Raw genomic sequence first — 461,373 nt, 5'->3', positions numbered from 1 at the left:
TGGTCGACGGCAGGGATATCGCCCGGGTCGATCAGAAGGAGCTGCGCCGCAGCATCGGTTATGTCATCCAGCAGGTTGGTCTGTTTCCGCATATGTCGATCGCACGCAATGTTGCGACCGTCCCGCGGCTTCTCGGCTGGGAAAAGGCGCGCAGCGATCGCCGGGTCGACGAACTCCTGGATCTCGTCGGTCTTGATCCGGCCATCATGCGGCAGCGTCTTCCGCACGAATTGTCGGGCGGGCAGCGTCAGCGCGTCGGTTTCGCCCGCGCTCTCGCCGCCGATCCGGCGATCATGCTGATGGACGAACCGTTCGGCGCGATTGATCCGATCACCCGCGTCCGGCTTCAGGACGAATTCCGCGATATTCTCAGGAAGGTGAAGAAGACCGTCGTCATCGTCACGCATGACCTCGATGAGGCAATCAAGATGGGCGATCGTATCGCGATCATGCGGGATGGCCGCCTCCTTCAATATGATAGCCCGCAGGAGATCCTTGCGCGTCCCGTCAATGAATTCGTCGAGAGTTTCCTCGGCCCTGACCGAGCCATAAAAAGGCTGAGCTTGATTGCCGTATCGACGATCATGACCACGCCGGAACCGTCCAACGGCGATGCCGAGATCGCCGCTGACGCCACGGTTCACGACGCCTTGGCGCTCATCCTCTCCGGTGAGATGCCGGGCCTGCATGTCCGAGCCGCCGATGGCACGCTTGCGGGATATCTGTCGCGGGACACTTTGTTGCGCGCCAATCGGCTGTAGGGCAATTCCGGTAAAAGTGCGCAGCGGTTTTGCTCGACGCGGAACAAGACCACCGGCCCTTGCCGAAGAGATCACCATGCCAATGCTACCCACGCGTGCTGAAAGGGATTGCCGATCGCCTGTCTCAGGCTGTAGATGAGTTTCGCACAATGGGATTGTGCAAGCAGCCGGAATGACGTCAACTCCGCTCGTTCGTTATCGGTCACTGTCTGAAGCTTTCCCAGCGCACTGCGCTGCCACATGAGGGGACCTACGCCATTGTCTTCGCTTGTTCTTCCTAGTCGCCCGCTCTCGTTGGCGCGCAACGTCATCTCCACCCCGAATGCTTACTTCTGGTCAACGCCCATCATCCTGGCACTGGCTGTCTTTCTATTCGTCTCGGAAGCACCAGGCGTAATCCGCGATTTCCAGATCAGCCAGAACCCTTTGACGCTGGAAAATGGCGACGTGCAAAACGGGCGATGCACGACACGCAAGGCAGTCTTTACCGATTGCGAGGCACGCCTTGTCTACAGCTACGGCGGACGAGACTACGACACCGAAGTCGAGGTCATGTTCGTCGATTTCCATACTGGCGACTACGAAACCGGTCTTGTGATATCAGCCGATCATCCGGAACTTGCGACGATGAGCTTGGGTCTGGACATGCTCTGGAACCGGATCATCACGCTCACCGTGTTCGCGCTACTGTTTGGCGGCATGGGCCTGGGGATGATTTTTCTCGCTATCCGCATCTGGTGGGTCAAGGGCCAATTGCTTCGGCCTGCCATGCTGACCCCCGTTCCGGTCGAGGTCACCGCATTCGACCGCAGACGCGGCGTCCTTTCCATCACCTACAATGACAAGATTGCCAACGACAAAACGGGGCGATCGGCTTACACGCGCATGAAGAATGGAGAAGAGCCTCTGATCGTCGGGGAAGCCAATGGCAAAGCGATCGGACTGGCTGTCAGGCACGGCAATACTGCCCTGCCAGTGCTTCTGGACGATCGTCTGCAGCGCGTGAAGCTTACCGATGATGAGCGCAACGCGGCTCTTGCACCTTTCGCGCATCAGCAAGAAAGCGATCGGAGTGTGCCGGTTTTGATCGAAGACCCCAAGCAGGCGGGGGTATCGATCTGGAGGCGATTGCAGGTTTTCTTCGGTATGTTGCTTCTGATCCTCGTCGGTGTGGTCGGCTTCTGGCTTTGGTACGTCACGACCTCCACGACACCATTCCAATCGCCTGGCATGGACATCAACAATCTTATGCCGGCGCCGTTAAACGAGTGGGGATGCGGGCAGCTCAAGAAGCGGTTTGGTCAGGATCGCGCGCCTCTTGGTTGCGTCGCCGACGATTACACGAGCTGGAAATAGCAAGACGGTCCGCGCTGTTTGACCGAGCCTTCACGATCGGCGGTAGACCAGGGCGGGCCGTTTTGCGGTGAAAGCTTTCGGCGTTTCTGCGTCCAAATCAGTCCTGAACACATGTGAGGCCGTCAAAGCGACCGCTCGCTCAACGGCCGCTCGCTCAACGGCCGGTCGCTCTGGCGTCGTCTCCACGAAGCGCTTCACGGCTCTAATTCATTCAGTCCTGGTCTGCGACGACGCAGGCAGGCAGCCGAAGCCGTACCGGTCGCCGAAAACGCAAGCGTCTCGGACCAATTTCGCAGTCAAAGATTAGATGACACCTTTGCTGAAAATGAAGCACCCATAGGGCCCTGGGTCGGAGGTTCTGACGATCGCGAAGGATTTTTTCGCTGCTTCGTAAAATGCGAAACGCTCCAATGCCTCCATCCGAACAGGGCGATCTTCAGCGCGATCGATGACTTTTTGTATCGTCGCGAAAATCGGCATTTGCCCGCTGGCGTCGCCAACAACTTGCATCCTTTTCACCGGCGCATCGATGAACGTGTCCAGTGGGAAGAGCGTCAGAATAGCTTCAGCGACACGCTCCAAGCCGCAGCCGGAAACGTCGATGAGATGGCCGTAGGTTGTATGCCGGGCTATGGTCTGGGCAGGGTGGTTGACGTCGCACAAGACCAGTTGGTCCCCGTGCCCCATCAGCATCAAAGCATGCATCAGCTCGGCGTTTAAGACTGGATCGATTCCCCTCAGCATGTTGTGCCTCCCTGTCCAAAGGTCTAATCTTTACAGATTATGCAAATTCCGTAATGTTTGGAAATGGGTTCAGCCTCAAATGCTTCGTTTATATTTTTGGACAAAAGCACCGCACATATCCGATGATGCTTATGGTTAGTCAAGTCGTCGCGAGAACGAAAACGAGAAATATCTGAGAATTCTGCAATGGATTACTTTACAACGGTAATTCCATGTGTGAAGTTATCGGTGCGAATGACGTCCTCCCAGGATAGGGGCGGCGGGTGCAGCTGAGCGCTCTACCTGCCGCCGCTTTGCAGGAAGGTCGATCAAACGTCGCGAGGAGTGCGCGACGCCGTTGGAGGAGGATCATATTTGGCATCGATGAATATCGTCAATGTCGGTAAGGCCTATGGAAGCCTGACGGTGATCCATGGCGTTTCCGTCGAAATCCCCGACGGCGAGTTCGTCGTTCTGGTGGGGCCGTCGGGTTGCGGAAAATCGACGCTGCTGCGCATGGTCGCCGGCCTCGAACCGATAACCTTCGGTGACATCCGGATCGACGGCAAGGTGGTCAACGACCTGCCGCCGAAGGACCGCGATATCGCCATGGTATTTCAGAGCTATGCGCTCTATCCGCACAAGACGGTGGCGCAGAATATGGGCTTCGCGCTGAAGATGCGCGGTGAGACGAAGGCCGATATCGAGGGGCGGGTGCGCAAGGCGGCCGAGATCCTTGATCTGGTGCCGTATCTTGCCCGCTATCCCCGCCAGCTTTCTGGAGGCCAGCGTCAGCGCGTGGCGATGGGAAGGGCGATCGTGCGCGATCCCAAGGTATTCCTGTTTGACGAGCCACTCTCTAACCTTGATGCCAAGCTGCGCGTGCAGATGCGCGCCGAGATCAAGGAGTTGCAGCGCCGGCTGGCAACGACGATGATCTACGTGACGCATGATCAGGTGGAGGCCATGACCATGGCCGACCGAATCGTGGTGCTGCGCGACGGACGTGTCGAGCAAATCGGTTCGCCGCTGACGCTTTACGATACGCCTGCCAACACCTTCGTCGCCGGTTTCATCGGTTCGCCGTCGATGAACCTGATCAAGGGCCACATCCGCTCTGCCGCCGAGCCGTTCTTCGAGACGGATGAGGGTATTCGGCTGCCGCTCCACCGCGCGCCTGCGGGCTCGGACGGGCGGCCAGCCTTTTACGGCATTCGGCCCGAGCACTTCACGCTTGGCGGCTCGGTCAGCGCACATGTGACGGTCGTTGAATCGACCGGATCGGAAACGCAGGTCTTTGCAAAGCTTGGGCAACAGAAGATCATCGGCGTCTTTCGCGACCGCGTCGAGGAGCCCTCGGACCATGTGATCGCGATGACGCCGAACGCCGCCCTCGTCCATCTGTTTGACGGAGAGAGCGGACTGAGGCTTATCTGAGAGTTCTTGCTGCCGCTTCGAGGAGGAAGCGCCGGCAGCCACAACCGTGGCGGTTTATCAACGGGAGGAGACCCATATGAAAGTCAGTGATTTCGAGAGAATGATGGCGATCGGCCTGAGCCGGCGCGCCATCCTGAAGACCAGTGCAAGCCTCGGTGCGGTCGCAGCCGGAAGCGCCATGCTCGGTCCATTCGGAACGGCCTTTGCGCAGGATGCATCCTTGCGCAGCCAGATCTTGCAGGTGCCGGGTGTCGGCAAAGGCTCGCCGACGGATGCCGACTGGCAGAAAGTTGGCGAAATGTGCCTGGAAGCGACGAAGAAGAGCGTCAAACAGGGCGAGTTCGCCGGCGTCGAACTATCTTTCATGGGCCTGAATAACCAGAACCTGCATAACGTTCTGTTCCGCGGCTTCCTCAAGCCTTGGGAGGATTATACCGGCGCCAAGATCACCTGGATCGACCTTGCGCAGGCTGACTACAATCCACGCCTGCAGCAGGCGATCGCAACGGGTACGGTCGATTTCGACCTGCTCGAGATGGGCGCGCCGTTCGAGGGTGATGTCTGCGGCAAGGGGCTGGCGTCGGAGATGCCGGACTGGGTCAAGACCCAGATCGACATGGACGACTATGTCGACTACCTCAAGGCGCCGGTTGGCACCTGGGACGGCAAGACCTACCGCGTCTCGGTCGATGGCGATTGCCACAACTTCAACTACCGCACCGACTACTTCGCCGATGCCGACCTGGCGAAGGCCTGGAAGGACGAAGGCCACGAGGGCGAGTGGGGCGTTCCGAAGACCTGGCAGAAGGTTCAGGAGGTCACCAAATTCCTCAAGGGCAAGACCATCGGCGGCATGGAAGCGGTCGGCTATCTCGACGCACCCAAGGCTTGGGGCGGTTTCGGCTTCTACTTCCTCGGCAGCCGCGCCACGGCCTATGCCAAGCATCCCGATGACAAGGCCTGGTTGTTCGACACCGACACGATGAAGCCGCGCATCAACAACCCGGCATGGGTCCGGGCGATTCAGGACGTCATCGACGCCCTGCCATCGGAAGCGGGCGATCAGCTCAATGCCGATCCGGGCACGACAGCTTTCCAGCAATTTCTGGCCGGCACCGGTTCCATGGTCTCCTGGTGGGGAGACGTGGGTGCAAGCGCGCGCACCAGCGACAGCTCGGTCGTTGGCGACACCATCGGCTTCGACATCCTTCCGGGATCGGACGATGTCTATAATTCGAAGACCGGCCAGTGGGAAAAGCTTGCCAGCGGCCCGAACCACGCGCCAAACATGGCCTATCTGGGCTGGGGCGTCTATGTGATGGCCCGGGTCGACAGCGACGAGAAAAAGAAGAAAGCGGCCTGGAGTGCTGCAGCCCATCTCGGCGGCAAGGATCTGGCACTCTGGACGGCGGCCTATCCGTCCGGCTTCCAGTGCTATCGCAAGAGCCAGTTCGACATCAAGGAATGGGTGTCGGCAGGTTATGACGAAGCCTTTATCTCAGGCTATCTCGCTTCGCAGTCGAATTCCTACAACCATCCGAACGCCGCTATCGAGCCGCGTATTCCGGGCATCTTCCAATATTACAGCGTCGCGGAAGACGAACTGGCCAAGGTTTTCGCCGGACAGGTAACCGCACAGGCCGGCGCCGATGCGATCGCTGCCGCCTGGGAGAAGATCACCGATCAGCTCGGCCGCGACAAGCAGCTTGCGCTCTACAAGGCCTCGCTCGGGGCCTGATATACGACGGACATCTTCGGATGTCTCGTCCATGATCTCAGGCGGCACAAAGTCGTGCCGCCTGAACCGTTGCCCGGTTCCGCACGCCTTTCTGCCTCAAGGGTCTTGCCTATGTCGCATACGATTACCCCAGCCGTCAGCCCTGTGGAGGGCGCGACGGTCCAGCGCGCCGCCGCCAGGCGCGGTCGGCTGCTGCTCTTCGCTGCGACCATCTTGTTGTTCGCCGTCCTCATTCTCCAGATCCTCGATGCGAGCGGGGTCACGGCGCTCGGCCTCGTCAGCTGGCGACCGCTGCTGTTTGCCTATATCGTCTGGGCGGTGGCACTGTGTGCGAGCCAGGTGATGATCCGCGGTGAGGCGGGGCAGCGCGCGGTTTTCGTGCTTCCTGCCGTGCTCTTCACCGTCGCCATGGTGGTTTTCCCGACCGTCTTCGGGCTTTATATCGCTTTCACGGATTGGAACCTGAGCGCGGCGGCCGGCCGACGCTTCAACGGGCTCGACAATCTACGCACTTTGTTCGCGGACCGGTATTTCTGGAACGCGCTGCTGAACATGGTCTATTATGTTCTTTCGGTCCTCGTTCAATATGTCATTGCCTTCGGGCTGGCGCTGCTGCTCAACGCCGAGATCAAGGCGCGCAAATTCTTCCGTGTTGCCTTTCTCCTGCCGCTGATGCTGAGCCCGGTAGCTGTCAGCTGGATGATTGGAAAATCACTCATGGAATACCGGTTCGGCCCGGCGGCGACCCTTGCGCGCCATCTTGGCTGGGACAATCCGGCATTCTTCTCGACGCCGTGGCTCGCGCGAACCTCGATCATGGCCATGGATGCCTGGGTGTCGATCCCGTTCATGATGATCCTGCTGCTCGCCGGCCTTCAGGCGCTTCCTTCCGAAATCAAGGAGGCGGCGAAAGTGGATGGAGCGTCAGGCTGGCAGAGTTTCAAGGAGATCACCTTTCCGCTGATGCTTCCGGTCAGCATGACAGTGATCATCCTGCGCATCATCTTCCAGCTGAAGCTCGCCGATATCGTCATCAACGTCACCGCTGGCGGACCGGGCGGGGCGACGGATACCGTGTCGAGCTTCATCTTCCGCGAATATCGTGACCGTTCCAATGTCGGCTACGGCACCATGCTTGCGGAATTCTATCTCGTCATCATCATCATCTTCGTCGCGCTCATCCTGAAAGGGGCGAGCCGATGGATGCAACGTGAAAATTGAGGCGAAGCCCATGGCGATCATCGCTGAAACATCCGATAGGCCGGGGAGCCTCTGGTCGCGGCGCCCGCAATTCCTGACCAACAGCCTGCTGATCTATGCGGCTCTGGTCTTCTGGGCCTTCATCTCGCTCTTTCCGATCTACTGGACGATCACGACCTCGTTCAAGACAGCGGTCAACGTGACGCAGGGGCATCTGATCCCGTTCGTGGACTTTACGCCGGACTGGAAGGGCTGGCGCTCGCTCGGCCTCTCGCCGGATACGATCTTGGCGCCATCGACTGTGCGCGATGAGTTCATCCGTCGCTTTCTCAACAGCATCGTGGCGTCAGCGGGGGCGTCGTTCCTGGCGGTGCTCATCGGATCGCTGGCGGCCTATGGGCTCAGCCGGTTCTCCTATAAATTCCTTTGGATGGCGAACAAGGACATTTCCTTCTTCTTCCTGTCGCAGTTGATCCTGCCGCCGGTCGTGCTCGCTATGCCGTTCCTGGTTCTCTACAAGCACCTGATGCTGCTCGATACGCTGATCGGCCTCATTCTTATCTACACGCTGATGGTGCTGCCGATCGTGATATGGATTATGCGCGACCAGTTCGACACCATCCCGGTCGAGCTGGAAGAGGCGGCACTGGTTGACGGCTGCTCGATCTGGGGCGCTTTCCTACGGATCGTCCTGCCGATCGCACTGCCCGGCATGGTGGCAGCTTTCATCCTTTCGGTCATTCTTTGCTGGAACGAATATTTCTTTGCGGCACTGCTGACGAGTTCGAATGCAAAAACGCTGCCGGTGATGGTGGCAAGCCAGACGGGGTCGCAGGGGATTAACTGGTGGTCAATGGCCGCCATCGCCACGGCGGCGATCATGCCGCTGGTGCTCGTCGGCATTTTCCTGGAGCGCTACATTGTGAAGGGCCTGACGGCAGGCGCCGTTAAATAGAGGCACGAGGAGGACATTTCTAATGCTCAAAAATCTTGACCCGGCGCTCAATGCAGACGTGCTGCACGCCTTGCGCTCCATGGGGCATGGGGACACGCTTGTTGTGTCCGATACCAATTTCCCGAGCGACAGTGTGGCCCGCCAGACGGTGATCGGTAGGCCGCTCAGCATGGCCAATCTCTCGGCACCGCAGGCGATCCGTGCGATCCTCTCTGTGCTGCCACTCGACACACCGCTCCAGAATTCCGCCGGCCGCATGGAAGTCATGGGTGCGCCGGGGGAGATGCCGGCGGTGCAAAGCGAGGTGCAGGCGGAGATCGACCGGGCGGAAGGCAAACCTTCGCCCATGTACGGCATCGAGCGCTTCGCCTTCTACGATCTCGCCAAGAAGGCCTATTGTGTAATCTCGACCGGCGAGACGCGGTTCTATGGCTGCTTCCTGTTCACCAAGGGCGTCATCGCACCTGCAGGCGTGTGAGGTGTCAGCCATGAGAACCGGAATTTCCATTCTCGGCATTTTTGTCGCCGACACCGCCTATCTCGCGCCGCGCATGCCGGCCCTGGGCGAAACCATCGCCGGCAGCGGCTTTTCTGTTGGCCCTGGCGGCAAGGGATCCAATCAGGCGGTGGCTGCCGCGCGTGCCGGAGCTGACGTGTCCTTCATTTCGAAGATTGGTCGCGACACATTCGGCGATCTGGCGCTCAAGACCTATGAGCAGGCCGGCGTGACGGCGAAGCTGATCGTCATGGACGACAAGCCGACAGGGGCCGCTTTCATCTATGTCAACGACCGCACCGGCGACAACGCTATCATCGTCTATGCCGGGGCAGCCGGCACGATCGGCATCGAGGATGTCGAGGGAGCGCGCGAGACGATCGAGCAATCCGCAGTGTTCATCACCCAACTGGAACAGCCTGCACCCGCGGCCCATCGGGCGCTTGATATTGCAAGGAAGGCCGGTGTCACCACGATTTTCAACCCCGCACCCGCGGGCGCCTTTCCAGCGGAGATCTACCGGCTCTGCGACTATATCATCCCGAACGAGACAGAAGCCGCGGCCCTGGTCGGCTTTCCGATCGAAACGCTGGACGATGCGAAACGCGCAGCTGACGTGTTTTTGGCGCAGGGAGTGGGTGCGGCGGTCATCACGCTCGGCGCCCGCGGCGTGTTGTTTCACAATGCCGGGCAGTCGGCTCATGTGCCAGCCGTCTCCTGCGGCCCGGTCATCGATACGACCGGCGCCGGCGATGCCTTCGTCGGCGGCTTTGCAGCAGCACTTGCGCGAGGCGCGCCGCCGCTCGATGCTGTCCGCTTCGGCTGCGCCACTGCCGGCATCGCCGTGACGAGACGCGGGACGGCCCCTGCCATGCCCTCGCTTGCCGAGATCGAGGCCGTAATGGCCGGCTGACGCCGACATCCTGCCGTACAGGCGACCCATTTGGGGCCCTTTCGAATTCCATCCAGCCAAGGCTGTCAATACCGGCGGCGGGTTTCCGCACGCCGGTGCTTTGGCGAGGGAGGCAAGGGCGGAAGCAGATATCTCCGACGCGGCCCACAACGAATTGACGCATTGCACAACACTTATAACTTTACAAATCTAAATTATTCTGTGAAGTAGTGTGCATAGCGACTGAAGTGAGCCAAAGCCGTGACCCAATTGAAATTCGCCACCCGCCTTAATTCTTTTGCCTCGAAGCCAACGGCCGAATGGCCGGAGCTTTCCGGCAAGCCGACCGTCCTGCAAATGGCGACGCGCGCTGCCAAGGTCGATGGTCTAACCGATCTCGATCTCAATTATCCTGACCATGTGGCCGACGATCCGGCCGTCCTGGCGCGTCAGATCGGTGATCTCGGCCTAGCCATCAACGGCTTCGCCATGCGCTATTATACCAATCCGGCCTTCAAAATCGGCGCTTTCACCAACCCCGATCCGGCAGTTCGCCGCGAAGCGATCGATCTCACCAAGAAGGGCATCGACTCGGCCCGCGCCGCCGGCAGCAAGCTGATGACGATCTGGCTTGGACAGGATGGTTTCGATTATGCCTTTCAGGCGGACTACCATACGCTTTGGCAACACGAAATAGACGGAATTCGTGAAGTTTGCATGCATGATCCCGACTGCGAGATCAGCATCGAATACAAGCCGAACGAGCCACGCTCCTACAGCCTGATGCCCGACTGCGCGACCACGCTCCTGGCGATCAAGGATGTCGATATGCCCAATCTCGGCGTCACGCTGGACTTTGCCCATGTGCTCTATGCCGACGAGCAGCCGGCATTTGCCGCAGCTCTCATTGCCCGCTACAGCCGCGTTCTGGGTGTTCATCTCAATGACGGCTATGCCAAACGCGACGACGGTCTGATGGTCGGCGCGGTGCATACCCAGCAGACGATCGAGCTGCTACGCCAGATCCGCAAGGACGGTTATGACGGCGCGATCTATTTCGACACGTTCCCCGATATGACCGGTCTCGATCCGGTCCACGAATGCGAGGTGAACATCCAGACCGTCAAGCGGATGCTGACGGTGGTGGATCGCCTCGAGCAGGACAATCGTCTCTCCGGGGCGATTGACCGACAGGATGCAGTCTCTGCGCAGGCGGTTGTCCAGGAACTCATGCTCGGCTGAACTGCCTGACCGTCAACATACCCTGAATTTCTACGACCCTTGAACCCAAGGCATGCCGGAGGCGTGCCGATCGACCCTATCCGGGAGGAACCGATGACGACCTTTTTGAAGACGACCCTTGCTGCCGGCATTGCCGCCAGCCTCCTGTTCGGCGCGGCCGTCGCGCAGGAACTCGCGCCCCTCAATTCCGATACCGAAAAGGACCGCATGGACTGGTCGCAGCTCGAAGCCAAGCTTGGCGCGCTGCCCAAGCTGCCCGAAGGCACGAAGGCCGGTGCCGTTTCCAAGACACTGACGAACGAATACTGGCGCTCGCTGGGCGAAGGCTACGCGGCCTTCGGCAAGAAGGTCAACGTTCCCGTCATTTATCAGGCTGCCCAGAGCGAGGGTGACCAGCTCGGCCAGCTGACCATCGCCGAGGGCATGATCACGCAGGGCTATAACGTCTTGCTCGTCTCTCCGCAGACGGACGCCAACCTGCAGCCGGTCATCGAGCAGGCCAAGGCGGCCAATATTCCGGTCGTCAACGTCAACGATGCCGTCATTCCGCAGGCCGAGCATTACGTCGGTAACGTCCAGCGCGACAACGGCGTGCGCGTGGCCAAATGGTTCATCGAGCATCGTCCCGAGGGCGGTAAGGTCGCCATCATTGAAGGTCAGGCCGGCGTCTATGCGGCGGTGCAACGCACCGACGGTTTCAAATCGACAATCAGCGAAGGCGGCAAGTTCGAAGTCGTCGCCAGCGTTCCGGGAAATTGGGATCGTCAGACGTCCTACGATGCTGCGACCAACATCCTTAACCAGCATCCCGACCTGGTCGGCTTCTATGCCAACAATGACGGCATGGCCCTCGGCATCGTCGAGGCCGTGAAAGCCGCAGGCCTCCAGGGCAAGGTCGCTGTTTTCGGCACCGACGGCATCTCTGACGCCTACGCTTCGATCAAGGCCGGCGAACTGACCGGCACGGTCGACAGCTTCCCGGTCCTGACCGGCGAAGTGGCGCTCGAGGCCGCGCTGCGCCTGGTTGCCGGCCAGAAGCTGCCACGCGTGGTGGCGACCCCGCAGGCCCTCATCACCGCCGACAATCTCAGCCGCTACCAGGGTGCGGGCGTCGATGTCCGGGCGGTGCTGATGGAAGATGCCAAGGCAGCCAAGTAGCGAAGGTCAAAGATGCCGGCCGTCAAGGCCGGCATCCCGATGTGTTGAAGGAGGTGGAGTGATGGTGCCGCGACTGAGATTCGAGACGATCTCCAAGAGCTTCCCCGGGGTGAACGCCCTGGCCGACGTGTCGTTCGATGTTGCAGCCGGCGAGATCCACGGACTTCTAGGCGAAAACGGCGCCGGCAAATCCACACTTCTGCGAATCCTCTCCGGCGTGTTCCGCCCGACCTCCGGAACGGTCTTTGTCGATGGTCAGGCCCTGATCCTCAAAAGGCCGATAGATGCCCGCAGTGTGGGCGTCGCCATGATTCACCAGGAATTGCAGCAGGTGCCGCATTTGAGCGTCGCCCAGAACATGTTTCTCGGTCATCCGCTGACCCGCCTGGGTGGTCTTTTCGTCTCCCGCCGTGAGCAGGAGAGCCGCGCGGCGCAAGCCCTCTCGCTGATCGACAGGACTATTGATCCTTCAGCGCCGATCTCCTCCCTCAAGGTCGCGCAACGCCAGATCGTCGAGATCGGTCGCGCGCTGCTCGACAAGGCGAAGGTCATCGCCATGGACGAGCCGACGTCGAGCCTGACGCCGAGCGAGTTCGACCGTCTGGCAGAGGTGATCGCCAGCCTTTCGGCGAGTGGGGTCTCGATCATCTATGTCTCCCACAAGATGGACGAGGTCTTCCGCATCTGCCAGCGCGCCAGCGTCATGCGCGACGGCAAGCTCGTCGGCATGGTCGATCTCAAGAGTGCCTCGGAAAAGGACGTGATCGCGATGATGGTCGGTCGCGAGCTGATGCAAGAGGAACACAATTCCTTCGTCACCGATACGGTCAAGCTCGAGGCCAAGAAGCTGTCATCCGCAACGAAGATCCGCGATGTGTCGTTCACGCTGCACAAGGGTGAAGTGCTTGGCATTGCCGGGCTCGTGGGCTCCGGTCGCACGGAACTGCTGCGGCTTCTGGCCGGCGCTGACCGCCTGAGCGACGGGTCGATCGCCATCGACGGCAAGGTCGTGCGCTTCGCCTCCCCGCGCGATGCGATCGCCGCCGGCATCGGTCTCGTGCCGGAAGAACGCAAGCGGGAAGGGATCATTCCCTTACGTCCAGTCAGTACCAACATTGCGCTCGCTTCGCTTTCCAGCTTTTCGTCGGGCGGCATGATCAGCACGGGCAAGCTCCGTGCGGCCGCACAAGATTTGTTGAAGCGCGTCAATCTGCGGCCGTTTCAACTGGATCGCCCCATTCGCCTTTTCAGCGGCGGCAATCAGCAGAAGGCGATTATTGCCCGTTGGCTAGCGGCCAAGTCGCAGATCTTGCTGTTCGACGAGCCCACCCGAGGTATCGATGTCGGCGCCAAGTCCGAGATCTATCATCTGATCGAGGATCTTGCCCGCGAAGGCCATTCGATCATCGTCGTCTCCTCGGAACTGCCGGAGGTTATCCGGCTTTCGGACCGCGTGCTGGTGATGCGGGAAGGTTCGATCGCTGCGGACATTCCACGCGACCAGCTGAGCGAAAGCGCGATCGTCGCGCATGCCATTCCCGGGGCCAACCCCGGCGCCACCGTCGCCCGCACTGCGAGCTCCGCGTGAACCAGACAGGACATCCAATGACCAGTTCTTCGACTGCATCCGTTAAGCCCGCACCGGTCTTTCGCCGCTTCTCGTTTTCGCTCCGCGATGCCGGAACCCTGATCGGGCTCATTATCATCATGGCCGTGTTTGCCGCGCTCGTTCCTGGCTTCGTCTCCGAACGAAACCTCATCAATATCCTCCAGCAGTCGAGCATCAATGCGTGCCTTGCGCTCGGCATGACGCTGGTGATCATCTCGGGCGGCATCGATTTATCCGTTGGTCCGACGGCCGCAATCTCCGCCGTCATCACCGCGACCCTTCTTCTGACCGGCACGCCGATACCGCTGGCGATCTTCACCGGTCTCGGCGTCGGCGTCGTCTGCGGCTTCATCAATGGCGCGCTCGTCGCCTATGTCGGCCTGCAGCCGTTCATCGTCACGCTCGGCACGCTCAGCACCTACCGGGCCATCGCGCTCATTTATACCGGCGGCAATCCTGTTCTCGGCATTCCCACGGGCTTCCGCTCACTCTTCAACGGCAATCTCTTCGGCATTCCGACGCCAGTCATTATCGTCGCTGTCGTTGCGATTGCCGCCTGGATCCTGCTCAAGAAGACACCGATCGGCGAATATCTGATGGCGGTCGGTGGCAATGAAGAGGCAGCCTATGTGGCCGGCGTTCCGATTGCGCGCACCAAGATCACGGCCTATGTCATTTCCGGGGGGCTGGCAGCACTCGCTTCGCTGATCCTGATCGGGCGTCTCGGGGCTGCCGAGCCTATCCTCGGCAACCTATGGGAACTTGACGCGATTGCGGCTGCGGCCATCGGCGGCGCTTCGCTGATGGGTGGCAAGGGAAGCATTCTCGGCACGATCCTCGGCGCCATCATCCTTGGTGCGATGCGTAACGGTTTGACGCTGATGAACGTTCAAGCCTTCTATCAACTGCTCGCCACCGGCCTTATAATCCTCGTCGCCATGATGATCGATCGCGCGACAAGGGGACGGGGATGAACGCTGAAAGCTTCGACATGAAGGCCGTCGGGCCACGCATCCGCATGATGATGCCGCTCTTGACGCCGCTCGAAGCAAAGGTCGTCGATACCGTTTTCGCCATGCGCGATTTCAGTGACGAGACGTCGCTCAAGCAGATCGCCGAGAACGCCGGCGTTTCCGAAGCCATGGTGGTCAAGATCACCAAGAAGCTCGGCTTCTCCGGTTTCCGTGACTTCCGCTCCGCCGTCAGCCAGTATAACCGCCAGCCAACGGCAGAGATGCATCAGGAACTGTCCGTGGAGGATACGTCGCTTGAAATCGTCCAAAAAGTGTTTCGCACCTCGATCCACGCCCTTGAGGAAACGCTTGCCATTCTCGATATGGAAGCATTCGACAGGGCCGCGGATCTAATCCACCAGGCGAGAAACCGCGACTTTTACGGTGTCGGCGGCTCGGCGCAGATCGCACGGGATGTGGCGCACAAGTTTCTTCGTATCGGCGTGCGCGCCAGCGTCTTCGACGATTCCCACATGATGCTGATGTCGGCCTCGTTGCTGGTGGATGGCGATATCGCCATTGGCTTTTCCCATTCGGGCAACACGATCGCTGTGATCGAGGCAATCCAGCTCGCGCGCAGGAACGGCGCGCGCACCATTGCAATCACCAACTACGATTCCTCGGCTCTCGCCCAGTCCGCAGACGTGGTTCTGTGTTCCACCGCACAAGGTTCACCGCTGATGGGGGAAAATGCCGCAGCGCGCATCGCCCAGCTCAACATCCTTGATGCCATCTTCGTTGCCGTCGCCCAGCGTGACTATCAGGCAGCCGAACGCAATCTTGAACGCACTATGTCCGCCGTCACGTCCAAACGAAAAGATCGCCTCCCATGACATTTTCGCCTGTTGTCACCGTCTTCGGCAGCCTTCACTACGATATCGCCGTCTTTGGACCGGCCCGGCCCCGAAAGGGCGAGACAGTGACGGGGACATCCTGGCATCCGAAAAGCGGCGGCAAGGGCGGCAATCAGGCGGTTTCGGCTGCCCGCACCGGGGTCGCCACCTTCATGATCGGGGCGGTTGCTGGTGATGACTTCGGGGATTTTCTTATCGCAAATCTCGCTCGCAAAAATGTCGATCATACATTCGTCCGACGTGATGCATCGCAGTCAACCGGCATGAGTGTCGCGACTTTCGATGCCGAAGGCGACTATGGTGCGGTTATCGTGTCGGGAAGCAACCTGACGCTTGGCGACCACGATGTCTCGGCAGCTCGAGATCTGCTCAGCAGAACAACAATTCTCGTCCTGCAAAACGAGATTCCCGATGCCGCCAACGTTGCGGCGGCAAAGGCCGTGAAGCAGGCAGGCGGGCGCGTGCTGATCAATGCAGCCCCGGCACGCATTCTGTCGAACGATCTGCAACACCTGATCGACATCATCGTCGTCAATGCCATCGAAGCCGAAATGCTGGCAGGCGTTCCCGTTGTTGAAACGCTTGACGGCGCTCTGGAGGCGGCGAGGAAGCTTGTGAAGATCTTCCCCGAAGTGGTGGTGACCGCCGGGGGATCGGGTGTCGCCTACGCAAATCGCAGCGGAGAAGAGATCGCCGTTGCAGCAGTCAAGGTTGAGGTTGAGAGCACGCATGGGGCCGGAGACGAGTTCATCGGCGTCCTTGCTGCGGAAATCGCATCCGGGAAGACGATGAACGCCGCGCTTCAGAAGGCAAATATCGAGGCTGCACGACTGGTTAGTACGCCTGAAGAAAATCGTCTGAGATGAAGTCTGCCATATCTAAATGCGTCTGAGCCAATGACACGCGGCCGGCGTTGCAAGCTTTAATCTTTTCAACAAAGGCCGAGAACAGCTACGCCTTTCCATACATCCTGCTCGCGCGCAGCAGGCGTTGCGAATAGGGGTGTTCGACCGCACCTTTTCGCAAGGCGCCGACATCGACCTGTTCGACGATCTCGCCCGCTTCCATGATGGCGACGCGGCTGCACATGTGCGAGACGACGGCGAGATCATGGCTGACGAGCAGATAGGTCAGACCGCGATTGGTGCGCAGATCCTGGAGGAGATTGAGGATTTCGGCCTGAACGGACACGTCGAGCGCCGATGTCGGTTCGTCGAGAAGCAGAACGTCCGGATCCAGCATCAGCGCACGGGCGATCGCCACGCGCTGCCGCTGGCCCCCAGACAGCTGGTGCGGAAATCTGTAGCTCAGCGCCGGGTCGAGGCCAACCGATCTCAGGACCGCGTTCATGTCGACCGAATTCGTATCCAGCCCCTGGTTGCGCAGCGGTTCTTTCAGCTGCGAGCGGATGGTCTTGCGGGGATGGAGGGATCCGTAGGGATCCTGGAACACCATCTGCACCCGGCGGAAGAAAGGCCGGCTGCGCTGCTGATTTAACGTCTCGCCGTGGAGCTCGATCCGGCCGTCATAGTTGGCGTTGAGGCCGGAAAGCGCCCTCAGGACAGTGGACTTCCCGCAGCCGGACTCGCCGACCAGGCCGAAAGCAGTTCCCCTTTCGATGGCGAAGCTTACGTCTCGGACGACAGGCCGCTGCCCAGGCCCGAAACGGACCGTAAGATTGTCGATTTTAATCACCGCGACGGCTCCAATGCGAATTCTTCAAGCCAGGCCGGATCTCGTTTCAGGATCGGCAGCCGGGCAGGCGGATCTTCGATCGTCGGCAAGGATGCCAGCAACCCTTGCGTATAAGGGTGTCGGGCCTTGTCGAGATCGCGCGCCTCGAGCACTTCCACGACCCGCCCTGCATACATGATGAGAACGCGATCGCAGAAGTTCCTGATGAGATTGAGATCGTGACTGATGAAGATCAGCCCGAGATTGCGGCGCAAGACGAGCTCGTCGAGCAGGGCGAGAATTTCGAGCCTCACCGTCACATCGAGCGCTGACGTCGGTTCGTCGGCGATCAGCACTTCGGGTTCGGCAATCAGCATCATGGCGATCATCGCCCGCTGGCCCATCCCGCCCGAGATTTCGTGCGGATAAAGGCGGGCCACACGCTCCGGATCGCGGATCTGAACGGCCTCGAGCATATCGAGTGCCTGCTGCCAGGTCTTTGCCCTGCTCGTCCTCGGATGATGGAAGCGGTAGGTCTCGGCAATCTGTTCGCCGATCCGCATGACGGGATTGAGCGAATATTTCGGGTCCTGCAGGATCAGGCCGATCCGCCGGCCCCTGATCGTCATCATCGTTTTTTCGGTCGCCTTGAGCAGATCCACGTCGCGAAAGCGCATCCGCTCGGCATTGACGATCGCGGTCGGTGGCAGCAGCTTCATGATCGCGCGGCCGACGGTCGACTTTCCCGAGCCGGATTCACCGACGATCCCGAGCTTTTCCTGTCCAAGCGAAAAGCTGACGCCGCGCACGGCCCGCACCTGTCCGCCGCCGAAGGCGATTTCGAGGTTCTGGATATCGATCAAGTCCGTCATTCTGAACCTCGGGGATCGAGAACATCGCGAAGCGCATCGCCGACGAGGTTGAAGGCGAGGCTGACGAGTGCGATGGCAATGCCGGGTGCTGCGATGACCCAGGGGCTGTCGAGCATGAATTCACGTCCGCTGGCGGCCATCGAACCCCATTCCGGCCACGGTGGCTGCGCGCCAAGGCCGAGGAAACCGAGGCCGGCGGCAGTGATGATGATGCCGGCCATGTTGAGGGTGACGCGGACGATCACCGAGGGAATGCACATCGGCAGGATGTGGCGCGTGATGATCGCGATTGATGTCGCGCCCTGCAGGCGTACGGCGGCGATATAGTCCGCCTTGCGCAGGCTGAGCGTCTCGGCGCGGGCAAGACGCGCGATCGGCGGCCAGGCCGTCAATGAAATTGCGATGATCGCATTGGTGATGCCTGGACCGAGCGCTGCGGCAAAACCAAGCGCGAGGACGAGCCCGGGAAAGGAGAGGAAAATGTCGGTGACGCGCATCAGTACTTCATCGACGATGCCGCCGAAATAGCCTGAGACGGTGCCGATCAGCAGGCCGAGCGGTGCGACGATGACCGTGACGAGCATGATGATGTAGAGCGTGGTGCGGGCGCCATAGATCACCCGGGAAAAGACGTCGCGGCCAAAATTGTCGGTGCCGAGCCAATGGCTGGCGGATGGCGGCGCAAGCCGCCCGGCCATATCCTGAACGATCGGATCATAGCTCGTCAGCAGGGGGGCGGCCAGCGCCACGACGATCAGCACTACGATGATGGCTAGCCCGGCCAGTCCTAGCGGGTGCAGGCTGAATTTCCGCCAGCCCTGATGAATTTGCTGCGCCGATGACTGGAACCACCCTCGAGGCTCCGGTGCCAGCAGCCAGTTGCGAAGGCCGCCAGTGTTAACGCTGTCTGCGTGCTCAGAAGAGATCGTCATGGCGTCACCGTGTCCTCGGATCAAGAATGCGATAAAGGAAATCCGACAGGATGTTGATCGTCAGGAAGACGGCGCCAATCGTCAGGACGGAACCCATGACCACGTTCATGTCGTTCATCTGCAGCCCCCGGGTCAGGTACTGGCCGAGCCCCGGCCACCCGAAGACGGTCTCGATCAGCACCGCCCCCTCGAGCAGCCCGCCGAAGGTCAGCGCCATGATCGTCAAAAGCTGCACCCGGATGTTCTTGAATGCATGGCGCCAGACCACCTTGCGGGTGCCGAGCCCCTTTGCCCGCGCCGTGATGATGTATTCCTGGCTCAGTTGCTCCAGCATGAAGCTTCGCGACATACGGCTGATATAGGCGACGGAATAATAGCCGAGGATCGCTGCCGGCAGGATGATGTGGCCAAGGGCGTTGTGAAACACGTCCCATTGCTGCTCTATCGCCGCGTCGATCAGAAGAAAGCCGGTCACCGGCGTGACGAGACCCTCGTAGAAGACATCGATCCGGCCCGATGCGCCGACGAGCTTGAGCTTTGCATAGAAGATGAAGAGCGCCATCAACCCGGTCCAGAAGATCGGGATGGAATGGCCGGCAAGGGCGATGATGCGGGCAACGTGATCGATGATCGTTCCGCGCCTGACGGCAGCCGTGATCCCAAGCGGAACGCCGATGATCGCCCCGATGATCATGGCGATGACCGCCAATTCGATGGTGGCGGGAAAAATCGTCAGGAGATCGGTGAGGATCGGCTGGCCGGTCGTCGCCGATGTGCCGAGATCGCCTGTCGCAATCTTCCCGACATAGGCGAGGAACTGCATCCAGACAGGTTGCCCGAGCCCCAGCTCATTATAGACGCGATCATAAACCTCCTTGCTGACCTCCGCCCCGGTGATGGCAAGCACCGGGTCGGCAGGCAGCAGGCGACCCATCGAAAAGGTCAGGAAGAGCAGGCCGAGCAGCGTCGTCACGACCGCGACGGCGCGCCCTGCCAGGCGCCGCAACAGGCTCATTAGAGGGTGCGGGGCCGCATCGGCGAACCCGCCCTCCGTAGAACGAAGGCTGTTTTCTCGCTTCGATGTCAGATCGGCGCTCGCCACGGCGTTCTACTCCTTGGTCACGTCATGCCAGCGCGTCGACCATGTCGTGTGCCCATGATAGCCCTTGACGTTGGCGCGCATGACATAAGGGTCGGTTCGCTGGAAGAAGATGACGAGCGGCGAGGCCATGCCGCTGTAAATGCCGTCCATCTTCTTGAAGATATCCGTGCGCTTGCCGGTATCGCGCTCCTTCATCGATTGGTCGACGAGTGTGTTGAGCTCGTCCACCTTCATGCCTGTGCGCCAAAGATAATAGCTGCCGAGACGCGCCTCGTCGCTATTGTCGGGATTGTAGGCATATTGCGTGGCTACCGCGAAAGGATCAGGCAGTCGGGCGCCGGAATTGCCAAGCAGCACTTCGTATTTTCGCTCGCGGAAGGCCGGCGTGAATTCGCCTGGCACGAGATCGAGATCGAGGCCGGCGGCGCGGGCGCTCGCCTGCAGCGCTTCGGCGAAGGGCAGTGTCGGCGCACCTGACGGATTGAGCACCTTCTTCAGCCCATTGGGGTAGCCGGCTTCCGCCAGCAGTTGCTTGGCCTTGGCAGGATCGTAATCGTAACGTGAGGCAGCTTCCTCAGGGGCACCGATCATGCCGCGCGGGATCATCGACTGCCAGGGGAAGCCGGTATAGCGCATGATGTTGCCGGAGATCGCCTTCCAGTCAAAGGCATGCTGGAAGGCCTCGCGAACCTTCGGCTTCTGCAGATCCGGGTCCTTCTGGTTGAGCGCGATATAATAAAAACCGAGGCCTGGAACGCTTTCGATCACCATGTCCTTTTTGGTGGACAGGGCGTCGAGGTCGCCGCTTGCTAGGTATTGGCCGACATCGACGTCTCCGGCTTCGAGCTGCAGTCTGAGGTTGCCGGATTCTGGAATGTGCCGGGCGACGACGCGAGCCATGGCCGGCGCCCCGCCCCAATAGTCCTTCCGTGCGTTGAAGATCGCAACGTCGTTCGGCCGCCATTGCGTCAGAGCGAACGGGCCGCTGCCGGCGGAATTGGCAGAAAGCCATGCACCGCCGAAGTCGCCATTTGCCTCATGCGACAGTGCCGTCTTCTTGTCGATGATGCCGATCGATGAGCCGGCAAGCGAATAGAGCACCAGATCGGTGTTCACAGCCTGCGGCAGCTCGATTTCGAGGGTATGCTCGTCCTTTGCCCGAACAAGCTTTTCGACGTTGTCGGGTGTAAAGCCCCAGAGAGCGACGTCGGTGGAGCCGACCTGGCCCATCTTGATGACGCGCTGGATCGACCAGGCCGCATCGTCGGCCGTCACCTTGTTGCCGCTCTGGAAGACCGCATCATCGCGCAATGTCAGCGTGATAATCTTGCCATCCGCCGAGACGCTCCATTGCGTCGCGAGCATCGGCTTCAACGTTTTAAGGTCGTCCGGCGACAGCTGCACGAGGTTGTCGTAAATGTTCGAAATCAGTTCGGAAACCGTGCGGGCGTTGTTCTGCGCCGGATCGAGCGTCCTTATGCCCGTGAGATTGGTGCCGATCACCAGCATATTGGGCGGCGACGCCGCGAAGCTGGGCTGCGCCGTCATCATGGCGCCGGTAATTGCGATCGTTGTCAGTACCTGTCTCAACATCTCAAGACCTCCCAATCCTGTTGTTTGCGGAAATAGAGCAATTCCAGGAAAAGTGCGAAGCGGTTTTCCGTCCGGAATTGCGTAAAAACAAAGGGTTAGAGCGGCTCCGCGTTTCCATGAATAGCGGAGCCGCTCTCGTGTCGAACTCAGCCGGCCGCCTTTGCGGAATCCTGCTGGTGTGGATGGATCTGGTTGTTGCCGGCGGCATCCCAGCGCTGAAGCAGCCGATGGAGTTCCTCGCGGTCATGCCGATCGAGCAGCGGCAATCCCGGCACGCGCACGGGGCCGACATCGAGGCCGGAATAGGTGACGGCCTCCTTGACGACAGTCACGTTCGCACCATTGCGGAATTTGGTCCGCATCCGCTCGAACGGTTCAAGCTGGTTGACGATAGCCCTTGCCGCGCCGAAGTCTCCTCTTTCGAGTGCATCGTGAACGGCAAGCGACAGGTGCGGCGCGACATTGACGAGACCGGATGTGAAGCCGCGCGCGCCCGCAGCCGTAAATGTCGGCGCCCAGCTCTCCGCCAGGCCGCAGACGAACAGTGCGCCGGCCGGATCGGCTGCAGCGATCGCTCTGGACAGCAGCATCAGATCGGTGGTGGCAAATTTGATGCCGGCAATATTGCCGTGATTTGCGAGACGGGTGATATCTTCGACACTGAAACCCTCGGCCCTGACATAGGCGATGAGCGGCAGGGTGGAAGCATCCGCAAGATTGCAGAAATAGTCGATCTGGGACGAAGGTGCTGCGAAAGGATCGACGGGCTGATGCGACATGACGGCGGATGCGCCGATCGTGGCCGCATCTTTCGCCATGCCGATCGCCTCGCGCAGCGATCGGCCGATTGCCGCCGTCACCGGCGCCTTGCCGTTGACGCCTGAAACCGCCGCCTCATGGACGATCCTGATTTCTTGCGGCGTCAGAGCATAGAATTCCCCGGTATTGCCGGCAGCGACAATGTTGTGAATGCCGGCTGCCGCGACCCGCTCATAGACTTTCGCCGTGATCCGAGGTTCGACTTCACCTTTGCCGTCATAGGCGGTGACCGGAACACCCGATACGCCTGTAAGCGCCTTGCGCATGGTTGCGATGCTCATCTTTCTTCCCCGTTATCTTTCCATCTATTCGCTGTCATTTCGAAGGGAGGCTCGCTGTCATCCCGGAGGGTGACCGGTCCCGAAGCGGAAGGGCGGCAGGCCCTTTGCATCCACGTCGAAGGCGATGACCGTCCCCGCCTCGAAACGTCCGGTACGGTCCGTCGACAGGCTCGTGACAAAGAGGGTGCGCAGATCCGGCCCTCCGAAACACGGCATTGTCGGTGCCGCGACCGGCAGAATGTAGATCTCGACGATTTCGCCTTCGGGCGATATTCGGTTGAGGCGACCGGCAGAAACGCCGGCGCTCCAGTAGAACCCATCGCGATCGGTTGTCGCTCCGTCCGGACGACCCTCGTCTTCCGTAAAGCTGCGAAGCCGGCGCCCATCGCCGAGGTCGCCCGTATCAGGATCGAAGTCGAATGCCTGCAGGAAGCATTGCCGGCTGTCGGAGTGATACATCCGCCGGCCGTCCGGCGACCAGGCAAGGCCGTTGGAGCTCGTCAGTCCGGTTGCAACGGTCCGCGTGCGGCCATCGGCGCTAACGCGGTAAAGTGCGGCATCATCGATCTGCGGCTTGGCTTCGCTGATCGAGCCGATCCAGAAGTGCCCGTCGGGGCCGACCTTTCCGTCATTGAGGCGGCAGTTGATGTGTCGCCCGACTGGATCGGACACGAGCTCAAAATCTCCAGAGGCGGGATCGAAGAGATGGACGCCCGTCTGAAGCGCCACGACGATCTTGTGATCGCGGCAAAGCCCGAGGGCGCCGATTGCTGTCGGCATGTCGAAGCGGTCGATCTTTCCTGAACCCGAGAGCCGGACGAGCGCCGGCGCCTGAATATCGACGAACCACAAAGTGCCGGTCTCCTCGTCCCATACCGGCGATTCACCAACCGTCAGCGGCTGCTGGATCACGGAACGGACGTCCGGGCGGATGACTAGCGGGGCCGTCATTCAACTGTCTCCAGGCTCGTGGCCAGACCCTCGGCGTCGCGCATGCGGATGGTGCCGTCGTGATTGATCTCACAGAACCCGCCACCCTGGAACGCAAGCGCGACCGGCCCTTCGGATCCCTCCTCGATGCGGGCGTGATCGCGCGGCCGGTCCTGTGGCTGGTAGCCCAATCGTGCCGCCAGACCGTTGTCCCACCAGATCTCCTCGGCATCAGAAACGCCATAAACCACCGTTGCTGCGATCAACGGGTGCGACAGGCCGATCCTGACCAATTGCGCCAGGTCTCGCGCGCTGATCCAGATCGCAACAGATCGCTCGCTGTTGGGATAGGTGCCCGCATTGCCGATGCGGATGGAAAGAGAGCGAATGCCTGATGTGTCGTAATACAGCCCCGCCACAAGTTCGCCCCAGCATTTGGAAAGTCCATAAGGGCTGTCGGGGCGCATCGGGTCGAGCGGCGACACGAGTTGGCCGCGCGGATAAAAGCCCGTGGCATGGTTGCTCGATGCATAGACGACCCGCTGGACCTTGTTGGTCCGCGCCGCTTCGTAAAGATTGTATGTTCCAAGCACGTTCGCGTGCAGAATGGCGTTCATGTCGATGCCGCTTGCAATGCCGGCGAGATGAACCACACCGTCGACATCCTTCAGCGCAGCCGTCGCCTCGTCGAGCTTTGTAAGATCGGCCTTTAGGAAGCTCTCGTTTTCGCCAAGCTCGTCAGGCTCCTGGAGATCGATCAGGCTGAGGTGCTCGACATGCGACCGAAGGAGCGGGCGCAGCAGAGTTCCTACACGTCCGGCAGCACCCGTCATGGCGACCCGTTTCATCATTTCTCCTCCCATTGTGCTCACACGCCTTGGAACATGCGGGCGCGAGCATTCAGTATGTGTTTTTTCATCGCATCATGCGCTTCGGTTTCCCGGTGCGCGAAGATTGCCTCGACGATCACCGCATGCTCGTCCTGGACGCTGCGGATCTGTTCCGGCGTCCGCTTCAAGCTCAAGCTTCTCGTAACGGAATGCCCGATGGCGAAATGCGGCTTGAACCACTCGCGCAGCGTGATGTGGAACTGGTTACCGGTCGCCATGGCAATTGCGTCATGCAGAGCCTGGTCTTCCTCGGCACCAAGCTCTCCGTTGCGCAGGCATTGTTCGATCGAAAGAAGCGCTGCCGTTATCCGCTCCTTGTCGGCCGGCTGCCAGTTCCGTGCGGCAAGCTCCGCCGCCTCGGCTTCGAGACCGGCGCGGAATTCGAAGAACCGCTGGACATCGGCCAAGGAGCCGACCGGCACCATTTTCAGCATCGACGAATCCGGCCTTTGCCTGACATAGGAACCGGAACCCTTGCGCGAAACGACCAAGCCGTCGGCTCTCAAGCGTTCAAGCGCTTCGCGCACGACGGGTCTCGATGCGCCGAAATCTGCGGCAAGCTTCGTCTCCGGTGGCAGTCGTTCGTTCACCGGAAAGTTGCCGTCGGCGATCATCCCCACGATCTTCTCGTAGATGATGTCGCTGAAGCGCGTTGCGCCCCTGTTCGAAACGGCATCGACCGTAAATGTCATTCTGGTCCTTTTCTCTCGTCTCTCGACGCCATGCGACGGCGTTGACGGTCGCACCCTGGCTGTCGCCGACCATGATGTTCAGGGCGGCGCACAGCATCTGACAGATCGAACGTTTTTGATCCTGCTGGCCGTATTTCAGCGGCACAACATCGTATTTCGATGCTGCATCGCTACAAAATTTGTAATTATCTGTCAACTCTTGTAATCATTTGCGAACGTGTCTATGGTTCAGGTCGTAGCGCCGAGGAGGGCGCGGCGGCGGGTCGGGAGCCCGCCGCATCGGCCGGGGCAAAGGCTGCGCCGGCACAAAAGGGAGGAATTCGATGGCCAATGAAATACTGTCGCGTGGTGTCACCCGCCGCGCCGTACTTGGCGGCATGGCTGGTGTCGCGGCGCTGTCTATCGCCGGTCGCGTCTCTGCCGCAGGTGGCGAAGCGCCAGCACTTGCGCAACTCGCCAAGGATGGAAAGCTGCCGCCGCTCGCCGAGCGCCTGCCGAAAAAGCCGATGGTCGTGACGCCGTTCGAGAAAGTCGGCACCTACGGCGGTTCGCTGCGCCGAGGCCTTCGCGGTTCATCCGACCATAACGGCATCCTGCGCATGGTCGGCAACCAGAGCCTCGTGCGCTGGAACCTCGATTTTACCGCCGTGCAGCCGAACCTTGCCGAACGCTGGGAAGTCAGCGATGACGCAACGCAATTCACGTTCCATCTCATCGAAGGCGTGCGCTGGTCGGACGGTCATCCCTTTACGGCCGATGACGTTGTCTTCGCGATCGAAGATTGCGTCAAGAACACCGAGCTTTACAGCTCGACACCGGCGCAGCTTGCGGTCGCCGGCAAGCCGGTCACCGTCGAGAAGATCGACGATTATACGGTGAAGTTCACCTTTGCGGCCGCCAACGCGCTTTATCTGGAAAACCTCGCCACGCCGCTTGGTCAGCATCCGACGCTGTTCCCGAAGCACTACTGCAGCCAGTTCCTGCCGAAATATAATCCGAATATCGAGGCCGATGCGAAGAAGGCCGGCGTCACCAGTTGGACGGAGCTGTTCCGCAGCCGTTGCGGCGACATCGAGATCCCGTCGCGATGGGGTAATGTCGACAAGCCGACACTCGATCCATGGGTGATCAAGGAGCCCTATGCCGGTGGCGCGACGCGCGTCGTCATGACCCGCAACCCTTATTTCTGGCAGGTCGATACCGAGGGCAACCAGCTTCCCTACATCGATGAAATCAACTTCGGCATCTCGCAGGACGTCGAATCGCTGATGCTGAATGTCATCTCGGGAAAGATCGACATCCAGGAACGCCATATCAGCGTTCTGGCCAACAAGCCGACGCTGTCCAAGAACATGGAGAAAGGCGATTATCGGCTGCTGACGCTCGTGCCTTCGGCCTCGCAACAGTGCCAGATCTACTTCAACATCACCCACAAAGATCCTGCCATGCGCAAGATGTTTGCGGATAAGGCGTTCCGGCAAGCGCTCTCGATCGGCATCAATCGCCCGGAACTCATCGACATCGTCTATTTCGGACAGAGCGAGCCCTACCAGGCTGGGCCGCGTCCGACCCATCCCTGGTATAACGAGAAATACGCACGCCAGTTCACTGAATATGACGCCGACAAGGCAGGCGCGATGCTCGATGAGGCCGGCTACAAGAAAGGCGGCGACGGTTTCCGGCTGAGGCCCGACGGCCAGAAAGTATTCTTCTCGATCGACGTCATTCCGACGCTCTATCCCGACCTCGTCGATGCCCTGGAACTGGTCAAGACGCATTGGGCCCAGATCGGTATCGACATGAAGGTCAACACGATCGAGCGGGCGCTCTATTACACCCGCGGCGACGACAATGCCCATGATGCGGCGGTATGGCCGGGCCCTGGCGGTCTCGATCCGATGCTCGATCCGCGCGATTTCTTCGCTTTCCATCCGCAGGGCTCGCGTTATGCCATTCCGTGGACGCTTTGGTACACCTCCAACGGTGCACGTGGCGAAGAACCGCCGGAAAGCCAGAAGAAGCGCATGAAGCTCTTCGACGAAGCACGTTCGACGGCTGATCTCGACAAACGCGGCGCGATCATGAAGCAGATCTTCGACATCGCGGCTGAGGAGTTCGAGACCGTCGGCCTTTGCCTTGCTGTCGGCGGTTTCGGCATCATCCGCAACAATCTGCGCAATGTTCCCGAGAAGGAGCCGGATAGCTGGTCCTGGCCCAATCCCGGCCCTGCAATGCCGCAGCAATTCACCTTCACGAGCTGATTTTCGTCTTAAGCGCCGTGCCCGACGGTACGGCGCTTTCTTTCAGTTCGCCCTCCGAGATGCCTTGCCGGTCCTGACGGCCGACAAGGCCGGGTGGGCGGCGTTCAATGCAAGAGGCGCCTTATGCTGGTCTTTATCGCCAAACGCTTCCTATGGATGATTCCATCGCTGTTTGCCGTCAGCTTCCTCGCTTTCGTGCTGATCCAGCTGCCGCCAGGCGATTATGTTACGACCTATATTGCGACGCTGGCAGCCTCCAACGAGATCGTCGATCAGAACACGGCGGCGCAGTTGCGCGAGCGCTTCGGCCTCGGCGACCCTATGCTCATCCAATATTTCAAATGGATATGGGGCATTCTTACACGCGGCGATTTCGGCATTTCCTTCGAATGGCAGCAGCCGGTCTCTGACCTGATCTGGGAGCGTATGGCGCTGACGCTCGTTCTGGCTCTGTCGACATTGATCGCTACCTGGGCGATCGCACTGCCGATCGGAGTCTATTCCGCGGTGCGCAAATATTCGATCGGCGACTATTTCTTCACTGCCTTCACCTTTTTCGGCCTGGCCGTTCCGTCCTTCCTGCTGGCGCTGGTACTGATGTATGTCGCGGCGGTCGAATTCGGACAGGATGTCGGCGGGCTCTTTTCGCCGGAATATGAGAACGCGTCCTGGAGCTTCGCCAAGATGGTCGACCTCTTCTCGCATCTCTGGCTTCCCGTCATCATCCTTGCCGTCTCCTCGACGGCGAGCCTCATCCGCGTCATGCGCGCGAACATGCTCGATGAGCTGCCGAAGCCTTACGTCACAACGGCACGGGCAAAAGGTCTCTCTGAGTTCCGGCTGCTGATGAAATATCCTCTGATGATCGCGCTCAATCCGTTCATCTCGACGATTGCCTGGCTGCTGCCCAACCTCATTTCCGGCTCGGTCGTCGTCGCCATCGTCCTCAATCTGCCGACGGCAGCACCTTTGCTGCTGCAGGCGCTGATGGCCCAGGACATGTATCTCGCCGGCGCCTTCGTTCTGCTGATCTGCGCGCTGACGCTGATAGGCTCTTTGATCAGCGACATCCTGCTTGCGTTGGTCGATCCCCGCATCCGGTTGGAATAGGAGCCTTACATGGCCGACATCACCGTTACGAACATTCCGCCGGATCGCGCCGCCGTCGCGTCGCAGTGGCAGCTCATCTGGTGGGCTTTCCGCCGGCATCGGCTGGCCATGGTGGCGCTCGTCGTCACCGTGCTGATGTATATCGTCGCCCTGCTTCCCGGCTTTTTCGCCATCAACGATCCGAACCTGCAAAATGCGCGGGCGACTTTTCACCCGCCGCAGAGATTGCATCTGATCGATACGCAGAACGGGTTCTCCTTCGGCCCGCATTATTATCCGATGAAGCTGACCCGCGATCCTGAGACGCTGGCCGCCATCTTCAAGGAAGACACGACAAAACGTGTCGACGTCGAGTTCTTCGGGCGCGGCTACGAATATTCGGTGTTCGGCCTGTTCAGGACCAACATCCATCTGATCGCCTCACCCGACAAGACGACGCCATTGCTTCTGTTCGGCGCCGACAGGCTTGGGCGCGATGTCTTCAGCCGAACGGTCCAAGGCTCGCAGATCTCGTTGTCGATCGGCCTCGTCGGTGTCTTCTTCTCGCTCATGCTCGGCATCGTGCTCGGCGGTATCTCGGGATATTACGGCGGCCGCATCGATTTCTTCCTGCAGCGGGTGATCGATTTTGTGCTGTCGCTGCCGACGATCCCGATCTGGTTGGCAATGGCCGCGGCGCTGCCACAGGACTGGCCTGCGACGCTGCAATATATGATGATCACGATCATCCTGTCGCTGACGGGTTGGGCACAGCTCGCCCGCGTCGTTCGCGGCCGCTTCCTGTCTTTGCGCACCGAGGAATTCGTCGCCGCCGCGAGGCTCGACGGTGTTCGCGAAAGGCGCATCATCTTTCGCCACATGTTGCCGAGCTTTGCCAGCCATATCATCGCGTCGATCACGCTTGCGGTGCCGGCGATGATCCTTGCCGAAACCTCTCTCTCCTTCCTCGGGCTCGGTCTGCAGCCACCGACCATCTCCTGGGGCGTGCTTCTGCGCGAGGCCCAGAACATTCGCTCGATCGCCACCGCGCCATGGCTCTTCATGCCGGGCTGTGCCGTCGTGGTCGCCGTGATGGCGCTCAACCTTCTCGGCGACGGCCTGCGCGATGCGGCCGATCCCTACAACAAATGAGGCCGGCATGACCGATATCGTTCCCATTGCCGGTAGGCCGCTGCTCCAGGTGAAAAATCTGACGGTCGAGTTTCCTCTGCGCACCGGCGTCTTTCGCGCCGTTAGCGATCTGTCTTTCTCGATCGAGCCGGGCAAGACGCTCTGTGTCGTCGGCGAAAGCGGATCCGGCAAGTCGGTGACGGCGCGATCGATCCTGCAGATCGTCGATGCGCCCGGCCGCATATCCGGCGGATCGATCATACTGAACAATCAGGACGGCGGCTCGATCGATCTGACCAGCCTCAATCCGCGCGGGCGTCAGATCCGAGCGATCCGCGGCCGCGACATCGCCATGATCTTCCAGGAGCCGATGTCGTCGCTGTCGCCGATCCACACGGTCGGCAACCAGATCGTCGAGGCGCTTCGCCTTCACACCAGGATGAGCAAGGCAGAGGCGCGCGCTGAAGCCATATCGCTGCTCAAGCAGGTCGAAATTCCCTCGCCTGATAAAGCGCTGGACCGATATGCCTTTCAATATTCCGGCGGGATGCGTCAGCGCGCTATGATTGCCATGGCGCTCGCCTGCAAACCGCAACTGCTGATCGCCGACGAGCCGACCACGGCCCTCGACGTGACGACCCAGGCCGAAATTCTCGACCTGATCGCAAGGCTGCAGAAGGCCAAGGGCATGGCCGTTCTGTTCATTACGCATGACATGGGCGTCGTGGCGCAGATTGCCGACGATGTGCTCGTCATGCACAACGGCGTCGCCAAGGAATATGCGCCGGTCGAGCAGATTTTTCATGCGCCGCAAGACGACTATACCCGCATGCTGATCGGCTCGGTGCTGAAGCTGGAAGCAAAGGCCGAAATCCGGCAGGCGCGCGCGCCGCTCGATACGACGGCGCCACCGATCCTCGAACTCCGCAATGTATCGATGGATTTCGGTGAGGTGAAAGCGCTGGACGATGTTTCCATTTCGCTTCTGCCGGGCGAAACGCTGGGCATCGTCGGCGAGAGCGGCTCCGGAAAGACGACGATGGGCCGCTCGATCATGCGGCTGATCGATCCGACTGCAGGTGAAATCCTCTATCGCCGCGCCGACGGCGACATCATCGATCTGGCAACGGCAAAAGGTCAGACGCTTGCCGCCGCAAGGCGGGAATTGCGAATGGTGTTTCAGGATCCTTTCGGCTCCCTCAACCCGCGCATGACCGTCTCCCAGATCATCGGCGAGCCGCTGCTCGTCAATGGCGTCGCAAAGGGGCGGGCGCTGGAGGAGCGCGTTTGCCATCTGATGGAACAGGTTGGCCTCGACCCGAGGGCGCGCGAACGCTACCCGCACGCATTCTCCGGCGGCCAGCGCCAGCGCATCGGCATTGCCCGCGCCATCACCCTCAATCCGCGTGTCATCGTTGCCGATGAGGCAACCTCGGCGCTCGACGTCTCCGTGCGCTCGCAGGTGCTCGATCTGTTGATGCGCCTGCAGGACGAACTCGGTCTCGCCTATATCTTCATCAGCCATGACATCGGCGTTATCCGCTACATGTGCGACCGTGTCGGCGTCATGTACAAAGGCCAGCTCGTCGAAATTGGCGATGCGGAGAAGGTCTGCCGCACGCCCGAGCACGCCTATACGCAGGCGCTCATATCAGCGATCCCGCGCCCCGATCCGCGCGATCGCGATCATTCGCGGCGTTTCCGCTACGTCGCGCCGGACATTCTGAAAAATGGAACTTTTCAGCGATGAAAATCACCGGGATCCGTACTTTTCTCATGCATGTCGGTCAGCCCGACCCCGCGAACTGGGCTTCCGACCAACGTTCTGGCGGTGGCGCCTCCAAGCAGTTTGGCGGCACCAGAAACTGGCTTTTTCTGAAGATCGATACCGACGAGGGCATTACCGGCATCGGTGAATGCTCGGGCTGGCCGCGCGTCGTCGAGACGGCGATCCATGATCTCGCGCCACTCCTCGTGGGCGAAGATCCGGCTCATATCGAACGGCTGTGGCAGAAGATGCATATCGCCATGATGGGCCACGGCATGCTCGGGACGGTCGGCGGCGGTGCGATGACCGGCATCGACATGGCGCTTTGGGACGTCAAGGGCAAGGCGCTCGGCGTGCCTGTCTGGATGCTGCTCGGCGGCAAGGTGCGTGACCGGATCCCGATCTATTCGCATGCGAATACGCCCGAGCGAGCGCTTGCCCTCAAAGCGCGCGGCATAAAGGCGATCAAATGCGGCGGTGTCGCCGATCCGGTCCGCAAGGTCGCCGCGTTGCGTGACGCCGTCGGCGACGACATGGACATCGCCATCGATCTGCATGGACCGCCGTGGCTGACGCCTGCGGATGCCTGCCGGCTGGTTCGGGCGCTTGAACCCTATGAATTGATGTGGGTGGAAGATCCGATCGCGCCGGAGAATTTCGACGGCTACCGGCGCATCCGCGACGCAGCGCATGTGCCGCTTGCGGCCGGCGAACGTTCGGCGACTATCTTCGGCGAGCGCGAGCTCATCGAAAAGGAGCTGGTGGACGTGATCCAGCCGGACACGGGCCGGGCCGGCGGCATCACCCAGATGAAGAAGATCGCTGCCATGGCCGAGGCGCATCATATCCAGATGGCGCCGCATTCGGGCTCGCTCGGGCCGGTGGCGGAATATGCGGCTCTGCATCTGCTTGCGGCGATCCCGAACGCCCTCATTCTCGAGCGCCTCGACGATGACTGGGACGGCCGCCGCCAGACGATCGTGCCGCATCCGCAACAGGTTGACGGCTTGATCGCCGTTCCTGATGGCCCGGGACTTGGCTGCGATATCGACGAGGCTTTCGTGGCGCGCTTCCCCAGCAACGGCAATGTCTCGGTGCCGCAAAGTGCCGGCGCCTACAATCCCGGAACCGACAACGAGCATCTCTACGTGCAGACGCGCCTGTCACGCCGCACCTATTTCAATCGCTAGAAGGACAGAAAGATGAAGATCGACCGCATGCGGGTTTTCATGACCCGCGACAAGGACCGTCCCCGCGTGATCGTCGCGCTCGACACCGATGACGGGCTAACGGGCTGGGGCGAATGCTACAATCACGGCCCCGACAAGGCGCTTCCGCCGCTCCTGGATTATCTTTACGAATTTCTGTCCGGCCAGGATCCGACACGCGTCGACTATCTCGTCAATCTGTTGATCCAGCAAAGCCGGTTCCCGCCGGGCGCGCTCGGCCTTGCCGCGATCTCCGCACTCGATCACTGCCTGTGGGACCTCGCCGCCAAGGCGGCAAACGTCCCGGTCTACAAGCTGCTGGGCGGCGAGGTGCGCGACCGCATCAAGGTCTATGCCGGCGTCTATACCGCACCGGATGCACCGGCGGCCCGCGACGAGTTCGATCGTCTGAAGGAAGGGTGGGGTTTCACCGCCTTCAAGCTCAGCCCCTGGCGTATCGACATGCACTCCAATCGCTGGGGCAATGTCGTCAAAGCCTCGGCGGATTATTTCCGCTCGCTGCGCGAAACGGTCAATGACGAATATGAGATCGCCTTCGACGCCCATGCGAAGATTTTCGAGCCGATCGCCGCAAGGCAACTCGGCAATGCCTTGGCGCCCTACGACCCTCTGTTTTTCGAGGAGCCGCTGCGTCCTGAAAATATCGAGGCTTGGGGCGATCTGAAACAGGGGCTCAACTGCGTGCTGGCGACCGGCGAGTCGCTCTATAACAGAAACGAGTTCCTGCGCCTGCTGCAGGTCAAGGGCGCCGACCTCATCCAGCCCGACATCTGCGTCGTCGGCGGCATCAGCGAAATGCGCCGTATTGCCACCCTCGCCGAAGCCTTCTTCGTCGGCGTGGCGCCGCACAACCCGATGGGTCCACTTGCGACGGCGGTCAACGTTCATTTTTCTGCGGCGGCACAGAATTTCCGTATCCTCGAATACCGGCTGCCAAAGGGACAGGCCTACGTCTATGGCGGCCTCGATATCGAGAAGCGGGAGGGGGAAACCCGTTACGTCGTCGATCCCTATCTGCCGAAGGACGGCTATCTGGAGCTGCGTCCCGACCGGCCCGGCTGGGGCGTCGAAATGGACGAGAAGGCGATGGAAGAGGAAGGCTACATCCATTGGCAGCGGCGCGTGCCGAAGCGGCCCGACGGCTCCTACGCCTTCGCCTGAGGGCATTGCCCCCTTTAAAAACAGGAGCTGGCCGCCCGGATGGACGCGGCCAGCTCCCGCAGGGCTCTAGGCATCTTTCGGCAGCACTGAGCGAACCCTTGCGATGAAGACATGGAAGTCCTGCATGAAAGTGCGAAGGAAATCGGCGGTGGTGTCTTTCGTGACCTCGCCGTCATCGGTGATCAGGCCCGGCGTGAACTGGATGTAGGCTTCCGGGGCATTCATCTGGGGAGAGTTGCAGAAACTGAGCACGCTGCGCAAATTCTGCTGGGCGACTGCTGTGCCTATCGCGCCCGGCGACGTGCCGATCACCGCTGACGGCTTACGTGTGAACGAGTTGGTGCCGTAGGGGCGGCTCGCCCAGTCGATTGCGTTTTTCAGCCCGCCGGGTATGGATCGATTGTATTCGGGCGTAACGAACAGCACGGCGTCGACGGCTGCGATTGCCGCCTTGAATGTCTTGCCAGCCGGAGGGTAGTCGGCGTCATAGTCGTAGCTGTAGAGCGGCAGGTCCTTGAAGGATATCTCCGACATTTCAAGTTCCGGCGGCGCGAACCGCACCAACGCCTTGGCGAGCTTGCGGTTGATCGAGCCCTTGGCCAGGCTGCCGATGAGATAACCTACTTTATGCGTGGTCATGGCGTTCTCCAATATCTCGCATGATGATGGCAAGTCACTATTCGCCGAGGAACGTGACCGTCTCGCCGAGCGGGGCGCGGCCTGTACGGGCATAACTGACCGTGGGGTCCTCGTACCCGATCGACATGCCGCAGAAGAGGATGAGCCCGTCGGGGGGTGACAGGACCTCCGCGACCGTCTCGCGAACCTGCGACCACGCCATCTGCGGGCAACTGTGAAGACCTTCGGCGCGGAGCAGCAGCATGACCGTCTGCAGATACATGCCGACGTCGGCCCATTGGGGCAGGCCCAGGTCACGATCGATGTAGCAGAACAGGGCGGCGGGCGCGCCGAAACAGTTCCAGTTGGCGATTGCTGCCCGCTGGCGCGCCTCCCAATCCTCGCGCGCAATACCGAGCGCGCTGTAGCGCTCCTTGCCGAAGGCGGACCGGCGCTCCCCATAGGGGGACTTCAGTGCGGGCGGGTACATCTCGTACTGCCGCTTGTCCCAGGCGTCGCCATGGGCCACGCGCTCGACGGCGGACGTCTTGAGCTCAGCCAGCGGCGCGCCAGTCATCACGTAGGTGTTCCACGGCTGGATGTTCGATCCTGACGGCGACCAAGCTGCGGCGGACAGCACACGCTCAAGCACCTCCCTCTCCACAGGCTTGTCTTTGAACCCGCGCACCGATCGTCGACTTTTGACTGCCTCATATACGTCCATGATCGCCTCCGTCCGCCCGGACGGCCGGGCCAGCGTTGTGGCCCAACATCGCGCCTGGCAGCGCTCGCATCCCATCGCTGACCGCCGTTACGTCAATCTCGCCGATATCAAGCGCATAGCGCGACGGAACCAGCTCGCCGGGTTCCAGTCTGCCGGGGTATGAGGTGTTGTCCATACTCATGGTCGTTTCGTCCTGACTGTTCCGTTCCTGATGTGGTTCATTATCTCCATTCGCAATGGAGGCGTAATCACACGGTGGTCTAGGAGGGGTACATCAAACGTACATCAGGGATCGATGTGTTCGAGGGGCATGTCGGCGAGGCATCGCGGGACTTGGTGCTTACACTCAAGCCGCAGTCATCTCCTCGAAACCGCGTTCTTCGCCATTGCGCTGCTCTTCGCTGCCGCGGCGCCAACCATCAGCTGTGTAGGATCGACGTTTCGTATTTTTTATTGGGTGCCCAGGGCTCGGACACATTCTACTTCGGTGCGACGGTACGATCCGAAGATGTCAGCGAGCGTATCGAGCATTGCCCTGGCCGCGCCGGATTGAAGTGAATAGTAGATCGTCTGAGCAGCTCTTCGCGTCTGCACGAGTTCCTGTTCTCGAAGAATTGCCAAATGCTGGGACGTCGAAGATTGGCTCAAGCCCACCTCGTCGGCCAGGAGGCTCACGGACATTTCCCCCTCGGCCAGCAGATGCAGAATGTGAAGCCGTTTGGCATTCCCCATAGCCGACAAGAAGTTTGCTTCGTTTTCGAAGGCGTTGGTTTCAGGGGAGGGCGCGGTTGACGATTGATTGTTCACGGCGAGATCTCCTTTAGGGAACCAAAGCTGGGCACCAGGTCATATCCCCGAGCTTTAATTTAGGATTACCGCATGAGAGCGAGACCGAAACCCATTGCCGGCGCCGCATCGCTTTTTTTGGCGCAAATCGGATACGACTCGCCTCAAATGGACAGCGGCCGCAGATGATGTTCGAGGCCGGTATCTTCCACCATTGGAAGACACGCGGCTAAAAGCATAAATCAATGACTTGAAGCGCGCGTCGATGATCCGGATTGACGCGACGCGTTTTAGCGCGCGCCAGCCTGGCGCATCTGCATGGGCAGTGTTTCCCACGCTCGGATCAATTCGCCGATGGAGGCGGCCTCCATCTTGTGCATGACATTGCTGCGATGCAGCTTGACCGTCACTTCGCTGATGCCGAGATCGAAGGCGATCTGCTTGTTGAGGCGTCCGCGCGCCACTTCATGCAGAACCTCGCGCTCGCGCTGCGTCAGCGTCTCCAAGCGCTTGATATTGCGCTCGGCGACCGCGGCTTCCGCCCTTCGTTCGGCATCCATCGCAATGGCCGCTGTGATGGCGTCGAGCAGCGTCTGGTCCCGCACCGGTTTGGTGAGAAAATCCACGGCGCCGGCCTTCATCGCCTGGACGGTCATCGGAATATCGCCATGCCCGGTCAGGAAGATGATCGGTTTGGATATGCCGTTTTCAGCCAGATGGCGCTGCAGGTGGAGGCCGCTTGCTCCCGGCATGCGCACATCGAGGATCAGGCAGCCGGGGCAATCCAGGATATCGGCGTCAAGCAGTTCGCGGGTCGAGGCAAAACTGGTCGACTGGAAGCCAGCCGACAGGATCAGCTCCGACAGCGCCTCGCGAACGGAGGCGTCGTCATCGACGATAATGACGAGCGGCTGGTTCTCTTCACAACTGCACTGTAACGATAACGGCGCCGATTTCCGCAGCAACGGCTGGTCAACTCTCATGTTACCCTCCATCTGTCGATTTATGCAAAGCGTTGGCGATGGCCGCCAGCAGCGCCTGGGCATCGAAAGGCTTGCGGAAAAATCCGCCCACGCCTTGAGCGCGGCCCTGATCTGCTATCTCGTGGCGGCCCGTGATCAGGAATACCGGCAGCTCCGGGCGTGATTTCCTCACCAGGTCGCGAAGTTCGAAGCCGTCGATGCCAGGCATTCCGATATCGGTGATGAGCAGGTCGAGGTCCGATAGCCCGTTGACGAGCAGCGAGCCCGCCGACGAGAAGCTGCGAGCCACATAACCCGCGGATTCCAGAAGGTCGCCCATCGATTCAAGCAGCCTTGGATCGTCATCGACAATTGCCACCACATGTCTTGTCTTGTTCATGTTCAATTCCCTCCCACTCGGCGCGAGTGGGTTATCGGTATTTCCAATCTCTCCGCGATCCGCACGAGATCGGCGAGCGATGCCGCCGCCATTTTCTGCATCACATTTCTTCTGTGGATCTGCAGCGTCACTTCGCTGATCCCCAATTCGGCTGCTGCTTGCTTGTTGAGAAGGCCGCTGACCACGAGAGGCAGCACCTCGCGCTCTCGCGGCGTCAGGTCGAGATAGTGTTGCCTCAGCATGTCGAGTTCGGCGCGTTGCGATCTCTTCTCCCGATCCTCAGCGATCGCCGCGTGAATTGCCGCCATCAGGTCCGCGTCGCTGAAGGGTTTGGTCAGGAAATCCACCGCGCCATGCTTGATCGCACGCACGGAGGAGGGGATGTCGCCGTGTCCTGTGATGAACACGATCGGCGGATGGTCCCTGTCGGCGATCTGTTTCTGCAGATCGAGGCCGTTGATGTCAGGCAGCTCGATATCGAGGATGAGGCAGGCGGGGACATCCGGCTTGTCCGCTCTGACGTAATCGCAGGCTGATTCGAAGGCGATGGCGCGCATGCCATGCGATTCCAGCAGCTCGCCGAGCGCTTCCCGAATGCGTCCATCGTCATCAACGATGAAGACAATATGGTCATCGGCTGTCATGGCGCCGCCTTCGTTTCTATGGGCAAGGTGAAGATCAACGTCGCTCCGCGCGGATTGTTCTTCTCGGCCCACAATCGTCCGCCATGCAGCTCGACAATCGAGCGGCAGATTGCCAGTCCCATGCCCATGCCATTTTCTTTCGTCGTGAAGAACGGCTCGAACATCCTCTCGGGAAACTCGATGCCCGGGCCGTGGTCGCTGATTTCGGTCCGGACGGCATTCCCCATATGCTGCACACGGATCTCGATCACCCTGTCGTCTGCAACGGCGTCCATCGCCTCGATGCCGTTGCGGATGAGATTGATCAGCACCTGCTGGATCTGGACGCGGTCGATTGCGACCAGCGGAAGGTTGCCGTCGATGCCCATGTCGATCCGAACGCGGCGGCGCGCTGCTTCGTCGGCCATGAGGTTGCGCGCTTCGTCGACGACGCCGGAGAGCGTCGTGTGGATCCTGCGGTCTGCGGATTGCTTGAACAAGGCGCGGATACGGCTGACGACATCTGCCGCTGAGTTAGCATCCCGGATGATGCGCTCCACCGTCCTCTGCGCCCGCTCCATATTCGGCGGTTCGGCCATGAGCCAGCGCTGACAGGCATGTGAGTTGGCCACGACGGCCGCGAGCGGCTGGTTCACCTCGTGCGCGATCGAGGCCGAAAGCTCGGCGAGGCTCGCCACCTGGCTCGCCCGTGCAAGGCCCTCTCGCGCCTGACGCAAATCTTCCTCCGCCCGAACCTCACCGTCGATATCAAGGCAGATGACATTCCACTGGACGATGATGCCGTCGGCATCGCGCATCGGCGCCGCACGCGTCTCAACCCAGCGATATTCACCATCGTGGCGCCGCAGACGATGCCTGCGCGCATAGGGCTCGCCGGTGGACAATGAATGGGCATAGTTCTCTTTGACCCCCGCCACGTCGTCGGGATGAACACCGGCATCGAGTGTGCCGTCCAGCCGGGTTTTCCCCGTTCCGTCCAGCTCTTCGAGATTATATCCGAGGAAGTCGCGGAGCTGAGGGTTTCGGTATACCGGTTCTCCATCAGGCGCCGCGCAATCGATCATTGCCGGCAGCGTTTCGACGATCTGCCAGAGCGAGCGTTCTCTCTCTCGCAGCGCGTCCTCGACTCGCAGCTGATCGTCGATGTCATGCGTCAGACCGTACCACTGGACGATCCGGCCGCTCTCGTCCCGCAGAGGCTCCGCGCTGCCTTTCATCCAGCGGTAGATGCCGTCGGCGCGCCGCAGGCGATATTGCTTGGAGAAGCGCTCGCCGGTGACGAAGGAATGGTCGAGCGCCTCGGCGAGGCTCTCCGCATCGTCAGGGTGGACGGCGGCTTCCATGATGGCGGAAAGACGGTTCATGCCGGGCTTGTCTGCATCGGCAACGTCCAGTCCCAGAAAATTGATCAGCCGTTTGTTGAAGAAAGTCGGCTCGCCCTGCGAGTCCAACCGCCAGAGAAGGCTCGGAACGATGTCGACGAGCTGTGACAGCTCGCGTTCCCGCTCTCGTAGGGCCTGTTGCGCGCGCACCTCGTCGTCGATGTCGAGTGCAGCAGCGTACCATTGTAGAATAATTCCGTTTTCATCCCGCAATGGTTCTGCGCGACCCTCCATCCAGCGATATTCGCCGTCCGCACGGCGCCGACGATACCTTATGGTGTAGGGTTCGCCGGTGGCGAGGGCATGGCTGAGCACCTCTCTCATGCGGGGTGCATCCTCGGGATGGACTGTCGCCCCGATGATGGCCGCCGAGCGGCTGACGTCCGGCTTGTCCCAAGCCGCGACGTCATCCACCCCGATGGATTCGAGGGTACGCTTGCTGAAGAAGGTCGGCTCGCCGCTGGGCGCCATGCGGGCAATATGAACGGGGACCATATCGACGAGCAATGACAGCTCCCGCTCACGTTCGCGTAACGCCTCCAGCGCACGCACCTCATCGTCGATGTCGAGAGAAACGCCATACCATTCCACGACCGTTCCGTTTTCGTCGCGCCGCGGCTCCACCCGGCACTCTGCCCAGCGGTAGACATCATCCTTTTCGCGCCAGCGAAATCGCATCGCGCAGCCGCCGCCGGTTTCGAAGCAGTTCCTGAGCGTACGCTGAACGTCGGGAGCGTCTTCGGGATGAACCAGCTGCTGCAGCAGATCGTCGATGCGCGGCTCACCGAGAGCGTCGAAATCGGCGATAACGGAGCGGAAATGATCCTGATACCGCTTGTTGAAATAGAACGAGCCGCCGGTGGGCTCCACACTCCAGATGCGGACCGGTACGGCGTCTATGATCTGCTGAAGCTGTTGCTGGCTCCGCCGCACAGCCTCTTCGGCATGAACCTGATCGTCGATATCGTGACAAAGACCGTACCACTGAACGATGCGCCCCGACTGATCCCGCATCGGTTCGGCACGGCTCGACATCCAGCGATAGAGGCCGTCGGCGCGGCGCAGTCGATACCCATGGCGAAGCTTTCGCCGGTAACGAGGCAATGGCGAAGGGCATCTCCGAACCCCGCCGCGTCCTCGGGATGAACGGTGGCCTCCAGGACAGCCTCCAGCCGGCTCATGCCGGGCTTGTCGAAATCCGCCACATCGAGACCGAGAAAATCGATCATCCGTTTGTTAAAGAAGGTCGGCTCACCGTCAGGGGTCAGACGCCAGACGTGGCTCGGAACCATATCCACGAGCTGCGAGAGTTCCCGCTCGCGGTCGCGCAGCGTATCCAGGCTTTGGCGCAATGTGAGCACTGCCAGCTGGTGCTGCCGGGATATGGCGGCCACGATGAGCGCCGAAAATGCCGAGATGGCCAGAAAAAGCTGCAGCATGACCTGCTTATGCTTCTGGGATTCGGGATCGCCGGCAAATTGGCTGGTGCCTGTTATCGTGAACAGCGCCGTGATCAGGGCGAGGAGAGCCAAGGATACGGCAGCGCCTTTGAACTCGAAGCGAACCGCGGCCCAAAGAAGAGGCGGCATGATGATGTATGCGAAGGGGAGGTAGCCGCTCAGAGAAAGAGCGGCAACGCCGAGAAAGATCAGTGCCAGGACGCAAGCTTCCACCCATTGCGCGGCCGAGAGCCGGGTCTTGCCACGCCAGCTGTGAAACACGACCAGTGCCAGCGGCGCTACGATCAGGACGCCGGTGGCGTCCCCGATCCACCATAGAGGCCAAGCCGCTGCGAAGGATTGCGATTGTATGCCAAACCACGCCAGGGTCGCACTTCCCACGGTCGCGCTGACGATGGGCGCGATCCCAGCCCCCAGTACGACGAATGCGAGAACCTCCTGCAAGGTCTCCAACCGAACCGGCCGCGTCAAGGTCCGGTTGACGAGCCATGCCCCGGCAACCGCTTCAAGGGCGTTGCCGATGTAGATCAGGAAAGCCGCAGGCAGTGGACTGTGGAACCACAGAAAATTGCTGAACAATTCAGCCAGGCAGCCTCCCAGCACCCACCAAGGCCAGCTGTAGCCGGATGCGACGACAAGTGTCGCGATGAAAAGCCCCGCCGCTGGCCAGATGGAAATACCTGTTCCAGGGACGATCGCGAGCGACTGCGCGAATCCGCAGGCCAGCACATAGGCCGCAATAAAAAGCCCCAGGTGCAGGAGTTGGGGGCGGTGCGACCAGACGCTGATCATCAGCTGTTCCTGCAGGACAGACAAAGTCAGGGGATCGTCAGCGTTTCGTACTGTCGTTGTTCTCAATTTCGGGTCTGGCGGGCTCATATTCGAACCGTAACCCCGCCACATTGCAACCGCAACTCATGGAAACCCATGCATTGCGCGGGGATGTAGCCGCCGCGCCGGGTCGGAATTTTCCGCGCGAACGAAGACCGGCATGTCGTTCCGTCTTGCCGATTGGTCTTCCTAACCTTCGGGATGGCTCCGCTATATCCCAAGTCTAAGCCGCTAGACCTCTTACATAGTGGAAGGGGTCTGGCTTTCCGGTCATTGTGTCGCCGTTCGCGCCGCGCAACTCGGCGGCTATAATGCATGTCGCCCGAAAGGGTGCCGCGGTTTGGGAAGACGGCATGCGATGGAGGATGCTGATATGAAAATCACGGTGGTTGGAGCAAGCGGCCTTATCGGAACGCGGCTCAGCGAGAACTTGCGCCGCTCAGGTCACGAGGTAATGGCCGCATCATTGTCGCTGGGTGTCGATACGGTTTCGGGCAAGGGTCTCGAAGCGGCCGTGGCGGGAACCGAAGTCATTGTCGATGTGACCAATGCCGCATCATTCGGCGACCGTGCTGCACTGGATTTTTTCAAGGCTTCGACGAAGAATTTGCTCGCGGCCGCGACCGAGGCTGGCGTCAGGCACTATCTTGCACTCTCTGTTGTCGGCACGCCTCGTCTCGTGGAAGGCGATTATTTTCGCGCGAAAATGGTGCAGGAAAATCTCATCAGGGCTTCAGGCCGACCCTACACTATTCTCCGCTCCACACAGTTTTACGAGTTCATCAGCGGATTGATCGATACCGGTGCTGATGGCGATGTGTTTCGATTGCCCCCGGCGTTCATGAGGCCGGTCGCAGCGAGCGACGTCGCCGCATTGCTGGCGGAATTGGCAGTCGGAGCGCCCTTGGACGATATCGCCGAAATCAGCGGCCCGGAACAATTCGGTATCGACGAAATCGCCCGGATCTATCTCACCGCGAATGAGGATGAGCGGCAGGTGGTGACGGATCCATCCGCATCGTATTTCGGGGTTGAATTGACTGAAGACGCGCTGCTTCCTGAGGCAGGTGCACGGGTGGCGACCGAAAAGCTATCCGACTGGCTCTACCAATCGATGGGGGAGTAGGCTGTGCGGTTTCTCTCCCGGCCGGCAGGGGATTAACTGATCTGCCACTGAACTTTCGCCTGGCTGCAATTAGAGCCCTGGCGCCTTTGAATACGACAAGTGGCCAGGCCCGGCGGAATCGCAAGAGTTTTGTCGAGTTCGAGCCGGATGTGGCAATAGGCCGGCATAGTTGTCGGGCCTGGTCTGAGCAATGAGCGCGACCTCAAAGGCTCATCGCAATCTTCAAATCGAGGTGAACGGGATTCCAAGACTTGCTTTCTAAAATATTGTGCATTAAATAATCGTACGCGATACAAAAGGAGTTAAGCTATGTTGAAGATGTTTGTCGCCGCCGCCGCAATCACTGCGGGAAGCTTTTTGAATGCCTACGCCGCCGAGAAGCCGACGGTCGTGCTGGTGCATGGCGCATTCGCCGACGCCTCCAGCTGGAATGGCGTAATTACACGTTTGGAAAAGGATGGATATCCGGTGGTGGCGGTTGCTAATCCGCTTCGAAGCGTGACGTCGGATGGCGATTACGTGCGCAAAGTGGTGGCGGGACTGAAGACGGACGTTGTTCTCGTCGGTCACTCCTACGGTGGCTCAGTCATCAATGAGGCAGCAGCAGACAGCGCCAACGTCAAATCGCTCGTCTTCGTCGCGGCCTTCGCGCCTGATGTCGGAGAAACCGCCGTTGCGCTTTCAGGTAAGTTTCCGGGAAGCACGCTCGCACCGACCCTTGACGAGCCCGTCCCGTTGGATGGTGGAGTAAAGGACCTGTACATCAAGCAGAGCGCGTTTCACGATCAATTCGCTGCAGATGTATCCAAGGCGGAGGGCAAGCTGATGGCCGCAACACAGCGCCCCATCACTGATAAGGCTCTTGGCGAGGCCTCGACTGCGGCGAGCTGGAGGAAGATCCCGTCTTGGTTCGTCTATGGTGACGCGGATAAGAACATACCGCCGGCAGCGCTCGCATGGATGGCGGAGCGGGCGGGCTCGAAAGAGACGGTTGTGGTTAAAGGCGCGTCTCACGTCGTGATGGTCTCTCATCCCGATAAAGTCGCGAAGGTCATTGAAGACGCTGCATCCAGGAAATAGACCGCACTGTGATTCTGCGACCGGATCAACATTGATCCGGTCGTGGTGCGACGATGGTAAGGCATTCCACAGCGCGGGATACGTGCCGCTGCCTAGGCGCTTAACCTAGCCTATGCTTCGCGCTTTATCCGTGCGGCGGCACCGTCATCGAGTGCGGCGTTCGTCCCGTTGTTGTTAGCGTCTTTCACCTCCGCGGCTGCTATGCATGCAAGCCGTCAGCCAGAAAACAGGTCATCCGTTAATCGGTTGCAAACGAAGACTTGGCAATGTGACCTCCGGTAGCAGGGCCGGTAAATTGACGAACCACATTGCGTTTCTGGACGAACTTCGAGGGGTAGCTGCGCTATCCGTTGTCCTCTTGCATGCGAGCCAGATCTTCGGTTTCAGCCTTGGCTCTTACGCCTATCTCGCCGTGGATTTCTTTTTTTGCCTTAGCGGTTTTGTTCTCGCAAACGGGTATGACCAAAAACTAAGGTCCGGTGGTTTGCGGAGCAGTGCATTTTTCCTGAAGCGCCTGGCGCGCCTCTATCCCATGATCGTGGTCGGTGTTGCCGTAGGCGTTCTTGCGGCGGTATTTGCTTCAGAACCGCATATTTCTCTCCACGACATCCCAATTCTTACCGTGGGTGCATTACTTCTCCTGCCCTTGGGACTACTGGCGGGGCAAGAAGCGTTCTCGATTAACAGCCCACTCTGGTCACTCTGCTTTGAAATGGTCGCCAGCGTCGTTTACGGATCGGCCGCTCGCCGTAAAATTCGCTTATGGGGCGATGTCGCGTTTCTCGCATTCTTCGCGGTCGCGCTTTTCCAAATTGTCGGCATCGAGGGTACAATTGGTCCAGTTGGATTTTCGAACTGGCGAACATTCCTTGAAGGTTTTGTCAGAGTCGGTTTTTCATTTTTTGCCGGTGTTCTGATTTTTCGCTGGAACATCAATCATCGCGTCGGGAGGGTCCCGCCTCAGATTCCGCTTTTTATCCTGATCGTGGTTCTATTCCTTCCGTTTTCCGTCCCCAGGGGGTTATACGATTTTTTCTGTATCACTATTATAATTCCAGTCGTTGTCGCTCTGGCAGCGGCAGTTCCGCCCAACGAGGAGCGGCCACTCGCGGCATACTTCGGATTGTTGTCTTATCCGCTCTACGCTATTCACCAGCCTATTATTCGACTTGGCGCTCAGTTCCAAAGCGCTAGCGATGGCGTCATACCATTGGCAATCACGGTGAGCGGCACGCTCTTAGCTGCTATTGCTGCAGCACATTTTCTATTCACCCACTTCGATAAACCTATCCGTGCTTACATGGGCAGGAAGTTTTCGCTAAATTAGCTTAAGCGCGCTTTCCCAAAGATCGTCAGCGGTGAACAACCCAGAGCGTGTCCGACGGATTAGGGCGAGTTCATGCGGCCAATAGTCTGTGTGGCGGACGACCGGCGCGATTTGGCGCTTCCTTTTCCGAGGGAAGGCAAGGCCCACGGCCCCAGCCTGTCGCGGCTCTCATGGGCGGGTGATCCTGTAGATCAGTAAACCAGCCGAATCCACAAGCTTGGTTGCGGTCTTGTCGAGATAGTCGACAACCCCATCATGATGCTCGATGAACAGCAGGTCCTGCTTGTCGGTGGCGTTCTTGGCCACGCCGAACAGGTCCGCGCCCTGCGCGCGCAGTTCCTCGAGCTGCGCGATCGCAGTGGCGTCATCCGCGACGAATTTCGACCATTCCGCATCGCCTCCGCCAGGCGGGAATACCCAGCCGCGCGCCCTGCTGTAGTAGACTGCGACGGGATCGCCGACCTCGGGGGCGATGGCGACGACGAGATCGCCCGGTTGCGCCAACCGCGCCAGTTCCTCGCCAAGCAGCTTGCCGTTCATGGCGATCGGCTTCTTCATCGTCCTGACGAGCGGCAAGGTCGACCAGGCAAGCGTGAGCGCCACGATGCAGATCGAGCGAAGCATCACCGCCGGCGTTAGAATGGTTCTCGATGCAAGCGTTGCCAGAAGAAGCGCGCCGCGACCGCAGAACATCGCGACCGGCACATGGAAGATGTGGAGATTCCACACATTGCTGGTGATTTCGCCCGCCGCTGCCAGATAGATGATTAGGGCGGCAGCCAGCCACACATAGGGAATGGCCGAAAGGGTGCGTTGCTTCGGGTCTTCGGCGAGGCTGGCCGGCATCCACAAGCCGACCGCGAGCAGCACCATGAACGGATAGCCGTAGAACCACAGGACCGAGGTGTTCCACACGGATTTGAAGTAGAACCTGTCCCTGACATATGTCCAGAAGCCGTAATCCCAGATATAGCCGCCGCTGCCGGCGACATGAAACGGCGGATAGCTGCGGCCGAGATAAATCGCCCAGCTGAAATAAGCGCCGATGATGGCCAGGCTCAAAAGCCCCGACAGGAAGACCCAGGTCGCCTGCTTTCGCTTCTTCTCCAGAATCCAGCAGACCATCAGATAGAAGATGACGGCACCGGCAGCGATGCCTGGTGGCTTTGACAGCACACCGAGCGAGAAGCTGACCGTGGCGAGCGGCAAGAGCCAGCCGCTGCCGCCGGCCCAGTATTTGGCGAACAGCCAGACGCCAAGGGTCACTAAGGCCAGCATCGCGGGATCGGGAAGAAACGAGCTGTCGATCATGATTGCCGCCGGCATCAGCGCGTAGGCAAGTGCCGCCGCGTGGGCACGCATCTCGTCCCAGCAGAGGGCCGTTAGCCTGTGCAACGAAAACACCGTCACGAGACCGAAGAAGGCCGCAACCATGCGGCCGAACCAGTCGTGCCAACCGAAGAGTTGGTAGAGCAGGGCTGTGAGATAGCTGACGATCTGGAACTCGCGGCCCTGATAGCTTGGCCCGGGCCCGGTCCAACTGACTTCCGGAAAGAAGATGTTCCAGCTGCGCTGCTGGAAATTGTCGGCCATCATTGCAGTGCTTATCTCGCGCCAGCTGAAGCCGTCGACCAGCGGCAAGGTGATCTTGTGGAACCTGAAGACGATTGCAATAAACAGGATCCCCAGCAAGATCGCCGTGTTGAGGTAGTTGCCAGCAGCCATGTCCCGGTCGGTCGTCTCCTGCGGGTATTGCTGACCTTCGGCCTGCTTCAATTCCAGGTCGTCTGTCATCTGAAACCCTGTCTTCCGTGACGGCCGAGGCGGCGCGATACGCGCCGGCATCGGATCGTGAGGAAGATTAGGCTGAGCGGGATCTCGCCGCCGACGCGGTCGGCTGCGGAGCTGCTCGTAGGCTTCACCGAGCAGCGGCTCGGACGGCTTGCGGGGCGGCTTTGTCATGATGGCAGTTCATCAGCAAAGCCTTAAAAAGCAATTCACCCAGATTGATTATTGAATTCACGAGAACATAATAAGAACATCGGCGGGGCGGCTGCCAATCTGAAAACTCAGATATGGAGTGCGGAGATGCGCGAGCCGCCGATCAGCGAAGCCGTGGGCATGAGGAGGTGTCGCCTATCACAAGGGCGATATGCACGCCGCTATCGGCGCGCTGCTTGAGGACAGCCGATTGGTGATCTAGCGGGGGACGATAATGAGCGAGCATGTTTCCATGGCGGCCGAACAGCGTTCAACTCCAGCAGCCTAGATCAGTGCTTCGGAGATGCCCCAAGCTTGACAAAAAGACATCCATTGCCGATCTCGATTTGCGTCAGAAGGTCCGCCCTTACCTCTTTGCCAACGACTGCTTTTATGTGCCGCCACTTTTGGCTTTTCGGATGTGCGGGCACCGGTACGCCTTCTCGTAAGAACAGCGTTACTTCAGGAACTTCATCTGATTTGTAGATGCAAATTCTCAACGGCTCACGTCCCTGTTAGCAATAAATATTGTGCACTGCAAAACAAGAAATGGCAAACATTCATTTGCCGGGTAAGTCACGTTAGGCCGGTGCAAACCCGTGATGCTGAGGCGTACCCTACCGCCCGATGCTGAGGACGGCGTCCGTCGGACGGTCGAGGAGCGCGACGCCGGAGGTTTGGATTTTTTCATATAAGTCGTTGGGCTTCACCGCATCGAGGCGTTCAAGAAACCTTTATGAAGCTCAGGGCTGAACTAACCGTCGTCTCCTCCGGCCCGACCACCGCGATCGAGTCCGAGGACGCAGCGATTGCAGGGGGCAGCCTTGCCAGGATGCGAAAGATCCTCTGGATCTCTCATTTTCAATTCGATGCCCTAGCGTTTCAGGTCGTAGGCCTGGTGCGATGCGCGAAGCTCTGACAAGGTTTTGCCGACACAACTGCCTCCGCCTTCAGCGCCTATTGCCTTTGCCTTGCCGTCGATCGTGATGGTGCCGGCGATCCGGTCGGATGCAGAATAGGTTGCAGTTCCATCTTGAGACACACGCGACAGATAAAAGGCGTGAAAGGTTTCGTGGTATTTGCACTGGATAACCACCGGGAACTGATCAAACGGATTGTCTTGCGCCACAACTGCCGTCATGGGAAAGGCCAACGATATCAAGCCTGCATAGAGCATTTTGCCCGATGTGCCTGATTTCCGGCGAGATGTATGCGTCATCGTCAAAGTCCTTCTTTCGGAGATCGAACCTGCGAATGCTTTGCCGTTAGATCGTGAGGCTGATCAGCGCATCGCGATCGAGAAGGCGAACGATGCGTTGCAGTTTGCCGTTCAGGCAAAGGATACGTTTTTCGCGGAGCTTCGTGAAACAGCGGGCAACGGTTTCGACTGTCAGTCCAAGATAGTCGGCGATATCGCTGCGGGAAATCATCATGTCAAATTCGCAATCGCCTGGATGACGGTCGGCCATTTCGCAGACAAAGGCCGCGACGCGCTTCAGTGCGCTCTGCTCGGTGATGACGAGTTGTTTGTGTTGCGCCTTGGCAAGATTCGTCAAGGCAATGTGCAGAAGATCGATGGGAACGACGGCGTCATGATTGGCGCGAAAGGGCGTGACGCAGGTTTCGCAGACGGCTTCGGCGAAATCGGTGCGTATATCGCCCGTTTCAAGTCCGAACCATTCGCCCTTTCCGTAAAACGACAGAATGTATCTCTGTCCGGCGGCCGTCAGTCTGTAGATCCGCACAGCGCCCGCTTCTACGTGGTAGATCGTAAGCGCGTGTTCGCCTTCGCTGTAGATCGTCTCATCGGCCTTGAGCCTAATCGACTGATCTTTGGTTGTAGCGGCTGCGCCTCCATACCGGTGGCCTCGAGCAGTCGTGTAATTTATTGCGTGATTTTGAAGCATCTGCGTCGCCCCTATCCGCATCGGAGCATAAGCAATTGCCGCGGGACCCGATATTCGAGATACCCCTTACGTATTGCTACGGAAGCCCCGGATTACTCTACGGTGTATAAGGCATTCGCCCTTTGGGGAGAGCGACACGAAAATGTCGTGGGAGGTCGTATGGCATCGGAAGATGGAGGGGAACGCGACTTATCTCAAGATCCGGCAAGTGTGCGCGAGCAGCTTGAACGCATACTCGCAAGCCCGCAATTCCATGCTCCCGAGCGCGGGCGTCGCTTTCTACAGTATATTGTTGAAGAGACGCTTGAAGGGCACAGCGAACGGCTTAAGGCCTATATGATCGCGCAGGTCGTTTTCGGACGCGACGCGTCCTTCGATGCCCAGAATGATCCGGTCGTACGCATAGAGGCCGGCCGTATCCGCCGCGCACTCGAGCGATATTACCTCGTGTGTGGAAGCAACGACCCGATACGTATCACAATTCCCAAAGGAGGCTACGCGACGCGGTTTTCGAGCGGCGAAAACACGTCGATTGCTAGCGAAGTGGCCGCTTCGCAAGATCACGAGAATCCACAAAAACAGACTGGGCAGCAGGGGCCAACGACCTATCGCCATCTTCTGCTGCCGATTGGTGTCCCTGCACTATTCGGGGCAATGGCGATCTTAGCCCTCATTCGCCCCCTCGAATCCTACCTATCACCACCGCAAGCGACCCGGACCCCTGTTGCCTCAACGCCGACGAACAGGATCAGGATTGCTGTCGACCCCCTCGTCGCCCTCGACGGCACGGCGCAGACAGCTAATTTTGCAAAGGGACTGGGCGATCAGCTGATTTCAAAACTCATGGAGGTGCAAAACCTGGTCGTGCTTACTCCAGGCCGCTCCGGCGCGGTAACGAGCGGACCGCATTTCAACCTGCAAGGAAGTGCACTTGTCGAAAGCACGGTCGTGCATCTGCATATCCGCCTGATAGACGGCGCCGACGGGGTAGTCGTCTGGGCAAATCAATATGATCGCGATCTGAGTGGCCAGACGATTCTCGATGTCGAGGACGACATCGCCGTGCAAATCGCGATGGAGATTTCAAAATTTCGCAAGTTTGGCGACGCAGAGCCCTGACCCGTAACTATCTTGGCGTGTTGACAGGAGAAATGACCATTCCCGCGGCGCGCAGGCCGTTGAGGAACAGCTCCTGGTCTTCCGGTCTTTGCAAACGCAGAGAGATCTCCGCATGGACATTGCCCATCATTTCCGGTGCGTGGGTGTTGAGCCATTCCCGTTCCAGTCTGGCTTCATTCGTCTTTCCAGCGGTCCCGAGAATGGACAGCAGCAAGAGATGGTGCATGGGGTTGCCATCGAGATCGGACCGTCGCGACCACTGCTCCGCCGCTTCGATATCGCCTCGCATGAAGGCGCATAAAGCCATGCCAACCTCATAAAAACCTTTAGGTCCGGCGTTCCTGCTGAGAGCGATCGACAGCAATTCGCAACCTGATTGCCATTTTCCTGACATCGCAAGGCGGGAGCCGTATTCGCCTGCAACTTCGACATCGTCTGGATTTGCGGCATAGGCAGAGGTCCCGGCCGTCAGCGCCTTCCCGATATCCCCTCTGAAGAAGCTCACCAGCATCTGAGCCCGAAGCACGCGCGGATTGCCGGGCGCCAGCGATATTGCCCGTTCCACCGCAGCAATCGCCAGTTCGAGGGGCTGGGCTGAAGCTGGCGTGCCGAGTTTGTAGCGAAAACGTATCTCGTCAAGATAGACCATGGACAGGAGGGCCCAAGAGGATGCGTTATCGGGAAAACGCTGGGTTGTCTGTTGCAGGCATTCGCGTGCTTTCCGATGGCTTTGTTCAGTCATGGTCTGCCGGTAGCTGTAATAGATCAAGGTGCAGGCATAGGCGTCCGAGCCGCCATTCTCCGCAGGCCTGGCGATCGTTTCCGTATCGGCTTGGAAGATAGCGCCATAGGGCTGTGCAATCGCGCTGGCGATTTTCCCGGCGACATCGGCTTGAATCACAAGCTTGTTTTGAACATCGAGATTAGCATCATAATTGTCGGCCCATATGACGGCACCATCGGATTGACGCACCAACCTCGCAGCGGCACGCATCCTGCTGCCATCGAGCTGGACATTGCCTTGGAGCGCATAGGCGGCGCCGTCAGCAGGTTCGCCGCGTATCGAGCCGGTAACCACGACGATGTCATCAAACTGAGCGAGTTGGCCGATGACGTCGTCCCTCAGGCCACGCGCGATGTCCGAACCGGCGCCAATGAGGCCGCTTTCGGCAAAAAAATCGACAACCACTTTTGGTTCCGCTGATCCCGGCGGCGGTGCCCGGCTTGAAACATTCCGCGAAACCGAAAGTGCGCCAGCAAGAGCGAGGAGCAGAAGCGCAAGAACGGTGACGAGAGTGGCTCCAAGGCCAAGAGCGACTGGCCTCGCTCTGCGACCTATGTCCGGAAGCGGATCGTCTTGATCATCCAGTCCCCCGGCCGGCGACTTTTCCAGCGTTTTCTCAGATACGGGCTCAGATACGGGGTCGAGCGCATCCTGAGCATATTCGAAATGGGGAACATATCCGCCTTTCGGCACGGTAATGATGACCTCGTCCGCTTGGCCCGCGACAAGGTAGTAGCGCTCGAGGGCTTTTCTTATTCGGCCGGCCTCGATCCGGACGACCGGATCGTTTTGCGGATCGAACGATGCTTCCCGGCCGAAAACCATATTTGCTATCGTAAACGCCTTCAAAAACCCCGATCGACCCGCAAGTGTCTCGTTGACGACAAATTCCAGGAAATTTCGCCCGCGTTTCGGGGTGTGAAATTCCTCGCTCATGAGGATGCGCTCGACTTGCAGGCAGATTTCGTCTGCTGTCGGCTCAAAACTGCGGAAAGTGTTGACCTTTGCGCTTCCCATGACCGCCCCGCCCCCACGACAAGATCGCGCTATTATTTAAGCATCTTCTAACGCATCATATCCTACATGTCTTTGCTTGCAAGGATTGCTTTCCGATCAGCGAAGGTGGGGCAATATGTGGACGGCGGGCGCGCCCCTCTCGATTTCAGATCGCTGTCCGGTCGCGTCAATAGTAATGGCCATCCACATGAGCTCCGTCAGGTTGCGCGCGCCCATTTTTGCCATCACATTGGCACGGTGGACTTCCACCGTCCGCGAACTGATGCCTAGATGATAGGCGATCATCTTGTTCTGCAGGCCGTCAAGCACGCCGATGAGGACTTGGTGTTCGCGGTCCGTGAGTTGACGAAGTCGTGCCGCCACACTTTCGGGATCGGCAATCGCCCTGCCGGGACGTCTTTGTCCCATCGCTCCGTTGATGGCTGCCATCAACGCTTCTTCTTTGAGAGGTTTTTCCAGGAAGTCTGATGCTCCGGCCTTCATCGCCAGAACGGCTGTGGCAACATCGCCCTGGCCGGTGATAACGATCGTCGGAACGTCCGTGTTGAAATCGTGCAAGCGGTGGAGCAGTTCGATGCCGTCGATATGCGGCATGCGGAGGTCGGTAACAAGGCAGTTCCTCCCGGAAAGGGGCAGAAGTTCGAGAAACGCCTTTGCGCAGCTATGCGCGCGAACGGCAAAACCTGCCGATACCAATAGGAATGTCACCGACCGTCTGAGCGACTCCTCGTCGTCAACGAGATGGATCGTGAGGTCGTTTGCCATCGGTTTAGATCTCCGCCAGCGGAAGCGAGAAACAGAGCATCGAACCGCAATCCATCCCCTTGCGCGCAGTTATGCGGCCTCCATGCGCTTCGACAATGCGCTTGGACAAGGCCAGCCCCATGCCGAGGCCGCGCGGTTTACTGGTCACGAAGGGACGGAACAATGCCTCCTCGATCTCGGCTGCGATACCGCAGCCGTTGTCAGACACTTCGACAACGAGATGAGAAGATGTGTCGGATTTGGTTCGGATCGCAATATGGGGCTGATCGACATCGTCGGTTGCCTCGAGGGCATTGCGAACAAGGTTTGTCAACACCTGCACGATCTGGACACGGTCGACAATGACCGTGTCCCACGCCGCTTCGAGGCGGAGATCCGCATGGAGCCCCTTGCGCTGTGATCCCACGAACGCGAGTGTGGTCGCCTCATGGATCAACTCGTGCATCGCTTCCTGTTTTCTTGCGCCAGCGCCGGGCTTTACCAAGTCTCTTATGTTCTGGACGATCGTTCCTGCCCACATAGCATGTTGCGTAATGTCCGATAGGGCTTCGCGAAGCTTCTCGCCGCATCGACGGTGATCATTCATGACGAGGCGTCTGCATCCCTGCGAATAAGCAGCGATTGACGAGAGCGGTTGTGAAAGCTCATGGGCAAGGGTCGATGCCATTTCCCCTAGCGCGGTTATTCTTGCGAGGCGGGCAATCTCGCATTGAAGCTCCTGAACCTGCTGCAATGTCTCGCGCTCGGCGCGGAAGTCCTCGAAAATCGCTGCAGTGAAGCCTTCCTTTGCATCCTGCCCCCTGATGATTGTAAGGGCAGTCGGGAATTGAGCACCGCCTTTGGTGATGGCAAGACCGGCGCGCGCTGCGCCTTGGTCTGCCCAGCGTCCTCTTAGTTGAACATCTGGTGTCGAGCGCCAGACGAAGTCGATCTTGCGGCCGACCAATTCGCTTTCGTCGTAGCCAAACAGGGCGACTGCCGTTTTGTTGCAGGCCGAAATATGATGGCTGTCGGTGATAAAAAACACCGCATCCGGCATGTGTTCGTAGAGCTTCCGGATCCAGTCCATCCTGGGCGCTTCATCTTCCTCGCGGAGCACGCGTGAAGGTTGGCTGCGCCCTAGTATGAACGAGTCCCCTTCGACCATAGTTGAAACGTCAGGACCGTACTCTGCAACATGCGGCGTTTCCATCTTGATGGACATGATGGTCTCCTGCGCTCATCCGAGAAGTTATGCAGTCGCTGGACCGTTTTGCTCGTCGATAATGATGCAAGATTACCACCTTTGAACGGATGAGCGGTGTAGCATCGCGTAGGCTCTATTGTCGTCTTGCGCCCCCCAGCGAGAAGCTCGCGATATCTTGGACTTCCTCATTCCCATTGATCCGGCGCAATGCCCGGGCGTGATTGTTCCGCTACTATGGCAAGCAAATGGGCGGCCGCCCGTTCCAACAAGTGGCTGGTTCAAACTGAAAGCCAAGAAACTGGCGTCTGAAGTCATCGAATGGGTGACACAGACCCGTAATGGCAATCTGACTTTCTATATAGGATGAGCGATTGTCGCACTGACAGGATGTTTTTCCGCCCGTGAAATCGCCATTGATCGCCTCATCGCCGAGTTGGGACAGGCAAGCGTAGTCGCGACAAGTGCAAAGCGCTTGAGGAGTAAGCACGTCGGCCGAGTGCTGGCAAGCCGAGAGGATGTTCTATCCAGTTGATGCTGGTGCATCGTCGTGGAGGATTCGGTGATGTGGCGGTTGATTGTCGAAGCTCCATTCGAAGAGGATATAGAACTCGCCGTCATCGGCGATCAAGGCGTTGATGCCCTGATTTTTCCATGTCGGCGCCTGCCTGATGGTTGGGCGAATGCCATGACCGGTGAACGACTGGAAGTCCACCCCACCCATTGGCGCATATGGCAGATCCATCGAGGCGAAGTTTCACGCCTCCATTGAATGTGCCCAATCGCAGGATGCTGCAGCGCACCTTGTCTGCGATCAATGACATGACCGGCCAAAATCGTTTGATTGTGTTCAAAGAGCCGGCGGCGCGGCCGCTATACGAAAGACCGGGGAGGACCGCATGCGTGGTTTTGGTGTTCATTCCGAGGTTGGAAAGCTGAGAACCGTCATGGTGTGCCGACCGTCTCTGGCACATCAGCGGCTGACGCCTGCAAACTGCCACGATCTGCTTTTTGACGACGTCCTATGGGTCCATGAGGCACAGAAGGATCATTATGATTTTGTCCTGAAAATGCAGGAGAGAGGTGTCGAGGTTTTAGAACTCCACGATATGCTCGGTCAGGCGCTCGCTAACAAGCAGGCGCGAGACTTCATATTGGATCGGCGCATCACCCCGAATGTGCTCGGCTCGCAGATCGCCGAGGCGATGCGGCCATGGCTTGACGAAATGCCGGCCACGCAGCTTGCCGCATTTATGATCGGCGGGATCGCGATTTCCGACCTGCCGGATGTCAAGGCAAAGTCGCTGATGCTCAGCGCCTTGCAGGAAACGGAGTTTGTCATCCCGCCGATTCCCAATACCTTGTTCCAGCGTGATCCGTCCTGCTGGATTTACGGCGGTGTGACCTGCAACCCGATGTTCTGGCCAGCAAGACGCGCCGAGACGCTGATCCAGCGCGCGATCTACAAGTTTCACCCGATCTTTCTCGGGAGCGATTTCCGGATCTGGTGGGGTGATTCAGACGGCCAGTTTGCCAATGCCTCCATGGAGGGTGGCGACGTCATGCCGATCGGGAACGGCACTGTCCTAATCGGCATGGGCGAGCGCACCACCTATCAGGCAGTCGGCCAAGTGGCGCAGGCCCTGTTCAGGGGCAATGCCGTGAAGCGGGTGATCGCCTGTCTGATGCCGAAGAGCCGCGCGGCAATGCATCTCGATACCGTTTTCAGTTTCTGCGATCGCGATGTCGTTACGCTGTTTGCCGAGGTTGTCGATCAGATCCGCTGCTACAGCATGTATCCCAAGGATGATGAGGGCACATTCGAGATTCATCCCGAAAATCGCCCGATGCTCGACGTCGTCAGCGAAGCGCTCGATTTGCCGCAGCTGCGCATAGTCGAGACCGGCGGCAATTCCTATCAGGCCGAACGAGAACAATGGGACGACGGCAACAATGTCGTTGCGCTCGAGCCCGGCGTGGTCGTCGCTTACGACCGCAACACGTACACGAATACGCTTCTGCGCAAAGCAGGCGTTGAGGTCATCACCATTCGCGGCTCCGAACTCGGCCGCGGCCGCGGCGGCGGGCACTGCATGACATGCCCGATATGGCGCGACCCCGCATACTGACACATCGCATCCACGAAACAGCCTCGACGGAGCAAGACAATGAGCTTCAATCTGCGCAATCGTTCACTTCTGACCGTGCAGGACTACACCCCGCGGGAATTCCGATACCTTCTCGATCTCGCCCGCGACCTCAAGCGCGCCAAATATGCCCGCACCGAGCAAGAGCACCTGAAAGGCAAGGAAATCTGTCTGATTTTCGAGAAAACCTCCACGCGCACCAGATGCGCCTTCGAAGTTGCCTGTTCGGATCAGGGCGCCAACGTGACCTATCTTGATCCGTCCGGTTCGCAGATCGGGCACAAGGAATCCTTCAAGGACACTGCCCGCGTTCTCGGCCGCATGTTTGATGCCATCGAATATCGCGGAGCTGCGCAGCAGGGCGTGGAGACACTCGCCCGTTTTGCAGGCGTGCCGGTCTATAACGGTCTGACGGATGAATACCATCCAACGCAGATGCTGGCCGACGTGATGACCATGCGCGAGCACAGCGACAAGCCGATTGCGGACATCAAGTATGCCTATGTGGGCGACACGCGCTCGAACATGGGGCACTCGCTGCTGATCGTCGGGTGCCTGGTGGGAATGGATGTGCGCATCTGCGGCCCGAAATCGCTCTGGCCGTCCCGGGAGTACATGAAAATCGCCGAGGACCTGAAGGAGAAATCCGGTGCGCGCCTGCTCGTTACCGACGACCCCAAGGAGGCCGTGCAAGGTGTCGATTTCATTCACACGGATGTCTGGGTCTCGATGGGCGAGCCGAAGGACGTCTGGCGCGAACGCATCAAATTGTTGACGCCTTACCAGGTCAACGACGCCTTGATGAAGGCAACGGGCAATTTTCAGACGAAGTTCATGCATTGCCTGCCGGCATACCACGATACCGAGACGACGTTGGGCAAGCAGATTGCCGAGGACTACGGCATGAGCAACGGCCTCGAAGTGACCAATGACGTCTTCGAGTCCGAAGCCAATATCGCCTTCGAGCAGGCCGAAAACCGCCTGCACACAATCAAGGCGCTGCTTGTCGCCACTCTGGGAGACTAAAATGCGTGTGGTTATTGCGCTTGGCGGCAATGCCCTTCTCCGGCGTGGAGAGGCCATGACCGCGGATGTCCAGCGGCGGAATGCGCGCATCGCTGCGGAAGCGATCGCGCCGTTGGCGGCCGAACATGAGTTGATCATAACCCACGGCAACGGGCCTCAGGTCGGGCTGCTCGCGCTTCAGGGCGCGGCCTACAAGCCTGACGAGGCCTATCCGCTCGATGTGCTGGGGGCGGAAACCGAGGGCATGATCGGCTACATGCTGGAACAAGAACTCGGCAATTTGCTGCCGTTCGAGCAGCCACTGGCAACGCTTCTGACGATGGTCGAGGTCGATGCCGACGATCCGGGCTTCAGCAACCCGACCAAGTTCGTCGGCCCGATCTATGAGAAGGCGGATGCCGAGCGCATCCGCACGGAGAAGGGCTGGGTGTTCAAGCAGGATGGTGAAAAGTGGCGGCGTGTGGTCGCATCACCGCTGCCGAAGCGCATCTTTGAGGTCCGTCCGGTGCGGTGGCTGCTGGAGCAGCGGACGATCGTCATTTGTGCCGGCGGCGGTGGTATCCCGACGATGTACGAAAAAGGCAGCGACCGGAAGCTCATCGGCGTCGAAGCCGTGATCGACAAGGATTTGTGCTCAGAACTTTTGGCGCGCGAACTTGATGCCGACCTCCTCATCCTGGCAACAGACGCCCAGGCCGTCTGCACGGACTGGGGCAAGCCGTCTCAGAAGTCCATCCATAAAGCCCGGCCTGACGATCTCAGGCAATTTTCCTTCCCGGCCGGTTCGATGGGCCCGAAGGTCGATGCCGCCTGCCATTTTGCTCAGGCCAGCGGAAAGAGCACGGCAATCGGCGCCCTGGCGGATATAGCTGCCATGGTGCGCGGCGAGCGCGGAACGATCATCAGCAGTGGTTTCACCGGCCTGAGCTGGTACGCTTGAGGGCGACGCAGGTTTCAATGTGAAATTATCAGGATACGGCCGGGTGTGTCGCAGCACCCGCTGCCGTTTCTTCACTGTCCACCTGCATGGCGGACGTGTTTCTTCTCTGCCAGACGTAAACCGGGATCCCAAGCATGAGCAGAACGAGACCATAGAGGACCGGCTCGGCGCCGGACCCATAGAGCGTGAATATCGCGAAAATGAAGGCGATGAGCTCGATTGCGGTGACGCGCGGCATTCGTCGCTCCTTGGTCACACCGGCTGCTACAAGGCTTCCGGCCAGCGAGCAGAAGGCATAGGGGACGACGGCAGTCATGGTGCTCAGCCCGACCATGAGCCGATAGACCGCAGCAAAACCCTCCGACCCGAAAGCTTGAACGAGCACCAGCATGGTCGCAAATGATGCCGAGACAATCATGCCAACCGCCGGGACGCCCCGGCTCGAGAGCCGTGCGAACAGGGGAGGGAAGAGCCCGTCCCGGGCAGCAGCCATCGGAACCTGCCCCATCAGCAGCGTCCAGCCGTTCAGGGCGCCGATCGATGACAGCAAGACTGCGACCGATATTGCCAGTTCCCCGCCGCGCCCCCACATGATCCCCGCAGCTTCGGAAAACGGCGCGACGGAATGCACGAGCTGTTCCCGGGGCACGACACCAAGGACGACGATGGTGCCCAGCACATAAAGAGCCGCAGCGATGGAAATTCCGAGAACGGTCGAGCGGGGAATGGTTCGTCTCGCGTCCCGAACATCGCCAGCGGGAACTGTTGCTGATTCCAGCCCGAGATAAGCAAACATGGTCAGCGGCGCCAAGGCCGCGACCGACTTTAGCAGCGGCTGGCCGCTGGGGTTGAACTCCGCGAAATGGGAGGTGTCGATGAAGAGAAGACCGATGATAGCGACAGCGCCAAAGGGCATGAGCTTGGCATAGGTGGTAACCTGCGCAAACAGGGCCGCCGCATGAACGCCGCGAAGATTGACCAGCACGATCGCCCATATCACCCCAAGCGTCAGCAATGTCGCTGCGAGGCGGTTGGCAAAAGCGGGAACGAGATCGATCATCACGCCGGCGAAGGCGATGGCGATCACGGGAAGCGATGTCCAAATGGAAATCCAGTAGCCCCAGGCAATGAGGAAGCCGGCAAAATCGCCGTAGGCCAGCCGTGTGTAGGCGTAGGGGCCACCGACAGCCGGCACGAGACTGGCAAGCCGCGCGAATGTGAGGCCGAGACAGATCGCGCCGGCTCCCATGACGATCCAGACGACGATGGCGAGATTGCCGTAGGGCGCTACTGCGGCCGGCGAGAGATAGAAGCCCGAACCCACCATGTTTCCGACCACGATGGCAGTACAGGCGGCCAGTCCGAGGCTCTTGCCATTCGGAGTTGTCATGAAGTCTCCTCCCGCGAAGGCCGGTGCTCATGGCTCCGTTGGACCGCCATTGCCCAGCGCGATCTTCCCTCCAAAGACTTGGCGCTGCAATCCGGTTCAATGCGTAGTCGACGAGCGTTGCGCACGTTCCGGATAAGGATCACCCCGGTCGACGATCTGGCGCAGCCCGTCTCCCTTAAATTCCTCGCTGAAACTGGATTGTCAGTCGGCCACCTTGCCTCATTGTAAGAGGAAGGTGTCCGTAAATCACGTAACTATTCAGGGTGTTTGCTCGAACACTATTGATCACACTCAATGCGAGGCTCTTGGGCATAAGATATCTTGCGACTGAGGATCATTTTGTTCTTGGGAGTTAGAACGATGAAAATGGCCATGATCATTGGGATTGTCGCATTGACTGCTGCCGGTATCGTTCCGGTTCAAGCCCAGCAGGATCGACGCGAATACCGAAGAATGAACTGGAGTGAGAGTTTGCCTGAGGCGGTGCGGACCTATCATAGCAAAAGGTTCACGATTGTAAGCTACAGAATCGCAGATTTTTCAGAGACTGGCGCACACCCTCGGGCGGGGAGTGCGGAGCATGTCGCAGCCATCAGAGCCGCAGTTCGGTCGAACAAATGGCTTGTGGCGCAGCTCAAGGCCAAAAAGCTCACGCCAAATGATATTGAGTGGGTAACGCGAGCGCGCAATGGCAACATGACTTTCTATGTGGAATAACCGAAATCTGCGCCGGCCATGCCTCCAAATGTCGAGCCGGGGCAGATCGCCCCGGCTCTCATGATGTTCAGGCAATGATCGCGAGATTGCCGCAGGGCGCGATCGCGGCCCGCCATTCGACGAGGTTGTCACGAAGCCTCCGGGGCTTCCTCCCCAGTGTCTATAGCTCCTTCGGACAGTCATTCCAGGGCGCGAACCTCCATCCAAAGAATAGAAAATCCGGTTCACTCCGTAGTCGGCGATTGTCTCGAATGCCTTCACGATTGGCGCGGACACGCTAGAGTGAGCGCGAGGCGTGTGGGCTGCGCGGGAGGTGGCGATGTGGAACGAACAAGGGTTTCTACGCATTTCGATTGCGGCCACCATCGTGATTGCCGCGCTCGGCATCATCTTCGGCATCCTTTCAGGCTCGTTCTCCATCGCCTTTGATGGGGTCTATTCGCTGGCTGACGCTGCAATGACCGGGCTTGCGCTGTCGGTTTCGAGCCTGATCGTGAAATCGGCGCAGCGCGATGCGCTGTCGCGCAGAGTTCACAACCGCTTCACCATGGGTTTCTGGCACCTTGAGCCGATCGTCCTCATGCTCAACGGCTGCGTGCTGATGACGGTCGCGGTCTACGCGCTGATCAATGCGATTATCAGCATCCTCAATGGCGGACACGAACTCCGTTTCGGCATTGCCATCGCATATTCCGCCACGACGGTGCTCATCTGTGTCGTCATGGCCATCATCGGCATCAGGCTGAACCGCAAACTGAAATCCGATTTCATCTCACTCGATATCAAGGCCTGGATCATGTCGGGCGGTATCTCGTTCGCCCTGCTCATAGCATTTCTGATTGGCTTCGCCGTGCAGCCGACGCCCGTCGCTTGGGTTGCCAAGTACATGGATCCCTTCGTGCTGGCCCTGGTCTGCCTTGTAATGATCCCGCTGCCGATCGGCACGGTCTGGAAGGCACTGACCGAAGTCCTGTTGATTGCACCTGTCGAGCTCAAGGATCATGTCGATCATGTCGCCTCAGAAACGGTTCGCCGTCTCGGCTTCCTTTCCTACCGCGCCTATGTCGCCCGCGTCGGTCGAGCGACGCAGATAGAGCTCTACTTCATCGTGCCCGAGGGACTTCCTGCGAAGACGGTCGAGGAATGGGATGCGCTTCGCGACGAAATCGGTGCCGCAATCGGGGATGAAAGCGCAAACCGCTGGCTCACCATCGCCTTTACCGCCGATGCGGAATGGGCCGAATAGTTCGTGGTTTTGCTCTGCCCAATGGCATTTTGCTCCCACGTTGATTGCAATCAACGACGCCTATGCGCCTGGTGTGTACGATCTTTTCACCCATGATGACGGTGGCTGCGCGGCGGCCGCTGCATTGAACATCGGGTCTGGAGGGGCGCATGGAGTTCCAAAAGGCATTTCCCATTGCCGTCATCGACGAGGATTTTGAGGGCAAGAGTGCTGCAGGGCGCGGGATGCGCGATCTGGCAGCGGCGATCGAAAACGAGGGGTTCCGTGTTGTTTCCGGCGTCTCCTACGAGGACGCGCGTCGCCTGGTACATATTTTCAATACGGAATCTTGCTGGCTGATTTCCGTCGACGGCACTGAGGACAAAGCCTCGCGTTGGAAGGTGCTGGAAGAGGTTCTAAGCGCAAAGCGCCAGAAGAACGACCGGATGCCGATCTTCCTTTTCGGGGACGACACGACGGCGGAGGATGTTCCGGCCACAGTGTTGCGCCACGCTAACGCTTTCATGCGGCTATTCGAGGATTCGGCAGAGTTCATGGCGCGGGCCATCGTGCAGGCTGCCCGCAATTACCTCGATCGGCTGCCGCCACCGATGTTCAAGGCTCTGATGAAGTATACGCTCGAGGGAGCATATTCCTGGCACACGCCCGGTCATGGCGGAGGAATCGCCTTCCGCAAAAGCCCGGTTGGTCAGCTCTTCTACACGTTCTTCGGTGAAAACACGCTCCGCTCCGATATCTCCGTATCGGTCGGCAGCGTCGGTTCGTTGCTGGATCACGTCGGGCCGATCGCCGAGGGCGAGCGCAACGCGGCGCGCATTTTCGGTACCGACGAAACGCTGTTCGTCGTCGGCGGCACGTCGACCGCGAACAAGATCGTCTGGCACGGCATGGTCGGACGCGGCGATCTCGTGCTTTGCGACCGCAATTGCCACAAGTCCATCCTGCATTCGCTGATCATGACGGGCGCAACGCCGATCTACCTGACGCCGTCCCGCAACGGGCTCGGCATTATCGGCCCGATTTCGAAGGACCAGTTTACGCCGGAGGCTATCGCCCAGAAAATCGCTGCGAGCCGGTACGCCGGCGAAACCAGCGGCAAGGTCCGATTGATGGTCATCACCAATTCGACCTATGACGGGCTCTGCTACAACGTCGATGCCATCAAAGCATCGCTTGGCGATGCGGTCGAGGTGCTGCACTTCGACGAGGCCTGGTACGCCTACGCGAATTTCCATGAGTTCTACGACGGCTTTCACGGAATCTCATCCACCCAGCCTGCGCGCTCGCAGAACGCCATTACCTTTGCGACGCAGTCGACGCACAAGCTGCTGGCGGCTCTTTCGCAGGCATCGATGATCCACATCCAGCATGCAGAGAACAAGCGCCTGGATGTCACGCGCTTCAACGAAGCCTTCATGATGCACACCTCGACCTCGCCGCAGTACGGCATCATTGCCTCCTGCGATGTCGCGGCGGCCATGATGGAGCAGCCGGCCGGGCGCTCCCTGGTGCAAGAGACGATCGACGAAGCAATCAGTTTCCGCCGTGCGATGAACGCGGTCAGGAAGCAGATGAACGGAAGCTGGTGGTTCGATGTGTGGGAACCGACCGTCGCCGAGCAGACGCCGAGCGATACCCATGCCGAATGGGTTCTGAAGCCCGGTGATGCCTGGCATGGTTTTGAAGGCCTTGCCGAAAATCATGTGATGGTCGATCCCATCAAGGTCACGATCCTTTCACCGGGATTATCGGCGAACGGCACCATGCAGGAACACGGGATCCCGGCCGGCGTCATCACGAAGTTCCTTTCCTCGCGCCGCATCGAAATCGAGAAGACCGGCCTCTATTCCTTCCTTGTCCTTTTCTCGATGGGAATTACGCGTGGCAAGTGGAGCACGCTTGTCACCGAACTGATCAATTTCAAGGATCTCTACGACGCCAACGCTCCGCTGACGCGGGCATTGCCGGCTCTCGCCGCAGCACATCCCGAGGCCTATGCCGGCATGGGATTGCGAGATCTATGCGAAAGCATCCACGCGATCTACCGCAAGGATGACGTGCCGAAGGCGCAGCGCGAGATGTACACCGTGCTGCCCGACATGGCGCTGCGGCCCGCAGACGCCTACGATCACCTCGTCAAAGGGCGGATCGAGAGCGTCGAGATCGACAACCTCATGAACCGCGTCCTTGCCGTGATGATCGTTCCTTATCCGCCGGGCATTCCATTGATCATGCCAGGTGAACGGATCACGGAATCGACGAAGTCGATCCAGGACTACCTGCTCTATGCCCGTGAATTCGACCGGAAGTTTCCCGGTTTCGAAACCGATATTCACGGCCTACGATTCACAGCCGGCGACAAGGGGCGTCGGTACCTCGTCGATTGTGTTGCAGAGGGACGGCCACAATGATCCCGCGTGATGTGAAGTCTCCGACCGTTGCCATCCCGTTTCACAAGATGCTGAAGGTGGTGGCGGTCGTCGATCGCGACGACCCGCAGGTGCAGGAGTTGTTGACGCAGATCGCTTCGGAGAATTTCGAGGTGGAACTGAGGTATGATTATTCCGCCGACGTGTCCGAGGATGCCTCCGTCGGAGCCTATATCGGCTCGGTCGAAGGCGGGCGCCTGGCGGGTGCGCGTTCCTTCCTTCGCTCCGTCCGGGACGTTGGATTTCGCACTCCCGTCTGGGCGATGGCCGATACCTTGACCATCGCGGACCTGGACGTTGTGGAAATGGCTGGCGAGGTGGACGGTTTCATCTATCTCGGGCAGCAGACACCGGCCTTCTACGCCAAGCAGATCATCTCCAGCCTGGTCAATTACGGCAAGTCGCTGCTGCCACCGTTCTTCGGAGGCATGATGGCCTATGACGGCGAGGCCAATATCGCCTTCGATTGCCCCGGCCACCAGGGCGGGCAGTTCTATCGGAAGTCGCCCGCGGGGCAGCTCTTCTTCAAGTATTTCGGGGAGGGCATTTTCCGCAATGATCTTTGCAATGCAGATGTGGATCTTGGTGATCTGCTGATCCATGAAGGGCCTGCGGCCGAGGCCCAGAAGCAGGCGGCGCGCATCTTTGGCGCGGATCGCACCTATTTCATCCTGAACGGAACCAGCACCTCCAACAAGGTTGTTGCTAACGCGGTGCTGCGGAGCGGCGATCTCGTGCTCTTCGACCGCAACAATCACAAGTCCCTTCACCAGGGTGCGCTTGTGCAGGCTGGTGCTATTCCCATCTACCTGCCAACGGCCCGCAACTCCTTCGGCATGATTGGTGCGGTCGATTGGGAGGCTTGGGACGAAGGTTGGTTGCGGCAGAAGATTGCCGCGCATCCGCTCGTTGCCGACAAAGGCCGCGCCAATGCCGAGAGACCCTTTCGTCTCGCCTGCATCCAGCTCGCCACCTATGACGGCACCATCTACAATGTGCGCCAGGTGATGGAGAAGATCGGTCATCTCTGCGACTACGTTCTCTGGGACGAAGCCTGGATCGGTTACAATGCCTTTCATCCGCTCTTTGAGGGGCACAGTCCCATGCGCCTCGAGGACCTGCGGCCTGACATGCCGGGATTGTTCTCGACGCAGTCGGTACATAAGCAGGGCGCCGGCTTTTCACAGGCCTCGCAGATCCACAAACGCGACGAACATATCCGCGGCCAACGCAGGTTCGTTGAGCACAAGCGCTTCAATGAATCGCTGCTGATGCATGTGTCAACCTCTCCCTTCTATCCGCTCTTCGCCTCGCTTGACGTCAACGCCAAGGTGCATGAGGGCAAGGCGGGCGAAATGCTCTGGGATCGTTGTATCGAACTCGGGATCGAGGTTCGCAAGAAGCTGCGCGGCTTCGTCAAGCATTATGAAACCAAGGGTGGAAGTCCCGAAGAGCAGTGGTTCTTCGATCCCTTCGTGCCGGACAAGATCTCGGTGTCCGGTTCAAAGCATACGAGCGACCTCGCTGAGACACCCTGGGAAGATATCCCCACCGATGTGCTCAAGCGCGAGCAGCAGTGCTGGCGGTTCGACCCGGAGGCAAAATGGCATGGCTACGCCGGCTATGCGCCCGGCTACACCATGGTCGATCCCAACAAGCTCACGCTGCTGACGCCCGGCATCGACCGGGAGACCGGCGAATATCGCGAGTTCGGAATTCCGGCGACCGTGGTCGCCAACTATCTGCGCGAGCAGCGGGTCGTGCCGGAGAAATGCGATCTCAACAGCCTGCTTTTCCTGCTCACGCCGGCAGAAGATGAGAGCAAGCTGAATACGCTGGTTGCCAAGCTGGTGAAGTTCAAGAACCTCTGGGATCGCGACGCGCCTCTACAGGAGGTTCTGCCGACGGTGTTTGCGGCCAATCGCGAGCGTTATGCGGGCTACACGGTGCGGCAGGTCTGCCGGGAGATGCATTCGTTCTATCGCGATGCGGGCGTCAAGGGCCTGCAGCGCCTGTGCTTCCGCTCGGAGAGTTTTCCGGAACCGGCAATTTCGCCGAAACAGGCCTATGAAGCGCTGGTGGCCAACAATGTCGACTATGTGCCGCTTGTTGAAGCCGCTGGCCGGATCTCGGCGACGCTGGCACTGATCTATCCGCCAGGCATCGGAGTGATCGTGCCGGGAGAGCGGTGGGACGAAAGGGCGCGGCCGATGCGCGATTATTTCCTGGCTTTCGAAGAGTCCTTCAATCGCTTCCCGGGCTTCAACTACGAAGTCCAGGGCGTATTCCAGGAACGGATCGATGGGCGGATCAAGTTCTATACGTACGTCGTGCGCGAGCAGGGGGACGGGAGGATCTCATCATGACCGACAACACAATGCATCTCGCGAGTGAGGCCACGGCCAAGAAAAAGATGAACCTGGTGCAACTCACCTTCATCGTCGCGGTCAATATGATGGGTTCAGGCATCATCATGCTGCCTGCCAACATGGCGCAGGTGGGTGCGATCTCGCTGCTCTCCTGGCTTGTGACCGCCATCGGCTCGATGGCGATAGCCTATGGGTTCGCTCAGGCCGGGATCTTCAACCAGCGGCCGGGGGGCATGTCGGCCTATGCGGAGGACGCCTATGGGAAGGACGGCTTTTTCCTGGTGTTCTTTCTGTATTTTCTGTCGCTTGCCATCGGCAATGTCGCGATCGGCATCTCTGCGGTGGGCTACCTCGCGGGCTTCTTTCCCGTCTTGACCTCGACGCCGATCATGACATGTCTGGCGCTGATCGTACTTCTCTGGCTGACGACTGCGGCAAATTTCGGAGGGCCTCGCATCACCGGGCGTATTGGTTCAATCACGGTTTGGGGTGTGATCATTCCAGTGGGGTTGCTCTCGATCATCGGGTGGCTGTGGTTCAGTTCAAGCACCTTCGCCGCCGCCTGGAATCCGAAGGGACTGTCGCTCGGCCAAGGAATGGGATCGAGCATATCGCTGACGCTCTGGGCCTTCCTCGGGATGGAGTCGGCTGCGCAGAATTCGGATGCCGTTGAGAACCCGAAGCGCGACGTGCCGCTTGCCTGCATGTTCGGCACACTTGGCGCCGCCGTCATCTACATCCTGTCGACGACGGTCATTCAGGGCATCGTGCCGAACGCAGAACTTGCGGCCTCGACCGGGCCGTTCGCGCTGGCCTATGCCACCATGTTCAACCCGACGATCGGCTCGATCATCATGGCGCTCGCAGTCCTTGCCTGTCTCGGTTCGCTCCTGGGCTGGCAGTTCACGATCGCGCAGACCGCGCGCACCGCCGCGGAGGGGCGAATGTTCCCCGCCGTATTCTCACGTGTGAACGAGATGGGCGCACCGGTAAAGGGGATGATCATTCTCGGCGTCGTGCAGACATGTCTTGCCCTGATGACCATTTCTCCGACGCTCAGCGAACAGTTTTCCGCTCTGGTCAATCTCGCGGTGGTAACCAACGTGCTGCCCTATATCATCGCACTCTCGGCCCTGTTCGTCATCATGAAGGCGGCGGGCGTGCCGCAGGCGAAGTACAGGCTGAACGCCGCCGTCTGCATCATCGGTATGCTCTACAGCGTGTTCGCTATCTACGCTTCCGGCAAGGATGCGGTGATGGGTGGAATGCTGGTAACAGGTATCAGCTTCATAATTTATGGCCTGATCGCACCGCGCTTCGCCGTGAACCGTGCGCCGGCCGAGTAGCAAAGGAGGAAAACCATGCCAATCAGCAAAGGTCGGTGGATCGCAACAGGCGCCTCCATATTCGTCATCGTAGTCTCAGCAGTGGGTTTTGCGCCCGCTCATGCACAGACACTGGACCGCGTCCGCGCAAGCAGTTCGTTGAAATTCGGCTATGAGGCCGATGCGAGGCCCTTCTCGTTCAAGACGGACAACGGTGCGCCCGACGGTTATGCGGTTGCTCTTTGCAACAAGGTTGCCGACAGCGTGAAAGCCGAACTGAAGCTGTCGCAGCTCGCTGTGGAATGGGTGCCTCTCACCGGCGAGGCGCGGGCGCGTGCGATACAGGATGGCGTGGTGGATCTCGTTTGCGGGGCGGAGCCCGTCACACTCAGCCGCAGACAGCAGGTTTCGTTCTCGATCCCCATTTTTCCGAGCGGCACCGGGGCTGTCGTCAGTACGAGCGCACCCCTGGCTTTGCGCGAGGTGCTGGAATATGGCGAACCGTCGAGCCGGCCTGTCTGGCGAGGCTCGCCGGCGCGCACGATACTTGAGAACAAGACATTCTCATCGATCACCGGGACGACGAGCGAGCACTGGCTGTCGGACAAAATCAAGACCTTTCAGCTCGCCGCGACGACGGCATCGGTTGACAGCTTCCAGCAAGGGATCGAGCGGGTCCTTGACGGTCGTTCAGCTGTCCTTTTCGGGGACATGCCGCTCCTGATGGACGTTGCGGCGCGCAGCGACAATTCCGGCAATCTTGTCGTCCTGAAGCGGCATTTCACCTACGAGCCACTCGGTCTTGAACTGGCGCGCGCAGACGAGGACTTCCGGCTCATCGTCGACCGCGCGCTTAGCCAGGCCTATGCGGCGCAGAATTTCCGCACATTCTTTACGACGTGGTTCGGTCCCCCGGATGAAGCGACTGTCACTTTCTTCCAGCAGACGGCCTTGCCTGAATAGCATCACCCGAACAGGAGCGTCCGTTGAGCCTCCTTTTGAAAGAGATACGCGACAGCCCTATGCTGTGGTTGCTGATCGCCGTGCCGGTGGTGTTCGTTGCTGCGATATTCATCCCCGAGGCCCACACGACACTCTTTGTTCTGTCGGTGCTTGCTATCGTGCCGCTGGCCGGGTTGCTCAGTCACGCTACGGAATCAGTTGCCGCCAAGACGGGTGACGCCGCAGGCGGGCTGCTCAATGCCACCCTGGGAAATCTCACCGAGTTGGTCATCGCGCTGGCAGCCCTGCGCGCCGGCGAGTACACGCTGGTGAAATCGTCCATTGCCGGCGCGATCGTCACCAACACGCTGTTCATGCTGGGCGCTTCGTTTTTGCTTGGCGGGCTTAAGTACCACTTCCAGGAGTTCAACCGAGCCAGCGCGCGTCTTCAAGCCGGCCTGCTCTTTCTCGCCACAGTCGGGTTGCTGATGCCTTCGGCTGTTGCTGAAATGGGCTCCACCTCCGCAGCCGCCGTCACCCAACAGCTCAGTCTTGGCCTAGCCCTCCTGCTCATCGTCGGATACGGACTTGGGCTGCTGTTCAGCCTCAGGACGCATCGCGAGATTTTCGCCGCCGCAGAACACGCACAGACAGACGAAATGCCGTGGCCGATCGGCCTGGCCCTGGTCACGCTCGCCGGGGTCACCGTCCTCGTGGCGCTGGTAAGCGAGATCTTCGTCGAATCCGTGCAAAAGGCAGCGGAGGCTTTCGGAATGACGCCTGCCTTTGTCGGTTTCATTGTCGTCGCACTGGTTGGCGGCGCTGCCGAAATGGCCTCGGCGTTTTCCGGCGCCCGCAAGAACCGGCTTGACCTCAGCGTGGGCATCGCGCTGGGAAGCGCTTCGCAGATCGCTTTGTTCGTAGCGCCCGTCCTGGTCTTGCTCAGTTACGTGATCGGCCCGTCACCGATGGACCTGCAGTTCCCGCCAGGCGTCGTGGTGATGGTGCTGCTTGCGACCATTACGGCGATGTTCGTAACCAATAGCGGACGGTCTGCATGGTTCGTCGGCGTGTTGGTGCTGATGGTTTATTTGATCTTCGCCATAACGCTTTATGTCTTGCCGCCACGAATGCCGTGAAGCGGCAATCGTCCGGAGGCAAATAGACTGTGGTTGGATGTGAGCGCGACTGATGCGGTCTGGTGGATCTCGGGCTTGAGTTCTCCACGCTTCATTGCTCTCTCCTGACGCTGACCGCAGAAAGGTCGAAGTCATGCCGTCAAAAGTAGGCAATGAGCCGAGCAATAGGCAAATAAGACGTCTGTTCTTCATCGCGCTTGCTAAGCAGCTGCGGGTAATTTGGCCGATCCTATCCGGCATTGTGTCGATAATGATCATCTCCGGCCTTGCGATATGGCGCATAGAGGATTGGCGAATCGACGAAGCTCTCTACTTCACCTTCGTTACAGGGCTTACTATCGGCTATGGCGATTTTACGCCCAAGCACGTGTCGGCGCGGGTGTTGGCAGTGGTGATCGGCTTTGCGGGAATTATACTGACCGGCGTCGTTGCCGCGGTCACTGTGAAGGCCTTGAACGCGACTGATCGCGGCAGCGCGGAGTAGGACATGTCAACGAGACGTCTTCCCCGTCCGGCGGCGTGCTATCGATATGCTAGGTCACATAAAGCTACGTTTTCGCGCTGGCATGTCCACGTTCGCCGCAAACGGCTTCCCAACAGCCATTGCATCCCAGCCGAACTCTCATTCCGAAAACACATCAATGCAGATCTCCTATGGTACGATCTGATACTCGAGCGATTTCGTATGATTTGCGGGGGTGCTTAACGCGGAGCTAATCAATGGGCAGAGAGCGTGGACGGAGGAAATTGATGCTTAGACTCCCCGATTTCCGTCGTGTTTTGGCCGACCAGGCCAGTGAGACACTGGACGAGATCTTTGAAGCTTACGATCTTGCCGCCGATGCGCTGGACCGGTTTCGAAGACAGAGTCCTAGGGAGGAAGTGCTGATCAAGGAGTACGAGCAACTCTGCCGCGAGATAGAGCAAGAAGTCATCATGTATTGCACCGATCGGTGAGGAGGGAATGCACACTTAAAAACCGGAAGGTAGTCCGTCGGCGGATGGAGATTTTTCGACTTGTGACAAGTCCTGACACGAGTTCGGCGTGTTTTCATGCCTCCCGGCTTGCCGGTCACGCTTTGTTTCAAGCATTTTTCGATCCGCCTGGTGCCTCTGACGGCCAGGCCCAGGCTCTCAGCAATTCATAAAAGACACTGAGGACGATCGGTCCCAAAAACAGCCCCAGCAGACCGTATGACAGGGTGCCCCCTATCACGCCGATCAGTATGACCGGCATCGGGGTCGAGAGACCTCTCGCCATCAGGATCGGCTTCAGGACGTTGTCGACGACCATGATCGGGACAGCGACGATTGTGAAGATGAGCGCGGTCGAAGTCGGCCAGGAGAACCACGCCCAAATGATGGCAGGCACGAGTACCAGTGCAGGCCCGAGTTGCATTACGCAAAGGACAAACACCAGTAACGTCAAGGCCCCGCGGGCCGGAATGCCAAAGAGGGCAAAGCACAATCCGCATAAGAGCGCCTGGAGGAAGGCGACGCCTATGACGCCCCTCGAGACGTTTCGCACGGTCATTCCGGCCAGGCGCGCAAAGCCGACGCCCTTGTCGCCAGCGATCCTGCTTGCCAGGACCTGTATTGCCACAGCCAGCCGCGGCGACATGGTGAGTAGGATGCCGGAGAAAATGATCGAGGCGACGAAGCTCAAGACACCGCCACTGAGCGAGGCCAATTTTGCGACGATGACACCCATGACTTCGAGTATTGGCGCTTGGAGCTTGACGATGGTTGATGCCAGGTCGGTAGCGAGCTGGTTCCATGCGTTATAAATTCGCTCCCCGACGACCGGCCATTCGCGAATGGTCGCCGGCGCGGCGGGCAGTGTGAAGTTCTCGGCCCGCAATTTGGCGACAAGCGGCTGTACTGCATCGGTAACGTTGACCGCAATGAGCGCCAGGGGCACGATGATCAGGACGAGACAGGCTACGACAATGACAATCGCGGCAATGACGGGCCTGTTTCCGATCAGTCTCGAAAGCGCCTCGAACATCGGAAAGAGCGCCACCGCAAGGATGGCCGACCAGGCGACGATCAGCGCGAAGGGTGCGATGAGAAGCAGGGTCCAATAGGCAAAGAGCCCGATAATACCCAATCTGACGAGGTCGCTTACCTTTGCCTCTATCGAAATCTGCCCCGTGTCGGCTCTCTGCGCCGTCGTATCTCCGGTTGTTTGTTCCATCGTCGCATCCCGTCCCGCGCCGTTCCGGCCGAGGTGATCTATGACGTCGTGTCGGGCACGACGTGCCGAATACTGCTATCCTCGACAAAATCCGACGGGCGTTTCTGGCGTTTGCCGAGATCAGGTGCCGCAAACTTCACACGCTCATAGGGAATGGATTGCAGGATGTGCGAGATGCAGTTGACCCGCGCATGCTTCTTGTCATCCGATGGCACGATCCACCACGGCGCATGGTTGCTGTCGGTCATTCGCAGCATTTCGTCATAGGCGCGTGTGTAGTCCCACCAGCGTTGATAGGATTCGACATCCATGGGGCTGAGCTTCCATTGTCTCAATGGGTCGTCGATCCGGCGCTTGAAACGGCGATCCTGTTCATCTTCGCTGACCGTCAGGAAGTATTTCAACAAAATGATGCCGCTTTCGACGATTGCCGCTTCGAAGCGAGGCGCCAGTTCAAGAAATCGCTGTGCCTTCTTCTCGCTGCAGAAGCCCATGACGCGATCGACGCCTGCACGGTTGTACCAGCTGCGATCGAAGATCACGATTTCCCCAGCCGCCGGCAGATAGCCGATATAGCGCTGCATATAGATCTGGGACTTCTCGCGATCGGTCGGAGCGGGCAGGGCGATCACGCGAAAGACGCGCGGGCTTACCTTTTCCATGATACGCTTGATCATGCCACCTTTCCCGGCGGCATCGCGCCCCTCGAAGACGATGACCACTCGTGCGCCGGATTTTTTTATCCAAGCCTGCAGATGGGCCAGTTCCACCTGCAGGCGGCTGATTTCCTTGTCATAATCCCATGACTTCTTCTTCTTCTTTTTGTCTTTGCCATTGCGGCCTGCCTCTGCATCGACCTGTTGGGGTTCATATTTCTCGTCCATGGTTCTCCTCCTTCGCGTCTAAAGCTCAGTGCTTGCCGAACCGGCATCGCCCGCTTGGCTATTCTTGCTCGTGAGCGCCGTCAGGGCTTCTTCCCTGCCATTGAAAAGGTTGTGAGCGCCGATCGCCTTGATCACTCCAGCGCGGTCGAGAATGTCGCGGCTTTCTTCGCTGAGGTCGGCGATTGCGAAGATGATATCTCGCTTCGCAAGGATCTCGGCCACAGCGGCGAGCGCGGTCGCGCCAGTGCTATCAATATGTGTGATAGCGCTGGCATCCAGCACAAAGCACCTTGTTCCGGCCGTGAGCTCCTTCGCAATCGTCGTCAGCCGCATACGCAGGTAATCGGCGTTGTAGAACAGGATGTTGCCCTGGATCGCGAAGACTGCCGCACCCTCGACGGGGCGTGCTTCCGGAAAGCGGGCCAGGTCGAAGAAACCGTGCCGTCCCTGGATGCGGCCAAGAAGGCCGTCGCGCGGGAACATCGTCTTGCGCACCAGATAGACAAGGGTTGCGGCAACGGCGACGATTACGCCGTTGAGAACGCCGAAGCTGATTGCGCCCCACATTGCGATCAGCGCAAAGACGAATTCCATGCGACTGATGCGCCAGATCTTTTTGAGCTCATGAACATCGATAAGGCTGATGGCTGCCGTTGCAAGGATTGCCGCGAGCGCAGGGATTGGAAGTATCCGCAAGGCACTATGAAGGAAAACAAGTGCCGCAATCAGCGTGGCGGCCGAAACCAAACCTGAAGCTTGAGAGACGCCGCCGGTCGACAGGTTTATGGCGGTTCTCGAATCCGATACGCTGATCGGAAACGAACCGAAGAGGCCGGGCGCGATATTGGCGGCGCCAAGGCCGATCAGTTCCTGATTTGCATCGACCTCTTCGCCGGTCCGCGATGCGAAGCTGCGCGCGGCTACGATGCCGGCGCCGAAGCTCACAAGAAAGATCGCAGCGGAGCCGAGCACGATCTTGTCGAGCGGCATCTGATGGAGTGCTGGCAAGGAGAGCATCGGCAGCCCGCTCGGAATGTCGCCGACGACGGCGATGCCTCGTCCCTGAAAATCAAAGATTGCGGAAAGAACGACCGACAGGACGACGACCAGAACGGGGCCGGGGACCTTGACCGGGAAGGCCCGGACTGCCCATAGCAATGCGAACATGAGCAGGCCGAAAAGGAGCGACGGCCAATGGATCGAAGCGCTCTTGCGGAGAATCTCGAGGAGCGGCGGGATCAATCCCTCCGACTCGATCTTCACTCCGGTAAAACGACCGATCTGGCCGACCAGGATCGAGAGGGACACGCCTGCGAAGAAACCGACAAGGATGGGGCGGGAGAGAAAACTTGCCAGGACGCCGAGCTTCAGCAGCTTTGCAGCGATGCAAAAGAAACCGACCCCGAGGGCAAGGGTCGAGGCGATGGCGACCCGATCGATGCCGGCGGCGGCGGGCTCTGCCGCAATGATCGCCGCCATCGCAGCCGCAAGTACCGTCATTGTGGCGGCGTCGGGGCCGATGACCAACAGCCGGGAAGGACCGAAGATCGCGTAGGCAATCGGACCAACGATGCTGGCGTAGATGCCGGTTTCAGGCGGCAGACCGGCGATCGCCGGATAGGCGATGGCGCTCGGCAAGCCCACGGCCGCAATCGAAAGTCCAGCCGGAATGTCACTGCGGAGCCAGTCTCGATTGAAACCGGCCAGGCCACGCAGGATCGGAAGATTGGCTATCACCGCGGCCTCCTGACATGTTTCTCTGCACCTTGCCGGCATCACGTTTGCATCGCTGATGCCGAAAGGATCGGCGTCTCATTTCAATGTTCCAGGAACACGAAGTTCATCCAGCTGCTCATGCGCAGAAGCACTTTTCGCAGAACTGCCACGTGGTGCCAGTGGTGGGTATAGACCGCGACCTCCGCGACGACGCCGCCCGGCATGATCTGAATTCACACCGTTCCGTCGCTGTCGACCATGAAATTCTAGACCCGCTTTGGCCCAAAGACCCGTAGCATCACGTAAGCTACACGGGCGGCTTGGTAGTCGGCCCGTGCGACAAGAACGTCTCTGCGGAAACTAAAGAGGTGGGGTCCGTGAGATGATGCCATTCGAGTTTCCGTGTGCGGAATTTCCCGAGTTTTTCGGAAGCCGGCTAACGTAAGATCGCGTATTTTACGTCTCTCGACGATCCGCCTGTTATATAGTCCCTTGCATCTGCTTAGCGTAGTTCGACGGCGGAGGCGGGGATGGTGTCGGGAGAAAGTGGTTCGACATACTTGTCCGCCCTCGAGACGGCAGAAACTTCTTTTCCCGAACAGAAGCGGCTGGTGCAGCGGCTTTTCTATGTAGACGAGCCCTTTCACAGCATGTGTGAGGATCTCGCTGCTGCGGCGCAGGCTCTGGCACATATCGAGCGGCTACCGGAGGCGGTTCGAGAGGCGCGGCGGCAGGAATATACAGATCTCGTCGACGCCCTGTTGAAAGAAATGGGGGAGGCGATCGCCCAATCGAAAATTGTGGTGCTCAGGCGGTCGCCGCCGACCGGCCCGAAATCTCCGTAAGCGCTTCTGTCATTCAATGATCCTAGGGAGGTACGTGCGTTATGAAAGCAATATCTCGCAAACTGCTTGGTGGATTGTCGGCTCTCGCAATCATTGCGTTCCAGCCGGCCCTCCCGGCGCGAGCCCAGACCCCTGCGCCGGCAACGGCACCCGCACAGACGAGTGCCGACCAACCCGAAACCGCGCTTCTGTCGGATGATGAGCTAGAAGTACTGGTGGCACGGATCGCGCTCTATCCGGACGAGTTGGTCGCGGCAATTTCAGCTGCCTCGCTCTTTCCTCTCCAGATTATCGAGGCGCAGCGGTTCCTGGAGGCGAAGAAGAAAAATTCCGATCTCAAGCCCAAGAGTGATTGGGACGGCAGTGTCGTCTCGCTTCTCAACTATCCAGACATCGTCAAGATGATGAGCGAGGATCTCGACTGGACCCAATCGCTCGCCGATGCGCTCGCCAACCAGCAGAAGGATGTCCTGATTGCCATCCAGCAGCTTCGCGACGAAGCGGTGGCAAAGAACATCATCAAGACGGATGACAAGGTGACGGTTGTTACCGAAAACGACAACATCATCATCCGGCCAACCGATCCGGAAAAGATCTATATCCCGCAATATCCGCCGGAAATGCTCTATGAGCCGGACTATGCGTCAGCGCCGGTCTCTTATTACCCCGATTATTACGACAACTATTATTATCCCGGGGCGACGTTCTTTGCCGGCGCGGTGACCGGCCTTGCCTGGGCAGCCGTCGTCAACTGGGATGACTGGGGTGTATGGGGTGGCCGCTGGGATGGCGATATCGATATCGACTGCAACAATTGCCTGAACGACCGTAACTTCAACGGAAAGCTGAAATGGAACGACGTCGATTGGAGCAATGTCGATCGCAGCAAGCTGAGTATCGGCAAGGACCAGATTTCGAAGCTGGACCGATCGGCGATCAAGTCCGGGCTGCAGGCCGACAATCGCAACCAGTTGCGCAACAGGGCTAACGATATCCAGGCGAGCCAGAGACCCGCGAATCGCGCCAATTCGGCGCGAGCGGAAGATATTCGCAAAAGCACGGCGCAGGGACTGAAGGAGCGGCCGCAGGGAAATAGGCCTACGGCCGCCAATCGCCCGGCTGCATCCCGGCCCGAGGCGCGTCCTCAGAAGGCAGCCAATCGTCCGTCAAAGCCTGCGCAGAAATCCGTCAAGAAGCCCAACAAGCCGCAGATGGCCGCCAGACCTGACAATCGCGGACGGCAACCAAGCGCGCTTGGCAACGTCCAGTCCGGTCGTCGCGAGGCTGTCTCCTCAAAGCGGGGAGCGCAGAGCATGGGCGCCCATCGCCAGTCAGCGCGTCCCCCCCAGCAGCGGTCGCGCCCAATGCCGAGTCGCGGCGGTGGCGGCCGTGGACGCGGCGGTGGCGGCGGACGGCGGTAAAACCTCTTTCTAGCTCAAGGAGTTACATCATGAGACGTCAATCGATCGCAATTCCGTTTATGCTTGCGACGGTGCTTTGCGCAATGCCGGCGGCACCGGCGCTCTCCCAAGTGCAGACAGATCTCGCCGAATACAAGGCGGCAACGCCGTCGCCGAAATTCGACAATCCATCGCTTGCTCTAGACAAACTGAAATCTGCCCTGAGTTCCGACAGTATCGACGATCTTGCCGCTCTGCTCGGCTTGAAGCCAGACAAGCTGCGCTCGAGCAATGAGGCGATGATCGCCTACGGATTGATCCGCGAGGGCGCCGAGCGTCAAGTGGTCCTGCGGGATTCTGCAGGCATGAAGATCGTTGCGATCGGCGATCGGCTCTGGCCGCTGCCGTTTCCGCTGACCGAAGGCAAGGACGGCAAATGGTCCTTTGACACCCAGCGCGGTTTCGAAGAGATCATCAACCGCCGCATCGGAGAAAATGAACTCGCCACCCTTGATACGATGCACGAATATGTCGCGGCGCAGTATCAATACGCATCCGAGGATCGTGACGGCGATGGCATTTATGAGTTCGCGAAGAAATTGATCAGCAGTCCGGGCAAACTTGATGGCCTATACTGGGATCCGAACGTCTATCCCGAGGAAAGCCCGGCAAGCGCGCTGGTCGAGACGGCGGCCTTCGGCGCCGCCAAACGCGGGGAAGGTTACTTTGGCTATCGCTATCGCATCCTGACTGCACAGGGAGACCAAGTCCTTGAGGGCAAGAAAAGCTATATCGTCAACGGCTACATGACGGGCGGCTTTGCCCTTATCGCTTGGCCGGTCAAATACCGGGTGACCGGCGTGCAGACATTTGTCGTCAACGGGAGGAGTGCCATCTACCAGCGCGATCTCGGCCCGCAAACCGAAGCGCGGGCCGCGGCGATAAAAGATTTCAATCCGGATGCCGATTGGACCATCGTAGGCGAGTAGGATCCCAGCCGGTGGCTCCCTGCGCTATGGCCGACACACGCGAGGCAGCGGCCATGGCGCGGTTGGAGTACCGGTTGTTGCCCGTTACCTCGCGTCCAAGCCATTGCGGCAGCGTGAAGCGCTCATCCTCGCTCGCCATTTCGATCTCGGCGAGCGTCAATCCTTCGTACGGTTCCGCAAAGACGTCCACCTGCCAATGTCTATCGTCATGAAGAACGCGGTAGCGGGTTTTCTCGAGAATGTGACCGGCGGCGAGCAGAAGATCACGTGCCTCGCCGACGGGAATTTCGTACTCATATTCCTCTTTAGCGAGGCGTGACATGGGGAACTTAATTGTGAGGTATCCACAATGTCCGTCAATCAGGCGAACGCGCACGCAGCTCTGATTGCGGTGGGACAGATAAGCCTGCTGTAGGACCTGCCCATTGTCGGCGCAATGACGCCAACTGTCGTCGCGGACCAGAAACTTGCGCTCGATTTCAGTCGCTTTCAATTGTGGTTCCTTCGCTTGGAATCGCTCCGTCGGTCAGTCACTCGACAGGCGGTTCCCAGGTCAGGAAGAAGCCCACGTCGCCCGGCATGCCGTCGGGGAAGTTGATGATCATCGCCTTGAGCCCGTAGCCCTGTGGCTTGGCAACCTCCTCGAACAGTTCCAGAAGCTCCTTTGCCCTTCCCTGCAGCGTCTTCTGCCATCCGGGAAGATTATTATTGATAGCTCGACCGCTATCGGTGCAGAAAGTCGAGGGGAAGCTGTAGATCAGGGCCTCGTACTTGCCGTCCGCAGCTGCCTTCATCACGAGCCGCTTGATAACGGCGCGTTCCGCTTCACCGATTTGCTTGCGAAAAAAATCCTCCACGAATTCGGCATGTTTCTTTGCCTCCCGCGATTTGATCTTTTCGTTGCGCTCCATTTCGAGAAGCTGAAGCTCCAGAGCACGCTTGCGCAGATCCTCTGCGCTTGTCATCGGATTGGATGTTGGCGTCTCAGGTGATGTCATCGTCGCTTCCTCCATAATGCGCGGAAATGATAAGGCGCGCGGGGAGGCTAGGGCAGTAAAATACACGTCCGCTTCGGTAGTATACTGTATCTTACGCTGGCATGAGGCTCTCTGCCCCTCCCTGAACGTCGGTGGCCGAAAGTTAGTTTGTCCCGATCAGCTGGTTCTGTCGAATGGCGTTGCCGTTCTGACAAGTCGGGACTATTGTTTGAAGCATTATACTGCAGGTTGTTTGCAATCGGAAACTGGCGGGGAACCGATGACAAGTGCAGGTGTTGGTGCGACTGGCAGCGGCTTGGCTTCACACGAAGAAGTGCAGCAGCAACTCGAGCGCATTCTTTCCAGTCCGGAATTTCGCCTTCCCGAGCGGGCGAGACGATTCCTGGAATTTGTCGTGACTGAAACGCTTGCCGGTCGTCGCGACTATTTAAAGGCGTTTACCATCGCGCAAGCCGTTTTTGGCAGAGATGCGAATTTCGACGCCCAGCAGGATCCATGCGTGCGCATCGAAGCAGGGCGGCTGCGCAGAGAGCTGGAGCACTATTATCTGACTGCCGGCAGCGCCGACCGGGTCATCATCACGATTCCGAGGGGCGGCTATGCTCCGGTCTTCGACGTGAGGCCGGGCGTTGAAACGTTAGCGATGCCGCAATCCGAATGGCCGATATCTTCGGAGGAGGGCTTACAACGGATTGATGCCCCCGGGGATGTAATCAAGCGAATTACGGCAAATCCCCAATTGTCACGATCCCGAAATTGGCTCCTTGCCGGAGGCGTGTTGTTAAGTCTTCTCTCGGCCGCCGCGCTGCTTCAGCATGACAGGCCGCTTGACGCGGGAACTGAGATAGCATCCGGAGTCGGCAGTCGCCCGATCATTGTCGTCGAGCGCTTCGAAAGCAGTTCCGACGGGAGACTTGCGTTGGACATTTCGCAGGGCATCACCGACGACATTATTGAAAAGCTAGTTCCCTTTAACGACATTGTCGTCGTTACCGACTTGCCGCGGTCCAGAGAGGGGCAGATTTCGCCAGAGCCGCTTTATGCCCTTCAGGGAGGCGTGCGATTGGAAAGCAGCATGCTGCGTTCAACCGCGCGGCTTGTACGGCGGACGGATGGGGCCGTTATCTGGGCGAGCAATTACGATGCCGACATGAAAGTGCAGGGCATCCTGAAAACGCAGGCAAGTCTTGCCGAACAAATTGCAACGGCAGTCGCGCGTCCATTTGGCGTCATGTTCCAGACCGATACCGCCAATATCGCTAATGGCGCGGACGCCTTTTCATGTGTCTTGTCCTATTACAGCTACCGCAGCGAAATGACTGCCCGTGCACACGAAATGGCAAAAACCTGTCTGCAACTGTCAGTTGAGGAAAAATCGGCCGATTCCAATGCCACGGCCTTGTTGTCCCTGACCTATCTTGATGAGTTTCGCTTTCCGTATCAGTTGAACACAAGGCCGACCGTCGCCACGCTTGGCGTCGCAAAGAAATTTGCAGAGCGCGCCGTGCAACTCGACCCAAAGAATGCGCGCGCACTTCAGGCCCTCATGCTTGCCAATTTTTTCGGTGGAGATTTGGCCGGGGCCATGCGCGCCGGCGAGGCGGCCTATGCCAGCAATCCGAACGACACTGAAGTGGCCGGTGAATACGGCTTGCGCTTGTCGATGTCGGGCCAATGGGGCAGGGGATGCGAGCTGATTTCTGCGGTCGTCAGCAAAAATGCTGGCCCCCGCGGATATTACGAGGTGGGAATGGCGCTTTGCGCCTTCATGCGAGGGGATACACAGGCTGCGGAATTATGGTCCCGCATGTCGGACCTCAATTACAATCCGATGCATCGTCTCGTGCTGGTCGCTATCCTCGGCTCCATGGGAAAGAAGGCCGAGGCAAAGGAGCAACTCGACTGGATCGAGCTCCACTCACCGGCGTTGATCCCGAATATTAAACAGGAGGTCGCCAGTCGGCTGGTGCGGATCGAAGACCAAGAGCGGTTTTTTGTAGGACTGCAGGCAGCCGGCTTGCCGCTGCAAAACGACGAGAAGCCTGGGAACTGAGTGCAACGACTGCAACGTCTGTTTTATTCTCACTTTGGTGAATATCAGGCTCGTCGCGTGCAGCCTGCAGGTCGTCGTGACGGGCCGCTATGACAATGAGCTGATCAAAATCAGATCGCTATTGCCTTCACGACGAAAGGTTGATCGGCCCATCTATCCTGGGCATCGGAGCCGAACAGGATGAACTTCAAGATCCTGCCGCGCTTCTTGAACTCGACCGAGTTCTCGTTGCTTGCAAAGCGGCATCGGGATGGTTTCATGAGAAATCGACAGGCGAAAGTTTCGCATCGCTCGCTCTGAGCTTTGCGATCAGACCTCAAGAAACCTTCATGAAAGCTCGGGGTTGAAATGGCCGCACCCGGCTCCAAATCCGTCGGCGGTAGTCGAAACGCAAGGGCAGGGGCGCATGGGCAACGCGCATATCGATCGGATCGGCCGGGTCAAATCAGCCTTGGGTTTCGTTCTCGTGCTTTTCGGCCTCTTCTCCTGCCGCCAGGCATTTGCGCCGCCTGCCGATATCGGCGGCCTGACGGTGACGTCGCCTGATGCCGCTTCGGGCTGGAGGAAGGCTGGCAAGGGCAATCTCTTTATGCTGCAGAAAGATTTTCCGGAAACGGAGGACGATAAGCGCGGAAATGAGAGACAGCGCCCAAGCTATTGATAAAGTGGATTTATACGGCGACGCCATTGACCTCCCGGTCGGCTGGAAAGCCACCGTTGGTATCAGTTACTTCGAGCCGTCGGCAATGCGCGAATCACCTGAAATCTGTGTCATGTCGTCAGCCGTCTCGATCGGCTGAAACGGGCGGTTTGGTTAAGCATTTGTAAATTGGTAACGAATCGGGGCATATAGTAACTGCGCAACTGAAGCGCTTTCGTTAAAAATTGCGCAGTTACCTGGGAAAAAGATCATGCAGCCGAGTCTTGCTGTTCAGGACGATCAAGAGCACCTCCCATCGCTTCTGGCAACAGATGCGAAGGAGTTATCCTATCAACTTCAGCAGCATCAGGCAAAAATCTTCCCCCCGCTGTCGCAAAAGACGATCAGAACATTTTCGCCGGCGGAAGCTGCTGCCTTTATCGGCATCGGAGAAGGTTATCTCCGCCAGGTGGCCGCCGACGGCCATGGGCCCGATCCGCTCGCAAACGGACGGCGGCTTTACAGTGCAACGGATATGGATCGCATTCGCCGGGTCCTCGACGAGCGAAACGGAACGCCGAAATATGTGCCGGCTCGCAGGCCGGGCGAGAAGCTCCAGATCATCTCCGTCATGAATTTCAAGGGCGGCTCGGGCAAGACCACCACTGCGGCCCATCTGGCGCAGTTCATGGCGCTGCGAGGCTACCGCGTGCTCGCCGTCGACCTCGATCCGCAGGCCTCCTTGTCCGCCTTGTTCGGTCATCAGCCGGAGTTCGACGTCGGAGAGGGCGAAACGATCTACGGTGCGATCCGATATGAGGAGCCGCGCCCCATCGCCGACATCGTGCGCGCCACCTACACGCCAAATCTCCATCTCATTCCGGGCAATCTCGAGCTGATGGAATTCGAGCACGAGACGCCGAAGGCGATGGCGTCGGGGACGGCGGAGACGATGTTCTTTGCCCGCATCGGCGAAGTCCTGACGGAGATCGAAAGCCTTTATGACGTCGTGGTTATCGACTGCCCGCCACAGCTGGGTTTCCTCACGATGTCGGCGCTCTGCGCTGCAACCTCGGTCTTGATCACGGTCCACCCGCAGATGCTGGATGTCATGTCGATGTCGCAGTTTCTGACGATGACGAGTGAGCTGATGTCGGTCGTCGAAAAGGCTGGCGGACGTACCAGCTATGACTGGATGCGCTATCTCGTGACCCGGTTCGAGCCGAACGACGGACCGCAAAGCCAGATGACCGGCTTCATGCGGGCGATCTTCGGCAATCGAATGCTGCACAATGCCATGGTGAAATCGACGGCGGTCGCCGATGCCGGCGTCACCAAGCAGACTCTCTACGAGGTCGAGCGGTCGCAGTTCACACGCGGAACCTACGATCGGGCGCTGGAATCCCTCAACCTCGTTAATGGCGAGATCGAGGCGCATATTCGCTCGACCTGGGGAAGGAAATAGATAGATGGCGCGCAAGAACCTCATCGAAATTTCCGCTCCGAACCCGGAAAGGATGGACGCGGTCGCACCACGCGACAATCGTCCGATCGCCGGATTCGTGCCGCAGGAGCGCAGTGCTGCGCCTGTCGGCGGCATTACGAAAACGCTCGGCAACATTACCGAGAAAATGGAGCGTGCGAGTGAACTGGAACGGCAGCTTGCCACCGGCCAGACCATCGTCGAACTCGATCCCGGCCTGATCGACGCTTCCTTCGTCAGCGACCGATTGGCGATCGATGCGGCCGAACTCGCACAGCTCGTCGAGCAAATCCGTGAGCACGGGCAGCAGGTTCCGATCCTAGTCCGCCCACATCCCGAAACCAGGGGACGCTACCAAGTCGCCTATGGCCATCGTCGCCTGGCTGCCGCCCGAGAAATCGGCATCAGGGTGCGCGCGGTCGTCCGCGATCTCACCGACGGTCAACTGGTCGTCAGCCAGGGACAGGAAAACAGCGCTCGAACCAATCTCTCCTACATCGAGCGCGCGCTCTTTGCATCGCGGCTCGAGGAACGCAGCTTTGGCCGCGATGTCATTATGGCGGCTCTCGGCGTGGACAAGGCGGCGCTGTCGAGAATGCTGATCGTCATACGACAGGTCCCCCTGAGGCTCGTCAACGCCATCGGTGCGGCACCTGATATCGGCCGCCGGCGATGGTTGGAATTGGGCGAGCGGCTTGAGAAAGCCGACGTCGAGAAGATCATCGCGGAGTTGTCCGCGGACGACACGCGCAAAATTTCGAGCGACGAGCGGTTTCAGCGGGCACTCGTTCTGGCAACGAAGAAGACGGCTGCGCCGAAGCCGGCGGTGGCCAAAACCCAGGTTACTGGCGTGCCTGTCATGATCAAGAAGACAGTATCCGGTGCGACCTTCGTCTTCGACGGCAAGATCGCGCCCGGTTTCGATCAATTCGTCCAGGAACGGCTGAAGGGCCTGTTCCAGGAGTTCAACAAGGACAGAGGAGCGTAGAGCGCAAAAGAAAAAGGCCCCCAACGACGCCGTCGTGGAAGCCCTTCTCAGATCTTAAGCACATCGAGAATCGCATTTCCACGAATCACAGTCAAGCGTCTTAGGCACCAAATTGGTGGATGGTTTTCTTTTGCCTGAACGAAGGTGAAGGCAAATGGAGAGTGGATATGTGACGACGCCCTTCGGGCGGCGGCCGATGTCGCTTGGCATGCTGGCAAGTCAGCAATTGGCCGAGACCATCGAGCCGGGAATGAAGCGCAGCAAGTGGAAGCTGTTCAGGGCGATCTGTGAGGCGCGGCCGGCGCTCGGCGTGACCGATCGGGCGTTGACGGTGCTCGATGCGCTTTTGACCTTCTACCCAGACGACGAGATTTCCGAGGAGAAGGGCCTGATTGTCTTCCCGTCGAATGCGCAGCTGTCGCTGCGTGCTCGCGGCATGACGCCGGCCACCCTCAGGCGGCATCTTGCCGTCCTGGTCGACGCCGGCCTGATCCTGCGCAAGGACAGTCCGAACGGAAAGCGCTATGCGCGCCGCGATAGGGCAGGGGCCATCGGCGAGGCCTTTGGCTTCAGCGTCGCGCCGCTTCTGGCGCGTGCGGTCGAGATCGAAAGCCTGGCCGCCCAGGCGGTTGCCGACCGGGAACTGTTGCGGGTGACCAGGGAACGCCTGACGGTGGGCCGGCGCGATGTCTCCAAGCTGATCGCGACGGCTATCGAAGAAGGGGTTTCCGGTGATTGGGAAGGCATTTCGGCGATGTTTCGAACGCTCCTTACCCGGATTCCGCGCGTGGCGACCGCAGAAGAACTGGCACCGTTGCTTGACGAGATGGGGCTGCTGCGTACCGAGATCGTCAACGTGCTGGAAAGACGGATAAAAACGAAAAAAATAGACGCCAATGAGTCTCAAATTGAGCGTCACAAACAGAATTCAAATCCCGACTCCACTTATGAACTTGAACCAAGCTTCGAAACGAAGCAGGGCGAAAAGGCAGCAGCCGATGATGAACCGAACGCCGGGCCGCCGGACGAGCGAAGATTGAAACAGCCGAAGCTGTCCGGCGGGATGGGCAACAGGGCGGGAGGCGCGGTCGATCCAGGGGCCGGGCCAAGCCTGAAATCCTTCCCGCTCGGCCTCGTCCTCCAGGCCTGCCCCAGTATTCTCGACTACGGGCCAGGCGGAACCATCGGTAACTGGCGAGACCTGATGTCGGCCGCCGTCGTTGTCCGCTCGATGCTCGGCGTCAGTCCCTCGGCCTATGAGGAAGCCTGCTCCGGTATGGGGCCGGAAAACGCCGCAACCGTGATCGCCTGTATCCTGGAAAGGGGAGGGCACATTAACTCGCCCGGTGGTTACCTCAGGGATCTGTCCCGAAGGACCGAAAGGGGCGAGTTTGCAATCGGCCCGATGCTGATGGCGCTCGTTCGGGCGAACGGACCGGCAGCAAGGCACGCCAGTTGATCGTAAGGAAGCTACGGCCGCGACAATCGCGTAACGAGGCGGTGTGTAATCACCTCTTTACAGCTAACATGTTAGTCTGCTACGTCTGACGCGGTAATTGGGAGGAAGCATAGTTGACACAGAAATTCGGGCTCTCGGTCGCGCTTGCGACACCGTTCGACAGCAATGGCGATATCGCGATCGAGGCGATGATCGAGCAGGCGCGGCGCAGCCTCTCGGCCGGATGCTCGAGCGTTACGTTGTTCGGGACGACGGGTGAAGGCTCTTCCATCGGAACGCAGGAACGTGAACGTGTCTTCGCTTCCATGCTTGATAGCGGGATAGCAGCAAAGCAAATCATCGTCGGCGTGCTGGTCGACGCGGCAGAGGATGCCGCGATGCTGGCAGGTCACGCGCTTTCCAAAGGAGCCCGAAATATCCTCCTTGCTCCCCCTTCCTATTTCAAGAACGTGAGTGATGACGGCGTCTTCCAGTGGTTTTCGGCTGTATTCGCCATCCTCGGCGACAAGGCGCGAGACATTATCGTCTACAACATTCCCTCGCTCACCATGGTTCCGCTGACCGTATCGTTGATCGCCCGGCTGCGGACCGCCTTTCCCAACATCGTTATCGGCGTCAAGGATTCCTCCGGCGACTGGCCTTTCACGGAAGCACTATTGAAGGCGCATGGCGATCTCGTCATCCTGGTGGGGGACGAACGTCACCTGGCGAGGGGCGTGCGGCTTGGCGGCCAGGGTGCGATCTCCGGCATGGCGAATTTCGTGCCACGCGAGGTCAAGCTGATGGCGGAGGAAGGCATGGACGATTCCCGCATCGAGGATTTCGTGGAGGAACTGCTGAAATTTCCGGTGACTGCGGCCGTCAAAACCATGGTCACTCACGTGACGTCGGATGAAATCTGGCTTGCGGTTCGTCCGCCACTCGTCTCAATATCCGCAGAAGGGCAGGCGCAACTCTTTCGTGCCTTCGATACTCTTTTCCGCTCGAAAGCGGCATAGGGCGGACATGTTTCTGGGAGAGGCGATGGACGGAACCGACGAGCAGCCGACACTGCGGGAAAAGGCGTATGAAAGCTTCACACGCCACCTTCTTGCGCGTGATGTGCGCCCCGGCCAGTTCGTTTCGCAGCGTCGCCTCGTCGAGCTGACGGGGCTGACGCTTGGCGCCATCCGCGAACTTATCCCGAGGCTCGAAGCCGAAGGGCTGATCAAGACAGTGCCCCAGCGGGGTTTGCAGATCGCTCATATCGACCTTAACCTCATTCGCGAGGCGTTTCAGCTGCGCGTCTTCCTGGAGAAGGAAGCTGTTGCGCTTTTCACCCGCTCCGCGTCTGACGAGACGATCGCCAAGCTTTTGAAACAGCATCGGGATATTGCCGATGCCATTCGAAACGGCGATGGATCGCACGAATTGGAAGTGCACGCGCAAGCTGTCGATTGGGGCATGCACGACGCCTTTATCGATGCTTTAGGAAATACCATCATCTCGAACGCCTACCGGGTGAACTCGATCAAGATGCGCCTGATCAGTCAGGATCGTTTTCGCATCGATGGTCACGTCGGACCTGTCATGGGCGAGCACCTCAAGGTGCTCGAGGCAATCGAACGACGATCGGCGGAGGACGCCGTCAACAGCCTTGTCGCACACATCAATCATGCAAGAGATCGTGCGCTCAGGATATAATCGGAAATAAACAGCCGGGGGTGAGGAGATCGCCGGCAAAAGGAGGAGGAATCACATGTCATCGTTTTTAAATCCGACGAGACGCGGCTTTCTGGCGGGTACGGCCGCTTTTGGGGCCAGCAGCATGCTCGGCGTGCGGCTGGCATCGGCTGCGGTCGATTGGAAGCGCTTTGCCGGCACGACGCTCGAAGTCAACCTGGTCAAGAGCCCTCGCAGCGAAATACTTCTGAAGTACCTGCCTGAATTCGAGGAGCTCACCGGCATCAAGGTCAATGCCGAAGCGACTCCCGAACAACAGCAGCGTCAGAAGACGACCATCGAGCTGAGCTCCGGCAAGCCGAGCTTCGACGTAGTGCACATGAGCTATCATGTCCAGAAGCGGCAGTTCGAAAAGGGCGGCTGGCTTGCCGATATCAGCGGTTTCCTCAAGGACCCCTCTCTGACCGACCCGTCTCTGGTTGAAAGCGACTTCGCCGAAGCCGGCCTGACTTTTGCCAAAGATCCGGACGGCGTTCTGCGTTCGCTTCCATTCTCGGTCGATTACTGGATCATCTATTGGAACAAGGCGCTGTTCGAGAAGAAGGGGCTTGCCTACCCGACGACGTTCGAAGAACTCGCCAGTGCTGCGGAGGCGCTCACCGATCCTTCCACCAACACCTACGGTTTCGTCGCCCGCGGCCTGAAGAACGCCAATACGCCGGTCTGGACGTCGCTGCTGCTCGGTTATGGTTCGAGCCCGCTCGGCCCTGATGGCAAGCTGCGCACAACATCGCAAGAAGCGATCGATGCGGCCAAGCTTTACCAAAGGCTGATGACCAAGACCGCCCCTCCCGGCGTCTCCGGCTTCAACTGGGCCGAGGCGCAGTCGGCCTTCCTGCAGGGCAAGATCGGCATGTGGCTGGACGGCGTCGGTTTTGCGCCGCCGATCGAGAATCCGGAAAAGTCACGCGTCGTCGGCCAGGTCGGTTACGGCATCATGCCGAAAGGTCCGAAGGCACAGGCCGCAGGCACCTTCGGCGACGGGCTTGGCGTCGTCGCGGCAAGCCAGAAAAAAGAGGCCGGGTACCTCTTCTGCCAATGGGCGATTTCGCATGAAATGGGCGCACGTCTGCTGCAGGCCGGCGCCGGCGTTCCTTTCCGCCAGTCTGTCCTCGAGGATGCGAAAGTCCGTGAAGGTGTCAAAATGCCGAGCGCATGGCTTGATGCCGTCGTCGGTTCCGGCAAGATCTCGAAGCTCGCGCTGCCGGTCATCATTCCGGTCACCGAGTTCCGTGACGTTTATGGCGTCGGTCTTACCAACATGATCGGCGGCGCCGATCCTGAAACCGAACTGAAGGCAGCGACGGCACAGTTCGAACCCGTCCTGGCGAAAAGCGAGGGATAATGGCCTCGACAAGTATCGAAACGACCGCAGTGGCCAAGAGGTCGAAAGGAAGGAGCAAACCGGATCGGTTTGCTCCCAACTACTGGCCCTTTGTCATCCCGGCGCTCATCGTCATAGCCGCGGTCATCGTCTTTCCATGGGTGTTTACTGTGTGGATGAGCGTCAACAGCTGGACGCTCGGCCAATCGCAGGTCTTTGCTGGGCTGGACAATTACGCGCGCCTCGCCACCGACATGCGCTTTTGGGAGTCGCTGTGGCATACGGTGCTCTATACGACGCTCTCGGTGGTGGTTCCCCTTTTTCTGGGGACGCTCGCGGCCCTGATCTTCGATGCTCAATTTCCACTGCGCGGTCTTATACGCGGCATATTCGTGATGCCGATGATGGCGACACCGGTCGCCATCGCACTCGTCTGGACGATGATGTTCCATCCGCAGCTCGGCGTCCTTAACTATCTCCTCTCCTTCATCGACATCGGCCCGCAGGAGTGGATCTATAATCAGAGCAGCGTCATCCCGTCGCTGGTGCTGGTCGAGACCTGGCAGTGGACGCCGCTTATCATGCTGATCGTGCTTGGCGGTCTGGCGGCGGTTCCGCGCGAGCCCTATGAAAGTGCTGAAATCGACGGAGCCAATGTCTGGCAGAAATTCCGCTATCTGACGCTGCCGATGATCGCGCCGTTCCTGATGATTGCCGTGATTATCCGCAGCATCGATGCGGTGAAAAGTTTCGACATCATCTATGCCATGACCCAAGGCGGCCCCGGCACGGCGTCGGAGACGATCAACATCTATCTCTACAACACGGCTTTCGCCTACTACGACATCGGCTATGGCTCGGCCATGGCGGTTGTCTTCTTCATCCTCATCGTCCTGCTCTCCTTCGTCCTTATGATGCTCCGGCAGCGCGTAAATTGGTCGGACGGGGAGGCACGCTGATGAAGCGCAAGACACTCGATCGCATCGGACTGCTGTTTGTTGCTTTGGTGATGATCTCGCCTGTCGTCCTGTTCTTCCTCTGGATGATCTCGCTGTCGCTGAAATATGAGATCGACAACGGCGCCTATCCGCCGATCTTCATTCCGGAGCGCTTGGCCTGGTCGAACTATCTGAAGGTCTTCGAAGAGAACAACTTCTTCCTCTATCTCTGGAATTCGGTGCTGGTGACGGGTGCGGCCACGCTTCTGGCGCTGCTGATCGGCGTGCCCGCCGGATATGGCATCGCGCGGCTGAAGGCGGAGAAGTCCGCGATGGTCATCATGATCGCGCGCATGACGCCCGGCCTTTCTTTCCTGATCCCGCTCTTCCTGCTGTTCCAGTGGCTGAATCTGCTCGGCACGCTCATGCCGCAGATCATTATCCATCTCGTGGTCACCGTGCCGATCGTCGTGTGGATCATGATCGGTTATTTCGAGACGACGCCGATGGAGCTGGAAGAGGCTGCAAGCATCGACGGCGCAACACCCTGGCAGGTTTTCCGGCTGGTCGCCTTGCCGATCGCAAGGCCGGGCATCGTGGTCGCCTTCATCCTGTCAGTCATCTTCTCGTGGAACAACTTCGTCTTCGGCATCGTGCTCGCCAGCCGCGAGACACGCACGCTTCCGGTCGCAGTCTACAACATGCTCTCGTTCGAGCAGGTCAGTTGGGGTCCGCTGGCGGCGGCGGCGTTGATTGTCACCTTGCCCGTGCTGATATTGACGGTGTTTGCGCAACGGCAGATCGTGGCGGGCCTGACGGCCGGGGCCGTCAAGTGAGCGGGTGAGACAACGGTTTTGACGACTTCTGCCTTCGATCCGCCGCCCGGTCAGGCGCGCCGCGTTTTGTGTGTCGGCGCGGCGGTTATGGACACGTTGTTTCGCGTGCGCTCGTTACCGACCGGCCAGGGAAAAATTCTGCCTTACGATATGCTGCAGATTGCCGAAGGCATGGCATCGAGCGCCGCCTTTGCGGTCGCCCGGCTGGGCGGCCATGCCAGCCTCTGGGGCGCAGTCGGCGGTGACGCCACCGGCGACCGCATCATCGCCGACCTCAGCGACAGCGGCATAGACACGAGCGGCATGGTGCGTGTGGCAGGCGCCCGCTCGGCCGTCTCGACGATCCTTGTCGATGACCAGGGCGAGCGCTTGATCGTGCCTTTCTACGATGCCGGCCTGCACGAAACGGTCAAGCCGGTCACAATACAGGACGTTTCTGCTTTCGATGCGGTGCTGGTCGACGTCCGGTGGCCGAAGCTTGCTCTGCGGGCGCTGTCGGCGGCCCAAGAGGCGGGCAAGCCGGCCATTCTCGATGGTGACGTTGCAGGCGATGGCGTGATCGAGATGCTGGCACCGGCCGCCAGCCATATCGTGTTCTCGCAGCCGGCCGCCGAACGGCTTGTCGGGACAGCCGAGCTGTTGAAGGTCGTCGGCGTTCTGAAGCGAAAGTTCGAGCATGCCTTCATCAGCGTCACGGCTGGCGAAAATGGCTGCTTCTGGTTCGACGACCGAACCGGCGAAATTGTCCATCTTGCCGCTCCGAAGGTGAGGACCGTCGACACGCTCGCGGCCGGCGATATCTTCCATGGTGCTTTTGCGCTGGCTACTGCGGAAGGCTTGCCGATCGAAGAGACGATGCGGTTGTCATCCATGGCGGCAGCACTCAAATGCCAGGTATTCGGTGGACGTATCGGTGCGCCCACCAGAGCCGAAGTCTGCGATGCCCTGCGGGATTGGAGCGCTGGGCGGTAGTCGTGGCGGGCAGGCAGATCGGAGAAGTGATCTGCCTGTAGTATGCGTTCTCAAAGCCAGTTTAGGATCAGCGCTGCATCAGCTTTTGACCGAGCCGGCGGTCATGCCTGCCAGGAAGTAGCGTTGAGCGACCAGGTAAAGGACCAGGAGGGGAAGCGAACCGAGCACGCTCATCGCCATCATCTCGTTCCACTCGAAGGCGTGCTGGCCCATCAGAAGCTGGATGCCGATCGGAACGGTTCTAAGATCCATCGATTTCGTCAGCGTCAGCGCGAAGAGGAATTCGTTCCAGGCCAGCAGAAACGTGTAGACCGCCGTGGCGACGATCCCCGGGATCGAGACCGGAACGATGACGCGCCAGAGCGCCGTCCAGCTCGAGCCGCCGTCGACAAGGACGGCCTCGTCCAGCTCTTTCGGCAAGGTGTTGAGATAGCCTGTCATCAGCAGGACGGCATAGGGCAGTGTGAAGACCATGTAGGTCAGGATCAGCGCCAGATAGGTATCGAAGATCCTGAAGGCGACCACCATTCCGAAATAGGGGATGAGAAGGGTGATCGGCGGAACGGTCTGGGTGCTGATGATGAAGATGTTCAAGGTGTTCTTGAACCGGAACTGATAGCGGCTGAAGCCGTAGGCGGTCACGATGGCGACGACGAGGGTCAGGCAGGTGACGACGCCGGCAACGAAGTAGCTGTTGATGAAGAACCGCACTTTCACCGGATCGTTGAAGATCGTCAGATAGGCGGCCACCGTAAAATCCTGCGGAAAAAGCCGCGGCGGAAGGGCGAAGATTTCCGTATTCGATTTCAGCGAACTGAAAAACATCCACACGATCGGAAAGGCCGAAAAGACCAGGCCGATCCCCAGGCCGAGATAGGTCAGGATGGTCGGCAATACCGAGCTCTTGAAGGAACGCTTTGCCATGGCGATCACCTGCGCTGCTGGTGTTTGATGTAGAAGTAGGTGACGCTCATCGAGATGATGAGGATGATCATCGCGCTCGCCGAAGCCAACGAGAATTCGTACTGGGAGAAGGCGAGCTTGTAGGTGAAGGTGGAGAGCACTTCCGTCGAATAGATCGGCCCGCCGCCCGTCGTCATCCAAACGAGTGGAAAAACCTGCATCGTCCAGATGAAGTCGAGAAGCGCGATGCTGATGATGATCGGCATCAACTGCGGAATGGTGATGTACCAGAATTTTTCGAGTTCGTTGGCGCCGTCGATACCGGCTGCCTCGTAAAGCTCCTTCGAAATGCCCTGGAGGCCGGCGAGCAGGCTGACCATGTAGAGCGGATAGCCTGCCCAGATATTTGCGAAGGTCAAAGCGTGGATGGCTGTGCGCGTGGACGAAAACCACTCGACCTTGAAGTTGATGATATGGAGCGCCATCAGCACGCTGTTGACGACGCCGTTGGGGTCGAGCAGCAGGCGCCAGATGATGGCGATGATGACGGCCGTGAACAGCCAAGGCAGGATGAAGAGCACACGCAGGATGCTCCGGATGAGCGGATCGACGCGATTGGTGTTCAACAGCAGCGCGAAGGCCAGGCCGATGATGAAGTGGAAGACGACGCTCATGATCGTGAAATAAAGCGTCTGCACCACCGACTGCCAGAAGACCGGATTCTCGAAGATGGTCAGATAATTCTGCACCCCCGCGAAGGCAGCGTCCTTTTTCATGATGGCGCCGTCCATCAATGAATATTTGAAGACCATCACCATCGGGAACAGCATCAGCAGAACAAGCAGCAGGGTCGCCGGCGAAACGTAGAAATACGGCACCAGCTTCCTCAAGGTGCTGTAACGAAGCCATCCTTTTCTTGGCGCTTTGGCGTGCGCAGCGACCAGAGCCGGAGCGGAATGATTCATGAGCTGTGACTTCCATTCTGCCGAGATTTGACGACTGCACCGGCAGCGCCAGGGCGCGCTGCCGGTGATCCGTGAAAGCGACGTGCTTTAGAACTTTGCGAGCCACGCCTTCTGGGTATTGGCAGCCGCGTCCTTGGCTGACTGCCCCCCATCGAACATCTTTTGAACTTCGACGTTCATGTCGCGCATCAGCTCTTCGGCGACCGGAAGGCCGACGAATTCGTTGGCAGGATAACCGCTTTGGAAGATTTTGAAAGCTTCCGCGAAAATCGGGTCCGAGGCCACGAAATCCGGCTTGGCGTGGACGTTGCCGGGGAAGGCGTTGGCAATCGAGACCAGACGGCCGTTGACGTCAGGGCTCATCAGATATTCGACGAGCTTCCAGGCCTCTTCCTTGTGCTGGCTGCCTTCGCTGATGCCGATGCCCCAGGACGCATAGGGCATGCCGCGCTTGCCGGTGTAGCCGTCAGTGGCCGGCAAGGCTGATATGCCGAAATTGAGCTTCGGATTGCGCTCGCGGATGAGGGTCACATGGGCGAGGGAATCCACCATCATGCCGACGCGGCCGTTGACGAATTCCTCGACCTTGTCCTGTTCCTTCTTGGCGAAAATGCCGGGAGAAATAACGCCTTCTTTATTGAGGGAAGCGATATAGTCGAGCGTTCCGACAACAGCGTCATTTTCGAGGTCAGGCTTGCCGTCCTTTAGCATCGAGGCGCCGGAGGCCCAGACCCAGGACATCACGTCGTTCTGGATTCCGCTCGGAGATTGCAGCGAGAGCGGCAGAACCCAGCCATACTGGTTCTTCGCGGCGTCGGTCATCTTCTTTGCGGCGTCTGCAAATTCCGTGCGGGTCGTCGGCAGCTTGTCGACGCCGGATGCCTTGGCGATATCGAGGTTCACGAAGACGGGATAGACGAAGGATGCGAGCGGGAACATCACGCTCTTGCCATCGACCTTGACGATATCGGTGATCTGGCTCTTGTCGTACTTGGCCTTCTCCATCAATTCGTCCATCGAGGCGATTGCGCCCTGCTTGGCGAGCCCGTTTACCCAGGCACCATCCAGCCCCACTACGTCGCTCAGCGTTCCCGAGGCGGCGCCGACGACGATCTGGTCACGCGTCGTGGCATAGGGACCGCTGACCAGCGTCACCTTGATGCCGGGATTTTTGGCTTCGAAATCGTTCATAATGCCGCGCAAGGCGCCGGACGGCATTTCGGGTTCCCACCATTGAATGAATTCGATGGTGGTGTCGGCAAACGCGGATGTGGCGCAGAGCGCCCATACCGCTACGGCAGCCCGCATGGTCACGCCGAATTTTCTGATATTCATCTGTGCCTCCCAAAGATTGTCAGTTAATCGATCCTCCTCAAGATCGTAGGCAAAGTAGGTTCCCTGAAGCCCCCATCTGTCAATGAAGAACTGTGATCGGGAAAGGATGGGAGGCTGGCATTCACGAAGTCGGTTGAGTTAAATCATTGATAGAAAATAATAAAATTGATTGACATCATCGGTATTTTTCTGCAGCATTTGTGTTGCTTGTGACGCATTTTTTCTTTACTTTCGTAAACAAATGAAAGTTTACCCAACAAAATGAAAAGAGTGGCGCCCGGCAGTCTTCACTGTAAATTTTCGAATTTAGGCGCTGAAACAAGCGCCTTTTGCAACCACGCGGCGCAGACTGCGCAAGTCGCAGATGAAGGGAACATTTCGATTTTCGAAAGGAGGGGATGGCCCGCACCAAAATGACGGATCACGCCGGCTTACGTGTTGGTTTTCGACGATTCCGGAAAACGAAGTTCACCCTGTACAAATTGCCGAATGCGTGATTTGGCGCGTCAGTGGACCTGCCGTTGAGTGAGAAATCATTCCTGACCAGTTGTCGTCCCGCCAATAAGGAATTGAATGGCCAAGAAAAGCTATAAATCGATGGATGACTTCGCAACCGCCGCCGGCGTATCGCGTCCGACATTGTCGAAATATTTCGATGATCCCTCGCTGATCAAGGAGGTCACCCGCAAGCGTATCGAGGCGGCTCTCAAGAAGTCGAATTTCGAGCCGAACCTTTTCGCGCGGCATCTCAATCGCAAGCGGACCAGGAATATCGGGATTCTGGTCCCGACCATGTCGGATCCCTTTTATGTGCAGGTGGTGTCGCTGATCGAGCTGGAGTTGCGCGAAAAGGGTTTCTGGCCCGTCCAGATATCTTCGCACACGCGGCCAGAGCTGGAGGCGGAGGCCGTGCGGACCCTGCTCTCGCTGAAGGTTGCAGGTGCGATCGTGGCGCCGCTCGGGGCCGGTTCTCGCCGTTCTGCGCTGGAAAGACTAAGCGACGCAATCCCCGTCGTCTGCTTCGACAACCCTGCCAGCGCTGACCTTCCTTATGTCGGCAACGACAACGCGCAAAGCATGGCAGCCATTGTGCAATATCTCTGCCGATCCGGTGAGCCACCGATATTCCTGGAAATTCCGCATTTGACGGAAAATGCCGGCGAGCGGCAGGCGAGCTACCGCGCGACCATGGCGAGGGAAGGGCATTCCCCGCTCGTCATTGATTGCGACGCACCACCTTCCTGGGAATTCGAGCGTCTCGGATACGAGCAGATGCAGAGAATTCTTGCGAATGGCGGTCTTCCCGGCAAAACGCTGCTATGCGCCAACGACCGCTTCGCTTTCGGCGCGATGGCAGCCGCATTCGCTTCGGGACTGAAAATCGGCCGGAGCGACGCTTGTGACGTACGCATCGCCGGGCACGACGATCACCCGCTGAGCCGATATACCTGTCCGTCGCTGACGACCATGGCCCAGAACGCGCCCGAGATCGCGGCGAAATCCGTGGAGCTTTTGCTGGCGCACATCGAGAGCGAGGATGATGGGACGACCCCTGTGACCAACAGGGTGATCCTCGAGGCGACGCTTGTTATGCGCGACTCGGCTTGAGACTGGGCGGGTTCCCGCTTCAACGGGCAAGCGCAGGGTCCATGGCGCGCCATGCCATTGCAATGGCTTCGAGGGCCTCTTGCCCCTCCGGAATGGCCCGTCTCTTTGATACGAAGCCATGGATCTGTCCGGGCCAGGTCTGGCTTGTGGCCTGCGCTTCCAAGCTCAGCCGCTCGGCATAGGCCGCCCCTTCGTCAAATAGTACGTCGTATCCGGCAAGGATCACGAAGGCTGGCGCCACCCCCGCCAGCGACGCTGCGCTGAGCGGCGAGGCGCGCCAATCCGCCCCGCTCGCGGCTTCCGGCAGATAGTGGTCTCGGAACCATTTCATCGCCGCGGCCGTCAGACCGAAACCCTCCGCATAACGCAAGTAGCTGTCGCTTGCCTGCGACTGGTCGGTCACTGGATAGATCAACACCTGTCCGATGACAGCCGGCACCTGTCCGTCCCGCGCCAGGAGGGCGACGACGGCGGCCAGATTGCCGCCGGCGCTATCGCCGGCGACGATAATCCGCAAGGGATCGATGCCGAGGGCATCAGCTTGATCGGTCATCCAGACGAGTGTTGCGGCGCAATCATCGATCGCGGTCGGAAAGGGGTGTTCCGGGGCCAGGCGATAGTCGGGTGAAACCACGACGGCGCCTGCCATATTGGCAAGCGTCCGGCAGATATCCTCATGGGTTTCCGGCGCGCCGATCACAAAGCCGCCGCCATGGAGATAAAGCAAGGCCGGTGCACCCTGGCGCGGCGCGGCCCGACCGCGCCATATCTTCAACCTGATGGCGCCCACATGGCTTTCCAACATCTCGGCCACGTCCTCGAGTGGCCACTGGATGTCTGCGAAACTGTCCAGATACTGCAGCCGCGCCTGCGCCGGGGTGCAACTTTCCACCGGCGTTTCCGGATCGCCCGGCCAGGCAAGGGCGCGTTTGGCGGATTCGTCCAGTTGCGTCATGCCAGCAAGCTCCTTGCTTCGTCTTCCCGCAATTCTCTTGGCTGTGCGACGATACCCGCAATAGTCTGCGCGATACCGGTTTCACCTGCACGCAGGATCGCTTCCATGACTTCGAGCACATGCAGGGCGAGATCGCCCGAAGCGCGTGGCGCACGGCCTTCGATGATTGCGCGCGCGAGATCGGCAAGGCCAAGCATGCGGTAGTTGGCACGATCCGGCGCTGCGATCGGCCAGTTGACGGCACCGAAGAGTTCGGCTGATGTATCCGTTTCCTGCCAGGGAGCGCCACGGCTGGAGAGTCCGACGGAGCCGCCGAAATTGTCGGGGTCGGGCAGGCGCAGCGAGCCTTCGGTACCGTGGAGCTCGATGGGGTGGTTGGAGTGGCGGAAGACGTCCCAGGAACTGCCGAAGGTGCACGTGGCGCCGCAATCGAATTCAAGCAGCGAAAGCACGCTGGTCGGCGTGCCCACCCTGAATGTGGTGCCCTGTTTCGGCCCCTCGGCGGTGATGAGCCGCTCTTCCTGCCCGCTTGTGGCGACGGCCTGCACACGGCGGATCGGCCCCATCAGATTGACCATCATCGTGAGATAGTAGGGTCCCATATCCATGACCGGGCCGGCGCCGGCCTGGTAGTAGAAGCTGGGATCCGGATGCCAGTGCTCCATGCCGCGCCCCATCATGAAGGCTGTTCCGGTCACCAGCTTGCCGATGGCGCCGCCTTCCATCTGCCGCCGGGCATGGCGTCCGGCCGCTCCCAGGAACGTGTCTGGCGCCGAGCCGAGCATGAGGCCCTGGCCGGCGGCGGCATCCACCAGCCGGCGTCCTTCCGCGGCCGTGACGCCGAGCGGCTTCTCCGTGAAGACATGCTTGCCTGCCGACAGCGCCCGCATCGAAACGTCAAAATGCGCAGCCGGGATCGTCAGATTGAGGATCAGGTCGATGTTCTTGTCGTCAATGAGGCTATCGACGTCAGCTGCCCGCAGATCGAATTCCGCCGCGCGGCGCTTGGTGGCATCTGCGTTGAGGTCTGCACAGGCGACGATTTCGACGTCGCGGAACAGCGGCGCGTTGCGCATATAGGCGAGCGAAATATTGCCGCATCCCACAACGCCTATCCTGAGTTTCATACCATTGGTCTGTGTCATCGAAGAACCTGATTTTGCCGTTGCGGTGTGAAGGGTTGAGGTGCGTTACATTTTAATCGCAAGGAATAAAATATATTGACGCACGGTAACATTTGACCGTAGGTAATGGCAAGACGTGGCGTCGCAATCCCCGCTGAAGAGCCCGCCGTTCCGGTGTTCGGCCGCCTCTCCGGGCGGAAGGGGTTTGGCAAGGCCGGCGAAGCCACGGGGATTGCTCGCGCAGGGAAGCCGCCGGCTTCGGTACCGGCTGTCATCAACGAATAGGTCAGGACCGAGACATGAAAAATGCTGAGCTGCAGATCGGCTGCCAAACATTCACCTGGGAGATGCTGGGTACCGGTTGGAGCGGCGGTCCGGACGATCTGGTGCGCGCCATTGCCGATGGCGGATATGCCGGTATCGAAATCACCGACACGATGATCGGTCACTACGCGCTCAAGCCTGCCGACTTTGCCCGCACCCTGACGGATGCCGGTTTGGCGCTGGTTTCCTTTGCCTTCGGCTCCGCCAGCGGCTTCACCATGGCGGAAAAGATTGCCTCCGATCTCGACGCGGCGCGGCGATGGGTCGATTTCGCGGCGAACTTTCCCGGTGCGATGGTATCGATGGGATCGGCGACGGTCGTCTCGGATGGTCCACTCGATGAGAAATTCGCCATTGCGGCCGAGTGCTACAATCGTGCGACCGAGATCGGACAGTCGGCTGGCGTCGCCGTTGCGGTCCATCCTTCCTCGCACCACAACACGCTCCTCTTCACCCGCAACGACTATGATCGCCTCTTTGCTCTCTTGGATCCAGGCGTGGGTTGGGTGCCGGATACCGGCCATATCCTGCGTGGCGGCCAGCAGATCGGCGATACGCTGGCGGCCCACCGGGACCGGATCCGCTACGTGCATCTGAAGGATGTTGACGCCGGCGGGACCTGGGCGATGCTGGGGGAAGGCGTCTGCGACGTGCCTGCCGTGATTTCGGCCGTTCGGGATGCGCCGAACTTTATCGGCTGGATCGTGGTCGAGGAAGAATCGGACCATGCCGGAACCGATCCTGCCGCGGCCGTTCGCGCGAACCGCGAGACCCTTCGACGTCTGGGATTTTAGCCCTTCTCGTATTCCATGGCGTCGGCCAAAGCCATCCGTCGACGCCAAAGCCTCTCCTGTCTCTCTTGTAAATTGGAGAGGTGGACTGCAGGTCACGCGTAGCGAACCTCCACGCCCAGCTTGTCCAGCCGGTGGCGAATGCTGTGCGGCATGTTGCTGTCCGTGATGATCAGGTCGACGCGCGATAGCGAGAAGGCTTTGGAGGAGGCGCCGATGTCAAATTTGCTCGAATCCGCCACGAGGACGACACGCCGGGCCATGCGAACCAGGTTGCGCTTGGTTCGCGCAATATCCTCGGAGACATCGACGACGTCGAAGGCCTGATCGATCGCGTGGGCGCTGACAAAGGCCTGGTGGGCGACGAGGCCGCCGACCGCCTTGTCGGAGTCCGACACAATCGTGCTCACGGTGCTGGGAAATACGCGGCCGCCGATCATGTGCACGTCGAGCCCTGGACGGTACATCAGATGCTGCGCGATGTTCATCGCCGTCGTCGCAACCACGACGTTGTTGACCGGGGGCATCTGCATGGCCACTTGCAACAGCGTCGAACCGCTGTCGAAGACGATTGACTGATTGTCGATGATCTGCCGCGCAGCCATCTGGGCGATGCGTCGCTTCGCATCGAAATTGCGCTGCATGCGTTCCTCAAAGGCCGCCGCTGGCGAGTCGGACGGCAGGGCGATTGCCCCGCCATGTGTTTTGATCAGTTGCTTCTTCGCGTCCATGATTTCGAGGTCGGAGCGGATCGTCACTTCCGAGACCTCGAAGAATTCCGCGAGCTGGCGGGTGCGTGCCTGACCGACCCGTTGAAGTTCCAGCATGATCTGCTGCCGCCTCTGCTCTGCAAGCATTTGTGATCCCGACCTGTCGCCTTTTGCGACCATATGACTTTTGAAAAACGAAAGTTCGCCGCCTTATCCTACGGCTCTTGCTGCAAAAATAGCCGCATGATGACGAAAATGCACGTCAAAAATTCATCATCCATGTAAAAACGAAAGAAATCGAAATATTGAATATTTGTTTGTTTTCGAGTTAGGGTTTCTTCAGCATCGGCGCCAGCAATCGCAAAGCCGGCAATCACGAAGGAAGTATCGCCATGGGTCTCGGAACCAAAGTCCGCCTCGCACGCCTGTTCTCGAACCCATCGGGTCATCTGTTCGGAGGCGCCGTCGATCATTTTGTCGGTTATGGCAATGTGCGTGAGGGCGGGCTTGCCGACCTGCCGGGTGCGCTCAGACGCGTCATGGCGGGGGGACCCGACTACATCAGCATCCAGCCTGGCGCGGCGCGCCACCTCTGGTCGGAATATGCCGGAAAGGCAGCGCTCGTCATTCAGGGTGGTTGCTTCACCGCTGACGACCGCATTCGCCAGCTTATTGCGACCCCGGAAGACGCGGTGCGCTATGGTGCGGACGCTCTGGCTGTCGCCATTCCCGTGCGCGGCGCCACCGAAGGAGAATATATCCGCTGGCTCACCGATACGGTCAACGCCGCCGCCCGCTTCGAGATGCCGGTCGTTGCTCATGTCTATCCCCGTGATTTCTCCGACGGCGGCAAGATCGTGTTCACCCCGGATGAGATTGCCTATGCGGTGCGCATCGGATTCGAGGCCGGAGTCGACGTGATCAAGGTCGGCTATACCGGCGATTTCGAATCCTTCCGCGAGACCGTTGCGACCTGCCCGATTCCGGTCGTGATCGCCGGCGGCCCCAAGACCGAAACGCTGCTCGGAGCGCTCGTCCAGACCTCGGAGGCATTGCGCGCTGGAGCCAAAGGTGCGGTCGTCGGTCGCAACCTTTGGGGCCACGGCGATACGACCATGGCTGCGCGTGCCTTCAAGTTCGTCATTCATAAAGGCATGACGCCGGAGGATGCGCTGGCGGCGGCCGGTGCTTGAGACGTGTCGCGCCCTTTCCAGGTTCTGGGCTTCGGCGCCCTGGCAATCGATGACATCATCTATGTCGATCGGGGGCTGACGGCCGGCAAGGGAAAAGTGATTAAGCGTGCCACGGACCATGGCGGCAACGTGGCGACGGCCCTGGTTGCCGCCGCCCGGCTTGGTGGGCGGGCCGGCTTCATAGGCTGGCTCGGCGATGAGCCAACGGCCGATGTGGCGGGTAGCGAACTCGAGCGGGACGGCGTCGACATATCGCTGGCTCCCCGCCACGCTGATGCCGCGCCAATCCGCTCCGTGATCACGGTCGGTCCCGACGGCGCCCGGTTCATCGCTTATGACGACGATGTGCTGCACGGGACATCCGATGCACTGCCCGACGATGTTCTGATGCAGGCCCCGGTCCTGCTGATCGATGGCTATGCCACGCACGCGGAAAGTGTCGTGGCGCGCGCACGCGCCCTGGGTCTGGCCGTGATTGCCGATATCGAATGGACGGTCGGTGCCGCGACAGACCGGATCCTGGCTTTTGCCGATCATCTGGTGCTGCCGCTCGCCTTTGCGCAGGAATACACCGGCGAAGGTGATCCCACGATGATCCTGGAGAAGCTCTGGTCCGGGGATCGGTCCGCGGTTGTCCTTACTGATGGCGAACGAGGAACCTATCTCCGCCAGAAGGGCGATACCGTCAGGTGGCATGTGCCGGCCTATCAGGTTCAGGCGGTCGATACGACCGGCGCCGGTGATTGCTTTCACGGTGCCTACGCCCTTGCCCTCGCTAGGGGTAAGCGCCCGCTTGATTGCGCTGCCTATGCCACGGCGGCGGCCGCCATTTCCGTGACCGCACGGGGAGGGCGCCGAGGCCTGCCGGATCACCGGACGTGTCTGGCATGGATGGCGGCGGAGAATGCACCTGCGCCGCTCCCGATGTCGGGATGCCAAAAGTGAGCGCAGGTGTGACCGGTGTCGACACTGGTCGACCGGCCGAGCGGTGCGTCGCTGATCTGCAATTGAAGCGCCTTGCGAGATCTATTGACAGTCATGGCGTTGGCCATAAAAGTTACGCGCGATAAAAAATATAATTCCGCAAATGAATATTCGTTTGATATGGAATGATGATATTTTTCAACTAGATACGATTTGTTTCCGATAGATTGTGATGAATTCCCCTCGATTCTTTTGTTGACTTTGACGCTCAGGCCTGAGCTTTCTTGTCAAAAGGATCGGAGACGGCGGGGAGCGCCGTTCAAGATGTGATCCGGACTGGTAGGGGAGGACGAGACGTGGCTGTGGTTGTACTCGACAAAATCTGCAAGACCTATGGAAACAGCTACCATGCGATCAAGGATCTGAGCCTGACGATCCATGATGGCGAGTTTCTGATTCTGGTCGGGCCGTCCGGATGCGGAAAATCGACCGCTCTGCGCATGATTGCCGGGCTCGAGGAAATCAGCAGCGGAACATTGAGCATCGGCGGTCAGGACGTCGTGGATCTCGCGCCCAAGGACCGGGACATTGCCATGGTCTTTCAAAGCTATGCGCTTTATCCGCACATGACCGTGTTCGACAACATCGCCTTTTCGATGAAGCTGGCCGGAAAGAACAAGGCCGAACGCACCAAACGCGTGCATGAGATCGCCAAGATCCTGCAGCTGGAATCCTTGCTGGGCAACAAGCCCGCACAGCTTTCCGGCGGCCAGCGCCAGCGTGTTGCGATGGGCCGCGCCATGGTCCGTGAGCCCGCGGCATTCCTCATGGACGAACCGCTCTCGAACCTTGATGCGAAGCTGCGTGTTCAGATGCGGGCGGAGATCGCCAGCCTGCAGAGACAGCTGGGCGTGACGACGATCTACGTGACGCACGACCAGACCGAAGCGCTGACCATGGGCGATCGGGTTGCGGTGCTGAAGGGCGGCGTGCTTCAGCAAGTGGATACGCCCAAGGCTCTGTATCACCGCCCGGTCAATGCGTTTGTCGCCGGCTTCATCGGTTCGCCGTCGATGAACCTTTTCGAAGGGCGTCTGGAGGGCGGGCGGATCCATCTGCCGGGCTTCTCCATTCCGTTGTCCGACGGCGCCTTCGAACGCGCTCCCGGTCTTTCCGCCTTCGAGGGAAAGGCCCTGATCTTTGGGGTCAGGCCCGAGGACCTCTACGACAGCCGGTTGCCGTCGGGTGCCTCCCATCCGACGATCCCGGTTGTCGTGAAGTCGATCGAGGAGCTAGGCTCCGAGTTGATCGTGCATTTGAAGATCGACGCGGTCCGGATCGACTCAGGCGACCCCGATGCTGTCGAGGACTTGAGCGGGGCCGCCAACGCCGTTGCGCGGTTCGAGGCTGTCAGTGCGGTCGAGACAGGCCAATCGATCAATGTGGCGATCGACCCGGCGAAACTGCACTTTTTCCATCCTCAAACGCATATGGCGCTCTGAATTGACGAGGGAGCAGCGGGCGGCGCTGGTGGCGGCCCGGCCAGAAGACGTCGTTGACGTTTGAAAGCATTCCATCCGACGCCGAAACCGGCGTTCACTTCAATATCCGACCCGAAGGGCTTTTCGATGCCAGCAAAACAGGAACGACGTCTCCGCATCGGCGTATTGGGAGCGGGCCAGATTGCCCAGGCCGCGCACTTCGAGAGCTGCACGAAGGCAGCCAATGCCGACCTCTATGCGATTTGCGACGTTGCCGAGGATCTCCGTGAGCGTATGGCAATCACCCACGGGGTGGAAAAAACCTATGACGATTACGATAAGATGCTGGCCGATCCTGACCTCGATGCCGTGGTGATCGCGACCGCCGATGCCTTTCACGTCCCGGCTTCCATTCGCGCCCTTCAGGCAGGCAAACATGTCCTGTGCGAGAAACCCGTCGGTGTCACCGTCGAGGAATGCCTTGAACTGAAAGCTGTAGTCGACGGGGCGGGAAAGGTGTTTCAGGTCGGGCATATGAAGCGTTTCGACGCGGGGCTCCAGGCTGCCAAGTCCTTCATCCGCGATGAAATGGGCGAAATGGTTGCTCTGAAAGCATGGTATTGCGACAGCACGCACCGCTATCCAATGACCGATGCGGTCCAACCCCTGATCGTCACCAGCGCCAATGCGCGGAAGCCCACCGCCAATCCGAAAGCCGACCTGCGGCGCTACTACATGCTTGCCCACGGTTGCCATCTGATCGACACCGCACGTTATTTCGCCGGCGACATCGTTTCCGTCAACGCTCGCCTGTCGGAGCGCGCCGGTATCTGGTGCTGGTTCGTGGACGTGGAATTTGTCTCCGGCACGCTCGGCCATCTCGATCTCACCGTTCAGGTGCGCATGGACTGGCACGAAGGCTTCCAGATCTATGGCAAGAATGGCAGCATTTTGGGCAAGACCTATAACCCGTGGTACTACAAGACCAGCGAGGTGGACATTTTCCGAGAGGCGGACGGCGCGACCCATCGAGTTCTCGGTGCCGACGGCCATTTCTATCGCCGTCAGGTCGAAGGCTTCGCCCGCACCATTCTGGATGGCGCCGTGATGGAAGGCGCCGACATCGATGACGGCCTGGCATCCGTACGGGCGATGGTCGCCGTCGCGCGTTCGGCCGAAAGCGGTAAGGCGGTTGCGTTGGCCGACGTCACGGGTGGCGTGTGATGAAGCTCGGCATTTTCGCAAAGACCTTCGAGGGAACGGAACCGGTAAGCGTTCTCAACTCGGTCGCCGCGGCCGGGTTCACCTGCGCCCAATATAATATGGCCTGCTCGGGCCTTGCGCCGATGCCGGAGATCATTACGGAAGCCCAGGCCAGCTCGGTCGCCGAAGCCGCGCGCGAGAGCGGCGTCGAAATCGTTGCCGTTTCCGGCACTTTCAACATGATCCACCCGGATCCTGCCGTTCGCGAGGCCGGCCTTCGTAACCTCGCGACGCTGGCCAAGCGCAGCACCGGCATGTCGACCGCCCTGATCACGCTCTGCACCGGCACACGCGATCCCATCGACCAGTGGAAGGCCCACGCCGACAACAATACGCCGGAGGCCTGGCGGGACCTCCTCGAAGCGATGGGAACGGCCATCGAGATCGCCGAACGCTACGATGTCGATCTCGGCATCGAGCCCGAGCTTGCCAATGTCGTCAACTCGGCTGAGAAAGCCCATCGGCTGATCACGGCACTAAAGAGCCCCCGCATCAAGATCGTGCTCGATCCGGCCAATCTCTTCGAGCTCGCGACGCTGGATGAGCAGCGGAGCATCGTGTCTTCCGCCATCGACCTTCTGGCCGATCGGATCGTCATGGCGCATGCGAAAGACCGCAATCGCGACGGTAGTTTCGCGACCGCCGGCAAGGGCGTCCTCGACTACGCGCATTATCTCGGCCGTCTCAAGGCGATCGGCTTCGAGGGCAGTCTCGTCACGCATGGTCTTTCGGCTTCGGAGGCGGCCGGTGTGGCGGCCTTCCTGAAGAATAGCCTCGACGGTCATTCTGCGGGGGCAGGAAGATGAGACGGGCTCGACCGTTCGAAACCAGCGACGGGACCATTCTCAATGTGGATATGGCGGGCGAGGGCGCGTCCGCCATATTCCAGCATGGCTTATGCGGAGACGCGGCGCAGACCGACGAAGTCTTTCCGCTCGAAGCGGGTTTTCGCCGGGTAACGATCGAAGCGCGTGGCCACGGCCACTCCCAAGCCGGCAATCTGGAGCGGTTGTCGATCGCGACCTTCTGCGATGACATCGCCGCCTATATCGAGAAAAACCTTACGCCGCCGATCGTGATCGGCGGCATCTCGATGGGTGCTGCGATCGCCTTACGTCTCGCGGTCAAGCGGCCCGATCTTGTCAAGGCTCTGATCATCGCAAGGCCGGCCTGGCTGACGGCACCCGAGCCGGAGAATATGGCGCCCAATGCCGAAGTCGGGCGGCTTCTGAAAACTCTGCCGCCGGATGAGGCAAAGACTACGTTCCTGGCAGGGCCGGTGGGCGTGCGGCTCGCCGCCGAGGCTCCGGACAATCTGGCGTCACTCGCCGGCTTTTTCTCCCGCACGCCTTTGGATGTGACCGCCGAACTGCTCACCAGGATCTCAAATGACGGTCCTGATGTGACCGACGAGGAGGTCGGCAATATCGCCGTACCGACGCTCATCATCGGCCATGATCGGGACAGCATTCATCCTCTTGGCCACGCATGTGCTCTTGCCGAGCGCATTGCCGGCGCGCGTTTCGTGCAGATCACATCGAAGACTGTGAGCCGTCCGCAATATGTCGCCGACTTCCGGCTTGCCATGGGCCATTTTCTGAAGGAGCTCTGAAACAATGACGACCCCCTCCAAGACCTGGATCGCTGATCTTCCGAAGGATCGCTTGATTGCTGAATTCTCCATCTGGTCGGCCGATCTTGTGCGTCTCGCCGATGATCTGATGCGTGTCGATCCGCACGTCGACATCCTCCATATCGATGTCGCCGATGGTCATTTCGCGCCGGCAATGTTGTTTTTCCCCGATCTCGTCGCCGGGGTGCGCAAAATTTCCGCACGCCCGATCCATGTTCACCTGATGGTCGCCGACAGCATCATCCTGTCGCAGATCGAGCAGTTCGCCGATGCGGGCAGCGACCTGATTAGCCTGCATGTTGAAAACGAAAGCGTCGCAGACCAGGCGCTCGATCTCCTCGATCGCCGCGGCGTCGCCGCCGGCATGGTCCTCAAAGTCGATACTCCCGTCGAGCGGGTCGAAAGATACGTTTCCCGGCTGAGTTTCGTGACGCTGCTCGGCACGGCGATCGGTGTGAAGGGCCAGGGCCTCGACGAAAAGGCCGGCGCCCGGCTTCAGCAGGCCAAGCAGATCATCGCCGGCTGCGGCGCGGCGCATCGGATCGTGCTTGCGGCCGACGGCGGTATTCGCGAGCACACCGTGCCTCACCTGCGCCAATCGGGTGCGGAGACGGTCGTTCTCGGTTCCCTGGCTTTCAATGCGCCGTCGCTCGACGAGCGGATGGCATGGGTCCGCGCACTCTAACTGATGGTCTTCACATGCAGCAGGTTGCCATTGGAATCGACCTCGGTGGGACGCAGGTACGCGCTGCCCTTGTCGACGAGCAAGGCCGGATTCTGGCGCGCGCAGCCGAACCGACGGATGCGCTGGCGGGTCCCGACCGCGTGCTCGCCCAGATTTGCGGCCTGGCCGATGGACTGCTTGCAGCATCGAACCCGGCTTCGGTGGTGGGCGTCGGCGTATCCGCTCCGGGCCCACTCGATACGGTTGCCGGTGTCGCGACTGATATCCCGACCCTCTCCGGCTTCGTCGATTTTCCGCTGAAGGCGGAGTTGCAGAAGCGGTTTCCGTTTCCTGTCGACCTCGAGAATGATGCTATTGCCGCTGCCATTGGTGAGTGGCAGTTCGGTATCGGCAAGGGGCTTGATAACCTTGTCTATGTCACGGTCAGCACCGGAATCGGCGGCGGCGTTATCTCGGATGGTCGCGTGGTGCGCGGCCGCAAGGGCATGGCGGCTCATGTCGGCCACATGTCGGTCGTGCCGAACGGCGAGCCTTGCCCTTGCGGCAACAGGGGTTGCTTCGAGGCCTATGGATCCGGACCGGCTTTTGCACGACGCGCCCGCATAAGGGCCATGGAATCTAGCGGGACGACGATAGGCAGCAATGACGGAGCCATCGACAGCCGCAGCATCTTCGCGGCCGCTAGAAATGGCGATCGTCTGGCAAATCAACTGGTTGACGAGGAAGCAGAAATTCTCGGCCGCGGCTTCACCAGCCTGATCCATATCTTCAGTCCCGATATCATTGTGATGGGAGGCGGGCTTTCCCACGAGTTCGATCGGCTGCAACCGGGCATTCAAGCCTACATCACGCAATGGGCCATGCCGGCATTCAAGGATGTCAAGGTGATGCTGGCAGCATTGGATCAGAACTCTGGCCTCGTCGGCGCGGCGGCCCTGGCGTTTCTGACGAGAAAGGGCGCTCGGACGTGATCCAGACCGGCGAAGCGATCGGCTTCGTCAGATGTGCCGATTCAGCTCGTCTTCGCCAATCCCAAAGTGGTCGAGGATGATACCGACGTTTCGGCGATGAGACTTGAAATAGACGTCGAAGAGATCGCCGATCAAGGGAACCGTTCCGCCTGCGGCGTCGATCCCGAGATTGACGGCCATACGGGCGAGCTTATGGGTGGGAACACCGAGGCGTCTTGCCTCATCGATGATGAAAAGACCGATCAGAGATCCGGCAATGTCGCCGACGGCCGGGATAAGGCCGAGAATTGAGTCCGCGCCGATCCGCACGCCGATGACAGGCAATCTGACCGCAGTATCCATCATGCGCGCTATGCCGACAGCGCGCCGAATTCTTCCAAGCTCGATAGAGGTCAGGTGTTTCGCGCTGGCGGAAGCTGGCATCAGCAGCCTTTTGGCACGAACGATCGCTCCGCCCCCTCGAGTATGGGCGTGGGAGCGATTTGGTCGCATTGCCGCGAAATAGTCCGACGCAACGAAAGGCCGGTGCCATCATGATTTTCCATTGCCGTGAAACGCTGCAAACCCGATAAGGTTCGCCCGCGAAAGCAAGGATCATCTCTCGTCGGGAACCACGATCAATTTCAAGGCCGGCGATTGCGTTGCCGTCGTGGCGATTGTCTTGGACTAAGGTTGCCGAAAGAGCAGGGGCTTCCGTTGCCGCTCCCGCCTCAAGCAGCTTTCTGCGGTCTGGACGTGCTGGCTCCCGCATCGACCTGAAAGCGGTTGACGACCCCCTCCAGTGTCTGCGTTTGGCTACCGAGGGCGCGGCAGGCCGAGGCAGTTTCGACGGCCATGGCAGCGTTGCGTTGGGTTACCTGATCCAGGGCGTTGACGGAGGTGTTGATCTCGCCGATCGCTACCGCCTGTTCGGAGGATACCGAAACGATGCGGGCGATCAGGCCGGCAACCTGCTCGACCTGGCCCTCGATTTCCAGGAGCGCCTTGCCGGTGCGGTTGACGAGTTCCACACCGGTGGAGACCTGGGCCGAGGAGGTGGAGATCAGAGCTCTGATCTCCTTGGCGGCGTTGGCCGAGCGCATGGCAAGTTCACGCACTTCCTGCGCCACGACGGCAAAACCCTTGCCTGCTTCGCCCGCGCGCGCTGCTTCAACCCCGGCATTGAGCGCCAGAAGATTGGTCTGGAAGGCGATTTCATCGATGACGTTGACGATGGCGCCAATCTGGGAGGACGAGCCTTCGATCCTTTCCATGGCGGCGATTGCTTCGCGAACGACGGCTGCCGAATGTTCGGCGCTGGTGCGGGTCTGCGCCATCATGCCGGTTGCCTTGCCGGCATGGTCGGAGGCGTCTTTGGCTTTGATATTCATTTCATCGAGCGCGGCTGTGGCCTCTTCGAGCATCGCGGCCTGCTGTTCCGTGCGCGACGCAAGACTGTCGGCTGCATCGGTGATGCCGGCCGAGGAGCTGCCCACTTGCTTGGAGGTCTGGGCGATCTCCGCCATCGAAGCGCAAAGCGCGTCCATACTATCGTTGAACTTCGCGCGCAAAGTCTCGTAGGCAGCGGCAAAGGGTGTCTTGATCCGGCAATCGAGGTTGCCGGTCGATAGCTGTTCCAGTCCGTATGTCAGCTGATCGATCACCGTTTCGCGGATCTGCTCCTCTGCGGCCCTTTCGGCCAGCTGACTGCGTTCACGCTCGAATTCCGCATCGCGAAGTGCGGTCTCGCGCTTCTGTGCGTCCTGCCGCTCGAGTGCGTTGCGGCGGAATACCGCGACGGCCTTGGACATGGCGCCGATCTCGTCGGAACGGTTGGCGTAGGGAACGTCGGTCGAAAAATCGCCTTCGGCAAGATTGCCCATATAGGCTTTCATGCCATCCAGGGGCACGATCGCCCGGCGACGCAAGAGATACAGTCCCACCAGCAATAGGCCGAACGATCCGAAGCCCGCAGCACCCGCATAGATCGTCCAGGTCACGATCTCCGAGGCTGCATTGCGTTCCTCACCCTTCAGGAAGGCGTCGGAATTGGCAACGAGTTTCTCGACCGTGTCCTGGTGCGAATGAAAGGCGACGCGCAACTGCTCGATTGCACCGTGCGCCTTGTCTTCATCCCTGGCATTCAAGGCCGGGATGATCTCATGGTTCATCACTTCCCAGAATTCATCGCCCTTGGCGATGACATCGTTTTCAAGCTCGTCCTTCAAGGCTTGCGGCAGCCGGGTGGTTTTCCAATAGGCGCGGCGGTTGTCGTAAGCGGCCTTGAGATTTGCGATCTTGGCAAGATTGGTGTCGGTGAGTTCGGGAAATTTGCTCGCCTCGAAGGAGAGCATGTAGGATTCGACCACAAACAGCGGCGGCGGCAGAATATCGGCAATCAAATCCTTGCCGTAGACGACCTGCTCGTAAACCGGCCCGTTGACCTTGAGCCGTTCGAGCGCCGATTGCTGCAATCCGATCGACATGAAAAGACCGACTGAAACGGCGACGCCGAACGCCACCAAACTGCGAGCAATGGTGAATGCCAAGACTGTCTCCAAATAACTTTGGCTTCTCTACTTCGAGAGACCTGATCTACGTATGGCATTATTTCGCAAGAACACTGAAATGTGGTTAATTATTCTGACATTGGAGCTTAGCGGCAGCCGTCCATTATTGGGTTGATGATTTACGAAAAGCAATGGTATCAAGCCATCACTTGCCATCTTGATGGCTAACGCTGCCTTTATATCCTATCGCAAAGGAGATCGGCATGGCCGAACCTCAGCTTTCTGTACGGAGCGCAAAAGCGCGTGATCTTGCTCACCGGCTTTCCCGCCGTGAAAACCGCTCGATAGCCGACATTCTCGAAAGGGCCCTCGAATCGTATGAAATACGCGAAGCCGGAAGAGAGCCGGCTGTGTCCTTCTATGCCAGGGCTTTCGCAGCAAAGCGGGACGGATATCGACCTCGAAGCCGTTATCAACGAAGGCAGGCAGGTTCATAAGGGCATCGAGCTTTGATTTTTCTCGATACCAACATTGTTTCGGAAACTTTGATAAAATCACCCAATGAAGCTGTGATCTCATGGCTCGTCCGCCATGATGCTGAATTGGCGCTGCCGACAGTAACGATTGCCGAGATCGCTTTCGGTATCCAGAAGATCCGGCCTGATCAGCGAGCCGAACGCCTCGAGCAGGGACTGTCCGATTGGCGTCGTCGCTTTGCAGCCCGGATTTTTGGCCTGACCGAAGAGGCCGCTCTTGCTTATGGTGACATTATGGGTTTGGCCGCTCGTCAGGGGCGCGGGATGTCAGTGCCGGATGGCATGATCGCCGCTATCGCGCGGGTCAATGGTGGGCGACTTGCGACGCGAAATCTGGGCAATTTTGCGACCTCAGGTCTTCAATTGATCTCGCCATGGGAGTTTTGACGTCTCGGAAATGCGTGGGCGCTGGTACTTGGGTATCGACACCTTTCAGGCCAATCGCATGAGCATTTCATTCAGGTTGCCGATCTGGCGGAGCAGTTCGACCAACTTATCCGTGTCGTCTTGACTGAGCCGGCCCGTTCCGCCGCTGCTTTTCCAAAGATGTTGAAATTCTTGGCTCGTCTGTAGCGCGATGCCCATGATTTCGATGATTTGCGTACGGTTTTCCCAGGTTGCAACGACCGTCGGTTGGTCCATTCCCATCGACATGTCCGGTTCGCGTTCCAGCAAAAGCAATTCCTGATTCCTCTTGGCGATGGTGGGTTGGTTCGGCAGTCAGCAGCGATTGAAAATCAAACGATTGTCTGTCGGGTGTGGGGCGGACCCGATAGACAATCGGCAAGTCCTTCTTGGGAATCCAAATCAGGAATCGCAGGAACAATAAATGGGAAATTTTCCCATATGTCAATGTGCTCGACTGAGCCTTTCAGCGGGGACCTGGAAAATCTGGAGGCGGCGGGCCGCGAGGCGCGGTATCCCCCGGTGGCGGACCTCGCCTGTTCGGGTCGGGATAATCTCCACCAGGCCCGCCTCTGCCGAAGGAGGGGCGATCATGCGGCGGCCCGTCCGGAGGGCCATCCGGCGGGCGAGGACCAAAGCCGTCTGGGCCCTGCCTGTCCGCAAAGCCCGTCATTCTGCTTGAATCGCGTACGGTGACGTCGACAAACCCATGGCCGTCAGGGGACATTCGCATCGAGCCGTAAGGCGTTGAGCCCCCGGGTCCCGAGCCAGCCCCGCCTTTGTCCGCGGACCTGAAGGTCTCGACGTTGACGATGCCGCGTTTCAGACCCGGCACCACAGGCTCGGCCTGAATGCGTATAATCATCAATCGGTCGGCGACTGTCTTAAGACGTACGAGCGTTTGCTTGCCGACCAGATATCCATGCGTGTTGCCAAGCGAAAGGCCGCCGATCCGGACGCGATGACCGCTCTTCGATGGCACGCCTCGGACATGGGCGCCATCGGAAACGGAACGAGGCTCGATACGCCGAGCAATGATGGTGCCATCCGGTTTACGGATGCCGAACACGGCAACGCGATTGCCTTTTCGCAAGCCCTTCGTCACCAAACCTGTCGTGTCGACGGTTTGCGACAATATGGTGATACCGGTCTTGTCAATCCGGTCGATGCGGCCCTGAACCTCGCTGACGATCGCGATGCGGGCAGCACGCTTTCCCGTCAGCAGCACCCGGGCCACATGACCGACCTTCATCGCGCTTGCAGGAGCGCGCCGTCCATCGATCTCGATCGGGGTCGTCGCGCTGAAAGGTATGTGGACGTTGTTGACGATGATGCTTCCAAAGCCCTGGATGGTCCCGACGATGCCGGTTCCGCCGATCCCGTGATCTTCGTTCTCCCCACCTCCCTGAATGGAAAGACCGGACCCGCCGATTCCATGATCGCTGGTCCCCGTCGGTTGCGCGGCTACGGTCTCCGGTCGCACGATCTGAAGTGCGATGCCGCCCAGCAGAAATTGCCTCCTGGAGATCATTGACGGGCTCATTCGTCTGTCTCCGTCCTGGAAGCGGCGTCTGGCTGAAGATCGGCCTCAGCCGCCTCGGGCATGACATAGACCCCCGCAATCCAGCGGCTATTGCCGCCGGGATCATCCGTGATGGCCCGATGGGCGATCTTGTTGAGCTTCAGGAGCAGCGCCATCCCTTCCTCACGCGCAATCTCGTCGAGTTGGGCCGCCAGCTCAGGGGATATCCCGTCGTAGTGAACCGCGCGTTCGAAGTAGGGGGGAGGGTCGTTCATCAGATTGATGACCGCTGCCTGCACATGGTCACGAAGATTGCGTGTAAAATAGTGCCGACGGGCTTCGTCACCGGCATTCGGAACAATTGATGAGAGGTTGAGCTGGACCTGGCCGTCCTGATCGAGAACGACAATGCCTTTATCCAGCCAGTCGTCCAGGATGGAGCGGGGATGAACGTCCTTGGTGATGTCGCTCACCAGGCTCTCGAATGACGGACCGCCGTCGCTGGAGGTCCGGGGCAGGGCGCTTGGCCTATCCTCCGCATCGCAATAAAGCGGATCGGCAAGCCATCTTGCAAGGATGCGGCTTGTCTGTGAAACGCCGACGGTCAGAAACGATGCCGTGAGTGCCTGTCCACGCAACCGGTTGACGTCCTTGCGGTGGATGCCGGTCAGAAGCGAGATGCGGCTATCCGTCTGCTGCTTGTTCGGTAGCGCGAACTCCTTCTCCGCAACCTCGATATAGAGGCGGCGAAGAACGGTCGAGAAGGAGATGAAGTTGAAGCCGGAGGCGAGTGCGAGCTTGACCAGCGGGCGAAGCACGCGGATCAGCATGGCCTGCAAAGTCTCTTCGGAGAATGGAAGCTTCGCGCGCGGCTTTGACATTAACAACACACTCGGTCTCTGAAAGACCATTGCCGGCAGACTTCGGCAGTCGCCCTCAGCCTCCCTATGGTAAAGTCCAGACTGCCGCAACGGACAAGCCACATGCAAGCCCAGCCTATGCCATGCTCCCGAGCGGCGCGGCCGTATAGCGCCGCCTTTGAGAAGAGATTTTAGCGTGTTCCGTTAATGAGTTACCGGATGCGGCTCGGGCGACAGCACTGCGCCATGGCGCCAGTCGATCAGCCGGTCGATGCGCGCAATCTTGTGGAAAACCTCGAAAACGTCGAATGACGTGCCTTTCTCGATATGGGCTGCCAGCAACTCGCAAAGCTCGAATATTTCAGGGGGCGTACCCGTCATCTCGACGCCGTCATCCGTGAAGACACCCGATCGCGGCCATGCCCGCGTCTGTTGTTCGTCGAGTTTGCTGCCGACGAAAGGGATCGTATCGATGATGCCAGAGGCGAGCGCGAAGGCCGCCTCCGCCACGATTTCGGAACACGTCGTGTTGGGTTCCCTCGTTAGGGCCGGTATTTGCATCCGCTTGAATTCCCGCATGTTCAACCCGTCAGAGATAGTTGACCAGACTCAGACCCTGGAGTTTCGAGACGAGCGTGTAAGCTGTCTCCAGTTGCGTCTGCAGCTGGTTGACGAGCGTCGAAGCCTCGTAGGCATCCACCCCCTGGAGATCGACAAGGTTTCCCTGAAGCAGAGTGGATTGAGCGTCGAGGGCGTCATTTGCCTTTTCGAGCCGCTCCTGTGAAAGGCCGAGCTCACTTTGCTGCGTCACGATGCCGGCGGTGGCCTGAGCCGCATAGGCGATCGCCTTGGATGCGACGGTGCTCTGCGCGTCGGAACTGAGATCCTGGCCGAAGAGGGCGGAGACGACGACGGAGGCAAGAGCGAGATAGCGCATGCCTTCGGAATTGGCATTGGTCGACGAGGTGATGGTTTCCGATCCGCTGATCCGGCTCGTCATGTCGGTGCTGGAAGCGGTGGACCAGCCTTCGGAAGCGTCCGTCCAGGCGCTCTCGGAGAACATCGGCTCGACCGTGTCGGTGATGAAGCTGCCGATTTCCTCGCCTGTCAACTCGTTGACGTCTTTTCCGAGACCGGTTGCATAATCGTTCAGAGCCGAAACGATCGTATCCGAGACCGCCGAGGATTGATCGGTCAGAGGCTGGCTGTCGAGGTTGGTTCCGCCGAACAGGAACTCGCCATTGACCGACGTGTTTGCCGTCGAGACCAGCTGCGAAATCGTGGCGCTCGCCGTCTGCAGGGCAACGGCGATGCTCGTCGTATCCTGGCTCGCCTGGAGCGCGGTCAGGTTCGAGACCAGGCTGTCGCCGGCATCCTTCAGGCTCGAAAGGGCGGTTTGCGATGCGTTCATGCGCAATTCGACGACGGCATTGCTCGTCTTGAACGAGGCGGCCTGGGCGATGGCGCTGGTGAGATTGATCGACTTTGCAGCGCCGGCGCCGAGGGATACGCCGATATCGGCGTAGGTTCCTGTGGTCGCTTCCGTCGAGGCCTGCTGCAGCTTGTTTTGGGACTGGCTGATGGTGAGCCGCAAAACATTCTGCATCGCCGATGATGAGACAAAAGATGCTTTCATGACTAGCTCGCTATGTCGAGGAGCGACTGGAACATCTCGTCGATGACGTTCAGGATCTTCGTCGCTGCTTTGTAGGATTGTTCGATGTCGAGAAGTAGCGTCAGTTCCTCGTCGAGGTTGACGCCCGTTTCGTTGGAATAGGCCTCGTCGGAGCGTGACAAGGCCGCAGCTGTGGTTTCGGAAGCCGCCGTTGCATCGCTTCGATATTGTTCGAGCCAGCCGATGGAGGCGCTGGCGTAGTCCGTCAGGCTTTGCGACGTCGAGAGACCTGCGTCGGAAGAGAACGAACGCTGTTCCGTCAGCGCCTGATACAGGGCGTCGAGATTGTCCGAGAAGCCGCTGTCTCCCGAGGTGTTGAGATCGGTGATGCCGCTGATCGTTCCGTCGCGCAGCTTCGTCGCATCGCCGCCCTCGCTTGTGACGACGGCTGAATTGACCGAGATAGTGGAGGCGATCCCTGTCGTATCGTCGGAAGCAGCAGGTGTTCCCCCGGTTGTGCCCGACGCCGTCGTCCACACGAAAAGTCCCGGTGCGCTCGTGCTGCCGTCGGTTTCCGAGAAGATCTGGACCAGTGATTTGGCGATCTCGTCGAGCTGGTCCTGGAATGTCGGGGCGATTTCGTCGCGAAGCTGCAGCAGCGCCTGCAGGCTACCCGATGCACTCGTCGTCGATCCTTCGCCGGCGTCGAGTGCAACGCCGTCGATATAGATGGAATTGCCTTCCGTTCCGGCAACGTAGGTTGCCGTCGACGCGAACGTGACGGTGCGGGGAATGGTCTCGAACAGCACGGTGCCATCAGAGGTATAGAGCGCCATGTCGTTATTGTCGCGCACGGTGGAGGTGATGCCGACGATCGAGGAGATCTGCTTCAGGAGCTTTTCACGCTCGTCGAGCGCCGAGGATGTATCGGTGCCGGTCGATGTCGCCAGCTTGACCGCATTGTTGGCCGCCTCGAACTGCGACAGCAGCGTGTTCAGGGTGGAGACCTGTGTGGCGATCTCCGCATCCGCCTCGGCTCTGATCGACTGGACGCCGTCGCTTGCGGTATTCAACGAATTGGCAAGATCCTGCGCGGCGGTCACGGCCGATTGCGCTGATGTCGTGCTGCTCGGGGATGTGGCGAATGTCTGGAGCGCCTGCTGGAATGCTGTGAGATAGGTACTCGGCGAGGTCTCGTAGTCATTGCCGCCCACCAGCGACTTCAGGCTTTCGAGGCCGGTCACCAGCGTCTGCTGGGCGCTGTCCTTGGCATTCGTTTGCAGATACTGGGCAAGCAGCGCCGTTTCCTGCGCCCGGCTGATGCTGACAACTTGGGCGCCGGAAAGAGACGTCGTAACCGACGCCTCCCGTCTCACATAGTCGGAATTTCCGACATTGGCGATATTCGTCGAGATGACGCTGCTTTGTTGGCCGGTCGTGTTGAAAATACTTTGCACGCTGTTCAAGGCGGAGGTGAGCGACATGCCGGCGTCCTCCCTATCGTTTCAGATTGACGAGGACATCCATGATATCGGAGCCGGTCTGGAACACCTTCGAATTGGCGGTATAGCTGCGCTGCGCCTCGATCATCTCCGTCAGTTCACCGGCGAGATCGACATTCGAGCTTTCGAGAGCACCGGACTGGATGGAACCAAGCCCGTTCGTCTGCGGGAAGCCGGTGACCGTTACCCCGGACAATCCGTTGGCACTGTAGACGTTGCCGCTGAGCAGCGTCAGATTGTCGGGGCTGGCGACCGTCGCGAGAGGGATCTGATAGAGAGCCTTCGTCGCGCCGTTTGCATAGGAGACCGACACCACGCCGTCCGCACCGATAGACACCGAGTTCACGGCACTTGCGGCCTGGCCGTCTGCGGAGCCCGTCGCCGAGAAGTCGGAGGCGAGCTGGGTGAAATCGGAATAGTCCATGGTGATCGTCTTTGCCGTCACCGGATCGACGATATCAGTGTCGGTCGCGGAGGTGAGCTGCCCGTCGGCGTCGAAGGAGAGCGTCGCGACGCTGACGGCATCGGAAGAGTAGGGAAAGGACGTCGTGCTGCCGGTGGATGCATCGGCATTGCGGTAAACCGCGACCTCCCAGGTGCTGCCGGTGACTGCGCCGCCCGCGTCCGTCGTGACGCCGGTCTTGGTGAAGTAATAGTCGTACTGGACGGTGCCGCCGAGGCTGTCATAGGCAACCAGCGACATCTTCTGCGTGTCGTCGGTGACGCTCGCCGTGTTGGCGCTCGGCAGCGTCGTGGTATCGGTGACGACAGTTGCCTCGGAATTCAGGTTGCCGCTGAAATAGGCGCTGCTCGAAGCGACAGCGCTCAAGCCCGATTGGGATACGTTGACCGGCACCAGGCCGTCGAAGCCATTGACCACCACCGCCGGTACGCCGGAATCATAGGAGTATCCCATGAGCGTGAAACCGGCGCCGTTGACGAGATTGCCGTCGCTGTCGACCGAGAAGTCGCCGGCCCGGGTGAGCACCGGCGTGCCGTCGGCGCTTTCCACGATGAAGAAGCCGTCTCCTGATATCGCCAGGTCGTAATCGGAGGTCGTATAGGAGATGTCGCCCTGTTGAGAAATCGCCTGGCGCACGGATGTCTGGACGCCGCCGGAATTATAATTGCCCGAGGAAGAGGGCAAAACCAGCGACGAGAAGGACGTGGAAACGGCTTTGTAGCCGGTGGTGTTCGCATTGGCGATATTGTCGGAAACCGTGCTCAGCCGGTTTGCCTGGGCGCTCATGCCGGAGACGGCGGTTTTCATGCTTCCAAAAATGCTCATGGCTCGATCCTTTAAGGTTTGGGAACATGCCATGTGACGAGGGGCTTCCAGAGCCCGGATGGCGGGCGCACGACATCGCGGGCGCCGGGCAAAGGCCGACACCGGTCGATGATCTGATTGCCTGGACTAACCCCGTGATGGCGATAGGCGCTTCGGCTCATCCGCGCGCTAGTTATCCGTGCGCCTGTGACGGCGCACCATTCGAGTGGTTCCACATGTCAGTAGCGACCCGACTGAAGGCTCTGCCGGCTCGACTGCCGGGTCGCTTTCAAACCGTCTCAGTGCAGATCCTCCAGCGACCGCAATGGCGACGGCTTAACGACCGTCAGCTCGCGGACTGTGCAGACAATGAACCGGTGCCTGACGTGTCGAGCAGACTAAAGAGCTGGCTTGCCTGGCTTTCGGTGACGTCGTCCGGCTTACCCGCCATGAATTCGTCCAATGTCACGAGCCCGTCTCCGTCCGTATCGAGATCGGAGAGCAGAGATGCAAACTGGTCGTCGTCAGCGGACGGCGGCGGTCCTTCGGGACGTTCCGACTGCTGAGCTGACATGGCCTCGGTCAGCGCATCGACCGATAGCGAACCGGAACCTTCGCTGTCGAAGCTGTCGAACAGCGTGCCGGCCTGCTCCTCGCTCAAATCGGACGGCCGACTTGCAACGAACTCGGCTTTGCTCACAAGCCCGTCGCCGTCGGTATCGAGATCGGAGAGCAGGGATGCAAGGTCGTCATCGTCGGAGGGTGGCGGGGGCGGCGGCCCCTCGGCACGTTCCGACTGCTGGGCGGACATGGCATCGGTCAGCGCATCGAGAGATAGCGAGCCGGAACCTTCGCTATCGAAGCTGTCGAACAGCGTGCCGGCTTGATCCTCCGACACATCCGACGGCCGGGCTGCGACGAACTCGGCCTTGCTCACGTAGCCGTCGCCATCGCTGTCCAGCTGCGCAACGTCCATGTCTGCGCCGCCGTCCTGCTGCTCGCCGGAGCCGGACTGACCGGCGAGGCCGTTCATCGTCAGCGACATCAACTGCGACATGAGTTTCTCGGCGCTGTTGGTCGCGTCTTCGTCGAGCTGCTGGGTTGTGGTTGATTTTTTTGCCGAAATCGTATTACAGGATAGGGCGTCCTGGGATGCTGACGTCGAATTCTTGCTATAGGAATAGGAAGAAATTGATGTTGCGGCGGAAATGGTCGTCATAAGCGCTCCATCGCTAGAGGGTGGGGATGCAACGCATTACAGAACTGATGAGTTCTCTAAATCGAAATTGCTAATGCCACAACCGAAAAAATCGTCCCTCAGAAATCGTAGTTTCCTTTCTGCGGCTGTCGGCTTGTGCTTTAACGGGGCGGTCTAGACCATCATGGATGTTGCCGACGAGCCTGTAGATGAGCCGCGCAGACGGGGCCGGCCGAAAGTCTCGAGCGACGATGACAAGCGAGTGCATATCGTCGAGATTGCCCGCCGCGTTTTTGTAAAATACGGGTATGCCGGAAGCACGACCGCGGTCGTCGCCACCGAGGCGGGAGTTTCAAAACAGACGCTTTACAAGCTCTTTCAGAGCAAGGAAGAGCTGTTTGCCGCTGTGGTCGGTGCTCATCGACGCATGATGCTCGATCTGCCTCGGCCTCCGGAAGATCTCTCGATCGCCGAGAGCCTCGAACGCATCTTCATGATCGATATGGATGAGGACAAGGATGCGGATCGTGCCGGTTTCCTGCAGCTCGTCTTTCGCGAAGCCGGGCAGTTTCCCGAACTCGTGGACATTCTGCAGCGCGAAGGCATGCTTGCCAGCCGGCAGCAACTTGCCAACTGGCTGAGCGACCGTAGGGCGGAAGGCCGTTTGTCGCTCGACGATCCGGCCAGCGGAGCCCGCATGCTGATGGATATGATCTTTGGTGGCATGGGACCGCCGGAAGGACGCGCTCAGGCCTGGCCCGACCGGGCGGCGCTGCTTGCCCATCTCCGGCGCTGCATTGCCATCTTTGCCGCGGGCGTCGGCGCCGCCTGACCCGATAAAGCCGCGATCCCTCGACTTTTGACGTCCTGTTGCATTTTGGACGAATTATAGTACCATATAGTTCTATTAAATTGATTCGGCCGCATGAGTGCGGTCCGTATGCGCCATGAGCGGCGGCAAGATCTCAGCAAATATGAAAAGTTTCAACCGTGGCTGCCGGCAGGCTTTCGCGCGCGCGTGCTTATGAAAGGGACAGAAGTTGGTTTCCACCTATGTGAGCTATCTCTCGGTCGCGCGAAATCTGGGCGCCAGTCTCTCGAGTGTAGCTTCTCAGGCAACGGTTGCCCGCGACAGCAGCTATTACAAGGAAAACATTGGCAAGGTCACGACAGTCGATGAATTCATGGGCGATTATAAGCTCTACTCCTATGCCATGAAGGCCTACGGCCTTGAAGACATGACATATGCCAAGGCGTTCATGAAGAAGGTGCTGGAAAGCGATCTCAGCGATTCATCCAGCTTTGCCAACAGTCTGAGTGATGGCCGCTATGCCGAGTTTGCGGCCGCTTTCAAATTTTCCGGCGAGACGGAGACAGCCCAGTCGGATGCGCAGCGGGACAGCCTGCTCGACGCCTATGAGGAATCTTTCGACACCGAGGCTGACGATATCGCAGACCAGACGGATTATTTCGAAGAGAATATCTCGTCGATCACCTCGGTCGACGATCTCCTGTCGAGCTCGAAGCTGAAGAACTATGTGCTGACGGCTTTCGGCCTCAACACCGAATACACCTCAACCAGCTTCCTGAAGAGTGTTCTGACGAGCGATCTCGACGATGCCGATAGTTTCGTCAACCAGCTCGACGACGATGTCTATGTCAACCTGGCGAAGGCCTTCAACTTCAACGAGGATGGTTCGACCGACGGCGACGTGATGTCGGAAGATCAGCTCTCGTTGGTCACAAGCGCTTATGCGGTGGCCTCGGCGACGATCGCTTCCTCGGAAACCGGGGAGGCCTATGACACCTATTTCGCTGCACAACTTGGAAACATCACCTCCGTCGATGAGTTGATGAGCGACGACAAGCTGGTTTCCTATCTGAGAACTGCCTACGGGCTTACCGATAGCGAGACCGATAACTTCATTTCCGCGGCGCTGAAAAGCGCCGACGTCGCCGACGCGATCGGCTTATCCGAACTGCACGATGCCTTTAATTTCGATGAGGACGGCGCGCTTGCCGATGGCGACACGGCCCAGACATCGGAACAGACGGCCGCGACCACGGCGGCCTTCGATGAAAATTATCAGCTGCTGATCGCCAATACCGACACCGAAGACGCCGTCGACAACTATACGACGCGCATCGCCAGCGTCACTTCGATCGATGATTTCCTGGTCTCGAACGATGACGACGACGATGACGACAACGACGATCTCCCGGAACTGTGGGAAATGGCGTTGCGAGCCTATGACATAGACCCGGACAGCGTTTCGAGAAGCGAGGTCCGGAAAATTCTCGAAAGCGATCCCTCGGACTCGAAAAGCTATGTCAACAGCCTCGACGACGATCGGTTCGTAGCCTTTCGCAAGGCCTTCAACTTCGACAGCAATGGCGACGTTACCGTTCCGCTGCAGGCCATGTCGGAATCCGTCATCGACGACTATGCTGCCTATTACAAGCAGAACAAGATCCGATACCTCGAAGGCGACGAGCTGACGGAAGCAACCGACGCGGCGGACGAGGAGATTACCTATTTTCGCGAGCAGATGGCGACGATCACCACGGCCAGCGAATTTCTGGCCGACGATCGCCTGGTTTCCTTCGCGCTCGAGGCGAAGGGGCTCGATCCTGATGATGTCACGTCGGAGGAGTTGGAGAAGATGTTTTCTTCCGATCTCGACGACGAAGATAGCTATGTCAACAAGCTGGACGACAATCGTTTCGCCGAACTCGTCGGTGCGTTCAATTTCGACCAGGACGGCAATATTTCCGACGAGCCCACCGGGACGGTGCAGCAGCGCGGCGACGTGCTGGAGACGATCGACGCCTATGTCAGGCTGACGCTCGAGGATGATCAGGGCGACAGCAACACCGGCGTGCGCCTCGCCCTCTACTTCGAGCGCAAGGCGCCGGAGATCTCGAACGCCTATGACATTCTGGGCGATAGCGCGCTCTTCGAGTTTTTTACGACGACATTCAACCTGTCCAGTTATGTTTCGAACATGGACGTCGACAAGCAAGCCGAGATGATCAGCAATTTTATCGACATCAAGGATCTGTCGGATCCGGAAAAAGTCGACGATCTGATCAAACGCTTCACTGCCATGTATGACATGGCCAACGGCACGGGCACCACCTCGACAGCCCTTTCGATCCTGACCGGATCAGCGACGATTAGCGCTGACACCCTGCTGGCGATGGCGCAATTGAAAAGCGGCTGAGTGGCCGGTAGGCCGCCGGTCCCGGAGAACCTGACGGATGTGCCTCATGGACGCAACGCTGGTTGAAAATAAAATTTACTGCACGTTATATTCATAATTAAATCCCCGTTAATAAGGACAAGCGAATATTCACGACATGGCTGGATCGACGGCGACGAAATCTAGGGGGATGACGCGTGGGTATTCTTGATCGTGGTGCAAATGCTGTCGCGGCTCTTGCCGCGTTATCGAATTCGCAAGCCATGATCGAGTTTGATCTATCGGGCAGGATCCTCACCGCTAACGAAAACTTCTGCAGGGCGCTCGGCTACGAGTTGAGGGAGATTGTCGGAAAACATCACAGCATGTTTGTCGAGCCTGCCTATGCATCCTCAACGGAATACAAGGCTTTCTGGACGAAGCTCGCAGCCGGGAAATTCGATCAACAACAATACAAACGCGTCGGAAAAGGCGGGCGCGAGGTCTGGATCGAGGCATCCTACAATCCCGTCTTCCGACGCGGGAAGCCGGTCAAGGTCATCAAGATTGCAACGGATATCACTGCGCAGAAACTGAGGTCTGCCGAGGATTCGGGCAAGATCGACGCATTGTCCCGGGCTCAGGCGATCATCGAATTCACGCCGGCCGGCGAAATCCTGACCGCGAACGACAATTTCCTTTCCGCGCTTGGTTATTCGCTTGCCGAAATCCAGGGCAAACATCATTCGATGTTCTGTGAAGCCGACTACTCGAGATCGGAGGCTTACAAGGAATTCTGGCGGAAACTTGCGAGCGGCCAGCTGGTTGCCGACGAATTCATGCGTGTGGGCAAGGGCGGACGAAAGGTCTATATCCAGGCTTCCTACAATCCGATTTTCGACCTGAACGGCAAAGTGTTCAAAGTCGTGAAGTTCGCAACCGATGTCACGGCGCGCGTCGAAAATGTCGAACAACTTGCCCGTTGCCTGACGAACCTTGCGGATGGCGACCTGTCGCAGACGATCCAGAAGCCTTTCATTCCTTCGCTGGAAAGGCTGCGTGCCGACTTCAACAGCGCCTCGGAGAAGTTGAAGGGCGCAATGGCAACGGTTGCCGAAAATGCCAAGGCGATATCAGCCGGTTCCAACGAAATCCGCACGGCGGCCGACGACCTGGCAAAGCGTACCGAGCAGCAAGCGGCATCCGTCGAAGAGACGGCAGCCGCGCTTGAGGAAATCACGACGACGGTCAAGGATTCGAGCCGCCGCGCCGAGGAGGCCGGTCAACTCGTGGCGCGCGCCAGAAATCACGCTGAGCATTCCGGCCAGGTGGTGCGTGACGCAATCGGAGCGATGGACCAGATCGAAAACTCGTCACGCGAAATTTCCAACATCATCGGTGTCATCGATGAGATTGCCTTCCAGACTAACCTTTTGGCGCTCAATGCCGGCGTAGAGGCGGCACGAGCAGGGGAGGCCGGCAAGGGGTTTGCGGTCGTTGCCCAGGAGGTCCGTGAGCTGGCGCAGCGGTCGGCGAAAGCTGCGAAGGAGATAAAGAGCCTGATCACAGCGTCCGGTTCCCATGTCGCAAACGGCGTCGCCCTCGTGACGAATGCCGGATCCGCGCTCCAGGAAATCGCCAGTCAGGTTCACGAAATCAATACCAACGTCACAGCGATCGTGGAGGCGGCGCGCGAGCAATCGACTGCGCTTGGCGGGATCAGCCAGTCCATCAACACCGTCGACCAGGGAACGCAGCAGAATGCCGCAATGGTCGAGGAGCAGACGGCTGCGAGCCATGGTCTCGCCCGAGAGGCTGCCGCTCTCTTCGAGCTTCTTGAACAGTTCCGTTTCAATGATGCGCCGAGATCCAGGTCTTCGTTTGCGCAGGCCGATCGTCACCCCGTCGCACCGACGGCTTTGAAAGTCGTTCGTACTTCGCCCCTCGCATCCATCCAGCACGGGTCAGCCTCCGTCGCGCTGAAGTCCGATTGGGAAGAGTTCTGATTACTCTGACTGAGCCATTCTCAGCAGTATTGGCGACAATCAATCGAGCGACCACGAGCCGGGATAGTTCGGCTTGCGACGCTCGATCCACGCGTCGAGCCCTTCGCGCAAATCGTCGGTTGGCGCCATGCGGGCGAATTGTTCGCCTTCGATCAGGAGCCCCTCCGCAATGCTCTGGTTGATGCCGCGCGTCACCGCCGTCAGAATGCTCGCCGCTGCCAGCGCTGAATGACGCAGAATGCGCCGCGCGAGGTCGTGGGCGGCCGGCATGAGAGCGTCATGCGGGACAAGCTGGTTGACAAGGCCGAGTTCGAGGGCGCGCTGCGGGGAGAATGCGTCGCCCGTCAACAGCAATTCGAGGGCGCGCTTGCGCCCGGCCAGCCTTGGCAAACGCTGCGTTCCGCCAAAGGTCGGCGGCATTGCGAGATTAATCTCGGGCTTGGCGAACAGGGCGCGTTCGCTGGCGATGGCGAGGGGCACAGCCTCGGTGATTTCGCAGCCTCCGCCAAAGGCAAGGCCGTTGACGGCGGCGATGACGGGTTTGCGGAAGGCTTCCAGCCGCGCAGTTAATCGCTGTCCGCGCGCGACGAAATCGCGCATGGCGACATCGGCGCCCTGCGCCACGCTTTCCGAGAATTCGTAGATATCGCCACCCGCCGAGAATGCCCGCTCGCCTGCGCCGGTGAGGATGATCACCCGAATTGAACTGTCGGTTTCGATGGCGTCGAGGATCGCGAGCAAGCGGTCTATCAAGGCATAATTCAGCGCATTGAGCTTTTCCGGGCGATTGAGAGTGAGCGTGGCGATTCCGTCGTAGCTGTCGATCAAAACAGTGTCGGCCATTCGGTTTTCCTTTCCGCTATGCTGCGTCAGGAGAAGTATGCCGCCGGTCGATGCTTGTGTATATTCACTAGTCGGTATACATAGCGACATGATCTCACAGCCAGTCCCGACGCGCGAACGCATCATCTCGGCGGCCGCCAAACTGTTTTACAACGAGGGCATCAGGAGCGTCAGCGTCGATGCGGTGGCTGAAGAGGCCGGTGTCACGAAACGCACCCTTTACTACCATTTCGCCAGCAAGGACGATCTCATCGGGGCCTATCTGGAGGCGCGCGACCAGCCTAACCTCTCTCTGTTCAAGCGCTGGTACGCGGAAACGACGGGCGAGCCGGCGGATAAGGTGCAAGGCATCTTTCGCAATCTCGCCCGCGCGGCCCGCCATCCGAAATGGAAGGGCTGCGGCTTCCTGCGCACCTCTGCGGAACTCGCCAATATGCCTGGCCATCCAGCCATGAAAGTCGGGATTGAACACAAGAAGAGGGTCGAGGCCTGGTTGCAGGTTACGTTCGAGGCGGCCGGAATCAAGACGGAAGCGCCGCAGCTCGCTCGGCAGATCGTCCTGCTGCTCGATGGCTCGTTCGCCGTCGTTCTGTTGCATCGCGACCCGACCTATATGGAAGCCGCAGGCGAGGCGGCTGGTTCGCTGATCCGCGCTGCGACCGCAAACGCCTAAGGCGGGCGGTTCCTGAGGCGCTCGCTCTGAAGGCCACATCTTCCGCCTCGGCTTGGCTGTCAGGTCGCCGAACGAGAAGGCATGATGTTGAGCCTCTGAAACAAGAGAACAATGCTGCACTGCCGAAAAAATCACCACACGCACCACTGCGCGTTTTTTCGGCATGACCCATTGACAATTCATCCTTGATGGCACTTCATAACATTGTTCCAGTAAAACAGACATGCGTCCATTATACTGGAACAATAGGAACCATCCATAAGGGGAACGCCATGACCATTTCCTTTCGCACCGGCGTGATGTCGCTGGCTGTCGCCGCTCTGTTGTCCACGCCTGCGCTGGCGGACGGCAGCAAGCTCGATGAAGTGCTGGCCCGCGGCCATCTCGTCCTCGGCACGGGCAGCACCAATGCGCCTTGGCACTTCAAGAGTGCCGACGACAAGCTTCAGGGATTCGACGTCGACATGGGCCACATCATCGCCAAGGCGCTCTTCGGCGATCCTGAGAAGATCGAGTATGTGAACCAGTCCTCCGACGCCCGCATCCCGAACATCACCACCGACAAAGTCGACATCACCTGCCAGTTCATGACCGTTACCGGCGAGCGCGCCCAGCAGGTTGCCTTCACCATTCCTTATTATCGCGAGGGTGTCGGCCTGATGCTCAAGGCGGATGGCAAATATGCCGACTACGCAGCCCTCAAGGCGGCCGGTTCCTCCGTTACCATCTCGGTTCTCCAGAACGTCTACGCCGAGGCGATGGTGCATGCCGCATTGCCGGAGGCGACTGTCGACCAGTACGATTCCGTCGACCTGATCTATCAGGCGCTGGAATCGGGACGCGCCGATGCAGTCGCCACCGACCAGTCGTCGCTCGCCTGGTACATGACGCAGAATCCGGGCCGCTATAAAGATGCCGGCTTCGGCTGGAACCCGCAGACCTATGCCTGCGCTGTCAAGCGCGGCGATCAGGATTGGCTGAACTTCGTCAACACCGCCCTGCACGAAGCCATGACCGGCGTTGAATTCGACTTTTACGCCAAGTCCTTCAAGACCTGGTTCGGCAAAGATCTGACGCCGCCGCAGATCGGCTTTCCCGTCGAGTTCAAGTAGCAGCCATGTGGAGCGGGACTTTTCTCCCGCTCCACTAGCAGGATGATTTCAGGCCGGGTCGGCCTAAAATCTGAATCCTGTTCTCAGTTGAGGAGTGAGAGCATGATGTTGTCCGAAAAGAGCTCACACTTTTCGGCATCATGCTCTGGTCTGAAAGGGCGGCCCGTATGGGTTATACGTTGAATTTCGCCGCCGTCTGGCGCAATTTCGATTTTCTTTTGAGCGGGCTTGTACTCAGCCTCGGTCTTGCGGTGATCTCGATCCTGATCGGGGCCGCGATCGGCTTGGTCGTGGCCTTCGCACTGACGTCCAAAAGCCGTTTTGCGATCGTGCCGGCGCGGGTCTATGTCACTGTCATTCGCAACCTACCGATACTCGTCCTGGTGCTTTTTGCCTTTTTCGCGCTGCCGCAGATGGGTTTGCGCCTCGACAAGATAAAAAGCTTCGTCCTGGTTCTATCCCTCTATTCCGGCGCCTATCTGGCCGAGGTATTCCGCGCCGGGCTGCTGTCAATTCCGAGAGGACTGACGGAAGCGGGTCTTTCCATCGGCCTGACGGGGATGCAGATCCGCAGTTCCATCATCGCGCCGCTGATGCTGCGCAACGTGCTGCCATCGCTGTCCTCGACGATCATCTCGCTCTTCAAGGACACCTCGCTCGCCGCCGCCATCGCCGTGCCGGAACTGACCTTTGCTGCCCGCAAGATCAATGTCGAGAGTTTCCGCGTCATAGAGACCTGGATGGTCACCTCAGCCCTTTATGTCGCGACCTGTTTCCTCATCGCCGCCGTAATGCGCTTCGTCGAGCGCCGTCTGGCCCTGCCGAGATAAACCCGGATGTCCCACACCTTTCTCGAACAACTCTGGATCGCCCGCTACGTCATCATGAACGGCATCGGCGTGACCGTGTCGATCTCCCTGTTGGCCATCCTCGCGGGTTCCATACTCGGCGTTTTCGTCGGTCTGGCGCTCGTCTATGGCGGCGTTGTTTTGCGTCTGGCCGTGCGCGCCTATACGGATATCATCCGCGGCACGCCGGTGCTCGTGCTGGTGCTGGCAAGCTACTATGTCTCTGCCGCCGTCGGCCTCGATCTCGGGCCGTTCTCGGCCGGCGTGCTTGCCCTTGCCATCTTCTGCTCCTCCCATGTCGGCGAAATCGTGCGCGGAGCGCTTCAGGCGATCCCCAAGGGGCAGACCGAAGCCGCCAAGGCGATCGGCCTGACCTTTACCCAGACCTTCACCTCGGTGCTATGGCCGCAGGCCATGCGCCAGTGTTTGCCGGCCTGGGTGAATACGGCGGCCGAGATGGTGAAAGCCTCAACGCTGCTCTCCGTTATCGGCGTCGCCGAGCTTCTCCTGCGCACGCAGGAGATCATCTCCCGCAATTTCATGAGCCTCCAGTTCTATTTCCTGGCCGGTGGTCTCTATTTCATCATCAACTACGGCATCGAGCACTTCGGCAAATATGTCGAGCGCAAGACCGCCCTGCCATCCTGAGGAGACACCCCGATGGCCAAGACCATTCTCGACATCCAGGGCCTGCGCAAGACTTACGGCATCCACGAAGTCCTCAAAGGCGTCGATTGCGCCGTGCAGGAAGGCGAAGTCATTTCCATCATCGGCTCGTCCGGCTCCGGAAAAACCACCTTGCTGCGTTGCATCAACATGCTCGAGGAATTCCAGGGCGGCACGATCAGCCTCGACGGCGAAGAGATTGGCTATCGCGCCGAAGGAGCAACGCGGCGCCGCAAGAGCGAGAAGGAGATTGCACGCCAACGCGCGCTGACCGGCATGGCGTTTCAGCAGTTCAATCTTTTCCCGCATATGAGCGCCGCTGAAAACGTCATGCTCGGCCTCGTCAAGGTGAAGAAAATGACGAAGCCGGATGCGCGCGCAATCGCGGAAAAATGGCTCGATCGTGTCGGCCTTTCCGCCCGCGCGAACCACTATCCCGGACAGCTTTCCGGCGGCCAGCAGCAGCGCGTCGCAATTGCTCGCGCCATCGCCATGTCGCCGAGGCTGATGCTGTTCGATGAAGTGACCTCCGCGCTCGACCCGGAACTGGTGGGCGAAGTGCTCCAGGTGATCAAGGGGCTTGCCGCCGACGGCATGACCATGCTGCTCGTCACGCACGAGATGCGCTTTGCCTACGACGTTTCGTCACGGGTCATCTTCATGAACCAGGGCGTCATCTGCGAGGAGGGCGATCCGAAGGACATGTTCGTGCATCCGAAGACTGAACGGCTGGCGGAATTCCTCAAAACCTCGAGTTTCAACTAATGCATGTCGCCCAAAAGTGCGCAGCGGTTTTGGGATAACGATTTGCATCAACAAAACTTAAAGAATGATCCCGTGACGGTCCGCTCTGCGGATCGTCACGGGCGCTCGGTCCAAGGGTCGACAAGCTCGATCTCAAAGCCCTCGAAATCCTTTATATTGCGAGTGGCGAGGGTGAGATCGTGAGCAATCGCGGTGGCGGCAATCAGGCCATCCATTGACGACAAGCCGCGCCCGCTTCGCTTTGCGAGCCCCATCAAGTCGCCCCAAGCTATCGCAACCGGCTGATCCACAGGGATGACACGCTGCTCGAAGCGCTGCGGCAGGTCCTGGGCAAGCCATTCAGCCAGCGCGTCGCGCTTCCGGCCGCTTTCCATCAATGCAACACCACGCCGGATCTCCGCGATCGATACGACGCTGATGAATGAGCGATCCTCGTCGAGACTGTCCAGCCATTGTAGGACATGTGCATCGGGACGCGGCCTTGTCACCTCGGAAAGCACATTAGTGTCCAGCAGAAGTCTCACAGCTGAAGATCACGCGGTTCGTCGCGCTGCCGTTCGAGGTCCAGATCAGCGCCACGCAGCGGCGATTGCATCAGAAACTCTGCAAGGGTGCCCTTGCGCGCGGTCTTCCGCTGCCATTCCTCGGCCGAAACGACGACGACGCTTGGTTTGCCATTGCGCATGATTGTTTGCGGCGTTGCTTGCGCGCGTTCGATAACCTCAGACAGCTTGGCCTTCGCACTGGCGACGGTCCAACTTTTATCCTCTGGTCGTGATGGCTGCATTCGCTTTATCCTGACTATAGTGACTATCCTGACTATATAAGCCGAACCGGTCTAGCCGCAAGCAACTTTTCGATAGGGAAGGGGCTTTGTCGGCTTTGGGCGGCCGACGCTGATCTGGGTTCGCAAGGCATTGTGGGCTCGCTCAATTTGCGCTCAGTTTGCATTCCCAGCGTGCAAATTCCAGGGGGAGGGATCCGAGACATCTTGGAAATCCTGAACGCAGAATTTTGGCACGAGCTTTGCTTTCCTGTCTTGTATGCAAGATAGCCAGACATCTGAGACCACGCAGAAGACCATCGAGGAGACCATCGTCTCCGGGATTCTTTCAGCCAAAATTCGGCCTGGGACGCGTCTCAGCGAAAACCAGCTGGCAACGCTCTTCAGCGTGTCTCGAACCCGCGTTCGTGAAGCCATGATGCGCCTGGAAACACGCGGCATTGTGCATGTAAGTCCAAGACGAGGCTGGTTTGTCGTCGAGCCGTCCGCTGAAGAGGCGATCGCGGTCTATGAGGCACGGCGTGTCATCGAGGCCGGGTTGCTGCGCAGCATGCGCGTATTGACGGACGAGGGACGCAAAGCTCTCGACGCGCATTTGAACGAGGAAAAGACCGCAATGGCTGCGGGCGACCGCCAGCGCCTGACCTATTTGATGGGTGATTTCCACATCCGCATCGCAGAATTAAGCGGTAACGCCATCATCGTCGATATCCTTCGCGATCTCACCGCGCGGACGATCCTTATTTCGATGCTCTATCAGTCTGAATTTCACGCAGCACAGTCCCATGATGGGCACTGCCGCATCTTCGAGGCCATGCAAGCGGGCGATTTCGTCAGGGCTGCGGAGCTCTCCGTCGAACATCTGGACGAAGTGGAAATGGGCCTCGACCTGACCACGCGCCCGGATCCGCTCTCGGAGCTGCGCAGTTCCCTGTCACTCCCTCCCAAGGCCGTGTCCTCCGGCCCAACTGTCAAACCCAAAAAACCGCAACTTCAAAGGAGCAATTAAAACATGCTGACAAGACGAGTATTTTTCGCAATCGCGACCCTGGCTGCAACCTTTGGCTTCGGCTCCACGTCTCACGCCGATGCTCTCGCCGACATCACGGCGCGCGGTACGCTGCGTGTCGCCGTCCCGCAGGATTTTCCGCCCTTCGGCAGTGTCGGCACCGATATGGCGCCGATGGGCTATGATATCGATGTCGCCAATCTCATTGCCGAAAAGCTGGGCGTCAAGACCGAACTCGTGCCGGTCACCAGCGCCAATCGCGTCCCCTATCTGCAGACGAATAAGGTCGATCTGGTCATATCAAGCCTCGGCAAGAATGCCGAGCGCGAAAAGGTGATCGATTTCTCCGTAGCTTACGCACCCTTCTTCAACGGCGTGTTCGCGCCGGCCGATGTTTCGATCGCCAAGGTGGAAGATCTCGCGGGCAAGAGCATCGGCGTCACGCGCGGCGCTGTCGAAGATCTCGAGCTGACGAAGATCGCGCCAGCCGACGCGACGATCAAGCGCTACGAAGACAACAACGGCACTATCTCGGCCTTCCTGTCTGGCCAGGTCGACACCATTGCGACCGGCAACGTCGTGGCTGCTGCGATCCTCGCCAAAAATCCCCCCAAGCGCCCTGAGATGAAGTTCCTCATCAAGAACTCACCCTGCTACATCGGTCTCAACAAGGAACAGGCAGCCCTTCTGGAGAAGGTGAACGGCATTATCGCTGCGGCCAAAACCGATGGCGCGCTGAACGCCATATCGCAGAAGTGGCTCGGCGCCGATCTCCCGTCGGATCTGTAAGGAACCCGGTCTCACGGATGTCATCCCGCGCCGCGCGCGGGATGACATGACGCTCCGTCACCGCAAGAGGGGACAATTCCTTGAGTTACCATTTCGAATTCGGCTGGCTGCTTGAATATTATCCTGACATCATCAAGGGCATACTGATCACCCTGGAGCTCATCGCGATCGGCGGAGTGCTCGGCATTTCGCTCGGCATTTTCTGTGCCTGGGTGCGCGCACTCGGCCCGGCCTGGCTGAAGCCTGTCGTTGCGACCTATGTCGAACTGATCCGCAACACACCGTTCCTCATCCAGCTCTTTTTCATCTTTTTCGGTCTGCCGTCGCTCGGCCTCAAGCTTTCCGAACTGACGGCCGCCAACCTTGCGATGGTCGTCAACCTCGGCGCCTATAGCTGCGAGATTATCCGCGCGGGAATCCAGGCAACCCCGAAGGGCCAGTTCGAGGCAGGCGAGAGCCTTGCCATGACGCGCTTCGAAACCTTCCGGCATGTCGTTCTCGTGCCGTCCCTGCAGCGCATCTGGCCGGCGTTGTCGTCGCAAGTCGTCATCGTCATGCTCGGCTCATCGGTCGTGTCGCAGATCGCCGCCGAGGATCTGACCTTTGCCGCGAACTTCATACAATCGCGAACCTTCCGCGCCTTCGAGGCCTACATCGTCTCGACAGCCATCTATCTTGTGCTGGCGATCCTGCTCCGGCAGGTGCTGGCGGTGGTCGGCGGGTTCATTTTCCCGAGGAGGGCGGCGCGATGATCGAGTTCACACTCTGGGACATCCTGCGCAACCTGCTGCTCGCCACCCGCTGGACGGTCCTGCTTTCGCTCGTCTCGTTCATTGGCGGCGGTGCGGTCGGACTGGGGCTGCTCTTCCTGCGCATTAGCAAGCGCAAGGCATTCAGGGCGCTTGCGAAATATTATATCGAGCTCTTCCAGGGCACGCCGCTGCTGATGCAGCTCTTCATCGCTTTTTTCGGTCTCGGCCTTTTCGGGATAGATGTGCCGGCCTGGCTTGCTGCGGGATTGGCGCTCACTCTGTGGAGCGCCGCCTTCCTCGCCGAAATCTGGCGAGGCTGCGTCGAAGCGGTGGCGAGGGGTCAATGGGAAGCCTCCGCCAGCCTCGGCATGGGGCGGTTGCAGCAGATGCGCTACGTCATCCTCCCGCAGGCGCTGAGGGTCGCCATACCGCCCACGGTCGGTTTCTCCGTTCAAATCGTCAAGGGAACGGCGCTGACCTCGATCATCGGTTTTGTCGAATTGTCGAAAGCCGGCACGGTGGTCACCAATGCCACCTTCCAGCCCTTCACCGTCTACGGGCTCGTCGCCCTCATCTACTTCGCCCTCTGCTGGCCTTTGTCAAAAAGCAGCCAGATCCTGGAAAGGAAGCTCAATGTCGCTCATCGAAATCACTGAAGTCCGCAAGAGCTTTGGCACCACCGAGGTGCTGAAAGGCATCAATCTCGATGTGGAGGCCGGCGAAGTCATCGCCATTATCGGGAAGAGCGGTTCGGGCAAATCGACCCTGCTTCGCTGCATCAACGGCCTGGAGGCCATCACCGACGGCTCGATCTCCGTGGCCGGCGCGCAGCTCCTCGATGACGAAGTGCATCTGAAGGCATTGCGTCTCAAGGTCGGCATGATCTTTCAGCAGTTCAACCTCTTCCCGCACCTGACCGTCGGCGGCAACGTCATGCTGTCGCAGACCGTGGTCAAGAAGACCCCGAAAGCCGAAGCCGAGGCGACCGCCCGCAAGATGCTGGAGCGGGTAGGGCTGGGCCACAGGTTCGACGCCTATCCCGACGAGCTCTCGGGCGGCCAGCAGCAGCGCGTCGCCATCGCCCGCGCGCTCGCCATGCAGCCGACCGCACTTCTCTGCGACGAGATTACCTCCGCACTCGATCCGGAACTGGTCGCCGAAGTTCTGGCCGTGGTGCGCGAGCTTGCCGCCGAGGGAATGACGCTTCTGATGGTAACGCACGAGATGAAGTTCGCCCGCGATGTCTGCAGTCGCGTCGTCTTTATGCACCAGGGCCGCGTTCACGAAATAGGCCTGCCGGAGGAAGTCTTCGCCAATCCGCAGACGGCCGAGCTGAAGCAATTTCTCGGCGTCAATTAGGAAACGACGACATCTCTCGCTTATACCGGCCGGCATCGTCGTCGGGGATGGCGCGCGAGCGCCGCTTTGCTCGTGCGGAGGCAGACGAGGGAAGAGGCCGCGCATGCCAGACTATTGTGTCCGGTGGGCTGCTCATGGTCGACCGTCCTCAGGACTTCGACCGAGGGTGTCCCATCAACGTTTCATACTCTCTGTCGGTCAATCGTTCGACTGCCCGCAGCTGTGCGGGAATGTCCATCCGCTCGTGTAAGACCGCGGCAATGACGAAGGTTGCATCGTCAGCGACAATGTAGACGGCGTAATGGTGCTCGACTTTGTGCAATCGGAAGAGTGAGTTCCCGACGCGCTCGTCGCTCTTTGTCCTCACGCGGGCATAGGCTTCGGGGATGCCTTCAAATCCTGCCCGCAGCAGGCGGCCGTACGCCTTTGCCTGTTCGGGGGACCATTTGCGCGCCGTTTCGCGGACGGCCAAACGATAGTTATCAAGTGCGGCCGGCAGGATGAGAACGCGTGGAGCCACTAGCGCAGTTCTTCATCCAGTTCCGCGTCGACGGCATCAAGAGCCGAAAGGGGCAGCATTTCTCCGCGCCGGAATTCCCCTTCCGCCCGCAGCAGTGATCGGATGGCATAGCGGCGGTCTTCTTCGCGTGCCATATCTTCGCGAATAAGGGCGCGCACATATTCACTCGGGGTCGTGTACTGGCTCTTCCCGTTGGCGCGCATATCGACAAAGGCGCGCATTTCATCGGGCAAGCTCACATGCAGGCTGCTGGTCATGCCGCACCTTCCTTCAAATTTCTGAATGAATTGTTGTGTATCCATACCTCGATGTCAATATTTGACATCGAGACGTTCGGTTGCAGACCGGGATGCTCGCCTGGATCATGCAGGGACTCGCCAGATCGTAAGGGAATCCGTCTGATTAAGGCATCCAGCCGCAGATAGCGACGATGAATCTTTCCACCTGCTGGCCAACAAGCGAGCAGGCGCTCCAATCCGCAGGCGTGCCGGGAACGGCAGGCAATGCTGCCGTTCCCGGGAATTGTCAGTCTTTGCTGCCAGTAGGGGCGGGCAGCAAGACGGGCTCGGCCGAATGTCTCGGCAGCATCAATTGTGCAAGAATGTAGTCGGCTGAGCCCAAGCAGCTCGGCGGCTTGGACAACACTTAGGCGTCGATCACGGATCTTCTGAATGACTTCGAGGCGATGCAATTCTTTCTGCGACATGGTGATCAAACAGGGCATGACGACTCCGACCGCTCATGGTCTCGACCAGGCTGAAGGTCGTCATCCTTGCTCCCAACGTTGGCATTGACCAGAACGTCGAGAGGCGAGACTGTCGCATCTCTAACTGGCCCAACTGTCGCATTACTAAATAGCCCTTGGAGAATCTACACCAAGTGCAACATGGGCGTTTGAAGGGTAGGGGATCAGCCGCATTCACGCAAATGCGCCATGAAGACCTCGGCCGGTGTTTTGTAGCCCAAGCACTTTCTTGGCAGCGAATTCAGCTGATGGGCGAGGTCGACAAGTTGCTTCTGAGCGACATTGGACAGATCCGTATCGCCAGGCATGAAGCGTCGAATGCGCTTGTTGGTGTTCTCGACAGCGCCTTTCTGCCAAGGCGAATTGGGATCGCAGAACCAGCTCCTGGCGCCGATCCCATCTTCCAAAGCCCTGAAAGCGGAGAACTCCGTGCCGCGATCAAAGGTGAAGCTTCGGCGTGCAAAAGACGGCAATGGTGAGAAGGCATGGATGATCTTGTCCATGATCGGTCGCGAGTGACGGCTGCGGTTCTTGATCATCACCGTATAGCGGCTCTTGCGCTCGACGAGAGAGGTGACGTTGGTCTCTCCGAGTTCACGCCGGAAGATCAGGAGATCGCCCTCCCAATGCCCGAACTGTGATCGATCATCAATAAAATCAGGTCGTTGGGAGATTCTGTAGTCGAGCGGGATTAAGCCGTCGCGCGGTTTGCGTGCGCCGCGGCGCCGACGCCTGCGCCGTCGTTCCGGCAGGTGCTGATACAGCCCGAGCGGATAATATTCCTTGCAATAGATGAAACGATAAATCGTTTCCGGGCAAATGCGCACAGGACTGACGCCATCGGCGAGAAGCCGGCCAGCGATCTGCTCAGGTGACCAATGCGCCTTCAGCCGGTCGATGACGAGATCGCGCAGATGCGGATGGCGTCTGAGTTTGCGCAGCCGTCGTCGGCGCTCCTTGCTCATGTCGTTGGCGATACCGCTGTAATAGCCGCTGTATTCCGGAAATTCGTGATCCTGGAACGTATTGCGTTTAAGCTCGCGATAGATCGTCGAACGATGACGACCGAGTTGGCGGGCAATCTCCGAGACGGAAACCTTGCGTTCTCTAAGATGAAAAAGACGCTTGCGATCAGGCAGGGTGAGCTGCGAATAGCAAAGGGACATGCATATATCTCCAAGGCGAAGCCATTGTTTTTATAAGCATGTCGCACTTGGAAATAGAATGTACCCCGGCTACATCAATCGATCGCATAACGTAGTTTATGGAACTACTTCGAGAGAGGAAGAACATGGCTGTTTGCAAGCGTGCCCCAAAGGTGCAGCGGGACGAAAACTTCGGCGATCATAGATTTGGCTCCGTGAGTTCGGCCCTGATTTTTCCCTTGCTTTCTGCTTGAAGCATCTGCTTCGGGCTTAGTGTTTCTATCAGGCGGGGGCCAAGCCCGGATCGATCCCGGTCATCGCAATAGAGACGTCCCAGAGACGCTTTGACAGAGTTGGATCCTGGGCATCGGGGGCACGTTTCGCCTCACCGGACGGACCCCGAATTCCGCCAAACCCGGTTGGCCCGTAGTAACCACCCGGCATCACCTTGCCTGTCGCCGCCTGCAGCGCAGGCCAGGCCCCCTTGGCCGCGCTGTTGAGGAGCAGACCGACGATCGGACCCACGAGTTGGATGATCCCCATGTGCCGCCCAAGACTGGTACTCGCAACGCCCGGATGGCACCCGACAGCCGTAACTGGAGAATCTGCAGACCGTAGGCGCCGATCCAACTCGAAAAAAAACAGTGCGTTTGCCAACTTGCTGCCGCCGTAGCGGCCGTTCTTGTTATAGCTTTTCTCGGCGTTGAGGTCGTCCCAGTCGATCCTCCCCTTCAGGTGCGCAATGCTGGATGTCACGACGACACGCGATCCCGGCGTTTCTGCCAGCTTTGGCAAGAGCAACGTTGTCAGCCCAAAAACGCCAAGATGATTGACGCCGAACTGGGACTCGAAGCCTTGCTCGGTGCGTGTCAAGGGTGGGTTCATGATGCCTGCATTGTTGATCAACGCGTCAATGCGCGGTTCTCTCGCGGCAATTTCAGCCGCAGCTCGAACGTTGTCGAGATCGCCCAGATCAAGTGGCAACCAGGCTAGATCAGCCTTTGGCGTAATATGCCTGATCCGCGCTATTGCCTGCTCTGCCCTAGTGCGTTCCCGGCATGCCAGCAGGACACGAGCGCCTCTTGCAGCAAGCACTTGTGAGATTTCAAAGCCAATACCTGCGTTGGCACCTGTGACGATGAAGGTCTTTCCCGTTTGGTCGGGAACACTCGCTTCCGTGAAACCAATAGAATGAGCCATGTCGCTTTCCTTTTAAATGAGTGTTTAGGCACTCAATAATGAGTCAAATTTTATGTGGCGGTACCTTTCCAAAACAGGTCGAAACCAGCCTGTCGGATGTTCTTGTCCTGTTTCGGGTTGGCGGTTATCGCATTGATCGTGATTTCGGCAAGGCCGAACAGGACCGTATCGATATAGAAGTCAATCCTTTCAGGATCGGCACGTCCGGCAAGACATGCTGCGACGATTGCCCGTGCATCGTGGACCATGGCTTTGCTTTTTTGTCTGCTCTGCGCGGTTACCCGATCCGAAACCTTGAGCTGTCTGACAGCCTTGCGAGCCGTCGAATTGGTCAATCCCCAATCCACCAGACGGTCCCACACGCGTCTTAGCCTTTGGCGAGGAGCGTCCCCATCCGGATATGGAGCAAGCATCCGCTCCATCAGATCGATTTCGATCGACACGAAGAGTTGATTGAGAAGATCGTCCTTGGTTGGAAAATAAGTGAACAGCGTTCCCTCGGACACACCCGCAGCCTTTGCAATCTTCGCGGTCGACGCCTCAGTTCCCAAGCGGGCTACAAAATCGCATGCCGCCTCAAGCAAGGCTTGCCGTTTTTCTTCGCTTAGAGGACGCGCCATATGACCGAGTTCAATTGAGTGAGTTATTACTCATCTAAATAAGTATCCCATTTGGAGAGTCAAGAGGATTTATTGACCAGCGGTTAGAACAGTAGCAGCTATTTTGAACGCATCACTGTGCTGCTAGGTGTTGTGGGCGCTGCCGTCATTTGTCCTTGCCGTGACAGGACCCTCAGACAGCAAGCAGAGCCGAATGCTGACGAAGGAGCTGTTGGAAACGCTCGGCGTAGTCATCTGAGCGCTGCCAGCGCTACCCGCCACGCCGAGACTTTGGGCAAGTCCTCGAAGATTTGCTTTGATACCACCGGATCGATCATGTCGGTCGCGGGTGTTGAATCGCCACAGTCGGTTTTAAAGTGCCGCGCCTAGCGCGCAATCGCCGTCATAGCCAACATTGGCGCGGGGGACCGCGCCACTCATCTCAGTTGATTGGCAAATGCGCATCGATGTGACCGGGCGGCAAACTTGGCTGGCCGATCCCGAAGAACTCGCGCGCGGTCAGGCAAGCGCCATCCCCTGGGACGCAGGCGCGGCAGACGTCAGGCCGAAGATCGTACACTTGACAGGATGTCTCCGAACCGACGCGACCGACCAGTGCGGAGCAACGCGCACCGTCGCAACGCATTCCCTGCTCGTTCGCGGCTACGAACTGCGCCGGCAGCAAATCGAGAGCAGCTTCTGTTTCGGTGGAAAATCTGGGCCAGGTCGACGAATAGGAGCAGCAGGCTCCGCAGCTTCGGCAATCAAAATCGATCAGTGATGTCATGAGCCGCTCCTACCACACAGCCTGCCAATGATAAAGCTGCCGGCTAACCGCTTCTCTTGGAGCGAGCGTATCCATCTTCATCAGGCTCCTCGTCCTGACGTTGGGCCTCAAGGCGATCTTGCCGATGGTGTCGAGCGCTGCCGATCGCTCGACGATTGAGGCTTACCGGAGCGGTGGTTCGTGCGTCAGGACCATGTCGATCGGCTTTCGGGCCGATACCGGCACGCGAAAATCCGCGCGCATCTCACCGAAACCGATCAGCGTGATGATGATTTCGTTGTCGGGGATGCCGACGCAGGTCCGCATGTTGATATCCTGCTCGCGCGCCGCACTCCAGTTCAGCATGCAGGCGCCTAGTCCCTCGGCGTGGAGGCCAAGCGCCAGCGTCATGGCGAACATGCCGCCGTCCACCCATCCCTGGTTTCGTTCGCCGACCGTGTTCCAGTGCGACAGGTCGACCGTCACGACGAATACGCCGCCGAGCTGCTCGCCGAAGCCGCGATTGCCGTCGTGATGGGCGAGAACGCGGGCGATCGACGGCTTCTCGGTGAAGGCGTAGACACGGCATGTCTGTCGGTTGCAGCTCGAAGGCGATTGCTGGGCCGCACGGATGGATCTTTCGATCTTCTCGAACGCGACTGTCCTGTTGCTGTCATACTGGCGCACGCTGTGGCGTGCCTCCATGAAGGAGACGAAATCCATCCGCGCGTGCCTGACGATCTCGGCTGCACTGACCGCCTCGCTGCCGCCGGGCCGGATATTGTGCCCGATGCCGGCGACGACGAGCAGATCGTCCAGCAGTGCCTGTGCCTCGCTGACATCGCCCTGCTCCGCATTGAAGGCGACATAGGCCGAAAGCACGGAAAGGCCGATATCGGCCGAAGCGTCATGGCCATGCTGCTCGATATAGCGGCGCGTCTCTGCCGCCAGCAGCCGCACCTTGTCCATGCCGAAGCCGTTGCGCGGATTGGAAAGCGACATTCCGTATTCCAGCATATGTGCCAGGAGATGGATATGTGCCCGCCGGTTTTCGCGCGACTGTGCGCCATCGATGAAGGAGGCGCGGCGGAAACGGCGATAGTCATAGGCGAAATTCGCAAACAGGCGCCACGCCGTTCTGGCGCGGTTCTGGAAGGATGATGCGGAAGGCACGGCTTTGGCCGAAGGCATGGCACGATTCCCCGGTGATGAGCAGGCGGTCTTGAACCTACTGTCGTCGATGCAGGGTTATTCGTCTGCTCGGCCTCGTCAAACCCCCTGATGGCGGCAGATTTTCACGCTGGAATGCAATGCTTCTGGAATTGATCGGTCGAGAAGCATTTGTTTTAAAATCGCTTTTTCTTGCGCACCCTATCCGTTCGAATAGGTTATCCACCATCCGTACCGGCCGATGACCCATCCGAATCACATCCGCACCTACTCATTTCAGAACTTCCAAGCCGGGGCGGACTGCGGCACCGTAAGCCCATGAATTGCCCAGAGCGAATTGCGCATCAAGGAGGCCGGCCGTGCAGGATAACGTCGTAGAAATTCGCGTGGTGTCACCGATCGTCACCAAAGGATTTCGCAAAGTCGCCGATCTCCGGGCACTGGAATATCCCGGCATCAAGGTCAGTCACTCGCAGATTACGGCCGGACCGGGATCGATCGAGAGCGAGTTCGAGGCTGCCCTCTCGGTGCCCGGAACAATCGCCGAAGCGATCAAGGCGCAGAATGAAGGCGTCCACGCCGTCATCATCGACTGCATGGGCGATCCGGGTCTCAGGCCGTCGCGGGAAGCCGTGACGATCCCGGTGCTTGGACCCTGCGAGACCGGCATGCACCTTGCGGCGATGCTCGGCCACCGGTTTTCCGTCCTCACCGTGATGCGCCGACTGCGCGCATCCTTTGAAAACACCGCGGCCGTCGCCGGCCTTTCGACCAAGCTTGCCTCGGTGCGTAGCGTCGATATTCCCGTTCTGGAACTCGAGGAAGATCTCGACCGGACCAAGGCGATGCTGATCAAGGAAGGCATCCGGGCGGTTGAGGAAGATGGCGCCGAGGCGCTCGTCTTCGGCTGCACCGGCCTGATGGGCTGCGCCTTCGCCCTGCGCGAGGGACTTCTGGCGCACGGGATCGACGTGCCTGTCATCGATCCCATTCCCGCCGCTGTTTCCGTTGCTGCCGCGCTGGTGCGTTCGAACCTTGCCCACAGCAAGCTGACCTTCCCACAGCCGCCCGAAAAACAGTTGCTCGGCTACGACTATATTCATCTGCCCATGCCGCTTGCGGCCGAATGAGAGAACGCTGGACGTTCCATTGAGAGGACAGAGATGGCGATTGCGCAAACGGACACCATGACACGAACGGAAAAGCGGAAAGGATCGACCACCGCTCTTCAGGATTTCCGCCTGTGGTGGCTGGTCATCCCGGCGCTCCTCGTCTTCCTTGTCTTCTTCGTGATCCCGACCGCATCACTCTTCGGGCTCGCCTTCAACAAATCCGTCGCCGGCGTCATCGCCCTCAACAGCCAGATCACCTTCGACAATTTCGTCCGCATCTTCACACGGGCGAGCTATTATGAATCGATCCTGCGCTCGATCTGGATTTCGGCCATCGTCGGCGCCGCTTGCCTGTTCTTCGGCTATCCCCTCGCCTACGTCATCGCAAAGACGGTGAAGCCGAGCCGCGCCACGCTGTTGATGATCCTCGTCCTGTCCTCCATGCAGCTCGACATGGTCATCCGCATGTACGGACTGATGGTGCTGCTCGGCGATAACGGCCTCATCAACGGATTTCTCCTCAGGGTCGGGGCGATAACAGCGCCACTGCCGCTGATGTATAATGTCTTCGGCGTCATCGTCGGGCTGGTGCAGATCACCCTGCCCTTCATGGTGCTGTCGCTGATCGGTATCATCAAGGCGATCCATCCCTCGCTCGAAGAGGCAGCCCGCAGCCTCGGCGCCTCGCGTTGGCACGCCTTCGTCACCATCGTGCTTCCGCTCTCGATGCCCGGAATCCTGGCCGGCACGCTTCTGGTCTTTGCGCTTTCGATCAGCTCCTACGTCGTTCCCGCCTTGATGGGTGGCTGGAAGGTGATGGTGCTGCCCATCCATATCTATCAGCAGATCGCCGAAGTCGGGCGCTGGCAGTTCGGCGCCGCCATCGCCGTGGTGCTCTTCGTGACGAGCATCGCAGCCGTTGCGGTCTACCACCAGGCGGCGGTCAGAACCTCGGGGGGGCGCACCTGATGCGTGAAGAATCCGCCATCCCCCTTGCCTTCAAGGCCATCTCGCTGCTGTCGCTGGCGATCCTCCTGGTGCCGGTCTTCATCGTGGTGCTTGCCGGCCTGAACTCGGGCGATTACCTGACTTTTCCGCCGGAGGGCCTGTCGCTGCGCTGGATACAGGCGTTCCTGACTTCGCCCGTCTTCCTCTCGGCCTATGGGGTCAGCTTCATGATCGCACTGGTCTCGACGCTGATCTCGACGGTGATCGGCACGATGGCGGCGATCTATCTGACCCGCTCGCAGAGCCGTACCTCCAGCATCTTGCGCGGCTTCTTCATGCTGCCGATCGTGCTGCCCGGCGTGGTGCTGGGACTTGCCCTCTATGTCTTCTACGTGACCACGGGCATCGGCCTTGCCCGCACCATGCCGGGGCTGATTATCGGCCACGTGATCGTCACCTGCCCCTTCGTCATCGCGACTGTGACGGCGGCACTGGTCGGTTTCGACCGCTCGCTGGAAGAGGCCGCCCGCAGCCTTGGCGCCTCGCCTTTCACCGCTTTCCGGTTGGTGACGCTGAAGATCATCGGGCCGGCAATTTCGGCGGGCACGATCTTCGCCTTCATCGTCTCGTTCGGCCAGTTCGAAGTCACGCTGTTTCTGTCGACGCCGAACCTGCAGACGCTGCCGATCGCGATGTATGTCTCGATGCGCTACCAGTTCGAGCCGACGGCCGCCGCCGCGGGCATCTTCGCCATCGCACTCGTCATTCTCTCCACCGTGCTGACCTCCAGACTCGTCAACCTGAAACGCACCTTCGGGGGATGAATACCGCTACGCCTACACATCAACGATAGAGCAAAAAGGGGAACTTCATGACTGAGAAAACGACAGGGCATACCCGCCGCACGATCCTGAAGATGGGCGTCGCTGCCACCACGCTGCCCCTGTTCAACATCAATCACGCCTGGTCGCAGGATGTCGCCTTCGACGGCAAGGTCTTTGATGCCGGCGGCGCGGTGCTGCGCGTCGGCGAATGGGGCGGTCCCTGGGGCGAACTGGTCAACAAATATCTGCTGACCGACTTCCAGAAGGAGTTCAACTGCAAGATCGAATACGACTCGACCTGGCCCTGGTTCCCAAAATTCGTCGCCGGCGGCGCCGAGAAGCCGCCGCTCGACATTACCAACTGGAACTTGCCGGAGATGTTCAAGACGGCAAAGGCCGGCGATTTCTTCCTAAAACTCGACGAACTGCTGCCGAACGTGCCGAACGCCAAGAACCTATGGCCCTTCGCCACCGCCAATGGCGTCGGCGTCACCTGGGCCTTCAACCAGTATGGTTATGCCTATCGCACCGATCTGGTTTCGCCGCCGCCCTCGTCGTTCAAGGATCTCTGGAAGCCGGAATTCGCCGGCAAGCGCGGCACCTACATCACGTCAAACACCTTGCAGATGGACTTCTTCCTCGTCGCCTGCGGCATCTTCGGCAAGGATCAGTACGATCTTGATGCCGGCTACGAGGCGATGAAGGCGCTGATGCCGGCCAAGATCTCCGATTTCACCGGCAACATGCAAACGCTGATGGACCGCGGCGAAGTGGTGGTCGCCGTGCTCGACGATGCCGAGCCGATGCAGGCCCGCGACAAGGGCGCGCCTTTCGCCTTCTGGTACTGGACCGAACAGCAGCCGATCCTGACGCAGACCTATACGATCAGCCGTTATGCCGAGCCGGTGCAAAAGAAGCTCGCTTTTGCGCTTCTTGACCGCGCCCTCGATCCGACCTTCATCGGCAATATGGGCAAGGAATTCTACCTGCGCCCGACGGTCAGCAACGCCGTCCTGCCCGACAATCTCGCCAAGGCCGGCGTCGTCAACAGCGCCGACGCCATCAAGGGCTTCTGGGTGCCGGACTGGAATTCCTACCTCGAAAACGAAGACGACATCGTCGAAACGGTCAACGGCATTTTCGCCAGCTGATGCCGCCGCGACGGGCGGTTCCGCGCCGCCCGTCGCACATCTTCATAACAGGAGAGCCTTCGCCGCATGTCCGATATCCATCTGAAAAAGCTCGCTAAATCCTACGGCGATAGCGTCGCGGTCGCCGGCATCGACCTGCACATCGCCGAAGGAGAGTTCTTTTCCCTTCTCGGCCCATCGGGATGCGGAAAATCGACGACGCTCCGGATGATTGCCGGCTTCGTGCCGCCGAGCGGCGGCGAGATTCTCATCGGCCGCGACGACGTGACGAGATTGCCGCCGGAGAAACGCGACATCGGCATCGTGTTCCAGAACTACGCGATCTTCCCCCACATGAACGTTGCCGACAATATCGCCTTCGGCCTGAAGCTCCGGAAGCTGCCGAAGGAGGAGATCCGCAAGCGCGTCACCGCCGCGCTGCGCCAGGTCGGGCTTTCCGGATATGAGGAGCGTTTCCAGCGCCAGCTTTCGGGTGGCGAGCAGCAGCGTGTCGCCCTTGCCCGCGTGCTGGTCACGGAGCCCCGCATCCTCCTTCTCGACGAGCCGCTGTCGGCACTCGACAAGAGCCTCAGGGAGGAAATGAAATACTGGATCAAGGATCTACAGAAGAAGCTCGGCATCACCACCGTCTATGTGACCCACGACCAGGACGAGGCCCTGACGATGTCCGACCGCATCGGCGTCATGCAGAAGGCGCACATCGTCCAGGTCGGGACGCCCGAGGAAATCTACGAACGGCCGAAGACGCTGTTTGTCACCACCTTCATTGGTCATTCGAACGTGATCGACGTCACCGTCGGCGCCAATGACGGGCAAGGCATGACCGTGCTGCTGGAGGGAACCGTGTTGCCGACGCGGGGTCCCGAAGGCCTGGCCGCCGGGCAGGCGGCAAAGCTGGTAGTTCGCCCCGAGAACGTCATCATCGGTCCCGACACCTCATCCGGCGTCAGCCTTCCCGCGACGGTCGTCAGCGAAACCTACCAGGGTGCGCTGGTGCGCTACCGGCTGGCCATCGGTTCCCAGGAGATTGTCGCCGAGCGCCAGAACCAGTCCCGCACCGAACGATTTTCCCCCGGCGCCGCCGTCACGGTCGGCTGGGACCCCGACCGATCCGAGGCACTCGTCGCCTGAAGCAACACGGAAACAGCGAACATCGCCAGCACCGGAGCCATCCGCTCCGGCGCCACGGCCAGGCATATTCTCACGGAGGTCATGATGCGTATTGGAATAGATGTGGGCGGCACGAATACCGATGCTGCCCTGATGGACGGCCCGCTGGTACTCGGAGCATGCAAGAGCCCGACGACCAGCGATGTCGGCTCCGGCATTGTCGCCGTGTTGAAGCAGGTGCTGTCGATGACCGGCGTCTCGGTCTCGGAAATCCAGGCGGTGATGATCGGCACGACGCATTTCACCAATGCCGTCGTCGAGCGCAAGCGGCTGCTCGAAGTCGCCGCTATCAGGCTCGGCCTACCGGCGACCAAGGCGCTGCCGCCGATGACCGATTGGCCGAAGGATTTGGCCGACACACTCGGCCGCCACACTTTCATGGTGCGTGGCGGCAACGAATTCGACGGCCGCAAGATCGCGCCGCTTGATGAGCCCGAGATCCTGCGCATCGCCGGCGAAATCCGCAGTCGCGGCCTCAAGGCAGCCTCGATCACCTCGGTGTTTTCGCCGGTGACACCTGATATGGAGCTGCGGGCCGCCGAGATTCTCGGCAACGAGATCCCCGGCCTGTCGATATCGCTCAGCCACGAAGTCGGCCGGGTCGGTTTCCTCGAACGCGAAAACGCCTCGGTGATGAATGCGTCGCTCGCCGACCTGTCGCGCAAAGTCGTCAACTCCTTCCGTAACGCCCTGAAGGAACTGGCGATCAATGCGCCCTTCTATATCAGCCAGAACGACGGGACACTGATGGTGCCTGATTACGTCGAGCGTTATCCGGTGCTGACCTTCGCCTCCGGCCCGACCAATTCCATGCGGGGCGCCGCGATGCTTGCCGGCGAGAAGGAGGCGATGGTCGTCGATATCGGCGGGACCACGTCGGATGTCGGCATGCTAATGCAGGGTTTCCCGCGTGAATCTGCCGTCGCCGTCGATATCGGCGGGGTCAGAACCAATTTCCGCATGCCCGATGTACTCGCCATCGGTCTCGGCGGCGGCTCGATCGTGCGCGACGACGGTGCCCGCATTGGCCCGGATTCGGTCGGCTACGAAATCACCTCCCGCGCCCTGATCTTCGGCGGCGATACCCTGACGACGACCGACATCATCGTCGCGGCCGGCCTCGAGGATATCGGCGACCGTTCGCGTGTCGCGCATATCCCGGCAAGGACGATTAAGACGGCGCTCGATACCATCCACCGCATGGCCGACGAGGCCGTCGACCGGATGAAGACAAGCGCCGAGCCCCTGCCGGTCATCCTGGTCGGCGGTGGCTCGATCCTGATCTCGCGCGACCTGCCCTCCGCATCCCGCGTCATCCGCCCTGAGAACGCCTCCGTTGCCAATGCCATCGGCGCGGCGATCGCGCAGGTCGGCGGCGAGGTCGACCGCATCTTCTCGCTCGAAGGTACCTCCCGCGACATCGTGCTCGGCGGCGCCAAAAAGGAAGCCGAGGAGCGCGCCGTCAAGGCGGGTGCAGAGGCCGGAACGGTCAAGATCATGGATATCGAGGAAGTGCCGCTCGCCTATCTGCCAGGCAGTGCGACACGCATCCGCGTCAAGGCTATCGGCGATCTCGTGATCGGATGAGGACCCTATGAAACTCAACAGTCAACAACTCTGCGACCTTGCCGTCGGCGCGGCATTCCTCGGGACCGGCGGCGGCGGCGATCCCTATGTCGGCCGGCTGATGGTGCAGCAATGCCTCGACGAAGGGCTGGAGGTGAACATCATCGATCCCAGCGAACTGGCGGACGACATGCTGGTCATTCCGACCGCCATGATGGGTGCGCCGACCGTGCTGGTTGAGAAGATCCCAAGCGGCGAGGAGGCGATGTTTTCGCTGCAGCGGCTTGAACGTCATCTCGGCCGCAAGGCGCAGGCGACCATGCCGATCGAGATCGGCGGCATCAACTCGACGATCCCGCTTGTCGTCGGCGCCCGCCTCGGCCTGCCCGTCGTCGACGGTGACGGCATGGGCCGCGCCTTTCCCTTTCTCGAAATGGAAACCTTCGGCGTCTACGGCGTCTCCGGCAGCCCGATGGCCGTCAGCGATGAATATGGTGATTGTGCCATCATCGAGGCGGTCGATAACCGCCAGATGGAATGGCTTTCGCGCGCCGTCGCCATCCGCATGGGCGGCTGCGCTTATATCGCCGAATATGCAATGTCGGGCGCCGACGTCAAACGCACCGCCATTCCGAACACGCTGAGCCTCGCCATCCGCATCGGCGAAGTCCTGCGCAACGCCAGAAGCTCGCACGAGAATCCGATCGAGGCGCTGCTCGGATTTCTGCCTTCGACGCTCTACCGCTACGGGCGCATCATCTTCGGCGGCAAAATCACCGATGTCATGCGCGAGACCAAGGCCGGATTTTCGATCGGCCGCGTTACGATCGGCGGGCTGCCGCCCTTCGGTTCGACGATGGAGATCGAGATCCAGAACGAGAACCTGATCGCCCGCGTTGACGGCAAGGTGAAGGCGATCGTGCCCGATCTCATCTGCATCATGAACACGGAAACGGCCGAACCCATCACCAGTGAAAACCTGCGCTACGGACAGCGCGTCACCGTGCTTGCCGTCTCCGTTCCCGAAATCATGCGGACGCCGGAAGCGCTCGATGTCTTCGGCCCCACCTGCTTCGGGCTGAAGGAACCCTTCATTTCCATCGAACAGATCGGCTGAACACATGGCAATCATCACCAACGAGGATATCGACGACCTGGCGGTCGGCGCAGCCCTTCTCGGCACCGGCGGCGGCGGCGATCCCTATATCGGCAAGCTGATGGCGAAGGCGGCGATCGAACGCCACGGTGCGGTCGATCTTCTGGCGCTCGACGACGTGCCTGACGGCATCGAGGTCGCCGCCTGTGGCGCGATGGGGGCGCCGACGATCCTGATCGAGAAGATGCCGAGCGGCGAAGAGATCGGGCTTGCACTCAGGGCTTACGAGAAACGCGTCGGCAAGGCGATGGGAGCGATCATCCCCTTTGAGGCGGGCGGCATCAACTCGATGGTGCCGATCATGCTGGCGGCGGAATGCCGACTCCCGGTTATCGACGCGGACGGCATGGGCCGCGCCTTTCCGCAGCTCGAAATGGAGACCTTCAACGTCTATGGCGTGCCTGCCGCACCGCTGACGGTCGCCGACGAGCAGGGCAATGTCGTGATCATCGAGACGGAAAGTGCGGCCAAGGCCGAATGGCTCGCTCGCGGCGTGACGATCCGAATGGGCGGCCAGTCCTATATCGTCAATTACGGCATGGATGGCCGCACGACCCGTCGCGTATCCGTTCCAGGAACGATGTCGCTTGCCATCGGCATCGGGCGTACCATCCGGCTGGCGCTTGCCGCGCATCGCGATCCGCTCGCCGACCTGATCGAATTCTTCGCCGGAACGCATTACGAGACCGCGCGCCTTCTGGCCTCGGGAAAGGTGGTCGACGTCTCGCGGCGCGAGCAGAACGGCTGGTCGGTCGGGGTCGTGACGATCGAACCTTTCGACACAAACCGCAGGCCGGTGCGCATCCAGATCCAGAACGAGAATCTGGTGGCAGAGGAAGATGGCAGGGTGCTGGCGATCGTGCCGGATCTCATCTGCATCCTCGAAGCCGACACTGCCGAACCGATAACCACCGAACGCCTGCGTTATGGCCAGCGGGTCAACGTGCTTGGCGTCAAGGTGCCGCCGATCATGCGCACACCGGAGGCATTGGACGTCTTCGGCCCCGCCGCCTTCGGCCTGACGCAGAATTACGCAACGCTCGAGGCCGGTTAGATCTAGGCTGGCACGGGATATGCTTCTTAAAGCTCGCAAGTCAGGATGGTCGAATGAGCGAGGCGTTTTTGGATGCATCACAGTCGTTCCGAAGGCAAAACTGCAACCCGCCCCGGCGGGCGTGAACCGAAGACGCTAGGTTCCCGGTTTCGCCCGCCGCGCATGCTGTTCACGGCCATCGACCGTCCCTTTCCCCTTTCTAAGATCCGCGACGGTCTGGCGCGCCAGATCGTCGTCGTCCATGCACCATCTGGCTTCGGCAAGACGGCGCTGCTCAAGGCGGGATATGAGGCGGTTACTTCCGGCTCCGATTATTTTCAGTCGCTATTCGATGGCGGCGTCGGTCATTGCGGCTGGATCACGCTCGGCCCCTCGCATGGCCGACCTGCCGAACTGCTAGCTGATCTTTGCCTGGCACTCGGCATCCACACCCCACGGCCTCCCGCCTCTCTGAGGGAACTGTTCGACATCGTCGCCGACCGGGAAAGCGGCGCAATCCTGTTCATCGACGAGCTCGATATTGCTTCCTCACCCGATGTGCAGGCTTTCCTCGACGGATTTTTCTTAGGTGCCCCCGACAATCTGAGGATTGTCTGCGCGTCGCAGCAGAAGCTGCAGCTGCCGCTCGCCCGGCTCAGGGTGCGCGGGCTCGTAACAGAGATTAACGCCGTCGACCTCGCCTTCAGCCGTAACGAGATCCGCAGCCTGTTTCCACGTAACATCAACACTGGCGACGTCGCAAACTTTGTACGCGCTACCCGTGGATGGCCGGCCTTGACGCAGATCGCGCTCGGCGTGATGGAGAGCGGCGGTATAGACGAGCGCAACAGGCTGCTGGCCGGCGAACATCCCGATCTCTTCCGCCATATCGACGAAGCGATCCTGCGTCCGCTGTCGCCGGCGCTTCGCCGAACGCTATGCGTCACGTCGATCCTGGAGGAATTCCCGCTGGAGCTGGCAAGCCATCTCTCCGGCACCGATCTGCAGGCAGATGACCTTCGGCTGCTCGAGGATATGAGCCCGCTGATCGAAAAGAGCCAGATGGGTGCGGCCTGGTATAGGCTTCATCCGATCGTGCGGAAGTGCCTGACGACCGAGCTTGCCGGTGATCCCCAGACCGACGAGGCAACGCTTCACTCCATCGCGGCGATCTGGTTTGCCGAGCGCGGGTTCCTGGAAAGAGCCGTTTCGCATGCGGCGCGCGCCGGCAATTTTTCGCTCGCCGCGCAGACGATCCGACAGGCCGGCGGCGTCAATCTCTTCATCCGCGCCGGCCACACAGTGCTCGAACATTTGATCGCCGACCTGCCCGCCGGCGTCATCCACGAATCTCCGAGCCTGTCATTGTGTTACGTGCTGGTGCTCGCGAAGAAGGGGCACATCAAGGCGGCGCGTGAGCGGATGGAGGCGATCAAGCAAGGCCGGGCCATGCATGGCGACGAGTTCCTGACGATCGAGGCATCGACGCTCGATCACATCGACGGGCTGGTCGATATTTATGAGGATCTTCATCTCGACGATGCGCAGATCCTGCATCTCGAACGAATGGCGTCAGGTTTTTCGCCGCAATCGACCTGGGAGCTCGGCTGGATCTACAACCATCTGTGCATCGCTTATACCAGGCGCGGCAATCTCGACCTCGCGCGGCTGAGCGCCTTGAAGGCATTGGCCTATTATCGCGAGGAAAAGACGGCCTATGCCCAGATCTTCATGCTCATCCATCTGGGGCTGGTCAATACCCTCGCCGGCAACTTCTCGGCGGCGCTGACTTTCTGCCGGGAGGCGCAGGACCTGATCCAAAGCGCGCAGTGGACCGACATCAATCTCGAAGCGATCTGCCGCGTCGCGACGGCGGATGTTCTCTACCTCCAGGGCGAGATGGCTCTGGTCGAGAAGAGCCTTGGCGAGGCGGTCAATGCCGTGGTCCAGGGCGAAGGTTGGGTCGATATCTATTCCCGGATGTTTTCGCTGCTGGCCCGCAGCCGGCTGCGGTTGAGTGGTCTCGATACGGCAATGGCAGCGATCGACAAGGCGGAAGAGGTCGCCGTCGAACGCGCGCTGCCGCGCCTGAAGATTGCGGCCGACATCATGCGCGTCGATATTTTCTCGAAGGCCGGCCTGATTGAATCAGCGGTCCTTTTGGCCGAGCGGCTGGTTTCATCGTTGCGCGATCCTGAACTCGGGCACTTCTGGACCTGGCGCGAGGAAAGCGATTTCCTTGTCGCGCAAGCGCGCCTTCTCAAAGCCCAGGGACGACCGGGCGAAGGGCTCGCCAATCTGGAGACCGTGATGGCGCGAAGCCGCGCGAACGGCAGCGGTTATCACCTGCTGGCGGCGGAAATACTGGCAACGGTCGCCGCCTGGAACGACGGCCGGCATGCCCAGGCGCTCGAATATTTCCAGTTTGCGATCGCGCGTGCTCGCTCGCACGAGGTAACCCAGCTTTTCGAGGACGAGGGGCTCGAATTCTCCACGGTCGTGCGGGCGATCGTGCGTCGTTTCGGCCTGAAGGTCTTCAGTGCCGATGCCGTCGACTTCATCGGTCGCATAATTGGCCAGGGTGAAAGAAGCGTCTTCGGCAAACCGGCCGATAACGGCCGCCGGATCAAGGGTCCTCTTGCCGGCGGCAAAAGTCTTCTCAGTCAACGCGAGCAACAGGTCCTGCTCTGCCTACACGAAGGCAAGAGCAACAAGGAAATCGCCCGCGCGCTCGGGCTTTCCGAGCCGACGGTGAAATTCCACCTCAAGAACGTGTTTTCCAAACTTGGGGTCAGTCGCCGGGCAATGGCCCTGGCAGTTTCGGCTAAATTGAACCTTAAATAGCACGGCGAAATGCCGGCACTGTCAGCATAAACGATCTATAGTTCACATAAGACAATCCGAACCGGGCAATCATGAAATTCTGCCAGCTGGTAATGGTCGGCCAGGGGTATCGGTGCGTTGAGGGTCATAAGATGCACCCTGCTTTATCATGAGCGTGTTAGAACAGCCGCAGCCTGGTCGGCGGCCCGCAACCCGCTTTCCCATGCGCCATGCGCGGTCGAAAAGTCGGACTGGTGCGTCGCCTCGCCGGCGAAAAACAGCCGGTCGCCGACCGGGCGCGCCAGGACTGCGCGTGCGCCCGCATGGCCGGGCAGTGCATGGCTGTAGGAGCCGCCTATCCAATCGGTCCGACACCAGGAAGAGGCCGTGAGGGGCCGCAGATGGCGGCGAATGTTACTGCCGAGCAGCGATGACAGCTGGTCGAGTGCGAAGGCAAATGCCTCCACCAAACCCGCGCGTTCAATGACGACAGCGCCGTTTCCGCCAAAGAAGCCTTCGATGATCGGCCGGCCGAGCGGTCGGATATAATAGCTGCCGGTTTCGGCATTTTGCGGGTCGCCGAGCAGATGGGTTTCCGGCTCCAGACCATGATTGCCATGGAGTTCCAAAAACAGCTTGTCTGCGAGGCCAAGCGGCAGCTGACTTGCGGCATGGAGGTGATCGTCGGCCTCCGGGTCGAAGATAATGGCTCCGCGGGCCAGAACGGCGGTCGATGACGTGATGATCGCGGCACTTGATGTGACCGGGCCGCGGTCGGTCTCCAGCTGAATGCCGCTCCCGGTCAATGCCACACGCCGAACGGGGGTCAAAAGGCGCAAGGCGACGTTCGGAACGGCGGCGCTGATCAGACTTCCATAGCCTTCATGCACCCGCCAATTGGCATCGGTTGCCGCATTGTCATAGGCAAGAAAGTCAGCGACTGACAGCCGATCGAGCGGTGCGCCGTTCATATATCCGCTGAGGGACTGGCAGTAGGCGTTCCATTTGCCGCCGGGCTCCAGTGCGTCCGACGCCCTGTCGCTGGCGGGGGGATTTGCCCGCATCCGCTCCTCAAGCGCGTTCCATTCGGCCGCCGCCGCCGCGCGCTCATCCTGCGTGAAGCCGAGATCGCGCCACTGGCTTTGCCACGCCGTCGGTCCGCGCTCGATATTGAACCCGGCCTCACGGCCGATGGCGACGAGAGGATTGCGCTCGGCAGAGTGCAGCCAGCCGCAACCCATATCCAGCGGCATTCCGGCCAGTTCGATTGTCCAGGCTCGTCCGCCTACGCGGTTGCTGGCCTCCAGAATGATGACCGAGCGCCCGGCATCGGCCAGGCTTTTTGCTGCTGCAATGCCGGCTGCGCCAGCCCCGACAATCGCAACCTCGTAGTCCATCGTCGCCCTCCGCCGCTGCGTCATCAGCTTGATACGACACAAGCTTTACATCGGGGTTGCACCCGCTTCAATGTGCCCGAAAGCCTGCTAGTATGCTGACATGACGTTCTTCGAAACACTTGTTGCATTGCTGGCGGTTGCCATCCTGCTGCTGCAGGTCACGCGTCGCATGCGCCTGCCCTACCCCGGCATTCTGGCTGCCGCCGGCGTCGCCGTGGCGATGTTGCCAGGGGCGCCGACGATTCCGATCGATCCTCCGACGGCGCTCGCCCTGTTCATTGCGCCCGTCCTTGTCGATTCGGCCTATGACTTCCCGGTGGGGGCGGCGCGGCGCATGCTGCTGCCGCTGTTCTTCTATGCGGTCGTCGCCGTTCTCGTCACGACAGGCGTGGTCGTGTCGATCAGCATGCTGACCGTCGGGCTTCCGATTGCGGTCGCGGTTACACTTGGCGCAATTGTTTCGCCGCCCGATGCCGCGGCCGCCACGGCAGTCCTTTCCAATTTGCCCGTCGCCCGCCGTGTGGATGCCCTGCTCAAGGGAGAAAGCCTGTTCAACGACGCGACCGCACTGCTGCTTTTCGGCGCTGCGCTGACTGTCCAGGCGCGTGGTGGGCTGGATGTCGGGACGGCACTTCAGGTGGGGATCGCCGCACCTGGAGGGATCCTGTTCGGCATCGTCTTCGGCTTTTTTGTCTCGCGGCTTCGGCCGATAACCGAGAACACGGTCGGCGGGACCCTGCTTCAATTCGTCTACGCTTTTTCGACCTGGCTGATCGCCGAACATCTGCATCTGTCGGCTGTCCTTGCCACAGTGGCGAGCGCAATGACGCTCGCCACGCTCTCTTCGGTCAGGGATTCACCGCGGATGCGGGTACATTCCTTCGCCGTCTGGACGACCGTCGTCTTCCTGCTGAACGTGGTGGCTTTCCTGCTGATGGGCCTGCAGGCGCGCCGCATCCTTGAGGCGATGTCGGCTGAAGAGCTGCAGCGGGCGATGGGATTTGCCGTCATCGTGGTGGTCGGCGTGATCCTGGCGCGCATGGCGATGGCTTTCCTGCTTCACGCCGTCGTCGCTTCTCGTCACCGAAGCGGCCATGAATTGGCGCCTTTCACGTCCGGGGAGACCTTCCTGGTGGGTTGGGCCGGTATGCGTGGCCTCGTTACGCTGGCGACGGCCTTCGCGCTCCCCGCCGACTTTCCCGAGCGAGACCTGGTCGTGCTCACAGCCTTCGCGGTGGTGCTCGCAACCCTGGTTATTCAAGGGGCGACCTTGGCTCCAATGATCCATCTCCTGAAACTCGGTCGGCAGGCAGAAGTCCGTGATGAACTCAAGGTGGCCCGAAGATCGCTCGCCGAAGCCGCCTTTCAGCGGCTTGAGAAGGAAGACGGCACTGAGGCCGAAGCGATCCGGACGATCTGTAGGGACCATTGGACCGCGTCAACCGAGGCAAACAAGGCTTCGGCGCTCGATCGCCGCCGCGACCTGACGATCGCCGCCGTTCTCGCCCAGCGCCAGCGCCTCGAGGAATTGCGCGACACAGATCAGATCGGCGCGACGCAATATCTCGAGCTGCAGGAGGACCTGGACTGGAAGCAGCTCTCCGTCGGCTCGGATGAGGATCGCCGCATCACAGAAAGCTAGAGCCGATAAGGCATCACACAGTGCTGCTCCGTCAGCCCAGCCTCTCAAATGAGGCGGGACGCATCACTCGATATCCTTCAGCGCATCGAGTGGGCCGGTCAGCGCCGTGCGCGGTGGGACGAGGGTCGGCCGCACCAGATGCGTGATTGGCGGGCCGCGGTCTGCATCAAGGATCGCAAACCCCTTGGTGATCATCGCCTCGCTGTCCTGCCGGATCATGAAGACGGGGAAAGGCAGGAAGGAGCCAAAGGGATCGTAGTCGTAGCAGCCAACGATGATGTCGGCGAAGGTCTCATGCGGGTGCAGCGCGAGGAAGCGCATCAGCCCTTCGAGATTGATCGAGGAATTGACGAAAAATGTGCGCGGCAGCTTTCCGTGGCCTTCGTAGAAGGCTTCAAAGGCACGCGCCGTCATGGCCGGGGAATAGCCGGTCGGCTGGATGCAGACATCCGGATCCGCGCCCAGAAGTGCGCGCTTTACGTCGCGGAAACCGCGAATTCGCTCGTGGCTGGCGTGGTCGTTGCGGCCGCCGAACAGGTACAGATCGTCAGGTGAAAGCGGGCCATCCTCCTGCGCGCGTTCGATGATCGCCTGCGTCAGCATGCGCGCACCTTCATAATTGTCGCTGATGACCGACGGCGCCAGCGTGCCCGGCAGATCGATGTTGACGTGCTTCAGCCCTGCCTTTTCGCAGACCTTGTGTACGCCATCCGGATCGGTTGCGCCGGCGATGAAAAGTTCGTCGATCGAATAGGAGATCAGTGTCTCGACGACCTGGCGCTCCTCGTCCGGATCGCGACAGGCGCTGACGACGAGGGGGCACTGGCCGCGGCTTCTGACCTGTGCCTCGAAAGATTGCGCCATGGAGGAGAAATAGCGGTTGTCGTGCACCGGCAGCAGAAGACCGACGAGGCCGGAGCGGGACGAACGCAGGCCGCGGGCCTGCAGATTTGCCGTATATCCGTGCTCGTTCGCCAGGTTCTGAATGAGTTGGGCCGTCGCCTCCTTGATACGCCTCTTCCGCCAGCTTCCGTTCAGCACGGCGCTTACGGTAGAAGCCGACGCACCCGATAGGATCGAGAGATCGTAGATTGTCGCCTTCTTCTTGCTGATGTCTGCCATATCTCGCCTTTTCCGCTGTCGTTCCCTTAGAAACAAACCCCTCTTGACGAAAGCCCTACCTTGATCGATAGTCATTGCACCATCGATTGTGCAAAAAAGAAAGATCGATTGCGCAAAAATGGTTCGCCGGAGGAGGCGGGATGGGAGGCAAGGGTGTTCCCTCGCCAAGAAGCAACCAGGAACAACCTGCCGCAAAGCGGCCGGTGGTCGTCGTTCGCCATGAGCGACCTTGAGGAGGAGTGAAGATGAGGAGACTTATCATAGCGGCAATTGCCGCATCGCTGTCGCTTGCCGGGGCGGTGGTCGCGTTTGCGCAGGACGCACCGAAGGTCGGCGTTGTCGTCAAGATCGGCGGCATTCCATGGTTCAATGCGATGGAAGCCGGCATCAAGGAACAGGGCAAGAAACTCGGCGTCGATGCCTTCATGATCGGCCCGACCAGCGCCGACCCGGCGCTGCAGGTGCGCGCCATCGAAGACCTGATCGCCCAGGGCGTCAAGGTCATCGGTGTGGTGCCGAACGATGCCAAGGTGCTCGAGCCCGTGCTCACCAAGGCGCAAGCCGCCGGCATCAAGGTCATTACGCATGAATCGCCCTCGCAGAAGGGCGCCGACTGGAATTTCGAACTCGCATCGTCGACCGGTTTTGGTGAGGCGCATGGCAAGCTGCTCGCCGAAAAGATGGGCGGCAAGGGCGAATATGCCGTCTTCGTCGGCTCGCTGACCGTTCCGCTGCACAATGCCTGGGCGGACGCCGCAATCGCCTATATCAAGGCGAATTATCCGGACATGAAACTCGTCGGCGACCGTTATGGCGTCGCAGAAGATGTCGACAAAAGCCGCTCGACGGCGCTTGATCTCATCGCTGCCCATCCGGATCTGAAAGGCTTCCTCGCCTTCGGCAGCCAGGGCCCGATCGGCGCGGGGCGCGCTGTCGAAGAACGCCGCAAGACGGGCAAAATCTTCGTGCTCGGCCCGTTCTCGCCCGGCCAGGGCCAGAAGCTGATCAAGTCCGACGCGATATCGGGCGGCTTCATGTGGAATCCGAAGCAGGCCGGCGAAGTCTTCGTCACGCTCGCCGATCGCCTGATCAAGGGCGAGAGCATCAAGGAAGGTGATGACATTCCGGGTCTCGGCGTGATCAAGCCTGTTGGTAACGACATCATCGTCGATCAGCTGCTGCCGATCAACAAGGATACGGTCGACGACCTGGCCGCAATGGGCCTCTGAAGAGGCCCCCTCCCCGGGTGTCGGGCCGGTCGATACGGACCGGCCCGGCGTTCGGGAAAAGAGCGATATCCGACCATGGCTGGACCATTGACCTTTCATGGCATTCGACTGGACAGGCAACCGGCATGAGCATGGCAACGGATGATGGTGTGAAGGCCCAGCCGCTTCTTTCGCTTCGCGGCATCAACATGACATTCGGCGGTGTGAAGGCGCTGAAAAACGTCTCCTTCGAAGTCCTGCCCGGCGAGGTGCATTGCTTGGCCGGCGAGAATGGTTCCGGCAAGAGCACCCTTATCAAGGTGATATCAGGCGTCTATCGGCCTGCAGACGGCGCCGAGATCGTCTTCGACGGTGAGACGATATCCCTCATGACGCCTGGCATGGCCCAGTCCCGCGGCATCCAGATCATCTGGCAGGACCTCGCGCTCTTTCCGGAAATGAGCGTGGCCGAAAACATCGCCTTCCAGACCCTTTCCGGTTCGCGCCCGCGCTTCGTCAATTATGCCGCGATCCGCGGAACAGCCGAGGAGGCACTCGCCCGGCTCGGCATTACCCTCGACGTCGACAGGCCTCTCAAGGACTTCGCCATCGCGCAGCGTCAGATCGTCGCCATCGCCCGCGCGCTGGTCGGAGAGGCCCGCATCGTCTTCATGGACGAGCCGACCGCCTCGCTCACCCAGTCTGAGACCGATCATCTGCTGGCGATCGTGCGCACGCTGTCGGCTTCGGGCGTTGCCGTGGTCTTCGTCAGCCATCGCCTTGCGGAAGTGCTGGAAATTTCCTCGCGCATCACGGTGCTGCGCGATGGTGCGCTGGTCGGTGTCTATCCGGTGGAAGGCATGACCCAGTCTAAGATCACCGAGCTGATGACCGGGCGCACCTTCGACCAGAATGTTCGCGCCCGCGACCTGTCGCACAACCCGGTCCTGCTTTCTGTAAGCAAGCTTTCCCGGCCTGGCGAGTTCGAGGACATCTCCTTCGATCTGCGCCGTGGCGAGACCCTCGGAATCACCGGCCTGCTCGGCTCCGGGCGCACCGAACTCGCGCTCACGCTGTTCGGCATGCGCCGGCCCGCCGCCGGAACGATCGTGTTGGAGGGAAAGCCGGTGCGCTTTGCCTCCAACCGCGAGGCGATCACCTCAGGCGTCGCCTATCTCTCCGAAGACCGCCTTTCGCTCGGTCTCAACCAGCCGCAATCCATCGCCGACAATCTGGTCATGGCCTCCCTCAACCGTATCCTAGGCGGCCGGCTCATCTCGCCGGAAAAGAAGCGCTCGCTGGTCGCGCGCTGGATCGCCGATCTCGGCGTCAGGATCGGCAAGCAGGACGATGCGATCTCGACGCTTTCGGGCGGCAACCAGCAGCGCGTCGCGATCGCCAAATGGCTCGCCACCGATCCAAAGGTGCTGATCCTCGATGCGCCCACGGTCGGCGTCGATGTCGGCGCGCGCGCCGGCATCTTCGAAATCGTTGCACGCCTCGCCGAGGCGGGGCTGGCGATCATCCTGATTTCGGACGAGGTGCCGGAGGTCTATTTCAACGCCGATCGGATCATCCATATGGAAAAGGGCCGCATCGCCGGCTGGCATGATCCGCGCGCGACTACGCTGAAAGACCTGGAGGCGGCGGTCTATGCGTAAGCTGTTCCTGTCCCATACGACTGAATTCGTGCTGTTTGCCGTCATCATCGCTATGAGCATTGTTCTTGCTCTCATGACCGACCGTTTCTTCACGCTCGGCAATGTCTTCGACCTGCTCAATATCAGCGCGGTCAACATTATCTTTGCCGTTGGCCTGCTCGTGGTGCTGATATCAGGCGGGATCGACATCTCCTTCGCGGTCGCAGCCTCGATCGTGCAATACGTCACTGCACTTGCGCTCGAGAGGATCGGCGGGGGTGGATGGGTATCCGGCTTCCTGATTGCGGCCGGCATCGGCATCGTGCTCGGCGTGATCAACGCCTTCCTGATCCACCGCTTCCGCATCATCTCGATCGTCGCGACGATCGCGACCTTCAACGTCTATTTCGGCTTGCTGATGTTTTTCACCAAGGGGGTGTCGATCTACAATCTGCCCGACTGGCTGACGAGCCGCGTCATCATCTACGAGCGCGAAATGGCCGATGGGAGCTGGGCTGAGATCACCTTGCCGGTTGTGGTCATGGCCGTCTGCACGCTCGCCACATGGTTCTTCATTACCCGCACGACGACCGGCCGGCAGCTCTACGCCTTCGGCGACAATCCGGAAGGCGCGCGCCGCTTCGGCATCAATATCGGCGCCATGCAGTTCATCGCCTTCGGCTGGCTTGGGTTGATGGCAGGCATCGCCGGGCTCATGCAGGCGCATTATGCGCAGGAGGTCGTGCCGAACGCACTCTACGGCCGCGAACTCGATGTGCTCGCTGCCGTGGTGCTCGGTGGGGCGCGGCTGGGCGGCGGCAAGGGCTCGGTGCTCGGTTGCGTGCTGGGCGTGCTGCTCGTCTCGATCACCCAGAACGGCCTCAACCTGATGGGCGTCTCGCCCTTCGCCTTCAAGATGATCGTCGGCGCGATCATCCTCGTTGCGATCACCTTGTCGAGCGCCCGCATCGGCAATCTGGTGCCAGTGTTTGCGACCCGGAAATCGACCGGTGACAGGCCTGCAGGCAGGGGAGAGAGCTGATGAACGCGCTTGCCGCCCGCTTCAACGCCATCTTCGGGGCCGACATGGCCGGTCCCCTCGCCGCGCTGGCGGCCGTGCTTGTCGTCTTCAGTTTCGCCTCGCCGCATTTCCTGACGGGCGCGACCTTCGGATCGGTCGCCTTTCAGCTTCCCGAGCTGGGTGTTCTGACGCTTGCCATGCTGATGCCGATCCTCACCGGCGGCCTCAACCTTGCGATCACCTTCACCGCCAACATCGCCGGCCTGACGCTCGCCTGGACGCTGCAGGCCAATGGCGGCATCGATGCCGGCCCGGGCGCCTTCCTGCTCGGCTCGGCTCTGGCGCTTGCCGTCGGTGCCGCCAGCGGCCTGGTCATGGGCCTCGTCATCGCCTTTACCCGCGCCCATCCGATCCTCGTTTCGCTGTCGATGATGATCTTTCTGCGCGGCCTCGGCGAGTTCCTGACGCGCGGCGGCGATATCTCGGGCTTCCCTACCTTCATCGCTCCGATCGGCCACGGCAGCATCCTCGGCATCCCGGTACCTTTGTTGATCCTGATCGCCTGCGTAATCGCCAGCCACATTCTACTCTCGCGCTCCAAGCTCGGCTTTTCCACCTACATGATCGGCTCCAATATCGAGTCTGCCCGCTATTCCGGCATCAACACCCGCAAGGTTCTGGTGCTGGTCTATATGCTTTCCGGCGTGATGGCTGCGGTTGCCGGCATCATCATGCTTGCGCGCTTCAATTCGGTGCGCGTCGGCCACGGCGAGTCCTATCTGCTGATCACCGTGCTCGCCTGCTTTCTCGGCGGCATCAATCCTTTCGGCGGCTTCGGCCGCGTCCTGCCCGTCTTCGTGGCGCTCATCGTGCTGCAGCTTCTCTCTTCGGGGCTCAACCTGCTCGGCGCCAACCAGCACCTCACCACTGCCGTCTGGGGTATCCTGCTCATCGTCGTGATGGTGCTGCGGTGGTTCTCGGCCAAGTTCATCAGAATCGTGAAATAGGAGATACGATCATGGAAGGTTTCGGCGTTCACACCAGCATGTGGACCATGAACTGGGATCGCGCAGGTGCCGAAAAGGCGATTGCCGGAGCCGTGCACTACAAGATGGATTTCATCGAGATCGCGCTGCTGAACGCGCCTGCCGTCGATGCCAAACATACCCGCGCCCTGCTTGAAAAGAATAAGCTGCGCGCCGTCTGCTCGCTCGGCCTGCCGGAACATGCCTGGGCCTCGGTCCGCCCGGATGCCGCAATCGAGCACCTGAAGGTTGCGATCGAAAAGACTGCAGAAATGAACGCCGAGGCCCTGTCCGGCGTCATCTTCGGCGGCATCGGCGAGCGCACCGGCGTGCCACCGACGCAGGGCGAATACGACAACATCGCCAAGGTGCTCGACGTAGCGGCAAAGCATGCTAGGAAGCACGGCATCCAGCTCGGCGTCGAGGCCGTGAACCGCTATGAGAACCACCTGATCAACTCGGCGCAGCAGGCCGTCGAGATGGTGGAGCGCGTCGGCGCGGATAACATCTTCGTTCACCTCGACACCTACCACATGAATATCGAGGAAAAGGGTGCGGCAAATGGCATCCTGATCGCCCGCGATCACCTGAAGTACATCCATCTTTCGGAAAGCGACCGCGGCACACCGGGCTACGGCAACATCCCGTGGGATGCGATCTATGCCGCGCTCGCCGCAATCGGCTTCAAGGGCGGGCTTGCGATGGAAAGCTTCATCAACATGCCGCCTGAGGTCGCCTATGGCCTGGCCGTCTGGCGCCCCGTTGCACGCGATATGGAAGAGGTCATGGACAAGGGCCTGCCGTTCCTGCGCAATAAGGCGGAACAATACGGTCTCATCTGACCCGGTTTGCCGGATATTCCGAATTCCCCTGTTGGCCGACTGCCATCAACGACAAGCCATAACCGCAGCGGCCGCACGGGTGTCTGGCTGAAGAGTTCTTGCCATCGCCGGCAAGGGGCGTGACGCCCGTCTCTTCAGCACAGGCACCGAATTTCATTCGGCTCGTGCATGCGAAATGACTCTTGAGAAATATCATACTGTTTGTGATATTGTTATTGATGCTTGTTACTTTCCTCCCCCTATGCCATTTTGCCTGTTAAAATAAGGCGCTTGAACGGCCCGCGCCCGGGCTCTAGTTTCAAAGAGATGGCGGCGTTTCGATCGACCATCGATATGGGGGAATCTTGGATGGCACGCATTACGCTGAGGCAACTGCTCGACCATGCTGCGGAGGAAGGCTACGGCGTTCCCGCTTTCAACATCAACAACATGGAGCAGGCGCTCGCCATCATGGAGGCCGCGGATGCGTGCCAGGCGCCGGTTATCATGCAGGCGTCGCGCGGAGCCCGCGCCTATGCCAATGACATCATGCTGAAGCACATGATGGATGCCGTCGTTGAAATCTATCCGCATATTCCAGTCTGCGTGCATCTCGATCACGGCAACGATCCCTCCAACTGCATGACGGCGATCCAGGCGGGCTTCACCTCGGTAATGATGGATGGTTCACTGAAGGCGGACGCCAAGACGCCCGCCGACTGGGCCTATAATGTCGGCGTCACCAAGATGGTGACTGACATGGCGCATTTCGGCGGCATCTCAGTGGAAGGCGAACTCGGTGTTCTCGGTTCTCTCGAGACCGGCATGGGCGAGGCCGAGGACGGCCACGGCGCCGAGGGCAAGCTTTCGCATGACCAGCTGCTGACCGACCCGGACGAAGCGGTGAAGTTCGTGCGCGAAACCAAGGTCGATGCGCTCGCCATCGCGATGGGCACATCGCATGGCGCCTACAAGTTCACCCGCAAGCCGGACGGTTCGGTACTGGCGATGAACGTCATCGAAGAAATTCACCGCAAGCTTCCGAACACACATCTCGTCATGCATGGCTCGTCCTCGGTCCCGATCGAACTGCAGGAGATCATCAACAAGTATGGCGGCCAGATGAAACCGACATGGGGAGTGCCGGTCGAGGAAATCCAGCGCGGCATCAAGAACGGCGTGCGCAAGGTCAACATCGACACCGACGGCAGAATGGCGATGACCGGCCAGATCCGCCGCGTGCTGCAGGAAGATCCAAGCGAGTTCGATCCGCGCAAATATCTGAAGCCGGCGATGACGGCGCTGACCAAGCTCTGCAAGGAACGCTTCGAACAGTTCGGCACCGCCGGCATGGCCGGCCGCATCACGCCCCTCCCCGTTTCGGAAATGGCGAAGCGTTACAAGTCCGGTTCCCTCGATCCGGCTTTCTCCTGAAACTGGGTTAGCCCGAGGCCGGGCGCGGTGTCTTTTCCGGCTCGGCGGCAACCTTGCCTGTCAGTGCTTGGCCGTGGAAGCGGCCCAGCTGGCTGACAACGTCCTGGATTTCGCTTGCCGTTCGTTCGGCATTCCAATCGAGCGCTGCCCCGGCAACGCCGGCGATTTCCCGCAGGCCTTCCAGCGTCAACCGGCCCTCGATCGCAAGCGTCGTACGACGCATCACGATGTCCGACAGGTGGACGACGATTTCGTTCCGGGCGATCCAGTCGATCTCGCGGAGACTGTAACGCGGCGCACCCGCCAGGCGCTGCTCGTCGGTATAGCCTGAAGGAGAAGAAAGCAGGGCTGCGGCCGTCGTGCCGTAGCGGGCGAGCAGTTCGTCGGCACGCTCGGCGGCAACGCCGCTGCGTGATGCGGTATCCCTGATCCAGGCGCTACGTTGCTGGGCATCAGCCGGAAAGGCCTTGCCGCCGCCGACCGCCAGATAGCGTGTCGACTGGCTGCGGCTGCGCTGCAGCCGGGAGAGAACGGTGTCGGCGACCTCTTCCGCAAAGCCACGGAACGTCGTCCACTTGCCTCCGACCAGCGAAATGATCGGAAACGGTCTGCCGCTCTCTGGCTCCTTCACCGGCGCGGAGTGATCACGGCTGATTAGCCCCGGTGCTGCCGCATCTGACGCCGGCAGCGGGCGGATACCGCTATAGCTGTAAACGACCTGGTCGCGATCGATGCGGAGCGTCGGCAGCAGCGAGCGGACACTTTCGAGAAAATACTCGGTTTCCGGCTCCTCGCAGCGGACATTGTCCGGATCATCCGCCGGAATGTCGGTCGAACCAACAAGTGCCAGCCCGAGATAGTCGTAGACCAGGCAGATTCGGCCGTCGTCGGCCTCGAAATAGATCATGTGGCCGTTGAGGCTTCGCACCAGCTCGGGATGGTCAAGCAGGATATGGGAACCCTTGGTGCCGCCGATCAGGTGCGATGGGGCACCGAGTAAAGTGTTGACGTGATCGATCCAGGGACCTGCCGCATTGACGACCAGTTTGGGAGCAACGGTGACATCGCGACCATCGGGCTGCCGGAAGGTCAAATGCCCCTCTGAAACGGCAGCCAGTGTCGCGAAATTTGCCGCGAGGCTCCGCGCGTTCGCATCGAGACCATCGCTCACGAGCTCATAGACGAGTCGCTCCGGCCTGCTGATCTTGGCATCGTAATAGATGCCGCCGGCGACGATGGCGGGGGTTACATGCGGCATTTCCTTGCGCGCCTGTTTCTTCAAGATCAGCCGGTGGCGCGGCATGACCTGGTCGCGTGAACCGAAAAAGTCATAGAGCCGAAGCCCGATCTTGATGAGCACGGCTCCACGGCTGCGTGGCGCCGTCTTCGACCCGAAGAGCGTTCTGATCGCTGCCCAGATACCGCGGGTCCAGGAAAAGACCGGAATGAAGGTCGGCAGTGGCTCGACGCAATGCGGCGCGTTCTTGAGCAGGAGGTTGCGCTCAAGCGTCGATTGCGCAACCAGTCCGAACTCACCCGTTTCAAGATATTTCAGGCCGCCGTGAATGAGCCGCGATGGTGCGGCGCTCGTGCCGGAACCAAAGTCGGCCTTGTCGACGATCAGGCAATTGACACCCTGTAGCGAGAGGTCGCGGAACAGGCCGGCGCCGTTGATGCCCGCCCCGATGATCAAAACGTCGATATCGTTCTCGCCGGGATTCGAGAAGCGCTGCTGCAAATCGGGGGTCATGCTCGTCGTCCTAAATTGCCCGCCGCAGCAGGCATTTGTCTTTTCAGTTTGCCGATTGTTCCGGCGCAAGCGCGGCAATCCTAGGCCAAAGGGGGATCATCGCGTCGGCAATGTCGCGGAACACCTGGTAACGCTTTTCATAATCCGCGCTGCGCGCCGCATCCGGCCGGCAAGTCTTTGCGATGGCGGCCGTGTCGCGCGGATCGCTCTGCGGATCGGCGAAGACCCCAGCACCCGACCCGGCACAAAGCGCAGCACCCCAGGCGGCCGCCTCATCCGTCTCGGTTACCGTGACCGGCATGCCAAGCACATCGGCAAACATCTGCACGACGGCAGGGTTGCGCGAGATGCCCCCGGCGAGCCGCGCCTGATCGAAGGCAAAGCCGTCGCGAAGCGCGTCGACATGAATGCGATGATTGAAAGCGATGCCCTCAAGCACGGCGCGCAGCATGTCGCCGCGGTCGTGCCATCCACCGAGCCCGAAGAAGCCGGCGCTGGCCGCCGCGCCATAGGGCGAGCCGAACAGATAGGGATGGAAGAGCGCGGTCGAGGGGCGCTCGAAGGCGGCCTCGATCTCGGGCGCCAGCAGGGCGTGGATCGAGTTGCCTTGCACCTCGCCATTCTTCCGTTCGGCAGCGCAGAGCGTGTCGAGAAACCAGTCGTAGTTCGCTGTCGATGCCGGGGAGATCGACATGCTGTTCCAGATGCCGGGTGCAATCCCGTTGCGGCAGAACCAGCGCCGGTCGACACGCGGTTCCGACGAAAGCGTCTCGTTGATCGAATAGGTCCCAGCAATGACCGCGACAACGCCCTTGGCATAACCCCCTGCCCCGAGCGCCGAGGCCGTGACGTCGTGCAGACCGGCAACGACAGGCGTTCCTTCGGCGAGGCCCGTCAGTTGCGCGGCTTCACGGGTCACGCGTCCGACGATCTGGTCAGAGCGCGAGGCTGGTGGCAAGGCGTGGACGAGATCCTGCAATCCAAACAGCCGCAGGGCGTCCTCACTGTAGTTCTGCGTCTTGACATTGGTGAAGGAGGTGCTGGCTTCGGTGCGGTCCGTACCGATGGTCCCGGTCAGGCAGAACCGCAGCCAGTCCTTGCAGCTGAAGAAATGGCCGATGCGCTTATAGCGCTCAGTCTCGATTTCGCGGATCCAGGCAAGCAATGCCGATGGCGCGGAGACGTGCGGGATCTGCCCCGTCAGTTCGATCGCCAGGTCGGCGACGTCGCTTTTCGTCCACGGGTCGACGATCGCCCCTGCCCGGCTGTCCAGCGAGAGAATGGCCCGGCCGAGCGGCTTCCGGGCGTGATCGAGCAGGTAGATGCCGTCTCCGTGCGCGGTAGCGGCAATGCCCGCTATGTCGCTTGCCGGCCGCCCGCTGAGTGAAATCGCTTCGCGGATGGCATCGGCCGTCGCGTTCCACAATTCATCCATGTCGCGCTCGATATGGCGGGCCTTCGGAATGAACTGCGTCACCCGGCGCCGGGCGGCTGCAAGCGGCGTGCCGTCGACATCGAAGATGACCGCCTTGGTGACTGTCAAACCACTATCGATCCCGAGCAGTGTCGGCATTCCCGTTTACCTCACGAGGGACAACCGGCCCGTGCCGTCAGGAGCGCCCTCCGGCGCCCTTGGCAATGACCACGTTGATATCTCTGGACCGCATGCGGTCGATGTGCACCGGCTGGGTCTTGTCGTCGACGATAACGACGTCGAACTCATCCAGTGCTGCGAAACTGTGGAGTGCACGCCGTTCGAACTTTGTATGATCGGCAAGCAGGATGCGTTTTACGGAACAGTCGAACATGGCGCGCTTGGTATCGACTGTTTCAGGGGACTGGTGCAGCACCGTGCCATCGCTGATCGCCGACATCGAGATGAACGCGACATCTGCCCTGAGTGCCTTGATCTCGTTGATGGTTATGCGACCCATGAAGGCATTGCACCAATTGTAATATTGGCCGCCGAGGGCGAGCAGCGTGACGTCGTGCAGGCCCGTCAGCGCATTCATCAATGTCAGGGAATTGGTAATTGCGGTGACCGGCACCTTCGAAGGCAGGTGCGCCGCCATCTGAAGTACCGTGGTCGAGTCATCGAAAAAGATCGCCTGTCCCGGTTCGACGAATTGCATTGCCGCCTCGGCGATCAGCTTCTTTTCCACCGACTGGCGGTTGGAGCGATAGACGTCGCTGGATTCGATGAGATTGGTCGCCGCCGCCGTGACGATGCCGCGCGTCTTCCTGAAGAGGCCGCGGCTGACGAGCTCATCGACATCGCGGTGAGCCGTCATCAGGCTGATCCCAAAGCGGTCGGTCAGGTCTTCAATCCGCATCGAGCCTTCACCCATCACGGCCTCTGCAATCATGCGGCGGCGCGCGATCTGGCGCGTCTGCCTGCTGTCGCTGGTGAGCTGGTCCAACAGATGGTCGTCCCGGCTGGTCTTCTGTGTCACGGGTCACCCCTGTCGCTGAACTATGGATCCCAGCTTCGTACAGTGATTGCCGCGCCAAGGCAAAAAGGCGAAACGCAACCGGCGGTTGGACCGCAGGCCATCGCTTCCAGCATGAAAATGAGGGCGCTCTTGCGAGCGCCCTTTTACCGTTTACTGCGCCAGAACGAACGGGCCGGTGTACTTGTCGATGTTGTCCTTGGTGATCAACAGGCAATCGAAGAGCTGCTTTTCGCTCTTGGCACCCGTGTTACCCGTCTTGATCAGGTTGTCTGCCTGCTTGACGGCTTCTTCGGAGAAGACGGCAACCGGCTGGAGGACGGTGTATTGGAGTTCGCCCGCCTTGATGGCAGCAACTGCATCCGGAGAACCGTCGAAGCCGCCGACCTTCACATTGGCGAGCTTGCCGGCTTCCTTGAGTGCGGCGATCGCGCCGAGCGCCATTTCGTCATTGCCCGAGATGACGCCGACGATATCCGGGTTGGCCTGCAGCATGGACTGCATCTTGTTGTGGCCCTGGGTGCGGTCCCAGTTGGCAACTTCCTTGGCGACCTTCTTCAGATCCGGATACTGCGAAAGGACAGTCTCGTAGCCATTCGAACGCGTTGCCGCGTTGTTGTCGGACGGCGCGCCGAAGAGTTCGGCATAGTTGCCCTTGTCGCCGATCGCTTCGACCCATTGCTGCGCGCCGAGGGCGGCACCCTGTGCGTTGTTGGAAACAAGCTGCGCCTTGGCTAGGCCTTCCTGGTTGATCTCGGCGTTGACGAGGATGACCGGGATGCCGGCAGCAACGGCCTTCTTGACCGCACCGACGGAACCGTCGGCGTTTGCCGGGTCGAGGATGATCGCCACCGACTTGTTGGTGATCGCCGTATCGATCAGGTTGCTTTCGGTATTGGTGTCACCCTTGTGGGCGTTGACCGAGGCCGTGTAGCCCAGCTTTTCGGCGGTTGCCTTGGCGACATTGCCTTCCGTCAGCCAATAGGGATTCGACGGATCGTTGACGATGATCGTCATCATGCCCGCTGCCCAAGCGGAGCTTGCAAGAAGCGGTGCTACTGCCGCGGCGGCCAGAAGTATGCGCATGCCTTTCTTAAACATAGTCTCTCTCCCATTTGTGAGTTCAGTTATTGCCGGGGATCCGGCAGTGCTTTCCCCAATCGGCTTCGTGGACTCCAGCCTGCCGTCGTGGATAAGTTTCGGTCTCAGCCGTCAGGACGATTTGACCCGGCGGCCGTATTGGATGCTGTTCATGAGGACGGCGAGAACGATCACCGCGCCGGTGAATACCGTCTGCCAGTAGGCCGAGACGCCGATGATCACGAGGCCGTCCGAAAGGAAGCCGATAACGAAGGCGCCGAGCATGGTGCCGCGAACCGTACCGCGGCCGCCGGTCAGCGCCGCGCCGCCGATGACCACGGCTGCGATCGCCGTCAGTTCGTAGGTTGTGCCTGCCGTCGGACCAGCAGAGGTCAACTGCGAAGAGAGGACCAGGCCGGCGATCGCTGCACAGACGCCCGAAAGCACATAGACGATGATCTTCACGCGCTTGACCGGGACGCCGGAGAGGTCGGCGGCACGCTCGTTACCACCTGAGGCGTAGAGCCAGCGGCCGAAGGCAGTGCGGCTCAGCACGATGCCGCAAACGATGGCGAGAACCGCAAGCACGATGACCCCGATCGGAATGCCTGCGAGCCGGTTGAAGCCCAGCCAGTCGAAGCCGGTATTGCCGAGTTCCGGACGGCCGCCGAGATTGTTGTAGGTCAGGCCGTTGGTCATCAGGAGCGCGATACCGCGGGCCACGTAGAGCACGCCCAGCGAGGCGACGAAGGCCGGCACCTTGAGATAAGCGATCAGCACGCCGTTGACCGCACCGACCAGCGCACCGAGCGCACATGTGATGACGACGACGGCCCAGACCGGCGGATAGAGGATGACGCCGAGATAGGTGAGCGTGACCCCCTGCATCAGGAAACCGGCGATGCAGCCTGCAAGCCCGAGTGTCGAGCCGACCGACAGATCGATGCCGCCATTCAGGATGACGAGCAGCATGCCGATCGCCAGAATGCCGAAGATCGCGACATGCGACGCCATGATCAGGAAGTTGTTCAGCGTGAAGTAATAGGGCGACAGGAACGAAAAGACCGCGATGATGACGATCAGCGCGAAGAAGGCCCGGCCTTCCAGGATGAGACGCACGATATTGGTATTGCGCTTCTGCCCGCTGGAAACTGATTTCTTTTCGGTGACGTTCGTGACTGACATAATCAGTGCTCCATAATCCAGGCTAGTGCGCGACCACGGCTTCGCCGGAGGCGGCCATGATCTTTTCCTTGGTGACATCCGAGCCGAACTCGGCCGATATCCTGCCGCGATGCATGACGATGATGCGGTGCGCGATACTCAGGCATTCATTGACTTCGGACGTCGAATAGATGACCGCCAATCCCTGCTTGGCGCGCTCCGCGAGCAACTTGAAAACTTCCGCCTTGGCGCCGATGTCGATGCCGCGGCTTGGCTCATCGAGCAGGATGACCTTTGGCTGGGTTGCCAGCATCTTGCCGATGACGACCTTCTGTTGGTTGCCGCCGGAGAGCGAGCCGATCGAAGCTGAACCGCCATCGGTTTTCACATGCACCCGCCGGATCGCGTCATTGACGAGATCGCGCTCCCGATGGCCGGAGGTGAAAAGCCCTTTGGTGAAGGCGCGGATACTCGCAAGCGACAGATTGGAGCCGACCGTCATCGTCTGGACGAGGCCGTCGCGCTGGCGATCTTCCGGCACAAGCACGAGACCGCTGGCAATGCGCCCGGCGATGCTGAGCCCACTGACGTCCTGTCCTTCGAGCAGAACCTGTCCGCCACTTGCGCGCAGACGTCCGGCAATGCATTCGAGCAGTTCCGTGCGCCCGGCGCCCATCAGCCCGTAGATGCAGACGATCTCACCGGCACGCACCTTGAGAGACAGACGATCGACCGCATTATAGGCAGCGCCGGAGGGGCCGGGGACACTGAGGTTTTCGATGGAAAGCGAGACGTTTCCGAACGGATGACCTTGCGGCGGGCTGCCAAGGTCGAAATTCTCGCCGACCATGTTGCGGACGATCCATTCGAGATCGATATCCTTGCGCTCGGCATAGGCGGTCATGTTTCCGTCGCGCAGAACGACGGCGTGATTGGTGATCTGTAGCGCCTCTTCCAGATGATGCGAGATGTAGACGATCGACACGCCGCGGCTCGTCAGGTCGTGGATGACTTTGAAGAGCACTTCCACCTCCGTCGCGCTCAGCGCCGAGGTCGGCTCGTCCATGATCAGGATGCGCGAATTGATGGAGAGTGCCCGCGCAATTTCGACGATCTGCTGCTGGCCGAGGCGAAGATCCTCGACGCGCGTCTGCGGATCGATGTCTTCCTCGAGCTCTTCCATGAGCGCCCGGGTCTGACGCTCCTCTTCAGCGAAGTCGACGACACCACCCTTGATGATCTCCCGGCCCATGAAAATATTGTCACGGACACTGAGATTGGGGGCGAGGCTGAGCTCCTGATGGATGATGGAGATCCCGCACTCGCGCGCATGGGTCGACGAGCTAAAGCTGATCGGCGAGCCGTCGAGAATGATCTCGCCGGAGCTTGGCTGCGCGACACCCGAAAGGATCTTCATCAACGTCGACTTGCCCGCGCCGTTCTCTCCGAACAGCGTTGTGACCTGGCCGCGATGAATGTCGAAGTTCACTCCCTTGAGGGCGTGAACGCTGCCGTAGGATTTTGCGATGTTGCGCGCTGCGAGGACGACCTCGCCTTTCGCCCCGTTGCTACGTTGCGGCTGGCTCATTTGAGCTCGACCTTCACCGGCGTGACGAGCCAGTTCTTCGGGTTGATGAGCTTGAAGACGCCGACGACGGTCGCCTGCTTTCCGTCCAGGGCGTCAGGATCCATGCCCGCAAAAACCGCCTTCTTCATCTCGTTATTGATGGCCGATCCGGCATCCTGATACTGGATCTGGTTGGTAAACTGGCCGAATTCGATGGTGCCGGTTGCGTCGCGGAGGTCCGTGCCGTTGACCGCAGGGCCGGTCTGGACACGGACCACCGTCTCGGGAGGCAACCCATCGATCTTCATTTCGTTGGTGTTCGACTTGCGGGCGCCGAAAACGCCGGTCAGCGTGACGGGAATGACCGGTCCGGTGCTCGTCGCAGTGCCGTATTTCTCGGCCGCCGCCTTCTTGTCGGCGGCAATGGCGGCCGCGAGATCGGCGGCCGCAGCGGCCCGCTCCTCGACATTTGCCTTGATTTTCGGGAACTGCTCAGCGCCGAAGGTTTCCGGAGAGAACGCCTGCTGGCGGACATCGTTTTCGGAACCGATCTTGACGACCGTCGTATCGAACGCGATCGCTGCAACGACGATGACCGCCAACGCCGCGCTGACAAGGAGCCCGCGATTGCCGCTGCTCGGCTTTGATGCTGCATGATCGGGCGAGGTACTCATGTCCGGACGGCCTTTGGCTTGGAATGGCAAGATGGGGAGGGCTAGCGCGATGATGATCGCAGGCGCGCTGAAGCACTGCGTCGCACCGGAACAGAAACCGGCGGGCCACCCGCAAGAGCGCAACTCTGGACGAAAATTCGCATTGGAAGCCTCCTCAACAAGACCGGCAGATGTCTCCTCCAACCGCCTGGGCCTGCAAATTCTCCATCAGGAAGCGCACTTCCGTGATAGAAGTATGTTACTTATGCCGTAAATGATGTTATATATTTTATAAACTGTCAACGGCACTTTCACGCCAACTCGACTGAAATGCACGACCTCACATCTTGTTCATCGCGCTGCGGTGCAGCAAAAAATGACACGCCTTCACACTTGTCATTCTACCGAATTATGGCGGCATCTCTCTGTTTTTCATGCATAATTGTACAGATCAGGCATTGCGCGCATTACCGTTTTCGATGCTGCACGCCAACAGCTCGGCGGCGCGGAAGCAAGCTCCTTGCTCTTCTATTTTAGTTGAAAAAAATTACATCGCTAGAAAAATCTTACTGGCATTATGGTATCTTTATGGTATCTTTTCGAGTGAAGCTAGGGAGGTTTCGGCTGCGCGCCAGATCTGGGATCTGCCAAAGGCGGCGCGCTTGCCGTTGCCCGTGGAAGGGCCGACGTTGGCAGCCGGATGCATCATCCCAGATGAGTTTAGGGTCGGGAGGACTTCAGATGAATTTGATGCGCGTATTTCCTGCGGCGGTGCTTGCGATGGTGGCGAGATAGGCCTGCGATGACATCGACCCAGACGATCATCATTGGCATAGATGCCGGCACCTCGGTCATCAAGGCTGTCGCCTTCGATCTGTCCGGGCGCCAGATTGCCACAGCCTCCGTTCGCAACAGATACACCACCGGAGACAATGGCTCGGCAACGCAGTCGCTGGATCAGACCTGGCTCGATTGCGCCAGCGCGTTGCGGGGCCTAGGCGAAAAAGTCGCTGATCTTGCATCATGCACCGCAGCCATCGCCGTTACCGGACAGGGCGACGGCACCTGGCTCGTCGGCCACGGCAATATGCCGGTCGCCGATGCCTGGCTGTGGCTCGACGCGCGCGCCGCGCCGACGGTCACGTCGCTTGCCGGCGGAACGCAGAACCGTGCCCGCTTCGAAGCGACAGGCACCGGTCTCAACACTTGCCAACAGGGCGCGCAACTTGCCCATATGGACCGCTTCACGCCGGATCTTCTCGATCGGGCGGAGGCGGCGCTGCACTGCAAGGACTGGCTCTATCTCAACCTCACGGGCGTGCGGGCGACCGATCCATCGGAGGCGAGTTTCACCTTCGGCAATTTCAGAACGCGCCAGTATGATGCCGTGGTGATCGATGCGCTCGGCCTTGACCACAGGCGCGGGCTCCTGCCCGAAATCATCGACGGCAGCGAGATCAGCCACCCGCTGACATCGGGGGCGGCGAAGGCCTGCGGGCTTCTTGCTGGAACGCCGGTCTGCCTCGGCTATGTCGACATGGTGATGACGGCGCTCGGTGCAGGCGTGCGCAGCGACGCTCGCAACGCCGCCTGCTCGACGATCGGCTCGACCGGTGTGCACTTGCGCGCCAAGTCCGTTGCCGACGTTCAGCTCAATCGTGAGGGTACCGGCTATGTGATCGCCCTTCCCATCCCCGGCATCGTCACTCAGGTCCAGACGAATATGGGCGCCACGATCAACATCGACTGGATCCTTGAGGTCGCCGCCTATCTCATGGCCGAGGCAGGTAAGCCTGCTTCGCATGCAGACCTTATTGCGCGCATCGACGGCTGGTTTGCAGAAAGCCGACCGGGGGCGGTGCTTTACCATCCCTATATTTCCGAAGCGGGCGAACGTGGGCCTTTCGTCAACGCCAATGCGCGCGCGGGCTTCACCGGGCTTTCGATGCGTCACGGCTTCCCCGATCTGCTGCGCAGCGTGGTCGAAGGGTTGGGGCTTGCCACCCGCGACTGCTACGCCGCGATGGGCACGATGCCCGAAGAGCTGCGGCTCACGGGCGGGGCCACACGCTCCCTCGCCCTTCGCCGTTCACTCTCGGCCGCCGTTAACGCACCGATCCGCCAGTCGCGCCGCGAGGAGACGGGGGCGGCCGGCGTGGCGATGATGGCCGCGGTGGCTGTCGGCGTCTATTCCAGCATGGACGATTGCATAGCCGACTGGGTGACGCCGCTGCTCGGCGATCCGGAGACACCGGATGCCAACGAGGCCCACCGGTTCGACCGGCTCTTTTCCGCCTATACCGATGTGCGCCAGGCAATGGCGCCCGCCTGGGACAAGCTTGCCGAAGCCGCAACGACGTCGCCGGTGGGCGCGTAATTCTGATGCAGCAGGCATCGAAGGAGCATGACATGACCGAACCCGAACTCCTGGATCTCTTCGTCATCGGCGGCGGCATCAACGGCGCGGGGATAGCACGCGATGCTGCGGGCCGCGGCCTGAAGGTCGTGCTGTGCGAAAAGGACGACCTGGCACAGGGAACTTCGTCGCGTTCGGGCAAGCTGGTGCATGGCGGTCTGCGTTACCTCGAATATTACGAATTCCGTCTGGTGCGTGAGGCGCTGATCGAGCGTGAAGTGCTGCTCAATGCCGCGCCGCATATCATCTGGCCGATGCGCTTCGTCCTGCCGCACAGCCCAGAGGATCGCCCCGCATGGCTCGTGCGGCTCGGCCTCTTCCTCTATGATCATCTCGGCGGCCGCAAGAAGCTGCCCGGGACCCGCACGCTCAACCTGCTCCGCGACCCGGAAGGCACGCCGATCCTCGATCAATACACGCGCGGCTTTGAATATTCCGATTGCTGGGTCGACGACGCCCGCCTCGTGACCTTGAATGCGTTGAGCGCAGCAGAAAACGGCGCTCTGGTGCTGACCCGCTCGCCGGCCGTGTCGGCCCGTCGCGAGAATGGCGGTTGGACCGTGGTCACGAAAAGCAACTCCACGGGAGAGACGCGAACCTTCCGTGCCAAATGTCTGGTGAACTGCGCCGGCCCCTGGGTGATGGACATCATCAATCGCGTCGCCGGCTCGAACTCCGGCCGCAACGTCCGCCTCGTCAAGGGCAGCCACATCATCGTGCCGAAGTTCTGGGCAGGTGCCAATGCCTATCTGGTGCAGAACCACGACAAACGCGTCATTTTCATCAATCCCTACGAGGGCGACAAGGCGCTGATCGGGACGACCGATATCGCTTACGAAGGCCGGGCCGAGGATGTTTCCGCCGACGAGACGGAGATCGAGTATCTGCTCAAGGCGGTCAATCGCTACTTCAAGGAAAAGCTGCGCCGCCACGATGTGCTGCACAGCTTCTCCGGCGTGCGCCCGCTGTTTGACGACGGCAAGGGCAACCCGTCGGCCGTTACCCGCGACTATGTCTTCGATCTCGACGAGACCGGCGGCGCTCCGCTGCTCAACGTCTTCGGCGGCAAGATCACCACATTCCGCGAACTCGCCGAGCGCGGCATGCAGCGGCTGAAGCACATCTTCCCGAACATGGGAGGCGACTGGACGGAGAAAGCGCCGCTGCCGGGCGGCGAAATTCCGAATGCCGACTACGAGAGCTTTGCCAACAGCCTGCGCGATATCTATCCCTGGATGCCGCGCAAGCTCGTGCATCACTACGGCCGTCTCTATGGCGCCCGCGCCAGGAATGTGGTTGCCGGCGCGACAGGCATGGAAGGGCTCGGGCGGCATTTCGGTGGACAGCTCTATGAGGCCGAGGCCCGCTATCTCGTCGCCACGGAATGGGCCGAAACGGCCGAGGACATCCTCTATCGCCGCACCAAACACTATCTCCATCTGAACGAAGCGGAGCGCGTGGCCTTTGGCGAGTGGTTTGCGTCAACCCGCCTTGCTGCCGCCTGAAGGATGCCGCCATGCCGCTGACCCTTTCGCTCAATACCAATCCGCTGGTGAACCGCTTCGCCGACCCAGATGATCTCATCGACACGGTTGCGCATGATTTGCGGATCCGCGACCTCCAACTGACCCACGAGTTCATCAATCCGAGCTGGCAGGCGCCGGTGATCCGCCGCCTGACGCGCACGATGAGCGCTGCGCTGACGCGCACCGGCGTACGGGTCACCTCGGGCATGACAGGCCCCTATGGGCGCCTCAACCATTTCGGACATCCGGATGCCGATGTGCGCCGCTACTACATCGAATGGTTCAAGACCTTTGCCGACATCACCGCCGATCTCGGCGGCCACTCGGTCGGCACGCAATTTGCGATCTTCACCTATAAGGACTTCGACGATCCGGCCAGACGCGAGGAACTGATCAAGATCGCGATCGACTGTTGGGCCGATGTCGCCGAGCATGCGCGCGTCGCAGGCCTCGCCTACATGTTCTGGGAGCCGATGAGCATCGGCCGCGAGTTCGGCGAGACGATCGGCGCCTGCCTGTCACTGCAGGAGCGGCTGACATCCGCCGGAATGGCCATCCCGATGTGGATGATGGCGGATATCGATCATGGCGACATCACCTCCGCCAATCCCGACGACTATGACCCCTACGCCTGGGCGCGGGCCGTCCCGCTGGTATCGCCGATCATCCACATCAAACAGAGCTTGATGGACAAGGGCGGGCACCGGCCCTTCACCGCCGAATTCAACGCCAAGGGCCGCATACAGCCGGCACCTCTGCTGCAGGCGCTGGCCGAAGGTGGGGCGAAGGACAATGAAATCTGCCTGGAACTCTCCTTCAAGGAACGCGAGCCGAACGATCGCCAGGTCATCCCGCAGATCGCCGAAAGTGTCGCCTTCTGGGCGCCGCACATCGACACCGGCGTCGCTGACTTGAACATCTGAGGCGGAGATCTTTAAAAGGCAGCACTGCGATACGGCGGAATCGCCGCATGACCTTCGAAAAGGAGCCGTGATGACGGACGCCGATGATACCCTTGCCGTGCGTGCTGCCTGGCTTCACTATGCCGGTGGCCTGACGCAGTCCGACGTCGCACGCCGCCTCGGCGTGCCGTCGGTAAAGGCCCATCGCCTGATCGCCAGAGCGGTCGCCGATGGCGTCGTCAAAGTTACCATCGACGGGGATATTGTCGAATGCGTCGAGCTGGAAATGCGGCTTTCGGAACGCTTCGGGCTTCAATATTGCGAGGTCGCACCCGATCTCGGCGAGGAAGGCTTGCCGCTCCGCGCACTCGGCCATGCCGGCGCCGGCTATCTCAAGCGCGAGATTGAGCGCGGCGACAATACGGTGATCGGCCTTGGTCATGGCCGCACGCTTTCCGCCGCCGTCCAATATATGCCGAGGGTGAGCGCGAAGAACCTGCGTTTCGTCTCGTTGCTTGGCGGCCTGACACGAAACTACGGCGCCAATCCCTATGACGTGATGCATCGCATCGCCGAAAAGACCGGCGCCCATGCCTATGTCATGCCGGTTCCCTTTTTCGCCAATACCGGCGAGGACCGTGAAGTGCTGAAGGCGCAGCGTGCCGTCAAGGAGGTCTTCGACCTTGCTAATAACGCCGACCTGAAGCTCGTCGGCCTGGGAACTGTCGATGCCGAGGCGCAGCTTGTTTTGTCCGGCATGGTTGAACCCGGTGAAATTGACGACATTGCCGCGGCAGGCGGCGTCGGCGAAATCCTCGGACATTTTTTCGACGCCGATGGCCACATCCTCGATACCGCGCTGACGGCGCGCACGCTCTCTGCGTCTTTCCCCAAGACCAAGAAAGAGCGGCTTGTGGCGCTGGCGGGCGGACAGGCGAAAGTGGCGGCGATCCGGGCAATTCTGAATAGCCGCCGTCTTTTCGGGCTGATCACCGACGAGCGAACCGCGCAGGCTTTATTGAAGTAGCGATCGAAGGCAACAACATTTTATCGCAAAATCACATGATTTATGTTGATAATCACGTATATTCTGTTATCTTAACATCAAACGAGGGTGGAGAGCAGGATGAGGCGGGAAGAGCGGCAGCAGTTGATCGTCAACCTGCTCGTCGAAAACAAGACCGTCGATCTCGACGACCTTGCCGATCGCTTCACCGTGTCAAAAATGACGATCCATCGCGATCTCGACGATCTCGAGCAGGCGGGCGTCCTGCGCAAGGTTCGCGGCGGCGCGACCATTGATGCCGGAACGCAGTTTGAAAGCGACTTCCGCATTCGCGAGCGCCAGGGCAACGAGGCCAAGCTGGCAATGGCTGAGACCGCGCTGGAGCTGGTCGAGCCGGGGATGACGGTGATGGTAAACGACGGCTCGATGGCGGCCGTTCTCGGCGAAATGCTGCTGCAGAAGCGGCCGCTGACGTTGATCACCAACAATGCGGCGATCATGGAGCGGCTGAAAGGCGAAACCGGCATCACCCTGATCGCACTTGGCGGCATCTATTCGGCGAAATTCAACGCCTATCTCGGCGTCGTCACCGAGGAGGCACTGTCGCGGCTGAGGGCCGACATTGCCTTCATTTCAACGCCTGCCGTCAGTGGCAGGCTCGCCTATCACATGGATGACAACGTCGTGCGCGCCAAGCGGGCGATGATCGCGTCATCGACCAGGACCTGTCTTCTGGTCAATCATCAGCGCATCGGCCACACCGCCCTGCATGTCATGGCGGATCTGGCCGATTTCGACGCGATTATCACCGACAGCGCACCGGATGCTGCTGTCCTGGAGGAATTTGAGCAGGCGGGCATTACGCTCACCATTGCATCAACGCAGGATCCGACATGACCGAAAAGCCGCACTTCTGGATTGGCACCAGCTGGAAGATGAACAAGACGCTTGCTGAAGCCGAGCATTTCGCCCGCGGTCTAGAAGCTGCCGATGCCGCGCGCGACCCGCGTATCCAGCGCTTCGTCATTCCGTCTTTCACGGCGGTGCGCGAGGTCAAGGCGATGCTTGCCAAGACCTCGGTGAAGGTCGGCGCTCAGAACATGCATTGGGCCGACCAGGGCGCCTGGACCGGCGAAGTCTCGCCGGTGATGCTGAAGGACTGCAATCTCGATCTCGTCGAGCTCGGCCATTCCGAGCGGCGCGAACATTTTGGAGAGACCGACGAGACTGTGGGTCTGAAGACCGAAGCGGCCGTTCGCCACGGTCTCATCCCGCTGATCTGCATTGGCGAGACGCTTTCCGACCGCGAAAGCGGAAAGGCTGCCGACATCCTCGCGGTCCAGGTGCGCGGCGCGCTTTCGAAACTTTCGGGCGCCCAAAAGGCTGCCGAAATCCTGCTGGCCTACGAGCCGGTCTGGGCGATCGGCGAGAAGGGCATCCCGGCGAGCGCAGATTATGCGGATGCCCGCCAGTCTGAAATCATCGCCGTTGCCGAAGCTGTGCTCGGCCGGAAGATCCCCTGCCTTTATGGCGGGTCGGTCAACCCGCAGAACTGCGAAGAACTGATCTCGAGCCCGCATATCGACGGGCTCTTCATCGGCCGTTCGGCCTGGAATGTCGAAGGCTACCTCGACATTCTGGCCAGATGCGCCGCCAAACTCTGAGGAGAAAGACAATGAAGCTTGCCATTGCAGGAGACAGCGCCGGCGAAGGCCTCGCCAAGGTTCTGGCCGACCATCTGAAGGACCGTTTCGACGTGTACGAAGTCTCGCGCACGAGCGCCGGTGCCGATCCTTTCTACGCCAACCTCTCGGACCGCGTCGCCTCAGGCGTCATCGACGGCACCTACGACAAGGCGATCCTCGTTTGCGGCACCGGCATCGGCGTCTGCATCTCGGCCAACAAGGTTCCGGGTATCCGCGCCGCCCTGACGCACGACACCTATTCTGCCGAGCGTGCAGCACTTTCCAACAATGCGCAGATCATCACCATGGGAGCCCGCGTCATCGGAACCGAGCTGGCAAAGTCGATCGCCGATGCGTTTCTTGCCCAGACCTTCGACGAGAACGGCCGCTCTGCCGGTAACGTCAAGGCCATGGATGATCTCGACGCGAAGTACAGCGCCCGTTGAAGAATGCTGAGGGTGATTGCCGGGCCGGAGCGCGTTCGATGTCACTGAGGCCTTACCGGGACGACCAACGCGACGATTGCTCGGCCAATCCAGATCCGGCAGCGATTTCGGGACTTGGAATACGGGAGGCATCGACGCGTTAAGTCCTTGAATCGAGATTCGTTTCGACTCGGAACAATCAGCCGCGTGATTTGGTTGAGTCGCGTTGTTGCCATCGACGCGAAGAAGAAGCAGATGAAAAAGCCGAGCAGGGCACCCGGGGAGGTGTTAGACCTGATCATGAAGCACCCGCGCCGCCCAATACTGCCCTTGCTTGGCGAGTCACAGTCGAAGCTGCACTCTCGTCCGATCCGCAAGCGCGATCCTGACCAACCCAGTCTGCCGTTCGATCCAATGCCGCTGCGCGTCGAGCCTTGCCTCGCGCTGCTGAAGCCGACCGTGCCTGTGGGGCCGGACTGGCTCTACGAGGTGAAGTGGGACGGCTACCGCTTGGCAATCCACATCGAGCCGAAGGGCGTCCGGGTGATCACCCGCGGCGGGCATGACTGGACCCACCGTTTCCCCATTATTGTCGCGGCAGCAAAAGAGCTTGGGGTAACCACTGCCATCCTCGATGGCGAAGCGGTTGTGCTCGATGATCAGGGCCGGTCGGATTTTGGCGCCCTGCAGCGTTCGCTCGGCGGGCGGGGCGGCAAGCGGGTGTCAACCGAGTCGATCCTCGTCGCCTTCGACCTTCTCTATCTCGACGGGCACGATCTCACTAGCACCGAGCTTGACGTACGCCGGCACCTGCTTGAAGACCTTATACCGGAAGGCGGCGATCAGGCGATCCGCATTTCCGAAGAGCTAGAACTGCCAGCCGAAGACCTTCTCGAGCACGCCTGCCATCGTCATCTGGAAGGCATCGTTGCCAAGCATCGCGACCGCCCCTACCGCAGTGGCCGCACGGGCGACTGGCTGAAAATAAAATGCGTCCAGAGCGAGAGCTTCATGATCGTCGGCTATGAGCAGTCGGCATCCGCCCGTGGTGGCATCGGCAGTCTGCTGCTGGCCGGCAGACAAGGCTTCGACTGGGTTTACCTGGGGTCGGTCGGGACAGGTTTCAGTGCCAGGGATGCTGAAGAGCTGAAAAAGACGCTCGACCGATTGAAGACGAGCCGGCCGGTCATTCCCCTGAAGGGCAAACGCCTCGTCTTCGTGCAGCCAACGCTGATCGCTGAAATCGAGTTTCGCGGCTGGACGGATGATGGCAATCTCCGCCATGCCTCCTACAAGGGGCTGCGCGAGGTTCAGGACAATGCCGCTGTTTTCGACATGAAAGGCATCTTGGGCCGTTGAGGACAAACGATTATCAGCTTTCCCCTTTGAGCGGGAATTCGACCCTAACCGCTGCCTATCATCGCCGACGGATCCGGTCGTCTCTGCGAAGTCGCCGACCGGTCTCTGCCGCCGGCACGCTGGCGATCGAGCCGGTCGGCTAAATCGCCGTTTCGTAAGACAAGATAAATAGTCGACGAAGCAGCCGACATCACGTATGCCGCTCATATGTCGCTCCGACAGGCAATAGAAAGTGACAACGATGACAAATCCGCCCCGCCGACCTGTCAATCCAATGGATGCCGCCGAAGCGCTGTTCAAACCCGCGAAGAAGAAGCTGGAACAAGCTGTCGAGCGGCCGGCGTTGCCGAATACCAAGGAGCTGGTTTCGCTGAAGATCGACAGCGATGTGCTGGCCTTTTTCCAGGAAAATGGCCCTGGCTGGCAGGATCGGATCAATGATGTATTGCGGGCCGCGATGAAGAACAGGGTCTGACCCTGTTGCACCCGAGCCGCGCCGCCGGCCGATGCATGGCCGGCTTCATCTATCCTAATGTATTGCTTTAAGGCAATTCGCCGCCAATCCTAGGCAACTGTTCGAGCCGCGGATAGGCACTCCGCATGCCAGGCATTAGAGCGCTCGCAAGGTGATCGTGTTGATCGACAGGCTGGATTTCCTCGTCTTCTCCGCGCCCATCCATCGCTACGGGTGGTCGCTGTGATGCCGAATGGACTGCACCGGCTTCTCCGCAGCGGCGTTGTCCATGTTCTCTTCGCCTTTTTGGCAATGGGCAGCTGGGCGGTTTTCGCCAATCGCGCGCACGCCATGCCATTGCCGCTCTATGCCGGCCTTGTGCAGGGTGCGATATCCGCCTGCCTGACACTTTGCCTGAAATCTGTGATCGACTGGCTTTCAAAGCGCTTCGTCGGATCGGTACGATTTTGGGCGCCGCCTCTCATTGCTTGTCTCGGCTCAGCCAGCATTCTCGTGGCGATCCATGCGGCGACCGGTACACCGGAAATACTCAAGACCATCGCATTTCCGCTGCTCGTATCGACGAGTTACGCGGCAATTTACAATTATTCGATCTCGGCAAGACGAGGTTTCGATACATGATGGGAACGCCACTGATCCCATTTAAGCTGCGGACACGCCTATCGTTCCTACCGGGCGTGCCCGCGCTAGGCTCTCACTCCTTCACCGCCCCGGTCATCGATGAGACGTAGTAGTCCACGAAGAACGAGTAGAGGATGACCACCGGGAGCGAGCCGAACAGCGCACCTGCCATCAGTGCTCCCCATTCGAAGACATCGCCGCGCACCAATTCGGTCAGCACCCCGACCGGAATGGTTTTGTTTTCCGACGACTGGATGAAAGTCAGCGCATAGATGAATTCGTTCCAGGACAGCGTGAAGGCGAAGATGCCGGCTGAGATCAGCCCTGGCACCGCGAGCGGCAGGATAATCTTGGTGAGAATCTGCCATCTATTGGCGCCATCCACCAGTGCGCTTTCCTCCAGCTCGAATGGGATCGACCGAAAATAGCCCATCAGCAGCCAGGTGCAGAAGGGAATGAGGAAGGTCGGGTAGGTGAAGATCAGCGCCAGCCGCGAGTCGTAGATCCCGAGCTTGAAAACAATGAAGGCAAGCGGGATGAAGAGGATCGACGGCGGCACGAGATAGGCAAGGAAGATCACCAGGCCGACTGAACGCGAGCCGGTGAAGCGCACACGCTCGATGGCATAGGCGCCGAAGACCGAGGCTACCAGCGAGAGAAAGGTGGAGCAGACCGCCACCAGCATCGTGTTCCACAGCCAGCCCGGATAGGACGTCTCGAAGAACAGATATTTGATATGATCGAGCGTTGGCCCGACCACCCAGAAGGGGCTGTAATTGCTATAGTCGGTCAGCTGCTCGTTCGGCTTCACTGCGGTGATCGCCATCCAGTAGAACGGGAAGAGCAGCACGAAGACGAAGACGGCCATCGGCAGGTAGAGCATAACGATCCGCCGCGGCAGCCGGTTCAGATAGCTCATGCCTTCGGCATTGTCGGTCACGACCTGATCGGCGGCGTTTGAATTTATCGACATCATCACTCTCCCTAACCCCAATTTGGCCCTAGCCGTGGCCCTAATCCTGGCCGCCCTGCTGCCATTTGCGCCGTTGCAGGCCGAAGAAGCTGAACATGATCGCGCCGAGCAGGAAGGGCACCATGGCGACGGCGATGGCCGCACCCTCGCCCAGCTGACCGCCCGGAATGCCGCGCTGGAAGGAGAGCGTCGCCATCAGATGCGTCGCGTTGACGGGTCCCCCCTTGGTCAGCACGTAGATCAGCTGGAAATCCGTAAAGGTGAAGAGCACCGAGAAGGTCATCACGACGGCGATGATCGGCGTCAGCATCGGCAACGTTACATAGCGAAAACGCTGCCAGCTCGTGGCGCCGTCGAGCGAAGCAGCCTCCTGCAGCGACGCCGGTATCGTCTGCAGGCCGGCAAGCAGCGAGATCGCCACGAACGGAATGCCGCGCCAGACATTGGCGACGATGACGGATATGCGCGCATTGATCGGATCGCCAAGGAAGTTGATCGGTCCGCTGATCAGCCCCAGCTGCATCAGCGACCAGGAGATGATCGAAAATTGGGAATCATAGATCCACCAGAAGGCCAGCGCCGAAAGCACCGTCGGCACGACCCAGGGAAGCAGCACGATTGCCCGGAAGAAGGATTTGAACGGCAGGTGCTGGTTGAGCAGCATCGCCAGCCAGAGGCCGAGCGCGAATTTCAGCACCGAGGCGACGGAGGTATAGAGAATGGTGTTGAAGACCGATAGCCAGAAGACGCTGTCGTCCATCAGGAACTGGTAGTTCTCCAGCCCGATGAAGATGCCGTCGCGGCCGATCCTTGTATCGGTGAAGCCGAGCCAGACGCCGAGCCCCAGCGGATAGGTGAGAAAGCAGACGAGGAACACGGCCGCCGGCAGCATGAACAGGAAGCCGAGCACATTGTTGTTCTGCAGGAGCGAAGAGATCGGCCCACGCCTGTCCTCCGAATTCACCATCGACATTGCCTATCTCCCAGATTGCGTTTGAACTCGCAGAGGACTTGCGGCATGCCGAGGGCCGGCACACCGCTTGCTTTGAGGCGTGGCTCAGACGCGATAGTAGCGGTTTGCCCGGCGTTCAGCTTCCTTCATCGCATCTTCGGGCGACATCTGGCCGGTGACGGCCGCCGCATACATGTCGACCAGAACGTAGTCGGCCATGGTCGCTGCCGAGGCATAACCGAGTGGGCCGGCATAGCCGTTCGGACGCAACTTTTCCGAGGCGCGCGCATAAGGCGCGTGGATCGGGTCGGATGTCCAGATCGGGTTCTTGGCGAAAGCCTTGAGCGGCTGGCAGCAATAGGCGCTTGAGCCCTGGATCCAGGCATTCATCTGGTCGGCTTCCATCATGAACTTGATGTAGGCCTTCGCCGCTTCCGGATATTTGGTGTGCTTGAAGAGAAGAAGCGAACTCGTCTGGCAAAGCTCGACGCTCTTGCCGACAGGACCGATCGGGAAGTTCGTCGTGCGGATGTCCTTGGCGATCTCGGCGAGCTTCGGGTCGTTCTTGGCGGTGTAATAGACCGAGACGCCGTTGGCGATCAGCGAGACCTGGCCAGCGAGGAAGGCGCGGTTGTTGTTGACGTCCTGCCAGCTTTCCGTGCCCGGAATGAAGGTCGCGTAGAGCTCCTTGGCATAGTTGATTGATGCCAGCGTTTCCGGGCTGTTGATCGTCACCTTGCCGCTTTCGTCGACCATCATGCCGTTGTGGCTCCAAAGCAGCCAATGGGCGTAGTTGTTGCCGTCGCCGACGGCCTTGCCGTGCGGGAAGCCGGCCGGCGTGCCCTTGGCTTTCATCGCCTTGCAAAGCTCGAGGAAGCCTGCGGTGTCTTTCGGGAACTCGCTGAAACCGGCCGCCTTGACGTGAGTGTCGCGATAGACCACAGCATTGCCGATTGCGGTCAGCGGCATGGCGATGAAGGTGTCGCCGCGCGCGGCATAGCCCTTCACACCGTCATACCAGCCGCCATACTTGTTGCCGAGATAGTTGGCGAGCTCGGTCAAGTCGACCAGCTTGTCGGGATATTGGTGGGCGTCATCGAACCAGCACATGATGAGGTCCGGGCCGGAGCCGACATTGGCCGCAACGGCCGCCTTCGGGCGGATATCTTCCCAGCTTTCCTTGTCGATGCGTACCTCGACGCCGGTCGCTTCGGTGAATTTCTTGGTGTTGGCAAGCCAGGCCTCCTCGTCGCCCTTGACGAAGGGTGTCCAGCGCAGCAGGCGAAGGCTGGCGCCGCTTTCTGGCGTATAGGTCGGTTCGGCCTGCGCTAGGGATGGCCGAATGCCCAGGCCGGCGGCGCCGGCGACGGCAGCCGAGGCGGCAAGAAAGTCACGTCTCTTAATCCTCATGATATTCCTCCTCTTCAAACAGCGGGGGCGAACTCTCCGCCATTCACCTCCCGCTTGGTGAACGACGGTCCTTGCATCCCTGGACCAGGGTGCAGCCGACCGGCGGGTGACGGGGGCTCCTCCGCCCCCGCGCAGCCGCCGGACGGCGTCAGTCGGTCAATCTCCGGCCGCTCTCGGCATCGAAAAGATGAACATGTGCGGCGTCGATCGCAACGCGCAGGGTCTCGCCTGGTCGCGCGCTGACGCGTTCGCGGAAGACACAGCTGAGATCGCTGCCGCCGAGCCTGAGGATGAGATGCGTCTCATAGCCGGTCGGCTCGATCACCACGATTTCACCGGCCAGGCCATTGGCATCGAGCAGGATGTATTCCGGGCGAAGCCCGTAGACGAGGTCGCGGCCCATGGCGTCGGCCGGCGGATTGGAAACTGGGAGCGCCGTGCCGTCAGGCGCCTTGAAACTTGTCGGGTTTTCGGGGTCGAGCCTGCCCTTGATCATGTTCATCGCCGGTGAGCCGATGAAACCGCCAACAAAGAGATTGGCGGGTTTGTCGTAGAGTTCGAGCGGCGTGCCGATCTGCTCGACGACGCCGTCATGCATGACGACGATCTTGTCGGCCATGGTCATGGCCTCGATCTGGTCGTGGGTGACGTAGACCGTCGTCGTTTTCAGCCGCTGGTGCAGTTCCTTGATCTCGGCGCGCATGGCGACGCGCAGCTTCGCATCGAGGTTGGATAGCGGTTCGTCGAACAGGAAGACTTCCGGATCACGCACGATCGCCCGCCCCATGGCGACACGCTGGCGCTGGCCGCCGGAAAGCTGGCGCGGATAACGGTCGAGCAATTTGTCGAGACCCAGGATGCCGGCCGCATATTTCACCCGCTTTTCGGCTTCCGCCTTCGGCGCCTTGTTCAGCATTAGCGAGAAGCCCATGTTCTGCTGCACCGTCATATGCGGATAGAGCGCATAGTTCTGGAACACCATGGCGATGTCGCGGTCCTTGGGCGGCAGCGTGTTGACGACACGCCCGCCGATCTTGATCTCACCGCCGGAAATGTTTTCAAGTCCCGCCAGCATCCGCAGAAGAGTGGATTTGCCACAACCCGACGGGCCGACCAGGATCACGAACTCCCCGTCGGCAATGTCGATATCCACGCCTTTGATGACCGGAAATGCCCCAAATGATTTCCGCACATCCGCGAATTGAACGCCTGCCATACTCACTCCTCCCAGAAATCGAGCGCTACATGCTATCTATTTGTATTTTCGTATATCTTGGCCGCGGCCGTCATCTCCTCTAGGCCCTCGGCCGCTTCAATCCCGCATCTGTGGGCCTGCCCGGTCGGGATTTTCCTCCCATGCAACGGCGTTAGCCCAGTTTGATCTCATCCGGACGCACCCGGAGCGTCTTCGTCGAGGTAGACCTCAATCAACTCGTCGACGGTGGTTTCGGCGACGAAACCCAGTTGCGTCGCGCGTTCCGGCGCAAAGGACTTCGGCCATCCGTCAACGATCTTTTCAATGACCTCGTCGCGGCGACGATCAATCAAGTCCGCCGCCTGGGGACCAGCAGCGCGGCTCAAGGCGGCAATCTGGTCGGCAACGGTGGCGGCAACGCCCGGCATGGTGAGCGTGCGCCGAACACCCAGCGCCGATGTGTCGAGGGTCGCAGCATGGATCAGGAATTTGACGGCAGAACGCGGGCTCGCCAGCCAGTGTTTGACGGTCTCTTCGACCGGAAGAACAGCCCGCTGGCCCGCGAGCGGTTCACGAAGGATTCCAGAAAAGAAGCCCGATGCGGCAGCATTCGGTGCGCCAGGCCGGATGACGATGGTCGGCAACCGAATTCCGACGCCGTCAATGAAGCCGCGCCGCGAATAGTCGGCAAGCAGAAGCTCGGATATCGCCTTCTGGACTCCGTAGCTGGTGAGAGGTGCGAGCACGTAATCGTCGGGAATGGGATCGGGAAACGGCGAGCCATAGACCGCGATCGATGAGGAGAAAACGAACCGGGGAACATAGGCTTGGCGGGTTCCTTCCCGACGGATCGCTTCCAACAGCGCTCGCGTGCCATCGAGATTGACCCGATAGCCGAGGTCGAAATTGCGCTCGGCTTCGCCGGAAACGATGGCGGCGAGATGGAAGATCACATCGGCCCGGCGAGCCGCGAGGGCTTCCGCCGCACCGCTTTCGGAAATGTCGGCAGCCAGTGCTTCCACCGACCCGGAGACGCCGGCGGGTACCGGCGGCGCCGTGACATCGACGAGCGTCATGCGCGTGATCGCATGGCCGCCGAGCGAGCCGCTGCGCCCCAGTGTGGCAGCAAGCTTCCGGCCGATCATTCCTCCCGCCCCGATAATGAGAATATGCATCGTGTTTCGCCTCCCTGCGAGCTACGAAAAGAGCAGCTTGGTCGTCGTATAAATACGGGTTTCGTGGACCGCGAAGGCAGCGGCTGCGGCATCCGGATCCCGCGTCTCCAAGCCGGAGAGGATCATCTGGTGATCGGCGATGCTGGTGGCGATACTGCCAGGCTGCGATACAACGCGCCTTCGGTGGCTCAGAAGATAGGAATAGAGGTCGGCGGCCATATCAGCCAGCACCGCGTTGCCGCTGGAGCGGTAGATAGCGGTGTGAAATTCCCGGTCACATATCAAAAAACGAACAGGATCGTCACAGGCGGCTTCCTGTGCTGCGATCGACTTGTGGAGATAATCAAGGGTTGAAGGCTCCATCTTGAGCGTGGCAGCCCTGACGACCTGTGCTTCGATAAGAAGACGCGCCTCATGAACATTGTCGAGACTGTAGGCCGCGATGTCGCGATACCGCGCAGCCTGGACAGCCAGTTCGCCGACGTCTTCTGATGCCACCACCGTGCGTGTTCCGTGCACAACCGAGAGAATGCCGTGGGTGGAAAGGATAAGGATCGCGCCCCGGACGGTCTCGCGGCTGACCGAGAGTGCGGAGGCGAGTTCACGTTCGCTGGGCAGCGGATCGCCCACTTTAAGGATGCCGGTGGCAATGAAGGTCGCAATCTTCTGGACGACGAAGTCTTTCATCGACTTCTTCGGCGCTCCACCGAGCGCTGCAACGTCGTCTTCGAGCATTGCTCGAACATCCATTGCCTTTGCCCTCCCCCGCGCTCAGGTCTACTGGTCCGGTTAGTGGACCAGTAGACCTGAGCTGACCAGGGTTGTCAACGCTTCATGGGCATGCGGTAACGTCGGGAATAGGCAAGCCGAGAATTTCGGCATGTTTACAAAGCTTCTGCCAAGGTGCATCGCCGACCGGCACGCCCTGTTCCAACGCCAAGCGGCGCTTTCCTGCTGCACTGTCGCCCGGCATGCGAACGGGGCCATTGTTCCAGGGCGCCGGAGGATTGCTGCGACAGGCAGAGGCGAGAAAGTCAGACTGCGCCGTGAAGGCATCCAGCCCGGCGAAAAAGGCGGGGTCAATGACCTGAAGGAAGGCGCTTTGCGAAAACACACCGGCCGGCGCGTTCGCCCGTCCCTTGCCTGAAAGCCCCTGCCCCAGCAATTCGACGATCAGCCCGAGCCCAAAGCCCTTGTGGCCCTTCAACTGACCGCCGAGAGGCATCATCGTCCCACCACGTTCGGTCACCTCGCGCGGATCATCGGTCGGCTCGCCTGCGGCGGTGAAGGCCCAAGCCTCCGGAAATTTCTTGCCGGCCTTGGCCAGGTTTTGCGTCATGGTCGTGGTGGTGATCGAGGCCGAGACGTCGATCAGGATCGGATCCGCGGATGTCGGGAAACCGGCAGCCATCGGGTTGGGCGTCAGGAGCGGCTTCGTGCCGCCATAGGGCGCAACGCGGCTTGCAGCGGGATGCGACACCGACAGCTGCACGATGAGGCCCCGTTCGGTCACCTGCCGCATGAAGGCTGAAAGAGCGCAGGTATGGTGGCAGTTGCGGATCGCGGCGGTAACGACGCCATAATCGCCGACGCGTTCGCAGACCTGGTCGATCGCCTTGGTCAGCAGCCATGCGCCAGGCAAGGATTTGCCGTCCCAAACAAAGGCCGCGCCGCGGTCATTGACCACCTCATAGCTGCCCGACTTCGCCAGCGAACCGTCTTCCAACGCCTCGACATACCAGTTCAGAAGGCTGACACCATGCGTTTCGTGGCCGATCATGTCGCCCTCCACCAGGACGGCGGCAGTCGTTTCGGCCTTGTCGGGCTCCATGCCCGCACGGGTCAATATCTGCTCGGCGAATTGGGTCAGGGCAATGCGGTCAATCAGGGGCATAGCTATCCCTCCGTCATGTCATGGAAAGCACGGGCCGCTATTTTCGGGCGACCCGTGCCTAAATTCTGCGAACCGGCTTACTTGAAGCGGATCTGCGACAGCTGCAGTTCGGAATTCGTCGCGATCGTCGGCTTGAAGTCGAGACGCGGCGAGACGCGGGTGAACCCCACCATGTGAAACATCGGGATGTCCGCGATGATCTCGGTGTTCACTTTGGCGAACAGCTCCTTCCAGAGCTTTGTGCGTTCGTCGCCGGTGGCAGACGTCGCCTTGGCGATCAGCGCGTCGACAGCGGGATCCCGGACCATGGAGTGGGAGCCGTCGGTCGCGTATTTCACGAATGCAGTGAAGACCGGATCGCCGGTCGCATTATCGTGCTGCGACTGGGTCAGCGTCGGTCCGGAATCGGCGACAAAGGGTGCAACGAAGTAGCCGTTCCACACGGAAACATCATACATGTCGAGCTTCACATTCAAGCCGACTTCCTGAAGCATTGCCATCATCGCTTCCATCGCTTCGGTGGCGTTTGGATATTGCCCGTTGCGACCGATGATGCGGATCTCGCGATCGACCGGAACGCCGTCAGCTTTCGCCGCTTCGACCAGTGCTTTCGCTTTTTCGGAATCATAGGGCCAGGCGGGGATATCGGGATTGTAGCCGATCGTTGTGGGTACGACGAGCTGCGTCGCTATCTTCGCCTGTTCGGGAAACAGCGTTCCGAGCATCGCCTGACGATCGATAGCGAGGTTCATCGCTTCGCGGATGCGCCGATCGTTAAGGGGTGCTGCGCGCGTATCGATGCGCAGCGATGTCGTTTCGGAATTCGGATAGGCGAAATCGGTTTCCTTGTTGGTGGCATCCTGTACGGATACGGCCGGAACGATATCGGCTTCGCCGGCATCGACCATGGCCGCAGCAACGGCGCTGTCGGAGCGGAACAGATAGGTCGCCTGTTCAACCTGCGGCTTCTCGCCCCAATATTCCGGATTGCGCTTCAGCACGATCGACTGGCCGATATCCCATTTGTCGAAGGTATAGGGTCCGGTGCCAATCGGCTTGCGGGTGAATTCGTCGGCTGGTGTCGCCTCGGCCGATTCCACACCCATCACCGTCATCAGAAGCGGAAGAATGGGTTGCGCCGGCTTTGTCGTAATGCGGATCGTGTTGGCATCCGGCGTCTCGAAGCTGAACTCCGTGCCGCCGAAATATTTGCCGCCGGTCTCACAGCTGAGCTTCTTGTTCTTGTTGCGCTCGATGGTGAACTGGACATCTTTGGCGGTGAACGGCTTGCCATCGTGCCATTTGACATTCGGGCGCAGCTTGAACTCCCAGGTGTCGTCGTCGATCTTCGACCATTCCGTCGCCAGGCGGGGTTTGAGGCGGCCATTGACGTAGTCGAATTCCACCAGCATCTCGTTGACGTTTTCAGAAATGACCCGGCCGACGTCCTGGCGCGCTGCCATGCAGGGCTCGACGACATCGACGGTTTCGGCAAGCACAACAGTGACGTTGCTCTTGGCATCCTCAGCGTGAGCCGAGCCAGTGCTCAGCGCGAGCACCGTTGTTGAAAAGCAGGCAGCTAACAAATGCAACTTCATATCGTTCTCCTCCCATGCGCCTTTGGCGCTCCTCACAGTGAACTGCGTCCCGTTTCCGGTGCCCCGGCATCTATCTCCTCAGTAGTTTCGCAAAAGCACAAGTGCACTAATATACTAGTTAATGACGGCCTTCAACCCTGACGCTCCGAAGCGCGGAGCCTTCAACCGTGGCTGGGATGCGAAATTTTACCTTGCCGAAGCAATCAGTTCGCGCATCATCTCGACTTCCTCATCGGTAAGATCCGTCAGCGGCGCCCGCACCGGTCCCGCCTCGAAGCCGCGCAAACGCACGCCTGCCTTGACCGCGGAAACCGCATAACCGGCCTTGCGATCGCGGATACGGGCAAAGGGATAATAGAAATCGCGCAGCATCTGCTCACAGGCCGCGTCGTCACCGGCAAGGAATGCCTTGTGAAATTTCAGTGCCGTTTCAGGCACGAAATTGAAGACCGCCGAGGAATAGGTCGGCATGCCGGCTCCGCGATAGGCCTGGGCAAACAGTTCATGTGTCGGCATGCCGCCAATATAGGAAAGCCGGTCCCCGAGCGCGATCGTGACACGGCGCACCGTATCGATGTCGCCGGTACCGTCCTTGAAGCCGATCAGATTTGGGCATTCGTCGGCAAGCTGAGCAAGCTGCTCGGCTGAAACCCGCGCCTGGCCACGATTATAGACGATAACGCCCATATTGGTGGCCTTGCAAACGGCTCGTACACGCGCGGCAATGCCATCTGCCGGCGCCTCGGTCAGGTAATGCGGCAGCAGAAGAATGCCGTCGCCACCTGCTGCCTCGATCTCGCGAGCCATGTCGCAGGCAATGCGCGTGCCGTAGCCGCATCCGGCAATAACAGGCGCATCGCCGGACACGGCGCGGGCGGCCTTTACCACCTCAACCACTTCGCCTGGCGTCAGCGAGAACAGCTCACCGGTGCCGCCGGCAACGATCAGGCCGGCAACGGGGTAGGATGACAACCATTCCAGATGCGCTGAAAACGGCCTGGGGGCAAACCGGTCCTCGGCATCGAAAGGGGTGACGGGAAAGGACAGCAGGCCGTTGCGAATGATCTCGCGAAGTTCCGTCGGGGCGATCAATTTTATACTCCTCGGTTTCAGTTGCGCAGGTCTTGCGGCAATAGGTCGGCGGGGAAATTCTGATAGGCGACGGGGCGCAGAAACCTGCGGATCGACATGGTCCCGACGCTGGTCGCGCCGAAATTGGTCGAGGCCGGATAGGGTCCGCCATGCACCATGGAATCGACAACCTCGACGCCGGTTGGGAAGCCATTGACCAGCAATCTGCCCGCCTTCCTTTCAAGGATCGGCAGCAGGTCGCGGGCAAGGTCAAGATCGGCGTCGTCCATGTGGATCGTCGCGGTCAGCTGTCCCTGAAAGCTTTCGGCAAGGGCGACCATCTCTTCAGGCGAGCCGACGCGCACGACAAGGCCGAGAGGGCCGAACACCTCTTCGCTGAGCGAGTGATCGGCAAGCCAGGCCGAGCCGTTGGTCTCGAACAGGTTCGGCGCTGCGTCGCGGCCGGCATTCTCTGCGGTGAGAACCGGCGCGACCGCATTGCTTGCCCGCATCCGGTCGACACCTTCGTGATAGGCGGTGGCGATGCCTTTGGTCAGCATCGTCTGCGGTGCCACCTTTTCAAGAGCCGACTTGGCAGCACGGGTGAACTTGTCCGCCTCCGGCCCGTCGACGACGACGGCGATACCAGGGTTGGTGCAGAACTGGCCGGCACCAAGCGTCAGTGAACCGGCCCAGCCAGAACCGATTGCCTCCGCCCGGGCAGCGGTAGCGGCCGGCAGCAGGAACATCGGATTAACGCTGCCGAGTTCCCCGAAAAAGGGGATCGGCTCAGGGCGCTGGGCGCAAAGGTCGAAGAGCGCACGACCGCCGGCAAGCGAGCCGGTAAAGCCAACGGCTTTGATGGCCGGATGCGTCACCAGAGCCGTTCCGACATCACGGCGGCCCCCCTGGATCAGGCTGAAGACGCCGGCCGCCATTCCAGTGCGCTCGATCGCGGCTGCAATCGCTTCGGCAATGATCTCACCTGTGCCGGGATGGGCTGAATGTCCCTTCACCACGACCGGGCAGCCCGCCGCAAGCGCGGCCGCCGTATCACCGCCGGCCGTCGAGAATGCAAGCGGAAAATTCGAGGCGCCGAATACGGCGACCGGCCCGATCGGCCGTTGTACCAGACGGATCTCGGGCCGCGGCGCCGGTTGCCGATCGGGTTGGGCCGCATCGACGCGGGCGTCAAGATGCGCGCCCTTGCGGATATGGTCGGCAAACAGTCTGAGTTGGCCGGTGGTGCGAGCGCGTTCGCCGTTGAGCCGGCCCTCTGGAAGCCCGGTTTCCTGCGTTCCGATGAGGGTGACGGCCTCGCCGCGCTTGTCGATCTCCTCGGCGATTGCCTCAAGGAAGATGGCGCGTTCCTCGCGTGTCGTTGCCGAAAATGCTGCAAAAGCAGCTTCGGCAGCGCGGCAGGCGCGGTCGACCAGTTCCGTTGTGCCAACAGCAAAGTCATGTGCCTGCCCATGCGCCGGCTCGGAGCGAAATGTCGTCGTTCCGGCGATCCACTCGCCGGCGATGAAATGCCTGCCTGAAGGGGTCCAGCTCATTGTTATTCTCCTCGGCGGAGCCTCGCTCCGTCCTGATGCGTGAAGTGTTGTTCAAGATGCGCCGCCTTAGAACTGGATGATTTTAGGCCAAGTCGGCCTAAAACGTGAATCCTGTTCTAAATTAAAGAGTTAGAGCATGATGTCGTCCGAAAACCGCTCACACCTTTCGGCATCATGCTCTAGCGGCCATTCACCTTCCGCCATTCGGCAAAGAGCGTCAGATTGCTTTCGTCGGTGGCCGGGTAGAGGCCAATGATCGTGTGGCCTTGCTTGACGCGCTCGGTGACGAAATCCTCGTAAGCGGTCATCTCGACCGCTTCATCGGCGATCTCGTCGGCGATCTCGGCAGGGATGACGATCACACTGTCGTCGTCGCCAACCATGATGTCGCCCGGGAAGACCGCAACATCCCCACAGCCTATCGGCACATTAATGTCGATTGCCTCGTGGAGCGTGAGGTTCGTCGGGCTGGAGGGACGATTGTGATAGGCGGGAATATCAAGGCCGCCGATCGTCATGGCGTCCCGGAAGCCGCCATCGGTGACGACGCCGGCGCCGCCGCGCATCATCAGGCGGGTAATCAGGATGTCGCCGGCAGAGGCTGCGCGCGGATCCTTGCGGCTGTCCATCACCAGAACAGAGCCTTCCGGGCAAGTCTCGATGGCAAGCCGTTGCGGATGTTTCGGGTTCCGAAAGACGTTCATCGCGTTGCGGTCTTCGCGCGCCGGCATGTAACGCAGCGTGAAGGCCGGTCCCACCATATTGCGGCCCTTCGGCTGCACCGGCCGAACATCCTGGACCGTCTGGTTTCTCAGGCCGCGCTTGAACAGCGCCGAACAAAGCGTCGCGACGGAGACACCCATCAGTTTTTCACGGGTTGCGGGGTTCATATTTCCTTCTCCTCGTTCTCGTTCAGACGCCGAAGCCGCGGGTTTCCACGGTCCAGTCACGGGTTTTGCCCGTCAGGCTGCAACCAAGCCCCGGACGGGCCGGCACGATCATCCGACCGTCCTTGATATCGAGTTGTTCGTTAAACAGTGGCGCCAGCCAATCGAAATGCTCTACCCACGGCTCATGCGCATAGGCGGCGGCCAGGTGCAGATGGATTTCCATGGCGAAATGCGGCGCCAGGCGCATACGTTTCGCCTCGGCGTGCGTGCAGATGCGCAAAAAGGGCGTGATGCCGCCCACCCGCGGCGCATCCGGCTGAATGAAGTCGACGGCATCGGCCCGGATCAGCGTCATGTGCTCGTCGGCGCTTGCCAGCATTTCGCCGGTGGCGATCGGCGTGGCGAGTTCGCGTGCCAGTGCCGCATGGCCCTCGGCATCATAGGCATCGAGCGGCTCTTCGATCCATTCAAGATTGAGCGGCTCCACCATCCGGCCGAAGCGCAAGGCCGTCGTGCGGTCCCATTGCTGATTTGCATCGACCATCAGCGGAACACGGCCATCGATATGGCTGGTCACGGCATCAAGCCGGCGAAGGTCGATCATCGGGTCCGGCTGTCCGACCTTGATCTTGATGCCGCCGATACCGGCGGCGATCGAACGGTCGATGGCATCGCGGATTTCCTCGACGCTTGATGACAGGAAGCCACCGGAAGTGTTGTAGCAGGCAACACTGTCGCGATGGGCGCCAAGCAGTTTTGCAAGCGGCAGGCCGGCGCGTTTCGCCTTCAGGTCCCAGAGGCAGATGTCGATGGCGGCGATTGCCTGGGTTGCAATGCCGGAGCGGCCGACCGAGGCCCCGGCCCAGCAGAGCTTGTCCCAGATGCGCGCGGTATCGTTGGGGTCTTCGCCAATCAAGTTGTCGGCAAGCTCGCAGGCATGTGCATAAAGGGCAGGTCCGCCTGCCCGCTTCGAATAACTGAAACCAAGCCCACTATGGCCAACCTCGGAGACGATCTCGCAAAACAGAAAAGCCACCTGGGTCAGCGGCTTCTGCCGGCCCGTCAAAACCTTGGCATCGCTGATCGGCCGCGCCAACGGCAGGTAAACGAGCGACAGGGTGACCGATCGGATAGCGTCCAGCTTGGACGGACCGGCAGCGAAGCCAGCCTTGGGCGGCTGTGCGGGGATCGTGCGTCGATTGGGATCAAACATCGTGGTGCCTCAGTTGATAGCCGGTTCCGGCGTCTTGCCGCCGAATTCCGTCGTCAGGAAATCAAAGTCGCAGCCTTTGTCTGCCTGCTCGATATGGCTGGAGAACATAAAGCCGTAACCGCGCTCGTAATGCCGCGTCGGCGCCACCCAGGCGACCCGCCGCGCTGTCATTTCTTCTTCGGAAACCAGCATATTCAGACTGCGTGCCGGAATATCGAGCTCGACCATGTCCCCCGTTTTCAGCAGTGCCAGAGGCCCGCCAACATAAGATTCCGGTGCGACATGCAGCACGCAGGCGCCAAAACTGGTTCCGGACATGCGGGCGTCCGAGATGCGTACCATGTCGCGCAGGCCGAGCTTCAACAGCGCCTTCGGCATCGGGATCATGCCCCATTCCGGCATGCCCGGTCCACCCTGCGGGCCGGCATTGCGTAGAACGAGAACCGTGTCCGGCGTCAGCGGATAGTCGGGATCATCGATGATCTTCTTCATCTCCGCATAACTGTCGGCGACCAGCGCCGGGCCGCAATGGCGATGGAATTTCGGGTCGCAGGCCGCTGGTTTGATAACTGCGCCGTCGGGACACAGGTTCCCCTTGAGCACGGCCAGCGAACCTTCGTGATAGACCGGGTTCGACAATGGCCGGATAACGTCGTCATTGTAGATCTTCACCTGGTCGAGACCATCCACCAAGGGTTTTCCCGTCACGGTAATCGCGGTTGGATCCAGCCTGTCGCCAAGCTGCTTCATCAAGGCGCGCAGGCCACCCGCATAAAAGAAATCCTCCATCAGGTAGGTCGAACCAGAAGGCCGGATGTTGGCGAGAACCGGCGTCGTGCGACCGATGCGATCGAGATCGTCGAGCTCCAACGGGACGCCGGCGCGCCGCGCCATGGCGATCAGGTGAATGATGGCATTGGTGGAGCAGCCGGTCGCCATAGCAACCGTGACGGCATTGTCGACGGCCGCCGGAGTGATGATCTGATCCGGCGTCAGATCCTCCCACACCATATCGACGATGCGGCGGCCACAGGCCGCCGACATGCGCTGGTGGTTGGCGTCGGCTGCCGGGATCGAGGATGCGCCCGGCAGCGTCAACCCCATAGCCTCTGCGATCGCCGTCATCGTCGACGCCGTGCCCATGGTCATGCAATGGCCATAGCTGCGGGCGATTCCGCCTTCGATGCCCTGCCACTCCTCCTGGGTGATTGTGCCGGCGCGCCGCTCATCCCAGTATTTGAAGCCGTCGGTGCCGGAGCCCAGCGTCTTGCCGGCATAGTTGCCGCGAAGCATTGGGCCGGCGGGCAGATAAATGAAGGGAATGCCCATGCTGACTGCGCCCATGACAAGGCCGGGTGTCGTCTTGTCGCAGCCACCCATCAGAACGGCGCCATCGACAGGATGGCTGCGCAGCAGCTCCTCGGTCTCCATCGCCAGCATATTGCGGTAGAGCATCGTCGTCGGCTTGACGAAGTTTTCGGAAAGGGAAAGAGCAGGCAGTTCCATGGGGAACCCACCCGACTGAAGAATTCCGCGCTTCACCCATTCGGCGCGTTCACGGAAATGCATGTGGCACGGCTGGGCATCGGACCAGGTGTTGATCACGGCAATGATCGGTTTTCCCTGCCAGTCCTCCGGTGCGTAACCCATCTGCATGGTCCGGGACCGGTGGCCGAACGAGCGCTGATCATCCGGCAGCATCCATCGGGCCGACCGCAATTGCTCGTAGGTTTTCCTTGCGGTCACGGCTCTCTCCCACCTTTTCGCTTGTTTACCTCAGCGCTTTCACCAACTGATATTTTAGTTTGACATATATATCAATGGAAAGTTTGCGTTCTTGTGCATTAGGTCGTGCAAAGCTATGAATGGACTGAAAAGGATGCCTCACCATGAATTCCCAGTTCGCCTCCACATTCGGCCTGACTGCACCCGGTTTTCCGGTCGTGGCCGGCAGCACGGTCCAGCGGGTCTATGATGATCTGCGAAAGCGCATCATCACCATTCAGCTACCGCCAGACACCACGTTGTCGCGCACCGAGCTTACGGAGACTTATGAAGTCAGCCAGACTCCCATCAGGGACGCATTGCAGCTTCTCAAACAGGAGGGTCTGGTTCGTATTTACCCGCAATCCCGCACTGTGGTGACCAGGATCGACGTCCTGCAAATTTACGAGGCACATTTCCTTCGCGTGGCGCTGGAAACGGAGGTTTGCCGCCGCCTCGCAACCGATCCGGATCCAGATCCGAGCGTCATCACGCGCGCCCGGTCGATCATCAAGATGCAGTCGGCAGTCGCTGACGACGCCGATCAGATCGCGATCTTCCAGGAGCTCGACGAACTCTTTCACCAGACGTTGTTCGCAGGCGCCAAGCGCAGCAGCCTCCACCAATTGATACGTGAGCGGTCCGGCCATCTCGAGCGCATTCGTCGTCTGCATCTGCCCGAAAAGGGCAAGATCGCGAGCATTCTCGATGGGCACCACGCCATCATCGATGCGATCGCCGCTCGCGACGAACAGGGCGCGGTCGATGCGATCCGCGAGCATCTCAGCCGCACCGTCGCAAAAGTGGAAGACATGCGGAAGGAGTTCCCGGACTATTTCGTGTGATCTGCCGCGCCGCGGGTTTTGCCGGCGTCAATTGACCGGCGTCAGCAGCGGCCTGCCTGCGAAAAAGGCGGCAAGGTTGTCGACCGTCAATTGCGCCATCCTGTCGCGCGTTTCCTCGGTACCGCTGGCATGGTGGGGATAGAGCACAACGTTGTCGAGCGCTGCAAAGCGCGGATCGGGATTGGGTTCGTTGAGGTAGACATCGATGCCGGCCGACGCGATCCGCTTTTCCTGCAAGGCCTTGATCAAGGCTGGCTCGTCGACCACGGTGCCCCGGGCAATGTTGATGAAGCTGCCAGTCGGTCCGAGCGCATTGAGCACGTCCGCCGATATCAGTCCTTCGGTCGAGGGGCCGCCGGGGGTTGCGACGATCAGGATATCGGCCCAGTCGGCCAGTTTTACCGGCGCGTCGAAATAGGCAAAATCGTTGCCGGCCTTCTTCGTCCTCCCATAATAGCCGACCATCAGCCCGACAGCTTCGCATCGCTTGGCAATCGCCATCCCTATGCGGCCGAGGCCGACGATCCCGGCCTTCTTGCCCGAGGTCGATGTCGTCAGCGGCATCATGCCCTTATGCGCCCAGTCGCCGGAGCGCACATAGCGATCGCCTTCCGGCAGGCGCCGGCGTGCCGCCAGCATCAGAAGCAGTGCCATGTCGGCAACGTCGTCGCACAGCACCTCGGATGTGTTGGTGAGCTTGATGCCGCGCCGTGTCATCGCCTCGACATCCATCTGGTCGTAGCCAGCCGAGGAACAGGCGGCGAGCCTTAATGCCGGCAATTTCGAAAGCAGGGCTTCGTCGATTGTCACATGGCCGTTGCAGACCAGCGCGGAAGAGATCGGGCCGGCTTTCCGCAGGAGAGCATCCCGCTCTTCGCCTTTGACAAGATCCAGCCGGTGCAGCGTGTAGGTCTCTTCCAGCATCGCCATCTGATGGGGCCGGAGCGGATAGGCGACGATGACATCGGGCTTCATGCGGAAACGAGTCCTTCCTGTATGTGGCGGGCGGCGCGTCGGCTGGCCTGAACCTCCGGATCGGGATCGAGGCTCGCGGCAAGAAGCGCCTGCGTGTAGGGGTGGGAGGGCGCGTTGAAGATCTGTTCCACCGGACCCTCCTCGACAATCTCGCCGGCCTTCATGACGATGACACGATCGGCGAAATCACGAACCACCGGCAGGTCGTGTGCGATGAAGAGGTAGGACAGGCCGAATTCGCGACGCAGGCCCTCAAGCAAGGCAATCACCTGCGCCTGGATCGACACGTCGAGCGCCGAAACCGCCTCGTCGCAGATGATCAGTTTCGGCTCCATCGCCAGCGCCCGGGCAATCGCGATGCGCTGGCGCTGGCCGCCGGAAAACTGGTGTGGATACCGATCGGCCATATCCGGTTTCAGGCCAACCTTGACCAGCAACTCGGCCACTTTCTCCTTCCATCTTGCTTTCGGCAGGATATCCGGGTGAATGACCCAGGCCTCCGAAATCAACCGGAACACGCTCATCCGCGGGTTCAGTGACTGGGTCGGGTCCTGGAAGACCATCTGCAAATCGCGACGCAGCCCGAATATTTCTCGAGGGGTCATCGCAAGCAGATCGTTGCCGCGGTAGACGACCTGGCCCTCCTGCGGATCATCGAGGCGAACGATCGCCCGGGCAAGAGTTGACTTACCGGATCCGCTCTCACCGACAACGGCAACCGTCTCGCCGGGCATGATGACGAAGTCCACGCCCTTCAGCGCCTGGAATGCGCCAAAACTCTTTTTCAAGCCGATGGCGCGCAGCAGCGGTTCGCCCTGCCGGTCACGCTCTTGCGCCATCGCACCTTTCCCGGGTGCTGCGGCTATCAGTTTCTTCGTATAAGCGTTCTGAGGATTGCGATAGACTTCGGCCGCATTGCCGGTTTCGACGACGCAGCCGGAATTCATCACCACGACCCGGTCGGCGATCTCGGCAACGACGCCCAAATCGTGGGTGATCAGCAACAGGCCCATGCCGGTTTCCTGCTGCAATTCCTGCAGAAGTTCGAGCACCTGCGCCTGCACCGTAACATCAAGCGCGGTGGTGGGTTCATCCGCGATCAGGATATCGGGCTTGCAGGCGATTGCCATGGCGATCATCAGGCGCTGCCGCTGTCCGCCGGAGAACTGGAACGGATATTTTCGCATCGCCGCTTGCGGGTCGGTTATGCCGACGCGCCCGATCAATTCGAGCGCCCTTGCACCGGCACGCTCCGCCGACTGACCATGCGTCGTCATCATCTCGGTGATTTGCCAGCCGACCGGATAGACCGGGTTGAGATGGGCGAGCGGGTCCTGAAAGATCATGGCGATCTTGGCGCCGTTGATCGAGCGCCGCTCCTCAGGCGTCATTTCCAGCATGTCGCGCCCGTTGAGGAGGATCGTGCCGCTGGTGATCTTGCCGGGTGGCATGTCGATCAGGTTCATGATCGCCGAGGCCGACACGGACTTGCCCGAACCGCTTTCCCCGAGGATCGCCAGCGTCTCACCGCGATCGAGATGCCAGCTGACATCCTGCACCGCCTTGACGGTCCCGCTGACGGTGTGGAACTCGACCGAGAGGTCACGCACTTCCAAAAGATGTTCAGCCATTTTTCCTGCCCCTCATTTCAAGGCGCCAGCGTTGCGTCGGATCGAGTGCGATGCGCAGCCAATTCGACAGAAGGTTCAGCGACAGCGTCGTCAGGATGATTGCAAGACCCGGCCAGAAGGAAAGCCACCAGGCATTGGTGAGATAGGGTCGTCCTTGCGCAACCATGAGACCCCAGGTGATCTCCGGCGCCTGAATGCCGATCCCCAGGAATGACAGGGAGGATTCCGCCAGCATGACGAAGGCGAAATCCAGCGTCGCGATAGTCACCAGCGTGGGGAAGATCACTGGCAGGATGTGATGGAAGACAATGCGCCAATACGATGCTCCCATGACCTTCGCCGCCTGCACGAACATCCGCTCGCGCACTTCCAGCACCTCGGCACGCGTGGTGCGCAGATAGATGGGAATGCGGGTGATCGCCAGGACGAGGACGATATTGGTGACCGAGGGCTCGAGCATGTAGAGCACGATCACCGCCAGAAGCAGTGACGGAAAGGACATGATGACGTCGCCGAGGCGCATGATCCATTGAGCCGCGGAAGAGCGGCTGTAACCTGCGACCAGACCGAGCGCCGTACCGACGACAGATGAGGCAAGCACGGCTGCGGCGGCAACCAGGATGGTGTTTTGCGCCGCCACGATGACACGGGCAAGAAGCGGCCTGCCCAGCGCATCGGCGCCGAGGACATAAAGCAATCCGCGGGTGATATCGAACGGCGGCGCATTTCGGCCCCGCAGGTTCTGCTTGGTGGCGATGGCCTCCAGCAGCAACGGGCCAAACAGCGCACAGAGCAGAACGATCAAAAGGAACAGGGCCGCGAAGAAAGCGAGCTTGTCCGCCCACAGCATCGTCAGCCAACGCCCGATCGGGCCGCTTGTTTTTTTCTCGGCGAGGATTTGTGTGTCGGTCATTGTCATCGCTCAATACCGGATACGCGGATCGAGCAGCGCATAGGCGATATCGATCAACAGGTTCATGATGAAGATCGCCAGCGCCGAGACCATGATGACGGCCAGCACGACGGCGAAATCGCGAAGCAGGATGGAATCGATCATCAGTTTGCCGATGCCGGGAAAGCCAAACACCGTCTCGACGACAACCGCACCGTTCAAGATGGCGGCCGCCTGGTCGCCGATGACTGTGATCACCGGCAGCATGGCGTTGCGCAGTCCGTGAATGAAGATGATTGAGTTCGAGCGGACCCCCTTGGCGCGGGCCGTCTTCACATAGGCGGAAGACAGAACACTGATCATCGAGCCGCGGACCACCTGCAGGATCAGGCCGAAGGGCCGGATGAACAGGACGCTGACCGGCAGGATCCAGTGCCAGATAGTTCCCGTTCCTGATGTCGGCAGGACATGCAGTTTGACGGCGAAAATGACGATCGCCACGATGGCCAGCCAGAAATCCGGCGCCGCAGCGCCGATCAACGAGAAGAAGGTGGCAAGACGGTCGAAGATGCCGCCGACGCGAAACGCCGCAAGTGACCCAATGACGATCGCGGCGATCGTGACCAGCACCATGGTGATGACAGCCAGCCAGAAGGTCCAGACGAAGGCCTCCAGCACGACATCCATGGCAGGACGGGCCTGTCGCAGCGACTGACCGAAATTACCTTGTGCAAGATCCGAGACATAACGACCGAACTGCATGATCAACGGATCGTTGAAACCGTTCATCTCACGGAATTGCTGGCGCATTTCCGTGGTCGCGTCGATCGGCAGATAGAGGTCGGTGGGATCGCCCGTCAGCCGGGAGAGGAAGAACACGATGACGATAAGCACCACGAGCGATACGCCACTGGCGATCGCGCGTTTGCCGATGAAACTCTTCATACCACTCCTCCCGAGTGAACCCATAGGGGCCGTGATGTCTCGTCTTCGTCTGTGCCGAAGCCACCTGTCATGCCCTCCGGCAACAGGCACGACTTCAAAATCAGTCGCTACAACTGAAATATTAGTTCATCTAAAATTTTTGTGAACCCCAAAAATGATCAGGGCTAATCAACCGGCGGCTTGCGTCGCCATGTGATACCGCGGGTTCCAATAAAGGCCGCGCCGATGATCACCGCCGCGCCGATCCACGTCTGTGCGGCCGGAACTTCCGAGAAAAATGAGAAGGCCATCAGGGCGACGACGGGCAGTCGGAGAAAGTCGAGCGGTGCCAGAACGCTTGCTGGCGCCATGCCGAAGGCACGCGTGATCAGCGTCATGTTCAGTGCTCCGAGGGCTCCTTGCATAGCAAGCAGCCCGAGTTGGCTCCAGGTCGGCATTGACCAGACCGGCAGCATGAGGATTACGCCAAGCGGCACCGTCGCTATCAGATTCCATGCAACCAGCCGGTCCGCACTATCCCTCAATGCCATCCGCCGCAGCATCAATTGGCTGGCCGCCGTCAAGACCGCTCCTGCCAGTGCAAAAAGCAGCCATTGGTCGAAACCGGACGCTCCAGGGCGAATGATGATCATGACGCCGACAAAACCTGCGACAATGCCGGCCACGCTGGAGATGCCGACATGTTCCTTGAGCACCAGCCACGCACCGAGAACGAGAAACATGGGCATGGTGAAATTGATCGCCGTGGCATCGGCGAGTGGTGCGTGCGCAAAGGCGACGAACAATGCGACCAGTGAGGCAAGCTTCAGACCCGCGCGCACGACATGCAGAACACGATAGGGTGAGGCTTTCAGGTCGACCCGTGACACGATCCAGGGCGTGACGACAAGAAGTCCGAAAAACGACCGGAAAAAGCCGATCATCAATGGATGCACGTCGCCGGCCAGCAAGCGTACGATGACTGCGTCGAGACTATTTAAGAAAGCGGCGGCCACCATCATGCATACGGCAAGGCCCGTGCGACCAGGCTGCATCACGCTTCCCCTGATCGAAGAAAGGCGAACCCCGCCATATCGACCATTCGATACGGCTGCGCGTTGAACCGGCAATCCATGAGAAATAAAGCCTTCCTGGCGTGTCTGCTAATCTCCGGGCTCCCAACGGTGCCGCGGCGCAGACCGCTCGTTCTCCTAGGGTCCGGCAGCATCCGTTATCCACAGCGCGGATTAACGGCTTTATCTCAATCCATCAACCGCCGTCCACACTGACAGAGCGCATTGCTGACAGGGCCGCCCTCGCCCTCGGCTAGTGGACCACTCGGTTCGGTTTCGCGCGGTTCGAGAATTGGTGGACGAGCATGATGCCCTGCTCAAGCAGCAACTCGGCCGCCTGCAGATCGCGCGGCGTGAGATCGCCGGATAGTCCGCGAATCGTATTCGCGACGCAGATGGAGTTGGCGACAAAGCGGGCGTCGCCCTCACCTTCTGCCTCCTCGGCCGTTGCTTCCAAGGCGTCGGCGACGGTGTCGAGCAGGCTCGAGCGTTCGACAAGCGTCATGTCGTTCAGGGTTTTGGAAATGCCGTTCATGATTGTCTCCTCGCGCGTGCCCAAGGCGGATCGCAGCTCCAATTTCTCGATTTCAGTCACATGGCGTGACTGTCAGATAGGATTGCTGTCTTCAGAAGCAACTCATGGCTGCCGCGCACCTCACGCATGAGTGCAGTGAGATGACGGCTCGATCAATAACTTCGGGCCGCTCGTTCCAGATGCGTCAGGAGGTCGGGAAGCATTGGTCGCTGCCCTTTCAAGAGCTTTATGGCTGCGTCGGGCAGGGAAAACCATCCCGCACGATCAACCTCTGGAAAGCTCTTTACCCGCCCTGACCGTGGCGGCCATTCCATTTGAAATTCGGAACTCTGTATCGCATTCACGTCCAGTACCGGATCGGCTTCGATCGACCAAGCGATAACTATCTTTCCGCCAGGTTGTCGGTATTCGCCCAACGGTGTGAACCTGCCATTGACCGCGATATCAAGCTCTTCGGCAGTCTCCCTTATTGCCGCCGCGAGCTCGTCTTCTCCAGCCTCGACCAGCCCTTTCGGGATCGACCACGCAGCCTCGTCTTTCCTAGCCCAGAAAGGGCCGCCCGGATGGACGAGAAGGACTTCGATGTCCCAGGAAACACGCCGGTATATCAAAAGTCCGGCGCTACGGATGACCATCGCCTTGTGCCCCTCTTGTGTCGATCACGAGGCCAGGCATTCCTCACAGATGCCGCAGCCGTCATCATCCATCCACCGACGCCGGCGCTTGCAGCAAAGGCAAGCAGCACCGTCTGGTTGTTCTTTTATGTCTTCCGGAGGAATGATCTCGATCGTCGTGTCGAATAGAGTGTCAGCCACAAGTTCCGCCATCTCATTGCTCCATTAGTCTGTTCTAAATAAGATAGGAGCGGCGATCGATACCGGCAAGCTCTCGACGACGTCAGGCGGTTCAATGAAAGGGTCAGCTTCGACGCCGGTCAGAGCGGCAAATGCCATGCCGAACCACATTCGGCGATCTCAACATCGAACACTGGGCCTTCTTGCGACACAAGTGGTATAGTCAAATTTCGGTCGTCCACCTGGACGATACGACAAAGGAATTATTCCATGGGAGACCAGAAACGCCCGCTGCAACCAGGAGAAACCGCCCCCGCCTTCGCACTTGCCACGGCCAACTTCGACGGAACCGTCTCTTTCGCCGACTTGAGCGGTCGCCCGTTCGTCATCGGGTTCTTTCGCGGGCTGCACTGCCCGTTCTGCCGGCGCCAGTTAGAACAGCTTGCCAGCGTACAGCCGACCTTGCGCGCCGCCGGTGTGGAGACCGTGGCCGTTATCAACACGCCGGTGGAACGTGCCCGCCTGTATTTCCGCCACCGGCCGACGCCAATAACGCTTCTGTGTGACCCCGACTGCCGCACGCATCGAGCCTACGGTGTGCCGCATGGCGAGTTCCTGCCCGAAGGGAGTTGCGAGCAGCCCGAATGGCCCTATGGTGCAACGATGGCGCAGTTCCTGGCGGCACGCATCAACCCCACGGGCGAGCTGCCGGAACCGCTGCACCCGATGGAAGCCAACACGATACTCAACGCCAAGGACGGCTTTGAGCTTGACGAAGCCGATAATGCGATCTTCGCGAACCATGCTACCCAGCTCGTAGGGCACTTCCTGGTCAATGCGAACGGCACCATCGGCTGGGTACAAATCGAGGCGCTCGACGGACCGAACAGCCTCTCCATCTTCCCGACCGCGGCGGAGATCATCGCCGCCGCTGGCAGCCCTGGACACTGACCCGCACCGAATCGTCGGCCAGCGTTGCTGCATGATGTCGAATGAGGGCGACTCTCCGACCTGTCATCAGCTTGAACTCCATGTCACGTTCTGCCGGAAAATCATCAGGTTAGACGGACCTCAACCGCCTTTCGGTTCTCGCGTCGAACAGATGCAGTTTGCTGAGATCTGGGGCAATGACGATCTGGTCGCCGGCGCGCAGATCAAGGCGCTCTCTTACCGTCGCAACGAGGTGATCGGCGCCAAACTTCGTGGTTATCTGGATCTCAGCACCAGTAGGTTCAACGAGGACGACCTCAGCGGTAGCAGGACCTTGTCCGATTGTGAGATGCTCAGGGCGAATGCCGTAGATAATCTGCGCGCCGCGTTCCAATGACGCTGCTTCGGACAGTGGTAACCTACCTCCGCCGTCCGCGATCAACTCCAGCGGCCCCGAAGTGCTGACCTGCCCTCGAATAAGGTTCATCGCCGGCGAACCGATAAAGCCGGCCACGAAAAGGTTTGCCGGTCGGTCGTAGAGATCCAACGGCGAGCCTATCTGCTCGACGAAGCCGTCCCGCATCACAACAATCCGATCGGCCATCGTCATCGCCTCGATCTGATCGTGGGTGACATAAATGGTCGTTGTCTTCAGTCGCTGATGCAGTTGCTTGATTTCTGAACGCATCTGCACACGCAGCTTCGCGTCCAGGTTCGACAATGGTTCGTCAAACAGGAAGACCTGCGGATTTCTAACGATGGCACGGCCCATCGCCACACGTTGGCGTTGGCCACCCGACAGATTTCTCGGATATCTGTCGAGCAGATGCTCGAGCCCCAGAATTTCAGCGGCCTCTCGAACACGCTGCCTGGTCTGTTCCTTGGGTGCTTTCGCCAGCTTCAGCGAAAAACCCATATTCGCCTCGACTGTCAGATGGGGGTAGAGCGCATAGGACTGGAAAACCATCGCGATATCGCGTTCTTTTGGCGCGACATTGTTCACGACCTTGCTGCCGATCGAAATCCGACCAGCTGAAATCTCTTCGAGGCCGGCGATCATCCGCAACAATGTCGACTTCCCGCACCCGGACGGGCCGACCAGGATAACGAACTCGCCGTCTTGGATATCAATATCCACCCCATGCAGAACTTCGAAGTGACCGTAGCTCTTGCGGGCATTCGCCACACTTACTGACGCCATAACTTTCTCCGGCTGAATATTGATATCTTCGGGACGCAGCCGCTCGTGTGACACGGCTGTCGATTGCTCATTGGCTTGCCGTGGCGGCTGAATAAGGCGCCAATACCGCGTCGACCGCCGCAAGGCAGAGCTCGCGGGCCTTCGGAGCGACCCGCTTTGACACCACGTCAGAATATAGTCGGCCGAGATATTGGCTGATCAGAGTTTCGGGAATTTCATCAGGAAGCCGGCTGAACAATTCGCCGACCGCGGCGAATGCTCGAGGATCCGGCCAGTAATAGCGAATTCGATCACTATAGCTGAAATGCCGTTGCAGTCGCTGCTCATCGGGACTGCCGCCATAGTGGCCCGCCCAGCTTGCCGGTTGCTCAACCATGATTTTTTCCATGGTCGTCACCAGTCCGGTTCGGGGCGTCTTCCCTGCAAGTTCATCAGCGATCGCATCGAGGCCGTAGAGCGCTTCGCGCAGCGCGAAAGTCAGCCCTGGTCCGACCTTGAGGATTGCAAGGCCGCCGTCAACGAGAGCAGACAAGGCTTCGGCCGGTTGGTAGTCGGTGGAATGTGCTTCGAAAACCAGGCCCGGCATGTCGTCGAGCGAACGAATGAGGCTCTTGGCCCGTTCAGGCTTGTAGAGCGCCACGTCCGTGTTGCCAAATTCCACACCCGGCTGAACCACTATCCCAATGACCCGCTCCATCGCCGACGCCAAACCTGCTTCGGCAAACGACGCCCGGTGAACCGCCAGGGTTTTCATCGCCGCATCGGCCCGCGTAATTTCGATTTCTTCGAGTGCGTGCGTTGCACCACCCGGAGGCGGCACCTCGGTTCCGATGATATAGACCGGCGGACGGCGGCCTGAACGAAGAGCGGCCTCTTCGGCGGCTTTCGCCAATCGAGCGGCCCGCGCCGCGGTCAATTCGTCATCGAGCGCCGTTGGTTCACCGGCACAGCCCATCGACGTGTCCAGGTGAATCTTTTCGAACCCTGCCTCGACATAGGCCGTCACCATAGCCATGGCGCGCAACATTGCCTCCTCGGCCGCCAACGTCCTCCATGGGTTGGGGCCTAGATGATCGCCTCCCAGGATGATGCGTTCGGCTGGAAAATCAGTCGCTGCGGCGACGTTCTCGATGAACCGGCGAAAGTCCACAGGCGTCATCGCGGTATAGCCGCCCTCCTGATTGACCTGATTGCAGGTGGCTTCGATGAGGACCGCCCGGTGCTCCATGCCGGCACGCCGAAGGGCTGCCTCAATGACCAGCGGATGAGCCGAGCAGACCGAAGTGACGCCATGTGGAAAGGGCAGGTTCCTGGCACCGAAAAGCTTTCGCAGCGCGATCTGCCGGTTCTCTTCGATCCTCGTCATGCGAGCGTCACAACCTTCGTCAGGTGACGGGGAGAAACCGTATCGATTTGCCGAGCCTGCGCGGCCCGTTCGCCGAGGACCTGCAGCGCCGGAAGGACAACGAGACCCGCAAGTGACAGATCGACATCAACGGCGAGTTCCAGATCGCCCGGACCACCCACACCGATGACAACCGCGCCTTTTTCTCTCAGTTCTCCCACCAGTTTCGTCTCCGCTTCCCTCTGGTCGGAGCTGTACAGCATGACCGCAACCGTTTTCCCGTCAACGAGGCTGATCGGCCCATGCCGGTATTCAAGCGGGTGGAAGGCCTGGGTCATGATCTGGCTCATTTCCATGAGCTTGAGCGCTCCTTCCAGGGCGACGCCGAAGAGGGGGCCGCCGCCGAGAAAGACGAAGTGCGACCGGTCGGCGATAATTCCAGGCAGCGCGGCATCGAGAGCCGTCGCGAGCTGGCGAGCCGAATTCACGACAGAGACAGGAACCTTCTGCCCGATCATCTGCAAACCGAGAAGGACCATGAGGCTCGCCGATACCGTCATGACAATACCTTCGTCCGGATGGGTTTCGGCCGCGACCATCCGATCGCAGTTTTTCGCAAGAGTGCTTTCCGGTTCGACCGTTATCGCCGTCACGAAGGCGCCGGCGGCCCGGCTTGCTTTTGCTGCGGCGACTGTTTCTGTCGTCTCGCCGCTGCGGGACAGCGCGACGACGTGCGTGTTGCGCCACTCCGGCCAGAAGGCCGAGGGGCGGTTTTGCCATTCGGCGCCGGGGACCGCGATTGCCTTTCGCCCCGCCAAATTGGCATAGGCTGCCAGCGAAAGTGCAAGATTGAAAGACGTGCCACAGCCGACGAAGACGAGCAGCTCCGCCCTATCGGCAGCTGAATTCGAGCCGATCGCCTTCTCCCAGTAGGGAAATTGCTCGAAAATAACTTTTTCGGTCGTGTTCATGAAGTCTCCGATTATTTGACTGAACCAGCCAACAGGCCGCTGACGAGGTAACGGTTGAGGAAAATGACGACGAGGGCGGGAATGACGATGGCGATCGAGCCGCTCGCCGTGATGAGGCCGTAGTCGATGAAGTTCTTGGTTACGAATTCCGGGATCAGAACGGTCAAGGGCTTCGTTGCCTGGGGCGAAAAAATGAGCGGTACGAGATACTGTCCCCATGCACCAAGAAAGGTGAGGATCGCCGCTGCCGTCAGACCCGGTCCGGCCAGCGGCAGGACGATATTGAAGAAGATGTAGAGCCGGCCGGCTCCGTCGAGTTGCGCCGCTTCCTCCAGTGCGATCGGAAGAGCTTCGAACACGCTGCGCAGCAGCCATAACGACAGGGGCAGGAAGGCCGAGACATAGATCAGCGAGACGCCCACATAGGTATCGACGAGATGCAGCTTGATCATGATCTGATAGAGTGGGATCAAGACCGCGTAGGCAGGAATGGCCAGAGTCGCGACGACGGCGACAAAAAGCACTTTGCGGCCAGGAAACTGAAGCCTGGTGAACGCGTACGCGCCAAGAGCGGATATCGCGACGCAAAGCAGCGTGGCAGCGATTGATGTCACCACGCTATTGAGCAACGCGGCCCGGAACTGTTTGAATACCTCAACACCTCCGATCCGCGCGATATTGATGCCAAGCAGCCGTGAGTAATGATCCAGCGTAAAGTGCTGCGGGAAGAAGTTGATCGGTCGGGTCGAAAAGTCGTCGCTGGGCGTAACCGAACTCGCGATGGTCCAGTAGATCGGCCCTAAAGACCAGATCAACAGGACGACGACGCCGGCCCAAATCATCATTCGATAGGCAATGGGGGATTTCATGAGTCGAACCGTGTGTTGCGGTAGACACGAAGGACGTAGACCAGCGAAATCAGCAGAGACACGAGAGTGATCACGACCGATAGCGCCATGCCATACGAGAAGCGGAGATTCTGGAAGGTTTCGAGGTAGATCTGGACGAGCACCGGTCGGGTCTCGAGGCTGGCACCCGCCAGAACCCAGGCCTCGTCGAAGAGATTGAAAGCATTCACGGTCGCGTTCGTCATGGCGACAGCGATCGCACTGCGAACCAGCGGAAGGGTTACCCATCCGAACATCTGAACGCGCGTCGCTCCATCGATCCGCGCAGCCTCATAGAGATGAGCAGGGATACTCTGCATCGCCGCAAGGACGATGACGATCGTCAAGGGCATCATGCGCCAGACGTGGACGATTGTTACGGCGACGATGGCGCTGGTGCGATCGTTGAACCAGACATGATTTTCGAAGGGGAGCCCGAGCGCAGAAAGAATGCCGTTCAACAGACCCGCACCCGGTTGATAAATCCAAAGCCAAATGACCGAATTTACAACGCCGGGCAGCGCCCAGGGCAAGATCACGGCTGCGAGAACCCACTGCCGCCCGACCTTGATCTGATTGATGAGAGCGGCGGCAAGAACGCCGAACACGGTTTCGGCGACGACGGCCAGAACAACGTATGTGAGCGTGTTGCTCCAGGTGGTCGCGAGCTGGCCATCCGATAGCATTCGGCTGTAGTTTTCCAGGCCGATGAATGGAGTGCCGGCCTGCATGGGGTTGACCCTGTGCAGGCTGTCCCAGACGGTTCTTCCCATCGGGTAGAAGACCAAAGCTGCCATCGTGATAACGATGGGCGACACCAACAACAAGCCGAGTGTGGCGTCGGCGTTGAAGCCGACCCCACGCTTGCTCGTGGCCTCTTCGGACGCCAAAGCGGTCATTGCGCCATTGCCTGCTTGGCGGCGGAAGCGATAGCCTCCATCGCCTGGTCGACGCTCATCTGTCCCTTGGCAGCGCTATTGATCGCTGTGTTTACGCCGCTGGAAAATTGCGGATACCAAGGCGGCGTGCCTTGCGGGAAGAGCGGCTCAACGGTTTTGGACTGTGCCACGAGAGCATCGCCGCTGTTCAGCTTTCCAGACTCGTTGAGTTCGGAAAGCGCCGACGTGCGGGTCGGCAGGAAGCCGTTCACGGCATTCTTCTTCTGGAAGTCCCTGCTGGTGAACCATTTGACGAAGGCGATCGCCGCCTCCTTGTTGGGAGAGACGTTTGGAATAGCCAGCGCTTCTGGAAGGCCGAAACTGCGCGTTTCACCACTCGCCGTCGGCACGAGGATCGCTTCAACCTGGCCGGCGACTTTCGACTGCTTCGGGTCGTTCATCTGGCCGAGACGACCGGGCTCACCGGAGATCATGATGCTGGTGATGCCCTGCCCGAACATGCTCTCATTGATCTGGCTGTCTTTCAGGCCGGTAGACGCCGGATCGACCAGCCCTTCTTTGAGGAGCATCAGCTCGAAAGCAAGCGCCTTGTAACCAGCCGAATCCGGCGAGGTGAAGAGCGGATTGAAGTCCTTGTCGAAGAGTTCGCCACCGAAGGCCTTGGTCAGCAAGTACCAGCTCGTTGACGCGCCTTCGGTTGCTGAAACCGGCAGGCCGATCGGATACTCGACAATGCCCTTTTCCTTGATTTTCTTGGCTGCAGCGACCAGGGCGTCCAATGTTTTCGGCATCTCGGTGATGCCTGCATCCGCAAAATGCTTCTTGTTGACGAGCATCACCCGGAAGTCGTTGGTGTAGGGGATACCCAATAACTTGCCGTCGACGGTGAAGATCTTCGCAACACCGATATCTTTCACGGTGTCGGCGTCGATCACATCGTCAAGCGGCATATACCAACCGGCGGCGCTGAACTGACCGGTCCAGGACCAATCGAATTCGGTCACATCAGCCGGCGCTGTCCCGGCAACCAAAGCTGTCACCAGCTTCGGGCGGATGTCGTCCCAGGACAAGGTCTGCAGGTCGACGTGAATGCCGGTTTCGGCCTCGAAGTCAGAGGCAATATTCGGTCCCTGCGGCGATGGCATGAGCACCGTGATCGATTGACCGGCAAGCGGCTTGGCGTCCTGGCCAAGAGCGGGTACGGCGATTGCCAGGGCTGCTGACGCAAGTAGAGGCAAGATCAATTTATGCATGTTCCCATCCTTCATTATTCTTGAGCTCAATTACTGGGATGCGCAGTCACCGCCTTCGGCCGTGGCCACGATTGGCCCGAACCAGCCATCGTCTAACGGCCAGTCGAGAAGCTGGGCGGCAGCCAGGAGCGCGCCGCCGATCGGGGGAAGTTTCGGCAATGCCGGAGGCCTGCCAATACGGCGTTCAAGCGCCTCCAGAAGTAGCCGGCTCGAAAAGGTACCGCCGGCATAGGTCCAGCCGGAATTCGGATCACAATGGCCGGCAATTGCCGCATGATGCTTCGCGAGTTCATCGGCGGCCTGCTCGATCAACGCGATCGCCCCTTTGTCGCCGCCAAGTGCGACCTGATCGACGAGGGCCGAAATTGCTGCAATGTCTGCCCGCGGGTTCGCCACGGAGCTGGCCCAATCGCCGAGGCCATTCATGGGATTGCTCGGGTCGATGCGAAGGTGGTCAAACAAGGCCTTTGCGAGAGCCGTTGCCGGAGCACGCCCGTCCAAGCTTTGGCTGACAAGGTTGAGCGCCCTCTGCCCGATCCAATGGCTGCTGCCTTCGTCGCCGATGAGATCTCCCCAGCCACCAGTGCGCGCCGACTGGCCTTTGGAATTACGCGCCCATGCCATTGAACCCGTGCCGGAAAGAATGAGGATACCCGGCTTGGCCGCAAAAGCACCGAGATGCGCCGCGTCGACGTCGTTGAGGACGCGCCGGTGGACGTTTGGGAACAGGCGCTCGATCGCATCCCGTTGTAGAACCGACAGGCGCTCAACCTCCCCGTAGGCGGGCAGCGCTGCGGCGACGGCCGCCAGATTTCGTTCATCTCGAAAGGGAAGGAGATGCTGCTCCAGCTCCTGGAGCCAATTCGGATTGTCCATGGGATTGACCCCGTGGCCGCGGGAACGCCGCAATATCCGGCCACGCTTGTCCGCGAGGGCAACCAGCACCTTGCTTCCGCCACCGTCGATGCCGAGGATCAGCGCGTCGCTCACTCTTTCGCCCTCAGATCGGCGAACGTTGTGTCGACGCCGAAGTTGACAAGCTCGTCGCGCCAGTGCCGCGAAAGCCCGGAATCGGTAATGACTTTCGCGGTGTCCAGCGGCGCGACCTTGTAGGTCGCCGTGGTTCCGAATTTCGAGGAATCGGCCAGGACGAAACGATTGGCCGATCGAGCCAGCATGCGCCGGTTGAGGCTCGCTTCCGCACTGTCCACGCTGTAGATCGCACCGTCGGAACTAATGGCGCTGGCGCCAAGAAAGAGCTGGTCGAACCATAATGTTTCCAGCATTGCCTCCGCCTGAGGTCCGACAAGCGACGCATTCTCGCTACGCAGCTGACCACCGAGAAGCACCACCTCCAAATTCGGAATGTTCAGGAATTCCTGCGCTACCGTCAGGCCGTTGGTGAATATCCTGAGCGGCATGGGGTTGATGCGAACGAGGCGCGCAAGCTGCAGGACGGTCGTTCCCGCGTCGAGAAAGATTGCCGTACGCGGATGAAGCAGATCGTAGGCCGCGGTGGCAATCGCCCGCTTGGCCGATAGATGGCGCTTTTCCCGCTCCTGAAATGCAACCTCAACCGATGATCCTTCGGCAATGCGCGCTCCACCATGCACGCGATCAATGGCCCCCTCCTGCTCAAGGATCTGCAGGTCTCTACGAACCGTGGCAAGCGATGCGCCGATCGCATCGGCAAGCGCCTGGATGGTCGAAAAGCCGTTCGCGTAGAGGTGGCTGCGAATGGCATCCAGCCGATCGACCTTTACTCCGACTGCTTGGCTCAACGAAATTCTCCCTCACGATCCACCCCAATTTCGATCACATTTTCATTTCATATGATCAGTGTCAATCAATTTTCTGACGTTTTTTGATTCATTGGATGAGAGCCGGAATGAGAAAAGGCGCGCCGTGAATTCACGGCGCGCCAATAACGAATGAACTGCCATCCCAAGCAGCGCTTGTGGCTGGCTTATCCGCGGGATCTTACTGATATCTCGGCAGCAAATCCCCGTGCGCATCGATCAGGTCGTCGACAAGGTTCCAGATTTGGTCTGGCGACAATTCCGCAGATGTATGCGGATCGAGCAGAGCGGCTTGGTAGATGCGCTCGCGGTTTCTTGTGAGAGCCGCCTCGACCGTCAACTGCTGAACAGAAACGCTCAAGTTCATGACGGCGGAAAGCTGCGAGGGGATCCGACCGACCCGGATCGGCTGAATTCCGTTTCTGTCGACATGGCAAGGCACTTCCACGATGCATTCATCGGGCAGATTCTCGATCAGGCCGTTGTTTGGCACATTGCCGTATATCAGCGCCGGGTTGCCGGTTACCGCGGCATGAATGATGCCGGCCGCGTATTCATTGCTGCGGCACACCTCGATCGGCTTGTCGCCTTCCAGTTCCTTGCGCAGGGCATGCCACTCTTTGATCTGCACTTCGCAGCGCCGGATGTATTCGTCCAACGGAATATTGAGCTGATCGATCAGATCCCCTCGTCCCTCCTTGATGTACCAGGAGGTATACTCGGAAAAATGCTCGCTGGATTCGGTGACGAAGTGGCCGAGCCGTTTGAGCACATCGAACCGCACCCGATCGTCCGGCGGAACGCGGCCATCGGCGGCGAGAGCGTTCAGTCTCGGATAGAGATCTTCCAGCCGTCCGTCGCTGTGAACTTTCTCATATTTCAGGAAGAAGGCGACGTGATTGATCCCAGCCGAAACGTAGTTTACGTCGGCAATGTCCTCGCCAAGGCATTGCGCGAGATGCCCGGCTGTGTGTTGCACACTATGACACAAGCCGACGGTCCGGATTTCCGGGGCCAGATCCTTGATCGCCCAGCAGTTGATGGCCATCGGGTTGACGTACTGCATCAGAAGAGCCCGCGGGCAAACCTCCTGCATGTCTCGGCAGATCGCCTCAAGGACTGGTATCGTCCGCAAACCGCGGAAAATACCCCCGATGCCAAGGGTGTCGGCGATCGTCTGACGCAAGCCATATTTTTTCGGAATGTCGAAGTCGGTGACGGTAGCCGGCTTATAGCCACCGACCTGCATCATGAGGATCACGAAATCAGACCCGCGCAGTGCTTCCCGCCGGTCGAGCGTGGCGTCGATCCTGACGCTTGAAAGCTTAAGCGACTCGCAGATCCGGCGAGCGACGATTTCTGACGTCTTCAGTCGCTCTGGATCGATATCGAAGAGGCTGATGACGTAGTCGCTCCCTCTCTGCGTGGACAGGACATCTCCCAGAATGTTCTGGGCAAAAACGGTGCTGCCAGCGCCAACCAGACAAATCTTCGGCATTGCAATCTCCCCATCGGTTGTGATTGCTTATTGCTCCTTCTAGATCAGAATTTCTTCCTGACATCGGCCTATTAATTCCGGGATTCGAGTCTCCTACAAATGAAACATAGCCAAAGCCGCGGCGAATGGATTGGATCCCGAGGGCAGTTCCTGATCGAGCGTCACATCGCCGATGCGATGGCCGCACCGCATTGGCACGACCACGTTGAATTAAACCTGCTCATGGCAGGCCAGATGACCTACCTTTTCAATGGAAGGCTGGAACAGGTTGAGGCCGGCCGCCTGGTTTTATTCTGGGCCGCAATTCCCCATCAGACGATCGCTGTTGCCGAAAACGCGCCGCTCGTATGTCTCTATCTTCCCCTTATCGATTTCCTTGGTCTGCCGGTGGACAGAAAGGCCAGGCAGTCGATCATGCAGGGGAGGTTTCTGGCGCAAGCAAATCAGGAAACGATGGATGCGTTGACACTCCCACGATGGGAAAAGGAATGGCAGGGCGGCAGTGCGGCAAGACGGAAATTGATCGTCGAGGAAGTACGACTGCGAATACGACGTCTGATCCTGGACAATGCTGAAATCGACAATTCGCCAACCCATGTCTCTCCGACATCGTTGGCTGACCACGCGGTGCGCCACGTCGAGCTGCTGATCGACCTCATCAATTCCCGCTACGCAGATCCGATAAGCGTACCCGATCTCGCCAAGCTTGCGGGCATGCATCCAAGCACCTCCAACAGCGCTTTCCGAAAGGTTCTGGGAATATCAGTCAACGAATACCTGACCCGACATCGGATTGCCCGGGCGATGCAGCTTCTGACAGACACGGAGGATCCTGTCCTCCAGATCGGTTTTGACTGCGGGTTTGGTTCCAGCAGCCGCTTCTACGAGATTTTCAAGGAGCGAACGGGTACGACCCCCCGTCATTTCCGAGAAGCGGTGAACTCCAAGAACACTCCGGCGCCTTGATGCGATATGAGCTGTCGCCCCCCCCCCAAATGCTCGCGGGATCGACAAGAAGGAGTTGATGCTCGATATGTCGGCGTGAGGATCGGACAAGGTCCGTGAAGAAAACCTCGGATTGGTGGCAAGCTCAAGCGGTGGCCGCATTCGAAACCTCTTGGCGCAAAGCCCACTCCTCCTTCGTCAGAGTCTTGATGTCGAACTGGTCGCGCGTCCTGGCATAGGTGTAGCCGCCCATCCTGCCGACGGCATCCATTCGCTGTTGGTCGATGTGCAGGTTCGCCGGATTGACCACATCGCTTCTGACATAGACGCCGAGCACTTCGCCAAGGATGATTTCGCGGGCGGGACCGACCTGCAGGGTCGTGTGGCGGCGGCATTCCAGCGCTGCGGGGGCTGCGAGGATGCGTGGGCTTCTGACCATCTGTCCCGGTACCGTTGTCAGTCCGGCTTCCGAGAGTTCATCGACTTCAGGCCCGAACTTGATGGCGCAGACCTCCATCCGCTCGACGAGCGCGTCGTCGCAGATGTGCACCGTGAATTCGCCGGTTTCGCGGATGTTGCGGGCTGTATCCTTGAAGCGCATGTCGCCATAATTCTCGACGCCGATCGCAACGATTGCCGGGTCGTGGGTGAGAACGTTGAAGAAGCTGAACGGGCCGGCATTCGGCAGGCCTTCCTTGCTCAGAGTGGTGACCAGCGCGATGGGGCGCGGGATGACCGTGCCGATGAGGATCTTGTAACGCTCGCGCTCGGTCAGCTTGGCGAAATCGAAATGCGTGTGTTGTTTATGATGGGTCATGTCAGGCCTCGGCAGCGACGCGGTGGGTTTCAAGCGGGGTATGGCGGCTGAGGTTCTCAAAACCGTCCTTGGTCACGACATACATGTCGCCGATATTGCAGCCGGCCGACAGCGGTTCCAGCCATTGGGTGTGGAGGACGAAGACCATGCCCTCCTCCATCCTGTCGTAGTTGTGCGAGGAGATGTTGAAGCTGTTCTGGCCGCCGGCCATGCCGACCGAATGGCCGAGGTTCGGATTGTGCGGTCCGTGCGTTGCCGGATAGACATGCATGAGCTTGCGGCCCTGCGCCTCCCAGTCGATGTCCTTCACATACTGATTGGGGATCAGGCGTGCTCCGCCGTCTTCCATCGGCGACCAGTTATAGGGCATGGTGCGTGCCTCGGGTGACATGAGCATGCCGCGCTCGATCATCGGTTCGAAGGCGGCATTGTTGACGTCGCGCATCAATGCGCCGGGTTTGACGAGCCTTTCGGCCCGCTTGACGCCTTCGGTGCAGGCGGCAAGCACATCCTCCTGATGGCTGGTGATGTCGCCGATCGCGATCATGCGGGCGGTCTGGGCCGTATAGCCGCGATAGGTGACGTTGGAGATGTAGAGGTTGATGAGGTCGCCCGGGCGGACGATGTGGCCATAGGGCTTGCCGCAATGCGTGCCGAATTCGTTGATACCGATCTGGTAGCCGTCGCCAGTCTCGCCGCCGAGTGCCATCTGCGCATAGGTGAAGGCGGCCAGGATTTCATGGTCGGTCACGCCGGGCCTTGCCACATGATAGGCAGCCTGCGTGCCGATGCTGATCAGCTGGGCGGCGGCGCGGAAGATCTCGATCTCGCGCGGCGAGCGGACCTTCTGCATGCGGTCGAGAATGGCGTTGTCGGCAACGAACTTGTTCTTCGGCATCAGTTCGTCGAGCGCAGACCAGAGGGTCAGCGAAGTGCGGTCGCCGATCCTGCCGATCTGGGCCTTGGCGAGACCGAGATCGGCGAGAACCTTTGCGCATTTCTCGGCGGTCTTGACGACGGAATCCCCGGGGCGGTCGGCATACTCGCGGCCGATCGGGCCGATCTGCCAGATTTCGTCGACGAGTACGGGCTCGCCGCCCGGCGGCAGCAGGACGGATTGCGTGAAGAAGGACAGAAGCACCATCGCCTTGTCGGCGTCGGTCGGGATGATCAGCACGCCTTCGCGCATCCAGTCGCAGATATAGCGCAGATAGGCGTTCGAAGCGTGGAACCAGCCGACGCTGCCGGCATGGACGATCAGCGCGTCATGACCGGCTTCGACCGCCTGACGGCGAATTCGGCGAAGGCGGTCCTCGAACTCTTCGACAGGAAGCGGCAGCGGAGCAGAGAAATCGAAATCCGGCTGGAAATCGGCCAGCAGCGATCCCATCCGATAGGCGCCAGCGTTTGTCGGGCGCATGTTCATGAGTTTGTTCCTTCCAAGTTCAGGCATAGGTCAATGACGGATTGTTCAGGCCTGCCGCGGCGGCGCGAGAACGCGCCGCGCAACCAGCAGTCCCACCAGCGTCACGGCGATCAGAATTCCCGAGATTGCCGCGACGCGCACATCAAGCGATTCCTCGATCAGCGCGAACATGCGCAGCGGCAAGACGGTCGTTCGGGCGTCGGCGAGGAAAAGCGATACCGACACATTATCGAGCGACTGGATGAAGACGAGGAATGCGCCGGCCAGAATGCCGGGCATCAGCAGCGGCAAGGTCACACGCCGCAGCGTCATGAACCAGCTCGCGCCCATGGTGGTCGATGCCTCAGCAAGCGAGGGATTGAGTCCTTGGGCGACGACGGAGGCGGCTCGGTACATCAACGGTCCGAAGACGACCACATGGCCTGATACGGTCAGCCAGAGCGACGGCTTGAAGCCGATGAAATTGGCGACGATCAAGGCGGCAAGGCCGTAGACGAGGCTCGGCAGAACGAGCGGGGCGAGCAGCAGCGGCTCGATGGTGCCGGCGGTGCTGCGCTTCATGCGCGTCATGCCGATGGTTGCCGGAACCGCAAAGATCAGCGATCCGAGGACGGCAAGGCCGGCGATCTTCAGCGAGTTCCAGGCGGCGATATGTTCGGTGGCCGAGCGCACGGGATCGAGCAGCGCCGCGTACCACCTGAGCGAGAAGCCCTGCGGCGGGTATTTCAATGTCTGCCCCGAGGTAAACGACATCGTCAGCGCTATCACGATGGGTGCCACGAGATAGATGACGCAGAGCCCGCCGCAACCGTAGACGAATGCCTTGTAGAGCATGACGGGCATGGGATTTTCGCGACGATCACGCATAACCGACCAACCTCCTGTGACGGGACATCATGGTAAGGGCGACCAGCAGGCAACCGGTGGACAGCAGGAGAACGACGGCGATGGCCGAGGCCAGCGGCCAGTCGAATAGCGTGCCGACTTCGCGGTAGATCAGCTGCGGAACATAGACGTTGCGCGCACCGCCGATGACGGCCTGGGTGACGAAGGAGCTGCTGGTGCTGGCAAAGACGAGGATCCAGCCTGCCAGCAGGCCCGGCAGCATCAGCGGCAGAAGCACGGTGACAAGGATGCGCCAAGGACCGGCGCCGGAAACCTGGGCGGCTTCCGTCAGTTGGACGGGCGTGCGTGACAGGATCGCGATCAGCGGCAGGATGATCAGTGGCAGGTCGATCTGGCACATGGCCATGACCAGGCCGAGTTCGGTAAACAGCAGGTTCGTCGGCATGCCCACGAGGCCGAGCCCAACCAGCGCTTCGCTGATCGGCCCCTGGCGCCCGAGGATGACGATCCAGGCGAAGGTGCGCACGACATTGCTGGTCAGCATCGGAATGAGCGTCAGGAAAATCAGCACCTGCCGCAGGTTTCGGCCGCCATGCCAGTAGAGAAGCGCGATCGGCACGCCGAGCAAGGTCGTGCCGATGACGGTTTCAAGGCCGAGCCTTGCGGTATTGACGAGGACGCGGAAATTGAACGCGTCCCCGAAGAAGCGGGCATAATGTTCGAGGGTTGCTCCGCCGGAGCCGGCGAAGCTGAAACCGACGAGGACGGCGAGCGGCGTTGCGAAGAACGCCACGGAAAGCAACAGCATCGGTAGGACGTATGGGAAGCCGCTCGCCTTCATCACATCACCTCAACCGGCAACGAGGGCGTCGAACTGGCGAATCCAGTCGTCGCGGTTCTTGTTGATCGCGACCCAGTCTGGATAGACCATGGTCTTGATCTGGTCGCGGGTGACATAGGCTTCGATGCCAGGTGTCAGCGCCACATCCTTGTTGGTCGGGAACATCTCGGTCGGCGGTTCCTTGAGCTGATCCTGGGCAGCCTTGGAGATGGCGGCATCGATATAGGCATAGGCCGCATCGACGTTCGCGGAGCCGTTAGTCAGGTGGATGTTGACCGGGGCTGCCGGCGAGCCCGTTTCCGGATGAACAAACTCGGCGTTGAGGCCGAGGCTCTTCAGATGCGCGACGTTGCCGGTCGAGCACATGAAGACGGCGATTTCGCCCTGCTGGAACAGCGTCATCTGGTGATTGGTGCTGTCGACGACGCCCTTCAGATGCTCCGGATGGTCCTTGAACAGCTTGAAGACGGCATCCATGTCGTTGGGACCAGAACCGAAGATCTTGGCGATTTCGGTATAGGCCATCACTGCGGTGTTCGAGGCAAAGCCCGTCCACGAGACCTTGCCACTATAGGCCGGGTTCTCGAAGAGATCACGATAGCCCTTCGGCTTCGGAACGAGATCGGGATTGTAGGCGATGCCGTTGACTTCGATGGTCACGGTTGGGCCGTATTCGCCCTGGAAGGACGGATCGAGCATTCCCCAGTTCTTGAGCTTGCTCGAATCGATCTTCTGGATCAGGTTCTTCTCGATGGCGACCGCCATCTGGCCCGGCGACATCAGCAGCGTGTCATAGGGCGGGTTGCCGGGGCTCGCCATGATCTTAGCGAGCTGGTCCTGCGCGAGTGCCGGAGCAACCGTGAGGTCATAACCTGCATCCTTGACCATCGGGGTCAGGACGGTGCGATAAGCGTCCTCCCAGCTCCCTGGAAAAGTGGCAGCGACAGCGCCGCCGCCTGCAGCGCGGACTGCAAGCGGAAGCATGGCAGATGCGGCGACACTGGCCGCCAGCAAACCGAACCCGCGACGGGTAATCTGAAAGTCCTTCATAACGTTCACCTCTGTTGATCTGTTTCTTCACTCATGATTTCCGGTTCGGCCGGAAAGGCGTGACATCTTGCGGTGTCGATCTCTGCAAATAGCTGTGTTCCCGGTTCGGGAATGAATGTGGTGGGTCCTCTGACCTCGGACGCGCGCAGGCCCGTGCCGTCTTCTAGAACAAGGTCATGGACGAGAGAGGGGCCGAGCGGCACGGAAACCGTCATACGAACGGGCAAGGTGCTCTTGCTCGGCTGCGTCGACAGGCGCGCCTCTTCCGGACGGAAGGTGATCGTGACCTTCGAGCCGAGAGTGAAGCTCAGCCGGCGCGGCAGGAGCAGGGTCCGGTCATTGGCAAGGCCAATCAGGGTGCTGTCGGCATCGAGCCGCAGCACCGTTCCGCTGAGCAGGTTGGCCTGGCCGATGAAGGTGTTGACGAAGAGCGTCTTCGGGCGATCGTAGACCGCCATCGGCGTGTCGATCTGCTCGACATTGCCCTGGTTCATCAGCACCAGGCGATTTGCGAGGCTCTGAGCCTCCTCCTGGTCATGCGTGACGATCAGCGTCGTGATGCCGAGCGTCTTCTGCAGGTGCAGCAGCTCCACCTGCAGATCGAAACGCAGGGCGCGGTCGAGCGCGCCAAAGGGTTCGTCGAGCAGAAGAAGGGACGGGCGTCCGGCGATGGCGCGGGCGACGGCCACGCGCTGCTGCTGACCGCCGGAGAGTTCCCGCGGCAGGCGGTTTCCATAATCCTTGAGCCTGACGAGAGACAGCATCTCCTCGACGCGCTCCTTGCGCTCGGCGCGGGGAAGCTTCTGGCAGGCGAGCGGATAGGCTATGTTTTCTGCGACCGTCAGATGCGGAAACAACGCATAGTTCTGGAAAACCATGCCGACGCCGCGCGAGCGGGCCGATACATTGGCGAGGTCTTGATCCCCGAGCACAATCCTGCCGGTCTTCGGCTGTATCAGCCCGGCGATGGCACGCAGCACGGTCGACTTGCCGCAGCCGCTCGGCCCGAGCAGGGCAACGATCTCGCCGGCCTCGATATCGAAGGCCACGTCGCTGATGGCATTCTGGCCACCATAGCTGTGGGTGAGGCCCTGAACGCTGAGCCGTTTGCGTTCAGCCGTATTCGGTATGCCTGGCATAGGGCCTCCCTGGTTCTGGGGCGGGGTCACGGACTGCTGCGCTGTCTCCGGCACAAGACGGAGGTGCGGTCGGGCGAGGAATTTTGCGTCGAGCTTGTTCATGAAAAGCGAATTGCAAGCGGCATGCCAGTTTTGCAGTTCGCGCTTGATGATAGAAGCAAACATATGAAAAATAATAGATATTTATGATTTATAAAGTTTCGAAAGTTTATAATAAGAGATATTAAATTGAGAATGCGAATTTATGTTTTGTATAAATTTTCGCCAGCATCGTATATTAAATGAGCATCAGATAGCCGCAGTCACGGCCTCTGAGCAGGCGACCATGTGTCGAAAATCATGAGATTTGGCATCTGAGGAGGCGTTTTTTTGGTCTTGTGGGCGGATGAGTCGGTCAAAAGTGATACGACAGGGCCAGGAAGCATAAAAATTGTGCATTCTATGTTCGAAACTTTATGCGAATAATACTGCGAAACTGTGTCCGAAATATCGTCATCGACAAAAAGTGTATATATATCAAATGATTATTGATACAGTACTGCAAGTGGCACGTCGATTGCATGGATGATCCCGAGAATTCACCGATACAAAAATGGAAGGGGATCGCATGATGCGCATTCAGAAAATCTTGAAGGCCGGAGTTGCCGGAGCGATGGTCACCTTGATCGCAGCCTCTGCCCATGCCGCCGAGAGTGCCGCCGAGAAGATGACGGCCGATGCCGATGTCGCCAAGCTCCCCGGTGTCGTCCTCACGCAGAAGCTCGCCGACGGGCTGCCGCCCTCCGTCAAGTCATCGGGCGTCCTGAAGGTCGCGACCGACCTGACGCCGCCGATCAGCTTTCACGGCGAAGACGGCAAGCTGATCGGCATCGATGCCGATATCGCTGCCGCACTCGGCGTCATCCTGGGTGTCGATGTGCAGATGACCGATGTCGGCGCGGGTGCTGCAATCGTGCCCTCCATATTGGCAAAGCGCTTCGACATCTCGATCTCGGGGATCAACGACGACCCGGAACTCGAAAAGCAGGTCGACGTGATCGACTACATGTATGACGCCACCACGATCATGACCGGCAAGGACAATCCGCTCGGGATCAACGGCTTGGACGATTTGTGCGGCAAGAAGGTCGCCGTTCCTGTCGGTACCTTCCAGGCGAAGATGGTCGAGGCGACATCGGCCAAGTGCGCGACGCCGGTCAACATCATGTCGATCCCGAAAATGCCGGATGTGCTGCAGGCCGTGCGCACTGGGAGGGCTGACGCCACGGTCAATGGCTACGCCACCAGCGTCTACACGACCGAACACCAGACCGGAAACGGCAAGGGCCTGCAGGCGCTGCCGGATATCCGCCTTGCCGTCGGTTATCTCGGCATGCTGACCGCCAAGGACAACCCGCAACTGCGCGACAGCGTCGTTGCCGCCTTGCAGCAGATGGTGGACTCCGGCGCCTACGAGACCATCATGAAGAAGTGGAGCCTCGGACCGCTGGCCGTGAAGACCGTCAAGGTTAACGATGCCGCCAACATGCCTGCGGATTGACGCCGATGGCCCTGTTTCAAGCGTCACCAATTTCGCTTACCCTTGCGCCATCGGTCGGAAGACCGATGCGTTGGGGCCAGATCGCAACCGGTGCCATCGCGATTTCAGCGCTGGCCTTCTTCGCGCTCGTCGTCGGGCAGAGCCAGAGTATCCAGTGGTCGGAGATCCCTCGCTATCTCGTGGATCCTTCGATCCTGCGCGGCGTGCTGTTGACGCTTGAACTGACGGCAGGCGCCATGGTGTTCGGCATCGTGCTCGGATGCCTGCTGGCACTGATGGCGACGAGTCAGAACCTGGTCCTGAAGGCGATCGCCGCCGGCTTCGTCTGGTGGTTTCGCGGCGTCCCGCTCATTGTCCAGATCTTCTTCTGGTTCAACATCGCCCTCTTCATCCCGCAGGTCGGGATGGGAAGCTTCACCATTTCGATCAACGATCTGGTGACGCCGGCCCTGGCTGGCTTTCTCGCACTCGGGCTGCATGAAGCCGCCAACATGTCGGAGATCATACGCGGTGGCCTGGTCGCGGTCGATCGCGGCCAGCGGGATGCGGCATCCGCGCTGGGATTGAAGCCGGTGCAGACATTGCGGGCCGTTATCCTGCCGCAGGCAGCCCGGCTCATCGTACCGCCAACCGGCAATCAGGCGATCGGCATGCTAAAGGCGAGCGCCATCGTCTCCGTTATCGGGATGCAGGATCTGCTGACCCAGGCACAGGCGATCTACGCCCGGAACTTCCTGGTGATCGAACTGCTGTTCGTAGCCTCGATCTGGTACCTCGCAATCACCAGCATCGCATCGATCGGCCAGCATTTCCTCGAACAAAGCCTCGTTCCGAAGGGCTGAAGCTCGGCGGAGAGGCCCCGTGTCAGGAGGCGCGGCCGGTAGCGTCGGCTGCCTTTAATTTCACCGAACGCCCAACACCAAAGATCGCCATGGAAGCGATCCGATCAGGAAACAGTAAAGGAGCTTGAAATGAAATTGGGTATCGACGGGCTGAAGCTGCCCGAAGCGAAGAAGCGTGGCCCGCTGGCAAGTCTCGACCATGTCAAGGAATTGGGTCTGGCGGGCATCTTCTTTAGCACTGTCCTCGACATGAGCCCGGATCTCGATGGCGGTTTGCTGCGGGAGATCCGCGCCAAGGCCGACGAGCTCGGCCTTTATCTCGAAAGCGGCATCGGCAAGATCAATCCCTATTGCAGCGCCGAAGCGCCGGAACTGCGAGCAATCGGCGATGGCGACATCATCGCTGGCTTTACACGGATGATCGAGGCGAGTGCAGCAATCGACTGCCGTGAGCTCTGGGTTTCACCTGGTAACTTCAAGTCGGTTTATCGCGGGCGGCTGGCCAATGACCGCTTCCGCACGGATATCAGCTGGGAAGACCAACTTATCGCCATCGAAAAGGTGCTGCAGAAGATAGCCCCCGTTGCCCGCGCAAACGGCACGCATATCAACATTGAAACCCATGACGAGATCACCTCCTTCGAGATCCTGAGGCTGATCGAGGCGGTCGGCTCCGACTGCGTCGGCGTCGTCTTCGATACGGCAAACGGACTGCAGCGAGCCGAGCATCCGGTGTTTGCCGCCAAGCGTCTGTCGCCCTATGTGCGCCAGACCCATATCAAGGATGCCTATGTCGGTCGCGCCCCCGGCGGTCTCGATTTTCAGACCCGGCCCTGCGGCGGCGGCATAGTTGATTTCGCCGCGATCCTTCCCATTCTTGCGGACGCTAACCCCACGCTGAACCTGTCGCTGGAAGTCGCCCAGTCTGTCGCCGACAAGCCTCGCAAGGCTAATCCGCGGCAGTGCATCGAGATCGAGGATCCGGTCTGGCGAGCTGGCCACCCGGACCTGACGGCGGATGAGCTTGCGGCCTACATGGCGATGGTGGATGCCTATGAAAAGCGGGTCGCCTCCGGAGCGGTTCTCGACTGGGAAGCTTATGAGAGCCGCTGCTACGGCTACCCGACCTATCAGACGCAATCCTACGGCTTCAATGAGGCGATTGTTTTCATCAAGCAGTCGGCCCGCCACATCGAGGCTATTTGCGCCGAAACGGGTATTGCCTTGTCCCCGCCGGCAAAAGAACAAAAGGCAGCCTAGCCTTTGAAGACAGCGCGCGGGCGGAAATTTTCGTCGGCGCCCTCACAGGGGATTTCTATCAAAATCCAGTGGTTGCGCAGAAACATTCTTATAGAAATAATTACAACGAATGGATATTCGGTGCACGAGTAACTGGACACGCAAAACATACCGAGGCTTGAAGTGGTGAAGGCAATAAGGAAGACGCGCCGCCAAAACGTAAAGACGCCGCCCGCGTCCAATGGGGCGGCCGATAGCGCCGACAACAACGACGACGTCTCCGAGCGCATTCGCGCCACGCTGGCGGCAGCTATCGGTGAAGGCGCCTTAAAGCCGGGCACGAAAATCCTGGAGGAGGCGATCGCGGAGCATTTTGGCGTTAGCCGCACGGTCGTACGCGGCGCGCTCGGTGTTCTCGAAAGTGATCACCTCCTGGAGCGAAAGAGAAACCGCGGCACTTTTGTTGCCGAACCCAGCATTGCCCAGGCCAATAACCTGTTCGAAGCCCGCCGAAAACTTGAAGGACTTCTGCTGGAACTCGTTATTGCACGGGCAACGGCCGAACAACTCGATGCCCTGCAAAAACTGACCGACGAAGAAGAGCACATCCATCACCATGGTGATGAGAAGTCCAAGACGGTTCTGTCTGGGAAATTTCATATCGTACTCGCCGAAACCGCCGGAAATCCTGTCTTGACGGAGATGCTCTCGAAGATCGTCGCTCGCCTGTCCCTCGTCATGTCCTTGTACGAAGAAGAGCGTAAGGACGACTGCGGCGCAGACCACCACCGAATGATCGTGGCGGCGCTGAAGGCCAAGGACCTGGCGAAGGCTCAGCAACTAATGGACCATCACCTGGCCGATATCGAGGGCCGCGTGCGGCTCACCGAAGGACACGGTGATCGGCATACGTTCTTGGCTGTGCTGGAGAACTTCTCGTAGTTTCGAACGTCGCCTCCCGAATAAGATATGGCCATCAATGTTCGCCTTGATGATATTCGAACCGACGGGGTGGAGATCGCTCCTGTGCCCTTGGCCTCTGCTGCCGAAGTGACCGCCGATCCGGAGCGGAGTTGCAATTGACGTTTGGCCGGTGCGACGCGCCGTCCGGCAACTGACGGCTCTAGTGGAGCGTGCCGCTGATCACCATTTTTGATACGAATGCGGAAAGAAGCTGGCTGTCGAAATGGCCCGGCGAATTCATCATCATGTTGATTGCCTCCGCTTGCGAGAAGGCGCGCTTATACGGCCTGATTGTGGTCAACGCTTCGTAAACGTCACAAATCGCCGCAAGCCGGGCTACGTAAGGGATCTTCTTTCCGGCGAGCCGACCAGGATAGCCAGAGCCATCGAACTTTTCGTGGTGGTAGCGACAAATGTCCAGCACCTGCTTGGGAACATGCGCGACATGAGAGACCAGCTCATATCCTCGCTGAGGATGCCCGCGCACAAGATCCATTTCCTCGGCCGTCAGTTTACCGGGTTTCGTCAAAATTTCGTCCGGCAGCGCCATTTTTCCAAGATCGTGAACCAGTCCACCGAGTCCCAGGACCCGTACCTCCTCTTCTCCATGACCGAGGCTGCGCCCCAGGGTGATCATCAGCGCGCTAACCGCCAGCGAGTGGAGGAACGTCAGCTCATCTTTTTCCTTCAGCTTCGCGACCGCGATCAGCGCACCGGCATTGTCGAAGGCTGCCGACATGATCCGCTCCACAGCCGAGCTTGCCGCATCGCTGGCAAAGGAGGCTTTGATCCTGGCGTGGGCAAGCATTTGGCGGATCTGCGGTCTCGTATCCTCTACGCAGTCCCTCGCCTGCTTGATATCCTTCGCCGAAAACACGGCACGAAGCTGGGCGTCAAACGCAGCCCGGTCGATGTCCTGTGTCGCACCCGGGTCGACATCCGCGCCTTTTCCGACGTCGATCACGACCGTCATCAGGCGGCTTGCCATCAAACTCTCGACCTGACCGGCCGCCGAGATCAGGAACGGCTTGAACCGGCGTGTCCTGTCTTCCCCCTCAATCTCGACGTCCTCGACATACATTCCGACCCGCAATTGGCTGACATGTATCCGTTTTCGCATCTCTGATCCGTTCAAAATGATCTTGGTACTCATGTGTTGTCTCAGGTATCGGGCCTTGCCCGAGCGCGAAACCTCGCCCAGGGAGGCTATCGGGCTCCGGCACGGGTCTTGTCTTTGTTGGGCCATTGTCCATGCTGCTCTAAAATGGCTGCGGCAGCCGTTCGATCGACTGCTTTCGAAAAGAGGTAGCCCTGTCCGAGCTTGCAGCCGAGCTGGCACAACTGAGCAGCTTGGGATTCTGTCTCAATCCCCTCTGCGACAACCCGGATTCCCAGCTTGTCAGCTATTCCGATCAGGCCTTCAACGATGAAAGTTCCTGCGTCGCCGGGCACCATGCGATCGATGAAGGACTTGTCGATCTTGATGATGTCGACCGGCACCGTCAGCAGATGGGTCAAAGACGCGTAGCCCGTGCCAAAGTCGTCGAGGGCAACCCGTAAGCCCTTGGACCGAAGAGCCTTTATCTCCTCCGCCACAACATAGTCCCGTTGTCCGAGGTAAACCGATTCCGTTACTTCGAGGATGATGTGCTTAAGAGGAACCTCCGCTTCCCCGAAAATGCGGCACAGCCTGTCTTGCAGATTACCTCCACGAAAATCTGCGGCAGACAGGTTGATGCCGACATGTTGAAGAGGAAGGCCTCGGGCGAGCCAGCTCCGGATGTCCCTTGCAACCCTCAGTAACATCCGTTGTGTCAGCTCAGCAGCAATATGGGCGTCTTTCGTGGCCTCATGGAAATGCGCTGCGGCTATGATTTCGCCGGAAGGCGTGGTCATTCGACACAAGGCTTCGAAACCGACAATTTCGCGAGTATCCAGGCGCAATATCGGCTGGTAATGCGCGTCGATCCGATCCTCTTCCAGGGCGACGCCCACATCGCGAACCGCCCTGAAGCGTCGGGTCAGGGCGGTGCCCAGGCCGGGATAGTGTTGCACGTACCGGCCGCGATTGTGTTCTTTCGCATGATAGAGCGCCACATCGGCGTTCTGGCGGATCTGGTTAGGGTTTGGTTCCATCTCAGCCAGCGCACCGCCAATCGTCGCGGCGGGAAAGACGACATGACCGTCGCAGGTTGACGGAGAGGACAGTGCTTTCAAAATGTCGGTTGCCCTGACATTCAGATCAAGGTCCTTGTCGTCCGACACAATGACAGCAAACTCATCTCCACCGAGCCTAAACGTGTTTTTGGGGCCTGCTGTCGCGGCGATCCGGTCTGCAACCACTTGAATCAATGCGTCGCCGGCTGCGTGCCCGAACGTGTCGTTCACGAGTTTCAAGTTGTCGATGTCCACCAGCAAGATGCCCCAGGCGCGCCGGGATCGAGGCAGCTCTTCGGCTAGAAGCTGGTTGAAACGAGCGCGATTCGACAGCCCTGTTAAAGCGTCGCTGTATGTCAGCCGCTGACGTTCCATTACACGTTCTTCGCGATCGATGGCGATTATGCAGAGATGGACACAGGCGTCGACGAGGTCCCGTTCGATGGCCTTCGGACCGCGGTGGTCTCGATAGTAGAAGGCGAAACTACCAATCACCTGCTCGCCACGCTTGATCGGGCTGGACCAGCAAGCCTTCAATCCCAGTGGAAGGACCAGGGACTTGAAGTCCTGCCAACGAGGATCAGTCTCGATATCGGTGACAATGACCGCTTCACCGAAATAGGCAGCAGCGCCACAGGAGCCCGCAAGAGGACTGGCCTCAAGATTGTCGACAGCCGCTGAATAGTGAGGCGGTAGGGAAGGTCCAGCGAGTGTGTGAAGACGGCTCCCGTCGAACGTCAGCACCGAAGCGATGATCCCAGGAACGGCGGCCTCAACCTCGAGGCAAAGTTGCTCCATCGTTGCTGCCAGCGGTTCCCCTTTGGCAATCATTTCCAGAATGGCATTCTGCAACTCAAGGATCATGACGTCACTTCCCGGAAGGAGACCCTCCCTAGCAAACCGACTTTCAGATCAGGTTACGCGGTTGATTAGATTTTGATCGAATAGACGCCGATGATCAGTTAAGAACCCCGTCGTGCCGAGCCTCGCGTGCGAAAGGTTTTATCCATCATTCGGATCTCCTTCTCGAACGGAGTGGGATTGACCGAATGTCGCGGTCATTCTCTAAAGGTGACTGTGAACATACAATCCTCAGTCGTACTTTTGAGGACGCCGAGTAGTGAGCACTGCATAATTTTCGAGAGTCAGAAATCAGCTTATCGGATATGGTTCGGAATGCGTTGCAATGTCCCCGTCTGGCCGTCGCCGCACTATGGAAATTGGCCCAAAAAGATGATCGGTGGCGATAAATACGTTGGCTCCGTAGGCAAAGCATCGCTCGCGATCATCGCGCTGATGTTCCTGTCATTCACCACCCTCCTGTCGATCTGGCTCATATCCAGTTACGAGACAGCTGTTCGCCGGGGCGATGAGCGTGTCAGCGCCGCTTCCAAAATCGTTGCAGCGAACGCGAATTGGTTGAATTCCCTTGCTCGGGAGACCCTGCACCGAATTGATGATGCTCTGGGGCCGAGTACATCTTTGCCCGGCCCCGATCGGGTGCGCGATCTCGACGCTGCCGTCTATGACCTTCCTCCTCAGGCGACCGCCTATGTCATCGGGGCAGATGGAAAAACGCTCTTTTCGAACGATCGCGATATCAAGCCGATCAACGTTACGGACCGCGACTACTTCGTTCGGTTGAGAAACGGCGCTGACGAATATACATCCCCGCTGATCATCAGCCGCCTTTCCCAGCGGCAGATATTCGTCTTCAGCCGCAGGCTCGAACGCAATGGCGTATTCGCTGGCGCCGCCGTGATTGCCTTCGACGCGAGCATCCTAAGGCCAATATGGGACGCGGTCGCGATAGGCGAGAACTCGATTGTCGGCCTCATCAGGCGCGACGGGCAACTTATCGCCCGATACCCGGAACCCGCCGGACCAGTCGATATGCGAAACCACAAGCTGTTTACCGACTATATGAGGAAGGCGACATCAGGCACATATCGCTCCGTGTCGCCAGTCGACAATGAAGATCGCCTGGTCGCATACCGAATCCTCGAACGCACCCCTTTTGTGGCCATTGCTTCGGCAGATATCAACGTAATCATGCAGCCCTTTTGGGAGGATGCCAAAATCGCGGCTTTATTGGTCGCTTTCGCCCTCGTCGGGGCTTTGGCAGCTGCATTGTGGATTCAGAACCTCATCAAGGTGGACACATTGCACACCAGGCAGCTTGCGGATGCGTTGCGATCGAATGAAACGCTCATGCGCGAGATACACCATCGAGTGAAGAACAACCTGCAGACGGTGATGGCCCTGCTGCGCTTGCAGGGTTTTGAACCGGAAGCCGTTCAAAAATTAAACGAGCGCATCTCTGCGATGTCCGCAGTTCACGAGCAGATGTACGGCTTCGACCAGTTTAGCGGAATATCTGCTCGGGAATTCATTCCATCATTCGTTAGGACGCTCGTAGACGTCCATGGTCGCGCCGTTTCCGTTGACTTTGAAATCGACGACATCGTGATTGCGGCCGACAAGGCAACGCCGTTTGCCCTCCTGCTCAACGAGTTGATTGCCAACAGCATGAAATACGCCTTCGACGGCCGGGCATCCGGAAATATTCGCGTCATGCTGCACGCGACTGAAGGAGAGGAATCCCAACTGACCGTCGCCGACGACGGGATTGGATTCGATGGCCGATCGGACAGCGCCGGGATGGGGACGCGGCTGATTAAAGCCTTCGTAAATCAACTGCATGGCGAGGCGAGATACAATCGCCTGGAAGGAACGCAGTTTACGGCAACCCTCAAGCTTACCGATTGAGCGAGAGCTAATTCGAAGCCACCTCCCTGCCCAAAGCAAGACTTCGGTTATCCCCGCCGCATCGGGAGCGGGACGCGGAGCTACTTTGCGAACTTCCCGAGCGTATCCAGATACACAAGATAGTGGTCCCGCCTAGGCTGCGCTGAAAAGACCCGCCCCTTCGCATATCTCTATGACGTCTCTGCTCGTCTTGAAAGATCATGCGTGCGACATCTGCACGAATCCAAAACGTTTTGGCTTGACTCCCAAAACGTTTTGGAGAATCTTTTTCTCACTTCGGGAGGACGATCTTGGCCAATCTCAAACAGCTTGCGCAATCGCTGGGACTGTCGATCACCACGGTGTCGCGTGCGCTCGACGGTTACGCCGATGTGTCGGCCGCCACGCGAGAACGGGTGCGCGAGGCTGCCGACAAGGTTGGCTACCGGCCGAATGCTTCGGCCCGTCGCCTCCGCAGGCAGCGCGCCGAGCTGGTTGCCGTCACGCTGCCAAGCGATCCTGGCCATATCGGCCCTCCGCATTTCCTCGATATGTTGTCCGGCTGTGCCGAACATCTTGCCGCTGCCGGCCTCAATCTGGTGATTGCACCGGTGCCGCGCTGCGAGAGCGAACTCGACATCTGCCGCCGCTTCGTCGATGGCCGCCGCGTCGACGCCATGCTTCTCGTCCGCACCAAACGGAAGGACGAGCGCGTCGAATTTCTGCAGTCGCGTGGCATTCCCTTCGTCACCAACGGCCGCACCGAAAGCCTGCTGCCCCATCCCTATATCGACGGCGACGGCTTTGCTGGCTTCCGAGCCGCGACGCTGCGCTTCCATGCCGCCGGCCACCGCCGTATCGGCCATATCGCCGGCCCGCAGGAATATTATTTCGCGCATGACCGCTGCCGTGGCTGGCGGGCGGCGATGGAGGAATGCGGCCTTGCGACCGACCTCTGCGCCGAAGGTGCGCCGTTGGAACAGGGCGGCTACCTCGCGGCGCTGGAACTTCTGCGCCAACCATCGCGTCCGACCGCACTCGTCTGTGCCACCGACGAAATGGCGATCGGGGCGCTGAGGGCGCTGCGCGAGGTCGATGGCGGCAACCAGATCAGCATTGTCGGCCATGACGATCTGCCGATGGGCGCCTTCACCAGCCCCCCGCTCTCGACCATGCGCATGACCGGCGAAAACCTCGGCGCGAGCTTCGCCTCGCTGCTGTTGCGCGCCATTGCCGGAGAGCCCGCCGAAGAACTCCAGGAACTTCACGCGATCGAATTCGTCGATCGCGACAGCCATCGCCGTCCCGCCAAGGCGGCATAGACAGAAGTGCATCTCAAACAAAGAACAATGAAGGAGGAGAAGATGAAACATATCATGTCATTTGGAATTCTGGCTTCCACCGTGCTGGCCTTCGCCTCGCCGGTGCTTGCCCAGACGGTTTTCGTGTCCACCCAGCTTCGCCCGATCGAAGAGGCGACCGTCGTCCGCGAGGAGCTGTTGAAGGATGTCGGCTCGGTTGATTACGTGGTCGAGGAGCCGCCGCAATTTGCTGTCCGCATGGAGGCCGAACGTCAGGCCGGCAAGCGCACCGTCAGCCTCGTCGGTGCGCTACATGGCGAGCTCTCGCCGCTTGCCGACAAGGACACGCTCGAGCCACTCGACGATCTCGCCAAGAAGCTGGCAGCGAGCGGCATGCCGCAGTCGCTGCTCGACCTCGGCAAGCTCGGCAAGCCGACCCAGCAGTATATCCCCTGGATGCAGGCGACCTATGTGATGGCTGCCAAAAAGGAAGCGCTGCAATACCTGCCTGATGGCGCCGACGTGAACGCGCTGAACTACGATCAGTTGATCGAGTGGGGCAAGAATATGCAGGAGGCGACGGGCCAGCCGCAGATCGGTTTCCCGGCCGGCCCGAAAGGGCTGATGGCGCGTTATTTCCAGGGCTATTTCTATCCGTCCTTCACGGGGGGTGTCGTGCGCACCTTCCAGAGTGCCGATGCGGCTGCTGGCTGGGAGAAGCTGAAGGCGTTGTGGGCCTATGTGACACCGAATTCGACCAGCTACGACTTCATGCAGGAGCCGCTCGCTGCCGGCGAAGTCATGGTCGCCTGGGATCATATCGCCCGGCTGAAGAATGCCATTTCTGCCGCACCGGATGATTATGTGGTCTTCCCCGCTCCCGCCGGTCCCAAGGGCCGCGGCTACATGCCAGTCGTTGCTGGTCTCGCCATTCCGAAGGGCGCGCCTGACAAGGCCGGCGCAGAAAAGATCATCGAGCATCTGTCTATGCCGGACACGCAGCTCCTGACCGCCTCCAAGGTCGGCTTCTTCCCGACCCTGAACGTCAAGCTGCCGCCGGATCTCGACGCGGGCGTTGCCCTTCTCGCCGGTGCGGTCACCGCCACCCAGGCTTCCAAGGACGCCGTCATCTCGCTGCTCCCGGTCGGCCTCGGCGACAAGGGCGGCGAGTTTAACAAGGTCTACATGGACAGTTTCCAGCGCATCGTGCTGCAGAACGAGCCCGTTGCAGACGTGCTGAAGACCCAGGGTGCCACGATGGCCAAGCTGATGACCGACACGAAAGCTGCCTGCTGGGCGCCCGATGCCAAGAGCGACGGCCCCTGCCCGGTCGAATAAATCCGCCCGAGACGCGTCCGGGCGAAATGCCCGGGCGCTCCTTCACCACTCTGCTCGTCAAGGCGGGAGTCGATGACCAATAGCCGACCCTGGATCCCCTATCTGCTGATCCTGCCATCCGTCGCCTTTCTGGCGCTGCTCTTCGTCGTGCCGCTGGTGCAGACGATCTGGCTGGCGGTTTCGGATAATGGTGTGCTGTCGCTTGATAATGCCGAGCGGATGGTCACCGACATCAATTTCACCCGCTCGGTGAAGAACACCTTCCTGCTGACGATCGCTGTCGTGCCGGTGCAGATCGCCATTGCGCTTGCTATGGGCACCATGGTCGCCAAGGTCGGCCGCGGGCGCGAGACGATCCTGTGGATCTGGACGATCCCGCTCGGCATTTCCGATCTCGCCGCCGGTCTCGTCTGGCTGTCGATCCTGCAAAATACCGGCTATCTGAATTCGCTGCTCTTCGGCCTCGGCATCATCGGCAGGCAAGCGAGCTGGCTTTCCTACCAGACGCCGGTCGCGCTCTTCATTGCAATTGCGGTTGCCGAAATCTGGCGCGGCACGGCCATCGTGATGGTCATCATCGTCGCCGGTCTCAACCAGGTGCCGAAGGAATTCAAAGAAGCCGCCGAGATCTTCGGTGCTGGCCCGTGGACGCGCTTCTGGCGCATCACCCTGCCGCTGATCCGCCCGGCTCTACAATCGGCGCTGATCCTGCGCACCGTGCTCGCCTTCGAAGTCTTCGCGGTGGTCTATGCGCTCGGCGGACGCAATTTCCCGGTCCTCGTCGGCGAGGCCTACAACTGGCAGAACCAGAACCAGAACTACAGCGTCGCTGCCGCCTATGCGGTGCTGATCATGATCATCTCGCTTGCCGCCACGCTCATCTATCTGAAGGCCTTGAAAGTCGATCCGGAGCGCCTGCCATGACCACGGACACCATCAGCACGGCCGCAGACACACCCAAAGCGGCCGGCTTCGTCTCTTCACGCCGTTGGCTTCTCTGGAGCGGCATCGCAGCGCTTTGCGCCTGGGTGCTGGTGCCGATCTATCTGGTGGCACTCGGCGCACTTGGCGGTCGCCAAGGCGTCTATATCTGGCCGAAGACCGGTCTTCCCACTGGCATATCGCTGGAGCCCTTCATTCTCTTCCTAAAGACCGAAGGCGTCGTCCAGTCCTTCCTCAATTCGCTGGGGGCAGCCGGCATTACGGTGGCGCTTTCGATCCTGCTCGGCGCGCCGGCCGGTTATGCGCTCGCCCGCTATGATTTCCGCGGCAAGGACAGCTACCGCCTCCTGGTGCTGCTGACCCGCGCCTTCCCGCTGGCAATCCTGGCATTGCCGCTGACGGTCTCCTTCATCCGGCTCGGCCTCTATGACACGATCGTCGGCGTCGGTCTCATCCATACCGTCCTGGCGCTGCCTTTCGCGGCACTCGTTACGCAGGGCATTTTCCTCGGCGTGCCCAAGGAGTTGGAGGAAGCCGCCTGGGTGTTCGGCTGCACCCGCATCCAGGCCTTCTTCAAGGTGGTGGCACCCTTGGCGCTGCCCGGCATCGTCGCAACCGCGGTCTTTGCCTTCGTCATCTCGTGGAACGAGGTCTTTGCCGCCTCGGTGCTGACGGTGCGCAACCGCACGCTGACCGCCTACCTGCTGACCGTGCTGTCGGAAAGCCCGATGCATTACCGTTTTGCCGGGGGCCTGATGCTCATCCTTCCCTCGGTTGTCTTCATCTTCGCGGTCAGACGTTACCTCTTCGCGATCTGGGGCATTTCCTCCAAATAACGGGACCAGAGATATGGCCAATATTGTCATCGACCGCATCCGCAAGAGCTTCGGAGCCTTCCAGGCGCTGAAAGAGGTCTCGCTGACGATCAACGACGGCGAATTCGTCTCGCTGCTCGGTCCGTCCGGCTGCGGCAAGACCACGCTGCTGCGCATCATCGCCGGCCTCGAGACCGCAACGTCGGGAGATGTCCGCATCGGCGACAAGTCGGTGATCGGCTTGCCTCCCAAGGATCGCGGCCTTGCGATGGTCTTCCAGAACTACGCCGTCTTTCCGCACATGACGGTCTATGAGAACGTCGCTTTCGGGCTGCGGATGCAGAAGGCCGACGACGCCAGGGTGAAGGCGCAGGTCGAGAAGGCCGCCGGCCTCCTGCACATCGAGCAATATCTCGACCGCTACCCGAACAAGCTTTCTGGCGGCCAGCGCCAGCGCGTCGCGGTCGCTCGTGCCCTTGCCGTCGAACCGAAGGTTCTCCTGATGGATGAGCCGCTTTCGAACCTCGACGCGTTGCTCCGCCTCGAAATGCGCACCGAACTCAAGACCGTGCTGCAATCGGCGGGGACCACGACGATCTACGTCACCCACGACCAGACCGAAGCCATGGGCCTTTCCGACCGCATCGCCGTCATGCATGGCGGCGTGGTCGAGCAGGTCGGCCATCCTGTCCAGATCTACAATCACCCGGCAACACGTTTCGTCGGCGGCTTCATCGGCAACCCGCCGATGAATTTCATCAAGGTGCCGGTGACGAACAGCCACGTGGCGGCAGGCGCCGAGCAGCTTGCCGCGCCGCAGGGGTCCGGCAATGAAGTGATCCTTGGCCTGCGCGGCGAAGCCGTCGAACTCGCACCGCTGCCGCAGGGTCTCGAAATGAGGGTACGCGTTGCTGAACCGATGGGCTCGCACCTGCTTCTAACCGGCTCGATCCACGACCAGCCGGTGCGCGTCATCCTGCCGGCCTCGGAAACCGTCAAGAGCGGCGACACGATCGGTCTGAAGCTCGACCAGAAGCGCATCACCTGGCTTTCACCCGAAAGCGGCAAGTCCTTTCCGGCCGTCTTGGCCTAAGAATACCGGAGCATCCGACATGAATATGCATATCGACCAGGCGAAGCGCATCCTCGCCGCCAACGATCGCGGCGGTTATACTGTGCCGACAGACCGGCTCTATCCCTTCCAGTGGAACTGGGATTCAGCCTTCGTCGCTATGGGCTTCGCGCTCTACGACATCGATCGCGCCTATCGCGAGCTGGAACGGCTGGTCGAGGGCCAGTGGGCGGACGGGATGATCCCGCATATCGTCTTCCACGCGCCAAGCGAAACCTATTTCCCGGGACCGAAAGTCTGGCGCACGACGCACATGATCCCGACCTCCGGCATAACCCAGCCGCCGGTCTTCGCGATCGCGCTGCGCAAGCTGCATGAAGCCGCCGCGGGCAACGATGCCGAGACGCGCACCCTGCCCCTCTACGAGGCGGCGCTGAGATGGCACCGCTGGTGGTATTCCGCCCGCGATCCCGATGGCACCGGGCTCGTTGCGCTCCTGCATCCCTGGGAAAGCGGCAGCGATAATTCTCCCGCCTGGGACATCGCGCTCGCTCGTGTACCCTCCACCACCGATACCCCCGTCGTGCGCAAGGATACCGGCCATGTCGATGCCGACATGCGCCCGCGCGACGAGGATTACCGCCGCTTCATTCATCTGGTCGATACCTATGCCGCCTGTGGCTGGGATCCAGCGAAACAATGGGAAAAGGCGTCCTTCAAGGTCTCCGAGATCCAGACGACCGCCATCCTGCTCAAGGCCGGCGAAGACCTCGAGCACCTTGCCCGCCTGTTCGACCGGACCGAGGACGCGATCGAGATCGCTGCCTTCAATAACCGCACTCGCAAGGCGATAATGGCCCAATGGCGGCCGGATCTTTCGCGCTTCGTCTCGAGAGACCTGATCTCCGGTGAAGATGTCGAAGCCGCAACGCAAGCCGGTTTCATCCCCCTCCTCTCGCTGGACCTCGACAAGCAGGTTGCCGGCGCCCTGGTTTCGGAAATGAAAGCCTGGTCCAAGGATCTCAAGGTCGCCTTTCCGACGACGAAGCCGGGCATCGCCAGCTGGGAGCCGAAGCGTTACTGGCGCGGCCCTGCCTGGGCGATCATCAACTGGCTTCTGATCGACGGACTGAATCGCAATGGCCACGCGGATGTCGCCGAAGAGCTGCGGCGATCCACCATCGCGGCGATCGAAACGGAAGGTTTTGCCGAATACTTCGACCCGGTCACCGGCCAAGGATGCGGCGGCCTCGGCTTTTCCTGGACGGCCGCCGCCTATCTGTGGCTTGAGCGAGGCGTCGGCGTCGCCTGAGCATCGATCCTCATCAATCCGGCTGCCATGGCTGCATGGTGAGCACATTGCCGCCCAGCTTGGCGAAGGCGCGCTGGCGGCAGGAGAAGACGAGGATCTGCTGGTCGCGGGACTGGCGGTGCAGCGCATCGAACATCCGCTCGATCCGGTCGTCGTCGGAATAAACAAGCGCATCGTCGAGGATGACAGGCGCCGGCCGGCCGTCGCGGGCAAGCAGCCTTGCGAATGCGAGGCGGGTCAGCACCGACAGCTGCTCCCGCATGCCGCCGCTCAGCCGGTCGACATCCTCGTCCAGGCCGTTGCGGCGCACGATCTGCGGCAGCAAGGTGTCGCCGTCGAACGTGATCGAGATGTCGTCGAACAGCAGGCCGAGCAGCGGGGCGAGTTCGTTCATAACAGGCTTGAGATAGAGGTCGCGCGCGGCCGCCCGCGTCGCCGTCAGCGCCTTGCGCAGGCGATCGAGCACGCCCACCTCCGTCTCGAAACGCTTCACCTGCTCGCGCGCCGCTGCCAGCAAATCCCGGCTTTCCAACCAGTTTTCTTCCACCGCACCGTCCGAGCGGGTGCGGATCTGACCGCCGAGATCGGCAAGCTCTTCGCGAAGCCTGGCAATTTCGCGGCCTGCGGCGTCGGCGACCGAGCGCGCCCTGGCAAGGGCGGCCTCTGCGCCTGCGAGGTCCCGCCCTGTCCTGCGCAAAGGCTCGGCCCGCAGTTCGACAGCATCGACCTGCTCTTTGGCCCTGGAAAGCTTGAGAGCAAGGTCCTGTTGCAATTCAGTTCGGCCGGCTTCGGGGCCGATGACCGCCTCGATGGCCTCGAGTTCCTGGCCAAGCCTGGTGTGCTCCGTCTGCGCGCGCAATATGGCCTCGCCGGCTTCCGTGCGCATCACTGACGCCTCCCGCGCCCGGTTCCGCGATAGTTCGATGCGCCGCGTCGCATCCGCGAGACGGGCGCGCACCTCTTCCGGGTCGGCCTCGAGTTCGACCGGATCCTGGCTGAGTTCGGCAAAGCGTGCGGCGTCGAGGTGAAGCTTGTCAATGCCATTCGGGGCGAGATCCGCGAGCCGCTGGCGCGCCCGCACGAGTTCCTCCTGCTTGTTCCGCGCGGCAATATCGCGCTGTCGCGCCGCTCGCAGACTGTCGACACCGAGCTTGGCAAGCAATGTTTGGCGCGTGGCTTCCGCAGTCTCCAGCGCCCCGTCCTGATCTGCCTGCCGGCTGGAGTGGATGGTCAGGGTGCCGACGCCTGTTATGTCGAGCTTCGCGATCCCGGCAAAGCTTCTGTCCTCACCCCCAATCAAGGGCTGGCGGTCCATGCTCACCGATCCGGAGGCATCCTTCAGGTAATCGACCCTGAGCGTGGGAAGACCGACCTCGGCGGCTGCACGCAAGCCGACGATCTTGAGATCCAGCGCTTCAAGCCGCTCGACCGCATCGGCTGGAATGGCGAGCAATGCATGCGCCGCCTCCCCGTCCTCGATCTGCTGGCGCGCCGCTTCCGCCTGTTCGAGACGCAGACGGACCTCGGCCAGTCGCTCTGCGGCGTGGCGTGAACGGAGCGCTGCCTCCAGCCGCGCAAGCAGTTGACGGTCTATCCGCTCCTCCTCTTCGGCCGCCTGCACCTCCGCCGTTGCCGCCTCGCTTTCGGCCAGCGATGCCGTGCGTCGCTTGGCTGCACTCGAGAGTTCTTTCTCCGCCAAGGCGAAACGCCGCGCGAGTTCGCCGCTGCGGTTCAATGCCGTGTGGAAGCGGTCGAATACCTGTTGCGCCTCATCGCGGCGGCTGGCGGCCAAGGTGGCCTCGGCATCGAGCGCTTTGAGTTCCCTGTCATGCAGTTTAGCGGCTTCGAGCACCACCTCGGCATTGGCAATCGCCGTCTTTCGGCCGGCTTCCTCATCAGGGTTTTCCAGTTCGCTCAGTCTCGCCTGCACTGAGCGGCGGCGGTCGAGTGCGCCGTGCAGCATCTCGACCTCCTTGGCCAGCCGGGCCTCCTCCTCCTGCAGCCGGTCACGCTCCTCGAGAGCGGCGGCAAAGCGGCCTCCTGCCTTCGGCCGGAGCGTCGCGGTGACCAGGCGATTGAGTTCGTCCTCGCAGGCTTCGAGCACCGCCGACATGCGCCGTCCGCCCGTCAGCGCCTCCACCTCGCCCTGTACCGAAGACAGCAGGCTTTCGCGCACCCGCTTGTCGTTCTCCTCCTCGCTCTTGCTGCGATTTTCGATGCCGGTGACGCCTTGACGCACCCAGAGCAGGCCTGCCGGGCCGGAGGTTCCGCCGGAAATGAGATCGCCGATGAACGCCTCGGCCTCGTCGGCCTGGGCGACGATCCGGCCGCTGCCGAGATCGGTGACGCTGGCACGCCGTCCGCTATGGAACTGCTTGGTCAGGCGGTAGCGGCCGGCTTCGATCGTGATATCGGCCTCGACGATCGGATTGCCGCCGCTATAGGGGCGCAGCATCTGCACGCTCTTTGGATTGCCGCTGTGCGGTTGGAAGAACAGGGCATGCAGCGCCTCGAAACAGGTTGATTTGCCGTGTTCATTGGCGGCGCTCAGCACATTGACGCCGTCGGTGATTCCTTCGACTGATATGCCGCGGCCGGCGAAACGTTTGACATTGTGGAGGCGAAGGGCGGTGAGTTTCATCGATCGATCGCCTCGCAATAGGAAAACAGGCGGATCAACGCTTGGCGCGCCACGTTCCTGTCGTCGCCGGAACGGGCCTCGTCGAGGCTTTCGGCAAGCAGCAAGTCCGCAGCATCGCGCAGCGCACCGGCTCGATCGATGGTCTCGAGATCATCGCTCTCGCAGTCGGTCCCCAGAAGGGCGGTATCGATCTCCAGATGCGCAAATTCCGGCGCGACCTGCTCCAGCAGGCTGATCATTGCTGTGCGCCCGTTCAACCGGGCACGGCCGGACAGCGCGATGCGCAACAGGGTTTGTCGGCGCGCGAACGGTTCCGGCAACGCGGCCTTCAGCACTTCAACACCGTCTTCCGATACCAGCAGAGGAAGGTGCAATGTCTGCCAGGAAAAACTGGCGGTCGTCACCGCCGCCGTCGTCGGCATCGCCCCCTGCCCGGCAATGGAAACGACCATCGCCTGCCCCGGCCTGTCATGCTTGAAACGGTCCGGCTCGGGCGCACCGCTATAATACGTCCTGGCGTCCACCGCCACCGATCCGTGCCAATCGCCGAGCGCCATATAATCGAGGCCGGCCAGCGCCGCGCGGTTCGGCGCAATCACGTTGGTGGCCGTGGCATCCTCCGAAAATTCCTGGATCGGGCCATGGGCGAGGCCGATGCGGATAGCGCCGTCCGGTGTGGCGGCACCCGTCATCCATTCGGTCAGGTCGCGGCCCGGTCTCCTGGTCGTGCAAGGCGCCGGCAGCAGGATGACATCAGGTCCAAGCGGAAGGGGCACCGCTTCCGTCGCCAGGATGACATTGTCGGGCACAACGCCGCGCGCCGCACTCCAGAGCTGGTCCGCCAGCAGTGAATCGTGGTTGCCCGGAAGCAGGACCCAGCGCAGCGGCGTATTCCGGGCCATCTCGCCAAGCGCTTGCCGAAGCACGGCAGGCGTCGGCGTCTCGGTATCGAAGGTGTCGCCCGCGAGCAGGATGACACCAGCGCCATGCTCTCGTGCCGCCGCGGCGAGCCTAGCGATCACGCCATGCCGCGCCTCGCGCAGGCGCCCTCTCAAATCCTCCGGAAGATTGCCAAATCGTTTGCCAATATGAAGGTCCGAACTGTGCAGGAAGGAAAACATTAATCAGCTATGTTTGCGATGCGCTGCGAGCTTTCGAGCATGGCCAAGGACCTCTCGTCCGTAGTTTCGTGATTCCGTTGTTCCATGACAGACCATGCCTCCCGATAACAGGCGAGGCAAGTCGATCCTGGCTGAGCGAGCTGTTATCCAATGCTTGTCTAACTCTCAGCGGTACTCGACATCGCATCGCCCAGCAGCCTCGATGCAAATGCCGCTGGTCCAGCACGCTGGCGAAAGGGTCGTCCATTGTCTTTGTCGGCTGCCAACGGCGACGGAGTACCGACTGATCTTAAGTAACCTGGTTGAACACGACCATCTTGTCGTCGGCCATCTCTGCCATCGTTGAGGGAATGCCGCCGACCCCGTATCCGGACTGTCTGCGTCCGGCGAAAGGCATCCAGTCGGTGCGAAACGCCGTATGGTCGTTGACGAGAACGGCCGATGCATCCAGATGTTTTGCCGCCTTGAGAGCAACCGCTATGTCGGCGGAAAAGACGCTTGCCTGGAAGGCATAGGGCAGCGAGTTGGCAATGCGGATCGCCTCGTCGAGGTCGCGGTAGCCGAAGACGCAAGTCAGCGGTCCAAAGACCTCGAGCACCGACACCTTCGCTTCGACAGGCGGGTTCAGCAGAACCGAAGGCAGAAGCGTCGTATCGGACATCCGCCCGCCGCCGATCTGCTTGGTCCCGGCATCCGTCGCCTCCTTGATCCAGCTCGTGACGCGGTCCGCCTCGCGCGGCAGGATGAGCGGCCCTACCTCGGTTTGTGCAAGCTTGGGATCGCCGACATGCAGGGCCGCAACCTTGGCGGCGAGAGCCTCGGTGAAGGAAGCCAGAATATCTTCGTGCACGAAAAGACGCTGCGCCGACACGCAGACCTGCCCAGCGTGGTAATAGCCGCCCTTGACGATGGTGCCGACAATCGCATCGACATTGGCGCTGCGGTCGACGATCACGGGTGCCGCTCCGCCATGTTCCAGCGCGCATCGAGTGCCCGGCGGCAACTTGCTCTTGAGGTACCAGCCGACCTTTGCAGAGCCGATGAAACTCAGAAACGCCACGCGACGATCGGTTGCGAAGGCTTCGGCAAGCGCATTGTCCTCGGTGATGAGGGTCTGGCACCAGCGTTCGTCGAGACCGGCCTCCCAGAACAGCTTGACGATCTCGATGCAGGAAATCGGCGTCGTTGCCGCCGGCTTCACGATCACAGGGCAACCGACCGCAATCGCCGGCGCGATCTGATGGATGATGAGATTGAGCGGATGGTTGAACGCCGATATCGCCGCCACGACCCCGATCGGCTCCTTGGTGGTGAAAGCCCATCGGTTCGCGCTGGCCGCAGTCAGCCCCATGGGGATTTCCTTGCCGCCGAAATTGCGCAGTTCGTCTGCCGCGTTCACCAGGCCGTCGATCCCGCGCGTTACCTCGATGATTGCGTCGGTCAGCGGTTTGCCGCCTTCGCTGGCGATCATCATCGCAAAGCGGTCGCGGTTCTCCTGCAGAAGCGCCGACGCCTTCCTGAGGATTGCCATCCGCTGATGCGCGGGCAGCCAGCCGTCGCGATCGGCAAAGGTCTTTGCGGCGACCTGAAGCTTGCGCTCGAGCGCGGATGCGTCGTCTGCCGGCAGCTCTGCAATCGGCACGCGGTCGAACGCCTGATAGACCTTCATGGTAGACTGCATCTCAGGCCTCCAGTATCGCGGGGAGCCGCTCGCGAAGCTCCTTCACCAGCACGCGTTCATTTTCCGAGTAGTCGACCGGCACATTCACCAGATGGACGCCACCTCCAGAGAATGCCTCTTCGAGGACCTTTTTGAACTGGCCGATATCGTCGACCCTGGTTCCCCTGGCGCCATAGGATTCGGCATATTTCACGAAGTCGGGATTGCCGAAGGTCATCCCGAAATCCGGGAACTCATCCACCGCCTGCTTCCAGCGGATCATGCCGTAAGCATTGTCCTCGATGACAAGAACGACGAGGTTGAGTTTCAGCCGGACGGCCGTCTCGAGCTCCTGGGAGTTCATCATGAAGCCGCCGTCGCCGCAGATCGCCATGACACGCCGCTCCGGGTAGAGCATCGAGGCAACCATCGCCGACGGCAGCCCGGCTCCCATCGTTGCAAGAGCATTATCGAGCAGCAGCGTGTTCGCCATCCGCGTCCGGTAGTTTCGGGCGAACCAGATCTTGTACATGCCGTTGTCGAGCGCCAGTATGCCGTCATGCGGCATCACCTCTCTTATATCGTGGACCAGCCGCTGTGGCGTGAAGCGATCCTCCGTCGCCCGCGCGGCGATGCGCTCGAGAATGCGCTCGCGGAGATGAAGAAGCGCCTGCGCGTTTGGCAGCTTGCCCTCGAGGCGATCGGCCAGCGCCTTCAGAGAGGGGCCGATGTCGCCGATGACCTCGGATTGCGGGAAATAGACCTGCTCGACGGTCGCCGGCTGATATCCGATATGGACGACCTTCGGACCGCCCTTGCCCATGATGAACGGCGGCTTCTCGATGGTGTCATGGCCGATCGTGACGATGAGGTCGGCCTGTTCGATGGCTTCGTGGACATAGTCGCGCTCCGACAGCGCCGCGGTGCCCATGTAAAGTTCGGTTCCACCCGGAACCGTTCCCTTCCCCATTTGGGTCGTGAAGAACGGGATGCGCGTGCGGATCACGAATTGCGCGATGTCGGAGGTCGAGCGCGGACGCGAGGCGGCGGCCCCGAACATCAGAAGCGGACGCTTGGCCGCGGTGATGAGCGCGGCTGCGCGGTTAAGCGCCGCCTCACTTGCCGTCGGCAGTTCGAGCTGGTGCGGCGCAATCAGCGCCACCTCCTGGCATTCTTCGGCCGCGATATCTTCCGGAAGCTCCAGATGCACCGGCCCCGGCCTTTCCTCCTGGGCGATGCGGAACGCCTCCCTGACCGTCGTCGGGATCATCTGCGGCGATACGATCTGCCTTGCGAGCTTGGTCAGCGGCTTCATCGACGCGACGACGTCGACCACCTGGAAACGCGCCTGGCGGGATGAGAGGATCCCTTTCTGACCGGTGATCATCACCATCGGCATCGCACCGAGCAAGGCGTATGCCGCACCCGTCGAGAGGTTGAGAGCACCCGGCCCAAGCGTCGTCAGGCAGACGCCGGGCTTGCCAGTCAGGCGGCCATAGGTCGCGGCCATGAACGCCGCCGCCTGCTCGTGTCGGGTGAGCACGAGCTCAATCGACGACTTGCGGATGGATTCGACGACGTCGAGATTCTCTTCGCCGGGAATGCCGAAGATGCGCTCGACACCTTCGTTCTCAAGCGCTGCCACTAGAAGATCGGAGCCTTTGGTCATGGATGTGTGCCCGTGCTGTTTGATTCGAGGCTTCAAAAGGAAGGACCCTTCGAAGATATGTTCTTTTCCGGGCCTGTCCATGCATTCGGCGGCATCGGCGGTTGTCCTCAATCCCGGTGAGAGTTTGTAGATAGGATTTGGGGCGGGAATAAAAAAGCTCTCCGCAGTTCTGCTGGCAAACAGCTTTGACTGATGATGTGAGGTGTCGCGGTTCGGGCCGGCAGCACAATGGCTTGGCGGCTAAACGGCTACAGGAGCCCCTTGGCCTTCAGGTCGGCGGCGAAGGTGGCAAGCGGCATAACGAGGGTGAGCGGTTTCCCTTGCAGCGGTTCGGCGCCGTAGCTGGCATACCAATGGGCGGCGCGCTCGCTCTTGGCATCGATGATTAGCAGGATCCCGCCGCCCTCGCTGGCGAGCCGCAGGCAACGGAGCGCTGCAGCAGCGATGAGCTGACCGCCTAAACCTTTTCCCGCCACCTTTATGTCGGTTGCCAAGCGCGCGAGCTTGAAGCCTGCGACTTCATGGCGTGCGAGGCCTCTCGTCATCTTCGGAGGCACGGCCTCATGCGTAACGGCAGAGGGCGCGACTGTGTAGAATCCGAGGATGCGATCAGGGTGGGCCTTGTCGATAGCGCAGAAGGTTTTCGCCGCATTCTGCTCATGGCTCTGCCGGGCGAAGCGCCGAATGAACTCGTTCATTGCCGCATCACCGCAATCGAATGAGGCCCGATCATGCGACTTAGCGATCGGCTCTTCATGCCAGACGGGGAGGGTCACAAGGCATCCGGTAGAGCAGAGATCGCGGCGCGTAGTCTCGCGTTTGGTTTGGGCGGGCGTTCAAGCAGGTCGAGGATGCGGATGAAATCGCGGCTCGAAACGGTCTCAACTTCAGCAGCCTGGATGACGGCTTCGGCTTCAGGTACTATCTTATCGAGAATGAAATCGGCCATATCCTTGTTCGAAAGGGCAGCTGCGCGCGCGATCATTGCCTTCTGCTTTGGCGGGATGCGCAGCTGGTAGCGTTCGGATTTATTGTCCGCGGTTCTCGGCATAACTATCTCCTTGATCTCAATATAACGTACACATAGTATGTGTACAAGAAGATTTAGGGATGATCGCAGCATTCATGGCCGAAATCACCACGGCGGTCTGTTTGGCTGCTCGGCGTGACGCTTTCATCGCTCAAAACGATGAAGCCGTCGATGTTTAGCCACAGTTCCAAATTGATCTTGGACTTTGACGGGGGCTTGCGACGTCATTGAGCGCAATTGGCTGATATGGATGCCCCCAAGCGCTCCCTGAAGATGAAGCTGGCAGGAGCACTGCGGGCATTTGTAGCCAGCGCTCAGTCGAAAAATACATCTTGGTCCTCACCTGCGAACCTGAAGTCGCCTTAAGGCCAAGAACAAAATTAAAGATATTTGCGCTGCCGGCTTCACGTGTGAAGCTGAGATAGGAGCCGAATCGTTCGTATTCGACATTTTGAAGGTTTTGGATCGAGGCAAGAGTATCCTCGAAATCACGCCAGCACGCCTGCTTCACAATGATCTCGAAAATGCGTAGGACGGCCGGGGCGAGGCGTCCCTGGGCGTCGGTCGTTGGCCCAATAATCTTGGCGCGGATCTCAAGAATGTCGCCCATTTCATCTCCGCGAACCTTCAGGAAGGTCGAGCTGAGCGGACGCACCTCGTCCCGTTCGTAGATGCGCTGAAAATAGCATTCATAGCTGCGATTGCGCATCGATGCGGCTTTCCATTCGCTCATCTCGATGCCGGCCTCTCGAAGAGCACCGCAAATATTCGGCCCCGAGACGCGCCATATCCGCAGAAACTGACTTGCCAATTCCAGCTTCGGGACCTCGATCAGCTGCAGCGATATCGACATCGGCGGGAGGGTAGAAGGAGCCGCCGGATCAGGGCGGGCGGCTATGCGAGATGATCGGACAGCCTTATTGAGAGCTCGATGTTCATAGGGCCTGACCGGCTCTTCGAGGTGGTGGATTTCGCGATAAAAGACAACGATGCCTGCAAGAAGCAAAACGGGTATCAAAAGGCCCCAAAGCAGAGACCGGCGGTTGCTCAGCAACGGGAAATTCCGGTGCCAAAGCGGGCTGTCGCGAGGAGGATCGACTGCTGATAGCACTTTGTCCACGGCGCGACCTCACGAGAAAAACAGGAGCGGCTGCGAGCTCGAACTCAATCAACCTCGATCCTATTTGCGACCAACCGGTACCGGTCGGCGCGTGGACCAATCAGCCCTGCTGGCGACTCCTTCTCAGGCGAGCAACGGATATGAAAAACGGTACAGTCTGTCCGACTCACCTTCAACACTGCAAGTGTGAAGTCGCGTGTGTCGAGCGTCAAGCAGCAACCCCAGTGGACGGCGTTCGCCCTCTAGGTGTCGAATGACTATTTTCCGTCCGTTTTTCCCGTTTGTTTCGTGGCTGCCTTTAGCATGCCTTCCTGCAAATCCACCTCGTCGGCAAGAATGGCGGCCGCCTCATCCAGCAGGACGTCTTTGGCGTTCTTGCGGGCATTCTCGATGGCAATATCAGCGCTCAGGCTGCGCTCGCCGGCCTCAAGGCCATCATCTCCAAGATCCTCGCCATCCCCTGCTTCCGCTCGATCCTTGAAGCGTTTCTCGCGAGCCGTCGCTTCTTTGCGACGCTCGGCTTCATTGAGGGAGATGACCCCTTTTTCGCGCTGGGCCTTGAGGTCGGCAATGTCTTTCAACAGGCGTTGGAAGTCCGGATCGCTGCCAACCCGCGCATCATGGCGGCTTTGCAATGTCGGCAGCAGCGTCGTGACAGTGTCAGCGGGCGTGTAGTTCGCGGGCTTGATCTCAGCCCACGGCAGCGCATTGTCATAACTGGTCTCCCCGAAAACAGTCGGATCGGACAGTCCCGGCAAGCCGATATCAGGCGTCACGCCGCGCAGCTGCGTCGTACCGCCGTTGACCCGGAAAAACTGGGCAATTGTCACTTTCAGCTCCCCGAACTCGGGTTTGCTGTTGCGGACGATCTGGTCAAGATCGATGACGGTTTGAACGGTGCCCTTGCCGAAACTGGGTTCACCGACGATTACGCCTCGACCGTAGTCCTGGATTGCCGCGGCAAAAATCTCCGAAGCCGACGCCGAGCCGCGATTGATCAGGACACCCATCGGACCTGTCCAGACAGGCGCTGCAAACTCAGCACTTTTAACCTCGATCTTGCCGTCGCTGCGACGTTGCTGAACGACCGGTCCATTGCCGATGAAGAGACCGGTCAAATCAATTGCCTCGTCCAATGAACCGCCGCCATTGTTGCGCAGGTCAATGAGAACGCTGTCGACCTTTTCCTGCTTCAGTTCGTCGAGAAGCTTGGCGACATCGCGGCTTGCGCTTTTGTAATCCTTGTCGCCTTTGCCCTTGGCTTCAAAATCCTCATAGAATACCGGCAGCGTGATGATCCCGATTTTACGCGTGGCGTCGCCCGCCTTCACGGACAGCACAGTCTTCCTGGCGGCCTGCTTGTCGAGACTGATTTTATCGCGCACCAGGCTGATGACGCGGTGCGTGCCATCTGCTCCGGCATCTGCCGGCAGGATGTCCAGCCGCACGACGGAGCCTTTTTTTCCGCGTATCATCTGCACGACTTCATCAAGGCGCGTGCCCACCACTTCCTTGATCGCCCCATCCTTGCCTTGACCAACACCGGTAATGCGGTCTCCGACCGCGAGCTTGCCGGACAGTTGCGCCGGCCCGCCAGGCACGAGCTCACGGATCGTCGTGTAGTCGTCGCGTTCCTGCAGCACAGCTCCGATACCAAACAGCGAAAGCTTCATCGAGACATTGAAGTCGGCTGAAGCGGCCGCGCCGAAATAGTCCGTGTGCGGATCGATCGACGTCGAATAGGCGTCCATGAACGACTGGAACACGTCGTCGCTTTTGAACTTGTAGGCGCGCTCGAGTGTGTTTTCGTAACGTTTGTCGAGCGTTTCGCGAATAGCCGTGTCGGTTTTGCCGCCGAGCTTCAGCCGCAACCAGTCGCTTTTGACGCGTTTGCGCCAAAGCTCATTGCTTTCGGCTTCCGACTGCGACCACGGCGCTTTATCGCGCAGCACCGAATAATTTTCCTGCGTACTGAAATCGAAGCCCTGCTTCAGCAGGCTGCGCGCGTAGTTCATGCGGTCGACAACGCGCTGTTCATAGGCGTTGAAAATCGCAAACGGGATCTTCAAGTCCTTCCGTTCTATCGCATCGTCGATCTCGTTGCGATCTGACATAAACCTGTCGATATCCGCTTGCAGGAAGAGCATGCGGTCCGGATCAAGTGACTTGATGAACCCATCCATGATCCTGGCCGACAAGGCGTCGTCGAGTGGAACGGGCTTGTAGCTATACCGCGAAAGAAATTGTGCGCTCAACTCAGCGGCTTGCGCCTGTCGCTTTAGCGGCGCCAAAACAGGCGGTGATGCGACTTCAGCATATGCGGACTGTGCAATTGCAAGAAATGCACCAAGGAAAACGTAGGCTATGCGCATGCAGCGTTGATCCAATTCTTTATGCCTGATGTCGATGTGCGATCTATGTGACGCAATCATGGTTTTTTGGCAACCAAGTGGCAAACGATGGTTTGCAAAGCCGCGGAAACATATCCGGCGCGTGGTCGGCGTCTCCGCAGCCGGCGCTCAATCCGCCTGCACGTCTTGCCAGGAGTCGAATGTCGCAGCCTGACCACGACGGTGTCCGCTGCGGTCGACGAGATCCCAGACGATGGCTTTCTCGATATAGAAACGCCGTCCTGACTTGGCGATGCGAAGTCCGCGGTAGTCGGCGATAAAGCCGTTGGCCGCTACGGCATTCAACAACCTGTCACGTTCCGCGCGATCGGGTGCCTCCGCCGAAAGACGCGATGGCAAAGTGATGAACTCGTCCCACGAATATTCAAAGCAGGCCTGAGCAGCGCGGTTTGCGTAGATGAAGCGCGGATCGGCGTCAGTGTTGTGGGCAAGGACAACCGCCGGCGACTGCTCGTAAAGCCATTCGGCACCCTGGCCCTTGGGCGTCAGGCTGCGTCCTACGCTTCGTTCGAAGCTTTCCGCCATCAGTGCGTAAAATTCGAGATCGTAAGACGAGTCGAGGCCGGCGTCGGTATAGTTGGCAGTCATGCTGCCCATCCTGAATTGCGGCGAGAGATCTTGAAGTGATCTTCTCGCTTGAAAAGGGGCTACAAAATCCTTTTGCGCTACAGAAAGTGCAAGCTCAAATGCGACCCGGTCAAGCCCGGCGATCGGGACTTCAGGCGTCGTCCTGCAGGTAGCGCTCCGCGAGCCTAGCCCACATGGCCGCACCTACCGTCAGGCTGGCATCGGCGAAGTCATATTTGGGGCTATGCAGGATGGCGGAATTCATGCCGTTGCCGAGGCGCAGGAAGCTGCCCGGCTTGTGCTCGAGAAAGTGCGAAAAATCTTCGCTGCCGGGAATGAGCGGGCACGTCGCGACCTTGTCTTCGCCGATCAGTTCTGCCGCAACGATGCGGGCAAAATCCGTCTCGGCAGGGGAGTTGACGACGACAGGATTGCCGCGATCGTAGTCGATCTCGATCGAAGCATTGTGACCCTCGGCCACCGCGCGGGCTAGCTTCGTGATGCGTTCCTGCAGGAGATCGCGAATGCCAGGCTCGAAGGAGCGCACGCTCAATGCGAGCTTGGCATATTCCGGAATGACGTTGACGGCGTCGCCGGCATGGATCGTGCCGACGGTGATGACCGCTGTCTGGGTCGGATCGAGGTTGCGCGAGATGATCGTCTGCAGCGAGACGACGAGGTTGCACGCCACGACCACGGGATCGATGGTCAGGTGCGGCCGCGACGCATGGCCGCCTTTGCCCTTGATGGTAATCTCGACGGTATCCGACGCCGCCATCATCGGGCCGGATCGCAGCAGGATGGTGCCTTCGGGAGCGCCGGGGTGGTTGTGGAGGCCAAAGATTGCGTCGAACGAAAATCGCTCGAACAGGCCGTCGGCGATCATCGCCTGGGCGCCGCTATTCTTGCCCGCCTCTTCCGCCGGCTGGAAGATCAGCGTCACCGTGCCGTTGAAGCGGCGGGTTCGGGCGAGATATTCGGCGGCGCCGAGCAGCACGGTGGTGTGGCCGTCATGGCCGCAGGCATGCATCTTGCCGGGGGTGCCGCTGGCATAGGCAAGCCCGGTTTCCTCGACGATCGGCAGCGCATCCATATCGGCGCGGATGGCGATGCCCTTGCCACCCTTGCCGGCGCTGAGCCGCGCAACAACCCCATGGCCACCGACATTGCGGGTCACGTCGTAGCCCCAGCCTTCCAGCTTTTCCGCGACGTAACGTGCCGTTTCCGCTTCTTCAAAGGAGAGTTCCGGATGGGCATGCAGATACTGGCGGGTCGCCTTCAGCTCCCCCTCCATGGCTTCGAAGTCGGAAAGGCGGGCATAGGCATTGTCGAGCGTGGGCATGAAAACATCCAGTATTGGTCGAAAAGGACGATTGTTCCGACCCGAGGGCCGAAGCAGCGAGGTGACACCAGTCAGAGAAAACGGGCGAGGAAAGCCTGGGTTCGGGGATGTTGCGGATTGCCGATGACATCCTCGGGCTTGCCCATTTCAACGACATTGCCGCCATCCATGAACACCACCCGATCGGCCGCCTCACGGGCGAAACCGATCTCGTGGGTCACCACGATCATCGTCAGGCCCTGTTTGGCGAGATCGCGCATGGTGGAGAGAACTTCGCCGACCAGTTCCGGGTCGAGCGCAGAGGTGGGCTCATCGAACAGCATCAGCTTGGGCTTGATCGCAAGGGCGCGGGCGATGGCAACGCGCTGCTGCTGACCGCCGGAGAGTTGCCGGGGATAGCTACCCGCCTTTTCCGACAGGCCGACCCGTTCCAAAAGCCGCATGGCGTTCTCGGTTGCGGCCTTGCGGCTTTCTCCGTGCACACCGATCGGAGCTTCGATGATGTTCTGCAGCACCGTCATATGCGGATAGAGATTGAACTGCTGGAACACCATGCCGATCTTGCGCCGCTGGCTGGCGATCCCGTTGCTGGACAGCTTTTCCAGCCGGTTTTTACGAAGGCGATAGCCGATCTGTTCGCCATCAACTTCGATGAACCCCTTATTGATCGCTTCGAGATGGTTGATGCAGCGCAGGAAGGTCGATTTTCCCGAGCCGGACGGGCCAAGCACCACGACGACTTCACCCGGCATGACGTCGAGGTCGATCCCCTTTAGCACTTCGAGCCGGTCGAAAGATTTGTGGACGTTGCGGGCTCTGACGAGAGGTTTTGCAATTTCGGCACCGGTCAATGGCTTGCCTCCTCGGCAAGGGTCTCGGATTTGGCGGCAGCGGCGTTGTTGCGACGTTCGCTGCGCCCGTAATAGGCTTCGATATAGCTCTGGCCGAGATTGAGGATCGAGGTGATGAAGAGGTACCAGAGGACGGCAACCAGCAGCATCGGCACGATCTCGAAGGTGCGATTGTAGATCGACTGGACGGAATAGAGCAGATCGGCCATGGCGATGACGCTGACGAGCGACGTTGCCTTGATCATGCTGATCAGCTGGTTGCCCGTCGGCGGCACGATCGAGCGCATCGCCTGCGGAATGATGATCCGCCAGAGCGCCCTCGCCTTGGTCATGCCGAAGGCTTCCGCCGTCTCGAACTGGCCGCGATCGACCGAGAGCAGCCCGCCGCGAATGATTTCGGCCATGTAGGCCGCTTCGTTCAAGGCAAGGCCGACGATCGCCGCCGTCATCGGCGTGATCACCGAATTGGTCTCCCAGCTTGCGAGCGCCGGACCAAACGGAATGGCGAGCGAAAGTTCGGGAAAAAGGGTCGAGAGATTGTACCAGAAGATCAGCTGCACCAAGAGCGGCGTGCCGCGAAAGAACCAGATGAACAGCGATGCCAGTGAACGGGCGAGCCGGTCATTAGACAGTCGGGCGATCGCCAGTCCGAGGCCGAGAACGATACCGATGGCCATAGCGACCACCGTCAGGCCCAGGCTGACGTAAAGGCCACTGATGACAGTCGGATCGAAGAAATAGGCCGCGACGACAGGCCAGCCAAAATTCTCGTTATGAGCGACGATCCACAAGAAGTTCGCGGCAATCAGGAGCACGACCACCCATAGGATGAGCCTGCCCGTTTGAAAGGGCTTGTGGGCGTGGGCAACATCGCGGAAGTCCGCACCGCCCAAAGGCGGTGCGCCAATCGAATGGTGATCGCTCATTTCGGCAGGTTTCCGCCAAGATTGAGGCCGGGCTGCTTGATCATGTTGTTCTCAAGACCCCACTTCTTCATGATGGCGGCATAGGTCCCGTTATCCATCAACGCCTTGATCGAGTCGAGCAGAACGGGGCCGAGCGGGGAACCTTTCGGCACGACGGCGCCCTGGTAGAGATCGTCAAAGCCATTCTTCTGGCCAACGCCGCTCAGTTCCAGCTGGCCGTTTGCCTGAGACACGAAATATGTCAACGGTGCCTGCGAGGAGAAGAAGGCATCGGCGCGTTTGGAGCGAACTGCCAGGATCGAGCTCGGCTGGTCGGTGTAGGACTGCACTTCGGGCGCGGGCTTGCCACCCGCCTTGCACTTTTCGACCTGGGCCTGGATCACCTTTTCGGCGGAGCCGCCGGCCATGACTGCAATGCGATTGCCGCAGGCGCTATCGAGCGAATCGATGGCCTTCGGATTGCCCTTCTGAACGGAGAAGACCACGTATTCCTGAACCCAGTCGATGAAATCATTGGCCTCTTCACGGGTTTTGAAGTCACCGATCGGGCCGAAGGCGAACTGGTATCGGCCGGAATTGATGCCGGCGAGCAATGCGGTCAGTCCGCTGACGGTTTCGTGCTCGATCGTAACGCCGAGCATCTGGCCGATTGCATCGGTCAGATCGGCGCTGGCGCCCGTCAATTTCGTGCCGGTGACGATCTCATAGGGAGGAAAGGAACCATTGTTGACGGAGATCATCTTGCCGTCCGTGCGGATCTTCTCCGGCAGGCGGGCGTGAAGCGCGTCGTTGACGGTCTGTTTTGGTACGGCCGCCTCCTCAGCGAACACCGACGTCGTCATCATCAGGCCCAGCAGGGCGGCGGAAGCGATCAGTTTCGAATGCATGTCATTCCCCTTTTTGGTTTTGCGAAAATGGTAGTTCAACATGACGCGAAGAGTTTCACCGGGCCTTGGCGTGCCACGGAAACAGCTCGGCGGGTGTCAAAAGGCGCGGCATGATCTTCTGTTCGTAAAGTTCCTCGGCAAAGTCGGCGATCATTGCCTCGTTCTCGGCAAGCCCGCTGGCCCTCCAGGTCGGCGGCAGATCGGCCGCGCAGCGGCGCAGTTCGTCGATCATCCACGGTGTTGTGTCGGCGTATTTCTCACGCTTTTCCAGCCACAGACGCTGGGACTCGTCGATCAACTCGCTGAGTTCATCCATGATCCAGGGATGCTCCCGGACGATATCAGCCTTGAAGCCGATCAGATGCATGCCCGGGATATAGCCGACCTCATTGAGGTAAGCGACTTCAGCGGCGCGGAAATCATCCAGCACCTGTCGCAGGGGCGATTCCTGATCGAAGAAACCCTTCGGCATGAAAGGCGTGAACACGGCGTCGAGCCCGCCATCCAGCAAAAGATCGACCATCGGACGCTCGCCGGGGACAGCCTCGATGCGGCCAGGCCGTCCAAAGCCATCGAGCCGGTCGACGATCGGGTGAGCTTCCGTCAGGCGCCCGGCATACCACATGGCATCCTCAACGCCGACGCCCTCCCGGCGCAACGCAGCACGGGTCCAGGTATTTCCGGAATCGCGCCAGCCGGTTACGCCGATCTTCTTGCCGCCGAGATCGGACAGCGTGCGGATCGGATTGTCCTTAGCGGTGATAATGCAGCGATGACGGAAGCCGCGCATGATGAAGTTCGGCATGCCGACGATCCGATCATCGCCATCATGACGCATCTGCGAATAGCGGCTGAAGGACATTTCCGCTGCGTCATGCGCCGCGTCATCGGCGAGGCTGGAGATCAGCGTGCCTACACGATCCACTTTGATATCGAGACGGGAAGAACTGACATCACCGAGCACCAGCGGTGTCATGTAATCCCAGTCTCTAAGGGCGATGCGAAGCGTTACAGGCATGCAAAAAACTCACTGAAATGGCTCGACGAGGGGCAAATTAAATGTTCAAAATAACGAGCACAAATGTTATTACGTTATTGAACATTTAAAGTGAGAAAAAAATGGGCGACGCGGTCGAAGCCTCCTGGTTTGCCGAAAAAATAGCCGATCGCAGCATCAGGGGGATCGCTCTCGAAACAAGCGCGCTGATCCGTGCCGGTGTCCTGCCCATCGGCACGCGCCTGCCGGCGATCCGCGATATCGCCTACGAATTGCATGTCAGTCCGGCGACGATCTCCGAAGCTTGGAGCGAATTGCGGCGGCAGAAGATCATCAGCGGCCGGGGGCGCAACGGCACCTGGGTCAGCGGCGACCGCTTTGTCGCCAAGCCGGAACGCCTCGCCAGCTCGGGAAACTATAGGGAAGGTGTGCTCGACCTTACCTTAGCCGGGCCGGATGCAGCACTTCTTCCCCGCCTGGCCGAAGCAATGGCCTATGGCGCGTCCGTCGACGATCTCAACAGCTATGAGCGGAGCCGGATCGTACCTGAGTTGAAGGACGCCGTTTCAGAGCGATGGCCCTATGAGGCGGAAGCCTTTCTGGCCACCAATGGCGGTTACAACGCCGTCTATACGATATTGCATGCGCTGGTCTCCTCGGGCTCGGCGGTCGCGATCGAACATCCGACCGCCATGCGACTGCTCGATATTCTGGAAGATCTCGGCGTGAAAATCATTCCTGTCGCCTGCGACGGCGAAGGCCCCCTGCCGGATTCGCTGCGCGAAGCTTTGCGGCAACGTCCCGCGGCCTTCCTGTTCCAGCCGCGGTTGCATTCCGTGACCGGCGTTACGGTCAGTTCATCCCGCCTCGATCAGCTCGGAGATGTGCTGGAAGACAGCGATACGCTTGTCATCGAGGACGATGGCGTCGGCGACGTGTCGGCGGCACCTCCGCAGTCGCTCGGTGGCCGATTTGCGGAGCGGACGATCCATATCCTGTCACTCTCGAAAAGCCTCGGCCCGGATCTGCGTCTCGCGGTCCTGTCGAGTTCCGCGCCTATCGTCGACCAGATCCAGTCTTACCGCTCCTTCAGTGCCGGCTGGACCAGCCGTATCCTGCAAAGTGCCGCCGCCTGGTTATTGCGCGATCCGGCAACCTGGCAGCTTATCGGCGAGGCGCGCGAGATCTATCAGCAGAGGCGCGACGCTCTTGCCGAAGCGCTCAGCGAACGGGGAATACCGATACCGCCAGGCCAGGGCCTGTGCCTCTGGGTGCCCGTCGTCTCCGAACCATTCGCGATGGTGACGCTCGCCGCACGCAATATCGCCGTCAACCCGGGCAACAAATTCTCCGTCTTGCCAAGCAGTCATATTCGAGTGGCGACGAGCACACTCAGCGATCGCTGCGAGGAAGCTGCCGATGCAATCGCGCTGGCTCACGCGCCGTGAAAGGCAGTGGCCGCAGCCCACGTCTCTGATCCCCAGTCATTCCACGCAAGTCCGGAAACTACTTTCCCTCAAGCCATTCCTGCAGCTCTGCCTCCGCCCGCTCCAGAGCGCTGTAATTCAGGAGTTTGCGCAGGAAAGCGACGGTGACGGCGCGGGCGCGCAGATTGAAGCGGCCGTCCTCGTGGTCGTCACCGGCGCTCTGGTAGACGTCGAGCTTATCGTAAAGCTGCTGCAGACGGTTCTGCACGCTGCGCAGCGACAGGCCCCGACGTTTGGCGATGGCCCGGTCGGTGAGGCCGAGCGCGATATCGACGAGGATCTCGTATTCAGAATCGGTGAAGCCGTTCGTCTGGCCGAGGCTCTTCTGCTGCAGGCCCCGCACCTCGCGGTCGATGACGCACTGGCTCTCGATGAAGATCGAGCGCAGCGCAAGCTTCAGCCGCTCGTCGGAGGCGGATTTCAGCACATAGCCATAAGCGGCGCCATCCGGCACGATGCGGGAGACGCCACGCACATAGGCCTCATCCGAGTAATTCGACCAGAACAGGATGCGGGTTTCCGGCCGCTCCTTCCAGATGGTGCGCGCCGCCTCGATACCGTTGCGCTTCGCCATCTGCAGGTCCATGACGATATGCGCCGACTTGTGGTCGCGGGCGAGCTTCTCGCCGACGGTTCCGTTCTCCGCCTCGATCACCGTGTCGCATTCCGGCAGGGCCGCGTTGACCGCCTCGTGCAGATAGGACCGGTGCAGCGGGTCGTCCTCGACGATCAGAACCTTCATGGTGCCCTCCTCCTCAGTTTGGCCCGATTGCCGGGTCGTGCGGTACGAGTGGCAGCACGACGCGCACCGCAGTCCCGCGATTGTTGTGGCCCGGCCCGGTCGTGAACCGCGCCGAAATCAGCCGCGCACGGGTCTTCATATTGTCGATGCCACCGCCGATCCGTCCCCGCGCTTTGGTGAGGCCGGTTCCGTCGTCGGAGATTTCGATCGATAGCCGGTCGTCATCGGCCTCGAGCCGCACGGTGACGGCGAGCGGGGCGGCATGGCGCACCGCATTGTTGATCGCCTCCTGCGCGATCCGGAACAGCGCGACGCTGACGGTCGGTTCCAGTCGCTCCAGTGCGCCGTGCGTTTCGTCGACAAGGCCCCATTCGATCCCCGATCCGCTGTCGCGGGTCGATCGGTCCAGATGATGCTCGATCGCCTGGGCGAGGCCGAAGAGCTGGAGCACCGAGGGTTTTGCCTGTTCGATGATCTGCCGCAGATCCTGCATGCAATGCTGCAGGGAACGGGAGATCGGCTCCAGCGCCTCGGGCGCCACCTCTCCGTTGCGCGACAGCCGATCGATCCGGCGGGCGAGCCGCGTCAGGTCGGCGAGCGTCTGGTCGTGCAAGTCCATGCCGATGCGCTGTCGTTCCTGCTCCAGGGCTTCGGTAAGCTTCAGCGCACCTTGCCGCAAGCCCTCCTCGCGGGCGCGGGCTTCTGCCTCGACAATGGCCGAGCGTTGCGCCTGCTCAGCCGCTTGCAGCGCGAAGAAATAGGGCGTCAGCAGGTCGGCGATAATACGGGCGCGTTCGATATCCTCCATCGTATAGACGCCCGCCCTGTGCGACGAACAGGAGAGCGCCGCGATGATCGTGCCCTGCACCTTCATGGGCACATGCAAGCGGCTCCTCAGCGACTGTTCGACGATCGGCCGCTTGAACGCGCCCTCGAAGTGGAAACGCGGGTCGGTCATGGCGTCGTCCGCCAGCAGAAAATCCACCTCGCCCCAGAGCAGCGAGCGGATGGGGCTGTTGACAACAGGAGCACCGGCAAGGCCGCCCCAGGCGGTCTCGATGCCCGTCTCATAGGCCGTGTGGTAGTTGCCGCCCTCAAGCAGCACGCAAACATCGAGATGGTCGTGCGGGATGATATGGGCGACCTCGGCCGCAACGGAACGGATAGCCGAGCGGAAGTCGAGCTGGCCCGCGAGCAGCCGGGAAATGCCGAGATAGTGGTCGAACATGGCTGCGGGTACGAGATGCAGCATCGTCAGTTCCTCCCCGAGGCCGCAGCAGGCTCCTCAACCCGCAGCGTCTCCTTCCCAGTAAGCGCCCGCGGACGCGTCGCCGTCTTGCGTAAACCCGCAGCTTGTTGCGCAAATCCCGCAAACGACTTGCCGCCTTGCCCCTGTACAGGGCGATCGATCTCCCGCATCCTGCCCTTACTGAGAGGAGGAAGCTCAGTGCAAGAACAATTTTCACTCGGACCCAATTGGGCCGGCAGGAGTGAAGCGATCCGCCGACCAGCGCGATCATCAGGGAGGAAGACATGACAATCCGTAAGATGCTTCTGGCATCGGCCGCTATTGCTTGCGCCGCGATGCCCGTTTCCGCCTTTGCCGATACGTCGGCCAAGAAGATCGCTCTTTCCAACAACTATGCCGGCAACTCGTGGCGCCAGGCGATGCTGACGAGCTGGGGCAAGGTGACGGGTGAAGCCGTGAAGGCTGGCACCGTTGCCGCAGCCGACCCTTTCACCACTGCTGAGAACCAGGCGACGGAACAGGCCGCTCAGATCCAGAACATGATCCTGCAGGGCTATGACGCCATCGTGCTCAACGCCGCCTCGCCGACGGCGCTGAATGGTGCGGTCAAGGAAGCCTGCGACGCCGGCATCACCGTCGTTTCCTTCGACGGCATCGTGACCGAACCCTGCGCCTGGCGCATCGCCGTCAACTTCAAGGAAATGGGCCGCAGCGAAGTCGAGTACCTGTCGAAGAAGATCCCGGACGGTGGCAACCTGCTCGAGATCCGCGGCCTTGCCGGTGTCTTCGTCGACGACGAGATCTCGGCCGGCATCCACGACGGCGTCAAGCAGTTCCCGCAGTTCAAGATTGTCGGCTCCGTTCACGGCGACTGGGCGCAGGACGTGGCGCAGAAGGCTGTTGCCGGCATCCTGCCGAGCCTGCCCGACATCGCCGGCGTGGTGACGCAGGGTGGCGACGGCTATGGCGCCGCACAGGCGATTGCCGCGACCGATCGGAAGATGCCGATCATCATCATGGGCAACCGCGAAGACGAGCTGAAATGGTGGAAGGAGCAGAAGGACGCGAAGGGCTACGAGACCATGTCGGTGTCCATCGCGCCCGGCGTCTCGACGCTTGCCTTCTGGGTGGCGCAGCAGATCCTCGACGGCAAGGAAGTCAAAAAGGACCTCGTCGTGCCCTTCCTGCGCATCGACCAGGATAATCTAGAAACCAATCTCGCCAATACCCAGGCCGGCGGCGTCGCCAACGTGGAATACACGCAGGCAGACGCAATCAAGGTCATCGAGTCGGCAAAGTAAATCTCCCGGCGACTGCCGCGCGGCCGCAGATGGCCGCGCGGCATTTTTTGCAAGCAGGCATGGCGGGCAGCATGGATGAGGTTTTGAAGGCGGTGATCGCCGTCGATGGCGCCAAGGTGAGCTTCGGCGCGGTCAGGGCACTCGATGGCGTGACCCTCCGCGTCATGCCGGGCGAATGCGTCGGGCTCGTCGGGCACAATGGAGCCGGCAAGTCCACCATCGTCAGCGTCATCAACGGCGGCCTCACGCCGCACGAAGGAAGTGTGGCAAGCGACGGCGAGCGGCTGGAGCGCTACGGTATCAACGCGGCGCGTGCCCGCGGCGTGCGCTGCGTCTTCCAGGAGCTTTCGCTCTGCCCCAACCTTTCGATCGTCGAGAACACGCGCATCATGCATCGCCATCTCGGCGGCTTCGGCTGGCGCAGGCGCGCCGCAGAGATCATCGAGAAAAGCCTCGATGCCGTCTTTCCCGGCCACGGCATCGACAGCAGCCGGACCGTCGGCGATCTTTCGATCGCCGAGCGGCAGATGGTCGAGATATCAATGGCCTTTTCCGACGCCGGCATTGCACCCCGTCTGGTGATCCTCGACGAACCCACTTCGTCGCTCGATGCAAGCCTTGCCCGGCAGATGCTCGACTATGTTCGCCGCTTCATCGCGACCGGCGGGTCCGTCATCTTCATCTCGCATATCCTGCACGAGATCCTCGAAACCTCCGATCGCATCGTCGTCATGAAGGATGGCCGTGTCGTCGCCGAGCGCCCGGCGCAGGGCTTCGACCATCACGGCCTGGTGGAAGCGATGGGCACCGTTGCGAAAGAGGAGACCAAGCAGCGCTCGGCGCGCGAACAATCCACCGCCCAGCTCATTCTCTCCCATCAGGCGAAAGGCCTGCCCTTTGCGGCGCGCAAGGGTGAGATCATCGGACTGGCGGGTTTGGCCGGCCACGGGCAGACCGAGCTGCTGCTCGCCCTGCATGCCGCCAAATCCGGCAACTGGCTGCCGGAGCGCGATCCTGTCGTCACCTTTGTCGCCGGCGACCGACGCCTCAACGGCGTCTTCGAGCTGTGGAGCATCCTGCGCAATTTCTCCATCGCCTCGCTCGCTGACCTCTCCCGGCGCGGCCTCATCCTCGCGGGCGAAGAGGAGACGAAGGGCGCTGACTGGAAGCGGCGGATCGAGATCCGCACGCCCGACATGGACAATCGTATCCTCTCGCTTTCCGGCGGCAACCAGCAGAAGGTGCTCTTTGCCCGGGCGCTGGCGACACGCGCGCCTGTCGTCTTGATGGACGATCCGATGCGCGGCGTCGATGTCGGCACCAAGCAGGAGGTCTACGCGATCATCCGCGAGGAAGCGGCGCGTGGCCGCACCTTCATCTGGTACTCGACCGAAATGGACGAGGTCCGCCTCTGCGACCGCGTCTATGTCTTCCGCGAAGGCCGCATCACGGCCGAACTCGCCGGCGACGCCGTCAACGAGAAGAATATCATCGCCGCCTCCTTCGAAGGGGTCGCCGCATGACGGTCCGGCTGTCGTCCGACGCCATGCGTCTTGCCATTCCCGCCTTGTCGCTGACGCTGCTGCTTGCCGCCGTCTTCTGGCTGCAGCCGCGCGCCATGAGCTATGTCGGGCTCAACTTGCTGTTCAACCTGGCTGTGCCGATCGCGCTGGCGACGATCGCCCAGATGATCGTGATGGCGGTCAACGATCTCGATCTCTCGATGGGCACATTCGTCAGCTTCGTCGCCTGCGTCACCGCAACCTTTCTGCGGGATGCCCCGGTGACCGGCGTGCTGATCCTTGCCGGCGCGATCGCAACCTATGCGGCGCTTGGCGTCGTCATCTATCTGCGCGACCTGCCCTCCATCGTCGTGACCCTCGGCATGAGCTTCGTCTGGGGTGGCCTTGCCGTATTGCTGCTGCCGGCACCGGGCGGGCAGGCGCCCGATTGGGTCCGCTGGCTGATGACCGTCAAGCCGCCGCTGGCGCCGATGGCGATCGTCGCCAGCATCGTCATCGCCGTGGTTGCCCATCTCCTCATCATGCGCTCCTCGCTCGGCGTGCTGATGCGCGGCATTGGCGGCAACCAGCGCTCGGTCGAGCGCGCCGGCTGGTCGATTGTCGCGGCGCGCGCTGCCGCCTATGGGCTTGCCGGCCTCTTTGCTGTGCTCGCCGGCATTGCCCTTGTCGGCCTGACCACCTCGGCCGATGCCAATATCGCACTGCGCTACACGCTGCTGTCGATCGCCGGCGTGATCCTTGGCGGCGGCGAGTTCATCGGCGGCCGCGTCTCCCCGGTCGGCGCCGTCATCGGCGCGCTGACGCTGACGCTCGCCGGCTCGTTCCTGTCCTTCCTGCGGATCTCGCCGGACTGGCAGATCGGGGCCCAGGGCGCGATCCTGATCATCGTGCTCGCACTTCGTCTGATGCTGAACCGCCTGGAGAAGCGGGAGAAGCGCCGATGACCCCTCTCCTTCGCCTCTTTCGCAAACCCTGGATCTGGTCGTGGCTTGCCGCCTTTGTCGTCTGGTTTCTGACGATCATGGTGACGCTCGGCGCCAGCACGCTTGGCCTGTCGCAGGCAGCCCTCACCTTCGCGGCCTTCTCGGTCATCGTCGGCATCGGCCAGATGTTCGTCATCACGCTCGGCCCCGGCAACATCGACCTCTCGGTTCCCGCCACCATGACGCTTGCCGGCACGGTGGCGCTGAAGCTGATGAATGTCGAAAACGGCATGATCCTGCCCGGCCTTCTCGTCGCCATCGTCATCGGCCTTGTCGTCGGTCTCGGCAACTATGCACTTATCAAGGCGCTGCGCATTCCGCCGATCATCGCCACACTGTCCATGAGCTTCATCGTGCAGTCTGCCGCGATCTGGACGAACCGGGGACTGCGCATCAAGCCACCGAGCGTGCTGGCGGAATTCACCACGTCGCACACGCTCGGCGTGCCGAATGTGGCGATCGCAGCACTCCTGATCTCGCTGCTGGCCTGGTTCTTGCTCGAAAAGACGATCTACGGGCGCTGGATCTCGGCGATTGGCCAGAGCATGCCGGCAGCCCGCATGGCCGGCATTCCGGTCGACGGCACGCGTTTCGTCACGTACCTCTTCTGCGCCGTTCTAGCCTCGGTCGCGGGCTATCTGCTCGCCTGCTTTTCCGGCGGCGCCGCGCTCAACATGGGCTCGGAATATCTCTTGATGTCGATCGCCGTCGTCGTCATCGGCGGCACGGCGGTCGCCGGCGGTGATTCCAACGTACCGGGCATCTGGGGCGCATCGCTCTTCATGTTCCTGGTCGTCTCCATGCTCAACACTTACGGGCTCGGCGCGGGCATCCGCCTGATCATGACCGGCCTCATCATCATCAGCGTCATCATGCTCGCCGGCGGCCGCCGGGCCGGCATGCGATAAACGGAAAGACCGCCATGGCCGAGGCCAGCATCTACGAAATCCACGACCCGCGCTTCCGGCAGATGATCGTGACCAGCGCCGGTCTCGACGAGCTATATTCAAGCTGCCGCTGGGCGGAGGGTCCCGTCTGGTTCAACGACGCGAACCAACTGCTGTGGAGCGACATTCCCAACCAGCGCATGCTGCGATGGACGCCTGAGAGCGGCGTCTCCATCTATCGCCAACCCTCCAACTTCACCAACGGCCATACGCGCGACCGGCAGGGACGGCTGATATCCTGTGAACATGGGACGCGCCGCGTCACCCGCACCGAGGTCGACGGCTCGATCACCGTGCTCGCCGATCGTTTCAAGGGCGCCAGGCTCAATTCGCCGAACGACGTGGTGGTAAAATCGGACGGCACGATCTGGTTCACCGACCCCACCTACGGCATCATGTCGGACTATGAAGGCTATCGCGCCGAGCCGGAGCAGCCGACCCGCAACGTCTACCGGCTCGATCCGACGACCGGCGAAATTGCGGCTGTCGTCACGGATTTCATTCAGCCAAACGGCCTCGCCTTCTCGCCCGATGAGACAATCCTCTACCTGGCGGACTCGGCCGCCAGCCATGACGAAAGCCTGCCGCGTCACATCCGCGCTTTCGATGTGATCGACGGCAAAAGGCTCGCGAACGGCCGCGTCTTCTGCCTGATCGACAACGGCATTCCGGACGGCATTCGCACAGACGTCAACGGAAACCTCTGGTCGAGTGCTGCCGATGGCGTCCATTGTTTCGACCCGACCGGCAAACTGATCGGCAAGATCCGCGTACCGCAGACCGTCGCCAACCTCACCTTCGGCGGCCCCCAACGCAACCGGCTGTTTATTGCGGCGACGCGGTCGGTTTATGCGGTGTACGTTGCGGTGAGTGGGGCGCAGGTGCCGTGAGGTTGGTCGCCTTGCACCAATATGGCGCGAGGCGAACAAAAAGCTCGGCGGCCCACGTATGCTGGCCGCCGATCTCCACATAAATCTCTTCATCAGATGGGCTGATTGAACCCTCCGCTCGAGTCCGTAAGGCCATGCATGTTCCGGATCAGATCGGCCGCCCGCTCTCCGATGACAACGCAAGGCGCCATGGTGTTGCCGGTGGTGATACGCGGCATGATCGAGGAGTCTGCGATGCGAAGGCCATCGATACCGTACACCTTGAGCTCACTGTCGACCACAGACCTGCTGTCACGTCCCATTTTGGCTGTGCAGGACTGATGCCAGTAGGTGACCGCCGAACGCCGGATAAAGTCGATCATCCCTGATCTGTCGCGCGCGCCCGGAGCCGCCTCGCCTGTCACCAGTGGCGTGAAAGCATCGCTGTTTCCGAGTTCGCGACACAAGTCCACCGCAGCCAAGGCGGCCGCCATGTCTTCCGGCGCGCTGAGTGAATTCGGTTCGATCAGGATAGGGTCATTCGTATTGGGGCCGGAGAGCCGCAATCGACCACGGCTTTTTGGCTGGGCGAGACCGTTAAACATCGTCCAGCCATGTTCCGGCGTTTCGAGGCCCGTCTCGATCGGCGACGGCACAGCGAACTCCAACTGGCACTGAAGAATGTCCGGCTGCGCAAGACGCGAGTCGCTTTTCCAGTAGAGTTTTGCTTCGCAGCCGCTACCACCGACGGTTTCTGATTTTCGATATGCCCAGGTGCAGCCGAATGCGAGGTGATCCTGATGATTGCGCCCAACGCCAGGTAAGTGTTGAACCACGGGAATGCCATGGGCTTGCAGCTCGTCTTCCGGACCTATGCCCGACTGCATCAACACTTTCGGAGTGTTGATCGCGCCTAGCGACAGTACCGTTTCGCAACGCGCCGTGAATTGACGTCGCTGATCATCGACGAGAACCTCGACACCCGTCACGCGCTTGCCATCGAAGATGAGGCGCGTGACCAGTGCGTAGGTCAGCACAGTCAGGTTTGGGCGCGACATGAGCGGACGGACATAGGATCCGAACACGGATTCCCGCTTGCCATCCCGGATCCGCAGTTCAGCGATCGATGCCCCTCCTGGCCCCTCCATCATTTCACCGTTCGGGCTATCGTAGACGGGAATGCCGATAGTGGATGCCGCACTCAACAAGGCCTCTGCGATCGGTTGGGGCGCCTGCGGCTGCGCTACGTAGGCGGGTCCTCCCACGCCGCGACGCGTTGGGTCCGGAGCGCCCTGCCAATCTTCGATCCGGCGATAGTAGCCGAGGATTGACTGATAGCCCCACGCGTCATCGCCGGCTTCAGCGGCAAAGTGGTCCCAATCTCCCCTGTGTCCTCTGGCCCACACCATGACATTGATGCTCGAACCGCCACCGAGCCCTTTGCCCATGCTGAGAGGAAGACGTCGACCGTCCAGGCCAGGTGCCGGTTGTCCGACAAAACCCCAGTCCCGGATCGAGCCGAGATTGAGCGGCCACTGCGTAGGGTTTGTAACGCTCTCGGCCGCATCGTCCCCGCCTGCCTCGAGCAGTAGGACGCTTGCGTTTCCATCCTCTGCCAGTCGCGCGGCAACAACGGAGCCGCTGGACCCGGCGCCGCAGACGATGAAGTCGAAAACATCACCGACCTCGCTCTGAGGAATGGGCGGATTTTTGGGTGCATTCTGGTCATGACTATTCAGCTTCACGTGACTACCTCCGTGAATGGATTCAAAATAATAGCGAAAGTGCTGAGGATCCCGGGGCGAATGCGGGCAATGGATCCTAGGCCGAGATCGTGCGGCCTTCATCTGCTCGCTTTGGCCCGACCTCGCTCGGTTCGACGGGCGCTGCTCTTCGCCATCGGGACAGTGCCGGCTGTCCCGATGAAACTGCGTCTGTCACTACTTCTTCGCCGAGAAGGCCTTGGCGGCCTGATCAATGGTATCCGCGACCACCTTCGGCTGCGTCATGAACAGGGCGTGGCTTGCCGAAACCTTGGTGATCTTCGCCTTGATGCGTTCGGCCATGTGGATCAGCATGGCCTGATCGAATGCCCTATCCTCGGTAGCAATCACAGCCCAGCTGGGCTTGGTGTGCCAGGCAGCATGTTCGAGCTTCGTGCCGAACGCCGACATATTGATCGGGACTTGCGCGTCTCTCATGAACGCAACATCAGCATCGCTGACGTCATGAGCAAAGCCAGCCTTGAACTTTTCCGGGCTGACATATCCAAAACCATCCTTCGTCGTCTCGATGACGAATTCCGATGCGGGAGCAAATCCTTCGTATTGTTGAGCCGTCGTCTCGCCTGCATCAGGAGAGAGAGCCGAGACGTAAACGAGGCCTGCAACCTTTGCATCAATGCCAGCTTCCGTGATGACCGTGCCGCCCCAGGAATGTCCAACGAGAATGACCGGACCATCCTGCCGTTCCAGCGCACGTTTGGTGGCTGCGACATCGTCTTCGAGAGATGTCAGGGGGTTCTGGACAATGGTAACGCGATAGCCCCGCTTGGTGAGGTTGTCATAAACACCCTTCCAGCCAGAACCGTCCGCAAAGGCGCCGTGGACGAGCACAACATTTCTGACGGATTGGCCTTGAGAGATGGTGTCCGCGGCGTTCGCCGGCAATGCGGCGGCGGACAGTGAGGCTGCAGTAGCAATTGCGGCTATGGTGGTCGTGGTCTTGCGTGGCATGGCTGATTCCTCGGTAATTGCGATAACTGTTATTGCGATATATATAAGCTGGCAGACTTCAGATTGCGCGTCAAGATAATTCTTATCGCGATATTTAATTTTGCTATTGCATAGGGTATATGGAGATCTACAGGAGTTCAGAATGACCAAACGCCATAACGACCCACCCCCCCTGCACGACCAACTGTGCTACGCGATTTACACTGCCGGAATTGCAATCCAGCGCGCCTACAAACCTCTTCTCGACGAGTTGGGCCTGACGTACCCGCAGTACCTCGTGCTCAATGTGTTGTGGAGCGAAGATGGGCAGACGGTCGGTGCCATTGCCAACGCCCTTGCCCTGGAATCCAGCACGCTGACGCCGCTATTGAAGCGCCTTGAGACATCCGGGTTGCTGCACAGGACCAGAAACCTGAACAACGAGCGCCAGGTGTTGATTGCGTTGACCGACGAAGGCCGGGCATTGCAGCACAAGGCTGGTTGTCTCAGCGACACCTTGCTTGCTGCCTCGACCCAGACGCCACAGGAATTGGGCGCTCTGAACCGCGACGTCCGTCATCTCCGCAACGCGATCTATTCCCAGATCGGCGGGTGGGATGCGCCGACCTGAGTTGCCGTGCATGTCGGCGCCTAGGCTGTTGGCACTGTCCCTCCATCGATCGTATATTCAGTACCAGTGATCGACGCAGCGCGGTCGGAGGCGAGGAAGGCAATCAGGTTTGCGACCTCGTCCGGTTTTGCCGGACGACCGAGCGGAATGCCGCCCAGCCCATCCATAATGATCTTTTTGCCGCCCTCAAGGTCAGTTCCCGCCTGCTTCGCCAGACGCTCGGCAAGACGGACCGAGGCTTCCGTTTCGATCCAGCCAGGCGACACCCGAACGACCCGGACACCTTTTGGCGACACTTCCTTCGACATCGCCTTGCTGTATGTGGAAAGTGCTGCCTTGGCTGCAGCATAGGCAGTCGTCGATTCCGGAAGCGGCAGGACCCTCTGGATGGATGTAACGTGCACGACCACACCGTTTCCTCGGGTGACCATGTCCGGAACGAGCAGCCGATCCAGTCGGACAGCCGGAAACAGATTGAGCGACAGCTCCTTATGCCAGTCGTCGTCCGACAGTGCAGAAAATCCACCTCCGGCTGCTGAAGAGCCGCCTAGCATATGGACGATGACGTCGACGCCGCGGAGACGTTGACGCACGGCGCCTGCGACGATTGCGCAGCCTTCCTCGGTGGTCAGATCTGCTTCGACGAACAGTTCTTCCGGTAGGTTTTCCGGACGGGCCCGCGCTGTCGTCAGCACCTCTGCGCCGAGCTCCCGAAACAGGCTGACGGTCGCAGCGCCGGCACCTTTGGTCCCAGCCGTGATGAGGACGCGTTTGCCTTCCAAATTGAGAAAGTCAGTCATTATTGGATCTCCAGGCTGACGATCTTGCCGTGTTTGATGGCAAAGTCGTAGGTGAGGGTCACCGGGCTACCGGGAAACTGGCCGCTCACCTTGGCTCGGATGAGCGCTTTGTCACAGTCGACCGTGCATTCCAAAGGTTCAGCAACGTACTGAGCCGCCTTCTTCGCAGCCACCCACCATTCTCGGATTGCGGCGACGCCTTGATGGCGCGCTCGTTCGTCTTCGACGAAGGCTTCGACCGCAAAGGTGTCCAGCAGCGCATTCGCGTCATTGCGACGGTCTGCTTCAAAGTACGTGTTAATGATACCGGGCATATCCATTGTGTTCTCCTCATAACCTAACCGATACTTATCCCTCGACCATTGCATAAATAAGTGGGATAAACCGGCATGCGATGATGAACAGGTCGGGACAATGGAGCTAGCCAGCCTGAAGGAACTTGAAGCGGCCATTGCAATTGCTAGGCGCGGGACTTTTCGAGCAGCGGCCATTGACCTCGGCATGTCCACGACCGCGTTGAGCCACACGATAAGCAGGCTCGAGGCGGGACTTGGCGTGCGGTTGTTCAACCGCACCACCCGCAGTGTCTCGCTGACGGACGCCGGCCGGTTGTTTGTGCAGCAGGTCGCGCCCTCGCTTCAGGAGCTCCATGCTGCTCTGGATCTGGTGCGCTCCCATCGCGAGACTCCTTCCGGAACAATACGGATCAACGCAGCGCCATTTGCGGCGCGCGCCATCATCTCACCGCTCGTGCTGGAGTTCCTGCGCCGCTATCCGGACATGAATGTCGATATCGTTACCGAGGGGAAAATGGTCGATATCGTCAAGGACGGGTTCGATCTGGGCGTCAGGGTTGAAGGCCTCGTTCCCACCGACATGATTGCCGTTTCGCTCGGGCTGCCTCAGCGACACGCTGTCGTCGGGTCTCCTGAGTATTTCAAGAAGCACGGAAGGCCCATAGTGCCTCCGGATCTTCTCAATCACAGATGCATCCGCGTGCGGCTGCCTGACGGCTCCTTATTTCGATGGCGGTTCGAAAAAGACGGCGAGCCGGTGCAGATAGATGTACGGGGGCCAATCGCACTCGATGAGGCCAGCCTTACGCGGACTGCCGTGCTCGAAAGCGCCGGCGTGGGCTACCTCTTTGAACAAGACATACTCTCGGAGATAGAGGCGGGGCGCGTTGTTCGTGTTCTGGAAGATTGGACGCCGCCCTATCCAGGCCTATGCCTCTACTATCCTGGACGCCGAAATCTATCGGCTGGCGTCAGAGCATTTCTCGACTTAGCTCGTGAGTTCTCCCGAAAAGCGGCTTAACCCACTGCCTTCCGCCTTGAACGGTCTCGAACCGTTGGCCGGTGAACCCTCCTGCTTCGTTCCTGTCTACCGCCCGCCCTGCTACTGCGCCGGTTCCAGCATCGCGCAATCTTCCCCGTCGGTGCACTCTCCCGACAGGGTACGCTGACCAAGCGCAATGATAAGGACGGTCGCGGCCCCGGCCGCCGCAGACACCCAGAATCCGCTCTGGGGACCGTAGCTGTCGACGACCCAGCCCGAGACGAAGGCACCAAGCGCCATACCGATGCCGATGCCGGTCATGACCCAGGTGACGCCCTCCGTCAGCACCGATTCCGGTACGCGACGCTCAATCAGTCCGAAGGCAGTTATAAAGGTCGGCGAGATCGCGATGCCGCTGACGAAGACGGCGACAGCAAGCAGCATTACCGAGCTGCCGGCGACGAGAAGCGGCAACGAGGTCAGTGCGAGGATCGCAACAGCGATCAGCAACTGACGATGCAAGGGGATGCGCAGATTAAGCGCGCCGAGGGTCAAACCTAATAGGAAGGAACCGAGGGCATAGACACCGATGACCAGGCTTGCCGCATTCGGCTGACCAAGCTCCTTGGTGATGGCGACAACACTCACCTCAGCGGTTGCGAAGATCGCGCCGACGAAGATCAGCGCGAGCGTGATGATCTGCACTGGACGCTGGCGGATCGCGGAGCCGACCGAAGCTGCGCCGGCGACATGCCGCACCTTCGGCTCGGTGCCGCGCTGCACGATGAAGGCGGCCGTCCCTAGCGCTAGAAAAGCTGTACTCACCATCATGCCGGCTTCCGGGAATAGGGCGACCGCAAGCCCGACGGACAGCGAGGCGCCGGCGATATAGACCAGTTCGTCCGCGGCACTTTCGAACGCGAAGGCCGTGTTGAGCTCGGGCTTGTTGCGAAAGAGTTCCGTCCAGCGCGCCCGCATCAGCGCCGGGATGCTTGGCATGGCCGCCGCGAGGAAGGCCGAGGCGAACAGCGTCCACACCGGCCAATTCTGGTTGGCAGCGGCGATCAGCGCGATGAACGCCAGTACTGACACGATGGTGCTGGGAACGACGACTGCCGTCTGGCCCAGCCGATCGACCGCTCGCGAAATCTGCGGCGAGATCACCGCATTGGTGAGCGCATAGGTCGCCGACACGGCGCCTGCCAGCCAATATTCGCCATGTGCCTGGGAGAGCATGGCGACGATGCCGATCGGCGCCATGGCGATGGGAAGGCGTGCGAAAAAGCCGGCTGCGGAGAAGCCCTTGGCCCCAGGTGCCGCGAATATTTGTTTATACGGATTTGACATGGGACGATCCTTCCAGCTATCGGATAGAACACTTATATACGAAGCGTATGTGTCTAGATAATGCATACGTCCCGTATGTCAATGAAAAAGATACGCGGCGTATGTCAATGGAGTAGCCATGCGCAAACCGCGCCAGGAGATGATCGCAGAGACCCGCGGCAAACTTATCGCAGCCGGGCGGCGTGCCTTTGGCACGATCGGCTACGCGGAAGCTTCGATGGACGATTTCACCGGCGAAGCGGGACTGACGCGCGGGGCCCTCTATCACCATTTCGGTGACAAGAGGGGCCTGCTCCAGGCCGTCATCATGGAAATCGACGCGGAAATGACTGAACGGCTGAATGAGGTCTCGGCCGCCGCTCCCACGCGCTGGCAGGGCTTTGTCGATGAGTGCTCCGCTTATATCGAAATGGCGCTTGAGCCCGAAATCCAGCGCATCATGTTTCGCGATGGCCCTGCCGTACTCGGCGATATCTCGCAATGGCAGAACACCCCCGGCTGTATCGCCGCCCTCTCTCGCAGCCTCGACCGTCTCAAGGCCGATGGCGAGATCATCGACATCGACACCGAAACCGCCGCTCGCCTCATCAATGGCGCCAGCAGCCATATGGCGCTGTGGATCGCCAATGCGGAGAATCCGGAGGCGGTTTCGAAGCGGGCGGTCGCGGGGTTCAAGGCTATGTTGGGGAGCCTACGCAGACAGGAATGAGGTGTTTGATTCCCCGCTCAGTCGCCGCGGGCAGTTCATTGCGCACCGTGTTGACGTCGAGCGGGGCCGCGCCGCCAACATTGACATCGAGCACGAGCAGGCCTGACGTGGCGATGGCACCGCGTTGCCTATGCTGCACTTACAATCTGCAGCACGGCGGCGTGATCTCTACGCGTGCAGATACGCGCTGCGGCATGGGCGGTTTCGCCCACTGGATTGTGATCCTACTTCGCTGTAGAGCGAGGGAGGTATTTTGATGCCAAGCCCATCCCTTTTAGGTGCGATTCTATGATAAAAAAAGTTTATCTCGCCGGTCCGGAGGTCTTCCTTCCCAACGCCCGTGAAATGCTCGACCGCAAGGCGGCACTTGCCCGTGAGGCGGGACTTATTCCGCTCTCGCCTGGCGATCTGGAAATCCCGCACACGAACTCGAAGCGCGAGCGGGCGGCTGCGATAAACGCAGTGGACGAGAAGATGATGATTGAGGCTGACGCGATCATCGCCAATCTGACGCCCTTTCGTGGCATCGCCGCCGATACAGGGACGGCCTTCGAACTCGGCTTTATGTGCGCAAGCGGTAAGCCTGTGTTCGCCTACACGAATGTGGCCCGCGATCACAGCGGGCGGGTGAGCGATCTTTATGGCGGGGCCGTCGCCTATGATGCTGAAGGTCGACTGCGGGACCCGAATGGAATTGCGGTCGAGGATTTCGGCCTAGCCGACAATCTGATGCTGCACGCCGGAATTGAGCGGCGCGGTGGCGTCCTGATCATCGGAGACGCGGCGCGGGATGCACTCTATACGGATCTCGCCGCGTTCAAAGCGTGTCTTGCCGTCGCCGTTGAGAAACTGCGCTAAGGCGCCGAATGATAAGACGTCCTTCTAGTTGGCAAGAGCTGGCCCCCCGCTTCACGCCGGATCGCTCTCCCTTGAAAACGTTTTTCCCCGTTTCCGTGATCGGGACATCCACGGTCTCCAAGTGTGCCGAACAGGGCTCGGCACACTTTTCGCTGGGAGCAGCCCGTCGTCAAACCAGCCCGGGCACGACGAACACCAACCAGGCAACGATCGGACCGATGATAGCGATCAAGGCGCTGTAGATCAGTAGCTGTCGCAACACCTGCTCACGGCTGTCGTCCGGCGCATTGGCGACGACAAGGGCGCCGTTGGTGGAGAATGGGCTGGTGTCGACGATCGTCGTCGAGATGGCGATCGCCGCGACCACACCGATGGCGCTGATGTGCCCTTGCAGGAGGAACGGAACGGCAAGCGGGATGATCGCGCCGAGCAGCGCGGTCGAGGAAGCAAAGGCCGAGACGATGGCGCCCGTAAAGCAAAGCAGAAGCGCCACCAGTAGCGGCATGCCGAGACTGGATATGCCATTCGCCACGTAGTCGACCGTACCGGCCTTCTCCATGACGCCGACATAGGTGATGATGCCGGCAATCAGCAGCACGGTCGACCAACTGACCTTGTCGATTGCGGCCTTCTGGGTCTTCGGTGACAGCAGCGCGAGGACGACGGCGACGGTCATGGCGACGAGGCCAACATTGAACTTGAAAACCAGGGCGCCGATGCCGAGCGCCGTCAGGCCGATCAAGGTGGTAATTCTCTCATTGTTCAGACGCAACGTCGTCGCGGTATCGGCCGCCGTACCATAGGCATGCTCTCTGATCGGTTTTGCAGGCGTGCCGCCGTGGCCCCTGATCGACGCCGATACGCCCTCGGGATGGAGTTCGGGCAAGGGGCCAAGTGATGCGGGATCGTGCTTCATCACCCTCGCGCCACCGAACACGAAGAAGACCAGCACCGCGATCGCCAGGTTAAAGAAGAAGCTGGAAAGAAACAGCGAGGTCGGAGCGAAAGGCAGGCCGGCCTTCGCAACGATCTGGTTGGTGATTCCGCCATAGATGCTTATCGGCGAGAAGCCGCCTGCCTGCGCGCCGTGGATCACCATCAGACCCATCATCACCGGATGAATGCGGTACTGCACTGCAAAGCTCAACGCGACGGGTGCGAGAATGGCGACTGCAGCAGGCCCAAGTGCGCCGAAGCCAGTAATGATGGCGGCGACCAGGAACATCACCCAGGGAATCAAGCCGATCCGCCCGCGCACCAGGCGGACGGCACATTCGACGAGCCAGTCGATCGTGCCGTTGATCTGCGCTATGGCGAAGAGGTAGGTGACGGCGACGAGCGTCAGGAACAGATCACTCGGAAAGCCGGCAAATATATCGTTGGTTTTCATCCCGATGATCATGGAGCCGAGCACGAAGGCGCCGGCAAAAGCGAGCGCACCCATGTTGATTGGCTGGATCGTCGCAATGATGAACATGGCGATCAGCAGGCCTATGGACAGTAATTCAATACCCATGATTCCCCTCCCTCCGACGCCTCCGCGTCGCAGTTGCTGTTTTCAAGATTGATGCGGGATGTCGACGCACCCTCCTCCCAGAGGGCGCGGTCCTCTTACGTCCTGGTGTAAAGATCGGCGTATTGCTGCCGCAGGATGTTTTTCTGAACCTTGCCCATCGTGTTGCGCGGCAAGTCTTCGGCAAAGATGATGCGCTTGGGTTGTTTGTAGCGCGCGAGCCGGTCCTGGAGGGCGCTGACGATGGCCTTTTCATCGAGGACAGCGCCGGGTTTGCGCACGACGACGGCGGTCACGCCTTCTCCGAAATCGGGATGCGGCACGCCGATCACAGCGCTCTCAACCACACCCTCGATCTGGTCGATCTCGCCCTCCACCTCTTTCGGATAGATGTTGTATCCACCGGAAATCACCAGATCCTTGCCACGGCCGACGATGTGGACATAACCGTCCCGGTCGATCTTGCCGAGATCGCCGCTGATGAAGAAACCGTCGGCGGTGAATTCGGCCGCGGTTTTTTCGGGCATGCGCCAATAGCCCTTGAAAACGTTCGGCCCCTTGATCTCGATCATGCCTGTTTCTTCAGGCGGCAGCGCGAGCCCGGTGGCGGGATCGGTGACGCGCACCGTCACATCAGGCAGCGGGAAGCCGACCGTTCCGGCAATCCGTTTCCCCTCATAAGGGTTGGACGTGTTCATATTGGTTTCCGTCATGCCGTAGCGCTCGAGAATGGCGTGACCGGTACGTGCCTGGAACTCGGTATGTGTTTCTGCAAGCAGTGGAGCCGAACCGGAAATGAAGAGGCGGATGTTGGCGACTGCTTGCTTGTCGAGGCGCGGGCTTTGCAGGAGGCGCACGTAGAAGGTCGGCACGCCCATCAGCATCGTTGCCTGCGGCATCAGCGACAGGATCTCCTCCGGGTCGAACTTCGACAGCAGGAACATCGAGGCGCCGGCGAGTAAAGTGACGTTCGTGGCGACGAACAGCCCATGCGTGTGGAAGATCGGCAAGGCATGGATCAGTCGATCGCCGGCGGTGACGCGCCAAAAATCTCGCAAGGTCAGGGCGTTCGAGAGCAGGTTCCCATGCGTGAGCATCGCCCCCTTGGAGCGTCCCGTCGTTCCCGAGGTGTAGAGGATCGCAGCCAGATCATCGGCGGAGCGCGAGGCATCGACAAAGTCAGCCGGCTCATCGCGGGCGAGATCCAGCAACGAGCCGCTGCCATCAGCGTCGAGAGTTTCGACGATCGCACCGCGGGGCTTGGCGATTGTCTCCACGCCCGCTCGAGCCGACGATGCAACAACCACCAAACGCGGCTCCGCATCGCCGATAAAATAATCGAGCTCAGCCAGCGTATAGGCGGTGTTGAGCGGCAGGTAAACGGCGCCGCTTCGAAGACAGGCGAGATAGAGGATCAATGCCTCGGCACTTTTCTCGACCTGCACCGCAACGCGGTCGCCGGGGCGAATGCCGAGCGTGTCCATCGCGCCGGCAATGCGGCCGGAAAGAGCGACGGCGTCGTCATAGGTCCATGTGCGCGTGTTATCGATCCGGATGAATGGTGCGTTACCGGGCGCGGCGGCCCGCATGGCGTCGAAAAGATGGTTGCTCACTTTCGCCCTCCTCCAAGCGTTGAGTTCACTATCTGTGCGAATGGCCGGGAGCCTTGCTGGCCATTGCCGCCGCTGCGGCTTTCGTCGTTCTGGTTGAGCAGGCTTTTGACAGCAGGCGAGGCAATCACTTCGCCGCGCTGCGCCAGAGCCTCGTGGTTGGCCACGATGTCGTCGAGCTTGTAGAGATAGTTGACCATCAGGCCGTGTGCCTGCTGCATCGCCTTTGCCGAGCGGTCGCCAAGAAAATTCAGTCTTTCAAGTCGAGCGCCGTTGCCGAGATGGAAGCGGGCGACCGGATCGACGGGGCGGCCCTCCGGCGTCCGTTCGACCAGGAAATAGCGCGCCGCAAGAGGCAGCAGCACGCGCTCCACTTCGGTCGCCGTCTTCTTGTCGTCGGGCCAGTTCGGATCGTCCAGCGCCGTCAGCGTTTCCGGGCGCGCCTTGGCAAGCCAGCGGGCAAAGCCTGGAACGGGCGATAGCGTGACGAAGTTCTTCAGGCCGGGCAGGTCTCGGCGCAGATCTTCAACGACCTGTTTGATCAGGAAGTTGCCGAACGAGATCCCACGCAAGCCATCCTGGCAGTTGGAGATCGAATAGAAGACGGCCGTCGTCGCCTCGTCGGCGTTGATCTGCTCCCTGCCCTCGTCGAGCACATCCCCGATCGCGCGGGGCACCGATCGTGTGAGCGCCACCTCGACGAACACCAGCGGCTCGTCGGCTAGTCGGGGGTGGAAAAAGGCAAAGCAACGGCGGTCGGCCGGCGCCAATCGCCGACGCAATTCCTCCCAGCCGGCGATCTCGTGCACCGCCTCGTATTTGATGATCTTTTCCAGGATGTAAGCCGGCGTCGTCCAGTCGATGGGCCGCAGCGTCAAGAAGCCGCGATTGAACCAGGAGCCGAACAGATGCGTGAAGTCGGCGTCAAGCGCGTGATAACCTGCGGATTGATCTTTGGAAGCAAGCAGCTGCTGGCGCATCCGGACGAGCTTGGCGGTGCCGTTCGGCGCGTGATTCAATCGGCGCAGAAGCTCCTGTCGCCGCGGCTCGGCTGCCTGGTGGAGAGCAATGATCGCGGCAGAGCTTTTGTCAGCGCGGTATTTATCAATCGCCTGGTCGAGCTTGGTTGTGTCAGGCCCGAACTTTTCATGCAGCATAAGGAGGAATTTCTGCGCGCCCTCGCTCTCGAGCGCGCCCCAGCGATCGAGTATCTCGGCGGCAAGCGCCATGCCCGAGGCCTCGCCCCGGCTCGACAGCAGCATTTCACAGAGTGTCTGGAGATCGACCTTGGCTGCGACCTGCGTGGCGCGCGCGCCGGAAAACAGGAGCTGGCGTCCGCGATCCGTGATGCTCTGCAGCATGTCGGTGAAGAAGGAAGCCTCAGACATGCCATTTCTCCTCTCTTCCGCCGGCCAGCCAGGTGCGGACCTTTTTGACGGCTGCTTCCCATCCTCGGGTTTCACCGGTAGTATGTAGAATGCCACTCTTCGTACACGAGGTCAACAATCGTGTATACAAGAATAGCATTTGTGTATGAGGAAAGTGAAACGAATGTCCGAGAATGTCGGCCGATGGCTTCGGGATGAGATTGAAAATTCAATTCTTTCCAACGAGTTCTCTCCCGGTGAGCGGCTCGACGAAACGGTGCTTGCGACGCGTTTCGGGGTCTCCCGCACGCCGGTGCGCGAGGCGCTGATGCAGCTCGATGCCATTGGTCTCATCGAAATTCGACCGCGCAGAGGTGCTGTTGTCATCGATCCGGGGCCGCACCGCGTCTATGAGATGTTCGAAGTTATGGCGGAACTGGAGGGCCTGGCCGGGTCGCTCGCCGCACGGCGGCTGGACAAGACCTCTCGAGAAGCGATCACGGCCACCCACGGCCGCTGTGAGCAATCAGCCGCTGCCGGTGACAGTGATGCCTATTATTACGACAATGAGGAGTTCCATAAGGCCATCTACGCCGCCGGCCGAAGCGATTTCCTTGAGCAGCAATGTCTGCAATTGCATCGACGCCTGCGGCCTTATCGCCGCCTCCAACTACGTGTGCGCAACCGCCTGTCGACGTCCTTCTTGGAACATTGCGCCATCGTCGATGCGATCTTTGCCGGAGATGGAGATGAGGCCCGCCGGCTGCTGCGGGGTCATGTCGGCATTCAGGGCGAGAGGTTCAGCGATCTGGTCGCGAGCATGGCGGCCAGATGAGGCTCTAGCGCATAACCCCGAAAATCGGAACCGAATTTCGGAGAGGATTATGCGCAAATTCAAAGAGATAGAGCGCCCTTAACGCGTCTGAAAGACGCGCGGCGCTCTAGGCGTGGTGCTTCCAGATCGAATGCAACGGTCATCAGATAGGGCGAACCATCTCGCTGCCATCCCGCGAGTTAGTTCTTCATTGCGCCACCGGCGGCCACGATATCGTCTGGCGTATCGACGTCGAGGCTGCGAGCCACATATTCAATGAAGTTGCCTTGGATGCGGAAGCGTCGGCGCAGCGTCTCGTCGATGCGGTTGCCGACCATGCCTACGCCGGAGGAGTAACGCCCGCTGATGCGTACGAAAAAAAGCAGCGCCATGCGCAAAAAATGATGCTTTTCCGGCTTATCTTTATTCCCTACTCCCTATCGAAGCAGGTGACGAAAAGGGAAGACCGCATGGCTACGCCGTTTTACTGGAACGAGCTCAATACATACGATTTTGCCGGCCTCTCCCCCGAGACCACGATTGCCGTTCTGCCTATCGCCTCGACGGAACAGCACGGCCCGCATCTGCCGATCGCAACGGATGTCGCCATCGCGACCGGCATGCTGGCGGAGCTGAAGAGGCAGCGGCCGGAGGGTCTGGATATCCTGGTCCTTCCGACACAGGAGATCGGCAAGGCCAACGAACACATCTACGGCCCCGGCACGCTGTCGCTCAGTGCCGAGCTGCTCATCCCCGTCTGGACGGCGATTGGTGCGAAGGTTGCCGAAGCCGGGCTGCGGAAGATGGTGATCGTCAATTCCCACGGCGGCAATGTCGACATCATGAGCATCGTCGCGCGCGAACTGCGCGTGCGCCATCAAATGGCGGTGGTCTCCACCCAATGGGGCCGTTTCGGTCATCCGGAAGGTATGGTCAGCGATCACGAGAGCAAATACGGCATCCACGGCGGCGATGTCGAGACGTCGTTGATGCTGCACTTCCGCCCCGAACTGGTGCGCATGGACAAGGCCCAAAACTTTGCCTCGAAGGCCGAAGGGATGCGGGAGCAATCCAAATTTCTTCAGCCTCTGCCGCCGCATTCGCTGGCCTGGATCGCGCATGACCTCAATCCCTTCGGCGTTGTCGGCGATGCCTCGATCGCCAAAGCCGAAAAGGGCGAGGCGATCTGCCGCCATCAGGTCAAGGGGTTTGTCGAGCTGCTCCAGGATCTCAAGGCCTATCCGCTTTCGAATCTCTATGTGAAATAGGCTCAGCCGCGGGTTTCACATCCGGTGGGATATGACCCTTGGCCTGCAATTCCTGCACCAGGCCGAGCAGTTCGGCGAGCAGATATTCGACGAAAAGACTGGTGGCCGCGTCGAGGGGCGCGCGGGCGCGGGCAAACAGCTTCATCTGCTGGTAACGCGCATGCGGCTCGGCGATCGGCCGGAAGACCAGTTCACCGCGCCGGCATTCGGTGATGACGTCGAGCGGATTGAGCAGCGTCAGCCCCGTGCCGCATTTGACGAGCTGTTTCAGCATCTCCGATGCATTGGTTTCCAGCACCGGCTCGACCGAGATGGGCAGGCGCGCAAAAGCAAGGTTGATCACCTCGCGCAGGCTGGTGCCCGGCTGCGCCAGAACCAGTTTTTCCTGGGTGACATCGGCGAGGTTGATCGGTCCGGGACCGATCAGGTGATGCCCCGGCGGCAGCACGACACCGATCGGGATATCGAAATTTCCAAGCGTGCGGATGCCCGGCGTGGCGGGGATGTTGAAGCCGAGACCGATATCCACTTCGCCTGATACAACGGGGCTGGCCGTCGTGCCGCCGGTATCGTTGCGCAGCTGGACGAAGACGCGCGGATGTTCTGAAAGAAAGCGCGCGATGATTTCGGGCAGAGGCCCGGCGGCAAGCCCAACGGTCGTCACCATGCGCACCTTTCCCGCCTGCTGCATCTTGAGGCTGCGGATGCGCCCCTCGAGGCGCTCGTAATTCTTCAGCACGTCCCGGATATGCTCGATACAGAGTTCGCCAGCCGCCGTCAGCCGCAGGCCACGCGGCAGCCGCTCGAAAAGCGGCGCCCCGATCTCCTCCTCCAGCGCCAAAATCTGCCTGTTGACCGCCGAAGACGCCACGTTGAGGCGCGCGGCCGCCTTGCGGATCGAACCGCAACGGGCGATCTCATTGATGTAAAGAAGGCGTCTGGAGTGCAACATGATCTCTCCAATGCATAAATTTTGCGCAGGACGCACAAATTATCTTCAGCTTTCCCAGAGATGCCGAAAAGGCATCAATGCGCACGAATTTTGATGCTTTTCAAAGCGCATGGCAATGGCTCAAATTCCCTCAAAAGGGAGCCGAGCAAGGCGTCCCTCGACCACAAAAGGGGAACTGCCGACCATGTTGAAAGCACTGATGAAGACGCAATTCCTGAGCTGCCTCGGCCTCGCTTCGATGCTTGCCGCCGCCTCGCCGGCGCTTGCCCTCGACAAGGTGAGCTACGGGACGAACTGGCTTGCCCAGGCGGAACATGGCGGCTTCTACCAAGCCGTTGCCGACGGCACCTATGCAAAATACGGCCTCGACGTCACCATCGTCCAGGGCGGCCCGAATGCTGCAAACAGCGCGCTGCTGATATCCGGCAAGCTCGATTTCTACATGGGCGGCCCTCAGGGCGAAATATCCGCCGTCGAACAGGGCATTCCGCTGGTCGATGTCGCCGCGATCTTCCAAAAGGATCCGCAGGTGCTGATCGCCCATCCGGACAATGGCGTCGACAAGTTCGAGGACCTCGCCAAGCTGAAAACGCTGTTCCTCAGCAAGGACGGCTACCTCACCTATTTCGAATGGATGAAGGCAAACTTCAAAGGTTTCAAGGACGAGCAGTACAAGCCCTATAACTTCAGTCCCGCCCCCTTCCTCGCAGACAAGGACTCTGCCCAGCAGGGGTACCTGACCTCCGAACCTTACGAGATCCAGAAGCAGGCAGGCTTCGAGCCGAAGGTCTTCCTGCTCGCCGACAACGGCTACTCGCCCTATTCGACGATGATCACGACAACACAGGCGATGATCGACAGCAAGTCCGATGTCGTGCAGCGCTTCGTCGATGCCTCGATCGAGGGCTGGTACAACTACCTCCATGGCGACAACAGCAAGGCGAACGAGCTGATCAAGAAGGATAATCCTGAAATGACGGATGGCCAGCTCGCCTACTCGATCGCCAAGATGAAGGAATACGGCATCATCGAATCCGGCGACAGCCTCGACAAGGGCATCGGCTGCATCACCGATGCGCACTACAAGACGTTCTTCAACGAGATGGTGGCGATCAAGGTCTTCAAGCCGGAGACGGATTACACCAAAGCGTTTACGACGAAGTTCGTCTGCAAGAGCACCGGTGTGGCACTGAAGAAGTAGGCCGACCGACGGCTCTCCCCTGGTCCGCCATTGAGGACGTGGCGGGCCGTATCCTCCCGCATGAACGAGACAGCAATGCTCCCAGCAGACATCCAGGCGGTATCCCCGAAAGAGACGCGCAAGCGGCCGCTTGTTGTCATGCAGTCGGTCTCGAAGGTCTTTTCCAGCGGCACTGTCGCTCTTTCGAACATGTCGCTCACGGTCGAAAGCGGCGAGTTTGTCAGCCTGCTCGGCCCTTCCGGCTGCGGCAAGTCGACGGCGCTGCGCATCATAGCCGGTCTCGGCGATGTCACCTCGGGAACGATCGACTGGCCGAGTTCGCGCATCAATTCCAGAGGTCTGCCGGAGGGCGATATCGGCTTTGTCTTCCAGGAGCCGACGTTGATGCCCTGGAAGAACGTGTTCGACAACGTCCATCTGCCGCTGAGGTTGAGGCGCGTTTCGAAGGCAGCCGCGCATGATCAGATCATGGAAGTGCTGACCACTGTCGGCCTTCAGGATTTTGCCAAGGCCTATCCGCGCGAACTTTCCGGCGGCATGAAGATGCGCGTCTCGATCGCCCGTGCGCTGGTGACGAAGCCGAAGCTGCTGCTGATGGACGAGCCTTTCGCCGCGCTCGATGAGATCACCCGCCAGAAACTCAACGACGACGTGCTGCGGCTGTGGAAGGCGACCGGCATTACGGTGATTTTCGTGACGCATTCGGTCTTCGAGTCCGCCTATCTCTCGAACCGCATCGTCGTGATGAAGGCAAGGCCCGGGCGCGTGCATGCCGACGTCCCGCTGATCACCAGCCTCGAACGCGACGCGCACTACCGCACCTCGGAAGAATACCGCAAGGCCTGCGAAACGGTATCGCATTCGCTGATCGGGGCGATCAATTCGGCAGGGGATCATTGATGAGTGATGAAACAGACACATCGCCGCTGCTCGTTAAGGGTACCGCAAGCGCAAGGCGCCGCGATCTTGCGCTGCGCATCGCAATCCCCTTCCTCGTCATCGCTCTGTTGATCCTCGTCTGGTACGCCTATGTGAAACTGTCGGGCGTGCCGCCCTATATCCTGCCAGGACCGGCCGCTGTGGCAAATGCCTTCGTGACGGATTGGGGTACGCTCGCCCCTGCCCTCTGGGTCACCACCAAGATCACCTTCATGTCGCTGATGCTGGCGCTTGTCGGCGGCGTCGGCTTTGCGATCTTCCTGGTGCAATCGCGCTGGGTCGAGCTTGCCTTCTATCCCCTTGCCGTCATCCTGCAGGTAACGCCGATCGTGGCGATCTCGCCGCTGATCCTGATCTACGCTCCCTCCACGCAGGTCGCGCTCCTCATCTGCGCCTTCCTCGTCGCATTCTTCCCGATCCTGTCGAACATGGTGCAGGGCCTGAAGAGCGTCGACCATAACCTCATCAACCTCTTCGAGCTCTATGGCGCCTCGCGCTGGCAGACGCTGATCCATCTGAAGATCCCGGCCGCCCAGCCCTATTTCATGACCGGTCTTCGCATCGGCGGCGGGCTCGCGCTGATCGCCGCCGTCGTCGCTGAATTTGCCGCGGGCTCCGCCGGTGCCGGCTCCGGCCTCGCCTTCCGCCTGCTCGAAGCGCAGTACCGGATGAACATCCCGCGCCTCTTCGCAGCGCTGTTGATGCTCTCCATGCTTGGGGTAGCGATCTTCGGCCTCACCACCCTCATTGCCTGGCTGAGCCTTCACCGCTGGCATGAAAGCAGCATCAAACGGGAAAACTGATGACTTATTCTTTCATATCCCCGCCAAATGCGGCCCGCTTCGTGCTGAGCAATGCGACAGTGCCCGTCGTCACCCTCGAGCATGTCGACGTGCCAATCACCGAGGGACTGGCCACGGTCGATATCGTCATCAGCGACGGCATGATTGCAGCCATCCGGCCGGCCGGCGCCGCACCCGCCGATTATGCCAGGATCGATCTCAAGGACGGCATGGTCTGGCCGTGTTTTGCCGATATCCATACTCATCTCGACAAAGGCCATATCTGGCCACGCCAGGCCAATCCCGACGGCAGCTTCATGGGCGCGCTCGATGCCGTCAGGGCCGACCGGGAAGCCAACTGGTCGGCCGCGGACGTCAAACGGCGCATGGAATTCTCGCTCCGCTCCGCCTATGCCCATGGGACCAGCCTGATCCGCACGCACCTGGATTCGCTTGCGCCCCAGCATCGCATCTCCTTCGAAGTTTTTGACGAAATCCGGGATGCCTGGAAGGACAGGATCGCGCTGCAGGCGGTCGCCCTCTTCCCGCTGGATGCCATGGCAGACAGCACCTTCTTTGCCGATCTCGTCACGGTCATCCGGCAGACCGGCGGCCTGCTTGGCGGCGTCACCAGGATGGGGCCGGAGCTTGTCTGGCAGCTCGACACGCTCTTCAGGACTGCCGCGGAGCATGGCCTGGATGTCGATCTGCATGTGGACGAGACGGATGATCGCGGCGCCGAGACACTGAAGGCAATCGCCGAGGCCGTGCTGCGCAACGGGTTCGAGGGCAAGGTGACCGCCGGCCATTGCTGCTCGCTCGCCCGCCAGGACGAAGACACCGCCGCGCGCACCGTCGCGTTGGTCGCCAAGGCAGGTATCGCGGTCATCGCACTGCCGATGTGCAACATGTATCTACAGGATCGCTATCCCGGCCGCACCCCGCGCTGGCGCGGCGTCACGCTGTTCAAGGAGCTGGCCGCTGCCGGTGTCGCGACCGCGGTCGCATCCGACAATACGCGTGACCCCTTCTATGCTTATGGCGATCTCGATCCAGTGGAGGTCTTCCGCGAGGCCGTGAGGATTCTGCATCTCGACCATCCGCTCGATACTGCCGCCCGCGTCGTCACCACCTCGCCCGCCGCCATCGTCGGACGGTCGGACAAGGGCCGTATCGCCGCCGGCGATCCGGCCGATCTCGTGCTCTTCAGCGCGCGGCGCTGGAGTGAATTCCTGTCCCGTCCGCAGTCTGACCGCGTCGTGCTTCGCCGCGGCAAGGTGATCGACCGCAGCCTGCCGGATTACCGTGAACTCGATAACGTCGTTGGAGCCTGACATGGCCGATTATCAGAAGATCAAAAAGGAACTCGAAGGCATCGCCGTTGAGGACAATCCGGCGCTGGTTCGCCAGAAGAGCCGGGATTTCTATTGGTATTCGCCTGTACTCAAAGCCCAGCTCGACAATGTGACGGCCGATATCGTCGTCACACCGAAGACCGAGGAAGAGGTCATCCGGACGCTGAAGGTCGCCTTTGCCCATGGCGTGCCGGTCACGCCGCGCGGCGCCGGCACCGGCAATTACGGCCAGGCCATGCCACTTTCCGGCGGCATCGTTCTCAATCTTGCAGCCATGGACAAGATCAAGGAGATCCATCCCGGCCGCGTCATCTGCGAACCGGGCATCGTGCTTGCCCAACTCGACAAGCAGACCAAGGCCCATTCCGGCCAAGAGCTGCGTTTCCACCCCTCCACCGCCCAGACGGCGACGGTCGGCGGCTTCATCGCCGGCGGTTCTGGCGGCGTCGGCTCGATCACCTGGGGCGGCTTGCGCGACCTCGGCAACATCCTGCGGCTGCGCGTCGTCACCATGGAGGCCGAACCGCGCGTCCTCGATCTCACCGGCTGGGATCTCCAGAAAGTGAGCCATGCCTACGGCACGAACGGCATCATCACCGAGATTGAGATGCCGCTCGCACCTGCCTATGACTGGGTCGATGTGCTCGTCGGCTATGACGACTTCATGGAAGCGGTGCGCTTCTCCGACGCGCTGGCGAAATGCAACGGCATCCTCGTCAAGGAGATCGCGCCGATCGCCGCTCCCATTCCTTTCGATTATTTCACCCGCCACAAGCCTTACATCCGTCAGGGCCAGTCGATCGTCGTGCTGATGATTGCGCCGCACTCCATGGATGCCTTTCTTGCCTTCACGGCGGCGCAGAAGGGCGAGATCATGTTCCGCTCCGACAAAGTGGAAAGCATGCGCGGCATTCCGCATGCCTATGAGCTTGCCTGGAACCACACGACATTGCGTGCGCTGAAGGTCGACCCGAGCTTCACCTATCTGCAGGTGCAATATCCAGGCCCGGACCATGTCGCCAAGGTGCGGAAGATGGTCGAAATTTTCGGTGACGAAGTGCCAGGGCATCTCGAATTCATCAAGTTTGACGGCCAGATCCAGTGCTCCGGCCTGCCGTTGGTCCGCTATACCACCGAAGAGCGGCTGGAAGAGATCATCAAGATCCACCAGGACAATGGATGCCCGATCTTCAACCCGCACCGCTATACGCTTGAAGAAGGCGGCATGAAGCGCACCGACGCTGTTCAGCTTGCCTTCAAGCAGGAAACCGATCCGAAGGGCCTGCTCAATCCCGGCAAGATGATTGCGTGGGAAAATCCTGATTTCGATTTCAACGCCGGCAAGAACTATCTCTTCCCCGGCCTGGCGGCCCTGATGGAGGCTTCATGAGGGTTCTCGTCCTCCACTCTCACCCGGTCGAGGAAAGTTACGGCAAGGCGCTTTACCGGCAGACCGTCGAGAGCCTTGAGAAGGCCGGGCATATGGTGGACGCCTGCGACCTCTATGAAGAGCAGTTCGATCCGGTGCTCTCGCGCCACGACCGGCTCGTCTATCACGACTATCCAGAAAATCTGAAGCTGGTGGCGCCCCATGTCGACCGGCTCAAAGCGGCCGAGGGGCTGGTGATCTGCACCCCGATCTGGAACTTCGGCTTTCCGGCTATCCTGAAGGGATATTTCGACCGTGTGTGGCTACCGGGTGTTTCCTTCCAATTGGTCAACGGCAAGGTAGAATCGCGGCTGCGCCACATCCGCAAGCTCGCAGCCGTCCTGACTTACGGGGCAACGCCCTTCCGCGCCTTCGCCGCCGGCAACCCGCCGAAGAAAATCGTCAAGCGCGTGCTGAGGGCGCAGATCAATCCGGTGAGGCCGGTGACGTTCCTCGCCCATTACGATATGAACAATTGCACGCCAGAGACGCGGGCAAAATTCCTCACCCGCGTCGGAGACGCGATGGAGCGATTCTAGAGCAATTCGAGCAAAAGTGTGCCGCGGTTTTGCCAGGCAAAGCGCGAAGCGCTCTTGCCGGGAATTGCGTGAAAACAAAGAGGTAGAGCATCTCGGTGCTTCGAAGAAAAAACGGAAATACTCTACAAGATTTTCGCGGCCGTCACCTCGACCTCGACGAGGAACTCAGGGCGCGTAAAACCGCCGATGACGAGCAAGGTGGAAACCGGCTTCGGATCGAGCGTATAGCGATCCCGGACAGCCATATAGGCCGGGAAATCCTCACGGCGGGTGACGAAGCCCGAAATGCGGATCACATCGGCAAAACTCATCTCTGCCTCCTGCAGAATCGCCTTGATCGCCTCGAAGCAGAGTTCCGCCTGAGCAGTGATGTCGCTCGGAACAGCATCATCGAGACCGATACCAAGCTGGCCCGACGTGACCAGGAGCGATGCGCCGGGCGGCACGAGCAGGCCGTGATTGTAATTTCCAAAAGGCCGGCGTACCGACGCCGGATTGAAGGTCTTCTTCATCGCTGAACTTTCCCGTAGGTCTGCAGATGCCGACCCTACAAGATGCAGCGGGATATGAGAATATCGCTGCCGCCCATAATGTCTTGCGACAAGAGGCAGGACGATCGCCTTGATGGGATACGAAACGCAGACCCCGTAATTCAGCGGTACGCCATAGGAGAAAGGGTGACCTGCCAGGCTTTCGATCCGATGCCACCGCTTTGTGAGCAATCCGCCATTCCTGCCGTAGCCTTTTCTGCAAATGCTGGAACCGCCGGCGCATTGGCTAACTTGCTAGTTTAATCAATCGCTGCCTGAGATCGACGCCGCTTTCCAGTTTGTAATTTAAGCTCTGAACTGTCTGAGACACAGCGATGACAAGATCTTCGTTGCCGGATGCAGCCGCTCCATTGGGAAGCCGGGTATTGTTCTCAAAACCCACCCGCACATTTCCTCCAAACAGCGCGCCCGCTGAAACGCAGGCTGCTTCATGACGGCCGAATGCACAAACACTCCAATGCTCGAAACGTGGAATGCCGGTCGCCAGAAATGGCAGGAGATCGGTCGGCTGCGATGTCTGTTCTGCCGTGTATCGCCCAAGCACAAAGAGCACGGAAATGGTGCGCCAGGGTATGAGGCCGCGCGTCTGCATGTCCGCAAGCACTACAGCCTCGGAGGGATCGTAGAGTATGATCTGGGGGAGTACACCCTCCCGCGCCATCCAGGCCAGGAGATCGGCGAAGGCAGCTTCGAACGAGGTGTCCGGGACAAGTTCCCGTAGCGCGAGTGACACCGCTTCCGGGCATGTCTCCTTGACGACTGCGATCTGCTCGGCCGGCGTATAAACTCCGAGTGCCTCACTGGTGATCTGCACGACGAGGTCATCACCGACGCGTGACCGGATAGCCGACATCGCCTTCCGGTATGCGTCCGCATCGAGAAGATGGCTGCCATCATTCTTGCGAACGTGGACATGAATCATCGCGGCGCCCGCCTCTTTGCATCGAACGGCGGTCTCGGCAAGCTCCGTTGCTGTCAAAGGAAGGTTCGGATGTTCCAGCTTGGTCTTGCGGCCTCCGTTCGGAGCCACCGCTATTGCGACGGACTTCAAACCAGTCTCAATACTCATGAAAGCGCTCCTCGCCTTGATCCATACGGATCATAGTATACTTTTGTGAAACATATGTTGCAATTGCCTGCAAGGGGATTATAAGTCAGACATGGATCAAGCACCTCTTCGCCAAGCCATCATTGACACGTTTGACAGCATGTCCGCGCAATTGCAGACGGCTTCGCGCTACATCCTGGACCATCCCCGCGATGTCGCCCTCCTTTCCATGCGGGAGCAATCGAAGCATGCCGGTGTCCAGCCTGCGACCATGACCCGCCTGGCAAAACATCTCGGCCTCGACGGATACGACGCGATCCGTGCGATGTATGCCGAGGCGGTGCGTGGCAAGGAGCCCGGTTTTGCCGGAAAGGCCGGGGCTCAGGTCGCCAGCCAGAAGCTCAAGGGCGACCATGCGCTCGCCGCAGACATGCTCGCCTCGATCAGCACCCAGGTCGCCCAGTTGGCGGAGCCACAATCCTTGAACCGGATCGTTGAAGCGGCCACGCTGCTGGCTGCGGCAAGACGGGTCTACTGCCTGGGACTTCGGTCGAGCCATTCAGTCACATGGCAGTTGCATTACATGATGTCGCTGATCGGCGAGAAGTCCGTCATGCTGGACGGTCTGGGCGGAACCGGCGCGGACGCCATCGGGAACGCGCGCATCGATGACGTGCTCCTCGTTGCCAGCGTTCTGCCCTATACCCGCGCGACCATCGAAATCGCCGAATACGCCCACCAAAAGGGCGTTCCTGTCGTTGCCGTGACCGACAGCGAAGTAGCGCCTCTCGCCCAGTTCGCTACCGTCGCCGTGCTCGTCGCTACCGATAGTGCGTCCTTCTTCCATACGATGTCGCCGGCCTTCGCCGTTGCCGAAGTCCTTGGCACTCTCATCGCCGGAAACGCAGGCGAGAACGCGGTCGAAGCGCTCAGACGGTCCGACGAACTGTTTGCTTCGTTCAAAACTCATCTCAAACCACGGAACCCGAAAAAACGGTCATGACCCATATTCTGCATCGTGCGATCCATTCGAAACTTCCCGTCGCGGTGCGCGGCCAAGGTATCGAAATTTTCGATGCCGATGGAAAAGGTTATATCGATGCGTCGGGAGGAGCGGCCGTCTCGTGCCTCGGCCATGCGCATCCCGCAGTCCTTGCCGCATTGCACGAACAGCTCGACACTATGGCCTATGCGCACACCGGTTTTTTCACGACCGACGTCGCCGAGCGGCTCGCTGACCGGTTGGTCGAAGACGCGCCGCAGGGCCTTGATCATGTCTATCTCGTCAGCGGTGGCTCGGAAGCGGTCGAGGCAGCGTTGAAGATGGCACGCCAGTATTTTGTCGAGATGGGCGAACCGCGGCGCCGGCACATCATCGCCCGTCGTCAGAGCTATCACGGAAACACGCTGGGAGCGCTTGCGACGGGAGGCAACGAGTGGCGGCGTTCGCAGTTTCGGCCTCTTCTGATCGAAACACACCATATCGATCCCTGCTACGCCTATCGGCTGCGGCAAGAAGGCGAAGCCGATGAAGCCTTCGCCGCGCGGTCCGCTCAGCAGCTTGAGGACAAGATTCTCGAACTTGGCGAAGATCAGGTCATCGCTTTCGTGGCGGAGACCGTCGTGGGCGCCACGTCTGGCGCAGTGCCACCGGTTGCCGATTATCTCGAGAAGATTCGTGCGATCTGCGACAGGTATGGCGTCCTGCTTATCCTCGACGAGGTCATGTGCGGGATGGGCCGGACGGGCACGCTTCACGCCTGCGAACAGGATGGTGTCGTCCCCGATCTCATGACTATCGCCAAGGGATTGGGCGGCGGTTATCAACCTGTTGGAGCCGTGCTTCTTTCGGGCAGGATCTTCGACGCCTTCGCCAATGGGTCCGGTTTCTTCCAGCATGGTCACACCTATATGGGCCACCCGATGGCTGCCGCCGCCGGCCTCGCCGTTCAAAACGTCATCCGCAACGAAAACCTTCTGGCCAATGTGGTCGCCATGGGAGATCACCTTGAAACCCGACTGATCGAACGTCTCGGCAACCACAACCATGTCGGCGACATCCGCGGACGAGGATTGTTCCGAGGCGTTGAACTTGTCAGGGATCGGTCCACCAAAACGCCGTTCGATCCATCGGCAAAACTGAACGTTCGCATTAAAAGGGAAGCGATGGCCCGAGGCCTGATGGTTTATCCGATGGGCGGCACGATCGACGGGAAAACGGGCGATCACGTTCTGTTGGCACCGCCCTTTATCGTCACGGACCGGGATATCGACACGATCGTTGAGCGTCTCGGCGACGCGATCGATATGGCGGTTGCCGGCCTGGCGTAGTCCTCCCGGATGGCTTGGCAATCGCATAAACAAGCGATCAGCTTTTCCTGCATTCTTGACCGAAGCCGACCTCGACAGAGGCCGGCTTTTTCTGTCGTGCGCTCGAAACGGTTTTGCGAGGCGTTTCAGACCAGCATTTGCGCCCATGGCCCGGGTTAAGCGACATTGTAATAATTTGTGATCCATTCGTTTCGTGAATAAAATATATGATCTATCTGGATCATTTTTGATCGTCTTGGCCATTTTATGTGCGCGCCCGGAAGGCCGTGTTTTTTACTTCAAGATTTCCTGCACATGCTAACCGCTTGGAATCTCAGAGATCTACCGCCGTGACCGTCTTTGGGCGTCGGGGATCGGATGTTTCCGTTGTTGGCAAGCGGCGCCTTGCTTTTGGTCATTCCTCACACCCTCTCGACACGGCAGTGCAAATTTTGAATGCGACAGCATTAAAAATGCAGTCTATATTTGCGTACGTCGATCAAAGGCAAACGCCGAATGCATTTGCCCAAAAAAGGGGAACTCACATGAAACTGAGATTTGGATACCTACTTGGAGCCGCTGTTGCAGCGACAATCGCGTTCTCACTGCCGGCACGCGCCGCCGATCTGGTCGTTGCCACCGATACGGCATTCGTACCGTTCGAGTTCAAGGAAGGCGACAAGTATGTCGGCTTCGACATCGACCTCTGGGATGCTGTCGCTAAGGACATTGGCGTCACCTACACACTGCAGCCGATGGACTTCAACGGCATCATTCCCGCCCTTCAGACGAAACAGGTCGATGTCGGTCTCGCCGGCATCACGATCAAGGACGAACGCAAGAAGGTCATCGATTTCTCCGACGGCTACTATGACAGCGGCTTCCTGCTGATGGTTCCGACGGACAGCGCTATCAAGGGACCGGAAGATCTCAAGGGCAAGACGCTTGCCGTGAAGACGGGAACTTCCGCCACCGATTACGCCAAGGAGAACTTCAAGGATTCAGAACTGCGCCTGTTTCCGAACAGCGACAACGCCTATCTCGAAGTTGCAACAGGCCGCGCCGACGCCGCGATGCACGACACGCCGAACGTGCTCTATTACATCAAGACCAATGGCCAGGGTAAAGTGAAGACCGTCGGTGCCCAGATGATGGCACAGCAGTACGGCATGGCGTTCCCCAAGGGCAGCGAACTTGTCGCAAAGGTCAACGCCTCGCTGGCCAAGCTGAAGGCCGATGGCACCTATACCACCATCTACAAGAAGTGGTTCGGTACCGAGCCGCCCAAGAGCTGATCTCCAATACGAGATTATCAGCGCCGGCTCGGCCGGCGCTCCTTCCTCGCATGGAGATGATTTCTATGGAATTCGAATGGTCGGTTGTCTGGCAGGCGCTGCCGGAACTGTTCAAGGGCGCGCAGCTGACGGTCATGATCGCGCTAGCCGGGCTTGTCGGTGGCCTTATCATCGGTATCGTTGCCGGCCTGATGCGCGCCTATGGCAATGTCGTCCTGAACGTGATCGCTTTCATATATGTCGAACTCATCCGTGGCACCCCGATCGTCGTGCAGGTCATGTTCATCTATTTTGCGCTTCCGCTGGTCGCCGATATCAGGATCAATCCGATCACCGCGGCGATCACCGCGATCGTCGTCAATGCCGGGGCCTATATCGCCGAAATCGTCCGGGGATCGTTTCTGTCCATCCACAAAGGACTGAAGGAAGCCGGGCTCGCGCTGGGTCTTCCGCTCTGGAAGGTGCTGTTCTACGTCATAGGACCGCTAGCCTTCCGGCGCATGATCCCGGCGCTCGGAAATCAATTCATCGTCAGTTTGAAGGACACGTCGCTGTTCATCGTCATCGGTGTGGGCGAACTGACCCGCCAGGGCCAGGAAATCATGGCGGCGAACTTCCGCGCCGTCGAAATCTGGTCAGCCGTTGCCGTGTTCTATCTGATCATGACCGGAACGCTGACCCTCATCCTGCGTGTAACCGAGAAAAGGATGCGAATCCTGTGAGCCTCGTCGAATTCAAAAATGTCACCAAGAACTTTGGGCCGATTTCGGTCTTGAAGGACGTCGATCTCAAGATTGACGAAGGTGAGGTCGTCGTGTTGATCGGCCCGTCCGGATCCGGAAAGTCCACCCTGCTGCGTTGCATCAACGCGCTTGAGGAGATCAACGGCGGCGATCTGATCGTTGATGGAATCAGCGTACGGGAAAGCCGTTCCAAGGTCCGGCTGATCCGGCAGGAGGCTGGGATGGTGTTTCAGCAGTTCAATCTGTTCCCGCAGATGACTGCGCTCGAGAATGTTGCGTTTGGACCCCGCAGGGTCCGCAACCTGAGCAAGGCGGACGCAACCGAACAGGCGACGGCGCTGCTTGCAAAGGTCGGGCTAGCGGACCGCGGCCATCACTATCCGTCGGAGTTGTCTGGAGGCCAGCAGCAACGTGTCGCCATCGCTCGCGCCCTGGCGGTCAAACCGAAGCTGATGTTGTTTGACGAACCGACTTCGGCGCTTGATCCGGAACTGCGTCATGAGGTGTTGCGCGTCATGCAGTCGTTGGCCGAAGAGGGCATGACGATGATCGTGGTGACGCATGAAATCGGTTTCGCCCGCAAGGTCGGAACCCGGCTGATCTTCATGGAGAACGGCAACATCGCCGTTGACGGCGATCCGGCCGTTCTCCTCGACAGCCCCGAAAATCCACGCCTCCGCGAGTTCCTGCAGCATGTCCATTGACACAGACTATCGCCTTGCCAGCCTGACCCTTTCGGGAAGCCACTACGATATCGGACGGGGTCTCGGTCGTCATGGCGCGTCCCTCGTTCACGGACACCTCGTCAAGACCTATGCATGGGCGACGGTCATGGCGCTCAGGCACGACGACCGCATACGTGCGGCGAGGTCAGTGGTCGAGGAGCGTTATCCGCAGTATCTGCAGGAACTCTCAGGCCTGGCGGACGGAATGGAGCTGCCCTTCGACGAAGTCTTTGCGTGGAACTGCCGGGGCGACGTCTGGGCGATGGCGCCGGATGGCTGCACCACGGTCCAGATACCGGGTTCATTCCCGGTCATAGCCCATAACGAAGACGGCGATCCGGGGCTGCGGTCGCGATGCGCGCTGGCGACCATCACCCCGAACCAGGGTCAGCCATTCACGGCATTCGTCTATCCGGGATCGATACCCGGCCATACATTTGCGATCAATGGTAGCGGTCTCGTGCTTACCGTGAACAACATCCGCTCAACGCTTGCCGGAGATGGATTGCCGCGGATGGTGCTGAGCCGCGCCGTTCTCGACTGCGCGACGATCGACGCCGCACTGACTTTACTGTCTGAGGCACCGCGCTCCGGCGCGTTCCACTTCACGCTGGCGCAGGCAGGGCAGTCCCGCTTGGTCAGCGTCGAGTTCACGCATGCGAACTGCTCGATCGCGGAAATCGCAAGCCCAGCCGTCCATGCAAATCATCTTGTCCACGTGGAGATGGCATTCGAGCCGCAAATCATAACGGGGTCGTCCGGCTCACGGCAGGAACGTGGTCAGGATATTCTCGATGCAAACGACGAACCGCCGGCACCATTGTCTGTCCTATGGGATCAAGAACATCGCATTCTTCCGATCTACCGCGTCCAGCCGGACGATCCTGATAACGAGAACACCCTTGCGACCGCCGTATTCAAAATCGGCAGGGACAGCGTCGACTGGGCTGTTTATGATAGCGCGGGATCGGCGGCACGTTTCGAAAATACCGGCCTGAAGATCGCGACAATGTGACATCGAGGCAGACGCATGGTTTTGACGGATGGAGCGACTGGATTTGCAAAACCGGCGACAATCGAGGAACTCCGAAACCTCACGGTGAGCATCAACCGTGAGAACGCCAACATCTCTCTCGGCAACAAGGCTCTCGACGTGTTGGCGAAGCTGGTGGACACACCGGAACAGACCGCGGTTCGAACCATTTCCGAACTGGCCGACACCCTCGGGGTGAACCCTTCGACCCTGACGCGACTTTCGCAGAAGCTCGGCTTTACCGGGTTCAGCGATTTGCAAAGTGTTTTCCGCCAGGCGTTTTCCGCTGACGATCGGTACTTCTATAGCCGGCAGGCGGGGCGTCTTCTTTCCACGAAGGAAGACAGCGAGGAGGAGCTGCATATCTTCGACAGGCTCGGTCTCGAGACCAAGAACAACATCGACGGTTTCCTGACGCAGCTTGATCCCAAGTCGCTGCTTGAAGCCGCCGGCCTGCTTGCAAACGCCCGCCGCGTGAGGGTCCACGGTGTCCGTCAATTCCACGCGTTTGCAAGCTTTCTGACCTATGGTCTGGGGATGTTGCGGAGCGACGTCTCGCTTCTGGATGCGCCTCGCCTTGGTGTTGCCGAAGCCTTGGCACAACTCGAGAAGGGCGACGTCGTGGTCGTGGCGAGTTGCGCGCCATACACACGCAGTGTCGCGAACGTGGCAGAAGTCGCAGCCAAACTCGGCCTCGCCGTCATAGCGGTGACGGACACGCGTGCCTCCCCCCTCGTTGGGCCGTCGCAACACGCATTTTTCATTCCCCACACGAGCAGCTTTTTCAGCAATAGCATGGGGGCCTACATCGTGTTCTGTGAAGGTTTGCTCAATCTCGTCGCGCACGAGATGGGTGATCGCGCAATGACAGGTCTTGCTTCGCGAGAAGCGCTGATCAGGTCGATGAAGGTGGAAGTCTAGCCCGGCGTATTTGCCAAGGGCTGTCCAAGTTGTCGCGTGTACCTGATCTGACGTGCGCCGCGCGTCATCTTTGCGTCACGCGCCGCGAAGCGACCAAGTGGATTGGCCTGTTGCCTTCGAAGGCCCGTCCGCTGCGCTGTCCGTCCGCCGCGCCTTTGTCGCCGTCCAATTGAAACTGGTTGACCAGATCCCGCAGACGGCCTGCCTCGGAGGACAATGAGGCAACGGCAGCCGTCGACTGCTCGACCATCGCCGCATTTTGCTGGGTCGCCTGGTCCATCTGATTGACGGCCGTGTTGATTTCGGCAAGTCCCGTCGACTGCTCACGCGCCGATGTGGCAATCGCATCCATGAGTTGGTTGATGTGCACGACGTACTCACCGATCGACTTCAGCGACGTTCCGGTTTCGAGAACCAGTTTCACGCCATTTTCCACGTCAGTTGATGACTTTTGAATAAAGCCCTTGATCTCCTTGGCCGCTTGAGCGGCGCGCTGGGCAAGCTCACGGACTTCCTGGGCGACCACTGCAAAGCCTTTGCCCGCCTCACCCGCACGGGCAGCCTCAACGCCGGCATTCAACGCCAAGAGGTTCGTCTGGAAGGCGATCTCATCAATTGCACTAATGATGTTGGAAATCTGCTGTGAACTTTCCTCGATGCGTCGCATGGCCTGTTCCGCCTCCGAGACCACACTTGCCGACCGCTGAGCGCTGATATCGGCTTCTTTGGCCACATTGCGTGCCTCGTCGGTGCGTTTGGTCGCCATCGTCACATTCGACGTGATCTCGTCCAAGGCTGCGGCCGTCTCCTCGAGAGAGGCGGCTTGTTGTTCGGTACGCTTGGAAAGATCCTGCGCCGCCGATGCAATCTCCCCGGTACCGTTGTCTATGCTGTGTACCGTCTGGAGCACTGCGCCGATCGTCGCGCCCAATTGCCGGAGCGAAGCGTTGAAGTCTTCGCGCAAGGCTTCGTATTCGGCCGCAAATTGCTCCGAAAGCTGGAAGGATATGTCGCCTGCTGCAAGCCGCCGGAGGCCTCCGCCCAATGTCGTGGTCGCGAAGCGCAATTGTTCCGCCTCGCGTTCGGCGCGCTGCTGGGCGGCGGCGCGCGCTGCCTCGCTCTCGCTGCGGGATTCAGCGGCTTCCTTCTCGAGCCTGACGACGTTGAGGGCGTTCTGACGAAAGATTTCGACCGCGCCGGCCATTTCGCCGACTTCATCGGCGCGACCGGCATAGGGAATATCACTGTCAAGATCGCCATCCGACAAGCGCCTCATGGCGGAGGCGATGCTTCGGATCGGGTTGGCGATGCCCGATATCGCAAAGAAGATGCCGGCAATGGCAAGAAGCACGGCCAGCCCTGCGATCGCGGCCGTCAGCATGAAAGCGGATTGCGCAGAATCACCGCTTGCGGTCACAAAGCCTTCGGCCTGGCTGAGAATGAAAGCGACCAGATCCGCCACCGCCTTGTTCACCAGCTCGGCTTGCGGCTCCATATTTTCCTTGAAGAGGCGGATTGCTTCAGGCGTCTTCCCGTCATTTTCAAACGCGGTCATTTGCTCTGACAGCGCGCGATATTTGGCGAGTTCCGGCTTGATCAGATTGATCAGTTCGCGCCCACGCTCGGTGCGCACGCCCTTTTCGTATTCAGCGACAACTTTCTCGAGCGCGGTGCCGGCGGCGTCGATTTTTTGCTGTCCGACCCTCCGCTCCTCCGCTGTGTCCTCCAGGAGATACTGGGCATAGACCGTTTTCAGGTCGAGGAAATTATCCTTGATCTCGCGAGCCGTCACAAGCCGCTGCATCCAGAAGGTCCCGATCTGCTCAGTATTGGCACGAAGTGTCGAGATCGTGCTTAGCGAGACATAGGACAGGCCAATCATGAACAGACTGATGATCGACAGCTTTAAGATCAGAGCTTGCTTGATGCTCGGGCGCTTCATGCGGGTCTCCTCGAAGGTACTTGGGACGACCGGCTTGCCGGTTGATGCCAAGATCTCGCACCAGATTCAATAATTTAGTATTAACTAAACAATGATCCCGCTTTATTTCCTCAGATCTCCTAAGCAGATCCATACTTCCGCGATCAATTCAGCGCCATGCGACTTAAAGTTCCTGGAAATCCAAGGAAATAGCAGCCATGGCGAGCGAAAAATCTCAGCACGTCGGGGCTCGATACCAAGAAAAGGATCGGTCGACATTGATTCGGATCGGCACGATCTCGTCATCTTCGCCATCGAGAACGAGCGCTGGAATGCCAATCGCCTTCAGGACGGGAAACGCCGATCCGCTCACGCAGCTCTCCTGCCGTACGCGACGTCGGCAAGCACCTGCATGCTTGCCAATCGATCCACGGAACACATACTGGATCCATGCAGCAATCAGAAAACCAACCTGCCGACATTGAAATAGCGCTCTGGCAGTATTCCAAGAACGAAAGCGACTGGAACCGCTGGATGCAGTCGCTTTCATCGGATGAACGGGATCGCGCCGCGACCTATCGGTTTGAACGAGATCGGGCATCGTTCATTGCCGGCCGGTATCTCTTGCGGCAACTGTTGAGCCTGCAGACCGGGATATCGCCGAGCAAGGTCCCATTGTCTCCAGACAGGCACGGCAAGCTGAGGCTTGAGGGTCGTGATAGGCCGCAATTCAGCCTCGCCAATGCCGACGGGCTTGTGGCGGTCGCGGTCGCTTCAGGATGTGATTACGTGGGAATAGACTGCGAACGCGCCGACGCCGAGATCGAAGAGGCGGCAGTGGATAGCTATTGCAGTGCAGACGAACGGCGCTGGCTCGCGGAATTGCCTGCGCGCGAAAGTGCACGGGGCGCCATTGCACTCTGGACGCTGAAGGAGAGCCATCTAAAGGCACTCGGCGTCGGGCTGCGCGTGGATCCTCGCAACGTCGCCTTTTCCTGGAAGGATGGCATCCCTGTCATAACAGGCGGCGATCGCGATCGACGATGGCATCACCGTCTGGTCGAAAGCGGCAGCCAGCACGTCGTCGCGCTGGCTGCTTGCTCTCAATCGGGGCTCCCCGGCATTTCGATACGCCTATTTCAGGACGATAACATGCCGTCCGAATAGCCGGCTCGGAGCTGATGAGGCATTGCGGCAGCGGTCTCCGTCGCCCAGGCCAGTTGCCCATTGTCGGGTTCAGCATCGAAATGCTGCCGGCCGATAAGCGTGTTGACGATGGTTGCGCTGCGCCAGGCCATGAGGCTGAGCTGAGAGTCGGCGATACCGTGCGAATAGCGCCCCGCATTCTGCGCAAACACCCGGTTGGTCCGCGGACCCGTCCACTGCATCGTGTAGTCGTCATTGAGAAGCGGATAGCCGTTTCTGTCGAGCGTTATCCTGTCGCCCAGCGAGCCGAGAGCATCCGGCAATCGGAACCGGTAGCCGGTTGCCAGCACCACCGCATCTGCATGCAGCACCTCGATCCCGCCGTCGAATTGGTTCCTGACGATGAGCCGGTAGGCATTGCCGTTCCGCTCCATCTGGATCACATCGCGATTGGGCGCCAGAGAGGCATTGAGCGTGCTCGGCTCGAGGTAGCGCAACGCATAGAGGCGGCGATAGATCGAGTGAATCGTCGAAATCGACAAGCCGTCGCTGGTCAGGATCGAGTTCTTCAAAGCGGCCTGCTTCTGCTCGCCGCCGAGCTTCAGATAGGCCTGGACGTATTCCGGTGAGAAGACCTGGTTCGAAAACGGCGTATCGTTGATCGGCTCGAAATTATGACGCCGGCTGATCCATGTCAGCTCCGTCATGGAACCGGGATCGCCAAGCAAGGCTTCGACGACCTCGCCGCCGCTTTGACCGCCGCCGACCACGACGATGCGGGCGGTGCCGAGATCGCCGAGACGCGATTTGGCCTCGCTGTTATGAAAGCAATCGGCCCCTAGAAACGGTTTTGCCCAGTCGGGCACGAAGGGTGAAGATCCCGTGCCGATCACCAGGTTTCGCGCTTCTTCCTGTCCGTTGTCGAACCGCAGGAAGAAGCGGTCGTCGCGGTGCTCGACGTCGCGGATTTCCGTGCCAAAGCGCAGGCCGTCCACGCCGTTGGCGACCCAGGCGAGATAACGTGCAAACTCCTGCCGGGGAACGGCCTCATAATTGGCGTTCAGGAAAGCGTAGAGCCTCTTATGGGCAACCAGATAGGAGACGAATGACCAGCGGCTGGTCGGCAGGACCGGGGTGACGAGGTCTTTCAGAAAGGACGATTGCAGCTCGACGCCGGGCATCATCATGCCGGGATGCCAGTCGAAGGAGTCTCGTCGCTCGAAGAAACGGCTTCTGATCTCGGGCACCGACTCGAACAGGCAGGCGAGGCTCAGATTGGAGGGGCCGATGCCGATGCCAGCAATATCCAGCGGCTCGGCATCCCTGCGGGCAAAAGCGACGGTCATGCGATATCCTTCTCTGTTTCCTTGAGACGCAGGGCAAGCCTTGAGTGGAAGGCGGGAGACCCGATCATGTGCAGATGGTTGGTGCCGGTGATGATTTCGGCCGCATGCGCCCGCGGCGACAGGCGGCGCCAGTCGATCAGGTTGAGGCCGCGGTTGAGGCTGTCGTCGGCAGCCCAGGGATAGATCGGTACATCGTGAGGAACGAGCCGGTGCTTGCGGAAGATCAGGGCATTGTCGATCAGCACCCAAAACGTATGCTCACGACTGCTGATATCGGGCCCGTCGTTTGGAAGCGGGTCCTTTTCGTCGCCGACAAAACGCAGGAACTGGTCGTAGGTATCCGCGTCCATCGTCGACAGCAGCCGGTCCCATTCGGGACGCATCGCCGTTCTTCCAAGCCATGCCTGCACGTCTCGATGAAGCTCATCGCGCTCGCCGGGCCGGAACCTCGGCTTTGCGCCGATCGCAAATTCCGATCCGAGATCGCAAACATCGACCATCGCCATCATCCTGACGTCGACCTGATCACCGAGGGCGCGGGCAGCCTCGTAGGCCAGAAGCCCGCCCCAGGACCAGCCGAGGAAATAGCAGGGCGCGCCCTGACTGTGTGTCCCGATATAATCGACATAGCTCTCGATGATCTCTTCGACCGGAGCGCCGACTGCCTTTTTCTCGGAGAGCGAGTGGCATATGAAGCCGGTCGCCGGCTGATCGGCTCCGAGATAGTCGACGAGCTTGACATATTCGCGGGTGCTGACGAGAAGCCCCGGGAAGCAGTAGAGCCGCGGCTTGGCGCCGGAAGCGCGCAGCACGATCACCTCGGAGAGATCCCGTTGATCCCCCTGCTCCATCACGCCGGCAAACGAGCGAATGGTCGGGTTGTTGAAGATATCGGCGACGATGAGCGGGGTTTTCGGCCGGCGCTGCCGGAGCAAGGAAAGAATACGGATCGCTCCGAGCGAATTGCCGCCGATCGCGAAGAAATTGTCCTCGACGCTGATTGCTTCCAACTTGAGTACCTGCCGCCAGACATCCAGCACCTCTTCTTCGAGCACGGTTGCCGGCTCGACGATTGCGCGCTTGACCGGTTGTGGCGCCGGCAGCGCAAATCGATCGAGCTTGCTGTTCGGATTGGTCGGCATTTTTTCCAGTTCGACCACCGCAGCCGGCACCATATAGGACGGCAAGCTGCGTTCGAGGGCGGTGCGGGTCGTCTCGACGTCAAGCGTCTCGTCTTTCTTCGGAACGACGTAGGCAACGAGCGCCTTTTCACCGCCGGCATCGTCATCGCGCAGGACGACCAGAGCCTCGCCGACGCCGGGTTGCTGCAGGAGCGCCGCTTCGATCTCGCCGAGCTCGATCCGGTAGCCACGAAGCTTCACCTGATGGTCGACACGACCGACGAATTCGACGGTTCCGTCATCACGCCAACGCGTCAGATCGCCGGAACGATAAAGTCGGCCGCCCTCCGTGAAGAACGGATCGGGGATGAAGCGGTCCGCCGTCGTATCCGGCTTGCCGAGATAGCCGCGTGCGATGCCCTCACCACCGATATAGAGTTCGCCTGTCACGCCGATCGGGCACGGATTGAGGTCAGGGTCGAGCACATAGACGCGCCTTAACCCGACAGCGCGACCGAGGGGAGCATAGACCCCCTGGAACTTCGTGCCCGCCCTCACCTTCCAGACCATCGGCGTCATGATGGTTTCGGTCGGCCCGTAGCCGTTGATCAGCCATTCCGATTTCAGCGCCCGCGACAGCAGATCGAAGGTCGGTTGCGCCAGCCCCTCGCCACCGAAGGAATAAAGGCGCATTGGGGGCGCGCCGTCTGAAATATCAGCCCATTCCGCCAGCTGCTGCAGATAGGTTGTGGGAATGCTGGCATTGTTGGCGCCGTGCTTGCGCATGGCCGTCAATGTCTCTTCCGGCGTCCACAGTGGCTGATCGGGAAGGATGATACTGCCGCCCTCCATCAGCGGGTTCATCCATCGCTCGTGCCCGCCGTCCGAACTGAAAGGCAGGAACGGCAGCTCACGGGACGCCGAACTCATGCCATAGACACGCGAGGTGTTCTGCAGATGGTGCGTCAGCGGGCCGTGCTCGACGGCCACGCCCTTCGGCAATCCGGTCGATCCGGAGGTATACATGACATAGGCCAGCTGATCCTTGTGAGTGGGAATATCGAGCGGCGTATCCGGCTCGCCGTCGAGGTCGATCTTGTCGAGGTCGAGGATAGTGGCGTCGAGCTCTTCCGGCAGCCGATGGCGAAGCCAGCTGTGGGTCAGAACGATTTTGACACCGCCATCGCGCAGAATGTGATGGTTGCGTGCCGGCGGATGGTCGGGCTCGACCGGGATATAGGCGCCGCCCGCCTTCAGCGTCGCGAGGATCCCGACGATTGCCTCTGGCGAGCGCTTGATGAAGATGGCGACCGTCACCTCGGCGCGAACACCCAGCTGACGCAACCGATGTGCGAGACGGTTGGTGCCGGCCTCTAGCCAGCCATGGCTCCATTCCTCGTCACCGTAGACAATCGCCGTCTTCTCCGGCGTCTGGCGCGAATGGGCTGATATCAGCTCGTGGACCGGCCTGTCATCGTTGACCACGTCATCTTCGTAGGGCGCCGACAACTGGTCGAGCTCGTCGCTGCCCACAAGTTCGATGTCCTTGATCCGCACGTTCGGCCGCGCAACGATCTGCTCGAGCACAAGGATGAAATGCCGGGAGACACGGGCAATCACGGCGCTGTCATAGAGATCCTGTGCATAATCGATCAGCCCGGATGCAGCACCATCCAGACCTGCTTCGATCACCAGGGAAAGCTCGCTGTCGGCGCGCGCGCCCAGGGGCTCCAGATTTGTTGCGTGCCCGGGGATCGGATACGGCTCGCGGAATTCGAACAGGGCTTTGACCACGGCTTCCTGGGCCGCCGCTTCGTCGACGACCAGTTCCTGGGTGATGCGCTCCAGCGGAACCAGCCGGCGAAGCCCCTCCTGCGTTACCGAAGTGATCGCAGAGATGACATCGTCGAGCGAATTTCTGGATGTTAGCGATAGGGTGAGGGGAAGGATCTGTTCGGCACGGCCGCGGTTCGCAAGGTGGTCCTTCTGCGGCCGCGCGATCAGGAGCCCGGTCAGCAAAGCGTAGTTGCCGCTGTAGCGTGCCAGCAGCGCGCAAAAGGCGGCATGCAACACGCGCTCGACCTGATATCCCTTTTGCTGCACATGTCGATCGAGCTTTTCCCAGAGACCGGGCTCGATCGAAAATCGATGCTGAGCGCGTGCCACACCTGCCAGCCCGCCACTGTTGAAGCGGGTGGGAAAGGTCGTGGCCGCGTAGTCGAGGCCGATCGTTTGCCGCCAGTAGGAGAGGGATTGCTGCGCCTGCTCTGTCTGCAGCCAATCGGCCTCTCGCGTTCCGGCCAAGATATCTGGTAGCTGCGTATCGCGGGTGGGTCCGCCATCGAGACTTCGCGTCAGGGAGCCGGTAAGAATCGACTTCTCGCGATCGTCTGAGATGATTGGATGAATCACGATCGTCAGAAGCGACTGTCCATCCGCAAGCAAGACAATCTGAACACGTGCCGGCGGACCGGCAAGAAGATCGAAGCGTCTGTCGCGGAAGGCTTTCTGTTCGGCCCAAGCATCCGGCTCGGCAAGAGCAGCACCTTCACCGACAATCTCGATCGGTACAGCATTTAGTGTGCCGCAGTACTGTTCGACGCGCCCGCCCGCCAGCCGGCGGAACCGGGTGGCAAGGGAGGGATGTTGCGCCACCAGCGTCCGGCAGGCGCCGGCAATCGTCTTGACGTCGAACGCCGGGCTCAATCGCAGCGAAATGACCTGGTCGGGAAAGACCGTGTAGTTGCCGATCTGCTCCAGCGACCAGATACGCTTCTGGGCGATCGTCAGTGGAAAGCTCTCGAAGACCGCGTCCGTTGCGATATCGGTCGGGTGGGCATCTGCGAAGTTTGTGATCTGCTTGTTCATCCGTGTCATCCAGCCGGTTTCAGAGACGCGCGTCGCCGGCGATTGCCGAGCGCAAAGAGAGAGGGCGCGGGTCCGCCCAGACGTCACGGATATGCGCCAGGCATTGCTGGCGCGAACCGGCAAAGCCCGCCGGCTCCCAGCCCAAGGGAATCCGCTTGTCCTGCGGCCAGACCGAGTAGCGACGCTCGGTGTCGATGACGGCGATCCAAAGATCGTCGTGAGGCTCAAGATTATCCATTCGCAGCTCCTGCGGTGATGATGGTCATGCGCAAGTGACGGATCCGGCAGGCTGCAGTTTAGAAAATTGATGAGAATTTTTTTCTTCGCTTATCCCTAAATCCGGCCGGAGATGGATCGTCATTCTACCAAATCGACGCAGGAGCTTTCTTCATGCTCGCAGCGCTAAAAGCCCGACCGGCAAGGAGAACATCATGGATTTCGACGCCGCCAAACAAAGGCGCGCTTTGCAGTCGCGCAGCTACATCAGCCTTGCACCCAATCTCATTCACCTCAAGACCGCCTACGGCCACCACGAAGCCGCATTCGAGGTCGAGGCCGGCATAGCGTCGGTGACCTTCTATCATGGGGATCCGGTGCAATCGCCGGAGCTTCTGATGGCGGCCGCCGAAGCGGTGACGGCACAAGATCGCTCGATTACATCAGTCGTCTTCGAAGGGCATCAGACAAGCCTTCCCAGACACATTGCCGGCACAGGCGGAAGGCTCGATTCGGCGATCCTATGGCAATGGCCATCGCTCTGGCTGCCGCAGCTGTCCTATCCGCTGCCGCCCGTGCAGGAGATGACCGCGGGCCGGTATCATCCGCGCCGACCTGCAAAGCCGAAGGGCACGGTCTACCAGCGTTTCATCCCCTGGCTGGAACGGGAAATAGCCTTCACCGTGGCCGATGCCGAGACCGATCTTGCAGCATTTCATCGCTGGATGAACGACGAACAGGTCAACACGATCTGGGAGGATGCAGGCTCGATCGGCAAACATCGGGAGATCCTGGAGGAGAGGATCGCCGATCCGCATGTCCTGCCGCTGATCGGCAGTTTCGCGGATATCCCTTTCGGCTATTTCGAAGTCTACTGGGCAAAGGAGAACCGTCTCGGTCCCTTTTACGACGCCGACGACTATGATCGTGGATGGCATGTGGCGATCGGCGAGCCCGATTATCGCGGCAAGAAATGGATCAGCGCATGGCTTCCTTCGCTGATGCATTTCATCTTCCTCGACGATCCGCGCACGAAGCGCATTGTCGGCGAGCCGCGCGCCAGTCACGAGCAGCAGATCCGCAACCTCGACCGCTCGGGTTTTGCCAAGGTCAAGCATTTCGATTTTCCGCACAAGCGGGCGCTCCTCGTCATGCTCGGCCGCGAGCGCTTCTTCGGTGATCGTCTCTGGGTGCCCGCGTCATGAACGACATGAGCGACGCAAGCGGCAGCTTCCGGAGACGGCAGCGCCTCGCACCGGAGGACCTTGCCAGTCCTCAGCTTTTCAGGCTGCTGCTTCGGCTTGGACTGCCGGCGATGTTCGGCCTGTCGATCAACGCCGCCCATCACACGATCAACATGATCTTCATCGGAATGATCGGTGAAGATCAGATCGCGGCGATCATGATCGTCCTGCCGGTCCTCATGCTCGTCGCGGCCTTCGGCGAAGGGATCGGCGTCGGTGTCGCAACCGAGGTCGGGCGGACGCTCGGAGCCGGCAACCGATCCCGGGCTGGCGCCATTGCCTCCGTCAGCCTTGCTGCCGGCGTCGTCTTCGGCGCGGCAAGCGCCATCGCAATCCTCGCATTTCCAGATTTGCTGCTGTTCGGCGCCACGCCTGCCCTTCAGCCGCTCGCGCAGCAATATCTGATGATGATTGCGGTCTCGGTGCCGCTGACGATGGCGCAGATCATTCTCGATTTCCTGGCGATCGCAGAGGGCAATGCCCGCTTCAGCATGTGGACGCTGGTCGCCTGTTTTGCGCTGAACATGATCCTCGATCCGATCATGATCTTTGGCTTCGGCTTCGGCCTGCAGGGCGTTGCGATCGCAACCATCCTGTCCCAACTGGTGGCACTTTGCATTTATGCTGCTTACCACGCGAGGCGGCTTGGGACGGTCCGGCTGGCGTTTGGCTGGCAGTGGAGAGATATCGGTTATCTCAGGCCTGTCCTTGCAGTGGGCGCGCCGACGACACTCACCAGTCTCGCGACCGCAGGCGCGATTGCGGCAATGGTGTCGCTCGCCGGCACCTATCACGGAGAAGCCGGCATCGCTGGCGTCGGGATTGCCTTGCGGCTGCTGGCGGTGGGAACGCTCCCGGTCATCGGTATTTCACTCGGGGCCCAGTCGATCCTGAGTTTTGCCTGGGGTCGAGGCGATACGGCCCGAGTGCTGTCGGCCGCCCGCATCCTGACAGCGGTCACAACTGCGGTGAGTGGCACTTACGGGGTGGCCGCGCTCGCCTTCTCCGAAGAGCTTGCCTCGTTTTTCACCGACGATGCGACGGTGATCGGGATCGCGGCGCAAGCGATCGTCGCAACCCACCTTCCGCTTCTGCTGTTCGGCCTGCGGCAAACGGTGCTGATCCTCTTCCAGGCTCAGGGCAGAGCGAAAGCGGCCGTTGCCATCGGTCTGGCGCAGAATGGCTATCTTCTGTTTCCGCTGCTGGCTCTCCTGCCGCCGTTCTTCGGTTTTTCAGGCTTGCTGGCCGCAATGTTCCTGGCCTCTGCCCTGACCGGCCTGCTGTCGGCCGTCTGCCTGATGAGGACGCTACGCGCGCTCCGGCAGCGCTCTGCCGACCATCTGACCTCCATCCGTCCATATCCCAGCTTTTGTCCATGAGAGGATGACCATGAACCAGTCGATCAACCCGCACGACCTTGGCGCCCATGCGGCCGCTGACGATCTCTTTACGCCTGTCGATCCGGCGGCATTCAACGCCGTGTCTCCGCCGATCTTCCAAACGTCGCTGTTCACCTACGACAGTTACGAGGCGATGGAGGATGTTTTCGCCGGCCGCACGCGCAACTACATCTATTCGCGTGGTGACAATCCGACGGTTCGTGAATTCGAACTCCTGGTCGCCCGCCTCGAGGGCGCAGAGGATGGACGGGCTTTCTCGAGCGGAACGGCCGCCATTACTTCGACAATTCTCAGTCTCGTTGAGGCCGGAGACCGGGTCGTTGCGGTTCGCCATCTCTACAACGATGTCTACCGCCTTCTGGTGAAGCTGCTCGGCAGGCTCGGCGTCGCGGTGGACTTTGTCGATCCCGCCGACCACGACGAGGTCCGCAAGGCTCTGTCGGGCGCCAAGCTGCTCTATCTTGAAAACCCCACATCCTTCGTCTTCGAGCTTCAGGACATTGCGGCGCTGTCGGCCATGGCAAAGGAGGCCGGTGTTACGACAATCATCGACAATTCCTGGGCAACGCCGCTCTTTCAAAAACCGATCCAGCATGGCGTCGATATCGTCATTCACGCCGCCTCGAAATATCTCGGCGGTCACAGCGATACGGTGGCCGGCGTCGTCGTCGGCTCGAAGGAGGCCATCGCCAGGATCAATTCAATATCCTACCCCTATGTCGGCGCCAAACTGTCACCGTTCGAGGCCTGGCTGCTGCTGCGCGGCATGCGCACGCTGCGTGTCCGTCTCAAGGAGCACGAGCGCAGCGGGCTTTTGTTGGCCGGGCGGCTGAAGGAGCATTCTGCGATCGCACGCGTTCGTCACCCGGCATTCCAGGAACATCCCGGACGGGCAACGCTCACGGGTTATGCCGGGCTGTTCGCCTTCGACCTCTATCCCGATATCGATGTCGCACGTTTTGTGAATAGCCTTCGCGACATCCGCCTCGGTGTCAGCTGGGGGGGACCCGAAACGCTGGTGGTCCCCGCCAAGGTCGCGTTGCAGATCCCCGACCGGATGACCTCCTTCATCCGGTTCGGTGTGAGCGAGCAGACGGTTCGGTTCGCCGTTGGTCTGGAAGAGCCGGAACTGTTGTGGAGTGATTTGCAGCAGGCGCTGTACGCCGCGAAACGGTAGGGTCCTGGCGGTGCGCATGGTCGGGGCGGGAAGCAGGCTCAGTAATTGCCAGATGGCAATGCTCCTCTGCCGCCTTGATCATGAAGTTGACGAGGGTCCTTGAGACGCCGAGTTCGGCTGCAATATCCTTCTGCGGCACGCCGTTAAGGCGATGGCGAATGAAGGCATCGTTGGTTCGCTTCGGCAACGCCTCGAGCGAGGCAAGCACGTTGCGCAAAGTCTCGGCGGCGACAAGCTGGTCGAGCACGGTGGGGATGGGAGCCGTGATCTCCTGAACCTGGTCGATCGACCTATAGTTGTTCATCTGCTGACGTCGCCGGCGGCTTTCGTCGAGTGCGAGATTATAGACCATCCGGAAGGCGTAACCGATCGGGCAACGAATGCCGTCAGTTTTGACCCCATAGGCTTTAATGACTCCATCCTGAAATATATCCTCGGAATATGACTTTGATTTGACAACGCTTTCAATCGTTTTGAGGAGTTTTTCCTTGTTTTCGATCATGGCGTTGACCACGGCATTTCCGTTCACATCACGATGCAATGTGTGCATTGTCCTGTACCCTTTTTACAAATGGAAAATCAGGCTCTGTCGTTGCTGGTCGATGCGGTCTTGGCGTTCCTTTTTCGAGGAAAGTACACGATTTGATTGCAGTGTCTATTTTAAGGTGATAACAAGAGTCAAGTTTAAATCGACCTGATGAAAGCGAGAAAAAATGGGAAGGACAGTGGAGATCGTGACGGGCAAGGCGGAGCTCTGCCGATCGATCATGGGGGCTTTGCCCGACTGGTTTTCAGAACCTGAGGTCATCGAAGCGAGCGCTCAGGCGATCGAAGACCTACTGGTGTTCGGCTATGTCGAAGCCGACGTCGTGACTGCGTTGATGGCCTTGAAGCCGCACCCGCCCGGCGCCGTCGAGATCGCGCTGATTGCGACACGACCCGAACATCACGGTCGCGGCGCCGGACGCCATCTCATCGATGCGGCCGAACGTTTCGGCCATGAATCGGGTGCCCGACTGCTGACCGTAAAGACTCTCGCCCCGCGCGACCGCGACGAACCGCAGTTCGAGGCGACGCGGCGCTTCTATGACCGGAACGGCTTTGTGCGGGCCGAGGTCTTTGCAAAGCTTTGGCACGAGGATCATCCATGCCTGTTCATGGTAAAGCCGCTCGCCGACGTTGAGGCAGGTGAAGCCGTGTTTTGAGGCGACAGGACTTTCTGCCTGGCGCGTTGGCAATGAGCAGCGCGGTACATCGGAGCGGCCCTTCTAGTCATCGCCGACTGCCATCCATCGTCTCTTCAGGACCTTGGCGAGCCGCTAGGAGCTAATGGCGCCCGTCCGGCAGCGGACAGGCTTCGCCGCAGCCGCCCACGCCCGGCAGATTGTAGCGCAGGCAGCAGACTTTTCGGCGAGCGAACTCGAGGCCGCATTGCTGTCGTGCAATGCGGATCATGCCGAACATCGGATTGCGCCCGCCGCATGGCCATACAGCTTCTTCGAGCAGCGCCAGGCCGCCTTCGACAAGGGCGGGCTCGTGACGATGGGCGATCTCCTTGAGAATCCAGGAGAGATATGCCGCGACATTGTTCCAGAGAAGCTTCGGAGCGACGCCGGCATTGACGGCGATCGCCGCGATCACCGGTTCGGCGTGGCGGCGCATCAGCCGGTGAAGCTCGCCGGCGGGATCGGTGGTAACGTCTGGTCTTTCGGACATCACGAATGCTTCCGGCTCACCCGTATGCTCGTTGCAGACGAGTGAAAGCCGGTCGATCTCCAACGCCAGCCCAATCCGGTGCACGAACATGTGGAGGCTGGAGGTGATCGTCAGGATGCTGAAATAGTAGAGCGTCCACATGGAGACGATCGCACGACGGTCGCTGCCTGGAAACTTTTGCGCATATCGGCCAATGATTTCGTCAAAGATTGCCCGGTCGCAAAGATCCCTGCAGGGAATGACGATGCCTGTCTGCGGTGGAGAACTGAGCAGCTTGCCGCGGCAATAGGAGAACGGGCCGTCGCCCACCAGGCCGTCGAGGTCGACGGCCTGGTGGGCGACGGGATGATCAGCGATCAACGTCGCGGGCTGGAGCGCTCGGGTCGTCTCCGGCGCCATCTATTACCACCGATACTTCAGGGTCGCCGTCATGTTGCGGCCTTGGCCGAGATAGCAGAAGCCCTCGTTGCACACGGTGTCGCGCTGGTCGGCAATGTTGCGGATATTGAAGGCAGCCGTCAGGCCCTCGTAGTTCTTGTCGATCGCGCCGAAATCATAAGCGGCAGATGCATCGACATAGAAGCTCGACGGGTTCTTCGAGGTATTGGCGGTATCCGTCCAATTCTCGCTGACATAACGGACGCCCGCGCCGACCGACAGGCCGTTGAACGGATTGGTTTCCTGGAAAGTATAGTTGGCCCAGAGGCTTGCGACATGCGCGGGCGTGAAGGCCGGCGTGTTGCCCTCATTGTCGCCTCCGGTCACCTCGGAATGGTTGTAGGTGTAGGCCGCAATGATGTCGAGGCCGTCGGCGATTGCCGCGCGCGCTTCAAGCTCGATGCCCTTTCCCGTCACTTCGCCAAGCGAGTCGTAGGCAAGGGTCAGCGGATTGACCAGCACCGGCTTGTTCTTTTCGACGATGTGATAGGCGACCGCCGACAGCAGGATGTCGGTGCCCGGCGGCTGGTACTTCACGCCGAGTTCGTACTGTTCACCCTCGGTCGGCTCCAGGATCTTGCCGGATGCCGACCGGTTGGTGACCGGGTCGAACGAGGTCGCATAGGAGACGAAGGGTGCAATGCCGTTGTCGAAGAGGTAAAGCGCGCCGGCTTGCCAGGAGAAGGCGTTCTTGTTGACGTCTTCCGAGTCGTTCAACCCGAAGGAGGGATAGGTCGTGTCACGCGTCTGGTTCACCCAGGTCTGGCGACCGCCGAGGTTGAAACGCCAGTTTCCAGCCTCGATCTGGTCAAGGGCGTAAACGCCGACTTGGCGCATATCGGCATCGGCAACGATGAAGTCATAGGCCGGCGTGGCGCCCGAGACACCATAGGTCGGGTTGGCGATATCGAAATCGAAGGCCGAGTTGACGGCGCCGATGCCGTAGCCCCAGTTCGACTGGAGATTGGTGTAGTCGAGGCCGAACAGCATCGTGTGCGCAAGGGGACCCGTATCGAACTTCGCCTCGAGCTGGTTGTCGACCTGGAAGACGTTCATCTCGTCGCGGATCGAACTCGCGTTACGATGAGCGACAGTCCCGGTCCAGCTGGAAACGCCGAGGTAACGAGCTCTGAGATCGAGATGCGAATAGCGCAGGTTCTGGCGGAACGTCAGGCCGTTGTCGAATTCGTGCTCGAACTGATAGCCGATCTGCTGCTGCTTGACCTTCTGGTAGTCGTAGTCGGGATCGCTCTGCCTTATGTCGAGAATTTTGCCGTCGACGGTCGTGATCGCGCCGACATTGGCATCGGTCTCGTCGGACTGCGCCAGGCCGTACAGCGTGAAGGACGTGCCTTCGTCGGGCTTCCAGGTGAAGGACGGCGCCAGGAAATAGCGATCGTCGGCAATATCGAAATTGTTGTCGCCGTGACGGGCAAGGCCGACGATGCGATAGAGGAAATCATCATTTCCTTCGCTGATCGGTCCACCGAAATCGAACATCGCCTGAGCCCGATCCTTGGTGCTGTAGGAGATACCGACTTCGTGGATCGGCTCTTCGGTCGGAAGCTTCGATATCTTGTTGACGAGGCCGCCCGGCGATCCCGAGCCGTAGAGAACGGATACCGGTCCCTTGATCACCTCGACGCGTTGCAGCTGATAGGGATCGGTGCGGAACATGCCGTAATTGATATAGGGCTGGCGCAGGCTGTCCCGATAGTCGCCAACCGTCGTGATGTTGAAGCCGCGAATGAAGATTTGGTCGAAGCGCGGATCGAAGCCGTTCGGTCCTGTCGTCACGCCGGCCGAATAGCGCACGGCCTCGATGATGCTCTGGGCGCCCCGCTGCTCGATTTCCTTCTCGGTGGTCACCGAGACCGAACGCGGCGTCTCGACGAGCGGCGTGTTGATTTTGGTCGCCGCCGAGCTGTTCTTAGCGGCAACGGACGTCCGGTCAGCCTTGCTATCAGAGGCTGCGCCGCCTTGAATGACGATCGGCTCCAGCGCTGTCGCACTGGCATCGGTGGCGCTTTGGGCCGCAGCCGGCGATGCCGCAATGCCGATCAGGACGATCGCTGTCGTGACAAATAGGCTATCTCTATAAATTCGCGATACATTATTAGAAACATTCAAAAAAACACGTGCCATTGCTTGGTCCCTACGCCACGGATGCGGGCGGAACCTATGGAGCGAAATTGGCCTTGTCAACATAAGATGATTATTTTAGTCACCTTTAAATCGATAAATCCACGCCTTCAACACTCCCGAACAGGTTGCACGTAGAATCGAGGCCTCGTAACGTTCTGTGGGGCTGCCAAACAGAGGCAGTTCTGCCGCGCGCGAGACCAAGCGCGCACCGAGACGACGGCCAACCTGCCGGTCTTGACGGGGATGGACCCGACGATCCCGTATTGCTGCTGATTTTGAACCACGCCCGCGCCAGCAGTATCACCTGACTGAGTAGGAGGGGTATTTCGACTGCAGATGCCGCTGAAGTGGCTCGCCGGATAGGTCGGCCGGCGGACTTGCGCAAAACACCATCGCCCTCACTTGAGCAACTGCCACTCCCATTAGAGCCGCCGGCCAATTACGGGAAGAGACCTGTCGCTCGGTAAGCCCGGATCGTCCGGTCATAGATGCCGATGTCCTGGCAGCCCCGCGCGACCAGCTGGGCCCCCTCGATGGCTGCGAAGATCGCCATCGCGTGCTCCTGCAGGTCTTGGTCGCTTGCGGAAGGCTTGGCCCGCGAAAGCACCTTGGATAGCCAACCGACGTTCATAGCGGCGAATTTATCGACCTCGGTCCGAACCTCCGTGGGAAGGTCGTCAAGTTCGGCGCTCATGATTCCGCACAGGCACATGCGATTGTCGTTTGCCAGAGCTGAGCGAAAGATCTCAGTATATCTGTCCATGCACCAGGTCGCGTTTTCGGACGTCGCCAGCAGCTCCGTCAGATAGGCTGCTCCGTCCTCGGTGTAGCGACGCGCCAATGCAGCGCCGAGGGCGCCCTTGGTCGGGAAGTGATAGTGCACGCTGGCACTCTTGATCCCCACTTCTTTCGCGAGCTCACGAAAGCTAAGCGCATTATAACCGTGCGCCTGCACCGTCGCTCTTGCGGCGCTCATGACCGCCTCGCGCATATCCGTTTTGGTTTTGGCCATCATCGATCCTTACCTATCACTCGATAGATAGTTGTTGACGCCGGAAAAGGGAAGGGATAAACGACGACTGCAATCTATCTATCGATAGACAGATAAAGGAGTCTCCCATGAAAATCTTCGATCGCCCCGGGTTTCCCAATCCGGCACGCATCCGCATCGTGCTCGCCGAGAAGGATCTCGAACCGCAGGTCGAGTTTGTTTCCGTCGATCTTATCGGTGCCGAACACAAGCAACCCGCCTTCCTCCAAAAGAACCCCTCGGGCGTGCTGCCGGTGCTCCAGCTCGAGGACGGCACCTACATCGCGGAGGCCACTGCCATCACCGAATACCTCGACAATCTCGACGGCGATCCGCGGCTCACCGGCAAGACGCCAAAGGAAAAGGCCGTCATCCACATGATGCAGAAGCGGGCCGAGACCGAGCTGCTCGATGCGGTCGGCAACTATTTCCACCACGCGACGCCCGGCCTCGGCGCCGAGCTACAAGTGTTCAAGAGCCCGGAATGGGCTGGCCGCCAGGACTGGGGCAACCGCCAGCGCGACAAGGCGCTCGCCGGCATGACATATTTCGACAGATTGTTGCAGGACCAGTCGTTCGTCGCCGGCGATGCATTCTCGATGGCCGACATCACGGTGTTTGCCGGGCTGATGTTTGCCGACGCCGCCGGCATTGCCATCCCTGAAGATCATTCCGCGCTGAAGTCCTGGCGCGCAAAAGTCTCCGAGCTGCCGAGCGTCAAGAATCGCAGCGGCCAGATGTTCGTCGCGGAGGATCTGCGCAGGCTCGGCTTCTGATCCCCGCACCCGGCCTGAACATCGCGCCGATACGTCCAACCACATTACCCACTCGCGCCGCCCAGGCGGCATAATCTCACGGAGTTTCCTCATGTCTACGATCTCAACACCCGACAGCGCTTCCCGGCGCAACCTGCTGAAAGGGGCTGCCATCGCCGGCGTCGGACTGGCGGCGGCCGGTGCCAGTGCGAACTTGGCGGCAGCAAAAACGCCCGCGTCAGTCCATGCCGGGAAGCTCACAGGCGACCGCCTGGTCACGAAAGACGGCACCGACCTCTACTTCAAGGACTGGGGCACCGGTCCGGCCGTGGTGTTTAGCCATGGCTATCCGCTCTCGTCCGACGCCTGGGAGGACCAGATGTTCTTCCTGTTGCAGAACGGCTATCGCGTCATCGCCCATGACCGTCGGGGCTTTGGCCGGTCGAGCCAGCCGTCCGGCGGTTACGACTACGACACCTTCGCCGACGACCTGGCGCAACTGGTCGAAGCGCTCGATCTGCGCGAGGCAACGTTCGTCGGCCACTCGATGGGCGGTGGCGAGGTCGCGCGTTATGTCGCGCGTCACGGCCAGAGCCGCGTCGCCAAGGTCGCCTTCGTCTCCTCGGTGACACCCTTCCTGCTCAAGACCGCGACCAATCCAAACGGAGCGCCAAAGGAGCTGTTCGATACGTTCCGCGCCGCTGTGCAGGCAAACCGGTCGCAGTGGAATCTCGACGTCACCATGCCGTACTACAGCTTCAACCGTCCGGGCTCGCACGTCTCGGAAGGTCTTAGGGAGAGCTACTGGCGTCAGGGACAGGCAACCGGGTTTCTTGCCGCCTATCACGCGCTTGGCGCCTTCTCCGAAACCGATTTCCGCGACGACCTCAAGAAGATCACCGTTCCCGCGCTGGTGGTCCACGGCAGCGACGACCAGATCGTCCCGCTGGAAATCTCCGCGAAACTGACCGCCGGGCTCGTTCCACATGCCAAGCTCATTGTCTACGAAGGCGGCTCCCATGGGCTGCTGCATGTCGACAAGGACCGCTTGAACGCCGACCTGCTGGCGTTCCTTCGCGGCTGATGGCGTGGGAAAGGCCGGGGGCTGGCTGTAGCCCAGCCTCCGGCGCTATTGCATGCGATCGTATGCGAGTCTGGCAATCAGGACGCCGTGATCGCGTTGACCGACGCGTCGTAAAAGAGATCGTCACCAAACTCCTCCCCGACAATGCCGCCCAATCCCGCCGACAGCGACAGCGCAGCGTCCAAAGGCGAAAATGTCATCGTCACGCGCCGAACGAGCCCGGTCTCGTCGCGCTCGATGACACCTACCGCTTCCAGATCGAGGCCGGTGCGAAGTGTTGCCTTGTATTGCAGGAAATGGCGCTGATCGATCGCCCCATAAAAGGTCGGCGTCTGCGAGGCATAGAGCGTGCCGACGGCCTCGACCAGGCGCTTGATATTGTCACGGCCGGAAACCGGACGGCGCAGGACCGTCCCTCTCAGTTCGGCGTCATCGGCAAGATCATCGAGGAATGGGTGCTTTTCTCCGTTGCTGCCCGTCATGACGTTTCTCCGGAAGGCGTGATTTCTGGGGTGGCCGCGTGAGCGCGATCCAAACTCAACATCGACCTTGCGGGATATAGTGTGTAATTGCACGTCAAGCAATGAGGCTTGGAATCGGGATGTGGCGAGCATTCTACTTTGTCCGTCGAACGCCGAGATTCGCGCTTGACACTGTGCAATTGCACATTTAGATGTGCCCCATGCCGACACCCACTGGTCCCCATCTCTGTTACGCCCTCGCCGCCCGCCAGAACGCGCGGCATCTGAGCCGTCTTTACGACAATCATCTGGCGCCTGCCGAACTGTCGGTCTCGCAGTTCTCCATCCTGTCGCTGCTAGAAGCCTACCAGAGCCTCAAGATCACCAGTCTGGCCCATATGCTGAGCATGGAGCGTACGACGCTCGTCCGCGCGCTGAAGCCGCTGCAGGCAGCCGGATGGGTTGTCGCCGGGAGAGCCGACAGCGGCCGCGCCTTCGATGTCACCCTCTCCCCCTCCGGCGTCGCAAAGGTGGCGGAGGCTGTCCCCCTTTGGGAAAACGCCCAGGCCGCGTTTGAGCGGGAGGTCGGACAGGACCGCGCCGTGCGCATGCGCGATGAAATCCTGGAGCTGAACCTCGGCGGGTAGCTCCCCTTTTTACCCAAAACTGTGTAATTACACACTTTATGATGCAGCCAAACACAAGGAGATAGAAATGACTGACAAGTTCCTCGTTACCGGCGCAACCGGTGAGACCGGCCGCTACACCGTCCAACGCCTGCTCGAAAAAGGCCACTCCGTCCGCGCAATGGTCCACAGGCAAGACGAGCGCGCCGACGCGCTTCGCAGTGAAGGCGCCGAGGTCGTAGTTGGCGACCTCTTCGAGCATGACGACGTTATCCGCGCTGCCGCCGGCACCACTGCCGCCTATTTCTGCTATCCGGTCCGTCCCGGCATCATCCAGACGACGGCATATTTCGCCGATGCGGCCAGGCGCGCCGGGCTGAAGGCCGTAATCAACATGTCGCAGATCTCCGCGCGCGAGGACTCCAAGAGCCATGCGGCGCGCGATCACTGGATCGCCGAGCGGATCTTCGACTGGTCGGGCGTTCCCACCATCCACCTGCGGCCGACCTTCTTCTCGCAATGGCTGCTCTACCCGTTTGCACGCAAGACGATCGTCGAGCAGAGCATCATTGATCTGCCTTACGGCGCTGGCCGTCATGCGCCGATCGCCGCCGAGGACCAGGCCCGCCTGATCGCCTCGCTGCTGGCCGATCCGGCCGCCCATATCGGCAAGACCTACACGCTTCATGGGTCGACCGAGCTTGACCAGCCGGGCATCGCCGCGGCCATCAGCGAGGTGCTCGGCCGCAAGATCAGCTACCAGCCGCTGACCATCCCCGCCTATCGCGATCGCCTGGAAAAGTTCGGCCTGCCGGAATTTCTGATCCAGCATTTCTGCGCGATCGCCCTCGATTACCAGAATGGCATCTTCTCGGGCGCCGACAAGATCATCGCCGAAGTGACGGGCGTGCCGCCGATGACCGTTCAGGACTTCGTCACCTCGCACCGGGCCGCCTTCAATACCCTGAACGCGGCGGCGTAAGCCGCTCCGGCGCGGCCCGAGCATCGGCATCACCGGGTCTGAAACGCCGGCTCCGTCCACAAGCTGATGGCGGCGCGATGAATGCGCCGCCCGGCCAACCTTCCAGGAGAAGCAAGTTGAACATCAACCTATCAGGTAAAGTCGCCCTCGTTACCGGATCTACCGAAGGCATTTTCCAGAATTTGCTTCTTATTTGATCCATGGCCGGCGGAGATTAAGGTGGCCGTAAAACGTCCAAATTCCAAACTATTTTCTACGAAATCAGTAGAAAGAGAACGACCTGTCTTTCTTCGGCCCATTTACATGCCTATGTTTCAAACGTGGGCTTGTCGACCTTCTCGCTGACGCCACACGCTAGTCCGCCTTGGTCATAAATCAGATTTGGGAAGAGAGATGACACGATACGTTATCGTGGGGGCAGGCGCGGTTGGTGCGAGCCTCGCTGCGCAGTTCGAACTTTCCGGCATCACATATGCGCTCGTCGGACGTGGCGCACAGATCGGCCATATAAAGAGGTATGGTTTGAGCTACCAACGTCCCTCTGGCAAGCGACAGATCGGGCTTAACGCTTTCGACCTCAGCGACCCGCCCAAATTGACCCTCGATGATATCCTGATGTTGACGGTCAAAACTCAGGACGCGGCAAGCTCCCTGGCCTCCTGGTCATGGCGTCCTGTGTCGGATTCGGGAGGTGCAACGGCTGCCAGTCTCCCCGTCGTCACCTTTCAAAATGGCTTGGCGACAGAAGCGATTGCGCTCAGAACTTTCGCCAGGGTTTACGGAGCTAGTATTCTGACGCCAGCACGGTTTACCGAAACCGGCTCCGTTGCAGTGGCGGGTGATCCGCAGGTCGGCGTGGTCACCATAGGGCGTTTCCCGTCGGGTTCTGATGAAACAGCCGAGCAGATTGCGGCGGACCTCACCCGCGCTAATTATCTGGCCGAAACCAGCAATGATATCCGCCGTTGGAAATCAGCCAAACTTCTTCACAACGTCAGAAACGTCTTGGAATTGTTCGTTGGGGCCGAGGATCTCCGCGTCTCCATCGCCGAGGCGCTGGTCAATGAAGCTCGCCAGGCTCTCGAGGCTGCCGGTTATAACCTCGCCTCACCCTCTGAACGGACCACAGATCTTTCAGGGTGGCGTATAGCTCAGGACAGTGGCATCCATCCCGGTCAACAATCGACCTGGCAGAGTTTTACCAGAGGCGCTTCGAGTGAAGTCGATTTTCTCAACGGCGAAATCGTCTTGCTGGGTCGTTTCCACAATATTCCGACACCCTACAATGAGGTTGTCCAGAATCTTGCTGGCAGATTGGAGCATCAAGGCGGCTTCACCAAAGCACTGGCGCTTGACGCGATTCAATCACTTGTCGACAGGCCCTATCGGGCGAGCAACACCGATCTCGCCGCAACGAACTGATTGTCGCCGTCTAATTGTTCAACGATGCAACCACCAACCTGAAGCGATCCAATGAGAGAACCCATATCAGATCAGATCCTCGCCGCAGCCGGCGGGCTATTTTACAGCGAAGGTATTCGGGCTGTTGGGATAGATCGCATTATCGAAGAAGCGAAAGTTGCAAAGGCAACGCTATATCGACACTTCCCGTCCAAGGATCATCTTGTTGCGGCCTATCTCCAGGATCGCCACGAACGTGTTGTTCGCTCCTTGCGGGAGGCCTTGGACGCGACGGCTGCTCCGAGAGACCAGGTGAGAGTTATTTTCGAGCGCCTGTATGAAAAGGCCGACAGCCCGGAGTTCCGGGGCTGCGCATTTGCTCTTGCGGTGGCCGAGCATGGCGACTCAAAACGCGTCGTGTCCGTCGCCCGAACGCATAAGAAGGCCGTGAGCGACATCTTCCGTGCCATTATCTCCAAAGCCGAATTAGGGCCCGACCAGACGGCTGCTCATCTATCGCTTCTCTATGAAGGCGCGCTTGCGACGGTGGCAGTCGGACGTGATCCAACAGCGGTTCTCGTCGCCCGAGACTGCGCACTTTCTGTATTCGACGCCGCAATCCTACGCGACCGGACATCTTGAGAGCACTATAATATGACAAAGATCATCGACTATTTCTTCGGCATTGGCTCGCCATGGGCTTTCATCGGTCTGGACGCGTTCGCGGCACTGGCTTCCGAACAAAACGCTACGATCCGCCCCTATGTCATCCCCCTGATTGAGGATAACGGCGCCATCTATTCTCGTAACCGGCCGGAGGCCCGTCGAGCTTATTGGACGAAGGATCTCAAGCGTTGGGCGGCCGTCCGGGGCAAAACGCTGAACTTCGAAAATCGCGCGGCCTTGTCGGATCCAACGCCGGCGGGTTTCATGATCCTTGCCGCCATCGATGCGGGCAAAGACTGGCTCAAGCTGACGAAAGCGCTGCAGGAGGCCTTCTGGTTGCGCGGAGAAAATATCGGTGACGCACAGGTGCGTCGCGCAATCGCGGATGCCGCGGGCTTCGATGGCGCAGCGCTGGATGAGCGTGCCCAGAGCGACGCCGTGTTATCGATATGGAAGGCCAATTACAAGACCGCCAAGGACGCCGGTGTGTTTGGGCTGCCGACATTCCGTTATGAGGACGAGCTTTACTGGGGGCAGGACAGCCTGCCCTTCCTCGAACGTCATCTCAAGGGCGCAAAACTGGTCGCCTGATCCTGTCGTAAAGTCGAGGTGCGCGCCCGCGCGAACGCAGCCGGGCCGCAAACCTCAGATCGCAATTCCGGGGTTTCTCATGTCTCTTTGCTCGCCGGGTTCCCTGGTCTTCACCGAATGGCTGGCGGCGCATCTCGATCATCCTGGCCACGTCATTCTTGACGGCTCTTTCACGACACCGATGTCGCGCGGAGCGGACAAGTGATCGCGCCCTCCCCTGCTGTTATCGAGGCGCTATACGACCGTTTCGGTGACCGCTTCTCCACATCGCAGCCCTTGCGGGAGCAGCATGGCCGCGGTGAATCCCACCACATCGCCGCGATTCCGGAGGCAATCGTCTTTGCGGAAAACACGGAGGACGTAGCGGAAACCGTGCGGCTCTGCGCGGCCGAAGGCGTGCCGGTCATCGCATTCGGCGCCGGTACCTCCCTCGAGGGCCATCTGAGCGCGGTACGGGGTGGTGTTTCCATCGATCTCTCCCGCATGTCGCAGATCGTCCGCATCAGCGCCGAGGATTTGGATTGCACGGTTGAGGCCGGCGTGACCCGCGAGCAGTTGAACGCTCATCTGCGTGACATGGGCCTGTTCTTCCCGATCGATCCGGGCGCCAATGCCTCGATCGGCGGTATGGCATCGACCCGCGCATCAGGCACGAATGCCGTGCGCTACGGAACCATGCGCGAAAACGTCTTGTCTCTAACCGTCGTTCTGCCGAGCGGTCAGATCATCCGAACCGGTGGGCGGGCACGAAAGTCGTCGGCCGGATACGATCTGACGCGGCTCTTCGTGGGCTCCGAAGGGACCCTCGGCATCATCACCGAGGTGACGCTTCGGCTTTATGGCATTCCGGAAACGACCTCGGCCGCGCTTTGCTCGTTCGAGAATGTCGAACAGGCGGTTGCTGCGGCCATCGCAGTCGTGCAGCTCGGCATTCCGGTCGCGCGGATGGAGTTGATGGACCGTGGTCTGATCGAAGCCGTCAATGCTTATTCGAACCTGTCCTTGAAGATCGAGGACACACTGGCCTTCGAGTTCCACGGCTCTCCGGCCAGCGTGCAGGAACAGGTCGAGATGGTCGCCGGCATCGTCGGGGACAACGGTGGCAAGGACTTCGAATGGGCCAATACGCCGGAAGAACGCAACCGCCTGTGGAAGGCGCGTCACAATGCGTTTTATGCCGTCGTATCCCAGCGTGCGAATGCCAAGGGCTGGTCTTCCGACGTCTGCGTGCCGGTATCGCAGCTCAGTGCCTGCATTCTCGACACGCGCGAACTGCTGCGTAGCTGCAGCGTGCCGGCCGCCATTCTCGGCCATGTCGGCGACGGCAACTACCATGTTGTCTTCGCCGTCGATCCGACGAGCCAGGCAGAACTCGACGAGGTCGCCGCCATCAACAAGAAGATGGTGGAATACGCGATTTCGGTCGATGGCACATCGACGGGCGAACATGGGGTGGGCACAGGCAAGATCAAATATTTGCGTCAGGAACACGGAGATGCCGTGGATCTCATGGCGGTCATCAAAAATGCCATCGATCCGAAGGGCATCATGAATCCCGGCAAAATCCTTCCGAACGATGTTTCGCCAGCAGTCTGATAACGGCTTGATTGCCGAGGGCACTGTCAAATGAATAGCTTCAAGACCCACAGTTCCCATTGGGGGGCGTTTTCAGGCCGATACGAAAACGGAGGTCTTGAGGTCCGGCCTCATCCGGGCGATCCGCATCCGTCGCCATTGCTGGGCAACATTCCGGCGATCGCCCATAGCCCTATGCGCATCAGGCGGCCGGCGATCAGGCGCGGCTGGCTCGAAGGCGCGCCGGGTCACGCGCAGAATCGCGGGGCCGACGACTATGTCGAGGTCAGTTGGCCGCGCGCAGCCGACTTCGTCGCAAAAGAGCTGCAGCGCGTTTACGGAAACTTTGGCCCGGAAGCCGTGTTCGGAGGATCCTACGGATGGGCTAGTGCCGGACGGTTCCATCATGCACAAAGCCAGATCCACCGGTTTCTCAACGTGCTGGGTGGTTACGTCGGTTCCGTCAACACCTACAGCTCCGGTGCGGCAATGGTCATCCTCCCGCACGTGTTGGGACCATACGATCATTTCGACCGCAAGAGCGTCACCTGGGATGCCATCGAACGGAGCAGCGAGCTGGTCGTCGCCTTTGGCGGGATGGCGATCAAGAACACCGATGTGCATGGCGGCGGCATCAGCGCGCATATCGTGCCGCGGACGCTGAACGGCGCGCACGCGCGAGGTGCGCGTTTTGTCCTCGTCAGCCCCCTGAAAGACGATTTTCCTCCTGAGGTGAATGCCGAATGGCTGCCCATCTTACCTGGCACCGACATCGCGCTGATGCTCGGCCTCGCGCATGTGCTCGTCAGCGAGGGATTGCACGACCGCCAATTTCTCGACCGATATACGGTCGGCTATGAACGTTTTGAAGACTACCTGCTTGGCCGGATCGATGGTGTCGAAAAAAGCCCGGATTGGGCGTCCCACATTTGCGGCATCGGCGTCGATGCCATAAAGACCCTCGCGCTTTCCATGGCGCGCGCCAGGACGTTGATCACCGTCAGCCATTCCCTGCAACGTGCCGACCATGGCGAGCAGCCGGTCTGGATGGGCATCGTGCTCGCCGCAATGCTCGGGCAGATTGGGCTGGATGGCGGCGGCTATTCCTATTCCCTTGGTGCGTTGGGCAACATCGGCAAACACCAGCTCGCCGTCCCACTGCCGACGCTCAGCCAATTCAAGAATGCCGTGTCGGATTTCATTCCCGTCGCGCGTATCGCCGACATGCTGCTCAATCCGGGCCACGAGTACAACTACAACGGCCACGCGATGCGTTATCCCGATATCCGCCTCGTCTATTGGGCGGGAGGCAACCCGTTCCATCACCATCAGGATCTCAACAGGCTGCGGGCGGCATTCAAGAAACCGGAGACCATCATCGTGCATGAGACGGCCTGGACGTCGTCTGCGCGCCACGCCGATATCGTGCTGCCGGCGACGACCACGCTCGAGCGTGACGATATCGGGGCGGCGGACCGCGATCCGCTGATGGTCGCCATGAAGAAGCTGATCGAGCCGGTCGGCGAAGCACGGGACGATTATGAAATCTTCTCTGAGATCGCGCGCCGTCTCGGCAAATTCGAAGAGTTCACCGAAAACCGGACCAGCCGGGAATGGCTAACCTTCCTTTTCGAAACAACGCGCAAGGCGCTCGTAGCCGGTGGACACGAAGCTCCCGACTTCGAGACGTTCTGGGAACGCGGAGAGATGCGCCTGCCGCTCAAACCCGACGATGGCGGACCGGCGCGTGCCTTTCGCCATGATCCGTTTGCATCTCCACTTCAAACGCCATCCGGGAAGATCGAGATCTTTTCGCAGAGGATCGAAAGCTTCGGTTACGATGATTGCCGCGGCCATCCGCGATGGTATCCGCCAAGGGCGGAGGCGGAGGACGATAAAAGCCGCTTCCCGCTCCACCTGGTCTGCAACCAGCCGCATCAGCGGCTGCATAGCCAGCTGGACTATGGCGATTTCAGCCGCTCCACCAAGATAAAGGGGCGGGAACCGGTTCGTATAAACCCGGCTGACGCGGCCGAACGCGGCATTTCCGATGGCGACATTGTGAGGCTGTTCAACGCCCGCGGCAGTTGCCTTGCAGCCGCGGTGATCAGCGAGGACGTCCGAAAGAGCGTGATGCAGCTTGCAACGGGTGCGTGGTTCGAACCCGACAATGCGGCCTCCGACAAATCGATGTGCGTTCACGGCAACCCGAACATCCTCACCCGTGATGTCGGAACCTCGCAATTGGCCCAGGGCTCGACCGGACAGCTTACCAGGGTGGACGCAGAGCGGTTCGTCGGCGAACTGCCTCCGGTGCGGATATTCGAGGGGATGACGTTCTTTGACGAGGCTGAGAGGTCCAGCACGAGGGCCGGCAACCAGTAGATCGGCGTCACCAACCACGGCGAAGGATGCACTGAGCCCGGAAAAGCTGATCCTCACACACCCAGAAACCGAACAAAATAATCCATAAAATTAGTAGAAAAAGAACAACTGGTCTTTCTCCCTCCTGTTGCCCTGCTTAGGCTATGCGTCGTGATCTACTTGGCAAACAATACAGGACCGCATTATGATCGAACGCTCTTCCCCGTTCTCCCTTTCCCGGCGTCTGCTGATCGCCACCTCTGCGTTGGCAATCGCCGCCTTGGTGGTAACGGCTGAGTTCAATCCGGCTCTGAGTGCCGATAGCCCACACAACGGCGGTGACATCACCTTCCTGATCGACTCGCTGGGTGATACCTGGATCCCGAACAACAGCGCCATTTCCAGCTTCCAGGGCCACATCTGGGGCCATGTGACCGATAAGCTCCTTTACGTAGATGCTGACGGCAAGGTCAGCCCCTGGATCGCCGAACGCTGGGAGCAGAACGACAAGGCCACCGAGTTCACCCTGCACCTGAAGAGCGGCGTCACTTTCTCCGACGGCACCGCGCTCGATGCGTCGGCCGTCGTCGCCAATCTCGACATCTGGTACGCCGGCCGCAAGAGCGAAGGCATCAACCCGATTGGTCTCTTCCCGAAGACCTATGACCACGCCGAGGCGGTGGACGCGACCACAGTGAAGGTCTTCTTCAAGGCGCCGACGCTCGGCTTCATCCCGACCCTCGGCTATCACGGCTCGATCCTCATCTCCCCGAAGACCCTCGCTCAGCCCGCAGCCCAGCAGGCCGACCTCAGTAAGACCTCCGGCAGCGGCCCCTACGTGGTCGACTCCTGGAAGGAGGGCGACTTCGTCAAGCTGGTCAAGCGCAAGGACTACAACTGGGGGCCTGCGGCAGTCGGTCATACTGGTCCGGCCTATCTCGACACGATCACCTACAAGCTGGTGTCCGAGCCCTCGCTGCGCGTGGCCGCTGTCCAGTCCGGCCAGGCCGACGTCGCCTACAACGCCTCGCCGCAGGAGCTGGAGTCTTTGAAGGCAGAGGGCTTCACCACCGCGACACCGCGCTATCTCGGCTTCGTGAATGGTTGGGCAATCAACACCAAGCTTGCACCATATGACGACGTGAAAGTCCGCCAGGCCCTGCAGGCCGGCATCAACCGCCAGGAGATCATCGACACCGTCTACACACCCGACTGGAAGCTCGCGACGTCCTTCATCCAGAGCAACGTGCCGGGAGCGACCGATCAAAGTGCGCTTTTGGCCTACAACCCCGACAAGGCCGAGAAGCTTCTCGACGAGGCGGGTTGGGTCAAGGGCGCAGACGGCATCCGCACCAAGAACGGCCAGCCGCTCGTGCTGACGCTGCATTCCAACCCCTACCTCGCAACCTCGAAATCGGTCGACGAACTCATCGCCCAGCAACTCGGCAAGATCGGCTGGAAAGTCGCTATCCGTGCCTACGATGTCGTCACCTTCGGCCAAAAGGTCAAATACGGCGGTCCGGCCGTGCCGGCCTATGAGGTGACGCGCAGCTTCATCGACGCCGGCACCGTCGCCAGTATCCTGACGAACGCCAACAACGGCGAGAACTGGTTCGCCCTCGACGAGAGCGACAAGACGCTCAACGAACTCCGCGACAAGATCGCCAGCGCCGGTTCCATCGAAGGCCGCAAACCGCTCCTCGACGAACTGCAGAAGTACATTCTCGATCAGGGCTACTTCATCCCGCGCACGCAAATCGTCCAGCGGATCTACGTCCAATCCCCGAAGCTCAAGGGCGAAGTCTATAACGGCGTCGCCTATGCCAGCTACTACACGGCCTCGAAAAGCGAATAACCCGCAATTCAACCGAGCAACGTAAGAAGGTGACGGCATGAGCAAAGCCTACCTAAACTACGCCGCAAAACGCCTCGTACAGGCGATCGTCGTGATCCTGCTGGCCTATGTCTTCACCTTCGTCGTCGTAAGCATCCTGCCCGGCGACCCGATCACCAATGTCCTGAACAACCCCCAGAATGGGTTCACACCGGATGAGATCAAGGAGATCATCGCCGCCCAGGGCCTGGATAAGCCGATCCCGGTCCAGTTGTGGACATCCTTTTCCGGCTTCGTGACCGGCGATCTCGGCCTGTCGATGCGGACCAACCGGCCCGTCGCGACGCTGATCGCCGAGGTGCTGCCATCGACGTTGATCCTTGCTTCTGCAGGCCTCGTCGTCGCGCTGCTGCTCGCGGCGGTGATCGCCTATGGCACGCAGTTTCTTCCAAAACACTTTGGCCAAGGCTTGCTGCGGGGCTTCCCGTCATTGTTCCTGTCGGTGCCCAACTTCGTGATCGGCCTGGTGCTGATCCACCTCTTCGGTTTCCAGCTCGGCGTCTTCCGCGTGATCGAGCCCGACAGCTTCTGGGCGACCCTTTTCGCAGCCATCGCGCTCGGCATCCCGATCTCCGCGCAAATCGCCGAAGTGCTCATCGCCAACCTCGATCATGAGTCCGGCCAGGAATACGCCGCCGTCGCGCGGGGCCGCGGGCTCGGGCAAATGCGCCTGTTCGCCAAGCACCTGCTCAAGCCGTCTTCGCTCCCGGTCATTACCGTCATTGCGCTTACCATCGGCGAACTGCTCGGCGGCTCGCTGATCACCGAGACGGTATTCGGACGCACCGGTCTTGGCAGCCTGGTGCAGCGGTCGGTGAGCACTCAGGACCTGCCCGTGCTTCAGGCGGTCGTCTCTCTGGCAGCGGTGGTCTTCGTGGTCGTCAACCTGATCGCCGACCTTGCCTACCCGCTGCTCGACCCGCGCGTAAAACTGCTTGGCACGCCCGAGCGTCGTCCAACCACAGCCGACGAAGGTTCCGCCGGCATTTCCAAGGTGGTGACCTCATGACCCTCGCCTCCACCCACTCTACCTCGCGCATCACCGCGATCGGGCGGCTGACGGCGCTGCGCGTGCCGCCGGTCGTCGCGCTCTCTTTCGCAATCGTCGCGCTGGCGATCGCCTGGTCTCTCGCCCCAAGCCTGTTCACGAGCTATGACCCGGTCAACGGCGTTCCCTCTCAAAAGCTGCTGGGCCCAAGTGCAGCGCACTGGTTCGGCACCGATCACCTCGGCCGCGACCTTTATACCCGTGTGGTCTATGGCACAGCCTCCTCGGTCGCCAGCGCGCTGATCGCCGTCGTCATCGGCGTTTTCGCCGGTGGCCTCATCGGCCTGCTGGCCGGCTTCTTCGGCGGGTGGGTGGATACTCTGTTTGCGCGCCTGGTCGACGTGCTGCTTGCGATTCCAAAATTCCTGCTGGCCGTCATCGTCGTCACGGCGATCGGCTTCGACACCACGAACGCCGCCATCGCAACCGGCGTCTCGGCGGTGGCCCTCTTCGCCCGGGTGATGCGCTCGGAGGTCATCAAGACCCGGCAAGCGACATTCGTCGAGTCTTCCTTTCTACTGGGTGGATCGCGCTGGCACATCCTTTGGCGCCACGTGCTGCCGAACGCCTCGCGCTCGGTGCTACCGCTTGCAGTGCTGCAGTTCGGCGACTCAATCCTGGTGATCGCCAGTCTCGCTTTCCTCGGCTACGGCGACCCTCCACCGGCCTCCGACTGGGGCCTGCTGATCTCGATCGGCAAGGACTACCTCAAATGGCCGTGGCTGGTTTACGCGCCCGCATTCGTCACGATCGCAACCGTCCTCTCCGTGAACAGGATCAGCCGATGGCTTCGCAAGACAGACTGACTGAGCTTTTCGCCCGTACTGACGTCACCGGGGCGGCGCTCCGGCGATCGTCCCCCCTGCTCCGGATCGATGGGCTGTCGGTTTCCTACGGACCGCAGCAAGTCGTCAGCGACGTTGGGTTTGAACTCGGCCGCGGCAAGAGCCTCGCCCTCATCGGAGAGTCGGGCTCGGGCAAGTCGACCATCGCCCGCGCGGTGTTGCGACTGCTCGCCACTGGTGGACGCGCTAACGGCCGCGTCGAGTTCGACGGCCAGGAGGTATTGGGCCTCTCGGAGCGTCGTTTCCGGCCCTTGCGGGGACGTGCGATCGGGTTTGTCCCGCAGGACCCCGGCAACTCGCTCAACCCGGTGCGGACGATCGGCGCCCAGGCGATGGAGGCGGCAGCACTCGTCGACGAGCCCAATAAGGCAATCCGCAAGGCGCTCATCCTGGAGACCTTCGCCCAGGTCGGCCTCGACAACCCCCAGCGGGTCTATGACTCTTACCCGCACCAGCTGTCCGGCGGCATGCTGCAGCGCGTGCTGATCGGCCTTGCTGTCCTCCCCCGGCCGTTGCTGCTGGTCGCAGACGAGCCGACGTCAGCGCTCGACGTCACGATCCAGAAACGCATCCTCGACTTGCTTTCCAAGTTGCAGCACGAACTGGATATCAGCCTGCTCCTCATCACCCACGATCTGGCGATCGCCGCCGAGCGGGCGGACTCTCTGGTGGTGCTCAAGGACGGCATCGTCCAGGAAGCCGGCAGCACCACGGCTGTCTTCTCCGCGCCCGCTTCGGCATACGCTAGGAAGTTGCATGCCGACGTCCCAGCCCTCAACCCCGATCGTTACCGTAAGCTACGAGACCCCGCCTTCCGTCTCCTCGGGACCAAGACCGACAAGGCACCGAAGATCGAGGTTAGCGGCGTCACGAAGACTTTCACGGTCGACGGCAAGGTTCTGACGGCCGTCAACGACGTGTCGTTTGCCGTCCAGGCTGGCACCACGCACGCGCTGGTCGGCGAATCCGGTTCTGGCAAGACGACGGCAATCCGGCTGCTGCTTGGGCTCGAACAACCCGACATCGGGAACATTGCGGTCGCCGGCGAGCAGCTCAACGGTCGTTCGCCCGAGTCGCTGCGCGCGGTATGGCGCCACCTGCAGCTCGTCTACCAGAACCCGTTCACGTCACTGGACCCGACCTGGAAAGTCGAGCAGCTGGTACGAGAACCGCTCGACCAGTTCAAGATCGGAACCCGCGAGGAGCGCTCCGCGCGGGTCCGCGAAGCGCTGACCAATGTCGGGCTCGGCGAGCACCTGCTCTTGCGTAAGCCGGAAGCCTTGTCAGGTGGACAGCGCCAGCGCGTGGCCATCGCGAGGTCTCTGGTCCTCAAGCCTGATGTGATCGTGCTCGACGAGCCGACCTCCGCGCTCGACGTCAGCGTTCAGGCCGACATCGTCGAGGTGCTGCTTTCGCTGCAAGCCAGGCTTGGCCTGACCTATGTATTCGTCTCCCACGATCTGGCTCTGGTGCGCCAACTCGCGCACACCGTCTCGGTGATGCAGCGCGGGCGCATCGTCGAACATGGGAGCGTCACCGACATCTTCGGAAACCCCCAGCAGCCCTATACTCGGTCGCTGCTGGAATCGATCCCATCGGGCGCCGCTGGTATCGCCCGTGCACCACACCCGCAACCTCGGCGGATCTTCAACGAGGAAAAGATCGCATGACCATCGCTGCGACTGTAAATCCTCAGCCCGCGTCGTTCCGACCAAAGCAGCGGCTTGGCTTCAACACCCGGGTATCGTTCAATGACGAGGCCGGACCGGCGCAAGGTCTGCGCGACGGGATCGAACTATTCAAGGAAGCCGAGCGGCTGGGTTACCAGTCGGGATGGGCCTATCAGCGACACTTCGACCATTACCTCTCCTCGCCGCTTCCGTTCTTTGCCGCGGCCGGTCAGCACACCAAGCGCATCAACCTGGGATCGGCGGTCATCCCAATGCGCTATCAGGACCCGATCCTGCTCGCCGAAGCGGCCGGTACGACAGACTTGCTCATCGATGGCCGGCTGGAGCTGGCCATCTCGACTGGTGCCAACGCGGCCTTCGACGCTGTGTTCGGTGCAGTCGACACCGACGCTCGCACGGAAGCGAAACGGCGCCAGGCGCGCTTCCTCTCAGCGATCGCAGGCGAAGTCCTCCATACGGTCGTTTCGCCGGGCCAGGGTGCCCCGCAAGGCGCCGAATTGCGCGTAACGCCGCATAGCCCGACCCTGCGCTCGCGCATTCGACAAGGGTCAGCCAGCCTGAACTCGGCGGTGCAGGCGGCCGAGCTCGGGATCGGGCTTATCTCGGGAACCGTGCAGCACGACCATGCCGAGGGCGAGACTTTCGGGCAGTATCAGGCTCGCATTATCGAGGCGTTCCGCGCCACCTGGCGCACGACCTGGGGAACGGAGCCGCCATCGGTCGCAGTCGCCGCCTCCATCCTGGTCGGGACCACCGCCGAACTTCGAGAGAAATATGCTGCCTATGACCTCGAGCGTCGCACCATCGGAATTGCCGCGTCGCGTCCCAAAGGTGCCCTCGCGCCCGCCAGCCAACCAGCCGGCGCTCAGATTTCACCTGTCTTCCAAGGCACGCCCGATCAAGTGATTGAGGCAGTGCTCAACGACCCGGGCCTCGCAGCCGCAGACGAGGTCGTGCTCTTCCTGCCTCCCGCCTTCGGCCTCGCCGAGAATATACGGTTGCTGACCGATCTGGCCGAGACAGTCGCTCCAGGACTTGGCTGGTCACCTGCCTCGTAACCCATGCACAGGCTACACGGCTCGATGCCAGGACAGTTGAAGACATCAAGTGTCAACGCCATGGCCGGGAGCGGGTCCTACTCCATCCGCCGCGATAGCGAATATTTTCTATAAAATCGATAGAAAGAGAATGACCTGTCTTCCTCGCGGCGCTGCCGCGCCTTAACGTCAATGCAATGGTCTGCAACCTGAAGGAGCTCACATGTCCGCGGAATTCATTAGCGTAAGCTTTCCCAACGCGTCGAACGACCTCAACCCCATTCCCGACGCGCCTGCGGATCCTCGTTTCCTGGAGCGGTACGCACGCGCCCTCGATGACTATGGTTTCAACTACACGCTGATCCCCTACTCCTCCGCCTCCTTCGATCCCTTCACGCTCGGCGCCACGGTCCTGGCACACACGAAGCACATCAAGATCATCGTCGCCTTGCGCCCGAACACCGTCTATCCGACGGTCGCAGCCAAATCGCTTGCAACCCTCGATCAATTGAGCGGCGGGCGTGTTGTCGTTCACTTCATTGCAGGCGGCAGCGACGAAGAGCAGGCCCGCGAAGGCGACTTCCTCAACAAAGAGGAGCGCTACGAGCGCCAGGAAGAATATATCCGGATCCTTCGTCTGGCCTGGACGTCCAAGGAACCCTTCGACTTCGATGGGAAATACTACCAGTTCAAGCAATTCCGCAGCGCGGTGCGCCCAACCAGTGGCGTGATCCCGATTTCGGTCGGTGGTTCGTCGGATGCCGCGTATCGCATCGGGGGTTCGCTGGGCGACATTTTCGGGCTCTGGGGCGAGCCGCTTGCAGAAACAAAGCAGCAGATCGAACGGATCTACGCGGAAGCGGCAAGGGCAGGCCGGACGGATCGCCCTCGCATATGGGTTACCTTCCGGCCGATCGTGGCGGAAACTGACGAGTTGGCATGGGAAAAGGCGCATAGAGTTCTCGACCAGCTGAACGAAAACCGCCAGAAAGGCTTGGCCCGTGCGCCGCTCAATGCTGCACGCCCGGCCAATGTCGGCTCGCAGCGGCTTCTGGACATCGCAGCACGCGGCGATGTCCATGACCGCGCTCTATGGTATCCGACGGTGACCGCGACCAATGCTGGCGGCGCCACCACTGCGCTTGTCGGTTCGCCGCGCACCATTGCAGATTCCATCCTCGACTACATCGATCTCGGCTGCGATCTGATCTCGATCCGCGGCTATGACAATTACAATGATGCGGTCGACTACGGCCGCTACATCCTGCCGCTCGTGCGTGAAGGCATTCGCGAACGGGAAGAGGCGAACAAGAAGAAGAGTGCTGCGTGATGCGTGCAGTCTGGCCCGAGCGCCGGACTGCACGTCCCCTTTTTCTCAACGCAGCCGGATCTGCTCGTCCTTTGCCTAGGGATAGGACTGCCTTAACAGCCAGAAAGCGTCGACCCGCATGTCCCATGATACAATCGTTCCAGATGAAACCGTGCGCGTTATCGCGGACGCCGCACCGGATGCGGATCGAACCGGTCAATTTCCCTGGATCGGTATCCGGGCCGTTCATCAGAGCGGTCTCCTAGAGAGCACCGTTGCGACCCGCTATGGCGGTCAAGGCGCGACGCTCGCTGATGCGGCCCACATTCTGGCGGCGTTGGGGCGGGGTGATCCCTCGGTAGCGCTGATCAGCGCCATGACGATCTTCAATCATCTCGGCCAAGCCGCAAAGAACCATTGGCCTGATGATCTGTACCGGCGCCTGCTGGCAGAGGCTAAGCAGAGACCGCTATTGCTCAACGCCGCACGCGTCGAGCCGGAACTGGGGTCTCCGGCCCGCGGCGGCCTGCCCGCGACTGTCGCCCGCCGCACGGCAAGCGGCTGGTCGATCACCGGTCGCAAGCGCTTCGTGACCGGCGCATACGGTCTGACGCATTTCCTTGTCTGGGCGCATACCGACGAAACGCCCGCGCGCGTCGGAACGTTCGTCGTGCCGAATGGATTGCCCGGCATCCACGTGATCGAGAACTGGAACAGCCTGGGCATGCGCGCCACAGGTTCGCACGACGTCGAATATACCGACGTCGAGATCCCAACGGAAAACGTGTTGGAACTCGTTGATCCGTCGGTGGCTCAGCAGGACAATCGCGCCCATGCGGCGATCACGCTGGCGCTGACCGCGATCTATCTCGGCGCGGCTGAGGCTGCCCAGGCTGCCTTCATCCGCTTCGCCCATGAGCGCGTGCCCGCCAATCTGGGCCATCCCATCGCCCGCACGGAGCGGTTCGTGACGCTCTCAGGTGAGATCGACCTGCTTGTCTCCGGCGCCCGGCAGATCATTTTCGGCGCGCTCGAAGCCAACCATGGCGACGCGGAAAAGATGATAAGGGCTAGGCTGATCGCAGGCCGGCAACTGCGCGAAGCCGTGCAGATCGCGGTACGTGGCATCGGCAATCCGGGTCTTAGTGCCGACCTGGGACTTGAACGACATTTCAGGGATATCCAATCCGTGCTCGTCCACGCGCCGCAGGAAGATACTTCTATTTCGATATTGGGCCGCGCTGCCTTTGAGCGATGGAATAGAGAGGAAAGTGTCCGCTCGAGCTATCCGGCTGGGCTGACGGTCCTCAAAACAGCATAGCAACAGAGCGCCTCGTCCGATGGCCTCCCTCCTCCCTCGCATGATCGAGGCGAACTCGCGAAAGGAATTTAGATGAGCAACGATCTGATCGTCGGCTTTTCGGGCAATCTCTCCCGCCCGTCCAGCACCAGGCGCTTCGTGGAGAGTGTCACGGTATCGCTGGCGAAGCAGGCCGGCCTGCAGCACGCCGTCTTCGACGTCGAAGACCTCGGTATCTCACTGGCGGCCGCAAGATCGGTCGCGGACCTCGATCCGGCAGCAAGGGCGGTGATCCAAACAATCATCGACGCAGAAGCGCTCGTCATCGGTTCGCCAACCTACAAGGGGAGCTACACGGGCCTGTTCAAGCACGTCTTCGATCTACTCGATCCGGCAGACTTGCGCGGCAAACCCGTCATCCTGACGGCAACCGGCGGGGGCGATCGACACTCCCTCGTTGTCGAGCATCAACTTCGCCCGCTATTTGCTTTTTTCGAGGCTTTTGTGCTGCCGACGGCAATCTATGCCTCGAGCCGCGATTTCACTGATGGCATTCCGTCAACGGCTATTCTCGGTCGGGTAAACCAGGCGCTGGCAGAGGCCTCCGTCCTTGTGAAGGCCCGTTCGACGGCAGACGCAATTGCCGCGGAATAATTAGTCGGCGGGCAAAATGACAACACAAAAGAAATATGTCGTCGGCATCACCGATCACATGTTCGGCACCCCTGATCTCGAGGCCGAGGTGCTCGGCGACGATGTCGAGATCGATTTCTTCGCCACCACTGACGAAACGCTTTTCTCCCCCGAGCGCTTGGCTCGGCTTGATGCCCTGATGGTCTGGGGCGCACGGCTCGGGCCGAAAAGTATCGCCCAACTTTCACGCTGCAGGGCCGTCGTGCGTTATGGTGTCGGCTACGAGAAGATCGATCTTTCGGCTCTGGCTGATGCAGGCATCCCGTTCGCCAACAATCCCGATTACGGCACGGAGGAGGTCGCCGACCATGCGCTCGCGATGATGCTGTCGCTGCACCGGCGACTCTGGGAGCATGATGCCCACGCCCGTGGCTATACGACAGGATGGCAGGTCCATAGCCTCAAGCCACTTGCCCGCTCGAACCGGACCACGGTGGGCGTGATGGGTGTCGGACGGATCGGGACGGCTGTGGTCAACCGGCTGAAGCCCTTCGGCTTCCGCATCCTGGGCTATGATCCCGGCCAGCCGCGCGGCCATGAGAAGGCGGTCGGCTATGAACGCACCGACCGGTTAGATGACCTCTTCGCCCAGGCGGATATCGTCACCCTGCATTGCCCGGCAAACGACGAGACGCGCGGTATTCTTGGCGCGGATGGACTTTCCCGGCTGAAGCCCGGAGCCATCCTGGTCAATACCGCGCGGGGAGAACTGCTCGACGATCTCGATGCGCTCGAAGCCTCACTGCGAAATGGCCATCTCGCGGCGGCGGCAATCGACACACTGGCGCAGGAACCGCCGCGCGATCATCCGCTGCTGACAGCATGGCGCGATAGGAGTGACTGGCTTGAGGGGCGGCTGGTGATAACGCCGCACAATGCCTTCTACTCCGATCATGCAGCCATCGAGATGCGCCACAACGCAGCGCAGACAGTCAAGATTCTGCTCGACGAGGGCCGACTGCGAAATCAGATCACGGCGTGAGCGGCGGTCATTCGGAAACGAGACATCAAGTCGAGCGCTCGCTATCCCGCTCTGATCGGAAGGCAAATCACGTGTAGGTCTACCGACTGAAAGGTGATCGCCTTGAAGGGATCCCAACCGACAACCCTGTAGTTTACAGGGCGCCTTATTTCAAATGCACCTCCAGCTAACATTGCCCCGGCCATAGAGGAATGACCAATTTGCAGCCGCAAGCCGACCGTCAGCTTCGGGCTGCGAATCTTCATGAGCGGGCTCCAGGTTGAACGTGCGCATCGTCGCGGTGACCCAACTGAGACGTTGCCGGCATCGCACCTCGGCGTCCTGAGATGACGCGCAAAGCGGTCATCGGCGTTGGTCAGATTTTCTGCCTCCCACCCGAGCTCAAGCCTTCCTCGTAACGACATTTACTGCGCTGGAACTGGCTAACGCTAACCTCCAGGCGTGGCTGGCGTCTGGGTCAAGATCACGATTCCCCAAAGGACAATATCGCCAGGGGTCCAGTTGGGTCTACCATCACGGGCTAGGAGAGACCATCACGAGCCCGCTGGGAGAGACCATCATGAGCCGCATGAAATCATCCGTCGTCGCTTCCGCGCTCGCATTGAGCTTTTCGATGGCGCCAAACTTGGCCCACGCGCAGCAGCTCCAGATCCCCACGACAGCCGCCGAAGTGCCCGGTCCGGCGAGCGGCACAGCCATAACCACGGCCTACGTGCAAACTGTGGGGCGGATGGCCTACCTGTGGGGCTGGCCACTGGTCAATTCGGTCAACCGCTCCATCGCTTTTTCCAAGGCGCCCGAACCAGGCTTGATAGGCGGAGTGGTTCCGATCGCGTTCAACGGGAACGCAATGCTGACCGGGTATATCAGCCCGGACCAGACGATCATCGCCTGCCCGAACCAGGATGTCGCGTATGGTGCTGGCTGGATGACACTGGACAAAGAGCCCATCGTCTTCCAGGTACCGGATTTTGGCGATCGTTTCTGGGTCTATGCGCACTATGACGCGCGCACCGACGAGTTTTCCGAGATCGGCAAGCAATACGGCACCAAGCCCGGCTTCTATCTGATGGTCGGTCCAGACTGGAAGGGCGAAACGCCAGCCGGCATCACGGCCGTGGTGCGCTCCTCCACGTCGCTTGCCTTTGTCATTCCGCGCATCTTCATCGATGACAGCGCCGAGGATCAAAAAGCTGTCCAGCCGTTGCTCAGCCAGGTCGTCTACTACCCGTTGTCGGAGTTCGACGGGAAGATGAAGATCAGGGACTGGAGCAAGCTCCCGCATTTCCCGGCACCGAAATCCACCGGCAAGGGTGAGACCAAGTGGGTAAACCCGGAAACCTTCTTCGACGAGTTGCCTGAGGTGATGAAACAAGTGCCGCCGATGCCGGGCGAGGAAGCCCTCTACAACTGGATCGGTAGCGTGCTGGAGGCGGCCGCCAAGGATCCTGCGATCAAGAAGACGCTTGTGGAAACTGCTGTCGCCGCCGAGGGAGAACTGATCTCACCGTTCTTTAAGTGGGCCAATAACGGCCGCCCTGCCGGCAATGGTTGGAATTCGCCGGTGAACAACGCGGAGTGGGGGACCGACTACGTCAATCGCACGGGCACCTCCAAGTCGAACATGTACGACAACCGGCCTGAGGAAACCAAGTACATCTACACGGACAACGACAAGCAGGGTGCACAACTCAACGGACAGAACGCTTACACGATCACCTTTGCCAAGGGTCAGACGCCACCGGTCAAGGGATTTTGGTCGTTGACCTTGTACAACGATGTCCACTTCTTCAACCCAAATCCACTAAAGCGCTATTCGCTGGGCACGAAGAACAAGACCATCAAATACAACGCGGACGGCTCGCTGACGCTTTACGCCAGCGCCAAGTCGCCGGGCGCGGACAAGGAAAGCAACTGGCTGCCCGCGCCCGAAGGTTCGTTCTCGCTCTACATCCGCGCCTATTGGCCCGACAAGCCTATCCTCGACGGCACTTGGACGCCGCCGACCATCGCGATGGTGCAGTGAATAAGTCGATCAAGCGCGGAAGGAACATGAACATGACAACCACTCGCACCCTCAGCCTTATCGCCGCCGCGCTGGTTGGCGGTTTGGCAATGAACGGCCTTGCTACGCAGGCTTTCGCTCAGGAGACCTCCTTCGATAAGTTGGCCAACCTCCCGTTCGCGGAAGGCCGGCCCACAAAAGAGACAGCGCAGACCTTGCGCGACGAACTGCTCTTCCAACGGGCGACGCAGACCTATCTCTGGGCGCTGCCGTTGATCAACACCCTCGGGATGCAGGTCGGATCGGAAAAGACATTCGGCGCCGGCTACAACGTCCTGCCGATCTGGAAGAAGCGGCTCGACGCCAAGACCCTGGTGACTACTCCCAACTCCGACGTCCTCTACGCCATGAGCTACGTTGACCTGGGCAAGGATGGTCCGCTGGTGATGGAAGCGCCGTCTGAGTTGCAAGCCATCCTGCTGGATTACTGGCAGCGCCCCATCCCGGTGGATGGCGGCAAGTTCTTTGGTGACGTCGGTCTGTTTGGACCGGATGGCGGCAAGGGGGGCAAGTTCCTCCTGTTGCCACCCGGCTACACGGGAGCGGTGCCGGAAGGTTATTACGTTTACCGGTCAGGCACCAACAGCGTCTTTATCTTCCTGCGCGGGTTCTACAAGGACCCGAAGAATCTGACACCTGCTGTCGCGCACCTGGAGAAGACAAAGATCTATCCGCTTAACGGCGAGGCTGGCGCCAAGCCGATGGAATTCCCCGATGGCTCCGGCGTCCCGGTCAACATGCTGCCGATCAGCGACGGCAGCGCCTTCGATCAACTCAAGCTGCTGGTGGACAGGGAGGGTGACAATCTTGCAGGTCCCGATTGGCTCGGCATGCTGGCGGCCATCGGCATCGTCAAGGGCCAGCCGTTCAATCCTGATGCGCACACACGCGAGATCCTCGATCGTGCCGCGAAGACCGGCTACAAAATGAGCCGTGTCATTGGCTTTGCCGACAAGGCAAGTGGTCTCTCGTTGCTCGTCTATCCAGACCGCCGCTGGCTCAATCCTTTCTCCGACGGGACTCCCGCGAATCCGGGTGGGTCGAAGAATCCGGACTGGGAGAATGTCGCCGGAGCGTATCCATATCTCGCCCTCGATGCCCGAATCTGGATGTTCACCGACTACTACTCGATCAGCCCGGGGATGATGTCCCAAACCCCGGGCAAGGGCGCGAAGTACATGATAGGCTTCATCGATAGCGAAGGCGTGCCCTTGTCGGGCGGTAGCAACTACCGCCTGAACCTGCCCGCCAACATTCCAGCCGCCAACTTCTGGTCGGTGACGCTCTACGAGGCTGAGAATGCTTCGGGTCTCGCCAATGGGCAGCCTTTCCCATCGTTGGGTTCAAAGGACAGGCCGGCGCAGAACGCTGATGGCAGCACGGAGCTTTACCTCGCGCCAAAAGCGCCCGAGGGCAAGGCCGGCAATTGGCTCGCGACGGTGCCGGGCAAGGGGTACTTCGCCATCCTCAGGCTCTACGGCCCGACCGAAGCGGCCATCGACAAGAGCTGGGTCCCAGGGGACATCGAGAAGGTGGAGTGACCCCGCTGCGCTGAGCGGCTTAAGGCCCGGAGGAGATCATTCAAGCCGGCTGCTCAATGACCTCGTCAATCAATTGGCTTGAGAATAATCATCGAAGACGGCCCGGTTTGCCACCCTTCTTTCGATTGCAAGTGCTCGGTAGCAGACGCTGAAGGCGGCTCTCCAGATGGAGAACTCATACTCGCGGCTTGCGGACCAAAGACGAGCTGGCCTTTGATGATGAAAGATGTGCAGATTATTGTAGAGAAATAGCAACCGCTGTTTTTTGACAGCCGCCGTTCGCTCTTCATGACTGTCGGCATATGCTGAATTGCGGCAACGGAGCCTTATGCCTGCCGACAGAGCTGAGTTTGTTATTGCGCTGCTCATCGGATGGTCGCTAAGTCATGCTGCCATAGCAGTGCGTCTTGGTGTCGGACGAGCTACTTCGGCCAGATAGAATCCGAGACTCCGAGGCAATTCAATGACCGAACAACTTTCTCTTCCTCGCGATCGAATTTCCGTGCTTCTGATGGAAGGGATCAGTCAGAGCGCGGTGGACTACTTCGCTTTATCCGGCTACGTCAACCTGACCCATTTGCCGAAGGCTCTGGATGACAAAGATCTCAAAAGTCATATAGCCGAGGCCCATATTGTCGGAATTCGTTCACGCACGCAGCTGACTGAGGAGATTTTCAGCTCCGCCAAGAAGCTGATGGCCGTCGGTTGTTTCTCTGTGGGGACAAATCAGGTCGACCTGGATGCGGCCCGTCGACGCGGGATCCCGGTATTCAACGCCCCTTATTCGAATACGCGCTCGGTCGCCGAGCTTGTGATCGGCGAGATCATAATGCTGACCAGGCGGATTTTCCCGCGTTCGGCTTCCGCTCATGACGGCGGGTGGGACAAAACCGCCGAAGGTAGTCGTGAGGTGCGCGGGAAAACGCTGGGCATCGTGGGCTATGGCAATATCGGTTCGCAGCTAAGCGTTCTTGCCGAAAGCATGGGTATGAACGTTCGCTATTTTGATCCTTCGGACAAGCTTCGCCACGGCAATTCAGAATCGATGGCAACGCTTGGCGAGCTCCTCGAAATCTCAGATTTTGTGACGATGCATGTTCCAGAGACCAGCTCGACGCAAAACATGATAACTGAAGCTGAACTGCGCAGGATGAAAAAGGGAGCCATTTTCATCAATAATGCCCGCGGAACCGTGGTGGATCTTGAAGCGCTCGCGAAGGTTTTGAAAGAAGGACATCTCGCAGGCGCGGCTGTGGACGTGTTCCCGAGGGAACCGGCATCAAACAAAGAGCGTTTTGAAACACCGCTGCAAGGTTTGGATAATGTCATTCTGACCCCGCATATTGGAGGGTCGACCGAAGAAGCCCAAGAACGTATTGGAAGAGAAGTCTCGAGGAAGCTTGTCGAATATTCGGACATCGGCTCGACGCTAGGCGCTGTCAACTTTCCCCAGGTTCAACTGCCGCCACGTCCAAACGGCACGCGTTTCATCCATGTTCATGAAAATCGCCCTGGCATTCTCAACAATCTGAATACGGTTTTTTCGTCTCGTGGACTTAATATTGTGGGCGAGTTCCTGCAGACGCACGGCGAAACGGGTTACGTGGTTATTGAAGTCGAAGGCGTTGGCCAAACTGCAAATGATATACTTGATGCACTCCGCCAGATTCAAGGAACGATACGGGCTCGATTGGTTTACTGACGCCGGTGGGAATGCCTTTTCCAGCGTGCTCGCCAGGCTCAGGACGCATTGTGCCGTGCCCCGTTAAACATTGTGCAGCAGCCGTAGCCATCGCGTTGAAGGGGTTCGAACCGTCGACCCGTAGATTATTATTGGATGTTCACGCGGTTGGGGGCAAAGGATCATTGCCTTCGCTAAGGATCGCGACGCGAGTATGGGTTTCGGCCGCTATTTAAGCAAGCGTGGCTTTATTTAAATAAGGAGAAAGCTAAGGTAAGCGCTCTTAAGTAATCTTCGCCACGTTCGACCGCCTTGAACGGATGTGAACCAACAACCCGCCTATTTCCAGAACCTCAGTTTCTCGAAGATGCATATATCGCCTTTCGTCGGATTTCAGCGGGCATCCTCCTCAATCTCGCTTCGGGCGAGCTTTGATCATTGGATGGCCTACCTCATCGAGGATGATTGGGGTCTTGAAAGGAATCGAACGCAAATTCGGCCTGGCACGCGTGAGACTTTGACCCGATATGACACGTTAACGACATGCTGTCGTCCCCTGGTACAAAATCATTAGGGCAAGCATATCGTCTTTTGGGGCGGAATTTGCGGCTCGTCTTGCCTCCGGTCGTCTGCTCCCTAGATCCGACACATGGATACCGAGCGAACCACAGCTCCTATCAAACCGGTAAGGGCGTCTTCGCGGAAACCTCTCCAGAGGTTGAGCCCGGCCATTGTGGAGCAAGTCGAGCGCCTGCTCGGTGGACGCACGCGTGATATCCGCTTCAATGGGGAACTGGCTCAGCTTTTTCGCGAACGCTCCTGGCCGCGGACTGCCAAGATCATCCGCGCGTGGATGGTTTGGGTTATCGTGCTCGACGTTCTGACGTTGGGCCTCAACGCGATCTTGCTTCCGACCGAAACCGTAATGTCGATGCTTTGGCCAGCGTCTATCCTTCCCCCCGCAGCTCTTGTCGCCGCGATAGCCTTCCTGCGGCCGCACGCTTTGTGGGTGCAGGGAGTTTTCCTCCTCTCGGCTGTTTTTCTCATCCTTCTTTCGGTAGCCTTGGTGGGCGTTAACACCGGTGGCGAGTTTTACGAGCGGCATTTGACCATCATGCTCTTTGTGGCCGTCACTGCCATTATCATATTTCCCGTTCCACTCGGTTGGGCGATGACGATCGGTGCAGCTGCCCTCGGTATTTATCTTGTGTTTCAGCTGCGAAATCCGGGCATTGAAGTGGGGAGTGCTCTCGCCGGTACGCTGTTTTTCGCAAGCGGTGTGGCGGCAACCGTCGTTGCCAGACGCACCGCCACCATCTTTGCTCAGAAAACCTTCTTGCTTGAGTTACGAGATCGAAGCCGCCTCGCGGAGCTTACTGACGCCAATTCCCAGCTGGAGTTGCTGGCGCGGACCGATCCGCTGACCGGTGTCGCCAACCGGCGTTCGATGATGGAAACGCTCCATCATTTCTGGAACGAGGACCTTAAACGAACGAGCAGCGCGGCGATGCTGATGTGCGATGTCGATGACTTCAAGCGCCTCAACGATAATCGCGGGCATGCCGAGGGCGACCGTTGCCTGGTGAAAGTTGCCGGCATCATTCAGAGCAGCATGAGAGACGAGCGAGACCAAGTCGCCCGGTACGGAGGCGAAGAATTTCTCGTCTTTCTCCCACGCGCCGATGAACAAGAGGCCCGGCTGGTTGCTGAGAGAATTCGAAGCCGAGTAGAAGCTGCGTCTCTTCCAAATCCTACCTCCCGCGTCGGTCCCTGGGTCACTGTCAGCATCGGAATAGCGATATTGATGGAAAACAGTGAATTCGTGTCCGCAGAGCACATGCAGCGACAGGCCGATGCGGCACTCTACCTTGCCAAAAGGACCGGCCGCAACTGCGTGGTGGTCCATGCTGCAGAGGTCGGTCAAGCCTCCGGCTGAGGTCGTTCCAGGAAAACTGAGCTGTTTGCATCTTGTCGTTCTGGCCCCCAGGAACGACCGCCTCAACCAGATGCGAGCGGGGTTCGGTGTCAATCGTTTAAGCCTGACCATTTGACAGATATCCTACAAGTGGATATGTAATATCCATCTTATTGGCGATGCGAGAGAGTGGCCGGCATGACATTGAAATCGATGAAGCCGCTGACGCGCGCGCCGCTGCTGCATGTCTCCGTGCAGGAAAGTCTGCGCGCCTATATCGACGACAATGGCCTTGCGCCCGGAACCCTGCTTCCGGCGGAAGGAGAGCTTGCCACCCAGCTCGGCGTCAGCCGCAATTCGCTGAGGGAAGGCATCAAAGCTTTGGAATCGCTCGGTGTGCTGGAGACGCGGCGCGGCGTCGGTATCTTCGTGAAGGCCTTTTCCTTCGAGCCGCTTCTCGACAACCTCGCCTACGGCCTCGGCGGCGCCCTGCGACAGATCGAGGAAGTCCTCGAAATCCGACGCACGCTGGAAGTGGGATTGATCAGCAAGACGATCGACGTGATCGGGGAAGAGGACATCGCCGAACTGCGCGCCACCGTCAATCGAATGCGCTCCCATGCCGAACGCGGTGAAACCTTTGCGGAAGACGACCAGCTGTTCCACCGACTGCTGTTCCGCTGCCAGGACAATGAAACGCTCGTGCGGCTGATCGATGTCTTCTGGCTCGCCTTCTACAAGGCATCGGATTTCGTCAATCTTGAAAATACCGATCCGATGGCGACGTGGCGCGACCATGCCGCGATCGTCGATGCGATCGAGGCAAGGGATCTGGAGGAGGCGCGCAGACGCCTGGATCGTCACTACGAGGGCATTGCCCGGGTGATTGCCAACAACAAGACAAGTTCAAACGTGGGAGGAACACATGAAAAGACTGTCTAGATTATCCGTTATTGCGCTTGGCGCCCTGCTGTCGACGGCTGCCGTTCCGGCTCTTGTCGTTTCGGGAATTGCAACCCAGGCTCAGGCAGCCACGCTGTCGGGTGGCTTCGATGTCGGCCCCGGAGGCTTCCAGGGCAACTTCAATCCGCTTGCCGCCACCGCCGGCTTCACCTGGCTCAGCGTCTACTACGAACCGCTGATCACCTATGACGAGAAGCTGCAGAAGGTCGTCGGCGCGCTGGCAAGCTCCTACGAGGTCAGCCCGGACCAGATGAGCTACACGTTCAAGCTGGCGGACGCCAAATGGCACGACGGCAAACCGTTTACCGCCAATGACGCGAAGTTCACCATGACCCTTGCGATGGATGCGAAAACCGGCTCGGTACTCGCCGCCCGATTGAAGGGCATATCGTCCGTCGAGACGCCGGACGATCACACTGTTGTCATCAAGCTCAGCGCACCGAGCAGCAGTTTTCTCGATACGATGACCAAGGTGATGATGCTGCCCGAGCATGCGCTCGCCTCGATTCCGGCCGACCAACTGGCAAAGAACACATGGTGGTCCACCGCGCCGATCGGCACCGGCCCGTTCAAATTCACCAAATACGTCTCGGATCAGTATGTCGAACTTGCCGCAAACACCGATTATCGCGGTGGCAAGCCCGCACTGGAACGCGTTATCGATCGCTATTTCGCCAACCCGGCCGCGGCGATCGCGGCACTAAGATCCGGCGAAATCCAGTTCACCTATGTCGATTCCAACGATGTGCCGACCTTCAAGGACAACAAGGACTTCAAGGTCATCGAAGGCAACTCTTTCGTCGTCAACTATCTCGGCTTCAACCACGATTCTCCGCTCTGGAAGGATGTGCGCGTGCGCCAGGCGGTGATGTACGCGATCAATCGCGATGCCATCATCCAGAGCCTCTATGGTGGTGCGGCCAAGCCTGCCAATTGCGCCTATGTCGCCGAACAGCTGACACCGCCTGATATCGACACCTATGCCTACGATCCCGAGAAGGCCAAGCAGTTGCTGACCGAAGCCGGCTGGGACCAGATCAACGGCGGCAAGCCGATCACGCTTCTGACCTATTACACCACGCCGCTTGCCACCAACGTACTTGCGGCAGTCCAGGCGATGCTGGCCCAGGTCGGCATCAACATCGTCCCGCGCGCCGTCGATGCGCCGACTTATAACAGCATCGTGCTCAATGCGACGCCGGATATTGCCCAGTTCCAGCTGGTTTACGCCGGGCTGCAGAACGGGCCGGATGCCGGAAGCATCAATGTCGGCCTCAACGAGAAGCAGATTCCTCCGGCCGGACCGAATGTCGCCAGGGTTCGCATGCCTGACCTCACCAAGGCACTCGATACAGCGCTGGCCGAGCCGGACAGCACCAAGCGGGATGCTGCCTACCAGGACGTCTGCAAGGTGATGAACACGAACCTACCGTGGGCGACGCTCTGGGTGGCAAACCGCTACGGCATCGTCTCGACCAAGGTGAAGGATTTCGTCTGGACGCCGGCGCCGGGCGGCGGCCCCTACCAGGCCAACCCGCAGAAGTGGTCGATCGCCGAATAGGCGTTTTCCGAAAAGCCTTGAGGGTGGCCTCGGCCACCCTGTCAAGACGGCCTGACAAGACGGCCCGATAAGACGGATTGCCGATGCTCCAATATAGTCTGAGACGCCTGGTGATAGGAATAGGCATGCTCGTCGCCCTGAGCATGCTGATCTTCCTGCTGCTGCGCCTGACGCCCGGCGATCCGATCGATGCCTATATCGATCCGAACCTACCGATGTCGCCGTCAGATCTTGCCGATCTGCGTAGAAGTCTCGGGCTCGATCAACCCTTGCCGGTGCAGTATCTGGGCTGGCTGCAGCAGGCGCTGACGGGCAATCTCGGCTATTCGATCAAGCGTCTCGATCAACCGGTTCTCGGTCTGGTGCTGTCACGGATTGGCCCGACAGTGCTCTTGATGGGCACCGCACTTGTCTTTGCCATCGTCGCAGGCATCACCTTCGGGGTGATCGGCGCCGTCCGCCGCAATTCGCTTGCCGATCTCTCCTTGTCGGTGATTGCGCTTGCCGGCATTTCGAGCCCAGCATTCCTCAGCGCGCTCATCGGCCTTTATGTCTTCTCCGTCCGCCTGCACTGGATGCCGTCCGGCGGCATGCTGACGCCGGGCGAGGAATTCTCGGTGGGCGATCTCCTCCACCATCTGATCCTGCCGGCTGCACTTCTGTCTGTCGCGCAAGCCGCATTGATCATGCGCTACATGCGCGCTTCGCTGCTCGAAGTCCTGAACCAGGATTACGTGCGCACGGCCCGGGCCAAGGGTGTTCGTGAATTCTGGGTCATCAGCAAACATGCCTTGCGCAATGCGCTTCTGCCGATCGTGACGCTGATCGGCTCCGCCATCGGGCTTGCAATCGGCGGCGCCATCTTCATCGAGAGCGTCTTCAACTGGCCGGGCATGGGGCTCCTGCTCGTCGATGCCGTGCAGACCCGTGACTACCCCGTCATCATGGGGGCGACGCTCGTCATCGGCACTTGCGTTATCGTCGTCAATCTTCTGACCGACATCACCTATGCGGTCGTCGACCCGCGCATCAAGGTGGGTTGATATGCTGGCACGCTCTCCCGAACGCCGCAGCCCGGGGCCACTTGCCCGCGCCTTCAGTCGGTTTCTGCTCAATCGCGCAGCCGTTGCCGGCGTCTGCATCGCCACGCCAATGCTGCTGTTGATCCTCTCCTATCCGCTGTGGTGGGCTTTCCGGCCGAACGACATCGATCTCCTGGCGATGAATAGCGGCCCGACGCCAACGCACTGGTTCGGAGCCGACGGCGTCGGACGCGACGTCTTCGCCCGCGTGCTCGAAGGTGGCCGGATTTCGCTCCTGGTCGCCGTCGCATCGACCGCGCTTTCTGCAGTCATCGGGTTTCTCTTCGGGGCCATCTCGGCGCTTGCGGGACGTTGGACGGACGCCGTCTCGATGCGCTTCGTCGACCTGGTGATGACCGTGCCGCCCGTCATCTTCCTGCTTGTGCTCGCCTCGATCGCTGGTACCGGCATCTGGCCGACCGTGATCGTCATCTCGCTACTTTCCTGGCCGCTGCTTGCGCGCATGATCCGCTCGCGGCTGCTGGAATTGCGTGAACGCGACTTCGTCCTGGCCGCCCGCGGCATGGGCGCCGGCATCGGACATCTGCTCTTTCGCCACGGCCTGCCGAACTCGATCGATATCCTCGTGGTCTATGCGACGCTGCAGATCGCCAATGCCATCCTGCTCGAGGCCGGCCTGTCCTTCCTCGGTCTCGGCATCGCCCCGCCGGCGGCCAGCTGGGGCAACATGCTGAACGCGGCCCGCTCGACCGCCGTGCTCGAACAATATCCGTGGCAATGGCTCTTCCCCGGCGCCGCGCTCATCCTTGCCGTCCTGGCAATCAATTTCATTGGCGATGGCCTCAGAGATGCCTTCGACCCGCGTGCCGAACTGAACTGACAATCGAAAGAAGCGAAAATGACCAAATTCAAGGGTGTCGTCCCTCCCGTCGTAACCCCGCTCAATCCGGATTTCACCGTCGACTATCCTTCGTATACGCGTGTGCTCGAGCACCTGATCGATGCCGGTTGCCATGGCGTATTCGTCCTCGGCTCGACAAGCGAGGTGATCTTCCATGACGAGAAGACCCGGCGGGAAATCATCGAACATTCGGCCAAGGTAGTGAATGGCCGCGTGCCGTTGATCGTCGGCGTCATCGATCCGACCACGGATCGCGTCATCGCCCACGCAAAGGTTGCAAAGTCCGCCGGTGCCGACGCGGTCGTCGTGACGGCGCCATTTTACACAGTCACCAGCCAGTCCGAGATCCTCGATCACTTCCGTTATGTCAGAGACGCGGTGGACATTCCGCTGATCGCCTACGACATTCCCGTTTGCGTTCACGTCAAGCTGCAGCGCCAGACGGTCGTCACGCTTGCTAGGGAAGGCGCGATTATCGGCCTCAAGGATTCCAGCGGCGACGACGGCAACTTCCGCTATGCGCTCCTCGACCTTGCCGAACACAAGGACGTCTTCCTGATGACCGGCTCCGAGATCGTCGTCGACACCGCCTTGTTGATGGGGGCCGACGGCGTTGTCCCCGGTATCGCCAATGTCGATCCGCACGGCTATGTCCGCCTTTGGGATGCTGCGCAGCGCGGCGACTGGGTCGCCGCGAGGAAGGAACAGGAGCGCCTCTGCCGCCTCTTCGAAATCGTTTGGGTCGCGCAGGGCCGCGTCAGCGGCGGCGCAGCGGGGATCGGCGCTTTCAAGACCGCCATGCGTAGCCTCGGCATCATCGATTCTGCGGTCATGCCGCGGCCGCGTGCCAGCCTGAACGAGACGGAAACGGCACGGATCGACGAGATCCTGCGTGCAACCGGCCTGCTGAACTGAGACGACTGATGGAACAAACCGCCGAACCCGTTCTCGACATCAAGGGATTGCGAACGATCTTCCGTACCCGCGGCGGCGAGATCACGGCGGTCAACGATATCGACCTGACCGTTGCCGCCGGCGAGACGCTTGCGCTCGTCGGCGAATCCGGCTCCGGCAAGTCGGTCACCAGCCTGTCGGTCATGCGGTTGCTCACCCGCAATATCGGCGTGATCGCCGCAGGCAGCATCCGCCTCGCGACCAGCGGCGGCGCGGTCAGAGATCTCGTTTCCCTCGACGAAGAGAGCATGCGCAGGATCAGGGGCGACGACATCGGCATGATATTCCAGGAGCCGATGTCGAGCCTCAATCCCGTCTTCACTATCGGCGACCAGATTGGCGAGCCGATTCGCATCCATCGCGGCGCCGACCGCAAGGCGGCGATGGACGCAGCCGTCGCGTTGCTTGAAAGCGTCGGCATACCGGACGCTCGACGCCGTGCCGGCCAATATCCGCACGAACTGTCGGGCGGCATGCGGCAGCGTGCGACGATCGCCATGGCGCTCGCCTGCGATCCGGCGCTGCTGATCGCCGACGAGCCGACCACGGCGCTCGACGTGACGATCCAGGCGCAGATTCTCGACCTGCTTCTCAAACTGCAGCGTGAGCGTGGCATGGCCATGCTCTTCGTCACACACAATCTCGGTGTCGTCGCCGAAATCGCCCACCGCGTTGCGGTGATGTATGCCGGCCGAATCGTCGAAGAAGGGCCGGTCGGCGAGGTTTTCCGCAATCCCAAGCATCCCTACACGATGGGCCTTCTCGCCTCCATGCCGCGCCTTGGCGATGCAGCGCGGATGAAGCAGGCCGGCGAAAAGCTCGCCGCCATTCCCGGCATGGTCCCGAGCCTGATGAACATCCCGAGCGGCTGCGCCTTTTCCCCGCGCTGCAAATTCGCGATCGATGCCTGTCGCGTCGCGGTTCCCGCGCTCGAACAGGTCAATTCGCAGCACCGCAGCCGCTGCATCAGATGGAAGGAGATCTAGATGAGCACCCCCCTGCTCTCCGTCCGCGACCTTTCGAAACACTATACTTCCCGTGGCACGCGGCTGAACATTCTCCAGGGCATCTCCTTCGATCTCGGCAAGGGTGAAGTCGTGGGGCTTGTCGGCGAATCCGGCAGCGGAAAGACCACGATCGGGCGTACCGTCCTTCGCCTCGTCGAGCCGTCGTCTGGCAGCGTCCGCTTCGACGGCACGGAACTCACAGCGCTTTCCGCCTCCGCGCTCAGACGACAACGGCCGCGCATGCAGTATATTTTCCAGGACCCCTTCGCCAGCCTGTCGCCGCGCATGACGATCGGCGAGATCCTGACAGAAGGCCTGAAGATCCAGGGGATCGGCACCGCCCGTGACAGGCTCGAACGGGCGCGGTCGGCACTGGCCCAGGTCGACCTGCCCGCCGACGCGATCAATCGCTACGCGCATGAATTTTCCGGCGGCCAGCGCCAGCGCATCGGGATCGCCCGTGCGTTGACGTTGTCACCCGAATTCATCGTCGCCGACGAGCCGGTTTCGGCGCTCGACGTGTCGATCCAGGCGCAGGTGATCAACCTGCTGCGCGAACTGCAGCAGCGGCTTGGCCTGACCATGCTGTTCATCTCGCATGACCTCGCCGTCGTCGAATATATCTGCGACCGGGTGATCGTGCTCTATCTCGGCCGCATCATGGAAGTCGCGCCGAGTGCCGATCTCTATGCGAGACCACAGCATCCCTATACGCGCGCCCTGCTCTCGGCGATTCCGTCGCCCGATCCGGATGCCCGCCGCAACAGGCAGATCCTGAAAGGCGATATTCCAAGCCCGGCCAATCCGCCGAGCGGATGTGTCTTCCGCACGCGCTGTCCAAGCGCGCTCGATGCCTGCGCCGGTACGATCCCGCAATTGCGGGAAGTCGCTCCCGGCCACCTCAAGGCCTGTATCCGCGACGACCTCAACTGATCCGCCATCCACCGGAGACAATAGATGAACGCGACGACGCCACATCCCGCCATCGGCGGAAACTGGGCGAGCCTGCTTCTACCGATCGCAGCCGATGACAGCATCGAATTCGACAAGCTCGGTGAAGAGATCGATATCCTCATCGATGCCGGCGTCGATGGTATTTATTCGAACGGCACTGCCGGCGAATTCCACAATCAGACGGAGGAGGAGTTCGACAGTATCCAGGCAATGCTGGCCGAACGCTGCAAGGCTTCCTCTATGCCATTCGTCATCGGCGCCTGCCAGCCCGATCCGCTGATCATGCTCAATCGGGTCCGCCGCGCCGCCGCGCTCGATCCCCGCGCCATTCAAGTCATATTGCCGGACTGGTGGCCGCTCAACGATGACGAAGCGGTCGACTTCCTGAAACGAGCAGCCGACGCTGCCGACGGAATTCCGCTCATCCTTTATAATCCGCCGCATGCAAAACGGGTGCTGGCGCCAAAGGCGCTGGGCATGGTCTGCGCGGCGGTGCCTGAGGTGATCGGCATCAAGCTCGCCGACGGCGACGACTCTTGGTATGCGGAGGCACGTGAACGTCTTTCCGGTCTGTCGCTCTTCGTTCCCGGTCATCATCTCGCAACCGGCATCAAACAGGGCGTCGCGGCAGGGTCCTTTTCCAATGTGGCCTGCCTTAGCCCCCGCGGCGCTCAGACCTGGACGGTCTCCATGCGAAACGATATCGACGCCGCACTCGATCTGGAACGACGCGTCTGCGCGTTCATGGACGCGCATATCGTCCCCTTCCGCCACGACCTTGGTTATTCGAACGCCGCTCTCGACAAACTCTTAAGTGCGATCGGCAATTGGGGACCCGTCGGCACCCGTTTGCGGTTTCCCTATCGTTCGATAGACACGGCAGAAGCGGTCAGGTTGCGACCTATCGCACGCTCCGAACTCCCCGATCTTTTCCCCTGAATTTGCCTAAAGAGCGGGCATGGCACGAAACAACCTGCGTTGGCTCGCCTTGATGGGCGTCGAACCGAAGAGACAAGGTCCGATATGGCGCAGGACGAAAAGTTCTACCATCCCAGCCGGGCCGATATCTTGCTGGAGGCCTCCTTCAGCAGAACGATGAAGCGGTCGACGTCGCTTTTTTGCGTGCGGAAGGCCGGGGCGCCGACATTCACCGCGGCGATCACGGATCCGTCGAATGCCAGAACCGGTACTGAGACGGAGACGAGTTGATCGCTGACTTCACCATAACTCACACAAAAACCCTGGCGGCGGATTTTATCCAATTCAGCAACCAACTTGCCACGATCCGTGATCGTGCGCTTGGTCAGCCGCGGCAAGGTCTCAGGGATCATTTGCAACTGCACCTGGGGCTGGAGATAGGCGAGAAGCACCTTGTACGAGCCCGCCGTGAGCGGCCGTCTTCGACCGATCATCGCCTGCACCCGCAAGTCGCGCATCGGTTCGAACTTTGCAATGCACAGGGATTCCCCATTGTCGATGATCCTGAGCTGGGTCGTTTCGTTCGCCTTCTGACCGACTTCTTCAAGGATAGGATTGGCTATTCGCACCAGGTCAACCTGTGTCGATGCAGCGGTCCCGAGAATGATCGCAGTCGTCCCCAGCCGGTAAGTGCCTGTCTCGCTCTTCCGCACCAGGCCGCGCCGTTCCAGTGTGCGTAACATGCGCAAAATTCTCGGCTTGGTTTCCCCGAGGTTCTGCGCCACCTCAGTCAGTCTGATATCCGGGTTTTTGGCGACATTCAGCAATACCTCGATGCAGACATCAACCGATTGCACGATATTGCTTTTTGATGGTTGTCTTTTGTCCATGGGACCAGAATTTTCTCCGCGACCAGAGCCGAAGGATTGGCACAGTTTCAGGTTACGCCTATCGTAACGTGCTTGTTTTCCGTTTGACAGCCCCCTTGAGCGCCCCTTACCAATTTGTGTCAAGAGTGGACGGGAACCTGCTCGTACCGACCAAGCAGGGTCGGCCTAAAAACGCTAAACCGGGATGGAAGAAATGGCCGCAAAAACATTAACGCGGGCAGCGATCGGGCTGCTTGGAACGATTGCTATTCCTGCAATGGTCGTCGCACAGGAAACCCCGCTGACGATCGGGATGTCGACGACGCCGACGACGCTGGATCCCCATGAAGACAGTTCGGCTCCCAACAATGCGACCTCGCGCCATATCTGGGACAGCCTGATAAACCTCACGGGAACGTCGGCAAATGCGCCGGAACTCGCCACCGAATGGAAGGTCATCGACCCTACCCACTGGGAATTCAAACTGCGGAAGGGCGTGAAATTCCATGACGGCAGCGAGTTCAACGCCGATGACGTCATCGCTTCGCTTCTGCGCGCCCGCGACAAGCCCAGCCAGAGCTTTGCTTCTTACACCCGCAATATTGTCAATGTCACGGCCACGGATCCCTATACCATCGTCGTCGAGACGAAGGTTCCGGATCCGATCCTGTTGAATTCCGTCAGCCGAATTCGCATTGTCAGCGCCGATTGCAAGGAGGCGCCAGTCCAGGATTTCGACAACGGCAAGTGTGCAATCGGAACCGGGGCATATTCCTTCGTCTCCTATTCGCCAGGCAGCAACCTGACCTTGAAGCGCAATGACAGCTATTTTGCTGGCCCCTCGCACTGGTCCAACGTCACGCTCCGCTTCCTGCCCGATGACGGCGCCCGTCTGGCATCGCTTCTTTCCAACGAGATCGACATTGTCGAAACCCTTCCTGCCGATGGAATGGCACGCGTGGAAGCGAGCAATAATCTGCAGATCATCAATGGCCGGTCTTCCCGCTTTGTTTATCTTGGCCTTGATGTGAGCCGCGACGTTTCGCCTTTCGTGAAGGCTGCGGATGGCTCCGATCTCGACAAGAACCCACTCAAGGATGAACGGGTGCGTCGCGCAATGCTGATGTCGATCAACCGGCCGGCAATCGTCGACCGCGTCATGCAGAAGAACGGCACGGTGGCCGACCAATTCGTCGCCCAAGGCTATGCGGGCTATTCCGAAAAAGTCGAGAAGGTGGGCTATGATCCCGCTGCCGCCAAGGCGCTTCTGGCCGAGGCCGGTTATCCCGATGGCTTCAGCCTGACCCTGCATGGCCCCTCTGGCCGTTACGTCAAGGATGCCGAAGTTCTGCAGGCGGTCGGCCAGATGTTCACGCGCATCGGCATCAAATCGAAAGTCGAGGTCCTGCCTTGGTCGATGTATTCGGAAGCCTATTCAAAAGGCACCTACAGCACCTATTTCGGCTCCTGGGGTGTGAACACCGGTGAAACCACCAATCCGACTGTTGCGCTGGTCGCAACGCGCGACGAGAAAAAGGGGACCGGCAGATATAACGGCGGCGGCGTGTCCGATCCGAAGATCGACGAGGTGCTGGCCAAGGCCAGTTCGACGCTCGATGAAGCTGCACGCGCGCCCCTTCTCGAGGAACTGTCGACCGAGACCTTCAACAACCTCTGGCTCCTCCCGATGCATTACGAAAACGTCGTGCTGGGCGCAAAGAAGACCGTGTCCTACACCCCGCGTGGCGACAAATATACGCTCGCTTACGACGTAAAGCCGGCGGACTAATGCATGCCGTCCAAAAGCGTGCCGCGGTTTTGGGACAAATAAAGATTTGAAGTGCGTCGCATCGATCCATTCGATGCGACGCGGTTTAAAACAGCAGCATGGGACCGCACCAAGGCCGTCCCTTTCTTCATCTCCCAGGAGACATTCATGCAGGAACTTGGAACGGGCGAAGCCGTCGCCCGGGCGAAGGCCATCTATGACTATGGCCAGACGGCCATCTTCGCATCTCAGGCCGATCCCCGCCTCCATATGGTGCTTTATGTGCCACCGACGGCGGCAGATGGCCGCAAGCTCGACCTCCTGGTCGCGGTCCACGGCACCGGGCGCACGTCGGCCATCGACTTCCGCGACGGTTTTGCCGAATTCGGGCTCTACAACGACTGTGCCATCCTTTGCCCGATCTTCCCGGTCGGCGTTCTCGGCGACGGTGCGCGTTCCGGCTACAAGTTTCTTGAGGAAGGCGACATCCGCTACGATCAGGTCGTCCTTGCCATGGTCGCGGAGATGGCCGACAAATACCGCCAGGACTGGTCCAAATTCGCCATGTTCGGCTTCTCCGGCGGCGGGCATTTCGTGCACCGTTTCACCATCCTGCATCCGGAAAAGCTCTGGGCGGCATCGATCGGCGCACCTGGTTCCGTCACCCTTCTGGATCCGACGCGTGACTGGTGGATCGGCATTCGAGATCTGGAGGCGCGCTTCGGCAAGGCCTTCCAGCCCGAATATCTCGCCATGGTGCCGGTGCATATGATCGTCGGCGACGCCGATCTGGAAACCTGGGAAATCACCCATAAGCCGGGTGGCAAATACTACATGGATGGCGCCAACGACGCCGGCAAAACGCGGCCGGAGCGCCTCGCCGCCCTGGCGAGTTCATTCCGCGAAGCGGGTGTCGATGTGAGGTTCGATCGTGTTCCAGGCGTCTCTCACGACCGGATGAAAGTTCTCGGCCACGTCAAGGCCTTCCTGGCAAAGGTGCTGGAGGGGCGGCGCGCGAAATGAGAAATGCAACGATCGTAGCGCCTCAGCCGGAGGCAGTCGAAGCCGGTGCGGAAGTTCTCGAACGCGGCGGCAATGCCATCGATGCAGCACTCGCCTGTGCCTTCGTCCAGGGCGTGGTCGACCCGCAGATGGCCGGCATCGGCGGCTTCGGCTCCATGCATGTCTACATGCCGAAAAAGGGCGTGCACGAGATCCTCGAATTTTATGCGCGGGCGCCGTTGAAGGCTGCGCCGGACATGTGGCTCGACAAGATCAAGCACCAGAGCCGCGACGGTTTCGGCTATGTGCTTGAAGGCAATATTTCCGATATCGGCTATCTTGCCGTCTGCACCCCCGGCTCGCTCAAGGGCTATGAGACCGCGCTGCGCGACTACGGCACCTTCGATTGGGCCGATCTCATCAAGCCGGCTATCCGCCTTGCCCGTAACGGTTTCATGATCCGAAACCACATGCACTGGTATTGGGCCAAGGACCAGTCGAATGACGGTTTTGCCAACACGCTCGACAAGCTGCGCTTTTCTGCAACGGGCCGGAAAATCTATTTCCACGACGACGGTACGCTCAAGAACGTCGGCGACCTGCTCGTCAACAAGGACATGGCAGAGACCCTCGAACGCATCGCGCGAAGCGGTGGCTCGGACATCTTCTATCACGGCGAACTGGCCGAACAGATCGCCGGCGATTTCAAGGCAAATGGCGGCTTGATCGATCGGGAGGATCTGGCGCGTTACGAATTGTCGAAGGTAGAACCGGTTTGGGGCGACTACCGCGACAACCGCATCGCCACCTCGCCTCCGCCAGGCTCGGGCTTTCCGATGCTGGAACTCCTCCATATCATGGAGCAGTTCGACGTCGGCTCGCTGCAGCATGGCAGCGCCGAACATGTCCGCATCCTGTTCGAGGCCATGAAGCGGATGACGATCGACAAGGACGCGCATATGGGCGATCCCGCCTATGTCGACGTGCCCTATGAAAAGCTGCTGTCGAAAGAGCATGCAAAGGCGCATGCTGGCGCGATCAAGGCAGGTGAGATCGCCAGCGTATCGCGCCTTGATGGATCGCAGCGCGACACCACGCATATCTCGGTGATCGACAAGGACGGCAATGCCGTCGCGATGACCCACACCCTCGGCAGTCCCTCGGGCGCGATCACCGACGGCCTCGGCTTCATGTACAATGGCACGATGAGCCGCTTTAACCCGGTTCCCGGTAAGCCCGGCTCCATCGCGCCCGGCAAGCGGCGTCCAAGTTCGGCTGCGCCGACGATCGTCTTCAAGGACGGCGAGCCCAGCATCGTCATCGGAGCGCCAGGCGGCAGCTATATCGCGCCCGCGGTTGCGCAATGCCTGATGAACATGATCGATTTCGACATGTCCGTGCTCGAAGCCGTCTCGGCGCCGAGGATCGTAGGGGTGTCAAACACGATCGACATCTGCAATCGCATTCGACACTCTGTCGAAGACGAGCTTCGGGCGCAAGGCTATCAGGTGGCGCGGTCGCCGCAGACATATGCGTTCGCCGCAGTCCACGCGATCAAGATTGACGGCGGCATCTCGAAAGGCGCGGCCGATCCGCAGCGCGACGGGATGGCCATCTCCGTCGCCTAGATTCAAAGTGTTACAGCGTCCTTTGCGGTTCTCGAAAAGACGCGCGGCGCTGTAGGGAGAGGTTCAATGGTCACATCCATTATCAGGCGGTTGATACAGGCGCTCTTCGTCATTGTCGCGATGACGATCATTGTCTTCATCGGCGTCAATGTGATCGGCAACCCGGTCGACATCCTCATCAACCCGGACGCCAATCAGGCGGAGCGGGCACTCGTCATCGCGCATTACGGTCTGGATCAGCCGCTGTGGAAACAGTATCTGCTGTTTCTCCAAGGACTTCTGCACGGGGATTTCGGCAACAGCTTCGTTTATGGGCGGCCGGCGCTGGGTCTGATCCTCGAACGTCTCCCAGCGACGCTCGAACTGGCGATCACGGCTCTCGGCATCGCGCTGCTGTTCGGCTTGCCGCTTGGGCTGTATGCAGGGCTCTACCCCAATAGGATTTCCTCCAAGCTCATCATGAGCGGCTCGATTCTGGGCTTCTCGCTTCCGACCTTCTGGGTCGGTCTCATGCTGATCATGGTGTTTTCCGTCGAGCTCGGCTGGTTGCCGACGAATGGCCGCGGCCCGACGCAGGAGCTGCTCGGCGCACAATGGTCGTTTCTGACCGCAGACGGCATCCGGCACCTCTTATTGCCGGCCTTCAACCTGGCTCTGTTCAAGACGTCGCTCATTCTTCGGCTGACCCGTGCCGGCGTGCAGGAGGTCCTTCCCCAGGACTATGTGAAGTTTGCCCGCGCCAAGGGATTGCGAGAGCGGCGGATCATTTCCGTGCACGTTCTCAAGAACCTGATGATCCCGGTGGTGACGATTATCGGTCTCGAGTTCGGCTCACTCATCGCCTTTTCGGTCGTCACCGAAAGCATCTTTGCGTGGCCGGGCATGGGCAAGCTCATCATCGACTCGATCAACCTTCTCGATCGCCCCGTCATCGTCGCCTACCTGATGATGATGGTGCTGCTCTTCGTCGTCCTCAACTTCATCATCGACATCTGTTATACCCTTCTGGATCCGCGGGTCCGGCTGGAAGGAAAGGCTTGACCCCATGGCCGAACCACACACGCAAGACACAAGCGCTCCAACGCCCGAACCCAGTCGTCTGTCGAAAGGGATCGCGGATTTCTTCAGCTCTCCGGCAGCTGCGATCGCCTTCCTCACGCTGGTGATCATCTGCTGCCTGGCGCTGTTTGCGCCATGGATCTCTCCGCAAAATCCCTATGATTTGATGCAGCTCGACATCATGGATGGACGACTGCCGCCGGGGTCCGAATCCATGACCGGGCTCGTCTATCACCTCGGTACCGACAGCCAGGGCCGCGATATCCTGTCCGGCATCCTCTATGGGCTGCGCACCTCTTTGCTGGTGGGTGTTCTGTCGGCTTTCGCCGCTGCCATCATCGGAACCTCAGCCGGCTTGTTCGCCGCTTACATGGGAGGGCGCACGGAAACCGCGATGATGCGGCTCGTCGACCTGCAGCTGTCGTTTCCCACAATATTGATGGCGCTCATGATGCTCGCCGTGCTCGGCAAGGGTGTGCCCAATGTCGTGATCGCACTGATCATCGCCGAGTGGGCGACCTATGCCCGCACGGTCCGCGGCACCGCTCTGGTCGAGCGCGAGAAGGAATATATCGAGGCGGCCCGGATGCTGCGCCTGCCCGGATGGCGCATCCTCTTCAGGCACCTGCTGCCGAACTGTCTTGCGCCGGTCATCGTCATCGCCACGATGCAGATCGCGAGGGCAATCGGCCTCGAAGCAACCTTGTCCTTCCTCGGTCTCGGTGCATCTGTGACCGAACCCTCGCTCGGCATGCTGATCTCGACGGGCTACCAGTATCTTCTGACAGGCCTCTACTGGATCAGCTTCTTTCCTGGCATTGCCCTTCTGGTCACGATCGCGGCGATCAATCTCGTCGGTGACCGGCTGCGCGATGTGCTCAACCCGAGGAACATGTCATGACCCCATTGCTGCAAGTGAGCAATCTTGTCACCGAATTCGGCGGCGGCAGGGGACGCCCCAGCCTTTGCGCCGTCAATGATGTGTCGTTCACGGTGGAGCGCGGCAAGGTCCTTGGTCTCGTGGGAGAATCCGGATCCGGAAAGTCGGTGACCGGCTTCTCGATCATGCGGCTCCTCGATAAACCCGGCCGGGTTGCCGGCGGCCGGATCATCTTCGACGGCGCCGACATCGCGAAATATTCGGACGAAGAGATGCGGCAGCTGCGCGGCAAGCGGATCGCCATGGTATTCCAGGATCCGACGATGACGCTCAACCCGGTCCTGACGGTCGGGACGCAGATGGTGGAAGCCGTTCAGGCACACGAGCGAGTCCCGAAGGATGCCGCCCGGCAGCGGGCGCGGGATGCTTTGGCGCTCGTCGGAATACCAAGCCCTGAAGAGAGGCTTGCCGCCTATCCGCATCAATTTTCCGGCGGAATGCGCCAGCGCGTGGCGATTGCCATCGCGCTTCTTCACAAGCCGGACCTTATCATCGCCGATGAACCGACAACGGCGCTTGATGTGACGATCCAGAGCCAGATCATTTCCGAATTCCAGAAACTCACCGAAGAGGGAAATACGGCGGTGATCTGGATCACCCACGATCTGGCGATCGTTTCAAGATTGGCCGACGAGATCGCCGTCATGTATGCCGGCCGCCTCGTCGAGACCGGACCGGTGGGCAAGGTTCTGACTGATCCTCACCATCCCTACACTGCCGGTCTGATCGCGTCGGTGCCTTCGCAAAACAGACGCGGAGAGCCCCTTCACCAGATCCGCGGCATGACACCGGCCATCAACCGCCTCCCACAGGGATGTAGTTTTCGTACGCGTTGTGATCGGGCAACCGACGGCTGCCTGGTCATGCCAGAGCTCATGCCGGAAGGCGATCGCTCCTTCCGCTGCATTCATCCCGTAACGAAAGAATTAGCATGATGACCGCGACCGCCGCGCCCCTGATCGAAGTGAGGAACGTGTCGCAGCGCTTCGGAGCCAAGCCCGATTTGGCCGCCAAGATCGCGCTCAAGCTCAAGCTGGCCAAACCCGCGCCTGTCGTTCACGCGCTTGACAACGTCAGCCTCAGCATTCGGCCCGGAGAGGTTGTCGGCCTTGTCGGTGAAAGCGGCTGCGGGAAGTCGACGCTCGGCCGCGCCATTGCAGGGATCACCTCGCCGAGCCAGGGTCACATTCTCTGGAAGGGGATGGATCGAAGCGCCATGTCGAAAGGCGAGCAGCATCAGTTTGGTCTCGCCAGCCAGATGATTTTCCAGAACCCGATGGCGGCTCTCAATCCGCGCATGACCGTCGAGGAGCTTATCTGGGAGGCGCCTCGAACGCATGGGCTTGCCCGCTCGGCGGAACGCGACGCCTATGTCGACAGATACTTAATGCTGGCCGGTTTCGACCCGGCCATGAAAAAGCGATACCCGCACCAGTTTTCCGGTGGCCAGCGGCAGCGCGTCAATATTGCGCGCGCGCTCGCCGTGCAGCCGAAATTCCTCGTCTGTGACGAAAGCGTTGCAGCGCTCGACGTTTCCATCCAGGCTCAGGTCATCAACCTGTTCATGGAACTTCGTGACAAGCTTGACCTGACCTATTTGTTCGTCAGTCATGATCTCGGCGTTGTGGAACATATTTCCGACCGCGTTGCGATCATGTATCTCGGCCGCATCGTCGAAGAGGCGCCCGTCGAGGAGGTTTTCAGGCGGCCCAATCATCCGTACACGAAAGCGCTCTTGGCCGAGGTGCCGCGCATCGAACCCGGCAAGCGACAGTTCAAACCCGTCGATGGCGAACTCCCCAGCCCGATAAACCCGCCGAAAGGCTGTCACTTTCATCCGAGATGCCCGTTCGCGATGGACCGCTGTCATATGGAAGTGCCGGTGAAAAAGGAAATTGCACCGGGGCATTTGTCGGCTTGCCATCTCAATGATGAATGATCTCAAACGACAGGATCCTGATTGCTTCAGGCCTAAAATCATCCTCCTCTAGTGTGCATGAGCGCCGCCCGGTCGGGAAACTTTTTTCAACCCGGCTCCCGCTGCAGCGGTGTCCGCCAGGGACGCATCGCCAAGCGAGATGACGCCGGTAAGGCGTTTGTCACGATTGACGACGGGAAGGCGGCGGACCTGGACCTGCCCCATATTGCGGGTCACGTCGTCGACATCTTCGTCTTCGAAACAATATTTGACATCGCGTGACATGACTTCGCGCACCTTTGCATCGCCCCCGAGTCCATCGGCAAGCCCACGCACGACGAGATCGCGATCCGTGATCGTTCCGACGAGCCGGTCGTTGTCGCCGACCGGCAGGAAGCCGATCTGCCTGTCGGCCATGCATCTCGCGATTTCGGCTATCGTCTGATTAGGGTTGGCGATTTCTACATCGCGAGACATGATCTCTGACACTTTCATGGTCTTTCCTCCTGCCTTTTACGGTTAGTGGACGTCGAATGTTCCGGTGAGAGTCGTTTCCGAAACGACGTGGTTGCGGCTCCTGCCACCCTCTCGATGGGGCACTGAGTGTCGCTATCCGGATCCGGCCAGAGCACCTGGACTTCTGCCGGCAGTCCGTGGCGCACTTTCCGCACCTCGCCCGGGCGTCGATGAAAGCTCGTCGTTCACCGCAGACTAGCTGCCGATCAGGTCCCTGCTCGGCCATCAGATCGTCGTGCCGCATATTTGTGGTTTGCCGCGTCTTATCGAAGACGGCGACACCCGGAGCGCTCATGGCTCCACCCCCATGATGATGGTTCGAATCTATGAAACCGGTCAGGGAGACGAAAGTTCCGGAAGCCATCGGTAAATGCTCCGGTCGCATCGTCAGGAATCCGACGTGCCCTCCTCCTCCACGAATATCCCCCAAGCGGCGATGAAGAGAGCGGCGATCAGTGGCCCGATCACGAAACCATTGATGCCTAGTAGAGAAATGCCGCCAATGGTGGAAATGAGGACAACATAGTCGGGAAGCTTGGTCTCTCTGCCGACCAGAGACGGCCGCAGCAGATTATCGACAAGACCGATGACGAGGGCGCCTACCGCAACCAGCACAATCGCCTTCACCCAAAAGCCGGCCAGAGCCAGGTAAATGGCCGTGGGGACCCAGATCAATGCGGCGCCGACCGCAGGCAGCAGCGACAGGAAACTCATCAGCACGCCCCACAGAAGGGCTGGCTCGACGCCAAGGGCCCAGAAGGCGATTCCGCCGATCGAACCCTGGATGATGGCGATGATAATATTGCCTCGCACGGTCGCGTGAACGACCGAAGTGAATTTGGAGGTGAAGCGAAGTGTATGGGCATCGCTGAGAGGCAGCGCTCTTCTGATGGCGCGGGCAAGGGCGCGCCCATCCCGGAACATGAAGAACAGGAGATAGAGCATCACGCCGAAGGTGACGAAGAACCGCACGGTGTTCTGACCGAGGCTCAAGGCGCGTCCGGCAAAAAAACCGCCGCCCTGCATCAATGCCGAGGAAACGCGGTCCTGAAACGTATCGACGCCGTTCAGCTCGATGCTCCGGAGCCAGTCGCGGAGGAACAAGGGCAATGCTTCCTGCAGATTATGAATAAAGCTCCGGACGTCGATCTCGCCGGTGTCCATACGTTGGTAGAGATGGTTGCCCTGCTGGACGAGTGAACTGAGGACGATCAGCCCGGGAATGATAACGACGCAGAGGCAGATCAACACAGACAGCGCTGCAGCAAGGTTTCCCCGCCCACCCAGCCGCGCCTCGATACGGGCGTGAAGCGGGAAGAAGATGATAGCGAGGACGACTGCCCAGAATATCGCCGAATAGAACGGTAGCACGACGGCGACGAACGCAATGGTCACGAGGACCAGAAGCACATAGAAACTGACACGCTGAAGGAGCATTCGATCTTTCCGCTTCGAGACCGCGATGATGGTAGCACAGATAAGGCGGCAGCGCTGAGCCGCCCGTCCATCCTACTCTAGCGGCTCAATGCCGTAGGCGCCGTCCCGACGGGAACTTCTTCTTCCGATTTAGTTATGCGCCTCATGTTAGTGAAGCCTGTCCAGCCGACGTTCGGAATAACAATTCACGTCGCAGATCAGGACGTTCACATCCTTGGCGGTGGCAACTCACATGGCATTCCAGTCCCTGCATGGCTGCGGCAGTCTTTGCGCAGGAAATTTTGCTTCCCTTCGACAACAGCGATATCCGGATCATTGCTCCCGACCGGCCCGGCTATGGACTGAGCACGCCGGCTGCACCGGCTGAGCGTGGACATGAGGGACAGTCCTTCTGGCTTGAACGCCTTCTCACGTCTCTTGACCTGTCGGAGGTGAGGATCGTTGCGCACTCGATCGGCAGCGCAGCGGCGTTACACCTTGCTGCAAGAAGACCAGAAGTGTCGGGCATTTGCCCCATCATGTGGTCCCAGGCCTTTCGCGAGAGATGCTTTGTGATCTTGTGGAGGCATTCGCACAAGAAAAGGAACTGCCGCGTGTGAAGAGCATCGGCTCGGAAAGAGTACATGCCGATCTTCAAAGGCGATGAATGCCCGGCCCCTTAACTCGAAGCGCCGCGGCATTCCAGAGTAACAATGGGGCAATACCAGACACAGGAGGCCCGTGAACCGATCTCCGCCTTTAGGGAGGATATGATTTTTCTGTTGTGGCAAATGAAAAATCTGATTTACTGACACTTCGCTGCTTGGCTTTAAGGGGGATATTGCCGATGCCGTGGACACGCAGAAATATTGTGCTTGGTGGATTGGCGTTACTTGGCGCCGGTGCGGTCCAGAAACCGGCATTCGCCGCCGCATCTTCCAATTTTGCCGGCACCGCCGTCGACAATGGCGTGACGTTCCAAAAGACCAACTTCGCCAAGATCGACAAGAAGTGGCACCGCCAGGTTGTCAAATATTTCAGCAGCGAGCCGATCGGCACCGTCGTCGTCGATACAAGGCACCATTTTCTCTACGTGATCATGGAGAACAAGACGGCCATCCGCTATGGCGTCGGCGTCGGCCGCGAGGGCTTCAAATGGTTTGGCCGCGCCACGATCGACGCTAAATCGCTTTGGCCGCGCTGGACGCCGCCGCCGGAGATGCGCAAGCGCCATCCTGAACTGCCCGAATTCGTGGCCGGAGGTTCACCGAAAAATCCACTTGGTCCCCGCGCCATGTATCTGCATCGCGACGGCGTCGACACCGGTTATCGCTTCCACGGCACGCTTGAGCCGTGGAGCATCGGCAAGGATGCCTCCAGCGGCTGTATCCGCATGTTCAACGAAGACGCCATCGATCTTTACCAGCGTTGCCCCATCGGCACCGCGGTGCAGGTTCTGCCGCACATTGCCGACCAGGCTGAAAGTGCCGCGCAGGTCAGCCAAATAACTCCGGTCGAATGAGGAATATCCGCTGATGTCTGCTCCGACCGGATACATGAGGCAGCTTATGGCCGCGGCCATGCTCCTGGCGCTTACCGCCTGCACCACAACCAAGGTCGCGTCTCTGGAAGAACCCGCTGCGGCGCCGATGAGCGGCCAGACCAACGATCCGGCGCCCGGTTTCGAAACCGTCGCGGCTGGCAGTGAAGAGGATTTCATCCTCAATGTCGGCCGAAGGATCTACTTCAAGCAGGACTCCGCGACGCTCGATTCCGTCGCCATGGCAACATTGGACAACCAGGCCATCTGGCTGAACAAGAACCCGACTTGGCTGCTCAAGCTGCAGGGATTTGCCGACGATTCCGGTTCGGCATCCCAAATGGAGACGCTGTCGCAGAAGCGCGCCGATGCGGCGATGGCCTATCTCGTCTCGAAGGGCGTGGACGCCAGGCGCATGTGGGCCAAGGGCTACGGCAACGACCGCGAAGTGCGCGACTGCACGGAGCGCTCCTGCAAGGTGCAGAACCGGCGCGTCGTCACCAATCTCCGCTCTCAGCCCGACGCGGCCTGATTCAGCTCGAACCAACGCTTGGCGCAGACGCGCCAAGCGCGATCGGCCGGGCTCAGCTCGAATACGATATGGATCTCGCCAGCCTGCCTTTAATTCGAAGATGGCAGTACATATTCGAGTGGTGACGGCAGATCGATGATGAACCTGATATCCGCGGCATTCGCAGCCACCACCAGCTGGTAGTCGCCGGCTTCGGCGCGGAAGGCGCCGGCCCCGACGTCGAAATAGGCGAGGTCGCGCGGCATGATCTTCATTTCGGCCGTGCCGGTCTCACCGGGCAGCAGCGAAAGCTTTGCGAAGGCGCGCAGTTCCTTGTCCGGCCGCTCCACCTTTGACTTTGGCGAACGCACATAGAGCTGTACCAGTTCCGATCCGGCCCGATCGCCGATATTTGTCAGATCGATGCTGACCGTCACGCCTTCGGCACCCATTTCGCTCGCCGACTGGCGCGGCTCGCTCCAGCTGAAGCGCGTATAGCCAAGGCCGAAACCGAAGGGGAAGAGCGGTTCGACAGCACGCGTATCGTGATGACGATAGCCGACGAAGACGCCTTCGGCATAGCGTACATGCCCATCCTTACCCGGATAGACGGCCGGATCGCCTGTGATGGCGGAATTGTCGGCAAGCGCCTTCGGGAATGTCTGCGGCAGGCGTCCGCCGGGCTCGACATCGCCGAATAGGACATCGGCGACGGCATTGCCCAGCTCCTGCCCAGGATACCAGATCTGCAGAACGGCGCGAACCTTGCCGAGCCACGGCATTTCCACCGGACCGCCGGTCTGCAGCACGACCACGGTGTTGGCGTTGGCGGCCGCAACCCGCTCGATCAGCTCTTCCTGCCGCCCCGGAAGCCGCATGTCGGGCAGGTCCAAGCCCTCGGTATCCCATTCGCCGTCGCGGCCGACGAAGAGAAGCGCCACATCGGCATTCAGCGCCGTCTCGACGGCATCTTCGATATCGGCCTCGCCCAAGGGCTTTTCGACGCCGAACCGAATGGCCGTGAGGTTGATCCCCTCTTCGTTCGCCACCGGCGGGTCATATTCGACGGTGACGGCATGGGCTTTGCCCGCATCGAGCGCTACCGTGCCGCGCTGTTCGTCATTGGCCGTGCCGAAATAGTTTTCGCCGCGTGCCCAGCCGTCATGGCCGTCAACCGTCAGCCTGCCATCGACGAAGAGCCGCGCCAGTCCGGCATTGGTCATGCCGAAGACATGATCGCCGCTCTCCCCCGGCACGAATTGCATCGTCATCCGTGCCGAGAAATCGGTGGGGTCGAGCTCGGCCGCCGGCAGTTCGAACCAAAAGAACTCACCCTTGTCGACGGTCTCGACATGAAGCGGAGTGCCCCGGCAGCCGCGTCCCTTGAAATATTCGACGGTGATCTTTCCCTTGGCCACCTCGATCAGACGGTTATGGCGGCAGCCGACGGCGTGGCTGACGCTATTGGCATTGGAAAGGGCGGCTCGAATCCCTTCGAGCGGACTGACCACGTAATGCGCCGCGATCTGCGCGCTGCCACCGCCCATGACGCGCGCGCTCGCGGCGTTGGGTCCGATGACGGCGATCCGGTCGAGCGACGTCTTGGCAAGCGGCAGTATGCCGTCGTTCTTCAAAAGGACTGCGCCCTCTGCGCCGAGACGCCGGATCAGCGCCCGGTCTTCCGGCAGGTCGACCGCCTGCTCCGTAAGGTCGGGCTTCTTCTCGAACGCGCCGACCCGCTCGAGTAGAAGCAGGATCCGCTGCGCCGCCGCCCGCACGGTGGCGGCTTCGACCCTGCCCTCGCGCACGGCCGCAACCAGCTTCTCGCCGCGATCGCGCGCCGGGCCGGGCATCTCGAGATCAAGCCCGGCATTGATCGTCTCGGCCGTCGAATGCGAACCGAACCAGTCGGACATGACGATGCCGTCGAATCCCCATTCCTGGCGCAGCACCTTGGTCAGCAGCCACTCATGCTCGCTCGTATAGGTGCCGTTGAGGCGGTTATAGGAGGACATGACGGCCATCACGCCGGCGCGTTTGACAGCCTGTTCGAAGGGCGGAAAGTAGATTTCGCGCAGCGTCCGCTCGTCGACATCGGAAGACATGGTCTGCCGCTCTATCTCGGATTCATTGCCGGCGAAGTGCTTGATCGTCGCCGCGATCCCCTGGCTCTGCACGCCTTTGATATAGGCGACGGCGAGTTCCGCGGTCAGCATCGGATCCTCGGAATAACATTCGAAATTTCGCCCGTTGAGGCCGGAACGATGGATATTCACCGTAGGCGCGAGCAGTACGGCGGCACCCTTGCTCTTCGCCTGGTGGGCAAGCGCCACACCCATGCGCTCGACCAGATCGGGATTCCAGGTGGCGCCGAGCGCGATGGCGGTGGGAAAACAGGTCGCCTTGACGCCGCCGACCAGCGAACCGGCGCCGCGGGCGCCATTCGGTCCGTCCGTCACCTTGATCTTCGGCACATCAAGACGCTCGACGGGAACCGTCGTCCAGAAATCGGCGCCGGACAACAGGGAGACCTGCTCCTCGAGCGTCATCTTGTCGAGAATGGAATCGATCATGCAAACCTCCCCTTCAATGGAATTCGGTTGCCGTGAAGTATTGCCGGAGCAAGCGCGGTGCTAACCCATCGGCGGCAAACGCGCACTTCTCAGCACGTAAGGTAGTTCGTAAACCTACCGAGTACTCGGTATTTTTAAGATGTCAACTGGCGAAGCCTAATGTATGGATAAAGAGCGCCGGAGAAACCGACGGGAGAGGCGATGGCAGAGTTTTCCGAATCGAATACCGGACAGGACGAAAAGCGACGACGCAGATCCCGCAAGGGCGAAGCGCGCCGCGCGGAGATCCTGACGGCTGCGATGCGGCGCTTCGCCGAAGACGGCTACCAGAATGCCGCCATCGCGGATGTTGCCCGCGACGTCGGCCTGTCGCTGCCCGGCCTGCTGCACCATTTCCCGACCAAGGTCGATCTCCTGCTCGCCATTCTGGATAAGCGCGATCGCGAAAGCGAAAGCTTCATCAGGCCCCATCGTTCCGATCTCCGCGGCCTGCTCAAGGGCATGGTCGAGGTCTTCCGCCGCAACGCCGATATGGTCGAGGTCATCAGGGCCTTCGCCATCCTGAGTGCCGAGAGCCTGATGAAGGATCACCCGGCCAAAGGATGGTTTCTCGATCGCGCCACCCAACTGCAGAATGACATCGCCGCGACCTTCGAAGAGGCCGTCGCCGATGGCTCGATCGACGGCAAGATTGACGGCAGGGCAATAGCGGCCGAACTGATCGCGGTGATGGACGGCCTTCAGATGCTCTGGCTGCGCGATCCCACCCGCTTCGACATGGTCGGAGGGTTGGAAGCTTATATCAGCCGGCTGTTGGCGAGCCTTGGTTTAGAGGGCTGAGCTTGGTTGAGCGCCGCGGATCATTGCGCGGCACAGAAGTGAGAGAGAGCCGTCGACCAAGACATAGCCTCAAGCTTTCTTCAGCTTCCAAGTCCGGATTTCGAACGGCATGATGTCGGCAGGTCCCTTCCGCTCCATCGGCTCTTCGAGAATGTTCAGCGGCTGCGATGCTGCCCATCCGGAAGGTAGGCCGAGGGAGAGGTTGCCGCGCCGGCCAGCTGGTTCGTAAAGGCGCAGGACGAGACCATCGCCTTCTTCTGCCGGCTTCAGGCCTGAGAACGCGACAGGGATGCCGCTTACCACAAGCGGCGCGAATGTGCCGGTGGAGAGGCCGCTGGCCTCAGCCGCGACGAGCGGTTGATTGAGCTCGATCGCCTCGTCGAGGACGCCGCCTTCATGCCAGGTGCCTTCATGCGGCATCAGCGCATAGGTAAAGCTCTGCTCGCCTTCATCGGCCAGCGGATCCGGATAGATCGGACCGCGCACGAGGCTCATGCCGATCACATTGCCGCGGGCGCTATGACCGTATTTGGCATTGTTGAGCAGTGCGACCCCGAAGCCCGGCTCGCTGATATCGACGAAGCGGTGCGCGACGGCCTCGAACATCGCCTGTTCCCAGGACGTGTTCGTGTGCGTTGCCCGCTCGACGATGCCGAAGGCGCATTCGAACGTTGCCTTCCGGGCCAATGCGGCGACCGGGTTCAGCGTGCGCAGAAGGGTGCGGCGGTCATGCCAGTCGATCGTCGTTTCGATGTCGAGGCGCCTGGCGTTGGCCGTCAGCACATAGGTCTGCGTGACGCTCGAATTCCGGTAGCGGTAGACGACGCGGATCGCCGCTCGGTGCGGCCCTTCTTCAACGAGCGTGATGCTTTCCGGGGCATCGAGGCGGACGGCCTTTTCGGCATAATCCGCATCGATGTCCCAGGCGTCCCAGTTGCGCGGCTTGTCGGCCGGATAGACCCAGAGCTGATTTGCCGAGCCGTCGACCGCTTCCCGGCCCGTGGCCTTATGGATGAGGCTAACGACCGCCCCGTCCTTGCCGATTGCGACCGAGAGGTATTCGTTTTCGAGATGGCCGGGGCCGGCCTTCAGCCCACTCGCGGGCTTGAGCGTGCCCTTGTCGAAGACCGCGACGGACAGGGGGGCGACGACATCGGCGGCCGAGACGACCGTGCCGTCGGAGAGCGTTGCGCTGAGCGGTCTGGCCGCAAGAGACGGATTGACGACGACGAGGGCATCGCCAACCCCGCCCTTCGGCAGCTTGGCCGACAGCGCCTGCAATGCCCTCGCCTGCTCGATCTTGGCACGGTCGATGACGCCGCCCAGTTCCTGCTCCGCATCCTGATAGACTTCACGGATGCTCGAGCCCGGCAGAATGTCATGAAATTCGTTCTTCAGCACGACGCGCCAATCGGCTTCGAGGCTCTGGGGCTTGTCTGCTCCGAGCATGTGCCCAAGCGAAGCGATGGCTTCGGCGGTGATCAGCGCACGTTCGGCCTGGCGGTGCTTGCGCTTGACGCCGCTTTGCGACGTCAGCGTGGCGCGGTGCAGTTCGAGATAGATTTCGCCATCCCACACCGGAAGGCTCTTTTCCCCCGCGGTGCGGTGCGCCTGCTCGTAATAGCTTTTGACGGTGCCCCAGCGCGCCTGCGGGATCGCCGGGAAATCGCGCAACTGCACTTCGCGCTCCACCATCTCGGGCGTGACGCCGCCGCCGCCGTCGCCATAACCGACGGCCAGAAGCGAGGTATCGTGCTGCGTCTTGCCGCGGAAATTCTTCCACGTCGGCACGTAGCAATCGGGTTGCACGAAGCCGTTATAACCCTGCATCGGATTGTCGAACGTATGGGTCAGCACCTGGCTGCCGTCGAGGCCCTTCCACCAGAAGAGGTCGGAGGGAATATGATTGGTCTCGCTCCAGTTGACCTTGATCGTGAAGAAACTGTCGATACCGCCCTGTCTCAGGATCTGCGGCAGCGCGCCTGAAAAGCCGAAGCAATCCGGCAGCCAGCAGACCGTATGGCGCGTGCCGAAGGTCTTCTCGAAATAACGCTGGCCGTAGAGAACCTGACGGGCGAGACTTTCGCCGGTCGGCATGTTCGTGTCGGGCTCCACCCACATGCCGCCGACGGTTTCCCACTTTCCGTCCGCGACCTTCTTCTTGATGCGATCGAGAAGCTCCGGATCCTCCTCTTCCATCTGCGCGTAATAATGGGCGGTCGATTGATTGAAGCGGAAATCGTCGGAGCGCTCCATCAGCGAGAGCGCCGTATTGAAGGTGCGCCGCATTTTCCGCCGCGTCTCGCGATAGGGCCAAAGCCAGGCGAGATCGATATGCGCATGGCCCGTCAGCAGCAGTTCTCCATTCGGCGGGAAGCGCTTCTGCAACTCTTTCAGCCGCGCCGTCAGAGCCTCGAAGGCCGTGGCTGCCGAAGCGCTTTGCTCTTCCGTGAGGCCTGCCGGATTAGCTTCAAGCTCCGGCAGTTCCCAAATCTTCTGCTGCATGACGGCGCCGGATGTGCGGGAGATATAAGCCGCCGTATCCGACGGCCAATCGAGACTGCGCAACGCATGCTCGGCGGCATCCATCAGATGCGGCACGACTTCATGCTCGCCCAGCACATCGATTGCCTCGGCAACCTGCTTCAACAGAAGATGCAGGCGGTGAGCCGGGCCATCGAGCCAGATAAACCGGGCCTTGTTGAGCCGCGGAGCACGATTGGGCTCGCCGAACGGAAACCGGGCGACGGTTTCCGTTGCGATCGAAAAGCGGCGACCCTTCACCGGGAATTCCTGATGATAGGGATCGAGACCGAATGTTTCGGTCTGACCGTCGGGGTAGCTCAGCGTGATCAGGCTCTCGCCACCAAGATCGAGTTGCAGGCGAATATCTGCCAGAGGCCACGCCTCCGGCGCTTCAGCGCTCACGGCAAAATGCACCACCCCCTGGCGGTGCGGCCAATCTTGGTGATGTGCGATCGGCTCGCTCTCGAAAGTCCAGCCGTCGATCGCGGCACTTTGTCGATCTCGCCAATGAGCCAACTCGGCAATGCGAACTTTGAGACGATCGAGGCGCTGGGCAATGGTCAGAGGCATGGCTTATCCTGTTGAAAATCGACGGCTGACAATCTTGTCGTCATGCTTTTGGGGTCATGGTCATGGTTTTGGGGGAGATGAAGATGGCGCGATCAAGATCGCGATTTGCGCGGCCCTCTCCTCCAAGCAGGCCTGCAGCCTTAGATTAAGTAACTTTGATTTCCCGTCAAGTCCGTAAGAAATTCATTGCGGCAGACGAAGGCGTGTTACAAAAGCGTCGTATAGCTCTAAGGACGGCGACTATGCGGTATCTTCGATCAGGGCCGCGTCGGCTTCAAACCCAGGATACAGGCGCCCCGCGCGCCAAAACAGTCGGTCTGCGGTCCGGTGAAATTGCCGATCGAAATATTCGCGTCATTCTGGAAGCCATCCGCCGCCACGGCCCGCTAACCCGGATGGAGCTTGGCCGGCATTGCGGCCTTACCGGCCCCGGCATTACCAATATTCTCCGCCGACTGGCCGAGGAAAAGCTTGTCACCTCCAACCGCCGCAATGGCCTTGGCGGAGGCGCCACCGCTACCGAGTTTGCCTTGCGCCCGGAAGGTGCTTTCTCGATCGGCGTCAAGCTTCGCCAAAGGCGTGGCGAGGCCGTGCTCATCGATCTGAGTGGTCAGGTCCATGACCGGGTCTATATCGAGCTGGACCCCGCAGACAAAGTCGGCCTCGTGCATGCGGCGGTCAGGGATATGGTCGACCGTCATGCCGCATTGCCGATCATCGGCCTTGGCATCGCCGCCAACGACTGGACGCAGGATCAAAGCGATCAGATCGCCGCGATGTCGACGATCGCGCGTCCTTATGTCGAGAACGAGTGTACGGCGAGCCTTCTCGCCGAACGCACGATCGGTAGCTCCGGCAGGGAAGGCGGACTTGCGATGATCATTATCGACGACGACGTTCAGGCCGGCTTTCTCATTCGCGGTATTCCCTATTCCGGCGTGCATGGTCGGGCAGGCAGCATCGGCGAAATGCTGACCGGCCCGGATAATGTCCAGCTGAACACCGTCGTCGGTTTCGAATCCCTGCGATCGCGGATCGGCGACCAGGACTTCACCCGCCTGTTGCAGGGGGAAGAATTCCCCTCGTCGTCACTGTCGCAATGGATACGGGAGGCCGCTGGTCATCTGCTCGACCCGATCATCGCCATGGCTGGATTCCTCGCTCCGAGCGTCGTCATGATCGGGAGCGATTTGCCACAGGGTGTGATCGAAGCGCTGATCCATCAGCTTTCCATCGAGCGGCGCGACACCTCGACGAGGCCCTTGCTGACGCCCTGGATTTCGCCGATGAAACCCGCGAGCTTCAGTGGCGGCGGCGTTGCGCTCGGTGCAGCCCTCCTGCCCTTCCTCAACACTTTGCTGCTGCCGCCTGCTTCGGCCTGATGGCCGGCTCAGCCGAGTGCTTCATCGGCGTGGCTAAGATCGGAAGCCAGCGCCTTGTCCAGGACTTTCTGGATATTGGCCGCCCGCCGGAATGATGGTTCCTGCGTCTTTCCCGCCCGCACGGCCTGGACGAAACGCTGGTAGTTGGTCTCGACCGGATCGAAGGGAACGTCACGCCAGGTCGCCGTGTGCACGTCTTCTCCAAGGCAGGCGCGAAGTGTCGATTTACCGGTATCGTAGATCATCTCGATCGAGCCGGTTTCGCCATAGACCCTGAGGCGCAGCTGATCCATCTGTCCGGCCGCGGTGCGCGTCGCCTGGATCGTCCCGATCGCCCCATTGGTGAAATCGACATTCATCGTAAAGCTGTCATTCGCATCAAGATCATATTCGCCGATCTTGTGGCCCGGCGCCTTGTCGAAGGTCTTCAGCCGCGCGAATACATGGGCAACGTCAAGCCCTGAACCGTAGGACGCAAAATCGACGATGTGAATTCCGATATCGCCGAGCGCGCCGTTGGATCCATGTTTTTTGCTCAGCCGCCACAGCCATTTGCTTTCGCTCTTCCAGTCGCCCCAATGACGACCGACCAGCCAGCTTTGCAGATGCGACGCCTCGACATGGCGCACTTGCCCGATTTCGCCGGCGAGCACCATCTGCCGGCCTTTCTGGAGAGCCGGCGAGTTGCGATAGGTGAAATTGACCATGCCGACCTTGCCCGATCGCTCGATGGCTTCGGTCATCTCCATGGCCTTGATCGCATCGGTGGCGAGCGGTTTTTCGCAGAAGACGTGCTTGCCGGCTGCGATCGCCTGCAGCGTCGTCGGGTGGTGAATGCGGTCCGGCGTGACGTTTGCCACTGCGTCGAATTCGCCCCAGGCGAGAGCTTCCTCAAGGGTCGTGAAATGGTTGGCGATGCCATGTTCGGTGCAAAAGGCCGCGAGCCTTTCCGGGACGATATCGACGCCGCCCACGACACTGACGCCTTCGATCGCCTTGAACTTGGCGGCATGCTGGTTGGCCATTCCGCCGGTACCGAGAATGAGTAAACGCATCTTATCCTCCCCTAGCGCATCCTATCGGACGCGGGTGTGTCAGAGCTGAGCTCCGGCGTGCAGCCGGGCAAAATCGCACTCCTGCCATCGCGGCCATCCGCGATCGGCTTCTCTCTGTTTCAGGAAAACTGCGGTCGATGCGCCGTGCGCCCGACAGGACGCTCCATCACGTTAATGGCGCGGATCCTTTTCCGAAAATCGATCTCGATTTTCGGAAATTATGCACTAGCTGCTGTTGATTGTCGCCAGCATCTCAACCTCCCAGGTTCTGGCCTCCCAAGCTGTGGCTTGACATCAAATCAAAGTAACTTAATCTAATTAATGCAGCACGGAAATGAGGAGAGGTCAACCGACCGCCAGGCTGTATCCGTTCAAAATGGGGAGGAGACCCATCATGAAGAGCGCCACCATCAGCGTATTTGCGCTGAGCACCATGTTATTTTCAGCATCTACTTCATTTGCCCAGGAACTTGCCACGAAGGACAGGATTGGCCTTGCCGATGCGCCAAAATCCCTCGTCGTCCGTTTGACGAACGACAGTCCCAACAATTCGGATCCGGCGATCGCCGAGGGCTATCAGAAGCTCTTCGTCGATTTCATCAAGAAGCATCCGGACTGGAAATTGCAGATGCAATTCATGTCCTCTGACATCGGCACGGAACAGGCCAAGATGCTGGAGCAGGCCAAGGCCGGCAACGCGCCTGATTGCGCCGCTGTCGACTCCTTCGTCCTCTCGCAGTTCATGGTCAATCACGTGCTTGCGGACTTCACGCCGTATTTTTCGAAGGAGGAAGTGGATGACCTGTTCCCCTTCATCCGCAGCGGCATCACCGATAAGGACCAGACGGTCCGCGCCTGGTGGTGGGATACGGACCTTCGTGTGCTCTACCGCAACAAGTCGATCGTTGCGGATGCGCCGCAGACATGGGACGACCTGAAAAAGGCCGCGCTCGCCTCCACCAAGGAAGGCATGGAAGGCGTTCTCTTCAATGGCGGGCGCTGGGAAGGGACGACGTTCGACTGGCTCGCGAATTATTGGGCGCTCGGCGGCAAGCTCGTCGACGACTCGGGCAAGCCGGTATTCGGCGAAGGCGAGAACAAGGAGAAATTCCTGAAGGCGCTGAATTATTTCAAGGATCTCGTCGATTCCGGCGCCGCGCCCAAGCGCGTCAGCACGATCGCGAATTACGACGATATGAATGCAGCGGCCGCAGCGGCGACGACAGCTCTCTTCATCGGCGGCAACTGGCAATATGCGCAGCTGAAGGCCACGCTCGACGAAGACGAGTTCAACAACTGGACCTTCTCGCCGATCCCCGGTCCCAGTGCCGATCAGCGCTCGACCGGCACCGGCGGCTGGACGATCGCCTCCTTCAGCAAGGACAAGGACAAGGTCGAGATGTGTGCCAACCTCGCCCGCGAGGTCTATATGGGCCCGGCAAACGCGCTGCAGCAGCAGTTGCCGACCAGGAAATCGCTGTTCGACAAATATGAGGTCTTCTCCACTGAAGCCAACAAGACCTTCGCCAAGGCTCTGGTCGACGGACAGGCGCGCCCTGGTGTGCCGATCTATCCCGAAATCTCCAACCAGATCCAGATCATGATGGGCGACGTGCTCTCGGGGACCAAAAAGCCGGAAGACGCCTTGGATGCCGCCTTCAACGCGGCGCTGGAGGCGTACAAGCGTCTCTAGTGCTTCCGACCGTGACGGCGCCTGCCTGCCAGGCGCCGTCGACCTACAGCGCGCGCCTTTTAATACGCGCAAAGGACGCTGTAACACTTTGAACCTACGCATTCTGCTTTCCGAAAGTCGATTCCGATTTTCGGGCCGATGCGCAAGCCAAACCCGGACAGAGAAGCTTTAATGAGCCCCATCGCCATCGAGGCTGTCAGCCCGCCTCAAAGCAGATCGTTCATGCGCCGTTTTGCCGGCGCGCCCCTGCCCTGGATCATGCCCGTGATCATCGTCATCGGCATCTTCTACCTTTATCCCGTCATCGACGTTTTCAGACTTTCATTCACCAACGCCACGCTGATCGGCGACAATCAGGATTATACGCTGGGGTCGATCACCAATGCGTTGAGCTCGCCGCAGCTGCCCGACATTCTCTGGGCGACCCTGATCTTTGTCGGCGGCAGTGTCATCGGTCAGCAGATTTTAGGTCTTGCGGTGGCTGTCGTGGTCATCCGCGGTGAAAAGCGCGGCTTGTTCGGCACCACCATCCTCAGAACGACGGCGCTGGTTGCCTGGGTCGTGCCCGGAATTGCCGGCGGCATCATCTGGCAGATGCTCTTTTCCGAAGCGCCTTATGGCGCGCTGAACAGCATTCTGAGGCTGATGCACATGCCGACCGTCGCCTGGCTCTCGGACCCTGCTATTGCGCCGTGGTCCACCCTCATCTCCAACATATGGCGCGGCACCGCATTTTCGATGGTCGTCATGTATGCGGCGCTGAAGTCGATCGATCCCTCGCTCTATGAAGCGGCCGAGGTCGACGGCGCGACGGCATCGCAGCAGTTTTTCTTCGTTACCCTTCCGCAGCTGCGTGCGGCGATCCTGGTCAATATGATCCTCATCACGATCCAGACGGTGAATACCTTCGATGCGATCATCACGCTGACGGGCGGCGGTCCGGGGCGTGCGACCGAGGTCATCTCACTCTACGTCTTCAATATCGTCTTTAGAAACTACGACCTGTCCGGCGGCAGCGTGCTCTCCGTGCTCATGCTGATCATCAGCCTCGGGCTCGCCTTCGTCTATGCGTCGTTCCTGCCGAAGGAGGAAGAGCAATGAGCGGACGGACCGGAACGCGTCTCGGCGATGCCATGAGCTATCTCTTCATGCTGGTGATGTTCGTGTTCTTCGCCGGCCCCCTCACCTATCTCCTGTCGATGGCGATGCGTGACAAGCGCGAGATCTATCGCGGCGCGGCGCGATATATTCCAAACAATCCCACCATCGATAACTTCATCACGGTTTTGAACAACAGCTACTTTCCGATCTATCTCTGGAATGGTCTCAAGCTTGCCGCCCTCAGTGGGCTGGGCGTCCTGATCGTCGCACTGCCAGCGGCTTACGCCTTTTCCCGATTTCAATTCCGGGGCAAGGGCCTGTCGATGATGGGGCTGCTTCTCTTCCAGATGATCTCGCCGCTCGTCATCATGGTGCCGCTCTATCGCTACATGAACCGTCTCGGCCTGCTGGATACGCATTTTGCCGTCGTCATGGTCTACATCGCGCTGGGCGTTCCGCTGGCGACCTGGCTGTTGAAGAGCACGGTCGACGGCATCCCGCGCAGCCTCGACGAAGCGGCCATGATCGACGGCTGCAACAGGTTTTCCGTCTTCTGGCGCATCGTTCTGCCATTGTCGGCGCCGGGCATAGCCTCGGTCTTCATCATCACGGTGATCGCCGGCTGGTCGCAATTTCTGGTGCCTTTTCTGTTGCTCACGAAAAATGATCTGATGCCGATCGGCGTCGGCATCTTTAACTTCCGCGGCATGCAAACCGACTCGTCCATCCAACTGCTTGCCGCCGCCTGCCTGATCGCGGTCGTTCCGGCGATCGTCGCCTTCCTGTCGCTCCAGCGGCTGATCCTCGGTGCGATGACCAGCGGCGCAGTCAAGGGATGAGCGGTCAGTCTATGCGCAAGGAAGGATTTCGAGCATGAACCAGACACTCGGCGCCAGGCTGTCCCCGGATCTGACCGGCGCCAATGTCGAAGATGCTGGCGAGCACAACAGGGCGGTCGTCCTGCGCTGCATTCATCGCCAGGCGCCGATTTCGCGCGCCGAAATCGCCAGGCGGACGGGTTTTACCAAACCGGCAATCGCCCGGATCGTCGATCGCCTGCTGGACGAGGGGCTGATCATGGAAGCCCGCCGGCGGCACGGGTTGAGAGGCCAGCCGGCAATCGAACTCGAAATCAATCCGGATGCCTGTTTTGCCATCGGCATCAACATCGATCGCGACCATCTGACGATCCTGGCCGTCGATGCCGTCGGCAATGTCCGCGCCCGCGTGCATCACGAGAAACGTTTCATCCTGCCGGCGGAATTCCTGCAGCTAACGGCCGATGCGATTTCGCATTTCCAGCGCAGCCGGCTCATTGACGACGCGCGCCTCGCCGGCATCGGTCTGGCGATGCCGGATTGGCTTGGCGAGATTTCGCTCCTCGGCAAGCCCAAGACCTATCAGGAATGGACAGCATTCGATGTGCGCGCAGCATTGGAAAACCTGACGCAGCATCCCGTCTTCATCGAAAACGAAGCCAATGCCGCCGCCCTTGCCGAACTCGACTATGGACTGGGTGCCGAAAGCAGCAGCTTCTTCTACATCGCCATCAATCCGTGCCCGGGTGGTGGCCTCGTGCTCGATGGCAACGGTCATCGCGGCGCCATGGGCCTCAGCGGCGAAATCGGCTGGCTTCCGATTGCCGACGGCGGGGACGGGAAGGCCCATAAGGTCCAGCTTCTCGGCGAGATATTCTCGCTGTTCTTCCTCTATGATTTCCTCGCGCAGCACGGCGTCGAGGTGAGTGTTCCGCACGATCTCCTGACGTTGGATGCGCATGGCAGGCGCCTCGTGTCGCAATGGCTGAAGGAAATGAGCGCGCATCTGGCAGTCGCCGTCAAGCATATCGGCATGATCGTCGACCCCGACGCCGTCCTCGTCGGCGGCAGACTGCCGATCCGCATCGTCGACGAATTGCTGCGCTACGTGCACGAGCATCTCGATGCCGAGGACACCAGCCTTCCCTCGCTTCATCGCGCCTCGCTCGGAGAGGATGCCTCGGCCATGGGAGCGGCGGCCATGCCGATGGCAGCAGCCCTGATGCTCGCATCGGCGGATGCTGCTCAACGCACACGTTCGCCGCTCAAGAATATGGACCGCCTGAACAGTTGAAACGGCCGGCAAGGCCCCACGGATTTTGGTGAAGACGGGAGGATTTTGGTGAAGATCGGCTTTTACACCTCGACATTCAACGATCGCCCCCTGGAGGAAGTGGTGGATTTCGCCGCATCGGCAGGTTTCGACGCAATCGAGATCGATGTCGGCGGCCATATCAAGACGCCCGATCGGGTGGAGGCAGCCGTCGCGCTCGCACGCAGCCGCAACCTATTCGTGTCGTCGATCACCTATTTCGGCAATCAGCTCGATGCTGACCGCGCAAAGCGTGAGGCGCTTCGGGCGAAGACCGCCGAATTTGCCGGCGCGATCGGTGAAGCGGGTGTCCCAATCTTTGTGATCTTCCCAGGCCGGGACGACACCGCAAGCGACGAAGCCAACTATGATGATTTCGCCGATTTCGCCAACGGGCTGATCGCGCAGACGCAGTCCTACGGCCTGACCTTCGCAATCGAGAACTGGCCGGGTCCCAAGGACAATTTCATCGGAACGACGCCAAGAGGGTGGCAGGAGCTTTTTCAGAGAATCAAGGATCCCCGGTTCGGGCTGGAATTCGACCCCTCCCACCTCATTCGCATTGGCGTCGATCCCTACCAGGCGATGGCGACGGTGAAGGATCGCATTGCAATCCTTCACGCCAAGGACACGGCAATAGATCCGGAGAGCCTGCAGGCTGTCGGCTATCACGGCAAGGGCTGGTGGCAATACAAGCTGCCGGGGCTCGGCCTCATCGATTGGCCGAGGTTCCTGCGCCAGGCTCGCGGGGCTGGCTTCGACGGCACGTTGTCGATCGAACATGAGGATGCCGCCTATGGCTGGCCGGGCAAGGACTTAGCCGCTCGCAAAGACGGCGAGCGCCTCGGCCTCGATTATTTGAGAAATGTCCTGAGCGGACTTTGATAGCGATTTCGGGAGGACTGTTATGGCCCATGTTTCGGTCAACAATGCGCGCAAGGATTATGGTGCGTTCAAAGCCATCAAAGGCGTATCGGTCGACATTGGCGACGGCGAGTTCGTCGTTCTGGTCGGGCCCTCTGGCTGCGGCAAATCCACGCTTTTGAGGATGATTGCCGGCCTGGAGGGCATTACCTCAGGGCAGATCCAGATCGGAAAGCATATCGTCAACGAGCTTGCGCCCAAGGATCGGGACATCGCCATGGTGTTCCAGAATTACGCACTCTACCCGCATATGACCGTTGCAAAGAACATGGGCTTTTCGCTGCGGCTGAAACGAATGCCGCGGACGGAGATCGATCAGCGGGTGGGCAACGCCGCGAAGATTCTCGGCCTCGAAAGTCTCCTGGAGAGATATCCGAAGCAGCTTTCTGGCGGCCAGAGACAGCGCGTGGCGATGGGACGGGCAATCGTGCGCGACCCGGCCGTCTTTCTCTTCGACGAACCCCTGTCGAACCTCGATGCCAAGCTCAGGGTGCAGATGCGCTCGGAGATCAAGGAATTGCATCAACGGCTGCAGACGACGACCATCTATGTCACCCACGACCAGATCGAAGCCATGACCATGGCCGACAAGATCGTCGTCATGAAGGACGGTCTGATCGAGCAGTCGGGTTCTCCGTTGGAATTGTACGATCGTCCGAACAACCTTTTCGTCGCCGGATTCATCGGCTCGCCGGCGATGAATTTCATCAGCGGCAACATGACGGAAGATGGGTTTCGAACCGCCGATGGCCTGCTCCTGCCGAGCGAGCGCCGTCCGCCTGAAGCCGTGACCTACGGCATTCGTCCCGAGCATCTCCGGTTGGACCCGGGCGGCATCGAGGTCACGACGGTGGTCGTCGAGCCCACGGGTTCGGAAACGCTGCTCATCGCCCGGTTGGGAACGCAGACGCTCACTTGCGTCTTCAGGGACCGGATCAGGGCAGCCCCCGGCGAGGTGCTGAGGATTGCGCCAATCCACGATGCGGTTCATCTGTTTGCCGGAGACGAGCAGCGGATCACATCAGGTGAAGCCCCGTTGAACTGACCCGGCCGATTGCCCCCTCCCCTTCGGCCGGCGCCAGCCGGGGGCGCGTTTTCCGCGCCCCCGGCCCCGAAACTCTCAGTCCTTCACGGTCGGTTTTCCGCGCTCGGTTCAGGCTGCGTCGCGATACGTTCGGGTGTCGGGCTGTGTCCTGCCCAATTCGAACTGCGTGACCAGTTCGCGCAGGCGCTCGGCCTCGCTGGCGAGCGTGATGCTGGCGGCTGTGGTTTCCTCCACCATCGAGGCGTTCTGCTGGGTCACCTGGTCGAGCTGGCCCATTGCCGAATTGACCTCCGACAGGTTCGTCGCCTGTTCGCGCGCCGAGGCCGCCAGCGCTTCCATGCGCTGATTGATATCGGCAATGAAGCGGCCGATATCGCCAAGCGCTGCGCCGGTGTGGCTGACCAGTTCAACGCCGCTGGCGACGTTGGCGGATGCCCGCCCGATCAGGTCCTTGATCTCTTTGGCGGCTTGGGCCGAGCGTTGCGCAAGTTCGCGTACTTCCTGGGCGACAACGGCGAAACCTTTGCCGGCTTCGCCGGCGCGGGCGGCCTCCACACCGGCGTTGAGCGCCAGCAAATTGGTCTGGAAGGCAATCTGATCGATGACGCCGATGATGTTGTTGATCTGCTTGGAGGATTCCTGGATCTGATCCATGGCCTCGACCGTCTGGGCCACCACCTTGCCCGAAGCCATGGCGCTGCGGTTGGCGTCGTCGGCGACGCTGCGAGCCTCTTTGGCGATCTCGAAAGCTTCCGTGACCTTGGCGGTAACGGCGTTCAGCGCCGCGGCGGTCTGTTCGAGCGTCGCCGCCTGCCGTTCGGTGCGGCCGGAGAGTTCGTTTGAGCCGTTGCTGATTTCGCGAGTGCCTGAATTGATGATCGAAACGCTTTCGGAAACGGAAAGAAGCGTATCGCCGAGTTGCTTGACGGAGGCGTTGAAATCATGCCTCAGCGGCTCGAATTCCGGCGCGAACGCATCCGCCAGCTTGAAGGCGAGATCGCCCTGGGCGAGCCGCTTCAGGCCGGCGGCAAGGCCTGAGGTGGCGACCGTCAGCCGTTCCGCCGCGCTCAGCTCCGCCTGCTCCTGGTCCGCCAGCCGGTTTGCTTCCGCCAGGCGACGGTTCTCCTCGGCCTCGCTTTCGAGTTGTCCGCGGGCGATGGCATTCTGACGGAAGACTTCCACCGAACCGGCCATCAGGCCGATTTCGTCGCGACGCCCCGCATAGGGGATCACCTTATCCGTCTCACCGGCTGCGAGTTCCTGCATGGATTGGGTGATGCGCTGGATCGGGCGCGACACATGCCGGGCGATGGCGATGAGAATGCCGAGGCCAACGATCGCGGCAATGGCCCCCAATGCCAGTTCGATTTCGATCTTCGATTCCAGCGCGCTGCCGGCGGCAGCGACGCTCTCGGTTGCTATTTTGTCGACGATCGTATTGACGGCGGCAATGCCGGTAAGGATCGCCTGCTGCGAGCGCGCCAGCTTCTCGGCCGTCGGGACTTCGTCCGCCTGCTGCAGCCCGAGACTGATCCTGACGTCCTTTTCCCAGGCATCATGGGCCTGGCGGAGCGACCGGACGCCCTCGGTCAGTGAACCGGCGAGATCGACGCTGCCAAGCTTATCGAGCGACTGCACCAGCGCGCCGTTGCTCTCTTCGAACCCGGCCTTGATCTCGGCCGCCGGGACGAAGTTCGTCATCGACAGCACCCGGTCCACCACGGAAGTGGCTTCCTTGAACTGCTGTTCGATATGGGCCGAGGCTATCTTGGCGTTCACCGCCTCCTGCACCACCGCAGCGACCTGGGTCTGGCCGAGGATCGCCTGGTAGCCGATCAGGAATGCGCTGCCGAAGCCGACGACGATCGTGACCACCATCGGAGCGAGAATCTGCATGCGTATGGAGAGTTTCATTGCCTGCACCTCAGTTCGGCAGCGTCGGCAGGGGGATGTCTTGCTTTTCGGCTGTCAGAGTTCCCAAGAACGCGATCAGATCTTTGTTCTCCTGGTCCGTCAGCAGGAAGGGAGACATCGCCCGATCAAGGGACGGACGGCTGACGCCGCCGCTTTCATAATGGACGATCACCTCGTCCATGCTCTTCAGGCTGCCGTCATGCATATAGGGGCCACGGTAGAGCGTGTTGCGCAGGCCGGGCGTCTTGAAGGCATATTTGTTGTCAGGGCTGCTCGCATCGATCTTGTAGCGGCCGATATCGTCGCTCGGCAAGCCGATGTCATGGAACTTGTTGTCGGTGAAGTTCCAGCCTGTGTGGCAGGAGGAACAGCCGGCGGCGCCGGTGAACAGCTCGAAGCCCCGTTTGGCGCTGTCGGAGACCGCCTTCTCGTCGCCGTCCACCCAGCGGTCGAAGGGCGACCAGTTGGAAACCACTGTCCGCTCATAGGTGGCGATCGCCGTCAGCATCGTCTCCTTGGTGACGCCCTTGTCAGGGAATACCTCGTCGAACCACTTCTTGTAATCAGGTATGCCCTGCATTTCGGTCACGGCGGTGTCGAGCTTGCCGTTCATTTCTGCGGCAGCCGTAATCGGACCTGCCGCTTGCTCCTCCAGGTTCGGCGCGCGGCCATCCCAGAAGAAGGGCGAGACCCAGGCAACATTCAGGACCGTCGGCGCCTGGCGCGCGAGCGCGGTATTGGCCGCGCCGATCGGCGTCGTCACCGGTGTCTCGAAGCCGAAGGAAGGGTTATGACAGCTGGCGCAGGTCATGTTCTTGTTGCCGGAAAGCCGCGGGTCGAAGAACAGCATCTTGCCGAGCGTCGCCAGTTGAGGGGAGTAGGCCGTCACGCCCTCGAAAGGGACTGTCAGCGGCCGCTTATACGCGGAAAGATCGGCGGCCGCGCCAGGCTGGACGACGGCCAATGCGAGTAAGGAGGCTGCAATCAGGAAACGCATCGTTCTAGCAAGTCCGAACTTGGTTCTGGATTATGCTAAAATTAGCGTCATTACGTTAAATCTATGTAAAGCAATCAATACCTGAGTTACACACGAAAGTTTGGGGCCAACGTGACGCTCGCGGATATTGATCGCCCCGAAAGACAATATCATGCTCCAACTATTGCCCTTCAGAATGACGACCACGGTTCCGGCCTTGCTTGGCGCACTCAGGAACGAGCCGAGCAAATGTCGAGATATGAGGCTTTGAGGAGATCGACCAGCTGGAGCCAGCGAAACGATCTATGCAAACTGGAAAAGTTCTCCGCACCATCACGCGGCAAACTGCAAACGACTTCAAGGTAGCTTGTTTGAGCAAACCTCATCCCCGCTCTAGCTGACGGCGCTTCTCTTGCCGAGGAGGGCTGCGCGGATCTGTTCGCTTTTGCTCAACGAGGGAGGAGGAACCGGTGGTGTCGGCTCTGGCGCGTCTGTCTTACCGGTGGTCTGCTTGACGCTCAGGAAGCGTTTTTGCGCGACCATCCGGTCTTCGGACGACAGTGGTTCGACGGGTTCGCCGTCAAGGCCGTGGCGCATGGAATCGGGCTGGGCGCTGGCAAAATAGTAGCGCCGGCAGTGGACATAGGCAGCGGTCGCCCGCCGCAGCGTCGTGACGCCGGCATCGGGCTTCAGGAGCGGTCGGAGTTCATTGAAAAGGCCGACGGCAAAAGGGAGGACCGGATCTCCCGCCTTGGCCGGAAGGACGCCGACTGGCCGGATCAGCAACGTGCTGATCGCGTTTGCCTTCTCCACGTCGAGCTCGGTTGCCGCAATCGGTCCGCGGCTGATCTTCCAGGGCTTGTCCATGCGTCCTCCATGTAACGTCCATAGCGACCGACTGTGATAGTATCTTGACGGACAGGGTGAGCAACGGAAGTCGCACATCGTCGGTTCCACTGCAAGCCTGCGAACGCAGCGCGGGAGCCCTGTGGCGAAATGCCGTTTCCCAGAGCTAATGGAGCCTGGTGTCGTCGGCTGCCATTTGCATCTAATCGTTTTTATCGAGAAATATGCATTGACCTGCCACATCGATTACACTTCATATCCGCGCCCAAGATGGAGTGACCGACCGGGGGAGGATATATGCGGGTTTTCTCGAGCATTGACGAGCTGCGCCATACGCTCGATGCGCTGAGGCGGCAGGGTCGGACCGTCGGCCTCGTCCCGACGATGGGCTATCTCCACGCCGGTCATATGGAGCTCGTCTCGCGCGCTCGCGCCGAAAACGACATCGTCGTCGTCTCGATTTTCGTCAATCCGCTGCAGTTCGGCCCGGCGGAAGACCTCAGCAAATATCCGCGCGATCTGGAGCGCGATGCCACCATGCTGAGGCAAGCCGGCGTCAATTTCCTCTTTTCGCCCGGCGTTGAGGATATGTATCCTCGCCCGATGCTTGCTGTCGTCGACGTTCCCGATCTCGGCCGCGAACTCGAAGGGGCGGTCCGGCCCGGACATTTTGCCGGCGTCGCCACTGTCGTCTGCAAGCTTTTCAACATCGTCCAGCCGCAGACCGCCTATTTCGGAGAAAAGGATTACCAACAGGTCGTCATCATCAAGCGCATGGTGGACGATCTGGCCGTGCCGGTGCGCGTGATATCCGTGCCGACGGTCAGGGATAGCGACGGCCTCGCATTGTCGTCGCGCAACGTCTATCTCAGCGAGGCGGAGCGGCGTGCCGCGGTGATTGTCCCCCAGACGCTTGACGAGGCGGAGCGCCTGGTCGCCGGCGGCCTTGCCGATCCGGCGGAACTCGAGGCAAAGCTCACGGCATTTCTTAGTCGCGAACCTCTGGCAAAGCCCGAGGTCGTCGCCGTCAGGGATGCCTCAACGCTGCAGCCGGTCACGTCGATCGCAGAGCCTGTCGTCGTGGCGCTTTTCGTTCGGGTCGGCTCGACACGGCTTCTCGACAACAGGGTTGTTGTCGACAACCGAGTTGCCGGGGGCAACCGGGTTATCGGCGGGCGGGGCTTGCCGGGAAAGGGAGTGACCAGATGAGCGCGGCCGGAATTCAGAAGCGCCTGACACCAGCGCGCATTTCAGCCATGAAGGGCGGCAAGCCGATCGTCTGCCTGACCGCCTATACGACGCCCATGGCGCGGCTGCTTGACGAACATTGCGACCTCTTGCTGGTCGGGGATTCGCTCGGCATGGTGCTCTATGGCATGGAGTCCACCATCGGCGTCACGCTCGACATGATGATCGCCCACGGCAAGGCGGTGATGCGCGGCGTCGACAAGGCCTGCGTCGTTGTCGACATGCCGTTCGGCACCTACCAGGAATCGAAGGAGATCGCCTTCCGCAACGCTGTCCGCATCCTGCAGGAAACCGGCTGCGATGCCATCAAGCTCGAGGGCGGCGAGGAGATGGCCGAGACCATCGCCTTTCTGACCAAGCGCGGGGTCCCGGTCATGGGGCATATCGGTCTGATGCCGCAGCAGGTCCAAACCGCTGGCGGCTATCGTTCGGTCGGTCATTCCGAACACGAGACGTCGAAGATCCGGCGCGACGCTCATGCCATCGGCGGCTCTGGCGCCTTTGCCGTCGTCATCGAGGGCACGGTGGAGCCGCTCGCCCGCGAGGTGACCGGCGCCATGCACATCCCGACCATCGGTATCGGCGCCTCCTCCGCCTGCGACGGTCAGGTTCTGGTCTCCGACGACATTCTGGGGCTCTTCAACGATTTCATCCCGCGTTTCGTCAAGCGCTACGACGAACTCGGCAAGAGGATTTCGGCCGCCGCCGCCGCTTATGCCGGCGAGGTCCGGTCGCGACAGTTTCCGGCAGCGGAGCACACCTTCAAACGGCGGTCCTGAGACGAGGCGATACCAGGTCCATCACCGCGCGACATACTGTTCGCGCATGCTGTCGGCTGATCGGCGAACCGCCTCTGAAACCTGCACGAGCTGTTTGGCCATGGGCGTCGAATGGCGCCAAATCATTCCGATCGTTCGCGACGGCTGCGGAGACTGGAAGCGCGAAATCGAAACATGCGCCGAGCGCGTTTCGAGAGGAACAGCCATCTCCGGAATCAGGGTGATGCCAATACCGGCGCTGACCATCTGAACCAGAGTGGATAAAGAGCTGCCTTCCATGACTTCCCGGGGGCGGGCCGGCCCTATCTTGCAGAACGACAAGGCCTGATCGCGAAAGCAATGGCCTTCCTCAAGCAGCAGCAACCGCATTTCGCGCAGCGCCTCGCGTTCGGGCACCGGCTTGCCCTCGTCTTCGGGCCGCCGGACCAGCACGAACTCTTCCTTGAAGAGCTCGTGCTCGGTCAAGGAGGGTTCGGACACGGGCAAAGCAACGATTGCAGTGTCCAGCTGGCCTTGCGCCAACTCCTGAACCAGCTTCGACGTCTGCGTCTCACGCACCTCGATCTGGATACCGGCAAAGCTCCTGTTCAGATCGTTGATGATCGCTGGCAACAGATAGGGTGCAATCGTTGGGATGATGCCGATGCGCAGCCGCGTCAGGAAGGGATCGCGCGAGGTCCGCGCCAGCTCCGCCAACTCATCCACGCCACGCAGTATATCGCGGATCCTGAGAGCCACGGTCTGACCGAAGGCGGTCAGCTTCACCTCACGCGCATTACGCTCGAAAAGCTCACCGCCCAACTCTTGCTCAAGTTCTTTGATTTGCATTGACAATGCCGGCTGGGAGATCGCACAGGCGTCGGCAGCGCGTCGGAAGCGGCCATCTCTGGCCAGGGCTTCAAAATAACGTAGCTGTTTCAGGGTAAGGTTCTTCATAACCTCAGCTTATCGCAACGATCAGTAAATCCAACTTAAAATTATGACGCGCTTCCGATATGAAGACTGCCACAAGGGGAGAGTGGGGCGTAAGCTCGGCTCATCTTTTTTACGCGCAGACAGATCAAGCAACGAAGGAGACGATCATGGACAATCCCACTGACAGCGCAGGCAAATGTCCTGTTGCCCACGGCAATACGCCTCGCAGCCGATCGAATCGCGACTGGTGGCCGGACCAGCTGAATGTGCAGATTCTTCACCACAATTCCGGCCGCGCCGACCCGCTCGGGCAAGCCTTCGACTATGCCGAGGAGTTCAAAAAGCTCGATCTCGACGGCCTGAAGAAGGATCTTCACGCGCTGATGACGGATTCACAGGATTGGTGGCCGGCCGATTTCGGTCATTACGGCGGCCTGTTCATCCGCATGGCCTGGCACAGCGCCGGCACCTACCGCATCACCGACGGTCGCGGCGGCGCCGGCCAGGGCCAGCAGCGTTTCGCGCCGCTCAACAGCTGGCCTGACAATGCCAACCTCGACAAGGCCCGCCGCCTGCTCTGGCCGATCAAGCAGAAATACGGCAACCGCATCTCCTGGGCTGACCTTCTGATCCTCACCGGCAACGTCGCGCTCGAATCCATGGGCTTCAAGACCTTTGGTTTCGCCGGCGGCCGCGCCGACGTCTGGGAGCCTGAGGAACTGTTCTGGGGCCCTGAGGGAACCTGGCTGGGCGATGAGCGCTACAGCGGCGAACGCGAGCTGGCAGAGCCGCTCGGCGCCGTGCAGATGGGCCTCATCTATGTCAACCCCGAAGGCCCGAACGGCAATTCCGATCCGCTGGCTTCCGCCCGCGACATCCGCGAAACCTTCGCTCGCATGGCGATGAACGACGAAGAGACCGTGGCGCTGATCGGCGGCGGCCACACCTTCGGCAAGACGCATGGCGCCGGCGACCCGTCCCTGATCGGCGCCGAGCCGGAAGGCGGCGCAATCGAGGACCAGGGTCTCGGCTGGAAGAGCTCGTTCGGCACCGGCGTCGGCAAGGATGCCATCACCGCCGGCCTCGAAGTCACCTGGTCGCAGACACCGACCAAGTGGAGCAACTACTTCTTCGAAAACCTCTTCGCCTTCGAATGGGAACTGACGACGAGCCCGGCCGGCGCGAAGCAGTGGCAGGCCAAAAATGCCGAAGCCTCCATTCCGGATGCCTACGACGCCTCGAAGAGGCACCTGCCGACCATGCTGACGAGCGATCTCGCGCTGCGTTTCGATCCGACCTACGAGAAGATCTCGCGCCACTTCCTCGAAAATCCCGGCGAGTTCGCCGACGCTTTCGCCCGCGCCTGGTTCAAGCTGACCCACCGCGACATGGGACCGAAGGTGCGCTATCTCGGCCCGGAAGTTCCGGCCGAAGACCTGATCTGGCAGGATGTGATCCCGGCCGTCGACCATCCGCTCGTCGACGACAAGGACATTGCCGAACTGAAGGAAAAGGTTCTCGCCACCGGCCTTACCGTGCAGGAACTGGTCTCGACCGCCTGGGCGTCGGCCTCGACCTTCCGCGGCTCCGACAAGCGCGGCGGCGCCAATGGCGCGCGCGTCCGTCTTGCCCCGCAGAAGGACTGGGACGCCAATCAGCCCGCCCAGCTCGCCAAGGTGCTCGGCGTTCTCGAAGGCATCCAGAAGGACTTCAACGCCGCCCAGACCGGGGCCAAGAAGATCTCGCTGGCCGACCTGATCGTTCTCGCCGGTGCTGCCGGTGTCGAGAAGGCGGCAGCGGCCGGCGGCAACGCCGTCAGCGTGCCCTTCACGCCGGGCCGCATGGATGCTTCCGAAGCCCAGACCGACGCGCATTCCTTCGCAGCGCTCGAGCCGCGTATCGACGGCTTCCGCAATTACGTGAACGGCAAGCGCCATCAGTTCATGAAGCCGGAAGAAGCGCTCGTCGACCGCGCCCAGTTGCTGACGCTGACCGGACCTGAAATGACCGCCCTCGTCGGCGGCCTGCGCGTGCTGAAGGCCGGCGCCCCCGAGCACGGCGTCTTCACCTCGCGTCCCGAGACGCTGACGAACGACTTCTTCGTCAACCTGCTCGACATGGGCACGCAGTGGGTTCCTGTCGCCGGCAAGGAAGGCGTCTATGAAGGCCGCGACCGCAAGACCGGCGCTGCCAAGTGGACCGGCACCCGCGTTGACCTGATCTTCGGCTCGCACTCGCAGCTTCGCGCCTTCGCCGAAGTCTACGGCCAGGCCGACGCCAAGGGGAAGTTCGTCAAGGACTTCGTCGCCGCCTGGAACAAGGTCATGAACGCCGACCGCTTCGACCTCGTCTGATCGGCAGCATTTTACCCGGGCGCAGTTTCGGCTGCGCCCGGGCATTTTTTCATCGGAGGCGGGATCTATCGCCCGACCGTCCAGTCCTCGACAAGCAGACCATCGACGCGGCGGAATACCCCGACATTGTTGGTGACGAGAACCAGATCCCGGGTCCTCGCCTGAGCGGCGATCAGAACATCATAGGGGCCGATCGGCGTTCCCTTTGCCGCCAATGCGGCACGGATCTCCCCAGCGGCCAACGCATCCTCCTGCTCGAAGCCGACGACTGAGAAATCCGCCACGAACAGGCGCAGGGTTTCGAGATTGTAGGAAGTTTTCGTGCTTTTATAGGCGCCATGATAGAGCTCGTGCATCACCGCGGTCGACAGCCCGATCGATCTCTCGTCGCTGTCGATCACGCGCTTCAGCAGTATTTCGGATTTTCTGCCGATCAGGGCGATTAGCGCATTGGTGTCGATAAGATGTGTGATCACTTGAACAGGTCCTGAAGATCAGGCCTGTCCTGCCCCTCCGGCTGCTCCCGCCCTTCCGCCATGAAATCGTCGCTGAGGCCGCGCTCCAAGGCGCTATGCAACGATGCCCACCGCATGCCGCGATCGGCCCGTGGCCGAAGGATCACAGCATCGCCCTCCCGCGTCACCTCCACCTGGTCGACGTCGAAGCGGAATTCCTTCGGCAGCCGGACGGCTTGCGAATTGCCGGATTGAAAGACACGCGCTTATTGCGGCATAGGGACTCCTCCGCAGTTTGTATATATGCCGTTGTATACACGCGACTGGCGGGAGTGATGCAAGAAGCCGTCTCTGCGCCTTCGAACGGATTTAGATTTTAGGCCGAACAGGCCTAAAATCATCCTGTTCTAGCGAGGCAGAATGCCGAAAGGCGAAAGTGACAGCAGATCGGGATCAGTCGTCGCCGTTACTGTCGCTACCTGGGCATGGCTTATGCTGTAGCCGTAGGTGAGGACGCGGTCACCGTCGATCATGAAGAATTGCGCCTGATCCAGGCCGGGTCGCAGGTTACCCGTCACGGTGACACTCTCGTACATTCTTGCCAGGTGCAATGGCTCTTCCGGAACGACACGAACCAGTTGGTTGGGTGGAGGAGACGGCATGTGACTGCAGGCTCCGGCCCAAGGCACGAGCATGAATTCGTAGACAAGATCGCCGTCCTGGTCGATCGGCAGAACGAAGCCCGTCAATTCGATCGGATGTTCCTCGCCATGCCAGGCGAGTGTTTCGCCCTGTGGGCCGCTCACCGCCTTGCCCGACAGCGGCACTGTCGCTTTGGGCTGATCGGCCGGCCGTAAAGCGCTCCAGAAGATAGGCTGTGCGGCAGCGAAGGCGTTAGAAATTGGCCATGCCGAACCAACTGCCAGCGCCGCGAACGTCAGGAGGAAAGGTTTGTCTTTCATCATTGCATCTCCACCGGGCCGGCCGCTTTGACCACCTTGCCGCTGCCGTGAGGATGCTACTCTCGATCCGGTTCGGCCGTCAAAGCTTCCGGCGCGCTCGGCAGAGGCCCGAGCATGACGAAAGAGACGTTGGCGTGCTTCGTCAGCAGTCAGGAGACCCCGCGCGGGGTGAACACGGAGTCTCCCTGACGGACCAACAGAACGATGAAGCCTTACTTCTCCGGCATCATCGAAGAGTGGTGCGAGGTGATCAGCCAATTCCCGTCCTTGAACTCATAGGTATAGGTGTAGCGGGCCGGAACCTTCGAGCCGTCCTTCAGGCTGAAGGTGTAAGTGCCGACGTCGACGGCCCAGTTACATCCGATCTGGATGTCGCGGCTGTCGATGTGGCCTTTGGGCTCGTTCGCCAGGAAATGCTCGAAATAGTCGATCCGCTCCGTCTGCGTCAGACGAGGTTTGTCCGACAAGGTCGCGAGAAGCACGGAGTCCTCACTGTAGTTCTTGGCGACCTCCTGGGGGCTCAGCGTCGCGAGCGAGGTATTCCAGCGGTCGAAGAGCTTGGCGATTTCCGGCTCGCTTGTCGGCGCACAGGTTGCGATTTCGGTAGCCGCCGCGGCCGACTGGACCTGTACGAAACCGAGAACGAGGGCGGCAGCAATGATGGTACGCATTTTGACTTTCCTATGTGGCGGTTCCGGCGGACATCGCATCGGTCAACCGCATGACCAGCAATTTAAGTATCCTGTGCTGCCGCCTCATCTGCCGGGTGGCTTCGATCCGATCTGCCGAACGGCATAGATGACATTCCCGCCGGAATGACTATCGTGCCGGCGTCATTCATCTTCGGAGCAGTCCTGTTCGGCATGGAGCACGATACAAGTCAAACGCACTCGCCAAACGTTGCAGAACTGCGGGCTCTTTACCGGGCCGCGGAAGCGCGGGCGGCTCGTCTGCGTTTCATCATCGAAGTGCAGAACCTGCTCGATGCCGCGGCATTCGAAACGGCTGCCCTGGATGCTCTGTCCCGGCTTGCAGACTTCGCGGGAGCATCGCTTGCCAGGCTCGTTTTTCCGTCGTTCCAGGGAAAAGTACCCGTGCAGCTGTCGGTGGGTAAGTCAACGAGCCCGGAAAGCGATAACATCTTATTTGCCTCGCAAGCCGGTTCCGATCTCTGCCTGACGATCATCGGATCGTCAAAAGCGCGCGCCATCGATGCCGACGACCGGCAGACATTGGAGGTGGTGGCGGGGCAGCTCGCCGACGCCTACAATCTTAACCGGCAGGCGGCGGAAAATCAGGCGCTTCTCGGCGATCTCCAGCGGCAGCGCAGTGAGCTCGCGGCCCTTGTCGCGCAGCTGATCCAGTCGCAGGAGCAGGAGCGGCAGCGGGTGGCGCTCGATCTTCACGACGGCTCGGCGCAATTTGTAGCAGGCCTAAGCTATCGGCTGCAGGACCTTGCGGCCCGCATCGGCGACGCGCACGCCCTGAAACCCGAAATCGACCAGCTCGCCGCGCTCGCGCGCCATTCCGTTGCCGATCTCAGGGCGGCCATCGCCGATCTTCGCCCGCCCGAGCTCGATGATCTCGGCGTCGCCGCGGCCCTGCGTACGCGTCTCGATGCGATCGATGATCTCGAGGTGATCGCCGATCTCGATGCCGCCGCCGATCGCTGGCCGGCATCGACGGGAATCATCTTCTATCGTGTCGCGCAGGAAGCGATCACCAATGTCATCAAGCACGCCGAGGCGAGCCGCCTGGTCGTCCGTCTCTTCGAGGATGGCGCGGGCGAAGCGCATCTCGAAGTGATCGATGATGGCAAAGGCATCAGCGAGCTGCGCCATCCCCAGATGCGGGGCGGGCGCCTAGGCATTGTCGGCATGCGTGAACGGCTGGCGCTGCTCGGCGGCCGGATCGAGATCAGCGTCGGGTCTTCGGGGGGCACACATGTGCGCGCCACCGCTCCGATTTCGCAGGAGACGACATCAGAATGACGGCATCGATCCTTGTCGCCGACGATCATGACATCGCCCGTGCAGGCCTTATCGCCATGATCGGCGGTGAAGACGATTTTCATGTCGCCTGGGACGTGCGCGACGGCGTGGAAGCGGTGGAGGCCTGTACGCTGCACAAACCGGATCTCGCTCTCCTCGACATCCGCATGCCTCGCCTGGACGGCCTCGCCGCGACGAGGGAGATCCGGCGCGTGTCGCCGGGAACACGCGTCATGATCATCACGATGCATGACAGCCTCGACTACCTGGAAGCGGCGATCGAGGCCGGCGCTACGGGCTACCTGCTCAAGGACGCCAGCCGGGAAGACATTCTCCGCACGATCCGGCGGGTCCTTCAGGGTGATGCCTTCTTCGACGGTCCGCTCGTCGCAAAACTATTGCGCCGCGCCGCCACCAAGCCGCAGACCAACAGCAGCGCTTTGGAGACCCTGACGATCCGGGAGCGCGAAGTCCTGTCGAAGGTGGCCGAGGGCCTGACCAACAAGGAGATCGCCAGGGCCCTGAAGATCTCGCCCGGTACCGTGAAGATCCACGTTGAGCGCATCATCGGCAAACTGGGCGCCGGAGACCGGACGCAGGCCGCGGTCATGGCCGTCCGCGGCGGGCTCGTCGAAGCATCGAAAGAGCAGCAACCATGACCGCGACAATGACCCCGACGGGGCGCCTGACGGCGTGGCGCTTTGCCGACCTTCCCCTTCGCGCGAAGGGTATCGTCATCATCACGGTGCCGCTGGCGCTGCTGCTTGCAGCCCTCGCCTCGGTCTTCGTGGCCGACCGGCAGAGCCGGATTGCCGAGGATCAGGTGCGGGTCACGCTCGAGATCCAGTCGGGCATTCAGGAGATCCATGCCTCGATCGCTGAAGCGGCGACCGCGATGCGGGGTTATCTGTTGACCGGCAGAACCGATTTTCTTGATCCCTTCAACCGGGCTGAGGAAAGACTGCCCGTCGTGCTCGACGAAGTCGGTCGCCGGTTGCGGGATGAAGAGCAAAAGAACCGTCTCGAACGCATCCGCACCCTCGTCGTCGCGAAGGTCGATCGTCTCCAACTCCTGAAACAGGCCGACATCCTGCGCGCCGGCGGACGCGAAGACCTTGCGGCCAAACTCATCGATGGCAAGCAGGTACTCGACGTGCTGAGACAGGAAATCGACGCGATGAGCCGGCGGGAGGCGGATCTGCTTCACGCGAGGACCGAGGCCGCGGACCGGGTTCGCACTCTGTCCCGAAGCCTGATGATCGCTGCCGGTTTCCTTGGTTTTGCCGGAGCGCTCGTCGCCGTTTTCCTGTTTTCGGCAAGCATCGTCCGTCGGGTGCATGCCCTGAAAGCCCAAGCGCATCGACTGTCGCGGGGCGATGTCGTCAGGGTAGCGGATCCCTTCCGTGATGAACTCGGCAGTCTCGAACAGGCGCTCGAAGATGCAAGCGTGCTTTTGAAAAAGCGCGAGGCTGATCTGACGGAAAGCGAGGAGCGCTTCCGGCTATTGGTCGAGGGCGTCAGCGACTACGGTATTTTCGGGCTCGATACCACAGGGCTGGTTGTGAGCTGGAATGCCGGCGCGGAGCGGATCAGTGGCTATGCGGCCGAAGAGATCATCGGCCAGCATTTTTCCCGTTTCTATCCCGCCGAAACCAGGGAGGCGTTGCCGGCAGAAGAGCTTTCCAGGGCGGCCCGCGACGGACGGGCCGAGGCGGAAGGCTGGCGCATCCGCAAGGACGGCTCTCGGTTCTGGTCTCACGTCGTTGTGACTGCCCTGCATGATGAGGCGGGCCGCCTGCGCGGTTTTTCCAAAATCACGCGAGATATTACCGAGCGCAAGCAAATCGAAGAGGCCCTGCTTGCCGCCCGCGAGGATGCGGTTCGCGCGAGCAACGCCAAGAGCGAATTCCTGTCACGGATGAGCCACGAGCTACGCACGCCGTTGAATTCCGTCCTCGGCTTCGCACAGCTTCTGGAAATGGATGTCACCGATGCGGATTCCAGGGATAGCGTCGCCCAAATTCTAAGGGCCGGCAGACATCTGCTCAGCCTGATCGACGAGGTTCTCGACATGGCGAGGATCGAGGCCGGGCGCATGGATCTTGCCATCGAACCGCAACGCGTCGCCGATGTGATCGATGAAGCGGTGTCGCTTGCGAGGCCGCTCTGCGGCAAGCAGCAGATCCGCATAGAGGTTGTCGAGCCCGAGCGAGATCTGGCGGTCCTGGCTGACCGGCGGCGTCTCCTCCAGGTGTTCCTGAACCTTCTCTCCAATGCGGTGAAATACAATCGTCAACAGGGAAGCGTGACCGTGAGCCACCGCGAGATGGGCGGCGACACTATTCGGATCGAGGTCAGCGATACCGGTCCCGGCATCCCGGCGGAACGCGTTTCCCGGCTCTTCACCCCATTCGATCGGCTGGGAGCAGAACGTATCGGTCAAGAAGGGACCGGTCTCGGGCTTGCGCTGTCGCGTCATCTGATCGACGCCATGGGCGGCGCGCTCGGCTTCAGTAATCGTCCGGAAGGTGGCGCCACCTTCCACGTCGATTTGCCGCGCCCGCCCGTGGCGACGCAGGGAACCCGAAGACGAGGCCTCTCCGTCGAAAGTCCGCCATAGAAGACGTCGCCTATGATTTGATCGCGCGCTGATATCCTCCAACGCCTTTGACGAAACGTTTGGCCCATGACAGACCCCACCGACATCGTGCGACGATCGACGATCCTGATCGTCGACGACGAGCCCGCAAATGTTTCCCTGTTGGAACGCATTCTCAAACGCGAAGGCTTCAACGAACTCATCAGCACCACCGAGCCACGCGAGGCGTTGCGGCTCTTTCGCGAACATCCGGTGGATCTCGTTCTTCTCGACCTGATGATGCCCGATCTTGATGGCTTCGCTTTGCTGGAGACCTTCGCAAGGCTCATTCCTGAAAACAGCTATCTGCCGATCCTGGTTTTGACCGCCGATGCAACATTGCCGACGCGCCGACGGGCGCTTTCTCTTGGCGCGAAAGATTTTCTGACGAAACCGTTCGATGCGATCGAGGCCATCCTGCGCATCTTCAACCTTCTCGAAACCCGTATCCTGACCCTGGAGCTTGCCAAACACGGGCTGGCAACGCCGAAATCGGAGCGTCCCCGGATTGATTGACGGGATCGGTTGATGGCACCAGCCATCTTGGCGTATGGGCGTTAGGCCATCGGCAAATGTTGACCGAGCAGTGCGGCGGAAATCGCCAGCAACGAGAGAGACGGCTGAACCAGGCGCGCTGTGTCGATAATGGGGCCAGCGAGGCAGCCGGCCCCATCCAGCTCAGAACATGGTGTTCTTGTTTGCCGCCTCTTTCGGAACGGCCTGGATCACGTCCCAGTGTTCGACGATCTTGCCGTCCTTGACGCGGAAAATATCGACGATCGCCTGGCCGAGATCGCCTGCGCCGTTCGTCGCGTGTACATGCAGCCAGACCAGATCGCCATCGGCGGCGCTGCGGACGATCTCAGCCTTCGATTGGGCATTGTCCTTGAAGAAGCCGGCGAAGAAGGAAATCAAAGGCTTCTTCCCATCGGGAACTTGAGGATTGTGCTGCCGGTAGTCGTCGGCGACGACCGAGGCAGCCGCGATATCGTGCTTGTTGAAGAACCGGTCGTAGAACTCGACAACCAGCTTCCGGTTGGCTTCTTCGATCTTCAAATCCCGCGTGGCCGATTCAGCAAAAGCGCCGGCCGGCGCGGCGATGCCCGCCAAAATGACGAGTGCGAAAAGCGATTTCCCGAATGTCATGCATTAAGCTCCTTGGTATGGATCGGCGAGCTAGTCTAGAATACAGACTATGACGCTTGGTCTATGAAACCGCTGCATCTCAGGCAAGAAGGCAGTTTCTGGTGCCAAGGTCAGCCGGCGATGACCGAGAATTGCAGGAGAAAGCCGTGTCAGAGACGCATGACCCAAGACAACAGCCCGGCGCTGGATGCCCGATCAGAGGCGTGCTCGATCGCATCGGTGATCAATGGAGCCTGTTGACACTCGATGCGCTGGAAAACGAGAAAAAGCGCTTCAACGAACTGCTGCGTGAAATCGGAGACATCTCGAAGCAGATGCTGTCCAAGACGCTGAAGCATCTGGAGCAGGACGGCTTCGTGCGGCGCACCGTCTATCCGCAGGTTCCGCCTCGCGTGGAATATGAACTGACGGAGCTGGGGCGATCCTTCCTCATCCCCATGAAAGCCTTGGTCGGATGGGCCGAGCAGAACCATGCGGCAATCAGCATCGCTCGGCTACGGCACGAAAACGCCTAGCGGCGAAGCCCTGTCAGGCCAAGAGCACCTTGCCGCCCGTTCGGAAGGGAAGCGCGGACTGCAGGGCTTGCCTGACATTTTCCAAAGGAAACACCTCGCGCACCTCGGTCGCGATGACCTTCGAAACGATCTGCGCCGCAACCTCGGAATAGGCCTGTTGGACATCGCCCATGGCTTGCGAATGAACCCATTCCCGAAGGTGAAAATAGGAAAAGGAAATATCGGGATGGGACGCCCAGAATGAATTCGGGATGCTCTGCCCCGAGAGCAGACCGTAATGCACGAAACGTCCGCCCGGCCGCAGCGCACCGGCGAGGACTGCGGCGCGCGCTCCTCCGACGCAGTCGAGCACTGCGTCGAGCCCATGCCGGCCGGCGAGCCCGGCAACCAGATCGCTTTCGCTTTCTTCCCTATCGATGATGACAGCCTCGACCCGGCCGCGCAGGCGCTCAAGTGATCCTTCGCTGCGCACGATGGCGACCGGCTCCACCCCTGCGGCGTTGGCGAGATCGATCAATATCGCTCCGATCGAAGAGGCGGCGGCATTGACGGCGATGCGCATGCCCGGCCTCAGCCCGATCTTGGCATGCAGCATCAACCAGGCCGTCATCGGATTGACGTAGCTCGTCGCAGCCTCGAAGTCGGTGAGCTCGTCCGGAACACGCAGGCACCAGCCGGGATCGGTATCCTTGAATTCCTGCCAGCCGCCGGCGCTGCGCACCGGCAGCACGCGTGTTCCGGGGGAAAGCCCATGAACCTCTTCACCGCACTGTTCAATCACGCCGAACGCTTCGAAGCCCGGAATGAAGGGCAATGTGGTGCGTCCGCTATAGGCTCCTGATATGGTGATGATATCGGACGGATTGATCGCCCGCGCCAGCAGGCGCACCCTCACCTCATCGCGCCGCAGCGGCGGCAGCGCAGCCTGCTCGAGTTCGACGACATCCTGAGCCGGGCCGAATTTTCGCACGACCGCCTGATATTGCATTGCATCCCCCACACACTGCGGTTAGATCACCCCGTCGAATTTTCGGTGATCGAATGAGCGTTGACGACAGGCCTTTAGCATCGTTCCGGGTCTCGATGCGAGACATCGACATCTATGGTCATGTCCACAATTCCCGTTATCTCGACTATTGCGAGGATGCAGTCGTCGAGTTCCTGCGGCAACGGCAAATTCTCAGCCATTTCCGCCACACTTCCTCCGGCGTCGCCTATCACGTGAAGAAGGCGGAGATCACCTTTCACAGCCCCATCGACCTTGACGATGTTGTCGAGGCAAAGGTGGACGTGGAGAAAATCGGGCGCACGAGCCTGTCCTTTGCGATCGAACTCTTTCGCCAGCGCGATGGCGCCCATTGCGCATCGGCGCATTTCGTCTGGGTCTGCGTCGGCCTCTCCGACAGCCGCCCGACGCCGATTCCCGAAACGACCAGAGCCGCTCTGTCTCCGGGCTGACGGCCGATCATTCAAACCCGCGGGTGTCCATGCCGATCCATGTGCAGCTTCTTCGACATGCAACGGAGACACCGGACAAGCCGGCGCTGGTGATCGACGGGCGTTCGCTCAGCTATGGCGAGCTCTATGTCCGCGCCAAGGCAATTTATCGCTTTCTCCAAGATCTCCCTCGCTCGAACCGCCGCACGCTCGATCTGCCCGGTGTGGAGAAGCTTGCCGCTCTCAGCCTTGGCAACCATATCGCCTTTGCCGAGTATTTTGCGGCGGCCACCGCCTACCCAAATGCCTGCGCGGTCGTCGACCCGATGATGCCGGCGGAAAGAATCGAACGCATAATCGAGCGGCTGGTGCCTGACGTTTTGATTGTCGACGACGATGCTGGACCAAGCGCCGAAATTGCCCGAAGACTTGGCATTCCCGTCATCGCTGCCGGAGCGGAGGCTTTCGACCTCGCCTCGACGCAAGGTGCAGCCGAGCTGCCGGTCGATGCCGATAAGATCTTTCTGATCGGCTTCACGTCGGGGACCACTGCCGAGCCGAAAGCCTATTGTCGCTCGCGCGAGCAATGGCGCCGGAGCCTCGATCGCGGACGCGTCGTTTTCGAGCTCGAAGACGCCCCCTCGACAATGTGCCCGGGAGCCTTGGCTCATGGCCTGGCGCTTTATGCGCTGGTCGAAGCTCTTGATGCCGGGGCAACCTTCCATTCAGTCCGGAAATGGGAGCCTAGTGCGGTCGCACGCGCCCTCTTCTCGGAAGGGATCGAACGGCTGGTCGCCGTTCCCACCCATATAGCCGGGATTGCCAGGGCCTGGACGGGTGAACCGGCCCTGGCCTCCCTGCGTGATGTCCTCACTGCCGGCGCAAAGCTCGATGTCAACGGTGTGGAATCCATGCGCCGCCTGTTTCCGAAGGCGCGCATCCGGGAATATTACGGCGCATCCGAGATTGGTTTCATGACCGTCTCGACCCTCGCGGGCGGCGAGATCGATTTTCCGATCGACCGGGTCGGACGAGCCTATCCCGGCGTGGAAATCTCCATTCGCGACCCCGATGAAAAGGATGTCGGGATCGATGTGGCGGGAACCATATTCGTCAGAAGCGACCTGATCGCGGATGGATATCTCTGGGGCGATGACGGTCAGGCCTTCCGGGTCACAGAAGCCGGAGCGACGGTTGGAGATCTCGGCGAACTCGATGCCAATGGCATGCTGCGGGTGATCGGCAGGGCGGGCGGCATGATGATATCAGGCGGCAACAACGTTTATCCCGCCGAAGTCGAGAGTGCGCTCAAGGCCTGCCCCGGTGTAGAGGATGCCGTTGTCTTCGGGCTGCCGGACGCCTATTTCGGCCAACGGATCGTCGCCGTTGTCTCGGGAGAGACGATGGACCCGAAAATCCTGGCCGATCATTGCGCGCAGATGCTCGGGAAGTACAAGATCCCCAAGCAATTCTATCATATAAGGTCCTGGCCGATGACGAGCAGCGGGAAAATCTCGAGGGGGCAAGTGGAGCGGGCCGTGGTTTCTGGAGACGATCTTGTCCTACGCCTTTCAGCCTGACGAGGATTGGCAGCCAGTCGTGGTTGCCGCCTACCGGTCGCCGATCGGCCGGGCTTTCGGATCGCTTGCGACTGTCGCGGCGGAAGACCTGCTTGCGCCGATCATTCATCGGATCCTTTCCGAAACGGGAATTGCCCCCGACACCATAGACGACGTTCTGGTGGGCAACGCCGCAGGTGGCGGTGGAAACATCGCGCGGCTGGCAGCCCTCACCGCAGGTCTGCCCATGGCGGTTCCGGGCGTGACTATCGATCGGCAATGCGGCTCGGGTCTGGAAGCGATCATCACCGCAGCCCGTCTGATCCAGGCGAAAGGCGGGTCGTGCTTTCTGGCCGGCGGCGTGGAGAGTGTCAGCACCGCGCCATGGCGCGTCGAAAGACCAAAGGCGAATGGGATGCCGCCGCGATTTTACGGGCGCGCCCGGTTTTCGCCTGAAACGATCGGCGATCCGGAAATGGGAATTGCCGCCGAAAACGTCGCGCGGCAGTTCGGCATAACGCGCCAGAGACAGGATGAATTCGCCCTGCGCAGCCACCGGCTCGCCGTGCAGGCGGCCGAGGCGGGCATCTTTCGGCCCGAGATCGTTGAAATTCCCACCAGCCATGGTCAGATCGAACGGGACGAATGCCCACGTGCCTCCACATCCCTCCCGGCGCTCGCAAACCTCCGGCCGGTCTTCCTGGCCGATGGTTCGGTGACAGCAGGCAATGCCTGCCCGCTGAACGACGGCGCCTGCCTGGTACTTGTCATGAGCCGCGCAATGGCGAGAAGCATGGGCATCGAAAAGGGCCTTGCCTTCATCGATAGCGCCGCTGCCGGTGTGGATCCCAATCTGCTTGGTATCGGGCCGGTCGCCTCGACCAGGAAGCTGCTGCAGCGTCAGTCCGGGCTCTCGCTCTCCGACATCGATGCCATCGAATTCAACGAGGCCTTCGCGGCCCAGGTTCTGGCATCGCTGGATCAGCTCGATATTCCTGCCGATACGATCAACAGGAACGGCGGAGCGATTGCCTTGGGCCACCCGTTCGGGGCGTCCGGCGCAATCCTCGTTACCCGACTATACAGCCAGCTGATCCGCGACCTCAGCGGATGGGCGCCGGGCGCGACCGGCCTGGCCATGATCGGTATCGGCGGAGGCATTGGGCTGACCGCCATGTTCGAGGCTACCCAGCTTTCCTGACCAAAATAGGGTAACGGCATCCGGCGCGCGACCATACGACGGTATTGCTTTCCCTCACCCTTGAACCAATCGACTACAACCCCGCTCGCGTCATAGCCTCCATTTGCTCGGGAACGACATGTCTGTTGCTGGAGCGGATGAGGAGCAAAGCATGTCGCAGTCAGATACCAACATCCTCGCTGATGAAGCTTACTTTTCCCACACTCGACCGGATGCGATTGCCTTCGATGCAAATTCTGCCGACGGCATATTTGGCGTCGTCCACGATCTGGGCAATCTGATCCAGGTCGCCACCTCCGCGCTGAACATGATTTCACGCAGTCCCGACATCGAGATGGCCCCTACCCTCCTGCCGATCTTCGCCAGTGCCAGGATTTCGCTTCAGCGTGCAGGAACGCTCGTTCAGCAGACGATGCGCCTTGCGAGCGACGGCAATGCCGCCGCCGAGCCGGTCGACATCAGGGCTTGCCTGATGGAGATCGAAGCCCTGGCCAAAGCGACCTGGGATCGCAATATCGCGTTCGAGATATATGCCAGCGAGACGCTTCCGATCTTCCGATGCAGCCGCGTAGGGCTGCAAAGCGCCATTATGAACCTGCTGCTCAACGCGCGCGACGCCATGCCGGATGGCGGCGTGATTTCAATCATAGCCACCTCCATCGACGACGAACGCGCCGCAGCCGGGATCGAATTGCGGATTTCGGACAATGGTCTCGGGATGACAGAAGATGTGCTACGCAGGGCGAGCGATCCGTTCTTCACGACGAAAGCATCGGGGCTTGGCGGCCTCGGATTGCCGATGGTGAATCGATTCGTTCGGGAAGCACGGGGCCATCTCCGTCTGGAAAGCGAGCTCGGCCGAGGCACGGTGGTGACACTGCGATTGCCCGTCGAAGGCTGAGGCCCAGCAATCCCGGGCCAAATTCAGTGCATAGCCGGGCGAAGCTTTTCGCCAGGCTCATTCCTAACGCAGCTGTCAGGCGGCGGCGCGTTTGTGATCTGCCGGATGCTGAAGCCGAAAGCCGATCGCCAGCCTGTTCCAGGCGTTGATCATCGCAACACCGATCGAAAGGGCCACGAGCTCGTCATCCGCGAAGTTGGCGTGTGCCTCTTCATAAACATCATCCGGCGCATGGCTTTTCGCGATCTGAGTGAGAGCCTCGGCCCAGGCGAGTGCGGCCCGCTCCCGAGTGGTGAAAAGCTGCGACTCCCGCCACGCGTTCAAAAGCAGCAGCCGGTCATCCGTTTCGCCGAGCTTCAGCGCGTCCTGGCGGTGCATGTGCAGGCAGTGAGCGCATCCGTTCATCTGGGAAACGCGCACCTTGACGAGTTCGAGCAACTTCGGATCGAAGCTTTTGGCAATCCAGCCTTCAACGGCCACGAGGCCGTCGATGCCGCTGTTCTTATGGGCCATGAAGTTCAGACGCTTGATCATTCTTATCTCCATCGTGAGAGCATTGATGACGCAAGCCTCGGCTTGCAGGCCAGTGAATACGCCTTGCCTTCCGGGTCGACCATCTGCCCCAACGGTTTATCAAGCCGATGCCTGTTGACGTGATGTTCCGCCATTTCGGCCAGCTGGCCTACTGCGTTGGCATAGGGTGAGAGCGACCGAGGAAGAATAGTTTGGGACCGCGATCCGGCGCATCCTCCTGCCCATCGGTTACCGGCCGCACCGGCGACGGTCCCGATGAAGTCGCTTCGCTCATTGGGGACGCGGTGGGCATGCCGAGCAGTTGCCTGCTCACCTTCAGGTCACCAGAGGACATCCTCGTAAAGGACAAGGAGACTAAACATGAAAATCGTCGTTATCGGCGGCACTGGCCTCATCGGCTCCAAGACCGTGGAAAGATTGCGTAACAAGGGGCACGAGGTGTTGGCGGCTTCGCCGAACTCGGGTGTGGACACGATTACCGGCAAAGGCCTGGCGGAAGCGCTCGCTGGAGCACAGGTGGTGCTCGATCTCGCAAACTCACCCTCGTTCGAGGACAAGGCCGTCCTGGAATTCTTCCAGACGTCGGGCCGCAATCTGCTCAAGGCAGGGGCTGCCGCCGGCGTCAAGCATCACATCGCGCTGTCGATTGTCGGCATGGAGCGGCTGCAGGGCAGTGGCTACATGCGCGCCAAGATGGCCCAGGAAGAGCTGATCAAGACTTCCGGCATACCCTACACCATCGTGCACTCCACCCAGTTCCATGAATTCATGGCTGGCATCGCCCAGTCGGGCACCGTCGGCCAGAGCGTGCATCTGTCGCCGGCCTATGTGCAGCCGATCGCCTCGGACGACGTCGCCGACGTCATGGCCGAGGTGGCGCTCGGCACGCCTCTGAACGGCACGATCGAGATCGGCGGGCCCGAGAAAGTCCGCCTCACCGAAATCGTGACGCGTCTCTTCAAGGCGACGAATGATCCGCGGCAAGTGGTGGCGGATCCGCATGCCCGCTACTTCGGCGTGGAGCTCGAGGATAATTCGCTCGTGACCGGCGCCAAGGCGCGGCTTGGCCAGATCCGCTTTGACGATTGGCTGAGCCGGCAGCCGCCCCAGAAGAAGAGCGCCTGACACCGGGCGCCAAGCGACCCATTCCCATCAACTGAGGAGACCAGACATGCTCAAAAAAATGATCTCGGCAGCAGCGCTTGCGATTGTCCTTGCCGCCGGCACTCAGGCTTATGCCGCAGGCGGCGACGCGAAGGTTCGCGTCGTTTTCGACCAGAAGCTTCCCAATGTTCCCGGCAAGAGCATGCGGGCGGTGCTCGTCGAATATGCACCGGGCGGCTCGTCGCCCGGTCATACGCACCCGGCCTCGGCCTTCATCTACGCCACCGTTCTCGAAGGGGCGATCACCAGCAAGGTGAATGACGGGCCGGAGAAGGTCTATAAAGCAGGCGAAAGCTTTCCCGAATTTCCGGGCGATCATCACGCCGTCAGCAAGAACGCCAGCAAGACAAAGCCGGCGCGCCTGCTTGCGGTCTTCGTGCTGAATACCGACGAGACGGAACTGACGACCGACGACAAGTGACGTGACCCACGATGCCCGGCGCCGCCGGGCATCGATTTCTCCCGCCCATCAGGCGCCCTGCAGCGCCAGTTCCAGATCCGCCACCAGATCATCCGGATGTTCGATGCCGATCGACAGCCGGATCGTCGATTCCAGAACGCCGATCCGCTGGCGGATATCGGCGGGCACGCCGGAATGCGTCATCGTTGCCGGGTGGCTTGCGAGCGATTCCGTGCCGCCGAGGCTGACCGCGAGCTTGAAGATCTGCAGCGCGTTCAGGAATTTGAACGAGGCTGGCTGACCGCCGCGAATGTCGAAAGAGAAGGTGGAGCCGGCGCCGCTGCATTGCGCGATGAAGGTCCGGCCGGCCGGCGATTCCGGATCGTGGTAGGGCAGGTAGTGAACCTTCTCGACCTTTGGGTGATCACGCAGAAAGTCGGCAACGGCCCGGGCATTGCTGTTGGCCCGTTCCATACGAAGCTGCAGCGTTTCCAGCGACCGGCCGAGCATCCAGCAGGAATGCGGATCGAGCTGGGTGCCGATCGCGCCGCGCAGGGCCTTGATCTGCTTGATCACCGCCTTGCGACCAAGAACGGCGCCGGCGATCAGGTCCGAATGACCACCGACATATTTGGTCAGCGAATAGAGCGAGATATCGGCGCCGTGCTCGATCGGCCGCTGGAAGACCGGTCCGAGTAGGGTGTTGTCGCAGACAATGATCGGCATATGGCCCTGTCTTGCACCAATCATGTCGGCCACGCGTCGGATCATCGCGACATCGACCAGACTGTTGGTCGGATTGGCAGGCGTCTCGATCAGGATGACGGAGACGCGGCCCTTGGCCATCGCCTCTTCCGCCGCCTTTTGCACCGATCCTTCGCTGACGCCGTCGGCAAATCCAATGGCGGCGACGCTGAAGTTCAGAAAGGTCTTTGCCAGCAATGTTTCGGTTCCCCCGTAGAGCGGCTGCGAATGCAGGATCGCATCCCCCGGCCGGACGAAGGCGAGCAGAGTCGTGGCGATCGCCGCCATGCCGGATGAAAACAGCACGCCGCTTTCCGTCCGTTCGTAGACGGCGAGCCTGTCTTCGACGATCTCGCTGTTTGGATGGTTGAAGCGCGAGTAGACGAGGCCGGCCCCCTTCCCCTCGGGCGGCTCGCGGCGGCCCGACACGTAATCGAAGAAGTCGCGGCCATCCTCGGCTGTATTGAAAACGAAGGTGGAGGTGAGAAACACCGGTGGCTTGACCGCCCCTTCCGAGAGTTCGGGATCGTAGCCGTAGTTCAGCATCTGCGTCTCGGGATGCAGTGCATGATTGCCGATATGGGTTTTGGAAGGATGCGGGGCGGTCATCAACGTCTCCTGTGTCGGGACTGCAGAAATGGCAGAATACATCAAAACCATATGAGAGGAGCAATCATCGCGGTCAGCTTATGGTCTTGCCCAGAGTGTCGGCGACATAGGCCCCGCGCGATCCCATCGGCAGCGGCGCTCCCGTCGTCGTGTCCTTCGCGGTCTGATGCTCCAGTTCGGCGTTCAGCTCGCCTCCGATGATGAGAATGACGACCGAAAGCCAGATCCAGATGAGGAAGCCGATCAGTGCGCCGAGTGTGCCGTATGTCGCGTTGTAATTGGCGAAATGATCCAGATAGTAGGAGAAGCCGAGAGACATGGCGGTCCAGGCGACCGTGGTCAGAGCCGCGCCCCACGTCATCCACCGGAGTTTGGCAGGCTCCCGGCTGGGGCCGAAGCGATAGACTGATGTAACGGCCACAGCGACGACCAGCAGAAGCAGCGGCCATCGCATGAGAAGGGCCATGTGCTCCTTGAATTGATCGAGCCAGAGATAGGAGAGGACAACAGGCATGACCCCGACGAGCGCCACCATGACAATTGTCAAAAGCATTGCGCACAAGGTGAAGCAAAGGCCGATCAGGTTCAACCGGACAAGCCCCCGCTTCTCCTCTTCCTCATAGGCGACGTTCATAGCGTCGAAGATCGCCAGCGTGCCGCTATGCGTGCTCCAGAGGGCGATGCCGAGACCGACAAAAAAGGTGATGCCGAGCGTAGCGTCGCGACGATCGACGAGTTCCTTGATCTGGTCGGCAAGAAGATCGAACGCGCCTGATGGCAGAAGGCCAGCCAATTCGCGAAGATGTTCGGATATGGTGGTCGGATCTGCAACCAGCCCGTAGAGTGATACCAAAGCCGCCATGGCTGGGAACAGCGCCAGCAGCAGATAGAAGGTCACGCCCGCGGCAATCAGCGTGACCCGGTCGGCGAGGACCTCGTGGAAGACGCGCCAGAACACGTCGCGAAGGCCGCTGAAGGGAATAGCCTCGGGCGTGCTAGCGCTGCGGCCATGATCGTCACTCGAGCGACCGACATCCGCAGATGGGGCAGCCGACCTGCGCTCCGTCGCCTGCATCAAGACAAATGCGCCGATCGCTGCGGCCATGATTGTCGCCGCAATGGGGAATTTCTTGAGGTGAAGCACATCTGGCATGAGGATGTTCTCCGATCTGGTGCGGAGATAACGCGGGGTTCCGCTAAAGGATGCAAGCCGTTGCTTTCCTGCGGACATTTAAGCAGGGGCGAGGTCAGCAGGTTCCCGCGGTCCGGGTCAGGCGGCAGGGATTGGAGGTGATTGAGGGGACGTCAAGTCGCGCAGCCACTGCGCTCGGTACCGCCTAAGCAACGGATCTTAAGTCGTTTTAGAAATTATAACGCATTGATATTACTGCAATCACCTCCGGCTGCGGAAGTGAAATCGGCCTTTAGTTCCTTTGCTGCGTTGTGCTGATTCTTTTCGCAAGTCTACCGATGGGGCGGCTTGAGGGCCACGAGACCGGTAGATCGGGGCGCAGCTCCGATCGAGAGCGCGACTTGGACTGAATCCCACTGCCGTCCGATGCCGGCGACCGCGACGCGCTGTGCAGCAAGCCCGACAAAACAATAGCGCCGGTGACAATGGCCTGCAATAGCCGTCTGCGTTATCAACGGCCAAATGCAAGACGGACCCCTGCGAGCTGATTGCTTTCGCTCGGCGCGCCGCATGGCAAAGCGTCGTCGCGACCTAGATGGTGACCTGCCCGCGGACGCGATCTCGATGGCGACGGCGGTTGCTTGATAGCGTGTCGGCAATCGGCAGAACGCGCATCGACCAAGTCGCCACGCGAAAGGAACTGCGTGGCAATGTGGCGGAGACTTAGTGCGCGCGTTGCTCGGGACGTCGGCCAGCTCACAGCCTGGCGCTATGTGCCATCGACGGCCCCTCCCCGACCGCGACTGGAGGCGCTGCTCGGGCAGTTCATTGCTGGGTATCTCGCGCATCCCTTTTGGAGGCAGGAGATCATCCACCGGCATATCGGCCGGGATTAACGCAGGTCTTCCATATTGCCAGAGAGCGAGGATCCACACGTCATCAAATAACGTGCATCGAAGGCGGGCGCCGCCCTATCTGATATGGCGGCGCGCCATGGCGTGACGGCCGGCTATCCCAGGTAAGGCGAACTCGATGCTGCCTGCCCCACATGCGCTCAGCTCGCCACCGAAAGCAGATCGGCGATAGTTGTCGCTGGGGCATGTGCGCTGACGGACGGTCGGCCGATATCGGTGACCGCCCGTTTGAACAACGGGCTAATACGTCGGAAAGCCTCGGCATTGAGCTCCCGATTCCGTCGGGTCGAAAGGCATCCCCTCCCCTGTCGCGTGATCCTTCCGCTCGATCTCGTGAAAAGTCGGATGCGACGACGTTCGGTCGGTCGGCCATCACATGGAAGGCGCGGCTTTAATGACGGCAGGACAGTCGTTCCTCCAGTCTTCCCTCAGGGGAATCCAGGAACCTCCGCAGGCCAGCTATCGCCCGATCGTGCCGTTGTCCGCGGACAACCGGTTGATCAGCCCGGCAGCTGTCAGGTCGTTTGCACATGAACTGGTACCCGCGGCAATTGGTTTGCGCGGCCGGGAAAATATCCCTGATATCGCGCTACTGATGGATGCTGTGACCTTGCGGCACTGTAGCCGCCTCGATGGCTCTGCCTGGTGTCGTAGAGCAGCGGCCTCCTGCGCCTCGCCGAGCAGGCGTGGAGGTATTCGGCTCCAGCGCTTCCGAAGAGCCCTGTCGGGTCTGCCGACAGGATCGCGTTCCCCAGAGCCTGCCACCGGTTTGATGGAGAGCAGAATTGCACCCATTCAAGGAGAATGCGCGCTGCGGCTTCACTCTCCGAATGGGATCCGCGACCAGGATGGCAGCGCCGCCGCGGTGCTATTGTCGCCGCTTTTGCGTCTCGTTGACGAGGCGGCAATCGAGGCCCGTCACACGGCGTTAGGCTGTTTGGCTGATAGCAATGCTTCGGTCCGAGCAGATCGGTGGGCGGCGGCTCCGTCATTCGAGCCCCTGCGGCGCGTCTTAGGAGAAGCTGGAGAGGGGCAGCACGTGAGGGCTGCCAATCTGGCGTCCTATGAGCCCGAGCTGCATCGATCGGCTCGTCCGTCCAAGCTATATCGGTTGGTCCTCTTTCCTGGGGTTTTGTGGTCGGGGGCCGAAGCTTCGAATGATGCAGCGGATGGCTGAGAGCCGGCGTCGGGATCCGCATGTGCCAGGGCGGATAGTTGAATGTCGTCGCCGTTGTTGGTCGTCGGTGCGGATCGGCGAGCTTGGCGATCGCCATGTTCGATATCTCGGCCAATTCGGCCGTCGGTCAGGTGGAGACATGCGAGGCCGCGCCCTTGAGCGAACGAAAGGCTAGGCGAGGCAGCTCCATTGCGCATTGTCGTCGACCATTGCGAACCTCTGTTCTCACGTCTGGATGCTGGCCCACCAGCAGCGCGATGCCCGATGCTCTCATCTAGCAATTCGGGGTGGCGCAGGTCAGCCGGCTGAAGGCCGGAGACCCGCGTCCGCCCGGGTCGGTGCTCGCCAAGTTGTCCGCGGACAACGCCACGCCTGGCGCTGACCGCGTGAAAGCAAGCCGTACCCGCCTGGCACCTCCTCTGCGAAATCCGCTCAGCCGTCAGGCTTGAATTTGCCGCATTGCGACATTACCTCGTGACGGACCGAAGCGCTTTCCCCTCCTAGCCGCTTCGGTCCGACGGACAGCACTTCTCCTCCCAGGCTGTCGGTCACTATCGAAGCCCGGCGCATCTCTCCCGCGCCGGGCTTTTGCCATTCTGGCAACCCGTCGTCGGACAGGCAACGCATCCCCGCCTTCCATTCGTGTCGATCCGACCTCTCGAGATTTGTCGAGGTCGAGGAGGCTTGGGCCGGCGATGGGATGTCTGCGTCGCCGGTTTATGTCGCGACCGCCGCATCGACTCCAGCAGAAGAGCCGCGTGGTTGTCTCGTGAGACCGCTTGTGAACAAGCCGCGCGCCAAGAGCGCCACGATCGACGATGGCGCGGTCGCCACCGCTTACTGGCATCTGCCTCCGGTCTGCGCGGCGCCTTCCAGGAGGAAGCGCCGAATGCCTTGGTCATGTCGTTCCAGTCTATTAGAGCGGATCAAGTCAAATGTTGGTGCACCATATCTGACGCACGCCGGCCGCTGCCCTTCATTACGCCGTCGGCACCCAATCCGGTCTCGATCTCAGTCGGTATGCGGTGGCTCGGATCCTTGCCGCGCGCTTGCTGAATTCGAGAGAGGATGGATGGTGATTTCCGCAGCCGGCCCTCCAGCACCGGGCAGGGAAGGGTGCCGGTGGTGGGTCTGGACTAACCCTCGAGATCGCGAGATCCGAGGCCGGCGCTCCGAGCGTGTTGCCGCCTGTGCCTTACGCCGGGTGCTTGAGAGTTGCGCCGTCATCGTGGTCAGAAGTGCGGCTAGCTGATCGCGCCGGTCGAAAGAAGAATGGTGTCGAGGACGTCAAGCTCTTCGATGCCGCCGCGCGCCGCATTGCTTTCGTTCCCTATAGAGATGGGCCTCTCAGTCTTGCGGAACCGGCGCGGATTCCTCAGACGTCGTCATAGCAGAGCGCCCATTGGTCGCCGATATGCCAGCAGCGCCCTATCCGCGGGTCCGTCTTCCAGAGCAGGCTCTTGACGAATTCGATGCCGCCGCGTCTGAAGGCGGCGGTCAGCGCCTCGATCTCGTTATCGTCGATTGACAATCCACCGTTGGCGCAGACGAAATAGGCTACGCCGATCCAACGCGCCGCAAATCCACCCTCGCCGCGCACGATACGAAGTGCAGCGCCATGGGACGCGTGACGGCCGCCTTTCGACGGTCGGTCCTGGCGCGGCACGCCGAGCGGCAGCACCAGACGCCCTCCAGGCCGCAGTCTTTCGATCCAGGGTTCAGCAGGCCGCGCGACGGCGAAATTCACATAGATCGCATCCACCTCTTGCTGCGGCCATTGACTGCCGTCGGCGTTGATGACGCTGACATTGGCACGATCCGCAAGCGCTGCTTGAGCGTGGGCGGCCAGATCCGGATCCATCTCGACGGCATAGACATGACCAGAAGCGCCGACCAACTCTGCGAGAATGGCGCTATAGTAGCCGGTGCCTGCACCGATATGGGCGATACGGTCGCCGATTTGTACGTCCAGCTCTGCCAGGAGCCGGGCATGCAGTGAGGGGCTACCGTTGTTGACACCCTTGTCGGACTGCAGGGCGAAGAGCACGTCCTGATAGGCCAGAACCACGTCGGAGGAGGGGAGGGGGCGATATCCGCCGCCTAGATTGGCGATCTGCCATGGCGGCGGACCGAGAAATTTTTCGCGCGGGACGGTGGCAAAGGCAGCTTCGATCCGCGGGTTCGTCGTGGCGGCGGTTGCCACCACCTGATGGGCGTAAGCGCGGCGGACTACCGCCAATTCGTCGGCCGTGAACATCGCAGTCGGCATGAGGAAACTCCGGGCATGGCTTTGACCTGTTCCCTTTTTACGTCTTTGCGGCTCCAAATCCATCTCTATCCCGGTTCCTGATCCTTATGGATGGTGGATAGTCTTACTTGACAAGGAAGCCTATGACGGAAGGTAAGTGTTATTTAGCTTCCATGTAGGAAAAGTACGGTGTCACTTCATGGGGTTAATGTTCCACAGGCTGCAGAATTTAGCTTCTTCGCCGCACATCAAAGTGTGGCCTGCAAAGAGGCGGCATCGGCCCTTGGATGCCAAGCACTCCCCAGCGCCATCGACACGTTTCAGGCGTCGGGTATCGCGCGGTGCCTAGTGTCTACTCTGAAACGCTTCTTGATCCTGTCGACGGGTGTACCGTCCTGAAGCGGAACCTGGACCAGTCGATCATAGGTCTCGAAGCCCATCTTTGCGTAATAGCCAAGGCCGCTGACGTTGTCGGCGCGAATGGTGGCATTGATGAATTCGAGCCCGAGCTCTTCCGCTGCCGCTCGGGTTGCAGGAAAAAGTGCGCTGCCGACGCCTGCGGTCCTTGGGTTCATGCGGGCAAAGGTCGCAATGTCGGCGAACCCTTTTGGCGGATCGCCGTATAAGCTCAGCGACTGAAAACCGACGAGTGACTGATCGTGCTCTGCAACATGGCAGGTAAGAGGAAACTCGCCATCGATGAACCAGTCCGCGAACTCGGCAGCCGAAAGCGGTGTCTCGAGTGCGGTTGTTCCGCCGGCCCGGATGATCTCGTTCAGGAGACTGCTCAGCTCCTCCGCGTCAGCAGAAACGGCCCTTCGAATGTGCATGTCCTGGCTACCTCGTCTCCGACCAACAGCCTATTGGCAAGAGTAGAGAGTACAAGTCACCATGTCGTCTGCAAGGGCAAATTCCGTTCAGCGTTCAACGAACCTGCTTTACGCGCGTGGTGTTCAGGCACTCAAATGCTTTTGCGTCTTTCGGTCGAAGAAATGAACCTTGGCGGTTTCGAAAGAAGACTTCGCCCGTTGTTCTGGTGCCGAGCGAGGCCCATTGCAGATAGGAACTGGCGCGATGAGCTACGGCGTGGACTCATTACCGCGTAGCCAAATTCGGATTGATGCGAGTTTGACGAACGCCAGATAGTTGGCCGCGAGTTTGGCGTATCTGGTCGCGACACGCCTACATTGCTTAATTTTGTTGAAGAACCGTTCGATCCGTTGCGTGCGCGATAGAGATAGGGGCTGAAGCAGATCGGGTCTTTGCGATTTCGTTTCGGCGGAATGTTCGCCCATGCTCTTTGCTGGCGAGCCAGCTCTCTAATCCAAACGGCGTCACCACGTGTGACACGTCAGCTTAGATGCGTCGCGTGAAGGCGCCGTCAACCACCAGATTGGCGCCGGTGACGTAGCTCGCCGCTGGGCTCGCCGTGAATGCGACGACGTTGGCGATCTCCTCGGGCCTCGCCATGCGGCCCATCGGGATCATGGCAACCGCATTACGAAAATCTTCGGGTTGCTCGCTCTTGATCCGATCCCAGGCACCACCGTCAAAGAACGTCGAACCGGGGCTGACGACATTGGCTCGGATACCCTTGGGCGCGACGGTCCGGGCGAGCGACTTGATGTAAAAGTGCAGCGCAGCCTTTATGGCGCCATAGGACACCTCTGTGTAAGCATTGAGTTCTGAATCCTCGACTCCCCCAATCGAGCCAATGGCGACGATGCTCCCCGCTCGGGATCGCTCAAGGTGCGGCATAACCGCCTCAACTGCCGTCACAGTGTGGATCAGATCGACGTCGAAGGCTGACTGGAACGCCTCGATACTAAGCCCGAAAGATAGGGCGCTGGCATTTGCCACCAAAATGTCGACACCGCCAAGCGCCGCCGCAGCGCTTTCAACCCAGCTCCGAAGTGCCGCTGGGTCTTTGACGTCAACCGACCGGCCCCAGGCCTTGCCTCCCTTGGATTCTAGGGCCTTGACCGCGTCCTCAACGGCGTCGCCGCTGCGGGCACAAATCGCGACGTCGGCTCCCTCCAACGCAAGACGCTCAGCGATGGCAAGCCCAATCCCCCGAGTCGAGCCGGTTACCAGTGCCTTTTTGCCAGTGAGCTGCAGATCCATTTCATGGGCTCCTCTAGTCCGACATCCGTTGGAAATACCGCTTTGTGAGGTTAGGTATGTTCCCTGCAGGCAAACGCGGCAAGACCGGATCGGCATAATGGTCATATCAACGTCAGGATACCATGATCGGTGATGCCTTCAGTTTTGGTGATCTCGGCTGGTAAGCCGGCAGCCGCAAGCCTGCTTGATCGGCAATTCCGCTTTTGGCACATAGCATCGTCTCGCTGCTACGCAGCAACGCGTCGGCCATTGGGGCATAGCGGACTCTGTCAGGCTATCAGTCCAGCAGATTTATGAGTTCACGGCCCAACCATCGTGATGCTGAGCAAATTTGGCCATGGCGGAGATGATGATGACGGCGGACGCGGCGCCAGGATCGATGTGCCCGATCACACGATCCCCCAATCGCGAAGCCCGTCCCTTGGTCGCCGTCATGTTGCTGGTCGCTTCGCAGCCTGTCCGCGCTGCCCGCTCCGCTGCCTCGAAGCATTGGGGGAGGGGCTTTCCCGACCGCCGGGCATCGAGTGCTGCGTCGGCTGCGGGCTTCCAGGCGTCAACCATCGTCTTTTCTCCGGGTTCGGCCTTTCCGCGTTCCTGGATTCCTTGCGCCATTGCCGCAAAGACGCTGAGGAAGTCATCATCGCTCAATGTCTGCTTGCCTTTGGCGGCTGCTCCGGCGCGCATGAAGGCCGTGGCATATAGCGGCCCGGACGAAGCGCCGACCGCATTCAGGAATGCCTTTGCCGCGACGTTGAATGCGGTTGTCGGGGCAATCCCGGCGTCAAGTTCGCCGACCGCTTTCGCCGCGGCCTGGCAGCCCGCATCCATGGCAAGGCCGTGATCCCCATCGCCGATGGCGCCGTCCAGTTCGCAAAGATGATCCCGTTCCGCCGCAATATCCTCGGCAATCCCGGCAAACAAGCGCTGCAGGTCTTCGGTCGTAAACGTCATTGATCACCTCGCAAACATCGCGCAATCACAGGGGTGGTCGATCAATCGCTGAAGCTCGTCGTCAAGATGCATGACCGTGATCGACGCGCCGGCCATTTCGAGCGAGGTGCAGTAATTCCCGACGAGCGACGTATGGAGGATGAGCCCGGCATCGTCGAGCCGGGACTTCACGCGCCGCATCATGATGTAGAGTTCCATCATCGGGGTCGAACCCAGCGAGTTGACGAGCACGGCGACACGATCGCCCCGGTCTGCGTTCATTTCGCGAAGAATGCTGTCCATGAGTTCGTCCGTCACCGCGTCGGCCGGCCTCAGCGGCTCGCGCGCCACGCCAGGCTCCCCGTGGATGCCCATTCCGATCTCCATTTCCCCTTCGCCGATCAGAAAGTTCGGCCGGAGGGTCTGGGGCAGCGAACATGGGGAAAGCGCGACACCCATCGTATAGGTTCGCGCATTGGCATGGCGGGCGGCGCGCTCGACATCGTCAAACGAGTAGAGAAGATCGCAGGCGGCGCCGGCGGCCTTGAAGATGAAGACGTTGCCCGCCACGCCCCGTCGTCTGTCCCTTTGATCGGGAGGAGCAGACGCCACGTCATCCGTGGTCAGGACGGTGCGTACCTCGATCTCGTCAAGTGCCAGCATCTCGGCTGCCATGTCGAAGTTCATCACGTCGCCGGCATAATTGCCATACATGAACAGCACACCGGCGCCGCCGTCGACCGCCATGGCGCAGGCGATAATCGGATCGGGCGGCGGCGACGCGAAGACGTTGCCGATTGCGGCCGCGTCTGCAAGCCCCTTGCCGACGAACCCCAGAAATGTCGGTTCGTGCCCGGAGCCACCACCGATGACCAATCCGACCTTGCCCTTGCGCGGCCCGTTTCTGGCGACGATCGCGCGGGGCATGTCCTCTACCGCGTAGAGATGGCGCGGATGGGCCGCCAGGACCCCCTGCAGCATCTCATCGACGGCATCGGCGCCGGAATTGATAAGCTTCTTCGTCTTCACATCGATCCTCCCGAGAGCGAGTTCCCGATCGCATAGATGCAGCAGCACCGCTGGAGGTCAATCCGCCAGCACGTCGCGCTGCAGCGGCAAGACGGCGACAGCCAATGGGGCAAGCAGCAGATCCCCGCTTGAGTCCTTGCCGGTCGGCCCGCATGCGCTGCAATCGACCTTTCTCTCTTTGCTCGTCAGATTGACGACGTACAGCCTGGCGCCTGTAGTATCCCTTGCAACGAAAGACAGGACCTCAGAGGGTGAGGAGGAGACGCATTCCTGCCAGGATGCACCAGTCAAAGCGGAGAGTGTCCGCATGGTGTTGAACAGCGAGCGCCGGCCGCCTTGTTCGGTCGGTTCCGCCGGACCGGCGATCAAACCGAACGGACCGGTCAGGGCCGATAGCGTCAGGCATTCCAGATCGGCATCCAGCACCCGTATCGCGTAACCGAATGCAAAAGCCTCCGCGAAGCGTCCATTGTGGCGTGGGTCGCGGTTGGCCATGGGTATGCGAGAGCCGGACGGATTGTCCATCGTGCGGCTGCCATAGGGGTTTTGCCGCATCGGGATCGTCGACGGGCCGATGCGGTAGGGCTTGTCGCCGTAGATCGCACGCACAGACCGGGTGACGAAGGGCAGGGCTTCCAATGTCTGCATGACGCTGAGATCGTCGGCCGCATGCACGATCGGATTGGTGCAGTGGCTGACGAAGTCGAGCTGTCCATCCGGGACACGCTTCCGGTTGAGCTCGGTGAAATAGCTCAGCATGCCGCCGCCAATGCGAATGCCGGGAAAGGCAGCGCGAGCGGCGGTATAGACTTCATCCAAAGGCGGGCAATCCGGCCAGGTGCTGCCGGGCGGCGTCGACTGCCGGTCGACCGAAGGCGAGATCATGATCGCATCCGGCTTGAATTCCGCCAGCTGCAACTGGCGGGCGATCTCGGCGGTCTCGCTCGCCGGGACTGATTTGCAGGGAAGGGCGATCTCCAACGTCGAGCAGCCGCGATGGGCCGTCGCGATTGCTGCGAACCGCCTGAGCGCGTCGACGCCGTGCCCGGCACTCGGGTCGAAATGGAAGAGGAGTTCCTGAGGAGCGATCTCCGTCAGGACGGACTTTGCCGATAGGGTCGCATCGGCCTCTTCGGGTGTAATGATCACGCCGATATTCGGCATGGTGCCGGTGCGCGCACCGAGCTCGAGTTTTATGGCGCTGACTGACACCCCAGCCGGAGGATGCCGTGGGGCACCGCTGATATCCCTGATAACAAGCGACGTCTTTTGCCGGACAGGCTGATTGGCGGCAATCTGGTAGGGCCAGGGCAGGGCGAGCGGCCTGACATATGTCTTATAGGATGCGTCCGACCAGTTCCTTTGATCTTCCATTTCAAAGGTGTCGCCCTCCATCCGGCATTCCGCCTGAACGTCAGGCATGACCAGGTGGGTGATGGCGCGCATGTCCTTGAACGGCTGCCAGGGCTCAATGAGATCGGGAAACCGTGTTGCTACGACCTCCCCGTCGACATGCTCGACCGTCGCCGGTGAACCTGCCAAACCGACGATCGGGTGCAGAATGCAGAAGCCGCAGCGGTTGGTCTCGAAGCCGGTCGAGGCGATGGCCTCAGCCTCGAAGTCGAGCCGGTCCGCAGTTGCGCTGATGCGAACGTCAATGACAAGCCTGGTATCGTCGGGTCCCTCGCAGCGGGCGAGATAGGCGACCTCGAAGCGATCGTCACTCTGCTCGATGCGGAGATCGGTGATTTCAGGGCTGTAGGTGCCCCAGTCCCGGTCGCGAACGAGATAGGAAATCGCTCGCAGCACCTCGGTCCCGTCGTAGCGGATGGTGCGGAGGTTGCCGTTGGCGAGATCGGCTTCCAGTTTTCCCGCTCTCAGCCGAATCGGCGGCGTTTCGACGAGGCGAGTGCCGTAGAGCTGGAACGCATCGACCGTCATCGCAGCATCGCTCCGACATCGATCGTCTGTCCCCTGGCCGCACTGTCATAGGCGGCCTCGACGAGCGCAAAAGTTTTCAGATTGTCAGCCCCTGACGTCGAGTGTTCCGCGCCGCGTTCCAACTGATCGACCCAATGCTGCTGGATCGTATAGACGCTCTCCTGGATGTTGTGCCAGGGCCGCGAGGCCCATGACAACAGCTTCGGAGACACGTCCGTGGTCGTGGTGCCCTTGGCGTTGGTGACTTCGAGGCCGTAACCCTGGGTCAGGCGGATCGTGCCTTCCGAACCGTCGAGCTCGATCAAGGTCTCGGGGAATGGCTCCCTGGAAAGCTTGGTGGCGTAGCTGACGTCGACGACCGACGTGGCGCCGTTTTCGTGATCGAGCAGAATGGTCGCGACATCCTCGCCCTTGATGATGGGATTGACCCGCTTGGTGCGGGCCGTGAGCGATCGAACGTCGCCAAGGATATAGCGCGCGATATCGAGCGTATGGATGCCAAGGTCTTCAATGATGAACCGTTCGCCCTCGGCGAGATAGGGCTGACCGGAAAAGACGTCGTAGGCCGAACGGAAGGAGAAACGGCCCCAGAAGGGCGTGCCGATGGCATCGGCCTCCAGCGTCTTCCGCACCGCCTGGATCGGCGTCTGCCAGCGAAAGTTCTCGTGCACCATTAGCGGTATGCCGGCATTGCGGCACGCCTCGACCATCGCCTTCGCATCCGACAAGGTCTTGGCGAACGGCTTCTGGCAGATGGCCGGCACCTTGTTCGCGGCCGCCATTTCGACGAGGGTACGGTGACTTTGGACGGTCGTGGCAATGTCGACGAAATCAAAACCGCCATCGGCGAACAACGCCTCGGCATCGCCGTAGCGGCGATTGATGCCGAACTGATCGCCGACGAGCTTCAGCCGCTCTGGGTCGCGATCGCAGATCGCGACAATGCCGGCACCTCGAACGTCATTCCAGGCATGCATCTGGTTTATCGCAAAGAAGCCGCAACCGATCAAAGCTCCTTTTAATTCCGTCATCTCAACCTGCCTTTGCCATCTGCATGAGGGTAACGCGCTGCTGCAGGCGGCGTTGCGCCTGGTCGACGACGACGGCAATGATGATGACGAGGCCCTTGATGACCATCTGCCAGAAGGAGGAAACGCCCATCATCACCAATCCGTCGGAGAGGATGCCGATGACGAAGGCTCCAATGATCGTGCCGCCGATCGTGCCGCGGCCGCCCGACATCGAGGTGCCGCCGAGCACGGCGGCGGCGATCGCATTGAGTTCGAAGCTTTCGCCGGTTGCCGGATGGGCTGCCATCAGTTCGGAGGAGATGACGACGCCGACGATGGCCGCGCAAAGTCCGGAGAACATGTAGACGAAGATCTTGACGACATCGACCCGGATACCCGACATGCGCGCAGCCCGCTCATTGCCGCCGACGGCGAAGATATGACGGCCGATCGGTGTCGAGCGGGCGACATAGGCGGCCAGCAGCGCAAGCACGATCAGAATCCAGATCGACACCGGCAGGCCGAGAATGCGCCCCGCGCCGAAGAAATCAAAGCCGGTCGTTGCATATTCAGGCCGGCCGACAAGGTTGGGAAAGGTCTGGCCGTCCGACGACAGCAGGGCGAGACCGCGGGCGATATAGAGCGTACCAAGCGTGGCGATGAAGGGCGCGACGTTGAGCTTGGTGATCAGCAGACCGTTGATCAGACCGATGAGCAGGCCGATCGACAGGGTGATCAGCACGATCTCGAAAAGGTTGAAAAAGATGGTGTAGCCAATCGGCAATTCGATGCCGTAAAGGATCAGACCGCCCGCGACCATGCCGCAAAGACCGACGATCGATCCGACTGAGAGATCGATGCCGCCGGTGATGATGACGAAGGTCATGCCCATCGCCAGGAACGCGTTCAGCGCCACATGCTTCGACATCAGGATCATGTTCGCCGTCGAGGTGAAGTTCGGTGCGAAGATCGCAAAGAAGATGATGACGGCAAATAGCGCGATGAAGGTCCTGAGCTTCATCAGCGTCAGAAGCATGGAGCCGTTGGCGCCTTTCGGCGCGAGAATAGTTGATGTAGCCGCCATCATGACGCGAGTTTCCCTTGATGTCCGTGTCCCTTGGCAGAAGCCGCAATGATGGCTTCTTCGGTGGCCTCGTTCCGGTCGAAGACGGCGACCAGCTGGCCGTTGCTCAAAACCGCGATGCGATCGGAAAGCGCCATGACCTCTTCGAGGTCGGAAGTCGAAAACAGAATGGCAAGCCCGTTTGCCGCCAGCCGCCGCATGGTACGGAAGACATCGGCCTTGGCGCCGACATCGATGCCGCGGCTCGGTTCATCCATCAGAAGCACCTTCGGATTGGTCATCAACGCCTTACCGATGACGACCTTCTGCTGATTACCCCCTGACATCGAGGTCACCTCGAAATCCGGGTTCGGTGCCTTGATCGAGAGATCGCGGATCGTATCGCGAATGGCATTCTTCTCCGCACGCCTGTCGATATGGAAGAGCCGGGTGAAGCGGCCAAGGCTCGCCAGCGTCAGGTTGGAGGCAATCGAGAGCACCTGGACCAGACCTTCCCGCTGCCGGTCTTCCGGAATGAGCGCAAGGCCGCGGCGGATACGTCGCGTGGTGTCGCGGGCGCGAACCTGCTTGCCGTCGATGAAGATCTTGCCGGTCGAGTGTGTGTGACGGCCGATCACGCATTCGAAGAATTCGCTGCGCCCGGCACCCATCAGGCCATAGATGCCGAGGATTTCGCCTGCCTTGACCGACAGGGAGACATCGTTGACCGAGAGCCCGCCCGTCGGCCGCGGCAGGCTGATGTTTTCGGCGCGAAAGACCTCAGCTCCGATGGCGTGGTTCACGGATTTTGCAAAATCCTTGGCATCCGAGCCGATCATCGAACGCACGATCCAGCGTGTGTCGATGTCGCGGACCATCGCCTCACCGGTGATCTGGCCGTCACGCAGCACCGTGATGTAGTCGCCGATCCGCATCAGCTCTTCGAGCCGGTGCGAGATATAGACGATCGCCACGCCCTGGGCCTTCAGTTCCGCGATCACCTTGAACAGGATCTCAACCTCGGCCGCCGAAAGAGCCGAGGTCGGCTCGTCCATGATCAGGATTCGGGCATTCAACGACATCGCCTTGGCGATCTCGACGAGCTGCTGCTGGCCGATCGGCAAATCCTCGACCATCGTATCGGCCTCTATCCCGGCATCCAGACGCTTCAAAAACGCATTGGCCTTTTGCACCTGCGCCTTGTGATCGATGCCAAGAATGCCGCGGGTGATTTCGCGCCTGGCGAAGATGTTCTCGGCAACCGACATGTTTGCGAAGAGATTGAGCTCCTGAAAGATCATCCCGATGCCGTGCGCTTGCGCATCGGCAGGGCTATCGAAGGATACGGGCACGCCATCCAAGATGATGCGGCCGAGCGTCGGACGCTCGACACCGGCGATGATCTTCATCAGCGTCGATTTGCCTGCGCCGTTTTCGCCGACAAGCACGTTCACTGCGCCGCGACGCAGCTCAAGATTGGCGCGCTTGACGGCGACGATACCCGAATAGACCTTCGACACGTCGTCGAGGCGCAGGATGACATCGTCCTTTTGTGTCTCTCCTGTGGTCATGAGCCCACCTTCAGTTCCGAAGGTGTGACGAGCGGAAGCTCGCCGCTTTTCGGCAGCGGAAAGGCGCCGATCGCGGTCACCGTCTTGCCGACCAGGCCATCGCGCGGGACGGCAGACAGAAAGGCGGTATTGGCCTTTTCGTTGAAGGCCTTGCCGAACTGCGCCCACTCGATCTGGTTCTTGAATTCGTTGAAATTGACGAAGTCCAGCGTATCGCGCAGCGCCGTGCCGCGGAGCGCCGGCCCGATCTGGATCTTGGCATCGGCCTTGCCGTCGCCATCGGCGTCGACATCGAGCGTTGCCGCGCGCGAAGCCGTATCGGCTGCAATCACCTTGCCGGTGATCTTCACCGCATAGGTCCATGGCGAGCTGCTCTGCTTGCGGGGATTGCCGTATTTCTCGCCCGCGGCATCGGGGCTGGAGGCGGAAAGCTGCATTACGTCTTTCAGGTCGCCGGCGCGCTTTTCGAAATAGGGGACTGCCTCGGACTGCCAGATCGCCTCGACCTTTGCATTCGGGTCGAAGGCGGTCTTGGCCGCTGCCGCCGCCTTTTCCTCCGCGGTCGGGGTCTTGATGATCTTGCAACCGGGCAAGGCTGCCGCCACGACGGCAGCGAGCAGGGCGCCCTTCATTCTCAACATGCTATGAACCTCGACGTCTTGCGAAAAGCATTGCAGAGGGCGCAGCGCTGCGCCCTCTGCAATTCGCGGCTGATCAGTTCGTCAGGGCGAAGGTTTCGAGCTTGCCGGAGTTGTCGGCGTTGATGAGAACGCAATCCATCAACTGCTTCTCTTCCTTTGGCGTCGTCTTGTTCTTGATGTAGGCGTCGGCCTGTTCTACCGCGAGCTGAGCCTGCGCATAGGCCGGCTGCAGCACTGTCGCCTTGATGCCGCCCGACTTGATGGAGTCGCGCACGTCGTTGGAGCCATCGAAGCCGACGACGATCACGTCCTTGCGGCCGGCCGCCTGCAGCGCTGCGATTGCGCCCATTGCCATGGTGTCGTTCCCTGAAATGACGCCCTTGATGTCGGGATTTGCCTGGAGGATGGTTTCCATCTTCGAATAGGCTTCCGTCTGGCTCCAGTTGGCCGACTGCTTGGCGACGGACTTCAGGTCCGGGTAGTCGTCGATGACGTCGTGATAGCCTTGCGAGCGGATGCCGGCATTGGTGTCGGACTCCTTGCCCACCAGCTCGACGTAATTGCCCTTCTCGCCCATCAGCTTGACGAATTCCTGCGCCCCGAGCTGGGCGCCCTGGTAGTTGTTCGAGACGATCTGGGCAACGGCAACGCCGGTCGCGTTGATTTCGCGGTCGATCAGGAAGGAGGGGATGCCCGCATCCTTTGCCTTCTTGACGGCCGCGACGGAGGCGTCGGCTCCGGCATTATCGAGAATGATCGCCTTGGCGCCGCGCCCGATCGCCGTGTCGATCATTTCGGATTGCTTGTTGGCGTCGTCGTCATGCGTCATGAGCAGCGTCTCGTAGCCGAGCTCCTTGGCCTTGGCTTCAGCGCCGACGGCTTCGGCCTTGAAGAAGGGATTGTCATGCGCCGGCGTGATGATGGCGATGAGATCGGCCGAAAAGGCCGGAAGAGCCGTACCAAGCGCGAGGGCGCCGGCAAAAGCTGCAAGTGTCAGTCTGCGCGTCAGTTTCATATTTTCCTCCCTGTTGTGAATGAAGCCCCGACTCCCCGGAGCGGCTAACCCCGTCTCCTCGGGGCAGTTGAAGGGGGAGGGCTCGCCTCCCCATGCCGGTTCAGGTGATGCGCCGGATGCTTTCGGCGATCTCCTGCGGTTCGAATACCTTTTTCCAGTCGTCGCGCATCAGCGCCGGGATGCCGAACTCGATCGCCTTGTTGCAGGCATCCGAGAACACGCCGTCGACTTCCTTGAAGATGACCGCGCCGAGCACGTTCATATGGCCGAGCAGGAAGTCGCGGGCAGCCTGTTCAGGCACGCCGCGTGCCACGCATTCGTCCATGGCCTGCCGCATGACGACGAGCAGCGATGCGCAGACGGTTTCCGACAAACCCGGTTCGAGCATGGCAAGCTGGTCGACCGTGACCCGGTGCGAGCGCATGACCGGAGCCCAGATGAGTTTGGCGATTTCCTCGCCAAGCGCATAGGCGCTTTCGGGACCCTGCATGAGCGCCGAGACGATGTGCTGCTTGGCGAACAGGCCGCCGAAATGGTCCTTCTTGGCCTGCATCTCCGTCTCGTCGTTGAAGATCGGCGGATGGCAGGGATGGGTGACGAAGTAGGTAAGATCGTCGCGCTTCGGCAGGTGGCCGGCAAAGGGAGCCGCAGCGTCCAACGCGATCACCATCGTGCCTGATGTGAGCTTATCGACGATGCCTGCCGCCACTTTGCCGATCGCCGTATCCGGCACGGCAAGGATCACCACATCGGCGCCATCGAGTGCGGCATCGACGGGTAAGCAATCAAGACCGAGATCATTCTTCAAACGGGCCTTGCCTGCGTCGCTCACCTCGACATGGCGCACCTCGAAACGCGAGCCTTTGAGGTTTTTGGCAAGCCGGTATCCCATTTTTCCGCCTGCGCCGAAGAGGGCAATCTTAGTCATGTTTTCCTCACCTGTTCCGTTTTTGATAGGATCATATACTGGTATGATGAGTCAATCACCATATCACTACTTAATTGTTGGAATCACTTTTTCCGCGATCGCACATTTCTGCCGATGCCGGAGGAAACCATCAGTGCTTCCTCCCCTCACGGATCTGGACGAAATAGTCGTCCGTCCCGACCTGGCCGCCTTTGAGCGCAATCTGCAGGCCGTTGGTCGGCTGATAGTCGCCATGCGCGAGGCAAAGCGGAGAACCCGGCGTCTGGGGAAGCGGAAGAAGCGTCGTCAGCGCGTCGATCTTCAACTGCCTGAGTGCGTGACTGGACGTGTCGCCGCCGGCGACGACCGCACGCGAAAGCCTCTCGTTCTCGATCAGGCGACGCAAGATCGTGCCGAGCGCGCTCCCGAGCCGGTGACGCGCACCCGGAAGCTTGTCGATGTCGGTGCCGCGGTCTGCGGATGGTCCAAGCGCCGTGTAAAGAATGACGCTCTTGCCTTGCCTGAGCTTCGCGGTTCCCGCCTCTACCGCAGCACTCACCGCGCCCTCGCCTTGCTCCGAGACTAGTGCAAGCGGATCGAGCGCGATACTCTCGAAGCCATTCTCGACAGCCGTCCGGATCTGGCGCTCGGTCGTCGGCGATACGCTGCCCGACACGACGGCGAGGCGGTCGGCCGGGCCGATATCGGGAAACTCGGCTTTGCTTTCGCCGATGAAGCCGCTCCGCCGCCATGCGCTGAGCAGGGCATATTCGACCCCCGAGGAGCCGGCGACGAAGCTCCCCGAGCGGCTGGCGACACGAAGCAACTGCCGACCCGCGGCCTCCTGCGTCGCCTCGGAATCGACATCGATGAGCAGAATCCCCTCGGAACCCGACGCCAGGCCGTCGATACGCGCATCGGCGTCAGCCGCGGTGATCGCGATAAGATCGGCGACCAGGACGGGAAGCAGGGTTTGCTTCGACAAGTGAACGGCAAGGTCCGCCTCGTCCATCGGCGTCACCGGATGACGGCTCATGACAGGATGGCGATCGATGCGAAAGACTCGGCCCTGGTAAGCGGCAAAGAGGTTGCCGAATGCCGTGTAGCGCTTCAGTTGCGGCGCGCCGACGATGACCGGTACGACGGATTGCCTGAAGACCGTACGGCCTATTTCGATCGCCTTGCCGATATTGCCGATCTCGGGGCTGGAATCGAAGGTCGAGCAGACCTTGTAGTGGCAGATGGCGGCGCCAAGCGAATTCAGCCATGCGAAAGCGCGCGTAAGGTGCTCTCCCATCCATGCGGGCGTCTCGCTGCGGCTTGTCCCGGCAATGCCGATTGCCCGGCAATCGCTAAAGCGTGCAAGCAGTTCCGGCGTCGGAACGTCGAGGAAGAGCACGGTCGACACACCGTTCGAGGCCAGGGCCTCCATGACATCGGTGGAGCCAGTAAAGTCATCGCCGTAATAGCTGACGAGAAGTCCATCCATCGCGGTCACGCACCCTTGCCGTCGCTAAATTTTGCAATCGAGGCGGCGAGTTCCGGGTGCTCCCTGGCGTAGATCTCTAGCGGGATGTCTGCGACTGCGGCCTGCCAGGCCTGCTGCACCGCGCGAACGCCGGCCGCCGGGCCACCGGGGTGGCTGACGATGCCGCCGCCGCAGAGATAGAGAAGATCGACGGTCCGGCCGGTTCGCTGATAGGTCTCCGGCGCCTGCCCTCCCCACTGGCCCGACCCGGCAACCGGAAGCGGGCAATCGGAGGCATTAAACAGCGGCGTACTGACGGCCTTGAAGGATGAGACGAAGCTGTCGTCCGGCTCCCAATATTTGACCCTGATGCCGTTGATCTGGAATTGGTCGACGCCCAGCAGCCGCCAGAACTGCTGGTAGACCTTGAAATCCATGCCGGCGCCGGGGTCGCGTGTCAGCACGTCCCAACCGTTTCGATGCGCGTGCAGCACCAGATTCGAGCGCTTGCGCAGAAAGCTCATGCCGCCGAAGCCGATCGAGTTGATGTTGACGACGGCGCAGTTGCCGCCGGCCTTGGCGACGATATCGTGGTTGCGCATCATCTCGTCGGGGTCGGCATGCGAGATGCCGAAGGCATACATGACCTTCTTGCCGGTCTTCTGCTCGTGATCGAGAATGCGCGGCATGATCGCCGCAACGCGGTCCCTGAGCGGCGAATAGGCCGGGCTCATCAGTTTTTCGTCATCCTTGATGAAGTCCACGCCGGATGAGATCAACTCGCCGACGAGTTCCGCCGTCTCGTGTGGCCTGAGGCCAAGCGCCGGCTTGACGATCGTTCCGATGATGGGGCGACCTTCGACGCCGGTGAGGCGGCGGCTTCCAGGAATGCCGAACTGCGGTCCGGGATGCGCGCTTTTGAAGGCGTCGGGCAGCGTCATGTCGACGATGCGGATGCCGGTCATGCCCTTGATGGAATAAACGCCGCCGATCGCAATGGTCATCAGTGCCGAAAGATCGGTCCCGATCGCCTCCAACGGAAAGGCAATGTCGACATCGGCCCGATTGAGCAGCGTGCCGGGGGCGACCTCGGGCCAGGTCGGATGACGCGCATCTTCGAGCGGGCGGATCGCCAGCACGCGGGCGGCAACACGCGATTTCAGCTCTTCGGTTTCACCGGGTACGGGCACGAAGGTGCCGGTCGACTGGTCGCTCGCGATCTTTTCCGCCATCGCCTCGACGCTGCCGGGCGTTTCGATACGATAGGTCAGGGTAGTCATCATGAAATGGACGGTTGCTCCTCTCGCCGCCAGATTGCCTTGGCGTTAACTCATGATCTGGTATAATGAGTATCCCAACTTATGGAAAGTAGAATCTTCGGATCCGCAATTTCCGCCGGCAGCTTTGTTCTCGACCCGGAAAACTGTTAGGAGGAAATATTTTGAGCCAGCGAGATGTGATGACACAGCCCCTCGAACAAATCGTCCGCCGGAAACTCTCTGACGAAGTGTTTGATCGACTTGAGCGAATGATCACGTCGGGCGAGCTTCAGCCTGGCGACGAAATGCCCTCCGAGCGCGTGCTGATGGAACGCTTCGGCGTCGGCCGGCCGGCGATCAGGGAGGCCATGCAGTCCCTTGCCAACAAGGGTCTCGTCAACATTTCGCACGGTGAGCGGGCGAAGGTCCTCAGGCTGACGGCAAAATCGATATTCCGGCAGGTCGATCTCACCGCCAAGATCATGCTGTCGCAATCCTCGGATTCGTTGGAATACCTCAAGAGCGCCCGCATCTTCTTCGAGCGGGGCATGGCGCGCGAGGCCGCGCAGCGGGCCTCCGCAAATGATATCGCCGACCTCAGGAACATCATCGAACGCCAGCGAATGTCGCTTGGACGGGCTGAAGAGTTCATCGACGCGGACATGGAATTCCACACCCGCATCGCGCAGATATCAGGCAACCCGATCTACGTCGCCGTCAGCGAAGCGATGCTTGCCTGGTTGAAGGAATATCATACCGAGATGCTGATCTGGACCGGCAAGGAAAAGTTCACGCTCGCCGAACACGACGAAATCGTCGACCGCCTTGAAGCAAACGACGTGGATGGCTCGGAAACGGCACTTCTCAAGCATCTCGAGCGATCGCGAGCGCTTTACGCTAAGTAGTGTCGCGGCTCCATCGTTGGTCTCCTGATCCCATCTCAGCGTTGATCCTCGGTCGCGCCCGCGGCTCCTGAAGCTATGGCATATTTGTAAGCAGCAACTGCGGAACAATGACGCGCCGGCGAGGTTCTGAATAATCACGCAAAGATCCTAAGGAGGACATCAGATGCGTATGAAACTCGTAGCAGCTTCGCTTCTTTCTATCGGCATGGCGACGTCTGCCTTCGCCCAATCCAATCCGGCACCGGCCGGCGCCACGATCGATAAAAACCAGGCCGATCAGGGTGGCGGTGCAAGCGGCAATATGAAGGCCAAAAAGCCGATGGCGACCGATACCACCACGACGGGCTCCACGACCACGGGCACAAAGAAAACCGACAGGACCAAGTGCCCCAATCCGGTCAACAACTCCAACAATCTTCAGACGCAGGGTGGCACGAGCAATGCCACGCCGATGGATGAGGCTTGCGCGGCACATAATAACTGATCGGCCCCTTCGCAATGAACCCCGCCACGGCGGGGTTTTTTCTTGCCCGGCTCAGCCAGAAATGTGAACTCTCCTTTTAAGTTTATGCGGCGGATTGACGCACAACTTCTGTGGTGATACCTGTACCTCAATTGGTCAGGCCAGTTGACCAGTGTGCGCGCTTGAGGAGAGCTCGCCGGGGAGGCCACGATGTTTTCGCCTGTTGAATCACGCCGTCTTTATAGACAGGTCGCGGATCAGATTCGCTTGATGATCGCTAGCGGTGAGCTTGCCGTCGGCCAGCGGCTGCCGGCTGAGCGCGATCTTGCGGAGCAACTCTCGGTCTCACGCCCGACCGTCCGCGAGGCGCTGATCGTCCTGGAGGTCGAAGGCCTCGTCAACATCCGCATGGGATCGGGCATCTATGTGGTGCGCCAGCATGCAGCGACCGTCGCCGGGGCCGAGCGCGAGCCGGTGGAGGGGCCTTTCGAACTGCTGCAGGCGCGAGCCCTCATCGAATGCGCCATCGCCGAAGAAGCTGCAGGCCGCGCCAAGCCGGACGATATTGCTCTGCTCGATGAAACGCTGACGCGCATGGGTGGTGTGGTCAACGATGCAATCGCAGTGCTCGATGCCGATCGCGCCTTCCACACCGGCATTGCCGCCATCGTCGGCAATGCGACATTGATCCGCGTGACGGGCGAGATGTTCGACATGCGCATGACCCCATATTTCGCGAAGCTCGCCAGCCACTTCGAGGGGCCCACGACATGGCGCAGCGCCTTGGACGAGCATCGGGCCATTCGCGACGCGATCGCTGCCGGCGATGCCGCCGGCGCCAAGGCGGCCATGCGCGCCCATCTCACAATGTCGCAGAAGAGGTTTTCCGAGAGCTTCGGGGAGGAGTTTTCGGGGGAAGAGGAGCGCGGACGCAACAAGCGGCCGTCGAAAGGAACGACCAAGACTTAACCCAAGCTCGGGAGGAGAGAGCAATGAAAAGCAGACTGGCAACGATACTTTGCACCGCAGCCGCGATCATGGCGAGTAGCGCGATCGCGCAGGCCCAGACAGTGCTGAAATGGGCGCATGTCTATGAAACGTCCGAGCCCTTCCACACGGATTCCGTATGGGCCGCAGAAGAGATTAACAAGCGCACCGACGGGCGCTACAAGATCGAGGTCTATCCTGCATCGCAGCTCGGCAAGGAAGCCGACATCAACCAGGGCCTCAAGCTCGGGACCGTCGACATCATCATCTCGGGATCGAGCTTTGCGGCACGCGACTACAAGCCGATCGGCGTGACTTACTTCCCCTATATTTTCCGCGGTCCCGATCACCTGATCGCCTACACCAAGAGCGATGTCTTCAAGCGTCTTGCCAAAGGCTATGAAGACAAGACGGGCAACCACATCGCTGCGGTCAGCTATTACGGCACGCGCCATACGACATCAAACAAGCCGATTGCCAAATGCGCGGATATGCAAGGCTTGAAGATCCGCGTGCCTGACGTTCCGGCCTATCTCGCCATGCCGCGCGCCTGCGGTGCCAACACGACGCCGATCGCCTTTGCCGAAGTCTATCTCGCTTTGCAGAACGGCACGGTCGAGGCACAGGAAAACCCGCTGACGACAATCGAGGCGAAGAAGTTCTACGAAGTCCAGAAGAACATCATCCTCACCGGCCACATCGTCGATCACCTCAACACCGTGATCTCGAAGACGCGGTGGGCGAGCCTTTCCGACGAGGACAAGAAGATCTTCGGCGAGGTCATGCAGGAGGCCGCCGAGCGCACCAGCAAGACGATCGCCGGCAAGGAAAACGGTCTTATTGCGACCTTCAAGGAAAAAGGCCTGAACGTCGCCGAGGTCGACAAGGCCGATTTCGAAAAGGCCGTGATGGAAAAGGTCAAGTTCGAGGATTTCGGCTACGAGAAGGCCGATTGGGAAGCAATCCGCGCGATCCAGTAAAACTCGCGGCGCGGCGCCTTACAGCGCCGCGCGTCTTTCAGACGCGCAAGGACGCTGTAACACTTTGGTTGCTGCAGGCGCCGCGCTCCTTCATTCCGAACTGGAACAGGGCCGATCATGTCGCAAGAAATTCATACGCAAATCACGGCCGAAGAAATCGGTCACGAGTTCGAAGGGCACGCTCCGACCGCAAACGTCTCGGACTACGCCATTGAAGACTGGATCACGCTGATCGTCTTCTGGCTGATGGCGGGTTGCGTGTTCCTGCAGTTCTTCACGCGTTATGTGCTGAACGACAGCTACGCATGGACCGAGGAAATCGCGATCAATTGTCTGATCGGCGTCGTCTTTCTCGGTTCCGTCATGTGCGTGCGCACGTCGCGGCATATCCAGGTGGATGTGTTCTATCACTATATGCCTGCAGGCCTGGCGCGCGTGCTCGCCACTTTTGTCGATATCGTCCGCATCGGCTTCTTCGCCTATGGCTGCCATCTGATGTGGCGCTACGTCGACATCGTGGCGGACGAGCAGATGGTCACCATCGATCTGCCGCGCAACATCGTCTTCTACGCCGTTCTCGTCGCCTTCGCGCTGATGCTGATCCGCGCAGTCGTCGTCTTCATCGCCAATATGCGCCGCGGCTACTCCGTTCTGGAGCGCCCCGAAGAATTCCAGACCGTAGAGGGTTGATCCGATGCTACTTCTTCTTGGCTCGTTTCTGGTGCTGATGCTGGTCGGGGTGCCCGTTGCCATCTCGATGGCCGTCGCATCCGTGCTTTATATCGTCCTTTATGGCGTCGCGCCCGACATCATCGTCGCCCAGCGCATGATTGCCGGTGTCGAAAGCTTCCCGTTGCTCGCCGTGCCCTTCTTCATCCTCGCGGGCAACCTGATGAACTCGGCCGGCGTCACCGGCCGCATCTATTCCTTTGCCGTTGCTCTCGTCGGCTGGATGAAGGGTGGTCTCGCGCAAGTCAACATCATCGGTTCTGTCATCTTCTCCGGCATGTCCGGCACGGCGCTTGCCGATGCGGCCGGTATCGGCACGATCGAGATCAAGGCGATGAAGGATCACGGCTATCCGGTCGAGGCAGCGGTCGGCGTGACGGCGGCTTCGGCAACGCTCGGTCCGATCTTCCCGCCGTCGCTGCCTTTCGTGATCTACGGCATGATGGCGAACGTCTCGATCGGCGCTCTTTTCATGGCGGGCATCCTGCCCGGCGTCGTCATGACGCTGCTGATGATGATCACTGTCGCCGCCTTCGCCTATTGGAAGCGTTGGGGCTCGGACGCGCCGTTCGATGTGAGACAGCTGCTGTCGGCGGGGATGGAAATCGTCGTCGTCCTGGCGGTGCCGCTGGCCATCTATCTGCTGATGCAGGCGGGCGTATCGATGAATGTTGCGGCGGGCATTGCCCTTGCCCTGCTTCTTGCCCTCGACTGGTATTTCCGCTTCTCCGCCGTCATGGCGCTGATGACGCCCGTCATCCTGATCGGCGGCATGACGATGGGCTGGTTCACGCCGACGGAGGCCGCCGTCGCAGCCGTCCTCTGGTCCCTGTTCCTCGGTCTGGTGCGTTACCGTACGATGACGCCCTCGACGCTCGCCAAGGCAAGTTTCGACACGATCGAGACGACGGCATCCGTTCTCTTCATCGTCACCGCGGCATCGGTCTTCGCCTGGCTGCTGACGGTGAGCCAGGCGGCGCAGCTGCTGTCCGATGCGATCCTGTCGATCACCAACAACAAATGGGTTTTCCTGATCCTCGTGAACTTGCTGATGCTCTTCGTCGGCTGCTTCCTGGACACGATCGCGGCCATTACCATCCTCGTGCCGATCCTTCTGCCGATCGTCCTGAAATTCGGGATCGATCCCGTCCAGTTCGGTCTCATCATGACGCTGAACCTGATGATCGGCCTGCTGCACCCGCCGCTCGGCATGGTGCTTTTCGTGTTGTCGAGGGTCGCGAAACTATCCGTCGAACGCACGACCATGGCGATCCTGCCCTGGCTGGTGCCGCTCTTCCTGGCACTGATCCTGATCACCTTCGTCCCGGCCATATCGCTGTGGCTGCCGCAGCAGCTTGGACTGTTGAGATAGGATGGACACGATGCGGACACGTCTGGCACGGCTTTACCAAAAGGGCGATCTCAGGATCGAGACCGATACGGTTGCGGCCCCTGGTCCCGGCGAGGTGCTTCTCAAAATGGCGGCCGCAGGGATTTGCGGCTCCGACCTGCATTATTATCAGGATGGCGGCTTCGGGCCGGTCCGGGTTCGCGAGCCGATTATACCCGGCCACGAAGCCTCGGGGACCGTGAGCCAAGCGGGCGAGGGCGTCGATCTGAAGGCTGGGACGCTAATGGCGGTCAATCCCAGCCAACCCTGCGGGCATTGCGAATATTGTGAGAAAAGCATGCCGATCCACTGCCTGGAAATGCGCTTCATGGGCAGCGCGATGCGCCTGCCGCATGAGCAGGGCATGTTCCGGGAATGGTTGGTGGTGCCGGCCAAGCAGTGCTTTGAGGTTGGAGCAGCGACGACGGCAGCGGAAGCGGCTTGCAGCGAGCCGCTATCCGTCTGCCTGCACGCGGCATCGCGCGCAGGAGATATCACAGGCAAACGCGTGCTGGTCACCGGCGCCGGCCCGATCGGCGCCCTGATGGTTGCCGTCGCCTCCTATCATGGCGCAAGCGAGATCGTGGTGACCGATCTCGCGGATGCGGCGCTCACCAGGGCCGAAGCGATGGGCGCCAGCCGCACCATCAATGTTTCCAAAAATGCCCAGGCGCTTGCGGAATACGAGGCGGGAAAGGGCTATTTCGACCTCGTCTTCGAATGCTCGGCGGCCGCTCCGGCCATCCGCGGCGCGATTGCCGCCATCAGACCACGCGGAACGATCGTGCAGGTCGGCGTCACAGGAGACGTCCCGATCCCTCTCAACGCCATCGTTGGCAAGGAGCTTCAACTCCACGGAACGCAGCGCTTCCACGAGGAATTCGCGACCGCCGTCGAGTTGATCTCCAGCCGCAAGATCGATGTGCGACCGATCATCAGCCACAGCCTGCCGCTTGAAGAAGCCACCGCAGCCTTCACCCTCGCCGGTGACCGCACGGCGGCCTGCAAGGTGCAACTGACCTTTTAAAACGTGTCGCGGAACTCACACCTCTGCTCGGCGGGCGATGAGCAATCGAATCCGCTCGGCCGACGCGTCTACGCGCGCCTGGCTGCCCCGACGGCATTGCCGCCGCAGCCTTTCACGACGATCGGAGCAAAGATCTACCTCGCCTATCGCGAGTGGAGTGCAGGATCCGAGCGACGAGGGACGACATCACCATTATATCACCCGACGGCTCATCCGGCTGGACGGTGAGCCATTCCCGCAATGCCGAATCGATCGGTTCGCTATAAATAAACGCTATAGCGGCAGAGTGGAGTTGTGTTGGCCAGCGACGCTTTCCTGAACCTACTGTGACGGTGTCAGCGCTGGGCTGACACAACAAGAACCGCGGAAAGCGGTCAGGAGTACGCTGGGCCATATGCCAAGCGTTTGCACCCGAGAACATGGAGTGGGAACATGAAACTTACCGTAAGCCGCAGAGCACTTTTCATTTCTACTGCAATCCTTTCGCTGTCGGTTGCCGTTTCCGGCCTGCCAGAGATCGCGCTGGCAGCGGACGGGACGATCAAACTCGGGCTTGTTGCGCCGATGAGCGGTCCGAATGCGCGCTACGGCGCATTTTCGATGCATGGAGCCGAACTCGCCGTCAAAGACATCAATGATGCCGGCGGCATCGATGGGATGAAGATCGAACTCCTCAACGCCGACAGCCAGGGCACGCCGGTCGAAGGCGTCTCGGCCGCCCGTCGTCTGATTGACCAGGATGGCGTCGACTTCATCATCGGTGATGTTTCCAGCTCGGTGACGCTCGCCATTCAGCCCGTCGCGGAAGATGCCGAAGTGCTTCTCCTGAATGCGGCGTCGTCCAATCCGAAGATCACCTACCAGGCCGGCGTCGGCGGCTTTAAGTGGACCTATCGCAACTATCCGACAGATGAGAACCGGGCGCTGATCGTCGCCAAATATGCTGCAGAGCAGCGCGGCTTCACCAAGTTCGCCGTGCTCTCGGTCGACAGCGACTATGGCCGCTCGGCGATCACCTTCACGAAGAAATACCTGCCTGACTTCAAGGGAGAGATCCTCAGCGAAGACTACTACAAGGAAGGCGAAGTCGACTTCCGCAGCGTTCTCGCCAAGATCCGCGACAATGGCGCCCAGGCCATCATCATGTACGGCCTCGCCGATACGACGCCCATCATCGCCCGCCAGATGATCGAACTCGGAATAGCCGGCAAGGTCGCGCTGATCGGTAATGGCGAGTTCAACACGGAAAAGACCATCAAGTCAGCCCCTTCGGCGCTCGAAGGTGCCGTCGAAGCCGCCGCTTGGCTTCCACAGTTCGACTCGCCCGAAAGCAAGGCTTTCGTCGAGAAGTTCACGGCCGCCTACAATGAAGCCCCGAATAACCACGCCTACGTTCACTGGGATACCGTCAATCTCCTCGCAACGGCGATCAAGCAGGCCGGCAGCGCGGATAAGGTGAAGGTTCGCGATGCACTCTCGAAGATCAAATATAAGAGCCCGGTTGGCGAAGTCACTTTCGACGACCACAACCAGGCCCGATTGCCGATGATCTTGCTGCAGATCGAGAACGGCAAGCCGAGCATCAAAGGTGCATATACCGCGGACATTCAATATCCTGCCAACTAATCTGCCGGGAGGAGTACGCCCATGCTCTCGACCATAGTTGAGCAATCTATGAATGGAATCGTCACTGGTTCCGTTTACGCAATCGTCGCCGTCGGCATGACCATGATTTTCGGCGTGCTGAGAGCCATCAACTTTGCTCACGGCGAGTACTACATGCTCGGCACGTTCGGGGCCTGGTTTGCGATCGACTATCTCGGCCTGTCCTACGAAGCCTCGATTGTCGTGGGGGTTCTTGCGACAATCGCCGTTGCCTATGTGGTCGGGCAACTCGTCATGCGCCGGATGGTCGGCGCGCCCGCTGAGTCGGGCGTGCTCGCCACCCTTGGCATCGCGCTGATCCTGCAGAACACCATCATTCTCGTCTTCGGCGGAGGCTACAAGTTCTTCGCCGGAGGCTATATCGAACCGGTTTCCATCCTGGGCTTCAGTCTGGCCCAGCAGCGCATTCTCATTCTCGTCGTCTGCCTGTTGGTGTTCATCGGCCTCGAACTGATGGTCAGCTACACCCGCCTCGGAATGGCGATGCGCGCCGTTTCCCAGAACGTCGAGTGCTGCAGCGTCGTCGGCATCGATGTGCCGCAGGTGGTGCTTCGAACCTTCATGCTGGGGGCGGCACTCGCCGCGCTTTCAGGTGTTCTGACGGCGCCGGTCAACGTCAGCGTCTATGGCGGCATGGGCGAACTGATCACGTTCAAGACGCTGCCGATCATTATCATGGGCGGTTTGGGGAATGTGCGCGGCACTTTCGTCGCGGCGATGATCCTTGGCGTTGCCGAGAGCTTGGTCGCCACCTATGTCGGCCTGCAATTCCGCGACACCGTCGGCTTCGCCACGTTGATCCTGATGCTGATGTGGCGACCGCATGGCCTCTTTTCGACGCAGGCGCGCTTCTAGCAGCTGCGCCCGCCGACCTTTCTCGAACGACCGAGGACTCGACATGTCTCTGACGGAAACCGCTCAACAGGCACGCAGGCGCGACCTTCGCATACCGCTCGCCGCAGTCCTGGTTGTCCTAGCACTCGCCGCGCCGTTCATCGGCAGCCGCTACATCACCCATTCCCTGATCATCGCCCTGATTTTCATGCTTCCGGCACATGGGCTCAATCTGCTTGTAGGGTATACCGGTCTTCTGTCATTGGCCCAGGCCGCGTTCTTCGGTATCGGTGCCTATACGGCAGGTCTTCTCGCCGTAACCTATGGAACGCCATTCTACGTCAATCTCATCGCTGCGGGCGCCGTCTCGGGGGCCCTTGCCCTTCCGCTCGGCATTCCCGCCTTGCGGCTGCGCTCGACGTCCTTTGTCATGTGTACCCTGGGTTTCGTGATCATTGGCCAGGCCATCGCCAAGAACTGGATCTCGCTCACCCGCGGCGACATGGGACTATCGAGCATTCCAAAACCATACTTCGAGCTAGGCCCGCTTTCGTTCACGGTGTCCGGTACGACAAACTTCTACTATCTTGCCCTGATCATCGGGACCCTCGCCACCTTCGCCGTCTGGGCAATCGTCCGCTCGCCCGCCGGGCGCAACATGGTGGCGATCCGTGAGAACGAAACCCTCGCCGAATCTCTCGGCGTTCCCACATGGCACTACAAGCTGATCGTCTTCATGATCAGCGCCGTGTTTGCCGGGATCGGCGGCTGCCTTTACGCCTATTACCTGACGGTCGTCAGCCCGCTGACCTTCCAGATGTACTATTCGACGACGATGCTGATCATCGTGCTCGGAGGCGGGGCGGGCATGATTTCCGGCACTGTCTTCGGAAGCCTGCTCTTCGTCGGACTGACGGAGGCGCTGCGCATTACACCGGAACTGCGCATGATCGCCTATGGCGTCTGCCTTCTCGTCCTCGTTTTCTGGTTCAAGAAGGGCTGCGCGCCACTCATCAATCGCTTCTGGAATGCGATCGGAGGCGCGAAATGACCAGTCATCTTCCCCTTCTCGAGATCAAGAACCTCAGCAAGTCCTATGGCGCGGTCAAGGCCGTCGACGATGTCAGCATTCACATCGACCGAGGAGAGATCGCAGGTCTGATCGGACCGAACGGTTCCGGCAAGTCGACTTTCTTCGATTGCAGCACAGGCCTTGCGAAGCCGGACGCCGGCACGGTGGTCCTTGATGGACAGGACATAACCGGCTGGTCCTTGAACCGCATCGCGAGGGAAGGCCGCATGCTGCGATCTTTCCAGAAGACCGTCACCTTCAAGTCGCTCGATGTCGAGGAGAACCTGGTAATCGCCGGTCAGATGTTCACCTTCCCGTCCATTGCATCGACCTTCGGCCTCGGAAAGATGTCCCGCCAGCGCATCGATGGTCTCAGGGAGAGAGCCCGCGACCTGATCAAGATGGCGGGTCTCTGGGATGTGCGCCACCAGCCGGCGGGCAATCTGTCGGGCGGACAGCAGAAGCTCATCCAGTTCGCATCCATGCTGATGCCTGAACCGAAGCTCATCCTGCTGGACGAGCCGATGGCCGGGATCAATCCGAAGATCATCGAACGCGTCGTCGACACCATCCGCTATGCGAATAAGTCGCTCGGCGTGAGCTTCCTGGTGATTGAACACAATATCGATGTTGTCACCAGCATCTGCCAGCGCGTCATCGTGCTCGACCAGGGAGCCAAGCTCGTCGAAGGCTTGCCGGGCGATATCATTCAGGATCAACGCGTCAGGGAGGCCTATCTTGGCGGGTAATTCGAACCTTCTGATCCGCGACCTGCGCGCAGGTTACGGCAATCTGGATATTCTGAACGGCGTCGACCTCGACGTGCCCGCCGGACAGTTCGTGGCGCTCATGGGGCCGAACGGAGCGGGCAAGTCGACGCTTCTCAAAACGCTCTATGGCATGACCACGATCAAGCAGGGCAACATCGACTGGCGCGGCAAGAACATCGCGGGCTGCAAGTCGCGAGCCATTCTGGGTGAGGGGATTTCCTTCGTGCCTCAGGGGCGCTGCAACTTTCCCGTCATGAGCGTCGACGAAAATCTTCAGATGGCCGCCTATACTCTCCGCGACGCCAAGGTGAAGGCCGACCGCGATTACGTCTACGACCTCTTTCCGATCCTCAAGAAACGCCGTGCGACGCTCGCCGGCAATATGTCCGGCGGCGAACAGCAGTTGCTCGAAGTGGCGATGGCGGTGCTGCAGCGGCCGAAGGTGCTGCTGGTCGACGAGCCCTCGGTCGGGCTGTCGCCGGCCGCGATCGGCATCGTCTTCGACGAGCTTCTTCGCCTTCATGCAGACGGCATGACGATCCTGCTCGTCGAGCAGAACACCAAGAAAGCCATGGAAGTGGCCCAGCGCGCGGTCATTCTGAGACTTGGCAAAGTCATCTGGGACGGCCTGCCGAAAGACATCACCCATGATGAACTCGGCGAACTTTTCCTGACCGGGAAGATGCGCGGCGAAACAGAAGCCGTCCACTGAGGCGATTTCGCCTCTCAAGGAATCACAATCGAGGAAATCCCCATGAGCACTTTCGTGCCTGCATCGCGTGTGTCCAGAATCAAGGTTTCGCCAAGCACGGCTGCGGCAGCCCGGGCTCGCGAACTGAAGGCAGCAGGTCGCGATATTGTCGATCTGACCGTCGGCGAGCCGGACTTCGACACGCCTGATAACATCAAGGCCGCGGCGCACGCGGCCATCGACAGGGGCGAAACGAAATATACCGCGGTCAACGGCACGCCGGCGCTGCGCAAGGCCATCATCGGCGACTTCCAGCGCCGGCTCGGCCTCAGCTATGCGGACAACGAAATCTGCGTCGGCGGCGGCGCCAAGCAGATTCTGTTTCTCGCGCTGATGGCGAGCGTGGAAAACGATGCCGAGGTAATCATCCCCGCACCATACTGGGTTTCCTATCCCGATATGGTCATCGCCAACGAAGGCAAGCCGGTTATCGTCGAATGCCCGCAGGAAGCGGGCTTCAAACTGACGCCGGAGGCTCTGGAAAAGGCGATCACGCCGAAGACCTTGTGGCTGGTCCTCAACGCGCCGTCCAATCCAACGGGTGCAGCCTATGACAGGAGCGAGCTCGAAGCCCTTGGCGAGGTGCTGTTGCGCCATCCCCATGTCTTCGTGCTTTCCGACGACATTTACGACCAGGTCTGGTTCAAGGACGAGCCGATGACGACGCTGGTTGCCGTCGTGCCGGAACTGAAGGAGCGTGTTCTGCTCACCAACGGCGTCTCCAAGTCCTACGCCATGACCGGATGGCGTATCGGCTATGCGGCGGGTCCAGCCGCCTTGATCGCAGCCATCAACAAGCTGCAGTCGCAGATGTCGTCCTGCCCATCGTCGGTCAGTCAGGCCGCAGCCGCCTATGCGCTATCTTCGGATCAGTCATTCGTCGCGGAAAGCGTAAAGGTCTACAAAGAGCGCCGCGATTATGCGTGCTCACGGCTCAACGCGGTGCCTGGCCTTTCCTGCCTGGTGCCGGATGGGGCCTTCTATCTGTTTCCGAACTGCGCCGGTGTCATCGGCAAGAAGACACCCGAAGGTAAGACAATCGAGACAGACCTTGATTTTGTGCTCTATTTGCTGGATGGCGTCGGGGTCGCGGCGCTGCAGGGTGCCGCCTACGGGATATCGCCTCATTTCCGCCTCTCGATCGCAACGTCGATGGAGGCAATTACGCAAGCATGCGATCGCATCGAACGGGCTGTTGCCGGCCTGCGTTAACCGCAAAAGGCCGGTGGGACTTGCGTCCCTCCGGCCGCAGGCTTTACGTTTTCTCGTGAAACAAGAAGCCGGTGGCCATGAGCGTCGATTTCCGAAAATTGAAGAGCTTCGTAAAGATCGTCGATACGGGCAGCGTATCGCGAGCGGCAAGCCTTCTGCGGACGGCCCAGCCGGCGCTGTCGCAGCAGATTGCCGCTCTGGAGGCGCACTTCAAGCACAAGCTTCTCATCCGCAGCAATGTCGGCATTACGCCGACGGAAGCGGGGCTCATCCTCTATCGGCATGCGCAATTGATGTTGAAGCAGATCGAGCAGGCGCAGGTCGACATCGATCAGGCCGCCAAGTCGGTGGCGGGCCGCGTCTCGATCGGGCTTGCGACCTATTCCTCGTCAAGCGCCTTGTCGCTGCCGATCCTGAAGGAAATGAAAGCCAGGCATCCCCATATCGTCGTCCACATCAATGACAGTTTCGGCCAGATCCTGAGCGAACTGATCATGACAGGTAAGATGGATATGGCGCTGATCTATGCCGCCGCCCCGATCAAGGGCGTCACCCTGCAGCCATTGTTCCGCGAGGAAATGTTCCTCGTCTCGCCGCCGGGCATCCAACTCCCTGGGGATAGCAACGCGCCGCTTCCCCTCTCTGCCCTCCAGGACATCCCGCTGCTTCTTCCCAGCAAGGCACATCTGCTCCGGCGGCTGATCGACGACGCCCTGGCGAGAGCTCGGGCCACGCCTGATGTCGTCTCGGAAATCGAATCCGTTCCGGCTCTCAGCGCGGCGGTCCTCGATGGGCTTGGATCGACCATTCTCCCGGCTTCGGTGGTCACGGAGACGGCGATCTTTTCAGGCGCACAGGTGAGGGCGCTGACGAAGCCGGTGATCGACGCGACCGTGTCGCTCTGCGTCGCCGATCATCTTCCCTTGTCGGAACCTGCCATCGCTGCACGGTCGGTTCTCCTCGATGTCGTGGGCAAGCTCATGAGCAGTCACCATCCCGGAATCAGGCCGGCCTAGCCGGCGGCCGATCCTCGCAACGGCAGTCTGACGGCACATCTCCGATCCGCCATAAGCAAACCCTATAGCGGCAGACTGTAGTTGTGTTAGCCAACGCGCCGGGCATTCCCCTAACCTCCAAGCAGACACCGGGTCCGGGCATCGGATCCGCATAGCGGCGCCTGCCGCGCCGAACAGTCTCTTCGAGGACAAAATGGCAAAACTGGCTTTCGACACGGGCGGTACCTTTACCGACTTCGCGCTCCTGGACGACAAGGGCGACCTTCACCTTCACAAGGTCCTGAGCACGCCGAAGAACCCGGCGGAAGCAGTCGTACAGGGTGTGTCCGAATTGCTGGAAAAATTCGCCGGCAACATCGCCATCGAGAACCTTCAGGTGCTGGGCGCCACCACCGTCGTCACCAACGCGGTCCTCGAGCGCAAGGGCGTCGAGACGGGCTTCGTCACCACCGACGGCTTTCAGGACATGCTGCGTATCCGCAACGAAGGACGCTACGACCTCTACGACCTGAACATCAAATATCCCGACCCGCTGGTTACCCGTGCAAACAGCTTCGGCGCCAAGGAGCGTATCGCAGCCGACGGTTCCGTCATGACCGAGCTCGAGGAAGAGACGGTGCGCCAAATCGCCGGACGCCTGAAGGAGAAGGGCATCCGCTCCGTCGCCGTCTGCCTTCTCCACGCCTACAAATATCCGCAGCACGAGCAACGCGTCGCGGCGCTGCTGCGCGAAGAAGACCCCGATATCTTCGTCTCGCTCTCCTCCGAAGTCTGCCCTGAGATGCGCGAGTTCGATCGCGCCTCGACGACTGTTGTCAACGCCTATACCCGGCCGCAGATGGCCGGCCACGTCGCGCATCTGCAGCGTGAGTTCGCGGCAAAGCGCATCGATCGCCAGGTCCTCTGGATGACGTCCTCGGGCGGGCTGGTGCCGAGCCGGCGTGCTGCAGAACTGCCGGTACGCCTCATCGAGTCGGGCCCGGCGGCGGGTGCCGTGGCCGCTGCCGAGTTCGGCCGCACGGCGGGCGAGGCGAGCGTCTTGTCCTTCGATATGGGTGGCACGACCGCGAAGCTCTGCCTGATCCCGGACGGTGAGCCGAATGTCGGCACCGATCTCGAGGTCGCCCATTATCAGCGCTTCCGCAAGGGGTCCGGTTTCCCGCTGAAGATCCAGTCGATCCAGATGATCGAGATCGGCGCGGGCGGCGGTTCGATCGCCGCCAAAAACCCTCTCGGCCTGCTCGACGTCGGCCCGCACTCCGCGGGCGCCATGCCCGGACCGGCGGCCTACCAGCGCGGCGGCACCCAGCCGACCGTCACGGATGCCGACATCCTGCTCGGATACATGGGCACCGAATCCTTCGTTGGCGGCTCGTTCAAAGTGTCCAAGGAAGCCGCCCACGAAGCGATGGCCAAACTTGCCGACTCGCTCGAGGTTTCGGTCGAGCGCTGCGCATGGGGCATCCATGACCTCGTCAACGAATCCATGAGCAAGGCGGCCGCCATGCATGCGACCGATCTCGGCGTCGATCCCCGGTCGCTGCCCATGGTCGCGTTCGGCGGCGCCGGTCCGGTCCACGCCTATGGCATCGCCCGCAAGCTCGGCATTTCCCGCATCATCTGCCCGACCGGTGCAGGCGTGAGCTCGGCGATCGGCCTGTTGATCGCTCCGGTGGCAGTCGATCTTTCCGCAAGTCATCCGATGGCACTCGACGCCTGGAATATGGATGCCATGAACCGGCTGCTGGACGAGCTTTCGGCCCAGGGCGCCGAAGTCGTGTCGGCAGCGGGCGTTCCGAAGGATACGATCAGCAACCGCTACACCGTCGACATGCGCCACGTCGGCCAGGGCCATGAAATCACCGTGGTTCTGCCTGACCGGACCCTGCCGAAGGAGGAATTCCTCAGTGAGCTCCGCGGCAATTTCTTCAAGCTATACCGCGAACTGTTTGGCCGTACCGTTGCCGCTCCGCTGGAGGTCATCACCTGGCGCCTACGCGCCGGCGGCGAAAAGGATCAGGTCACGCGCCCGCACGAGACCGTCGTTGCCGACGCGAAGAAGGGCAGCCGCAAGGTCTATTTCCAGGAGATCGGCAGCGTTGTCGAGACTGCGGTCTACGACCACTACAAGCTTCCTGTGGGTAAAGAGGTCAAGGGCCCGGCAATCGTCGAGCAGCGGGAATCAACTGCTGTCGTCGGCCCAAGCGGCGTCTTCCATGTGGATGCCCATGGCAACCTCGTGATCAACATTCACTAAGGGGTACTCAGATGTCGAAACCCGCCACCGATTTCAACGACCCGATCAACCTTCAGGTCATGTGGAACCGTCTGATCTTCATCGCGGACCAGGCCGACAACGTCCTCGGCAAGACGGCATTCTCGCCGATCGTCCGCGAGAACCACGACTACGTGACCGTCCTCCTGGACAACAAGGGACGGGCGCTGGCGCAATGCACCTGGTCGATCCCGGTCTTCATCACCTCGCTCCCGGCGGCGGCCCAGAACTATTTCCTGCCGAAGTTCCCGGCAGACAAGCTCGAAGAGGGCGACGTGCTGGCGACCAACGATCCGGAAATCGGCACCGGTCATCTTCCCGATGTCACGATGATCACGCCGATCTTCAAGAACGGCAAGGTCGTCGCCTATGCCGGGTCCATCGCTCATCTTCCCGATATCGGCGGCGCCCCTTTGCATTCCGAAGCGAGCGACATCTACGAAGAGGGCATCCGCTTCCCGATTATCAAGCTGCTGAAGGCCGGCGTTCCGAACCAGGACGTCTTCGACATCATCGAAGCGTCGGTACGCCTTCCGACCGAAGTACGCGGCGATCTCGAGTCGATGATCGCTGCCAACAACGTCATGGGCCGCGAACTCGTCAAATTCCTGGATGAATACGGTCTCGACGACGTCGAGGGCCTGGCGACCGCCATCCATTCCCGCTCCGAAGCGCAGACCCGCAAGGCGATCCGGGAATGGCCGAACGGCAGCTACGCAGCCGAGGTTCTGCTTGATGGTTACGATGTCGACGTGACGCTGAAGGCTTCGGTGATCATCAAGGACGACTCGATCCATGTCGATTACACCGGCACCTCCGATCAGGTTCTGCACTCGATCAACTGCCGGACGAACTATCGCTATGCCCATTCGGTCTATGCTCTGAAATGCCTGCTCGACCCTGAGACCCCGAATAACGAGGGCTGCATCGTCCCGATCACCGACGAGGCTCCGCTCGGCTGCATCCTCAATCCGCAGCACTGGACGGCGGGCAATTCGCGGAACCTGATCGGGCACGTCATTCCTTCGCTGATCTTCAAGGCGCTCGAAGGCGTCGTGCCCGAGAAGGTTATGGGCGACAGCGGCGGCGCGCCGATCTGGGCCGCCAATTGCGTCGGTCAGCGCAACGACGGCACGCAATATGGCTCCGTCCAGAATTTCCACGGCGGGCAGGGCGCGCGCGCAGAGCTCGATGGTCTGGACACGCTGAGCTTCCCCTCGAACTGCAAGGTAACGGCCATCGAGATGTTCGAGGTTGCCGTGCCCGTGCTGACGGAGCGGAAGGAACTGATCGCGGACTCGGGTGGAGCAGGCAAGCATCGCGGCGGTCTCGGCCAGCGAGTCGTGCTCCGCAACCTCGGCAAGAGCCCGATGAACATCTATCTCGCTTCCGAGCGTGTCCGCCATCCCTGCTTCGGCGTCGTCGAAGGGCAGAGCGGATCGGCAGGAAAGGTCATGAAGGACGGCAAGCCCCAGTTCCCGAAGGGCAAGGTGGTCCTGAAGACGGGCCAGCGCCTCGAGGTAGAGACGCCTGGCGGCGGCGGTTGGGGACCTGCGAGCGATCGTTCGTCTGCACTCATCGAGCAGGATCTTTCCGAAAACCTGATCACGGCGAAGGCTGCGAAGGAAATTTACGGCTATTCTGGCCCGATCGCTGCTGCGGCCGAATAGGGGAAACCATGGGACTTCTTCAAGGAAAAATCGCTCTGGTAACAGGAGCCGGCTCCGGCATCGGTCGCGAGACCGCCCTGCTGCTGGCAAAGGACGGCGCCACCGTCGTGCTGACCGGGCGGCGGATCGAACCGCTGCGCGAGGTGGCGGCCTTGATCGAAGAGGCTCATGGCAAGGCCGTCGCGCGTGCGCTCGATATCGAGACGCGTGAAGAGATCTTTGCGGCCGTGACGTGGATCAAGGAGAGCGTCGGACCCGTCGACATCCTGGTGAACAATGCCGGCAGCGCAAGCAAGGTGCTGAACGCGCGTTTCTTGAGCGAGGCTGAGTGGGCCTCCACCCTTAACATCAATCTGACCGCCGTCTTCAACCTGACCCAGGCGGTCCTTCCGGACATGATCGCGAGCGGTGAGGGAACGATCATTACGGTCTCTTCACTCGCGGTGATCAACCCCAACCTGCTCGGTGGCGCGGCCTATGGTGCGGCCAAGGCCGGCGTGAAAAACTTCATGACCTTCCTGCACAACACCTATCGCAATCAGGGGATCCGGGCGACGACGATCCTGCCCGGCGAGACGAATACGCCGATCATGGACAATCGCGCGCGGCCTCCTCTGGAGGAGGAACGTGCCGTCATGATGGATCCTCATGACGTCGCCCGTGCGATCGTCCTCTGCGCCAGCCTGAACAAGAGCGCCGTGATCCCCGAGCTTCACATCTGCCCGACATTCATGCGGGACACGTCAGCGGATATCGAAATTGCGCGTTGGGTCGGAGCGCCGGCCGATACGCCGGATATGCCGAAAAAATAGAATTGGGAGGACCTTGATGAACGGAGCCAAATTGCGCGCCCGGCTGGTGGCCGGCGAGGCAGTCACCATGTATACGCCGCACCACTCCTCGTCGGGCCTGGCAGCCCGGCTGGTGGAACTCGGCGCCGATTCCGTCTTCGTCGACTGCGAACACGGAACCTGGAGCTTCGACGATGTGCGCATGACTGCACAGATTGTCCGTTCTGTCGGCGGAGCGGCGATCGTTAGGCCGCATTCGCACGAACGCCCGATCCTCATCAGGTATCTCAATGCGGGCGCTGACGGCATCATGGTCCCGATGGTGGACACGGCGGAGCAGGCTCGCGCCATCGTCGATGCCGTCCGTTACGCTCTTCCGTCCGACTTCGACAAACGCCTGGTGGTGGCGATGATCGAGACGGTGGATGCCATCGACAATCTCGACGAGATGCTGGAGGTCGACGGCATCGACGTCTTCTTCATCGGGCCTGGCGATCTCTCGCAGAATATGGGCTATCCGCCGGCTCCGCCCTTCGGCGAGCCGCGTCCCGAAGTGGTCATGGACAAGGTCTCGGTCGCCGTCGACAAGATCCGCGATGCAGGCAGGGTTGCAGGCACGCTTGTTACCACCGATGAACTGCCTCATTGGCTGCAGAAGGGTGTTCAGTTCTTCTACATCCACACCGATCCCTTCCTGCGCCGCGGGATTGCCGGCATCAGGCAGACGCTCGCGCGATAGCAGGCGGAACTGGGCCACCTTTTCTGAGGCATCTGCTGCACGGTTTCGCGCGACATGGTCTAAAGCAATTCCAGGAAAAGCGTGAAGCGGTTTTTCGTCCGGAATTGCGTAAAAACAAAAGGCTAGGGCGGTTCCGCGCTTCCGCCAAAAGCTGAACAGCTCTAGCTTGCTTTCCAGTTCGCATTATCGGGGATCGACCGCTGAGGCACGACGACCTGGATGATGGACGGACTGTTCAGGTTTTCTTTGGCGCCATTTATGGCTTCCGCCAGTTCGCCATAGGTGTCCACCTTCCAGCCTTGGCAGCCAAAAACCTCTGCCAACTTGCTGTAATTCCATCGGTGCAGGATGCATGAGTTGTAGAACGGCTTGTTGCCATGGAAAACCGATGCATCGGCAAGCCATTGCTCCACGCCATAGATGCCGTTGTCCATCACGAAGATGATCGGGTTGAGATTGAAGCGGGTTTGTGTCGAGAGGCATTGAGCGGTCATCTGAAACCCGCCATCCCCCGCAAAGACCAGTAGCCTCTGTTTATCTTGCTTCGCCAGCGAAACGCCGGTCGCGGCCGGGCCGATATACCCGATCGCCGAATAGGATGATTGTACGATGAAACCGCGGCGAGCACCGACTTCAAGAAGCAGGCTCCCGAAATAGTTCAAACTCGCGTCGGCACCAACGATAGTATTTCCGTCGATCTGCTGCTGAATGAAATCGTAGAAGCCCTGATAGGTAATTTCGCCTGCCGGATTCACGACCGGCGCTTGCCGGGCTGTTTTCGCCGGAAGACTTTGGGCTTTGCACGTCAGCCTCTTGTCAATCAAGCCGTTGACGAGATCCGCCAGCGAAACCTCTGCGTTGAAGATCGTGCCATATTTCACTGTATCCCAGGAGGCGAATGCGGTTTTATCGAGATCGATAGGCCAACCCAAATCATTGATATCAGTCAACCAGACGCCCAGCGCCAATACGAAGTCGGAGTCTTTGACCAACGACTGGACATAGGGTGACGACGATTCGCCATCAAACACCCCGGCAAATTGGACATCGTCTTCCGATAGGATGGCCTTGCTCAAAAGCTCGGTCACATAGGGAATTTTGAGGTCCCGAATGAGCCGTTCCGCCTGGTCGTGAAGGCCAAACCGGTCGATCTCGACACCGATCCAGATCAGGGGTTTGGTGGCATTTTGCAATCTTTCGCTGATTTGCGTGATCGACTGATTGAGACTGCCCTCGTCGGATATGTCTGGCGCCGCCTTTAATGCATTCGACGGGCGCGCGCATTCCAGGTCCACCATATCCTCCAGCAACTCGATATAGACCGGACGTCTTTCCGTGATGCACTGCGTCAGCGCATAATCTATGAGCATAGGCGCAAGATGAGGGCTATCGATGCGGACGGCAGCGGCCGTTATGTATTCGAACACCTGAAGATCCGTTTCCCGCCCGCTGATGAAGTGATGCGAACTGTAGCCGGTTTGTTCGAATGTGAGCGTTTTCTTGATGCTTGGCGCACCGTTGATCAGAACGACCGGCACTTTCTCGACGTAAGATCCGGCGATCGCATTTGTTGCGCAAAGCGAGCCTGCGGAATAGGTAACGCAAAGCGCACCAATTCCTTTCAGTCTCGCATAGCCGTCAGCCGCATAACCGGCATTCAGTTCATTCACCTCTTCGATGACCTGAATACCGCTTTTCTCGACATAACTGTTCACCCATTCGATCGAATAATCGCCCGCTACGGAAAACAGGTGCCCCAGGCCCAGTTCACGAAGTCTGTCGACTAGATATTGCCCAACCGTGTATGTATCGCCCATGTTCCAACGGCTCCCCTGTTGACGACAATTGACGTATTAAAACTCGCTCGCGTTATCGAATAAGCGCGGTATGTATATGTCGAATATTCCGGGGCATTTTCGTTCGGGAAATCTTTCCAGCATGAAGCGCTTGAAAGCATCATTGGTGAGTCCGTTGCCGGCGGCCTCCATGGCGACGGACAGATACTCTATATTTTTGGCAACCTCGTTCTTGTCAGCCGGAAAGCCGTGACCGGGAAGGAACAGGTCATAGTCGGACAGCAGCATACCCTGCAAAATCCCAATCCAATGCTCCATGTATTTCGTCAGATAAAGGTGCGTTCCGCTGTAGATCAGGTCTTGCGCAATAAAAACGCCGACGTCCGGAAGACCGATGGTGAGAAGAAAATCGATCTCCGTATCAACGACTTCATCAAATATGTATTTGACTCCGTCGATGATTTCCGCGCCGGCGCGGACAGTTTTTTCGGGGATTACCAAGCTCTTCGGAGCGAGATCGCCCATTTTCCAATGGTCATTGACGGAATCTTGTCCGTGCTGCCTCAGGAACTCTTTCGTTTCCGGCAATGTATAAATCGGAATGTCGCTGAATGCGGCTCCCAGGCCAAACCAGTGGTCGGGGTGCCTGTGCGACAGGTAGATCCGGTCGATCTCCTTGCCGATACTGTTGGCATACTCCCTGAATTGCAGCGCATAGGGAACGAGGAATTGCCCATCGACAAGAACAAGCTTGTTCCTGCTTTCGATTATGTGCGTTGCATTGGCGATGTTGTCATCCGTGAAAGCTGAAATGAAAGTATGAATACGGACATCGCCTGCTCGCCTGACGATTTTAATGGGATCCGGCAATTGCGTGACCATAGGTATCTCCCTGATTGAAGGTCGTTTGCTAAGGTTTGATGTTCACCCCGGCATGGCGGAGATGAGGGCTCCCCTGGCCAACATTCCCGGGTTGTTCCAACATGTGCGCCCGAGCGCCATCACGGATGAGATCAACGGCCTCGGGACGCGATCTTTTCCTCCAATGTCTTCAGGGCGGCGCGCGCAACGTCGTAGGCGCTGTCGACGCCCGCCTCCGGCGCGTCCTCACCGGGCCGCCAGAAGCGTCTGCGCGTCATTCGCATCGAGCTCTCGAAGGGTGGAATCGCGTTGAAGACTTCAACGAGATAGGGGCCGGAATAGACCGGCTCGATTTCGTCCAGCATGATCTCCCAGGGAATCCAGCTATCTCTAACAGCGCCCCGGTCCGGCGCTGAGATGTGAACGTAATTCAGCCGCTTCCGCTGTACGGCACGGGCGACATTTTTCCTGAAGATTGCCGGCCCCTGGCTTTCCATCACGACCTGGGCTGTATCGATCGTGACGCCACAGACCGGAATGTCGGCGCTTTCGAGAAAATCCAGCGCTTCCGAGACCATGGTCGGCCCGGGCGTTTCCCAATTCTTGACGGGTTCGATGGCGAGCTTCACCCCTTTCCGCGCAGAATATTGCGCCAATTCCTGGAATATGGAGACCGCCGCCGCGTATCGTGGCTTCATCCAATCCTGAAGCGCATCGCTCCAGATCCCTTCGCCGTCATCCGTCAGCGGAAAGATACCATAGGGGTACAGGAACGGCCCTGACATGATCGTATTCTCCCCGCCCAGCACCGAGGTGATGTCGACGCGGGATTTGAGATAGGACAGAGCCTGCTTGCGCTGTTCCTCGTAAGGCGAGGTCGGATCGAAGGTTCGCGTGGTCCCCACATTGGTTGTGAACTTCACATCCCGGAAGCCCGCCTGATCGAACGCCCTCTTGAGGCTGATATAGCTTTCGACCTCGGTGTGATGACCGACATGGGCCGGTCCTGGGGCGATATGCACATCGAAGCCGGTGTAGCCGATCTCGGTCAGAGCTTTCAGATGTCTGACGAGAACCTGGGTATAGCCCGCGTCATTCGGCCTCAAATCGGCTGTAAACATAAAGAAGCTGAAATATATATCTCGCCTGCGTGCCTCTTCCATCTTCATCGCTCCAGCTGTCGCTATCCAGTAATGCGTGGTTCAGGATGATGTCTCGCCCGACATTGTCATGAGGCGAGATCCGTCCCCACCTCCTCCACATCGCCATCGGGCTGAAACAAACACTCCGCGCCGGGCTACCATCCAAGCAGCTTGCGCAGATATTCGCGGCCCATTTTCGCGTATTGCAGCGGATTGGCCTTGGCCGGGTCCTGCTCTGCTTCGACGCAGATCCAACCGGCGAAATCCGCCTCGGCCAACGCATCGAGGATTTCCGGAAAGGTCTCTATGGAGCCGTCGCCCGGGACGGTGAAGATCCCCGCCTCGATCCCTTGCTGGAAGGACAATTCTCCGGTGTGCATCTCCCTAACCACCTTGGCGCGAAAGTCTTTCAGGTGAACATGCTTGATGCGGTGGGCGTATTTTCTGGCCAGCGCCAGCGGATCGACACCGGCAGCCGCCTGGTGCGCGGTATCGAGAAGCATGTTCACCAGGCGCGGATCCGTCTCGTCCATGAGCCGGTGGATCGCTTCCGTCTTCATCACCCCGGTCCCCAGATGCGGGTGATAGCAGAGCCGGCGGTTACGGGCCTTGGCTTTCTCTCCCGCCTCATGCAGGCCTTCGATCAGCTGCTTCCACTGGTCCTCGGAGAAATCGGGGCAATTCGGAAACAGGGCAACGGGGAGCGGATTGACCGCTCCGCCAAACTCGGCGACGACCAGATCGGCCCTGCGTGGATCGTCGCTGCCGCCTTCCATGGCTTCGAGGAAGTCGAGCTGAGCATCGACATTATCAAGCGTATGACGCTTCATCGCATTGATGGTGAAATAGGTGCTCACCCAAGGCTCGGAAATCCGCAATCCCCTGAGTTCGAGGACAGGCCGCAATATTTTCGGATCCGTCGGATATTTATGACCGACACCGCATCCGACATAGCCGGCGAGTGCCATTTCACTCAGAGCCTGCTCGTAGGGGATGCCGATGTCGATATTGATGAAATCGTCATTCCACCAGAGCGTGGGGATGACGCCGAGCCAGACCTTGGCGGGCGTCAGTCGATGCAGATGTGTTGTCATGGCAATCATCCAGTTCTTTGAAGACAAGCGGAAATGGCGTCAGGTCAGGTTTTGGAATCGAGAGCCGCAAAAGCTGGAATTTTCGGTGGAAAGGCCCAGGAGCCGAAACCAGGCCCCTTGGCGCCTGCGGGGTGGGCTCCGATCGCCTTCCAGAGCAGACCCTCGACATAGGCATCGGGAGAAACGACGAAGGTGGTATTCGCAGCCCTGGGGCCAAAGCGCTCCGTCCAGGCGGAGGACAGCTCGAACCAGGTGCCGGAATACCAGAGCTTGATCAGCGCGCGGGCCACGTCTCCCAGCAATTCATTGCCCAGAATGGTCGTGCGCACTGCCTGGATACGGGCCTCACCTTCCGGCGGTGGCAGGGCGGTGAAAGCGGCCAGCAGCGCCTCGGCGACCTCGCCGCCGACCACCTTGTCGAGCGTGGCGAGATAACGTTCCGCCAGGCCCGTTCCCAGAAGATCGAACTGGGAGAAGGCCGTCAATTCGACGGAAAGACCGAGAAATGCCTCGAAACGGTTGCTCATGCGTTCACCTCCGCCTGCCGGGTGACGGCTGACTGTTTGATACCGCCGGGGATCTCATAGGTGGGGCTGCCGTTCTTGTCGGGATGTTTCGGCAGGGGATTGCGGATGAGTTCGAGGATCATGTTGCGGAATTCGAACATCATCGGAACGGCTTCCAGCAGCAGGCTCGGCTGACCGTTATAGGCACGCGTCAAAAGCTGGAGAAATTCGCCATAGCGCGTGTTGAAGGCGATCGCCGCCTCACGCAGTTCCGAGCCTTCGTATATGTCCTTCACTTTCAGGTTCTCTTTTATGGGATAGGCGCCTTCCCAATCGACCTGCAACTGCGGACCTGTGGGGTGTCCGGGCTGGTCGCCCTTCTGGTAGTAGCGGCCTTTGACCAGTTCCTCGAAACGGTAGTAGTGGGCCAGTTCGTGGTCGTCATCGTCGTAGATACCGCCACCGTCGCCTTCGCCCTGTTCAATGATGAGGTCGATGGCTTCCAAGGCGCTTTTGAGATCGGTCACGGGAAACAACTCGCCGCCGCCGGAATAATAATATTCCGAGCTGATCTGGCGCGAACTGTCGCCGGTAAAGATGGTTGTGCCCGCCCCATGCGCTTCGGCTTCCAGGTATTTGATGCCCTCCGCGATGGTCGAGTAGAACTCACCGATACTGAAGAAATGGAGGTCCTCATGCCTTGGGTGGCTGGCAAGCGCGGTGATATCAGGGGGAGTTTTGCGATATATCAGGCCCTTGCCGACGAGATGTTCAGGACGCTGAGCCGGCCGCTCGATTTTCAGGAAAGTCGCCAGCGCCTCACGGCTGAAAGCCTGGATACTGACCTTGAAATCGGTCTCACCGTCCGGCAGGGCTGCGGGATAGCGGGCTACGAAGTCCGGCCTGACAAGATCCGGCGTGCCGCCGATGGCATTGAGAATATTGGCAGCAATAGTCAGATGCAGCATTTCTTCTACGACGATCACGCGCAGAACCTGGGTCGCATCCTTGTTGACGCCGGGCTTGATCGAGTAAAGCGCCGTCAGATACGGCGGAATCGTCGCATGTTCGAGCTGCATCGCCCGATAGAGAAACTCTTTCAGCTCATCGAGCGTCTTAATGCTGTAGGAATACATGCTCAAGCTCCATGAAAGATAAGTTGGGTGCACAGGTCGGCTTCGTGTCGCTTGCGTCGAGCCCATCGGTTCGTTCCGCGCAGCGGATGCCGGTCTTCATTCAATGCAGAGACTTCAGAATGTCGCGGCCGCTTCGGAAGCACATGGCGGCCAGCGTCAAGGTGACATTGGCCGTGCCAATCGTCGGCATGCTGCCGCCGCCCACGAGATAGAGGTTTTCGTGGTCCCAGCTGCGCTGGTTCTTGTCCACGACGGAATTGGTCTTCGTCGTTCCCATGATATGGGTGCCGGCCAGATGATTGCCGCCGCGGATCGCATAGCCTTGCCCCTCATAGGCCACATAGCCGAAATCGCTGGGGTCGTATTTGGTATGATCCTGCGCGCCCAGACGCGTAAAGACGGTGCGCGCAAACTGGCGGCCATAGGCGGCACCCTTCATGGTATATTCCGGAACCGTGAAGGACAGGATGGGCCGCATGTTGCCCAGAGCATCGGTATATTGCGGATCCACCGCGATGCGGTTGCTTTCGACGGGCATGACCTCGATCATGAATGCCAGCAGTAACTGCCGCGAAACCTGGTCGATCATGCCGCGCCGAAGATCCGCCCCGTAGAGGTTGTGATCATCCACCAGTTCGAGAAGGTCGGAGGTCGGCGCACCCGTGGCCCAACCCCAGCCGTCGTTATGGATATCGATGGCGAAGGCGGCCTGCCTTTCCCGGAAAGGGCCGTCCCGCAGGTCCACGATACCGCCCGTCGAACTGGTTCCGCGCATCGTGCCGCAGATTTCCGGCATCAGCGCCCAGTTCAGCAGATAGGCGTGGTCCATCAGATTGCGTCCGACAAGACCGCTGGTGCTGCGCAGGCCGGAGGCCAGCATGAGACGCGCCGTTTCGATCGCGCCTGCCGCAAGCACGAAAACCTTGCCCTTCACGGTGATGGTCTCGTGGGCCGGTGAGGCCGGGTCCTTGTAAATCTTCACCTCGAGAGAGCGGACTTTCCCGCTATCCGGATCGATGTTGACCTTCGATGCGACCGCCTGCGGCAACAGTTCGACAAGCTGCTCGCCCCTTTTCCCGTTTACCGCGAACGCCTTGGCAAGCGTTTTGCCGGAGTGGTAGCGCGCTTGCACGGGACAGAGCGGTACGCAGTTGGTGTTGCCCTGGCAGCGACCGCCCTCTTCGACCTGATGCGTATCGACTGCGCCGATGGGGCGGTAGCCCTTCCCACCGTCATAGGCCGGGTTCGGTATGCTGTTGCGCCCCTGCGGATAGGGCCTGACCTTCAGGGGATAGGTCTTGTCGTAAAGTTCGACACTGGTGCCTTCGATGCCCTTGTTGACCTGCTGATCCAGATAGGAAAGCGGCAGGCCGCGCATGGGAAAGACATAGTCGCCCGGGAAGGTCTGCCCCAAATATTGCTGATCTTCGACATCCGCCGATACGCCGATTTCCCGCTCGGCCAGGCGGTAATCATCCTCGACTTCCTCAAAGCTCAGCGGCCAGTCCAACCCTTGGCCGAAAATGGTGCGCGTTTTGAAATCCGAGCGAAGCAGGCGGGGCGTTTTCGCCTCCCAGTGCATGGTCGTTCCGCCGAAAATGCGGGTATATGTCGTATCGCTGACATAGGGGCCGGATTGAACGATATAGGTCGAGCTATTGGTTTCCCCCGCCTGCAGCTTGCGAAGCTGAGGGCTGCGGGGCATGGCCGCGTTGGCATTCAGCGGAAAGGGCGACTGGTTGTCCTTGGAGGCTGCCGAATAGAACGTCGTCAACAGATTGTCATAGCCTGCCAGAGTGCTATTGGCACCGGTTCCGGCTTCAAGGATAAGGACACGCTTGCCCGCCTCCGCAGCCTGCTTGGCAATGATTGCTCCGGAAATGCCGCTGCCGACGATGACGATATCGTAGTCGTCAGACGTAGCAACGGTCTTGGCATCGGCTTTTATCGCGGATTCGAGGGGAAAAAGCACGTTGGTCCTCCATTATTCCCGGAAAGCCCGCATCAGGCTTTGCGGATCATGCCGTTCTGGATTCAATCGAGATTTCAGGCCGGACGGCCCGAAATCGTCATGACCTCGCGCCGCGGGAGTTTCGGGGTTTGGATTTGGCAGCGGCCGGGGCGGCGGCGGAGCGGGCTCTGACTGCCGAGAGAAAGGAGGCGTAGCTCCAGGTCAGATTCCGGACGCTTTTCTCGTAGCCAACGGTTCCATCGAACTGTTCGCTCAGCTCATAGTGATCGCTGTGATAGACGATGGCGCGCAGCATGCCGTCGGACGAAGCCCGCAAGGCAGCGGACGCGTCGGCGGCGCTGCTGGATGCGCCAAGTCCCAGTTCCGCGAAGAAGGGTTCGGAGAATTGATCGATGGGGATGGCGCCGCTGGCCGCGATGGCATTGGCGAGCCGGTATTGAAACTCGGCGAAGTTGGCGGTGCACAGAGCCCAGGGATGCCCACCGACCACCGGGGCCGCCACATCGCCATCGTAATGGTCGCCTGGATAGCGCCCGAAGAGTGGTCCGAGCCCTTTGGCCGCGTCGGCGCCATTGATCGGGTAATAGTTCGAAGATGAAGGATCGGCCCACTGGCGCCGCAGGATGGCCGCCGTTGCCAGAAGCTTGGTATCGGTCGGCTCGATCCCGCCATAGCAGACCGAAGAGACGATATCGATATTCGCGTCGTAACCGGCTTGCTCCGCGGCGTCCAGAATGCTCACATAGAGCTGCCCGTTCCAGTGGGTGGCCAGCTGGCTTTCCAGCCAGGAGATGGCATCGGCCACCCCGGCAGACACGGCAATACCGATCGTGTTTGTGGAAATTTCCCGGAAAAAGCGCAGCTGTACGGCTCTTGCGAAAAAGGAATAGCCCTCATATTCCTCCCAGAGATTTGTGGTCTTGTTCTGGTAAACTTCGAGAAGATAAGAGAGGTTTGTCTCGACCAATTGTTTGGCGATCGTCTGCGTGGCGCCATCCAGCTGATCGAACAAGGTCAGGATCGCAATCGACTGAATAGCCGGCCCGTCATTCTGCTCCGACCACGGACGAACCTCGCCGGTGATGGTGAAGCAGGCATGGCCAAGTGTGACGGTCGCGGAATTCTTCGCATTCGCCTGGCAGAGTGCGGCGAAGTTCACGTAGTCGACCAGGCTCGGCAAAACCCCGCCCGGAACGGGCAGCAAGCCGGCAAGCGCGATCTCGATGGCCGTAATGGCTCCGTCGCGGACCCAGTTGAAAACATAGTCCTGGTCGACACCCGGCGTGTTCGCGGGATAGGAGGGGGCGGCGATGACGCAGCCGGGGGCCGAAAAGACGCCGGGCGATGCCGGATCCTCGATGACATAGCCATCGCTTGTGATGTTGCGCATCATCAGAAGAGAAAAATAGCGCGACAATGCAACCAGATCGGTCTGCGCGAAGGCAGGCTGCGGTTTGACTGCAGGCGCAGTGGCGCCGATATGGGCCGGGTTCGCCCCTGTCATTGACTGACTCCAAAGCGCAACTGTCATTGACTGACTCCAAAATCGGTTGAGACTTGCTGGGACCAGATCGAGGAAATATTCCGGATCCGGATGGGAGAAATATTGCGGCCTTGCGCACAGCGTATTGATAGGTTCACGTCAAAAGCCGACGCCAACGACCCTTCTGCGTTGAGAGTGAAAACAAGGTCTCTGCGGCGGCGAGGGCAGGGCGGGCTGGCCGCCCTGTTGTGCCGCCGTTGAAGCTTTAACTAGAAAGATCGTCGACGATCTGCTTTTTAGCAACCTAAACGTGTTGACCTCAGGTCAAAAAATCTCACAGAATTGCGCTTGGCGTTACGGGTGCTCAGGAGGGATGGATTCGACCAGCCCAGCGAGATTGGACCGTGTTGCCGCAGACCGGTTGCGCAACGCCAGAACCATTTGCAATTCCGTGGCGGAGATCGCGCTGTTCCTATGCCAGTCCATGGTGCCCCGCCCGAGCAGCAGCCAGTCGAGGGAGACATCCAGCAGGTCGGCGAGCGCGCAGGCGCTTTCCAGCGAGGTATGGCCACCATTCTGCCAGCGGGAGACGGCGGCGACGGACACGTCTAGTTCGGCCGCCAGGGCGTGAACTTTCCGGAATTTGCCCCGGGATATCGCCTCTCGAATACGTTTGCCGCGTGCCATGTCGTGGGTCATCAAGAATCCTCCCGTTGGTTGCGTTAAAATTGGCAATTACCAAGAGCTTTCGATCGACGAACATCAGAAACTTCTTATGAAAGGGGAAGGCAAAGCGAAGCACCGGTCAACCTGGTGAAATATCCAGATTGCGCCCGGTCGACCTCCTGTTGTGAAACGTCAGCACATCAGGAGGGACGGATATGTTGCGGATACTCACCAAAGACATGCTCGAGACCGATCGACGTGCTTTCGATGAAATGTTCCGGGCACGCGCCGCCGTTTTTCGCGATCGGCTAGGATGGCAGGTCGATGTCCGGGACCAGTGGGAAAGGGACCGATACGACGAGGCGGAAGATCCCGTCTATCTCGTCACGCAACGACCTTCCGGCACGCTGACGGGTTCGCTGCGCCTGCTGCCGACCACAGGAGCGACGATGCTCAAAAGCGAGTTCCGGCATTTCTTCGATCAGCCTATCGACGTCGATAGCCCGACGACCTGGGAATGTACCCGCTTTTGCATTCATCCGCTCGCCGGACAGATAGACCAATCGCGCACGGTCGCCACCGAACTGCTCTCAGGGCTTTGCGATCTTGCGTTCGACACGGGTATCGAAAGCATCGTCGGCGTCTATGATGTCGCAATGGTCGGGGTGTACCGCAGGATCGGCTGGAGGCCGACGCCGCTTGCCCGATCCCGGCCCGAGATCGGCAAGCTGTATGTCGGACTATGGGACGTGACGGCGGACAATTGTCGGACACTTCGGGCCAACCTGTCTCGACTTCTGGAGCAAGCCTCTCCCAATCCTGCCAGAGCTCTCGCCGATAGCGGCATGCGGTAAGCGTCGTCGCTGTTCTGCCGCCCAGCAGTGGGATAGGTCTCGCCAGCTCTTTAACCTGTTCTTCACATCGCGCCATGGTTGCCATAAAATATGCTGTTCTCGGCAACCGCGAAATGTTACCACTGCGAGCAGTCAGGAAAACACGCAACCACGAGTCCATCTCATGCTGAGCAGTTCTCGTTTTTTCTACAGTTTGGACCGAATTTCCGCATCGCCGACATTGCGGGATCTCGAAACGACGCTGGATGAAGTCCGCCACATCTATGCGATATCGCACATGGTTCTGCATGTGACCCGCTCCTCGGGGGCGACGGCCAGCAATCCATTGCTGATGTTGACCTACCCGCCCGAGTGGGTGAAGCAATATCTTGAGCGGGACTACTTCAGCATCGATCCCGTCGTGCGCCTCGGCCGGCGCGGCTTCCTGCCCGTGGAATGGTCTGCGTCTAAATGGGATTCAGGCCAGGCATATGGCTTCTTCAAGGAGGCTATGGCCTTCGGTGTCGGCCGGCAAGGCGTTACCCTGCCGGTGCGCGGACCTCACGGAGAGCGATCACTGTTTACGGTGACCTCCAATCACCCGGACGCCTACTGGCGACAGTTCCGCATGGACAGCATGCGCGACCTCCAGTTTCTCGCCCACCATCTTCACGACAGGGCAATGGTTCTGTCGGGGATGAGAAAAATAACCGATTTTCCGCAATTGTCGCGCCGCGAACTGCAATGTCTTGAGATGACGGCCAATGGCTTGCTCGCGAAGCAGATTTGCGCCCGCCTGTCCATTTCGGTAAGCGCGGTGCAGCTCTATCTCGCCTCGGCGCGGCGGAAGCTGACCGTCGCCACGACGAGCGAAGCGGTCGCCAAGGCCACGGCGCTCGAACTGATATAGGCTTGAAGATCGCGGTTCAGCGCCGGCCCCTCGTGCGCGTCGCCAGAACATTGCGGATCGAGAAGCTGGAATGGATCCTGAGGACGCCGGGCAAGGTCGAAAGGATCTCTTTGTGGATCCGCTCGAACTCGCCCGCATTGGCAACCTCCACCCGCAACAGATAGTCCGAGCCACCCGTCATTAGAAAACATTCCCGGATCTCGGGATGCCGGCGAACCGCCGCCTCGAGGCGATCAAGATAGTCCTCCGTCTGGCGCTCTAGGGTGATGTTGATGATCACGGCGATCATCTCATCTGCATTGCCGGTGTCGACCAGCACCGTATAGCCGCGGATCACGCCTGATTTTTCCATGATCTTGATGCGCCTGAGGCAGGCCGAGGGAGAGAGGCCGATCTCGGCGGCGAGCTTGGCGTTGCTCATGCGCGCATCGAGGCGCAGCAGTCTCAGGATATTGCGATCGATCGCGTCGAGAGCGGGCATGAGAGATTGTTCCAAAGTTTCGTTGATGATGCGGTTAATAAGCAAATCAAGCAATAATCGACTACTGAATGATAGGCAATTTCGCTCATTATTTCATAAACTCCTTGAAATCGAAAAGGGGTGGACATGGATAGCGATATTTTGGCTTCCCGCACACGCATCGCTACGACCGCGCAGGGAGCCACGGGCTATCTGACGATCGATCTTGCCGCCCTCGGCCGCAACTATCGCAAGCTGGTATCGATGCTGGGGCCGGTCCGTGCGGGCGCCGTCGTCAAGGCCGATGCCTATGGCCTCGGCGCCGAGCGGGTCGCGAGAACGCTCTACGGCGAAGGTTGCAGGCATTTCTTCGTCGCCCAGTTTGTCGAGGCCGTGAGGCTCCGGCCGGCTCTTGCGCAGGACGCTCAGGTTTTCGTGCTGAATGGCTTGCAGCCGGGCAACGAGATCGCCTGCGCCGAGATGGGCATCGTCCCGGTTCTCAATTCGCTGGCGCAGTGGCGGCAATGGTCGGCGGCTGCGCGCATTCTGAAGCGCTGCCTGCCTGCTGTCCTGCAGTTCGACACCGGCATGTCGCGGCTCGGTTTTCCCAGGGAAGAGCGAGCAGAGCTGGCCGCGGCCCTTCGCGATGGCACCAATGTCGAAATCCTGTTCATCATGAGTCATCTGGCGTCGGCCGATGACATGGATAGCGAGCAGAACGGCGAGCAGTTTGCCGAGATGTCCCGTATTGCCGATGAATTTCCGGGCTTCGACATTTCCTTCGCCAATTCCGGCGGCGTTTTCCTGGGCGAGGCCTATTACGGCGTGCTCGCCCGCCCCGGCATCGCGCTTTATGGCGGCGCTCCGAACGCCGGCGAGAAGAACCCGATGGAGCCGGTCGTCAGCCTTGATGTCGCCGTCGTGCAGACGCGCAGCGTGCCGGCGGGTGCTAAGGTCGGCTATGGCGGCGCGCATGTCACGCAACGCGAAACGCGTCTCGCCACCATTGCCGCCGGCTATGCCGATGGGTTGCCGCGGAGCCTCAGCGACTGCGGCGCCGTTTATTTCAAGGGCATTCGCCTGCCGATCGTCGGCCGCGTGTCGATGGACAGCGCGACCGTCGACATATCAGCGCTGCCCGAAGGCGCTCTGACCTTCGGTAGCCTTGTCGAAGTGCTAGGCCGCCATCAGACGCTCGAGGACATTGCCCGCGACGCCGGCACCATTTCTTACGAAATCCTAACCGGCCTGGGCGATCGTTATCACAGGCAATATCGCTGAGAGCCGGCGGCTCCATCATTGGGAACATCATGAAGGTCATCGTTCTAGGAGCCGGCATCGTCGGCGTCACATCCGCTTATCAATTGGCCAAGGCCGGCCATGACGTCACCGTCGTTGACCGGCAGTCGGGTCCGGCGCTGGAGACGAGCTTTGCCAATGCCGGGGAAGTCTCCTTCGGCTATTGCTCGCCATGGGCAGCGCCCGGCATTCCTATGAAGGCCATGAAGTGGCTGTTCATGAAGCATGCGCCGCTCATCCTGCGCCCGAAGTTAGACATGGCTATGCTCTCCTGGATGGCAAGGATGCTGTCGAACTGCACCTCCGAGCGCTATGCGATCAACAAAAGCCGCATGCTGCGCCTTGCCGATTACAGCCGCATCGCGCTCGCCGAACTTCGCGCGGAGACCGGCATCGCCTATGACGAACGCATGCAGGGAACCCTGCAGCTGTTCCGCACGCAGCAGCAGCTCGAGGCCTCGGCAAAGGATGTCAAGGCGCTGGCTGCCGACGGCATTCCCTATGAGGTGCTGGACCGGGACGGCTGTGTCCGCTTCGAACCGGCGCTCAGGCACGTGCGCGACAAGATTGTCGGCGGTCTGCTGACGCCGAAGGACGAAACCGGCGATTGCTTCAAGTTCACCAATGCGCTGGCTGCCAAGGCCGAGGCGCTCGGCGTCCGCTTCGCTTACGGAACGACGATCAAGGCGCTGGATGTCGAAGCCGGCCGGGTGCGTGGGGTCATCACCGATCGTGAGCGGATGAGCGCGGAGGCGGTGGTGATCGCGCTCGGCAGCTATTCGCCGCTGCTGCTCAAGCCGCTCGGCATCCGGCTGCCGGTCTATCCTGTCAAGGGCTATTCGCTCACCATCCCGATCACCGATGCGTCGCGCGCGCCGGAATCGACCGTCATGGATGAGACCTACAAGATCGCGATCACCCGGCTCGGCGACCGCATCCGCGTCGGCGGCATGGCTGAAATATCAGGCTATACCAATGATCTCGGCTTGGCCCGCCGCAGCACGCTGGAACATTCAGTTACCGATCTCTTCCCCGGTGGCGATATTTCCAAGGCCTCCTTCTGGTCCGGCCTGCGGCCAATGACGCCTGATGGCACGCCGGTCATCGGCCCGACAAAAGTCGCCGGCCTCTTTCTCAATACTGGCCACGGCACACTTGGCTGGACCATGAGCACCGGTTCGGCGCGGCTCATCGGCGACCTCGTCAGCGGCCGCCAGCCGGAAATCGACGCGAGGGATCTCGCAATCAGCCGCTACGGCTGAAACCGCCCGGGTAACGCAAAACAAGATGAGCATGATTGCGCAAATCCATTATCACTTGTGAACATCGTCTTTAGAGGTCCCGTATGTCGGTTAATTCTCATATCCAGAACAATGGCGGCCTCACCCGACAGCTGGCGGCGCAGAACATGTCGTTTCGGGAAACGGCGCACAGCGGAACAGACCCGGACGAGCTCTCGGAGATATTGTCGACACCAAACTCCCCGATCAAGGTTTCGGCGGAAGGCAATATGCCCATTGCATTCCACTGCAATTTCATCTCCGTCGGAGAGGTAGCAGTTGCCGACTGCACCTATGAAGGCACGGTTCTCGTCAGGCGGGAGGCGCCCTGCGACAGGATGATCGTTTTTCTGCCGATGGAGGGAAACGCATGCTTCGACGGCATGAGGGAGCAAATAT

Annotated in this window: 414 protein-coding genes and 8 pseudogenes (2 of these 422 cut by a window edge); 234 read left to right on the top strand and 188 right to left on the bottom strand. The window is 60.2% G+C overall.

What is annotated here, in order from left to right; all coding sequences use genetic code 11:
• Positions 1-761, top strand: partial view of an ABC transporter ATP-binding protein gene (locus BS629_RS36505; RefSeq protein ID WP_018245832.1) — the 3' portion only. It extends 181 nt beyond the left edge of the window; 761 of the gene's 942 nt are visible here — the last part of the coding sequence; its start codon lies off the left edge, out of view; it ends in the stop codon at positions 759-761.
• A 240-nt stretch (positions 762-1,001) separates the two neighbouring features.
• Positions 1,002-2,117 carry a hypothetical protein gene (locus BS629_RS36500; RefSeq protein ID WP_018245830.1) on the top strand — a complete coding sequence of 372 codons (1,116 nt, stop codon included), beginning with the start codon at positions 1,002-1,004 and terminating at the stop codon, positions 2,115-2,117.
• A 303-nt stretch (positions 2,118-2,420) separates the two neighbouring features.
• Here BS629_RS36500 and BS629_RS36495 read toward each other — a convergent pair whose 3' ends face one another.
• Complete coding sequence (locus BS629_RS36495) at positions 2,421-2,861, bottom strand: RbsD/FucU family protein (protein ID WP_018245829.1); 441 nt, start codon at positions 2,859-2,861, stop codon at positions 2,421-2,423.
• A gap of 354 nt (positions 2,862-3,215) precedes the next feature.
• Between BS629_RS36495 and BS629_RS36490 the strand changes: the two genes are divergently transcribed.
• The 12 genes from BS629_RS36490 (at position 3,216) to BS629_RS36435 (ending at position 16,300) form a co-directional block, all read left to right on the top strand.
• Positions 3,216-4,277 carry an ABC transporter ATP-binding protein gene (locus tag BS629_RS36490; RefSeq protein WP_018245828.1) on the top strand — a complete coding sequence of 354 codons (1,062 nt, stop codon included), beginning with the start codon at positions 3,216-3,218 and terminating at the stop codon, positions 4,275-4,277.
• A gap of 76 nt (positions 4,278-4,353) precedes the next feature.
• A complete protein-coding gene (locus tag BS629_RS36485) occupies positions 4,354-6,015 on the top strand; it encodes an ABC transporter substrate-binding protein (protein ID WP_018245827.1) in 1,662 nt (553 codons plus the stop codon).
• A gap of 111 nt (positions 6,016-6,126) precedes the next feature.
• Entirely contained in the window at positions 6,127-7,236 is a 1,110-nt protein-coding gene (locus tag BS629_RS36480; protein WP_018516602.1) for a carbohydrate ABC transporter permease, read from the top strand.
• A 10-nt stretch (positions 7,237-7,246) separates the two neighbouring features.
• Complete coding sequence (locus tag BS629_RS36475) at positions 7,247-8,170, top strand: carbohydrate ABC transporter permease (RefSeq protein ID WP_077988802.1); 924 nt, start codon at positions 7,247-7,249, stop codon at positions 8,168-8,170.
• A 22-nt stretch (positions 8,171-8,192) separates the two neighbouring features.
• The gene (locus BS629_RS36470) at positions 8,193-8,648 is read left to right on the top strand and encodes an RbsD/FucU family protein (RefSeq protein ID WP_018245824.1); all 456 of its coding nucleotides are present in this window, start codon (positions 8,193-8,195) and stop codon (positions 8,646-8,648) included.
• A gap of 10 nt (positions 8,649-8,658) precedes the next feature.
• Positions 8,659-9,579: a ribokinase gene (rbsK, locus tag BS629_RS36465; protein ID WP_018245823.1), complete on the top strand. Its 921-nt coding sequence runs from the start codon at positions 8,659-8,661 to the stop codon at positions 9,577-9,579.
• Between the two features lie 249 nt (positions 9,580-9,828).
• Entirely contained in the window at positions 9,829-10,800 is a 972-nt protein-coding gene (locus tag BS629_RS36460; RefSeq protein WP_018245822.1) for a sugar phosphate isomerase/epimerase family protein, read from the top strand.
• 93 nt (positions 10,801-10,893) lie between these two features.
• Complete coding sequence (locus BS629_RS36455) at positions 10,894-11,958, top strand: sugar ABC transporter substrate-binding protein (protein WP_018245821.1); 1,065 nt, start codon at positions 10,894-10,896, stop codon at positions 11,956-11,958.
• 61 nt (positions 11,959-12,019) lie between these two features.
• Positions 12,020-13,546, top strand: a complete 1,527-nt coding sequence (locus BS629_RS36450) for a sugar ABC transporter ATP-binding protein (protein ID WP_018245820.1) — start codon at positions 12,020-12,022, stop codon at positions 13,544-13,546.
• Positions 13,547-13,563: 17 nt separating this feature from the next.
• The gene (locus BS629_RS36445; RefSeq protein ID WP_018245819.1) at positions 13,564-14,541 is read left to right on the top strand and encodes an ABC transporter permease; all 978 of its coding nucleotides are present in this window, start codon (positions 13,564-13,566) and stop codon (positions 14,539-14,541) included.
• Positions 14,538-15,413 carry a MurR/RpiR family transcriptional regulator gene (locus BS629_RS36440; protein WP_018245818.1) on the top strand — a complete coding sequence of 292 codons (876 nt, stop codon included), beginning with the start codon at positions 14,538-14,540 and terminating at the stop codon, positions 15,411-15,413. Before BS629_RS36445 ends, BS629_RS36440 begins: the two co-directional genes overlap by 4 nt.
• Complete coding sequence (locus tag BS629_RS36435) at positions 15,410-16,300, top strand: ribokinase (protein WP_018245817.1); 891 nt, start codon at positions 15,410-15,412, stop codon at positions 16,298-16,300. Before BS629_RS36440 ends, BS629_RS36435 begins: the two co-directional genes overlap by 4 nt.
• An 85-nt stretch (positions 16,301-16,385) precedes the next feature.
• Here the strand turns inward: BS629_RS36435 and BS629_RS36430 are convergent, their stop codons facing one another.
• The 9 genes from BS629_RS36430 to BS629_RS36390 all read right to left on the bottom strand — a co-directional run bounded on the left by BS629_RS36430 (position 16,386) and on the right by BS629_RS36390 (position 25,219).
• Positions 16,386-17,129 (bottom strand): ABC transporter ATP-binding protein, encoded by a 744-nt coding sequence (locus BS629_RS36430; RefSeq protein WP_018245816.1) that lies wholly within the window; start codon positions 17,127-17,129, stop codon positions 16,386-16,388.
• Positions 17,126-17,980 carry an ABC transporter ATP-binding protein gene (locus BS629_RS36425; protein WP_018245815.1) on the bottom strand — a complete coding sequence of 285 codons (855 nt, stop codon included), beginning with the start codon at positions 17,978-17,980 and terminating at the stop codon, positions 17,126-17,128. Before BS629_RS36425 ends, BS629_RS36430 begins: the two co-directional genes overlap by 4 nt.
• Positions 17,977-18,912, bottom strand: a complete 936-nt coding sequence (locus BS629_RS36420; RefSeq protein WP_018245814.1) for an ABC transporter permease — start codon at positions 18,910-18,912, stop codon at positions 17,977-17,979. The genes BS629_RS36425 and BS629_RS36420 overlap by 4 nt, the downstream gene beginning before the upstream one ends.
• Positions 18,913-18,916: 4 nt before the next feature.
• Positions 18,917-20,014 carry an ABC transporter permease gene (locus tag BS629_RS36415; RefSeq protein ID WP_018245813.1) on the bottom strand — a complete coding sequence of 366 codons (1,098 nt, stop codon included), beginning with the start codon at positions 20,012-20,014 and terminating at the stop codon, positions 18,917-18,919.
• A gap of 6 nt (positions 20,015-20,020) precedes the next feature.
• Positions 20,021-21,607 (bottom strand): ABC transporter substrate-binding protein, encoded by a 1,587-nt coding sequence (locus tag BS629_RS36410; protein ID WP_018245812.1) that lies wholly within the window; start codon positions 21,605-21,607, stop codon positions 20,021-20,023.
• A 146-nt stretch (positions 21,608-21,753) separates the two neighbouring features.
• Positions 21,754-22,707 carry a dihydrodipicolinate synthase family protein gene (locus BS629_RS36405; RefSeq protein ID WP_018245811.1) on the bottom strand — a complete coding sequence of 318 codons (954 nt, stop codon included), beginning with the start codon at positions 22,705-22,707 and terminating at the stop codon, positions 21,754-21,756.
• A gap of 57 nt (positions 22,708-22,764) precedes the next feature.
• Entirely contained in the window at positions 22,765-23,658 is an 894-nt protein-coding gene (locus BS629_RS36400) for an SMP-30/gluconolactonase/LRE family protein (protein ID WP_018245810.1), read from the bottom strand.
• Positions 23,655-24,485 (bottom strand): NAD-dependent epimerase/dehydratase family protein, encoded by an 831-nt coding sequence (locus tag BS629_RS36395; protein WP_026188708.1) that lies wholly within the window; start codon positions 24,483-24,485, stop codon positions 23,655-23,657. Before BS629_RS36395 ends, BS629_RS36400 begins: the two co-directional genes overlap by 4 nt.
• A 20-nt stretch (positions 24,486-24,505) precedes the next feature.
• Positions 24,506-25,219, bottom strand: coding sequence for a FadR/GntR family transcriptional regulator (locus tag BS629_RS36390; RefSeq protein ID WP_020493434.1), 714 nt, complete (start codon positions 25,217-25,219; stop codon positions 24,506-24,508).
• 323 nt (positions 25,220-25,542) lie between these two features.
• Here BS629_RS36390 and BS629_RS36385 point away from each other — a divergent pair, with 323 nt between their 5' ends.
• From BS629_RS36385 to BS629_RS36360, 6 genes are all read left to right on the top strand, one after another.
• Positions 25,543-27,480 (top strand): ABC transporter substrate-binding protein, encoded by a 1,938-nt coding sequence (locus BS629_RS36385; protein WP_018245807.1) that lies wholly within the window; start codon positions 25,543-25,545, stop codon positions 27,478-27,480.
• Positions 27,481-27,603: 123 nt separating this feature from the next.
• Positions 27,604-28,590, top strand: coding sequence for an ABC transporter permease (locus BS629_RS36380; RefSeq protein WP_018245806.1), 987 nt, complete (start codon positions 27,604-27,606; stop codon positions 28,588-28,590).
• Positions 28,591-28,599: 9 nt separating this feature from the next.
• Positions 28,600-29,721, top strand: coding sequence for an ABC transporter permease (locus BS629_RS36375; RefSeq protein WP_018245805.1), 1,122 nt, complete (start codon positions 28,600-28,602; stop codon positions 29,719-29,721).
• A 7-nt stretch (positions 29,722-29,728) separates the two neighbouring features.
• Positions 29,729-31,450 carry an ABC transporter ATP-binding protein gene (locus BS629_RS36370; RefSeq protein ID WP_018245804.1) on the top strand — a complete coding sequence of 574 codons (1,722 nt, stop codon included), beginning with the start codon at positions 29,729-29,731 and terminating at the stop codon, positions 31,448-31,450.
• Entirely contained in the window at positions 31,447-32,658 is a 1,212-nt protein-coding gene (locus BS629_RS36365; protein WP_018245803.1) for a mandelate racemase/muconate lactonizing enzyme family protein, read from the top strand. Before BS629_RS36370 ends, BS629_RS36365 begins: the two co-directional genes overlap by 4 nt.
• A gap of 12 nt (positions 32,659-32,670) precedes the next feature.
• Positions 32,671-33,858 (top strand): galactarate dehydratase, encoded by a 1,188-nt coding sequence (locus tag BS629_RS36360; protein ID WP_018245802.1) that lies wholly within the window; start codon positions 32,671-32,673, stop codon positions 33,856-33,858.
• Between the two features lie 66 nt (positions 33,859-33,924).
• Here BS629_RS36360 and BS629_RS36355 read toward each other — a convergent pair whose 3' ends face one another.
• The 7 genes and pseudogenes from BS629_RS36355 to BS629_RS36320 all read right to left on the bottom strand — a co-directional run bounded on the left by BS629_RS36355 (position 33,925) and on the right by BS629_RS36320 (position 41,626).
• The gene (locus BS629_RS36355; protein ID WP_018245801.1) at positions 33,925-34,497 is read right to left on the bottom strand and encodes an NADPH-dependent FMN reductase; all 573 of its coding nucleotides are present in this window, start codon (positions 34,495-34,497) and stop codon (positions 33,925-33,927) included.
• A gap of 37 nt (positions 34,498-34,534) precedes the next feature.
• Positions 34,535-35,200, bottom strand: coding sequence for a nitroreductase (locus BS629_RS36350; protein ID WP_018245800.1), 666 nt, complete (start codon positions 35,198-35,200; stop codon positions 34,535-34,537).
• A 450-nt stretch (positions 35,201-35,650) separates the two neighbouring features.
• Entirely contained in the window at positions 35,651-36,007 is a 357-nt protein-coding gene (locus tag BS629_RS36340; RefSeq protein WP_018245798.1) for an ArsR/SmtB family transcription factor, read from the bottom strand.
• Between the two features lie 269 nt (positions 36,008-36,276).
• Positions 36,277-36,969 carry a response regulator transcription factor gene (locus BS629_RS36335; protein ID WP_018245797.1) on the bottom strand — a complete coding sequence of 231 codons (693 nt, stop codon included), beginning with the start codon at positions 36,967-36,969 and terminating at the stop codon, positions 36,277-36,279.
• A gap of 1 nt (position 36,970) precedes the next feature.
• A complete protein-coding gene (locus BS629_RS36330) occupies positions 36,971-37,348 on the bottom strand; it encodes a response regulator (protein WP_018516604.1) in 378 nt (125 codons plus the stop codon).
• 2 nt (positions 37,349-37,350) lie between these two features.
• Positions 37,351-37,992: a response regulator transcription factor gene (locus tag BS629_RS36325; protein ID WP_018245795.1), complete on the bottom strand. Its 642-nt coding sequence runs from the start codon at positions 37,990-37,992 to the stop codon at positions 37,351-37,353.
• A pseudogene (locus BS629_RS36320) lies at positions 37,989-41,626 on the bottom strand (PAS domain-containing protein). Before BS629_RS36320 ends, BS629_RS36325 begins: the two are co-directional and overlap by 4 nt.
• A 412-nt stretch (positions 41,627-42,038) precedes the next feature.
• On the opposite strand from BS629_RS36320, the gene BS629_RS36315 reads away from it, so the two are divergent.
• The 3 genes from BS629_RS36315 to BS629_RS36305 all read left to right on the top strand — a co-directional run bounded on the left by BS629_RS36315 (position 42,039) and on the right by BS629_RS36305 (position 45,198).
• Positions 42,039-42,791, top strand: a complete 753-nt coding sequence (locus BS629_RS36315; protein WP_026188707.1) for an SDR family oxidoreductase — start codon at positions 42,039-42,041, stop codon at positions 42,789-42,791.
• A gap of 309 nt (positions 42,792-43,100) precedes the next feature.
• Positions 43,101-43,871 carry an alpha/beta fold hydrolase gene (locus tag BS629_RS36310; RefSeq protein ID WP_018245792.1) on the top strand — a complete coding sequence of 257 codons (771 nt, stop codon included), beginning with the start codon at positions 43,101-43,103 and terminating at the stop codon, positions 43,869-43,871.
• A gap of 268 nt (positions 43,872-44,139) precedes the next feature.
• Positions 44,140-45,198: an acyltransferase family protein gene (locus tag BS629_RS36305; protein WP_018516606.1), complete on the top strand. Its 1,059-nt coding sequence runs from the start codon at positions 44,140-44,142 to the stop codon at positions 45,196-45,198.
• A 168-nt stretch (positions 45,199-45,366) separates the two neighbouring features.
• Here the strand turns inward: BS629_RS36305 and BS629_RS36300 are convergent, their stop codons facing one another.
• The 3 genes from BS629_RS36300 to BS629_RS36285 form a co-directional block, all read right to left on the bottom strand.
• Positions 45,367-46,992 (bottom strand): ArnT family glycosyltransferase, encoded by a 1,626-nt coding sequence (locus tag BS629_RS36300; protein ID WP_018245790.1) that lies wholly within the window; start codon positions 46,990-46,992, stop codon positions 45,367-45,369.
• Between the two features lie 1,060 nt (positions 46,993-48,052).
• Positions 48,053-48,355, bottom strand: a complete 303-nt coding sequence (locus tag BS629_RS36290; protein WP_018245789.1) for a hypothetical protein — start codon at positions 48,353-48,355, stop codon at positions 48,053-48,055.
• An 88-nt stretch (positions 48,356-48,443) separates the two neighbouring features.
• A complete protein-coding gene (locus tag BS629_RS36285; protein WP_018245788.1) occupies positions 48,444-49,085 on the bottom strand; it encodes a helix-turn-helix domain-containing protein in 642 nt (213 codons plus the stop codon).
• A 159-nt stretch (positions 49,086-49,244) separates the two neighbouring features.
• Here BS629_RS36285 and BS629_RS36280 point away from each other — a divergent pair, with 159 nt between their 5' ends.
• Positions 49,245-50,204 carry a membrane protein gene (locus BS629_RS36280; protein ID WP_018245787.1) on the top strand — a complete coding sequence of 320 codons (960 nt, stop codon included), beginning with the start codon at positions 49,245-49,247 and terminating at the stop codon, positions 50,202-50,204.
• Positions 50,205-50,211: 7 nt separating this feature from the next.
• On the opposite strand, the gene BS629_RS36275 is transcribed toward BS629_RS36280, so the two are convergent.
• The 3 genes from BS629_RS36275 to BS629_RS36265 form a co-directional block, all read right to left on the bottom strand.
• Positions 50,212-52,005 carry a membrane protein gene (locus BS629_RS36275; protein ID WP_018245786.1) on the bottom strand — a complete coding sequence of 598 codons (1,794 nt, stop codon included), beginning with the start codon at positions 52,003-52,005 and terminating at the stop codon, positions 50,212-50,214.
• 96 nt (positions 52,006-52,101) lie between these two features.
• Positions 52,102-52,770 (bottom strand): response regulator transcription factor, encoded by a 669-nt coding sequence (locus BS629_RS36270; protein WP_018245785.1) that lies wholly within the window; start codon positions 52,768-52,770, stop codon positions 52,102-52,104.
• A 4-nt stretch (positions 52,771-52,774) separates the two neighbouring features.
• The gene (locus tag BS629_RS36265; protein WP_018245784.1) at positions 52,775-53,974 is read right to left on the bottom strand and encodes a sensor histidine kinase; all 1,200 of its coding nucleotides are present in this window, start codon (positions 53,972-53,974) and stop codon (positions 52,775-52,777) included.
• 157 nt (positions 53,975-54,131) lie between these two features.
• Here BS629_RS36265 and BS629_RS39445 point away from each other — a divergent pair, with 157 nt between their 5' ends.
• On the top strand, positions 54,132-54,323 hold the full coding sequence (locus tag BS629_RS39445; RefSeq protein ID WP_163925754.1) for a hypothetical protein: 192 nt from the start codon (positions 54,132-54,134) through the stop codon (positions 54,321-54,323).
• Between the two features lie 153 nt (positions 54,324-54,476).
• Here BS629_RS39445 and BS629_RS40410 read toward each other — a convergent pair whose 3' ends face one another.
• Entirely contained in the window at positions 54,477-54,698 is a 222-nt protein-coding gene (locus BS629_RS40410; protein ID WP_018245783.1) for a hypothetical protein, read from the bottom strand.
• A 154-nt stretch (positions 54,699-54,852) separates the two neighbouring features.
• Here BS629_RS40410 and arcA point away from each other — a divergent pair, with 154 nt between their 5' ends.
• From arcA to arcC, 3 genes are read left to right on the top strand one after another with little or no spacing between them, the layout of a single operon-like run.
• Positions 54,853-56,082: an arginine deiminase gene (gene arcA / locus BS629_RS36255; RefSeq protein WP_018516608.1), complete on the top strand. Its 1,230-nt coding sequence runs from the start codon at positions 54,853-54,855 to the stop codon at positions 56,080-56,082.
• Between the two features lie 39 nt (positions 56,083-56,121).
• Positions 56,122-57,126 carry an ornithine carbamoyltransferase gene (locus tag BS629_RS36250; protein ID WP_018245781.1) on the top strand — a complete coding sequence of 335 codons (1,005 nt, stop codon included), beginning with the start codon at positions 56,122-56,124 and terminating at the stop codon, positions 57,124-57,126.
• 1 nt (position 57,127) lies between these two features.
• Positions 57,128-58,066, top strand: coding sequence for a carbamate kinase (gene arcC, locus BS629_RS36245; RefSeq protein WP_018245780.1), 939 nt, complete (start codon positions 57,128-57,130; stop codon positions 58,064-58,066).
• A 28-nt stretch (positions 58,067-58,094) separates the two neighbouring features.
• Here arcC and BS629_RS36240 read toward each other — a convergent pair whose 3' ends face one another.
• On the bottom strand, positions 58,095-59,456 hold the full coding sequence (locus tag BS629_RS36240) for an amino acid permease (protein WP_018245779.1): 1,362 nt from the start codon (positions 59,454-59,456) through the stop codon (positions 58,095-58,097).
• A gap of 360 nt (positions 59,457-59,816) precedes the next feature.
• Here BS629_RS36240 and BS629_RS36235 point away from each other — a divergent pair, with 360 nt between their 5' ends.
• From BS629_RS36235 to BS629_RS36195, 9 genes are all read left to right on the top strand, one after another.
• Positions 59,817-60,173: a hypothetical protein gene (locus tag BS629_RS36235; protein ID WP_370090923.1), complete on the top strand. Its 357-nt coding sequence runs from the start codon at positions 59,817-59,819 to the stop codon at positions 60,171-60,173.
• Between the two features lie 319 nt (positions 60,174-60,492).
• On the top strand, positions 60,493-61,419 hold the full coding sequence (locus BS629_RS36230; RefSeq protein WP_018245777.1) for a cation diffusion facilitator family transporter: 927 nt from the start codon (positions 60,493-60,495) through the stop codon (positions 61,417-61,419).
• 149 nt (positions 61,420-61,568) lie between these two features.
• The gene (locus BS629_RS36225; RefSeq protein ID WP_018245776.1) at positions 61,569-63,830 is read left to right on the top strand and encodes an arginine/lysine/ornithine decarboxylase; all 2,262 of its coding nucleotides are present in this window, start codon (positions 61,569-61,571) and stop codon (positions 63,828-63,830) included.
• Positions 63,827-66,214 (top strand): ornithine decarboxylase, encoded by a 2,388-nt coding sequence (speC, locus tag BS629_RS36220; protein WP_018516610.1) that lies wholly within the window; start codon positions 63,827-63,829, stop codon positions 66,212-66,214. The genes BS629_RS36225 and speC overlap by 4 nt, the downstream gene beginning before the upstream one ends.
• Entirely contained in the window at positions 66,211-67,563 is a 1,353-nt protein-coding gene (gene potE, locus BS629_RS36215) for a putrescine-ornithine antiporter (RefSeq protein WP_018245774.1), read from the top strand. The genes speC and potE overlap by 4 nt, the downstream gene beginning before the upstream one ends.
• Positions 67,564-67,578: 15 nt before the next feature.
• A complete protein-coding gene (locus tag BS629_RS36210; protein ID WP_018245773.1) occupies positions 67,579-68,505 on the top strand; it encodes an amino acid ABC transporter substrate-binding protein in 927 nt (308 codons plus the stop codon).
• Positions 68,506-68,528: 23 nt separating this feature from the next.
• A complete protein-coding gene (cax, locus tag BS629_RS36205) occupies positions 68,529-69,623 on the top strand; it encodes a calcium/proton exchanger (protein WP_018245772.1) in 1,095 nt (364 codons plus the stop codon).
• Between the two features lie 133 nt (positions 69,624-69,756).
• The gene (locus BS629_RS36200; protein ID WP_018245771.1) at positions 69,757-70,107 is read left to right on the top strand and encodes a potassium channel family protein; all 351 of its coding nucleotides are present in this window, start codon (positions 69,757-69,759) and stop codon (positions 70,105-70,107) included.
• Positions 70,108-70,343: 236 nt separating this feature from the next.
• Positions 70,344-70,580, top strand: coding sequence for a hypothetical protein (locus BS629_RS36195; protein ID WP_018245770.1), 237 nt, complete (start codon positions 70,344-70,346; stop codon positions 70,578-70,580).
• Between the two features lie 127 nt (positions 70,581-70,707).
• Here BS629_RS36195 and BS629_RS36190 read toward each other — a convergent pair whose 3' ends face one another.
• From BS629_RS36190 to BS629_RS40405, 4 genes and pseudogenes are all read right to left on the bottom strand, one after another.
• Positions 70,708-71,820, bottom strand: coding sequence for an AI-2E family transporter (locus tag BS629_RS36190; RefSeq protein WP_018245769.1), 1,113 nt, complete (start codon positions 71,818-71,820; stop codon positions 70,708-70,710).
• A 38-nt stretch (positions 71,821-71,858) separates the two neighbouring features.
• Positions 71,859-72,704, bottom strand: coding sequence for a polyphosphate kinase 2 (gene ppk2, locus BS629_RS36185; RefSeq protein ID WP_018245768.1), 846 nt, complete (start codon positions 72,702-72,704; stop codon positions 71,859-71,861).
• An 18-nt stretch (positions 72,705-72,722) separates the two neighbouring features.
• Complete coding sequence (locus tag BS629_RS36180) at positions 72,723-74,441, bottom strand: SulP family inorganic anion transporter (protein WP_018245767.1); 1,719 nt, start codon at positions 74,439-74,441, stop codon at positions 72,723-72,725.
• Between the two features lie 80 nt (positions 74,442-74,521).
• Positions 74,522-74,644, bottom strand: a pseudogene (locus BS629_RS40405) (HlyD family secretion protein); the annotation flags it as partial.
• A 306-nt stretch (positions 74,645-74,950) separates the two neighbouring features.
• Here BS629_RS40405 and BS629_RS36175 point away from each other — a divergent pair.
• The 3 genes from BS629_RS36175 to BS629_RS36165 are packed head-to-tail and all read left to right on the top strand — an operon-like array spanning position 74,951 to position 77,654.
• The gene (locus BS629_RS36175) at positions 74,951-75,265 is read left to right on the top strand and encodes a hypothetical protein (protein ID WP_018245765.1); all 315 of its coding nucleotides are present in this window, start codon (positions 74,951-74,953) and stop codon (positions 75,263-75,265) included.
• Between the two features lie 41 nt (positions 75,266-75,306).
• Positions 75,307-76,686 (top strand): DUF3300 domain-containing protein, encoded by a 1,380-nt coding sequence (locus tag BS629_RS36170; RefSeq protein WP_077988799.1) that lies wholly within the window; start codon positions 75,307-75,309, stop codon positions 76,684-76,686.
• 29 nt (positions 76,687-76,715) lie between these two features.
• Positions 76,716-77,654: a DUF2950 family protein gene (locus tag BS629_RS36165; protein WP_018245763.1), complete on the top strand. Its 939-nt coding sequence runs from the start codon at positions 76,716-76,718 to the stop codon at positions 77,652-77,654.
• Here the strand turns inward: BS629_RS36165 and BS629_RS36160 are convergent.
• Positions 77,617-78,147, bottom strand: coding sequence for a CYTH domain-containing protein (locus BS629_RS36160; protein WP_018245762.1), 531 nt, complete (start codon positions 78,145-78,147; stop codon positions 77,617-77,619). The genes BS629_RS36165 and BS629_RS36160 overlap by 38 nt on opposite strands.
• 37 nt (positions 78,148-78,184) lie before the next feature.
• The gene (locus BS629_RS36155; protein WP_018245761.1) at positions 78,185-78,652 is read right to left on the bottom strand and encodes a hypothetical protein; all 468 of its coding nucleotides are present in this window, start codon (positions 78,650-78,652) and stop codon (positions 78,185-78,187) included.
• Positions 78,653-78,911: 259 nt separating this feature from the next.
• On the opposite strand from BS629_RS36155, the gene BS629_RS36150 reads away from it, so the two are divergent.
• Positions 78,912-80,705 carry a tetratricopeptide repeat protein gene (locus BS629_RS36150; RefSeq protein WP_018245760.1) on the top strand — a complete coding sequence of 598 codons (1,794 nt, stop codon included), beginning with the start codon at positions 78,912-78,914 and terminating at the stop codon, positions 80,703-80,705.
• Positions 80,706-80,815: 110 nt separating this feature from the next.
• On the opposite strand, the gene BS629_RS39440 is transcribed toward BS629_RS36150, so the two are convergent.
• Positions 80,816-80,965 carry a hypothetical protein gene (locus BS629_RS39440; RefSeq protein WP_018245759.1) on the bottom strand — a complete coding sequence of 50 codons (150 nt, stop codon included), beginning with the start codon at positions 80,963-80,965 and terminating at the stop codon, positions 80,816-80,818.
• A 146-nt stretch (positions 80,966-81,111) separates the two neighbouring features.
• Between BS629_RS39440 and BS629_RS36145 the strand changes: the two are divergent.
• The 10 genes and pseudogenes from BS629_RS36145 to BS629_RS36100 all read left to right on the top strand — a co-directional run.
• A pseudogene (locus BS629_RS36145) lies at positions 81,112-81,342 on the top strand (hypothetical protein); the annotation flags it as partial.
• A gap of 274 nt (positions 81,343-81,616) precedes the next feature.
• Positions 81,617-82,810, top strand: a complete 1,194-nt coding sequence (gene repA / locus BS629_RS36140; protein WP_018245756.1) for a plasmid partitioning protein RepA — start codon at positions 81,617-81,619, stop codon at positions 82,808-82,810.
• Positions 82,811-82,814: 4 nt separating this feature from the next.
• Positions 82,815-83,816 (top strand): plasmid partitioning protein RepB, encoded by a 1,002-nt coding sequence (repB, locus tag BS629_RS36135; RefSeq protein ID WP_018245755.1) that lies wholly within the window; start codon positions 82,815-82,817, stop codon positions 83,814-83,816.
• 154 nt (positions 83,817-83,970) lie between these two features.
• Entirely contained in the window at positions 83,971-85,275 is a 1,305-nt protein-coding gene (repC, locus tag BS629_RS36130) for a plasmid replication protein RepC (protein WP_077988798.1), read from the top strand.
• A 113-nt stretch (positions 85,276-85,388) separates the two neighbouring features.
• Positions 85,389-86,273 carry a dihydrodipicolinate synthase family protein gene (locus tag BS629_RS36125; protein WP_018245753.1) on the top strand — a complete coding sequence of 295 codons (885 nt, stop codon included), beginning with the start codon at positions 85,389-85,391 and terminating at the stop codon, positions 86,271-86,273.
• A 7-nt stretch (positions 86,274-86,280) separates the two neighbouring features.
• Positions 86,281-86,958 carry a GntR family transcriptional regulator gene (locus BS629_RS36120; RefSeq protein WP_018245752.1) on the top strand — a complete coding sequence of 226 codons (678 nt, stop codon included), beginning with the start codon at positions 86,281-86,283 and terminating at the stop codon, positions 86,956-86,958.
• A gap of 55 nt (positions 86,959-87,013) precedes the next feature.
• A complete protein-coding gene (locus tag BS629_RS36115; protein ID WP_018245751.1) occupies positions 87,014-88,342 on the top strand; it encodes an ABC transporter substrate-binding protein in 1,329 nt (442 codons plus the stop codon).
• Positions 88,342-89,280 carry a carbohydrate ABC transporter permease gene (locus BS629_RS36110; protein WP_018245750.1) on the top strand — a complete coding sequence of 313 codons (939 nt, stop codon included), beginning with the start codon at positions 88,342-88,344 and terminating at the stop codon, positions 89,278-89,280. The genes BS629_RS36115 and BS629_RS36110 overlap by 1 nt, the downstream gene beginning before the upstream one ends.
• On the top strand, positions 89,280-90,095 hold the full coding sequence (locus BS629_RS36105; protein WP_003550140.1) for a carbohydrate ABC transporter permease: 816 nt from the start codon (positions 89,280-89,282) through the stop codon (positions 90,093-90,095). Before BS629_RS36110 ends, BS629_RS36105 begins: the two co-directional genes overlap by 1 nt.
• Positions 90,096-90,113: 18 nt before the next feature.
• Entirely contained in the window at positions 90,114-91,067 is a 954-nt protein-coding gene (locus tag BS629_RS36100) for a sugar kinase (RefSeq protein WP_018245749.1), read from the top strand.
• A 78-nt stretch (positions 91,068-91,145) separates the two neighbouring features.
• Here BS629_RS36100 and BS629_RS36095 read toward each other — a convergent pair whose 3' ends face one another.
• The 3 genes from BS629_RS36095 to BS629_RS36085 form a co-directional block, all read right to left on the bottom strand.
• Positions 91,146-91,991, bottom strand: coding sequence for a carbohydrate ABC transporter permease (locus tag BS629_RS36095; protein WP_020572890.1), 846 nt, complete (start codon positions 91,989-91,991; stop codon positions 91,146-91,148).
• Between the two features lie 5 nt (positions 91,992-91,996).
• Positions 91,997-92,935, bottom strand: coding sequence for a carbohydrate ABC transporter permease (locus BS629_RS36090; RefSeq protein WP_018245747.1), 939 nt, complete (start codon positions 92,933-92,935; stop codon positions 91,997-91,999).
• Between the two features lie 87 nt (positions 92,936-93,022).
• Positions 93,023-94,270 carry an ABC transporter substrate-binding protein gene (locus BS629_RS36085; protein ID WP_018245746.1) on the bottom strand — a complete coding sequence of 416 codons (1,248 nt, stop codon included), beginning with the start codon at positions 94,268-94,270 and terminating at the stop codon, positions 93,023-93,025.
• Between the two features lie 573 nt (positions 94,271-94,843).
• Between BS629_RS36085 and BS629_RS36080 the strand changes: the two genes are divergently transcribed.
• On the top strand, positions 94,844-95,878 hold the full coding sequence (locus tag BS629_RS36080; protein ID WP_018245745.1) for a LacI family DNA-binding transcriptional regulator: 1,035 nt from the start codon (positions 94,844-94,846) through the stop codon (positions 95,876-95,878).
• A 19-nt stretch (positions 95,879-95,897) separates the two neighbouring features.
• Here BS629_RS36080 and BS629_RS36075 read toward each other — a convergent pair whose 3' ends face one another.
• Both BS629_RS36075 and BS629_RS36070 read right to left on the bottom strand, forming a co-directional pair.
• Positions 95,898-96,833 (bottom strand): alpha/beta hydrolase, encoded by a 936-nt coding sequence (locus BS629_RS36075; protein WP_018245744.1) that lies wholly within the window; start codon positions 96,831-96,833, stop codon positions 95,898-95,900.
• A complete protein-coding gene (locus tag BS629_RS36070) occupies positions 96,830-97,978 on the bottom strand; it encodes a Gfo/Idh/MocA family protein (protein ID WP_018245743.1) in 1,149 nt (382 codons plus the stop codon). The genes BS629_RS36075 and BS629_RS36070 overlap by 4 nt, the downstream gene beginning before the upstream one ends.
• Positions 97,979-98,256: 278 nt before the next feature.
• On the opposite strand from BS629_RS36070, the gene BS629_RS36065 reads away from it, so the two are divergent.
• Positions 98,257-99,075: a sugar phosphate isomerase/epimerase family protein gene (locus BS629_RS36065; protein ID WP_018245742.1), complete on the top strand. Its 819-nt coding sequence runs from the start codon at positions 98,257-98,259 to the stop codon at positions 99,073-99,075.
• Positions 99,076-99,167: 92 nt separating this feature from the next.
• Here BS629_RS36065 and BS629_RS36060 read toward each other — a convergent pair whose 3' ends face one another.
• Positions 99,168-99,929 (bottom strand): DeoR/GlpR family DNA-binding transcription regulator, encoded by a 762-nt coding sequence (locus BS629_RS36060; protein WP_018245741.1) that lies wholly within the window; start codon positions 99,927-99,929, stop codon positions 99,168-99,170.
• Between the two features lie 245 nt (positions 99,930-100,174).
• On the opposite strand from BS629_RS36060, the gene BS629_RS36055 reads away from it, so the two are divergent.
• The 8 genes from BS629_RS36055 (at position 100,175) to BS629_RS36020 (ending at position 107,932) form a co-directional block, all read left to right on the top strand.
• A complete protein-coding gene (locus BS629_RS36055) occupies positions 100,175-100,975 on the top strand; it encodes a beta/alpha barrel domain-containing protein (protein ID WP_018245739.1) in 801 nt (266 codons plus the stop codon).
• Positions 100,976-100,978: 3 nt separating this feature from the next.
• Positions 100,979-101,920 carry a PfkB family carbohydrate kinase gene (locus tag BS629_RS36050; RefSeq protein ID WP_018245738.1) on the top strand — a complete coding sequence of 314 codons (942 nt, stop codon included), beginning with the start codon at positions 100,979-100,981 and terminating at the stop codon, positions 101,918-101,920.
• Positions 101,921-102,255: 335 nt separating this feature from the next.
• Entirely contained in the window at positions 102,256-103,401 is a 1,146-nt protein-coding gene (locus BS629_RS36045) for an ABC transporter ATP-binding protein (protein WP_020572891.1), read from the top strand.
• Positions 103,402-103,527: 126 nt separating this feature from the next.
• Complete coding sequence (locus BS629_RS36040) at positions 103,528-104,604, top strand: Gfo/Idh/MocA family protein (protein ID WP_026188705.1); 1,077 nt, start codon at positions 103,528-103,530, stop codon at positions 104,602-104,604.
• The gene (locus BS629_RS36035) at positions 104,604-105,449 is read left to right on the top strand and encodes a sugar phosphate isomerase/epimerase family protein (protein WP_018245735.1); all 846 of its coding nucleotides are present in this window, start codon (positions 104,604-104,606) and stop codon (positions 105,447-105,449) included. Before BS629_RS36040 ends, BS629_RS36035 begins: the two co-directional genes overlap by 1 nt.
• Positions 105,446-106,255 (top strand): alpha/beta fold hydrolase, encoded by an 810-nt coding sequence (locus BS629_RS36030; RefSeq protein WP_018245734.1) that lies wholly within the window; start codon positions 105,446-105,448, stop codon positions 106,253-106,255. The genes BS629_RS36035 and BS629_RS36030 overlap by 4 nt, the downstream gene beginning before the upstream one ends.
• Before the next feature lie 4 nt (positions 106,256-106,259).
• Positions 106,260-106,961, top strand: a complete 702-nt coding sequence (locus tag BS629_RS36025) for a ribulose-phosphate 3-epimerase (protein WP_018245733.1) — start codon at positions 106,260-106,262, stop codon at positions 106,959-106,961.
• Between the two features lie 14 nt (positions 106,962-106,975).
• A complete protein-coding gene (locus tag BS629_RS36020; RefSeq protein WP_018245732.1) occupies positions 106,976-107,932 on the top strand; it encodes an ROK family protein in 957 nt (318 codons plus the stop codon).
• 27 nt (positions 107,933-107,959) lie between these two features.
• Here BS629_RS36020 and BS629_RS36015 read toward each other — a convergent pair whose 3' ends face one another.
• Together BS629_RS36015 and BS629_RS36010 are read right to left on the bottom strand one after the other, a co-directional pair.
• Positions 107,960-108,355 carry a DUF4112 domain-containing protein gene (locus BS629_RS36015; RefSeq protein WP_018245731.1) on the bottom strand — a complete coding sequence of 132 codons (396 nt, stop codon included), beginning with the start codon at positions 108,353-108,355 and terminating at the stop codon, positions 107,960-107,962.
• 287 nt (positions 108,356-108,642) lie between these two features.
• Entirely contained in the window at positions 108,643-110,460 is a 1,818-nt protein-coding gene (locus tag BS629_RS36010) for a methyl-accepting chemotaxis protein (RefSeq protein WP_018245730.1), read from the bottom strand.
• A 224-nt stretch (positions 110,461-110,684) separates the two neighbouring features.
• On the opposite strand from BS629_RS36010, the pseudogene BS629_RS36005 reads away from it, so the two are divergent.
• A pseudogene (locus BS629_RS36005) lies at positions 110,685-110,934 on the top strand (plasmid stabilization protein).
• Complete coding sequence (locus BS629_RS36000; protein ID WP_018245729.1) at positions 110,931-111,344, top strand: type II toxin-antitoxin system VapC family toxin; 414 nt, start codon at positions 110,931-110,933, stop codon at positions 111,342-111,344. Before BS629_RS36005 ends, BS629_RS36000 begins: the two are co-directional and overlap by 4 nt.
• 45 nt (positions 111,345-111,389) lie before the next feature.
• Here the strand turns inward: BS629_RS36000 and BS629_RS35995 are convergent, their stop codons facing one another.
• The 8 genes from BS629_RS35995 to BS629_RS35960 form a co-directional block, all read right to left on the bottom strand.
• On the bottom strand, positions 111,390-111,638 hold the full coding sequence (locus BS629_RS35995; RefSeq protein ID WP_018245728.1) for a hypothetical protein: 249 nt from the start codon (positions 111,636-111,638) through the stop codon (positions 111,390-111,392).
• A gap of 190 nt (positions 111,639-111,828) precedes the next feature.
• Positions 111,829-112,905 carry a DUF5666 domain-containing protein gene (locus tag BS629_RS35990; RefSeq protein WP_018245727.1) on the bottom strand — a complete coding sequence of 359 codons (1,077 nt, stop codon included), beginning with the start codon at positions 112,903-112,905 and terminating at the stop codon, positions 111,829-111,831.
• Positions 112,902-113,795, bottom strand: a complete 894-nt coding sequence (locus BS629_RS35985) for a DUF6502 family protein (protein WP_018245726.1) — start codon at positions 113,793-113,795, stop codon at positions 112,902-112,904. The genes BS629_RS35990 and BS629_RS35985 overlap by 4 nt, the downstream gene beginning before the upstream one ends.
• A gap of 153 nt (positions 113,796-113,948) precedes the next feature.
• The gene (locus tag BS629_RS35980; RefSeq protein WP_018245725.1) at positions 113,949-114,323 is read right to left on the bottom strand and encodes a hypothetical protein; all 375 of its coding nucleotides are present in this window, start codon (positions 114,321-114,323) and stop codon (positions 113,949-113,951) included.
• Positions 114,324-114,333: 10 nt separating this feature from the next.
• Positions 114,334-115,380, bottom strand: a complete 1,047-nt coding sequence (locus tag BS629_RS35975) for a flagellar hook-associated family protein (RefSeq protein ID WP_018245724.1) — start codon at positions 115,378-115,380, stop codon at positions 114,334-114,336.
• Positions 115,381-115,382: 2 nt separating this feature from the next.
• Positions 115,383-116,843: a flagellar hook-associated protein FlgK gene (gene flgK, locus BS629_RS35970; protein WP_018245723.1), complete on the bottom strand. Its 1,461-nt coding sequence runs from the start codon at positions 116,841-116,843 to the stop codon at positions 115,383-115,385.
• A gap of 13 nt (positions 116,844-116,856) precedes the next feature.
• Entirely contained in the window at positions 116,857-118,149 is a 1,293-nt protein-coding gene (locus tag BS629_RS35965; protein WP_018245722.1) for a flagellar hook protein FlgE, read from the bottom strand.
• 325 nt (positions 118,150-118,474) lie between these two features.
• A complete protein-coding gene (locus BS629_RS35960; protein WP_018245721.1) occupies positions 118,475-119,347 on the bottom strand; it encodes an EF-hand domain-containing protein in 873 nt (290 codons plus the stop codon).
• Between the two features lie 163 nt (positions 119,348-119,510).
• Between BS629_RS35960 and BS629_RS35955 the strand changes: the two genes are divergently transcribed.
• The 3 genes from BS629_RS35955 to BS629_RS35945 all read left to right on the top strand — a co-directional run bounded on the left by BS629_RS35955 (position 119,511) and on the right by BS629_RS35945 (position 124,514).
• A complete protein-coding gene (locus BS629_RS35955; protein ID WP_018245720.1) occupies positions 119,511-120,158 on the top strand; it encodes a TetR/AcrR family transcriptional regulator in 648 nt (215 codons plus the stop codon).
• Positions 120,159-120,366: 208 nt separating this feature from the next.
• On the top strand, positions 120,367-122,550 hold the full coding sequence (locus BS629_RS35950) for a DUF1217 domain-containing protein (protein WP_018245719.1): 2,184 nt from the start codon (positions 120,367-120,369) through the stop codon (positions 122,548-122,550).
• 176 nt (positions 122,551-122,726) lie between these two features.
• Entirely contained in the window at positions 122,727-124,514 is a 1,788-nt protein-coding gene (locus BS629_RS35945) for a methyl-accepting chemotaxis protein (protein WP_018245718.1), read from the top strand.
• Between the two features lie 39 nt (positions 124,515-124,553).
• Here BS629_RS35945 and BS629_RS35940 read toward each other — a convergent pair whose 3' ends face one another.
• Entirely contained in the window at positions 124,554-125,357 is an 804-nt protein-coding gene (locus tag BS629_RS35940; protein WP_018245717.1) for a crotonase/enoyl-CoA hydratase family protein, read from the bottom strand.
• 88 nt (positions 125,358-125,445) lie between these two features.
• On the opposite strand from BS629_RS35940, the gene BS629_RS35935 reads away from it, so the two are divergent.
• The 5 genes from BS629_RS35935 (at position 125,446) to BS629_RS35915 (ending at position 129,421) form a co-directional block, all read left to right on the top strand.
• Positions 125,446-126,030, top strand: a complete 585-nt coding sequence (locus tag BS629_RS35935; protein ID WP_026188704.1) for a TetR/AcrR family transcriptional regulator — start codon at positions 125,446-125,448, stop codon at positions 126,028-126,030.
• Between the two features lie 272 nt (positions 126,031-126,302).
• Positions 126,303-127,142, top strand: coding sequence for a transporter substrate-binding protein (locus BS629_RS35930; protein ID WP_018245715.1), 840 nt, complete (start codon positions 126,303-126,305; stop codon positions 127,140-127,142).
• A 167-nt stretch (positions 127,143-127,309) separates the two neighbouring features.
• Entirely contained in the window at positions 127,310-127,972 is a 663-nt protein-coding gene (locus BS629_RS35925; RefSeq protein ID WP_026188703.1) for an amino acid ABC transporter permease, read from the top strand.
• Positions 127,973-127,978: 6 nt separating this feature from the next.
• Positions 127,979-128,638, top strand: coding sequence for an amino acid ABC transporter permease (locus BS629_RS35920; RefSeq protein WP_011648868.1), 660 nt, complete (start codon positions 127,979-127,981; stop codon positions 128,636-128,638).
• A 12-nt stretch (positions 128,639-128,650) separates the two neighbouring features.
• Entirely contained in the window at positions 128,651-129,421 is a 771-nt protein-coding gene (locus tag BS629_RS35915) for an amino acid ABC transporter ATP-binding protein (RefSeq protein ID WP_018245713.1), read from the top strand.
• A gap of 95 nt (positions 129,422-129,516) precedes the next feature.
• Here the strand turns inward: BS629_RS35915 and BS629_RS35910 are convergent, their stop codons facing one another.
• Both BS629_RS35910 and BS629_RS35905 read right to left on the bottom strand, forming a co-directional pair.
• Entirely contained in the window at positions 129,517-129,945 is a 429-nt protein-coding gene (locus tag BS629_RS35910; protein WP_018245712.1) for a type II toxin-antitoxin system VapC family toxin, read from the bottom strand.
• Entirely contained in the window at positions 129,942-130,208 is a 267-nt protein-coding gene (locus BS629_RS35905; protein WP_017991284.1) for a type II toxin-antitoxin system Phd/YefM family antitoxin, read from the bottom strand. The genes BS629_RS35910 and BS629_RS35905 overlap by 4 nt, the downstream gene beginning before the upstream one ends.
• A 256-nt stretch (positions 130,209-130,464) precedes the next feature.
• On the opposite strand from BS629_RS35905, the gene BS629_RS35900 reads away from it, so the two are divergent.
• The 5 genes from BS629_RS35900 to BS629_RS35880 all read left to right on the top strand — a co-directional run bounded on the left by BS629_RS35900 (position 130,465) and on the right by BS629_RS35880 (position 134,114).
• Positions 130,465-131,214, top strand: coding sequence for a GntR family transcriptional regulator (locus tag BS629_RS35900; protein ID WP_018245711.1), 750 nt, complete (start codon positions 130,465-130,467; stop codon positions 131,212-131,214).
• A 3-nt stretch (positions 131,215-131,217) separates the two neighbouring features.
• Positions 131,218-132,003, top strand: a complete 786-nt coding sequence (locus tag BS629_RS35895) for a transporter substrate-binding domain-containing protein (protein ID WP_018245710.1) — start codon at positions 131,218-131,220, stop codon at positions 132,001-132,003.
• Positions 132,004-132,083: 80 nt separating this feature from the next.
• Positions 132,084-132,755, top strand: a complete 672-nt coding sequence (locus BS629_RS35890) for an amino acid ABC transporter permease (RefSeq protein WP_018245709.1) — start codon at positions 132,084-132,086, stop codon at positions 132,753-132,755.
• Complete coding sequence (locus BS629_RS35885) at positions 132,752-133,411, top strand: amino acid ABC transporter permease (RefSeq protein WP_018245708.1); 660 nt, start codon at positions 132,752-132,754, stop codon at positions 133,409-133,411. Before BS629_RS35890 ends, BS629_RS35885 begins: the two co-directional genes overlap by 4 nt.
• A complete protein-coding gene (locus tag BS629_RS35880) occupies positions 133,389-134,114 on the top strand; it encodes an amino acid ABC transporter ATP-binding protein (RefSeq protein WP_018245707.1) in 726 nt (241 codons plus the stop codon). Before BS629_RS35885 ends, BS629_RS35880 begins: the two co-directional genes overlap by 23 nt.
• A 148-nt stretch (positions 134,115-134,262) precedes the next feature.
• Here the strand turns inward: BS629_RS35880 and BS629_RS35875 are convergent, their stop codons facing one another.
• The 8 genes and pseudogenes from BS629_RS35875 to BS629_RS35845 form a co-directional block, all read right to left on the bottom strand.
• On the bottom strand, positions 134,263-134,634 hold the full coding sequence (locus BS629_RS35875; protein WP_018245706.1) for a type II toxin-antitoxin system RelE/ParE family toxin: 372 nt from the start codon (positions 134,632-134,634) through the stop codon (positions 134,263-134,265).
• The gene (locus BS629_RS35870; RefSeq protein ID WP_018245705.1) at positions 134,634-134,891 is read right to left on the bottom strand and encodes a ribbon-helix-helix domain-containing protein; all 258 of its coding nucleotides are present in this window, start codon (positions 134,889-134,891) and stop codon (positions 134,634-134,636) included. Before BS629_RS35870 ends, BS629_RS35875 begins: the two co-directional genes overlap by 1 nt.
• Before the next feature lie 268 nt (positions 134,892-135,159).
• Positions 135,160-135,249: pseudogene (locus BS629_RS40400) on the bottom strand (PspA/IM30 family protein); the annotation flags it as partial.
• 294 nt (positions 135,250-135,543) lie between these two features.
• Positions 135,544-136,545 (bottom strand): IS30 family transposase, encoded by a 1,002-nt coding sequence (locus BS629_RS35865; RefSeq protein WP_018245704.1) that lies wholly within the window; start codon positions 136,543-136,545, stop codon positions 135,544-135,546.
• 261 nt (positions 136,546-136,806) lie between these two features.
• Positions 136,807-137,724, bottom strand: a complete 918-nt coding sequence (locus BS629_RS35860; protein WP_018245703.1) for an oxidoreductase — start codon at positions 137,722-137,724, stop codon at positions 136,807-136,809.
• Positions 137,725-137,774: 50 nt separating this feature from the next.
• Positions 137,775-138,344: a TetR/AcrR family transcriptional regulator gene (locus BS629_RS35855; RefSeq protein ID WP_018245702.1), complete on the bottom strand. Its 570-nt coding sequence runs from the start codon at positions 138,342-138,344 to the stop codon at positions 137,775-137,777.
• Positions 138,345-138,765: 421 nt separating this feature from the next.
• On the bottom strand, positions 138,766-139,110 hold the full coding sequence (locus tag BS629_RS35850) for a YkgJ family cysteine cluster protein (protein WP_018245701.1): 345 nt from the start codon (positions 139,108-139,110) through the stop codon (positions 138,766-138,768).
• Between the two features lie 162 nt (positions 139,111-139,272).
• Complete coding sequence (locus BS629_RS35845; protein WP_018245700.1) at positions 139,273-140,280, bottom strand: nitroreductase family protein; 1,008 nt, start codon at positions 140,278-140,280, stop codon at positions 139,273-139,275.
• A gap of 338 nt (positions 140,281-140,618) precedes the next feature.
• Here BS629_RS35845 and BS629_RS35840 point away from each other — a divergent pair, with 338 nt between their 5' ends.
• The 9 genes from BS629_RS35840 (at position 140,619) to BS629_RS35800 (ending at position 152,063) form a co-directional block, all read left to right on the top strand.
• Positions 140,619-141,389, top strand: a complete 771-nt coding sequence (locus BS629_RS35840; RefSeq protein WP_018245699.1) for an aspartate/glutamate racemase family protein — start codon at positions 140,619-140,621, stop codon at positions 141,387-141,389.
• Between the two features lie 33 nt (positions 141,390-141,422).
• Entirely contained in the window at positions 141,423-142,340 is a 918-nt protein-coding gene (locus BS629_RS35835; RefSeq protein WP_018245698.1) for an ABC transporter permease, read from the top strand.
• A complete protein-coding gene (locus BS629_RS35830; RefSeq protein WP_018245697.1) occupies positions 142,340-143,143 on the top strand; it encodes an ABC transporter permease in 804 nt (267 codons plus the stop codon). Before BS629_RS35835 ends, BS629_RS35830 begins: the two co-directional genes overlap by 1 nt.
• 47 nt (positions 143,144-143,190) lie before the next feature.
• On the top strand, positions 143,191-144,294 hold the full coding sequence (locus BS629_RS35825) for an ABC transporter substrate-binding protein (protein WP_018245696.1): 1,104 nt from the start codon (positions 143,191-143,193) through the stop codon (positions 144,292-144,294).
• Between the two features lie 66 nt (positions 144,295-144,360).
• A complete protein-coding gene (locus BS629_RS35820; protein WP_018245695.1) occupies positions 144,361-145,425 on the top strand; it encodes an ABC transporter ATP-binding protein in 1,065 nt (354 codons plus the stop codon).
• 84 nt (positions 145,426-145,509) lie between these two features.
• The gene (locus BS629_RS35815) at positions 145,510-147,051 is read left to right on the top strand and encodes a hydantoinase/oxoprolinase N-terminal domain-containing protein (RefSeq protein WP_026188702.1); all 1,542 of its coding nucleotides are present in this window, start codon (positions 145,510-145,512) and stop codon (positions 147,049-147,051) included.
• 7 nt (positions 147,052-147,058) lie between these two features.
• Complete coding sequence (locus tag BS629_RS35810; protein WP_018245693.1) at positions 147,059-148,147, top strand: S-methyl thiohydantoin desulfurase family protein; 1,089 nt, start codon at positions 147,059-147,061, stop codon at positions 148,145-148,147.
• 4 nt (positions 148,148-148,151) lie between these two features.
• The gene (locus BS629_RS35805) at positions 148,152-149,240 is read left to right on the top strand and encodes an S-methyl thiohydantoin desulfurase family protein (RefSeq protein ID WP_018245692.1); all 1,089 of its coding nucleotides are present in this window, start codon (positions 148,152-148,154) and stop codon (positions 149,238-149,240) included.
• A 72-nt stretch (positions 149,241-149,312) separates the two neighbouring features.
• Entirely contained in the window at positions 149,313-152,063 is a 2,751-nt protein-coding gene (locus tag BS629_RS35800; RefSeq protein ID WP_032981317.1) for a LuxR C-terminal-related transcriptional regulator, read from the top strand.
• 146 nt (positions 152,064-152,209) lie between these two features.
• Here BS629_RS35800 and BS629_RS35795 read toward each other — a convergent pair whose 3' ends face one another.
• Positions 152,210-153,439 (bottom strand): flavin monoamine oxidase family protein, encoded by a 1,230-nt coding sequence (locus tag BS629_RS35795; protein WP_018245690.1) that lies wholly within the window; start codon positions 153,437-153,439, stop codon positions 152,210-152,212.
• A 100-nt stretch (positions 153,440-153,539) separates the two neighbouring features.
• Between BS629_RS35795 and BS629_RS35790 the strand changes: the two genes are divergently transcribed.
• Positions 153,540-155,081, top strand: a complete 1,542-nt coding sequence (locus tag BS629_RS35790; protein WP_018245689.1) for a cation:proton antiporter — start codon at positions 153,540-153,542, stop codon at positions 155,079-155,081.
• Between the two features lie 63 nt (positions 155,082-155,144).
• Here BS629_RS35790 and BS629_RS35785 read toward each other — a convergent pair whose 3' ends face one another.
• Positions 155,145-156,203, bottom strand: a complete 1,059-nt coding sequence (locus tag BS629_RS35785) for a LacI family DNA-binding transcriptional regulator (protein ID WP_018245688.1) — start codon at positions 156,201-156,203, stop codon at positions 155,145-155,147.
• A 245-nt stretch (positions 156,204-156,448) separates the two neighbouring features.
• Between BS629_RS35785 and BS629_RS35780 the strand changes: the two genes are divergently transcribed.
• The 6 genes from BS629_RS35780 to fba all read left to right on the top strand — a co-directional run bounded on the left by BS629_RS35780 (position 156,449) and on the right by fba (position 163,352).
• On the top strand, positions 156,449-157,432 hold the full coding sequence (locus BS629_RS35780; protein WP_018245687.1) for an autoinducer 2 ABC transporter substrate-binding protein: 984 nt from the start codon (positions 156,449-156,451) through the stop codon (positions 157,430-157,432).
• Positions 157,433-157,557: 125 nt separating this feature from the next.
• Complete coding sequence (locus BS629_RS35775) at positions 157,558-159,072, top strand: sugar ABC transporter ATP-binding protein (RefSeq protein WP_018245686.1); 1,515 nt, start codon at positions 157,558-157,560, stop codon at positions 159,070-159,072.
• Positions 159,065-160,093, top strand: coding sequence for an ABC transporter permease (locus BS629_RS35770; RefSeq protein WP_018245685.1), 1,029 nt, complete (start codon positions 159,065-159,067; stop codon positions 160,091-160,093). Before BS629_RS35775 ends, BS629_RS35770 begins: the two co-directional genes overlap by 8 nt.
• Complete coding sequence (locus BS629_RS35765) at positions 160,093-161,079, top strand: ABC transporter permease (RefSeq protein WP_018245684.1); 987 nt, start codon at positions 160,093-160,095, stop codon at positions 161,077-161,079. The genes BS629_RS35770 and BS629_RS35765 overlap by 1 nt, the downstream gene beginning before the upstream one ends.
• 11 nt (positions 161,080-161,090) lie before the next feature.
• Entirely contained in the window at positions 161,091-161,939 is an 849-nt protein-coding gene (locus BS629_RS35760) for a sugar phosphate isomerase/epimerase family protein (RefSeq protein WP_026188701.1), read from the top strand.
• Between the two features lie 348 nt (positions 161,940-162,287).
• Entirely contained in the window at positions 162,288-163,352 is a 1,065-nt protein-coding gene (fba, locus tag BS629_RS35755; protein ID WP_018245682.1) for a class II fructose-bisphosphate aldolase, read from the top strand.
• A 7-nt stretch (positions 163,353-163,359) separates the two neighbouring features.
• On the opposite strand, the gene BS629_RS35750 is transcribed toward fba, so the two are convergent.
• From BS629_RS35750 to BS629_RS35720, 7 genes are all read right to left on the bottom strand, one after another.
• The gene (locus tag BS629_RS35750) at positions 163,360-165,102 is read right to left on the bottom strand and encodes a glycerol-3-phosphate dehydrogenase/oxidase (RefSeq protein ID WP_026188700.1); all 1,743 of its coding nucleotides are present in this window, start codon (positions 165,100-165,102) and stop codon (positions 163,360-163,362) included.
• A gap of 43 nt (positions 165,103-165,145) precedes the next feature.
• Positions 165,146-166,675, bottom strand: coding sequence for an FGGY-family carbohydrate kinase (locus tag BS629_RS35745; RefSeq protein ID WP_018245680.1), 1,530 nt, complete (start codon positions 166,673-166,675; stop codon positions 165,146-165,148).
• 37 nt (positions 166,676-166,712) lie between these two features.
• Positions 166,713-167,555, bottom strand: a complete 843-nt coding sequence (locus BS629_RS35740; protein WP_018245679.1) for a DeoR/GlpR family DNA-binding transcription regulator — start codon at positions 167,553-167,555, stop codon at positions 166,713-166,715.
• Positions 167,556-167,705: 150 nt separating this feature from the next.
• Complete coding sequence (locus BS629_RS35735; protein ID WP_003550839.1) at positions 167,706-168,653, bottom strand: D-ribose ABC transporter substrate-binding protein; 948 nt, start codon at positions 168,651-168,653, stop codon at positions 167,706-167,708.
• 111 nt (positions 168,654-168,764) lie between these two features.
• Positions 168,765-169,817, bottom strand: coding sequence for an ABC transporter permease (locus tag BS629_RS35730; RefSeq protein WP_018245678.1), 1,053 nt, complete (start codon positions 169,815-169,817; stop codon positions 168,765-168,767).
• 22 nt (positions 169,818-169,839) lie between these two features.
• Positions 169,840-171,384, bottom strand: a complete 1,545-nt coding sequence (locus tag BS629_RS35725; protein ID WP_018245677.1) for a sugar ABC transporter ATP-binding protein — start codon at positions 171,382-171,384, stop codon at positions 169,840-169,842.
• Positions 171,381-172,037 (bottom strand): DUF2291 domain-containing protein, encoded by a 657-nt coding sequence (locus BS629_RS35720; RefSeq protein WP_026188699.1) that lies wholly within the window; start codon positions 172,035-172,037, stop codon positions 171,381-171,383. Before BS629_RS35720 ends, BS629_RS35725 begins: the two co-directional genes overlap by 4 nt.
• Before the next feature lie 49 nt (positions 172,038-172,086).
• Between BS629_RS35720 and BS629_RS35715 the strand changes: the two genes are divergently transcribed.
• The 12 genes from BS629_RS35715 (at position 172,087) to BS629_RS35665 (ending at position 182,431) form a co-directional block, all read left to right on the top strand.
• Complete coding sequence (locus BS629_RS35715) at positions 172,087-172,290, top strand: hypothetical protein (RefSeq protein WP_245268274.1); 204 nt, start codon at positions 172,087-172,089, stop codon at positions 172,288-172,290.
• 184 nt (positions 172,291-172,474) lie between these two features.
• A complete protein-coding gene (locus tag BS629_RS39430; protein WP_184328247.1) occupies positions 172,475-172,822 on the top strand; it encodes a hypothetical protein in 348 nt (115 codons plus the stop codon).
• Positions 172,819-174,393 carry an FGGY-family carbohydrate kinase gene (locus tag BS629_RS35710; RefSeq protein ID WP_018444791.1) on the top strand — a complete coding sequence of 525 codons (1,575 nt, stop codon included), beginning with the start codon at positions 172,819-172,821 and terminating at the stop codon, positions 174,391-174,393. Before BS629_RS39430 ends, BS629_RS35710 begins: the two co-directional genes overlap by 4 nt.
• Before the next feature lie 32 nt (positions 174,394-174,425).
• On the top strand, positions 174,426-175,937 hold the full coding sequence (locus BS629_RS35705; RefSeq protein ID WP_026188698.1) for a glycerol-3-phosphate dehydrogenase: 1,512 nt from the start codon (positions 174,426-174,428) through the stop codon (positions 175,935-175,937).
• An 11-nt stretch (positions 175,938-175,948) separates the two neighbouring features.
• Complete coding sequence (locus tag BS629_RS35700) at positions 175,949-176,881, top strand: TIM barrel protein (protein WP_018245672.1); 933 nt, start codon at positions 175,949-175,951, stop codon at positions 176,879-176,881.
• 70 nt (positions 176,882-176,951) lie between these two features.
• Positions 176,952-177,887, top strand: a complete 936-nt coding sequence (locus tag BS629_RS35695) for a sugar-binding transcriptional regulator (protein ID WP_018245671.1) — start codon at positions 176,952-176,954, stop codon at positions 177,885-177,887.
• 99 nt (positions 177,888-177,986) lie between these two features.
• Positions 177,987-178,763, top strand: a complete 777-nt coding sequence (locus BS629_RS35690; RefSeq protein WP_018245670.1) for a DeoR/GlpR family DNA-binding transcription regulator — start codon at positions 177,987-177,989, stop codon at positions 178,761-178,763.
• Positions 178,760-179,530 carry a triose-phosphate isomerase gene (locus BS629_RS35685; RefSeq protein ID WP_018245669.1) on the top strand — a complete coding sequence of 257 codons (771 nt, stop codon included), beginning with the start codon at positions 178,760-178,762 and terminating at the stop codon, positions 179,528-179,530. Before BS629_RS35690 ends, BS629_RS35685 begins: the two co-directional genes overlap by 4 nt.
• Before the next feature lie 11 nt (positions 179,531-179,541).
• Positions 179,542-179,997 carry a D-erythrulose-4-phosphate isomerase gene (gene derI / locus BS629_RS35680; RefSeq protein WP_003562478.1) on the top strand — a complete coding sequence of 152 codons (456 nt, stop codon included), beginning with the start codon at positions 179,542-179,544 and terminating at the stop codon, positions 179,995-179,997.
• A 279-nt stretch (positions 179,998-180,276) separates the two neighbouring features.
• Positions 180,277-181,335 carry a non-homologous end-joining DNA ligase gene (ligD, locus tag BS629_RS35675; protein ID WP_026188697.1) on the top strand — a complete coding sequence of 353 codons (1,059 nt, stop codon included), beginning with the start codon at positions 180,277-180,279 and terminating at the stop codon, positions 181,333-181,335.
• A 241-nt stretch (positions 181,336-181,576) separates the two neighbouring features.
• Complete coding sequence (locus BS629_RS35670) at positions 181,577-181,810, top strand: BrnA antitoxin family protein (RefSeq protein WP_018245667.1); 234 nt, start codon at positions 181,577-181,579, stop codon at positions 181,808-181,810.
• A 225-nt stretch (positions 181,811-182,035) separates the two neighbouring features.
• Positions 182,036-182,431: a hypothetical protein gene (locus BS629_RS35665; protein WP_032981510.1), complete on the top strand. Its 396-nt coding sequence runs from the start codon at positions 182,036-182,038 to the stop codon at positions 182,429-182,431.
• Positions 182,432-182,504: 73 nt separating this feature from the next.
• Here BS629_RS35665 and BS629_RS35660 read toward each other — a convergent pair whose 3' ends face one another.
• The 13 genes from BS629_RS35660 to araD all read right to left on the bottom strand — a co-directional run bounded on the left by BS629_RS35660 (position 182,505) and on the right by araD (position 198,104).
• The gene (locus BS629_RS35660) at positions 182,505-183,404 is read right to left on the bottom strand and encodes a carbohydrate ABC transporter permease (protein ID WP_018444785.1); all 900 of its coding nucleotides are present in this window, start codon (positions 183,402-183,404) and stop codon (positions 182,505-182,507) included.
• A 40-nt stretch (positions 183,405-183,444) separates the two neighbouring features.
• Positions 183,445-184,377 (bottom strand): carbohydrate ABC transporter permease, encoded by a 933-nt coding sequence (locus BS629_RS35655; protein ID WP_003550789.1) that lies wholly within the window; start codon positions 184,375-184,377, stop codon positions 183,445-183,447.
• Between the two features lie 84 nt (positions 184,378-184,461).
• Positions 184,462-185,766 (bottom strand): ABC transporter substrate-binding protein, encoded by a 1,305-nt coding sequence (locus BS629_RS35650; RefSeq protein WP_018245664.1) that lies wholly within the window; start codon positions 185,764-185,766, stop codon positions 184,462-184,464.
• Positions 185,767-185,914: 148 nt separating this feature from the next.
• Positions 185,915-186,982, bottom strand: coding sequence for an ABC transporter ATP-binding protein (locus BS629_RS35645; RefSeq protein WP_018245663.1), 1,068 nt, complete (start codon positions 186,980-186,982; stop codon positions 185,915-185,917).
• 167 nt (positions 186,983-187,149) lie between these two features.
• Positions 187,150-188,136: a D-erythronate dehydrogenase gene (denD, locus tag BS629_RS35640; protein ID WP_018245662.1), complete on the bottom strand. Its 987-nt coding sequence runs from the start codon at positions 188,134-188,136 to the stop codon at positions 187,150-187,152.
• A 21-nt stretch (positions 188,137-188,157) separates the two neighbouring features.
• Positions 188,158-188,886 carry a FadR/GntR family transcriptional regulator gene (locus tag BS629_RS35635; protein ID WP_018245661.1) on the bottom strand — a complete coding sequence of 243 codons (729 nt, stop codon included), beginning with the start codon at positions 188,884-188,886 and terminating at the stop codon, positions 188,158-188,160.
• Between the two features lie 82 nt (positions 188,887-188,968).
• Positions 188,969-190,030 (bottom strand): Ldh family oxidoreductase, encoded by a 1,062-nt coding sequence (locus BS629_RS35630; RefSeq protein ID WP_018245660.1) that lies wholly within the window; start codon positions 190,028-190,030, stop codon positions 188,969-188,971.
• 77 nt (positions 190,031-190,107) lie between these two features.
• Positions 190,108-191,628, bottom strand: a complete 1,521-nt coding sequence (locus BS629_RS35625) for an ABC transporter substrate-binding protein (RefSeq protein WP_077988797.1) — start codon at positions 191,626-191,628, stop codon at positions 190,108-190,110.
• A gap of 186 nt (positions 191,629-191,814) precedes the next feature.
• Positions 191,815-192,720: a 5-dehydro-4-deoxyglucarate dehydratase gene (locus BS629_RS35620; RefSeq protein WP_018245658.1), complete on the bottom strand. Its 906-nt coding sequence runs from the start codon at positions 192,718-192,720 to the stop codon at positions 191,815-191,817.
• Positions 192,721-192,737: 17 nt separating this feature from the next.
• A complete protein-coding gene (locus BS629_RS35615; RefSeq protein ID WP_018245657.1) occupies positions 192,738-194,255 on the bottom strand; it encodes an aldehyde dehydrogenase (NADP(+)) in 1,518 nt (505 codons plus the stop codon).
• A gap of 179 nt (positions 194,256-194,434) precedes the next feature.
• Positions 194,435-195,145 (bottom strand): ribonuclease activity regulator RraA, encoded by a 711-nt coding sequence (locus BS629_RS35610; protein WP_018245656.1) that lies wholly within the window; start codon positions 195,143-195,145, stop codon positions 194,435-194,437.
• 22 nt (positions 195,146-195,167) lie between these two features.
• On the bottom strand, positions 195,168-196,358 hold the full coding sequence (locus BS629_RS35605) for an L-talarate/galactarate dehydratase (protein WP_018245655.1): 1,191 nt from the start codon (positions 196,356-196,358) through the stop codon (positions 195,168-195,170).
• Between the two features lie 9 nt (positions 196,359-196,367).
• Complete coding sequence (gene araD, locus BS629_RS35600; protein WP_018245654.1) at positions 196,368-198,104, bottom strand: L-arabinonate dehydratase; 1,737 nt, start codon at positions 198,102-198,104, stop codon at positions 196,368-196,370.
• Positions 198,105-198,247: 143 nt separating this feature from the next.
• Between araD and BS629_RS35595 the strand changes: the two genes are divergently transcribed.
• Complete coding sequence (locus BS629_RS35595) at positions 198,248-198,967, top strand: GntR family transcriptional regulator (RefSeq protein WP_018245653.1); 720 nt, start codon at positions 198,248-198,250, stop codon at positions 198,965-198,967.
• 27 nt (positions 198,968-198,994) lie between these two features.
• Here BS629_RS35595 and BS629_RS35590 read toward each other — a convergent pair whose 3' ends face one another.
• The 8 genes from BS629_RS35590 to BS629_RS39425 all read right to left on the bottom strand — a co-directional run bounded on the left by BS629_RS35590 (position 198,995) and on the right by BS629_RS39425 (position 205,824).
• Entirely contained in the window at positions 198,995-199,942 is a 948-nt protein-coding gene (locus BS629_RS35590; protein ID WP_018245652.1) for a 2-hydroxyacid dehydrogenase, read from the bottom strand.
• Positions 199,939-201,573, bottom strand: coding sequence for an ABC transporter ATP-binding protein (locus tag BS629_RS35585; protein ID WP_018245651.1), 1,635 nt, complete (start codon positions 201,571-201,573; stop codon positions 199,939-199,941). Before BS629_RS35585 ends, BS629_RS35590 begins: the two co-directional genes overlap by 4 nt.
• The gene (locus BS629_RS35580; RefSeq protein WP_018245650.1) at positions 201,566-202,492 is read right to left on the bottom strand and encodes an ABC transporter permease; all 927 of its coding nucleotides are present in this window, start codon (positions 202,490-202,492) and stop codon (positions 201,566-201,568) included. Before BS629_RS35580 ends, BS629_RS35585 begins: the two co-directional genes overlap by 8 nt.
• Positions 202,493-202,495: 3 nt before the next feature.
• Positions 202,496-203,410, bottom strand: coding sequence for an ABC transporter permease (locus BS629_RS35575; RefSeq protein WP_018245649.1), 915 nt, complete (start codon positions 203,408-203,410; stop codon positions 202,496-202,498).
• Between the two features lie 164 nt (positions 203,411-203,574).
• Entirely contained in the window at positions 203,575-204,444 is an 870-nt protein-coding gene (locus BS629_RS35570) for a DMT family transporter (RefSeq protein WP_018245648.1), read from the bottom strand.
• Between the two features lie 271 nt (positions 204,445-204,715).
• Positions 204,716-204,997: a hypothetical protein gene (locus BS629_RS35565; protein ID WP_018245646.1), complete on the bottom strand. Its 282-nt coding sequence runs from the start codon at positions 204,995-204,997 to the stop codon at positions 204,716-204,718.
• Positions 204,998-205,149: 152 nt separating this feature from the next.
• Entirely contained in the window at positions 205,150-205,632 is a 483-nt protein-coding gene (locus tag BS629_RS35560; RefSeq protein WP_018245645.1) for an NUDIX hydrolase, read from the bottom strand.
• Positions 205,633-205,656: 24 nt separating this feature from the next.
• Complete coding sequence (locus BS629_RS39425) at positions 205,657-205,824, bottom strand: hypothetical protein (protein WP_018245644.1); 168 nt, start codon at positions 205,822-205,824, stop codon at positions 205,657-205,659.
• 237 nt (positions 205,825-206,061) lie between these two features.
• Here BS629_RS39425 and BS629_RS35555 point away from each other — a divergent pair, with 237 nt between their 5' ends.
• Positions 206,062-206,742 carry a redoxin domain-containing protein gene (locus tag BS629_RS35555; RefSeq protein WP_018245642.1) on the top strand — a complete coding sequence of 227 codons (681 nt, stop codon included), beginning with the start codon at positions 206,062-206,064 and terminating at the stop codon, positions 206,740-206,742.
• A gap of 109 nt (positions 206,743-206,851) precedes the next feature.
• On the opposite strand, the gene BS629_RS35550 is transcribed toward BS629_RS35555, so the two are convergent.
• From BS629_RS35550 to melA, 9 genes are all read right to left on the bottom strand, one after another.
• Positions 206,852-207,922, bottom strand: coding sequence for an ABC transporter ATP-binding protein (locus BS629_RS35550; RefSeq protein ID WP_018245641.1), 1,071 nt, complete (start codon positions 207,920-207,922; stop codon positions 206,852-206,854).
• A 67-nt stretch (positions 207,923-207,989) separates the two neighbouring features.
• A complete protein-coding gene (locus tag BS629_RS35545) occupies positions 207,990-209,288 on the bottom strand; it encodes a D-tagatose-bisphosphate aldolase, class II, non-catalytic subunit (RefSeq protein ID WP_018245640.1) in 1,299 nt (432 codons plus the stop codon).
• Positions 209,285-210,238 (bottom strand): SIS domain-containing protein, encoded by a 954-nt coding sequence (locus BS629_RS35540; protein ID WP_018245639.1) that lies wholly within the window; start codon positions 210,236-210,238, stop codon positions 209,285-209,287. Before BS629_RS35540 ends, BS629_RS35545 begins: the two co-directional genes overlap by 4 nt.
• An 11-nt stretch (positions 210,239-210,249) precedes the next feature.
• Positions 210,250-211,083, bottom strand: a complete 834-nt coding sequence (locus BS629_RS35535; RefSeq protein ID WP_020493433.1) for a carbohydrate ABC transporter permease — start codon at positions 211,081-211,083, stop codon at positions 210,250-210,252.
• Between the two features lie 20 nt (positions 211,084-211,103).
• Entirely contained in the window at positions 211,104-212,024 is a 921-nt protein-coding gene (locus BS629_RS35530) for a carbohydrate ABC transporter permease (RefSeq protein ID WP_018245637.1), read from the bottom strand.
• Positions 212,021-213,277, bottom strand: a complete 1,257-nt coding sequence (locus tag BS629_RS35525; protein WP_032981512.1) for an ABC transporter substrate-binding protein — start codon at positions 213,275-213,277, stop codon at positions 212,021-212,023. Before BS629_RS35525 ends, BS629_RS35530 begins: the two co-directional genes overlap by 4 nt.
• Before the next feature lie 30 nt (positions 213,278-213,307).
• The gene (locus BS629_RS35520) at positions 213,308-214,267 is read right to left on the bottom strand and encodes an N-acetylglucosamine kinase (protein ID WP_018245635.1); all 960 of its coding nucleotides are present in this window, start codon (positions 214,265-214,267) and stop codon (positions 213,308-213,310) included.
• A complete protein-coding gene (locus tag BS629_RS35515) occupies positions 214,264-215,058 on the bottom strand; it encodes a DeoR/GlpR family DNA-binding transcription regulator (RefSeq protein ID WP_018245634.1) in 795 nt (264 codons plus the stop codon). The genes BS629_RS35520 and BS629_RS35515 overlap by 4 nt, the downstream gene beginning before the upstream one ends.
• 199 nt (positions 215,059-215,257) lie before the next feature.
• Entirely contained in the window at positions 215,258-216,574 is a 1,317-nt protein-coding gene (gene melA, locus BS629_RS35510) for an alpha-glucosidase/alpha-galactosidase (RefSeq protein ID WP_018245633.1), read from the bottom strand.
• Positions 216,575-216,673: 99 nt separating this feature from the next.
• On the opposite strand from melA, the gene BS629_RS35505 reads away from it, so the two are divergent.
• Positions 216,674-217,540, top strand: a complete 867-nt coding sequence (locus BS629_RS35505; RefSeq protein ID WP_018245632.1) for a helix-turn-helix domain-containing protein — start codon at positions 216,674-216,676, stop codon at positions 217,538-217,540.
• Between the two features lie 124 nt (positions 217,541-217,664).
• Here BS629_RS35505 and BS629_RS35500 read toward each other — a convergent pair whose 3' ends face one another.
• From BS629_RS35500 to BS629_RS35475, 6 genes are read right to left on the bottom strand one after another with little or no spacing between them, the layout of a single operon-like run.
• Positions 217,665-218,336: a flavin reductase family protein gene (locus tag BS629_RS35500; protein ID WP_018245631.1), complete on the bottom strand. Its 672-nt coding sequence runs from the start codon at positions 218,334-218,336 to the stop codon at positions 217,665-217,667.
• 1 nt (position 218,337) lies between these two features.
• Positions 218,338-219,762, bottom strand: coding sequence for a M24 family metallopeptidase (locus tag BS629_RS35495; protein WP_018245630.1), 1,425 nt, complete (start codon positions 219,760-219,762; stop codon positions 218,338-218,340).
• 45 nt (positions 219,763-219,807) lie between these two features.
• Positions 219,808-220,629, bottom strand: coding sequence for an ABC transporter permease (locus BS629_RS35490; protein WP_018245629.1), 822 nt, complete (start codon positions 220,627-220,629; stop codon positions 219,808-219,810).
• Positions 220,622-221,449, bottom strand: a complete 828-nt coding sequence (locus BS629_RS35485; RefSeq protein WP_077988796.1) for an ABC transporter permease — start codon at positions 221,447-221,449, stop codon at positions 220,622-220,624. Before BS629_RS35485 ends, BS629_RS35490 begins: the two co-directional genes overlap by 8 nt.
• 9 nt (positions 221,450-221,458) lie before the next feature.
• Positions 221,459-222,508 (bottom strand): ABC transporter substrate-binding protein, encoded by a 1,050-nt coding sequence (locus BS629_RS35480; RefSeq protein ID WP_018245627.1) that lies wholly within the window; start codon positions 222,506-222,508, stop codon positions 221,459-221,461.
• Positions 222,505-223,740 carry an ABC transporter ATP-binding protein gene (locus BS629_RS35475; protein ID WP_026188696.1) on the bottom strand — a complete coding sequence of 412 codons (1,236 nt, stop codon included), beginning with the start codon at positions 223,738-223,740 and terminating at the stop codon, positions 222,505-222,507. Before BS629_RS35475 ends, BS629_RS35480 begins: the two co-directional genes overlap by 4 nt.
• A gap of 505 nt (positions 223,741-224,245) precedes the next feature.
• Between BS629_RS35475 and BS629_RS35470 the strand changes: the two genes are divergently transcribed.
• From BS629_RS35470 to BS629_RS35455, 4 genes are all read left to right on the top strand, one after another.
• The gene (locus BS629_RS35470; RefSeq protein ID WP_018245625.1) at positions 224,246-225,178 is read left to right on the top strand and encodes an ABC transporter substrate-binding protein; all 933 of its coding nucleotides are present in this window, start codon (positions 224,246-224,248) and stop codon (positions 225,176-225,178) included.
• Between the two features lie 5 nt (positions 225,179-225,183).
• Positions 225,184-226,020 (top strand): amino acid ABC transporter permease, encoded by an 837-nt coding sequence (locus BS629_RS35465; RefSeq protein ID WP_018245624.1) that lies wholly within the window; start codon positions 225,184-225,186, stop codon positions 226,018-226,020.
• A 129-nt stretch (positions 226,021-226,149) separates the two neighbouring features.
• Positions 226,150-227,280 carry a sugar phosphate isomerase/epimerase family protein gene (locus BS629_RS35460; RefSeq protein WP_018245623.1) on the top strand — a complete coding sequence of 377 codons (1,131 nt, stop codon included), beginning with the start codon at positions 226,150-226,152 and terminating at the stop codon, positions 227,278-227,280.
• A gap of 174 nt (positions 227,281-227,454) precedes the next feature.
• The gene (locus BS629_RS35455; protein ID WP_026188695.1) at positions 227,455-228,201 is read left to right on the top strand and encodes a GntR family transcriptional regulator; all 747 of its coding nucleotides are present in this window, start codon (positions 227,455-227,457) and stop codon (positions 228,199-228,201) included.
• Between the two features lie 181 nt (positions 228,202-228,382).
• On the opposite strand, the gene BS629_RS35450 is transcribed toward BS629_RS35455, so the two are convergent.
• Both BS629_RS35450 and BS629_RS35445 read right to left on the bottom strand, forming a co-directional pair.
• Positions 228,383-229,342 (bottom strand): HD-GYP domain-containing protein, encoded by a 960-nt coding sequence (locus BS629_RS35450; protein WP_306465262.1) that lies wholly within the window; start codon positions 229,340-229,342, stop codon positions 228,383-228,385.
• Positions 229,343-229,428: 86 nt separating this feature from the next.
• Positions 229,429-231,243, bottom strand: a complete 1,815-nt coding sequence (locus tag BS629_RS35445) for a putative bifunctional diguanylate cyclase/phosphodiesterase (protein ID WP_018245620.1) — start codon at positions 231,241-231,243, stop codon at positions 229,429-229,431.
• 369 nt (positions 231,244-231,612) lie between these two features.
• On the opposite strand from BS629_RS35445, the gene BS629_RS35440 reads away from it, so the two are divergent.
• The 7 genes from BS629_RS35440 to BS629_RS35410 all read left to right on the top strand — a co-directional run bounded on the left by BS629_RS35440 (position 231,613) and on the right by BS629_RS35410 (position 239,907).
• Complete coding sequence (locus tag BS629_RS35440) at positions 231,613-233,148, top strand: sensor histidine kinase (protein ID WP_018245619.1); 1,536 nt, start codon at positions 231,613-231,615, stop codon at positions 233,146-233,148.
• A gap of 290 nt (positions 233,149-233,438) precedes the next feature.
• Positions 233,439-234,449 carry a LacI family DNA-binding transcriptional regulator gene (locus BS629_RS35435; protein WP_018245618.1) on the top strand — a complete coding sequence of 337 codons (1,011 nt, stop codon included), beginning with the start codon at positions 233,439-233,441 and terminating at the stop codon, positions 234,447-234,449.
• Between the two features lie 42 nt (positions 234,450-234,491).
• On the top strand, positions 234,492-235,766 hold the full coding sequence (locus BS629_RS35430) for an ABC transporter substrate-binding protein (protein WP_032983656.1): 1,275 nt from the start codon (positions 234,492-234,494) through the stop codon (positions 235,764-235,766).
• Positions 235,767-235,838: 72 nt separating this feature from the next.
• Positions 235,839-236,690 (top strand): carbohydrate ABC transporter permease, encoded by an 852-nt coding sequence (locus BS629_RS35425; protein ID WP_018245616.1) that lies wholly within the window; start codon positions 235,839-235,841, stop codon positions 236,688-236,690.
• The gene (locus BS629_RS35420) at positions 236,687-237,544 is read left to right on the top strand and encodes a carbohydrate ABC transporter permease (protein WP_018245615.1); all 858 of its coding nucleotides are present in this window, start codon (positions 236,687-236,689) and stop codon (positions 237,542-237,544) included. The genes BS629_RS35425 and BS629_RS35420 overlap by 4 nt, the downstream gene beginning before the upstream one ends.
• Before the next feature lie 13 nt (positions 237,545-237,557).
• Complete coding sequence (locus BS629_RS35415; RefSeq protein WP_018245614.1) at positions 237,558-238,616, top strand: ABC transporter ATP-binding protein; 1,059 nt, start codon at positions 237,558-237,560, stop codon at positions 238,614-238,616.
• Positions 238,617-238,635: 19 nt separating this feature from the next.
• Positions 238,636-239,907 carry an MGH1-like glycoside hydrolase domain-containing protein gene (locus tag BS629_RS35410; RefSeq protein WP_027690911.1) on the top strand — a complete coding sequence of 424 codons (1,272 nt, stop codon included), beginning with the start codon at positions 238,636-238,638 and terminating at the stop codon, positions 239,905-239,907.
• A gap of 13 nt (positions 239,908-239,920) precedes the next feature.
• Here BS629_RS35410 and BS629_RS35405 read toward each other — a convergent pair whose 3' ends face one another.
• The 14 genes from BS629_RS35405 to BS629_RS35340 all read right to left on the bottom strand — a co-directional run bounded on the left by BS629_RS35405 (position 239,921) and on the right by BS629_RS35340 (position 257,150).
• The gene (locus BS629_RS35405; RefSeq protein WP_018245612.1) at positions 239,921-242,548 is read right to left on the bottom strand and encodes an AAA family ATPase; all 2,628 of its coding nucleotides are present in this window, start codon (positions 242,546-242,548) and stop codon (positions 239,921-239,923) included.
• Positions 242,545-243,669: a metallophosphoesterase family protein gene (locus BS629_RS35400; RefSeq protein WP_018245611.1), complete on the bottom strand. Its 1,125-nt coding sequence runs from the start codon at positions 243,667-243,669 to the stop codon at positions 242,545-242,547. Before BS629_RS35400 ends, BS629_RS35405 begins: the two co-directional genes overlap by 4 nt.
• 289 nt (positions 243,670-243,958) lie before the next feature.
• Positions 243,959-245,350, bottom strand: a complete 1,392-nt coding sequence (locus tag BS629_RS35395) for an aldehyde dehydrogenase family protein (protein ID WP_026188694.1) — start codon at positions 245,348-245,350, stop codon at positions 243,959-243,961.
• A 1-nt stretch (position 245,351) separates the two neighbouring features.
• A complete protein-coding gene (locus BS629_RS35390; RefSeq protein WP_018245609.1) occupies positions 245,352-246,998 on the bottom strand; it encodes an acetolactate synthase large subunit in 1,647 nt (548 codons plus the stop codon).
• A 248-nt stretch (positions 246,999-247,246) separates the two neighbouring features.
• Positions 247,247-247,774 carry a GNAT family N-acetyltransferase gene (locus BS629_RS35385; protein ID WP_018245608.1) on the bottom strand — a complete coding sequence of 176 codons (528 nt, stop codon included), beginning with the start codon at positions 247,772-247,774 and terminating at the stop codon, positions 247,247-247,249.
• Entirely contained in the window at positions 247,771-248,049 is a 279-nt protein-coding gene (locus BS629_RS35380; protein WP_018245607.1) for a type II toxin-antitoxin system TacA family antitoxin, read from the bottom strand. The genes BS629_RS35385 and BS629_RS35380 overlap by 4 nt, the downstream gene beginning before the upstream one ends.
• Positions 248,050-248,203: 154 nt before the next feature.
• Positions 248,204-249,082 carry a DUF6030 family protein gene (locus BS629_RS35375; RefSeq protein WP_026188693.1) on the bottom strand — a complete coding sequence of 293 codons (879 nt, stop codon included), beginning with the start codon at positions 249,080-249,082 and terminating at the stop codon, positions 248,204-248,206.
• A 323-nt stretch (positions 249,083-249,405) separates the two neighbouring features.
• Complete coding sequence (locus BS629_RS35370; RefSeq protein ID WP_018245605.1) at positions 249,406-251,520, bottom strand: carboxy terminal-processing peptidase; 2,115 nt, start codon at positions 251,518-251,520, stop codon at positions 249,406-249,408.
• A 147-nt stretch (positions 251,521-251,667) separates the two neighbouring features.
• Entirely contained in the window at positions 251,668-252,147 is a 480-nt protein-coding gene (locus BS629_RS35365) for an MEKHLA domain-containing protein (RefSeq protein WP_020493431.1), read from the bottom strand.
• A gap of 130 nt (positions 252,148-252,277) precedes the next feature.
• Positions 252,278-253,468, bottom strand: a complete 1,191-nt coding sequence (locus BS629_RS35360; protein ID WP_018516795.1) for a M20 aminoacylase family protein — start codon at positions 253,466-253,468, stop codon at positions 252,278-252,280.
• A 71-nt stretch (positions 253,469-253,539) separates the two neighbouring features.
• Positions 253,540-254,319, bottom strand: coding sequence for an amino acid ABC transporter ATP-binding protein (locus tag BS629_RS35355; RefSeq protein ID WP_018245602.1), 780 nt, complete (start codon positions 254,317-254,319; stop codon positions 253,540-253,542).
• Entirely contained in the window at positions 254,316-255,245 is a 930-nt protein-coding gene (locus tag BS629_RS35350; RefSeq protein ID WP_018245601.1) for an amino acid ABC transporter permease, read from the bottom strand. Before BS629_RS35350 ends, BS629_RS35355 begins: the two co-directional genes overlap by 4 nt.
• On the bottom strand, positions 255,242-256,132 hold the full coding sequence (locus BS629_RS35345; RefSeq protein WP_026188692.1) for an ABC transporter substrate-binding protein: 891 nt from the start codon (positions 256,130-256,132) through the stop codon (positions 255,242-255,244). The genes BS629_RS35350 and BS629_RS35345 overlap by 4 nt, the downstream gene beginning before the upstream one ends.
• Positions 256,133-256,187: 55 nt before the next feature.
• Positions 256,188-257,150, bottom strand: coding sequence for a substrate-binding domain-containing protein (locus tag BS629_RS35340; protein ID WP_027690912.1), 963 nt, complete (start codon positions 257,148-257,150; stop codon positions 256,188-256,190).
• Positions 257,151-257,251: 101 nt separating this feature from the next.
• On the opposite strand from BS629_RS35340, the gene BS629_RS35335 reads away from it, so the two are divergent.
• Positions 257,252-258,577: an aminotransferase-like domain-containing protein gene (locus BS629_RS35335; RefSeq protein ID WP_026188691.1), complete on the top strand. Its 1,326-nt coding sequence runs from the start codon at positions 257,252-257,254 to the stop codon at positions 258,575-258,577.
• A gap of 58 nt (positions 258,578-258,635) precedes the next feature.
• Here BS629_RS35335 and BS629_RS35330 read toward each other — a convergent pair whose 3' ends face one another.
• A complete protein-coding gene (locus tag BS629_RS35330; RefSeq protein ID WP_077988795.1) occupies positions 258,636-259,358 on the bottom strand; it encodes a response regulator transcription factor in 723 nt (240 codons plus the stop codon).
• Between the two features lie 13 nt (positions 259,359-259,371).
• Positions 259,372-260,610: a GAF domain-containing sensor histidine kinase gene (locus BS629_RS35325; protein WP_018245597.1), complete on the bottom strand. Its 1,239-nt coding sequence runs from the start codon at positions 260,608-260,610 to the stop codon at positions 259,372-259,374.
• A gap of 281 nt (positions 260,611-260,891) precedes the next feature.
• On the opposite strand from BS629_RS35325, the gene BS629_RS35320 reads away from it, so the two are divergent.
• From BS629_RS35320 to BS629_RS35300, 5 genes are all read left to right on the top strand, one after another.
• Positions 260,892-261,908 carry an ABC transporter substrate-binding protein gene (locus BS629_RS35320; RefSeq protein WP_018245596.1) on the top strand — a complete coding sequence of 339 codons (1,017 nt, stop codon included), beginning with the start codon at positions 260,892-260,894 and terminating at the stop codon, positions 261,906-261,908.
• Between the two features lie 71 nt (positions 261,909-261,979).
• Positions 261,980-263,431 (top strand): sugar ABC transporter ATP-binding protein, encoded by a 1,452-nt coding sequence (locus BS629_RS35315; RefSeq protein ID WP_032981518.1) that lies wholly within the window; start codon positions 261,980-261,982, stop codon positions 263,429-263,431.
• On the top strand, positions 263,428-264,375 hold the full coding sequence (locus BS629_RS35310) for an ABC transporter permease (protein ID WP_018245594.1): 948 nt from the start codon (positions 263,428-263,430) through the stop codon (positions 264,373-264,375). Before BS629_RS35315 ends, BS629_RS35310 begins: the two co-directional genes overlap by 4 nt.
• A complete protein-coding gene (locus BS629_RS35305; RefSeq protein ID WP_018245593.1) occupies positions 264,372-265,322 on the top strand; it encodes an ABC transporter permease in 951 nt (316 codons plus the stop codon). The genes BS629_RS35310 and BS629_RS35305 overlap by 4 nt, the downstream gene beginning before the upstream one ends.
• Before the next feature lie 14 nt (positions 265,323-265,336).
• Positions 265,337-266,251, top strand: a complete 915-nt coding sequence (locus tag BS629_RS35300; RefSeq protein ID WP_018245592.1) for an SMP-30/gluconolactonase/LRE family protein — start codon at positions 265,337-265,339, stop codon at positions 266,249-266,251.
• A gap of 92 nt (positions 266,252-266,343) precedes the next feature.
• Here the strand turns inward: BS629_RS35300 and BS629_RS35295 are convergent, their stop codons facing one another.
• On the bottom strand, positions 266,344-267,975 hold the full coding sequence (locus BS629_RS35295; protein ID WP_018245591.1) for a GMC family oxidoreductase: 1,632 nt from the start codon (positions 267,973-267,975) through the stop codon (positions 266,344-266,346).
• Positions 267,976-268,170: 195 nt separating this feature from the next.
• Positions 268,171-268,965, bottom strand: a complete 795-nt coding sequence (locus BS629_RS35290) for an alpha/beta fold hydrolase (RefSeq protein ID WP_018245590.1) — start codon at positions 268,963-268,965, stop codon at positions 268,171-268,173.
• Between the two features lie 142 nt (positions 268,966-269,107).
• Between BS629_RS35290 and BS629_RS35285 the strand changes: the two genes are divergently transcribed.
• A complete protein-coding gene (locus tag BS629_RS35285; RefSeq protein WP_018245589.1) occupies positions 269,108-269,575 on the top strand; it encodes a MarR family winged helix-turn-helix transcriptional regulator in 468 nt (155 codons plus the stop codon).
• Positions 269,576-269,595: 20 nt separating this feature from the next.
• Here BS629_RS35285 and BS629_RS35280 read toward each other — a convergent pair whose 3' ends face one another.
• Together BS629_RS35280 and BS629_RS35275 are read right to left on the bottom strand one after the other, a co-directional pair.
• Positions 269,596-270,375 (bottom strand): SDR family oxidoreductase, encoded by a 780-nt coding sequence (locus BS629_RS35280; protein WP_018245588.1) that lies wholly within the window; start codon positions 270,373-270,375, stop codon positions 269,596-269,598.
• Positions 270,375-270,695, bottom strand: a complete 321-nt coding sequence (locus tag BS629_RS35275; RefSeq protein WP_018245587.1) for a nuclear transport factor 2 family protein — start codon at positions 270,693-270,695, stop codon at positions 270,375-270,377. The genes BS629_RS35280 and BS629_RS35275 overlap by 1 nt, the downstream gene beginning before the upstream one ends.
• A gap of 94 nt (positions 270,696-270,789) precedes the next feature.
• Between BS629_RS35275 and BS629_RS35270 the strand changes: the two genes are divergently transcribed.
• Entirely contained in the window at positions 270,790-271,692 is a 903-nt protein-coding gene (locus tag BS629_RS35270) for a LysR family transcriptional regulator (protein ID WP_018245586.1), read from the top strand.
• Positions 271,693-271,773: 81 nt separating this feature from the next.
• Here the strand turns inward: BS629_RS35270 and BS629_RS35265 are convergent, their stop codons facing one another.
• A complete protein-coding gene (locus tag BS629_RS35265; protein WP_018245585.1) occupies positions 271,774-273,000 on the bottom strand; it encodes an MFS transporter in 1,227 nt (408 codons plus the stop codon).
• A gap of 118 nt (positions 273,001-273,118) precedes the next feature.
• Between BS629_RS35265 and BS629_RS35260 the strand changes: the two genes are divergently transcribed.
• Entirely contained in the window at positions 273,119-273,709 is a 591-nt protein-coding gene (locus tag BS629_RS35260; protein ID WP_026188688.1) for a TetR/AcrR family transcriptional regulator, read from the top strand.
• Positions 273,710-273,997: 288 nt separating this feature from the next.
• On the top strand, positions 273,998-274,567 hold the full coding sequence (locus tag BS629_RS35255) for a nucleoside 2-deoxyribosyltransferase (protein WP_018245583.1): 570 nt from the start codon (positions 273,998-274,000) through the stop codon (positions 274,565-274,567).
• 169 nt (positions 274,568-274,736) lie between these two features.
• On the opposite strand, the gene BS629_RS35250 is transcribed toward BS629_RS35255, so the two are convergent.
• The 3 genes from BS629_RS35250 to BS629_RS35240 all read right to left on the bottom strand — a co-directional run bounded on the left by BS629_RS35250 (position 274,737) and on the right by BS629_RS35240 (position 279,078).
• Positions 274,737-276,083, bottom strand: a complete 1,347-nt coding sequence (locus BS629_RS35250; RefSeq protein WP_018245582.1) for an SLC13 family permease — start codon at positions 276,081-276,083, stop codon at positions 274,737-274,739.
• A gap of 95 nt (positions 276,084-276,178) precedes the next feature.
• Positions 276,179-277,693 carry a malonate--CoA ligase gene (locus tag BS629_RS35245; protein ID WP_018245581.1) on the bottom strand — a complete coding sequence of 505 codons (1,515 nt, stop codon included), beginning with the start codon at positions 277,691-277,693 and terminating at the stop codon, positions 276,179-276,181.
• The gene (locus BS629_RS35240; RefSeq protein ID WP_018245580.1) at positions 277,690-279,078 is read right to left on the bottom strand and encodes a malonyl-CoA decarboxylase; all 1,389 of its coding nucleotides are present in this window, start codon (positions 279,076-279,078) and stop codon (positions 277,690-277,692) included. The genes BS629_RS35245 and BS629_RS35240 overlap by 4 nt, the downstream gene beginning before the upstream one ends.
• A 163-nt stretch (positions 279,079-279,241) precedes the next feature.
• On the opposite strand from BS629_RS35240, the gene BS629_RS35235 reads away from it, so the two are divergent.
• Positions 279,242-279,892: a GntR family transcriptional regulator gene (locus BS629_RS35235; protein WP_026188687.1), complete on the top strand. Its 651-nt coding sequence runs from the start codon at positions 279,242-279,244 to the stop codon at positions 279,890-279,892.
• A 179-nt stretch (positions 279,893-280,071) separates the two neighbouring features.
• Here the strand turns inward: BS629_RS35235 and BS629_RS35230 are convergent, their stop codons facing one another.
• A complete protein-coding gene (locus BS629_RS35230; protein WP_018245578.1) occupies positions 280,072-280,263 on the bottom strand; it encodes an MAPEG family protein in 192 nt (63 codons plus the stop codon).
• Between the two features lie 9 nt (positions 280,264-280,272).
• Between BS629_RS35230 and BS629_RS35225 the strand changes: the two genes are divergently transcribed.
• Entirely contained in the window at positions 280,273-281,139 is an 867-nt protein-coding gene (locus tag BS629_RS35225) for a creatininase family protein (protein WP_018245577.1), read from the top strand.
• On the opposite strand, the gene BS629_RS35220 is transcribed toward BS629_RS35225, so the two are convergent.
• On the bottom strand, positions 281,102-282,091 hold the full coding sequence (locus BS629_RS35220; RefSeq protein ID WP_003562367.1) for a LysR family transcriptional regulator: 990 nt from the start codon (positions 282,089-282,091) through the stop codon (positions 281,102-281,104). The genes BS629_RS35225 and BS629_RS35220 overlap by 38 nt on opposite strands.
• Positions 282,092-282,275: 184 nt before the next feature.
• On the opposite strand from BS629_RS35220, the gene BS629_RS35215 reads away from it, so the two are divergent.
• The 6 genes from BS629_RS35215 (at position 282,276) to BS629_RS35190 (ending at position 288,336) form a co-directional block, all read left to right on the top strand.
• A complete protein-coding gene (locus BS629_RS35215; protein ID WP_018245576.1) occupies positions 282,276-283,292 on the top strand; it encodes an ABC transporter substrate-binding protein in 1,017 nt (338 codons plus the stop codon).
• Positions 283,293-283,367: 75 nt separating this feature from the next.
• Positions 283,368-284,192 carry an ABC transporter ATP-binding protein gene (locus tag BS629_RS35210; RefSeq protein ID WP_018245575.1) on the top strand — a complete coding sequence of 275 codons (825 nt, stop codon included), beginning with the start codon at positions 283,368-283,370 and terminating at the stop codon, positions 284,190-284,192.
• Positions 284,192-285,034 (top strand): ABC transporter permease, encoded by an 843-nt coding sequence (locus BS629_RS35205; RefSeq protein WP_032981327.1) that lies wholly within the window; start codon positions 284,192-284,194, stop codon positions 285,032-285,034. Before BS629_RS35210 ends, BS629_RS35205 begins: the two co-directional genes overlap by 1 nt.
• Positions 285,034-286,347 (top strand): cytosine deaminase, encoded by a 1,314-nt coding sequence (locus tag BS629_RS35200; protein ID WP_018245573.1) that lies wholly within the window; start codon positions 285,034-285,036, stop codon positions 286,345-286,347. Before BS629_RS35205 ends, BS629_RS35200 begins: the two co-directional genes overlap by 1 nt.
• 1 nt (position 286,348) lies before the next feature.
• Positions 286,349-287,758 carry an FAD-binding oxidoreductase gene (locus tag BS629_RS35195; protein WP_018245572.1) on the top strand — a complete coding sequence of 470 codons (1,410 nt, stop codon included), beginning with the start codon at positions 286,349-286,351 and terminating at the stop codon, positions 287,756-287,758.
• Positions 287,755-288,336, top strand: coding sequence for an NAD(P)H-dependent oxidoreductase (locus tag BS629_RS35190; protein WP_018245571.1), 582 nt, complete (start codon positions 287,755-287,757; stop codon positions 288,334-288,336). The genes BS629_RS35195 and BS629_RS35190 overlap by 4 nt, the downstream gene beginning before the upstream one ends.
• Before the next feature lie 122 nt (positions 288,337-288,458).
• Here the strand turns inward: BS629_RS35190 and BS629_RS35185 are convergent, their stop codons facing one another.
• Together BS629_RS35185 and BS629_RS35180 are read right to left on the bottom strand one after the other, a co-directional pair.
• Positions 288,459-288,848, bottom strand: a complete 390-nt coding sequence (locus BS629_RS35185; RefSeq protein ID WP_018245570.1) for a RidA family protein — start codon at positions 288,846-288,848, stop codon at positions 288,459-288,461.
• A 265-nt stretch (positions 288,849-289,113) separates the two neighbouring features.
• Complete coding sequence (locus BS629_RS35180; RefSeq protein ID WP_032981329.1) at positions 289,114-289,956, bottom strand: beta-keto acid cleavage family enzyme; 843 nt, start codon at positions 289,954-289,956, stop codon at positions 289,114-289,116.
• Between the two features lie 91 nt (positions 289,957-290,047).
• Between BS629_RS35180 and BS629_RS35175 the strand changes: the two genes are divergently transcribed.
• The 7 genes from BS629_RS35175 to BS629_RS35145 all read left to right on the top strand — a co-directional run bounded on the left by BS629_RS35175 (position 290,048) and on the right by BS629_RS35145 (position 296,962).
• Positions 290,048-290,938 carry a MurR/RpiR family transcriptional regulator gene (locus BS629_RS35175; protein ID WP_018245568.1) on the top strand — a complete coding sequence of 297 codons (891 nt, stop codon included), beginning with the start codon at positions 290,048-290,050 and terminating at the stop codon, positions 290,936-290,938.
• The gene (locus BS629_RS35170; protein WP_018245567.1) at positions 290,935-292,266 is read left to right on the top strand and encodes an aspartate aminotransferase family protein; all 1,332 of its coding nucleotides are present in this window, start codon (positions 290,935-290,937) and stop codon (positions 292,264-292,266) included. Before BS629_RS35175 ends, BS629_RS35170 begins: the two co-directional genes overlap by 4 nt.
• Positions 292,267-292,790: 524 nt before the next feature.
• On the top strand, positions 292,791-293,540 hold the full coding sequence (gene glnH, locus BS629_RS35165) for a glutamine ABC transporter substrate-binding protein GlnH (protein WP_018245566.1): 750 nt from the start codon (positions 292,791-292,793) through the stop codon (positions 293,538-293,540).
• A gap of 65 nt (positions 293,541-293,605) precedes the next feature.
• The gene (gene glnP, locus BS629_RS35160) at positions 293,606-294,262 is read left to right on the top strand and encodes a glutamine ABC transporter permease GlnP (RefSeq protein ID WP_018444690.1); all 657 of its coding nucleotides are present in this window, start codon (positions 293,606-293,608) and stop codon (positions 294,260-294,262) included.
• Positions 294,259-294,987 (top strand): glutamine ABC transporter ATP-binding protein GlnQ, encoded by a 729-nt coding sequence (glnQ, locus tag BS629_RS35155; protein WP_026188685.1) that lies wholly within the window; start codon positions 294,259-294,261, stop codon positions 294,985-294,987. The genes glnP and glnQ overlap by 4 nt, the downstream gene beginning before the upstream one ends.
• Positions 294,977-296,023 carry a C45 family autoproteolytic acyltransferase/hydrolase gene (locus BS629_RS35150; RefSeq protein WP_018245565.1) on the top strand — a complete coding sequence of 349 codons (1,047 nt, stop codon included), beginning with the start codon at positions 294,977-294,979 and terminating at the stop codon, positions 296,021-296,023. Before glnQ ends, BS629_RS35150 begins: the two co-directional genes overlap by 11 nt.
• A 15-nt stretch (positions 296,024-296,038) precedes the next feature.
• A complete protein-coding gene (locus tag BS629_RS35145) occupies positions 296,039-296,962 on the top strand; it encodes a MurR/RpiR family transcriptional regulator (RefSeq protein ID WP_018245564.1) in 924 nt (307 codons plus the stop codon).
• A 64-nt stretch (positions 296,963-297,026) separates the two neighbouring features.
• On the opposite strand, the gene BS629_RS35140 is transcribed toward BS629_RS35145, so the two are convergent.
• Positions 297,027-298,904: a HAMP domain-containing methyl-accepting chemotaxis protein gene (locus tag BS629_RS35140; protein WP_018245563.1), complete on the bottom strand. Its 1,878-nt coding sequence runs from the start codon at positions 298,902-298,904 to the stop codon at positions 297,027-297,029.
• 429 nt (positions 298,905-299,333) lie between these two features.
• On the opposite strand from BS629_RS35140, the gene BS629_RS35135 reads away from it, so the two are divergent.
• The gene (locus BS629_RS35135; RefSeq protein ID WP_018245561.1) at positions 299,334-300,050 is read left to right on the top strand and encodes a 4'-phosphopantetheinyl transferase family protein; all 717 of its coding nucleotides are present in this window, start codon (positions 299,334-299,336) and stop codon (positions 300,048-300,050) included.
• On the opposite strand, the gene BS629_RS35130 is transcribed toward BS629_RS35135, so the two are convergent.
• The 3 genes from BS629_RS35130 to BS629_RS35120 are packed head-to-tail and all read right to left on the bottom strand — an operon-like array spanning position 300,023 to position 305,602.
• Positions 300,023-301,375 carry a lysine N(6)-hydroxylase/L-ornithine N(5)-oxygenase family protein gene (locus BS629_RS35130; RefSeq protein ID WP_018245560.1) on the bottom strand — a complete coding sequence of 451 codons (1,353 nt, stop codon included), beginning with the start codon at positions 301,373-301,375 and terminating at the stop codon, positions 300,023-300,025. The genes BS629_RS35135 and BS629_RS35130 overlap by 28 nt on opposite strands.
• On the bottom strand, positions 301,372-305,364 hold the full coding sequence (locus BS629_RS35125; RefSeq protein ID WP_026188684.1) for a non-ribosomal peptide synthetase: 3,993 nt from the start codon (positions 305,362-305,364) through the stop codon (positions 301,372-301,374). The genes BS629_RS35130 and BS629_RS35125 overlap by 4 nt, the downstream gene beginning before the upstream one ends.
• A gap of 19 nt (positions 305,365-305,383) precedes the next feature.
• Complete coding sequence (locus BS629_RS35120; RefSeq protein WP_018071314.1) at positions 305,384-305,602, bottom strand: MbtH family protein; 219 nt, start codon at positions 305,600-305,602, stop codon at positions 305,384-305,386.
• A 193-nt stretch (positions 305,603-305,795) separates the two neighbouring features.
• On the opposite strand from BS629_RS35120, the gene BS629_RS35115 reads away from it, so the two are divergent.
• The 3 genes from BS629_RS35115 to BS629_RS35105 are packed head-to-tail and all read left to right on the top strand — an operon-like array spanning position 305,796 to position 309,401.
• Positions 305,796-306,785 (top strand): GNAT family N-acetyltransferase, encoded by a 990-nt coding sequence (locus BS629_RS35115; protein WP_018245558.1) that lies wholly within the window; start codon positions 305,796-305,798, stop codon positions 306,783-306,785.
• Complete coding sequence (locus BS629_RS35110; RefSeq protein WP_018245557.1) at positions 306,782-308,203, top strand: MATE family efflux transporter; 1,422 nt, start codon at positions 306,782-306,784, stop codon at positions 308,201-308,203. Before BS629_RS35115 ends, BS629_RS35110 begins: the two co-directional genes overlap by 4 nt.
• A 10-nt stretch (positions 308,204-308,213) precedes the next feature.
• Complete coding sequence (locus BS629_RS35105) at positions 308,214-309,401, top strand: PLP-dependent transferase (RefSeq protein WP_026188683.1); 1,188 nt, start codon at positions 308,214-308,216, stop codon at positions 309,399-309,401.
• On the opposite strand, the gene BS629_RS35100 is transcribed toward BS629_RS35105, so the two are convergent.
• Positions 309,292-309,951, bottom strand: a complete 660-nt coding sequence (locus BS629_RS35100) for a sigma-70 family RNA polymerase sigma factor (RefSeq protein WP_028733456.1) — start codon at positions 309,949-309,951, stop codon at positions 309,292-309,294. The two genes, BS629_RS35105 and BS629_RS35100, sit on opposite strands and share 110 nt — an antisense overlap.
• Positions 309,952-310,114: 163 nt before the next feature.
• On the opposite strand from BS629_RS35100, the gene BS629_RS35095 reads away from it, so the two are divergent.
• Positions 310,115-310,606, top strand: a complete 492-nt coding sequence (locus BS629_RS35095; protein ID WP_018245554.1) for a GNAT family N-acetyltransferase — start codon at positions 310,115-310,117, stop codon at positions 310,604-310,606.
• A 121-nt stretch (positions 310,607-310,727) separates the two neighbouring features.
• Here BS629_RS35095 and fhuF read toward each other — a convergent pair whose 3' ends face one another.
• The 3 genes from fhuF to BS629_RS35080 all read right to left on the bottom strand — a co-directional run bounded on the left by fhuF (position 310,728) and on the right by BS629_RS35080 (position 314,715).
• Positions 310,728-311,516 (bottom strand): siderophore-iron reductase FhuF, encoded by a 789-nt coding sequence (fhuF, locus tag BS629_RS35090; protein ID WP_018245553.1) that lies wholly within the window; start codon positions 311,514-311,516, stop codon positions 310,728-310,730.
• Positions 311,517-311,519: 3 nt separating this feature from the next.
• Positions 311,520-313,700 carry a TonB-dependent siderophore receptor gene (locus BS629_RS35085; RefSeq protein WP_018245552.1) on the bottom strand — a complete coding sequence of 727 codons (2,181 nt, stop codon included), beginning with the start codon at positions 313,698-313,700 and terminating at the stop codon, positions 311,520-311,522.
• Between the two features lie 439 nt (positions 313,701-314,139).
• Positions 314,140-314,715, bottom strand: a complete 576-nt coding sequence (locus tag BS629_RS35080; protein WP_018516829.1) for a TetR/AcrR family transcriptional regulator — start codon at positions 314,713-314,715, stop codon at positions 314,140-314,142.
• Between the two features lie 104 nt (positions 314,716-314,819).
• On the opposite strand from BS629_RS35080, the gene BS629_RS35075 reads away from it, so the two are divergent.
• Both BS629_RS35075 and BS629_RS35070 read left to right on the top strand, forming a co-directional pair.
• On the top strand, positions 314,820-315,506 hold the full coding sequence (locus BS629_RS35075) for a glutathione S-transferase family protein (RefSeq protein WP_018245550.1): 687 nt from the start codon (positions 314,820-314,822) through the stop codon (positions 315,504-315,506).
• A 91-nt stretch (positions 315,507-315,597) separates the two neighbouring features.
• Positions 315,598-316,569 carry an alpha/beta fold hydrolase gene (locus tag BS629_RS35070; RefSeq protein WP_018245549.1) on the top strand — a complete coding sequence of 324 codons (972 nt, stop codon included), beginning with the start codon at positions 315,598-315,600 and terminating at the stop codon, positions 316,567-316,569.
• 77 nt (positions 316,570-316,646) lie between these two features.
• On the opposite strand, the gene BS629_RS35065 is transcribed toward BS629_RS35070, so the two are convergent.
• Positions 316,647-317,051 (bottom strand): hypothetical protein, encoded by a 405-nt coding sequence (locus tag BS629_RS35065; protein WP_018245548.1) that lies wholly within the window; start codon positions 317,049-317,051, stop codon positions 316,647-316,649.
• A gap of 200 nt (positions 317,052-317,251) precedes the next feature.
• Here BS629_RS35065 and BS629_RS35060 point away from each other — a divergent pair, with 200 nt between their 5' ends.
• The 19 genes from BS629_RS35060 to BS629_RS34975 all read left to right on the top strand — a co-directional run bounded on the left by BS629_RS35060 (position 317,252) and on the right by BS629_RS34975 (position 339,640).
• Entirely contained in the window at positions 317,252-317,677 is a 426-nt protein-coding gene (locus BS629_RS35060) for a MarR family winged helix-turn-helix transcriptional regulator (protein ID WP_018245547.1), read from the top strand.
• Positions 317,678-317,744: 67 nt separating this feature from the next.
• Positions 317,745-318,638, top strand: coding sequence for an NmrA family NAD(P)-binding protein (locus BS629_RS35055; RefSeq protein WP_018245546.1), 894 nt, complete (start codon positions 317,745-317,747; stop codon positions 318,636-318,638).
• 393 nt (positions 318,639-319,031) lie between these two features.
• A complete protein-coding gene (locus BS629_RS35050) occupies positions 319,032-320,060 on the top strand; it encodes a ketopantoate reductase family protein (protein ID WP_018245545.1) in 1,029 nt (342 codons plus the stop codon).
• Between the two features lie 51 nt (positions 320,061-320,111).
• A complete protein-coding gene (locus BS629_RS35045; RefSeq protein ID WP_018245544.1) occupies positions 320,112-320,681 on the top strand; it encodes a TetR/AcrR family transcriptional regulator in 570 nt (189 codons plus the stop codon).
• Between the two features lie 12 nt (positions 320,682-320,693).
• The gene (locus BS629_RS35040; RefSeq protein ID WP_018245543.1) at positions 320,694-321,296 is read left to right on the top strand and encodes a 2-hydroxychromene-2-carboxylate isomerase; all 603 of its coding nucleotides are present in this window, start codon (positions 320,694-320,696) and stop codon (positions 321,294-321,296) included.
• 79 nt (positions 321,297-321,375) lie between these two features.
• Entirely contained in the window at positions 321,376-321,501 is a 126-nt protein-coding gene (locus tag BS629_RS40270) for a rhodanese-like domain-containing protein (protein ID WP_018245542.1), read from the top strand.
• Positions 321,498-322,892: an FAD-binding oxidoreductase gene (locus BS629_RS35035; RefSeq protein ID WP_018245541.1), complete on the top strand. Its 1,395-nt coding sequence runs from the start codon at positions 321,498-321,500 to the stop codon at positions 322,890-322,892. Before BS629_RS40270 ends, BS629_RS35035 begins: the two co-directional genes overlap by 4 nt.
• 30 nt (positions 322,893-322,922) lie before the next feature.
• Positions 322,923-325,256 carry a molybdopterin guanine dinucleotide-containing S/N-oxide reductase gene (locus BS629_RS35030; protein ID WP_026188681.1) on the top strand — a complete coding sequence of 778 codons (2,334 nt, stop codon included), beginning with the start codon at positions 322,923-322,925 and terminating at the stop codon, positions 325,254-325,256.
• A gap of 184 nt (positions 325,257-325,440) precedes the next feature.
• Positions 325,441-327,090 carry an ABC transporter substrate-binding protein gene (locus tag BS629_RS35025; protein WP_027690916.1) on the top strand — a complete coding sequence of 550 codons (1,650 nt, stop codon included), beginning with the start codon at positions 325,441-325,443 and terminating at the stop codon, positions 327,088-327,090.
• Positions 327,091-327,127: 37 nt separating this feature from the next.
• Positions 327,128-328,138: an ABC transporter permease gene (locus BS629_RS35020; RefSeq protein ID WP_018245538.1), complete on the top strand. Its 1,011-nt coding sequence runs from the start codon at positions 327,128-327,130 to the stop codon at positions 328,136-328,138.
• The gene (locus BS629_RS35015; protein WP_018245537.1) at positions 328,135-328,983 is read left to right on the top strand and encodes an ABC transporter permease; all 849 of its coding nucleotides are present in this window, start codon (positions 328,135-328,137) and stop codon (positions 328,981-328,983) included. Before BS629_RS35020 ends, BS629_RS35015 begins: the two co-directional genes overlap by 4 nt.
• Positions 328,962-330,692, top strand: coding sequence for a dipeptide ABC transporter ATP-binding protein (locus tag BS629_RS35010; protein ID WP_018245536.1), 1,731 nt, complete (start codon positions 328,962-328,964; stop codon positions 330,690-330,692). The genes BS629_RS35015 and BS629_RS35010 overlap by 22 nt, the downstream gene beginning before the upstream one ends.
• Positions 330,689-331,771, top strand: coding sequence for an LLM class flavin-dependent oxidoreductase (locus BS629_RS35005; RefSeq protein WP_018245535.1), 1,083 nt, complete (start codon positions 330,689-330,691; stop codon positions 331,769-331,771). The genes BS629_RS35010 and BS629_RS35005 overlap by 4 nt, the downstream gene beginning before the upstream one ends.
• 202 nt (positions 331,772-331,973) lie before the next feature.
• Positions 331,974-333,080 (top strand): LLM class flavin-dependent oxidoreductase, encoded by a 1,107-nt coding sequence (locus tag BS629_RS35000; protein ID WP_077988794.1) that lies wholly within the window; start codon positions 331,974-331,976, stop codon positions 333,078-333,080.
• Between the two features lie 118 nt (positions 333,081-333,198).
• Entirely contained in the window at positions 333,199-334,380 is a 1,182-nt protein-coding gene (locus tag BS629_RS34995) for an acyl-CoA dehydrogenase family protein (RefSeq protein WP_018245533.1), read from the top strand.
• A gap of 72 nt (positions 334,381-334,452) precedes the next feature.
• Entirely contained in the window at positions 334,453-335,013 is a 561-nt protein-coding gene (gene msuE, locus BS629_RS34990; RefSeq protein ID WP_018245532.1) for an FMN reductase, read from the top strand.
• Positions 335,014-335,029: 16 nt separating this feature from the next.
• Positions 335,030-336,034 carry a C-terminal binding protein gene (locus tag BS629_RS34985; RefSeq protein ID WP_026188680.1) on the top strand — a complete coding sequence of 335 codons (1,005 nt, stop codon included), beginning with the start codon at positions 335,030-335,032 and terminating at the stop codon, positions 336,032-336,034.
• A gap of 559 nt (positions 336,035-336,593) precedes the next feature.
• The gene (locus BS629_RS34980; protein ID WP_018245527.1) at positions 336,594-338,060 is read left to right on the top strand and encodes a DUF1254 domain-containing protein; all 1,467 of its coding nucleotides are present in this window, start codon (positions 336,594-336,596) and stop codon (positions 338,058-338,060) included.
• Positions 338,061-338,149: 89 nt separating this feature from the next.
• Positions 338,150-339,640 (top strand): DUF1254 domain-containing protein, encoded by a 1,491-nt coding sequence (locus tag BS629_RS34975; RefSeq protein ID WP_370091282.1) that lies wholly within the window; start codon positions 338,150-338,152, stop codon positions 339,638-339,640.
• Between the two features lie 195 nt (positions 339,641-339,835).
• Here BS629_RS34975 and BS629_RS40160 read toward each other — a convergent pair.
• Positions 339,836-339,943 (bottom strand): annotated as a pseudogene (locus BS629_RS40160) (fatty acid desaturase); the annotation flags it as partial.
• A gap of 160 nt (positions 339,944-340,103) precedes the next feature.
• On the opposite strand from BS629_RS40160, the gene serA reads away from it, so the two are divergent.
• The 10 genes from serA (at position 340,104) to BS629_RS34925 (ending at position 351,558) form a co-directional block, all read left to right on the top strand.
• Positions 340,104-341,342, top strand: coding sequence for a phosphoglycerate dehydrogenase (serA, locus tag BS629_RS34970; protein ID WP_018245525.1), 1,239 nt, complete (start codon positions 340,104-340,106; stop codon positions 341,340-341,342).
• Positions 341,343-341,970: 628 nt separating this feature from the next.
• Entirely contained in the window at positions 341,971-343,257 is a 1,287-nt protein-coding gene (locus BS629_RS34965; RefSeq protein ID WP_018245524.1) for a GGDEF domain-containing protein, read from the top strand.
• Positions 343,258-343,434: 177 nt separating this feature from the next.
• Entirely contained in the window at positions 343,435-344,178 is a 744-nt protein-coding gene (locus BS629_RS34960) for a FadR/GntR family transcriptional regulator (protein WP_018516877.1), read from the top strand.
• Entirely contained in the window at positions 344,162-345,760 is a 1,599-nt protein-coding gene (locus BS629_RS34955; RefSeq protein WP_018245522.1) for an ABC transporter substrate-binding protein, read from the top strand. Before BS629_RS34960 ends, BS629_RS34955 begins: the two co-directional genes overlap by 17 nt.
• A gap of 83 nt (positions 345,761-345,843) precedes the next feature.
• Positions 345,844-346,803: an ABC transporter permease gene (locus BS629_RS34950; RefSeq protein ID WP_018245521.1), complete on the top strand. Its 960-nt coding sequence runs from the start codon at positions 345,844-345,846 to the stop codon at positions 346,801-346,803.
• A 1-nt stretch (position 346,804) separates the two neighbouring features.
• Positions 346,805-347,683: an ABC transporter permease gene (locus BS629_RS34945; protein ID WP_018245520.1), complete on the top strand. Its 879-nt coding sequence runs from the start codon at positions 346,805-346,807 to the stop codon at positions 347,681-347,683.
• An 18-nt stretch (positions 347,684-347,701) separates the two neighbouring features.
• Positions 347,702-348,619: a dihydrodipicolinate synthase family protein gene (locus BS629_RS34940; RefSeq protein WP_018245519.1), complete on the top strand. Its 918-nt coding sequence runs from the start codon at positions 347,702-347,704 to the stop codon at positions 348,617-348,619.
• An 8-nt stretch (positions 348,620-348,627) separates the two neighbouring features.
• A complete protein-coding gene (locus BS629_RS34935) occupies positions 348,628-349,644 on the top strand; it encodes an ABC transporter ATP-binding protein (protein ID WP_018245518.1) in 1,017 nt (338 codons plus the stop codon).
• A complete protein-coding gene (locus tag BS629_RS34930; RefSeq protein ID WP_018245517.1) occupies positions 349,645-350,598 on the top strand; it encodes an ABC transporter ATP-binding protein in 954 nt (317 codons plus the stop codon).
• Positions 350,599-350,622: 24 nt separating this feature from the next.
• On the top strand, positions 350,623-351,558 hold the full coding sequence (locus BS629_RS34925; protein ID WP_018245516.1) for a dihydrodipicolinate synthase family protein: 936 nt from the start codon (positions 350,623-350,625) through the stop codon (positions 351,556-351,558).
• A gap of 104 nt (positions 351,559-351,662) precedes the next feature.
• Here BS629_RS34925 and BS629_RS34920 read toward each other — a convergent pair whose 3' ends face one another.
• Positions 351,663-352,427 (bottom strand): IclR family transcriptional regulator, encoded by a 765-nt coding sequence (locus tag BS629_RS34920; RefSeq protein ID WP_018245515.1) that lies wholly within the window; start codon positions 352,425-352,427, stop codon positions 351,663-351,665.
• 193 nt (positions 352,428-352,620) lie between these two features.
• Between BS629_RS34920 and BS629_RS34915 the strand changes: the two genes are divergently transcribed.
• The 7 genes from BS629_RS34915 (at position 352,621) to BS629_RS34885 (ending at position 360,742) form a co-directional block, all read left to right on the top strand.
• A complete protein-coding gene (locus BS629_RS34915; RefSeq protein WP_018245514.1) occupies positions 352,621-354,195 on the top strand; it encodes an ABC transporter substrate-binding protein in 1,575 nt (524 codons plus the stop codon).
• 147 nt (positions 354,196-354,342) lie between these two features.
• The gene (locus BS629_RS34910) at positions 354,343-355,197 is read left to right on the top strand and encodes an alpha/beta hydrolase (protein WP_018245513.1); all 855 of its coding nucleotides are present in this window, start codon (positions 354,343-354,345) and stop codon (positions 355,195-355,197) included.
• On the top strand, positions 355,194-356,804 hold the full coding sequence (gene ggt, locus BS629_RS34905; protein ID WP_018245512.1) for a gamma-glutamyltransferase: 1,611 nt from the start codon (positions 355,194-355,196) through the stop codon (positions 356,802-356,804). Before BS629_RS34910 ends, ggt begins: the two co-directional genes overlap by 4 nt.
• A gap of 66 nt (positions 356,805-356,870) precedes the next feature.
• A complete protein-coding gene (locus tag BS629_RS34900; protein ID WP_018245511.1) occupies positions 356,871-357,845 on the top strand; it encodes an ABC transporter permease in 975 nt (324 codons plus the stop codon).
• A 4-nt stretch (positions 357,846-357,849) separates the two neighbouring features.
• Positions 357,850-358,764 carry an ABC transporter permease gene (locus BS629_RS34895; protein ID WP_018245510.1) on the top strand — a complete coding sequence of 305 codons (915 nt, stop codon included), beginning with the start codon at positions 357,850-357,852 and terminating at the stop codon, positions 358,762-358,764.
• Complete coding sequence (locus tag BS629_RS34890) at positions 358,761-359,738, top strand: ABC transporter ATP-binding protein (RefSeq protein WP_018245509.1); 978 nt, start codon at positions 358,761-358,763, stop codon at positions 359,736-359,738. The genes BS629_RS34895 and BS629_RS34890 overlap by 4 nt, the downstream gene beginning before the upstream one ends.
• Positions 359,738-360,742, top strand: coding sequence for an ABC transporter ATP-binding protein (locus tag BS629_RS34885; protein ID WP_026188677.1), 1,005 nt, complete (start codon positions 359,738-359,740; stop codon positions 360,740-360,742). The genes BS629_RS34890 and BS629_RS34885 overlap by 1 nt, the downstream gene beginning before the upstream one ends.
• A gap of 48 nt (positions 360,743-360,790) precedes the next feature.
• Here the strand turns inward: BS629_RS34885 and BS629_RS34880 are convergent, their stop codons facing one another.
• Positions 360,791-361,216, bottom strand: coding sequence for a CBS domain-containing protein (locus BS629_RS34880; RefSeq protein WP_017957358.1), 426 nt, complete (start codon positions 361,214-361,216; stop codon positions 360,791-360,793).
• 408 nt (positions 361,217-361,624) lie between these two features.
• Positions 361,625-362,674 carry an AI-2E family transporter gene (locus BS629_RS34870; RefSeq protein WP_018245507.1) on the bottom strand — a complete coding sequence of 350 codons (1,050 nt, stop codon included), beginning with the start codon at positions 362,672-362,674 and terminating at the stop codon, positions 361,625-361,627.
• 251 nt (positions 362,675-362,925) lie between these two features.
• On the opposite strand from BS629_RS34870, the gene BS629_RS34865 reads away from it, so the two are divergent.
• From BS629_RS34865 to BS629_RS34855, 3 genes are all read left to right on the top strand, one after another.
• Positions 362,926-363,273 carry an alpha/beta fold hydrolase gene (locus tag BS629_RS34865; protein WP_245268273.1) on the top strand — a complete coding sequence of 116 codons (348 nt, stop codon included), beginning with the start codon at positions 362,926-362,928 and terminating at the stop codon, positions 363,271-363,273.
• Positions 363,274-363,500: 227 nt separating this feature from the next.
• Positions 363,501-364,175 (top strand): L,D-transpeptidase, encoded by a 675-nt coding sequence (locus tag BS629_RS34860; protein WP_018444627.1) that lies wholly within the window; start codon positions 363,501-363,503, stop codon positions 364,173-364,175.
• 13 nt (positions 364,176-364,188) lie between these two features.
• Entirely contained in the window at positions 364,189-364,725 is a 537-nt protein-coding gene (locus BS629_RS34855) for an OmpA family protein (protein ID WP_018245504.1), read from the top strand.
• 89 nt (positions 364,726-364,814) lie between these two features.
• Here the strand turns inward: BS629_RS34855 and BS629_RS34850 are convergent, their stop codons facing one another.
• Entirely contained in the window at positions 364,815-367,277 is a 2,463-nt protein-coding gene (locus tag BS629_RS34850; RefSeq protein ID WP_018245503.1) for a glycoside hydrolase family 3 C-terminal domain-containing protein, read from the bottom strand.
• A gap of 201 nt (positions 367,278-367,478) precedes the next feature.
• On the opposite strand from BS629_RS34850, the gene BS629_RS34845 reads away from it, so the two are divergent.
• Positions 367,479-368,117, top strand: coding sequence for a TetR/AcrR family transcriptional regulator (locus tag BS629_RS34845; protein WP_018245502.1), 639 nt, complete (start codon positions 367,479-367,481; stop codon positions 368,115-368,117).
• A 69-nt stretch (positions 368,118-368,186) separates the two neighbouring features.
• Here the strand turns inward: BS629_RS34845 and BS629_RS34840 are convergent, their stop codons facing one another.
• Complete coding sequence (locus tag BS629_RS34840) at positions 368,187-371,213, bottom strand: alpha-mannosidase (RefSeq protein WP_018245501.1); 3,027 nt, start codon at positions 371,211-371,213, stop codon at positions 368,187-368,189.
• A gap of 242 nt (positions 371,214-371,455) precedes the next feature.
• Between BS629_RS34840 and BS629_RS34835 the strand changes: the two genes are divergently transcribed.
• Positions 371,456-372,595 carry an ROK family transcriptional regulator gene (locus tag BS629_RS34835; protein ID WP_018245500.1) on the top strand — a complete coding sequence of 380 codons (1,140 nt, stop codon included), beginning with the start codon at positions 371,456-371,458 and terminating at the stop codon, positions 372,593-372,595.
• An 8-nt stretch (positions 372,596-372,603) separates the two neighbouring features.
• Here the strand turns inward: BS629_RS34835 and BS629_RS34830 are convergent, their stop codons facing one another.
• Complete coding sequence (locus BS629_RS34830; RefSeq protein ID WP_018245499.1) at positions 372,604-373,650, bottom strand: Gfo/Idh/MocA family protein; 1,047 nt, start codon at positions 373,648-373,650, stop codon at positions 372,604-372,606.
• Positions 373,651-374,044: 394 nt separating this feature from the next.
• Between BS629_RS34830 and BS629_RS34825 the strand changes: the two genes are divergently transcribed.
• The 6 genes from BS629_RS34825 (at position 374,045) to BS629_RS34800 (ending at position 380,543) form a co-directional block, all read left to right on the top strand.
• Positions 374,045-375,343, top strand: a complete 1,299-nt coding sequence (locus BS629_RS34825; RefSeq protein WP_026188676.1) for a type 2 periplasmic-binding domain-containing protein — start codon at positions 374,045-374,047, stop codon at positions 375,341-375,343.
• Positions 375,344-375,514: 171 nt separating this feature from the next.
• Positions 375,515-376,444 (top strand): carbohydrate ABC transporter permease, encoded by a 930-nt coding sequence (locus BS629_RS34820; RefSeq protein ID WP_018245497.1) that lies wholly within the window; start codon positions 375,515-375,517, stop codon positions 376,442-376,444.
• The gene (locus BS629_RS34815) at positions 376,441-377,283 is read left to right on the top strand and encodes a carbohydrate ABC transporter permease (protein ID WP_018245496.1); all 843 of its coding nucleotides are present in this window, start codon (positions 376,441-376,443) and stop codon (positions 377,281-377,283) included. Before BS629_RS34820 ends, BS629_RS34815 begins: the two co-directional genes overlap by 4 nt.
• A 34-nt stretch (positions 377,284-377,317) precedes the next feature.
• Positions 377,318-378,556: an ROK family transcriptional regulator gene (locus tag BS629_RS34810; RefSeq protein ID WP_018245495.1), complete on the top strand. Its 1,239-nt coding sequence runs from the start codon at positions 377,318-377,320 to the stop codon at positions 378,554-378,556.
• A gap of 48 nt (positions 378,557-378,604) precedes the next feature.
• Positions 378,605-379,459: a sugar phosphate isomerase/epimerase family protein gene (locus tag BS629_RS34805; RefSeq protein WP_018245494.1), complete on the top strand. Its 855-nt coding sequence runs from the start codon at positions 378,605-378,607 to the stop codon at positions 379,457-379,459.
• 22 nt (positions 379,460-379,481) lie between these two features.
• A complete protein-coding gene (locus tag BS629_RS34800) occupies positions 379,482-380,543 on the top strand; it encodes an ABC transporter ATP-binding protein (protein ID WP_018245493.1) in 1,062 nt (353 codons plus the stop codon).
• Between the two features lie 108 nt (positions 380,544-380,651).
• Here the strand turns inward: BS629_RS34800 and BS629_RS34795 are convergent, their stop codons facing one another.
• From BS629_RS34795 to BS629_RS34785, 3 genes are all read right to left on the bottom strand, one after another.
• Positions 380,652-382,457 carry a methyl-accepting chemotaxis protein gene (locus BS629_RS34795; protein WP_018245492.1) on the bottom strand — a complete coding sequence of 602 codons (1,806 nt, stop codon included), beginning with the start codon at positions 382,455-382,457 and terminating at the stop codon, positions 380,652-380,654.
• Between the two features lie 10 nt (positions 382,458-382,467).
• Complete coding sequence (locus BS629_RS34790; RefSeq protein ID WP_018245491.1) at positions 382,468-383,454, bottom strand: cytochrome-c peroxidase; 987 nt, start codon at positions 383,452-383,454, stop codon at positions 382,468-382,470.
• 372 nt (positions 383,455-383,826) lie between these two features.
• Positions 383,827-384,300 carry a ProQ/FINO family protein gene (locus BS629_RS34785; RefSeq protein WP_018245490.1) on the bottom strand — a complete coding sequence of 158 codons (474 nt, stop codon included), beginning with the start codon at positions 384,298-384,300 and terminating at the stop codon, positions 383,827-383,829.
• 276 nt (positions 384,301-384,576) lie between these two features.
• On the opposite strand from BS629_RS34785, the gene panC reads away from it, so the two are divergent.
• Both panC and panB read left to right on the top strand, forming a co-directional pair.
• Complete coding sequence (gene panC, locus BS629_RS34780) at positions 384,577-385,488, top strand: pantoate--beta-alanine ligase (protein WP_018245489.1); 912 nt, start codon at positions 384,577-384,579, stop codon at positions 385,486-385,488.
• Positions 385,485-386,306, top strand: a complete 822-nt coding sequence (gene panB / locus BS629_RS34775; RefSeq protein ID WP_018245488.1) for a 3-methyl-2-oxobutanoate hydroxymethyltransferase — start codon at positions 385,485-385,487, stop codon at positions 386,304-386,306. Before panC ends, panB begins: the two co-directional genes overlap by 4 nt.
• A 21-nt stretch (positions 386,307-386,327) precedes the next feature.
• Here the strand turns inward: panB and BS629_RS34770 are convergent, their stop codons facing one another.
• Positions 386,328-387,242 (bottom strand): hydrogen peroxide-inducible genes activator, encoded by a 915-nt coding sequence (locus tag BS629_RS34770; RefSeq protein ID WP_018245487.1) that lies wholly within the window; start codon positions 387,240-387,242, stop codon positions 386,328-386,330.
• A 146-nt stretch (positions 387,243-387,388) separates the two neighbouring features.
• Here BS629_RS34770 and katG point away from each other — a divergent pair, with 146 nt between their 5' ends.
• On the top strand, positions 387,389-389,575 hold the full coding sequence (gene katG / locus BS629_RS34765) for a catalase/peroxidase HPI (RefSeq protein WP_077988793.1): 2,187 nt from the start codon (positions 387,389-387,391) through the stop codon (positions 389,573-389,575).
• A 65-nt stretch (positions 389,576-389,640) separates the two neighbouring features.
• Here the strand turns inward: katG and BS629_RS34760 are convergent, their stop codons facing one another.
• From BS629_RS34760 to BS629_RS34745, 4 genes and pseudogenes are all read right to left on the bottom strand, one after another.
• Positions 389,641-390,051, bottom strand: a complete 411-nt coding sequence (locus BS629_RS34760) for a type II toxin-antitoxin system VapC family toxin (protein WP_018245485.1) — start codon at positions 390,049-390,051, stop codon at positions 389,641-389,643.
• Positions 390,048-390,296 (bottom strand): annotated as a pseudogene (locus tag BS629_RS34755) (antitoxin); the annotation flags it as partial. The gene BS629_RS34760 and the pseudogene BS629_RS34755, both read right to left, overlap by 4 nt.
• Positions 390,297-390,437: 141 nt before the next feature.
• Positions 390,438-390,995 carry a DUF3299 domain-containing protein gene (locus BS629_RS34750; RefSeq protein ID WP_018245484.1) on the bottom strand — a complete coding sequence of 186 codons (558 nt, stop codon included), beginning with the start codon at positions 390,993-390,995 and terminating at the stop codon, positions 390,438-390,440.
• A gap of 209 nt (positions 390,996-391,204) precedes the next feature.
• Complete coding sequence (locus BS629_RS34745; RefSeq protein WP_018245483.1) at positions 391,205-391,663, bottom strand: SgcJ/EcaC family oxidoreductase; 459 nt, start codon at positions 391,661-391,663, stop codon at positions 391,205-391,207.
• Positions 391,664-391,807: 144 nt separating this feature from the next.
• Here BS629_RS34745 and BS629_RS34740 point away from each other — a divergent pair, with 144 nt between their 5' ends.
• From BS629_RS34740 to BS629_RS34725, 4 genes are all read left to right on the top strand, one after another.
• Entirely contained in the window at positions 391,808-392,983 is a 1,176-nt protein-coding gene (locus tag BS629_RS34740; RefSeq protein WP_245268272.1) for a sensor histidine kinase, read from the top strand.
• Positions 392,980-393,642 (top strand): response regulator, encoded by a 663-nt coding sequence (locus BS629_RS34735; RefSeq protein WP_018245481.1) that lies wholly within the window; start codon positions 392,980-392,982, stop codon positions 393,640-393,642. Before BS629_RS34740 ends, BS629_RS34735 begins: the two co-directional genes overlap by 4 nt.
• A complete protein-coding gene (locus BS629_RS34730) occupies positions 393,639-395,603 on the top strand; it encodes a sensor histidine kinase (protein ID WP_018245480.1) in 1,965 nt (654 codons plus the stop codon). The genes BS629_RS34735 and BS629_RS34730 overlap by 4 nt, the downstream gene beginning before the upstream one ends.
• A 66-nt stretch (positions 395,604-395,669) precedes the next feature.
• Entirely contained in the window at positions 395,670-396,137 is a 468-nt protein-coding gene (locus tag BS629_RS34725) for a response regulator (RefSeq protein ID WP_018245479.1), read from the top strand.
• A 162-nt stretch (positions 396,138-396,299) separates the two neighbouring features.
• Here the strand turns inward: BS629_RS34725 and BS629_RS34720 are convergent, their stop codons facing one another.
• Complete coding sequence (locus BS629_RS34720; RefSeq protein WP_018245478.1) at positions 396,300-396,767, bottom strand: nuclear transport factor 2 family protein; 468 nt, start codon at positions 396,765-396,767, stop codon at positions 396,300-396,302.
• A 146-nt stretch (positions 396,768-396,913) separates the two neighbouring features.
• Here BS629_RS34720 and BS629_RS34715 point away from each other — a divergent pair, with 146 nt between their 5' ends.
• The gene (locus BS629_RS34715) at positions 396,914-397,282 is read left to right on the top strand and encodes a winged helix-turn-helix transcriptional regulator (protein ID WP_018245477.1); all 369 of its coding nucleotides are present in this window, start codon (positions 396,914-396,916) and stop codon (positions 397,280-397,282) included.
• 13 nt (positions 397,283-397,295) lie between these two features.
• Here the strand turns inward: BS629_RS34715 and BS629_RS34710 are convergent, their stop codons facing one another.
• Positions 397,296-398,270 (bottom strand): zinc-dependent alcohol dehydrogenase family protein, encoded by a 975-nt coding sequence (locus BS629_RS34710; protein WP_026188674.1) that lies wholly within the window; start codon positions 398,268-398,270, stop codon positions 397,296-397,298.
• 53 nt (positions 398,271-398,323) lie between these two features.
• Here BS629_RS34710 and BS629_RS34705 point away from each other — a divergent pair, with 53 nt between their 5' ends.
• The 4 genes from BS629_RS34705 (at position 398,324) to BS629_RS34690 (ending at position 402,380) form a co-directional block, all read left to right on the top strand.
• Positions 398,324-398,740, top strand: coding sequence for an acyl-CoA thioesterase (locus BS629_RS34705; protein ID WP_018245475.1), 417 nt, complete (start codon positions 398,324-398,326; stop codon positions 398,738-398,740).
• Between the two features lie 29 nt (positions 398,741-398,769).
• Positions 398,770-400,299: a class I adenylate-forming enzyme family protein gene (locus BS629_RS34700; protein ID WP_026188673.1), complete on the top strand. Its 1,530-nt coding sequence runs from the start codon at positions 398,770-398,772 to the stop codon at positions 400,297-400,299.
• The gene (locus tag BS629_RS34695) at positions 400,277-401,479 is read left to right on the top strand and encodes a thiolase family protein (RefSeq protein WP_018245473.1); all 1,203 of its coding nucleotides are present in this window, start codon (positions 400,277-400,279) and stop codon (positions 401,477-401,479) included. Before BS629_RS34700 ends, BS629_RS34695 begins: the two co-directional genes overlap by 23 nt.
• Before the next feature lie 151 nt (positions 401,480-401,630).
• Positions 401,631-402,380 (top strand): sensor histidine kinase, encoded by a 750-nt coding sequence (locus BS629_RS34690; RefSeq protein ID WP_018245472.1) that lies wholly within the window; start codon positions 401,631-401,633, stop codon positions 402,378-402,380.
• Positions 402,381-402,455: 75 nt separating this feature from the next.
• Here BS629_RS34690 and BS629_RS34685 read toward each other — a convergent pair whose 3' ends face one another.
• Complete coding sequence (locus BS629_RS34685) at positions 402,456-402,914, bottom strand: carboxymuconolactone decarboxylase family protein (protein ID WP_018245471.1); 459 nt, start codon at positions 402,912-402,914, stop codon at positions 402,456-402,458.
• Positions 402,915-403,274: 360 nt separating this feature from the next.
• On the opposite strand from BS629_RS34685, the gene BS629_RS34680 reads away from it, so the two are divergent.
• The gene (locus BS629_RS34680; RefSeq protein WP_018245470.1) at positions 403,275-404,039 is read left to right on the top strand and encodes an SDR family oxidoreductase; all 765 of its coding nucleotides are present in this window, start codon (positions 403,275-403,277) and stop codon (positions 404,037-404,039) included.
• A 46-nt stretch (positions 404,040-404,085) separates the two neighbouring features.
• The gene (locus BS629_RS34675; RefSeq protein ID WP_018245469.1) at positions 404,086-404,499 is read left to right on the top strand and encodes a cupin domain-containing protein; all 414 of its coding nucleotides are present in this window, start codon (positions 404,086-404,088) and stop codon (positions 404,497-404,499) included.
• A 48-nt stretch (positions 404,500-404,547) separates the two neighbouring features.
• Here the strand turns inward: BS629_RS34675 and BS629_RS34670 are convergent, their stop codons facing one another.
• From BS629_RS34670 to oiaX, 17 genes and pseudogenes are all read right to left on the bottom strand, one after another.
• Positions 404,548-405,831, bottom strand: coding sequence for a cystathionine gamma-synthase family protein (locus tag BS629_RS34670; protein WP_018245468.1), 1,284 nt, complete (start codon positions 405,829-405,831; stop codon positions 404,548-404,550).
• 73 nt (positions 405,832-405,904) lie between these two features.
• The gene (locus tag BS629_RS34665; RefSeq protein WP_018245467.1) at positions 405,905-406,984 is read right to left on the bottom strand and encodes a YihY/virulence factor BrkB family protein; all 1,080 of its coding nucleotides are present in this window, start codon (positions 406,982-406,984) and stop codon (positions 405,905-405,907) included.
• A 3,445-nt stretch (positions 406,985-410,429) separates the two neighbouring features.
• Positions 410,430-411,323 carry a protein-L-isoaspartate O-methyltransferase family protein gene (locus BS629_RS34655; RefSeq protein ID WP_018245463.1) on the bottom strand — a complete coding sequence of 298 codons (894 nt, stop codon included), beginning with the start codon at positions 411,321-411,323 and terminating at the stop codon, positions 410,430-410,432.
• 299 nt (positions 411,324-411,622) lie between these two features.
• Complete coding sequence (locus BS629_RS34650) at positions 411,623-412,132, bottom strand: GNAT family N-acetyltransferase (protein ID WP_018245462.1); 510 nt, start codon at positions 412,130-412,132, stop codon at positions 411,623-411,625.
• Positions 412,133-412,381: 249 nt separating this feature from the next.
• Positions 412,382-412,587, bottom strand: a pseudogene (locus BS629_RS34645) (transposase); the annotation flags it as partial.
• A 71-nt stretch (positions 412,588-412,658) separates the two neighbouring features.
• The gene (locus BS629_RS34640) at positions 412,659-413,426 is read right to left on the bottom strand and encodes an SDR family NAD(P)-dependent oxidoreductase (protein ID WP_018245461.1); all 768 of its coding nucleotides are present in this window, start codon (positions 413,424-413,426) and stop codon (positions 412,659-412,661) included.
• Between the two features lie 291 nt (positions 413,427-413,717).
• On the bottom strand, positions 413,718-414,377 hold the full coding sequence (dhaL, locus tag BS629_RS34635; RefSeq protein ID WP_018245460.1) for a dihydroxyacetone kinase subunit DhaL: 660 nt from the start codon (positions 414,375-414,377) through the stop codon (positions 413,718-413,720).
• A 3-nt stretch (positions 414,378-414,380) separates the two neighbouring features.
• On the bottom strand, positions 414,381-415,385 hold the full coding sequence (locus tag BS629_RS34630) for a dihydroxyacetone kinase subunit DhaK (protein WP_018245459.1): 1,005 nt from the start codon (positions 415,383-415,385) through the stop codon (positions 414,381-414,383).
• Between the two features lie 57 nt (positions 415,386-415,442).
• On the bottom strand, positions 415,443-417,326 hold the full coding sequence (apnL, locus tag BS629_RS34625; protein ID WP_018245458.1) for a D-apionate lactonase: 1,884 nt from the start codon (positions 417,324-417,326) through the stop codon (positions 415,443-415,445).
• Positions 417,323-418,357: a Gfo/Idh/MocA family protein gene (locus tag BS629_RS34620; protein WP_018245457.1), complete on the bottom strand. Its 1,035-nt coding sequence runs from the start codon at positions 418,355-418,357 to the stop codon at positions 417,323-417,325. Before BS629_RS34620 ends, apnL begins: the two co-directional genes overlap by 4 nt.
• 1 nt (position 418,358) lies before the next feature.
• Complete coding sequence (locus tag BS629_RS34615) at positions 418,359-419,423, bottom strand: ABC transporter permease (RefSeq protein WP_018245456.1); 1,065 nt, start codon at positions 419,421-419,423, stop codon at positions 418,359-418,361.
• A complete protein-coding gene (locus BS629_RS34610) occupies positions 419,420-420,970 on the bottom strand; it encodes a sugar ABC transporter ATP-binding protein (RefSeq protein ID WP_018245455.1) in 1,551 nt (516 codons plus the stop codon). The genes BS629_RS34615 and BS629_RS34610 overlap by 4 nt, the downstream gene beginning before the upstream one ends.
• Positions 420,967-421,611, bottom strand: a complete 645-nt coding sequence (locus tag BS629_RS34605; RefSeq protein WP_018245454.1) for a DUF2291 family protein — start codon at positions 421,609-421,611, stop codon at positions 420,967-420,969. Before BS629_RS34605 ends, BS629_RS34610 begins: the two co-directional genes overlap by 4 nt.
• Before the next feature lie 73 nt (positions 421,612-421,684).
• A complete protein-coding gene (locus tag BS629_RS34600; RefSeq protein ID WP_018245453.1) occupies positions 421,685-422,626 on the bottom strand; it encodes a D-ribose ABC transporter substrate-binding protein in 942 nt (313 codons plus the stop codon).
• A gap of 100 nt (positions 422,627-422,726) precedes the next feature.
• Complete coding sequence (locus BS629_RS34595) at positions 422,727-423,554, bottom strand: phosphogluconate dehydrogenase C-terminal domain-containing protein (RefSeq protein WP_018245452.1); 828 nt, start codon at positions 423,552-423,554, stop codon at positions 422,727-422,729.
• A 130-nt stretch (positions 423,555-423,684) separates the two neighbouring features.
• A complete protein-coding gene (locus tag BS629_RS34590; RefSeq protein WP_032981334.1) occupies positions 423,685-425,022 on the bottom strand; it encodes a four-carbon acid sugar kinase family protein in 1,338 nt (445 codons plus the stop codon).
• 5 nt (positions 425,023-425,027) lie between these two features.
• A complete protein-coding gene (gene oiaX, locus BS629_RS34585; RefSeq protein ID WP_018245450.1) occupies positions 425,028-426,284 on the bottom strand; it encodes a 3-oxo-isoapionate-4-phosphate decarboxylase OiaX in 1,257 nt (418 codons plus the stop codon).
• A 176-nt stretch (positions 426,285-426,460) separates the two neighbouring features.
• On the opposite strand from oiaX, the gene BS629_RS34580 reads away from it, so the two are divergent.
• From BS629_RS34580 to BS629_RS34490, 18 genes are all read left to right on the top strand, one after another.
• The gene (locus tag BS629_RS34580; RefSeq protein ID WP_018245449.1) at positions 426,461-427,165 is read left to right on the top strand and encodes a transcriptional regulator NanR; all 705 of its coding nucleotides are present in this window, start codon (positions 426,461-426,463) and stop codon (positions 427,163-427,165) included.
• Positions 427,166-427,328: 163 nt separating this feature from the next.
• A complete protein-coding gene (locus BS629_RS34575; RefSeq protein WP_018245448.1) occupies positions 427,329-427,649 on the top strand; it encodes a hypothetical protein in 321 nt (106 codons plus the stop codon).
• 189 nt (positions 427,650-427,838) lie between these two features.
• Positions 427,839-428,597 carry a FadR/GntR family transcriptional regulator gene (locus BS629_RS34570; protein WP_018245447.1) on the top strand — a complete coding sequence of 253 codons (759 nt, stop codon included), beginning with the start codon at positions 427,839-427,841 and terminating at the stop codon, positions 428,595-428,597.
• Between the two features lie 23 nt (positions 428,598-428,620).
• On the top strand, positions 428,621-429,595 hold the full coding sequence (locus BS629_RS34565; protein ID WP_018245446.1) for a sialic acid TRAP transporter substrate-binding protein SiaP: 975 nt from the start codon (positions 428,621-428,623) through the stop codon (positions 429,593-429,595).
• 117 nt (positions 429,596-429,712) lie between these two features.
• A complete protein-coding gene (locus tag BS629_RS34560) occupies positions 429,713-430,285 on the top strand; it encodes a TRAP transporter small permease (RefSeq protein ID WP_018245445.1) in 573 nt (190 codons plus the stop codon).
• Between the two features lie 4 nt (positions 430,286-430,289).
• Positions 430,290-431,696 carry a TRAP transporter large permease gene (locus tag BS629_RS34555; protein WP_018245444.1) on the top strand — a complete coding sequence of 469 codons (1,407 nt, stop codon included), beginning with the start codon at positions 430,290-430,292 and terminating at the stop codon, positions 431,694-431,696.
• Positions 431,697-431,706: 10 nt separating this feature from the next.
• A complete protein-coding gene (locus BS629_RS34550) occupies positions 431,707-432,741 on the top strand; it encodes an L-idonate 5-dehydrogenase (RefSeq protein ID WP_026188670.1) in 1,035 nt (344 codons plus the stop codon).
• 432 nt (positions 432,742-433,173) lie between these two features.
• On the top strand, positions 433,174-434,367 hold the full coding sequence (locus tag BS629_RS34540; RefSeq protein WP_018245442.1) for an ABC transporter substrate-binding protein: 1,194 nt from the start codon (positions 433,174-433,176) through the stop codon (positions 434,365-434,367).
• Between the two features lie 21 nt (positions 434,368-434,388).
• Positions 434,389-435,261, top strand: a complete 873-nt coding sequence (locus tag BS629_RS34535) for a branched-chain amino acid ABC transporter permease (protein WP_018245441.1) — start codon at positions 434,389-434,391, stop codon at positions 435,259-435,261.
• A 43-nt stretch (positions 435,262-435,304) separates the two neighbouring features.
• Positions 435,305-436,291, top strand: a complete 987-nt coding sequence (locus BS629_RS34530) for a branched-chain amino acid ABC transporter permease (RefSeq protein WP_018245440.1) — start codon at positions 435,305-435,307, stop codon at positions 436,289-436,291.
• On the top strand, positions 436,288-437,061 hold the full coding sequence (locus BS629_RS34525; protein ID WP_018245439.1) for an ABC transporter ATP-binding protein: 774 nt from the start codon (positions 436,288-436,290) through the stop codon (positions 437,059-437,061). Before BS629_RS34530 ends, BS629_RS34525 begins: the two co-directional genes overlap by 4 nt.
• Positions 437,051-437,794 (top strand): branched-chain amino acid ABC transporter ATP-binding protein, encoded by a 744-nt coding sequence (locus tag BS629_RS34520; RefSeq protein ID WP_018245438.1) that lies wholly within the window; start codon positions 437,051-437,053, stop codon positions 437,792-437,794. Before BS629_RS34525 ends, BS629_RS34520 begins: the two co-directional genes overlap by 11 nt.
• A gap of 42 nt (positions 437,795-437,836) precedes the next feature.
• Positions 437,837-439,045, top strand: coding sequence for an aspartate transaminase (locus BS629_RS34515; RefSeq protein ID WP_018245437.1), 1,209 nt, complete (start codon positions 437,837-437,839; stop codon positions 439,043-439,045).
• Between the two features lie 77 nt (positions 439,046-439,122).
• A complete protein-coding gene (gene nac, locus BS629_RS34510; protein ID WP_018245436.1) occupies positions 439,123-440,061 on the top strand; it encodes a nitrogen assimilation transcriptional regulator NAC in 939 nt (312 codons plus the stop codon).
• Between the two features lie 193 nt (positions 440,062-440,254).
• Positions 440,255-442,318, top strand: coding sequence for a hydantoinase/oxoprolinase family protein (locus BS629_RS34505; RefSeq protein ID WP_018245435.1), 2,064 nt, complete (start codon positions 440,255-440,257; stop codon positions 442,316-442,318).
• Positions 442,319-442,329: 11 nt separating this feature from the next.
• The gene (locus BS629_RS34500; RefSeq protein WP_018245434.1) at positions 442,330-444,006 is read left to right on the top strand and encodes a hydantoinase B/oxoprolinase family protein; all 1,677 of its coding nucleotides are present in this window, start codon (positions 442,330-442,332) and stop codon (positions 444,004-444,006) included.
• Between the two features lie 8 nt (positions 444,007-444,014).
• Positions 444,015-444,818 (top strand): SDR family oxidoreductase, encoded by an 804-nt coding sequence (locus BS629_RS34495; protein WP_018245433.1) that lies wholly within the window; start codon positions 444,015-444,017, stop codon positions 444,816-444,818.
• A gap of 16 nt (positions 444,819-444,834) precedes the next feature.
• Positions 444,835-445,536, top strand: coding sequence for an HpcH/HpaI aldolase family protein (locus BS629_RS34490; RefSeq protein WP_018245432.1), 702 nt, complete (start codon positions 444,835-444,837; stop codon positions 445,534-445,536).
• Positions 445,537-445,697: 161 nt separating this feature from the next.
• On the opposite strand, the gene BS629_RS34485 is transcribed toward BS629_RS34490, so the two are convergent.
• From BS629_RS34485 to BS629_RS34445, 9 genes are all read right to left on the bottom strand, one after another.
• Positions 445,698-447,353, bottom strand: a complete 1,656-nt coding sequence (locus BS629_RS34485) for an alpha-keto acid decarboxylase family protein (protein WP_018245431.1) — start codon at positions 447,351-447,353, stop codon at positions 445,698-445,700.
• A gap of 36 nt (positions 447,354-447,389) precedes the next feature.
• On the bottom strand, positions 447,390-448,214 hold the full coding sequence (locus tag BS629_RS34480; protein ID WP_018245430.1) for an MBL fold metallo-hydrolase: 825 nt from the start codon (positions 448,212-448,214) through the stop codon (positions 447,390-447,392).
• 131 nt (positions 448,215-448,345) lie between these two features.
• Positions 448,346-449,362: a sugar phosphate isomerase/epimerase family protein gene (locus tag BS629_RS34475; RefSeq protein ID WP_184328248.1), complete on the bottom strand. Its 1,017-nt coding sequence runs from the start codon at positions 449,360-449,362 to the stop codon at positions 448,346-448,348.
• A 128-nt stretch (positions 449,363-449,490) separates the two neighbouring features.
• Positions 449,491-450,429 carry a myo-inosose-2 dehydratase gene (gene iolE, locus BS629_RS34470; RefSeq protein ID WP_026188668.1) on the bottom strand — a complete coding sequence of 313 codons (939 nt, stop codon included), beginning with the start codon at positions 450,427-450,429 and terminating at the stop codon, positions 449,491-449,493.
• Positions 450,430-450,473: 44 nt separating this feature from the next.
• On the bottom strand, positions 450,474-450,956 hold the full coding sequence (locus BS629_RS34465) for a hypothetical protein (protein WP_018245427.1): 483 nt from the start codon (positions 450,954-450,956) through the stop codon (positions 450,474-450,476).
• Positions 450,953-452,071 carry a ferritin-like domain-containing protein gene (locus tag BS629_RS34460; RefSeq protein WP_018245426.1) on the bottom strand — a complete coding sequence of 373 codons (1,119 nt, stop codon included), beginning with the start codon at positions 452,069-452,071 and terminating at the stop codon, positions 450,953-450,955. The genes BS629_RS34465 and BS629_RS34460 overlap by 4 nt, the downstream gene beginning before the upstream one ends.
• Positions 452,072-452,171: 100 nt before the next feature.
• On the bottom strand, positions 452,172-454,043 hold the full coding sequence (locus tag BS629_RS34455; RefSeq protein WP_018245425.1) for a GMC oxidoreductase: 1,872 nt from the start codon (positions 454,041-454,043) through the stop codon (positions 452,172-452,174).
• 97 nt (positions 454,044-454,140) lie between these two features.
• Positions 454,141-455,574, bottom strand: coding sequence for a glycoside hydrolase family 15 protein (locus BS629_RS34450; protein WP_026188667.1), 1,434 nt, complete (start codon positions 455,572-455,574; stop codon positions 454,141-454,143).
• A gap of 306 nt (positions 455,575-455,880) precedes the next feature.
• Complete coding sequence (locus tag BS629_RS34445; protein ID WP_018245423.1) at positions 455,881-456,225, bottom strand: helix-turn-helix domain-containing protein; 345 nt, start codon at positions 456,223-456,225, stop codon at positions 455,881-455,883.
• 182 nt (positions 456,226-456,407) lie between these two features.
• On the opposite strand from BS629_RS34445, the gene BS629_RS34440 reads away from it, so the two are divergent.
• Both BS629_RS34440 and BS629_RS34435 read left to right on the top strand, forming a co-directional pair.
• Positions 456,408-457,046 carry an acyl-homoserine-lactone synthase gene (locus BS629_RS34440; RefSeq protein ID WP_018245422.1) on the top strand — a complete coding sequence of 213 codons (639 nt, stop codon included), beginning with the start codon at positions 456,408-456,410 and terminating at the stop codon, positions 457,044-457,046.
• A 163-nt stretch (positions 457,047-457,209) separates the two neighbouring features.
• Positions 457,210-457,935: a helix-turn-helix transcriptional regulator gene (locus tag BS629_RS34435; RefSeq protein WP_018245421.1), complete on the top strand. Its 726-nt coding sequence runs from the start codon at positions 457,210-457,212 to the stop codon at positions 457,933-457,935.
• Between the two features lie 16 nt (positions 457,936-457,951).
• Here BS629_RS34435 and BS629_RS34430 read toward each other — a convergent pair whose 3' ends face one another.
• Entirely contained in the window at positions 457,952-458,416 is a 465-nt protein-coding gene (locus BS629_RS34430) for an Lrp/AsnC family transcriptional regulator (RefSeq protein WP_003550368.1), read from the bottom strand.
• 126 nt (positions 458,417-458,542) lie between these two features.
• Between BS629_RS34430 and alr the strand changes: the two genes are divergently transcribed.
• The 3 genes from alr to BS629_RS34415 form a co-directional block, all read left to right on the top strand.
• Positions 458,543-459,676, top strand: coding sequence for an alanine racemase (alr, locus tag BS629_RS34425; RefSeq protein WP_018245420.1), 1,134 nt, complete (start codon positions 458,543-458,545; stop codon positions 459,674-459,676).
• Positions 459,677-459,705: 29 nt separating this feature from the next.
• Positions 459,706-460,956, top strand: a complete 1,251-nt coding sequence (locus tag BS629_RS34420) for a D-amino acid dehydrogenase (protein ID WP_018245419.1) — start codon at positions 459,706-459,708, stop codon at positions 460,954-460,956.
• A gap of 83 nt (positions 460,957-461,039) precedes the next feature.
• Positions 461,040-461,373 carry the 5' end (the start) of a helix-turn-helix transcriptional regulator gene (locus BS629_RS34415; RefSeq protein WP_018245418.1) on the top strand. Its footprint extends 686 nt past the window's final position, so the window shows 334 of its 1,020 coding nt (coding positions 1-334); the start codon lies at positions 461,040-461,042; its stop codon lies beyond the right edge, outside the window.

Origin of the sequence: Rhizobium leguminosarum bv. viciae USDA 2370 (assembly GCF_002008365.1) — a bacterium.
Classification (GTDB): Bacteria; Pseudomonadota; Alphaproteobacteria; order Rhizobiales; family Rhizobiaceae; genus Rhizobium; species Rhizobium leguminosarum.
The sequence above is the reverse complement of the archived record's forward strand: the minus strand, read 5'-3'. Positions and strand labels throughout refer to the sequence as shown.

What these genes read in the sequence shown, in the direction of transcription:
- BS629_RS35700 (WP_018245672.1), top strand. Translation starts at nt 175,949, where the DNA reads ATGCCGCTGACCCTTTCGCTCAATACCAATCCGCTGGTGAACCGCTTC.
- BS629_RS34935 (WP_018245518.1), top strand. Translation starts at nt 348,628, where the DNA reads ATGGAACAAACCGCCGAACCCGTTCTCGACATCAAGGGATTGCGAACG.
- BS629_RS35465 (WP_018245624.1), top strand. Translation starts at nt 225,184, where the DNA reads ATGGCCCTGTTTCAAGCGTCACCAATTTCGCTTACCCTTGCGCCATCG.
- BS629_RS35575 (WP_018245649.1), bottom strand. Translation starts at nt 203,410, where the DNA reads ATGAAGAGTTTCATCGGCAAACGCGCGATCGCCAGTGGCGTATCGCTC.
- BS629_RS35050 (WP_018245545.1), top strand. Translation starts at nt 319,032, where the DNA reads ATGACACGATACGTTATCGTGGGGGCAGGCGCGGTTGGTGCGAGCCTC.
- BS629_RS34720 (WP_018245478.1), bottom strand. Translation starts at nt 396,767, where the DNA reads ATGACATTCGGGAAATCGCTTTTCGCACTCGTCATTTTGGCGGGCATC.
- BS629_RS34590 (WP_032981334.1), bottom strand. Translation starts at nt 425,022, where the DNA reads ATGGATGGACTTCTCGTCAGCTATTACGGCGATGACTTTACTGGCTCC.
- BS629_RS35650 (WP_018245664.1), bottom strand. Translation starts at nt 185,766, where the DNA reads ATGAGGATTAAGAGACGTGACTTTCTTGCCGCCTCGGCTGCCGTCGCC.
- BS629_RS34440 (WP_018245422.1), top strand. Translation starts at nt 456,408, where the DNA reads ATGTTGCGGATACTCACCAAAGACATGCTCGAGACCGATCGACGTGCT.
- BS629_RS35065 (WP_018245548.1), bottom strand. Translation starts at nt 317,051, where the DNA reads ATGACGGGCAGCAACGGAGAAAAGCACCCATTCCTCGATGATCTTGCC.
- BS629_RS35440 (WP_018245619.1), top strand. Translation starts at nt 231,613, where the DNA reads ATGATCGGTGGCGATAAATACGTTGGCTCCGTAGGCAAAGCATCGCTC.
- BS629_RS35965 (WP_018245722.1), bottom strand. Translation starts at nt 118,149, where the DNA reads ATGAGCATTTTTGGAAGCATGAAAACCGCCGTCTCCGGCATGAGCGCC.
- repA (WP_018245756.1), top strand. Translation starts at nt 81,617, where the DNA reads ATGCAGCCGAGTCTTGCTGTTCAGGACGATCAAGAGCACCTCCCATCG.
- BS629_RS35815 (WP_026188702.1), top strand. Translation starts at nt 145,510, where the DNA reads ATGCGTATTGGAATAGATGTGGGCGGCACGAATACCGATGCTGCCCTG.
- BS629_RS35655 (WP_003550789.1), bottom strand. Translation starts at nt 184,377, where the DNA reads ATGTCGATGGTGAATTCGGAGGACAGGCGTGGGCCGATCTCTTCGCTC.
- BS629_RS35915 (WP_018245713.1), top strand. Translation starts at nt 128,651, where the DNA reads ATGGCCAAGACCATTCTCGACATCCAGGGCCTGCGCAAGACTTACGGC.
- BS629_RS35935 (WP_026188704.1), top strand. Translation starts at nt 125,446, where the DNA reads ATGATCTCACAGCCAGTCCCGACGCGCGAACGCATCATCTCGGCGGCC.
- BS629_RS34730 (WP_018245480.1), top strand. Translation starts at nt 393,639, where the DNA reads ATGACCGCGACAATGACCCCGACGGGGCGCCTGACGGCGTGGCGCTTT.
- oiaX (WP_018245450.1), bottom strand. Translation starts at nt 426,284, where the DNA reads ATGATGACTACCCTGACCTATCGTATCGAAACGCCCGGCAGCGTCGAG.
- BS629_RS35595 (WP_018245653.1), top strand. Translation starts at nt 198,248, where the DNA reads ATGAATTCCCAGTTCGCCTCCACATTCGGCCTGACTGCACCCGGTTTT.
- BS629_RS35750 (WP_026188700.1), bottom strand. Translation starts at nt 165,102, where the DNA reads ATGACCCCCGATTTGCAGCAGCGCTTCTCGAATCCCGGCGAGAACGAT.
- BS629_RS35565 (WP_018245646.1), bottom strand. Translation starts at nt 204,997, where the DNA reads ATGAACGGCATTTCCAAAACCCTGAACGACATGACGCTTGTCGAACGC.
- arcA (WP_018516608.1), top strand. Translation starts at nt 54,853, where the DNA reads ATGCGTGGTTTTGGTGTTCATTCCGAGGTTGGAAAGCTGAGAACCGTC.
- BS629_RS34960 (WP_018516877.1), top strand. Translation starts at nt 343,435, where the DNA reads ATGACATTGAAATCGATGAAGCCGCTGACGCGCGCGCCGCTGCTGCAT.
- BS629_RS34690 (WP_018245472.1), top strand. Translation starts at nt 401,631, where the DNA reads ATGTCGCAGTCAGATACCAACATCCTCGCTGATGAAGCTTACTTTTCC.
- BS629_RS36495 (WP_018245829.1), bottom strand. Translation starts at nt 2,861, where the DNA reads ATGCTGAGGGGAATCGATCCAGTCTTAAACGCCGAGCTGATGCATGCT.
- BS629_RS35790 (WP_018245689.1), top strand. Translation starts at nt 153,540, where the DNA reads ATGACGTTCTTCGAAACACTTGTTGCATTGCTGGCGGTTGCCATCCTG.
- flgK (WP_018245723.1), bottom strand. Translation starts at nt 116,843, where the DNA reads ATGTCGCTCACCTCCGCCTTGAACAGCGTGCAAAGTATTTTCAACACG.
- BS629_RS35290 (WP_018245590.1), bottom strand. Translation starts at nt 268,965, where the DNA reads ATGCCACGCAAGACCACGACCACCATAGCCGCAATTGCTACTGCAGCC.
- BS629_RS36065 (WP_018245742.1), top strand. Translation starts at nt 98,257, where the DNA reads ATGAAAAATGCTGAGCTGCAGATCGGCTGCCAAACATTCACCTGGGAG.
- BS629_RS34555 (WP_018245444.1), top strand. Translation starts at nt 430,290, where the DNA reads ATGCTACTTCTTCTTGGCTCGTTTCTGGTGCTGATGCTGGTCGGGGTG.
- BS629_RS35505 (WP_018245632.1), top strand. Translation starts at nt 216,674, where the DNA reads ATGAAACATAGCCAAAGCCGCGGCGAATGGATTGGATCCCGAGGGCAG.
- BS629_RS36335 (WP_018245797.1), bottom strand. Translation starts at nt 36,969, where the DNA reads ATGAGAGTTGACCAGCCGTTGCTGCGGAAATCGGCGCCGTTATCGTTA.
- BS629_RS35625 (WP_077988797.1), bottom strand. Translation starts at nt 191,628, where the DNA reads ATGAAGTTGCATTTGTTAGCTGCCTGCTTTTCAACAACGGTGCTCGCG.
- BS629_RS36165 (WP_018245763.1), top strand. Translation starts at nt 76,716, where the DNA reads ATGAGACGTCAATCGATCGCAATTCCGTTTATGCTTGCGACGGTGCTT.
- BS629_RS36105 (WP_003550140.1), top strand. Translation starts at nt 89,280, where the DNA reads ATGAAGCGCAAGACACTCGATCGCATCGGACTGCTGTTTGTTGCTTTG.
- BS629_RS40410 (WP_018245783.1), bottom strand. Translation starts at nt 54,698, where the DNA reads ATGGATCTGCCATATGCGCCAATGGGTGGGGTGGACTTCCAGTCGTTC.
- BS629_RS36310 (WP_018245792.1), top strand. Translation starts at nt 43,101, where the DNA reads ATGTTGAAGATGTTTGTCGCCGCCGCCGCAATCACTGCGGGAAGCTTT.
- BS629_RS35010 (WP_018245536.1), top strand. Translation starts at nt 328,962, where the DNA reads ATGGCTTCGCAAGACAGACTGACTGAGCTTTTCGCCCGTACTGACGTC.
- BS629_RS34655 (WP_018245463.1), bottom strand. Translation starts at nt 411,323, where the DNA reads ATGCCGACTGCGATGTTCACGGCCGACGAATTGGCGGTAGTCCGCCGC.
- BS629_RS36265 (WP_018245784.1), bottom strand. Translation starts at nt 53,974, where the DNA reads ATGTCCATCAAGATGGAAACGCCGCATGTTGCAGAGTACGGTCCTGAC.
- BS629_RS34490 (WP_018245432.1), top strand. Translation starts at nt 444,835, where the DNA reads ATGAACGGAGCCAAATTGCGCGCCCGGCTGGTGGCCGGCGAGGCAGTC.
- BS629_RS35140 (WP_018245563.1), bottom strand. Translation starts at nt 298,904, where the DNA reads ATGAAGCGCCCGAGCATCAAGCAAGCTCTGATCTTAAAGCTGTCGATC.
- BS629_RS34530 (WP_018245440.1), top strand. Translation starts at nt 435,305, where the DNA reads ATGTCTCTGACGGAAACCGCTCAACAGGCACGCAGGCGCGACCTTCGC.
- BS629_RS35130 (WP_018245560.1), bottom strand. Translation starts at nt 301,375, where the DNA reads ATGACCGTCGCTTTTGCCCGCAGGGATGCCGAGCCGCTGGATATTGCT.
- BS629_RS35145 (WP_018245564.1), top strand. Translation starts at nt 296,039, where the DNA reads ATGGTTTTGACGGATGGAGCGACTGGATTTGCAAAACCGGCGACAATC.
- BS629_RS35610 (WP_018245656.1), bottom strand. Translation starts at nt 195,145, where the DNA reads ATGAACCCCGCAACCCGTGAAAAACTGATGGGTGTCTCCGTCGCGACG.
- BS629_RS35535 (WP_020493433.1), bottom strand. Translation starts at nt 211,083, where the DNA reads ATGATGATTTGGGCCGGCGTCGTCGTCCTGTTGATCTGGTCTTTAGGG.
- BS629_RS36150 (WP_018245760.1), top strand. Translation starts at nt 78,912, where the DNA reads ATGACAAGTGCAGGTGTTGGTGCGACTGGCAGCGGCTTGGCTTCACAC.
- BS629_RS36020 (WP_018245732.1), top strand. Translation starts at nt 106,976, where the DNA reads ATGCAGCAGGTTGCCATTGGAATCGACCTCGGTGGGACGCAGGTACGC.
- BS629_RS34705 (WP_018245475.1), top strand. Translation starts at nt 398,324, where the DNA reads ATGAGCGTTGACGACAGGCCTTTAGCATCGTTCCGGGTCTCGATGCGA.
- BS629_RS35760 (WP_026188701.1), top strand. Translation starts at nt 161,091, where the DNA reads ATGGAAGGTTTCGGCGTTCACACCAGCATGTGGACCATGAACTGGGAT.
- BS629_RS35115 (WP_018245558.1), top strand. Translation starts at nt 305,796, where the DNA reads ATGGATTTCGACGCCGCCAAACAAAGGCGCGCTTTGCAGTCGCGCAGC.
- BS629_RS35555 (WP_018245642.1), top strand. Translation starts at nt 206,062, where the DNA reads ATGGGAGACCAGAAACGCCCGCTGCAACCAGGAGAAACCGCCCCCGCC.
- BS629_RS36190 (WP_018245769.1), bottom strand. Translation starts at nt 71,820, where the DNA reads ATGGAACAAACAACCGGAGATACGACGGCGCAGAGAGCCGACACGGGG.
- BS629_RS34515 (WP_018245437.1), top strand. Translation starts at nt 437,837, where the DNA reads ATGAGCACTTTCGTGCCTGCATCGCGTGTGTCCAGAATCAAGGTTTCG.
- apnL (WP_018245458.1), bottom strand. Translation starts at nt 417,326, where the DNA reads ATGACGGTCGATGCGTTCCAGCTCTACGGCACTCGCCTCGTCGAAACG.
- BS629_RS34860 (WP_018444627.1), top strand. Translation starts at nt 363,501, where the DNA reads ATGCCGTGGACACGCAGAAATATTGTGCTTGGTGGATTGGCGTTACTT.
- BS629_RS35110 (WP_018245557.1), top strand. Translation starts at nt 306,782, where the DNA reads ATGAACGACATGAGCGACGCAAGCGGCAGCTTCCGGAGACGGCAGCGC.
- BS629_RS34435 (WP_018245421.1), top strand. Translation starts at nt 457,210, where the DNA reads ATGCTGAGCAGTTCTCGTTTTTTCTACAGTTTGGACCGAATTTCCGCA.
- BS629_RS35000 (WP_077988794.1), top strand. Translation starts at nt 331,974, where the DNA reads ATGTCCGCGGAATTCATTAGCGTAAGCTTTCCCAACGCGTCGAACGAC.
- BS629_RS34620 (WP_018245457.1), bottom strand. Translation starts at nt 418,357, where the DNA reads ATGACGGAATTAAAAGGAGCTTTGATCGGTTGCGGCTTCTTTGCGATA.
- BS629_RS35665 (WP_032981510.1), top strand. Translation starts at nt 182,036, where the DNA reads ATGCCGAATGGACTGCACCGGCTTCTCCGCAGCGGCGTTGTCCATGTT.
- BS629_RS36330 (WP_018516604.1), bottom strand. Translation starts at nt 37,348, where the DNA reads ATGAACAAGACAAGACATGTGGTGGCAATTGTCGATGACGATCCAAGG.
- BS629_RS36435 (WP_018245817.1), top strand. Translation starts at nt 15,410, where the DNA reads ATGACATTTTCGCCTGTTGTCACCGTCTTCGGCAGCCTTCACTACGAT.
- BS629_RS36015 (WP_018245731.1), bottom strand. Translation starts at nt 108,355, where the DNA reads ATGCCAGCTTCCGCCAGCGCGAAACACCTGACCTCTATCGAGCTTGGA.
- dhaL (WP_018245460.1), bottom strand. Translation starts at nt 414,377, where the DNA reads ATGACGTTTACGACCGAAGACCTGCAGCGCTTGTTTGCCGGGATTGCC.
- BS629_RS35635 (WP_018245661.1), bottom strand. Translation starts at nt 188,886, where the DNA reads ATGGATGTTCGAGCAATGCTCGAAGACGACGTTGCAGCGCTCGGTGGA.
- BS629_RS34850 (WP_018245503.1), bottom strand. Translation starts at nt 367,277, where the DNA reads ATGATCGATTCCATTCTCGACAAGATGACGCTCGAGGAGCAGGTCTCC.
- BS629_RS35800 (WP_032981317.1), top strand. Translation starts at nt 149,313, where the DNA reads ATGCATCACAGTCGTTCCGAAGGCAAAACTGCAACCCGCCCCGGCGGG.
- BS629_RS35845 (WP_018245700.1), bottom strand. Translation starts at nt 140,280, where the DNA reads ATGCCTTCGGCCAAAGCCGTGCCTTCCGCATCATCCTTCCAGAACCGC.
- BS629_RS35940 (WP_018245717.1), bottom strand. Translation starts at nt 125,357, where the DNA reads ATGGCCGACACTGTTTTGATCGACAGCTACGACGGAATCGCCACGCTC.
- BS629_RS35230 (WP_018245578.1), bottom strand. Translation starts at nt 280,263, where the DNA reads ATGGCGCTGCTTTTTTTCGTACGCATCAGCGGGCGTTACTCCTCCGGC.
- BS629_RS34920 (WP_018245515.1), bottom strand. Translation starts at nt 352,427, where the DNA reads ATGGACAAAAGACAACCATCAAAAAGCAATATCGTGCAATCGGTTGAT.
- BS629_RS35545 (WP_018245640.1), bottom strand. Translation starts at nt 209,288, where the DNA reads ATGACGAGGATCGAAGAGAACCGGCAGATCGCGCTGCGAAAGCTTTTC.
- BS629_RS34855 (WP_018245504.1), top strand. Translation starts at nt 364,189, where the DNA reads ATGTCTGCTCCGACCGGATACATGAGGCAGCTTATGGCCGCGGCCATG.
- BS629_RS36380 (WP_018245806.1), top strand. Translation starts at nt 27,604, where the DNA reads ATGCTGGTCTTTATCGCCAAACGCTTCCTATGGATGATTCCATCGCTG.
- BS629_RS34925 (WP_018245516.1), top strand. Translation starts at nt 350,623, where the DNA reads ATGAACGCGACGACGCCACATCCCGCCATCGGCGGAAACTGGGCGAGC.
- BS629_RS35305 (WP_018245593.1), top strand. Translation starts at nt 264,372, where the DNA reads ATGACCCCTCTCCTTCGCCTCTTTCGCAAACCCTGGATCTGGTCGTGG.
- BS629_RS35975 (WP_018245724.1), bottom strand. Translation starts at nt 115,380, where the DNA reads ATGAAAGCATCTTTTGTCTCATCATCGGCGATGCAGAATGTTTTGCGG.
- BS629_RS35135 (WP_018245561.1), top strand. Translation starts at nt 299,334, where the DNA reads ATGCAGCAATCAGAAAACCAACCTGCCGACATTGAAATAGCGCTCTGG.
- BS629_RS35590 (WP_018245652.1), bottom strand. Translation starts at nt 199,942, where the DNA reads ATGAAGCCCGATGTCATCGTCGCCTATCCGCTCCGGCCCCATCAGATG.
- BS629_RS36470 (WP_018245824.1), top strand. Translation starts at nt 8,193, where the DNA reads ATGCTCAAAAATCTTGACCCGGCGCTCAATGCAGACGTGCTGCACGCC.
- BS629_RS35175 (WP_018245568.1), top strand. Translation starts at nt 290,048, where the DNA reads ATGGATCAAGCACCTCTTCGCCAAGCCATCATTGACACGTTTGACAGC.
- BS629_RS35715 (WP_245268274.1), top strand. Translation starts at nt 172,087, where the DNA reads ATGATGATCGCAGGCGCGCTGAAGCACTGCGTCGCACCGGAACAGAAA.
- BS629_RS35045 (WP_018245544.1), top strand. Translation starts at nt 320,112, where the DNA reads ATGAGAGAACCCATATCAGATCAGATCCTCGCCGCAGCCGGCGGGCTA.
- BS629_RS35730 (WP_018245678.1), bottom strand. Translation starts at nt 169,817, where the DNA reads ATGTCAGTCACGAACGTCACCGAAAAGAAATCAGTTTCCAGCGGGCAG.
- BS629_RS35855 (WP_018245702.1), bottom strand. Translation starts at nt 138,344, where the DNA reads ATGGCGCGTCCTCTAAGCGAAGAAAAACGGCAAGCCTTGCTTGAGGCG.
- BS629_RS35735 (WP_003550839.1), bottom strand. Translation starts at nt 168,653, where the DNA reads ATGTTTAAGAAAGGCATGCGCATACTTCTGGCCGCCGCGGCAGTAGCA.
- BS629_RS36030 (WP_018245734.1), top strand. Translation starts at nt 105,446, where the DNA reads ATGAGACGGGCTCGACCGTTCGAAACCAGCGACGGGACCATTCTCAAT.
- BS629_RS34980 (WP_018245527.1), top strand. Translation starts at nt 336,594, where the DNA reads ATGAGCCGCATGAAATCATCCGTCGTCGCTTCCGCGCTCGCATTGAGC.
- BS629_RS36365 (WP_018245803.1), top strand. Translation starts at nt 31,447, where the DNA reads ATGAAAATCACCGGGATCCGTACTTTTCTCATGCATGTCGGTCAGCCC.
- BS629_RS34870 (WP_018245507.1), bottom strand. Translation starts at nt 362,674, where the DNA reads ATGCTCCTTCAGCGTGTCAGTTTCTATGTGCTTCTGGTCCTCGTGACC.
- BS629_RS35475 (WP_026188696.1), bottom strand. Translation starts at nt 223,740, where the DNA reads ATGAACAAGCTCGACGCAAAATTCCTCGCCCGACCGCACCTCCGTCTT.
- BS629_RS34420 (WP_018245419.1), top strand. Translation starts at nt 459,706, where the DNA reads ATGAAGGTCATCGTTCTAGGAGCCGGCATCGTCGGCGTCACATCCGCT.
- BS629_RS35330 (WP_077988795.1), bottom strand. Translation starts at nt 259,358, where the DNA reads ATGAAGGTTCTGATCGTCGAGGACGACCCGCTGCACCGGTCCTATCTG.
- BS629_RS35350 (WP_018245601.1), bottom strand. Translation starts at nt 255,245, where the DNA reads ATGAGCGATCACCATTCGATTGGCGCACCGCCTTTGGGCGGTGCGGAC.
- fhuF (WP_018245553.1), bottom strand. Translation starts at nt 311,516, where the DNA reads ATGGCGCCGGAGACGACCCGAGCGCTCCAGCCCGCGACGTTGATCGCT.
- BS629_RS34570 (WP_018245447.1), top strand. Translation starts at nt 427,839, where the DNA reads ATGTTTTCGCCTGTTGAATCACGCCGTCTTTATAGACAGGTCGCGGAT.
- BS629_RS35495 (WP_018245630.1), bottom strand. Translation starts at nt 219,762, where the DNA reads ATGAACATGCGCCCGACAAACGCTGGCGCCTATCGGATGGGATCGCTG.
- BS629_RS36035 (WP_018245735.1), top strand. Translation starts at nt 104,604, where the DNA reads ATGAAGCTCGGCATTTTCGCAAAGACCTTCGAGGGAACGGAACCGGTA.
- BS629_RS36410 (WP_018245812.1), bottom strand. Translation starts at nt 21,607, where the DNA reads ATGTTGAGACAGGTACTGACAACGATCGCAATTACCGGCGCCATGATG.
- ppk2 (WP_018245768.1), bottom strand. Translation starts at nt 72,704, where the DNA reads ATGGACGAGAAATATGAACCCCAACAGGTCGATGCAGAGGCAGGCCGC.
- BS629_RS35490 (WP_018245629.1), bottom strand. Translation starts at nt 220,629, where the DNA reads ATGCGTGATCGTCGCGAAAATCCCATGCCCGTCATGCTCTACAAGGCA.
- BS629_RS36355 (WP_018245801.1), bottom strand. Translation starts at nt 34,497, where the DNA reads ATGACCACGCATAAAGTAGGTTATCTCATCGGCAGCCTGGCCAAGGGC.
- BS629_RS34430 (WP_003550368.1), bottom strand. Translation starts at nt 458,416, where the DNA reads ATGCCCGCTCTCGACGCGATCGATCGCAATATCCTGAGACTGCTGCGC.
- BS629_RS35460 (WP_018245623.1), top strand. Translation starts at nt 226,150, where the DNA reads ATGAAATTGGGTATCGACGGGCTGAAGCTGCCCGAAGCGAAGAAGCGT.
- BS629_RS35630 (WP_018245660.1), bottom strand. Translation starts at nt 190,030, where the DNA reads ATGCCCCTGATTGACCGCATTGCCCTGACCCAATTCGCCGAGCAGATA.
- BS629_RS35210 (WP_018245575.1), top strand. Translation starts at nt 283,368, where the DNA reads ATGCTCCCAGCAGACATCCAGGCGGTATCCCCGAAAGAGACGCGCAAG.
- BS629_RS34910 (WP_018245513.1), top strand. Translation starts at nt 354,343, where the DNA reads ATGCAGGAACTTGGAACGGGCGAAGCCGTCGCCCGGGCGAAGGCCATC.
- BS629_RS36485 (WP_018245827.1), top strand. Translation starts at nt 4,354, where the DNA reads ATGAAAGTCAGTGATTTCGAGAGAATGATGGCGATCGGCCTGAGCCGG.
- BS629_RS34670 (WP_018245468.1), bottom strand. Translation starts at nt 405,831, where the DNA reads ATGACCGCCCCGCATCCTTCCAAAACCCATATCGGCAATCATGCACTG.
- BS629_RS35060 (WP_018245547.1), top strand. Translation starts at nt 317,252, where the DNA reads ATGCCGACACCCACTGGTCCCCATCTCTGTTACGCCCTCGCCGCCCGC.
- repC (WP_077988798.1), top strand. Translation starts at nt 83,971, where the DNA reads ATGGAGAGTGGATATGTGACGACGCCCTTCGGGCGGCGGCCGATGTCG.
- BS629_RS35795 (WP_018245690.1), bottom strand. Translation starts at nt 153,439, where the DNA reads ATGGACTACGAGGTTGCGATTGTCGGGGCTGGCGCAGCCGGCATTGCA.
- BS629_RS34950 (WP_018245521.1), top strand. Translation starts at nt 345,844, where the DNA reads ATGCTCCAATATAGTCTGAGACGCCTGGTGATAGGAATAGGCATGCTC.
- iolE (WP_026188668.1), bottom strand. Translation starts at nt 450,429, where the DNA reads ATGACAACACATCTGCATCGACTGACGCCCGCCAAGGTCTGGCTCGGC.
- BS629_RS34900 (WP_018245511.1), top strand. Translation starts at nt 356,871, where the DNA reads ATGGTCACATCCATTATCAGGCGGTTGATACAGGCGCTCTTCGTCATT.
- BS629_RS36090 (WP_018245747.1), bottom strand. Translation starts at nt 92,935, where the DNA reads ATGAATCATTCCGCTCCGGCTCTGGTCGCTGCGCACGCCAAAGCGCCA.
- BS629_RS35395 (WP_026188694.1), bottom strand. Translation starts at nt 245,350, where the DNA reads ATGCAGTCTACCATGAAGGTCTATCAGGCGTTCGACCGCGTGCCGATT.
- BS629_RS34500 (WP_018245434.1), top strand. Translation starts at nt 442,330, where the DNA reads ATGTCGAAACCCGCCACCGATTTCAACGACCCGATCAACCTTCAGGTC.
- BS629_RS36370 (WP_018245804.1), top strand. Translation starts at nt 29,729, where the DNA reads ATGACCGATATCGTTCCCATTGCCGGTAGGCCGCTGCTCCAGGTGAAA.
- BS629_RS34880 (WP_017957358.1), bottom strand. Translation starts at nt 361,216, where the DNA reads ATGAAAGTGTCAGAGATCATGTCTCGCGATGTAGAAATCGCCAACCCT.
- BS629_RS36500 (WP_018245830.1), top strand. Translation starts at nt 1,002, where the DNA reads ATGAGGGGACCTACGCCATTGTCTTCGCTTGTTCTTCCTAGTCGCCCG.
- BS629_RS35005 (WP_018245535.1), top strand. Translation starts at nt 330,689, where the DNA reads ATGACCATCGCTGCGACTGTAAATCCTCAGCCCGCGTCGTTCCGACCA.
- BS629_RS36095 (WP_020572890.1), bottom strand. Translation starts at nt 91,991, where the DNA reads ATGGCAAAGCGTTCCTTCAAGAGCTCGGTATTGCCGACCATCCTGACC.
- katG (WP_077988793.1), top strand. Translation starts at nt 387,389, where the DNA reads ATGGACAATCCCACTGACAGCGCAGGCAAATGTCCTGTTGCCCACGGC.
- BS629_RS35360 (WP_018516795.1), bottom strand. Translation starts at nt 253,468, where the DNA reads ATGCCCACGCTCGACAATGCCTATGCCCGCCTTTCCGACTTCGAAGCC.
- BS629_RS34480 (WP_018245430.1), bottom strand. Translation starts at nt 448,214, where the DNA reads ATGGTCACGCAATTGCCGGATCCCATTAAAATCGTCAGGCGAGCAGGC.
- BS629_RS36385 (WP_018245807.1), top strand. Translation starts at nt 25,543, where the DNA reads ATGGCCAATGAAATACTGTCGCGTGGTGTCACCCGCCGCGCCGTACTT.
- BS629_RS35125 (WP_026188684.1), bottom strand. Translation starts at nt 305,364, where the DNA reads ATGAACAAGCAGATCACAAACTTCGCAGATGCCCACCCGACCGATATC.
- BS629_RS34540 (WP_018245442.1), top strand. Translation starts at nt 433,174, where the DNA reads ATGAAACTTACCGTAAGCCGCAGAGCACTTTTCATTTCTACTGCAATC.
- BS629_RS36080 (WP_018245745.1), top strand. Translation starts at nt 94,844, where the DNA reads ATGGCCAAGAAAAGCTATAAATCGATGGATGACTTCGCAACCGCCGCC.
- BS629_RS36360 (WP_018245802.1), top strand. Translation starts at nt 32,671, where the DNA reads ATGAAGATCGACCGCATGCGGGTTTTCATGACCCGCGACAAGGACCGT.
- BS629_RS36390 (WP_020493434.1), bottom strand. Translation starts at nt 25,219, where the DNA reads ATGACATTTACGGTCGATGCCGTTTCGAACAGGGGCGCAACGCGCTTC.
- BS629_RS35885 (WP_018245708.1), top strand. Translation starts at nt 132,752, where the DNA reads ATGATCGAGTTCACACTCTGGGACATCCTGCGCAACCTGCTGCTCGCC.
- repB (WP_018245755.1), top strand. Translation starts at nt 82,815, where the DNA reads ATGGCGCGCAAGAACCTCATCGAAATTTCCGCTCCGAACCCGGAAAGG.
- BS629_RS35725 (WP_018245677.1), bottom strand. Translation starts at nt 171,384, where the DNA reads ATGAGCCAGCCGCAACGTAGCAACGGGGCGAAAGGCGAGGTCGTCCTC.
- BS629_RS35825 (WP_018245696.1), top strand. Translation starts at nt 143,191, where the DNA reads ATGACTGAGAAAACGACAGGGCATACCCGCCGCACGATCCTGAAGATG.
- BS629_RS34955 (WP_018245522.1), top strand. Translation starts at nt 344,162, where the DNA reads ATGAAAAGACTGTCTAGATTATCCGTTATTGCGCTTGGCGCCCTGCTG.
- BS629_RS34535 (WP_018245441.1), top strand. Translation starts at nt 434,389, where the DNA reads ATGCTCTCGACCATAGTTGAGCAATCTATGAATGGAATCGTCACTGGT.
- BS629_RS35880 (WP_018245707.1), top strand. Translation starts at nt 133,389, where the DNA reads ATGTCGCTCATCGAAATCACTGAAGTCCGCAAGAGCTTTGGCACCACC.
- fba (WP_018245682.1), top strand. Translation starts at nt 162,288, where the DNA reads ATGGCACGCATTACGCTGAGGCAACTGCTCGACCATGCTGCGGAGGAA.
- BS629_RS36395 (WP_026188708.1), bottom strand. Translation starts at nt 24,485, where the DNA reads ATGAAACGGGTCGCCATGACGGGTGCTGCCGGACGTGTAGGAACTCTG.
- BS629_RS34995 (WP_018245533.1), top strand. Translation starts at nt 333,199, where the DNA reads ATGTCCCATGATACAATCGTTCCAGATGAAACCGTGCGCGTTATCGCG.
- BS629_RS35425 (WP_018245616.1), top strand. Translation starts at nt 235,839, where the DNA reads ATGACCAATAGCCGACCCTGGATCCCCTATCTGCTGATCCTGCCATCC.
- BS629_RS35335 (WP_026188691.1), top strand. Translation starts at nt 257,252, where the DNA reads ATGGGCGACGCGGTCGAAGCCTCCTGGTTTGCCGAAAAAATAGCCGAT.
- BS629_RS35705 (WP_026188698.1), top strand. Translation starts at nt 174,426, where the DNA reads ATGACCGAACCCGAACTCCTGGATCTCTTCGTCATCGGCGGCGGCATC.
- BS629_RS34665 (WP_018245467.1), bottom strand. Translation starts at nt 406,984, where the DNA reads ATGCCAGATGTGCTTCACCTCAAGAAATTCCCCATTGCGGCGACAATC.
- BS629_RS36195 (WP_018245770.1), top strand. Translation starts at nt 70,344, where the DNA reads ATGGGCAGAGAGCGTGGACGGAGGAAATTGATGCTTAGACTCCCCGAT.
- BS629_RS35925 (WP_026188703.1), top strand. Translation starts at nt 127,310, where the DNA reads ATGGGTTATACGTTGAATTTCGCCGCCGTCTGGCGCAATTTCGATTTT.
- BS629_RS34940 (WP_018245519.1), top strand. Translation starts at nt 347,702, where the DNA reads ATGACCAAATTCAAGGGTGTCGTCCCTCCCGTCGTAACCCCGCTCAAT.
- BS629_RS35185 (WP_018245570.1), bottom strand. Translation starts at nt 288,848, where the DNA reads ATGAAGAAGACCTTCAATCCGGCGTCGGTACGCCGGCCTTTTGGAAAT.
- BS629_RS36225 (WP_018245776.1), top strand. Translation starts at nt 61,569, where the DNA reads ATGGAGTTCCAAAAGGCATTTCCCATTGCCGTCATCGACGAGGATTTT.
- BS629_RS35235 (WP_026188687.1), top strand. Translation starts at nt 279,242, where the DNA reads ATGTCCGAGAATGTCGGCCGATGGCTTCGGGATGAGATTGAAAATTCA.
- BS629_RS35560 (WP_018245645.1), bottom strand. Translation starts at nt 205,632, where the DNA reads ATGGTCATCCGTAGCGCCGGACTTTTGATATACCGGCGTGTTTCCTGG.
- BS629_RS35540 (WP_018245639.1), bottom strand. Translation starts at nt 210,238, where the DNA reads ATGAACACGACCGAAAAAGTTATTTTCGAGCAATTTCCCTACTGGGAG.
- BS629_RS34930 (WP_018245517.1), top strand. Translation starts at nt 349,645, where the DNA reads ATGAGCACCCCCCTGCTCTCCGTCCGCGACCTTTCGAAACACTATACT.
- potE (WP_018245774.1), top strand. Translation starts at nt 66,211, where the DNA reads ATGACCGACAACACAATGCATCTCGCGAGTGAGGCCACGGCCAAGAAA.
- BS629_RS35365 (WP_020493431.1), bottom strand. Translation starts at nt 252,147, where the DNA reads ATGACTGCCAACTATACCGACGCCGGCCTCGACTCGTCTTACGATCTC.
- BS629_RS35180 (WP_032981329.1), bottom strand. Translation starts at nt 289,956, where the DNA reads ATGAGTATTGAGACTGGTTTGAAGTCCGTCGCAATAGCGGTGGCTCCG.
- BS629_RS35785 (WP_018245688.1), bottom strand. Translation starts at nt 156,203, where the DNA reads ATGGCAGACATCAGCAAGAAGAAGGCGACAATCTACGATCTCTCGATC.
- BS629_RS35530 (WP_018245637.1), bottom strand. Translation starts at nt 212,024, where the DNA reads ATGACCGCTTTGGCGTCCGAAGAGGCCACGAGCAAGCGTGGGGTCGGC.
- BS629_RS35820 (WP_018245695.1), top strand. Translation starts at nt 144,361, where the DNA reads ATGTCCGATATCCATCTGAAAAAGCTCGCTAAATCCTACGGCGATAGC.
- BS629_RS34610 (WP_018245455.1), bottom strand. Translation starts at nt 420,970, where the DNA reads ATGACCACAGGAGAGACACAAAAGGACGATGTCATCCTGCGCCTCGAC.
- BS629_RS36250 (WP_018245781.1), top strand. Translation starts at nt 56,122, where the DNA reads ATGAGCTTCAATCTGCGCAATCGTTCACTTCTGACCGTGCAGGACTAC.
- BS629_RS35020 (WP_018245538.1), top strand. Translation starts at nt 327,128, where the DNA reads ATGAGCAAAGCCTACCTAAACTACGCCGCAAAACGCCTCGTACAGGCG.
- BS629_RS35105 (WP_026188683.1), top strand. Translation starts at nt 308,214, where the DNA reads ATGAACCAGTCGATCAACCCGCACGACCTTGGCGCCCATGCGGCCGCT.
- BS629_RS34820 (WP_018245497.1), top strand. Translation starts at nt 375,515, where the DNA reads ATGAGCCCCATCGCCATCGAGGCTGTCAGCCCGCCTCAAAGCAGATCG.
- BS629_RS35070 (WP_018245549.1), top strand. Translation starts at nt 315,598, where the DNA reads ATGTCTACGATCTCAACACCCGACAGCGCTTCCCGGCGCAACCTGCTG.
- BS629_RS35775 (WP_018245686.1), top strand. Translation starts at nt 157,558, where the DNA reads ATGAGCATGGCAACGGATGATGGTGTGAAGGCCCAGCCGCTTCTTTCG.
- BS629_RS36075 (WP_018245744.1), bottom strand. Translation starts at nt 96,833, where the DNA reads ATGACGCAACTGGACGAATCCGCCAAACGCGCCCTTGCCTGGCCGGGC.
- BS629_RS36325 (WP_018245795.1), bottom strand. Translation starts at nt 37,992, where the DNA reads ATGACAGCCGATGACCATATTGTCTTCATCGTTGATGACGATGGACGC.
- BS629_RS35285 (WP_018245589.1), top strand. Translation starts at nt 269,108, where the DNA reads ATGACCAAACGCCATAACGACCCACCCCCCCTGCACGACCAACTGTGC.
- BS629_RS36230 (WP_018245777.1), top strand. Translation starts at nt 60,493, where the DNA reads ATGTGGAACGAACAAGGGTTTCTACGCATTTCGATTGCGGCCACCATC.
- BS629_RS35955 (WP_018245720.1), top strand. Translation starts at nt 119,511, where the DNA reads ATGGATGTTGCCGACGAGCCTGTAGATGAGCCGCGCAGACGGGGCCGG.
- BS629_RS35075 (WP_018245550.1), top strand. Translation starts at nt 314,820, where the DNA reads ATGAAAATCTTCGATCGCCCCGGGTTTCCCAATCCGGCACGCATCCGC.
- BS629_RS35340 (WP_027690912.1), bottom strand. Translation starts at nt 257,150, where the DNA reads ATGCCTGTAACGCTTCGCATCGCCCTTAGAGACTGGGATTACATGACA.
- BS629_RS35240 (WP_018245580.1), bottom strand. Translation starts at nt 279,078, where the DNA reads ATGTCTGAGGCTTCCTTCTTCACCGACATGCTGCAGAGCATCACGGAT.
- BS629_RS36290 (WP_018245789.1), bottom strand. Translation starts at nt 48,355, where the DNA reads ATGCTCTATGCAGGCTTGATATCGTTGGCCTTTCCCATGACGGCAGTT.
- BS629_RS34615 (WP_018245456.1), bottom strand. Translation starts at nt 419,423, where the DNA reads ATGATGGCGGCTACATCAACTATTCTCGCGCCGAAAGGCGCCAACGGC.
- nac (WP_018245436.1), top strand. Translation starts at nt 439,123, where the DNA reads ATGAGCGTCGATTTCCGAAAATTGAAGAGCTTCGTAAAGATCGTCGAT.
- BS629_RS35835 (WP_018245698.1), top strand. Translation starts at nt 141,423, where the DNA reads ATGGCGATTGCGCAAACGGACACCATGACACGAACGGAAAAGCGGAAA.
- BS629_RS35920 (WP_011648868.1), top strand. Translation starts at nt 127,979, where the DNA reads ATGTCCCACACCTTTCTCGAACAACTCTGGATCGCCCGCTACGTCATC.
- BS629_RS34965 (WP_018245524.1), top strand. Translation starts at nt 341,971, where the DNA reads ATGGATACCGAGCGAACCACAGCTCCTATCAAACCGGTAAGGGCGTCT.
- ggt (WP_018245512.1), top strand. Translation starts at nt 355,194, where the DNA reads ATGAGAAATGCAACGATCGTAGCGCCTCAGCCGGAGGCAGTCGAAGCC.
- BS629_RS35420 (WP_018245615.1), top strand. Translation starts at nt 236,687, where the DNA reads ATGACCACGGACACCATCAGCACGGCCGCAGACACACCCAAAGCGGCC.
- BS629_RS35430 (WP_032983656.1), top strand. Translation starts at nt 234,492, where the DNA reads ATGAAACATATCATGTCATTTGGAATTCTGGCTTCCACCGTGCTGGCC.
- BS629_RS35120 (WP_018071314.1), bottom strand. Translation starts at nt 305,602, where the DNA reads ATGGATAATCTTGAGCCTCACGACGATCTTTGGATCGCCGTCATCGAC.
- BS629_RS35895 (WP_018245710.1), top strand. Translation starts at nt 131,218, where the DNA reads ATGCTGACAAGACGAGTATTTTTCGCAATCGCGACCCTGGCTGCAACC.
- BS629_RS35270 (WP_018245586.1), top strand. Translation starts at nt 270,790, where the DNA reads ATGGAGCTAGCCAGCCTGAAGGAACTTGAAGCGGCCATTGCAATTGCT.
- BS629_RS34740 (WP_245268272.1), top strand. Translation starts at nt 391,808, where the DNA reads ATGACTATCGTGCCGGCGTCATTCATCTTCGGAGCAGTCCTGTTCGGC.
- BS629_RS34485 (WP_018245431.1), bottom strand. Translation starts at nt 447,353, where the DNA reads ATGGGCGATACATACACGGTTGGGCAATATCTAGTCGACAGACTTCGT.
- BS629_RS35980 (WP_018245725.1), bottom strand. Translation starts at nt 114,323, where the DNA reads ATGCGGGAATTCAAGCGGATGCAAATACCGGCCCTAACGAGGGAACCC.
- BS629_RS36440 (WP_018245818.1), top strand. Translation starts at nt 14,538, where the DNA reads ATGAACGCTGAAAGCTTCGACATGAAGGCCGTCGGGCCACGCATCCGC.
- BS629_RS35150 (WP_018245565.1), top strand. Translation starts at nt 294,977, where the DNA reads ATGTCCATTGACACAGACTATCGCCTTGCCAGCCTGACCCTTTCGGGA.
- BS629_RS34640 (WP_018245461.1), bottom strand. Translation starts at nt 413,426, where the DNA reads ATGGATCTGCAGCTCACTGGCAAAAAGGCACTGGTAACCGGCTCGACT.
- BS629_RS35040 (WP_018245543.1), top strand. Translation starts at nt 320,694, where the DNA reads ATGACAAAGATCATCGACTATTTCTTCGGCATTGGCTCGCCATGGGCT.
- BS629_RS34735 (WP_018245481.1), top strand. Translation starts at nt 392,980, where the DNA reads ATGACGGCATCGATCCTTGTCGCCGACGATCATGACATCGCCCGTGCA.
- BS629_RS35710 (WP_018444791.1), top strand. Translation starts at nt 172,819, where the DNA reads ATGACATCGACCCAGACGATCATCATTGGCATAGATGCCGGCACCTCG.
- BS629_RS35410 (WP_027690911.1), top strand. Translation starts at nt 238,636, where the DNA reads ATGAATATGCATATCGACCAGGCGAAGCGCATCCTCGCCGCCAACGAT.
- BS629_RS36425 (WP_018245815.1), bottom strand. Translation starts at nt 17,980, where the DNA reads ATGACGGACTTGATCGATATCCAGAACCTCGAAATCGCCTTCGGCGGC.
- BS629_RS35805 (WP_018245692.1), top strand. Translation starts at nt 148,152, where the DNA reads ATGGCAATCATCACCAACGAGGATATCGACGACCTGGCGGTCGGCGCA.
- BS629_RS35690 (WP_018245670.1), top strand. Translation starts at nt 177,987, where the DNA reads ATGAGGCGGGAAGAGCGGCAGCAGTTGATCGTCAACCTGCTCGTCGAA.
- BS629_RS34550 (WP_026188670.1), top strand. Translation starts at nt 431,707, where the DNA reads ATGCGGACACGTCTGGCACGGCTTTACCAAAAGGGCGATCTCAGGATC.
- BS629_RS35450 (WP_306465262.1), bottom strand. Translation starts at nt 229,342, where the DNA reads ATGCGAAAACGGATACATGTCAGCCAATTGCGGGTCGGAATGTATGTC.
- BS629_RS36200 (WP_018245771.1), top strand. Translation starts at nt 69,757, where the DNA reads ATGCCGTCAAAAGTAGGCAATGAGCCGAGCAATAGGCAAATAAGACGT.
- BS629_RS36280 (WP_018245787.1), top strand. Translation starts at nt 49,245, where the DNA reads ATGGCATCGGAAGATGGAGGGGAACGCGACTTATCTCAAGATCCGGCA.
- BS629_RS34600 (WP_018245453.1), bottom strand. Translation starts at nt 422,626, where the DNA reads ATGAAACTGACGCGCAGACTGACACTTGCAGCTTTTGCCGGCGCCCTC.
- BS629_RS34460 (WP_018245426.1), bottom strand. Translation starts at nt 452,071, where the DNA reads ATGTATTCCTACAGCATTAAGACGCTCGATGAGCTGAAAGAGTTTCTC.
- BS629_RS35275 (WP_018245587.1), bottom strand. Translation starts at nt 270,695, where the DNA reads ATGGATATGCCCGGTATCATTAACACGTACTTTGAAGCAGACCGTCGC.
- BS629_RS35370 (WP_018245605.1), bottom strand. Translation starts at nt 251,520, where the DNA reads ATGCGCATAGCCTACGTTTTCCTTGGTGCATTTCTTGCAATTGCACAG.
- BS629_RS35720 (WP_026188699.1), bottom strand. Translation starts at nt 172,037, where the DNA reads ATGAGTACCTCGCCCGATCATGCAGCATCAAAGCCGAGCAGCGGCAAT.
- BS629_RS36175 (WP_018245765.1), top strand. Translation starts at nt 74,951, where the DNA reads ATGGTGTCGGGAGAAAGTGGTTCGACATACTTGTCCGCCCTCGAGACG.
- BS629_RS36405 (WP_018245811.1), bottom strand. Translation starts at nt 22,707, where the DNA reads ATGAGCATCGCAACCATGCGCAAGGCGCTTACAGGCGTATCGGGTGTT.
- BS629_RS35250 (WP_018245582.1), bottom strand. Translation starts at nt 276,083, where the DNA reads ATGGGTATTGAATTACTGTCCATAGGCCTGCTGATCGCCATGTTCATC.
- BS629_RS34975 (WP_370091282.1), top strand. Translation starts at nt 338,150, where the DNA reads ATGAACGGCCTTGCTACGCAGGCTTTCGCTCAGGAGACCTCCTTCGAT.
- BS629_RS35660 (WP_018444785.1), bottom strand. Translation starts at nt 183,404, where the DNA reads ATGTCGATAAATTCAAACGCCGCCGATCAGGTCGTGACCGACAATGCC.
- BS629_RS35765 (WP_018245684.1), top strand. Translation starts at nt 160,093, where the DNA reads ATGAACGCGCTTGCCGCCCGCTTCAACGCCATCTTCGGGGCCGACATG.
- BS629_RS35445 (WP_018245620.1), bottom strand. Translation starts at nt 231,243, where the DNA reads ATGATCCTTGAGTTGCAGAATGCCATTCTGGAAATGATTGCCAAAGGG.
- BS629_RS34835 (WP_018245500.1), top strand. Translation starts at nt 371,456, where the DNA reads ATGCGGTATCTTCGATCAGGGCCGCGTCGGCTTCAAACCCAGGATACA.
- BS629_RS35470 (WP_018245625.1), top strand. Translation starts at nt 224,246, where the DNA reads ATGATGCGCATTCAGAAAATCTTGAAGGCCGGAGTTGCCGGAGCGATG.
- BS629_RS36025 (WP_018245733.1), top strand. Translation starts at nt 106,260, where the DNA reads ATGACGACCCCCTCCAAGACCTGGATCGCTGATCTTCCGAAGGATCGC.
- BS629_RS35080 (WP_018516829.1), bottom strand. Translation starts at nt 314,715, where the DNA reads ATGATGGCCAAAACCAAAACGGATATGCGCGAGGCGGTCATGAGCGCC.
- BS629_RS34810 (WP_018245495.1), top strand. Translation starts at nt 377,318, where the DNA reads ATGAACCAGACACTCGGCGCCAGGCTGTCCCCGGATCTGACCGGCGCC.
- BS629_RS34475 (WP_184328248.1), bottom strand. Translation starts at nt 449,362, where the DNA reads ATGAAGATGGAAGAGGCACGCAGGCGAGATATATATTTCAGCTTCTTT.
- BS629_RS36450 (WP_018245820.1), top strand. Translation starts at nt 12,020, where the DNA reads ATGGTGCCGCGACTGAGATTCGAGACGATCTCCAAGAGCTTCCCCGGG.
- BS629_RS34745 (WP_018245483.1), bottom strand. Translation starts at nt 391,663, where the DNA reads ATGCGTACCATCATTGCTGCCGCCCTCGTTCTCGGTTTCGTACAGGTC.
- BS629_RS39425 (WP_018245644.1), bottom strand. Translation starts at nt 205,824, where the DNA reads ATGGCGGAACTTGTGGCTGACACTCTATTCGACACGACGATCGAGATC.
- BS629_RS36210 (WP_018245773.1), top strand. Translation starts at nt 67,579, where the DNA reads ATGCCAATCAGCAAAGGTCGGTGGATCGCAACAGGCGCCTCCATATTC.
- BS629_RS34915 (WP_018245514.1), top strand. Translation starts at nt 352,621, where the DNA reads ATGGCCGCAAAAACATTAACGCGGGCAGCGATCGGGCTGCTTGGAACG.
- BS629_RS34575 (WP_018245448.1), top strand. Translation starts at nt 427,329, where the DNA reads ATGCGTATGAAACTCGTAGCAGCTTCGCTTCTTTCTATCGGCATGGCG.
- BS629_RS35310 (WP_018245594.1), top strand. Translation starts at nt 263,428, where the DNA reads ATGACGGTCCGGCTGTCGTCCGACGCCATGCGTCTTGCCATTCCCGCC.
- rbsK (WP_018245823.1), top strand. Translation starts at nt 8,659, where the DNA reads ATGAGAACCGGAATTTCCATTCTCGGCATTTTTGTCGCCGACACCGCC.
- BS629_RS35485 (WP_077988796.1), bottom strand. Translation starts at nt 221,449, where the DNA reads ATGAAGGCGAGCGGCTTCCCATACGTCCTACCGATGCTGTTGCTTTCC.
- BS629_RS34750 (WP_018245484.1), bottom strand. Translation starts at nt 390,995, where the DNA reads ATGATGAAAGACAAACCTTTCCTCCTGACGTTCGCGGCGCTGGCAGTT.
- BS629_RS35990 (WP_018245727.1), bottom strand. Translation starts at nt 112,905, where the DNA reads ATGAGCCCGTCAATGATCTCCAGGAGGCAATTTCTGCTGGGCGGCATC.
- BS629_RS34505 (WP_018245435.1), top strand. Translation starts at nt 440,255, where the DNA reads ATGGCAAAACTGGCTTTCGACACGGGCGGTACCTTTACCGACTTCGCG.
- BS629_RS35860 (WP_018245703.1), bottom strand. Translation starts at nt 137,724, where the DNA reads ATGGCTCATTCTATTGGTTTCACGGAAGCGAGTGTTCCCGACCAAACG.
- BS629_RS36315 (WP_026188707.1), top strand. Translation starts at nt 42,039, where the DNA reads ATGAAAATCACGGTGGTTGGAGCAAGCGGCCTTATCGGAACGCGGCTC.
- BS629_RS34525 (WP_018245439.1), top strand. Translation starts at nt 436,288, where the DNA reads ATGACCAGTCATCTTCCCCTTCTCGAGATCAAGAACCTCAGCAAGTCC.
- BS629_RS35550 (WP_018245641.1), bottom strand. Translation starts at nt 207,922, where the DNA reads ATGGCGTCAGTAAGTGTGGCGAATGCCCGCAAGAGCTACGGTCACTTC.
- BS629_RS34830 (WP_018245499.1), bottom strand. Translation starts at nt 373,650, where the DNA reads ATGCGTTTACTCATTCTCGGTACCGGCGGAATGGCCAACCAGCATGCC.
- BS629_RS35585 (WP_018245651.1), bottom strand. Translation starts at nt 201,573, where the DNA reads ATGGCTGAACATCTTTTGGAAGTGCGTGACCTCTCGGTCGAGTTCCAC.
- speC (WP_018516610.1), top strand. Translation starts at nt 63,827, where the DNA reads ATGATCCCGCGTGATGTGAAGTCTCCGACCGTTGCCATCCCGTTTCAC.
- BS629_RS36285 (WP_018245788.1), bottom strand. Translation starts at nt 49,085, where the DNA reads ATGCTTCAAAATCACGCAATAAATTACACGACTGCTCGAGGCCACCGG.
- glnH (WP_018245566.1), top strand. Translation starts at nt 292,791, where the DNA reads ATGAAACTGAGATTTGGATACCTACTTGGAGCCGCTGTTGCAGCGACA.
- BS629_RS35870 (WP_018245705.1), bottom strand. Translation starts at nt 134,891, where the DNA reads ATGACCAGCAGCCTGCATGTGAGCTTGCCCGATGAAATGCGCGCCTTT.
- BS629_RS36275 (WP_018245786.1), bottom strand. Translation starts at nt 52,005, where the DNA reads ATGGGAAGCGCAAAGGTCAACACTTTCCGCAGTTTTGAGCCGACAGCA.
- alr (WP_018245420.1), top strand. Translation starts at nt 458,543, where the DNA reads ATGGATAGCGATATTTTGGCTTCCCGCACACGCATCGCTACGACCGCG.
- BS629_RS35415 (WP_018245614.1), top strand. Translation starts at nt 237,558, where the DNA reads ATGGCCAATATTGTCATCGACCGCATCCGCAAGAGCTTCGGAGCCTTC.
- BS629_RS35905 (WP_017991284.1), bottom strand. Translation starts at nt 130,208, where the DNA reads ATGCAGCCATCACGACCAGAGGATAAAAGTTGGACCGTCGCCAGTGCG.
- BS629_RS39440 (WP_018245759.1), bottom strand. Translation starts at nt 80,965, where the DNA reads ATGAAACCATCCCGATGCCGCTTTGCAAGCAACGAGAACTCGGTCGAG.
- BS629_RS34790 (WP_018245491.1), bottom strand. Translation starts at nt 383,454, where the DNA reads ATGCGTTTCCTGATTGCAGCCTCCTTACTCGCATTGGCCGTCGTCCAG.
- arcC (WP_018245780.1), top strand. Translation starts at nt 57,128, where the DNA reads ATGCGTGTGGTTATTGCGCTTGGCGGCAATGCCCTTCTCCGGCGTGGA.
- BS629_RS34885 (WP_026188677.1), top strand. Translation starts at nt 359,738, where the DNA reads ATGACCGCGACCGCCGCGCCCCTGATCGAAGTGAGGAACGTGTCGCAG.
- BS629_RS36110 (WP_018245750.1), top strand. Translation starts at nt 88,342, where the DNA reads ATGGCCTCGACAAGTATCGAAACGACCGCAGTGGCCAAGAGGTCGAAA.
- BS629_RS36235 (WP_370090923.1), top strand. Translation starts at nt 59,817, where the DNA reads ATGAAAATGGCCATGATCATTGGGATTGTCGCATTGACTGCTGCCGGT.
- BS629_RS36400 (WP_018245810.1), bottom strand. Translation starts at nt 23,658, where the DNA reads ATGACGGCCCCGCTAGTCATCCGCCCGGACGTCCGTTCCGTGATCCAG.
- BS629_RS35900 (WP_018245711.1), top strand. Translation starts at nt 130,465, where the DNA reads ATGCAAGATAGCCAGACATCTGAGACCACGCAGAAGACCATCGAGGAG.
- BS629_RS35960 (WP_018245721.1), bottom strand. Translation starts at nt 119,347, where the DNA reads ATGACGACCATTTCCGCCGCAACATCAATTTCTTCCTATTCCTATAGC.
- BS629_RS35260 (WP_026188688.1), top strand. Translation starts at nt 273,119, where the DNA reads ATGCGCAAACCGCGCCAGGAGATGATCGCAGAGACCCGCGGCAAACTT.
- BS629_RS35205 (WP_032981327.1), top strand. Translation starts at nt 284,192, where the DNA reads ATGAGTGATGAAACAGACACATCGCCGCTGCTCGTTAAGGGTACCGCA.
- BS629_RS34495 (WP_018245433.1), top strand. Translation starts at nt 444,015, where the DNA reads ATGGGACTTCTTCAAGGAAAAATCGCTCTGGTAACAGGAGCCGGCTCC.
- BS629_RS35770 (WP_018245685.1), top strand. Translation starts at nt 159,065, where the DNA reads ATGCGTAAGCTGTTCCTGTCCCATACGACTGAATTCGTGCTGTTTGCC.
- BS629_RS34840 (WP_018245501.1), bottom strand. Translation starts at nt 371,213, where the DNA reads ATGCCTCTGACCATTGCCCAGCGCCTCGATCGTCTCAAAGTTCGCATT.
- BS629_RS35830 (WP_018245697.1), top strand. Translation starts at nt 142,340, where the DNA reads ATGCGTGAAGAATCCGCCATCCCCCTTGCCTTCAAGGCCATCTCGCTG.
- BS629_RS35615 (WP_018245657.1), bottom strand. Translation starts at nt 194,255, where the DNA reads ATGAGCTGGACCCCTTCAGGCAGGCATTTCATCGCCGGCGAGTGGATC.
- BS629_RS36445 (WP_018245819.1), top strand. Translation starts at nt 13,564, where the DNA reads ATGACCAGTTCTTCGACTGCATCCGTTAAGCCCGCACCGGTCTTTCGC.
- BS629_RS34445 (WP_018245423.1), bottom strand. Translation starts at nt 456,225, where the DNA reads ATGACCCACGACATGGCACGCGGCAAACGTATTCGAGAGGCGATATCC.
- BS629_RS35100 (WP_028733456.1), bottom strand. Translation starts at nt 309,951, where the DNA reads ATGCACACATTGCATCGTGATGTGAACGGAAATGCCGTGGTCAACGCC.
- BS629_RS34700 (WP_026188673.1), top strand. Translation starts at nt 398,770, where the DNA reads ATGCCGATCCATGTGCAGCTTCTTCGACATGCAACGGAGACACCGGAC.
- BS629_RS40270 (WP_018245542.1), top strand. Translation starts at nt 321,376, where the DNA reads ATGTCTCTTTGCTCGCCGGGTTCCCTGGTCTTCACCGAATGGCTGGCG.
- BS629_RS35670 (WP_018245667.1), top strand. Translation starts at nt 181,577, where the DNA reads ATGACAAATCCGCCCCGCCGACCTGTCAATCCAATGGATGCCGCCGAA.
- BS629_RS34595 (WP_018245452.1), bottom strand. Translation starts at nt 423,554, where the DNA reads ATGACTAAGATTGCCCTCTTCGGCGCAGGCGGAAAAATGGGATACCGG.
- BS629_RS35300 (WP_018245592.1), top strand. Translation starts at nt 265,337, where the DNA reads ATGGCCGAGGCCAGCATCTACGAAATCCACGACCCGCGCTTCCGGCAG.
- BS629_RS34450 (WP_026188667.1), bottom strand. Translation starts at nt 455,574, where the DNA reads ATGACAGTTGCGCTTTGGAGTCAGTCAATGACAGGGGCGAACCCGGCC.
- BS629_RS36480 (WP_018516602.1), top strand. Translation starts at nt 6,127, where the DNA reads ATGTCGCATACGATTACCCCAGCCGTCAGCCCTGTGGAGGGCGCGACG.
- BS629_RS35320 (WP_018245596.1), top strand. Translation starts at nt 260,892, where the DNA reads ATGACAATCCGTAAGATGCTTCTGGCATCGGCCGCTATTGCTTGCGCC.
- BS629_RS35345 (WP_026188692.1), bottom strand. Translation starts at nt 256,132, where the DNA reads ATGCATTCGAAACTGATCGCTTCCGCCGCCCTGCTGGGCCTGATGATG.
- BS629_RS34845 (WP_018245502.1), top strand. Translation starts at nt 367,479, where the DNA reads ATGGCAGAGTTTTCCGAATCGAATACCGGACAGGACGAAAAGCGACGA.
- msuE (WP_018245532.1), top strand. Translation starts at nt 334,453, where the DNA reads ATGAGCAACGATCTGATCGTCGGCTTTTCGGGCAATCTCTCCCGCCCG.
- BS629_RS35780 (WP_018245687.1), top strand. Translation starts at nt 156,449, where the DNA reads ATGAGGAGACTTATCATAGCGGCAATTGCCGCATCGCTGTCGCTTGCC.
- BS629_RS35200 (WP_018245573.1), top strand. Translation starts at nt 285,034, where the DNA reads ATGACTTATTCTTTCATATCCCCGCCAAATGCGGCCCGCTTCGTGCTG.
- BS629_RS35580 (WP_018245650.1), bottom strand. Translation starts at nt 202,492, where the DNA reads ATGACAATGACCGACACACAAATCCTCGCCGAGAAAAAAACAAGCGGC.
- BS629_RS35380 (WP_018245607.1), bottom strand. Translation starts at nt 248,049, where the DNA reads ATGCCGAGAACCGCGGACAATAAATCCGAACGCTACCAGCTGCGCATC.
- BS629_RS35030 (WP_026188681.1), top strand. Translation starts at nt 322,923, where the DNA reads ATGAATAGCTTCAAGACCCACAGTTCCCATTGGGGGGCGTTTTCAGGC.
- BS629_RS36070 (WP_018245743.1), bottom strand. Translation starts at nt 97,978, where the DNA reads ATGACACAGACCAATGGTATGAAACTCAGGATAGGCGTTGTGGGATGC.
- BS629_RS34890 (WP_018245509.1), top strand. Translation starts at nt 358,761, where the DNA reads ATGACCCCATTGCTGCAAGTGAGCAATCTTGTCACCGAATTCGGCGGC.
- BS629_RS34785 (WP_018245490.1), bottom strand. Translation starts at nt 384,300, where the DNA reads ATGGACAAGCCCTGGAAGATCAGCCGCGGACCGATTGCGGCAACCGAG.
- BS629_RS36475 (WP_077988802.1), top strand. Translation starts at nt 7,247, where the DNA reads ATGGCGATCATCGCTGAAACATCCGATAGGCCGGGGAGCCTCTGGTCG.
- BS629_RS35315 (WP_032981518.1), top strand. Translation starts at nt 261,980, where the DNA reads ATGGATGAGGTTTTGAAGGCGGTGATCGCCGTCGATGGCGCCAAGGTG.
- melA (WP_018245633.1), bottom strand. Translation starts at nt 216,574, where the DNA reads ATGCCGAAGATTTGTCTGGTTGGCGCTGGCAGCACCGTTTTTGCCCAG.
- BS629_RS35525 (WP_032981512.1), bottom strand. Translation starts at nt 213,277, where the DNA reads ATGCATAAATTGATCTTGCCTCTACTTGCGTCAGCAGCCCTGGCAATC.
- BS629_RS36040 (WP_026188705.1), top strand. Translation starts at nt 103,528, where the DNA reads ATGCCAGCAAAACAGGAACGACGTCTCCGCATCGGCGTATTGGGAGCG.
- BS629_RS35280 (WP_018245588.1), bottom strand. Translation starts at nt 270,375, where the DNA reads ATGACTGACTTTCTCAATTTGGAAGGCAAACGCGTCCTCATCACGGCT.
- derI (WP_003562478.1), top strand. Translation starts at nt 179,542, where the DNA reads ATGAAGCTTGCCATTGCAGGAGACAGCGCCGGCGAAGGCCTCGCCAAG.
- BS629_RS36055 (WP_018245739.1), top strand. Translation starts at nt 100,175, where the DNA reads ATGGGTCTCGGAACCAAAGTCCGCCTCGCACGCCTGTTCTCGAACCCA.
- BS629_RS34795 (WP_018245492.1), bottom strand. Translation starts at nt 382,457, where the DNA reads ATGAAACTCTCCATACGCATGCAGATTCTCGCTCCGATGGTGGTCACG.
- BS629_RS34865 (WP_245268273.1), top strand. Translation starts at nt 362,926, where the DNA reads ATGGCTGCGGCAGTCTTTGCGCAGGAAATTTTGCTTCCCTTCGACAAC.
- BS629_RS35645 (WP_018245663.1), bottom strand. Translation starts at nt 186,982, where the DNA reads ATGGCAGGCGTTCAATTCGCGGATGTGCGGAAATCATTTGGGGCATTT.
- BS629_RS35605 (WP_018245655.1), bottom strand. Translation starts at nt 196,358, where the DNA reads ATGTTTGATCCCAATCGACGCACGATCCCCGCACAGCCGCCCAAGGCT.
- BS629_RS36240 (WP_018245779.1), bottom strand. Translation starts at nt 59,456, where the DNA reads ATGACAACTCCGAATGGCAAGAGCCTCGGACTGGCCGCCTGTACTGCC.
- BS629_RS35015 (WP_018245537.1), top strand. Translation starts at nt 328,135, where the DNA reads ATGACCCTCGCCTCCACCCACTCTACCTCGCGCATCACCGCGATCGGG.
- panB (WP_018245488.1), top strand. Translation starts at nt 385,485, where the DNA reads ATGAGCGCGGCCGGAATTCAGAAGCGCCTGACACCAGCGCGCATTTCA.
- BS629_RS35055 (WP_018245546.1), top strand. Translation starts at nt 317,745, where the DNA reads ATGACTGACAAGTTCCTCGTTACCGGCGCAACCGGTGAGACCGGCCGC.
- BS629_RS34650 (WP_018245462.1), bottom strand. Translation starts at nt 412,132, where the DNA reads ATGCACATTCGAAGGGCCGTTTCTGCTGACGCGGAGGAGCTGAGCAGT.
- BS629_RS36115 (WP_018245751.1), top strand. Translation starts at nt 87,014, where the DNA reads ATGTCATCGTTTTTAAATCCGACGAGACGCGGCTTTCTGGCGGGTACG.
- BS629_RS34675 (WP_018245469.1), top strand. Translation starts at nt 404,086, where the DNA reads ATGCTCAAAAAAATGATCTCGGCAGCAGCGCTTGCGATTGTCCTTGCC.
- BS629_RS35500 (WP_018245631.1), bottom strand. Translation starts at nt 218,336, where the DNA reads ATGACCCATCATAAACAACACACGCATTTCGATTTCGCCAAGCTGACC.
- BS629_RS35695 (WP_018245671.1), top strand. Translation starts at nt 176,952, where the DNA reads ATGACGGACGCCGATGATACCCTTGCCGTGCGTGCTGCCTGGCTTCAC.
- BS629_RS36060 (WP_018245741.1), bottom strand. Translation starts at nt 99,929, where the DNA reads ATGCTTGCAGAGCAGAGGCGGCAGCAGATCATGCTGGAACTTCAACGG.
- BS629_RS36420 (WP_018245814.1), bottom strand. Translation starts at nt 18,912, where the DNA reads ATGACGATCTCTTCTGAGCACGCAGACAGCGTTAACACTGGCGGCCTT.
- BS629_RS34985 (WP_026188680.1), top strand. Translation starts at nt 335,030, where the DNA reads ATGACAACACAAAAGAAATATGTCGTCGGCATCACCGATCACATGTTC.
- BS629_RS35570 (WP_018245648.1), bottom strand. Translation starts at nt 204,444, where the DNA reads ATGCAGCCTGGTCGCACGGGCCTTGCCGTATGCATGATGGTGGCCGCC.
- BS629_RS35985 (WP_018245726.1), bottom strand. Translation starts at nt 113,795, where the DNA reads ATGGTCTTTCAGAGACCGAGTGTGTTGTTAATGTCAAAGCCGCGCGCG.
- BS629_RS36455 (WP_018245821.1), top strand. Translation starts at nt 10,894, where the DNA reads ATGACGACCTTTTTGAAGACGACCCTTGCTGCCGGCATTGCCGCCAGC.
- BS629_RS35265 (WP_018245585.1), bottom strand. Translation starts at nt 273,000, where the DNA reads ATGTCAAATCCGTATAAACAAATATTCGCGGCACCTGGGGCCAAGGGC.
- BS629_RS35085 (WP_018245552.1), bottom strand. Translation starts at nt 313,700, where the DNA reads ATGGCACGTGTTTTTTTGAATGTTTCTAATAATGTATCGCGAATTTAT.
- BS629_RS35255 (WP_018245583.1), top strand. Translation starts at nt 273,998, where the DNA reads ATGATAAAAAAAGTTTATCTCGCCGGTCCGGAGGTCTTCCTTCCCAAC.
- BS629_RS35930 (WP_018245715.1), top strand. Translation starts at nt 126,303, where the DNA reads ATGACCATTTCCTTTCGCACCGGCGTGATGTCGCTGGCTGTCGCCGCT.
- BS629_RS36170 (WP_077988799.1), top strand. Translation starts at nt 75,307, where the DNA reads ATGAAAGCAATATCTCGCAAACTGCTTGGTGGATTGTCGGCTCTCGCA.
- BS629_RS35195 (WP_018245572.1), top strand. Translation starts at nt 286,349, where the DNA reads ATGGCCGATTATCAGAAGATCAAAAAGGAACTCGAAGGCATCGCCGTT.
- BS629_RS35850 (WP_018245701.1), bottom strand. Translation starts at nt 139,110, where the DNA reads ATGACATCACTGATCGATTTTGATTGCCGAAGCTGCGGAGCCTGCTGC.
- panC (WP_018245489.1), top strand. Translation starts at nt 384,577, where the DNA reads ATGCGGGTTTTCTCGAGCATTGACGAGCTGCGCCATACGCTCGATGCG.
- BS629_RS34825 (WP_026188676.1), top strand. Translation starts at nt 374,045, where the DNA reads ATGAAGAGCGCCACCATCAGCGTATTTGCGCTGAGCACCATGTTATTT.
- BS629_RS35325 (WP_018245597.1), bottom strand. Translation starts at nt 260,610, where the DNA reads ATGCTGCATCTCGTACCCGCAGCCATGTTCGACCACTATCTCGGCATT.
- BS629_RS36300 (WP_018245790.1), bottom strand. Translation starts at nt 46,992, where the DNA reads ATGACAGACGACCTGGAATTGAAGCAGGCCGAAGGTCAGCAATACCCG.
- BS629_RS35220 (WP_003562367.1), bottom strand. Translation starts at nt 282,091, where the DNA reads ATGTTGCACTCCAGACGCCTTCTTTACATCAATGAGATCGCCCGTTGC.
- BS629_RS34800 (WP_018245493.1), top strand. Translation starts at nt 379,482, where the DNA reads ATGGCCCATGTTTCGGTCAACAATGCGCGCAAGGATTATGGTGCGTTC.
- BS629_RS34605 (WP_018245454.1), bottom strand. Translation starts at nt 421,611, where the DNA reads ATGTTGAGAATGAAGGGCGCCCTGCTCGCTGCCGTCGTGGCGGCAGCC.
- BS629_RS36155 (WP_018245761.1), bottom strand. Translation starts at nt 78,652, where the DNA reads ATGACATCACCTGAGACGCCAACATCCAATCCGATGACAAGCGCAGAG.
- BS629_RS35745 (WP_018245680.1), bottom strand. Translation starts at nt 166,675, where the DNA reads ATGCCGACACTGCTCGGGATCGATAGTGGTTTGACAGTCACCAAGGCG.
- BS629_RS35405 (WP_018245612.1), bottom strand. Translation starts at nt 242,548, where the DNA reads ATGAAACTCACCGCCCTTCGCCTCCACAATGTCAAACGTTTCGCCGGC.
- BS629_RS35685 (WP_018245669.1), top strand. Translation starts at nt 178,760, where the DNA reads ATGACCGAAAAGCCGCACTTCTGGATTGGCACCAGCTGGAAGATGAAC.
- BS629_RS35400 (WP_018245611.1), bottom strand. Translation starts at nt 243,669, where the DNA reads ATGTTTTCCTTCCTGCACAGTTCGGACCTTCATATTGGCAAACGATTT.
- BS629_RS34580 (WP_018245449.1), top strand. Translation starts at nt 426,461, where the DNA reads ATGACACAGCCCCTCGAACAAATCGTCCGCCGGAAACTCTCTGACGAA.
- BS629_RS35225 (WP_018245577.1), top strand. Translation starts at nt 280,273, where the DNA reads ATGATGCTTTTCCGGCTTATCTTTATTCCCTACTCCCTATCGAAGCAG.
- BS629_RS35095 (WP_018245554.1), top strand. Translation starts at nt 310,115, where the DNA reads ATGGGAAGGACAGTGGAGATCGTGACGGGCAAGGCGGAGCTCTGCCGA.
- BS629_RS34465 (WP_018245427.1), bottom strand. Translation starts at nt 450,956, where the DNA reads ATGAGCAACCGTTTCGAGGCATTTCTCGGTCTTTCCGTCGAATTGACG.
- BS629_RS34725 (WP_018245479.1), top strand. Translation starts at nt 395,670, where the DNA reads ATGACAGACCCCACCGACATCGTGCGACGATCGACGATCCTGATCGTC.
- BS629_RS36375 (WP_018245805.1), top strand. Translation starts at nt 28,600, where the DNA reads ATGGCCGACATCACCGTTACGAACATTCCGCCGGATCGCGCCGCCGTC.
- BS629_RS35810 (WP_018245693.1), top strand. Translation starts at nt 147,059, where the DNA reads ATGAAACTCAACAGTCAACAACTCTGCGACCTTGCCGTCGGCGCGGCA.
- BS629_RS34815 (WP_018245496.1), top strand. Translation starts at nt 376,441, where the DNA reads ATGAGCGGACGGACCGGAACGCGTCTCGGCGATGCCATGAGCTATCTC.
- BS629_RS35170 (WP_018245567.1), top strand. Translation starts at nt 290,935, where the DNA reads ATGACCCATATTCTGCATCGTGCGATCCATTCGAAACTTCCCGTCGCG.
- BS629_RS35390 (WP_018245609.1), bottom strand. Translation starts at nt 246,998, where the DNA reads ATGACCAAAGGCTCCGATCTTCTAGTGGCAGCGCTTGAGAACGAAGGT.
- BS629_RS34565 (WP_018245446.1), top strand. Translation starts at nt 428,621, where the DNA reads ATGAAAAGCAGACTGGCAACGATACTTTGCACCGCAGCCGCGATCATG.
- denD (WP_018245662.1), bottom strand. Translation starts at nt 188,136, where the DNA reads ATGCATATTCTCATTATCGGGGCGGGAGGAATGATCGGCCGGAAGCTT.
- BS629_RS34685 (WP_018245471.1), bottom strand. Translation starts at nt 402,914, where the DNA reads ATGATCAAGCGTCTGAACTTCATGGCCCATAAGAACAGCGGCATCGAC.
- BS629_RS34770 (WP_018245487.1), bottom strand. Translation starts at nt 387,242, where the DNA reads ATGAAGAACCTTACCCTGAAACAGCTACGTTATTTTGAAGCCCTGGCC.
- BS629_RS34945 (WP_018245520.1), top strand. Translation starts at nt 346,805, where the DNA reads ATGCTGGCACGCTCTCCCGAACGCCGCAGCCCGGGGCCACTTGCCCGC.
- BS629_RS36120 (WP_018245752.1), top strand. Translation starts at nt 86,281, where the DNA reads ATGTTTCTGGGAGAGGCGATGGACGGAACCGACGAGCAGCCGACACTG.
- BS629_RS36270 (WP_018245785.1), bottom strand. Translation starts at nt 52,770, where the DNA reads ATGGCAAACGACCTCACGATCCATCTCGTTGACGACGAGGAGTCGCTC.
- BS629_RS35190 (WP_018245571.1), top strand. Translation starts at nt 287,755, where the DNA reads ATGAGGGTTCTCGTCCTCCACTCTCACCCGGTCGAGGAAAGTTACGGC.
- glnP (WP_018444690.1), top strand. Translation starts at nt 293,606, where the DNA reads ATGGAATTCGAATGGTCGGTTGTCTGGCAGGCGCTGCCGGAACTGTTC.
- BS629_RS35025 (WP_027690916.1), top strand. Translation starts at nt 325,441, where the DNA reads ATGATCGAACGCTCTTCCCCGTTCTCCCTTTCCCGGCGTCTGCTGATC.
- ligD (WP_026188697.1), top strand. Translation starts at nt 180,277, where the DNA reads ATGAAGCACCCGCGCCGCCCAATACTGCCCTTGCTTGGCGAGTCACAG.
- BS629_RS34680 (WP_018245470.1), top strand. Translation starts at nt 403,275, where the DNA reads ATGAAAATCGTCGTTATCGGCGGCACTGGCCTCATCGGCTCCAAGACC.
- BS629_RS34710 (WP_026188674.1), bottom strand. Translation starts at nt 398,270, where the DNA reads ATGCAATATCAGGCGGTCGTGCGAAAATTCGGCCCGGCTCAGGATGTC.
- BS629_RS36085 (WP_018245746.1), bottom strand. Translation starts at nt 94,270, where the DNA reads ATGAATATCAGAAAATTCGGCGTGACCATGCGGGCTGCCGTAGCGGTA.
- BS629_RS35215 (WP_018245576.1), top strand. Translation starts at nt 282,276, where the DNA reads ATGTTGAAAGCACTGATGAAGACGCAATTCCTGAGCTGCCTCGGCCTC.
- BS629_RS35865 (WP_018245704.1), bottom strand. Translation starts at nt 136,545, where the DNA reads ATGTCCCTTTGCTATTCGCAGCTCACCCTGCCTGATCGCAAGCGTCTT.
- serA (WP_018245525.1), top strand. Translation starts at nt 340,104, where the DNA reads ATGACCGAACAACTTTCTCTTCCTCGCGATCGAATTTCCGTGCTTCTG.
- BS629_RS34560 (WP_018245445.1), top strand. Translation starts at nt 429,713, where the DNA reads ATGTCGCAAGAAATTCATACGCAAATCACGGCCGAAGAAATCGGTCAC.
- BS629_RS34895 (WP_018245510.1), top strand. Translation starts at nt 357,850, where the DNA reads ATGGCCGAACCACACACGCAAGACACAAGCGCTCCAACGCCCGAACCC.
- BS629_RS36350 (WP_018245800.1), bottom strand. Translation starts at nt 35,200, where the DNA reads ATGGACGTATATGAGGCAGTCAAAAGTCGACGATCGGTGCGCGGGTTC.